Annotated in this window: 376 protein-coding genes, 1 tRNA gene, 25 pseudogenes and 2 riboswitches (2 of these 404 cut by a window edge); of the genes and pseudogenes, 201 read left to right on the top strand and 201 right to left on the bottom strand. The window is 58.7% G+C overall.

Features of this window, described 5'->3' with window-relative positions; translation table 11 throughout:
• The 3 genes in view from ACYZTU_RS17765 to ACYZTU_RS17755 are tightly spaced (at most 6 nt apart) and all read right to left on the bottom strand, a layout consistent with a single transcriptional unit that may run on beyond the window.
• On the bottom strand, window positions 1-13 hold the beginning of the coding sequence (locus ACYZTU_RS17765) for a TolC family outer membrane protein (protein ID WP_461964537.1). It extends 1,316 nt beyond the left edge of the window; only the first 13 of its 1,329 coding nucleotides appear in the window; its start codon is at window positions 11-13; the stop codon falls past the left edge of the window.
• A 1-nt stretch (window position 14) separates the two neighbouring features.
• Window positions 15-1,355 (bottom strand): HlyD family type I secretion periplasmic adaptor subunit, encoded by a 1,341-nt coding sequence (locus tag ACYZTU_RS17760; protein ID WP_461964536.1) that lies wholly within the window; start codon window positions 1,353-1,355, stop codon window positions 15-17.
• A gap of 6 nt (window positions 1,356-1,361) precedes the next feature.
• Window positions 1,362-3,098, bottom strand: a complete 1,737-nt coding sequence (locus ACYZTU_RS17755) for a type I secretion system permease/ATPase (protein ID WP_461964535.1) — start codon at window positions 3,096-3,098, stop codon at window positions 1,362-1,364.
• Between the two features lie 696 nt (window positions 3,099-3,794).
• Here ACYZTU_RS17755 and ACYZTU_RS17750 point away from each other — a divergent pair.
• Complete coding sequence (locus ACYZTU_RS17750; RefSeq protein ID WP_461964534.1) at window positions 3,795-14,672, top strand: peroxidase family protein; 10,878 nt, start codon at window positions 3,795-3,797, stop codon at window positions 14,670-14,672.
• A 451-nt stretch (window positions 14,673-15,123) separates the two neighbouring features.
• Here ACYZTU_RS17750 and ACYZTU_RS17745 read toward each other — a convergent pair whose 3' ends face one another.
• Window positions 15,124-15,423: a hypothetical protein gene (locus tag ACYZTU_RS17745; protein WP_461964533.1), complete on the bottom strand. Its 300-nt coding sequence runs from the start codon at window positions 15,421-15,423 to the stop codon at window positions 15,124-15,126.
• Window positions 15,424-15,590: 167 nt separating this feature from the next.
• On the opposite strand from ACYZTU_RS17745, the gene ACYZTU_RS17740 reads away from it, so the two are divergent.
• The 10 genes and pseudogenes from ACYZTU_RS17740 to ACYZTU_RS17695 all read left to right on the top strand — a co-directional run bounded on the left by ACYZTU_RS17740 (window position 15,591) and on the right by ACYZTU_RS17695 (window position 24,454).
• Window positions 15,591-16,478 carry a Dyp-type peroxidase gene (locus tag ACYZTU_RS17740; RefSeq protein ID WP_461964532.1) on the top strand — a complete coding sequence of 296 codons (888 nt, stop codon included), beginning with the start codon at window positions 15,591-15,593 and terminating at the stop codon, window positions 16,476-16,478.
• 16 nt (window positions 16,479-16,494) lie between these two features.
• Window positions 16,495-17,460, top strand: coding sequence for a Gfo/Idh/MocA family protein (locus ACYZTU_RS17735; protein ID WP_461964531.1), 966 nt, complete (start codon window positions 16,495-16,497; stop codon window positions 17,458-17,460).
• Window positions 17,461-17,555: 95 nt separating this feature from the next.
• Window positions 17,556-18,308, top strand: a complete 753-nt coding sequence (locus tag ACYZTU_RS17730; protein WP_461964530.1) for a GntR family transcriptional regulator — start codon at window positions 17,556-17,558, stop codon at window positions 18,306-18,308.
• 11 nt (window positions 18,309-18,319) lie between these two features.
• Complete coding sequence (locus ACYZTU_RS17725) at window positions 18,320-20,050, top strand: fumarate reductase/succinate dehydrogenase flavoprotein subunit (RefSeq protein WP_461971082.1); 1,731 nt, start codon at window positions 18,320-18,322, stop codon at window positions 20,048-20,050.
• 25 nt (window positions 20,051-20,075) lie between these two features.
• Window positions 20,076-20,321 (top strand): 4Fe-4S dicluster domain-containing protein, encoded by a 246-nt coding sequence (locus ACYZTU_RS17720; RefSeq protein ID WP_007946457.1) that lies wholly within the window; start codon window positions 20,076-20,078, stop codon window positions 20,319-20,321.
• Between the two features lie 69 nt (window positions 20,322-20,390).
• Window positions 20,391-21,419, top strand: a pseudogene (locus ACYZTU_RS17715) (ABC transporter substrate-binding protein); the annotation flags it as partial.
• 128 nt (window positions 21,420-21,547) lie between these two features.
• Entirely contained in the window at window positions 21,548-22,321 is a 774-nt protein-coding gene (locus tag ACYZTU_RS17710; RefSeq protein WP_461964529.1) for an ABC transporter permease, read from the top strand.
• Window positions 22,321-23,169 carry an ABC transporter ATP-binding protein gene (locus ACYZTU_RS17705; RefSeq protein ID WP_461964528.1) on the top strand — a complete coding sequence of 283 codons (849 nt, stop codon included), beginning with the start codon at window positions 22,321-22,323 and terminating at the stop codon, window positions 23,167-23,169. The genes ACYZTU_RS17710 and ACYZTU_RS17705 overlap by 1 nt, the downstream gene beginning before the upstream one ends.
• Window positions 23,166-24,128, top strand: coding sequence for a HEAT repeat domain-containing protein (locus ACYZTU_RS17700; RefSeq protein WP_461964527.1), 963 nt, complete (start codon window positions 23,166-23,168; stop codon window positions 24,126-24,128). Before ACYZTU_RS17705 ends, ACYZTU_RS17700 begins: the two co-directional genes overlap by 4 nt.
• Window positions 24,125-24,454, top strand: coding sequence for a DUF971 domain-containing protein (locus ACYZTU_RS17695; RefSeq protein ID WP_461964526.1), 330 nt, complete (start codon window positions 24,125-24,127; stop codon window positions 24,452-24,454). The genes ACYZTU_RS17700 and ACYZTU_RS17695 overlap by 4 nt, the downstream gene beginning before the upstream one ends.
• On the opposite strand, the gene ACYZTU_RS17690 is transcribed toward ACYZTU_RS17695, so the two are convergent.
• Both ACYZTU_RS17690 and ACYZTU_RS17685 read right to left on the bottom strand, forming a co-directional pair.
• Window positions 24,438-25,175 (bottom strand): TorF family putative porin, encoded by a 738-nt coding sequence (locus ACYZTU_RS17690; protein WP_461964525.1) that lies wholly within the window; start codon window positions 25,173-25,175, stop codon window positions 24,438-24,440. The two genes, ACYZTU_RS17695 and ACYZTU_RS17690, sit on opposite strands and share 17 nt — an antisense overlap.
• Before the next feature lie 105 nt (window positions 25,176-25,280).
• Window positions 25,281-27,023: an amidohydrolase gene (locus ACYZTU_RS17685; protein ID WP_461964524.1), complete on the bottom strand. Its 1,743-nt coding sequence runs from the start codon at window positions 27,021-27,023 to the stop codon at window positions 25,281-25,283.
• A gap of 103 nt (window positions 27,024-27,126) precedes the next feature.
• Here ACYZTU_RS17685 and ACYZTU_RS17680 point away from each other — a divergent pair, with 103 nt between their 5' ends.
• The 8 genes from ACYZTU_RS17680 (at window position 27,127) to ACYZTU_RS17645 (ending at window position 35,919) form a co-directional block, all read left to right on the top strand.
• A complete protein-coding gene (locus ACYZTU_RS17680) occupies window positions 27,127-28,068 on the top strand; it encodes a LysR family transcriptional regulator (protein WP_461964523.1) in 942 nt (313 codons plus the stop codon).
• Between the two features lie 146 nt (window positions 28,069-28,214).
• Window positions 28,215-28,832: a transcriptional repressor LexA gene (gene lexA / locus ACYZTU_RS17675; protein WP_282375996.1), complete on the top strand. Its 618-nt coding sequence runs from the start codon at window positions 28,215-28,217 to the stop codon at window positions 28,830-28,832.
• Window positions 28,832-29,449, top strand: a complete 618-nt coding sequence (imuA, locus tag ACYZTU_RS17670; RefSeq protein ID WP_461964522.1) for a translesion DNA synthesis-associated protein ImuA — start codon at window positions 28,832-28,834, stop codon at window positions 29,447-29,449. The genes lexA and imuA overlap by 1 nt, the downstream gene beginning before the upstream one ends.
• A gap of 7 nt (window positions 29,450-29,456) precedes the next feature.
• Window positions 29,457-30,872 (top strand): Y-family DNA polymerase, encoded by a 1,416-nt coding sequence (locus tag ACYZTU_RS17665; protein WP_461964521.1) that lies wholly within the window; start codon window positions 29,457-29,459, stop codon window positions 30,870-30,872.
• Entirely contained in the window at window positions 30,869-33,946 is a 3,078-nt protein-coding gene (locus tag ACYZTU_RS17660; protein ID WP_461964520.1) for an error-prone DNA polymerase, read from the top strand. Before ACYZTU_RS17665 ends, ACYZTU_RS17660 begins: the two co-directional genes overlap by 4 nt.
• Window positions 33,947-34,177: 231 nt before the next feature.
• Window positions 34,178-34,858, top strand: a complete 681-nt coding sequence (locus tag ACYZTU_RS17655) for a CsgG/HfaB family protein (protein ID WP_461964519.1) — start codon at window positions 34,178-34,180, stop codon at window positions 34,856-34,858.
• Between the two features lie 30 nt (window positions 34,859-34,888).
• Window positions 34,889-35,263, top strand: coding sequence for a DUF4810 domain-containing protein (locus ACYZTU_RS17650; protein WP_461964518.1), 375 nt, complete (start codon window positions 34,889-34,891; stop codon window positions 35,261-35,263).
• Complete coding sequence (locus ACYZTU_RS17645; RefSeq protein WP_347806245.1) at window positions 35,260-35,919, top strand: DUF799 domain-containing protein; 660 nt, start codon at window positions 35,260-35,262, stop codon at window positions 35,917-35,919. Before ACYZTU_RS17650 ends, ACYZTU_RS17645 begins: the two co-directional genes overlap by 4 nt.
• A gap of 40 nt (window positions 35,920-35,959) precedes the next feature.
• Here ACYZTU_RS17645 and ACYZTU_RS17640 read toward each other — a convergent pair whose 3' ends face one another.
• From ACYZTU_RS17640 to ACYZTU_RS17610, 7 genes are all read right to left on the bottom strand, one after another.
• The gene (locus ACYZTU_RS17640; RefSeq protein ID WP_461964517.1) at window positions 35,960-36,622 is read right to left on the bottom strand and encodes a flavin reductase family protein; all 663 of its coding nucleotides are present in this window, start codon (window positions 36,620-36,622) and stop codon (window positions 35,960-35,962) included.
• A 12-nt stretch (window positions 36,623-36,634) separates the two neighbouring features.
• Window positions 36,635-38,122, bottom strand: coding sequence for an amidohydrolase family protein (locus ACYZTU_RS17635; RefSeq protein WP_461964516.1), 1,488 nt, complete (start codon window positions 38,120-38,122; stop codon window positions 36,635-36,637).
• Window positions 38,119-39,315, bottom strand: coding sequence for an amidohydrolase family protein (locus tag ACYZTU_RS17630; RefSeq protein ID WP_461964515.1), 1,197 nt, complete (start codon window positions 39,313-39,315; stop codon window positions 38,119-38,121). Before ACYZTU_RS17630 ends, ACYZTU_RS17635 begins: the two co-directional genes overlap by 4 nt.
• A gap of 155 nt (window positions 39,316-39,470) precedes the next feature.
• Window positions 39,471-40,523, bottom strand: coding sequence for an extracellular solute-binding protein (locus tag ACYZTU_RS17625; RefSeq protein ID WP_461971080.1), 1,053 nt, complete (start codon window positions 40,521-40,523; stop codon window positions 39,471-39,473).
• 32 nt (window positions 40,524-40,555) lie between these two features.
• Window positions 40,556-41,344 carry an ABC transporter permease gene (locus ACYZTU_RS17620; protein ID WP_461964514.1) on the bottom strand — a complete coding sequence of 263 codons (789 nt, stop codon included), beginning with the start codon at window positions 41,342-41,344 and terminating at the stop codon, window positions 40,556-40,558.
• Window positions 41,341-42,258 carry an ABC transporter permease gene (locus ACYZTU_RS17615; protein WP_449643531.1) on the bottom strand — a complete coding sequence of 306 codons (918 nt, stop codon included), beginning with the start codon at window positions 42,256-42,258 and terminating at the stop codon, window positions 41,341-41,343. Before ACYZTU_RS17615 ends, ACYZTU_RS17620 begins: the two co-directional genes overlap by 4 nt.
• A gap of 1 nt (window position 42,259) precedes the next feature.
• Window positions 42,260-43,345: an ABC transporter ATP-binding protein gene (locus ACYZTU_RS17610; RefSeq protein ID WP_461964513.1), complete on the bottom strand. Its 1,086-nt coding sequence runs from the start codon at window positions 43,343-43,345 to the stop codon at window positions 42,260-42,262.
• A 141-nt stretch (window positions 43,346-43,486) separates the two neighbouring features.
• Here ACYZTU_RS17610 and ACYZTU_RS17605 point away from each other — a divergent pair, with 141 nt between their 5' ends.
• The 3 genes from ACYZTU_RS17605 (at window position 43,487) to ACYZTU_RS17595 (ending at window position 49,105) form a co-directional block, all read left to right on the top strand.
• Entirely contained in the window at window positions 43,487-44,176 is a 690-nt protein-coding gene (locus ACYZTU_RS17605; protein ID WP_461964511.1) for a GntR family transcriptional regulator, read from the top strand.
• Between the two features lie 140 nt (window positions 44,177-44,316).
• Entirely contained in the window at window positions 44,317-46,428 is a 2,112-nt protein-coding gene (locus ACYZTU_RS17600) for a hybrid sensor histidine kinase/response regulator (protein WP_461964510.1), read from the top strand.
• Between the two features lie 46 nt (window positions 46,429-46,474).
• The gene (locus tag ACYZTU_RS17595) at window positions 46,475-49,105 is read left to right on the top strand and encodes an excinuclease ABC subunit UvrA (RefSeq protein ID WP_461964508.1); all 2,631 of its coding nucleotides are present in this window, start codon (window positions 46,475-46,477) and stop codon (window positions 49,103-49,105) included.
• 8 nt (window positions 49,106-49,113) lie between these two features.
• On the opposite strand, the gene ACYZTU_RS17590 is transcribed toward ACYZTU_RS17595, so the two are convergent.
• Complete coding sequence (locus tag ACYZTU_RS17590) at window positions 49,114-51,057, bottom strand: response regulator (protein WP_461964506.1); 1,944 nt, start codon at window positions 51,055-51,057, stop codon at window positions 49,114-49,116.
• A 174-nt stretch (window positions 51,058-51,231) separates the two neighbouring features.
• Here ACYZTU_RS17590 and ACYZTU_RS17585 point away from each other — a divergent pair, with 174 nt between their 5' ends.
• The gene (locus ACYZTU_RS17585) at window positions 51,232-51,420 is read left to right on the top strand and encodes a hypothetical protein (protein ID WP_449643630.1); all 189 of its coding nucleotides are present in this window, start codon (window positions 51,232-51,234) and stop codon (window positions 51,418-51,420) included.
• A gap of 50 nt (window positions 51,421-51,470) precedes the next feature.
• Here the strand turns inward: ACYZTU_RS17585 and ACYZTU_RS17580 are convergent, their stop codons facing one another.
• Window positions 51,471-51,992 (bottom strand): DUF4142 domain-containing protein, encoded by a 522-nt coding sequence (locus ACYZTU_RS17580; protein ID WP_461964505.1) that lies wholly within the window; start codon window positions 51,990-51,992, stop codon window positions 51,471-51,473.
• Between the two features lie 215 nt (window positions 51,993-52,207).
• Between ACYZTU_RS17580 and ACYZTU_RS17575 the strand changes: the two genes are divergently transcribed.
• On the top strand, window positions 52,208-52,450 hold the full coding sequence (locus ACYZTU_RS17575; RefSeq protein ID WP_461964503.1) for a hypothetical protein: 243 nt from the start codon (window positions 52,208-52,210) through the stop codon (window positions 52,448-52,450).
• Window positions 52,451-52,677: 227 nt separating this feature from the next.
• On the opposite strand, the gene ACYZTU_RS17570 is transcribed toward ACYZTU_RS17575, so the two are convergent.
• The 5 genes from ACYZTU_RS17570 to ACYZTU_RS17550 form a co-directional block, all read right to left on the bottom strand.
• Complete coding sequence (locus ACYZTU_RS17570) at window positions 52,678-53,769, bottom strand: SMP-30/gluconolactonase/LRE family protein (protein ID WP_461964502.1); 1,092 nt, start codon at window positions 53,767-53,769, stop codon at window positions 52,678-52,680.
• Entirely contained in the window at window positions 53,766-54,911 is a 1,146-nt protein-coding gene (locus ACYZTU_RS17565) for an SRPBCC family protein (protein ID WP_461964500.1), read from the bottom strand. The genes ACYZTU_RS17570 and ACYZTU_RS17565 overlap by 4 nt, the downstream gene beginning before the upstream one ends.
• Before the next feature lie 216 nt (window positions 54,912-55,127).
• A complete protein-coding gene (locus ACYZTU_RS17560) occupies window positions 55,128-56,972 on the bottom strand; it encodes an amidohydrolase (RefSeq protein WP_461971078.1) in 1,845 nt (614 codons plus the stop codon).
• 307 nt (window positions 56,973-57,279) lie between these two features.
• Complete coding sequence (locus ACYZTU_RS17555) at window positions 57,280-57,594, bottom strand: SCP2 sterol-binding domain-containing protein (RefSeq protein ID WP_449643541.1); 315 nt, start codon at window positions 57,592-57,594, stop codon at window positions 57,280-57,282.
• A 64-nt stretch (window positions 57,595-57,658) separates the two neighbouring features.
• Entirely contained in the window at window positions 57,659-58,369 is a 711-nt protein-coding gene (locus ACYZTU_RS17550) for a histidine phosphatase family protein (RefSeq protein WP_461964498.1), read from the bottom strand.
• A gap of 204 nt (window positions 58,370-58,573) precedes the next feature.
• On the opposite strand from ACYZTU_RS17550, the gene sohB reads away from it, so the two are divergent.
• Entirely contained in the window at window positions 58,574-59,596 is a 1,023-nt protein-coding gene (gene sohB, locus ACYZTU_RS17545) for a protease SohB (protein ID WP_461964497.1), read from the top strand.
• Window positions 59,597-59,788: 192 nt separating this feature from the next.
• Entirely contained in the window at window positions 59,789-63,712 is a 3,924-nt protein-coding gene (locus tag ACYZTU_RS17540; protein WP_461964496.1) for a dermonecrotic toxin domain-containing protein, read from the top strand.
• Between the two features lie 51 nt (window positions 63,713-63,763).
• On the opposite strand, the gene ACYZTU_RS17535 is transcribed toward ACYZTU_RS17540, so the two are convergent.
• Entirely contained in the window at window positions 63,764-64,258 is a 495-nt protein-coding gene (locus ACYZTU_RS17535) for a DUF934 domain-containing protein (RefSeq protein ID WP_449643545.1), read from the bottom strand.
• Complete coding sequence (locus tag ACYZTU_RS17530) at window positions 64,242-65,900, bottom strand: nitrite/sulfite reductase (protein WP_461964494.1); 1,659 nt, start codon at window positions 65,898-65,900, stop codon at window positions 64,242-64,244. Before ACYZTU_RS17530 ends, ACYZTU_RS17535 begins: the two co-directional genes overlap by 17 nt.
• A 526-nt stretch (window positions 65,901-66,426) precedes the next feature.
• Between ACYZTU_RS17530 and ACYZTU_RS17525 the strand changes: the two genes are divergently transcribed.
• A complete protein-coding gene (locus ACYZTU_RS17525) occupies window positions 66,427-67,500 on the top strand; it encodes an ABC transporter substrate-binding protein (protein ID WP_461964492.1) in 1,074 nt (357 codons plus the stop codon).
• Here ACYZTU_RS17525 and ACYZTU_RS17520 read toward each other — a convergent pair.
• Both ACYZTU_RS17520 and metH read right to left on the bottom strand, forming a co-directional pair.
• A complete protein-coding gene (locus tag ACYZTU_RS17520; protein WP_461964490.1) occupies window positions 67,497-67,715 on the bottom strand; it encodes a DUF2970 domain-containing protein in 219 nt (72 codons plus the stop codon). The genes ACYZTU_RS17525 and ACYZTU_RS17520 overlap by 4 nt on opposite strands.
• A 93-nt stretch (window positions 67,716-67,808) precedes the next feature.
• Complete coding sequence (metH, locus tag ACYZTU_RS17515) at window positions 67,809-71,519, bottom strand: methionine synthase (RefSeq protein ID WP_461964489.1); 3,711 nt, start codon at window positions 71,517-71,519, stop codon at window positions 67,809-67,811.
• Window positions 71,520-71,675: 156 nt separating this feature from the next.
• Here metH and ACYZTU_RS17510 point away from each other — a divergent pair, with 156 nt between their 5' ends.
• Window positions 71,676-73,973: a fatty acid cis/trans isomerase gene (locus tag ACYZTU_RS17510; protein ID WP_461964488.1), complete on the top strand. Its 2,298-nt coding sequence runs from the start codon at window positions 71,676-71,678 to the stop codon at window positions 73,971-73,973.
• 150 nt (window positions 73,974-74,123) lie between these two features.
• On the opposite strand, the gene ACYZTU_RS17505 is transcribed toward ACYZTU_RS17510, so the two are convergent.
• Window positions 74,124-74,930 (bottom strand): IS3 family transposase, encoded by an 807-nt coding sequence (locus ACYZTU_RS17505; protein ID WP_461971076.1) that lies wholly within the window; start codon window positions 74,928-74,930, stop codon window positions 74,124-74,126.
• Window positions 74,931-74,956: 26 nt separating this feature from the next.
• Window positions 74,957-75,262, bottom strand: coding sequence for a transposase (locus ACYZTU_RS17500; RefSeq protein WP_461964487.1), 306 nt, complete (start codon window positions 75,260-75,262; stop codon window positions 74,957-74,959).
• Window positions 75,263-75,461: 199 nt separating this feature from the next.
• On the opposite strand from ACYZTU_RS17500, the gene nfuA reads away from it, so the two are divergent.
• Complete coding sequence (nfuA, locus tag ACYZTU_RS17495; protein ID WP_007898222.1) at window positions 75,462-76,046, top strand: Fe-S biogenesis protein NfuA; 585 nt, start codon at window positions 75,462-75,464, stop codon at window positions 76,044-76,046.
• Window positions 76,047-76,107: 61 nt separating this feature from the next.
• Here nfuA and cobM read toward each other — a convergent pair whose 3' ends face one another.
• From cobM to ACYZTU_RS17475, 4 genes are all read right to left on the bottom strand, one after another.
• A complete protein-coding gene (cobM, locus tag ACYZTU_RS17490) occupies window positions 76,108-76,854 on the bottom strand; it encodes a precorrin-4 C(11)-methyltransferase (protein WP_461964486.1) in 747 nt (248 codons plus the stop codon).
• A gap of 83 nt (window positions 76,855-76,937) precedes the next feature.
• Window positions 76,938-77,351, bottom strand: a complete 414-nt coding sequence (locus tag ACYZTU_RS17485; protein WP_461964485.1) for a cobalamin biosynthesis protein — start codon at window positions 77,349-77,351, stop codon at window positions 76,938-76,940.
• A complete protein-coding gene (locus ACYZTU_RS17480) occupies window positions 77,348-78,055 on the bottom strand; it encodes a CbtA family protein (protein ID WP_461964483.1) in 708 nt (235 codons plus the stop codon). Before ACYZTU_RS17480 ends, ACYZTU_RS17485 begins: the two co-directional genes overlap by 4 nt.
• 11 nt (window positions 78,056-78,066) lie before the next feature.
• Window positions 78,067-78,270, bottom strand: coding sequence for a CbtB domain-containing protein (locus tag ACYZTU_RS17475; protein WP_461964481.1), 204 nt, complete (start codon window positions 78,268-78,270; stop codon window positions 78,067-78,069).
• Window positions 78,271-78,390: 120 nt separating this feature from the next.
• Window positions 78,391-78,619, bottom strand: a riboswitch (cobalamin riboswitch).
• Between the two features lie 102 nt (window positions 78,620-78,721).
• Window positions 78,722-78,934, top strand: a riboswitch (cobalamin riboswitch).
• Window positions 78,935-79,036: 102 nt separating this feature from the next.
• On the opposite strand from ACYZTU_RS17475, the gene cobW reads away from it, so the two are divergent.
• From cobW to ACYZTU_RS17450, 5 genes are all read left to right on the top strand, one after another.
• Window positions 79,037-80,098 (top strand): cobalamin biosynthesis protein CobW, encoded by a 1,062-nt coding sequence (gene cobW, locus ACYZTU_RS17470; RefSeq protein WP_461964479.1) that lies wholly within the window; start codon window positions 79,037-79,039, stop codon window positions 80,096-80,098.
• 3 nt (window positions 80,099-80,101) lie between these two features.
• Window positions 80,102-83,875 carry a cobaltochelatase subunit CobN gene (gene cobN, locus ACYZTU_RS17465; protein ID WP_461964478.1) on the top strand — a complete coding sequence of 1,258 codons (3,774 nt, stop codon included), beginning with the start codon at window positions 80,102-80,104 and terminating at the stop codon, window positions 83,873-83,875.
• A gap of 156 nt (window positions 83,876-84,031) precedes the next feature.
• Window positions 84,032-85,030 (top strand): ATP-binding protein, encoded by a 999-nt coding sequence (locus ACYZTU_RS17460; RefSeq protein ID WP_461964477.1) that lies wholly within the window; start codon window positions 84,032-84,034, stop codon window positions 85,028-85,030.
• A 53-nt stretch (window positions 85,031-85,083) separates the two neighbouring features.
• On the top strand, window positions 85,084-85,689 hold the full coding sequence (locus tag ACYZTU_RS17455) for a vWA domain-containing protein (protein ID WP_461971074.1): 606 nt from the start codon (window positions 85,084-85,086) through the stop codon (window positions 85,687-85,689).
• Between the two features lie 25 nt (window positions 85,690-85,714).
• Window positions 85,715-87,361: a phospholipase D-like domain-containing protein gene (locus ACYZTU_RS17450; protein ID WP_461964476.1), complete on the top strand. Its 1,647-nt coding sequence runs from the start codon at window positions 85,715-85,717 to the stop codon at window positions 87,359-87,361.
• A gap of 48 nt (window positions 87,362-87,409) precedes the next feature.
• Here the strand turns inward: ACYZTU_RS17450 and ACYZTU_RS17445 are convergent.
• Window positions 87,410-87,580, bottom strand: a pseudogene (locus ACYZTU_RS17445) (MFS transporter); the annotation flags it as partial.
• A 170-nt stretch (window positions 87,581-87,750) separates the two neighbouring features.
• Here ACYZTU_RS17445 and ACYZTU_RS17440 point away from each other — a divergent pair.
• Both ACYZTU_RS17440 and ACYZTU_RS17435 read left to right on the top strand, forming a co-directional pair.
• Window positions 87,751-88,617, top strand: a complete 867-nt coding sequence (locus tag ACYZTU_RS17440) for a LysR family transcriptional regulator (RefSeq protein ID WP_461964475.1) — start codon at window positions 87,751-87,753, stop codon at window positions 88,615-88,617.
• Between the two features lie 267 nt (window positions 88,618-88,884).
• Window positions 88,885-90,441, top strand: a complete 1,557-nt coding sequence (locus ACYZTU_RS17435) for a TerC family protein (protein WP_461964474.1) — start codon at window positions 88,885-88,887, stop codon at window positions 90,439-90,441.
• A gap of 29 nt (window positions 90,442-90,470) precedes the next feature.
• Here ACYZTU_RS17435 and ACYZTU_RS17430 read toward each other — a convergent pair whose 3' ends face one another.
• A complete protein-coding gene (locus ACYZTU_RS17430; protein ID WP_461964472.1) occupies window positions 90,471-90,902 on the bottom strand; it encodes a thioredoxin family protein in 432 nt (143 codons plus the stop codon).
• A 390-nt stretch (window positions 90,903-91,292) separates the two neighbouring features.
• Here ACYZTU_RS17430 and ACYZTU_RS17425 point away from each other — a divergent pair, with 390 nt between their 5' ends.
• The 10 genes and pseudogenes from ACYZTU_RS17425 to ACYZTU_RS17380 all read left to right on the top strand — a co-directional run bounded on the left by ACYZTU_RS17425 (window position 91,293) and on the right by ACYZTU_RS17380 (window position 98,701).
• Window positions 91,293-91,541 carry a type II toxin-antitoxin system Phd/YefM family antitoxin gene (locus tag ACYZTU_RS17425; RefSeq protein WP_461971072.1) on the top strand — a complete coding sequence of 83 codons (249 nt, stop codon included), beginning with the start codon at window positions 91,293-91,295 and terminating at the stop codon, window positions 91,539-91,541.
• Window positions 91,531-91,809 (top strand): annotated as a pseudogene (locus tag ACYZTU_RS17420) (type II toxin-antitoxin system RelE family toxin); the annotation flags it as partial. The gene ACYZTU_RS17425 and the pseudogene ACYZTU_RS17420, both read left to right, overlap by 11 nt.
• 298 nt (window positions 91,810-92,107) lie before the next feature.
• On the top strand, window positions 92,108-92,956 hold the full coding sequence (locus ACYZTU_RS17415) for a transporter substrate-binding domain-containing protein (RefSeq protein ID WP_461964471.1): 849 nt from the start codon (window positions 92,108-92,110) through the stop codon (window positions 92,954-92,956).
• Between the two features lie 52 nt (window positions 92,957-93,008).
• Window positions 93,009-93,671: an amino acid ABC transporter permease gene (locus ACYZTU_RS17410; protein ID WP_017339153.1), complete on the top strand. Its 663-nt coding sequence runs from the start codon at window positions 93,009-93,011 to the stop codon at window positions 93,669-93,671.
• Window positions 93,672-93,679: 8 nt separating this feature from the next.
• Window positions 93,680-94,342, top strand: coding sequence for an amino acid ABC transporter permease (locus tag ACYZTU_RS17405; protein WP_461964470.1), 663 nt, complete (start codon window positions 93,680-93,682; stop codon window positions 94,340-94,342).
• Entirely contained in the window at window positions 94,339-95,130 is a 792-nt protein-coding gene (locus ACYZTU_RS17400; RefSeq protein WP_461964468.1) for an amino acid ABC transporter ATP-binding protein, read from the top strand. The genes ACYZTU_RS17405 and ACYZTU_RS17400 overlap by 4 nt, the downstream gene beginning before the upstream one ends.
• A gap of 30 nt (window positions 95,131-95,160) precedes the next feature.
• Complete coding sequence (locus ACYZTU_RS17395) at window positions 95,161-95,550, top strand: RidA family protein (RefSeq protein WP_461964467.1); 390 nt, start codon at window positions 95,161-95,163, stop codon at window positions 95,548-95,550.
• Window positions 95,551-95,682: 132 nt separating this feature from the next.
• Window positions 95,683-96,447 carry an IclR family transcriptional regulator gene (locus tag ACYZTU_RS17390; protein WP_461964465.1) on the top strand — a complete coding sequence of 255 codons (765 nt, stop codon included), beginning with the start codon at window positions 95,683-95,685 and terminating at the stop codon, window positions 96,445-96,447.
• A gap of 39 nt (window positions 96,448-96,486) precedes the next feature.
• On the top strand, window positions 96,487-97,704 hold the full coding sequence (locus tag ACYZTU_RS17385; RefSeq protein WP_461964464.1) for an amino acid deaminase: 1,218 nt from the start codon (window positions 96,487-96,489) through the stop codon (window positions 97,702-97,704).
• Between the two features lie 61 nt (window positions 97,705-97,765).
• On the top strand, window positions 97,766-98,701 hold the full coding sequence (locus tag ACYZTU_RS17380) for a sugar kinase (protein ID WP_461964463.1): 936 nt from the start codon (window positions 97,766-97,768) through the stop codon (window positions 98,699-98,701).
• Window positions 98,702-98,817: 116 nt separating this feature from the next.
• On the opposite strand, the gene ACYZTU_RS17375 is transcribed toward ACYZTU_RS17380, so the two are convergent.
• Both ACYZTU_RS17375 and ACYZTU_RS17370 read right to left on the bottom strand, forming a co-directional pair.
• A complete protein-coding gene (locus ACYZTU_RS17375; protein WP_007898282.1) occupies window positions 98,818-99,093 on the bottom strand; it encodes a peptidylprolyl isomerase in 276 nt (91 codons plus the stop codon).
• 55 nt (window positions 99,094-99,148) lie between these two features.
• Window positions 99,149-101,686 (bottom strand): hybrid sensor histidine kinase/response regulator, encoded by a 2,538-nt coding sequence (locus ACYZTU_RS17370; RefSeq protein WP_461964461.1) that lies wholly within the window; start codon window positions 101,684-101,686, stop codon window positions 99,149-99,151.
• A gap of 117 nt (window positions 101,687-101,803) precedes the next feature.
• On the opposite strand from ACYZTU_RS17370, the gene ACYZTU_RS17365 reads away from it, so the two are divergent.
• Complete coding sequence (locus ACYZTU_RS17365; protein ID WP_461964460.1) at window positions 101,804-102,913, top strand: PilT/PilU family type 4a pilus ATPase; 1,110 nt, start codon at window positions 101,804-101,806, stop codon at window positions 102,911-102,913.
• A gap of 7 nt (window positions 102,914-102,920) precedes the next feature.
• On the opposite strand, the gene ACYZTU_RS17360 is transcribed toward ACYZTU_RS17365, so the two are convergent.
• The 12 genes from ACYZTU_RS17360 to ACYZTU_RS17305 form a co-directional block, all read right to left on the bottom strand.
• Window positions 102,921-104,876, bottom strand: a complete 1,956-nt coding sequence (locus ACYZTU_RS17360; protein WP_461964459.1) for an acetoacetate--CoA ligase — start codon at window positions 104,874-104,876, stop codon at window positions 102,921-102,923.
• Window positions 104,877-104,900: 24 nt separating this feature from the next.
• Window positions 104,901-105,686, bottom strand: coding sequence for a 3-hydroxybutyrate dehydrogenase (locus ACYZTU_RS17355; protein ID WP_461964457.1), 786 nt, complete (start codon window positions 105,684-105,686; stop codon window positions 104,901-104,903).
• A 7-nt stretch (window positions 105,687-105,693) separates the two neighbouring features.
• Window positions 105,694-107,085, bottom strand: a complete 1,392-nt coding sequence (locus tag ACYZTU_RS17350) for a GntP family permease (RefSeq protein ID WP_461964456.1) — start codon at window positions 107,083-107,085, stop codon at window positions 105,694-105,696.
• Window positions 107,086-107,380: 295 nt separating this feature from the next.
• A complete protein-coding gene (locus ACYZTU_RS17345; protein WP_461964454.1) occupies window positions 107,381-108,796 on the bottom strand; it encodes a sigma-54 interaction domain-containing protein in 1,416 nt (471 codons plus the stop codon).
• Entirely contained in the window at window positions 108,793-110,376 is a 1,584-nt protein-coding gene (locus ACYZTU_RS17340) for an ABC transporter ATP-binding protein (RefSeq protein WP_461964452.1), read from the bottom strand. The genes ACYZTU_RS17345 and ACYZTU_RS17340 overlap by 4 nt, the downstream gene beginning before the upstream one ends.
• Before the next feature lie 27 nt (window positions 110,377-110,403).
• Entirely contained in the window at window positions 110,404-111,426 is a 1,023-nt protein-coding gene (locus ACYZTU_RS17335) for an ABC transporter permease (RefSeq protein WP_449643577.1), read from the bottom strand.
• A complete protein-coding gene (locus ACYZTU_RS17330; protein WP_461964450.1) occupies window positions 111,426-112,487 on the bottom strand; it encodes a microcin C ABC transporter permease YejB in 1,062 nt (353 codons plus the stop codon). The genes ACYZTU_RS17335 and ACYZTU_RS17330 overlap by 1 nt, the downstream gene beginning before the upstream one ends.
• Entirely contained in the window at window positions 112,487-114,355 is a 1,869-nt protein-coding gene (locus ACYZTU_RS17325) for an extracellular solute-binding protein (RefSeq protein ID WP_461964449.1), read from the bottom strand. Before ACYZTU_RS17325 ends, ACYZTU_RS17330 begins: the two co-directional genes overlap by 1 nt.
• A gap of 135 nt (window positions 114,356-114,490) precedes the next feature.
• Entirely contained in the window at window positions 114,491-114,772 is a 282-nt protein-coding gene (locus ACYZTU_RS17320; RefSeq protein ID WP_266018674.1) for a peptidylprolyl isomerase, read from the bottom strand.
• A 108-nt stretch (window positions 114,773-114,880) separates the two neighbouring features.
• Window positions 114,881-115,762, bottom strand: a complete 882-nt coding sequence (locus ACYZTU_RS17315) for a lipase family alpha/beta hydrolase (RefSeq protein ID WP_461964447.1) — start codon at window positions 115,760-115,762, stop codon at window positions 114,881-114,883.
• A 287-nt stretch (window positions 115,763-116,049) separates the two neighbouring features.
• Window positions 116,050-117,138 (bottom strand): 3-deoxy-7-phosphoheptulonate synthase, encoded by a 1,089-nt coding sequence (locus ACYZTU_RS17310; RefSeq protein ID WP_461964445.1) that lies wholly within the window; start codon window positions 117,136-117,138, stop codon window positions 116,050-116,052.
• 337 nt (window positions 117,139-117,475) lie between these two features.
• A complete protein-coding gene (locus tag ACYZTU_RS17305; protein WP_461964444.1) occupies window positions 117,476-117,604 on the bottom strand; it encodes a hypothetical protein in 129 nt (42 codons plus the stop codon).
• A 159-nt stretch (window positions 117,605-117,763) separates the two neighbouring features.
• Between ACYZTU_RS17305 and ACYZTU_RS17300 the strand changes: the two genes are divergently transcribed.
• From ACYZTU_RS17300 to ACYZTU_RS17275, 6 genes are all read left to right on the top strand, one after another.
• Window positions 117,764-118,522, top strand: a complete 759-nt coding sequence (locus tag ACYZTU_RS17300; protein WP_461964442.1) for a carbon-nitrogen hydrolase family protein — start codon at window positions 117,764-117,766, stop codon at window positions 118,520-118,522.
• A complete protein-coding gene (locus tag ACYZTU_RS17295) occupies window positions 118,522-118,965 on the top strand; it encodes a GNAT family N-acetyltransferase (RefSeq protein WP_461964441.1) in 444 nt (147 codons plus the stop codon). The genes ACYZTU_RS17300 and ACYZTU_RS17295 overlap by 1 nt, the downstream gene beginning before the upstream one ends.
• A 126-nt stretch (window positions 118,966-119,091) precedes the next feature.
• Window positions 119,092-119,733 (top strand): response regulator transcription factor GacA, encoded by a 642-nt coding sequence (gacA, locus tag ACYZTU_RS17290; RefSeq protein WP_008015884.1) that lies wholly within the window; start codon window positions 119,092-119,094, stop codon window positions 119,731-119,733.
• Between the two features lie 2 nt (window positions 119,734-119,735).
• Window positions 119,736-121,559, top strand: a complete 1,824-nt coding sequence (gene uvrC / locus ACYZTU_RS17285) for an excinuclease ABC subunit UvrC (protein WP_461964439.1) — start codon at window positions 119,736-119,738, stop codon at window positions 121,557-121,559.
• Between the two features lie 32 nt (window positions 121,560-121,591).
• Window positions 121,592-122,152 (top strand): CDP-diacylglycerol--glycerol-3-phosphate 3-phosphatidyltransferase, encoded by a 561-nt coding sequence (pgsA, locus tag ACYZTU_RS17280; protein WP_017339130.1) that lies wholly within the window; start codon window positions 121,592-121,594, stop codon window positions 122,150-122,152.
• A gap of 62 nt (window positions 122,153-122,214) precedes the next feature.
• A tRNA-Gly gene (locus tag ACYZTU_RS17275) sits at window positions 122,215-122,290 on the top strand.
• A 511-nt stretch (window positions 122,291-122,801) separates the two neighbouring features.
• On the opposite strand, the gene ACYZTU_RS17270 is transcribed toward ACYZTU_RS17275, so the two are convergent.
• Entirely contained in the window at window positions 122,802-123,149 is a 348-nt protein-coding gene (locus tag ACYZTU_RS17270; protein WP_461964438.1) for a hypothetical protein, read from the bottom strand.
• Between the two features lie 190 nt (window positions 123,150-123,339).
• Between ACYZTU_RS17270 and ACYZTU_RS17265 the strand changes: the two genes are divergently transcribed.
• From ACYZTU_RS17265 to ACYZTU_RS17255, 3 genes are read left to right on the top strand one after another with little or no spacing between them, the layout of a single operon-like run.
• Window positions 123,340-124,023, top strand: coding sequence for an STN domain-containing protein (locus ACYZTU_RS17265; protein WP_461964436.1), 684 nt, complete (start codon window positions 123,340-123,342; stop codon window positions 124,021-124,023).
• Window positions 124,020-124,565 (top strand): RNA polymerase sigma factor, encoded by a 546-nt coding sequence (locus ACYZTU_RS17260; protein WP_461964434.1) that lies wholly within the window; start codon window positions 124,020-124,022, stop codon window positions 124,563-124,565. Before ACYZTU_RS17265 ends, ACYZTU_RS17260 begins: the two co-directional genes overlap by 4 nt.
• 37 nt (window positions 124,566-124,602) lie before the next feature.
• Window positions 124,603-125,544, top strand: a complete 942-nt coding sequence (locus ACYZTU_RS17255; RefSeq protein WP_461964433.1) for a FecR family protein — start codon at window positions 124,603-124,605, stop codon at window positions 125,542-125,544.
• Between the two features lie 54 nt (window positions 125,545-125,598).
• On the opposite strand, the gene ACYZTU_RS17250 is transcribed toward ACYZTU_RS17255, so the two are convergent.
• Both ACYZTU_RS17250 and ACYZTU_RS17245 read right to left on the bottom strand, forming a co-directional pair.
• Window positions 125,599-126,207: a prepilin-type N-terminal cleavage/methylation domain-containing protein gene (locus ACYZTU_RS17250; RefSeq protein WP_461964431.1), complete on the bottom strand. Its 609-nt coding sequence runs from the start codon at window positions 126,205-126,207 to the stop codon at window positions 125,599-125,601.
• The gene (locus ACYZTU_RS17245) at window positions 126,204-126,671 is read right to left on the bottom strand and encodes a GspH/FimT family pseudopilin (protein WP_461964429.1); all 468 of its coding nucleotides are present in this window, start codon (window positions 126,669-126,671) and stop codon (window positions 126,204-126,206) included. The genes ACYZTU_RS17250 and ACYZTU_RS17245 overlap by 4 nt, the downstream gene beginning before the upstream one ends.
• A gap of 120 nt (window positions 126,672-126,791) precedes the next feature.
• Between ACYZTU_RS17245 and ACYZTU_RS17240 the strand changes: the two genes are divergently transcribed.
• Window positions 126,792-127,223, top strand: coding sequence for a type II secretion system protein N (locus ACYZTU_RS17240; RefSeq protein ID WP_461964427.1), 432 nt, complete (start codon window positions 126,792-126,794; stop codon window positions 127,221-127,223).
• 128 nt (window positions 127,224-127,351) lie between these two features.
• On the opposite strand, the gene gspI is transcribed toward ACYZTU_RS17240, so the two are convergent.
• Window positions 127,352-127,744 (bottom strand): type II secretion system minor pseudopilin GspI, encoded by a 393-nt coding sequence (gspI, locus tag ACYZTU_RS17235; protein WP_461971070.1) that lies wholly within the window; start codon window positions 127,742-127,744, stop codon window positions 127,352-127,354.
• 147 nt (window positions 127,745-127,891) lie between these two features.
• Between gspI and gspG the strand changes: the two genes are divergently transcribed.
• From gspG to ACYZTU_RS17140, 19 genes are all read left to right on the top strand, one after another.
• Complete coding sequence (gene gspG / locus ACYZTU_RS17230; RefSeq protein ID WP_461964425.1) at window positions 127,892-128,350, top strand: type II secretion system major pseudopilin GspG; 459 nt, start codon at window positions 127,892-127,894, stop codon at window positions 128,348-128,350.
• Between the two features lie 8 nt (window positions 128,351-128,358).
• Complete coding sequence (gene gspK / locus ACYZTU_RS17225; protein WP_461964424.1) at window positions 128,359-129,333, top strand: type II secretion system minor pseudopilin GspK; 975 nt, start codon at window positions 128,359-128,361, stop codon at window positions 129,331-129,333.
• Window positions 129,330-130,499 (top strand): type II secretion system protein GspL, encoded by a 1,170-nt coding sequence (gene gspL, locus ACYZTU_RS17220; RefSeq protein WP_461964422.1) that lies wholly within the window; start codon window positions 129,330-129,332, stop codon window positions 130,497-130,499. Before gspK ends, gspL begins: the two co-directional genes overlap by 4 nt.
• Window positions 130,492-131,049: a type II secretion system protein GspM gene (gspM, locus tag ACYZTU_RS17215; protein ID WP_461964421.1), complete on the top strand. Its 558-nt coding sequence runs from the start codon at window positions 130,492-130,494 to the stop codon at window positions 131,047-131,049. The genes gspL and gspM overlap by 8 nt, the downstream gene beginning before the upstream one ends.
• A complete protein-coding gene (gene gspD / locus ACYZTU_RS17210) occupies window positions 131,046-133,436 on the top strand; it encodes a type II secretion system secretin GspD (RefSeq protein WP_461964419.1) in 2,391 nt (796 codons plus the stop codon). Before gspM ends, gspD begins: the two co-directional genes overlap by 4 nt.
• Window positions 133,433-134,851 (top strand): type II secretion system ATPase GspE, encoded by a 1,419-nt coding sequence (gene gspE, locus ACYZTU_RS17205; RefSeq protein ID WP_461964417.1) that lies wholly within the window; start codon window positions 133,433-133,435, stop codon window positions 134,849-134,851. The genes gspD and gspE overlap by 4 nt, the downstream gene beginning before the upstream one ends.
• The gene (gene gspF / locus ACYZTU_RS17200) at window positions 134,851-136,062 is read left to right on the top strand and encodes a type II secretion system inner membrane protein GspF (protein WP_461964416.1); all 1,212 of its coding nucleotides are present in this window, start codon (window positions 134,851-134,853) and stop codon (window positions 136,060-136,062) included. The genes gspE and gspF overlap by 1 nt, the downstream gene beginning before the upstream one ends.
• Window positions 136,063-136,520: 458 nt before the next feature.
• Window positions 136,521-137,624, top strand: a complete 1,104-nt coding sequence (locus ACYZTU_RS17195; protein WP_461964414.1) for a substrate-binding domain-containing protein — start codon at window positions 136,521-136,523, stop codon at window positions 137,622-137,624.
• A 92-nt stretch (window positions 137,625-137,716) separates the two neighbouring features.
• On the top strand, window positions 137,717-137,845 hold the full coding sequence (locus ACYZTU_RS17190) for a hypothetical protein (protein WP_461964412.1): 129 nt from the start codon (window positions 137,717-137,719) through the stop codon (window positions 137,843-137,845).
• A 188-nt stretch (window positions 137,846-138,033) separates the two neighbouring features.
• The gene (locus ACYZTU_RS17185) at window positions 138,034-150,501 is read left to right on the top strand and encodes a filamentous haemagglutinin family protein (protein ID WP_461964410.1); all 12,468 of its coding nucleotides are present in this window, start codon (window positions 138,034-138,036) and stop codon (window positions 150,499-150,501) included.
• 348 nt (window positions 150,502-150,849) lie between these two features.
• Window positions 150,850-151,452, top strand: coding sequence for a transposase (locus ACYZTU_RS17180; RefSeq protein WP_461964409.1), 603 nt, complete (start codon window positions 150,850-150,852; stop codon window positions 151,450-151,452).
• Between the two features lie 53 nt (window positions 151,453-151,505).
• Window positions 151,506-153,104 carry a ShlB/FhaC/HecB family hemolysin secretion/activation protein gene (locus tag ACYZTU_RS17175; protein WP_461964407.1) on the top strand — a complete coding sequence of 533 codons (1,599 nt, stop codon included), beginning with the start codon at window positions 151,506-151,508 and terminating at the stop codon, window positions 153,102-153,104.
• A 19-nt stretch (window positions 153,105-153,123) separates the two neighbouring features.
• On the top strand, window positions 153,124-154,932 hold the full coding sequence (locus ACYZTU_RS17170; protein WP_461964405.1) for a DUF2341 domain-containing protein: 1,809 nt from the start codon (window positions 153,124-153,126) through the stop codon (window positions 154,930-154,932).
• 11 nt (window positions 154,933-154,943) lie between these two features.
• Complete coding sequence (locus ACYZTU_RS17165) at window positions 154,944-155,369, top strand: ExbD/TolR family protein (protein WP_461964403.1); 426 nt, start codon at window positions 154,944-154,946, stop codon at window positions 155,367-155,369.
• Between the two features lie 2 nt (window positions 155,370-155,371).
• Window positions 155,372-156,076 carry an energy transducer TonB family protein gene (locus tag ACYZTU_RS17160; RefSeq protein ID WP_461964401.1) on the top strand — a complete coding sequence of 235 codons (705 nt, stop codon included), beginning with the start codon at window positions 155,372-155,374 and terminating at the stop codon, window positions 156,074-156,076.
• Window positions 156,077-156,115: 39 nt separating this feature from the next.
• On the top strand, window positions 156,116-157,816 hold the full coding sequence (locus ACYZTU_RS17155) for a putative porin (protein ID WP_461964400.1): 1,701 nt from the start codon (window positions 156,116-156,118) through the stop codon (window positions 157,814-157,816).
• Window positions 157,817-157,833: 17 nt separating this feature from the next.
• Window positions 157,834-158,463 (top strand): DNA repair protein, encoded by a 630-nt coding sequence (locus ACYZTU_RS17150; protein WP_461964398.1) that lies wholly within the window; start codon window positions 157,834-157,836, stop codon window positions 158,461-158,463.
• Between the two features lie 20 nt (window positions 158,464-158,483).
• Complete coding sequence (locus tag ACYZTU_RS17145; protein ID WP_461964397.1) at window positions 158,484-158,954, top strand: YbjN domain-containing protein; 471 nt, start codon at window positions 158,484-158,486, stop codon at window positions 158,952-158,954.
• A complete protein-coding gene (locus tag ACYZTU_RS17140; protein ID WP_461964396.1) occupies window positions 158,951-159,901 on the top strand; it encodes a peptidylprolyl isomerase in 951 nt (316 codons plus the stop codon). The genes ACYZTU_RS17145 and ACYZTU_RS17140 overlap by 4 nt, the downstream gene beginning before the upstream one ends.
• Before the next feature lie 136 nt (window positions 159,902-160,037).
• Here the strand turns inward: ACYZTU_RS17140 and ACYZTU_RS17135 are convergent, their stop codons facing one another.
• The 4 genes from ACYZTU_RS17135 to ACYZTU_RS17120 form a co-directional block, all read right to left on the bottom strand.
• The gene (locus tag ACYZTU_RS17135; protein WP_461964395.1) at window positions 160,038-161,603 is read right to left on the bottom strand and encodes an amino acid permease; all 1,566 of its coding nucleotides are present in this window, start codon (window positions 161,601-161,603) and stop codon (window positions 160,038-160,040) included.
• A gap of 153 nt (window positions 161,604-161,756) precedes the next feature.
• On the bottom strand, window positions 161,757-162,917 hold the full coding sequence (locus ACYZTU_RS17130) for an iron-containing alcohol dehydrogenase (protein WP_461964394.1): 1,161 nt from the start codon (window positions 162,915-162,917) through the stop codon (window positions 161,757-161,759).
• 3 nt (window positions 162,918-162,920) lie between these two features.
• Window positions 162,921-164,312, bottom strand: a complete 1,392-nt coding sequence (locus ACYZTU_RS17125; protein ID WP_461964393.1) for an aldehyde dehydrogenase family protein — start codon at window positions 164,310-164,312, stop codon at window positions 162,921-162,923.
• A 7-nt stretch (window positions 164,313-164,319) separates the two neighbouring features.
• Window positions 164,320-165,693, bottom strand: coding sequence for a glutamine synthetase family protein (locus tag ACYZTU_RS17120; RefSeq protein ID WP_461964392.1), 1,374 nt, complete (start codon window positions 165,691-165,693; stop codon window positions 164,320-164,322).
• Between the two features lie 196 nt (window positions 165,694-165,889).
• Here ACYZTU_RS17120 and ACYZTU_RS17115 point away from each other — a divergent pair, with 196 nt between their 5' ends.
• Window positions 165,890-166,207, top strand: coding sequence for a carboxymuconolactone decarboxylase family protein (locus tag ACYZTU_RS17115; protein ID WP_461964390.1), 318 nt, complete (start codon window positions 165,890-165,892; stop codon window positions 166,205-166,207).
• A gap of 107 nt (window positions 166,208-166,314) precedes the next feature.
• Here the strand turns inward: ACYZTU_RS17115 and yghX are convergent, their stop codons facing one another.
• The gene (gene yghX, locus ACYZTU_RS17110) at window positions 166,315-167,202 is read right to left on the bottom strand and encodes a YghX family hydrolase (RefSeq protein ID WP_461964388.1); all 888 of its coding nucleotides are present in this window, start codon (window positions 167,200-167,202) and stop codon (window positions 166,315-166,317) included.
• A gap of 447 nt (window positions 167,203-167,649) precedes the next feature.
• Here yghX and ACYZTU_RS17105 point away from each other — a divergent pair, with 447 nt between their 5' ends.
• A complete protein-coding gene (locus tag ACYZTU_RS17105) occupies window positions 167,650-169,179 on the top strand; it encodes an MFS transporter (RefSeq protein WP_461964386.1) in 1,530 nt (509 codons plus the stop codon).
• 65 nt (window positions 169,180-169,244) lie between these two features.
• Here the strand turns inward: ACYZTU_RS17105 and ACYZTU_RS17100 are convergent, their stop codons facing one another.
• The 5 genes from ACYZTU_RS17100 to ACYZTU_RS17080 form a co-directional block, all read right to left on the bottom strand.
• Window positions 169,245-169,646 (bottom strand): heme-binding protein, encoded by a 402-nt coding sequence (locus tag ACYZTU_RS17100; RefSeq protein ID WP_461964385.1) that lies wholly within the window; start codon window positions 169,644-169,646, stop codon window positions 169,245-169,247.
• A 20-nt stretch (window positions 169,647-169,666) separates the two neighbouring features.
• Window positions 169,667-170,884, bottom strand: coding sequence for a glycolate oxidase subunit GlcF (gene glcF / locus ACYZTU_RS17095; RefSeq protein ID WP_461964384.1), 1,218 nt, complete (start codon window positions 170,882-170,884; stop codon window positions 169,667-169,669).
• 3 nt (window positions 170,885-170,887) lie between these two features.
• Window positions 170,888-171,952: a glycolate oxidase subunit GlcE gene (glcE, locus tag ACYZTU_RS17090; RefSeq protein WP_461964382.1), complete on the bottom strand. Its 1,065-nt coding sequence runs from the start codon at window positions 171,950-171,952 to the stop codon at window positions 170,888-170,890.
• Window positions 171,952-173,451, bottom strand: a complete 1,500-nt coding sequence (glcD, locus tag ACYZTU_RS17085) for a glycolate oxidase subunit GlcD (RefSeq protein ID WP_461964381.1) — start codon at window positions 173,449-173,451, stop codon at window positions 171,952-171,954. Before glcD ends, glcE begins: the two co-directional genes overlap by 1 nt.
• A 231-nt stretch (window positions 173,452-173,682) precedes the next feature.
• Window positions 173,683-175,446 carry an L-lactate permease gene (locus ACYZTU_RS17080; protein ID WP_461964379.1) on the bottom strand — a complete coding sequence of 588 codons (1,764 nt, stop codon included), beginning with the start codon at window positions 175,444-175,446 and terminating at the stop codon, window positions 173,683-173,685.
• Between the two features lie 169 nt (window positions 175,447-175,615).
• On the opposite strand from ACYZTU_RS17080, the gene ACYZTU_RS17075 reads away from it, so the two are divergent.
• The 3 genes and pseudogenes from ACYZTU_RS17075 to ACYZTU_RS17065 all read left to right on the top strand — a co-directional run bounded on the left by ACYZTU_RS17075 (window position 175,616) and on the right by ACYZTU_RS17065 (window position 177,037).
• Window positions 175,616-175,852, top strand: a complete 237-nt coding sequence (locus ACYZTU_RS17075) for a hypothetical protein (RefSeq protein WP_461964378.1) — start codon at window positions 175,616-175,618, stop codon at window positions 175,850-175,852.
• A 102-nt stretch (window positions 175,853-175,954) separates the two neighbouring features.
• Window positions 175,955-176,083, top strand: a pseudogene (locus ACYZTU_RS17070) (DUF1801 domain-containing protein); the annotation flags it as partial.
• A 513-nt stretch (window positions 176,084-176,596) separates the two neighbouring features.
• A complete protein-coding gene (locus tag ACYZTU_RS17065; protein WP_461964376.1) occupies window positions 176,597-177,037 on the top strand; it encodes a cupin domain-containing protein in 441 nt (146 codons plus the stop codon).
• Between the two features lie 13 nt (window positions 177,038-177,050).
• On the opposite strand, the gene ACYZTU_RS17060 is transcribed toward ACYZTU_RS17065, so the two are convergent.
• Window positions 177,051-178,481, bottom strand: coding sequence for an MFS transporter (locus tag ACYZTU_RS17060; protein ID WP_461964374.1), 1,431 nt, complete (start codon window positions 178,479-178,481; stop codon window positions 177,051-177,053).
• Between the two features lie 134 nt (window positions 178,482-178,615).
• Between ACYZTU_RS17060 and ACYZTU_RS17055 the strand changes: the two genes are divergently transcribed.
• The 8 genes from ACYZTU_RS17055 to ACYZTU_RS17020 all read left to right on the top strand — a co-directional run bounded on the left by ACYZTU_RS17055 (window position 178,616) and on the right by ACYZTU_RS17020 (window position 187,274).
• The gene (locus ACYZTU_RS17055; protein ID WP_461964372.1) at window positions 178,616-179,506 is read left to right on the top strand and encodes a LysR family transcriptional regulator; all 891 of its coding nucleotides are present in this window, start codon (window positions 178,616-178,618) and stop codon (window positions 179,504-179,506) included.
• Window positions 179,507-180,004: 498 nt separating this feature from the next.
• Window positions 180,005-181,342: a TackOD1 domain-containing metal-binding protein gene (locus tag ACYZTU_RS17050; RefSeq protein WP_461964371.1), complete on the top strand. Its 1,338-nt coding sequence runs from the start codon at window positions 180,005-180,007 to the stop codon at window positions 181,340-181,342.
• Between the two features lie 6 nt (window positions 181,343-181,348).
• Complete coding sequence (locus tag ACYZTU_RS17045) at window positions 181,349-182,677, top strand: glycosyltransferase family 2 protein (protein ID WP_461964370.1); 1,329 nt, start codon at window positions 181,349-181,351, stop codon at window positions 182,675-182,677.
• A 1-nt stretch (window position 182,678) separates the two neighbouring features.
• Window positions 182,679-183,527, top strand: coding sequence for a hypothetical protein (locus tag ACYZTU_RS17040; protein ID WP_449643604.1), 849 nt, complete (start codon window positions 182,679-182,681; stop codon window positions 183,525-183,527).
• A gap of 6 nt (window positions 183,528-183,533) precedes the next feature.
• On the top strand, window positions 183,534-184,649 hold the full coding sequence (locus ACYZTU_RS17035) for an HlyD family secretion protein (protein ID WP_461964369.1): 1,116 nt from the start codon (window positions 183,534-183,536) through the stop codon (window positions 184,647-184,649).
• 3 nt (window positions 184,650-184,652) lie between these two features.
• Window positions 184,653-185,600 carry an NAD-dependent epimerase/dehydratase family protein gene (locus tag ACYZTU_RS17030; RefSeq protein WP_461964367.1) on the top strand — a complete coding sequence of 316 codons (948 nt, stop codon included), beginning with the start codon at window positions 184,653-184,655 and terminating at the stop codon, window positions 185,598-185,600.
• A gap of 232 nt (window positions 185,601-185,832) precedes the next feature.
• Window positions 185,833-186,918, top strand: a complete 1,086-nt coding sequence (locus ACYZTU_RS17025; RefSeq protein ID WP_461964366.1) for a hypothetical protein — start codon at window positions 185,833-185,835, stop codon at window positions 186,916-186,918.
• Window positions 186,919-186,920: 2 nt separating this feature from the next.
• Window positions 186,921-187,274, top strand: coding sequence for a DUF1428 domain-containing protein (locus ACYZTU_RS17020; RefSeq protein WP_282375844.1), 354 nt, complete (start codon window positions 186,921-186,923; stop codon window positions 187,272-187,274).
• Between the two features lie 13 nt (window positions 187,275-187,287).
• Here the strand turns inward: ACYZTU_RS17020 and ACYZTU_RS17015 are convergent, their stop codons facing one another.
• Window positions 187,288-187,482, bottom strand: coding sequence for a hypothetical protein (locus tag ACYZTU_RS17015; protein ID WP_449643609.1), 195 nt, complete (start codon window positions 187,480-187,482; stop codon window positions 187,288-187,290).
• 60 nt (window positions 187,483-187,542) lie between these two features.
• On the opposite strand from ACYZTU_RS17015, the gene thpR reads away from it, so the two are divergent.
• Complete coding sequence (gene thpR, locus ACYZTU_RS17010; RefSeq protein WP_461964365.1) at window positions 187,543-188,079, top strand: RNA 2',3'-cyclic phosphodiesterase; 537 nt, start codon at window positions 187,543-187,545, stop codon at window positions 188,077-188,079.
• Between the two features lie 149 nt (window positions 188,080-188,228).
• Here the strand turns inward: thpR and ACYZTU_RS17005 are convergent, their stop codons facing one another.
• From ACYZTU_RS17005 to ACYZTU_RS16985, 5 genes are all read right to left on the bottom strand, one after another.
• Window positions 188,229-189,326: a polyamine ABC transporter substrate-binding protein gene (locus tag ACYZTU_RS17005; RefSeq protein ID WP_461964363.1), complete on the bottom strand. Its 1,098-nt coding sequence runs from the start codon at window positions 189,324-189,326 to the stop codon at window positions 188,229-188,231.
• A gap of 72 nt (window positions 189,327-189,398) precedes the next feature.
• Window positions 189,399-190,283, bottom strand: a complete 885-nt coding sequence (locus tag ACYZTU_RS17000; protein ID WP_461964361.1) for an ABC transporter permease subunit — start codon at window positions 190,281-190,283, stop codon at window positions 189,399-189,401.
• On the bottom strand, window positions 190,280-191,161 hold the full coding sequence (locus ACYZTU_RS16995) for an ABC transporter permease subunit (protein WP_461971068.1): 882 nt from the start codon (window positions 191,159-191,161) through the stop codon (window positions 190,280-190,282). The genes ACYZTU_RS17000 and ACYZTU_RS16995 overlap by 4 nt, the downstream gene beginning before the upstream one ends.
• Before the next feature lie 29 nt (window positions 191,162-191,190).
• Window positions 191,191-192,333, bottom strand: coding sequence for a polyamine ABC transporter ATP-binding protein (gene potA / locus ACYZTU_RS16990; RefSeq protein ID WP_461964360.1), 1,143 nt, complete (start codon window positions 192,331-192,333; stop codon window positions 191,191-191,193).
• A 209-nt stretch (window positions 192,334-192,542) separates the two neighbouring features.
• Entirely contained in the window at window positions 192,543-193,304 is a 762-nt protein-coding gene (locus ACYZTU_RS16985) for a gamma-glutamyl-gamma-aminobutyrate hydrolase family protein (protein ID WP_461964358.1), read from the bottom strand.
• 280 nt (window positions 193,305-193,584) lie between these two features.
• Between ACYZTU_RS16985 and ACYZTU_RS16980 the strand changes: the two genes are divergently transcribed.
• From ACYZTU_RS16980 to ACYZTU_RS16960, 5 genes are all read left to right on the top strand, one after another.
• A complete protein-coding gene (locus ACYZTU_RS16980) occupies window positions 193,585-194,961 on the top strand; it encodes a glutamine synthetase family protein (protein ID WP_461964356.1) in 1,377 nt (458 codons plus the stop codon).
• A 220-nt stretch (window positions 194,962-195,181) separates the two neighbouring features.
• The gene (locus ACYZTU_RS16975) at window positions 195,182-196,672 is read left to right on the top strand and encodes an aldehyde dehydrogenase (protein WP_461964355.1); all 1,491 of its coding nucleotides are present in this window, start codon (window positions 195,182-195,184) and stop codon (window positions 196,670-196,672) included.
• Between the two features lie 52 nt (window positions 196,673-196,724).
• On the top strand, window positions 196,725-198,023 hold the full coding sequence (locus ACYZTU_RS16970; protein ID WP_461964354.1) for an NAD(P)/FAD-dependent oxidoreductase: 1,299 nt from the start codon (window positions 196,725-196,727) through the stop codon (window positions 198,021-198,023).
• A gap of 202 nt (window positions 198,024-198,225) precedes the next feature.
• Window positions 198,226-198,774, top strand: a complete 549-nt coding sequence (locus ACYZTU_RS16965; RefSeq protein ID WP_007895886.1) for a cupin domain-containing protein — start codon at window positions 198,226-198,228, stop codon at window positions 198,772-198,774.
• A 301-nt stretch (window positions 198,775-199,075) separates the two neighbouring features.
• A complete protein-coding gene (locus ACYZTU_RS16960; RefSeq protein ID WP_461964353.1) occupies window positions 199,076-199,600 on the top strand; it encodes a hypothetical protein in 525 nt (174 codons plus the stop codon).
• 163 nt (window positions 199,601-199,763) lie between these two features.
• On the opposite strand, the gene ACYZTU_RS16955 is transcribed toward ACYZTU_RS16960, so the two are convergent.
• The 8 genes and pseudogenes from ACYZTU_RS16955 to ACYZTU_RS16920 form a co-directional block, all read right to left on the bottom strand.
• The gene (locus tag ACYZTU_RS16955; RefSeq protein WP_218192544.1) at window positions 199,764-200,201 is read right to left on the bottom strand and encodes a GNAT family N-acetyltransferase; all 438 of its coding nucleotides are present in this window, start codon (window positions 200,199-200,201) and stop codon (window positions 199,764-199,766) included.
• A 338-nt stretch (window positions 200,202-200,539) separates the two neighbouring features.
• On the bottom strand, window positions 200,540-200,833 hold the full coding sequence (locus ACYZTU_RS16950; RefSeq protein WP_461964351.1) for a fructose-bisphosphate aldolase: 294 nt from the start codon (window positions 200,831-200,833) through the stop codon (window positions 200,540-200,542).
• A gap of 565 nt (window positions 200,834-201,398) precedes the next feature.
• Window positions 201,399-201,617 (bottom strand): PLD nuclease N-terminal domain-containing protein, encoded by a 219-nt coding sequence (locus ACYZTU_RS16945; RefSeq protein ID WP_461964349.1) that lies wholly within the window; start codon window positions 201,615-201,617, stop codon window positions 201,399-201,401.
• A gap of 202 nt (window positions 201,618-201,819) precedes the next feature.
• Entirely contained in the window at window positions 201,820-202,971 is a 1,152-nt protein-coding gene (gene argE, locus ACYZTU_RS16940; RefSeq protein ID WP_461964347.1) for an acetylornithine deacetylase, read from the bottom strand.
• A complete protein-coding gene (locus ACYZTU_RS16935; protein WP_461964346.1) occupies window positions 202,968-203,645 on the bottom strand; it encodes a DUF1028 domain-containing protein in 678 nt (225 codons plus the stop codon). The genes argE and ACYZTU_RS16935 overlap by 4 nt, the downstream gene beginning before the upstream one ends.
• 51 nt (window positions 203,646-203,696) lie before the next feature.
• The gene (locus tag ACYZTU_RS16930) at window positions 203,697-204,113 is read right to left on the bottom strand and encodes a RidA family protein (RefSeq protein WP_201202981.1); all 417 of its coding nucleotides are present in this window, start codon (window positions 204,111-204,113) and stop codon (window positions 203,697-203,699) included.
• A gap of 19 nt (window positions 204,114-204,132) precedes the next feature.
• The gene (locus ACYZTU_RS16925) at window positions 204,133-205,443 is read right to left on the bottom strand and encodes a flavin-containing monooxygenase (protein WP_461964344.1); all 1,311 of its coding nucleotides are present in this window, start codon (window positions 205,441-205,443) and stop codon (window positions 204,133-204,135) included.
• A 296-nt stretch (window positions 205,444-205,739) separates the two neighbouring features.
• Window positions 205,740-205,889, bottom strand: a pseudogene (locus ACYZTU_RS16920) (DinB family protein); the annotation flags it as partial.
• A gap of 243 nt (window positions 205,890-206,132) precedes the next feature.
• Between ACYZTU_RS16920 and ACYZTU_RS16915 the strand changes: the two are divergent.
• Complete coding sequence (locus ACYZTU_RS16915; protein WP_461964343.1) at window positions 206,133-208,718, top strand: bifunctional diguanylate cyclase/phosphodiesterase; 2,586 nt, start codon at window positions 206,133-206,135, stop codon at window positions 208,716-208,718.
• Window positions 208,719-208,819: 101 nt separating this feature from the next.
• Window positions 208,820-208,942: pseudogene (locus tag ACYZTU_RS16910) on the top strand (GNAT family N-acetyltransferase); the annotation flags it as partial.
• 4 nt (window positions 208,943-208,946) lie between these two features.
• Here the strand turns inward: ACYZTU_RS16910 and ACYZTU_RS16905 are convergent.
• Window positions 208,947-209,372 (bottom strand): hypothetical protein, encoded by a 426-nt coding sequence (locus ACYZTU_RS16905; RefSeq protein ID WP_461964341.1) that lies wholly within the window; start codon window positions 209,370-209,372, stop codon window positions 208,947-208,949.
• Between the two features lie 199 nt (window positions 209,373-209,571).
• On the opposite strand from ACYZTU_RS16905, the gene ACYZTU_RS16900 reads away from it, so the two are divergent.
• Genes ACYZTU_RS16900 through ACYZTU_RS16890 form a run of 3 tightly spaced genes read left to right on the top strand, consistent with a single transcriptional unit; the run spans window position 209,572 to window position 211,109 of the window.
• Window positions 209,572-209,943, top strand: a complete 372-nt coding sequence (locus ACYZTU_RS16900) for a PH domain-containing protein (RefSeq protein ID WP_461964339.1) — start codon at window positions 209,572-209,574, stop codon at window positions 209,941-209,943.
• A gap of 37 nt (window positions 209,944-209,980) precedes the next feature.
• Complete coding sequence (locus tag ACYZTU_RS16895; protein ID WP_461964337.1) at window positions 209,981-210,661, top strand: DUF2268 domain-containing putative Zn-dependent protease; 681 nt, start codon at window positions 209,981-209,983, stop codon at window positions 210,659-210,661.
• A 25-nt stretch (window positions 210,662-210,686) separates the two neighbouring features.
• Complete coding sequence (locus tag ACYZTU_RS16890) at window positions 210,687-211,109, top strand: HD domain-containing protein (protein ID WP_461964336.1); 423 nt, start codon at window positions 210,687-210,689, stop codon at window positions 211,107-211,109.
• Window positions 211,110-211,211: 102 nt separating this feature from the next.
• Here ACYZTU_RS16890 and ACYZTU_RS16885 read toward each other — a convergent pair whose 3' ends face one another.
• The 3 genes from ACYZTU_RS16885 to ACYZTU_RS16875 form a co-directional block, all read right to left on the bottom strand.
• Window positions 211,212-212,888: an MFS transporter gene (locus tag ACYZTU_RS16885; protein WP_461964334.1), complete on the bottom strand. Its 1,677-nt coding sequence runs from the start codon at window positions 212,886-212,888 to the stop codon at window positions 211,212-211,214.
• Window positions 212,889-213,115: 227 nt separating this feature from the next.
• Window positions 213,116-215,299, bottom strand: a complete 2,184-nt coding sequence (speF, locus tag ACYZTU_RS16880) for an ornithine decarboxylase SpeF (protein ID WP_461964333.1) — start codon at window positions 215,297-215,299, stop codon at window positions 213,116-213,118.
• A 140-nt stretch (window positions 215,300-215,439) separates the two neighbouring features.
• The gene (locus ACYZTU_RS16875) at window positions 215,440-216,327 is read right to left on the bottom strand and encodes a serine hydrolase domain-containing protein (RefSeq protein ID WP_461964332.1); all 888 of its coding nucleotides are present in this window, start codon (window positions 216,325-216,327) and stop codon (window positions 215,440-215,442) included.
• A gap of 248 nt (window positions 216,328-216,575) precedes the next feature.
• Between ACYZTU_RS16875 and ACYZTU_RS16870 the strand changes: the two are divergent.
• Window positions 216,576-216,677: pseudogene (locus ACYZTU_RS16870) on the top strand (DeoR/GlpR family DNA-binding transcription regulator); the annotation flags it as partial.
• Window positions 216,678-216,752: 75 nt separating this feature from the next.
• Here ACYZTU_RS16870 and ACYZTU_RS16865 read toward each other — a convergent pair.
• The gene (locus ACYZTU_RS16865) at window positions 216,753-217,604 is read right to left on the bottom strand and encodes a CAP domain-containing protein (protein WP_461964331.1); all 852 of its coding nucleotides are present in this window, start codon (window positions 217,602-217,604) and stop codon (window positions 216,753-216,755) included.
• A gap of 176 nt (window positions 217,605-217,780) precedes the next feature.
• On the opposite strand from ACYZTU_RS16865, the gene ACYZTU_RS16860 reads away from it, so the two are divergent.
• Complete coding sequence (locus ACYZTU_RS16860) at window positions 217,781-218,401, top strand: cell wall hydrolase (protein WP_461964330.1); 621 nt, start codon at window positions 217,781-217,783, stop codon at window positions 218,399-218,401.
• 19 nt (window positions 218,402-218,420) lie between these two features.
• Here the strand turns inward: ACYZTU_RS16860 and ACYZTU_RS16855 are convergent, their stop codons facing one another.
• The 3 genes from ACYZTU_RS16855 to ACYZTU_RS16845 form a co-directional block, all read right to left on the bottom strand.
• The gene (locus ACYZTU_RS16855; protein WP_461964329.1) at window positions 218,421-218,906 is read right to left on the bottom strand and encodes an adenosine-specific kinase; all 486 of its coding nucleotides are present in this window, start codon (window positions 218,904-218,906) and stop codon (window positions 218,421-218,423) included.
• A gap of 345 nt (window positions 218,907-219,251) precedes the next feature.
• On the bottom strand, window positions 219,252-219,950 hold the full coding sequence (locus ACYZTU_RS16850) for a dienelactone hydrolase family protein (protein ID WP_461964328.1): 699 nt from the start codon (window positions 219,948-219,950) through the stop codon (window positions 219,252-219,254).
• A 133-nt stretch (window positions 219,951-220,083) separates the two neighbouring features.
• Window positions 220,084-220,599 carry an HvfX family Cu-binding RiPP maturation protein gene (locus tag ACYZTU_RS16845; RefSeq protein WP_461964327.1) on the bottom strand — a complete coding sequence of 172 codons (516 nt, stop codon included), beginning with the start codon at window positions 220,597-220,599 and terminating at the stop codon, window positions 220,084-220,086.
• A gap of 387 nt (window positions 220,600-220,986) precedes the next feature.
• On the opposite strand from ACYZTU_RS16845, the gene glsB reads away from it, so the two are divergent.
• From glsB to ACYZTU_RS16830, 3 genes are all read left to right on the top strand, one after another.
• Complete coding sequence (gene glsB / locus ACYZTU_RS16840; protein WP_461964326.1) at window positions 220,987-221,895, top strand: glutaminase B; 909 nt, start codon at window positions 220,987-220,989, stop codon at window positions 221,893-221,895.
• Between the two features lie 147 nt (window positions 221,896-222,042).
• Window positions 222,043-223,545, top strand: coding sequence for an aldehyde dehydrogenase family protein (locus ACYZTU_RS16835; protein WP_461964325.1), 1,503 nt, complete (start codon window positions 222,043-222,045; stop codon window positions 223,543-223,545).
• 171 nt (window positions 223,546-223,716) lie between these two features.
• Window positions 223,717-224,067 carry a BON domain-containing protein gene (locus ACYZTU_RS16830; protein WP_461964324.1) on the top strand — a complete coding sequence of 117 codons (351 nt, stop codon included), beginning with the start codon at window positions 223,717-223,719 and terminating at the stop codon, window positions 224,065-224,067.
• An 80-nt stretch (window positions 224,068-224,147) separates the two neighbouring features.
• Here the strand turns inward: ACYZTU_RS16830 and ACYZTU_RS16825 are convergent, their stop codons facing one another.
• Both ACYZTU_RS16825 and cynS read right to left on the bottom strand, forming a co-directional pair.
• Window positions 224,148-224,810, bottom strand: a complete 663-nt coding sequence (locus tag ACYZTU_RS16825) for a carbonic anhydrase (protein ID WP_461964323.1) — start codon at window positions 224,808-224,810, stop codon at window positions 224,148-224,150.
• 104 nt (window positions 224,811-224,914) lie between these two features.
• Entirely contained in the window at window positions 224,915-225,382 is a 468-nt protein-coding gene (cynS, locus tag ACYZTU_RS16820; protein WP_461964322.1) for a cyanase, read from the bottom strand.
• A 123-nt stretch (window positions 225,383-225,505) separates the two neighbouring features.
• Here cynS and cynR point away from each other — a divergent pair, with 123 nt between their 5' ends.
• Window positions 225,506-226,411, top strand: a complete 906-nt coding sequence (cynR, locus tag ACYZTU_RS16815; protein ID WP_461964321.1) for a transcriptional regulator CynR — start codon at window positions 225,506-225,508, stop codon at window positions 226,409-226,411.
• On the opposite strand, the gene ACYZTU_RS16810 is transcribed toward cynR, so the two are convergent.
• From ACYZTU_RS16810 to ACYZTU_RS16790, 5 genes are all read right to left on the bottom strand, one after another.
• Window positions 226,397-226,699 carry a hypothetical protein gene (locus tag ACYZTU_RS16810; RefSeq protein ID WP_461964320.1) on the bottom strand — a complete coding sequence of 101 codons (303 nt, stop codon included), beginning with the start codon at window positions 226,697-226,699 and terminating at the stop codon, window positions 226,397-226,399. The two genes, cynR and ACYZTU_RS16810, sit on opposite strands and share 15 nt — an antisense overlap.
• Before the next feature lie 139 nt (window positions 226,700-226,838).
• Entirely contained in the window at window positions 226,839-227,168 is a 330-nt protein-coding gene (locus ACYZTU_RS16805) for a hypothetical protein (protein WP_282381476.1), read from the bottom strand.
• 520 nt (window positions 227,169-227,688) lie between these two features.
• On the bottom strand, window positions 227,689-228,192 hold the full coding sequence (locus ACYZTU_RS16800; protein WP_461964319.1) for a GNAT family N-acetyltransferase: 504 nt from the start codon (window positions 228,190-228,192) through the stop codon (window positions 227,689-227,691).
• A 20-nt stretch (window positions 228,193-228,212) separates the two neighbouring features.
• Window positions 228,213-228,842 carry a glutathione S-transferase family protein gene (locus tag ACYZTU_RS16795; RefSeq protein ID WP_461964318.1) on the bottom strand — a complete coding sequence of 210 codons (630 nt, stop codon included), beginning with the start codon at window positions 228,840-228,842 and terminating at the stop codon, window positions 228,213-228,215.
• Between the two features lie 71 nt (window positions 228,843-228,913).
• Window positions 228,914-230,863: a DNA topoisomerase III gene (locus ACYZTU_RS16790; RefSeq protein WP_461964317.1), complete on the bottom strand. Its 1,950-nt coding sequence runs from the start codon at window positions 230,861-230,863 to the stop codon at window positions 228,914-228,916.
• Window positions 230,864-231,244: 381 nt separating this feature from the next.
• On the opposite strand from ACYZTU_RS16790, the gene ACYZTU_RS16785 reads away from it, so the two are divergent.
• On the top strand, window positions 231,245-231,613 hold the full coding sequence (locus ACYZTU_RS16785; RefSeq protein WP_461964316.1) for a DUF427 domain-containing protein: 369 nt from the start codon (window positions 231,245-231,247) through the stop codon (window positions 231,611-231,613).
• A 69-nt stretch (window positions 231,614-231,682) separates the two neighbouring features.
• On the opposite strand, the gene lldD is transcribed toward ACYZTU_RS16785, so the two are convergent.
• Complete coding sequence (lldD, locus tag ACYZTU_RS16780) at window positions 231,683-232,825, bottom strand: FMN-dependent L-lactate dehydrogenase LldD (RefSeq protein ID WP_461964314.1); 1,143 nt, start codon at window positions 232,823-232,825, stop codon at window positions 231,683-231,685.
• Window positions 232,826-233,380: 555 nt separating this feature from the next.
• Between lldD and ltrA the strand changes: the two genes are divergently transcribed.
• The 13 genes from ltrA to ACYZTU_RS16715 all read left to right on the top strand — a co-directional run bounded on the left by ltrA (window position 233,381) and on the right by ACYZTU_RS16715 (window position 251,444).
• Window positions 233,381-234,748, top strand: a complete 1,368-nt coding sequence (gene ltrA / locus ACYZTU_RS16775; protein WP_131063531.1) for a group II intron reverse transcriptase/maturase — start codon at window positions 233,381-233,383, stop codon at window positions 234,746-234,748.
• Between the two features lie 767 nt (window positions 234,749-235,515).
• Window positions 235,516-235,959: a CopD family copper resistance protein gene (locus tag ACYZTU_RS16770; protein WP_461964312.1), complete on the top strand. Its 444-nt coding sequence runs from the start codon at window positions 235,516-235,518 to the stop codon at window positions 235,957-235,959.
• 116 nt (window positions 235,960-236,075) lie between these two features.
• Entirely contained in the window at window positions 236,076-237,422 is a 1,347-nt protein-coding gene (locus ACYZTU_RS16765; protein ID WP_461964310.1) for an oxygen-independent coproporphyrinogen III oxidase, read from the top strand.
• Window positions 237,423-237,444: 22 nt separating this feature from the next.
• Window positions 237,445-238,833: an oxygen-independent coproporphyrinogen III oxidase gene (gene hemN / locus ACYZTU_RS16760; RefSeq protein ID WP_461964309.1), complete on the top strand. Its 1,389-nt coding sequence runs from the start codon at window positions 237,445-237,447 to the stop codon at window positions 238,831-238,833.
• A 161-nt stretch (window positions 238,834-238,994) separates the two neighbouring features.
• Window positions 238,995-241,118: a transcriptional regulator NosR gene (nosR, locus tag ACYZTU_RS16755; RefSeq protein ID WP_461971066.1), complete on the top strand. Its 2,124-nt coding sequence runs from the start codon at window positions 238,995-238,997 to the stop codon at window positions 241,116-241,118.
• Window positions 241,119-241,174: 56 nt separating this feature from the next.
• Complete coding sequence (gene nosZ, locus ACYZTU_RS16750; protein ID WP_461964307.1) at window positions 241,175-243,094, top strand: TAT-dependent nitrous-oxide reductase; 1,920 nt, start codon at window positions 241,175-241,177, stop codon at window positions 243,092-243,094.
• A 27-nt stretch (window positions 243,095-243,121) separates the two neighbouring features.
• Window positions 243,122-244,411, top strand: coding sequence for a nitrous oxide reductase family maturation protein NosD (locus ACYZTU_RS16745; protein WP_461964306.1), 1,290 nt, complete (start codon window positions 243,122-243,124; stop codon window positions 244,409-244,411).
• Window positions 244,408-245,331 carry an ABC transporter ATP-binding protein gene (locus ACYZTU_RS16740; RefSeq protein WP_461964305.1) on the top strand — a complete coding sequence of 308 codons (924 nt, stop codon included), beginning with the start codon at window positions 244,408-244,410 and terminating at the stop codon, window positions 245,329-245,331. Before ACYZTU_RS16745 ends, ACYZTU_RS16740 begins: the two co-directional genes overlap by 4 nt.
• Complete coding sequence (locus ACYZTU_RS16735; RefSeq protein WP_282383393.1) at window positions 245,328-246,158, top strand: ABC transporter permease; 831 nt, start codon at window positions 245,328-245,330, stop codon at window positions 246,156-246,158. The genes ACYZTU_RS16740 and ACYZTU_RS16735 overlap by 4 nt, the downstream gene beginning before the upstream one ends.
• A gap of 33 nt (window positions 246,159-246,191) precedes the next feature.
• Window positions 246,192-246,698 carry a nitrous oxide reductase accessory protein NosL gene (locus tag ACYZTU_RS16730; RefSeq protein ID WP_461964304.1) on the top strand — a complete coding sequence of 169 codons (507 nt, stop codon included), beginning with the start codon at window positions 246,192-246,194 and terminating at the stop codon, window positions 246,696-246,698.
• Window positions 246,699-246,808: 110 nt separating this feature from the next.
• A complete protein-coding gene (locus ACYZTU_RS16725) occupies window positions 246,809-247,552 on the top strand; it encodes an SDR family NAD(P)-dependent oxidoreductase (RefSeq protein ID WP_461964303.1) in 744 nt (247 codons plus the stop codon).
• 405 nt (window positions 247,553-247,957) lie between these two features.
• On the top strand, window positions 247,958-249,031 hold the full coding sequence (locus ACYZTU_RS16720; protein ID WP_461964302.1) for a WD40/YVTN/BNR-like repeat-containing protein: 1,074 nt from the start codon (window positions 247,958-247,960) through the stop codon (window positions 249,029-249,031).
• Between the two features lie 28 nt (window positions 249,032-249,059).
• Entirely contained in the window at window positions 249,060-251,444 is a 2,385-nt protein-coding gene (locus ACYZTU_RS16715; protein WP_449643335.1) for an efflux RND transporter permease subunit, read from the top strand.
• Window positions 251,445-251,576: 132 nt separating this feature from the next.
• Here the strand turns inward: ACYZTU_RS16715 and ACYZTU_RS16710 are convergent.
• A pseudogene (locus tag ACYZTU_RS16710) lies at window positions 251,577-251,876 on the bottom strand (FCD domain-containing protein); the annotation flags it as partial.
• Between ACYZTU_RS16710 and ACYZTU_RS16705 the strand changes: the two are divergent.
• The 4 genes and pseudogenes from ACYZTU_RS16705 to ACYZTU_RS16690 all read left to right on the top strand — a co-directional run.
• A pseudogene (locus ACYZTU_RS16705) lies at window positions 251,793-251,978 on the top strand (aldehyde dehydrogenase (NADP(+))); the annotation flags it as partial. The pseudogenes ACYZTU_RS16710 and ACYZTU_RS16705 overlap by 84 nt on opposite strands.
• Window positions 251,979-252,041: 63 nt before the next feature.
• A complete protein-coding gene (locus tag ACYZTU_RS16700) occupies window positions 252,042-252,338 on the top strand; it encodes a DUF5629 family protein (RefSeq protein WP_461964301.1) in 297 nt (98 codons plus the stop codon).
• Complete coding sequence (locus ACYZTU_RS16695) at window positions 252,331-253,500, top strand: lactonase family protein (RefSeq protein WP_461964300.1); 1,170 nt, start codon at window positions 252,331-252,333, stop codon at window positions 253,498-253,500. The genes ACYZTU_RS16700 and ACYZTU_RS16695 overlap by 8 nt, the downstream gene beginning before the upstream one ends.
• A gap of 155 nt (window positions 253,501-253,655) precedes the next feature.
• Window positions 253,656-253,835, top strand: coding sequence for a hypothetical protein (locus tag ACYZTU_RS16690; RefSeq protein ID WP_461964298.1), 180 nt, complete (start codon window positions 253,656-253,658; stop codon window positions 253,833-253,835).
• Window positions 253,836-253,998: 163 nt separating this feature from the next.
• On the opposite strand, the gene ACYZTU_RS16685 is transcribed toward ACYZTU_RS16690, so the two are convergent.
• The 6 genes from ACYZTU_RS16685 to ACYZTU_RS16660 all read right to left on the bottom strand — a co-directional run bounded on the left by ACYZTU_RS16685 (window position 253,999) and on the right by ACYZTU_RS16660 (window position 264,705).
• Complete coding sequence (locus ACYZTU_RS16685) at window positions 253,999-254,595, bottom strand: glutathione S-transferase (protein WP_461964296.1); 597 nt, start codon at window positions 254,593-254,595, stop codon at window positions 253,999-254,001.
• Window positions 254,592-258,233, bottom strand: a complete 3,642-nt coding sequence (locus ACYZTU_RS16680) for an AAA family ATPase (RefSeq protein ID WP_461964295.1) — start codon at window positions 258,231-258,233, stop codon at window positions 254,592-254,594. Before ACYZTU_RS16680 ends, ACYZTU_RS16685 begins: the two co-directional genes overlap by 4 nt.
• Window positions 258,230-259,474 carry an exonuclease SbcCD subunit D C-terminal domain-containing protein gene (locus ACYZTU_RS16675; protein WP_461964294.1) on the bottom strand — a complete coding sequence of 415 codons (1,245 nt, stop codon included), beginning with the start codon at window positions 259,472-259,474 and terminating at the stop codon, window positions 258,230-258,232. Before ACYZTU_RS16675 ends, ACYZTU_RS16680 begins: the two co-directional genes overlap by 4 nt.
• A 485-nt stretch (window positions 259,475-259,959) precedes the next feature.
• Complete coding sequence (locus ACYZTU_RS16670) at window positions 259,960-261,090, bottom strand: hypothetical protein (RefSeq protein WP_461964293.1); 1,131 nt, start codon at window positions 261,088-261,090, stop codon at window positions 259,960-259,962.
• Window positions 261,074-261,616 carry a hypothetical protein gene (locus ACYZTU_RS16665; RefSeq protein WP_461964292.1) on the bottom strand — a complete coding sequence of 181 codons (543 nt, stop codon included), beginning with the start codon at window positions 261,614-261,616 and terminating at the stop codon, window positions 261,074-261,076. Before ACYZTU_RS16665 ends, ACYZTU_RS16670 begins: the two co-directional genes overlap by 17 nt.
• 77 nt (window positions 261,617-261,693) lie before the next feature.
• Window positions 261,694-264,705: a toxin VasX gene (locus ACYZTU_RS16660; RefSeq protein WP_461964291.1), complete on the bottom strand. Its 3,012-nt coding sequence runs from the start codon at window positions 264,703-264,705 to the stop codon at window positions 261,694-261,696.
• Window positions 264,706-265,141: 436 nt separating this feature from the next.
• Here ACYZTU_RS16660 and ACYZTU_RS16655 point away from each other — a divergent pair, with 436 nt between their 5' ends.
• Window positions 265,142-266,725: an ABC-F family ATP-binding cassette domain-containing protein gene (locus tag ACYZTU_RS16655; RefSeq protein WP_461964290.1), complete on the top strand. Its 1,584-nt coding sequence runs from the start codon at window positions 265,142-265,144 to the stop codon at window positions 266,723-266,725.
• A gap of 6 nt (window positions 266,726-266,731) precedes the next feature.
• On the opposite strand, the gene ACYZTU_RS16650 is transcribed toward ACYZTU_RS16655, so the two are convergent.
• The 8 genes from ACYZTU_RS16650 to blaOXA form a co-directional block, all read right to left on the bottom strand.
• Window positions 266,732-268,393, bottom strand: a complete 1,662-nt coding sequence (locus ACYZTU_RS16650) for a BatD family protein (RefSeq protein ID WP_461964289.1) — start codon at window positions 268,391-268,393, stop codon at window positions 266,732-266,734.
• Window positions 268,390-270,129 carry a tetratricopeptide repeat protein gene (locus ACYZTU_RS16645; RefSeq protein WP_461964288.1) on the bottom strand — a complete coding sequence of 580 codons (1,740 nt, stop codon included), beginning with the start codon at window positions 270,127-270,129 and terminating at the stop codon, window positions 268,390-268,392. Before ACYZTU_RS16645 ends, ACYZTU_RS16650 begins: the two co-directional genes overlap by 4 nt.
• On the bottom strand, window positions 270,126-271,202 hold the full coding sequence (locus ACYZTU_RS16640) for a vWA domain-containing protein (protein ID WP_461964287.1): 1,077 nt from the start codon (window positions 271,200-271,202) through the stop codon (window positions 270,126-270,128). Before ACYZTU_RS16640 ends, ACYZTU_RS16645 begins: the two co-directional genes overlap by 4 nt.
• On the bottom strand, window positions 271,195-271,689 hold the full coding sequence (locus ACYZTU_RS16635) for a DUF4381 domain-containing protein (RefSeq protein ID WP_461964286.1): 495 nt from the start codon (window positions 271,687-271,689) through the stop codon (window positions 271,195-271,197). Before ACYZTU_RS16635 ends, ACYZTU_RS16640 begins: the two co-directional genes overlap by 8 nt.
• Window positions 271,686-272,630, bottom strand: coding sequence for a DUF58 domain-containing protein (locus ACYZTU_RS16630; protein ID WP_461964285.1), 945 nt, complete (start codon window positions 272,628-272,630; stop codon window positions 271,686-271,688). Before ACYZTU_RS16630 ends, ACYZTU_RS16635 begins: the two co-directional genes overlap by 4 nt.
• 5 nt (window positions 272,631-272,635) lie before the next feature.
• The gene (locus ACYZTU_RS16625; RefSeq protein ID WP_008150800.1) at window positions 272,636-273,595 is read right to left on the bottom strand and encodes an AAA family ATPase; all 960 of its coding nucleotides are present in this window, start codon (window positions 273,593-273,595) and stop codon (window positions 272,636-272,638) included.
• Window positions 273,596-273,788: 193 nt separating this feature from the next.
• On the bottom strand, window positions 273,789-274,145 hold the full coding sequence (locus ACYZTU_RS16620; RefSeq protein ID WP_461964284.1) for a hypothetical protein: 357 nt from the start codon (window positions 274,143-274,145) through the stop codon (window positions 273,789-273,791).
• A 359-nt stretch (window positions 274,146-274,504) separates the two neighbouring features.
• On the bottom strand, window positions 274,505-275,275 hold the full coding sequence (gene blaOXA / locus ACYZTU_RS16615) for a class D beta-lactamase (RefSeq protein WP_461971064.1): 771 nt from the start codon (window positions 275,273-275,275) through the stop codon (window positions 274,505-274,507).
• A 707-nt stretch (window positions 275,276-275,982) separates the two neighbouring features.
• Between blaOXA and ACYZTU_RS16610 the strand changes: the two genes are divergently transcribed.
• The 4 genes from ACYZTU_RS16610 to ACYZTU_RS16595 all read left to right on the top strand — a co-directional run bounded on the left by ACYZTU_RS16610 (window position 275,983) and on the right by ACYZTU_RS16595 (window position 283,356).
• A complete protein-coding gene (locus ACYZTU_RS16610) occupies window positions 275,983-276,336 on the top strand; it encodes a hypothetical protein (protein ID WP_461964283.1) in 354 nt (117 codons plus the stop codon).
• A gap of 24 nt (window positions 276,337-276,360) precedes the next feature.
• Entirely contained in the window at window positions 276,361-277,338 is a 978-nt protein-coding gene (locus ACYZTU_RS16605) for an IS5 family transposase (protein WP_461964282.1), read from the top strand.
• 332 nt (window positions 277,339-277,670) lie between these two features.
• Window positions 277,671-278,021 carry a hypothetical protein gene (locus ACYZTU_RS16600; RefSeq protein ID WP_461964281.1) on the top strand — a complete coding sequence of 117 codons (351 nt, stop codon included), beginning with the start codon at window positions 277,671-277,673 and terminating at the stop codon, window positions 278,019-278,021.
• 421 nt (window positions 278,022-278,442) lie between these two features.
• Complete coding sequence (locus ACYZTU_RS16595) at window positions 278,443-283,356, top strand: NAD-glutamate dehydrogenase (RefSeq protein WP_461964280.1); 4,914 nt, start codon at window positions 278,443-278,445, stop codon at window positions 283,354-283,356.
• Window positions 283,357-283,723: 367 nt separating this feature from the next.
• Here the strand turns inward: ACYZTU_RS16595 and ACYZTU_RS16590 are convergent, their stop codons facing one another.
• Together ACYZTU_RS16590 and pdxR are read right to left on the bottom strand one after the other, a co-directional pair.
• Window positions 283,724-284,017 (bottom strand): antibiotic biosynthesis monooxygenase family protein, encoded by a 294-nt coding sequence (locus tag ACYZTU_RS16590; RefSeq protein WP_461964279.1) that lies wholly within the window; start codon window positions 284,015-284,017, stop codon window positions 283,724-283,726.
• Window positions 284,018-284,139: 122 nt separating this feature from the next.
• Window positions 284,140-285,573 carry a MocR-like pyridoxine biosynthesis transcription factor PdxR gene (pdxR, locus tag ACYZTU_RS16585; protein ID WP_461964277.1) on the bottom strand — a complete coding sequence of 478 codons (1,434 nt, stop codon included), beginning with the start codon at window positions 285,571-285,573 and terminating at the stop codon, window positions 284,140-284,142.
• Between the two features lie 207 nt (window positions 285,574-285,780).
• Here pdxR and ACYZTU_RS16580 point away from each other — a divergent pair, with 207 nt between their 5' ends.
• The 3 genes from ACYZTU_RS16580 (at window position 285,781) to ACYZTU_RS16570 (ending at window position 287,860) form a co-directional block, all read left to right on the top strand.
• The gene (locus tag ACYZTU_RS16580) at window positions 285,781-286,221 is read left to right on the top strand and encodes a carboxymuconolactone decarboxylase family protein (protein WP_461964275.1); all 441 of its coding nucleotides are present in this window, start codon (window positions 285,781-285,783) and stop codon (window positions 286,219-286,221) included.
• A gap of 87 nt (window positions 286,222-286,308) precedes the next feature.
• Entirely contained in the window at window positions 286,309-287,286 is a 978-nt protein-coding gene (locus ACYZTU_RS16575) for a LysR substrate-binding domain-containing protein (RefSeq protein WP_461964274.1), read from the top strand.
• Between the two features lie 52 nt (window positions 287,287-287,338).
• A complete protein-coding gene (locus ACYZTU_RS16570) occupies window positions 287,339-287,860 on the top strand; it encodes a GNAT family N-acetyltransferase (RefSeq protein ID WP_461964273.1) in 522 nt (173 codons plus the stop codon).
• A 1-nt stretch (window position 287,861) separates the two neighbouring features.
• Here ACYZTU_RS16570 and ACYZTU_RS16565 read toward each other — a convergent pair whose 3' ends face one another.
• A complete protein-coding gene (locus ACYZTU_RS16565; protein WP_461964272.1) occupies window positions 287,862-288,554 on the bottom strand; it encodes an aspartate/glutamate racemase family protein in 693 nt (230 codons plus the stop codon).
• A gap of 149 nt (window positions 288,555-288,703) precedes the next feature.
• Here ACYZTU_RS16565 and ACYZTU_RS16560 point away from each other — a divergent pair, with 149 nt between their 5' ends.
• Both ACYZTU_RS16560 and ACYZTU_RS16555 read left to right on the top strand, forming a co-directional pair.
• Window positions 288,704-289,198 carry a hypothetical protein gene (locus tag ACYZTU_RS16560; protein ID WP_461964271.1) on the top strand — a complete coding sequence of 165 codons (495 nt, stop codon included), beginning with the start codon at window positions 288,704-288,706 and terminating at the stop codon, window positions 289,196-289,198.
• A gap of 30 nt (window positions 289,199-289,228) precedes the next feature.
• Window positions 289,229-289,478 (top strand): annotated as a pseudogene (locus ACYZTU_RS16555) (DUF934 domain-containing protein); the annotation flags it as partial.
• Between the two features lie 50 nt (window positions 289,479-289,528).
• On the opposite strand, the gene ACYZTU_RS16550 reads toward ACYZTU_RS16555, so the two are convergent.
• Complete coding sequence (locus ACYZTU_RS16550; RefSeq protein WP_461964270.1) at window positions 289,529-290,029, bottom strand: peptidase associated/transthyretin-like domain-containing protein; 501 nt, start codon at window positions 290,027-290,029, stop codon at window positions 289,529-289,531.
• Between ACYZTU_RS16550 and ACYZTU_RS16545 the strand changes: the two genes are divergently transcribed.
• Together ACYZTU_RS16545 and ACYZTU_RS16540 are read left to right on the top strand one after the other, a co-directional pair.
• The gene (locus tag ACYZTU_RS16545) at window positions 290,029-290,286 is read left to right on the top strand and encodes a hypothetical protein (protein ID WP_461964269.1); all 258 of its coding nucleotides are present in this window, start codon (window positions 290,029-290,031) and stop codon (window positions 290,284-290,286) included. The genes ACYZTU_RS16550 and ACYZTU_RS16545 overlap by 1 nt on opposite strands.
• Window positions 290,283-290,954: a DUF3313 domain-containing protein gene (locus ACYZTU_RS16540; RefSeq protein ID WP_461964268.1), complete on the top strand. Its 672-nt coding sequence runs from the start codon at window positions 290,283-290,285 to the stop codon at window positions 290,952-290,954. The genes ACYZTU_RS16545 and ACYZTU_RS16540 overlap by 4 nt, the downstream gene beginning before the upstream one ends.
• On the opposite strand, the gene ACYZTU_RS16535 is transcribed toward ACYZTU_RS16540, so the two are convergent.
• Window positions 290,924-291,163 (bottom strand): hypothetical protein, encoded by a 240-nt coding sequence (locus tag ACYZTU_RS16535; protein WP_461964267.1) that lies wholly within the window; start codon window positions 291,161-291,163, stop codon window positions 290,924-290,926. The genes ACYZTU_RS16540 and ACYZTU_RS16535 overlap by 31 nt on opposite strands.
• A 288-nt stretch (window positions 291,164-291,451) precedes the next feature.
• Here ACYZTU_RS16535 and ACYZTU_RS16530 point away from each other — a divergent pair, with 288 nt between their 5' ends.
• The 10 genes from ACYZTU_RS16530 to ACYZTU_RS16485 all read left to right on the top strand — a co-directional run bounded on the left by ACYZTU_RS16530 (window position 291,452) and on the right by ACYZTU_RS16485 (window position 309,311).
• Window positions 291,452-294,037 carry an S-type pyocin domain-containing protein gene (locus ACYZTU_RS16530; RefSeq protein ID WP_461964266.1) on the top strand — a complete coding sequence of 862 codons (2,586 nt, stop codon included), beginning with the start codon at window positions 291,452-291,454 and terminating at the stop codon, window positions 294,035-294,037.
• A complete protein-coding gene (locus tag ACYZTU_RS16525) occupies window positions 294,034-294,312 on the top strand; it encodes a bacteriocin immunity protein (protein ID WP_461964265.1) in 279 nt (92 codons plus the stop codon). Before ACYZTU_RS16530 ends, ACYZTU_RS16525 begins: the two co-directional genes overlap by 4 nt.
• Window positions 294,313-294,514: 202 nt before the next feature.
• Window positions 294,515-295,957: an S-type pyocin domain-containing protein gene (locus tag ACYZTU_RS16520; protein WP_461964264.1), complete on the top strand. Its 1,443-nt coding sequence runs from the start codon at window positions 294,515-294,517 to the stop codon at window positions 295,955-295,957.
• A gap of 283 nt (window positions 295,958-296,240) precedes the next feature.
• Window positions 296,241-296,741, top strand: coding sequence for a thiol peroxidase (gene tpx / locus ACYZTU_RS16515; RefSeq protein ID WP_461964263.1), 501 nt, complete (start codon window positions 296,241-296,243; stop codon window positions 296,739-296,741).
• A gap of 442 nt (window positions 296,742-297,183) precedes the next feature.
• The gene (locus tag ACYZTU_RS16510; RefSeq protein ID WP_461964262.1) at window positions 297,184-298,500 is read left to right on the top strand and encodes an MdtA/MuxA family multidrug efflux RND transporter periplasmic adaptor subunit; all 1,317 of its coding nucleotides are present in this window, start codon (window positions 297,184-297,186) and stop codon (window positions 298,498-298,500) included.
• A complete protein-coding gene (locus ACYZTU_RS16505) occupies window positions 298,497-301,601 on the top strand; it encodes an MdtB/MuxB family multidrug efflux RND transporter permease subunit (RefSeq protein ID WP_461964260.1) in 3,105 nt (1,034 codons plus the stop codon). Before ACYZTU_RS16510 ends, ACYZTU_RS16505 begins: the two co-directional genes overlap by 4 nt.
• Window positions 301,598-304,705, top strand: coding sequence for an efflux RND transporter permease subunit (locus tag ACYZTU_RS16500; RefSeq protein WP_461964258.1), 3,108 nt, complete (start codon window positions 301,598-301,600; stop codon window positions 304,703-304,705). The genes ACYZTU_RS16505 and ACYZTU_RS16500 overlap by 4 nt, the downstream gene beginning before the upstream one ends.
• Window positions 304,702-306,183 (top strand): efflux transporter outer membrane subunit, encoded by a 1,482-nt coding sequence (locus ACYZTU_RS16495; RefSeq protein WP_461964257.1) that lies wholly within the window; start codon window positions 304,702-304,704, stop codon window positions 306,181-306,183. The genes ACYZTU_RS16500 and ACYZTU_RS16495 overlap by 4 nt, the downstream gene beginning before the upstream one ends.
• Window positions 306,184-306,389: 206 nt before the next feature.
• A complete protein-coding gene (locus tag ACYZTU_RS16490; protein WP_461964256.1) occupies window positions 306,390-308,486 on the top strand; it encodes a putative bifunctional diguanylate cyclase/phosphodiesterase in 2,097 nt (698 codons plus the stop codon).
• 78 nt (window positions 308,487-308,564) lie between these two features.
• The gene (locus ACYZTU_RS16485) at window positions 308,565-309,311 is read left to right on the top strand and encodes an SDR family oxidoreductase (protein WP_461964255.1); all 747 of its coding nucleotides are present in this window, start codon (window positions 308,565-308,567) and stop codon (window positions 309,309-309,311) included.
• 39 nt (window positions 309,312-309,350) lie between these two features.
• Here the strand turns inward: ACYZTU_RS16485 and mapR are convergent, their stop codons facing one another.
• The 3 genes from mapR to ACYZTU_RS16470 all read right to left on the bottom strand — a co-directional run bounded on the left by mapR (window position 309,351) and on the right by ACYZTU_RS16470 (window position 312,685).
• Window positions 309,351-310,760 carry a GntR family transcriptional regulator MpaR gene (mapR, locus tag ACYZTU_RS16480; RefSeq protein ID WP_461964254.1) on the bottom strand — a complete coding sequence of 470 codons (1,410 nt, stop codon included), beginning with the start codon at window positions 310,758-310,760 and terminating at the stop codon, window positions 309,351-309,353.
• 147 nt (window positions 310,761-310,907) lie between these two features.
• Window positions 310,908-312,335, bottom strand: coding sequence for a cytochrome c oxidase accessory protein CcoG (ccoG, locus tag ACYZTU_RS16475; protein ID WP_461964253.1), 1,428 nt, complete (start codon window positions 312,333-312,335; stop codon window positions 310,908-310,910).
• Window positions 312,336-312,451: 116 nt separating this feature from the next.
• Window positions 312,452-312,685 carry a DUF3203 family protein gene (locus ACYZTU_RS16470; protein WP_282379490.1) on the bottom strand — a complete coding sequence of 78 codons (234 nt, stop codon included), beginning with the start codon at window positions 312,683-312,685 and terminating at the stop codon, window positions 312,452-312,454.
• A gap of 137 nt (window positions 312,686-312,822) precedes the next feature.
• Between ACYZTU_RS16470 and ACYZTU_RS16465 the strand changes: the two genes are divergently transcribed.
• Complete coding sequence (locus ACYZTU_RS16465) at window positions 312,823-313,326, top strand: MgtC/SapB family protein (RefSeq protein ID WP_461964252.1); 504 nt, start codon at window positions 312,823-312,825, stop codon at window positions 313,324-313,326.
• An 11-nt stretch (window positions 313,327-313,337) separates the two neighbouring features.
• Here the strand turns inward: ACYZTU_RS16465 and ACYZTU_RS16460 are convergent, their stop codons facing one another.
• Window positions 313,338-313,505, bottom strand: a complete 168-nt coding sequence (locus ACYZTU_RS16460) for a hypothetical protein (RefSeq protein WP_449643286.1) — start codon at window positions 313,503-313,505, stop codon at window positions 313,338-313,340.
• Window positions 313,506-313,734: 229 nt separating this feature from the next.
• Between ACYZTU_RS16460 and ACYZTU_RS16455 the strand changes: the two genes are divergently transcribed.
• Genes ACYZTU_RS16455 through glgB form a run of 3 tightly spaced genes read left to right on the top strand, consistent with a single transcriptional unit; the run spans window position 313,735 to window position 321,364 of the window.
• On the top strand, window positions 313,735-315,735 hold the full coding sequence (locus ACYZTU_RS16455; protein WP_461964251.1) for an alpha-1,4-glucan--maltose-1-phosphate maltosyltransferase: 2,001 nt from the start codon (window positions 313,735-313,737) through the stop codon (window positions 315,733-315,735).
• A 53-nt stretch (window positions 315,736-315,788) separates the two neighbouring features.
• The gene (gene treS / locus ACYZTU_RS16450) at window positions 315,789-319,130 is read left to right on the top strand and encodes a maltose alpha-D-glucosyltransferase (protein WP_461964250.1); all 3,342 of its coding nucleotides are present in this window, start codon (window positions 315,789-315,791) and stop codon (window positions 319,128-319,130) included.
• 2 nt (window positions 319,131-319,132) lie between these two features.
• Window positions 319,133-321,364, top strand: a complete 2,232-nt coding sequence (gene glgB, locus ACYZTU_RS16445) for a 1,4-alpha-glucan branching protein GlgB (RefSeq protein ID WP_461964249.1) — start codon at window positions 319,133-319,135, stop codon at window positions 321,362-321,364.
• A gap of 84 nt (window positions 321,365-321,448) precedes the next feature.
• On the opposite strand, the pseudogene ACYZTU_RS16440 reads toward glgB, so the two are convergent.
• From ACYZTU_RS16440 to ACYZTU_RS16420, 5 genes and pseudogenes are all read right to left on the bottom strand, one after another.
• Window positions 321,449-321,601 (bottom strand): annotated as a pseudogene (locus ACYZTU_RS16440) (NAD(P)-dependent oxidoreductase); the annotation flags it as partial.
• Window positions 321,602-321,658: 57 nt separating this feature from the next.
• The gene (locus ACYZTU_RS16435) at window positions 321,659-322,687 is read right to left on the bottom strand and encodes an alpha/beta fold hydrolase (RefSeq protein ID WP_461964248.1); all 1,029 of its coding nucleotides are present in this window, start codon (window positions 322,685-322,687) and stop codon (window positions 321,659-321,661) included.
• 85 nt (window positions 322,688-322,772) lie between these two features.
• Window positions 322,773-323,207, bottom strand: a complete 435-nt coding sequence (locus tag ACYZTU_RS16430; RefSeq protein WP_461971063.1) for a YqaA family protein — start codon at window positions 323,205-323,207, stop codon at window positions 322,773-322,775.
• A complete protein-coding gene (locus ACYZTU_RS16425) occupies window positions 323,207-323,653 on the bottom strand; it encodes a DUF411 domain-containing protein (protein WP_461964246.1) in 447 nt (148 codons plus the stop codon). The genes ACYZTU_RS16430 and ACYZTU_RS16425 overlap by 1 nt, the downstream gene beginning before the upstream one ends.
• A gap of 204 nt (window positions 323,654-323,857) precedes the next feature.
• The gene (locus ACYZTU_RS16420; protein ID WP_461964244.1) at window positions 323,858-325,849 is read right to left on the bottom strand and encodes a methyl-accepting chemotaxis protein; all 1,992 of its coding nucleotides are present in this window, start codon (window positions 325,847-325,849) and stop codon (window positions 323,858-323,860) included.
• Window positions 325,850-326,080: 231 nt separating this feature from the next.
• Here ACYZTU_RS16420 and ACYZTU_RS16415 point away from each other — a divergent pair, with 231 nt between their 5' ends.
• Window positions 326,081-326,257: a hypothetical protein gene (locus ACYZTU_RS16415; RefSeq protein WP_461971207.1), complete on the top strand. Its 177-nt coding sequence runs from the start codon at window positions 326,081-326,083 to the stop codon at window positions 326,255-326,257.
• Here ACYZTU_RS16415 and ACYZTU_RS16410 read toward each other — a convergent pair.
• From ACYZTU_RS16410 to ACYZTU_RS16385, 6 genes and pseudogenes are all read right to left on the bottom strand, one after another.
• Entirely contained in the window at window positions 326,246-327,199 is a 954-nt protein-coding gene (locus ACYZTU_RS16410) for a GNAT family N-acetyltransferase (protein ID WP_461964243.1), read from the bottom strand. The genes ACYZTU_RS16415 and ACYZTU_RS16410 overlap by 12 nt on opposite strands.
• Window positions 327,199-328,487 (bottom strand): annotated as a pseudogene (locus ACYZTU_RS16405) (phenylacetate--CoA ligase family protein). Before ACYZTU_RS16405 ends, ACYZTU_RS16410 begins: the two are co-directional and overlap by 1 nt.
• A 64-nt stretch (window positions 328,488-328,551) precedes the next feature.
• On the bottom strand, window positions 328,552-330,954 hold the full coding sequence (locus tag ACYZTU_RS16400) for an acyl-CoA reductase (protein ID WP_461964242.1): 2,403 nt from the start codon (window positions 330,952-330,954) through the stop codon (window positions 328,552-328,554).
• 1 nt (window position 330,955) lies between these two features.
• Entirely contained in the window at window positions 330,956-332,086 is a 1,131-nt protein-coding gene (locus ACYZTU_RS16395; RefSeq protein ID WP_461964241.1) for a LuxE/PaaK family acyltransferase, read from the bottom strand.
• 21 nt (window positions 332,087-332,107) lie between these two features.
• Entirely contained in the window at window positions 332,108-333,349 is a 1,242-nt protein-coding gene (locus tag ACYZTU_RS16390) for an MFS transporter (protein WP_461964240.1), read from the bottom strand.
• A 251-nt stretch (window positions 333,350-333,600) separates the two neighbouring features.
• On the bottom strand, window positions 333,601-333,738 hold the full coding sequence (locus tag ACYZTU_RS16385) for a hypothetical protein (RefSeq protein ID WP_461964239.1): 138 nt from the start codon (window positions 333,736-333,738) through the stop codon (window positions 333,601-333,603).
• Between the two features lie 149 nt (window positions 333,739-333,887).
• On the opposite strand from ACYZTU_RS16385, the gene ACYZTU_RS16380 reads away from it, so the two are divergent.
• Window positions 333,888-334,076, top strand: coding sequence for a hypothetical protein (locus ACYZTU_RS16380; protein WP_461960119.1), 189 nt, complete (start codon window positions 333,888-333,890; stop codon window positions 334,074-334,076).
• Window positions 334,077-334,095: 19 nt separating this feature from the next.
• Here the strand turns inward: ACYZTU_RS16380 and ACYZTU_RS16375 are convergent, their stop codons facing one another.
• Window positions 334,096-334,467, bottom strand: coding sequence for a fe2+ zn2+ uptake regulation protein (locus ACYZTU_RS16375; RefSeq protein ID WP_461964238.1), 372 nt, complete (start codon window positions 334,465-334,467; stop codon window positions 334,096-334,098).
• A 244-nt stretch (window positions 334,468-334,711) separates the two neighbouring features.
• Here ACYZTU_RS16375 and pvdQ point away from each other — a divergent pair, with 244 nt between their 5' ends.
• Window positions 334,712-337,057, top strand: coding sequence for a bifunctional acylase PvdQ (gene pvdQ, locus ACYZTU_RS16370; protein ID WP_461964237.1), 2,346 nt, complete (start codon window positions 334,712-334,714; stop codon window positions 337,055-337,057).
• Window positions 337,058-337,112: 55 nt separating this feature from the next.
• Here pvdQ and ACYZTU_RS16365 read toward each other — a convergent pair whose 3' ends face one another.
• On the bottom strand, window positions 337,113-338,114 hold the full coding sequence (locus tag ACYZTU_RS16365; RefSeq protein ID WP_461964236.1) for a FecR family protein: 1,002 nt from the start codon (window positions 338,112-338,114) through the stop codon (window positions 337,113-337,115).
• A gap of 98 nt (window positions 338,115-338,212) precedes the next feature.
• Window positions 338,213-343,060 (bottom strand): annotated as a pseudogene (locus ACYZTU_RS16360) (dermonecrotic toxin domain-containing protein).
• A gap of 230 nt (window positions 343,061-343,290) precedes the next feature.
• Between ACYZTU_RS16360 and ACYZTU_RS16355 the strand changes: the two are divergent.
• Window positions 343,291-344,331, top strand: coding sequence for an Ldh family oxidoreductase (locus ACYZTU_RS16355; RefSeq protein ID WP_461964235.1), 1,041 nt, complete (start codon window positions 343,291-343,293; stop codon window positions 344,329-344,331).
• 79 nt (window positions 344,332-344,410) lie between these two features.
• On the opposite strand, the gene ACYZTU_RS16350 is transcribed toward ACYZTU_RS16355, so the two are convergent.
• Window positions 344,411-344,728: an ElaB/YgaM/YqjD family protein gene (locus tag ACYZTU_RS16350; RefSeq protein ID WP_461964234.1), complete on the bottom strand. Its 318-nt coding sequence runs from the start codon at window positions 344,726-344,728 to the stop codon at window positions 344,411-344,413.
• 165 nt (window positions 344,729-344,893) lie between these two features.
• Between ACYZTU_RS16350 and ACYZTU_RS16345 the strand changes: the two genes are divergently transcribed.
• Window positions 344,894-345,145, top strand: coding sequence for a hypothetical protein (locus ACYZTU_RS16345; protein WP_282379433.1), 252 nt, complete (start codon window positions 344,894-344,896; stop codon window positions 345,143-345,145).
• Here the strand turns inward: ACYZTU_RS16345 and ACYZTU_RS16340 are convergent.
• Window positions 345,129-345,834, bottom strand: a pseudogene (locus ACYZTU_RS16340) (LysR family transcriptional regulator). The gene ACYZTU_RS16345 and the pseudogene ACYZTU_RS16340 overlap by 17 nt on opposite strands.
• Before the next feature lie 390 nt (window positions 345,835-346,224).
• Between ACYZTU_RS16340 and ACYZTU_RS16335 the strand changes: the two are divergent.
• The 3 genes from ACYZTU_RS16335 to ACYZTU_RS16325 all read left to right on the top strand — a co-directional run bounded on the left by ACYZTU_RS16335 (window position 346,225) and on the right by ACYZTU_RS16325 (window position 350,202).
• A complete protein-coding gene (locus tag ACYZTU_RS16335) occupies window positions 346,225-346,791 on the top strand; it encodes a fimbrial protein (RefSeq protein ID WP_461964233.1) in 567 nt (188 codons plus the stop codon).
• Window positions 346,792-346,926: 135 nt separating this feature from the next.
• The gene (locus tag ACYZTU_RS16330; RefSeq protein WP_461964232.1) at window positions 346,927-347,676 is read left to right on the top strand and encodes a fimbrial biogenesis chaperone; all 750 of its coding nucleotides are present in this window, start codon (window positions 346,927-346,929) and stop codon (window positions 347,674-347,676) included.
• Window positions 347,677-347,817: 141 nt separating this feature from the next.
• The gene (locus ACYZTU_RS16325) at window positions 347,818-350,202 is read left to right on the top strand and encodes a fimbria/pilus outer membrane usher protein (RefSeq protein ID WP_461964231.1); all 2,385 of its coding nucleotides are present in this window, start codon (window positions 347,818-347,820) and stop codon (window positions 350,200-350,202) included.
• Between the two features lie 166 nt (window positions 350,203-350,368).
• Here ACYZTU_RS16325 and ACYZTU_RS16320 read toward each other — a convergent pair whose 3' ends face one another.
• The gene (locus tag ACYZTU_RS16320) at window positions 350,369-350,899 is read right to left on the bottom strand and encodes a response regulator (protein ID WP_461964230.1); all 531 of its coding nucleotides are present in this window, start codon (window positions 350,897-350,899) and stop codon (window positions 350,369-350,371) included.
• A 312-nt stretch (window positions 350,900-351,211) separates the two neighbouring features.
• On the opposite strand from ACYZTU_RS16320, the gene ACYZTU_RS16315 reads away from it, so the two are divergent.
• Window positions 351,212-352,195 carry a fimbrial protein gene (locus ACYZTU_RS16315; protein ID WP_461964228.1) on the top strand — a complete coding sequence of 328 codons (984 nt, stop codon included), beginning with the start codon at window positions 351,212-351,214 and terminating at the stop codon, window positions 352,193-352,195.
• A 372-nt stretch (window positions 352,196-352,567) separates the two neighbouring features.
• On the opposite strand, the pseudogene ACYZTU_RS16310 reads toward ACYZTU_RS16315, so the two are convergent.
• Window positions 352,568-352,728 (bottom strand): annotated as a pseudogene (locus ACYZTU_RS16310) (LuxR C-terminal-related transcriptional regulator); the annotation flags it as partial.
• Between the two features lie 410 nt (window positions 352,729-353,138).
• Between ACYZTU_RS16310 and tnpA (ACYZTU_RS16305) the strand changes: the two are divergent.
• Window positions 353,139-353,261, top strand: coding sequence for an IS66 family insertion sequence element accessory protein TnpA (tnpA, locus tag ACYZTU_RS16305; protein ID WP_461964227.1), 123 nt, complete (start codon window positions 353,139-353,141; stop codon window positions 353,259-353,261).
• A gap of 322 nt (window positions 353,262-353,583) precedes the next feature.
• A pseudogene (locus ACYZTU_RS16300) lies at window positions 353,584-354,372 on the top strand (nitrilase-related carbon-nitrogen hydrolase); the annotation flags it as partial.
• 114 nt (window positions 354,373-354,486) lie between these two features.
• On the opposite strand, the gene ACYZTU_RS16295 reads toward ACYZTU_RS16300, so the two are convergent.
• Together ACYZTU_RS16295 and ACYZTU_RS16290 are read right to left on the bottom strand one after the other, a co-directional pair.
• Window positions 354,487-354,960, bottom strand: a complete 474-nt coding sequence (locus ACYZTU_RS16295; RefSeq protein ID WP_461964226.1) for an LEA/WHy family protein — start codon at window positions 354,958-354,960, stop codon at window positions 354,487-354,489.
• Window positions 354,961-355,085: 125 nt separating this feature from the next.
• Entirely contained in the window at window positions 355,086-355,988 is a 903-nt protein-coding gene (locus ACYZTU_RS16290; RefSeq protein WP_461964224.1) for a LysR family transcriptional regulator, read from the bottom strand.
• Window positions 355,989-356,091: 103 nt separating this feature from the next.
• Between ACYZTU_RS16290 and ACYZTU_RS16285 the strand changes: the two genes are divergently transcribed.
• From ACYZTU_RS16285 to ACYZTU_RS16260, 6 genes are all read left to right on the top strand, one after another.
• Window positions 356,092-357,183, top strand: a complete 1,092-nt coding sequence (locus tag ACYZTU_RS16285; protein ID WP_461964223.1) for a polyamine ABC transporter substrate-binding protein — start codon at window positions 356,092-356,094, stop codon at window positions 357,181-357,183.
• Window positions 357,184-357,196: 13 nt separating this feature from the next.
• The gene (speB, locus tag ACYZTU_RS16280; protein ID WP_461964222.1) at window positions 357,197-358,156 is read left to right on the top strand and encodes an agmatinase; all 960 of its coding nucleotides are present in this window, start codon (window positions 357,197-357,199) and stop codon (window positions 358,154-358,156) included.
• A 264-nt stretch (window positions 358,157-358,420) separates the two neighbouring features.
• Entirely contained in the window at window positions 358,421-359,137 is a 717-nt protein-coding gene (locus ACYZTU_RS16275; RefSeq protein ID WP_461964221.1) for a helix-turn-helix transcriptional regulator, read from the top strand.
• A 52-nt stretch (window positions 359,138-359,189) separates the two neighbouring features.
• Window positions 359,190-359,531 (top strand): nuclear transport factor 2 family protein, encoded by a 342-nt coding sequence (locus ACYZTU_RS16270; RefSeq protein ID WP_461964220.1) that lies wholly within the window; start codon window positions 359,190-359,192, stop codon window positions 359,529-359,531.
• A 26-nt stretch (window positions 359,532-359,557) separates the two neighbouring features.
• Entirely contained in the window at window positions 359,558-360,676 is a 1,119-nt protein-coding gene (gene zapE / locus ACYZTU_RS16265; RefSeq protein ID WP_461964219.1) for a cell division protein ZapE, read from the top strand.
• 172 nt (window positions 360,677-360,848) lie between these two features.
• Window positions 360,849-361,340, top strand: a complete 492-nt coding sequence (locus ACYZTU_RS16260) for a GNAT family N-acetyltransferase (protein ID WP_461964218.1) — start codon at window positions 360,849-360,851, stop codon at window positions 361,338-361,340.
• 47 nt (window positions 361,341-361,387) lie between these two features.
• Here ACYZTU_RS16260 and ACYZTU_RS16255 read toward each other — a convergent pair whose 3' ends face one another.
• From ACYZTU_RS16255 to ACYZTU_RS16240, 4 genes are all read right to left on the bottom strand, one after another.
• Window positions 361,388-361,603, bottom strand: a complete 216-nt coding sequence (locus tag ACYZTU_RS16255) for a hypothetical protein (protein WP_461964217.1) — start codon at window positions 361,601-361,603, stop codon at window positions 361,388-361,390.
• Window positions 361,604-361,700: 97 nt separating this feature from the next.
• Window positions 361,701-363,938, bottom strand: coding sequence for a TonB-dependent siderophore receptor (locus ACYZTU_RS16250; protein WP_461964216.1), 2,238 nt, complete (start codon window positions 363,936-363,938; stop codon window positions 361,701-361,703).
• Window positions 363,939-364,106: 168 nt separating this feature from the next.
• Window positions 364,107-365,852 carry a phosphoethanolamine transferase CptA gene (locus ACYZTU_RS16245; RefSeq protein WP_461964215.1) on the bottom strand — a complete coding sequence of 582 codons (1,746 nt, stop codon included), beginning with the start codon at window positions 365,850-365,852 and terminating at the stop codon, window positions 364,107-364,109.
• Between the two features lie 201 nt (window positions 365,853-366,053).
• Window positions 366,054-366,236, bottom strand: coding sequence for a DUF6026 family protein (locus tag ACYZTU_RS16240; protein ID WP_461964214.1), 183 nt, complete (start codon window positions 366,234-366,236; stop codon window positions 366,054-366,056).
• Window positions 366,237-366,506: 270 nt separating this feature from the next.
• On the opposite strand from ACYZTU_RS16240, the gene gnd reads away from it, so the two are divergent.
• Genes gnd through ACYZTU_RS16225 form a run of 3 tightly spaced genes read left to right on the top strand, consistent with a single transcriptional unit; the run spans window position 366,507 to window position 369,828 of the window.
• Window positions 366,507-367,487 (top strand): phosphogluconate dehydrogenase (NAD(+)-dependent, decarboxylating), encoded by a 981-nt coding sequence (gnd, locus tag ACYZTU_RS16235; RefSeq protein WP_461964213.1) that lies wholly within the window; start codon window positions 366,507-366,509, stop codon window positions 367,485-367,487.
• Window positions 367,484-369,007: a glucose-6-phosphate dehydrogenase gene (gene zwf / locus ACYZTU_RS16230; RefSeq protein ID WP_461964212.1), complete on the top strand. Its 1,524-nt coding sequence runs from the start codon at window positions 367,484-367,486 to the stop codon at window positions 369,005-369,007. The genes gnd and zwf overlap by 4 nt, the downstream gene beginning before the upstream one ends.
• Window positions 369,004-369,828, top strand: coding sequence for an HAD family hydrolase (locus tag ACYZTU_RS16225; protein ID WP_461964210.1), 825 nt, complete (start codon window positions 369,004-369,006; stop codon window positions 369,826-369,828). Before zwf ends, ACYZTU_RS16225 begins: the two co-directional genes overlap by 4 nt.
• A gap of 106 nt (window positions 369,829-369,934) precedes the next feature.
• On the opposite strand, the gene nhaB is transcribed toward ACYZTU_RS16225, so the two are convergent.
• The 3 genes from nhaB to ACYZTU_RS16210 form a co-directional block, all read right to left on the bottom strand.
• Window positions 369,935-371,437: a sodium/proton antiporter NhaB gene (gene nhaB, locus ACYZTU_RS16220; protein ID WP_461964209.1), complete on the bottom strand. Its 1,503-nt coding sequence runs from the start codon at window positions 371,435-371,437 to the stop codon at window positions 369,935-369,937.
• Between the two features lie 76 nt (window positions 371,438-371,513).
• Window positions 371,514-371,741, bottom strand: coding sequence for a hypothetical protein (locus ACYZTU_RS16215; protein ID WP_461971205.1), 228 nt, complete (start codon window positions 371,739-371,741; stop codon window positions 371,514-371,516).
• Between the two features lie 205 nt (window positions 371,742-371,946).
• Window positions 371,947-372,213 (bottom strand): hypothetical protein, encoded by a 267-nt coding sequence (locus ACYZTU_RS16210; protein ID WP_461964208.1) that lies wholly within the window; start codon window positions 372,211-372,213, stop codon window positions 371,947-371,949.
• Between the two features lie 341 nt (window positions 372,214-372,554).
• Between ACYZTU_RS16210 and ACYZTU_RS16205 the strand changes: the two genes are divergently transcribed.
• A complete protein-coding gene (locus ACYZTU_RS16205; protein ID WP_461964207.1) occupies window positions 372,555-373,880 on the top strand; it encodes a sigma-54 dependent transcriptional regulator in 1,326 nt (441 codons plus the stop codon).
• A gap of 168 nt (window positions 373,881-374,048) precedes the next feature.
• Here the strand turns inward: ACYZTU_RS16205 and ACYZTU_RS16200 are convergent, their stop codons facing one another.
• The 9 genes from ACYZTU_RS16200 to ACYZTU_RS16160 form a co-directional block, all read right to left on the bottom strand.
• The gene (locus ACYZTU_RS16200) at window positions 374,049-375,329 is read right to left on the bottom strand and encodes a hypothetical protein (protein WP_461964206.1); all 1,281 of its coding nucleotides are present in this window, start codon (window positions 375,327-375,329) and stop codon (window positions 374,049-374,051) included.
• A 46-nt stretch (window positions 375,330-375,375) separates the two neighbouring features.
• Complete coding sequence (locus tag ACYZTU_RS16195; protein ID WP_461964205.1) at window positions 375,376-376,116, bottom strand: hypothetical protein; 741 nt, start codon at window positions 376,114-376,116, stop codon at window positions 375,376-375,378.
• A gap of 33 nt (window positions 376,117-376,149) precedes the next feature.
• Window positions 376,150-376,830, bottom strand: coding sequence for a C39 family peptidase (locus tag ACYZTU_RS16190; RefSeq protein WP_461964204.1), 681 nt, complete (start codon window positions 376,828-376,830; stop codon window positions 376,150-376,152).
• Window positions 376,831-376,893: 63 nt separating this feature from the next.
• Entirely contained in the window at window positions 376,894-378,342 is a 1,449-nt protein-coding gene (locus ACYZTU_RS16185) for a heme utilization protein (RefSeq protein WP_461964203.1), read from the bottom strand.
• Window positions 378,343-378,393: 51 nt separating this feature from the next.
• Window positions 378,394-378,966, bottom strand: a complete 573-nt coding sequence (locus tag ACYZTU_RS16180) for an adhesin (RefSeq protein WP_461964202.1) — start codon at window positions 378,964-378,966, stop codon at window positions 378,394-378,396.
• A 1-nt stretch (window position 378,967) separates the two neighbouring features.
• Window positions 378,968-379,405 carry a hypothetical protein gene (locus ACYZTU_RS16175; RefSeq protein WP_461964201.1) on the bottom strand — a complete coding sequence of 146 codons (438 nt, stop codon included), beginning with the start codon at window positions 379,403-379,405 and terminating at the stop codon, window positions 378,968-378,970.
• Between the two features lie 330 nt (window positions 379,406-379,735).
• Window positions 379,736-380,260 (bottom strand): AAA family ATPase, encoded by a 525-nt coding sequence (locus tag ACYZTU_RS16170; protein WP_461964200.1) that lies wholly within the window; start codon window positions 380,258-380,260, stop codon window positions 379,736-379,738.
• A complete protein-coding gene (pnuC, locus tag ACYZTU_RS16165) occupies window positions 380,257-380,820 on the bottom strand; it encodes a nicotinamide riboside transporter PnuC (protein ID WP_461964199.1) in 564 nt (187 codons plus the stop codon). Before pnuC ends, ACYZTU_RS16170 begins: the two co-directional genes overlap by 4 nt.
• A 122-nt stretch (window positions 380,821-380,942) precedes the next feature.
• Window positions 380,943-382,577: a methyl-accepting chemotaxis protein gene (locus ACYZTU_RS16160; RefSeq protein WP_461964198.1), complete on the bottom strand. Its 1,635-nt coding sequence runs from the start codon at window positions 382,575-382,577 to the stop codon at window positions 380,943-380,945.
• Window positions 382,578-382,868: 291 nt separating this feature from the next.
• On the opposite strand from ACYZTU_RS16160, the gene ACYZTU_RS16155 reads away from it, so the two are divergent.
• Together ACYZTU_RS16155 and ACYZTU_RS16150 are read left to right on the top strand one after the other, a co-directional pair.
• On the top strand, window positions 382,869-383,699 hold the full coding sequence (locus ACYZTU_RS16155; protein WP_461964197.1) for an undecaprenyl-diphosphate phosphatase: 831 nt from the start codon (window positions 382,869-382,871) through the stop codon (window positions 383,697-383,699).
• Window positions 383,696-384,124, top strand: coding sequence for a DUF1294 domain-containing protein (locus ACYZTU_RS16150; protein ID WP_461964196.1), 429 nt, complete (start codon window positions 383,696-383,698; stop codon window positions 384,122-384,124). The genes ACYZTU_RS16155 and ACYZTU_RS16150 overlap by 4 nt, the downstream gene beginning before the upstream one ends.
• Here the strand turns inward: ACYZTU_RS16150 and ACYZTU_RS16145 are convergent.
• Both ACYZTU_RS16145 and ACYZTU_RS16140 read right to left on the bottom strand, forming a co-directional pair.
• Window positions 384,121-384,480, bottom strand: coding sequence for an MmcQ/YjbR family DNA-binding protein (locus ACYZTU_RS16145; protein WP_461964195.1), 360 nt, complete (start codon window positions 384,478-384,480; stop codon window positions 384,121-384,123). The two genes, ACYZTU_RS16150 and ACYZTU_RS16145, sit on opposite strands and share 4 nt — an antisense overlap.
• Entirely contained in the window at window positions 384,477-385,385 is a 909-nt protein-coding gene (locus ACYZTU_RS16140; protein ID WP_461964194.1) for a LysR substrate-binding domain-containing protein, read from the bottom strand. Before ACYZTU_RS16140 ends, ACYZTU_RS16145 begins: the two co-directional genes overlap by 4 nt.
• 128 nt (window positions 385,386-385,513) lie before the next feature.
• On the opposite strand from ACYZTU_RS16140, the gene ACYZTU_RS16135 reads away from it, so the two are divergent.
• Complete coding sequence (locus ACYZTU_RS16135) at window positions 385,514-386,125, top strand: FMN-dependent NADH-azoreductase (protein WP_461964193.1); 612 nt, start codon at window positions 385,514-385,516, stop codon at window positions 386,123-386,125.
• Between the two features lie 169 nt (window positions 386,126-386,294).
• Window positions 386,295-387,332, top strand: a complete 1,038-nt coding sequence (locus ACYZTU_RS16130; RefSeq protein ID WP_461964192.1) for an alpha/beta hydrolase family protein — start codon at window positions 386,295-386,297, stop codon at window positions 387,330-387,332.
• Between the two features lie 173 nt (window positions 387,333-387,505).
• On the opposite strand, the gene ACYZTU_RS16125 is transcribed toward ACYZTU_RS16130, so the two are convergent.
• From ACYZTU_RS16125 to ACYZTU_RS16095, 7 genes and pseudogenes are all read right to left on the bottom strand, one after another.
• Window positions 387,506-389,092: an ABC-F family ATPase gene (locus ACYZTU_RS16125; protein ID WP_461964191.1), complete on the bottom strand. Its 1,587-nt coding sequence runs from the start codon at window positions 389,090-389,092 to the stop codon at window positions 387,506-387,508.
• Window positions 389,093-389,112: 20 nt separating this feature from the next.
• Window positions 389,113-389,750: pseudogene (locus tag ACYZTU_RS16120) on the bottom strand (site-specific integrase); the annotation flags it as partial.
• Window positions 389,751-389,804: 54 nt separating this feature from the next.
• Window positions 389,805-390,082 (bottom strand): annotated as a pseudogene (locus tag ACYZTU_RS16115) (IS3 family transposase); the annotation flags it as partial.
• A 172-nt stretch (window positions 390,083-390,254) separates the two neighbouring features.
• On the bottom strand, window positions 390,255-391,178 hold the full coding sequence (locus tag ACYZTU_RS16110) for a DUF4340 domain-containing protein (RefSeq protein ID WP_461964190.1): 924 nt from the start codon (window positions 391,176-391,178) through the stop codon (window positions 390,255-390,257).
• Between the two features lie 3 nt (window positions 391,179-391,181).
• The gene (locus ACYZTU_RS16105) at window positions 391,182-392,978 is read right to left on the bottom strand and encodes a GldG family protein (protein WP_461964189.1); all 1,797 of its coding nucleotides are present in this window, start codon (window positions 392,976-392,978) and stop codon (window positions 391,182-391,184) included.
• Window positions 392,979-392,987: 9 nt separating this feature from the next.
• Window positions 392,988-393,722 carry an ABC transporter permease subunit gene (locus tag ACYZTU_RS16100; RefSeq protein WP_461964188.1) on the bottom strand — a complete coding sequence of 245 codons (735 nt, stop codon included), beginning with the start codon at window positions 393,720-393,722 and terminating at the stop codon, window positions 392,988-392,990.
• Window positions 393,719-394,645 carry an ABC transporter ATP-binding protein gene (locus tag ACYZTU_RS16095; protein WP_461964187.1) on the bottom strand — a complete coding sequence of 309 codons (927 nt, stop codon included), beginning with the start codon at window positions 394,643-394,645 and terminating at the stop codon, window positions 393,719-393,721. Before ACYZTU_RS16095 ends, ACYZTU_RS16100 begins: the two co-directional genes overlap by 4 nt.
• 287 nt (window positions 394,646-394,932) lie before the next feature.
• Between ACYZTU_RS16095 and ACYZTU_RS16090 the strand changes: the two genes are divergently transcribed.
• The 4 genes from ACYZTU_RS16090 to ACYZTU_RS16075 all read left to right on the top strand — a co-directional run bounded on the left by ACYZTU_RS16090 (window position 394,933) and on the right by ACYZTU_RS16075 (window position 397,577).
• A complete protein-coding gene (locus ACYZTU_RS16090) occupies window positions 394,933-395,190 on the top strand; it encodes a hypothetical protein (RefSeq protein ID WP_461964186.1) in 258 nt (85 codons plus the stop codon).
• 5 nt (window positions 395,191-395,195) lie between these two features.
• Entirely contained in the window at window positions 395,196-396,263 is a 1,068-nt protein-coding gene (locus ACYZTU_RS16085) for a hypothetical protein (protein ID WP_461964184.1), read from the top strand.
• A complete protein-coding gene (locus ACYZTU_RS16080; RefSeq protein WP_461964182.1) occupies window positions 396,247-396,771 on the top strand; it encodes a fimbrial protein in 525 nt (174 codons plus the stop codon). Before ACYZTU_RS16085 ends, ACYZTU_RS16080 begins: the two co-directional genes overlap by 17 nt.
• 299 nt (window positions 396,772-397,070) lie before the next feature.
• On the top strand, window positions 397,071-397,577 hold the full coding sequence (locus tag ACYZTU_RS16075; RefSeq protein WP_461964180.1) for a fimbrial protein: 507 nt from the start codon (window positions 397,071-397,073) through the stop codon (window positions 397,575-397,577).
• Between the two features lie 63 nt (window positions 397,578-397,640).
• Here ACYZTU_RS16075 and ACYZTU_RS16070 read toward each other — a convergent pair whose 3' ends face one another.
• The 6 genes from ACYZTU_RS16070 to ACYZTU_RS16045 form a co-directional block, all read right to left on the bottom strand.
• Window positions 397,641-398,216 carry an MrpH family fimbial adhesin gene (locus ACYZTU_RS16070; protein ID WP_461964178.1) on the bottom strand — a complete coding sequence of 192 codons (576 nt, stop codon included), beginning with the start codon at window positions 398,214-398,216 and terminating at the stop codon, window positions 397,641-397,643.
• Window positions 398,217-398,502: 286 nt separating this feature from the next.
• Window positions 398,503-399,042, bottom strand: coding sequence for a fimbrial protein (locus ACYZTU_RS16065; protein WP_461964176.1), 540 nt, complete (start codon window positions 399,040-399,042; stop codon window positions 398,503-398,505).
• Window positions 399,043-399,051: 9 nt separating this feature from the next.
• The gene (locus ACYZTU_RS16060) at window positions 399,052-399,549 is read right to left on the bottom strand and encodes a fimbrial protein (protein WP_461964174.1); all 498 of its coding nucleotides are present in this window, start codon (window positions 399,547-399,549) and stop codon (window positions 399,052-399,054) included.
• Window positions 399,550-399,557: 8 nt separating this feature from the next.
• The gene (locus ACYZTU_RS16055; protein WP_461964172.1) at window positions 399,558-400,313 is read right to left on the bottom strand and encodes a fimbria/pilus periplasmic chaperone; all 756 of its coding nucleotides are present in this window, start codon (window positions 400,311-400,313) and stop codon (window positions 399,558-399,560) included.
• 28 nt (window positions 400,314-400,341) lie between these two features.
• Window positions 400,342-402,816: an outer membrane usher protein gene (locus tag ACYZTU_RS16050; protein ID WP_461964170.1), complete on the bottom strand. Its 2,475-nt coding sequence runs from the start codon at window positions 402,814-402,816 to the stop codon at window positions 400,342-400,344.
• Window positions 402,817-403,086: 270 nt separating this feature from the next.
• Window positions 403,087-403,641, bottom strand: a complete 555-nt coding sequence (locus tag ACYZTU_RS16045) for a fimbrial protein (RefSeq protein WP_461964168.1) — start codon at window positions 403,639-403,641, stop codon at window positions 403,087-403,089.
• 484 nt (window positions 403,642-404,125) lie between these two features.
• Here ACYZTU_RS16045 and ACYZTU_RS16040 point away from each other — a divergent pair, with 484 nt between their 5' ends.
• Window positions 404,126-404,875: a fimbrial biogenesis chaperone gene (locus tag ACYZTU_RS16040; protein WP_461964167.1), complete on the top strand. Its 750-nt coding sequence runs from the start codon at window positions 404,126-404,128 to the stop codon at window positions 404,873-404,875.
• Window positions 404,876-404,990: 115 nt separating this feature from the next.
• Here the strand turns inward: ACYZTU_RS16040 and ACYZTU_RS16035 are convergent, their stop codons facing one another.
• Together ACYZTU_RS16035 and ACYZTU_RS16030 are read right to left on the bottom strand one after the other, a co-directional pair.
• Window positions 404,991-408,554, bottom strand: a complete 3,564-nt coding sequence (locus tag ACYZTU_RS16035; RefSeq protein WP_461964165.1) for a transporter substrate-binding domain-containing protein — start codon at window positions 408,552-408,554, stop codon at window positions 404,991-404,993.
• Window positions 408,555-408,564: 10 nt separating this feature from the next.
• Window positions 408,565-409,188 (bottom strand): response regulator, encoded by a 624-nt coding sequence (locus ACYZTU_RS16030; RefSeq protein ID WP_461964163.1) that lies wholly within the window; start codon window positions 409,186-409,188, stop codon window positions 408,565-408,567.
• A gap of 75 nt (window positions 409,189-409,263) precedes the next feature.
• Here ACYZTU_RS16030 and ACYZTU_RS16025 point away from each other — a divergent pair, with 75 nt between their 5' ends.
• The 4 genes from ACYZTU_RS16025 to lpxO all read left to right on the top strand — a co-directional run bounded on the left by ACYZTU_RS16025 (window position 409,264) and on the right by lpxO (window position 413,652).
• On the top strand, window positions 409,264-410,640 hold the full coding sequence (locus tag ACYZTU_RS16025; RefSeq protein ID WP_461964161.1) for an EAL domain-containing protein: 1,377 nt from the start codon (window positions 409,264-409,266) through the stop codon (window positions 410,638-410,640).
• A 32-nt stretch (window positions 410,641-410,672) separates the two neighbouring features.
• Window positions 410,673-411,281, top strand: coding sequence for a thiol:disulfide interchange protein DsbA/DsbL (locus ACYZTU_RS16020; protein WP_461964159.1), 609 nt, complete (start codon window positions 410,673-410,675; stop codon window positions 411,279-411,281).
• A 96-nt stretch (window positions 411,282-411,377) separates the two neighbouring features.
• On the top strand, window positions 411,378-411,866 hold the full coding sequence (locus ACYZTU_RS16015) for a chemotaxis protein CheY (RefSeq protein ID WP_461964157.1): 489 nt from the start codon (window positions 411,378-411,380) through the stop codon (window positions 411,864-411,866).
• Window positions 411,867-412,752: 886 nt separating this feature from the next.
• The gene (lpxO, locus tag ACYZTU_RS16010) at window positions 412,753-413,652 is read left to right on the top strand and encodes a lipid A hydroxylase LpxO (protein WP_461964155.1); all 900 of its coding nucleotides are present in this window, start codon (window positions 412,753-412,755) and stop codon (window positions 413,650-413,652) included.
• Between the two features lie 6 nt (window positions 413,653-413,658).
• Here lpxO and ku read toward each other — a convergent pair whose 3' ends face one another.
• Window positions 413,659-414,540: a non-homologous end joining protein Ku gene (ku, locus tag ACYZTU_RS16005; RefSeq protein WP_461964153.1), complete on the bottom strand. Its 882-nt coding sequence runs from the start codon at window positions 414,538-414,540 to the stop codon at window positions 413,659-413,661.
• A 203-nt stretch (window positions 414,541-414,743) separates the two neighbouring features.
• On the opposite strand from ku, the gene ACYZTU_RS16000 reads away from it, so the two are divergent.
• Window positions 414,744-415,100, top strand: a complete 357-nt coding sequence (locus ACYZTU_RS16000; RefSeq protein ID WP_461964151.1) for a hypothetical protein — start codon at window positions 414,744-414,746, stop codon at window positions 415,098-415,100.
• A 51-nt stretch (window positions 415,101-415,151) separates the two neighbouring features.
• Entirely contained in the window at window positions 415,152-416,303 is a 1,152-nt protein-coding gene (locus ACYZTU_RS15995; RefSeq protein ID WP_461964149.1) for a PQQ-dependent sugar dehydrogenase, read from the top strand.
• Window positions 416,304-416,325: 22 nt separating this feature from the next.
• On the opposite strand, the gene rimI is transcribed toward ACYZTU_RS15995, so the two are convergent.
• Window positions 416,326-417,423, bottom strand: a complete 1,098-nt coding sequence (rimI, locus tag ACYZTU_RS15990) for a ribosomal protein S18-alanine N-acetyltransferase (RefSeq protein WP_461964148.1) — start codon at window positions 417,421-417,423, stop codon at window positions 416,326-416,328.
• Window positions 417,424-417,515: 92 nt separating this feature from the next.
• Here rimI and ACYZTU_RS15985 point away from each other — a divergent pair, with 92 nt between their 5' ends.
• Both ACYZTU_RS15985 and ACYZTU_RS15980 read left to right on the top strand, forming a co-directional pair.
• Window positions 417,516-419,090: a RimK family protein gene (locus ACYZTU_RS15985; protein WP_461964147.1), complete on the top strand. Its 1,575-nt coding sequence runs from the start codon at window positions 417,516-417,518 to the stop codon at window positions 419,088-419,090.
• A gap of 7 nt (window positions 419,091-419,097) precedes the next feature.
• Window positions 419,098-420,021: a magnesium transporter CorA family protein gene (locus ACYZTU_RS15980; RefSeq protein ID WP_461964145.1), complete on the top strand. Its 924-nt coding sequence runs from the start codon at window positions 419,098-419,100 to the stop codon at window positions 420,019-420,021.
• Here ACYZTU_RS15980 and ACYZTU_RS15975 read toward each other — a convergent pair.
• Window positions 420,002-420,334: an ABA4-like family protein gene (locus ACYZTU_RS15975; protein WP_461964143.1), complete on the bottom strand. Its 333-nt coding sequence runs from the start codon at window positions 420,332-420,334 to the stop codon at window positions 420,002-420,004. The two genes, ACYZTU_RS15980 and ACYZTU_RS15975, sit on opposite strands and share 20 nt — an antisense overlap.
• 112 nt (window positions 420,335-420,446) lie before the next feature.
• Here ACYZTU_RS15975 and ACYZTU_RS15970 point away from each other — a divergent pair.
• Window positions 420,447-420,530 (top strand): annotated as a pseudogene (locus ACYZTU_RS15970) (hypothetical protein); the annotation flags it as partial.
• 24 nt (window positions 420,531-420,554) lie between these two features.
• Here the strand turns inward: ACYZTU_RS15970 and ACYZTU_RS15965 are convergent.
• Together ACYZTU_RS15965 and eco are read right to left on the bottom strand one after the other, a co-directional pair.
• On the bottom strand, window positions 420,555-420,860 hold the full coding sequence (locus ACYZTU_RS15965) for an NIPSNAP family protein (protein WP_461964141.1): 306 nt from the start codon (window positions 420,858-420,860) through the stop codon (window positions 420,555-420,557).
• Between the two features lie 20 nt (window positions 420,861-420,880).
• The gene (gene eco / locus ACYZTU_RS15960) at window positions 420,881-421,363 is read right to left on the bottom strand and encodes a serine protease inhibitor ecotin (protein WP_461964139.1); all 483 of its coding nucleotides are present in this window, start codon (window positions 421,361-421,363) and stop codon (window positions 420,881-420,883) included.
• A gap of 300 nt (window positions 421,364-421,663) precedes the next feature.
• Between eco and ACYZTU_RS15955 the strand changes: the two genes are divergently transcribed.
• Window positions 421,664-421,933, top strand: a complete 270-nt coding sequence (locus ACYZTU_RS15955; RefSeq protein WP_461964137.1) for a DUF1652 domain-containing protein — start codon at window positions 421,664-421,666, stop codon at window positions 421,931-421,933.
• On the opposite strand, the gene ACYZTU_RS15950 is transcribed toward ACYZTU_RS15955, so the two are convergent.
• Together ACYZTU_RS15950 and ACYZTU_RS15945 are read right to left on the bottom strand one after the other, a co-directional pair.
• Window positions 421,930-422,325, bottom strand: coding sequence for a hypothetical protein (locus ACYZTU_RS15950; protein ID WP_461964135.1), 396 nt, complete (start codon window positions 422,323-422,325; stop codon window positions 421,930-421,932). The two genes, ACYZTU_RS15955 and ACYZTU_RS15950, sit on opposite strands and share 4 nt — an antisense overlap.
• Window positions 422,326-422,416: 91 nt before the next feature.
• Window positions 422,417-422,683 carry a DUF2790 domain-containing protein gene (locus tag ACYZTU_RS15945; protein ID WP_461964133.1) on the bottom strand — a complete coding sequence of 89 codons (267 nt, stop codon included), beginning with the start codon at window positions 422,681-422,683 and terminating at the stop codon, window positions 422,417-422,419.
• A 511-nt stretch (window positions 422,684-423,194) separates the two neighbouring features.
• On the opposite strand from ACYZTU_RS15945, the gene ACYZTU_RS15940 reads away from it, so the two are divergent.
• On the top strand, window positions 423,195-423,491 hold the full coding sequence (locus ACYZTU_RS15940; protein ID WP_461964131.1) for a hypothetical protein: 297 nt from the start codon (window positions 423,195-423,197) through the stop codon (window positions 423,489-423,491).
• A gap of 46 nt (window positions 423,492-423,537) precedes the next feature.
• On the opposite strand, the pseudogene ACYZTU_RS15935 reads toward ACYZTU_RS15940, so the two are convergent.
• Window positions 423,538-424,017 (bottom strand): annotated as a pseudogene (locus tag ACYZTU_RS15935) (IS66 family transposase); the annotation flags it as partial.
• Between the two features lie 79 nt (window positions 424,018-424,096).
• On the opposite strand from ACYZTU_RS15935, the gene tnpB (ACYZTU_RS15930) reads away from it, so the two are divergent.
• Both tnpB (ACYZTU_RS15930) and tnpC (ACYZTU_RS15925) read left to right on the top strand, forming a co-directional pair.
• Window positions 424,097-424,456 carry an IS66 family insertion sequence element accessory protein TnpB gene (gene tnpB, locus ACYZTU_RS15930; protein ID WP_461964130.1) on the top strand — a complete coding sequence of 120 codons (360 nt, stop codon included), beginning with the start codon at window positions 424,097-424,099 and terminating at the stop codon, window positions 424,454-424,456.
• An 18-nt stretch (window positions 424,457-424,474) separates the two neighbouring features.
• A pseudogene (gene tnpC / locus ACYZTU_RS15925) lies at window positions 424,475-425,437 on the top strand (IS66 family transposase); the annotation flags it as partial.
• Between the two features lie 44 nt (window positions 425,438-425,481).
• Here the strand turns inward: tnpC (ACYZTU_RS15925) and tnpC (ACYZTU_RS15920) are convergent.
• The 12 genes and pseudogenes from tnpC (ACYZTU_RS15920) to ACYZTU_RS15865 all read right to left on the bottom strand — a co-directional run bounded on the left by tnpC (ACYZTU_RS15920) (window position 425,482) and on the right by ACYZTU_RS15865 (window position 439,410).
• Window positions 425,482-427,026: an IS66 family transposase gene (gene tnpC / locus ACYZTU_RS15920; protein WP_461964128.1), complete on the bottom strand. Its 1,545-nt coding sequence runs from the start codon at window positions 427,024-427,026 to the stop codon at window positions 425,482-425,484.
• Between the two features lie 16 nt (window positions 427,027-427,042).
• Window positions 427,043-427,402 (bottom strand): IS66 family insertion sequence element accessory protein TnpB, encoded by a 360-nt coding sequence (gene tnpB, locus ACYZTU_RS15915; protein ID WP_461964126.1) that lies wholly within the window; start codon window positions 427,400-427,402, stop codon window positions 427,043-427,045.
• 173 nt (window positions 427,403-427,575) lie between these two features.
• Window positions 427,576-429,705 carry a lipase family protein gene (locus ACYZTU_RS15910; protein ID WP_461964124.1) on the bottom strand — a complete coding sequence of 710 codons (2,130 nt, stop codon included), beginning with the start codon at window positions 429,703-429,705 and terminating at the stop codon, window positions 427,576-427,578.
• Between the two features lie 12 nt (window positions 429,706-429,717).
• The gene (locus tag ACYZTU_RS15905) at window positions 429,718-431,349 is read right to left on the bottom strand and encodes a hypothetical protein (protein WP_461964122.1); all 1,632 of its coding nucleotides are present in this window, start codon (window positions 431,347-431,349) and stop codon (window positions 429,718-429,720) included.
• Window positions 431,300-432,205 carry a hypothetical protein gene (locus tag ACYZTU_RS15900; RefSeq protein WP_461964120.1) on the bottom strand — a complete coding sequence of 302 codons (906 nt, stop codon included), beginning with the start codon at window positions 432,203-432,205 and terminating at the stop codon, window positions 431,300-431,302. Before ACYZTU_RS15900 ends, ACYZTU_RS15905 begins: the two co-directional genes overlap by 50 nt.
• 704 nt (window positions 432,206-432,909) lie before the next feature.
• Complete coding sequence (locus tag ACYZTU_RS15895; RefSeq protein ID WP_461964118.1) at window positions 432,910-433,761, bottom strand: DUF4123 domain-containing protein; 852 nt, start codon at window positions 433,759-433,761, stop codon at window positions 432,910-432,912.
• Window positions 433,758-434,957: pseudogene (gene tssI / locus ACYZTU_RS15890) on the bottom strand (type VI secretion system tip protein TssI/VgrG); the annotation flags it as partial. The gene ACYZTU_RS15895 and the pseudogene tssI, both read right to left, overlap by 4 nt.
• A 9-nt stretch (window positions 434,958-434,966) precedes the next feature.
• Window positions 434,967-436,091, bottom strand: a complete 1,125-nt coding sequence (locus ACYZTU_RS15885; protein ID WP_461964116.1) for a type VI immunity family protein — start codon at window positions 436,089-436,091, stop codon at window positions 434,967-434,969.
• 12 nt (window positions 436,092-436,103) lie between these two features.
• The gene (locus tag ACYZTU_RS15880; RefSeq protein WP_461964114.1) at window positions 436,104-437,393 is read right to left on the bottom strand and encodes a VRR-NUC domain-containing protein; all 1,290 of its coding nucleotides are present in this window, start codon (window positions 437,391-437,393) and stop codon (window positions 436,104-436,106) included.
• Between the two features lie 256 nt (window positions 437,394-437,649).
• Window positions 437,650-438,627, bottom strand: coding sequence for an IS5 family transposase (locus ACYZTU_RS15875; RefSeq protein ID WP_461964113.1), 978 nt, complete (start codon window positions 438,625-438,627; stop codon window positions 437,650-437,652).
• 59 nt (window positions 438,628-438,686) lie between these two features.
• Window positions 438,687-439,133, bottom strand: coding sequence for a hypothetical protein (locus tag ACYZTU_RS15870; protein ID WP_461964112.1), 447 nt, complete (start codon window positions 439,131-439,133; stop codon window positions 438,687-438,689).
• A gap of 7 nt (window positions 439,134-439,140) precedes the next feature.
• Window positions 439,141-439,410, bottom strand: a complete 270-nt coding sequence (locus ACYZTU_RS15865; RefSeq protein WP_461964110.1) for a hypothetical protein — start codon at window positions 439,408-439,410, stop codon at window positions 439,141-439,143.
• An 84-nt stretch (window positions 439,411-439,494) separates the two neighbouring features.
• Between ACYZTU_RS15865 and tnpA (ACYZTU_RS15860) the strand changes: the two genes are divergently transcribed.
• The 6 genes and pseudogenes from tnpA (ACYZTU_RS15860) to tnpC (ACYZTU_RS15835) form a co-directional block, all read left to right on the top strand.
• Window positions 439,495-439,812: an IS66-like element accessory protein TnpA gene (gene tnpA / locus ACYZTU_RS15860; RefSeq protein ID WP_461964108.1), complete on the top strand. Its 318-nt coding sequence runs from the start codon at window positions 439,495-439,497 to the stop codon at window positions 439,810-439,812.
• Window positions 439,809-440,144, top strand: a complete 336-nt coding sequence (gene tnpB, locus ACYZTU_RS15855) for an IS66 family insertion sequence element accessory protein TnpB (RefSeq protein WP_461964106.1) — start codon at window positions 439,809-439,811, stop codon at window positions 440,142-440,144. The genes tnpA (ACYZTU_RS15860) and tnpB (ACYZTU_RS15855) overlap by 4 nt, the downstream gene beginning before the upstream one ends.
• A 61-nt stretch (window positions 440,145-440,205) precedes the next feature.
• On the top strand, window positions 440,206-441,753 hold the full coding sequence (gene tnpC / locus ACYZTU_RS15850; RefSeq protein WP_461964104.1) for an IS66 family transposase: 1,548 nt from the start codon (window positions 440,206-440,208) through the stop codon (window positions 441,751-441,753).
• A 55-nt stretch (window positions 441,754-441,808) separates the two neighbouring features.
• Window positions 441,809-441,946, top strand: coding sequence for an IS66 family transposase (locus ACYZTU_RS15845; RefSeq protein WP_461964103.1), 138 nt, complete (start codon window positions 441,809-441,811; stop codon window positions 441,944-441,946).
• A gap of 80 nt (window positions 441,947-442,026) precedes the next feature.
• Complete coding sequence (tnpB, locus tag ACYZTU_RS15840) at window positions 442,027-442,386, top strand: IS66 family insertion sequence element accessory protein TnpB (RefSeq protein WP_240050551.1); 360 nt, start codon at window positions 442,027-442,029, stop codon at window positions 442,384-442,386.
• 17 nt (window positions 442,387-442,403) lie between these two features.
• A pseudogene (gene tnpC, locus ACYZTU_RS15835) lies at window positions 442,404-443,576 on the top strand (IS66 family transposase); the annotation flags it as partial.
• Window positions 443,577-443,649: 73 nt separating this feature from the next.
• Here tnpC (ACYZTU_RS15835) and istB read toward each other — a convergent pair.
• Together istB and istA are read right to left on the bottom strand one after the other, a co-directional pair.
• Entirely contained in the window at window positions 443,650-444,438 is a 789-nt protein-coding gene (istB, locus tag ACYZTU_RS15830) for an IS21-like element helper ATPase IstB (RefSeq protein ID WP_131061594.1), read from the bottom strand.
• A complete protein-coding gene (istA, locus tag ACYZTU_RS15825; protein WP_461964101.1) occupies window positions 444,435-445,457 on the bottom strand; it encodes an IS21 family transposase in 1,023 nt (340 codons plus the stop codon). Before istA ends, istB begins: the two co-directional genes overlap by 4 nt.
• Window positions 445,458-445,541: 84 nt before the next feature.
• On the opposite strand from istA, the pseudogene ACYZTU_RS15820 reads away from it, so the two are divergent.
• Together ACYZTU_RS15820 and ACYZTU_RS15815 are read left to right on the top strand one after the other, a co-directional pair.
• Window positions 445,542-445,928 (top strand): annotated as a pseudogene (locus tag ACYZTU_RS15820) (IS66 family transposase); the annotation flags it as partial.
• A gap of 45 nt (window positions 445,929-445,973) precedes the next feature.
• Window positions 445,974-446,186, top strand: a pseudogene (locus ACYZTU_RS15815) (transposase domain-containing protein); the annotation flags it as partial.
• On the opposite strand, the gene ACYZTU_RS15810 reads toward ACYZTU_RS15815, so the two are convergent.
• The 11 genes from ACYZTU_RS15810 to ACYZTU_RS15760 form a co-directional block, all read right to left on the bottom strand.
• Window positions 446,187-446,960 carry a tetratricopeptide repeat protein gene (locus tag ACYZTU_RS15810; protein WP_461964100.1) on the bottom strand — a complete coding sequence of 258 codons (774 nt, stop codon included), beginning with the start codon at window positions 446,958-446,960 and terminating at the stop codon, window positions 446,187-446,189. It lies immediately after the preceding pseudogene.
• Window positions 446,957-447,925 (bottom strand): SEL1-like repeat protein, encoded by a 969-nt coding sequence (locus ACYZTU_RS15805; protein WP_461964098.1) that lies wholly within the window; start codon window positions 447,923-447,925, stop codon window positions 446,957-446,959. The genes ACYZTU_RS15810 and ACYZTU_RS15805 overlap by 4 nt, the downstream gene beginning before the upstream one ends.
• 12 nt (window positions 447,926-447,937) lie before the next feature.
• Window positions 447,938-448,921 carry a tetratricopeptide repeat protein gene (locus tag ACYZTU_RS15800; protein WP_461964096.1) on the bottom strand — a complete coding sequence of 328 codons (984 nt, stop codon included), beginning with the start codon at window positions 448,919-448,921 and terminating at the stop codon, window positions 447,938-447,940.
• The gene (locus ACYZTU_RS15795) at window positions 448,918-452,475 is read right to left on the bottom strand and encodes a LysM peptidoglycan-binding domain-containing protein (protein WP_461964095.1); all 3,558 of its coding nucleotides are present in this window, start codon (window positions 452,473-452,475) and stop codon (window positions 448,918-448,920) included. Before ACYZTU_RS15795 ends, ACYZTU_RS15800 begins: the two co-directional genes overlap by 4 nt.
• A 29-nt stretch (window positions 452,476-452,504) precedes the next feature.
• On the bottom strand, window positions 452,505-453,371 hold the full coding sequence (locus ACYZTU_RS15790; RefSeq protein WP_461964092.1) for a DUF4123 domain-containing protein: 867 nt from the start codon (window positions 453,369-453,371) through the stop codon (window positions 452,505-452,507).
• A complete protein-coding gene (locus tag ACYZTU_RS15785; RefSeq protein WP_461964089.1) occupies window positions 453,362-455,410 on the bottom strand; it encodes a type VI secretion system Vgr family protein in 2,049 nt (682 codons plus the stop codon). Before ACYZTU_RS15785 ends, ACYZTU_RS15790 begins: the two co-directional genes overlap by 10 nt.
• 163 nt (window positions 455,411-455,573) lie before the next feature.
• Window positions 455,574-456,512: a carbohydrate kinase family protein gene (locus ACYZTU_RS15780; protein WP_461964086.1), complete on the bottom strand. Its 939-nt coding sequence runs from the start codon at window positions 456,510-456,512 to the stop codon at window positions 455,574-455,576.
• A gap of 15 nt (window positions 456,513-456,527) precedes the next feature.
• Window positions 456,528-458,024, bottom strand: a complete 1,497-nt coding sequence (gene xylB, locus ACYZTU_RS15775; protein ID WP_461964083.1) for a xylulokinase — start codon at window positions 458,022-458,024, stop codon at window positions 456,528-456,530.
• A gap of 123 nt (window positions 458,025-458,147) precedes the next feature.
• Entirely contained in the window at window positions 458,148-459,623 is a 1,476-nt protein-coding gene (locus ACYZTU_RS15770; RefSeq protein ID WP_461964081.1) for a mannitol dehydrogenase family protein, read from the bottom strand.
• Window positions 459,624-459,653: 30 nt separating this feature from the next.
• Window positions 459,654-460,757, bottom strand: a complete 1,104-nt coding sequence (locus ACYZTU_RS15765) for an ABC transporter ATP-binding protein (protein ID WP_461964079.1) — start codon at window positions 460,755-460,757, stop codon at window positions 459,654-459,656.
• A 145-nt stretch (window positions 460,758-460,902) separates the two neighbouring features.
• Window positions 460,903-461,373: the 3' portion of a carbohydrate ABC transporter permease gene (locus tag ACYZTU_RS15760; RefSeq protein ID WP_449645483.1), read on the bottom strand. It continues 360 nt past the right edge of the window; the window shows 471 of its 831 coding nt (coding positions 361-831); the start codon falls outside the window, past its right edge — the gene reads right to left on this strand; it ends in the stop codon at window positions 460,903-460,905.

The raw sequence follows: 461,373 nt of genomic DNA, 5'->3' as shown, positions 1-461,373 counted from the left end.
AATGACGGTCCATTTCATTGTTCCTTGAAGGCGCTGTCGACACGTTCGAGCATCGGTTTGAGAAGATAGCTCATCATGTTGCGCTCGCCCGTCTTGATGGTGACGCTGGCGGGCATGCCGGGACGAATGTGATTGCTGCCAAGAAGGCTCATGCCATCGGGCGTGACTTCTACCTGAGCCAGGTAGAACGGTTCCTTGCTTTCCTCGTCGAGCAGGCGGTCGGCGGAAACGGTTTTCACGCGGCCGGGTATGTTCGGCGTCTGGGCATGGTTGAAGGCCGGGAAGGCAATGTCTACGGCCAGGCCGGGGACCATCTTGTCGATCGCCTGCACGGGAATCATCGCGTCGACCTGCAGCGGTTCGTTGTCCGGAACGATTTCCATAATCTTGAAGCCGGGCTGAATGATCCCGCCAATGGTCGCAATGCTCAGGGACTGGACGATGCCATCGATCGGCGAGCGAATTACCGTGTGGGTCACTTCATAGTCAAGCGCACGCAAGCGGTCGGCCAGGGTGGTGTTTTCCTTGGCGGTGTCGGTGAGCTGCGATTCGACTTCCTTCTGGTAATCGTGCTGGCGCTGCAGGATGCGCAACTTGATTTCGGTGGTCTGGCTACGTATACGAGCGATGTTATTAAGGTTCTCGGCCTGGCCGGCGGAGAGGTCGGCATTGCTGCGTTCCAGTTCAAGCAGACGGTTGCGCGGCACATAGCCTTCGGCCGCCAGCACGCGGGTGCCTTTTAGTTCCTGGTTGAGGAAGTTGATCTGCGAGGCGCGGGAGCCATAGACCTGCTGCAGTCCCTTGAGCTGCACCGCCGACGCCGCGAGGTTTTCCTGCAGGATGCTGATTTCGCCAGCGAGGCCGGCGCGCCGGGTGTCCAGCAGACGTTGTTGCAGATTCATGGCGGCCACCAGGCGGTGGTCATTCCCGAAGCGCTTGAGCAATTCGGGATCGTAGTTCACCACATCGCGGCCGTCACGTTCCGCTTCCAGGCGGTTTTCCACCGTCTTGCTGACGATGTACTGGGCGCTGACCGCACCCTGTTCGGCAACGGCACGCAGCGAGTCGAGACGGACCACCTCCTGGCCTTTTTTCACTGCATCGCCTTCGCGAACAAGAATGGCCTCCACGGTGCCGCCGCTCAGATGCTGTACGGCTTTGCGATTGCTGGTGACTTTGACCGTGCCTGTCGCGACCACGCCGGCATCCAGCGGCGCCAGCCAGGACCACAGAAGGAAGCCGCCGAAGCCGGCGAGCACCAGCCACATGCCCCAGCGCATGGGTTTGCCGACGTCCAGATCCACCTCATTCCTGGGATCGGCGTGAATCATCTCGGTGGTTTGGCTCATTTGCATGATCGGTTACTCCCGTGCTTTGACGGAGGCCAGCGGAGTTGACGCGCCTGCAGGCATCACACTGGCCTTGCGCAGCGCTGCGAATACTTCGTCGCGAGTGCCGAGCATCTGCACGCCGCCGTCGCGCAGCATCAACACCTTGTCGACGGCGCAGAGCACATTGGGACGGTGGGAAATCAGAATGACGGTGGCGCCGCGGTTTTTGAGTTGGGCCAGCGCATCGACCAAGGCCTTTTCACCGACGTCGTCGAGGTTGGCGTTCGGCTCATCCAGCACAATCAGATTGGGTTCTCCATACAGCGCGCGGGCCAAGGCGATGCGTTGCTTCTGGCCACCGGAAAGCGGGCTGCCATCAGTGCCCAGACGGGTCTCATAACCCTGCGCTAAACGCAGGATCATTTCGTGCACTCCAGTAGTCCGGGCGGCGCGGATGACCGCGTCGCTGTCCACTTCGCCAAAGCGCGCAATGTTGTCGGCGATGGTGCCCTCGAACAGCTCCACGTCCTGTGGCAGGTAACCGAGCCAGGGGCCAAGTTCGCCCTTGTTCCAGGTGAATATGTCCGCGCCGTCCAGGCGCACCTTGCCGGCCTGTGCCGGCCAGACGCCGACCAACAGGCGGGCGAGGGTGGATTTGCCCGAGGCGGATGGACCGATAATGCCAAGGCTTTCGCCGGGGGAAAGATTGAAGCTCACCCCGCGCAGAATCGTGTTGCTGGTGCCAGGGGCACCGGCATACACATTCTCCACCGCCAGCATGCCCAGCGGCCGCTGCAGCGACATGCTCGGTGGCCGGCGCGGATACTCGTTCAGCATCTCGTTCAACCGGCCCCAAGCCGAACGGCAGCCAATCAGCTGCTTCCACGACGCGATGACTTGTTCCACCGGGGCCAGCGCGCGGCCGGTGAGGATCGAGCAAGCAATCATCATCCCGGGGGTGATCTTGCCTTCGATCGCCAGCAGCGCGCCGGCGCCGAGGATCAGCGACTGCAATGTAATACGCACGAAGCGCCCGGTGCTGCTGATCAGGGCGGCACGGTCGGAGGCCAGGGTCTGCATTTCCAGAATGCGCAAATGGCTTTGGTACCAGCGCTTGCCGATCGACGGCAGCATGCCCATGGCCTCGATGACCTCGGCGTTGCGCAGGTTGTTGTTGGCGTAGCTGGCGGAGGAGAGGGCGGCCTGATTGGCTTCGGCCAGCGGCTTTTGCGTCGCCTTCTCGGTGAGATAAGCCAGGCCCACCAGAATCAGCGAGCCGATCAGCGTGATCAGTCCGAGCAGCGGGTGGATCAGATAGGCGACCAGCAGGTAGATCGGCGTCCATGGCGCATCAAAGAAAGCGAACAGGCCATTGCCGGTGAGGAACTGACGCACCTGCGCGAGATCCTGCAGGGCCTGGGCCGGATTACCTCCGGCGCGGCTCAGGTTGCGCTCGAATGCTGCGGTGAAAATGCGTCGATTGAGGTCCATGTCGAGGCAGTTGCCGACCCGGATCAGCACGCGGGTGCGGAACATTTCCAGCGTGGCCATCAGCAAGAACAGTCCTATTACCAGAATGGTCAACATCGTCAACGTTGTGACGTTTCGACTGACCAAGGCCCGATCATAGACCTGCAGCATGTAAATGGCTGGCGTCAACATCATGACGTTGATGACGCCACTGAATCCTGCCAACGAGTAAAAACTGCGGCGAAGTCGAAAAAGCGCGTCAGCCAGTTCGGATCGAATGCTCGACTGTTTGTGCATTTGATTGACCCCTCTTCGAAAAAGCCGTTTGCCCTTGCGGCGCAACAGCTAATAAACAGCTAACAGATGTAGTTCCGCAGGCAGCTTGGTCGATACGCAGGGTGGTCGCTCTAGGGCGAATCTCCTGCAAATCTCTGCGTTGCTTCCATAGCCAGCAGCGTAGGTGGCGTCGACACAATCTGAAATAACGTTTCGCTCTAATGTTGCGACGAACTGCCTATAAGTTTTTTAAAAACAGCTAGTTGAGAGGTCAATTACCAATCGTCTGTTTTATCCGTCGTAAAATTGACAATTTTTTGCTATGCACCTTTAGTCTTACTCAATTGAGGGAACCGCCCGCCTGAAGCCCGTCAACTTTTTGGCAGCGCAAGGCGCGATGATGTTCCCGAAGGAGCACACCATGTCGATTATTTCGTTCTTCTGCAGAGTGAAGGGGCTGTTCCGGAAATTCGCCTTTTCTTCAAGTTTCCATGGCCCACCCAGGGCTCGGATTCGCTCTGCCTAATCGCTCAGCGAGCCATTCTTTCGCGAATTCCAGGCGCGCATCCCGGGGGGAGCCATGTATCGGCTCTGCCATCCCGAGCCAGCTCTCGCCAAAAAAATGAACCAACACACTGCGCAAGCCAGCACCTGACTGGGCGCGGGAGGATTTTTATCGTCCCGTGTCCTCACCCACAGAGATCGAGGGCAATCTAAATGGCCAATTTCAACAAGTCGGACCTGGAATTCATTCTCAAACAAATCTTCATCGCAGAAGCCCATGCCGACGGCGCCAGCCTCAGTGATTTGCTACCCAACAGTCAGGTGCCATTCGGCCTGCGTACCGTCGATGGCAGCTACAACAACCTGGTCGCCGGGCAAACCGAATTTGGCGCTGCGGACAATTCTTTCCTGCGCCTGCTGGATGCCTCTTATAGAGCGGCCTATGCCGGGACCGGGTCGGTGATCGACCCGCAGCCACGGATTATCAGTAACCTGATCAATGATCAGACCGCCAGCAACCCGGCCGCTGTTGCGGCGAACGGCGGTGCCGACCCGGTGATCAGCCCAGGTTTCGATGGTGTGTTTGGCACGGATGACGACAAGCAAGTGTTCTTCATCCCCAACGAATCGCCGGACGCCGGTCTGACCGCTGGCTTCAACTCGTGGATGACCTTCTTTGGCCAGTTCTTCGACCACGGCCTCGACCTGCTCAGCAAAAGCAGTACCGACATTGTGTTTATTCCGTTGCAGCCGGACGATCCGTTGTTCGTGCCGGGCAGCCCGACCAACTTCATGGTGCTGTCACGGGCAGTGCGTACAGCCGGCGCGGACGGAATTGTCGGCACTACCGATGATGGCCAGCCCAACACCACCTCGCCGTTCGTAGACCAGAGCCAGACTTACAGCTCGCACCCCTCGCATCAGGTGTTCCTGCGCGAGTACGTCCTCAACGCGGCAGGTGACCCTATTGCAACGGGGCGCTTGATTACCAACCGCGATCTGGGCGCCGATGGCAAGTTCGGCACTGCCGATGATGGCGACGGCGAAAATGGCGGCATGGCGAGCTGGGCAGTGGTCAAGGCCCAGGCCCGTGACATTCTCGGCATTAACCTGACCGACGCCGATGTGCACAACGTGCCGCTGCTGGCAACCGATGCGTATGGCAACTTCATGCGGGGCTCAAGCGGTATGCCGCAGGTGGTGATGCGCATCAGTAACGGCGCTGACGGTATCGCCGGGACGGCTGATGACGTCACGCAACTGGTCGAAGGCAACCGGGATGCTCCGATCAGTCTGGCCAGCGCCGTGAGCACCGGGCATGGCTTCCTCGACGACATCGCCCACAATGCCGCGCCGGTAGTCGTCGGCGGGGTTCTGCAGGCGGATGCTGACGCCGATATCGGCAATGCGCAGCCCGTTGGCGCGGGCGGTAAAAACCTGACCTACGACAACGAACTGCTCGACGCTCACTACATTGCCGGTGATGGCCGGGCGAACGAGAACATCGGTCTGACCGCCGTGCACCATGTGTTCCACTCCGAGCACAACCGCCTGGTCCAGCAATCCAAGGACACCATCCTGGCCGCTGGCGATCTGGCGTTTCTCAATGAGTGGCTGGTCGACGACGTTGCCGCGATACCGACCACACTCGCCGAAATCACAGCATTGGTGTGGGACGGCGAACGGCTGTTCCAGGCCGCCAAGTTCGGCACCGAGATGCAGTACCAGCACCTGGTGTTCGAGGAGTTCGCGCGGACCGTTCAGCCGCAGATCGACGAATTCCTTGCCCCCAACGGCTATGACACCTCGATCAATCCGGCCATCCTCGCCGAGTTCGCCCACGTGGTGTACCGCTTTGGTCACTCGATGTTGACCGAGACTGTCGATCGCTTCGACCCCGAATTCAATCCGCTCCTCACTGACCCGAACAACCCGGACTCGCAACTCGGTCTGATCGCGGCCTTCCTCAACCCGTTGGCGTTCGCCGGCAGCGGGGCTACCGCGGACGAAGCGGCAGGAGCGATCATTCGCGGTGTGACCCGCCAGCTCGGCAACGAGATCGACGAGTTCGTCACCGAAGCGTTGCGCAACAATCTGCTCGGTCTGCCCCTCGATTTGCCGGCCCTGAACCTGGCGCGTGGTCGCGACACTGGCATCCCCACGTTGAATGAGGCGCGGCGTGAGTTCTACGAATCAACCGGTGACAGCCAACTCAAGCCGTACATCAGTTGGGCTGACTGGGCGGACAACCTCAAACACCCCGAGTCGTTGGTCAACTTCATCGCGGCCTATGGCACGCATGACACCATTACGGCCGCGACTACGCTGGCAGGCAAACGCGATGCTGCCCTGGCGTTGGTATTTGGTGGTGCCGGTTCGCCGGCTGACCGCCTGGACTTCCTCAACGGCAGCGGTGCCTGGGCCAACGTAACGAAGGCCGGCAGGGATGGGGTACTGGGTACCGCAGACGACCTGACGGGTGTAACGATCACGGGCGTCGACGACATCGACTTCTGGGTCGGTGGCCTCGCCGAGCAGAAGATGCCGTTCGGCGGGATGCTCGGCTCGTCGTTCAACTTCGTGTTTGAGACCCAGATGGAGGCGTTGCAGAACGGCGACCGCTTCTACTATCTGTCGCGCGTCGCGGGGCTGAACTTCGGCACCGAGTTGGAAAACAACTCCTTTGCCAAGCTGATCATGCTCAACACCGATGTCACTCACTTGTCGAACACCGTGTTCCTGACGCCGACGTACACCCTGGAAGTGAATCAGACCAATCAGTTCACAAACCTTGGCGCGGGCGGCAAAGCCGATCCGACGGGCGGCTTGATGATCAACGGCGTGGAAATCGTGCCGCTGGTGATCCGCGACAACCCCAACACTGTTGGCGCGGACAGTAATTATCTGCAATACACCGGTGAAGACCATGTCGTCCTCGGTGGCACCGCCGGCAATGACATCATTGTCTCCGGTGATGGCGATGACACCCTTTACGGCGACGGCGGCAACGATCGCCTCGAAGGCGGCGCCGGGAACGATGCGGTACTGGGTGGCGCGGGCGATGACATCATCACCGACTCGTTCGGCGACAACCGTCTGGAAGGCAACGCCGGTAATGATGTGATCGTTGCCGGCAGCATGCTGGTTGGAGGCAACCTGATCCTGGGGGGCGATGGCCAGGACTTCATCATCACCACCGAAGACGTCAGCATCACCTTCGGCGGTCAGGGTGACGATTTCATCCTCGGTGCCAAGACCAACCTGCCAGCCACCGGCAACGAAGGCGATGACTGGATCGAGAAAGGCACCCAGGACGGCGCGCCTGGCGATAACGCCTCGCCGTTGCTCAATGACGATACGATTGGCAACGACATCTTTGTCGGTGGTGGTGGCTTCGACGAAATGATCGGCGAGGGTGGCGATGACATCTTTGCCGGCAGCGATGCCCAGGACAATATGGACGGCATGTCCGGTTTCGACTGGGTAACCCACAAAAATGACAGAGTCGGCGTGACCGTTGACCTGACCATGGCTACGCTGGCGCAGCCACACGGCAACGCGCCAAACCAGAACAACGGGCCGTTCAACCCGGTCGGCGCGTCGCCGGCCTCGATCCTCGACCGATTTGCCGAGGTCGAAGGCTTGTCTGGTTCGCAATTCGGCGATGTGCTCAAGGGCGATAATGTTAATGCGGTCACTATCGTCGACCACGGTGGCACCACGGGCAGTGCGCTGACCAATGTGGCGTTGATCCGCGGACTGGAGCAGTTTCTGGCCGACGCCGGTTTGCCGACCACCGGCTTTGCCACGGGCAACATCATCCTGGGTGGCAATGGCAGTGACCTGATCGAGGGCCGCGGTGGTGATGATCTGATCGATGGCGACAAATGGCTCAACGTCAGGATTGCGGTCTATGACGCCGGTGACGTCAATCATACCGGCCCCGAGATCGCCACCTTCGACAGCATGGTCGACATGATTCCGTTCATGATTGATGGCACGTATAACCCGGGTCAGCTCAAGGCCGTGCGGGAAATCCTGCCCGGCACCTCGACGGGCGGGGCGGCCTTCGACACCGCCATTTTCTCCGGGCTTCAGTCCGAGTATGTGGTGACGCGTGACACCCGCGGCACGGCCGATGTGGCGGACGATGTCTGGACGGTGACCGATACCGAAGTGGGTCGCGACGGCACCGATACCTTGCTGCATATCGAACGCCTGCAGTTCGCCGATACCCAGCAAGTGCTGGTGCCAGGGCTGAATGCACAACCGGTCGGCAGACCCACCGTCACGGATGCAAACGGCGGCGCAATCACAGTGGGCGACACGCTGACGGTGAGCGTGGCCGGGGTGCGCGATGCCAACAACATCGCGGTGGGTAATCTGCAGGGTTTTATCAACAACGCCTCGGTGTCCTACTTTTGGCAGTTCGAAGCCGATCCGGGCACCGGCATTTTCGAAGACATCATTCTGCTGCCTGCCGGTAACCTGGCATTCCAGAGCGCAGACGGCACCGCCTTCAAGGTCTCGCCTGATCTTGCCGGGCTGTCACTGAGGGTCAAGGCGATCTATCAGGATGGTCATGGCACGACTGAAGTGCTGTTCTCGCAGCCGACTGCCGTGGTAGAACCCGGCGCGCCGGTTGTGCCGACGGCGCAGACACCCGTCGTCAATGCCACCGAGGGCGGCGAGGGCCTTCACATGGTCCGCTCCGACCTCAACTTCATCCTTGATCAGATCAAGATTGCCGAGGCTGACGCGGCCGGTCAGGACATCCTTTCGCTGATCCCGAATATCCGCGCGCCGTTGGGCCTGCGTGCGGTCGATGGCTCGAACAACAACCTGATGAACCACAACGGCATCAACAACACCGAGTTTGGCGCCGCCGATAACGTCTTTCCGCGCGTGACCGATCCGGTCTTCAATCCCGCGGAAGGTGCGCCTGCCGGCTTCTTCGGCCCCGGCTCGCCGGCCATTCCGGGATCGTCGTATCAGCAGACCAGCGGCTACGTGTTTGACTCGCAACCGCGCACCATCAGTAATCTGATCGTCGACCAGACGTCGAACAACCCGGCGGCCTACGCCACGGCTTACGACCCGGGTGCGGACGGTGTGCTCAACTTCGGCGCGGAGGATAACGACGACGTGCTCAAGGATGGCACACGGATAGTCGCCAGCCCCGGCATGGACGGTCAGTTCGGTACTGCCGACGACCATGATGTGTACCTGTTCGAGAACACCGCGTCGGACGCAGGGTTGTCCGCGCCGTTCAACGCCTGGATGACCTTCTTCGGGCAGTTCTTCGATCATGGGCTGGACCTGCTGACCAAGGGCGGTTCGGGCACCATCTTCATCCCGCTGCAACCGGATGATCCACTGTATGTGCCAGGTGGCCACACCAACTTTATGGTGCTGACCCGCGCGACCAACCAGCCGGGGGCGGATGGCGTTCTCGGCACGGCCGACGACATCCATGAACACACCAACACCACGTCGCCATTCGTGGACCAAAACCAGACCTACAGCTCGCACCCGTCGCATCAGGTGTTCCTGCGCGGTTATGAGCTGACCGACAACGGCCCGATCGCGACCGGCAGACTGATCACTAACCGTGACCTGGGGGCGGACGGCAAGTTTGGGACTGCAGACGACAGCGAAATCGGTGGTATGGCGACCTGGAAGGTGGTCAAGGCGCAGGCCAACGACATTCTGGGTATCCACCTGACCGATGCCGACGTCGATAACTCGCCGCTGTTGGCGACCGACGCCTATGGCAATTTCATCAAGGGGCCGAACGGCTTCCCGATGGTCGTGATGAAGGGGGTTGACGGTCTGGGCGGCACGGCTGATGACGTTCTGGTCGAAGGCAATCCGCTTTCCCCCATTAGCCTGACCAATGCTGTGCGCACCGGTCACCAGTTCCTCGCCGACATTGCCCACAATGCAGCGCCGGTGTTCAGCAGTGGCGTGCTCGTGCCTGACGCTGATTCCGCTATTGGCAACGCAGTGCCGGCCAATCCGCACACCGGGGCCAACCTGGCCTACGACAACGAGTTGCTCGATGCGCATTACATCGCTGGCGACGGCCGGGTCAACGAGAACATTGGCCTGACCGCGGTGCATGCGATTTTCCACTCCGAGCACAATCGGCTGGTCGCGCAGACCAAGGACACCGTGCTCGATTCGGATGACCTGGCCTTTCTCAACGAGTGGCTGCTGACCCCGGTGAGCGGTTTGCCCGCCAACCAGACGGAGATCGATGCGCTGGTGTGGAATGGCGAGCGCCTGTTCCAAGCTGCCAAGTTCGGCACCGAGATGCAGTATCAGCACCTGGTGTTCGAGGAGTTTGCCCGGACCATCCAGCCTAACGTCGACCTGTTCTTCGCACCGACCCAGGTCTATGACGTTGACCTCGATGCCTCGATCGTCGCCGAGTTCGCCCACACCGTGTACCGGTTTGGCCACTCGATGCTGACCGAGACCGTCGATCGCTTCGATGTCGATTTCAACGTGGTCGGCGATCCGAACAGTGCTGATCCTGATCAGCAACTCGGCCTGATCGCGGCGTTCCTCAACCCGTTGGCGTACGCCGCCAGTGGCGTAACGCCCGAGGATGCGACCAGTGCGATCGTGCGTGGGATGACTCGGCAAGCCGGTAACGAAATCGACGAGTTCGTCACCGAGGCGCTGCGCAGTAACCTGCTCGGCCTGCCGCTTGACCTGCCGGCGATCAATATCGCCCGTGGCCGCGACGTGGGGATTCCTTCGCTCAATGCGGTCCGCCGCGACATCTACAGCCAAACCGGTGATACCCAACTCAAGCCTTACACCAGTTGGGTTGACCTGGTGCAGCACCTCAAACATCCAGAGTCGTTGATCAACTTCATCGCGGCCTATGGCACTCATGACACGATCACGGCGGCGACCACGCTGGAAGGCAAACGCGCTGCAGCCCTGGCGCTGGTGTTCGGTGGTACGGGTGCGCCGGCCGACCGTCTGGACTTCCTCAACGGCACTGGCACTTGGGCCAACGTGACGCGGGCCGGCAAGGATGGGCTGCTGGGGACTGCCGACGATCTGAAGGGTGTGACTGTCACGGGTGTCGATGCCATCGACCTCTGGATCGGCGGCCTGGCCGAAGAGAAAACTCCGTTCGGCGGCATGCTCGGCTCGACCTTCAACTTCGTGTTCGAGAACCAGTTGGAAAAACTGCAGGACGGTGACCGCTTCTACTATCTAGAGCGTACCGCTGGCCTGTCGATGAATGCCGAACTGGAAAGCAACTCGTTCGCCAAGCTGATCATGGCCAACACCTCGGCCACTCACTTGCCGGGGCTGGTGTTCTCGGACCCGGCGTTCTATCTGGAAAGGGACCAGAGCAAGCAGTACAACGATGGCCTGGGCAACGCCGATCCGCTTGGCGAGAACGGCGAGCAGGTGGTGTTCCGCGACAACCCGCTGACCGCGGGGCCGGACGCCAACTACATCAAATACACAGGTGAAGAGCACATCGTGCTGGGCGGCACCAACAATGCAGACATCCTCATCGCGAGTGAAGGTGATGACACGGTTTGGGGTGACGGCGGCAACGATCGCATCGAAGGCGGTGACGGCAACGACCAACTGCGCGGTGGCGCCGGCGACGACATCATCAGCGACCGCGGCGGCGACGATAACATTCAGGGTGGCGACGGCAACGACGTGCTGCACGGTGGCAACGGCGTCAACCTGATCATTGGCGGGTTCGGTAATGACTTCATCGTGACCGGTGAAGACGCTTCCGAGGCCATTGGTGGCCACGGCAACGACTTCATCCTGGGTAGCAAAGCCAACGAACAGGACATGGGTAACGAAGGCGACGACTGGATCGAGAAGGGCACCTCGGACGGTGCACCTGGCGACAACTTCGACCCGCTCGGCAACGACCCTGTCATCGGCCACGATGTGTTCATCGGCGGTAACGAGAACGATAAGTTCAACGGCGAAGGTGGCGACGACATCATGGTTGGCAGTCTCGGCTTCGGTGACCGCTATATCGGCGGCTCTGGCTATGACTGGGCAACCTTCAAGGGGCTCGCCCAAGGCGTGACCATCGATTTCACCGACCGCTTTTTCGATGTTCCGCCGCTGCCGGGTTCGGGTGCTTCGGCGCAGGTAAGTTTCGACATCATGGAAGGTCTGTCGGGTTCGTCCCACGGTGACTTCCTGCGCGGTGACAACGAAGATGCCACGTCTCTGCCCTCTGCGGGTGCAACCGGCAGTGTGTTGACCAACATCAACCTGATCAATGGCCTCGCTGATCTGCTGCCCGCCGGAGCGACGTTCTTCGACGGCGGCAACATCATCCTCGGCGGTGGCGGCAGCGACCTGATCGAAGGTCGCGGTGGTGACGACATCATCGACGGTGACAAGTGGCTGAACGTACGCATCAGCGTACGGGCGAACGCTGACGGCACTGGCGCGGAAATCGCCACGTTCAACAGCATGGAGCCACTGGTGCCGTTTATGCTGAACGGTACTTACAACCCGGGCCAGTTGGTCATCGTGCGGGAGATTCTGACCGGCACCGACAGCTTCGACACCGCTCTGTTCTCCGGTACTGCGGGGGAATACAGCGTCGAGATCGATGGCGACACGGTCATTGTGACCGACTCGGTGGCGGGGCGTGATGGCGTCGATCGCTTGACGGGCATCGAGAGACTGCAGTTCGCTGACGTTGCGCAGTTGTCCGGAGTGGGGACCGCGCAAAACAACGACCCATCGGGCCATCTGGCAATCCTCGATGCCGCTACCGGTGTGCGTGACGATACGCCTGTCGCCGGCCAGTTGTTGCGCGTCAGTGATCGGGCGGTACACGACGCGGACAACCAAAGCGTGACCAATCAGACCGGCGCGGTGACCGGTGGGGTGGCTTACTACTGGCAGGTCGAAACCATTGCCGGCTCGGGCATCTATGACGACATCACCTTCGTCGCCGCTGGCGAGGCATCGCGGGCGAGCGGCACCACCTACCGGGTGACGGACGATGTGGCGGGTCTGAACATCCGCGTCCGGGCGGTGTACCAGGATGCCAAGGGCACGCTGGAGATCGTCGACTCGTCTGGGAACAGTACACCGACCGAAGGGCCGACCATAACCGGGCTTACCGTGCAAAACCAGCTGTTGACCGCTGACCCGGCGAGCATCATTGACCTCGATGGCCTGAGCAATCCGCAGTTCACCTACCAATGGCAGGCGAACGACGGGCTTGGCTTCGTCAACATCGCCGGCGCTACCGCTAGCACGTTCGCGCTTGGCCAGGCTCAGGTCGGCCAGGAAATGCGCGTGGTGATCGGTTACGTGGATAACTTCGGTGTGGCCGAAAGCGTTTCCTCCAACATCCTGGGGCCGGTGGACAACGTCAACGATGCACCGACTGAAGGGCCGACCGTCACCGGGCTTGCAGTGCAGAACCAGCTGTTGACCGCTGACCCGGCGAGCATCATCGACGTTGATGGCCTGAGCAATCCGCAGTTCACCTTCCAGTGGCAGGCGAGCAACGGGCTTGGCTTCGTCAACATCGACGGCGCTACCGGTAGCACGTTCGCGCTTGGCCAGACTCAGGTCGGCCAGGAAGTGCGCGTGGTGGTCGGTTACGTGGATGACTTCGGTGCGGCCGAAAGCGTTTCCTCCAACATCCTGGGGCCAGTGGCCAACGTCAACGATGCACCGACAGGCGCGTTGCTGATCAGCGATACGACACCGGATCAAGGGCAGGTGCTGACCGCGCTGACGGCTGGGATTGCCGATCTGGATGGGCTGGGCACCTTCAGCTTCCAGTGGCAGCAAGGTGTCGGCGCGTCCTTCACCGACATCAACGGCGCCACCGCTGCGACCTTCACCCCTGGTGCGGCGCAGGTCAATCTGCAACTGCGAGTGATCGTGCGCTACACCGATGGCTTCGGTACGCTGGAGTCGGTGACCTCGGCGGCGACGGTGGCGGTTGCGGCACTGGGCGTGGTGCTGCAGGGCAACGAGTTGGCGAACACCCTCACCGGCACCCTAGGAAACGATGTGCTGCTTGGCCTGGGCGGGAACGATACGCTGAATGGCCTGGCCGGTATCGACCAGTTGTTTGGCGGCACTGGCAACGACATCCTCAACGGCGGAGACGACAACGACGTCCTCAATGGCGAGGACGGCAACGACACCCTCAACGGTGGGCTCGGCGCGGATGCCATGAACGGCGGTGCTGGCAACGACACGTTTGTGGTCGACAACGTCGGTGACCTTGTCACCGAGGCGCTGGGTGGTGGTACCGATCTGGTGCAAACCAGCCTGACGAGCTACCAGCTCGGTGCCAACGTCGAGAACCTGACCTATACGGGCGCCGGTGACTTCACCGGTACCGGTAACGCGCAGGCCAACACCATCACCGGCGGGGTGGGTAACGACCTCCTCAATGGCGGTGCAGGTGCTGACCGGATGCTGGGGGGCGCCGGCAACGATACCTACGTCGTCGATGCAGCCTTAGACGTGGTGGTCGAGGTGGCGGGTGGCGGTACGGACACCGTGCAGACTTCGCTGGCCAGCCACACGCTGGGCGGTAATGTCGAGAACCTGACCTACACCGGAGTCGGCAACTTCGTCGGTAACGGTAACGGGTTGAACAACGTCATCACCGGCGGGGTGGGTAATGACACCCTCAATGGTGGCGGCGGCAACGACCAACTGTTCGGTGGCATTGGCACGGATACCCTGAACGGTGGCACTGGCAATGACTTTATCGATGGCGGTACTGGCAACGATACGGTCACTGGCGGTGCCGGCAACGACATGATGGTTGCCAGCAGTGGCAACGATATTTTCATGTTCGCAGCGGGCTTCGGGACCGATCAGATCATCGGCTTCGATGCCGACGCGGTGGGAGGCCAGGACCGGCTCGATATTTCCGCGTTCGGCGTCACTGCTGCGACCTTTGCCGGCAGCGTCATCATCACCGATGTCGGTGCGGATACCTTGCTCAGCTACGCAGGACCTGACTCCATCCGCCTGGTCGGTGTGGCCGATGCAACAACCGTCACTGCCGCAGACTTCATTCTCGCCACTTGAGGTCCTGATCAGTACTGTTGCAGACGCGTGGAAAGCGGAAGGGAGGGCATGGATGCCCTCCCTTTTTTACACGGACTCTTAACTGCTGAACAAGCCGATAAGACTCCAGGCTGCCCCTATCGCAAAAATGAAAAGAATAAGTACCAGCGTGAGGATTAGCGGCTCGATGCGCATGAAAGTGACTCCTCGGAAGGGCTGGCAATGCGCGCCTGATCTTCGGCGCAGCTGTTTTTCCAGTGGCACCGCTTCAAACTCTCAATGAGTGCGCTAGTGAACGCACAGCATTCTCTATGCCAAAAAAATTGAACAGTCTATAAATCCCCGCCCGCGGGGCAGCCTGACTCTTTGGCCAGTTCTCCATCAAAAAAGTTGAAATAGGATGCGGGTAATACCGCCCATTTATGGGGGATTTCTCTCAACGTGGGTAGGGCAATGCTTCGCTGGCGCTCTATTAATTTTTGCACTCCGCCAACACCACTTTGCAGGTATTCGGCGTGCCGCCGGATCGGCCGGCATAGCGTATGCAATTATCCAGGGATTTTTTGCGCGCCATGCTCAAGGTGGAGCCCCAAGCCAGGCCGCCCTCGCCGGCAGTGGGCAGCGCTTTTGCATAGCAGCTTGAGCCTATGCTTGAGGCCGAGTAGCGAGACGTGGCAGCTTTGCCTGCACATCCCGCTGTCAGCGCCAGGTTGATGGCGAGCAGGGAGAGTAGGAGCCATGACGAGCATGGGCGCGCTGTTTTTCCGGTCATCCCATTTCCCCTGTATCAAGAGGCTAGAGGCGTGTTTGTGGTCGTACTCTACTCAGATTAGACGGGCTCGAGGTTTTTATACATTCCAGAAACGTGATCTTTTGACCTGAAAACACACAACGGCTGATGCTGCGGTTAAACTTCGCGCTCTTTCCAAAGGAGTTCATATGAGTTACTACCAGCCGGGCATTCTCGCCACCCCAGTACCGCCTCAAGCCCGTCATATGTTCTTCGCACTCGAATCTGCCGCTGCATTGCCGGCCGCGCTGGAAAATCTGCAGGGGCTGGTAGACGGGAAGTCGGCAGTGGTCGGTTTCGGTGAATCCCTGGTCAAGGCCCTTAAAGGGCAAATCGAAGGCCTGCGCGCCTTTCCCGCGTTGACCGGTGTCGGTGTCGACAACCCGTCGACCCAGCACGCCCTGTGGTGCTGGTTGCACGGTGTCGACCGAGGCGAATTGCTCAATCGCAGCAACGCCATCGAAGCCGCGCTGGCACCCGCCTTGCGCCTGGTGCAGATGAACGAAACCTTCCGCCACCTCATCGGCCATGACCTGACCGGTTACGAAGACGGCACCGAAAACCCTCACGACGAAGCGGCCGTCGCCGCCGCGCTGATAAGTGACGGCGCTGACGGAATGGTCGGCGGCAGCTTCGCCGCGATCCAGCAGTGGCAGCATGATCTGAAAGGCTTCCACGCGATGCCTTCCCATGAGAAGGACAACATCATGGGCCGTCGTTTGAGCGACAACGAAGAGATCGACGACGCGCCGATCTCTGCGCACGTCAAACGCACCGCCCAGGAAAGCTTCGCCCCCGAGGCATTCGTGGTGCGCCGTTCCATGCCCTGGATCGAAGGCGACCGCGCCGGCCTGATGTTCCTTGCCTTCGGTTTCTCCCTCGACGCCTTCGAAGCCCAACTGCGCCGCATGAGCGGTCTGGAAGACGGCATCACCGACGGTTTGTACCGCATCAGCCGGCCGATCACCGGCGGCTACTACTGGTGCCCGCCGCTCAAGGACGGTCATCTGGACCTGCGCGCACTGCGCGTCGGCTAACCATCAAGGAGTGAATATGAACGTGGTGCGCTGGGGCATGATCGGTTGTGGCAGCGTCGCTGAACGCAAGAGCGGGCCGGCTTTCTACAAGGTGCCTGGCTCGGCGCTGGTGGCGGTGATGGGCCGGCGTCTGGAAGCGGTGACGGATTACGCCGCGCGCCACGGCATCGCTCGGTTCTACACCGACGTCGAAGCGCTGATCAACGATCCCGAGGTGGACGCGGTGTACATCGCCACACCACCTGACAGTCATCACGCTTACGCCTTGCGGGTGGCCGCCGCCGGCAAACATTGCTGCGTCGAAAAACCCATGTCGCTGAATGCCGGGCAAAGCCGTGAAATGCAAAAGGTCTTTGCCGACGCTGGGCTGCACCTGTTTGTTTCTTACTACCGTCGCTCGCTGCCGCGCTTCCAGCAGGTGCGGCAATGGCTGGAAGAGGGGCGGATCGGCGAAGTCCGGCACTTGACCTGGACGCTCACGAAAGCGCCATCGGCGGCGGATCAGGATGGCACCGATAACTGGCGAACTGACCCGGCAATTGCTGGCGGTGGTTATTTCGCCGACCTGGCCAGCCATGGCTTCGATCTGTTCCAGTACCTGCTTGGTGACATCGTCGAAGTCGCCGGATTTACGGCTCGGCAAGCCGGTTTATATGCCGCTGAAGACGCCGTCAGCGCCAGTTGGCGTTTTGCTGGCGGGGCCTTGGGCATGGGCTGCTGGAATTTTGTTGCAGATCGCCGCGAAGATCGCGTCGAACTGATCGGTAGCAAAGGCCGGATTACCTTTTCCGTATTCGATGAACATCCGGTTCAGCTTGAAGCCGATGAAAACCTCAGCCTGCACATCGACAATCACCCGCACATCCAGTGGCATCACGTGCTGGGCATGAACGCGCACATTCGGGGTGAAGCGCAGCATCCGTCGGTAGCCGAACAGGCATTGAAAACCGATTGGGTAATGGACCAGATCCTCAAGCGCTGATTCCCGCATCTAACCTTATGCTCAAACAGTATTTCTCAAGCTTGCTATTAGAACTTTAAGATCACGTCATAACTCGTTATAACAAGTGATCTGCCATGACCGATAACGTTCTATCCTTGAGCAGTGTCCCGCTGCACACCCAACTGCGCGACGTGCTGCGTGCCCGCATCCTCGACGGTGAATACCCGCAAGACAGCCAGATGCCTTCCGAAAGCGAACTCGGCGCACTCTTCAAAGTCAGCCGCATCACCGTGCGCCAGGCCCTCGGTGATCTGCAGAAAGAAGGGCTGATCTTCAAGATCCACGGCAAGGGTACCTTCGTCGCCAAGCCTAAAACCTTCCAGAACGTCAGCACCTTGCAAGGCCTGGCCGAGTCCATGACCGGCCGCGGCTACGAGGTGATCAACCGCCTGCGCAGTTTCAAATTCATACCGGCCGACAAGCTCGTCGCCGAGCGTTTGCAGGTCGCCGAAGGCGAGACCGTGGCGCAGATCAAACGGGTGCGGCTGATCAACCGTGAGCCGATTTCCCTGGAGATCACCTACCTGCCCAAGGCCATCGGCGAGCGTTTGGAGAAGGCCGATCTGGTCACTCGCGACATTTTCCTGATCCTGGAAAACGACTGCGGCCTGACCCTCGGTCATGCAGACCTGGCCATCGACGCGGTGCTGGCCGACAGCGATTTGACCCAGGCGCTGAACGTCGAAGCCGGCTCGCCGATCATGCGCATCGAACGCCTGACCCACGACGCCAGCGGCCAACCCGTGGACTTCGAACACCTTTACTACCGCGGCGATGCCTTCCAGTACCGCCTGCGGATCGACCGGCAAAAAGGGGCGCAGGCATGACTAGCAGCTCAATGATTAGAAACACGCTCGAACAGGAATACGACATCGTCGTGATCGGCGGCGGCACCGCAGGACCGATGGCGGCGATCAAGGCCAAGGAACGCAACCGCGATCTGCGCGTGCTGCTGATCGACAAGGCCAACGTCAAGCGCAGCGGCGCGATCAGCATGGGCATGGACGGCCTGAACAACGCGATCATTCCGGGTCACTCTACGCCGGAGCAATACAACAAAGAAATCACCATCGCCAACGACGGCATCGTCAATCAGGCGGCGGTGTATGCCTACGCGACCCACAGCTTCGAAACCCTCGAGCAGCTAGACCGCTGGGGCGTGAAGTTCGAGAAGGACGAGACCGGCGACTACGCGGTGAAGAAAGTCCACCACATGGGTGCCTACGTGTTGCCGATGCCGGAAGGGCATGACATCAAAAAAGTCCTGTACCGCCAGTTGAAACGGGCCCGGGTGAGCATCACCAACCGGCTCGTTTGCACCCGCTTACTGACGGATGAAGAGGGCGCGGTCAACGGTGTAATGGGCTTTGATTGCCGCACCGCCGACTTCCACGTGATCAAGGCCAAAGCCGTGATCCTCTGCTGCGGCGCCGCCGGGCGTCTGGGTTTGCCGTCCTCGGGTTACCTGATGGGCACCTACGAAAACCCGACCAATGCTGGCGACGGTTACGCCATGGCCTATCACGCCGGGGCAGAACTGGCGAACCTGGAATGCTTCCAGATCAACCCGCTGATCAAGGATTACAACGGCCCGGCCTGCGCCTACGTCACCGGTCCGTTGGGCGGCTACACCGCGAACAACAAGGGCGAGCGCTTCATTGAATGTGATTACTGGAGCGGCCAGATGATGTGGGAGTTCCACCAGGAGCTCGAAAGCGGCAACGGCCCGGTATTCCTCAAACTCGATCATTTGGCCGAGGAAACCATCCAGAACATCGAAGAGATCTTGCACAGCAACGAACGCCCGAGTCGCGGCCAGTTTCACGCCAATCGCGGCACCGACTACCGCACGCAAATGGTCGAGATGCACATCTCCGAGATTGGTTTTTGCAGCGGTCACTCGGCGTCGGGGGTGTGGGTCAACGAGCGGGCGGAAACCTCGGTCAAAGGTTTGTACTCGGCGGGTGACATGGCCGCGGTGCCGCACAACTACATGCTCGGAGCGTTTACCTACGGCTGGTTTGCCGGTACCAACGCGGCGGACTTTGTTGCCGGACGCGAGTTTTCAACGGTCGATGCCCAGCAGATCGAAACAGAAAAAGCCCGGGTCTACGCACCGCTGGACCGCGAACACGGCCTGCCGCCAGCCCAGGTCGAGTACAAGCTGCGGCGCTTCGTCAACGACTACCTGCAACCGCCGAAAGTGACGAAGAAGATGCAGATCGGCCTGCAACGCTTCAGCGATATCCAGCGCGATCTCGATCAAATCAAGGCCCACAACGCCCACGAACTGATGCGCGCCATGGAAGTCAGCATGATCCGCGACTGCGCCGAAATGGCGGCCCGTGCTTCGCTGTTCCGTGCCGAAAGTCGCTGGGGGCTTTATCACTATCGGGTCGACCACCCGCAACGCAACGACAGCGACTGGTTCTGTCATTGCCACTTGAAGAAGGATGAAAACGGCCTGATGACCAGTTTCAAGAAAGCCGTCGAGCCCTACATCATCCCGCTGGACGCCGATGAAATGCAGGCTTACGACCGGCTGCGGGTCGGTGCCTTTGCGGCCTGAGCATCACAAAAAGAGAGACCGCGAAATGGCCTATCAACCCCAGGAAATCTTCTTCCGCTCCAACGCTCCGGTCACTGTCGATGAGGACCTTTGCATTGCCCACAAAGGCTGCACCGTGTGCGTCGATGTGTGCCCGATGGACCTGCTGGCGATCAACCCGGCCACGCAAAAGGCCTACATGGCCTTCGACGAATGCTGGTACTGCATGCCGTGTGAAAAGGACTGCCCGACCGGGGCGGTGAAGGTCGAGATTCCCTATCTGTTGCGTTGAAACACTGCTCTAACAGCTACCCGGCAACACCGGACGCCTGATTCAAACACCCCTCGTTTCCCACCGCGCGGCATCGTGGTGCCGAGCGCATCGAGCGTGCAGTCGCTGGCGGAGCTCAAGGGCAAAACCATTTCCGTGCCGTTTGCCTCGACGGCCCACGGCATGTTGTTGCGGGCCGTGGCTGCCCAAGGCTGGGATCCACTGAAGGACGTGAACATCATCGCTCAGCCGCCGGAAGTCGCCGGCTCTGCGTTGCAGGCCGGGAAGATCGATGCCCACGCCGACTTCGTGCCGTTCGCCGAACTGTTCCCCAGCCGTGGTTTCGCCCGCAAGATCTATGACGGCGCCCAGGCCAATGCGCCGACCTTCCACGGAGCGCTGGTGGATCAGGCCTATGCGAAGAAGTACCCGGAAATCGTCGTGGCTTACCTGCGGGCGAGCATCGAAGCCAATCAGTTGCTCGCAGCAGAACCGGAGAAATACAGCGAGTTGATTGCCAAGGTCACTGGCGTCGATGCCGAGGTTAATTACCTGTTCCACGGTCCGCTGGGTGTGCAAACCCGCGACCTGAGCTGGAAGCCGGAATACCGTCAGGCCGTCGGGACCGCCATCGACACCCTCAAGCTGTTGAAGAAAGCCGATCGTGGGTTGGACCTCAATACCTTCATCGACGACCAATACATCCGCGCCGCGTTCAAGGCCTCGAATCTGGATTACACGGCGCAACTGGCCAACTACGGGCAGACGCCGCTCAAGGCGGTGGATGCGCTGAGCGGCAAAGCCATTACCGACTTCAGTCATGTGGCGGAGATTTGGGTGCGAGGTGAACCGAAGGTTCGGCAGTACGCCTCGGCGGAGTCGGCGTTCACCGCGTTGGCCAGCCTGAAGCAGGAAGGCAAAAACATCCGCGCGGTGTATGCCCAGGCGAGTGACAGCGGGATCAAGTTGCTGGCGGATCAGGCGTGGTTTGCCAGTGATGCGAAGGGGCGGCTGAGTGCGTTTTTACTGAAAGGCCAGGCCCAACAGTTCGCCACCGCCCAGGGCGGAAAAGTCTTCGACTTCACCGACGCCACGACCCAGGCCGTTGCCACCCGCTGAAGTCAGATCGTTCCCACGCTCTGCGTGGGAATGCCGCCAGGGACGCTCCGCGTTCCGCTCTTGAATGTGACGCAGAGCGTCACGGGATGCATTCCCACGCAGAGCGTGGGAACGATCAGAGGTGACCTATGTTTTTACGCTGGATCCCTAGAGCAGCCTCACTGCTGCTCTGCCTCCTGTTCTGGCAACTCGCCGCCAGCCACCACTGGAACCTCGGCCTGGTCACCTTCGCCAACGTCCCGACGCCGCTGGCGGTCATCGAAGCAGCCCTCGGCCTCGGCGACTCCGGCAAGCTCGCGCAACACCTGAGCAGCAGCCTCAGCCGGGTTTTCGCCGGTTATTTCGCGGCGCTGATCTTCGGCATCGCTTTGGGCCTGGCCATCGGTCGCTCGAAATGGGCCGAAGATCTGCTGCTACCACCGCTGGAAGTCCTGCGCCCAATCCCCGCAGTCGCCTGGATTCCACTGGCGATCCTAATGTTCCCATCGTCAGAGCTGTCGATGGTCTTCATCACCTTCACCGGCGCACTGTTCCCGATTTTGCTCAACACCGTGCACGGCGTCGAAGGCGTCGACCCACGGCTGATCGCCTCGGCGAAAAGCCTTGGGGCAGGGCGCCCGGCGATTCTGCTGGAGGTGATCCTGCCGGGCGCTGCGCCGAGCATCATTACCGGCCTTGCAATCGGCATGGGCACCTCGTGGTTCTGCCTGGTGACCGCCGAAATGATCTCTGGCCAGTACGGCATCGGCTATTACACCTGGGAGTCCTACACCATCCAGAACTACGCCGACATCGTGGTCGGCATGTTGCTGATTGGCCTGCTGGGGATGGGCAGCAGTTGGCTGATCAAACGGCTGGGCGGGTTGTTCACGCCCTGGCATCGACCACGAGGAAAAGCCTGATGAGCATCATGCAAACCCCTGAAGGGCGGATCGATATCCGACAATTGTCCATCGTCCTCGGCGAAGATAAGCAAGCCTTCGAAGCCGTGCAAGGTCTGGATTGCCAGATCGAACCGGGGCAATTCGTGTGTATTCTCGGACCGTCCGGCTGCGGAAAATCAACCTTGCTCGGCGCGCTGGCCGGCCATCTGCAGCCGCGAACCGGCACGCTGAAAGTCGACGGTGCGCAGGTCTTGGGCCCATCGCCGCAACGCGGCATGGTGTTCCAGCACCACACGCTGTTCCCTTGGCGCACCGTGCGCGACAACGTTGCTTTCGGCCTGAAAATGCGCGGCATCGGCAAAGCCGAACGCCACAAAGCTGCCGACGAAATCCTTGCACTGGTGGGCCTCGAAGGGTTTGCCGAACGCTGGCCCGATCAGCTCTCTGGTGGCATGCAGCAACGGGTAGAAATCGCCCGGGTGCTGATCAACCGCCCGCGCCTGTTGCTGATGGACGAACCCTTCGGCGCCCTCGACGCGTTGACCCGGTTGAACATGCAGGAGCTGCTGCTGGACATCTGGACGCGAATTCGCACCACTGTGGTGTTCGTCACCCATGACATCGATGAAGCGCTGTTTCTCGCCGATCGGCTGCTGGTCATGAGTTCGCGCCCGGGGCGGATCATCGAAGACCTGCGCCTCGATTTCCCTCGGCCACGCACCACCGAGCTGGTCACCCGCCACGAGTTCTCCCGCTTGAAGCGTCATTGCCTCGAGTTGCTGCGTCACGAAGACGGTCGGCAGTTACCGCGCCTGAACCCTCTCGGACTTCCCCATGAAAACAAACTGCCGCGATTTGCCCTATGACCTCTCTATTCGATGTAACCGATAACGACGACATTCTCGCCCTGCAACCACGCCTGACGGATGAAGATCCCGGTGTGCGCCGGATCGCGCTGATCGAGCTGGCTGATCTTGAAGAGCCGGACGGTTTGCTGTGGCTGGTCAATCGACTGGCGCAAGACCCGACCGAAGAAGTCCGCGCGGAAGCTGCGCGATTGCTCGAAGCCTGGGAGGACACACCTGTGGTCGAAGCGCTGTGTCGGGCGCTGACCGATCCGTCCCAAGCCGTGCAAGCTGCCGCCGCGCAAAGCCTCAGCCTGCTCAAGACCGAGGCGGCGGGCAGGGTGATTCTGCCGTGGACCGGGCATGCCGACATTAACGTGCGCATCGCCGCTTTCCGGGCTTTGCGCGAGTTGCGCTTTCCCGATGCCGCCGCTGCCGCGTCAGGGGCATTGACCGACGAAGACGCCAGTGTCCGCCGCGAAGCCGTCGGCGTACTCGGCTGGCTCAAGCAGCTCGATGCCTTGCCGGCGCTTGCTCGATTGGCCAGTGACGACCCGGACACCGAAGTCCGCCGCGCCGCCACCGGAGCCCTTGGCCTGGCCTCCGACGGCCAAGTGCTGCCGGCGCTGCGCCACGCCTTGCAGGATGCAGCCTGGCAAGTCCGCGAAGAGGCCGCGACCACGCTGGGCAAGGTCGGCCACATTGACGCCGGCCCGGCATTGGTCGAAGCCTTGAGCGACGCGTACTGGCAAGTCCGCTTGCGCGCCACCCGCAGCCTCGGTCGTTTGCGTTACATCCCGGCCCTCGATGCGTTGATCGAAACCCTCGGCCACCGCATCAGCAACCTGCGCAAGGAAGCCGCCCTGGCGCTCGGAGAGTTGAATGATCGAGGCGCCATCGCACCCTTGCAGGCCGCGCAGGACGACGGTGATCCAGAAGTGCGCAAAGCCGTGCGCATTGCTTTGAGTCAGCTGCAATGAACCCGGTGGCGATTGGCAATTCCCAGAGCAAACAACAGCTGCGGTTGAACTGGCCGGACGGCCGCGAACAGTTGCTGGACCACGCTGAATTGCGCCGCCAATGCCCGTGCTCGCAATGCCGGGCGTTTCGTCTGCAGGGGCTGACGGTGCACGTAGATGAGCGTATCCGTGTCCTCGAACTCAACGCTCAAGGCTACGGCCTGCAACTGATCTTCAGTGATGGCCACGAGCGCGGAATCTACCCCTGGTCCTATCTCTCCGGACTACCTATATCGCGGGCAAGCCTCGCTCCTACAGGGTCAATGGCTGTCAGAAGGATTTGCTGATACTCGCCACCACCGTGGCGCTGCACACATCGTCGAAGCCCCAGTTGCTGGTGCACTGGCTTTTCGACAGATCGGTGTCGATGTAACTCAAGCCCAGCATCACACCGGCCAGTTCGTGGGACAGTTTGACTTCCCATTCGCGGTACGAGTCTTCAGCATGGCCCGACATCGAGTACAGGTGCGGATCCTTGAAATCCATGTTGCCGTATCGCAGTTTCAGGCCTGTGTCGTAAGGCAACTCGGTTTCATAGCCAACGTAGCTGTAGAGCGAACTCTGTTTGCTGTCGATGCCAGGCGCATCTGCGGAGTAATAGGCCGCCAGCTTCACGCCGTAAACGTTGAGGATTGCGTAGGTCTCGCCCTGGTTGAACTGACTTTCCTTTGGGTAGGTATATTTGAGGTAGCCGACGTCCAGGCTGACGGCGTCGGTGGCTTGCCAGAGCCAACCGGCGTAGTAGTCGATTTCCTGCCGGGTTTTCAGGCCGCCGCCGAAGTCGACGTTCGAACTCCATGCGCCCAGGTATAAGCCTGTGCTGTGGGCCAGGGTCACGCCGGCTTGTACGGCGGGGTCGTTCTGGGTTTGCGAAATGCCGCGGGTGCGGTAGTCGCTGGCCAGGGTCAGGTCGACCAGCACGGCGAAATCGTCATTCAAGGGGAGGGCCTGGCTGCTCAAGGGCAGCAAACTCAAGGAACCGAGGGCGAACAGGGTGAAAGCTTTCATGGGGTGCGTCCCGTTATTGTGATTGTTATGGGCAGTTTTTTGGGCAAGGCTTGCCGAACCCCGGCGATGAGCGCGGGGTCGGGCAGTGGTTTCAGGTGATTGTTCTTAGAGGGTCAGTGCGTAAACTTCGCGCCCGGCGAACCAGGTTTGCAGCACTTGGGTGTCGTGCAGGGCTTTGTTGTCGACGCTGAACACGTCACGGTCGAGCACGATGAAATCGGCTTGCTTGCCGGGGCTCAACGAACCGATTTGCTTATCTAACCCGATGGTGCGGGCGGCGTTCAGGGTGTAGGCGTAAAACATCGTTTCGCGGTCGATGCGTTCATCGGCGTTCAGCACGCCCAGCGGCCCGTCGCGGGTGATGGCCTGGGCCATGGCGTTCCACGGGTTGGGCGTGGACACCGGCCAGTCACTGGCGCCAGCAACCGTCGCGCCCTGTTTGAGCAGCGAATGTGCCGGGTACTGATAGCGGAAGGCGAGTGCGCTGACATACGGCTTGATCATGTCCAGGGTGTATTCGTCGGCGCTGGCCCACAACAGTTGCATCGAGGCGATGACGTTGAGCGGTTTGAACCGCGCAAACTCTTTAGGGTTGACCATTTGCAGGTGCGTGATCGAATGCGTCACGCCGCTCTGGCGATCCTTGCGCGCCTGTGCGATGCCGTTCAGCGATTCGCGCACCGCGCGGTCGCCGATGGCGTGGATGTGCACCAGCCAGCCGCGCTGATCGATGGCGCTGACCAGTTCACCGAAATGCTTCGGATCGATCAGCAGTTCGCCCTGTTTGTGCGAGTTGGTGTAGGGATCGATCATCGCCGCACTCTGCGCCGGGTATTCGATTACGCCGTCGGCGAAGATCTTGATGCCGGGCAGGGTCAGGTTGTGGATGCCCTGAAATTGCTGGCGGACTTTGTCCAGGGTGTCGAGGTCGGCCGGGACGCTTTTCGGATTGGCCACCAGCAGCGCGGCGACGTGGGCGGTCATGCCACCGGTTTCGGATAGCGCCTTGTACACCGGCAGCACGCCGACGGTTTTTTCCGTGGGTGTGAGGGCGAATACCGGCTCGCCGGGGGCGGCGTTGGCGGCGGGGTCCATCCACGCGGTGATGCCCTGGCTGTTGTTGTAGCGCACCGCGGTTTGCGCGGCCTTGAGCATGTCGGCGGCGCTCGGCACCGGCATTTTTGACGCGACGCGATCCCAACCGGCGTCGACCAGGAACCCGTTGGGGCTGCCATCGGCGCGCTTGCCGATGGTGTCTTTTTCGGCGTCCGGCAGGTTTTTCAGCAGCGCCGCATCAATGCCGGCGCGCTTGAGCATGACGTCGTTGGCCCACGCAGTGTGGTGGTCGCTGCCGGTGAACACCACGGGCACTTCGGCCCACTCCCCGGTGTTGAATGTCTTGCCGAAGGCCTCGGCCTGAGCCCAGTAAGCGGAACTCATGCCGGCCACGCTCAGCACGTCGCCCTGTTTCGCCTTGCCGTCGTCACGCCAGCCACGCAGGCGTTTTTCCAGCTCTAAGAGGTCGACCACCTCGTCTCCCATGTTGGCCGAGGCCATTTCCAGACCGCCGAAAATCGCGTGGGAATGGCTATCGATCAGGCCGGGCATCAGGGTCTTGCCGTCCAGATCAATGACTTTGGTTCCCGACTCGATCAAGGCCTTGATCTGCGCATCGCTGCCGACCTGCAACACTTTGCCGTCCTGCACCGCCAACGCCTGAACCTTGGGCTGGCTGCGGTCGGCGGTGAAAATCTTGCCGTTCAGCAACACCAGATCGGTCGCAGCCATGGCTTCCAACGAGGCAAAACTCACTGCCACCATCAATAGATTGGGGATGAATCTTTTCATTGAGTATTTCCTTGTTTTTGCGTCTGATGGCCAGATTAGTGGCTTGTCACGGCAAGCAGAACGCCTCACTCACGAAAAACGTTTTTGCCTGAATGGAAAAAGAATGGACAAGTTGGGTGCATTGAAAATGTTCGTGGTCACGGCGCAATTGGGCAGTTTCAGCCGCGCCGCCGAGCAACTGGGCAAGACGCCTTCGGCCCTGACCAAAGCGGTCAATCACCTGGAAGCCGAGCTTGGCGCACGGCTGTTCGAGCGCAGTACCCGACGGATTCTGCTCACGGAAGTGGGGCGGCTCTACCTGGAAACCGCGCGTCAGGTATTGCAACGGCTGGAGGAGGCCGGGGAGGAAATCGAGCAAATGCAGCATGGCCTGCGCGGCAGTCTGAAAATCACCGCACCGCTGGCCTATGGGCAGGCCTTTCTTGATCAGGTGTGTGGTGGATTTCTGGAGCAATACCCGCAGATCAATCTGCAAGTCGACCTGTGCGATGAGTTCGTCAATCTGCTGGAAAGTGGCTACGACCTGGCGTTGCGCGAAGGTCATGACGACTTGCCGGGGTTGATCGCCCGCGTCGTCGGCAGTAACCGTCTGGCGTTGTGCGGCAGCCCGGCTTATCTGGCGCGCAAGGGGCTGCCGGTGACTCCGCAAACCCTCGATGACCACGAATGGTTGCTGTATCGCCATCCGTTGCTCAGCCGCGAATTCTGGTGGGCCGAGCGCGACGGCCAGCGTTTGAGCCTGCCGCAACCGCAGACGCCGCGTTTGCGCAGCGACAATTACGACCTGCTGCTGGCCAACGCACTGGCCGGGCGCGGGTTGCTGCACACGCCGCTGTGGAGTGCCGCGGCGTATCTGGCCGACGGTCGACTGGTGCGGGTGATGGCCGACTACGACATCGATCCGGACAGCTTCGGCGCGCACATTCTGGCGGTGTACCCGAGCCATCGGCGGGCGACTGCCAAAGTGGTGGCTTTCATCGATTACATCGCAGGTTTTCTGGCGTCTCGTGACTTGAATGATGACGCCGGCCACTCTCGTCACTGACCTGGCTCCCCCTGTAGGAGCTGTCGAGTGAAACGAGGCTGCGATCTTTTGACTTTGATTTTTAAAGGCAAGATCAAAAGATCGCAGCCTCGTTTCACTCGACAGCTCCTACAAGTCCTTGTCAGGAAAAAGGCAAAAGAGTACAAATGTACTCCATGACGACTTTAACTCCCCGCCGTACCGCCATCCTGACTTTTATCCGCGATCGAATCGCCGAGCACGGTCAGTCCCCGAGCCTCGCTGAAATCAGCGAGGCGTTCGGTTTTGCCTCCCGCAGCGTGGCGCGCAAGCATGTGCTGGCGCTGACCGAAGCCGGTTTCATCGAGGTCAATGCGCATCAGGCCCGGGGCATTCGTTTGCTCGGGCAACCGGCGCGGCCCGAGTTGCTGGACATTCCGGTACTCGGTCGGGTGGCGGCGGGTGCGCCGATCGGTGCCGATGCCGAGGTTCACAGCCGCTTGCTGCTCGACCCGTCGATCTTCTCGCGGGTGCCGGATTACATGCTGCGGGTCCAGGGCGACTCGATGATCGAGGACGGCATTCTCGACGGCGATCTGGTCGGCGTGCACCGCAATCCCGAGGCGGTCAACGGCCAGATCGTCGTCGCGCGACTCGACGGCGAAGTCACCATCAAACGTTTCGAGCGAGTCGGCGACGTTGTCCGATTGCTGCCGCGCAACCCGGCCTATAAGCCGATCATCGTCGACGCCGATCAGGACCTGGCCATCGAAGGGGTGTTCTGCGGCCTGGTGAGGCAAGGGTGATGGGCGCCGTCGTTGCGCTGGATACGCTGTTCAATGGCGGCCAGGTCTGGAAGGGCCGGCCTGCGCCACCGGCCGTCAGCCCGCAACCCACCGGGCATGCCGCGCTGGATGCGGCGTTGCCTATTGGCGGTTGGCCGGAAGCGGCGCTGACCGAAATCCTTTTGGCCGGGCAGGGCGTCGGTGAATTGCAACTGGTGTGGCCGGCGCTGGCGCGGTTGTCGGCCGCTGGCGAGCGCATCGTGTTGGTGGCGCCGCCTTACGTGCCGTACCCCCAGGCCTGGCAGAACGCCGGGGTCGATCTGCGTCAGTTGTCGATCATCCAGGCCAGCGAGCGCGATGCGCTGTGGGCGGCCGAACAATGCCTGCGCTCGGGCAGTTGCGGTGCGGTGTTGTGCTGGCCGCACAAGGCTGATGACCGGGCGCTGCGCCGCTTGCAGGTGGCCGCGGAAACCGGCCAGACCCTGGCGTTCGCCTATCGCTCGATCAATGAAGCCATCAACCCTTCGCCAGCCGCTTTGCGCATCGCCATCGACGCCAGGCCTGCGCAATTGCGAGTGCTCAAGTGCCGGGGCGGGTTGGCGCGCTCGGCGCCGATTGCCTTTCCCGTGGGGCATTGAGGTTGCCATGCGCTGGGTCTGCATTCTTTTCCCGCAATTGGCGTTGGACGCGGTACTCCGTCAGCGCTCCGATCCCGATGCGCCGCTGGCGCTGCTGACCGGCCCGGCCCAGCGTCGGGTGTTGCAGGCGGTCAACGGTTCGGCGCGGGCGCTGGGCTTGCGTCCCGGCCAGTCGATGACCGCCGCGCAGGCGCTGAGCAAAGGGTTTGCCACGGCCGAATACGACGCCGCCGAGATCGAACACTGGCAGCAGTTTCTGGCGGCATGGGCCTACCGCTTCAGCGCTCAGGTCAGCGTGCATTACCCGCGTGCGGTGGTGTTTGAAATCGAGTCCAGCCTGGGATTGTTCGGCGCCTGGCCGCAATTCGAGGCGCGGTTACGGACCGAGCTCGGCGAACTGGGGTTTCGCCATCGGATTGTTGCCGCGCCCAACCCGGTGGCCGCGCGGGTGCTGGCCAACGCGTATGACGGTCTGGTGGTGCCCGACGATCAAGCCTTGCACCATCATCTTGGGCAGTTGCCCATCGACCGGATCGGGCTGGAGACCAGCGTCGCCACGGCGTTGTCGCGCATGGGGCTGCGCACTTTGAGTCAGGTTCAGGCGTTGCCTCGCCATAGTCTGGCCCGGCGTTTCGAGGCCCAAGTGCTCAAGCATCTGGACACCTTGCTCGGGTTACGGCGGCTGGCGCTGACGTTCTACCTGCCGCCGGACCGCTTCGATGTGCGCATCGAGCTCAACTTCGATGTGCAGTCCCATCAGGCGCTGCTGTTCCCGTTACGCCGGCTGACCGGCGATCTGTCGACGTTTCTTTGCGGGCGGGACAGCGGCGTGCAGCGTTTCGACCTGCACCTGGAGCATGCCGGGTTGCCGGACACCCTCATCAAGGTCGGCCTGCTCAGCGCCGAACGTGATCCAGCGATGCTCTTTGAACTGGCCCGAGGGCGGCTGGAACAGGTTCAGGTCGAGGCCCCGGTGCGTGGTTTTCGTCTGCGCGCCGAAGACTTGCCGGCCTTCGTTCCCCAGTATCAGGAGCTGTTCGACGACCGCCCGCCGCAGTCCTTGCCCTGGGAGCAACTGCGCGAACGCTTGCGGGCGCGGTTGGGAGATGACGCGGTGCAGGGTTTGCGGTTCCAGGCCGATCACCGGCCGGAATGCGCTTGGCAGGCCAGTGTCGACAGTCAGCGTTGTGGCGGGCTACCTGCGGTGAAACGACCGGGCTGGCTGCTGACTGAACCGCTGGCGGTGCACGAAGGTTCGACGCGCATCCTGATGGGGCCGGAACGCATCGAGTCCGGGTGGTGGGACGGTGACGATGTGCGCCGCGATTACTTCCTGATCGAAACCCGCTCCGGCCAACAGGGCTGGGCCTATCGTGCGGTCGGTGAGGACGGCCCGTTGTGGCTTCAAGGGTGGTTCGCATGAGCATCGACTATGCCGAACTGCACTGCCTGTCGAACTTCAGTTTTCAGCGCGGTGCTTCCAGTGCCCTCGAACTCTTTCAACGGGCGAAAAAACACGGCTATCAGGCCTTGGCAATCACCGATGAATGCACCCTGGCCGGTATCGTCCGCGCCTGGCAAGCGGCCAAATCCGTGGAGCTGCCGCTGATCTTCGGCAGCGAAGTGCGGATCGAGAACGGCCCGAAACTGGTGCTGCTGGTGGAAAACCTCGAGGGTTACCAAACCCTGTGCCGACTGATTACCCGAGCCCGCCGCCGAACGCAGAAAGGCCAGTATCAAGTGCTGCGGGAAGACTTCAGCGAACCCCTGCCGGGGCTGTTGGCGTTGTGGGTGCCGGACGCGCTCGATGATTTTGAAAATGGCCACTGGTTGAAGCAGACCTTCGCCGAACGCCTGTGGCTGGCCGTCCAGTTACATCGCGGCCAGGACGATACCCGACGGCTGGCTGCGCTGCTGACCCTGGCGGGCGAACTGCGAATCCCGGCAGTGGCCAGCGGCGATGTGCACATGCACGCTCGCGGCCGGCGCGCCTTGCAGGACACCATGACCGCGATCCGTCATCACGTGCCGGTGGCGGAGGCCGGGTTGCGTCTTCATCCCAATGGCGAGCGACATGTGCGCAGTCTCGATGCGCTGCAATCGATCTATCCGCAAACACTGCTCGACGAAACGCTGAACATCGCCCGGCGCTGCACCTTCGACCTCGGTCAGTTGCGTTATCAATATCCCCGAGAGTTGGTGCCGGAAGGCCAGACAGCCACGTCCTGGCTGCGTCATTTGACCGAAGAGGGCATCGCGTGGCGCTGGTCAAAAGGCCCGCAGGCCAAGGTGCTGACGCAGATCGACAAGGAGTTGGAGTTGATCGCCGAGCTGGGCTACGAAAGCTATTTCCTGACGGTCCACGACATTGTGCGATTCGCCCGTGAGCAAAAAATCCTGTGTCAGGGCCGTGGTTCAGCGGCCAACTCGGCGGTGTGCTTTGCCTTGGGGATCACGGAAATCGATCCGGATCGCACCACGCTGTTGTTCGAGCGTTTTCTTTCCAAGGAGCGCAACGAGCCGCCGGACATCGACGTGGATTTCGAGCATGAACGTCGCGAAGAAGTCTTGCAGTACGTGTTCCATCGTTATGGCCGGAACCGCGCGGCGCTGACGGCAGTGGTCAGCACGTATCACGCGGCCGGCGCGGTGCGTGATGTGGCCAAGGCCTTGGGGTTGCCGCCGGATCAGATCAACGCCCTGGCCGATTGCTGTGGCCACTGGAGTGATGCAACACCGCCCGTGGAACGCCTGCTTGAAGGTGGGTTTGATCCCGAGAGCCCGGTACTGCGCCGGGTGCTGAGCCTGACGGGGCAGCTGATCGGTTTCCCCCGACACCTGTCCCAGCACCCCGGCGGTTTCGTGATTTCCGAGCAGCCTCTGGACAGCCTGGTCCCGGTGGAAAACGCCGCCATGGCCGAGCGCACCATCATTCAGTGGGACAAGGATGACCTCGACGCGGTCGGGCTGCTCAAGGTGGATATTCTGGCGTTGGGCATGCTCAGTGCGATCCGCCGCTGTTTCGATCTGTTGCGCCGCCATCGCCATCGGGACCTGAGCCTGGCGACGATCCCGTCCGAAGACTCGCAGACCTACGACATGATCGGTCGTGCGGACACCATCGGCGTGTTCCAGATCGAGTCCCGGGCGCAGATGTCGATGCTGCCGAGGCTCAAACCCCGGACCTTCTATGACCTGGTGATCGAGGTGGCGATCGTCCGTCCGGGGCCGATTCAGGGCGGGATGGTGCATCCGTACCTGCGACGCCGAAACAAGGAAGAACCCGAGGTCTATCCGTCCCCAGCACTGGAAGTCGTGCTCAAGCGTACGCTGGGCGTGCCGCTGTTCCAGGAACAGGTGATGCAGATTGCGATTGTCGCCGCCGACTACAGCCCCGGCGAGGCCGATCAGTTGCGCCGCTCCATGGCTGCCTGGAAACGCCACGGAGGGCTCGAACCGCACAAGGATCGCCTGGCCGCCGGGATGAAAAAAAACGGCTACACCGCAGAATTTGCCGCGCAGATTTTCGAACAGATCAAAGGCTTTGGCAGCTACGGTTTTCCCGAGTCACACGCCGCCAGTTTCGCCTTGCTGACTTACGCCAGTTGCTGGTTGAAATGCCACGAACCGGCGGCCTTCGCCTGTGCGCTGATCAACAGCTGGCCCATGGGTTTTTACAGCCCGGACCAGATTCTGCAGGACGCGCGCCGGCATCACTTGCAGATTCGCCCGGTGGACGTGCGCGCCAGTGACTGGGATTGCAGCCTCGAACCAATCACCGGTGCCCAGCCGGCGATTCGCATGGGGTTGCGGATGATCAAGGGCTTTCGCGAGGACGATGCCCGGCGCATCGAAACGGCGAGGTCGAAGGGGGCGTTTATCGACATTGCCGACCTCGGCGAGCGGGCACGACTCGATGCCCGCGCCCAGGAGCAACTGGCCGATGCCGGTGCGCTGTGTGGTCTGGCCGGCGACCGTCATCGGGCGCGCTGGGACGTGGCGGGTGTACAGAAACAGCTCGGCTTGTTTGCCGGTCTGCCGAGTCAGGAGGAGGGCGCGGTGTCGTTGCCCAAACCCACCGTGGGCGAGGACCTGCTAGCCGATTACAACAGTGTCGGCACCACGCTTGGGCCGCATCCGCTGGCGTTGTTGCGCGCAGAGTTGAAGGCCCGCCGTTGCCGCAGTTCGAAGGAACTGCTGGATGTCGAGCATGGAAGACCGGTCAGCGTCGCCGGGCTGGTAACCGGTCGGCAGCGTCCGGGTACCGCCAGTGGCGTGACCTTTGTCACCCTTGAAGATGAGTTCGGCAACGTCAACGTGGTGGTCTGGCGCGACCTGGCCGACCGGCAGCGCCAGGTATTGGTCGGCTCGCAGTTGCTCAAGGTTGATGGGCGCTGGGAAAAGGAAGGCGAGGTGCGGCATTTGATTGCCGGACGGTTGAGCGATTTGAGCCCGTTGCTCGACGGCATCAGTGTGCGCAGCCGGGATTTCCGCTGACCTGTGGCGAGGGGCTTGCCCCCATAGAGTTAATTTGATGCGACAGCCAATGCGTTGACGTCAAAAGTAAATTAAACACTGTCTTCAGTGATGGCACTTTGGCATAATGCCGGCCGCCGACGTCCCGCACGTCGATTGTCGATTTGATTCCCCTCGCTTTTTCGCCGCTGCAACCCTCAGTGGCTGGCTATTGCCGTGCCGGGATAAACCGTTTTTCAAAAGGAATGCACAATGAGAATGATCTCTCGGATGTTGGTATCGGCGGCAGCGATTGCCGTCTTGGGCGCGATGGCTGGGTGTGCGACCGAAAGCTCCCGAGCATTGCCGGTTGAAAAAGTCGCAAGCGCCAGCCAAGCCTGGGCTGGTGTTCGTGTACCGATGGCCGTGGGTAAATTCGACAACCGTTCGAGCTACATGCGCGGGATCTTCTCCGACGGTGTGGATCGCCTCGGCGGTCAGGCCAAGACCATCCTCATCACTCATTTGCAGCAAACCAATCGCTTCAGCGTGCTGGACCGCGACAACATGGGTGAGATCCAGCAGGAAGCCGTGATCAAGGGCCAGTCCCAGCGCCTCAAGGGTGCTGACTTTGTGGTAACCGGTGATGTCACCGAGTTCGGCCGCAAAGAGACCGGCGATCACCAGTTGTTCGGCATTCTCGGCCGCGGCAAGACCCAGGTGGCCTACGCCAAGGTCAACTTGAACATCGTCAACATCAGCACCTCGGAAGTCGTTTATTCGACTCAGGGTGCGGGCGAATACGCCCTGTCCAACCGCGAAGTCATTGGCTTCGGCGGCACCGCGTCCTACGATTCGACCCTCAACGGTAAGGTGCTCGACCTGGCCATGCGCGAGGCGATCAATCGTCTGGTAGACGGCATGAATTCCGGTGCATGGAAACCGGGCAACTGATCAAGGTTGATGACAAGGAGCGGTACAAGCATGTTCAAGCGTTTTATGTCGTGGGCGTTGATAGCGTCGACATTGCTGGTCAGTGGCCTGTTGGCCGGCTGCAACACCGGCCCGAAAACCCTGTACCAGTGGGAAAGCTACCAGCCGGAAGTCTACGAGTATTTCAAGGGTGAAGAGCCCAAGGAAGCTCAGGCCGAAGCCCTGGAGCGTGACCTGCAGAAAATCAGGTCCACCGGCAGGACACCGCCGCCTGGTTACCACGCTCACTTGGGCCTGTTGTACCTGAGCATGGGCAAGGACGATCAGATGGTGCAGCAATTCAGAACCGAGAAGACGTTGTTTCCCGAGTCGACGCCGTACATGGATTTTCTGCTTAAAAACGCCAAGACCGGAGACACCCAATGATCGCGCGCTCATTGAAACTGATGGCCGGGCTACTGGCTCTGGCCGTGCTCGGTGGCTGCGTCAGCCCCAAGACCGTGGACTATTCGGCGTACAAGCAAAGTCGTCCAAAAACCATTTTGGTGCTGCCGCCGCTGAACAACTCGCCGGACGTCAAAGCGTCCTACAGCCTGTTGTCGCAGGTCACGTACCCGTTGGCTGAAGCCGGGTACTACGTGCTGCCGATCGCCCTGGTCGATGAGACGTTCCGCCAGAATGGCCTGACCACGCCGGCGGATATCCATCAGGCACCGGCCAATAAACTGCAAGAAATCTTCGGTGCCGATGCCGCGCTGTACATCACCGTGACGGACTACGGCACTCGCTACATGATCATCAGCAGCGAAACCGTCGTGACCGCCTCCGCGAAACTGGTAGACCTCAAGAGCGGCACCACCCTGTGGACCGGCTCGGCTCGCGCTTCGAGCGAGGAGGGCGGTAACAACGGTGGCGGTGGTTTGATTGGCATGCTGATCACCGCAGCGGTGAAGCAGATCATCAACAGTTCCACCGATGCCGGTCACCCGATTGCCGGTGTGACCAGCGCTCGGCTGCTGTCGGCCGGCCAACCGGCGGGGTTGCTGTACGGGCCGCGTTCGCCGAAATACGGCACGGACTGAACACTCTGTGCAGGATCGTTCCCACTCTGCGTGGGAACGATCATTTGACCTCAGGCCAAAACCGCTCCCCACCCCCCGGCGCATCCGTCCACGCCTGCAACGACCGTGTCGGCAAATCGAAATAATCGCGCGTGCGCGCATACCCATGCCCACCCATCCGGCCAATCGCATCAAGCCCGAGCTGATCGATGTACAACGTTTTCGGGTCGATCAGTTCATCCCGCACATGGGCCATCAGCACTTCGCCAAAGATAATCTCCCGTGACTGCCCGATGGACAGCGCCATCATCCGTCGGCATTCCAGAGCCACCGGTGCTTCGCCGATTCGTGGGCATTTGACCGTGGTGCCGGGAATCGCGGTAAGGCCGGCGGCGGTCAGTTCGTCGAAGCCGGGAGCGAACGGCACGGCGCAGACGTTCATGGCTTCCACCAAGGCATCGCTGACGATGTTTACGGTGAATTCCTGGTTGAGCTGGATATTGCGAGTGGTGTCCTTGGGGCTTTGGTCGCCGTAGTTTTCCACGCCTAGCGCGAGGATCGGCGGGTCGGCCGAGAGGGCGTTGAAGAAGCTGAAGGGCGCGGCGTTGATCCGACCTTCACCGTCGATGGTGGTGACCAGGGCAATCGGCCGTGGCACCACGCTGCCGATCAGAATCTTGTACTTGTCTCGCGGACTCAATTGGCTGAAGTCGAAGCTTTGCATGGGCAGAACTCTCTAAAGAAGTGGATCAATCGCGCTCAGCGGCGCATGTGCGCTGTAGTCGTCAGCGAACGGGATGGCCGGTTTGAACAGGCCTTTCCAGTCCGGTTGGCCGAAGGCCCGGTCGCTGTGGCTGCGCATCAGTTTTTCGAATTGTTGTTGGGCCTGGCGTTGCAGGGCGGGGTAGTCGACGCCTTGAACCTGACCGTTTTGCATGACGCAGCGGCCGTCGATGTAGCTGGCGATGCAATCGTCACCGCGCCCGGCCAGCACCAGGTTTTTCAGTGGTTCGAACAGTGGCCCCAGGTGCAGACCGCGAAGGTTGAACACCGTGATGTCAGCCTTGGCGCCCGGCGCCAAACGGCCGAGATCATCTCGACCCAAGGCTTTGGCGCCACCGAGCGTGGCGGCGTTGTAAAAGTCCAACGTACTGGTCAAAGAACCATCGCCCTCCATCAATCGCGCGATGTTCAGACCCTGGCGCATGTTCTCCAGCAGGTCCGCCGGCCAAGTGTCGGTGCCCAAGGCGAAGTTGATGCCCTTGGCCCGATAGCGACCGAAGGAGTTCAGCGCCTCGCCGTCACGGGCAAACACCACTGGGCAATGCACCAGACTCGCGCCGCCATCCACCACGCGCTGCAGATCGTCATCACCAGAGGTGTAGATGCCGTGGGGCAACAGACTGCGCGGGGTCAACAGGTCCAGTTGCTGCAACCAGGTCAGGGGCGATACGCCGCGCAGTTGCTCGACCATCGCCACTTCACCGAGCCCTTGGCAGCAATGCAAACGCATCGGCGCGTTCAGTTCCCGACTCAACGCAGCGGTGCGTTGCAGCAGGGCCGGGGTGCAGGTCTGGATGCGGTCCGGCAGTAGCGCGCCGCGAATCAAACCCTCGTGAGCACCGTCGAAATCATGGAAAAACTGAACAGCCGCGTCGAGCCCGGTCATTCCTCGCGCTTCATCCCAGTGATGCCCGAGGGTTCCATCGGCGCGCCAGTAACTCATGCCGCTCATGTAGCAGGGACCGAGGTAAGTTCGCAGCCCCAACTCGGCAGCGACACCGGCCACTGCAGAAAACTCGTCGTAAGTCTCGGCCCACTCGCGGTAGTACATCGAGGTGATCGGCATGGCAGTGGTGATGCCGTTGCGGATCAACTGTGTGAAGGCATAGCGGTATTTGAAGACTTCTTCATCCGCGGTGTAACTCTCCCGCGGACCGCTCGCCAGATAGTCCTCGGACCACATCCGACCCATGTCGCGTTCATCGCCGTTGTCCAGCGTCAGCACCGTCGAATCAAGATCCCCGAGCGCATCCAGATCGATAAAACCCGGACCGATCAACGCGTTGCCGTAATCAATCCACTGATCCACCGGGCCCGGATAATCACGCCCGACAAACACGATGTGCGAACCTTCGAACACCACTTCGCCGTCGCGCCACAGCACATGCTGTGTGCCGTCGAACCCGACCACGCAGCTGGCTTTCAAAGCAATCCGTTTCACAAGCGACTGTCCAGCAGTTGGCCGCCGGAAGCGATCAGCTCGCCGCCGCGATAAACCTGCCGCACCGGCCGCGACACCACGGCCTCGCCCAGCGTCTGCACCGGCATCAGCAAAAAGTCCGCCGGCTGGCCGATCTCCACCCCATACCCTTCACAACCCAACGCCCGAGCGCCATTTACCGTTGCCGCTTCGAACGCCGCCGCTAGTTCATCGTCCTTGTTCAAGTCGAAACGAAATGCCAGCAGCATCGCCCGTTCCAGCATGTCGCCGTTACCCATGGGCGACCAGGCATCGCGAATGCCGTCCGAACCCAGACAGACATTCACCCCGGCCTCGCGCAGGGCGAGGAACGGCGGCACCGCACAATCGGCCGGCGCCGAGCTCATCAACGAGATGTTCAGCGCCGCCAGACGCTCGGCCACCGGTTTAACCTGGCTCCACGGCAACATCCCAAGGCAGTAGGCGTGGCTGATCATCACCCGACCCTGACACCCGAAGCGCTCGGTGTAATCGGCGATCCGCGCGATCTGCCACAGGCCCAGTTCTCCCTTGTCGTGCAGGTGAATGTCGACGCCACGCTCGAATTCGCTGGCCAGTTTGAACACGAAGTCGAGCTGCGCGATCGGGTCGTTGTCGATGCCGCAAGGGTCGAGGCCACCGACGTTTTCAACGCCCAGGGCCATGGCTTCGCGCATCAGTTCGGCGGTGCCGGGGCGGCTGATCAGGCCGGTTTGCGGGAACACCACCAGTTGCATATCGATCAGGTCGCGGTACCTTTCGCGCAGTTGCTGCATGGCCTCGACATGGCGCAGGCCGAATTCCGGGTCGATATCGACGTGACAACGCATCGTCAGCGAGCCACGGGCGATGCAGTTTTCCAGCAGTGCGCCGGCGCGTTGAGCGATGGGTGCGTCGACTTCACGCAGCACGCGGCGCTCGTTGGCAATGTAATCCTTGAGCGTCGGCCCGGCGCTGTTGGCACGCCAGGGTTGGCCCCAGAGGGTTTTGTCCAGGTGGATGTGGCTTTCAACCAGGGCAGAGGTGAGGAGCTGGTTTTGGCCGTCGATGTCGGTGGCGGCCAGCGGAGTGCTGGAGGCCGGGCGACGATCCTTGAACAGGCCGTTTTCGATCAGCAGGTCTTCGGCGGTTGAACCGTAGGGCCGCACATTGCGCAGCCAGCGGGGTTGGGTCATATCAAACCTCAAATTGGGTGGTGTATTCGCTGGCCTCTTCGCGGGCAAGCCTCGCTCCTACAGTTCGTTGTCGATCACAACGTTGTGATTCAACCCGAATCCCGTAGGAGCGAGGCTTGCCCGCGAAGGCCGCGACTCGGTCTCAAGCCAGTCAATCAACCCTTGAGCTTCGACCAGATGCGGTCCTGTAGCTCCCGCGCCTTGTTGCTGCACTCTTTTTCCGGGCGCAGGCGCGAGGCGAACTCGTCGGGCATGTTGATGGCGTCCATGACCCGCCATTTGGCGTCGATCAGCTTGTCGCTCTGGATGCCGTTGTCGTAGGCGATGGCGTTGGACACGGCGGCGGCGTTTTCCGGTTTCATCATCCAGTCGATGAAGATCTTCGCGTTGCCAGGGTGCGGGGCGCTTTTCGGCACGGCGAAGTTGTCCTGGAACATGGCCAGGCCTTCGCGCGGGTACACGTACTTGATGGTGCTTTTTTGCAACGTGGCCCGGGCGGTAGAGCCGTTCCAGTTCTGCATCATGATCACCTCACCGGAAGCCATGCGGTCGACGGTGTTGTCCGAGCTGTACATCTTCAAGTGCGGTTTCTGTTTTTGCAGCAGCTCCAGAATGCGCTTGGCGTCCTGCGGGTTTTCGCTGCATTCGTCGACGTTCAGGTAATGACTGGCCGCGTTGATCACACTGCTGGAGGTGTCGAGAGCGGCAAGTTGGCCTTTGAGTTCCTTGCGCGGTTCAAAGAATTCTTTCCACGAATCGTCCAGCCTGCCGCCGGGCACCCGGGCACTGTCATAGGAAAACCCGGTGGTGCCCCACAGGTACGGTGCGGAGAATTTGCGGCCCGGGTCGAAACTTGGGTTGCGGAACGCCGGTTTGACGTACTGGAAGTTGGGCAGGGACGCCGCGTCGATTTCCAGCAGCAGGTCCTGGTTGATCAACGTGCGCATGATCGACTGCGACGGTACGATCACGTCGTACGCCGCGCCACCGGCCTGTAACTTGGCCAGCAAGGTTTCATTGCTGTCGTAGCCGTCCATGGTGACCTTGATCCCGGTCTCCTTTTCGAACTTGGCCAGCAGCTCCACCGGGTAGTAGTCGGTCCAGTTGTAGAAGAACAATTGCTTGGGCTCGGCGGCCTGTGCGGTGAAAACGGTGAAGCAACTGAGGGCCAGACCGGCGACGCCGTAACGCATGCTTTTCAGTTTCATAGGCTTTCTATTCATAACAGCAGGCTCCAGACTCATTGGTTTTTGCCGCGCTGTCCCAGCCAGAAGGCCAGCACCACCAGCACGATGGAAATCACCAGCATCAGGGTCGAGATCGCGTTGATCTCCGGCGTGACACCGGACTTGATCGCCGAGAAGATGTACACCGGTAACGTTGTCGAACCGGGGCCGGCGACGAAGAAGGTCATGATGAAGTCGTCGAGGCTGACCACGAACGCCAACACCGACCCGGACAATACCGCCGGCCACAGCAGCGGCAAGGTGACCCGGCGAAACACCTGCCACGGGTTGGCGTACAAATCGTTCGCCGCCTCCAGCAAGCTCTTGTCCAGGTCATTGAGCCGCGCGCGGATCGGCAGGTACGCGAAGGGAATGCAGAAGCCGATGTGCGCGACAATCACCGTCAGCAAACCGAGCTTGATCCCCAGCGCCATGAACAGCAGCAGGGTGGCCACGGCGGTGACGATCTCCGGCAGGATCAGTGGCAGGTTGATCCCGCCCTCGACCATCTTCTGTCCGTAAAACGGCCGATAGGTCGCCAGCGCTGCGAGCAACGCAATGGCCGTGGCGCAGACCGTGGCGATGCTGGCGACGATGATCGAATTCAACGCGGCGGTCTGGATCGACGGGTTCGCCAGAATCCGTCCGTACCAGGCGAAGGAGAACTCGGTCCACACCGTTGCCGAGCGGTTGGCGTTGAAGCTGTAGGCGATCAGCACAAAGATCGGCACGTACAGGTAGGCCAGGATCAACAGGCTGAATTCACGGGTCAGTGGCAGTTTTTTCAGGTGCAGGGCGATCATGCGGTGGCTCCCCGACGCAGGTTCTTGGCGGCCTTGCGGCTATAGAGGGCGTAAAGCACCAGGGACAGCAGCAGAATCCCCAGCAGCAGGAACGACAACGAACTGCCCAGCGGCCAGTTGCGCGCGGTGCCGAACTGTTGCTGGATCAGGTTGCCGATCATCAGCGTCTTGCCTCCGCCGAGAATCGCCGGGGTGATGAAGGCGCCGAGGCTCGGCACGAACACCAGCAGCGCACCGGCAATCACGCCGGGCATCGACAGCGGCAGAATGATCCGCCGCAACGCGTGCCAGCGATTGGCGCCAAGGTCGTAAGCGGCTTCCACCAGACGCCAGTCGAGTTTTTCCAGGGTCGAGTAGATCGGCAGAATCATGAACGGCAGGAAGCTGTAAACCAGCCCGACGCTGACGGCGAAGTCGTTGTAGAGCAGGGTGATGCCGCCCGCCTGCGGGAACAGCGCGTTGAGGCTCTGAGCAACCCAGCCGTGCTCGCGCAGGATGATCAGCCACGCGTAGTTGCGGATCAGCAGGTTGGTCCAGAACGGAATGGTGATCAGCAAGACCATGAGGTTGCGTCGACGCGGTGTCAGGCTCGACATCCACAACGCCACCGGGAAACCGAAAAGGAAGCACAACAGAGTCGTGCCACCGGCCTGGAACACCGAACGCAACAATGCCTGGGCGTAGACCCAGTTCAGCTCCAGTTCACCGTCGAAACCTTCCTGAAAAAACAGTTGCACGTAGCTTTGCAATTGCCAGTCGGCCTGCCAGTCGACGCCACCGTAAACGTTGCGGGGCAGCAGGCTGATGTAGCCCATGATGCCGAGCGGAATGGCAATCAGCGCCAGCAAAGTCAAAACCACCGGGCTGAGCAACAGCGCACGGTTAAGGGCGGGAGAAGTGCTGCTGACGCTCATCTCAGGCCTCCATCAACAGGCAGGCGTGGGGCGGCAGGTTGACCGCGACGCGATCACCGACCACCCGGCCGCGGTTCAGGCCTTCGTTGTTCTCGCGCAGCATGACTTTGATGTCGTTGTTCAAGCGGCATTGGTAAAGGGTCGCGGTGCCGACATACAACACCGCTTCAATCACGCCGCGCAGGTGATGCGGTTGCGTAGGGTCGACCAGTTGCGAACGCTCCGGGCGGAAGGCCAATTGCACGGCCGCGCCGTCGAAGCCTTGAGCCGGACAGGGGATTTCCACCGGCATGCCATTGGGCACGAAGAGCTTTTCGTTCTGCTGACCGCGCTTGAGATGGCCGGGGAGAAAGTTGATGTCGCCGATGAACTGGGCGACAAACTGATGCTGCGGGCGTTCGTAAATGTCGTTGGGCGTACCGATCTGCAGGATCTTGCCGGCGGACATCACGGCAATGCGATCGGAGAGCGTCAGGGCTTCTTCCTGATCGTGGGTCACGAAGATGAACGTGATCCCGGCTTCCTTCTGCACGCGCTTGAGTTCCACCTGCATTTCCTTGCGCAGCTTGAGGTCCAGCGCCGACAGCGGTTCATCCAGCAACAGCACTTTGGGTTTCGGCGCCAGCGCCCGAGCCAGCGCCACGCGCTGCTGCTGGCCACCGGACAACTCGGCCGGTGTGCGCTTGGCCAGGTGTTGCATTTGTACCAGCGCCAGCATCTCATTGACCCGTTGCGCGATGAGCTTGCGATCAAGACCCTGCATCTCGAGGCCGAAGGCGATATTCTGCGCGACACTCATGTGCGGAAACAGCGCGTAGCTCTGGAACACTGTGTTGACCCGGCGCTTGAACGGCGGCAAGTCATTGACCGGTTCGCCGGCCAGACGAATTTCGCCCTCGCTGACCTGTTCGAAACCGGCGATGGTGCGTAACAAGGTAGTTTTACCGCAGCCGGAAGGGCCGAGCAGGGTGAAGAATTCGTTGTCGGTAATGTCGACTGAAACGTTGTCGAGGGCTGGAGCCAGCCCCGGATCGTCGGAATACCGTTTAGATACATTACGCACTTCGATTGCGACTGGACGACCCATAATGGTGCATTCCTCTAATTATTGTATGCAATATCTGGATGCAATTTAGAAATACCCGGATTAATCTGTTCGTGCAACCCCCTTTTTTCAATGGCTGCTCATCGCCAGGGGTCGGTTGTTTCGCACTAAAGGAGTGTTCAGATGACCGAGAAAAAGCTCGAGACCACGGTCGACCGCGTCTACCAAGGGGTTTACGAGGCAATCAGCAAACGTTCATTGCGTCCCGGCATGAAGCTTGGCGAAGCGTCATTGGCCGAACTTTTTAATGTCAGCCGGACGTCGGTTCGTGCTGCACTCAAACAGTTGGAGGCCGACGGGCTGGTCACCACCGAACCCAACAAAGGCGCGTCGGTGTCGTTGCCGAGTGATGAAGAAATCCGTTCGTTGTTCGAAACCAGGCGTCTGATCGAGATCGGCATCGTCACCGAACTCTGCCGCCGGCGTGATTCCGCCGTGACCCAGGACTTGCGTGATCACTTGCTGCTGGAGGATGAAGCGCACCGCAGTGGCGACCATGAGCGGCTGATTCATCTGCTCGGCGAGTTCCACATCAAACTCGCGCAAAGCCTGAATAACCCCGTTCTGCTGGACTGGTTCCGCAAGCTGATATCCCGCGCCTCGCTGTACGCCGCCGCACTGGATGACGACAGTCACGAAGCTTGCCGGGACGATGAACATTTGCGGCTGATCGAGTTTATCGAAGCGGGCAATCAGAGCGCCGCGATCGAACTGACTTGCATGCATTTGAATGGCATTGAGAAAGCGATTCTCGACGTCGCCGCCACGTTGAAAACCGGCTACCACCCGCTCAAGCACCTGATCGAGGTGTGAGGACTTCGCAGATACAAAATCAGCTATACCTCTAATGAAACCATTGGCACCGGTGAAGCTCGAAACAAACGGGCACGCACCGTCCTCATGCCGTTGCGATCCCTCAAGCCAGCTCATCTACAGGGATATAGAATCAGTCGATGCAGTTTCTAGACGATAGCCACGGGTGTGCCGGCTGGAACGGAGAAATGGCCGGGCGTATACGCGCGTTCGACTGGCGCGTGACCGAGCTGGGGAGCATGGACACCTGGCCCGCAAGCCTGTGCAGCGCGGTGCAGTTGATGCTCGCGTCCCCACTGCCGATGGTGATGCTGTGGGGTCGTGCGGGTTACATGATCTATAACGATGCGTACTCGACGTTTGCCGGTGGCCGACATCCTTACCTGTTGGGCTCCCCGGTGGAACTGGGCTGGCCGGAAGTCGCCGAATTCAATCGACATGTGGTCGACACTTGCCTGGCCGGCGGCACATTGTCCTATCGCAATAAAGAGTTTGTGCTTTTAAGGGACGGCATACCCGAAGACGTCTGGCTGGACCTCTATTACAGCCCGGTGGCTGATGATGGCGGGAAACCGGCCGGGGTCATGGCGATGGTGGTCGAGACCACCGAGCATGTGATCTCCGAACGCCGTCGTCAGGCCGCCGAGGACGCCTATCACGCCGACAACGAACGGGTGCGCCTGGCGCTCAATGCCGGGGCTTTGCTCGGCTCGTTCGTCTGGGACATCAAGGGTAATGTGCTCTCCGGCGATGAGCGTTTCGCCCGCACCTTTTCTTACCCGCCCGAGCAAAACCTGACCGACCTGCCAACGGATATCGCCGAAGCACAGATCCATCCCGATGACCGCAGCTGGGTGCAGGAACAGATCAATCAATCAGTGGAAACCGGCGAACCCTTTAACGCCGAGTATCGGGTCCAGCGCCCTGGTGGCAGTTATCTGTGGGTGCAAGCGAGTGGTGGCTGCGAGTTCAATAAACAGGGCGAACCGTTCCGTTTTCCCGGGGTGTTGATCGACATCCACGAACGCAAGACCGCCGAAGAATCCTTGCTTAAGTTCACCCGCAACCTGGAGCAACGCGTTGCCGACGAAGTCGAAGCGCGGCTGGCCGCTGAAGAACAACTGCGTCAATCCCAGAAACTCGAAGCCATCGGCGGCCTCACCGGCGGCGTGGCCCATGACTTCAACAACCTCTTGCAGGTGATCGCCGGCAACCTGCACTTGCTGGCGCGGCATGAGCCGGACAACGCCAACGTGCAGCGCCGGGTCAGTGCGTCGATTGCCGCGGTCGAGCGCGGCGCCAAACTGTCTTCGCAATTGCTCGCGTTCGCCCGTCGTCAGCCCTTGTCACCAGAAGTCTGCGATCTGCGGCAGGTCTTTGACGGACTTGGGGAATTGTTGCAGCGGGCGCTGGGGGAAACTCTCCAGATCAATTTCTGCGCGGCTGAAGCCCTTTGGCACATCTACGTGGACTGCAATCAACTGGAAAACGCCATTCTCAATCTGGCGATCAATGCCCGAGACGCCATGAAAGGCGAGGGGACCATTGACCTGATCGCTGAGAACATCGCCCTTGATAGCAAGTTTTGTGCAGGCAAGGGCATCGTCGCCGGTGACTATGTCTGTGTAGCGGTGGCTGACACGGGTGTCGGCATGTCGCCGCAGGTACTCGCACAGGCTTTCGAACCGTTTTTTACCACCAAGTCCGACGGCCAGGGCACGGGGCTGGGACTGAGCATGGTGTTCGGTTTCGTCAAGCAGAGTGGCGGGCATATCGAGATTTGCAGCGTGGTCGGGCAGGGTACTCGGGTGCAGCTGTATTTCCCTCGCAGCCTACGTCCGATGCAGAGCGAAACGACACTTCAAGATCCGCAACAACGAGGCGGACACGAAACCATTCTGGTGGTCGAGGACAACGAGGCGGTGCGCAGCGCCGCGGTGGAATTACTGAGCGAAGAAGGTTATCAAGTCCTGACGGCTGCCAACGGTGACGCCGCCATGCAGATGTTGCTGGAGGGCGCGGCGGTGGACCTGATTTTCACCGACGTGGTCATGCCCGGCCTGATAAAAAGCTCGGACCTGGCCGCCTGGGCCAAGGTGCAGACGCCGCCGGTGGCCGTGCTGTTCACCTCGGGCCACACCCGTGACATTATTTCGCGCAATCACCAACTCAGCCCCGACACCTGGCTGCTGAGCAAACCCTATGGTCCCGAGTCGCTCACACAGATGGTCCGCACGGTGCTCAACGGCTGACCACATTGGGTCGGTGTTTTTCAGCTAGCTAATTTAAGGGCCCTTCATGACGTCAAAGCGCACCTCCAACCCTCCCTCAGGCATGGTCAGGGTGCGCGGCGCCCGGGAACACAATCTCAAGAACGTCGATGTCGACATTCCCCGGGATGCCCTGGTGGTGTTCACCGGCGTGTCCGGTTCGGGGAAATCGTCGCTGGCGTTCTCGACCCTCTACGCCGAAGCGCAACGCCGCTACTTCGAGTCCGTGGCGCCTTATGCGCGTCGTCTGATCGATCAGGTCGGGGTGCCGGACGTCGACTCCATCGAAGGCTTGCCGCCGGCGGTGGCCCTGCAACAACAGCGGGGCACGCCGAGCACGCGGTCGTCGGTGGGCAGCGTGACGACGTTGTCGAGCCTGATCCGCATGCTTTACTCCCGGGCCGGCAGTTATCCGCCGGGGCAGCCGATGCTGTATGCCGAAGACTTTTCGCCCAACACGCCCCAGGGCGCGTGTCTGGAATGTCATGGGTTGGGGCGGGTGTATGAAGTTACCGAAGCCCTGATGGTCCCGGACCCGAGCCTGACCATTCGCCAGCGCGCGGTCGCCTCCTGGCCCACCGCCTGGCAGGGACAAAACCTGCGCGACATCTTGGTGACCTTGGGTTACAACGTCGATAAACCCTGGCGCGATCTGCCGAAAAAGCAGCGCGACTGGATTCTCTTCACCGAAGAAACACCGACGGTTCCGGTGTACGCCGGGCTCACCCCCGAAGAAACCAACGTCGCGCTCAAACGCAAAATGGACCCGAGCTACCAGGGCACGTTCACCGGCGCCCGGCGCTACATTCTGCACACCTTCAGCCATTCCCAAAGCGCGCTGATGAAGAAGCGCGTCTCTCAATTCATGCTCGGCAGCCCTTGCCCGCTGTGCGACGGCAAACGGCTCAAGCGCGAGGCGTTGTCGGTGACCTTTGCCGGTTACGACATCGGCGAACTGTCGCAGATGCCGTTGCTGCAAGTGGCGCAGGTGCTGAAACCGGTGGCCGCTCACAGTTACCTCGAACAGGCCGACGAGGCGGGCGAGGTGTTGACGCACAGCCAGACCCGCGAGGCCCGTGAACAGCGAGTGGCCCACGGCGCCAGTGGTCATGCCAATGCGCCGGATGTGCGCCACACACCAAATCTGTCAGTGGAGAAACGCCTGGCCGCGCAGCGGATCGCTCAGGACTTGCTGGAGCGGGTCAGTACGTTGACTGATCTGGGGCTCGGTTACCTGGCGCTGGACCGCAGCACGCCGACGCTGTCGTCCGGTGAGTTGCAGCGTCTGCGCCTGGCGACGCAATTGGGTTCGCAGTTGTTTGGGGTGATTTACGTGCTGGATGAACCGTCGGCCGGTCTGCACCCGGCGGATGGCGAGGCACTGTTCGAAGCCCTGCAACGCTTGAAAGCCGCTGGCAACACCTTGTTCGTGGTCGAGCATGACCTGGAAACCATGCGCCGCGCCGACTGGTTGATCGATGTGGGGCCGGCGGCTGGCGAGCATGGCGGCCGGATCCTGTACAGCGGACCACCGCCAGGCTTGGCTGATGTGACGAACTCGCAGACACGTACTTATCTGTTCGCCGAGCAGGCCACTCAGCCTCGAGCCAGCCGCCAGGCGACCGATTGGCTGCGGCTGGAAGGCATCACCCGCAACAACCTGGACAACCTCAGCGTCGAGTTTCCGCTGGGCTGTTTTACCGCGGTAACCGGCGTCTCCGGTTCCGGTAAATCGAGCCTGGTCAGCCAGGCGTTGCTGGAGTTGGTGGGCGCGCATCTGGGGCGTGGCGCCAGTGCCAGCGAACCTGAAGCGTTGAGCCTTGAGGACGACGCACCGCAAGTCAGCGGCGGTCAGGTCACGGCGGGGCTGGAATCGATCAAGCGTCTGGTGCAAGTCGATCAGAAACCCATTGGCCGCACACCGCGCTCAAACCTGGCGACTTACACCGGGCTGTTCGACAACGTGCGCAAACTGTACGCGGCCACACCCGAGGCGCAGGCCGAGGGTTACGACGCCGGTCAGTTCTCCTTCAATGTTGCCAAGGGCCGTTGCTCGACGTGCGAAGGTGAGGGCTTTGTCAGCGTCGAGTTGCTGTTCATGCCCAGCGTCTATGCGCCATGCTCGACCTGTCACGGCGCGCGCTACAACCCCGAGACGCTGGCGATCGTCTGGCAAGGGTTGAACATCGCCCAGGTGTTGCAGTTGACGGTGGATGAAGCGGTCACGGTATTCGCCGAACAACCGGGTATTCGCCGCTCGCTGGAGGTGCTGCGCGATATCGGCCTGGGTTACCTGCGCCTCGGCCAGCCGGCGACCGAGCTGTCGGGCGGCGAAGCCCAGCGGATCAAACTGGCCACCGAGCTGCAACGCAACCAGCGTGGGGCAACGCTGTATGTGCTCGACGAGCCCACCACCGGATTGCACCCAAGGGATGTTGATCGCTTGCTCGAACAGTTGAATACGCTGGTGGCGGCGGGGCATACGGTGATCGTCGTCGAACATGAAATGCGCGTGGTTGCGCAGAGTGACTGGGTGATCGACATTGGCCCGGGGGCGGGGGATCAGGGCGGGAAGATTGTTATTGCAGGCGCGCCGCAGAAAGTCGCCAAAAGCAAGAAGAGCCGAACCGCACCGTTTTTGGCCAGAATCCTTGGTTGATGATCGGTTCACGTACCGTCCAGCGTGCGTCGCACCTTGTCCAGCAGTTCATTGATCTGGAACGGCTTGATCAGCATTTCCATGCCATCGCCGAGGAACACCTGACGGTTGATCGCGGTTTCGGCATAACCGGTCATGAACAGGATCGGCAGCTTTTCGCGCCAGCCCCGTGCCACATCCGCCAGCTCGCGGCCGCTCATGCGCGGTAGTCCGACGTCCGTCAGCAACAGGTCGATGGACTCGTCGTTTTGCAGGCGCTCGAGGGCTCCTTCGATGTCGTCCACCTGCGTGCAACGGTAACCGGCATCCATCAACACTTCGGCCACAAACATACGCACCGACGGCGTGTCCTCGACGATCAACACATGTTCGCCGGCACCCTGATGATCGACGGTGGCGGGCTCGGTGTCGCCGGCCGTGAGGTCGGAACTGGCCGGCAGCATGATGGTGACTTCGGTGCCGCGCCGGGCCACGCTGCGGATGTGTGCATCGCCACCCGATTGCCGGGCGAAACCGTAGAGGGTCGACAACCCCAGCCCGGTGCCCTTGCCCAGCGGCTTGGTGGTGAAAAACGGGTCGAACACCTTGTCGATCACGCTGTGTTCGATACCGGTACCGTCATCGCGCACAGAAAACGCGACATACGCACCATCGGCCAGATTAGGGTCGCCATGGGAATAGGCGGCATAGGTGCTGACCCAAATGTTGCCGCCCTGGGGCAAGGCATCGCGAGCGTTGATCACCAGATTGAGCATCGCGCTTTCGAGCTGAATGGGGTCGACCAGGGCGATGGCGGGTTTAGAGGTCAATTCGAGTTTCAGGGCAATGCGCTCGCCGATGGTGCGCACCAGCAGTTCCTCAAGGGAACGCACGTGCTCGTTGATGTCCACGGGCCGGGTATCGAGTGGCTGTTGGCGCGCGAAGGCGAGCAAGCGATGGGTCAGGGACGCGGCACTCATGGCCGAGTTCAAGGCGGCTTCGGCGTAAAACTGAACCTTGTCGGTGCGTGAGGCGGCGATCCGTTTCAGAATCAATTCCAGGCTGGTGATGATGCCGGTCAGCAAGTTATTGAAGTCATGAGCGATGCCCCCGGTCAGCTTGCCCAGTGCATCCATTTTCTGCACTTGCAGCAGCTGAGCTTCGGTTCGCGCGCGCTCGGCGACTTCTTTGGCCAACTGGGTGGTGGCGTCGTCAAGCCGGGCCAGGTGCGAACGTTCGCGGTGACGGTGTGCAGTAACATCCTCGACAAACACCAGGCTCAGTTCCGGTGTGCGGTACGGCGAAATCTGCCACTCGGTTTCGCGAGCCTCGCCGTGGACCCGCATGCTCAGTGTGCCTTTCCAGCGCTCGCCATAAGCCAGACGCAGGCGCAGTTCCTCGATGACGGCGTCCTGGTCTTCGGCAAAGCAATCGCGCAGGGCGTTCGGGTTGCAGTTGTCCTGAATCAGCTGCGCGAAGGCATGGTTGCATTCGTGCACCTTCAACTCGGCATCCAGCACCGCGATGGGCGCCGACACATTGACAAAGATTTCTCGAAACCGCGCCTCGCTTTCACGCAGGGCATTTTCGGTTTCGCGCACCCGCAGCAAGGTGCGCAAAGTGGCGAGCAGCACATCCGCATCCACCGGGTGGATCAGGTAGGCATCGGCCCCCGCGTCCAGGCCGGTGATGATGTCGCCGGTCTGGATCGAGGCCGCCGATACGTGAATCACCGGCAGCAGGGCGGTGGCGGGTTCGGCGCGCAGTTTGCGCACGATGTCGAAACCGCTCATGTCCGGCAGATTGACGTCGAGGATCAGCGCGTCGATCGCGACGCTTTCGATCAGCTCCAGGCCTTCGCTACCCGTGCCGGCTTCGAGCACTTCATAGCCGTGGCGCTCCAGGCGCCGGCGCAGGGCATGGCGCGTGGCGACGTTGTCGTCGACGATCAGCAAACGGATGTCACGCTTCATCGACGGGCTCCAGGGTGAGATGATCAGTCAGTGTCCGTCACTTGAGCATAGTCAAAGGGTTGCGGCTTTTGACCTTGAATTTCCTTTGCGATGGAACCCTGTCCCCGGGAAGGCTTCGAATCTACAAGGCGCGACTGTTTCAGCCGCGCAATTGCAGTGACGAATGAGGTACTTATGAACGATGAGAGTGGTCTTGAAGAAGACGCAAAAACCGCCGAACCGGAAAGCGCAGACAAAGCGGTTGACCAGAAGAATATCCACACGGATAACGATAATGAGTTCAGCCCGGGTTTCAAGCCGAGTCCCGATCGGCCAAAATCTGGGGATGACACCGATGCCGATATCGACACCGATGGCGGCTAGTCAGCCATTGAAAAAGGCCGCATCAAACGATGCGGCCTTTTTTTGGCGTGTTATTTGCTCGGATGGGCAGCCTGGAGCTTTTTAGCCATATCCAGATGCTTCTTCAGCGCCGGCAGCATTTTTTGCGCGAAACCTTTCAGCTCCGTGGCGCCTTTGGTTTTGTCGTCTGTCACCGTATTGGCTTCTTTCTTGAATAGCTCGATGGTGTCTTCGTGAGCCTTCACCTGATTGTTGGCGTACGCCGCATCGAAGGATTCATCGCGCATGTCGAGGATTCTCTCTTTCGCCTGCTTGACCAGCGTGGTGTTGTCCGGCACCTCGATGTCATTTTTTTTCGCCAGCGCCGTCAGTTCATCGTTGGCCTTGGAATGGTCGGTGATCATCATGTTGGCGAATTTCTTGATGTCCGCCGATGAACTTTTTTCCAGGGCCAATCGGCTTGTTTCGATTTCCGCGATATTGCTAGCGGCCGCGCTGTCGACGAAGTCATTGGAAGTGGCAGCGAAAGTCGTGCCCATGCTGGTACTCAAGGCAACGGCCAACGTGAGGTGGCGCAGGGTAAATCCGTCCATTGGTTATTCTCCACACAGGTTTTCATGGGCGATCGACTGATCGTTAATCTGTTGAGGCCGACGAGCGGGCAAAGGTTTTATTGCGTTTGCGGCAGGGCGACGAACGGGCCGCTGGTCTGATAGGCGGTCGACAGAACCCGCCAACCGAGGCCATTCTGATAGCTGGTGAACGCAATCGATCGCGTTTGCTACCGATCAACAAACGGAGGTGTTCCATGCCGGTGCCACACGACCTTTATCAGGACCTCAGACTTTCAAAGGAAGATATCCAGCAAAAACGCACCAAGGATCCGTTACTGGATTCACTGATCAACAAGTATTCACAGGCGGACGCCGAGGTCGTAAAGGCGGAAACCGCCCAATCGGATGCGCCCAGCGATGACGCACTGAAGAAACTCAAGGAGAAGCGCGTGCAGGTTAAGCAAAAAATCGTTGATCGGCTCCAGACGCCGTCCTGACGCGCCCTGTCTGGTCACCGACGATCGGTGACTGAAAAAGTGGAACGGTGATAAATACCGGCACCTCGAATGTTCAGAGTCCGAATTTACGGCTCCATGCGAGGTGCCTCATGACCGATCCACTCATTCCCGGCAAAGAAAAGTTCCCCAGTGAAGAGCAGGGTGGCTACGATCCCATCCCGATGGACGAGGATGACTCCACCGCCATGGATCCGGTTTGATTTGCGTTACTTCTGGAGCGCGGTACTCAACGGCAACCGCGCCATGTTTTTCGCCTTCAACGACCCGAAATACAACCAATCCCCATACTCGCGAACGGTTGTGATTGGCGAGTAATTGTCGCGGCTACCGTCCTGCAAGTTGGCGATTACTTTACCGTCCAGATCCAGGCCCAGCGCGAAGGCACGTTTCTCCACCGGTTCAGGCAGGACAGTCATTGCGCGCACGATCATCTTGCGCACGAATGGATGCGGCGCGGTGGCATCGAGCAGTGCGTTGCGTGGTGCATAAAGCGCTACCCAGAAGCGGTCGCGACCATTGAACGCGAGGTTGTCCGGCAACCCTGGCAGGTTGTCGATGAACAGATCGTGGGTGCCGGTTTTCGGCCCGCTCAACCAGTAACGACTGATGCGATAGGCGCCCGTTTCGTTAACCAGCACATAGGCATCGTCCGGTCCCAGAGTCACGCCGTTGGCGAACTCCAGCTTATCCAGCAAGACTGCCGTCTTGCCGGTCTGGAAGTCATAACGCAGCAAGCGGCCGTCACCGCCGTGCTCGATGATCGCTTCGCCGTCCCTGCCATAGCCAAAGCGGCTGGAGGCATCACTGAAATAGGCATAGTGCCCGGACTTGTCGATGACCACGTCGTCGGTGAAACCGAAAGGCACACCATTGGCCGCAGTGGTCAATGGAATCAATCGGCCCTGGGCGTCCAGTGACAGCAAGCCCTTGACCCCATCTGCAATCACCAGCAGACCGTTGGGGTGTCGGGCCAGGCCCAGGGGTCTGCCGCCCGTATCGGCCATGACCTTGGTGATCTTGCCGTCGAGGCTGGTGCGTAGCAGTCGGCCGTCATGCAAACCCGTGATGAGGACGTCTTCTTCCAGCAGCAACGCTTCCGGCCCGTCGATATCCGCGGCGCCGACGCGCTCCACACCTCTAAGGCGCTGATTGTCGGCGTAGATTCCGCTGGTGAGGGAGGGCGCCAGCGGCGGGGCCCAGGCCACCGGTTGAACCTTCGTCGGCATCAGCAGCAGAAAGGCACCGATGGCCACGATCACCAGCAACACCACATGGCGAAACTTGACGGTTCGACTCACGTGCTGACTCCTGCCGGGGCCCACTGTTTTTGCGCCATCTCGCGCAACGCCAGCATCGACGCTGCCGACTCACGATCGATGCGCCGCTTGAGCAGCAGTCGATTGGCAATGCGCATCGCCAGGCTGCTGAACTGATATTCCAGGGTGCGGACAAAACGTGTGCTGTCGCCCAAGGCTTCGCACTCGTAAGTCACCACTAAAGACAACCCGTGATCGCCACGGGCCCAGGCACTCCAGCGGTGTCCTGGCAGGTATTCGTTAACCTCCCAGATCAAGTGTCCCTCACGCCCGCCAGCCTTGATGTCTTCCTCAAACCGCGCCCCGGCATGCAGCGGACCGTTCTGGCCATCAACCTTGAGCGACGATGGATGCCACTCCGGCCAACGGGTCACGGTGCTGGCGTAGGCGAGCACGTCAATCGGGTTTCCAGCGATGTCGATCTGATGCTGCATGCGCGTCATGGGCGTTCTCGTCAGGTGCAGGTCGGTCGGCTCCGGTTCCCAATAGAGGGTGCCGAACAGGTAGTCCATCAACGGGAAAACGATGTTGAAATTGCGTTCCTGCATCAGCTCACGACGGTGATGCAGTTCATGCAGACGGCGCATCTGGCGGATCCACGGCAAACGTGTGACGGGGTTCTCGGGTGGCAGGTGCTCGCAGGCGTGGAACACTTCATAGGTCAGGTAACCGAGGACCAGGCAGCCGCCGAACATACCGGCGACGTTGGCATCGAACTGCTTGAGCAGCCACCAGATGGGCAGGGTGATGACAACCGTGTGCAATACGATCAGCCAGGCCGGAAACAGAATTACCCGCCAGTCCCGGGCGTTGTCGTAGGTCATGTGGCCGGGGGCGAAAAAACTGTGGTGGTCGCCCGCGTGGCGGGCGTAGAACATCCGCGCGAAACTTTTTTTGTGATGCCCAAGGTGCCGATGCACCCTGTACACGGCAAAGTTGAAGAACAGCAGGGTCAGCGGCATTGCCAGCCATTGCAGTGGCTGAACCTGATGCACGGTGCTCCAGAATCCGCCAATGGCCAGCACCCCGAACAGCAGTACAAATGCGCCGTGCAGCCATGGGTTGTAGAGCGGATGAATATCAGCGCGGTAGCGGGCGCGGAATCCTTCGGTCGTCTGCCTCACTGCGTTCACCTGTGGTTATTGTTATCTCCAGCAGATTAGACGATCCCGTCGTTTAAGACGGGCCGAACAGTACACCACTTTACAGATAACTCTGGACCACCCAGGTGCGGAAGTAGCCACTGCCACCGTTTTCCAGAATGTACTGTAAGTCCAGCGCCAGTCATCAGACGGGATGGTCGGCGCTAGTGGCGTTGTTGTTGCAAATCTGATCATCGTTCAAAACGCAAAACACGAACAGCCAAACGCTCCCCAGAATCCCTGAAAGTCACTGACCGGTGCTGACGACAACCGCGCCCGTTCATGGCTATGGGCATGCACCGCGCAAGCCCCGACACATTGATGAACCTGCGCCGTCAGCGGCGCCAGTTTCCAATGACCGGGTACTTTGGCCACTGGCGACCATTCAGGCACCACCGGGATTGGAGGCGGCCCGAGTTTTTCAAACTCGACGCTGCCGTAGACGATCTTACCGTCGACGATGGTCAGGACCGATTCGATCCATCTGACGGCTTCATCCTCGATGTGGAAGTAGTCCGCCGACAGCGCAATCAGGTCCGCCAGTTGTCCGACCTTGATCTGGCCTTTTTTTCCTTGCTCAGAGGAAAACCAAGCGCTGCCGTGGGTGAAGAGTTCCAGCGCGGTATCGCGGCTCAAGCCTTGCGGATACAACGCCAGACCACCGACGGTGCGACCGCTGACCAGCCAATACATCGACGTCCAGGGGTTGTAGCTGGACACACGCGTGGCATCGGTGCCGGCGCCGACCGGTATACCCTCGGCCAGCATTCGGGCGATGGGTGGCGTATGTTCAGCAGCCTTGGCGCCGTAACGGTCGACGAAGTATTCGCCCTGAAATGCCATGCGATCCTGTATCGCGATGCCGCCGCCGAGGGCTTTCACTCGTTCGATGTTCTGTGGGGTGATGGTTTCGGCGTGGTCGAAGAACCACGGCAAACCATCGAACGGAATGTCGCGGTTAACCTTCTCGAACACGTCGAGCATGCGGCTGATGGATTCGTTGTACGTGGCGTGCAAACGGAACGGCCAGCGCTGTTCCACCAAATGGCGGACCACCGGTTCCAGTTCCTGCTCCATGGTTTGCGGCAGGTCGGGGCGTGGCTCGAGGAAGTCCTCGAAGTCTGCCGCCGAGAACACCAGCATTTCCCCGGCACCGTTGTGCCGTAGAAAGTCATCGCCCTGACCGTAGTGGGAGGTGCTGGTCCAGTTCTTGAAGTCGGTCAGCTCTTCCTTGGGTTTCTGCGTGAACAGGTTGTAGGCAATGCGCACCGTGAGCTGTTGGTCTTTGGCCAGTTGCTGGATGACTTGATAGTCGTCCGGATAATTCTGATAACCGCCGCCGGCATCGATGGCGCTGGTGACGCCGAGGCGATTGAGTTCACGCATGAATTGGCGGGTCGAGTTGACCTGATATTCCAGCGGCAGTTTCGGCCCTTTGGCCAGGGTCGAGTAGAGAATCATCGCGTTAGGGCGGGCGATCAGCATGCCCGTCGGGTCGCCATTGGCATCGCGCTGGATTTCGCCACCCGGCGGGTTCGGCGTGTCGCGGGTATAACCGACCACTTTCAACGCCGCACGGTTGAGCAGCGCGCGGTCGTAGAGGTGCAGGACGAACACCGGGGTATCCGGCGCAGCCTTGTTCAGTTCGTCGAGGGTCGGCAGGCGCTTCTCGGCAAACTGGAATTCATTCCAGCCACCGACCACCCGCACCCATTGCGGCGTGGGTGTGCGGTCTGCCTGATCCTTGAGCATGCGCAGCGCGTCGACCAGTGAAGGGACGCCTTCCCAGCGCAGTTCGAGGTTGTAGTTGAGGCCACCACGGATCAGGTGCAGGTGCGAGTCGTTAAGGCCTGGAATCACCGTGCGACCGTGCAGGTCAATGATTTGCGTGCCGGGGCCCTGCAGGGCCATGGCCTGGGCATCGCTGCCGACCACCACGAAGCGTCCGTCCTTGATCGCGACGGCACTGGCCTGAGGTTTTTTGCGGTCGACGGTGTGCAGGCGTCCGTTGTACAGGATGAGGTCGGCGGGGGCGTCGGGCATGGTTTTACTCCCTGCGGTTAGCGGGCTGATCCAGGCACCGACGGCACCTGCCGAAAGGCCTTGCAATACACGTCGGCGATTAAATCCGTCGTGGTCGTCAGGTGGGCTCATGGGCAGTGCTCCGCGCAAAGGCTCTTCAAAAAGAAGCGAGGGCAAACAGCCGATGTCTGACGCATGCGGCCAGAAGGAATATAGACGGCAAATCCACAGGTAGCCGTTTTCCAATGGCGAAAAACGACGAATCCCGTCTCGAGAGGCGGGATTCGTTTGTAGCCAGACGTGCTCCCGAAGACCGGGAGCGGGGCGCTTAGGCCGGGAACAGTTCGGACAGTTTCATGGCCAGCATCATGTCGCCTTCAGCGCGCAGTTTGCCGCCCATGAACGCTTGCATGCCGTCGGTCGAACCGTCGACGATGCCTTCCAGGGTTTCGCCGTCCATCACCAGAGTGACCTGGGCGTCCGGGTTTTCGCCTTCTTTGAGCTCGCAGGTACTGTCTTTGACGATCAGCGAGAAGTTCTTGGTGTCGTCGATGCGGAAACCGAATACCAGGTCCAGACCGGCAGCAGCGGCTGGGTTGAACTTGGCTTTCATTGCTTGTACGGCATCAGCTACGGAGGTCATGGTTCGATCCTTTCTTGGGTAATTAGAACTGGGTGATTACAGCCAGGGTCACAATAGTCCGGACTCAGCGAAACGTGATGAGTTCCGGGGTCTTCAACAGCTGCAGGTGCGCATGACTGTTGAAAGAAGACAGAGCCACCTCGCGACCACGAAACTTCAGCAGGTTGAGCGAGGTGTTGACGATTTGCCAGTTCAGTTCAAACGCCTGCTTTGCTGGCATTTGTGTAATGAGGTGGAGCAAGGCAGTGATGGTGCCGCCGGAAGTGAACACGGCGATTTTCTGGGTGTTGTCGGCGCTTTCGAGGATCCGCTGCAGACCGGCTTGCACCCGTTCGACAAACCTCAACCAGCTTTCCAGGCCCGGTGTGTCATAAGTGCCGGCGAGCCAGCGCTCAATGATCAGGGCGAAGATGCGCTGGAACTCACCGCGGTTTTGCGCGGCATTGCGCAGGATGTGCAGCGCTTCGGGTTCGTCCGGTAACATGGCTGGCAGCAGCGCGCGGATCACCGCGTCGGCGTCGAACTCATTGAAAGCGGAATCGATTTCCAGGGCTGGAACCGGCAGGCCTGCGGCAGCGAACTGTTCCAGTGCGCTATTGGCCGTGTGCTGCTGGCGGCGCAGGTCGCCCGAAAGGCAGCGATCGAAGCTGATACCCAGCTCAGCGAGGTGCTGGCCGAGGACTTCTGCTTGGCGAACACCGGTCGGCGACAGGACGTCATAGTCGTCTGCACCAAAGGAGGCCTGGCCATGTCGAATCAAATAGATACTGCCCACGTCCGCGTCATCCCGGTACGTTGAAGGTTCGGCGAGGTTATGAGGATGACGGTGAGCTGTCAATGAAAAAACATACGCTTGTTTGAAATGCCCATTACAGGCCTGTTGCCAGAGGTTTCACGGCTGGCCGCCGAGCCGGAGCATGGGTATGCTGGAGGTAATCCCGCGCGCGTTTTTGCAGCGCATCGTATTAAAGGAGTCCCTGTGGAGTTTTTTGCCGAGTACGCAGTTTTTCTGGCCAAGACCGTGACACTGGTGATCGCCATTTTGGTGGTCCTGGCCAGTTTCGCGGCATTGCGCAGCAAAGGTCGACGCAAGTCGGTCGGCCAGTTGCAAGTCAGCAAACTCAATGATTTCTACAAAGAGCTGCGCGAACGCCTGGAGCAAACCTTGCTCGACAAGGACCAACTCAAGGCGCTGCGCAAGGTCGAGGCTAAATCCGAGAAAAAGCAAAAGAAAAAACCTGAAGCCAAACCTCGGGTGTTCGTGCTGGATTTCGACGGCGACATCAGGGCATCCGCTACTGAAAGCCTGCGTCATGAAATCACCGCGCTGCTAACCCTCGCCACGCCCAAGGATGAAGTGGTGCTGCGCCTGGAAAGCGGCGGCGGCATGGTTCACAGCTACGGCCTGGCGTCCTCGCAACTGGCGCGTATCCGTGACGCCGGTGTGCCGTTGACCGTGTGCATCGACAAGGTCGCGGCCAGCGGTGGCTACATGATGGCGTGCATCGGCGAGAAGATCATCAGTGCGCCGTTCGCAATTCTCGGCTCGATCGGCGTCGTGGCGCAGTTGCCTAACGTCAACCGCCTGCTGAAAAAGCACGACATCGACTTCGAAGTGCTGACCGCCGGCGAATACAAGCGCACCCTGACGGTGTTTGGCGAAAACACCGAGAAGGGCCGGGAGAAGTTTCAGGAAGACCTGGACATCACTCACCAGTTGTTCAAGAACTTCGTTTCCCGCTATCGCCCGCAACTGGCCATCGACGAAGTGGCCACTGGTGAAATCTGGCTCGGCGTCGCGGCGCTGGACAAGCAACTGGTGGACGAGCTCAAGACCAGCGATGAGTACCTCGCCGAACGGGCGAAAAAATCCGAGCTTTATCACCTGCATTACGCCGAACGCAAAAGCCTGCAGGAACGCATCGGCATGGCGGCCAGCAGTTCGGTGGACCGTGTGTTGCTGAACTGGTGGAGCCGGTTGACCCAACAACGCTTCTGGTAAAGCTTCACTGTAGGCATCCGTTAACAAATGAAACCGTGGCGTCCGCCGCGGTTTTTTTTGTCTGTCATCTTCGAATTACCCACTGCCCTCAACCATCAGCGAATTCTCCTAAGTGCGCTGACGATCCTTCCTGCTGTCGATTCTAAAATAGTGGCTTATGGTGCTGTTACTTATGTTTGCAATGGAATGCATATGAATGACCACTTGCGTGACAATGTTACTGCACCGAGTTCGCCTGTCCTGCCGATGCGTGAAGAACTGAAGTCGACAGTGAACACAGCGCTGCCGCAATCTCCCGAGCAATTTGGCGTCCAGTTGATCAAGGAAAAATGGGGCCAGGATCTCAACCCGCACGCAGCCCTGTTAGTGACGCTGGATTACAACTACCGGGGGCATCCGCAACAGAACGGCATCCAGCAAGGCCAAACGGCGAACTCGCAGACATTGTTACAGGCGCTGCTATACAACTATCAAACCGTCGGAGACGGGCGTTTCGGCGAAACCGCATTCGGCCTGTACACGCCGCCCGATGACGGTCCCTCGGTGCGTATCGTGGAGAATGTCGATGAATTCGCCGAACAGGGCTCAGGCAACCACTACACCTATGAAGGCATCTATTGGCAAACCGTGCCACAGGTTTACGGGCCGAGTACGCAAATTGCCCTTCGACCCGCCGACTTCAAGAAATGGGTCTGGGAACTGGATTTACAGACTCGCTATCAGGCTTATCTCGATCATGCCTGGCCCGCTGATGAGCGGATCTTGCAGGCCGAACCGTATGCGCTGAGAACCTCGGTCAAGGCAGCTTTTGTCATGAGTGCCTGCCTGCAATTTCAGGAAGGCAGTCTGAGCCAGGAAGGCCTGGCGCTGGCGATGCAGGCAGGCGGATTGCCGGCGGATCAAACCTGGAGCGCGTTGAGCACCTCCGATCTGCAAGCCCCGACCCGCGTCAGCGCGCAAGTCGAGGCCAATCGCCTGACGATCTATCGCTACACCACGACCGATATCTGGTGTTTTCGCCACCGTGCCGGCACCAGGGTTTTGCTGTACATCCCGGCGAACTCCTCGCCGTTGCATGAGTTTGTCGACGTCCACCACTTGCGCGAATGGGTCGTGGCGCAAGCAAAGGGGGCTGACACAAAACGAGCCTTGGCCGCGCACTTTGCCGAGGAGGACGGTGAGGATGGCACCTTTCATGCGGGTGTCTTGACTGCATTGGAGGGGATGGCGATCTACCCGAGGAAGCACAGGCTGACAAATACAGCCGGTTTCTTTAACGATGACGGCTATTGGGAACCGCAGGATTACATCGACTTTGAGCGTGCGTCCGCCGCAGTCGATCCGTTTGCGCAACTGGTGTTGACCATGAAGCGGGCGGCCATGGCCAGCGTCAAATCCATCCGTGACGATGCTCAGGTCAATCGAGACAATCTGAGTGCGGTAGTCGAACCGCTGGTGCGGTGGATCAACCAGTTTGGTCCGTTGGCACTGTTTGTTCCCGGTGGCGAAGGGTTGTTGGCGTTGGCCGGGCTCATCGATGCCGGCTATGGCATCAATCAGGCAGTCAACGGCCAAACCGCCGAAAAACGTTCTGAAGGCGTGACGCGCACCGTGTTCGGCTTGCTCAATGCGCTACCGTTGGCCGGGGCTGTCGCGGCTCTCAAGGGCGAAGGCGCAAGCGCGGGCAGAGTGGCTGAAACACTCCACGAATCCTCGGAGCCCGTCAGCGAACCGAGCAGCGAGCTTATGCCCGACGCGACGGCTCTCCTCAAACGCGGGCAAGCGCCAACGTTGGTGCTGACACGGTTGGAACTGATTCGTGGTGTGTGCGCCCCGTTTGCTTCGTTCAGCGATGAGGTGCTGGGCCAAATCGCCAGAATCAGTACCGTCGACGACGATATGTTGCGCCTGATGCAGGTCGGGCGTGCGCCGACTCCGCTGCTGGTCGACACCATCAGCCGATTCAAGCTCGATCAGGCGCTTGAAACGATTGCCGATCCGGCAGCGCGAGCGCAATTGTTCAATGCGCGTTATCAGGCACTCCAGCACTCGGAGCACGAATGGGTTCGGTTGTTTCATCGGGAGTATCCCGGTTTGCCGAAAGCCGTCGTGGAGCAGATCCTGGACCGCTCGGGCGTCGACATCGTCCGGCCGGTCGATGCTGTCGAGGTGCTTCAGGTGTTCAAGCGCCTGGACGGCAAGGTCCGACAGTATCAAGGCCACGTAAGGCTCAATCGCGCCTATGAGAGTCTTTACTTGCACTCGATCGATCTCCCTGAATCCGACATCCTGGCCCTGCATTCACTTGGGCGCTTACCCGGTTGGCCCAGGCGCTTGCGAATCGAAGTGCTTGAGGGTTCGATCAGTGGCCGGGTACTGGATCGCTGCGGCCCGCTCGATTCGCCGGACTGCCGTCGGTTGATCAAGACCGGTAACCGCTATCGAAGTTCTGCAGCGGCGGATACCGCCACCGCAAAGTCGGATTTGTTTGCCGCGCTACTCGGGGCGTTGTCTACCGAGGAGCGCGAGGCGTTGTCCTTGCGCTCGCTGGATCAGGCCGGCGAATTACGGCTTCGACTCGGTGAGCGGGCGATCACACGTTCCGAGCTGATGCTTGGGTTGAATCGAATGGATAGCGGATTGCCCTTCGAGTCCCAGGGTTTGCGCGGCGGCGGGTTTCCGCACACCCCGCAAGCTGCGGCGCTGACCCATGAAATGATGCGGTTGCAGGTCAAGGATCTTTATCCGGATTTCACCAACGCCCAAGCCGATGAACTGCTTCGAGCGGCGGGCGTCGGGGCTCAAGCGCTTCTGGACAGTCTGAAGTTAGAGTTGCAGCAATTGAGCATCGATCTGCGCTACTGGGTCGACCAGTCGTTGCTGGATGTCGATGATATGGATGTGGAATTCCTCGCCCTGGGCGATGAAGATGCGGCAGGCATGAACGCTCAACAGGTGGCGGCGCACAATGTTGAAATGTTGCAGCACGTGATCGACTACGAACGCCAAACCCGCAACGAACTGGCCGACGAATTGATCGCCATCTGGCAAAAGCGTTCGGCTGACACCGATCGCATCCTTTCTGGCGAAGGGGTTGCCGGCTTCAAACTCAATCTGGATTTTGAGGACTATCACCGTTTGCCGGCAATGAACGTTCGTTTCGACGAGGTCATCGAGCTGTCGATGCACGGATTGCACCTGATCGAGCGCGAGAGCCTGAATGCGTTCCTGAAAAGTTTCCCGAACCTGCATTCCCTGAATCTGAAAAATGTCGACCTGCGCGGTCTCAACGCCGCTGGCGTGCTGGAGGGTGAGCTGCCCTCGACGATTCGGCGGATGAACCGGCTCGAAACACTGAATCTCAACGCCACGTTTCTAGCGTTCAAAGAGGACACCGCCGGGCATTTGTGCGATCTGCTCAGTTTGCAAACGCTGGACCTGAGTGATAACCCGTTGGCCGTCCCGCCCGTGGTGCTGGGCTTGAACGAATTGCGCGTTCTGAACCTGAGAAACACCGGTATTACCCGATGCCCGGTGGGCATTGCCAATGACCCGTATTTGACTTCGCTGGATTTGCGCGACAACCGGATCACTCGGGTTCCCGACGCGATACTGAATCAGGCTGTCGCCAAGGATCGGGTACGGCTTTGGGGCAACCCGCTCACGGATGAGGAGACGCTAACACGGCTGGTCGAGCATCGTGAGCGCACCGGAATCAATCTCTGGCTGAGCGAGCCGGGCGTTGATTATGGCAGCGCGATACCGTGGCTGGAGGACGGCGATGAGCTATTGCGCACAACCCGACAGGAGATCTGGCAGCGGTTGGCGGCAAAACCCTCGGGTGGTGTGTTTCTGCGAGTCATGGACGGATTAAGCCTGACGGCGGATTTCCGCGTTGGTTACTGGTTGCTGCAAGCCCGGGTATGGCGATTGCTGCGTGAAGCGGATGCTTCAGAGGAATTGTGGGGCTGGCTGCGTCAAATTGTCGAAACGACGCTGGCCGACGCGGAGAATCCGTTCAGGTTGTTTACCGTGCTGGAAGATCGGGCGCGCTTTTACAGCAACTGGGTGGCCATGGGACGGCCAATTCCGCTAGGGGAGCATTCAGTGCCTTGACAGGAGGGGAGAACGCCTTGAACTTCCGGATGGAGGTTCAAGGCAGAACGATCAACGGCGACGGAACAGCGGCAGCGGTTCGTCGGTGGCGGCCTGATAGGTCACCGAGAAGTCCTTGAGACTTTCAAGGGCTTCGTAGGGGTCTTTATCGGCGCGAATCGCAAACGCATCGAACCCGCAGCGATGCAGGTAAAACAGCTGGTCGCGCAGCACATCACCAATCGCCCGCAGCTCGCCTTTGAAACCGTAACGGTCGCGCAGCAAACGGGCGTTGGAATAGTTGCGGCCGTCGGTGAAAGCAGGGAAATTCAAGGCGATCACCTTGAAGTCTGCTACGTCTTCACCGATTTCTTCGGCTTCTTCGTCAGCGTCCAGCCACACACCCAAACCGCCGTCGCGGGCCTTGAGCATACGGCTGTGTTCGCGCCACAGCTGCAGCGGGACGATCAGGTCGTCGCAGTTGCTGATCTCGTCGATGTTGAAGTCCTTGGGCAGCAAGTGCCAGGTTTCGTCGACGACCTCGTTGTTCTTAATGATTCGCTGCATAGACGCGCTCCTTGAAGAGGTCAATGCCAATACGCTGATAAGTGTCGATGAAACGCTCGTCTTCGGTACGTTGTTCGATGTACACGTCGATCAGCTTTTCGATCACATCAGGCATGACGTCCTGGGCGAAGGACGGACCGAGAATTTTACCCAGGCTGGCGTCGCGACTTCCGCTGCCACCGAGGGACACCTGGTAGAACTCTTCGCCTTTCTTGTCCACCCCGAGGATGCCGATGTGGCCGACGTGGTGGTGACCACAGGCGTTCATGCAGCCGGAGATGTTCAGGTCCAGTTCGCCGATATCGAACAGGTAATCCAGGTCTTCGAAGCGACGCTGGATTGATTCGGCGATCGGGATCGACTTGGCGTTGGCCAGGGAGCAGAAGTCGCCGCCCGGGCAGCAGATGATGTCGGTCAGCAAGCCGATGTTCGGCGTGGCGAAACCCTGTTCACGCAACTCGCCCCACATCGCGAACAACTGACTTTGTTCAACGTCGGCCAGAATGATGTTCTGCTCGTGAGAGGTGCGCAGCTGACCGAAGCTGTAACGATCGGCCAGGTCGGCAACGGCATCGAGCTGCTTGTCGGTGATGTCGCCCGGTGCAACACCGGTTGGCTTCAGGGACAGGGTCACGGCCACATAACCTGGCTTCTTGTGGGCCAGGGTATTGCGGGTGCGCCAGCGAGCGAAGCCCGGGTGCTGTTTGTCGAGCTCGGCCAGTTCAGCGGTCTGGTTGTCCAGTGCCTTGTAGTCAGGGTCGACGAAATGTTTGGTGACGCGATGCACTTCGGCTTCGGTCAGCGTGGTCTGGCCACCGCGAAGGTGTTCCATTTCCGCGTCGACTTTTTGCGCAAAGACTTCAGGGGTCAGGGCCTTGACCAGAATCTTGATCCGCGCCTTGTACTTGTTGTCACGACGGCCGTAGCGGTTGTAGACCCGCAGGATGGCGTCGAGGTAGCTCAACAGGTCTTTCCACGGCAGGAATTCATTGATGAATGCGCCCACCACCGGGGTACGGCCGAGACCGCCACCCACCAGGACACGGAAGCCTAGCTCGCCCGCAGCGTTGTGCACCGGCTCAAGGCCGATGTCATGGACTTCGATGGCCGCACGGTCGGACGTCGAACCGTTAATGGCGATCTTGAACTTGCGCGGCAAGTAAGCGAATTCCGGGTGGAATGTGGTCCACTGGCGGACGATCTCGCACCATGGGCGCGGATCGATCAACTCATCGGCAGCGACACCGGCGAACTGGTCGGTGGTGACGTTGCGCAAGCAGTTGCCGCTGGTCTGGATCGCGTGCATCTGCACGGTAGCCAGTTCGGCAAGGATGTCCGGAATGTCTTCCAGCGCCGGCCAGTTGAACTGTACGTTCTGCCGGGTACTGATGTGGGCATAGCCTTTGTCATAGTCACGGGCAATCCTGGCCATCATTCGCGTCTGGCGCGAAGTCAGTTGGCCGTAAGGCACCGCCACCCGCAACATCGGCGCGAAGCGTTGGATATAAAGGCCATTTTGCAGGCGCAGGGGGCGGAATTCTTCTTCGCTCAGCTCGCCTGCCAGATAGCGTCGGGTCTGATCACGGAACTGCTTGACGCGGTCCTCAATGATCCGCTGATCGTACTCGTCGTATACGTACATATAAGTCCTGTTCTCAGGCTTGGGCCGGTCGGATCCAGTGGCGTTTTTCGCTTGCTGAAGTCTCCGATGCTGCCTCGGCAATTCTGCGCGCACGGCCGCGCACTCCCAACGGAGCCGGGGCAATATACCCGTTTGCAGTTATGCGCAAAAGTGATGTTTGAGTATATGTAAAGAACCAAAACGACTAATGAGGAGCAACAAGGTAAAACCCACATTTGTGGTGCGGGCAATCATCGTCTTAACTGTGCTCGAGTCTTTATGCAATCACCGATAAAACCGACAAGAGGCGATGCAATGAGCAACCCTACCAAAACGTCAAAACCTGATAGCACAGTCGATGCTTGGGCAATTCTGTTCCTGATCATTCTGGTCGTGGGCACCGCGGTATTTTGGGTCAGCCATCAATAACCGACCTCGTCCGGGCCCGATTCCGACGATTGTCGGACAATACCCCGAATAAACGCCGTTTTCCGGGACTTCGCTGGCTATACTGCCCCGGCGAATTACCGAGGGGCTCGGACGATCAATGTTGAAGTTTTTCTACTCATTCCTGCTGATGTGTGGCGCGGTTTACGGACCCGGTGCGCGCGCGGAATCGGTGCTGTTTCTGAATCCCGGGAACACTGACGAAGCCTTCTGGGTCAGCTACTCGCAATTCATGCAGGCGGCAGCCACGGACCTGGGCATAGATCTGCGAATTCTCTATTCCCGGCGCATGCCCGAGCTCGCTCTGGCGCAAGCCCGCCTGGCGCTGCAGGGTGACAATCGTCCGGACTATCTGGTTTTCGTCAACGAACAGTACGTTGCACCGCAAATCCTGCGTCTGGCCGAGGGCAGCGGGGTAAAGCTGTTCATGGTCAACGCTGCGCTGACGCCCAATCAGCTAAGTCTGCTGGGGGATCGCTCTGGTCGGTTGGGCAGCCTGGTGCCCAACGATGAAGAGGGCGGCTACCTGATGCTCAAGGAACTGATTCGCCAGCATCCGCCCGCGGCACCCGGTCAGGTCATCGAGTTGCTGGCGTTTTCCGGCCTGAAGATCACACCTTCGGCGCAACTGCGCGAACAAGGCATGATGCGCGCCTTGGCCGAGCACCCTGAAGTGCGTTTGCGCCAACTGGTTTATAGCGGCTGGACCCGGGAACGGGCGTATGAACAGGCGACGCTGCTGTTCCGGCGGTACCCGAAGGTCTCGCTGGTGTGGTCAGCCAATGACGAAATGGCGTTTGGCGCCATGCAGGCGTATTCCGAGGCGGGCGGGGTACCCGGCAAAGACGCGTTGTTCAGTGCGGTCAACACCTCGCCAGCAGCGTTGCAGGCGACGGTCGACGGACGCATAAGCGTGTTGTTGGGGGGGCACTTCACGTTGGGCGGCTGGGCACTGGTGGAGTTGCATGATCTTGAGCAGGGCGTGGATCTGCGCCAGTACGGCGGTCGTGACCGGCAGATCCCGTTGTTGCAACTGATCGACAAGGCACAGGCCAAGCGATTGCTGGCCATGGGTGCATCACCGGATTACGGTGTGAACTTCCGTCGTCTTTCAGCCAAGGGCCAGCCGACGTCGTATCGCTATCCGTTCACTCTGCAAACCTTGATGCGCTAAACCCCGGCCAAGTGCACTACCAGTTGCACGATGCCGAACAGCGTCAATGCAAACACTGCGGTGAACAAAATCCCCAGAAGCACAAAATGACTCGGCTTGCCGTGCGTGAAGTCCCGAGCACGGTTTTTTCCGCTCTGAACCCCGAACGCCGCGGCCATGATGCTGTGCAGCATCTGCCAGAACGTCGGCGGTTTGTTGTCGACTGGATCGTCCATAAACCCCTCGTCACGTATGTGTGAGCCGTAAGCATAGACAATGTCGTATAGATCATTCCCACGCAGAGCGTGGGAATGATCAGAGGAGGGGGATTAGTTGTCGTAACCCAGGTTCGGCGCCAACCACCGCTCGGTCACGCTCAACTCCTGACCCTTGCGCGACGTGTAGCTCTGCACCTGGTCCTTGTCGATCTTGCCCACGGCGAAGTACTGCGCCTGCGGGTGAGCGAAGTACCAACCGCTGACCGCTGCCGCCGGGAACATGGCGTAGTGCTCGGTAAGGAACACGCCGCTGCGGCCGGCTTTCATTTCTGCGGCTTCAGGGTCCAGCAACTTGAACAGCGCGGATTTCTCGGTGTGATCCGGGCAGGCCGGGTAGCCCGGGGCAGGGCGAATGCCGGTGTATTGCTCTTTGATCAGTGCCTCGTTGTCGAGTGTCTCGTCCTTGGCGTAACCCCAGTAGTCTTTACGGACCTGCTGGTGCAGCCACTCGGCGCAGGCCTCGGCCAAGCGGTCGGCGAGTGCCTTGACCATGATCGAGTTGTAGTCGTCGCCAGCATCTTGATAGGCCTTGGCCACTTCTTCGGCGCCGATCCCGGCGGTGGTGATGAAACCACCCACGTAGTCGGTGAGTTCGCTGTCCTTCGGTGCCACGAAATCGGCCAGTGAGAAGTTCGGCTTGCCGTCGGTCTTGATGATCTGCTGGCGCAGGTGATGCAACTTGGCAATCGGCTTGCCGTCATCGCCATAGACTTCAATGTCATCTTCACGCACCTGGTTGGCCGGCCAGAAGCCGAACACCGCGCGGGCGCTGATGAGTTTCTCGTCGATCAGTTTGGCAAGCATTTCCTGGGCGTCGGCGTACAACGCCGTGGCGGCTTCACCGACCACTTCATCCGTGAGGATGCGCGGGAATTTGCCGGCCAGGTCCCAGGAGATAAAGAACGGCGTCCAGTCGATGTATTTGGCCAAGACCTTCAGGTCGATGTTCTCCAGCACCTTGGCACCGGTGAACGTCGGTTTCACTGGCTCGTAGGTGCTCCAGTCGAACTGCGGCTTCTTGGCGATGGACGCCGGATAGCTCAGGCGTTCGGTGCGGGCGCTGCGATTGGCAGTGCGCTCGCGGACTTCGATGTATTCCAGGCGGGTCTTCTCGATGAAGGCCGGCTTCAATTCCTTGGACAGCAACTGTGTCGCCACGCCCACGGCGCGAGAGGCGTCGGTGACGTAGATCACTGCGTCGTTGCTGTACTTGGGCTCGATCTTCACCGCGGTGTGCGCCTTGGAGGTGGTCGCGCCACCGATCATCAGCGGCAGATGGAAGTCCTGACGCTGCATCTCACGGGCGACGTGGACCATTTCATCCAGCGAAGGCGTGATCAGGCCGGACAGGCCGATGATGTCGCACTTCTGCTCCTTGGCCACTTGCAGGATTTTCTCGGCCGGCACCATCACGCCGAGGTCGACGATGTCGTAGCCGTTACAGCCCAGCACCACGCCGACGATGTTCTTGCCGATGTCGTGCACGTCGCCTTTCACCGTGGCCATGAGGATCTTGCCTTTGGCTTGCGGTTTGTCGCCTTTTTCCAGTTCGATGAACGGGATCAAGTGAGCCACGGCCTGCTTCATCACGCGGGCGGACTTCACCACCTGTGGCAGGAACATTTTGCCGGCGCTGAACAGGTCGCCGACGATGTTCATGCCGGACATCAGCGGGCCTTCGATGACTTCGATCGGCCGGGTGAACGACTGACGGGATTCTTCAGTGTCTTCAACAATATGCGTTGTGATGCCCTTGACCAGTGCATGCTCCAGACGCTTGTTAACGGGCCAGCCGCGCCACTCTTCAGTCTCGGCTTCCTTGACGCTGCCATCGCCCTTGTACTTATCGGCGATGGCGAGCAGGGCGTCGGTGCCTTCCGGCGTGCGGTTGAGCACCACGTCTTCCACGGCGTCACGCAGTTCGGCCGGAATCTGGTCGTAGATCTCCAGTTGGCCGGCGTTGACGATACCCATGGTCAGGCCGTTGCGGATCGCATACAGCAGGAACACCGAGTGAATCGCCTCGCGCACCGGGTTGTTGCCACGGAAAGAGAACGACACGTTGGACACGCCGCCGGAGGTCAGCGCATACGGCAGCTCGTCGCGGATGTAGGCACAGGCGTTGATGAAGTCCACCGCGTAGTTGTTGTGTTCTTCGATGCCGGTGGCGATGGCGAAGATGTTCGGGTCGAAGATGATGTCTTCCGGCGGGAAGCCAACTTCATTGACCAGAATGTCGTAGGAGCGCTTGCAGATCTCTTTTTTGCGCGCTTCGGTGTCGGCCTGTCCGGCTTCGTCGAAGGCCATCACCACCACGGCGGCGCCATAGCGCTTGCACAGTTTGGCGTGGTGAATGAACTGCTCGACGCCTTCCTTCATGCTGATCGAGTTGACGATGCCCTTGCCCTGAATGCATTTGAGGCCGGCTTCGATCACTTCCCATTTGGAGGAATCGATCATGATCGGCACGCGGGAGATGTCCGGCTCACCGGCAATCAGATTGAGGAAGGTCACCATGGCCTTCTTCGAATCGAGCATCCCTTCGTCCATGTTGATGTCGATCACCTGGGCGCCGGCTTCGACTTGTTGCAGGGCGACTTCCAGGGCTTCGGTGTAGTTGTCTTCCCGGATCAGCCGCGCAAACTTGGCCGAACCGGTGATGTTAGTGCGCTCGCCGACGTTGATGAACAACGAGTTGCGATCAATGGTGAACGGCTCCAGACCCGACAAGCGGCAGGCCTTCGGGATTTCCGGAATCTCCCGCGGCGCGTAACCGGCCACGGCTTTGGCGATGGCTTCGATGTGGCCCGGCGTGGTGCCGCAGCAGCCGCCGACGATGTTCAGGAAACCACTTTGGGCAAATTCTTCGATGACCTTGGCCGTTTCAGACGGCAGTTCGTCGTACTCGCCGAATTCGTTTGGCAAGCCTGCGTTCGGGTGCGCCGACACGTGGGTGCTGGCCTTGTTCGACAGCTCTTCCAGGTAAGGGCGCAGTTCGCTGGCACCGAGGGCACAGTTCAGACCGACCGAAATCGGTTTGGCGTGGGCCACGGAGTTCCAGAACGCTTCGGTGGTCTGGCCGGACAGGGTTCGGCCGGAGGCGTCGGTGATGGTGCCGGAAATCATGATCGGCAATTCGATGCCCAACTCTTCGAACACCCCTTGGACGGCGAAGATCGCGGCTTTGGCGTTCAGGGTGTCGAAAATGGTTTCGATCAGGATCAGGTCGGCGCCGCCTTCGATCAGGCCTTTGGTGGCCTCGGTGTAGTTTTCCACCAGTTCATCGAAGGTCACGTTGCGGTAGCCGGGGTTGTTCACGTCCGGCGACAGCGAGCAGGTGCGGCTGGTCGGTCCGATCACGCCAGCGACGAAACGCGGCTTGTCCGGGGTTTCCAGGGTCTTGGCATCGGCCACCTTGCGCGCCAGCCGAGCGCCTTCTACGTTTAACTCGTACGCCAGGCCTTGCATGCCGTAGTCAGCCAGGGAAACCTGAGTGGCGTTGAAGGTGTTGGTTTCCAGAATGTCGGCGCCGGCATCCAGGTAGGCTTTTTCGATGGCGCCAATCACGTCCGGACGCGTCAGGATCAACAGGTCGTTGTTGCCCTTGACGTCACTTGGCCAGTCGGCGAAGCGTTTGCCTCGGTAATCCTGCTCCTCGAGCTTGTAGCTCTGGATCATCGTGCCCATGCCGCCATCGAGAATCAGGATGCGCTCTTTGAGGGCGTGCTTGAGAGCTTGAAGGCGAACACTGCGATCGGACATTTGGACTACTCGGGAAAAGACCATGACGAAGGGCCAGGATAATAGCAAACCTGCGTGGTTTTAGAGCATGTCCCGGTTTTGCATGAATATCGCTCATGATGGTGTGGGGGACAGACCGGTAGAATCGCGACGCTTTTCATGATTGAGACCAGGGACATGTCGAATCGCGTCATCACCAGCCTGTTTATGCTGCTTTTAAGCTGGGACGCCGCCGCGCAAGGTCCGGTGATTTCCTCTGCGATTTCCTACAGCCGCGACATCCAACCGATCTTCACCGAAAAGTGTGTGGCCTGCCACGCCTGCTACGACTCCGCCTGTCAGCTCATTCTGGGCAGTGGCGAAGGGGCTGCTCGGGGCGCGACCAAGGTCCCGGTCTACGACGGCGAACGCAGCCAGGCTGCCGCGCCGACCCGGCTGTTTTATGACGCTTTCGGTAAACGTGCCTGGCAGCAAAAGGACTTCTATTCGGTGCTCGACGCTCAAGGCAGCCAAGCGTCGCTGATGGCGCGGATGCTGGAGCAGGGCCACAAAACCCCATTGCAACCCAACGCCAGGTTGCCGGAAGACATCGTCCTTGGTCTTAACCGGGAAAACAGGTGCGCCATGCCGGCCGAGTTCGACGGCTACGCCCGTTCACACCCCCAAGAGGGCATGCCGCTGGCGGTCACCGGCCTGACCGACCAGCAATACCAGACGCTGCAACGCTGGTTGGCGTCCGGCGCGCCGATTGACGAGCAAGGCCTTGTGCCGAGCGCCAAAGAAGCGTTGCAGGTGGTGCAGTGGGAAAACCTGCTCAACGCACCGGGCGCGCGACAGAGCCTGGTGGGGCGTTGGTTGTTCGAGCATTGGTTTCTCGCTCATCTCTATTTCAAGGACGGCGAGCCGGGGCATTTCTTTCAGTGGGTCCGTTCACGCACGCCGACCGGCCAGCCGATCGACCTGATCAACACACGCCGCCCGAATGACGATCCGGGTACTCAGGTGTATTACCGCTTGTGGCCGGTGCAAGGCGTGATTGTGCAAAAGACCCACATCACCTACCCGTTGAGCGCGGCGAAGATGGCGCGGACCAAAAGCCTCTTCTATAACGGCAACTGGCAGGTCAATGCGTTGCCAGGCTACGGGCCGGATCGTCGGGCCAATCCGTTCAGCACGTTCGAGGCGATCCCGGCCCAGGCGCGTTATCAGTTCATGCTTGATAACGCCGAATACTTCGTGCGCACCTTCATTCGCGGCCCGGTGTGCCGCGGTCAGATCGCCACCGACGTGATCCGCGATAACTTCTGGGCACTGTTCCAGGCGCCTGAGCACGACCTCTACATCATCGATCCGAACTACCGCGGTCAGGCCACGCCGTTGCTGGCGATGCCGGGGCAGAACGATGATGTCGGCAGTGTCCTGAGCCTTTGGCATGAGTACCGCAACAAGCGTAACGAGTACGAGGCGCTGCGCCGTGACAGTTACGCCGATACGCCAGCGCCGAGCTGGTCGACCTTGTGGGCCGGCAACGACAACGCGCTGCTGAGCATTTTCCGGCATTTCGACAGCGCCTCGGTGAACAAAGGCCTGATCGGTGACGTGCCGCAAACGATGTGGCTGTTCGACTTTCCGTTGCTGGAGCGCACCTATTATCAATTGGCGGTCAACTTCGACGTGTTCGGCAACGTCTCCCATCAGGCGCAAACGCGCCTGTACTTCGACCTGATTCGCAACGGCGCCGAGCAAAACTTCCTCCGTCTGATGCCCGCCGATTCGCGGGATGATTACCTCGACGATTGGTACCAGAGCGGCGGAAAATTCAAGATGTGGATGGACTACGAGTCCATCGATAACGACAAAGAGACGGCGCTGGTGCTGGACGAAAAGGACCCGAAACGCGATTTCGTCATGCAGCTGCTGGCCCGTTACGGCGACCTCAACGCCAAGCCTGATCCGATCAACCGGTGTGACGGCGCTTATTGCTCGCGGCCGAACATCGATCCGGCATTGCAGAGCGCCGAGCAGGCCTTGAGTCGCCTGACTTCGCGTCCGGCGGCCGGATTGAGGGTCATTGATCAGCTGCCGGAAGCGACCCTGTTGCGCATCGAAACCCAGAGCGGCAAACGCGAGGTTTACAGCCTGCTGCGCAACCGCGCGCACAGTAACGTGGCGTTCCTGCTGGGTGAATCGCTGCGGTATCAGCCAGGGCTCGACACCGTGACTATTTACCCGGGCGTGCTCAGCAGCTATCCGAACTTCATGTTCAACATCCCGGCGGAGCAAGTGCCTGAGTTTGTCGGCGAGATGGAAAACGCCAAGGACGCCCATCGCTTCGAAAAAATCGTCGAGCGCTGGGGCATTCGCCGCAGCCATCCGCAGTTCTGGTTCTACTTCCATGACCTGAGCCGGTACGTCCACGAGACCGATCCGGTGGAAGAGGGTGTGCTGGACATGAACCGGTACGAGAATCTTTGATCGAAAGCCTGAACACGCACCGCCGAACCCCTGTAGGAGCGAAGCTTGCTCGCGAAAGGGGGCTGACATTCAGCATAAATGTCAACTATCAGACCGCTTTCGCGAGCAAGCTTGAACTGGTCCAGTAATTTTGGACATTTTTTTCGGTTCTCACACCGCCAACTTTTCCGCTGCTACAGGTGAGTGGTAACCGTTGTAACTATGGCGCCTGACGTTGTTGTAGCGCGCCACATAGCGGTTTATATCAACTCGGGCTTCGTGTTCTGAGTTGTACCCATTTTCAGGTACCCATTCTGACTTCAAACTTCCAAAAAAACGCTCCATCGGGGCGTTATCCCAGCATTGGCCTTTTCGACTCATGCTCTGCCTAAGCTCGTGCGCCATCAGTTCGTCCCTGAATTTATGGCTGGTGTACTGACATCCCTGGTCAGAATGAAACAGTACACCTTTAGGTCGTCCTCTCAATTCGACGGCCATTCGCAGTGATTCGCGCGCCAGCGTCGCGTCTGCGACCAGTGAAAACGACCAGCCCACCACACGTCGCGCAAACAGATCCAGAACGACCGAGAAGTAGAGCCAGCGCTTGCCTAGCTGGATATAGGTGATATCCGCGCACCAAACCTTATTGATATCAGCTACGTAAAACTCACGCTCCAACTCATGCTCAGCCACCAGCGACTCAACGCCCGATGACTTGTATTTGTGAGGTCTACGCTGACGGCTAGCGATCCCAGCTTCCTTCATCAAACCGCGGGCCATGTAGCGGCCCACCTGATGGCCGTCGCCCCGCAGGTCTTCGGAGAGGGTTCGTGCACCTGCCGAGCCTCTTGATGCCTTGTGGTATTTAATCAAAACAACCTTGAGCGCTTCGCGCTCCGGGTTGGTTTTACCTTGACGCTGGCGCCAGGCGTAATAGCTGCTGCGGTTGACTTCAAACACGCGGCAGCAGTCTCTAATACCGTACTGCTCGCCCAGCTCACTGATCAGAGGGAATGATCTTTGGAGTCCAAAAGCAGGAGAGCACTGGCCTTTTTTAGGATTTCGATATCCCGGTCTTTCTGCCTGAGCAGGGCTTTAAGTTCCTGGATTTGCTTCTGGTCGACGGTGATCGCCTTGGTACCGGCAAGCGTCGATCCGGCGCGCTCTTTTCGCACCTGCTCGACCCAGCGGCGCAAGGCTGTTGGGCCGATATCCAAGCTGGCACAGGTCTCGGGAATCGGCTGATCCTCATCGAGCACCATGCTTGCAGCTTTGAGTTTGAACTCATTGGAATAGGATTTTCGCATCATCATGCACACCTCAGATTTGGGCGCCATCATAGCGCCCTATTGATGTGTCCAAATTCATTAGGCCAGATCAGCTTCGCTCCTACAGGGGTTGCGGTGATCAGATGTTCATCGACAGACGCATCTTTCCCGACAAAAATACTAGGACTTTGTGCGGCGCGATGATTGGCGTAAACTGCGCCCAAGCCTGCGAGGAGTTTCCATGACCGCTATTACCATCACCGACGCCGCCCACGATTATCTGGCTGATCTGCTTTCCAAGCAGAACACCCCAGGCATCGGCATCCGCGTCTTTATCACCCAGCCTGGCACTCAGTACGCCGAAACCTGCATTGCCTACTGCAAGCCGGGCGAAGAAAAACCTGAAGACACCGCGCTGGGGCTGAAAAGCTTCACCGCTTACATCGACTCGTTCAGCGAAGCTTTCCTGGACGATGCGGTAGTCGACTACGCCACCGACCGCATGGGCGGCCAATTGACCATCAAGGCGCCAAACGCCAAAGTCCCGATGGTCAACGCCGACAGCCCGGTCAACGAGCGCATTAACTACTACCTGCAAACCGAGATCAACCCGGGGCTGGCCAGCCACGGCGGTCAGGTCAGCCTGATCGATGTGGTCGAAGACGGCATCGCCGTACTGAAGTTCGGCGGCGGTTGCCAAGGCTGCGGCCAGGCAGACGTCACCCTGCGCGAAGGCATCGAGCGCACGTTGCTCGAACGCATTCCCGAGCTCAAGGGTGTTCGTGACGTCACCGACCACACGCAGAAAGAAAACGCCTACTACTAAGTAAGGTGTTCACTGCAAACATAAAAAACGGCGCCCCGTGAGCGCCGTTTTTTTATGGGTCCTAGGGTCTGTAGAGATGCGCATGCCCAGCGCGGTACAGCGATGACTCACTGAAGTGATCACTGCCCAAGACTCTGCCCACCAAAATCAACGCCGTGCGCCGAAACCCCTTGGCTTCAACTTTCGCTGCAATGTCTTCAAGCGTCCCCACCACCCAATCCTGATCCGGCCAGGTCGCTCGGTGAATCACCGCGATCGGGCAGTCCGCGCCGTAGTGCGGCAGCAATTCAACCAGGATTTTCTCCAGATGATTGACCCCCAGATGAATCGCCATGGTCGCCCCATGCTGTGCCAGGCTGCCTAGCTCTTCGCCGACGGGCATGGCGGTCTTGTCGGCGTAGCGGGTCAGGATTACGCTTTGCGACACATCGGGTAACGTCAGTTCGGCGCCCAACAGTGCCGCGCAGGCCGCCGTGGCCGTGACGCCGGGAATAATCTCAAAAGGGATGTCGAGTTCGCGCAGGTAGCGAATCTGCTCGCCAATGGCGCCGTACAGACTCGGATCACCGGAGTGCACCCGGGCCACGTCCTGGCCGTTGGCATGGGCAGTCTTGATCAGCTCGATGATCTGTTCCAAGTGCAGTTCAGCGCTGTTGACCACGTGTTCGGCGCGATGGCCTTCCAGCACGGCGGCGGGCACCAGGGAGCCGGCATAGATGACCACCGGGCAGCTTCGAATCAGCCGTTGGCCTTTGACGGTGATCAGTTCCGGGTCGCCGGGACCTGCGCCAATGAAGTAGACGGTCATCGTCGGTTCCTGTGAGAAAAAGGGGCTGGACAAAGCTTCAGATGAAGATTGCTCATGATCAAAGACAGGGATTATTGAGGATTTCAGGCGACGCAGGCCAATGCCAAGGTGGCCTGGGCATATTTTTGTCGTGGAATCAGCAATTTTGCCGGTGCCTGGGCCAACTGTTCGGCCAGGGCCAGGGCGGCACTTTCCGCGACGCCGTAGCAGCCGGTGCGTTCGAACGCGATGTCCGAGCGGTGGCTGAGTTGCGGTTGATAGCAGGCCAGTTGTTCGCTGCTGAAGTACATCAGTGGCAGCGCTAGCTGTTCGGCCAACTCGATCAAACCAGGTTCTTCGCGCTTCAGGTCAATGCTGGCCAACGCCTTGATCTGGTGGAGCTCGATTTTATGAGCCTGTAACGCCTGATCGAGCAACGCCCGCAGCGTGCTGACGGGGCAGCCGCGCTGGCAGCCCAGGCCGACCACCAGGGTCGGCGCTGCACTGAGGTCAGTCATGTGTGGTATTGACCATCGCTTTTGCGGCGGAACAACCAGGCACTGACTAAGCCCAGGGCCAGCCAGAACGCCACGTTGGTCAGCTGCGAAGCGATTTTGAATTGAGCTTCCAGGGTTTCTGGAGCCAGCATCGAATGGACTTCCGGTTGTGGTGCACCGATCACGTGAGGAACGGCCAGAATGGCCACGCCGAGCACTTTCATCAACCAGTGGCGGCTGAACACGATCAATGCGATACCGACCGCCGTGGAGGCGGCAGTGCCGATCCACCAGACCTGCCGTTGCGCCAAATCAGCAGCGGCGGTGCCCGGCAGCTCAGGCGGCAGGCCGAGGGTGGGTGCCAGCACGAACGTCGCATAACCGGCCAGGCCCCATAGCAGGCCTTGGGAAGTGCGAGTCGGTGCGCGCAAGGTGTAAAGACCGGCAAGCATCAGGGCGAAACCGACCGCTACCACCAGATTGCCGCCCGTGGTCGACAGCACGCGCTGCCAGCCGTCTTCCGGTTCCCAGGCATCGGCGTCGTGAGTGTGAGCGGCGACAGCACCCGCGGCGTGTTCGTGAACGGCAACAGCGGCGGGCTCGGACTTTTCGTAAGTCTCGGCCTGCAGAATCAGCGGAGCCACCCAGAAGCTTTGCAGCAGGGTCAGCAGCAGGGCGGCCAGCAGCCCGGTGAACCCTGCGGTTTGCGCAATACGCTTGATCATGTCAGCAGGTCTCAATGGCACGGGAATGCAGAGCTGTGGCGGGTATCGTGCGCGGCATTGTGCACCGCTTCGATGTGCGAGAAACCGGCGAAATACACCAGGCTAGCGCCAAGGATCGACGCAAACACGGCGGCGGTCAGGCGTTGAGTCAGGGTCGTGGTGGTGCTGGCGGTGCTCTTATCGGTGTTGCTGCCGGTGCTGCTGATGATCGACATGGCGCTTCCCTCTGGTCTGTCAGCGGGTGAATAGAGCGCATGGAAGACCCCTGCGAGTCGGGCGCGCAGAGGTTCAAACAGCGCCCGCCCACCGCGGGTTTGTTATTCAGTGATCGTAATGGTCACTTTGTGTTGCGGGCCGGTCTCCGGGCTCACGAGGGGCGCTGGCTTTCGCCTTGACCTGCAAACATCACCTTCCCATGCCGAACTGCTGGCACAGTGGATCTGACGCTTCGCTCGCTTACCGTTGCGGGGGCAGCACCGGACTGACATGGCTTTAGAGTAAAGCACATGATTCACCGGTTTCCCGTTTCACCCTGTGAAGGGCACCCGTAACAAGGCGTGTAGGAGAGCATGGGCGGGGGTTGGGCGTCAATTGGCAAGGGTTCTCAACTCGGTACCGAATGATGATTGGCTCTGTGTAGGACATTGACCCGCCCCGAGACGATGCGTAGCCTTGCGCTTTCGAGGTTCTTCGGCGTCTGCCGAAGCTAAGAAGGGAACGCGGTCGATGCCGCGGCTGCCCCCGCAACTGTGAACGGTTCTGTTGGCTGCCACGCCACTGCAAGCCCTGTCTATCGGGCCCGCGGGAAGGCGCAGCCAACGTCAGTCGAACGACTGGCAAGCCGTCAGCCAGGAGACCTGCCTCGACACAGATTCTCACTTTCAACCGGGCGGGGTGATCCGGTGGCGAACTCTTCAGGCACGCGCGTCCGCGTTGCCGGTCGTCGTCCCGTATGCCCGCCACCTTGCCAAAGGGCATCCGATGAAAACACTGGCCAAACTCCCTGTCACCATCGTTACCGGCTTCCTCGGCTCGGGCAAAACCACGTTGCTGCGGCACATGCTCGACAACGCTCAGGGCCGTCGTATTGCGGTGATCGTCAACGAGTTTGGCGAGCTGGGCATCGACGGCGAAATTCTCAAGCAGTGCTCCATCGGCTGCACAGAAGAAGAAGCCAACGGCCGCGTTTATGAATTGGCCAATGGCTGCCTGTGCTGCACCGTTCAAGAAGAATTCTTCCCGGTGATGCGCGAACTGGTCGCCCGTCGCGGCGACCTCGACCACATCCTCATCGAAACCTCGGGTCTGGCCCTGCCAAAACCGCTGGTGCAAGCTTTCCAGTGGCCGGAAATCCGCAGCGCCTGCACTGTTGACGCGGTCATCACCGTGGTCGATAGCCCAGCGGTCGCCGCCGGCACCTTCGCCGCTTTCCCGGACCAGGTCGATGCCCAGCGCAAACTCGACCCGAACCTGGACCACGAATCGCCGCTGCACGAGTTGTTCGCCGACCAACTGGCCAGCGCCGACCTGGTGATCCTCAACAAGGCCGACCTGATCAGCCCCGAAGACCTGGCCCGTGTGCGCCTGGAAGTCGCTGAAGAGTTGCCGCCCGCCGTGAAAGTCATCGAAGCCAGCAGTGGTCGTCTGCCACTGGACGTGCTGATCGGCCTCGGTGCCGGTTCCGAAGAACACATCGACAGCCGTCACAGCCATCACGATCACCACCATGAAGGTGAGGACGATCACGATCACGATGCTTTCGATTCGATCTCGATCGAACTGCCCCAGGCAGACGAAAGCCTGCTGCTGGACGCGTTGACTCAATTGGTGGTTCAGCACGGCATCTTGCGTGTCAAAGGTTTCGCCGCCATCCCGAACAAACCAATGCGCCTGTTAATCCAGGGCGTGGGCACACGTTTCGACAAGCATTTCGATCGTCAGTGGGGCGCCGACGAAGCGCGCACCACGCGCCTGGTATTGATCGGCCAGGAACTGGACGGAATTCTAATCGAAACGCAATTGCGCGCTGCGCTCAGCGTTTAAGCCATGCACCTGCTCAGGACCCAACCCGGCGGTTTCGTGTCGGATGACAACATTGCCGACCTTGGACAAACCCCCGCCGAGCTGGTGATCTTGTGCAGCGGCGACTCCAGCCTAGCGCTGCTCGCCGAAGCGGCGCAGCAGTTGCCCGACGATTACCCGAGCGTGCGCCTGGCCAACCCGATGCAGGTGCAGAATCACGCGTCGGTCGACCTGTATGTCGACGAAGTGCTGCGCCACGCCAAGGTGATTCTGATCTCGCTGCACGGCGGCATCGCCTATTGGCGCTATGGCGTGGAGCGCTTGGTGGAGTTGTCCCAGCGCGGCGTGCAGCTGATTCTGGTGCCCGGCGATGACCGCCCGGACCCGGAACTCAGCGACCTGAGCACCGTGGCTGCCTGCGACCGCGATCGGCTTTGGCAGTTTTTGCGTCAGGGCGGCATGAGCAATGCCCTGGATTTTTTTCGCTGCCTCGCCAATCGTTGGCTTGATCGCGACTACGCCTGGGCCGAGCCGCAAACCCTGCCGCGCACAGCGATCTACCATCCGCAAAAAAGCCCCGCAGACCTCCACGATTGGCAAGCCGACTGGCAGGCCGATCAACCGGTCGCGGCGGTGCTGTTTTACCGTTCGCATCTGCAAGCGGCGAACACCGGTTTCATCGATGTTTTCTGCCAGCGTTTGCAGGCGGCGGGGTTGAACCCGTTGCCGATTGCGCTGGCCAGTTTGAAAGAGCCCAGCTGCCTGACGGCGGTCGAGGACCTGTTGGACGAAGTTGAAGCGGGGGTGATTCTCAACACCACCGGTTTCGCTCAATCCAGCCCTGAAGCGCCGCACCTGCGACCGTTTCGTCGCAACATCCCGGTGATTCAGGCGATTTGCGCCCAGGACAACGAGCCCGGTTGGCGCGCCAGTGAACAGGGCCTCGGTCCACGCGATCTGGCGATGCACATCGCGCTGCCGGAACTGGATGGCCGAATCATCAGCCGGCCGATCAGCTTCAAGGACCTGGCCTGGCGCAGCGAACGCAGCCAGTCGGATGTTGTCTGCTACCGACCACAACCTGAACGTATGGATTTTGTCGCCGAACTGGCGCGGCGCTGGATCGATCTGGCGCGTGTACTGAACAGTGAAAAACGCATCGCCCTGATCCTCGCCAACTACCCGACGCGTGATGGTCGTATCGGTAATGGCGTGGGCCTCGACACCCCGGCCGCCGCGCTGAACATCCTCCGTGCGCTGCACACCGAAGGTTATCCGCTACCGGCGGAGTTGCCGGACACTGGCACCGCGTTGATCCAGCAATTGCTCGGTGGGGTCAGCAACGACCTCGACACCCTTGACCAGCGTCCATGTCAGCAAAGCCTGGCGATGGACGACTATCTGCTGATGTTCAACGCCTTGCCCGAATCCAACCGCCAGGCCGTACTGGAACGCTGGGGCACGCCCGAAAGCGATCCGATGTTCCGTGGCGGGCGAATGATGATCGCCGGGCTGCGCTTTGGTCTGACCTTCGTCGGCATTCAACCGGCACGCGGTTATCAGGTGGATCCGAGCGCGGTGTATCACGACCCGGACCTGGTGCCGCCTCACGGTTATCTGGCGTTCTACTTCTGGTTGCGTAACACCTACGGTGCCCACGGCGTGATCCACGTCGGCAAGCACGGCAACCTCGAATGGCTGCCGGGCAAAGGCGTCGGGCTGTCGGAGAGTTGCTGGCCGGACGCGCTGCTCGGGCCGCTGCCGAACATCTATCCGTTCATCGTCAACGACCCGGGTGAGGGCGCCCAGGCCAAGCGCCGCACGCAAGCGGTGATCATCGATCACCTGATGCCGCCGCTGACGCGCGCCGAAACCTACGGCCCGTTGCGCAACCTGGAATTACTCGCCGACGAGTATTACGAAGCGCAATTGCTCGATCCGCGCCGTGCCCGGGAATTGCAGCGCGACATCCTGCAACTGGTGCGCGAGACGCACATCGATCGCGAACTGCAACTGGACGAGAAGCTCGACAGTGATGCCGATGCGGCGATCTGGTTGCCGCGTCTGGACACGTATTTGTGCGACTTGAAAGAGTCGCAGATCCGCGACGGTCTGCATGTGTTCGGCGAGTCGCCGACCGGGCGTTTGCGCATCGACACCTTGCTGGCCTTGCTGCGTATCCCGCGTGGCGATGGGCGTGGCGCACAATCAAGTCTGCTGCGGGCGCTGGCCAAGGCGTTCGCGTTGGGCTTTGATCCGCTGGATTGTGCGCTCGCCGAACCTTGGGCTGGGCCGCGTCCGATTGAACTGCAAACCCTCACCGATGAGGTCTGGCGCACAGCCGGTGATACCCGCGAACGTCTGGAACTGTTCGCCACACAGCTGATCGAGCAGGCCTTGAACACTGAGATTGAGCAGCTGAACGCGTCAGGCTGGTCAGAGGTGAAAGCCATCATCGACAGCCTGCGTGAAGTCGTCGCTCCACGACTGGACGCCTGCGGCCCGGCGGAAATGCGCGGTCTGCTCGACGCTCTCAGTGGTCGCTTCGTGCCGGCGGGCCCCAGTGGTGCGCCGAGTCGCGGTCGACTCGACGTGCTGCCGACCGGTCGCAACTTCTACTCGGTAGACGTGCGCAACTTGCCGACCACCACCGCGTGGCGCATCGGCTTCCAGTCGGCCAACCTGATTCTTGAACGACACCTGCAAGACCACGGCGATCACCTGCGCCAGCTCGGCCTGTCGGTGTGGGGCACCGCGACCATGCGCACCGGCGGCGATGACATCGCCCAGGCCATGGCGCTGATGGGCGTGCGCCCGGTCTGGGCCACGGGCAGTCAGCGGGTCGACGACTTCGAAATTTTGCCGCTGAGCCTGCTGGACCGTCCGCGCGTGGACGTGACCTTGCGCGTCTCCGGATTCTTTCGCGATGCCTTTGCCAACTTGATCCGTCTGTTCGACGCCGCCGTGCAAGCGGTCGCCACCCTCGACGAGCCGGACGACCTCAACCCCCTGGCCGCCAAGGTGCGTGCCGAGCGCGAAGCGTTGAGGCAATCGGGGCTGGATGAAGACGCGGCCAGGCGTCAGGCCGGTTGGCGCATCTTTGGCGCCAAACCGGGTGCTTACGGCGCGGGCGTGCAGGGCGCCATCGAGGGTCGTCTGTGGCAAAGCCGCGATGACCTGGCCGAGGTTTACCTGAACTGGGGCGGCTACGCTTACGGCGGTTCTGACGAAGGCACCGCGGCGCGAGAGCAGTTCGCTCAGCGCCTGAGCCAAGTGCAAGCCGTGCTGCAAAACCAGGACAACCGTGAGCACGACTTGCTCGACTCCAATGACTATTACCAGTTCCAGGGCGGCATGCTCGCCGCCGTAGAAAGCCTCAGTGGTGAGGCAGCGGCCAGTTATCATGGCGATCACAGTCAGCCGGACTTGCCGAAGATCCGCACGTTGAAGGAAGAGCTGAACCGGGTGATTCGCTCCCGGGCAGCCAATCCGAAGTGGATCGACGGCGTGAAGCGCCACGGCTATAAAGGCGCGTTTGAACTGGCGGCGACGGTTGATAATGTTTTTGCGTTCGACGCGACCACGCAGCTGATCGACGATCACCAGTATGCGTTGCTGGCGGAGGCGTATTTGCTGGACCCGGCGACCCGGGATTTTGTTCGTGAGCACAATCCGCATGCGTTGCGTGACATGACTGAGCGGATGTTGGAGGCGCAGCAGCGGGGGATGTGGAAGGAACCGGGTGAGTATCGGGAGGCGCTAGAAAATTTGTTGTTGGACATAGAAGAAGACAGCTAACTCTGCGGCACCGCTAAACCCTGTGGGAGCGTGGCTTGCCCGCGAAGAGGCCCTCACATTCAACATTGATTTCGACTGACCGGACGCCTTCGCGGGCAAGCCACGCTCCCACAGGTACAAGGTGTGCCTGCTACCGACCATGACCGAGTATTAACCATGACCGACACCCCCCATTTCCCTCTCTCCGCCGTGGTCGGCGCCGACGATCTGAAACTCGCCCTCTACCTGACCGCCATCGACCCGAAAATCGGCGGCGTACTCATCGAAGGCCCTCGCGGCATGGCCAAGTCAACGTTGGCCCGAGGCCTGGCGGATCTGCTGGCCAGCGGCCAATTCGTGACATTGCCGTTGGGCGCCACCGAAGAACGGTTGGTGGGCACGCTCGACTTGGACGCCGCGCTGAGCGAGGGTCGCGCACAGTTTTCCCCCGGTGTACTGGCAAAGGCCGACGGCGGTGTGCTCTACGTTGATGAGGTTAATTTATTGCCCGATCACCTGGTGGACCTGCTGTTGGATGTGGCCGCCAGCGGCACCAATCTGATCGAACGTGACGGCATTTCCCATCGGCATTCAGCGAAGTTCGTGCTGATCGGCACCATGAACCCGGAAGAGGGTGAGCTGCGTCCGCAACTGCTCGACCGTTTTGGCCTGAACGTCGCCCTCAGTGGTCACACAGCACCGGCCGAGCGTGGTCAGATCATCCGCCGTCGGCTGGATTTCGACAGCGATCCGGACAGCTTCTGCGCTGAATGGGAAAGCCAACAGCAGTCTCTGCGTGAACGTTGCAAGAAGGCGCGGAGCGCGCTGGCAAGTGTCCCTCTCGACGATCATGCGCTGGCACAGATTACCGAGCGCTGCTTTGCCGCTGGCGTCGATGGCTTGCGGGCCGACCTGGTCTGGTTGCGCGCGGCGCGTGCCCATGCAGCGTGGCGTGGAGCGAGCGCAATCGCCGAGGAAGATATCGACGCCGTCGCCGAATTTGCCTTGCGCCATCGCCGTCGCGAGCAGTCGCCACCGGCGCCGCAACACAGTCAACCGCCCTCGACCCAAAATACCAACCCGAGCGAAGGCCAGGGCCAATGGGGGGAAATGCCCGCCCAGGCGTTACCGGTCGGCGCGCGACGTGAAGTGCCGAGCTGGCCAAAAAAGCCCTAGGCATTCGCCCTCGATCTGACGCGGGGGCGAATGCCAGACCCCGTGCCGGACGGCTGGACAATGGCAAACAGGGTAAACGTCACGCGGCACGTAACGGCTCAATCAATTGGCCCGGTACGTTGCTGAACGGCCGCCCGCGTCAGCGCGACGATGTCTTGTTTCACCTGCGCACCCGTTCGCCCTACGAACTGTGGCTGGTGATCGTCGACGCCTCGGCCTCGACCCGCCGCCATCAGGCGTTGAGCGATGCCAAGGGCTTGCTCGCGCAGCTGTTCGACGACGCCTATCGCCAGCGCGCGCGCTTGGCGTTGCTGACGGCCAGTGGCAATCTACCGAAATGGCAAGTGCAAGGGTTGAAAGCCTCCGCCGGTTTACGCAGCTGGCTTGATGGCCTGGGAGCGAGTGGTGGTACGCCGTTACTGGCGGCGCTGGGAGAGGCGGGGCAATGGCTGACAGCACGGCAAAAACGCTTTCCGGCGGAACAGCAGCGATTGTTGTTGGTCACCGATGGCCGATTGAAGGACTGGTCAAGGTTGTCGGCGCTTGATTGTCCTGGGCTGCTGATCGACATCGAACGCGGGCCGATTCGGCTTGGACGGGCTAAGGTGATGGCTGCCGAGTTGCAGGCCGAGTATCGACATATCGATGATATGGAGTGAGCCGAAAGAATCACAGGAGTGAAGCATGCGTGTTCTAGCTGTCAACCATCAGGATGATTTTCGCGTCAAGGCTTACGCTGGCACCAATGGCGTGCTGTTGGCCATGGACCTGGCCGAACCCCGCCGCAAAGGCCTGTTGGGTTTCGCCATCGAAAAACAGCAAGGCCCCAAGCCCTGGCTGTTCCTGTTCAACAGGCTGACCTTCCCCGGTAAGGTGCATACGTTTCCCCAGTTTCACGCCACCCCCAGCGATATCGCGCCGTTGCAGAAATTTCGCTGGGCCGATTACGCGGTCAATCCGGGGATGACGATCCATTACCGAATTCACCTGGCCTACGGCACCGTTGATGCGCCGCAACTGGGTGAATTTCTGGAAGTGACGGTCACTTCCGACAATGGCCTGCCGAGTAACCAAAGCGTGATCTTCAATCGCGCAGTGGCCGCCAGCCAGGCGTTCCAGCGTAAATTTCCCGAGCTCGACGCGTTGATCACCGCCAACAAGAACCTGCCCATCGAAGCCTGGCCGGATGCCCCGCGGCAATGGCTGGAAAACGGTTTGCTTGGGCGTTTGCTGGGGTTTATCGAGCGTGCGGTGGATGCCCAGTGGGCGCTGGACATTGCCATCTACGAGTATGAACTGCAGGCCATTGTCGATGCCGTCAATGCGGCGTTTGCACGTGGGGTAAACGTTCGCGTGCTGTATCACGCCCAGCCGGACGATGAAGACACCACCATGAACGAGGCCAGCCTGGAAAACATCCCGGCAGAGAACAAGCGCGGCCGAGTCACCCATAACATCTTCCACAACAAATTCATGGTGCTGAGCCGGCTCGACGCAGCGGGACAGCGGCAGCCCGAAGCGGTGTTTTGCGGCAGCACCAATTTCACCCCCAACGGTGTTTACCGCCAGGCCAACGTGGTGCATGTGCTGGACGACACGCGAGTCAGCGCCAGCTATCTGCGCACCTTCGAGCAGGTCTGGGCTAACCCGGCGGATGTCGGCGCTACCCGAAACTGGCTCACGCAAAACAACCCGATGGATCCGCTGCAACCGACGTTCGCTGGGTTCTCACCGCGCTCGGGCAAAGGGGATCTGGGTGAGTTTGTCGAGATCATCAACGCCGCGAAAAAGGATGTGCTGTTCGTCACCGCGTTCGCCTTGCCCGACGACATCCTGAACGCCTTGCTCGGCCAGCCCCACGACGACATTTTGCGTTACGGCCTGCAAAACACCGTCAGCCGGATCACCGGTTTCCACGCCGACCGCACCGCTGAATTCGCCGCCACCGCGTTGCTCAACACCGGGCTGGAAGGTTGGCTCAGAGAGAACATGAAAGGCCAGAGGGGCAACCTGCTGGTGCACACCAAAGCCGTGGTGACAGACTTCACCAGCGATGCGCCGACAATCATCAGCGGCAGCCATAACCTCAGTGCCGCGGCGAGCAATGGCAATGACGAGAACTACTTGATCATTCGCGGCAATACCGATCTGGCGGACCGTTATGGTCTGGAGTTGCTGCGGTTTTACGAGCATTACCGCTTTCGCTATTTCGCCAAGAAACTCGCGCTCAAACAGGTCCAGCCGTTGGCGGCGGATGACAGCTGGACCGATGACTATTACCTCGACGGGGATTTGCGTCAGCTATCCAGATTGCGTTTTTCCGGACGGTAAACACACTCGCGGGGCTGGTAGCGAATGCCGAGCGAGTATTGGCGTCGTTCAAGCCTTAACACCGACGGCAGCAGTCGAGGGGGCGGGGATCGGATTGCGCATCAGCGTGCCCACCTCCAGCGGCCCCAACAATGCCAGCAAACCCGCCACCCAAAGCAGCAGGCTGAAACCTCCGACGAAGGCTTGGCGAGCCAACGGCTCGACCATTGGGCGAGACGATCAGCGAGCAAACGCCTGAGGCTGTGAGTAACGTCAGTCGCGGGCTCACCTTGTGTTTGACGGACATGGCAGCGTTTCTCTACTGTAAAAGTCAGTGCAGCTTATCGCCGGTTGGTGCTTTCTTTGTTAAGCACGCCTTGTCACTTCATTACCTTTGAGCTAACGCACCGATGGATATTCGCCATTTCCGCTATTTTCTGGCCGTTGCCCGGCAAGGCAACTTCACCCGCGCCGCCGAACAACTCGGTATCGCACCGCCGACCTTGACTCGGCAGATCCAGGACATGGAGAACGAACTCGGCACGCGATTGTTCGTGCGCCAAACACGTGAAGTCAGCCTGACCGAGGCCGGCGCCGCGCTGGTGATCGAGGCCGAGGCGACGGTGCGGCAATTCGAATACGCTCAGTACAACGCCCAACGTGCCGGGCGCGGGGATATTGGCCATATCGAACTGGGTTACGTGGCTTCGGTGGTGTATTCGGGCTTGCTGCAGAAACAGGTGCAATCCTTCAGTCGCGGGTGTCCTGACGTCAGCCTGAACGTACGGGAAAGTCCCATGGCGTCATTGCCGGTGATGGTGGTCGAGGGGCGTTTCGACATTGGCTATGCCCGCTCACCCATGACCTTGCCAGAGGGCCTGGAAGCCATTCGCCTGGATGCAGAGGGTTTTGTGCTGGCGGTGCCTGCCGAGTCCTGGCTGTGCCGTCTGCCAGAGGTTGCTCCCGAAAACTTGCAGAACGAGACGTTCATCCTGCCGGAGCAAATCAGCGGCACTTTGCAAGTCGCCGCCGAGGGTGGATTTGCGCCGAAACTGGGGGCGCAACCGGGCGGGCTGGTAGCGGTCATAGCGCTGGTGTCGTTGGGGCAGGGCGTGGCGGTGGTGCCCGAATCGGTGGTCGGGCATATCAGTCTGCCCGGTGTCCTGTACCGGCCGATCAAAGGGTGTGAGGCGAGCTCCTGGTTGTCGTTGATCCATCGACGATTCGAGAAATCACCCGCGGTGGAGCGGTATATCGAGCGGGTCAAAAAGCACTGATTACAGATTTTGTAATGATTTTCGGCTGTAAGAAGTGTCGCTTTCGCCTGTACGCTCCAAGGCCTTTTTCCTTTCAGGACTTGCATGAACACCCTCTCGGAGCCTCCCTGGTATCCTTTCTCCTTGTGCTACCACGCGGTCTTGATGCACGCGAAGCATCCGGTCTTCCGACTTCCGAATCCCTTTGTCATTTCACCGCCACGGCCTCTGCGCCGCGCCTTGCCGTGCCTGGCTTTCTGAATTCACTGAAGAGATCGAGACGTTTTTATGGAATGGATAGCTGACCCCACCGCATGGCTGGGCCTGTTGACGTTGATTGTGCTGGAGCTGGTGCTGGGCATCGACAACCTGGTGTTTATCGCAATCCTTGCCGACAAGCTGCCGCCCGAGCAACGCGATCGTGCGCGGCTCATCGGTTTGTCCCTGGCGTTGCTGATGCGCCTGGGCCTGCTGGCGAGTATTTCGTGGCTGGTGACCCTGACTCAGCCGTTGTTCGAGGTGTTCGACAAGAGCTTCTCCGGCCGCGACTTGATCATGCTGTTCGGTGGTGTGTTCTTGTTGTTCAAGGCCACCATGGAATTGCACGAGCGACTCGAAGGCCATGTTGGCCAGCGCGCGTCTAATGCGGCTTATGCGATGTTCTGGCCGATCGTGGCGCAGATCGTGGTGCTCGATGCGGTGTTCTCCCTGGATGCGGTGATTACCGCTGTGGGCATGGTCGATGAACTGGCGGTGATGATGATCGCGGTGATTTTTTCCATCGGCCTGATGATCGTCGCCAGCAAGCCGCTGACCCGTTTCGTCAATGAACACCCGACGGTGATCATGCTCTGCCTGGGCTTTCTGATGATGATCGGCTTCGCGCTGACCGCTGAAGGCCTGGGGTTCCACATTCCGAAGGGCTACCTGTACGCGGCCATCGGTTTCTCGATCCTGATCGAGATTTTCAACCAGATTGCCCGGGCTCGCCGTAAAAAATCGATGCAGGGCCTGCGACCGATGCGTGAGCGCACAGCCCACGCCGTGATGGGTTTGCTCGGTGGCCGCAAGCTGGCGGTGGAGGAGGTTGGCGAGGAGATTGCCGACATGCTGGACAATGGCGAAGCGCCGAGCGTAGAGCTGTTCGACCGTCGCGAACGAGTGATGATCAGTGGTGTTCTGCAACTCGCCGAGCGACCGATCCGCACCTTGATGACCGTACGCGCTGATGTGGATCACATCGACCTGTCCGACGATGCCGAAGTTATTCGCACGCGCCTGATGAATTCGTCCTATTCACGCCTGCCGCTGATTCGCGATGGCGCGGTGGATGAGCCGCTGGGCTTCGTGCACAAGAAGGAATTGCTCAAGGAATACCTGGCCGGCAACCAGCCTGGTCTTGAGCATTTGGCGCGCAAGACCATCAACTTGCTGGACAGTTACTCGATCCTCAATGCCCTGGAACAGATGCGCCAAGCCTCGACTCACATTGCGTTCGTGGTCAATGAGTTCGGTGACTTCGTCGGTGTGCTGACCATGACTGACATTCTCGAATCGATCGCCGGCGAGTTGCCAGACGCGAGCGAAATCGAGGGCCCGGATGTGGTCGAGGAGAAGGGTGGGTTCATGGTCAGCGGCGCGTTGAACCTGGCGCGGGTGCGACAGCGGACCGGGTTTGCGGCAGAGCCCACCGACGACTATCAGACCCTGGCCGGGTTGGTGGTGAGCCTGCTGGATCGCCTGCCGATGATCGGTGACAGCCATGAATGGGAAGGCTGGCGGATGACAGTGGCAGCGGTTGAGGAACGGCGGGTGACGCGGGTATTGCTGGTGCGCGCTAATTAGATCGTTCCGCGCGTGGGAACGATCATTTCTCAAGCCCCGATCAACGTGCGCGCCCGAGGCACGGTGCACAGTCTGCGCAGGGTCTGTTGCAACCACGCCAGATTGCGAACCGGTTTATGTTTCACCGTTGCCGGTTTCACCTGGCCGATGTACCTGGCAAAGTGTTCCAGCAGGGTTTGCTCAGTGCCAATTCCCTTGAGCTTCTTCAGCAGCTTCCCATTCTTGTAAAAAAGCACGGTGGGTGTGCCGGTGACGTCCGGATGCCGAGGCGATTCGCTGGTGTTCAACATGTAGATTTGGGCCTGATGCCGATACGGTTCAGCGATCTGACGAAAAATCGGCCCGGCCATTTCGCAGGCGGGACAGTGTTGACTGCTGAAGTACAAAATCACCGGGCGCCAGGTGTTCAGGGCCTTGTGATAGACCGGGGCCAGCGCTTTGCTAGCGATTTTCGAGCTCATTGAAATCTCCTTTTTCACCGTGCATCGAGTGCCTGTTGACGGTAAAGGAGTCAGCCGCGATCAGTCTACTGTCAGAAATAACAGGTAGGTTTTCCTACGTAACCCAGGACACTCCTTACTGCGTTGCAGGACCAACCCGACAGGAAACACGGAAAGCCGGAAGCGTGTGGCGTGATACTTTTTGTTCATTCCTCAATGGAGACAGTCATGGACTGTGGGAAAGGAGTATCCGAACAGATGAGTGGGAACCTGGAGCGCAAGATCAATCCGCGAATCGAAGGGCAAGAAGCGGCAAGCACGGAGCACCTCCTTTATGACAAAAAGATAGCGGCAGATACGCTTTGGAGTGCTATTTTTAGTACTTCTAAAAGCACCCTAAGGAATAACTTGATGACACATATCGTGCTTTCGCAGGTGGTGGCTAGCATCTCTGAACTGAAAAAAAATCCGATGGGTACGGTCGCTGCCGGCGGTGGCCTGTCTGTTGCGATCCTTAACCGCAATGAGCCGGCTTTCTATTGTGTTCCCGCGAAAGAGTACGAAGCCATGATGAATCGCCTGGATGACTTGGAGTTACTTACCCTTTGCAAAGAGCGGGAAAACGATCCGACCATAAGGGTTTCGATTGATGACCTATGAGCTGGAGTTCTCAGAAAAAGCTTGGAAAGAATGGAAAAAACTCGGAGTAAACCTGAAGGACCAGTTCAAAAGGAAACTTCAGGAGCGTCTTGTAAACCCCCACGTTCCCGCTGACCGACTCAGCGGGCTTGGAAACGCTTACAAAATCAAGCTGCGTAGTGCCGGATATCGAATGGTGTATCGCGTGCTTGATGACGTGCTGGTAGTGACCGTGATAGCCGTAGGCAAAAGAGAGCGGAGCGATGTTTACAAGGATGCTGCCGATCGCCGATGGGCCTTGGTAACTTCATTTTCCGGCTGCCCTCTAATGCAGCGGCCGCACCGAATCAGCTCATCAAAACTCCAACTGTGAACCAGGTACCCGCACTTTGTAGCTAAAGGTAGCGGTCGCTCAGCTGTGCATTTCGTAACCTCCGTTTTGTTGTTTATCCATCCATTTGATTCAAAACACTTTTAAATCTCCCCAACATTCCCCTCACATCCTATGGCACACTTTCTGCTGTCTATTCCGTTGTTACATACTTAGTTCCGGTATAACGGAATAAACATCACTTGGAGTGCTTGCCATGCATCGCCGACTTTCCTTATTTAAAGCGTGTGTTTTTGTTCTCGCGGCTTCGGCTGCTGCCCTGGGCGTGGCCCAGGCGGCGGACAGCAAGCTCGATAGCGTGCTGGCCCGCGGGAAACTGATTGTGGGCACGGGCAGTACCAATGCGCCGTGGCACTTCCAGGGAGCGGACGGCAAGTTGCAGGGTTTCGATATCGATATCGCGCGGATGGTGGCCAAAGGGTTGTTCAACGACCCGAGCAAGGTCGAGTTCGTGGTGCAGTCGTCCGATGCGCGGATTCCCAACTTGCTGACCGACAAGGTCGACATGAGCTGTCAGTTCATTACCGTCACCGCTAGCCGTGCGCAGCAGGTGGCGTTCACGCTGCCGTACTACCGCGAAGGCGTCGGCCTGCTGTTGCCGGCCAACAGCAAGTACAAGGAAATCGAAGACTTGAAAGCCGCCGGTGACGGCGTGACCGTGGCGGTGCTGCAGAACGTGTACGCCGAAGAGTTGGTGCATCAGGCATTGCCTAAAGCCAAGGTCGATCAATACGACAGCGTGGACCTGATGTATCAGGCGGTGAACTCCGGCCGCGCCGATGCCGCTGCCACCGATCAATCGTCGGTGAAATACCTGATGGTGCAAAACCAGGGCCGCTATCGCAGCCCGGCCTACGCCTGGAGCCCGCAAACCTACGCGTGCGCCGTCAAACGCGGCGATCAGGACTGGTTGAACTTCGTCAACACCGCCCTGCATGAAGCCATGACCGGCGTTGAGTTCCCGACCTATGCGGCGTCGTTCAAGCAGTGGTTCGGGGTCGATCTGCCGACCTCCGCAATTGGTTTTCCCGTCGAATTCAAATGATCCCGTGAGAGCGGGGCGGTCGTAAATCGCCCCGTTCAAGGTACTGCTGACCATGAACTATCAGTTGAACTTTGCTGCCGTGTGGCGCGATTTCGACACCTTGCTGGCGGGGCTCGGTCTGGGCCTTGAACTGGCGCTGGTGTCAATCGCCATCGGCTGCGTGATCGGCCTGCTGATGGCGTTTGCTTTGCTGTCGAAGCACCGCGCGTTGCGAGTGCTGGCGTCGGTGTATGTGACGGTCATCCGTAACACGCCGATTCTGGTGTTGATTCTGTTGATCTACTTCGCTTTGCCGAGCCTGGGGATCCGTCTGGACAAGATCCCGTCGTTCATCATCACGCTGTCGCTGTATGCCGGGGCCTATCTGACCGAAGTGTTCCGCGGCGGGTTGTTGAGCATTCCCAAGGGGCAGCGTGAAGCCGGGTTGGCAATCGGTCTGGGTGAGTGGCAGGTCAAGGCGTACGTCACCGTACCGGTGATGCTGCGCAATGTACTGCCGGCGTTGTCGAACAATTTCATCTCGCTGTTCAAGGACACTTCGCTGGCGGCTGCGATTGCCGTGCCGGAGCTGACTTATTACGCGCGCAAGATCAATGTCGAGAGCTACCGGGTGATTGAAACCTGGATGGTGACCACAGCGCTCTATGTGGCGGCCTGTTACCTCATTGCCATGATGCTGCGTTACCTCGAGCAGCGTCTGGCGATTCGCCGATAGGAGACCACATGTACGAATCCCCTAGTTGGTTGCATGAGTTATGGGTGGCGCGGGAAGTCCTGTGGCAAGGCTTTCTGACCAGTGTGCAGGTTTCGGCCCTGGCCATTCTGTTGGGCACGATAGTCGGCATCGTCGCTGGTCTGGTGCTGACGTACGGCAAGTTCTGGATGCGCGCGCCGTTTCGTTTTTACGTCGACATCATTCGCGGCACGCCAGTGTTTGTATTGGTGCTCGCCTGCTTCTTTATGGCGCCTGCGCTGGGCTGGCAGATCAGTGCGTTTCAGGCCGGCGCGTTGGGGCTGACGCTGTTTTGCGGCTCCCATGTCGCCGAGATTGTTCGCGGCGCGTTGCAAGCGCTGCCCAGCGGTCAGATGGAAGCGAGCAAGGCCATCGGCCTGACGTTTTATCAATCGCTCGGCTACGTGCTGTTGCCTCAGGCGCTGCGGCAGATTTTGCCGACCTGGGTCAACTCGTCCACCGAGATCGTCAAGGCTTCGACGCTGTTGTCGGTGATTGGTGTGGCTGAGTTGCTGCTCAGCACCCAGCAGATCATCGCTCGGACCTTCATGACCCTCGAGTTTTACCTGTTCGCCGGATTGCTGTTTTTCGTCATCAACTACGCCATCGAATTACTCGGCCGGCACATTGAAAAGCGGGTGGCCTTGCCATGACTCAACCTCAAGTTTCGATACAGAATCAGGCGCTGCTGGACATCCGCGGCCTGCACAAGCAATACGGGCCGCTCGAAGTGCTCAAGGGCGTTGACCTGACGATGCAGCGCGGAAACGTCGTGACGCTGATCGGCTCCAGCGGTTCGGGCAAGACCACGCTGCTGCGTTGCGTGAACATGCTCGAAGAGTTTCAGGGCGGGCAGATCATGCTCGATGGCGAGTCCATCGGTTATGACGAGATCAACGGCAAGCGCGTGCGTCACCCGGAAAAAGTCATTGCCAGGCATCGGGCCATGACCGGCATGGCGTTCCAGCAGTTCAACCTGTTCCCGCATCTCACGGCGTTGCAGAACGTCACCCTCGGTCTGCTCAAGGTCAAAAAGCTGCACAAGGATGAAGCGGTGGCCCTGGCGGAAAAATGGCTGGAACGGGTCGGCTTGCTGGAACGGCGCGACCACTACCCCGGTCAGTTGTCCGGCGGTCAGCAACAGCGTGTGGCAATTGCCCGGGCAATTGCGATGAACCCGAGCCTGATGCTATTCGACGAAGTGACCTCGGCCCTCGATCCGGAACTGGTCGGCGAAGTGTTGAGCGTGATCAAGGGCCTGGCTGAGGACGGCATGACCATGCTGTTGGTCACCCACGAGATGCGTTTTGCGTTCGAGGTCTCGGACAAGATCGTGTTCATGAATCAGGGGCGGATCGAAGAGCAGGGGCCGCCCAAGGAACTGTTCGAACGTCCTCAATCACCGCGTCTGGCGGAATTTCTCAAGAACACGCGGTTCTGAACTATCACTTTTCAATCAGGAGAAACACTCATGAGCATTACTCGTTACGGCACCGGCAGCACTGCCGGTGGCGGCCAACCCCGTCCTTTCGCCCGCGCCGTTGAAGCCGATGGCTGGCTGCACGTGTCCGGCCAGGTGCCGGCGCTGGACGGCGAGATCATTGCGGGCGGCATCGTCGAGCAGACTCACCAGACCATGAAGAACCTGGTCGCGATTCTCGAAGAAGCCGGTTATGGCCTGGAAGACGTGGTGCGCGCCGGCGTGTGGTTGGAAGATCCGCGGGATTTCTGGAGTTTCAACAAGGTGTTTTCCGAGTACTTCAAAAGCGAACACGCACCGGCGCGAGCCTGCGTGCAGGCGAATATGATGGTCGATTGCAAGGTTGAGATTGACTGTGTTGCGTACAAGAAAAAGGCCTGAACCGCGATCGCTCTTGTAGGAGCTGCCGAAGGCTGCGATCTTTTGGCGCTTTTGGACAAGCCACAAGGGCAAGATCAAAAGATCGCAGCCTGCGGCAGCTCCTACAGGGCGACTTTGAATGGGAACACAGACATGACCGAAGACACCATCAAGCGCCGGGCTCGCGGTCTGGACCGGGCATTCGATATCCTCGATTTCCTCAAGGAGGTCGGCAAGCCCCTGCGCCCCAACGAAATCGCCAGCGGCATCGGCAGCCCGAAATCCACGGTCTACGAATTGGTCGCCTCCCTGCTGGACCGGCGGATTCTCGAGCCCGTGGGCAAGGACGGTCACGTGTATCTCGGCCGTCAGCTGTACTTCCTCGGGCAGGCGCACTTGCGCCATTTCGACCTGACTCGCGAGGCCGATCATGCCCTGCAGGAGATCGTCAGCCAGACCCGCGAAACCGCGCAGATGTGCCTGCTCAACGGGCGCAAATACACCGTGGCATTGATGAAAGAGGGCGAGCGGCATTTCCGTATTTCCTCGGACATCGGCGAGAACGCACCGATTCCCTGGACCGCTTCCGGGCGCCTCTTGCTGGCGCACCTGAGCGACCAGGAAATCGTCGACCTGATCGATCAAGACGACTTCATCCTGCCCAACGGCGAGCGGCTGCCGCTTGCGCAGTTTCTCCTGGAAATCCGCCAGGCCGGTATCGATGGATTCTTCTCTTTCGATAGCGTCGCCGACACGTTTACCCATTGCTTCGCCGCCCCGGTCAAAGACCCTAACGGCGTGGCCATTGCGACCCTGTGCATCGTTGCCCCACGGGCCGATGCCAAGAGCAACTACAACGACTATCGCCGGGTGTTGATTGACAGCGCCAACAGCCTGGCCCGTCGTATCAGCGAATAACAGCGGCTGCCTGCGGCCGCGAATGTGAGGAGTTCGACCATGTCTTCTGCCAAAAATACTGCCGCCGTGGAAAAGGGCTTCGCCCACACGGGCGCCAACCTGGTGCGCGACGTCAGCCTGCCGGCGCTGGTGCTGCACCGCGAAGCACTGGAACACAACATTCGCTGGATGCAGGCGTTCGTCAGCAACAGCGGTGCCGAACTCGCGCCCCACGGCAAAACCAGCATGACCCCGGCGCTGTTTCAGCGCCAACTGGACGCCGGTGCCTGGGGCATCACCCTGGCCAGCGCCACGCAAACCCGCGCGGCTTACGCCCATGGCGTGCATAGGGTACTGATGGCTAACCAATTGGTCGGTACGCCGAACATGGCGCTGATCGCCGATCTGCTGGCCGATCCGGCTTTCGACTTCCATTGCATGGTCGATCACCCGGACAACGTCACTGACCTGGGTGCGTATTTCGCCTCGCGCGGTGTGCGCTTGAACGTGATGATCGAGTACGGCGTGGTCGGTGGTCGTTGCGGTTGCCGCACGGAAGAGGAAGTGGTTGCGCTGGCCAAGGCCATCGCGGCGCAACCAGCGTTGGCGCTGACCGGGATTGAAGGTTACGAAGGGGTGATTCACGGTGATCATGCGGAGAGCGGCATCCGTGCGTTCGCTGATTCTTTGGTGCGCCTGGCCGTGCAGTTGCAGGACAGCGGGGCGTTCGCCATTGCCAAGCCGATCATCACCGCGTCGGGTTCGGCCTGGTACGACTTGATTGCTGAATCATTCGAAGCGCAGAACGCCGGTGGGCGGTTCCTCAGTGTGCTGCGTCCCGGCAGCTATGTGGCGCACGATCACGGCATCTACAAAGAGGCGCAATGCGGCGTGCTCGTCCGCCGCAGTGATCTGCACGAAGGCCTGCGCCCGGCGCTGGAAGTCTGGGCGCATGTGCAGTCGTTGCCGGAGCCGGGGTTTGCGGTGATCGCCCTGGGTAAACGCGACGTGGCCTACGACGCCGGTTTGCCGGTGCCGTTGTTGCGCTACAAGGCCGGTGTGGTGCCGGCGACGGGCGATGACGTCCGCGCCTGCAAGGTGACGGCGGTGATGGACCAGCATGCGTTCATGACCGTAGCGCCGGGTGTTGAGTTGCGGGTGGGGGACATCATTTCGTTCGGCACGTCCCATCCGTGCCTGACGTTCGACAAGTGGCGTACCGGGTGTCTGGTGGATGAGCAACTGAACGTCATCGAAACCATGGAAACCTGTTTCTAGCGGCTATGTGCTCGTTTCCACGCAGAGCGTGGGAACGATCGATCGAGTGAGATCCCACAACATGCACACCATCAGCACCCTAGGCCCCAACACCCCGCGCATCGCCCTGATCGGCGAGTGCATGATCGAGCTGCAGCAACGCGCCGACGGCAGCCTGCAACAGAGTTTTGGTGGCGATACCTTGAACACGGCGGTCTACCTGTCCCGGGAGTTGGGCGAGGGCGGCACGGTGGATTACGTCACCGCCCTGGGCGACGACAGTTTCAGCGATGCCATGTGCCAGAGCTGGGCCGACGAAAACATCGGGCTTGGCAGGGTCCAGCGCTTGCCCGGTCGCTTGCCCGGCTTGTATTGCATCCAGACTGACGCTGCCGGCGAGCGGCGTTTTCTCTACTGGCGCAATGAAGCGGCAGTCCGCGATTGCTTTACTAACCCAGCCGCCGCGCCAATCCTGGCGGCACTGCCAGATTACGATGTGTTGTATTTCAGTGGCATCACCCTGGCGGTACTCGGTGTGCAGGGGCGGGAGAAGTTACTGGAAACCCTGATCGAAGCCCGGCAGCGGGATGCGCGGATCGTGTTCGACAACAACTACCGGCCACGTTTGTGGGCCTCGGTTGAAGAGGCTCGGGCGGCGTATCGCAGCGTTCTGCCCTATGTCGACCTGGCGTTGCTGACCGTTGATGACGAGCAGGCGCTGTTTCATTTTTCCGATTGCGAGGCGGTGTTTGCTGCTTACGAGCAGATCGGCACGCCTGAGGTGGTACTCAAGCGTGGCGCCGAGGCGTGTCTGATTCGCTGTGACGGGGAGTCGTTCGAGGTGCCGGCCCAGGTCGTTGAGCGAGTGGTGGACACCACGGCGGCGGGGGATTCGTTCAGTGCGGCGTATCTGGCCAGTCGACTCAAGGGCGGCAGTCCGGTTGAGGCTGCTGAAGCGGGGCATCGTTTGGCGAGTCGGGTGATTCAGGTGCCTGGGGCACTGATCCCCCAAGACTGAACGCGATCCCCTGTAGGAGCTGCCGCAGGCTGCGATCTTTTGATTTTGATTTTGATTTTGATTTTCAAGAGCAAGATCAAAAGATCGCAGCCTGCGGCAGCTCCTACAGTGATGCATCAATCCCGGTAAAACACCTGCACCAGGTGATAACCAAACTTGCTCTTGATCGGCCCGTGTACCACGCGCAGCGGTTTTTTGAAGATCACGGCATCGATGACCCCGACCATCTGCCCGGGCCGTACTTCACCGAGGTCGCCGCCGCGCTTGCCGGACGGGCAGGTGGAATACTTCTTGGCCAGCACATCGAAGGCTTCGCCCTTGGCGATGCGTTGTTTGAGCTGTTCGGCTTCTTCCGAGGTTTTCACCAGAATATGGCGGGCTTGAGCTTTCATTGGGGCAGGTACCTTGCAACGGTGGTGGCAGCGCGGCGCGCGATTATGCCTTAACTCAGTCCGGTTGACCGATCATCGCGCGAATCTTGTTGGCCAACAGGTCAATTGAAAAGGGTTTGGCCACCATGTCCATGCCTTCCTCCAGGAAGCCCTGGCGCTCGGCGGCTTTTTCCGCATAACCGGTCATGAACAGCACTTTAAGACCGGGGCGGTGTTGGCGCGCGATTTCCGCCAATTGTCGACCGTTCATTCCCGGCAGCCCGACGTCGGTGACCAGCAAATCTACCCGCAGATCGGATTCCAACAGAGGCAGGGCAGTCTTCGCGTCTTCGGCTTCATAGGTGTGGTAACCCAGCTCGTGGAGCAGGTCGAGCACCAGCATGCGCACCGCCGGATCGTCCTCCACCAACACCACGGTTTCACCGGCGATGGCGGCCGGCGCCTCACTCGTGACCGGCATCAGGGTATTGACCGGCTCGCAAACGTGTAGCCGTGGCAGGTACAGACGCACGCTGGTGCCTTGGCCCGGCAAGCTGAAAAGGCTGACATGCCCGCCCGACTGCTGGGCAAAACCATAGATCATCGACAGCCCGAGACCGGTGCCCTGGCCGATGGGTTTGGTGGTGAAGAACGGGTCGAAGGCCTTGGCCAGCACCGACGGTGACATGCCGGTACCGTTGTCGCTGACGGCAATCATCAGATAATCCCCGGCCTTGACCGGTTCCAGGGTGTTGATGTCACTGCTGTCGAGGTAAACGTTGGCCGTTTCGATCCGCAACTCACCGCCATCGGGCATGGCGTCCCGGGCGTTGATCACCAGATTGAGCAGGGCGTTTTCCAGTTGGCTGACGTCCGTGCTGACCGGCCAGACGTCATCGGCCAGTTGCAGTGTGAGTTCGATGTGGTCGCCCTTGGTCCGGCTGAGCAGGTCTTCCAGGGAATGGATCAGATCATTGGCGTTGAGCGGCTTGCGGTCCAGTGACTGACGCCGGGAAAACGCCAGCAGGCGGTGGGTCAGGGCGGCGGCACGGTTGGCCGAGGACACTGCCGCCTCGGTGAAACGGCCAACCTCGGCGGCGCGCCCATCGGCAATGTAGCGCTGCATCAAATCGAGGCTGCCGATGATCCCCGTGAGCATATTGTTGAAGTCATGGGCGATGCCGCCGGTGAGCTGGCCGAGCGCTTCCATCTTCTGTGCATGCCGCAACGCCTCTTCGGCGCGCTCGCGTTCGAACATCTCGTTCTGCAGCCGCTGGTTGGCTTCGGCCAGTTGTTGGGTGCGGGCGACGACACGTTCCTCAAGGGTTTCGTTGAGATTGCGCAGGGCTTCTTCGGTCTGTTTGCGCTCGGTTTCGTCAATCACAAAGATGTAGAAACCATTGACCGCTCCATCCGCACCGTGGCGCGGCAAGTAGTTCATCAGGGCATGGCGGATGCTGCCGTCACGGTGCGGGGTGCTGATACTGAAACTACAAGACCTGCCGGACAGTGCCAGGGCGATGTGTTCGGCGCGCAACGCATAGGCTTCTTTACCCAGAACTTCACGGATGGTTTTGCCATAGAGCTCCTGAGGCGTCAGCCCGTACCAATCGAGGTAGGCCGCATTGTTCAGGCGAAAGCGCTCCTCGCTGTCCACGTAGCTGATCAGGATCGGCATGGCGTTAATGATCAGTTGCAGCTCGGTCTGACTTTGCCGCAAGGCTTGCTCGGTGTGTTTACGTTCAGTCAGGTCCAGGGCAGCACCGAGGAAGCGAATCGGCCGGCCATGGTGGTCCTTGTAGCAACGTCCCCGGGCAAACACCCAGCGCAGCTGGCCATCAGGTTGCAGCAGGCGATACTCCTCGGCGTACTCGGTGCCGTGGGTGATGGAGTGCTTGATGCTGCGGGTGACCATGGCGCGGTCTTCCGGGTGCACCCCCTGAAGGTAGGCGCTAATGGGCAACTGGCTGGCGAGCAGCGGGTCGACGCCGTGCAATTGGGCGAAGTGGGTGTCGGCAATGAAGCGATCTTCGCCGATGTCCCAGTCCCAGGTGCCGACGGCGTCAGTGGCGGCGAGGGCCAGTTGCAGACGCTCCTCGGTTTCGTGCTGGGCCTTGAGGCTGGCGGCCGAACGCTGTTCGAGTTCGAGGGCGATGCGTCGGCGTTCGTTGGTTTCGATGGCGGTGACCAGAATCCCGACGACCTGGGCGCTTTCATCGCGGATGGGGCTGTAGGTCAGGTCCAGCCAGAAGTCGGAATCATGGCCATCGCGCTGCAAGGTGAAGCGCTGTTCGCTGTAGGTCCGCACCTGTCCTTGTAGGACGGCGCTGTAAATGGGGTCGGTAAATTCCCTTAACTCTGGCCAGATCAGGTGCGTCGGCTGTCCGAAAGCGTGTGGATGCTTGCTGCCGGACAGCAGGGCAAAGCCGTCGTTGTAGATCTGCGTGAGCTGCGGACCCCACAACAACAGCATGGGCATCGGCGAATGAATCACGATGTCCACGGCGGTTCGCAAGCTCTGCGGCCAGGTACTGGCCGCGCCCAGCGGGCTGCGGCTCCAGTCCAGTCGGGCAATCAAGGCCTGGGCATCGCTGCCGGTCGGTGATGCGTTCATCTACCTGTCCTGCACTGAAGTCGGTGTGACGGCGTCAACTATCCTAAGGCAGTAGACGCTGGATGACCCATTTTGGGTCATTTCTGTTCATTGAATGCTTCGCGGGTGCTTTTTGCCATGGAAATCGAATCACTGTTGAGGCTCCTGGCCAATCAGGATGGCTCCGATCTATACCTGTCCACCGGTGCGCCACCCAGCGCACGGTTCGATGGCGTGCTTAAACCCTTGGCCGATCAGCCGTTCAAACCGGGAGAAATTGCGGCCATTGCCGCGTCAATCATGGACGCCGAACAGCGTCTGGAGTTCGATCGGGAGCTGGAGATGAACCTGGCGATCTCGTTGACAGGTGTCGGGCGCTTTCGGGTCAATATCTTCAAACAACGCAACGATGTGTCGATCGTGGCGCGCAACATCAAACTCGACATTCCGCGTTTCGAAGACCTCAACCTGCCGTCGGTACTGCTCGAGACGGTGATGCTCAAACAAGGGCTGATGCTGTTCGTCGGTGCCACCGACTCCGGTAAATCCACCTCGCTGGCGGCATTGATCGACTACCGCAATCGCCACAGCAGTGGCCACATCATCACCATCGAAGACCCGGTCGAGTACATCCATCGGCACAAAAAGTCGATCATCAACCAGCGCGAGGTCGGCGTCGATACCCGCAGTTTCCATGCTGCATTGAAAAATACCCTGCGCCAGGCACCGGACGTGGTGCTGATCGGCGAAATCCGTGACCGCGAGACGATGGAGCACGCGCTGGCATTTGCCGATACCGGTCATCTGGTCATTTCCACTCTGCATGCGCACAACGCCAATCAGGCGTTGGACCGAATCATCAACTTCTTCCCCGAAGAGCGCCGGCCGCAGCTGCTTAATGATTTGGGCAACAACCTCAAGGCTTTCGTTTCCCAGCGCTTGGTGCGCACCCGCGACGGCAAGCGACGGGCGGCGGTAGAAGTGATGCTCGGGACGCCGACCATCGGCGATCTGATCCGGCGCAATGAGTTTTCAGAACTGAAGGGGATCATGGAGAAGTCTGTGGAACTGGGGATGCAGACGTTTGACGGTGCGTTATACGCGTTGGTCATCGAGGGGGCGATTGAAGAAGAGGAAGCGCTCAAACATGCGGATTCGGTGAATAATTTGCGCCTGCGGCTAAAGCTGCACGCCGAAGCATCACCGGGCCCCCATACACCACCGGGTGAATGGGGGTTGATGGACTGAGGCTCGCTCAGCTTTGCAATTCCGGTCGGTTTCGGAACTGTTCAAGCGCCTCGGGATTGGCCAGCGCATCGGTATTTTTCACCTTCTGCCCGTGCACCACATTCCTCACCGCCAACTCGACAACCTTGCCACTGATCGTCCGTGGAATGTCCGTCACCGCGACAATCTTCGCCGGTACATGCCGTGGTGTGGTGTTGGCGCGGATGACCTGGCGGATCTGCTGTTCCAGCCCCTCGTCGAGTTCGACACCGTCACGCAAACGTACGAACAGCACGACCCGAACGTCATCCAGCCATTGCTGACCGATGGCCACGCTGTCCAGTACCTGCGGGACCTTCTCCACCTGACGGTAGATTTCCGCCGTGCCGATGCGCACGCCGCCGGGGTTGAGCACGGCGTCGGAGCGTCCGTGGATCATCATCGCGCCATGGGGCAATTGTTCAGCGTAATCGCCTTGGGCCCAGACCCCGGGGAACTGACTGAAATACGAGGCACGAAGCTTTTCCTGCTGAGGATCATTCCAGAACCCGATGGGTATTGCCGGAAAGTGCCGGGTGCACACCAGCTCACCTTTTTCGCCGATCACAGGCTGGCCGTCGTCGTTCCAGACTTCCACCGCCATGCCCAGGCTTTTGCCTTGTATCTCGCCACGGCGCACGGGTTGCAGCGGATTGCTGTTCACAAAACACGAAACGATGTCGGTGCCGCCGGACATCGAGGCCAGGCACAGGTCAGCCTTGAGGTCGCGGTAGACATAGTCGTAACTCTGTGGCGACAACGCGGAACCGGTGCAGAGCAGGGTTTTGAGGCTGCTCAGGTCATGGCTTTCGCGAGGTTTGACGCCGTTGCTTTCCAGGGTCGCGAGGTACTTGGGGCTGGTGCCGAACACGCTGACGCGTTCGTCGTCAATTAGATCGATCAGGAGCTCGGTGGCGGGATGAAACGGCGAGCCGTCATACAGCACCACCGCGCTGTCCACGGCCAGTGCCGAGACCAGCCAGTTCCACATCATCCAGCCGCACGTGGTGTAGTAGAACAAACGGTCGCCGGGGCCGAGATCGCAATGCAGGCCATGTTCCTTGACGTGTTGCAGCAACACGCCGCCGGTGCTGTGAATGATGCATTTGGGCACGCCTGTGGTGCCGCTGGAATAGAGGATGTACAGCGGATGCGCGAAGGGCACGGGCACAAAACCCGGTTCACCGCCAGCGTCGTAGAAATCATCCCAGAGCGTCACGTTGGCCCGGGTGTGGAAGTCCTCGATGTGCGCCTGTGGCCGGGCGTAAGGCACGACGATCAGGTGCTGCAAGGACGGCAGACGTTCGAGGATCTCGTTGACCTTGGCGGTCTGCTCGATCTCTTTGCCGGCATAGCGGTAACCGGCGCAGGTGATCAGCACGGTCGGTTCGATCTGGCCGAAGCGATCGATCACCCCTTGAGTGCCGAAGTCCGGTGAAGAGCAGGACCAGATCGCCCCCAGGCTGGTGGTGGCGAGCATGGCCACCAGGGTTTGCCAGGTGTTTGGCATGCACGCGGCCACTCGATCGCCAACGACGACGCCAGCGGCGATCAAGCTATTTTGAAAACCGGCGACATGCTCCGCCAGTTCGGCCCAGGTCAGCTGCTCGCGTTGGCCGTTTTCACCGATGGCCACCACTGCCACGGCATCGTCGCGACGGCGCAGCAGGTGCTCGGCGAAATTCAGGGTGGCGCCGGGAAACCATTGGGCGCTGGGCATTTGTGGGCCTTCCACCAGCACAGCGTCCGGTTGATCATGGAAACGGATGTCGAAGAAATCGACGATGGCCTGCCAGAACGCTTCGCGCTGATCGATGGACCATTGATGCAGGGCAGGGTAGTCGTCGACGTGGAGGTTGTGCCGCTGATTGATGAAGCGCCGGAAAGCCTCCATGCGGGTCTTGCCGATGCGCTTGACGCTGGGTTGCCAGAGGATGTCGGACATGGCTTGCCTCTCTCGTTCTGTGGGTTACTGCGCCAACCACCCACCATCAATATTCCACGCCGCGCCACGCACCTGGCTACCGGCTTCGCTGCACAAAAACAGCACCAGTTCGCCCAATTGCGGCGGCGTGACGAACGCCAGGGACGGCTGCTTCTCGGCCAGCAAATCATGCTGCGCCTGCTGCGGGTCGACCCCTTTGGCGATGCGGTCATCAATCTGCTTCTGCACCAGCGGCGTCAGCACCCAACCCGGGCAGATGGCGTTGCAGGTGACGTTGGTGGTGGCCGTTTCCAGGCCCACCACCTTGGTCAAACCGATGACCCCATGCTTGGCCGCGACGTAAGCCGCCTTGCCCACCGACCCGACCTGGCCATGCACCGAAGCGATGTTGATGATCCGTCCCCAGCCCTTGGCGCGCATGCCCGGCAGGCTCAAGCGGGTGCTGTGGAAGACCGACGACAGGTTGATCGCAATGATCGAATCCCAGCGCTCCACCGGGAAATCCTCCACCGACGCCACATGCTGGATGCCGGCATTGTTGACCAGAATGTCCACGCCGCCGAACTCACGCTCGGCGTAGGCAATCATGTCGGCGATCTGCTCAGGGTTGCTCACGTCGGCCGGGTGATGGCCAACCTTGCCACCGCTTTTGTTATTGAGCAGCTCGACCTCGGCAATCACTTTGGACGCATCACCGAAACCGTTGAGGATCAGATTGGCGCCAGCCTTGGCCAGGCTGAGGGCAATGCCCAGGCCGATGCCGCTGGTGGAACCGGTGACCAGTGCAGTCTTGCCCGAAAGAGTCGTCATGAATACCTCACACAATGCCAGTGGCGTAGAAAGTACCGATCACCACAAAAACCGCCAGGGTCTTGATCAGCGTAATACAGAAAATGTCTTTGTAGGCTTCGCGGTGGGTCAGGCCGGTGACCGCCAGCAAGGTAATCACCGCGCCGTTGTGCGGCAGGGTGTCCATGCCGCCACTGGCCATTGCGGCCACCCGGTGCAGCACTTCCAGCGGAATGTCGGCGGCGTGGGCCGCTGCGATGAAGTCATTGGCCATGGCCGCCAGCGCAATGCTCATACCACCAGACGCGGAACCGGTGATACCGGCCAGCAGGGTCACGGTAATCGCTTCGTTGACCAGCGGATTGGGAATGCTTTTGAGCCAGTCGGCCAATACCAGGAAGCCCGGCAAGGAGGCGATCACCGCACCAAAGCCGTATTCCGACGCGGTGTTCATCGCCGCCAGCAACGAACCACTGACCGCACTTCGACTGCCTTCGGCCAACTTGCCGCGAATCGCCTGGAAGCCGAACACCAACACCATAATGATGCCCACCAGCAAGGCCGCCTGAACCGCCCAGATCGCAGTGAGCTTGGCGATTTCGGTGGTCACCGGCGCGGCCATGCCCGGTAGCGCGAGGCTGTGGGTCTTGCCGTACCACTGCGGAATCCACTGGGTAAACAGCAGGTTCATGATGCCGACGGCCAGCAGCGGCGACACAGCGATCCACGGATTTGGCAGTTTGATGTCGGCAGCGGTTTGCGGCTCGTTGCGCAGATCGGTGCCATACCCTTCACCGGCGTGCTGCGCCTTGTTGCGCTGGCGCTGGAGAAACAGCATGCCGGCGCAGACCACGAAGATCGAGCCGATCAAGCCCAGCCAAGGCGCGGCCCAGGCGGTGGTGTTGAAGAAGGTACTGGGGATGATGTTCTGGATTTGCGGGGTGCCGGGCAGGGCGTCCATGGTGAACGAGAATGCACCAAGGGCGATGGTCGCCGGGATGAGTCGCTTGGGAATATTACTCTGGCGGAACATTTCAGCAGCAAACGGATAGACCGCGAACACCACCACAAACAGCGACACGCCGCCGTAAGTCAGCAGGGCGCAGACCAGTACGATCACCAGCATCGCCTGACTCGTGCCGAGGAGGCGAATCGCCGCTGCGACGATGGAGCGCGAGAAGCCCGACAGTTCGATCAGCTTGCCGAACACCGCGCCGAGCAGGAACACCGGGAAATACAGTTTGATGAAGCCGACCATTTTCTCCATGAACACCCCGGTGAAGGCAGGAGCGACGGCGGAAGGGTCGGTGAGCAGAACGGCGCCGAGGGCGGCAATCGGGGCAAAAAGGATAACGCTGTAGCCACGGTAAGCCGCGAGCATCAGCAGCGTGAGGGCTGCCAAGGCAATGATCACACTCATGGTGTGTCTCCTGGATTGTTATTTTTGTAGGGTGGATCTTCTGTGGGAGAGGGCTATAGCGAGTTTCGTGCCATCCGTGTAAGACATTGAAATATAAATAAATTATTTGTATTTAATGTGGGGGTGCGTATTTTTGTCTCTGTTTTGAGATTTTTAGCGGCCGTGCGGACGCCTTCGCGGGCAAGCCTCGCTCCTACAGGTTTGTGGCCAGCCGATAAATCGCGAACTCCCTGACCTGTAGGAGCGAGGCTTGCCCGCGAAGAGGCCCGATCTACCAATAGAGATAGATGTCTCTTTATAGAGACTCGGCAATGCCCAACGCCACCATCTTCTTGTACAACGTCGACCGCCCCAGCCCCAATCGCGCCGCCGCTTCAACAACCTTCCCGCCGCATTGCGCGAGGGTGGCCTCAATCAACTGTCGATCAAACCGCTCCCGTGCTTCACCAAAAGTCTCGTGCGCAACCGGAACAATCGTGACAGGCGCCGCACGCTCTACCGGTGTGAACGTACCAATCGCCGCGCGGATATCCGGGGCATTCAGCATCAAGTCATCACTGAGCAATGCCGCGCGCTCCAGCACGTTGCGCAGTTCGCGAATGTTCCCCGGCCAGGCGTGCTGACCCAACAGCTCCAGCGCTTCACGGTTCAGTTCGTGCTGACTGCGCAGTTCCTCAAGGATCGCTTCACTGAGGGCCGGCAGGTCATCGAGTCGATCACGCAGGGGCGGGACCTGGATCGGCAGCACGTTGAGGCGGTAATACAGGTCGGCGCGAAATTCGCCGCGTTTAATCGCGGCTTGCAAATCCGTGGAGGTCGCGGCGATCACTCGCACATCGCTCTGGATCACTTCGTTGGAGCCGACCGGTTCGAATTCCTTTTCCTGCAGTACCCGCAGCAATTTGCTTTGCAGTGGCAACGGCATGTCGCCGATTTCATCGAGAAACAGTGTGCCGCCCTGGGCGATCTGTAACTTGCCAGCGCGGCCCTTGCGATCGGCGCCGGTAAACGCGCCGGGCGCGGTGCCGAAGAATTCCGCTTCCAGCAACGATTCTGGAATCGCCGCGCTGTTGATGCTGACGAAGGCTTTGTGCGCGCGCGGCGAAGCGCCGTGGATTGCCTGGGCCAGCAGCTCTTTGCCAGTGCCGGTTTCACCGAGCAGCAACACCGGTGAATCAGCGCTGGCACTGCGTCGGGCGCGGCGTTTGACTTCCAGGCTGGCGGCGCTGGTACCGATAAAATGGGCGAAGTTGTACTTGGTCTGCCTAGCTCGTAACAACGATCGGGTGGAGGCCAGTTCTTCCTGCATGCTCATGTAGCGTTTGAGCATCGGCGAGAGGCTGCGCAATTCGTCGAACAGCGCAAACCCGATGGCGCCGATCACCACACCGGCGTCGTCATGAATCGGCAGGCGCATCACCACCAGCGGCTCTTTGGGGGTGTCTTGCATATCGAGCAAAATCGGCCGCCCCGTGCGCACCACCTCGCGCAACAGACTGCCAGGGATCACGCTTTCGCAGGACTTGCCGATGGCCACTTCCGCCGATTGCAGGCCGAAGCGTCGGGCATAACGCTCGTTCATCCAGACGATGTTCGCATCGCGGTCGACAATCACCGTGCCTTCACTCGACTGCTCGATGATCTCGAACAACGAACGGATCGCCAGCAGGCGAACGCGCTGGTAGTCCTTGAGGCTTTCGGTGGTGTTCATCGAACGGCTCCAGGATGCGCCGCCGCCAGCAGCTCTTTGGTGTACGGATGCTGCGGCGAATCGAACACGTCGTGGCTGGCGCCGCTTTCCACCACTTTGCCGTCCTTGATCACGATCATGTCGTGAGCCAGTGCGCGCACCACCGCCAGGTCGTGACTGATAAACAGATACGTCAGGCCATGTTTTTCCTGAAGTTGGCGGAGCAGGGCGACCACTTGTTTTTGCACCGTGCGATCCAGCGCCGAGGTCGGTTCGTCCAACAGGATCAGCGCCGGTTTCAGCACCAGCGCCCGGGCGATGGCGATGCGTTGGCGTTGGCCGCCGGAGAACTCGTGCGGGTAGCGATGGCGGCTTTGCGGGTCGAGGCCGACTTCTTCCAGCGCCCGAATCACTTCGGCTTTGCATTCGTCAGCGGTTAACTGGCTATGCACCTCAAGGCCTTCACTGATGATCTGCGCCACGGACATCCGCGGGCTGAGGCTGCCGAAGGGGTCCTGGAACACCACCTGCATCTTCTTGCGCCACGGTCGCAGCTGTTTTTGCGTCAGACCGTCCAGCGCCTCACCTTGAAAGCGAATGCTGCCTTCGGAATCGAGCAAGCGCAGGATCGCTTGGCCCAGCGTCGACTTGCCGGAACCGGATTCGCCCACAATACCCAGCGTCTTGCCGCGCTGAATATTCAGGCTGATACCGTCCACGGCCTTGAGATAAGTCTTGCGCTGAAACAGCCCGCCACCGAGGGCGAACTGCACCCGCAGATTGTCCACTTCCAGCACGTTCTCGCGCTCGTCCCGGGGCAGAGCTTCACCTTCCGGTTCGGCGTTCAGCAATACGCAGCTGTAAGGGTGTTTCGGTTCGGTAAACAGCGTTTCGCAAGGTGCCTGCTCGACGATTTCCCCAGCCTTCATCACGCACACTCGTTGGGCAATGCTGCGCACCAGATTGAGGTCGTGGCTGATCAGCAGCAGCGACATGCCGAGACGCTGTTGCAGGGATTTGAGCAGCAGCAGGATCTTGCGCTGCACCGTCACGTCCAGCGCTGTCGTCGGTTCGTCGGCGATCAGCAATTCCGGTTCGCAGGCCAGGGCCATGGCGATCATCACCCGTTGCCGCTGGCCACCGGACAATTGATGGGGATAGGCCTTGAGCCGCTCTTTGGGCTTCTGAATGCCGACCAGATGCAGCAACTCGAGAATTCGCGCTTGCGCCGCTTTGCCGGTCAGGCCCTTGTGCAGCAGCAGGGTTTCGCCGATCTGTTTTTCGATGCTGTGCAGCGGATTGAGCGAGGTCATCGGCTCCTGAAAGATCATCGCGATGCGGTTACCGCGCAATTCACGCAGCACCTTGGCCGAAGCGCCGACCAGCTCCTTGCCACGATAGCGGATGCTGCCAGTGGTTTCGGTGCCGGTCTCGGGCAGCAGTTGCAGGATCGAGTGAGCGGTCACCGATTTGCCGCAGCCCGACTCGCCCACCAGCGCCAGGCATTCACCGGGGTGAATGTCCAGGCACAGGTTGCGCACCACGGTCTGGCCGCTGAAGGCCACGCTGAGGTCACGGATTTCGATCAGGTTGTTACTCATATCAGCAGTCCGCTTCAAGATCGTGGATCAAGATCGGGGATCAAACGCATCACGTAACGCCTCCCCGATAAATACCAATAAAGAAAGAATCAGCGCCAGGGTGAAAAACGCCGTCAATCCCAGCCACGGCGCTTGCAGGTTCTGCTTGCCTTGGCCGATCAACTCGCCCAGCGATGCACTGCCGGCGGGCATGCCGAAACCGAGGAAGTCCAATGCAGTGAGGGTCGAGATCGCCCCGGTCAGAATGAACGGCAGGTAGCTCAGGGTCGCGTTCATTGCGTTGGGCAGGATGTGCCGGACGATGACTTTGCGGTCGGTCAGGCCCAGCGCCCGGGCGGCTTTGACGTATTCCAGGTTGCGTCCGCGCAGAAATTCGGCGCGCACCACGTCCACCAGGGCCAGCCAGGAAAACAGCGCCATGATCCCCAGCAGCCACCAGAAATTCGGCTCGACGAACCCCGACAGAATGATCAGCAGGTACAGCACCGGCAACCCCGACCAAACCTCCAGCAGCCGTTGACCGATCAGGTCGACCCAGCCGCCGTAGTAGCCTTGCAGGGCGCCGGCAGCGATGCCGATCAGTGCGCTGACAAAGGTCAGCATCAAGGCAAACAGGATCGACACCCGCGCACCGAAAATCACTCGGGCCAACACGTCCCGCGCTTGGTCGTCGGTGCCCAGCCAGTTAACCTTCGTCGGAGGGCTGGGTGTCGGTTGATTGAGGTCATAGTTCGGCGTGTCGTCGCTGAAGGGGATCGGCGGGAACAGCATCCAGCCACCGTCCTTGTGAATCAGATTCTGCACATAGTCGCTGCGGTAGTCCGCCTGGAATGGCAGTTGCCCGCCAAATTCTTGCTCGGTATGACGCTTCAGGGCCGGGAAGTAGAGTGAGCCCTGATAGCTGACGATCAGCGGCTTGTCGTTGGCGATCAGCTCGCCACCGAGGGTCAACAGAAACAGGCCGACAAACAACCACAGCGACCACCAGCCGCGACGGTTTTTCTTGAATCGCTCGAAACGACGACGACCTAACGGCGAGAGCTTGAACATCAGGCGTTCCTCGAGGCGAAGTCGATACGCGGGTCGACGAGGGTGTAGCAGAGGTCGCCGACGAGTTTTATCAAGAGGCCAAACAGCGTGAAGATGAACAGCGAGCCGAATACCACCGGATAGTCCCGGGAAACCGCGGCTTCGTAGCTCATGCGACCCAAACCGTCCAGGGAGAAGATCACTTCGATCAGCAGGGACCCGGCGAAAAATACGCTGATAAACGCCTGAGGAATTCCCGAGACCACCAGCAGCATGGCGTTGCGAAACACGTGGCCGTAAAGCACTCGGCGTTCGCTCAGGCCCTTGGCGCGAGCGGTGACCACGTACTGGCGCGTGATTTCATTGAGGAAGGAGTTCTTGGTCAGAATGGTCAACGTGGCGAACCCGCCGATCACCAGCGAGGTGACTGGCAATACCAGGTGCCAGAAATAATCGGCTATTTTGCCCACGGTCGACAGTGACTCGAAGTTGTCCGAGACCAGCCCGCGCACCGGGAACCAGTTCAGCGAGGTGCCACCGGCGAAGATTACGATCAGGAACATCGCGAACAGGAACGCCGGCATGGCATAGCCGATGATGATCGCGGTGCTGCTCCAGATATCGAAATGGCTGCCGTGGTGCACGGCTTTGCGGATGCCCAATGGAATCGACACCAGGTAGGTGATCAGCGTCGCCCATAGCCCCAGGGAAATGGTCACCGGCATTTTTTCCAGGATCAGGTCGGTGACGGTCGCGCCGCGAAAAAAACTCTTGCCGAAGTCCAGGCGCGCATAACTGGTGAGCATCAGCCACAGGCGTTCGTGCGCCGGCTTATCGAAACCGTATTGCTTTTCGATGTCCTTGATCAGTTGCGGGTCGAGGCCGCGACTGGATCGGGAGGTGCCGGACATGTTTTCGCCGGAACCGCCGCCGACGCTCGCCCCGCCGATGCCTTGCAACCGAGCGACGGCCTGTTCCACCGGGCCGCCCGGTGCGGCCTGGACGATGATGAAGTTGACCAGAAGAATGATCACCAACGTTGGAATGATCAACAGCAGACGCCGCAGTATATAAGCCCACATCAGCGCGGCCCTCCGGGTTTGCCACGGCTGATTTGCTCAGCCGTCATCTGTTGGTTGGTCAATGGGGTGGTGCTTATTTGCCACCAGCTCTCGATGGCTTCGTCATTGCTCGCTTGCTCGTTGGGCCTGCCGAAACGATTCCACCACACAGTGGAGGTGCCCGGCGGATAATAGTTGGGAATCCAGTAGTAGTTCCATTGCAGCACCCGGTCCAGCGCGTGGGCGTAGCGCAGCATCTCGGGTTGGGTGGTGGCGCGAACCAGCCCGGTGACCAGTGTGTCGATCGCCGGGTTCTTCAGGACCATGTAGTTATTGGCGCCAGGGTCGTTGGCCGAGGCCAAGCCGAAGTAATTGAACAGTTCACTCCCTGGCGAAGTCGTGACCGGGTAGCCGGTGACGATCATGTCGTAGTCGCGGCTCATCAGGCGATTCACGTATTGGGACGAGTCGATGCGGCGGATGTTCAGGTCGATGCCGATCTGTTTCAGGGTGCGCTTATAAGGCAGCAGCAGTCGGTCCATGCCGTTCTGGCTGAGCAGGAAAGTGAAACTCAGCGGCTTGCCTTCGGCGTTGACCAGTTGATCGCCATAGGGTTTCCAGCCGGCCTGTTCGAGCAAGTCGAGTGCCTGCAACTGTTTGTCGCGTATCAGGCCGCTGCCATCGGTTTTTGGTGCTTCGAAAACCTGGGTGAAAACTTCGTCGGGGATCTGCCCGCGCAACGGTTCGAGAATCGCCAACTCGCCGGCGTCCGGCAGTTGTCGGGCGGCGAGGTCGGTGTTGGAAAAGAAACTCTGCTGGCGGATGTACATGTCTCGCATCATCTGCCGGTTGCTCCACTCGAAATCCCAGAGCATGACCAGTGCCTGGCGTACTCGACGGTCTTGGAACAGTGGGTTTTGCAGGTTGAACACAAAGCCCTGCGCCGGTTGGGGCGCTTGTATTGCCAGATGCGCCTTTTGCAAGCGCCCGTCGCTCAGGGCCGGGCTTTCGTAGCCGATGGAGTAACCGGTGGCGGAAAATTCGCGGTTGTAGTCGTAGGCACCGCCGCGCAGGACCTGGCGGGCGACGTCGGTATCGCCGAAGTACTCGATGCTGAAACGATCGAAGTTGTAGAGGCCGCGGCTGACCGGCAAATCCTTGCCCCACCAATCGGCATTACGCTCAAAGGTGATGCTGCGACCGGAGTCAACCTTGCTCACCTTGTAGGGGCCGCTGCCCAACGGCGGCTCGTAACCGCCACCATTGGCGAAGTCGCGAGTCTTCCACCAATGCTCGGGAAACACCGGCAAGGTCGCGATATCGAGGGGCAGGGTACGGTTCTCATTACTTTTCAAGTCGAACCGAACCGTTAGAGGTGATTCCACTTCGACGCCTTTGACGTCGGCGAACTGGGTGCGATAACGCAGGCTGCCCTGGGTCATCAACAGGTCAAAGGTGTAGCGCACGTCTTCGGCCGTGATCGGTTTGCCGTCCGCGAAACGGGCCTTGGGGTTCAGGTAGAAGCGCAGGAACAAACCGTCGTCCGAGCGCTCCATCATCGTAGCCACCAGACCGTACACGGTGTAAGGCTCGTCCAGCGATCGCTGGGCCAGGGGCGAGTAAAGCAGGCCGTCGATCTGTGTGACGCCGATGCCTTTATCGATGTACGGCAAGATATGGTCGAAATGACCGATCTCGATCGCCGAGCGGCGCATCGTGCCACCCTTGGGGGCTTGCGGGTTGGTGTAGGCAAAATGACTAAAGCCGGCAGGATACTTCGCCGGTTCACCGTACACGGTCAACGCATGTTGCGGTGCTGCATTCACACCGGTGACGCCCAACAACAGGGTCACGGCAGTGAACAACAAAGTAGGGAAAGCCAGTCGCATTGTCAGCCTTAGAGCCGGGTGGTCAATAACCACAATTTGTACGCTAGCGGCGCGTCCCTCGCCACTCGTATCACGTATCCCAAACACAACGGCCCACCAAAAGGCGGGCCGTTGTGCAGAATACGTAACGGTTGATCAGTCCTGGCGGCTGGTCACTTCCAGCAGGTGGTAACCGAACTGGGTCTTGACCGGGCCTTGCACCACGTTGATCGGTGCGCTGAAGACCACGGTGTCGAATTCCTTGACCATCTGGCCTGGACCGAACGAACCCAGATCACCGCCCTGGCGGCTGGAAGGGCACGTGGAATTGGCTTTGGCGACTTCGGCAAAATCGGCGCCGCCCTCGATCTGGGTTTTGAGTTCGTTGCACTTGGCTTCCGAGGCAACCAGGATGTGACGGGCAGTGGCTTTAGGCATGGGAAAATACTCCTTTCAATGTTCAGTAAAATGCGGAGCCTACCGGATTCAGTGGTCTATTTCTTCTCAAAGTTCCGTCCAGACCGCGCAGGCCGGTATGGCATGCCTTTATAGGCCGGCATTTCTCAGGCGCTCGGCATGCTGCACATACAGGGCGATCGGGTCGATGCCCTTGCGCAAAGGGCCGGCGGTCTGACTGAGGCTGTCCAGATGATCCAGCGGATAGTCGGAACGAATGACTTTGCCCAAATGAGAGCTGTAGCGGCCAACCAGACCGTCGTTCTGCTCGGCTTCGGTGGTGAAGTAGTGGGAAAAGGCGCGGAGAAACCCGTGCAGTGGATTCAGGGCATCGAGCCCTTTGTCGAGGATGTCGCCCTGCAGGATGCCGCTCCAGGAATAATAACGTACCCCATTGACCAGCTCGCGACCCTTTCCACCCCAGGTTTTCGGCAATCCCTGGGGGTACTTGTCGTTGAACACGCCGACGCCTTCGGTGGTCAGGGCATTCAGCGCGGCTATGGCGTTTTGCGGCAGTTGGTGGTTGCCACTGAGCAACGACAGGAAGTCTGCGAACAACGTTGCAACCGCCGCGGCGACGTGTTCCGGCAGGCGCCCGGGCGTTAGCGCCTTGCGCAAGAAGTCGGCCAGCTCCGAGCCGTGATTCGGTCCACTGACGGAAGTCACCGAAGCGATTGCTTGCGGTGCGACCGCCGCCGCATAACGTGCGGCGAGCGCGCCTTGGCTATGGCCGATCAAGTTGACTTTGCTCGCACCGGTTCCTTCCAGTACACGTTCGATCTGCGCCAGGAGTTGGTCACCGCGGACTTCATTGCTATGGGTAGCCGACACGTGCGGGATAAACACTCTTGCGCCTGCACTCCTGAGGACCTGCTTGACGTCATGAAAGAGTTCGATCTTGCCGATGCGATCGAAGCCGAAGAGCCCGTGGATCAACAGGATCGGATACTGAGTAGTTGCATTCCGTAGCATGTTCTTTCCTTTTTCGCAGTCGTTCAGAGGTGTGTTGATGGGCTCACTCTAAAGCACACCAGCTGCTCGGCGTTGTATGAAAAAGCCGCTGTAACCTGATGAAAACGGAATAGAAAATGTACGAAAGCTCGAAAGTAGATGAGGCCTTGGTCGGAATATCTGGACATCTTTTTATCTGTAACAGCGCGTTTTTCTGCGATGGCCTACTTCGGGAACGCTATTTACCTGCTAATCGTGTCTCGATTCCGACGTCCAGACCTCTGTTGGGGACTGGACGAGGGTGTGGCTCACGCCGGTTGTTGTTCCCGGCTCTGTGCCATGAGCCGGTCGGCTGCCTGGCGCAACAGCTGTTCCGTCCCGCTCCAGCCAAGGCAGCCGTCCGTGACTGACACGCCGTAACGCATTGACGGGCCCAGCGGTTGGCAACCTTCGAACAGATGGCTCTCGATCATCATGCCGATCAGCGATCGGTCACCCTGCAGGCGTTGTTCAAGCACGTCGTTGAACACCGCCGGCTGACGCAACGGGTCTTTGCCACTATTGGCATGGCTGCAGTCGACCATGATCCGTGCCGGGATCTTGAGTTGGGTCAAATCGCCGTGCACCTGGGCGACACTCGCGCGGTCGTAGTTCGGCCCGCGATGGCCTCCGCGCAAGACCAGGTGCGTGTCGGGGTTGCCCGGGGTCTGAATGATTGCCGGGTGACCCTGGCTATCGACACCGAAATGGCGATGCGGATGGGCGGCGGCGCGCATGGCGTCGCTGGCAACACCGACCCCGCCATCGGTGCCGTTCTTGAAGCCGACCGGCATGCTCAGGCCGCTGGCCATTTCCCGGTGGATCTGCGACTCGGTGGTGCGAGCGCCAATAGCGACCCAGCTCAGCAGGTCGTCGAAGTAACCGGCGGCCATCGGTTGCAGCAGTTCGGTGGCAATCGGCAGTCCCAGGCGGAGCATTTCACGCATCAACTCGCGGGACAGCGTCAAACCGCCCGCCATGTCATCGCTGCCATCCAGGTGGGGATCGTAGGCCAGGCCTTTCCAGCCGACGGTGGTGCGGGGTTTTTCGACGTAAGCGCGCATCACCAGCAGCATTTCACCGCTGACGTCGGCGGCGAGGCGGGCGAGGTTGCCAGCGTATTCGAGGGCGGACTTCGGATCATGAATCGAGCAGGGGCCGACGATGACCAGCAGGCGGGAGTCTTCACCGTTGAGGATCGCGCGAACCGCTTGGCGGTGGGCGGCGACTTGCTGGCTCAGGGCGTTGCTGAGCGGTAATTGCTGTTTGAGTTGCAATGAGCTTGGCAGACGCAAGGTCAGCGCTTCATTGGCAGGGCTCAACGTGGACAGCGGCAGAGCAGAGGCGGACGAGTTCATATTCGGGCTTCCTGGGCTGGCGGCGGGTTCGTTCCCGCGCGCTCGGCCCTACTGGGGTGTTCGACAATTGGCCGGATTGGCTGCGTGTGTGTGCTTGCCACCTGTGGGTGACCGGTCGGAGGCGGCAGGCTGTCCCGAGCGGAGGCTGCTAAATCGCCAGGCGGTAAAACTGTCGTAACGGTAATAAGTGGCGTAGTTCATTTTTGAATCCTCTGGTTTGTCTGGTGTGTCGCTAAAAATGTGCGGGGCTGAAAAAACAAAACCCCCGGTCGGGAAGCCGACCGGGGGTTGAGAATTCTCTGGTGGCGACCCGTTTAAAGTGGGCGCCGTGTGGGTATCAGGCGCGCCAGTGGCTAAACCAATACCCAAAATAAAAGCTGACCGAAGCACAGATGTCGTTCACCCGAGCAGCCGCCACCGAGCGCAGGGCGCTGGCGGTACGAAGCTGTGAGAGGGTGTTGGACATGGTGTTCTCCGATGAATGCGCCGAGCTTACTCGAGGCCGGTACGCGGATTCAATCAGAAAATGCTATCGATCACCGACGGCGTTTTCTATCGCTTGAGTGCGTCGCCGGTTGTGACACACTTTGTGCTCCGCTTTTGTACAACGTCACAAGGACGAATCATGACGTCACTGATCATCGCCGCTGCTCAATCGATCTCCATCGCCGGTGACCTTGCCGCGAACATTGTGTGGCATCAGCGCTTCATGCACGTTGCCGCAGAGCAAGGCGTGCAATTGCTGGTGTTCCCTGAGTTATCGCTGACCGGGTACGAGCGTGGACTTGCGGCTGAATTGGCCATTGCGCCGCACGCCGAGGTTCTGCAGCCGCTGCGGAATTTCGCGCGGGAAGTCGGTGTGACGACAGTCGTCGGGATGCCGATTCGGCTGTCGGAACATTCGCCAGTATTGATTGGGGCGCTGGTGTTGGGCGTCGATGGTTCGCTCGGGATCTACAGTAAGCAGCATCTGCATCCGGGCGAGGAGGTGGCGTTTGCACCGGGAACCGGCGGTTCGACCCTGACCGTGGGTGCCGATACTGTTGCGTTGGCGGTGTGTGCGGATTTCTCTCACGCCAGTCATGCCGCCGCGGCGGCGCAGCAAGGCGCCGATCTCTATGCCGCGGGCGTGCTAATCACGGAAAACGGCTACGCCCCGGATACCGCGCTGTTGCAAGGCTACGCCAGCGCTCATTCGATGGCGGTCCTGATGGCCAACCATGGCGGTGCAACGGGTGGCTGGAAATCGGCAGGACGCAGCGCAATCTGGGCGTCGGACGGCTCGCTGATTGCGGCCGCACCGGGTACAGGCAACCTGATGGTCGTGGCTCGACGCGATGCTGACGGTTGGAAGGGGCAAATAGTGGCTGTTGCGGAGGCTTGATGGCATTTGAATTACGCCCGGCGACGCTCCGGGACCTCGACTTCGCTCGTGACCTGACTCGCAAAAACATGCTGCGCTATTACATTCAGCACGATCTGTTGTGGCAGGACGAAGGTTTCGATGTGGGCTGGGCAGGGCGAGAGAACTGGTTGATTGTGCGCGACGAGACCTTGCTGGGCTACGTCAGTCTAAGTCGTGATGCCAAAGCCCTGTACATCCGCGAGTTGCATGTCATCGAAGCGTTTCGAGGGCAGGGCGCGGGTTCCTGGGCAATCGATCAGGTATTCGCCATGGCGTGTAAGGAGCGGCGTCCGGCATTGCGTTTGACGGTTTTTGAAAACAATCCCGCGCAAGGGTTGTATGAGAGAAAGGGCCTGAAGGTAGTCGGCACGGACGAGTGTTTCCTGAGAATGCAGCGCGATATCGATGCCTTGCTTGGCTGAAACACGCATACGACAAGCCTTTCAAGATGTATTGAAACTTTTTATATGACGCTTGCCGCTAGGTCTGCCAGTCGCTTTTTGCTAAGGTGTCGGCAACCCAATAAGACCATATCGCGAGGTGTCTGCTTGATTAGGGTGCTAGTAGTCGATGACCATGATCTCGTTCGTACAGGCATTACACGAATGCTGGCTGACATCGATGGCCTGCAAGTAGTCGGCCAGGCTGAGTCAGGGGAAGAATCCTTGCTCAAGGCGCGTGAGTTGAAACCCGATGTGGTGCTGATGGACGTCAAGATGCCCGGTATCGGTGGTCTTGAAGCCACGCGCAAATTATTGCGCAGCCATCCGGATATCAAAGTCGTCGCGGTCACCGTGTGCGAAGAAGACCCGTTTCCTACAAGGTTGTTGCAGGCGGGTGCCGCGGGTTATCTGACCAAGGGTGCCGGGCTGCCGGAAATGGTCCAGGCCATCCGCCTGGTATTCGCCGGGCAACGCTACATCAGCCCACAGATTGCACAGCAGTTGGCGATCAAATCCTTCCAGCCGACCAATGATTCGCCTTTCGACGCCTTGTCGGAGCGGGAAATCCAGATCGCGTTGATGATCGTCGGCTGTCAGAAAGTCCAGATCATTTCCGACAAGCTCTGCCTGTCGCCAAAAACAGTGAATACCTACCGTTACCGCATTTTCGAAAAACTTTCGATCAGCAGCGATGTCGAGTTGACGCTGTTGGCGGTTCGTCACGGCATGGTTGATGCCAGCCTCTGAATATGACTGAAGCCTTTGATCCCAGCGCCTTTCTGTCGACAGTCAGTGGGCGTCCGGGTGTGTATCGCATGTTCGACAGCGAGGCACGCCTGCTCTACGTCGGTAAGGCCAAGAACCTCAAGAATCGTCTGTCGAGTTACTTCCGCAAATCCGGTCTTGCGCCCAAGACCGCTGCGCTGATGGCACGTATCGCTCAGGTCGAAACGACGATTACGGCCAATGAAACCGAAGCCTTGCTGCTTGAGCAGACGCTGATCAAGGAGTGGCGTCCGCCCTACAATATCCTGCTGCGCGACGACAAATCCTACCCCTATGTCTTTCTCTCGGATGGCCAGTTTCCACGCTTGAGCATCCATCGCGGCGCGAAAAAGGCCAAGGGCAAATATTTCGGTCCTTACCCCAGCGCCGGTGCGATTCGCGAAAGCCTGAGCCTGCTGCAGAAGACGTTTTTCGTTCGCCAGTGCGAAGACAGCTATTACAAGAACCGCACGCGTCCTTGCCTGCAATACCAGATCAAACGCTGCAAGGCGCCCTGTGTCGGGCTGGTGGAGCCTGAGGTGTATGCCGAAGATGTGCGGCACTCGGTGATGTTCCTTGAGGGGCGCAGCAATGCACTGACGGATGAGTTGTCCGCAGGAATGGAAGAGGCGGCGATCAACCTCGAGTTCGAGCGAGCGGCCGAGTTACGCGATCAGATTTCATTACTGCGCCGGGTTCAGGATCAGCAGAGCATGGAAGGCGGGACCGGCGATGTCGATGTGATCGCCGCGTTTGTCAATCCGGGTGGTGCCTGCGTTCATTTGATCAGTGTGCGCGGCGGGCGGGTGCTGGGGAGCAAGAACTTCTTCCCGCAGGTGGGTATTGAAGAAGACGTTTCCGAGGTCATGGCGGCGTTTCTCGGCCAGTATTTCATCACCAGTCCAGAACGCGACTTGCCGAGCGAACTGATCGTCAACGTGGTTCACGAAGACTTCCCGACCCTGATCGCGGCCATCGAAGAGTTGCGCGGTCGCGAATTGATCATCAGCCATCGGGTTCGTGGCACGCGAGCACGCTGGCAGCAGTTGGCGGTCACCAATGCCGAACAGGCGCTGGGTGCACGCCTGGCCAATCGTCAACACGTTGCCGCACGTTTCGATGCGCTGGCAGAAGTGCTGAACCTGGACGAGCCACCCCAGCGTCTGGAGTGTTACGACATCAGTCACTCCAGCGGCGAAGCGACCGTGGCATCCTGCGTGGTGTTCGGTCCCGAAGGCCCGATCAAGGCCGACTACCGTCGCTACAACATTGAAGGCGTCACCCCAGGCGATGACTACGCCGCGATGCACCAGGCCCTGACTCGACGCTTCAGCAAACTGAAGGACGGGGAGGGCAAGCTACCGGACATTCTGCTGGTGGACGGTGGCAAGGGACAGTTGTCCATGGCCCGCGACGTGCTCAATGAGCTGGCAGTGCCTGACCTGATTCTGCTGGGCGTGGCCAAGGGCGCCACGCGCAAGGCCGGTTTCGAAACCCTGTACCTGAACGATGCTGCCCACGAATTTACCTTGCGCGGCGATTCTCCCGCGCTGCATTTGATCCAGCAGATCCGCGACGAAGCTCACCGTTTTGCGATTACCGGGCACCGCGCACGTCGTGGGAAAACCCGCCGAACGTCTACACTTGAGGGCGTCGCCGGTGTCGGGCCGACCCGTCGTCGCGATTTGTTGAAACATTTTGGTGGATTGCAGGAGCTGTCTCGTGCCAGCATCGAAGAGATCGCCAAAGCCCCCGGGATCAGTAAAAAGCTCGCAGAGTTGATTTATGCAAATCTGCACAGCGAGTAGAATGCCCCCTCACCTCGTAGCCAGTTGTGCCGATGAATATCCCTAATCTGATTACCGTACTACGCGTCCTGCTCATTCCGATCTTCATTTTACTGTTCTACCTGCCTTATCAATGGAGCTACCTGGCGTCCGCCTCGGTCTTCGCATTTGCTGCCGCCACAGACTGGCTCGATGGGTATCTGGCCCGCCGACTGGAACAAAGCACGCCGTTCGGGGCTTTTCTCGATCCCGTTGCTGACAAACTGATGGTCGCTGTTGCGCTGGTGTTGCTGGTGCAAGAACATGGCAACCTGTGGCTCACGCTGCCGGCCGCCGTGATCATCGGTCGCGAGATAGTCGTTTCGGCACTTCGCGAATGGATGGCCGAACTCGGCGCCCGGGCTCACGTCGCCGTGTCGAACCTGGGTAAATGGAAAACCGCCGCGCAAATGCTGGCCTTGGTGATTCTGCTGGCGAATCCGTCGGACTTCACGTTCTGGGTGCTGGTGGGGTACGCCTTGTTGCTGATATCCGCGGGCCTGACGTTGTGGTCCATGGTCCAATATTTGCGGGCTGCCTGGCCGCATCTGAAGACCGACGTGGAAAAGAAATAAACTTTTTTGAATCAAGGTGTTGACGAGACTTCTGGATTCTATAGAATGCGCCACACCAAGACGCGGGAATAGCTCAGTTGGTAGAGCACGACCTTGCCAAGGTCGGGGTCGCGAGTTCGAGTCTCGTTTCCCGCTCCAAATATTGCGCTGCAGAGTTCCACTGAATTCTGTAAGCGATTGAAATCAGGACCTTCGGGTCCTTTTTTCGTTCCGGCGGGAACCACTGAAATCCAGCACTATCCGGTGCATTTAAGTCCAGGATTCTGATGCGTACTGAATCGGTTTGTTGCTGGAGCAGTTTGCGTAGCGAGATAAGCATCTGGCCCTGACTCTGTTCAGTACCTCGTCCGCTTCGCGCCCTCCCACCCACGAGACAATGAGAGCTCGCCGAACGCAATAAAAACAGTAGCAAGCCCCGTCAGCACTCGAAGATGTAACATTAGCTCGAGCGCAGAGCCCTGCAGACAATCCGCTCGGTGATTTCGAAATTATCCATAGTGTGCCCATCGATTGGCGAAGAGTAGGACCGTTTATTTGCCCCAATTTTTTGCCCCCTGCCGCAGGTGATGAATGGACATCGCGATCCGGGATTTCTTGCTGACTTCACGGATTTTTTCACCAGTGAAATCTCACTGCAGACCCCCCTCACTCACGGCGCCTTGATCAGCGGCAAGCCGCTGGCAGGAGGGGCGGGGCGTTGGGGTTTGACGCCGGTACCGAAGGTATTGCCCATGCGCGTGCTGGTCGCGGCCGGTGTTGCCAGGCCGACGTGGTTGGGTGGCCGTTTGTTCACCGGCGCGTTCATGGCTTCCTGATTCTTTTGCGCAGCGGCCGCGCCTTCGGGGTTATTGCCCATTTGCTGGCTCAGGCAGTTGTAGTCCGGTGCCTTGTAACCCCCGACCGTTACTTCGACGCAGCCTGGCGGTTGCTCGGCCTGAACCGCTGTCAGTCCGATCAACAGCAGCACGCCGGCTGCAACACACCACAGATTTTTCATTGAAGGCCTCCTGGCCGGCCACGAACGGGCCGCTCTGAAGCGTGAGTCTAGAGCAAAGTAATCGGGCGGCTCGTGATGTTTTTTTGCACCGGCCGTCACACCAGAGTCATAAACAGCCCTCAGGATGACGGTTTTCAGGGGTGCGTCAGCCGTGCAGCGAGGCAGAGTCAGAAACGGGTGCCAGGTTTCAATGACTCACGTCCGCCAGGCTTGCTTGGCGTTGCTGTTTTGGTTGATGTCGTCGGCAGTGATTGCCGGTCCGATTGATTCGCATACTTCACTGGAGCTGGATATTCCGGCCCAGGAATTGGCCAGCGCGCTTGAACGGTTCAGTCGTGCCACCGGCATGGCAGTGTTGGTCGATCGCCAGTTGACCCGTGGTCGTCGTTCGATCGCGCTGAAAGGGCGTCTGAGTGCTGCCGATGCCTTGAGCCTTATGCTCGGTGGCAGTGGACTGATGGCTCGGTATGTCCGGGCGGATGCCTTCACGTTGCAAGTGGCGCAGGTCACCGAGGTGCCCTCGACGCAAGGCTCGGTCGCAACCAGTGCGCCGCTGGCTGGCAGCAGTTACGCGACGGCGATTCAATCGGCGATCGAGCGCAGCCTGTGCCGCTCGCCTTCGATCCGTCCAGGCAGTTTTCGGGCATTGCTGCAACTGTGGATCGGCCGTGATGGTGTTGTGCAGTACAGCCGTCTGGTCAGTTCTACAGGTGATGTTCAGCGCGACTCGGCGCTGGTGGAAAGATTGCGCAACCTCAACATCGAACGTTCGGCGCCCAGTTCCCTGGGTCAGCCGGTCACGCTACTTCTGCTACCTGAGCCGTCGGGAAAACGCATGGAATGCACTCAATGGGAAGGAGTTTCCGGGGGATGAAAGACACCGGACAAAGTTCGATGGTCAGGCTATTCCTGACATCCTACGATGATTTCAAGGTGCGCTTGCGCCGGCGCCTTGGTTCGGAGGATCTGGCCAACGACGTCCTGCACGAAACTTACCTGCGGGTCGACCGCATGGAAACACCGCCGAACATTGCCCAGCCTAATGCGTACCTCTATCGCATGGCCCTGAACATCGCTGCGGACCGGCGCCAGTCGGATGCCCGGTTGCTGACAGGCAGCGAAGTGGAGGAGATGCTGCAAGTCTCGGATGAAGCGCTCGATCCGGCCCGCGTGGTGGGCGGGCAAAAGGAAATTCAATCGCTGCTCAACGCGCTGTATGAACTGCCGGCGCGTCGACGCAAAATCTTTATCGCCGCTCGCCTGGAAGAGGCTCCACACCTGGAAATTTCCCAGCGCTTCGGCATTTCAACACGGATGGTCGAGAAGGAAATCAAAGCCGCTCTAGGCCATTGTGCCGAGCGCCTGGAAAGAAAAGTCATTCAGCGGTTCGGTCCCGGCGCGGGAAAACCGTCTTGATAGAAGAGTCCAGATTAATCCGTGAGTATCCCCGCGCTTGAACATCTTCCGTATTTCAGCCCCTGAGGCGAAACCTCAGGACCGGCTACAGAGCGAAGCCCAGGACTGGTTGATCCTTTTGACCTCAGGCCGGGCGACCGTCGCCGATGCCCGGGCGTTACGCCAATGGTGCGCACAAAGCCCCGAACATGCCCGTGCCTTTGAACAAAGCAAGCGGCTATGGCATCAGTTGCAGCCCGCTGCCGAACGATTGCAGGCTCCACGGCATCTGGGCCGTCGGGCATTCCTCGGTGGAGCCATCGCGGCGTCGGCCGCCTTTTTTCTGATTCGCGGTACAGTGCCGGGCGGTTTTTCGGGGCTGGGCGCCGATTACATCACTGAAGTCGGCGAGCAGCGGCGGGTCGATCTGGCGGAGGGGCTGAGCCTGGAACTCAATACCCAGACGCGTATCAACCAGCGCGCCAGTGCCGATGGCACCCGCAGCTTCGAGCTGCTCAGCGGCGAAGTCGAAGTCCTGACCCGTGCTCAGGCGCCGCTGAAAGTGCAGGCCGGGGTAGGGTGGTTGAGCGCACGTCAGGCCAGGTTCAATCTGCGTCATATCGACCAGAACGTGTGCGTCACCTGCCTGGATGGCATGTTGCTGGTCGACATTCTCGGTCGCAGCATCCATCTGGAATCAGGCCAGCAACTGATTTATGACGCCAGGCAAGTCGGCACGCCGCAAGCGGTCGACACCTCGGCAGTGATTGCCTGGCGTCAACAGGTGCTGGTGTTCAACGACGCCACGCTGGCGACGGTGATCGACGAAATCAACCGCTACCGGCCCGGCATGTTGCTGCTGCTCAACAGCGAGTTGGGCAAGCGCAAGGTGCAGGCGCGGTTCAGCCTGGATCAACTGGCGGGCGTGGCGTTGCTGATTCGTGATGCGTATGGCGTCAAGTGCACTGAGTTGCCGGGTGGGGTGGTGGTGCTCAGCTAACGGCTGACTCGGGGCATGGGGTGTCTCGACTGGCGCTATCGCGGTCCACCTGATTCACTCCAAAGGCCCCATCACCTGCCGATACTTCTCGATCCCCTGAGGCGTTTGCCGCGTCAGGTTGATCTCGATCCCCAGCGGATTTTCCTTGCGGTTGCCGCTCAGCTTGCGCCAGCCCTTTTCTACCTCCCAAACACGAATCGCAACGTCTCTGACTTCATTGAGCACTGCGACCCCTGCGGTGGGTGTCGGCAGCGGATAGCGGCTGCTGGATTCGGCCTGAGCCCGGTAGAGCGTGTCGCCCTTCAGCCACCAGCGCACGCGCTGCAGTTCACCGTTCTGGCCGGTTGCGACGCGGATCACATCCAGACGGAAGCCTGTGCCGTTGGTGTTGCGCACGGTCACCGCCGGGGGCGCGCTGGACGGTTCATCGACAGCGCCGGGCTTCGCCGGCTCGGTCAGTTCAATGCTGGCGCGCATCGCGACGTCGCGCTCCAGCTGGTTCAACGCCCGCAGAAGGGCTTCGGTCTGTTCGGTGCTGGCCTGCAAATGCGCGTCGGCGCGGGTGACGCTGTCCAGGCCGCGCCAGGCAATCAAGCTGACCACCGCCATCAGCATGATCGCCACCATCACCTCGATCAGGGTAAAACCGCGCTGCGCCTTCATTGGACGCTCACTTGTCCGGTGGGGCTGCGCTGAACACTGATGCTGTTGATTCCGTCCGACAGTTTCAGCTGCACGGGTGGATTGATCCATTCGGCGTTCAACACGACGCTTTTCCTGGGTTCCACACGCACTTCCATCCCCGGTGTCTCCCAGAGACGAGGGCGTAGTTGCGGGTCGTTCTGAAAGCGATCAACGCCTTCGCCGTTGTCATTGCGGCGACTGAAGCGAAATCCTTTGGCGTCGGCTCGCCAAGTGATCGGCCGACCATCGGATTGGGCTTCTACTTGTGCGACCTTGAGCAATTGCGCGACACGGTCGGCGTCCTTTCGCAGCAGGTGCAGCGGGTCCGGTTTGATGCTGAGGCTGATCGCCGCGCTGGCAATGCCGATGATCACCAGCACGACCATCAACTCGATCAGGGTGAAGCCCTGTTGCTTAAAGCGCTGTTGTTTGAAGCCATTCATTGAGTGCGAGCTCCTTTGCATCGTTTTTTATCGTGACGGCTGAAGATGGCGAGCATATGAAATAAAAACGTGAGAATTGCGCTGTAGGCTCATGGCAGGGACTAAAAGGAGATTCAGCCCATGTCGTTTACCGAGCGGTCTTCCCCGGCGCAGTGTGTCCAGGCACTGGCCTTGCTGGCCGCTCTGGCGGGCGTCGTCACCTGGTCATCGCTGCTGCTGACAGCTGCCGAATCGCGAACGCCGGATGCCGCGCCGCCACTCACGGTTTCACGCTCCGACAGCCCTGTGTTGCAGTGGTTTTCCAACCAGCCGGCACCGGTGGATATCAAGGTCAGCGGGGTGTGGGCCGGCACCCGTGGCGCGGTGGCGATCCTGAGTCTCAACGATGGCCCGCCACGCAGTTTTTTGGTGGGAGAACGGGTGAGCCAAGGGGTGAAAATCCTCGCCATCGAAGGCGATGCCGTGGTGATCGAGCGTGGCGCGGAGCAGTCCCGCCTGCTGATTGCCAAACTTCCGGATTCGCCATTGCTACCCGTTTTGACTCAACCCTGAACCCACCATAATCCCGGTAGCAGCCTGCGACCGGCTTGGGCCGCGTTCGGACCAAGCAGTCGCCATGCGGTTTATCTGACGCACCGCGTTGTCTGGTTTACGACTGCTTCGCAGCCGGACGCAGGCTGCTACAGGGGTTGCGGGTGGGTGATCGGTCGACTCAGCAACGTGCCGAGCCGGGCCAGTGGCGGTGCCTCGCGGCTGCGGTCGAATACTTGCAGATCAACTCGTAACAACCGGCCATTCTCAGCGACGCCAATGGTTTGCTCGCAGCGCAACTGCAGCCGACCCTGATCGCATTCCAATGCTTTTGTCCCCGGTGTCGATCGGCCCTCCAGACGCAGCTCGGCCAGGCGACTCTGTGCCGCCAGCAGCGCGATCGATTTGTCCCGCAGCAAGCCATTGCTCTGGGTCATCAAGCCGGCGACCCGCACGGCGGCAGACATCGCGACAGCAATAATCGCCAGTGCCACCAGCACTTCGATCAATGTAAAACCGGTCTGTCGGGGAGGGTGGCGCATCGGGCACTCGAGCGGTCTGAACACCGCCTGAATGTAGTCCCCGGGCTTGACCGCTTGACGACCAAAGCTCCCGAGCATTTTCAACACCACTGACATATCTTCTTGCAACACTGCGCGTCGAATCGAATCAAGCCAGGGAATGTCGAGATGGATATCGCGCACTTCAAGTTGCTGGATCACAAGCCTCGTTCGCCTCGCGGACAGCAAGGTTTCACCCTGATCGAGATCATGGTGGTGGTGGTTATTCTCGGGATTCTGGCGGCCATGGTGGTGCCCAAGGTATTGGACCGTCCGGACCAGGCGCGGGCCACCGCGGCCAAACAGGACATTGGCGGGCTGATGCAGGCATTGAAGCTGTATCGCCTCGACCACGGCACTTATCCGAACATGAACCAGGGTTTGAAAGTGCTGGTCGAGCGTCCGGCGGATGCCAAGAACAGCAATTGGCGTTCGTACTTGGACCGCTTGCCCAACGACCCTTGGGGCCGTCCTTACAACTACCTGAATCCGGGTGCGAATGGCGAAATCGACATTTTCTCCCTCGGTGCCGACGGCCAGCCTGACGGCGACGGCGTAAATGCCGATATCGGCTCCTGGCAGCTGTAAGGGCCGCTATGAACGTTTATTCGCTGACAGCGGCGAAGCAGCGCGGCATGGCGATCATCAGCGCTTTGCTGATCGCCGCGGTCGTAGCGGTGATTGCCGGTGGCATGCTGACCCGGCAAACCGTATTCACCCGAAGCCTTGAGGCTGAGCAGTGGCGGATACAGGGCGCTTCAATGCTGCTGGGCGGCATCGAGATCAGCCGTCATTTGCTGTGGGACGCGCGCCAGCGCGACCCGCTGACGCGCCTCGATCAGCCGTGGGCACGCGCCGTGGTGACGGCGCGTGACTTGCCCTTCAAGGGCCGGCTGGAGGATGAGCAAGGCAAATTCAACCTGCGCAACTTGGTCAACAATGATCGAATCGATCAGGAACAACTGGAGAGTTTCCAGCGCCTGTGTCAGTTGATCGGGGTCAACACGACCTTGAGTAAGCGCATCAGTCAGCGAGTAATCGCCTCCTATCCGCGCCTGCTCAACCCGGAACGGGCGGACAAGACGCCGCAAGACAGCGGCTTCGACAGCGGTCGCGATACTTCACCGGCGGCCGCAAGCAAACCACAGCTGCCAACTCGCCCCATGCTGCGCCACCTAGACGATCTGCGCAGCGTCAAGGGAATGAATGACGAATGGCTGGCAAAAATGGCGCCTTACTTCACGGTACTGCCGGCCTTTACCTGGCTAAACGGCAATACCGCTACCGCACCGGTGCTGGCCGCGTATGTGCCGGGGCTGTCGATCGAGCGTGCACAGGCGCTGATAGCCGAGCGCGACGGCGGCCAGTGGTTCATCAACCGTGGGGACTTCGTCAACCGGTTGCGCATGCCGCAACTTGAAGCCACGACCGTCAAGGTCGGCATCACCAGTGACTGGTTCCTGTTGCGGGGCAAGGCGTCGACCGAGCAGCGTCGGGTCAGTCTGGATGCATTGCTGCACCGCCGTGAAAACGGATTGCCCGAGGTGATCTGGTCACGGGTGGGCGTATGAGTCAGCTTCGCATCGCCTTGCCACCGTTGTCCGAGCTGACCCTCGATAGCCCGTTGGCGTTCGCCCGGCTGGACCGCCAGGGGCAAGTCACCCAAGAGGGTCAAAGTAGCTTGCGGCAATTGGGCCAGAACGGAAAAACACCCGCGATCGGTTTTTTCCTGCACCCGCAGGACAGCCTCCTGGCGAGCATCGATCTACCAGTTTTGCCAGTATCAAAAACCGCCGCGGCCGTTCAGTGTGCGGCGCAGGCGCTGATCCTCGGGGCCTGTGAACAGATGTATATCGCCCACAGCCCACGTGATGAACAGGGGCGAGTGCACATCGCCTGGCTGCCACGCGAAGGGTTGGCCCGGTTTGGACAATTGTTGCGGAGCGCGCGATTGACCCCGCGCGGTGTGTTTACAGCCGCCTACTGTTTGCCTGTCGCGAGTGGTCCGGTGACCTGTGTTCAGGAGGGACATTTGTTAGTGCGCCACAGCCTTCATCAGGCGGTGGTGCATCCAGCGGTGGACGAGGCGCTGAGCGATTTATTGCTGGAGGCCGGTGACACCGCGCAGTGGGTTGGTGATGCGCCGCCGGACTCGGCGTTCACTCGCTTGTTATCCGCTGAACAATGCTGGACCGGACCTTTGCCCGGATGGGGTTTGCACGGCGGCATTCAGCAGCGCCATGCCGACCAAAAGGGTTGGCCACGAGCGCTCGCCTTGTGCGCGGTTGCCGTGGTGATCTGGACCCTGGGTTTGAATCTGTACGCCGCCCGTGAAGCGTCGCAGGGGCAACAACTCAAGAGTCAAATGAGCCTGCGGGTGAAACAGGCATTTCCGCAGTTGCCGGTGATTCTCAACCCGTTGCAACAGGCCCGTCAGCAATTGTCTGCGCCGAAAAGCGGCGCACTGACCCAGGGATTCGCCAACCTGATGATTCAAGCCGGCAACGGCATGCCATTTATCGCCGGCAGCGTACAACGCCTGGAGTTTGGCAACGGCGAGCTGAAGCTGACCCTGCTGGCGGATGCGCGCAAACAGGCCAACGACAAGTCGTGGCAAACCACGTTGGCGCAAGCCGGTATCGAGGTCAGATCCAGCGCCGAAGGCTGGACGTTGCGTCCGGCCCTTGAACCTGCGACTGCCACCGCTGACAGCGCCGCCGGAGCCGACGATGAATAAGCATTCCCTGGCGCTTTACCGCGCCCGCTGGCAGCACATCAAAGGTCGCGGCCTGTTGACGTGGCAAGGTCTGGCCCTGCGCGAAAAACGCATGGTGGCAGGCACCGCACTGGTGTTGTCAGGCTTGTTAACCTGGCTGGTGCTGGTTCAACCGGCGCTGAAAAAGATCGACTACTGGCAGGCCGAAACACCCAAATTACGTTCCCAGACCGAAGCGCTGGAGGTGCTGCTGCGCGACGTCGCACGCCCCGCGAGTGGACAAAGCCTTGAGCAATCTCTACGCCAGACCCTCGACGCCAACGGCCTGGCCGGGCACTACCAATTAGTCTCACCGGACACCACAACCCCCATGACCTGGCACCTGACACTCGACGAGGCGCCAGCGGACGCCGTGGTCGGTTGGTTGCTGGTCTATCCGCAGCAGTTGTCCCTTGAGGTGGTCGAGGTTCGTTTGCAACGCGCAGGCGAACCGTCGGCCAAAGACACGGCGGGAGTTCTGTCGGGAACCGTTCGCATGGATCAGGCGCCAGACGCTAAGGAAGCTTCATGAAGTGGTCAGGTTCTCTGTATGCACGCCATTGCCGCAAGGCCGCGCCTTTTCTATTGCTGGCGCTGGGCGCTTGCAGCAATAGCGCAACGACGCAGCAGCCACCGTTGCTGGTCGATAGCGAACTGGGTAAGCCGCTGGCGAACACCCAGCGCAACGACGACCCTCTTGCCGAGCGTCAGCGTTTGCAGGCGCAGCTCAAGCAACCGCCGGGCGCATTGCATAAAATCACCTCGCTGGGGCGCAGCAATCCGCCGACCGGCACCGCCCCGGCGAGTAAACCGTTGGGCAATCAACCGGTGACGCTGAATTTTGTCGATGTCGACATCGCGGCGGTGGTCCGTGCCTTGTCGCGCTCGACGGGGCGTCAGTTTCTGGTCGACCCGCGCGTCAAAGGCAACCTGACCCTGGTCTCCGAAGGCGAAGTGCCGGCGCATCAGGCCTACGACATGCTGCTGGCCACTTTGCGCATGCAGGGCTTCAGCGTGGTCGACGTCGGCGGGGTGTCTCAAGTGGTGCCGGAGGCCGACGCCAAGTTGCTCGGTGGGCCGATTTACGGCGCTGACAAACCGGCCGGCAATGGCATGATCACGCGCACCTTTCGCCTGCAATATGAAAACGCGGTGAACCTCATTCCGGTACTGCGCCCGATCGTGTCGCCGAACAACCCGATCAACGCCTATCCCGGCAACAACACCATCGTCGTCACCGATTACGCCGACAACCTGGCGCGGGTGGCGCAGATCATTCAGGGCGTCGACACCCCAAGTGCCATCGACACCGACGTGGTGCAGATCCAAAACGGCATCGCCGTGGACATTGCCGGCATGGTCTCGGACCTGCTGGAGGCGCCGGGCAATGACCCTACCCAAAAAATTTCGGTGATCGGCGACCCGCGTTCCAACTCGATCATCATCCGTGCCGGCAGCCCAGAACGCACGGAGCTGGCTCGCAACCTGATCTACAAACTCGACAACGCCCAGAGCAACCCCAGCAACTTGCACGTGGTGTATCTGCGCAATGCGCAGGCGGCCAAACTGGCCCAGGCCCTGCGGGGTTTGCTCACGGGGGAAAGCGACAGTGGCAGCAACGATGGCGCGCGTTCGGTGCTCAGTGCGATGGGCAGCCATACCGGCGGCGGCCAGAACGGGCAGGGCGGCAATTCGAACAGCACGGGCTCGGCCGCCCCATCCGCCGCGAACCCCACTAGTGGTAACGGTTACGGGCAAGGTAGCCAGACTTCGGGGAGTCAAGTCGGGGGTGCACAGCAAAGTGAGCAGAACGTCGCCTTCAGTGCCAACGGCGTGACCATCCAGGCCGACGCCACCACCAACACCTTGCTGATCTCGGCGCCGGACCCGGTCTATCGCAATCTTCGTGAAGTGATCGACATGCTCGACCAACGCCGCGCGCAAGTGGTCATCGAGAGCCTGATCGTCGAAGTCGGCGAGGACGACGCCAGCGAATTCGGCGTGCAATGGCAGACCGGTAATCTGGGCGGCAATGGTGTCATCGGCGGCGCCAACCTCGGCGGGACCGGCGTCAACCTCAACGGCAGAACCAGTATCGATGTCCTGCCCCAGGGGCTGAACCTGGGCCTGGTCAATGGCACGGTGGACATCCCCGGCATCGGCAAGATTCTCGATCTCAAGGTCCTGGCCCGTGCGTTGAAAAGCAAGGGTGGCACCAACGTGCTGTCAACGCCTAACCTGCTGACCCTCGATAACGAAGCCGCGAGTATTTTTGTCGGCCAGACCATTCCGTTTGTCAGTGGCAGCTACGTCACCGGCGGTGGCGGGACCAGCAACAATCCGTTTCAGACCGTGACCCGTGAGGAGGTAGGTCTGAAGCTCAATGTGCGGCCACAGATTTCCGAGGGCGGCACGGTCAAGCTCGACATCTATCAGGAAGTCAGCAGCATCGATGAGCGCGCCACCAACAGTGCGGCTGCGGCGGGCATCGTCACCAACAAGCGCGCGATCGACACCAGCATCCTGCTTGATGACGGACAGATCATGGTCCTCGGCGGCTTGCTCCAGGATGGCTACAGCCAGAGCAATGACGCGGTGCCCTGGCTGTCGACCATTCCGGGGATCGGTGCGTTGTTTCGCAACGAACGCCGGGCGATCACCAAGACCAACCTGATGGTGTTTTTGCGCCCGTACATCATCCGCGACAGCGCAGCGGGGCGCAGCATCACCCTCAACCGTTATGACTTCATGCGCCGCGCCCAAGGCATGCTGCAACCGGAGCGCAGCTGGGCGATGCCGGACATGCAGGCACCCCAATTGCCGCCAGCGGCGCAGGGGGTTCCTGGCGCGGTGCCGGTTTCAAGTTCACAGCCGAATTCGCAACCGCGGGCAACCATTCGTGCGGTGCCGGTTCAATGAGCACCTTGCCCTACGCCTGGGCCAAGGCCCAACGGATCCTTTTGCGAACCGGTGAGGACGGCGCGGTGCTGACGGTGTGCCCCTCCACGCCAGGCTGGTCGATCAGCGAGGCGCGCCGCCAGTTCGGCCCGGCGCGGCTGGAGCGGGTGCGCGACGAGGAGCTGGACGGCTTGCTCGCCAGTGCCTACGCCGATACCGGCAGCGCTGCGGCAGTAGTCGGCGCGGCGGAAAATGAGGTGGACCTTGATCGCCTGATGCAAGACATCCCGGAAATCACCGACCTGCTCGACACCCAGGACGGTGCACCAGTCATCCGCATGATCAACGCCTTGCTCACCCAAGCGGCGCGCGACGAGGCCAGCGACATTCACATTGAACCCTACGAAACCCATTCGGTGGTGCGCTACCGGGTCGATGGCACCCTGCGCGATGTGGTGTCGCCGCGCAAGGCCTTGCACGGTGCGCTGGTTTCGCGGATCAAGATCATGGCGCAGCTTGACATCGCCGAAAAACGCTTGCCGCAGGACGGTCGTATCGCCTTGCGCGTCGCCGGCCGGCCGATCGACATTCGCGTGTCAACGGTGCCCACCGGCCACGGCGAACGGGTGGTGATGCGCTTGCTCGACAAACAGGCCGGGCGCCTGCAACTGGAAACCCTTGGCATGGACGCCCAGGTACTGGCCAAACTCGACACCCTGATCCGTCAACCCCACGGCATCGTGCTGGTGACCGGCCCCACCGGCAGCGGCAAGACCACCAGTCTATACGCGGCCCTTGCGCGGCTGGACGCCAGCACCAGCAATATCCTGACTGTCGAAGACCCGGTGGAGTACGACTTGCCGGGCATCAGCCAGATTCAGGTCAACGCCAAGATCGACATGACCTTCGCCCTGGCGTTGCGCGCGATCCTGCGGCAAGACCCGGATATCATCATGATCGGCGAGATCCGCGACCTGGAAACCGCACAAATCGCCGTGCAGGCCTCGCTCACCGGCCACCTGGTGCTGGCGACGCTGCACACCAACGACGCCGTTTCAGCCGTCAACCGCTTGATCGACATGGGCGTCGAACCTTTCCTGCTGGCCTCATCGATGCTTGGCGTCCTCGCACAACGTTTGGTGCGACGCTTGTGTCAGCAGTGCAAACAGGAAGATCCGACGGCTCCCGGCACCTGGCGCCCGGTCGGCTGCGCGGCATGCAATCACACCGGATACAGCGGCCGCACCGGTATTCATGAGCTGTTCTGCATCGACGACGACATTCGCAGCCTGATCCATCAAAGTGCTGGCGAGCAGGCCTTACGCGCCGCCGCCCGCACCGCCGGCATGTTCAGTATGCGTGAAGACGGTGAGCGTTGGGTGCGCAGCGGTGCCACGGCGCCGGAAGAAATCCTTCGCGTGACACGGGACGCCTGATGAATCGCTACCGTTTTGAAGCTGCCGACGCCACGGGCAAGATCGAGTCCGGGCACCTTGAGGCTGACAGCCAAAGCGCTGCGTTCGGTGTGTTGCGCAGTCGTGGTCTGACCGCGTTGCTGGTGCAGATCGAGAACAACACCCCGGCGAAAGGGGGCGGTGGGATGTTCAGCGCCAAACTCTCGGACAACGACTTGGCCTGGGCCACCCGGCAACTGGCGAGCCTGCTCGGCGCCAGCCTACCGTTGGAGGCCGCGTTGAGCGCCACGGTGGAGCAAGCCGAAAAAAAACACATCGCCCAGACCCTGAGCGCGGTGCGCGCCGACGTTCGCAGCGGTATGCGCCTGGCCGAAGCGCTGGCGGCCAGGCCACGGGACTTTCCGGAGATCTACCGGGCGTTGATCGCAGCGGGCGAGGAGTCCGGTGACCTGGCGCAGGTCATGGAACGGCTGGCAGATTACATCGAAGAACGCAACAACCTGCGCGGCAAGATTCTCACCGCGTTCATCTATCCGGGCGTGGTCGGGTTGGTGTCGATTGGCATCGTGATTTTTCTGCTCAGTTACGTGGTGCCGCAGGTGGTCAGTGCGTTTTCCCAGGCGCGTCAGGATTTGCCGGGGCTGACCCTGGCCATGCTTAATGCCAGTGATTTCATTCGTGGTTGGGGCTGGTTGTGTTTCAGCCTGATGGCCGGTGGCTTCTGGGGCTGGCGCTTGTATTTGCGCAACCCGGCGGCACGCTTGAACTGGCACAGCCGCATCCTGCGCCTACCGTTGTTCGGACGATTTGTGCTGGGGTTGAACACCGCGCGTTTCGCCTCGACCCTGGCGATTCTCGGCGGAGCAGGGGTGCCGTTGTTGCGGGCACTGGAGGCCGCGCGGCAGACCTTGTCCAACGATCGGCTCAGCCTGAGCGTCACCGACGCCACCGCCAAAGTGCGCGAGGGCGTTAACCTGGCGGCGGCGTTGCGAGTCGAGAAAGTCTTCCCGCCGGTATTGATCCACTTGATCGCCAGCGGCGAGAAAACCGGTTCGCTGCCACCGATGCTGGAGCGCGCCGCGCAGACCCTGTCACGGGACATCGAGCGCCGGGCGATGGGCATGACCGCGTTGCTTGAACCACTGATGATTGTGGTGATGGGCGGGGTGGTGCTGGTGATCGTCATGGCGGTGCTGCTGCCGATCATCGAGATCAACCAGTTGGTGCAGTGACCGGTTGAAAATCATCGCGAGCAAGCCCGCTCCCACACTGGATCTGTGCCACACCAACGATCCGATGTGGGAGCGGGCTTGCTCGCGAAGACTGACCCACTAACACCAACTATTCTAAATATATCCCACCACCCCAATCCCACCCGAGCGATCCTCGGGATCTCCGTTCTGTCATGTCCAACGACAAATCAACCCCTCCAGCCCTGCGTTGCCCAGTCCCCTCGGCACTCTGCACAAAGACCCCGTCTTAGAGCCCCCCAACACCCGAGAATAACCCACGAAAACACGCTGCGGCTCCCGAGGTTTTTTCCTTTATCTGTCACCGGAAACTGCGACTTTCTACCTGCGACTTAACCCGGGCCAGGCTCGCAACGGTCAATGGTGGGTCCTTCCAGCGTCATGCAAGAAAACTTGAAAACTACGTTAACGACAAACCTAAGTTGAAAAGGAGACTCTTCATGTTCAAGCGCACTCTGATCGCAGCCTCACTGACTGTCGCCGCATTGGCTTCTGCCCAGGCCATGGCCGTAACCGGTGGTGGTGCTTCACTGCCTGCCGCTCTGTACAAAGGCTCTGCCAACAGCATCCTGCCGGCCAACTTCAGCTACGCCGTCACTGGTAGCGGCATTGGCAAAAGTGCTTTCCTGACCAACACTGCCTCGCAGTTCGGCACCACCGGTACTGTGCACTTCGCTGGTAGCGACTCGGTACTCTCTGGCAAAGAACTCAGCGACTACTCCGCCGCTTTCGGTGCTTCGTACGGCCCGCTGATTCAGCTGCCTTCCGTGGCCACTTCGGTCGCCATCCCATACAAAAAAGCCGGCAACACTACCCTCAACCTGACGACTGCGCAGCTGTGCGACGCATTGTCTGGCGCTAAAACTACTTGGGGTCAACTGCTTGGCACCACTGACGCCACACGGATCCGCGTTGTCTATCGCAGCACGTCCAGCGGCACCACCGAGATCCTCAGCCGTCACCTGAACTCGATCTGCCCGACGCAGTTCGCAGTCAACACCACCTTCACCAAGGCGCGTCTGCCAGCCGATTCGGCTTTGCCATCTGGCTGGGTAGGCGTAGCTACCACGGCTGAAGTCGCCACAGCGGTGAACGCGGTTGACGGCTCGATTGGTTATGTCGGTCCGGATGGCGTGAACGTCAACAGCAACGCTGTGGTCGCGCGCGTCAACGGTGTTCTGCCAACCAGCGGTAACGTCAACCTGGCACTCTCCTCGGCTCCACTGCCGACCGTACCTTCCAACCCGGTTCAATGGTCGCCAGTTGTGGCTAACCCAGCAAGCGGTTATGCGATGGCGGCTTACACCAACTTCATCTTCGGCCAGTGCTACAAGGATGCAGCCGTGGCCAGCGACGTCCGTGCTTTCCTGACCAAGCATTACAGCACTCCGGGTAACAATGTCGCGGTAGCTGCCCACAGCTTCATTCCGGTTCCAACCACCTGGAAAACCGCGGTGACCGACAACTTCATCACCAACGCTTCGGGCAACAACCTAAACATCAACAACACCACCGCATGCAACACCATCGGTCGTCCTTTGTAAGACAGTCGTCTAATCAGTAGTACGAATGGCGGCCCTCATGGGGTCGCCATTTTTTTAATGAGCTAACCATAATTCTTCAAGGGAATTTCAGCATGTGTTTCCTTCCAGTGTTTGTCAGCTGGAAAACCGCTGTAACCGCCAACTTCACCACCAACACCACCGGCAACCATCTGGATATCAATACCCCATCGGTATGCCCCGGCATCGGTCGTACGTTGTAACCCGGCTGATTCAAACCGCGATATCGATGGCGGCCCCTTACCGGATCGTCATTTTTTGTGGCTACACCCCAATCATGAAGTTTGTGTGACAACCGTTCGGTCGCGCCCTTCGCCAACCGCCTATGTCGTAACAGCAGGTTCTTGATGACCTGCGGCCTCTTGCGCCAATCGAAAAGGACCTAGTAGTGATGCTCGTTCGCCAAGCCCGACGCAATACCCATCCTCTGTTTGTACGCCGTGACGCCGCTCGTTCCGCGGCCCCGGCGCTGTGGTTGCTCAAGCCGCTGGCGCAGGCGATTGCATTGTGCTTGGTGGCGGGCAGTACGGAGGCGGCGACGGCGTTCAGTTCCAGTTGGTTTGCCGCCAAGGGCGCGGCGCAACAGGCTGCAGCTGCGCGACCGGGTGGCGGTCTTCCAGGTATGACTCCGCCGCTCGCGCAGCAGCAACGCGCCAGGCAACAGTTGGAGCGTTCGGTGCAGACGCTCAACAACACCGTGGCGGCGATTGCGGCGCAACAGGCTGCGCAGGCGGCCGGGCGGGCGGCGGCTTTTGCGACCCTGCAGTTCGTGCCGGACGGCATGGGCGAGGGCGGTTTGAAGGTCGACACGGGCCTGACCCAGGGTTGGCAGAACGCCAAAGGCCCGCAACAGAGCCAGGCCGATGGCAAGACCGCCGTGAAGATCGAGCAGACCGCCGACAAGGCGATTCTCAACTGGGAAACCTTCAACGTCGGGCGTAATACCAGCGTGGAGTTTGCCCAGCAATCCAACTGGGCGGTGCTCAACCGGGTCAATGACCCGAGTGCGCGGCCAAGTCAGATTCAGGGCCAGATCAAAGGTGACGGCACAGTGATGCTGATCAACCGCAACGGCATCGTGTTCAGCGGCACCAGCCAGGTCAACGTGCGCAACCTGGTGGCGGCAGCCGCGAACATCACCGACATCCAGTTCCGCGACCGTGGCCTGTACTTTGACAGCACCGGCACTCAGCCGACCTTCACCGACGCCGCCGGGAAAGTGCTGGTGGAGCGCGGTGCGCGGATTGAGACCCACAAACCGACGCTCTCGACGGATTCCGGTGGTTACACGTTACTGCTAGGCGGCGAAGTGGACAACGCCGGTTCGATCAGCACCGCCAAGGGCCAGACAGTGCTGGGCGCCGGTGATCGTTTTTACATTCGCAAAGGGTCGGGCACGGAGGGCAATGGCGTTTCCACCACCTTCGGCAGTGAGGTCATTCCAGGCTTCAAGACGGGCAGCACCGGCAAGGTCAGCAACAGCGGCCTGATTCAAGCGTCCACCGGCGACATCACCCTGACCGGCCATGAAGTGGTGCAAAACGGCGTGTTGCTGTCGAGCACTTCGGTGTCCACCCGCGGCACGATTCATTTGCTCAACCCCGCCACCGACACCACCGGTAGCGTGACCCTGAACCAGGGCAGCGTCAGCGCGATCATGCTTGATGGCAGCGACCTCACGGCGCTCGACAGTCAGCGCGACGCGGCATTCACCGCGGTCAATGCCAACAACCGTATTCGTAGCGATCAGTCGCGCATCGATATTGGCAGTGGCGGTACGGTCGAGTTCCAGAACGGCTCGATCACCATTGCCACGGGCGGTCAGGTTGCCGTCGCAGCCGGCAAACGCAGCCTGGTGCGTGACGGCGCACTGATTGATGTGTCCGGTGCCCTCGGCGTGAAAGTGGCGATGGAAGCCAACAACATCAAGATCAACGTGCAGGGCAACGAGCAGCGTGACTCGTCGCTCAACCGCGAGAGCGGCGCGCTCAACAGCAATGATGTGTGGGTCGATGTGCGCGAGCTGATTCACGTGCCCGCCGGCACCAACGGCTACGCGACCGACCGCTGGTACACCACCGGTGGTTTGCTCGAAGTCGGCGGTTACCTAGGCACCCAGGGCCACAGCATCGGCGAGTGGATGGCCCAGGGCGGCACGGTAAGTTTCTCCGGCAACGACGTCGTGACCGAGAAGGGCTCGCTGATCAACCTGTCCGGCGGCACCCTCGATGTGCAGAGCGGCAATATCCGCCAAAGCTGGTTGCGCGGCGCGGACGGGCGTTTGTACGAAGTCTCGCGCGCGCCGGGGGACATCCTCTACACCGGTCTTTACAAAGGTTATGAGGACCACAGCGAACGCTGGGGGCAAACCAGCTATTTCTATAACCCGCTGATCGGGCCGACCCGGCGGTTCGAGTCCGGCTACACCGTGGGCCGCGATGCCGGGCAACTGGTCATTTCTACCAGCAACGCCGTGCTTGACGGGCAGTTGCTGGATGAGGTGTTCCAGGGAGAGCGGCAGAACCAGGCGCCACGTGCAGGGCTCGACGGTTATGATCAGGCGCAGACCGCACTGGCGCGTCGGGCGCAGTTGATTGTTGGCAGTTACGACCCGGCCTGGTCGGCGACCACCGGTGGCTTGGTGTATGAGCACAACGCAGTGCTTGATCAGGTTCGGCTCGGAGGTGAGCGCCCCGTTCAAGGCAACGATCTGGATCTGATGAGCACGGTGTCCGATGCGCGTAAAGGCAAACTGTTTCTTGATACCGACGTGATCAATGGCTTTCGCCTTGGCGCATTGAAGGTCGCAGCCAAGGGCAAGATTGAAGTCAACGAAGCCGTCACCGTGGACAGAGGTGGCGACATCACCCTGTACGGGCAGGATGTGCAGGTTAATGCCGACCTGACCGCCCGCGCCGGCAGCCTGAATCTGGGTAACCCTCTGACACAAACGGCCAAGCCGTCGCAAATGATCGTCGGCGAAGGCGTACGACTGGATACCCGTGGTGTGTGGACCAACCTGCGTACCGATCAGGCCGACGCCAACAACCTGGCCTATCTCAACGGCGGTCTGGTGTCGATTCGCAGCACCGGCGATATCCGCCTGGGCAGCGGCAGCGTGGTAGACGTGTCGTCCGGTGGTGCGGTGCTGGCAAATGGCAAGACCCGTGGCGGCAAGGGTGGAGACGTCAAACTCGAATCCAGTGCTAACGCCGCTCCGGGCCAGTCGCAGATGGTTATGGGCGGCGAAGTGCGGGGTTATGGCGTCACGGGCGGTGGCACGCTGACAATCCAGGCCAACAAGGTATTGATCGGCCAGTCCGGCGGTCCTGTCGCGGATCACACCTTGCAACTGGCTCCCGGTTTGTTCAACACGGGGTTCTCTGCCTACAACATCGTCGGCCTGACGACCCTGCGGGTGGCTGACGACACCGTGCTCGATGTGACGATGCCGGTCTATCGTTTTGGCGATGCGGCATCGAACCAACCCAATGGCGTGGATCCGCAGACAGCGCTTGAGCTATGGACGCCGACACTGTTCCAGGAAAACCCGACCAAGGGCGTACTGACCCAGCGCGGTGGCGCCAGTCTTGCGTTGCAGGCCGGCACCAGTCAAATCGACTTGATGGACCCTGCCAACAGCACATTGACCCTTGGACAGGGTTCGCGCATTTCCGTCGATCCCGGACAGCGCATCACTTTGCGTAGCGCCGGGCAGATCACCCTCGACGGTGAGCTCAATGCCTGGGGCGGCACCCTCGATATCAGACAACAACAGTTTAGCTCGATCGATCCGGCCACCTCGGCGCAACTTGCAGATCCGAACGCGCACAACCGGTCAATCTGGATCGGTGAACGCGCAGTGCTGGACGTGGCCGGGCGCGCGAATACTGCGTTCGATGCCCTTGGGCGGGTCTACGGTCAGGTCGGGAAGGGCGGCAGCATCATCATTGGCGGGGAAATCGACGCGAAGAAGGCTAACGCTACATCGGCCGATGCTTACGTGATTGTGCGCAAGGGTGCGCGCCTGGAAGCTTCCGGTGCCGAAGGCGTGCTGGATATCGCCGGGCAAGGGCCGACCCACGTCGTCACGGATGGCGGCCGTATTACCTTGAGTTCCTACAACGGCCTGTTTATCGATGGGAACCTGCATGCCGCCGCGGGTGGCGCAGGTGCTGCGGGCGGACGTCTGGAAATCGCTCTCGATACGCCGCTGTACCACGAGACCCGGGGAGGCAGCGATGTACGGGTAGCCAGGGAAATGATCATTGGCCAAAGGCCGAATGACAGCCTGTTGCCAGCGGATTTGCAACCGGGGGAGACGGATCAACTCTTGCGGTATGGCCAGACCCGCTTGAGTGCCGACACCCTGATGGCAGGAGGCTTCGACAACCTCAGTTTGCTGAGCAACGGCTTGCTGTCGTTCGCGGGTGATGTCGACTTGCGCATGAACCAGAGTTTGAGTCTGTACGCGGGCTCACTGTCTTTGGACGAGACTTCGAAAAACACGGCGAGCATTAATCTGGCAGCACCTTATCTGCGTCTGTCAGGGATGGGGGATTACAATGCCCAAACGGGTATTCGCCCGACCGTATTGAATACTCCGACCACGAGGCTGTCAGCAGCGCAGTTCAATGTCAGCGCGAACCTGCTGGATCTGAACAACCGACTCTCGTTCGGTACCCAGGGTGCGGTCAAACAACTCAACGGTGCGAGTACGGCGATCAGTCGCCGCGGATTTAACCTGGTTACGCTCGACAGCAGCGGCCACATGCGTTTCTTGGCCAAGCCAGACACACAAGCCGCTTCCAGTGTGTGGACAGCGGGCGATATGCATCTTCGGGCCGCACAAATCTATCCCGGCACGGGTGTCTGGAGCGAGGTGCGTGTCGGTTATCAAAGTGATTCGAGAATAGTGCCCGAGAGTACGCTTCGCATCAGCGGCCATGGACCGGCTCCGGACGCGCAGCCCTATTCGTTGTTCGGCAGGCTGGCACTGATGGGCGGCCATATCGAGCAGGGCGGTGTCATTCGCGCGCCATTGGGCTTGATCGCTATGGGCAATGAAAGCTTTGGCGCCACCCGAGAGGTCCACCTGTTACCGGGCAGCGTGACCTCGGTCAGCGGCGCAGGGCTGGTCATGCCCTATGGCGGCACTACCGACGGTATCGATTATCGCTACAACGGCAAGTCGGTCGTCTTGAAGGGGATTGCCAACGCAGATACCGGCGTGTTCCTCAATGCGCAATACGTCGACGCACAAACAGGTTCGCTGATTGATCTGTCCGGGGGCGGTGATTTACGCGGCGCTGGTTTTGTCTCCGGGCGTGGCGGCTCCACCGATGCGCGTTTCAACCCACTGGTACGCAACGCCAGCGACGGCACGTTCAGCCTGCCGGGCCTGGGTAGCAATCCGGTGTACGCAATCGTTCCGGGGAATCAGAGCGTCTACGCGCCGGTACTCGCAGAGGTCGGGGCGAGTGACCCGCGTATTGGCCAGCAGATGACGATCGGCGCCGGCGTGCCGGGCCTCGCGGCCGGCACCTATACCCTGTTGCCATCGACCTTTGCTTTGTTGCCCGGTGCATTCCGGGTCGAAGTCAATGGCCAGGCCACGCCGGGCGCAACGAATGGCGCGCTGAAAATGCGCAATGGCTCGTGGACCAGCTCCGGGCAGATGTCGATTGCCAATACCGGGCTGCGTGGCAGCACAGCCAATCAGGTCATTCTGACTTCGGCCGACGTTTTGCGCCGCTATTCGCAATACAACGAAACCAGTTTCACTGAGTTCGTGTACAGCGATGCAGCGCGCCGCGATTTGCCACGGGCAATGGCGCCTATGGATGGAAAAACACTGAATCTGCTTTTCTCGCCTGGTGGTGATCGTGAAGTTGCGCTGAACTTCAACGGCCAGGCACTGTTCAACTCCGCCAAAGGTGGAGTGACCGGGACGGCGGTGGTGCGGGGAGCACCCAGTTTTGAGATTCTTCGGCCAGGACAATCCAAGACCCAGGATTTTGGTGGAGTTTCGCTCTATGCAGACAGCCTGAACAACCTGAATGCCGGACGCCTCAGCATTGGTGCAGCGCCAACGGTGTACTACGGTTCTCAGGGTAACGTCATTACGTTTACCGGTACTACCAACGACATCATCCTGCGAGAGGGGGCGTTGCTCTCGGCACCGGAAGTGCTGTTGCGAACCACCTACCGTGACGGCGGTATCACCATCGAATCGGGTGCCGGCATCAACACCCTCGGGCGTGGAGACGCGCCCTACGATTCCACCGACGGTTTCATCCATCAACCGGGTGCGGCCAGCTTGCTGGTGATTTCCAATGGCTGGACCAACGTACTGGCGCCGGAGATAGGTGTCGGCACCGCCGGGGCCGGCAGCATCCGCATCGGTACGTGCGCATCGCAAGTGTGCAGCAATCCAGGATTGCTCTATTCCAACGGCAGTATCACCGCCGCGACGGACAATCAGTTTGAAATGAGCGAGGCGGTACGCTTCGGCACCCGTCACCTGGCCCTGGCGGTAGGCGCAGTGAACGCTGGCAGCGCTGAAGCTCTCGCTGCAGCGGGTGGCCGTGTGCCGGTCGGCCTGGCGCTGAACCAGAACGTGCTGGATCGTCTGCTGCAGGGTGACACCCAATTCGGCGCTCCGGCGCTGGAAACGTTGAGCCTGACAACCCGCGAATCATTCAATTTCTTCGGCAGTGTTTCGCTCGATACGATAGACCCCCAGACTGGCAAGAGCCGACTGGACAACCTGGTGCTGGCCACTCCGGCTATTTACGGCCTGGGCGATACCAATGATGTGGCGACGATCCGTACCGCCAATCTGATCTGGAACGGCGCGACCCAGGACCCGGGAGCAGTGGTCACCGGCGGCGCCGGTAGCGGTCGCGGCACCCTGGACATCCAGGCGCAGCGCATTGAGTTCGGCTACGGTCCGAATCTGCAGCCCAACGGCCTGGAGCAGAACAACCGCTTGGCCCTGGGTTTTGCCAACGTCAACCTCAATGCCAGCGAACGCATCACCTCCAACCACAAGGGCAGCCTGGCGGTGTACGAGCAGCAGGGCGCCTACGACCCCATTGAGGGCTACGCCTACAGCGGCGGCAACCTGAACCTGCGCACCCCGTTGCTCACCGGTGAAGCCGCGTCGGTCAACCTGCTCACGGCTGGCAACGGCCTGACCCTCACCTCTGGCAACGGCGCCGCTGTGCCAGCGGTGGCCGATGCTCTGGGTGCGGAGCTAACCCTTGAGGCGCGCACTGTCTCGCTCGACAGCCGCATTGCCCTGGCCAGCGGCAAGCTGGTGATCAAGGCTGAAGATGACCTGACCCTGGCGCGCGGTGCTTATCTGGACATGACCGGGCGCACGCTGGCGTTCAACGATGTGAAGAAGTACAGCTGGGGCGGCGACGTGGCGTTGTACAGCAGCAACGGCAATATCCGTCAGGCTGCCGGCTCGCGCATCGACTTGTCGGCGATCAACAACCAGGCCGGCAATCTCAGCGCGGTGGCATTAGCCGCCGGCGCGGGGGTGGTCGACCTGCGGGGTGAGATCCTCGGCACCAGCAGCGGTTACTTCGACGCTGGCGGCACCTGGGTGCCGTACAAGGCGGGTGGCCTGGATCTACGCGCCCAACACCTGGGCGGTGCCGACCTGAGTCAGGATTTCGCGGCCCTCAACCAACGCCTGGATATGGGCCGGGTGTTCGGCAGTCGCAGCTTCCAGCTCAAGCAAGGTAACCTGGTGATCGGCGACGGCCTCAAGGCCGGTGAGGTCAATGTCTCGGTTGACAACGGCAGTCTCACTGTCGTTGGATTGATCGACGCCAGTGGCGAGCGCGTCGGCAACATTCGCTTGTCGGGCAAGAACGGCCTGACCGTGGCTGGCAGCGCGATGCTCGATGCTCACGGCAGCGTGCTGCGGGTCGACAGCTACGGCAAGATCATCGACGCACCGAACCGCGCCATGGTCGAGCTCAATTCGGGGGAGGGGTTGTTGACCCTCGCTTCGGGTGCGCGAATCGATTTGCGCCATGGCACTGGTGCGGTGCCGGGCTCCTCGGCCGGGCAGCATGACGGTCGCCTGCGCGGCACCCTGGAACTGAATGCACCACGCCTGGGTGCCGCGGATATCGCCATCGATGCCACGGGTGCGGTGAGCATTCAGGGCGCGCGCTCCATCGGACTCAATGCCATGCGCCGCTACACCGACGCGCGAGACGGCATCGATCCGGCCGTCAGCGGCCGCCCGTACCAAGTGATCGACCAGACCTACCTCAATGACATTCACGACGACAGCACCCCGTACATCAATGCTGCCCGGGCCAATGCCGATCTGCTGCAACGCAAATTGGCCGGCCTGAACAACGCCACTTATGCCGACGCGTTCCATCTACGGCCGGGTGTGGAAATCGTCAGCAAAACCTCGGACGGCGACCTGGTGGTGGAAGGCGACCTGGACCTGTCCGGCTACCGCTACGCCAGCCTCAACCCGCACACGCAAAAGACTTCGGTTTACGGTTCCGGCGAGTCCGGCAGCCTGGTGATTCGCGCCGGCGGCAACCTTGATATCTACGGCAGCATCAACGACGGTTTTGCACCGCCGCCGGAAACGGTGGACGACGCAGGCTGGAAACTGGTGTCAGGGGTACAGCCGTTCGGCGCTCCACTGGTGGTGCCGGGCACCGGGGTGACATTGGCCGAGGGCACGCTGTTCCCGGCGGGTGCCACGCTGAACTATGACCTGCCGATCCAAGCCACGACGCTGGTCAGTGGCACGCTGTTGCCAACTCAGGCGACGCTCGCCGCTCCTTACACGTTTAGCGCGGGCACCGTTCTGGGGGGCTCGGTATACGATTCGGGCGGTAATTTGCTGTATGCCGTCGGCACCTTGCTCAACGATAGCGTGACCGTGCCGGCCAACAGTCGCCTGGGCGCCGGTATCCGGTTGAACAAGGCCACGGCGCTGAGTGCCATGCTCTGGCCCAAAGGTGTGCCACTGCCGGCCGATAACGGCATAGGCGGCGTGCGCGGTGTGAAGCTCAGCGGTGCCTTGGCGTTGCTGCGCGGCTCGCTGATCCCGTCCATGACTGATGTGGTGCTGGCCGATGGCACCTCCATGATCGAGTTGCGTCCGCTGAGCGGCACCCAGCAGGGCAAAAACTGGGCCGTGGCCAGCATGTTGCCGTCGGGCAGCGCCTCCTGGTCGATGCGCGTGGTGGCGGGGGCGGATATGGCGGCGGCCGACACCGGGGCGGTCAAGCCTGTAACCGAGCAAGGCAACCTGCGCCTGGCGGATACGCACTATGGTTTGAAGGTGGTGAAAGAGGCAGCAAAACTCGTGTGGAGCGAGAGCAACTATTACGGTCATCCTCCGTACGAACTGGTAGCGGAGGAGGATTTGTCGCTCTGCGACAGCGATCCCACCCTCTGCGAACCTATGGCGCTTCTGACTTGGGCGTCTGATAACTGGCTGGGTATGCCCGCCAATTCTCCTATCTCTGAGGGAGACGCGTGGTGGTGCGACAACGACCCGGCACTTTGCATGGTAAACAACCCGGGCATCACTGCCACTGCTCACACACAAATGTTCAGCGTACTGCGCACCGGCACCGGTGATCTGGATCTGCTGGCCAGTGGCAACCTGAGTATGGACTCACCCTTCGGTGTGTACACCGCAGGTACCCAATCGAGCGGCATCGATCCGCGCTACAACCAACCACGCGGGCGTCTGTCGGACAACGATTCGGTATTGGGCAGCGCCGGTGGTGATTATGAAAAATGGGTTGATGGCGGCTCCGCGAGCCTCTTCCAGGCCTGGTACCCGGAGTTGGGCGGCAACCTGACGATCAGTGCCGGCGGGTCGGTTTCTGCGGATGTGGTGGGGCGCCGGGGTGTTGGCAACAGTGACCTTCGCGAGCAGGTGCCGAGTGTGGCGGTCGGCAACTGGTTATGGCGACAGGGCACGGGTGGTGAAGACGTGCCTACCGCCTGGTGGATCAATTTTGGCAGCTATGCGAAGCAGCCTTTATCGGCCGCGGGTTCGGATGCTATTCCGTACCTGGTCGGTTTCACCGGATTCGGCACCCTGGGTGGCGGCAACATCAGCTTGCGCGTCGGCGCCGATGGTGGCGCGCTCAGTCCCGTGGGCGACGGCCAGAAAAACCTGTCTCCCCGGGGCCAGGGCCTGATTGTCGCGGTCGGCAGCACGGGCCGGGTTGCCAGCGATGGCTCCCTGCAACTGACCGGTGGCGGGGACATGGATATCCGCATTGGCGCAACCCTCAACCCGCACCTGCAAGCGGCGGATCAACCCGGGAGGGAAATACCCCAGCACGATCTGCAAGGCGCGTTGATCAACCTGCGGGGTGCGGCCAGTCTGACAGGAGGGGCGCTGGGCAACATTGCGCTGCGTTATGGCGCGACGCCAGAGACGCAGGATCCTCGAGAGACTCGCGCCTTCGACCCGTTCAACTCGACCGCCGGCAGAGCCACCGGTGGCCTGGTGCTGATCCCCGGCGATTCGGGCATGCGCCTCAATAGCCGGGGTGACCTGGTGTTGGGCGGCGCAGCCGACCCAGGCAGGGTGCCTTTGCAGAACTCCACGCCGTTTACCACGGCTCAGGGAGTCATACGAACAGGGGGCGGCCTGACGGGCTTTTCGCTGTGGACCGAGCACACCGCCATCGATCTGTTTGCGGCGGGCGGTAATCTTACGCCGAGTACGCAAATGGCAGAGACATATCTTGCCTCCGAACCTTTGGGAGGGATGAATACCTCGCCGACCGATGGGCGATTCGTCTTCCCGTCCATCCTGCGCGCAGTGGCAGGCCAAGGCTCCATCTACGCCGGGCAATCGGCGGCGCAAGGTACAGGCGCTTATGGTGGCCAGGGGTATTCGCTGCTGCTGGCCCCGTCGAGATCCGGACAGCTTGAACTGCTGGCAGGCGACTCGATCTACGCCGGCGGCTATGGGATCACTCAATCCGGTGCCAGCCCAGCGGCCCTGGCCACGCCTTTTGCCCCGGCTTTCTACGGTTTTGACAGCGCGACCTCCAGCACTCCGCTGATAACCAATGCTGGCAGCGATGGCGTAGTGTCGGATAAGAACACTCGTTACCCGCTGTTTGCTTTTGGGCCCAACAGTTATTCAGGCTTGAGCGGTGTGCAGGCACCGGCCCGCTTCTATGCGTTGACCGGCGACTTGGTGGGCGTGCGCAGCGGCGAGACGCTGGCGTTCAATCGAAACGGCGTGCTGCAGCGTACTTGGTACGAAGGCGCGGGGCCGGTGTGGATGCTTGCGGGCCGCGATATCGTGGCGTCCGGCACATATCTGGGCCAGCCGACGGATGCGCCCAATAGCGGAATGGGCAGGAATGGAGAGACGATCACCTCCACCGGCAACCTGTTCATCCACAACAATCCAAACGATGTGTCCCGCGTTTCTGCCGGGCGCGACATCCTTTACAGCAGCTTCGACATCGGTGGCCCCGGCACCCTGGAGATCAACGCCGGGCGCAATATCCTGATGGAAGACCGCGCCAACATCACAAGCATCGGGCCGGTGATGACGGGGGATAAACGTTCAGGGGCGAACTTGGTGTTGCAGGCAGGCGTGAGCGCGCAAGGTCCGGATTACGGTCGCTTTATCGCCCGTTATCTGCACCCGGACAACCTGGCCGTTGGCGGGCCGTCGTTGAGTGCCCAACCGGGCAAAGTGGTCAAGATCTACGGCGAAGAGCTGCAAGCCTGGCTGACGCTGGGCTACGGTTTCCGCGGTAACGAAGAACAGGCGCGAGCCTTCTTCGCCGCGTTGCCGAGTACCGAGCAAGCGGTGTTTGCTCGCCAGGTGTACTTCGCCGAGTTGCGTGCCGGTGGCCTTGAGTACAGCGACGAAAGCGGTCCTCGCCAGGGCAGCTACTTGCGTGGCCGCAACGCGATTACCGCGCTGTTCCCGACCAACGATGTGGCGGGCAATCCGATCGGTTATGACGGCGACATCACCTTGTACGGCGGCGCAGGCATCAAGACACTGTTCGGCGGCGACATCCAGATGCTCACTCCCGGCGGCGGCCAGGTGTTCGGTGTTGAGGGCGCGGCACCACCGTCCACGGCGGGGATCGTCACTCAGGGCGCGGGCAACATTCAGCTGTACTCCAAGGGCAGCATCCTTCTGGGCCAGAGCCGGATCATGACCACCTTTGGTGGCGGGATTCTCGGCTGGTCGGCAGAAGGGGATATCAACGCCGGTCGGGGCTCAAAAACCACCGTGGTATTCACGCCGCCCAAGCGTGTCTACGACTCTTGGGGCAACGTGACCCTGTCGCCGACCGTGCCGAGCACGGGCGCCGGTATCGCCACGCTCAATCCGATTGCCGAGGTGCCGCCGGGAAATATCGACCTGATCGCGCCGCTGGGCACGATCGATGCGGGTGAGGCGGGGATTCGGTCATCGGGTGACGTCAACATAATTGCCTTGCAGGTGGTGAATGCGGCGAACATTCAGGTGCAGGGCAAGTCGTCGGGGATTCCGGTGACGGCCTCGGTGAACACCGGCGCGATCACTTCGGCCAGTTCCGCGGCGACGTCTGCCACGCAAGCGGCCGAGGATATGTCGCGTCAGCAGCAGGCGGCGTCACGCAAGAATCAGGCGTCGGTGTTTACCGTGCAGGTGTTGAGTTTTGGTTCTGAGCAATTGGCACCGTCGCGCGATGGCGCGAGTCGTGCGCCTTCGCCGGCGTACAACCCTGACAGCCCTGTGCAGGTGCTCGGCGCTGGCGCGCTGGATGAGTCAGCACGGCAGCGCTTGACTGAGGAGGAGCGGGGCAATCTGACTTTGTAAAACTCTCGTTGTAAGTTTGGGCGACCTTCTCGAACCGCGCTAAAACTTCTGCCCACATGGTCTCGCCGTCCTGACTGAAGTTTTGAGGATTTTATCAAAGACCTTGAAAGGGATGGCCGTAAGGGCGGAACCGTCAGCAGCCATCACAAAAGAAACGGATCTGCCCCCAATCCCAATGCTTCCAACCCAGCCATGCGCAATCCCAAGAGTGAAGCTTTTATGACAAAAGTTCGGTAGCACATCGCCATTCCGGTCATGCCTATGTAACGCGCTTGAGGAAAGGCCGCAAGGCCGCTTTTCCAGCCGAGGCGGGAAGCCGGGAGTGAGGCTATGGGGACTATGGGGACTATGGAACGCTACTCGAAAGTGGGTATGCAGGAACTCGATCAACGCCTGTCGAAGATCGTCGAGGCCGCGCGTAAAAAACCGGTTTCGGTCTATCGCTACGGCGCGCCATGGGTCTGGATCGTGTCCCAGGATGACTGGCAGGGCGCTTTGAAGGAAGTCTCGAGCTACATCCCTCCGGGTCATTCGCTGGTGCTGCTGCGACCGCAAATCGACGACCTGCTCGACGATCATCACGACGTCCTGCAGGGCCTTAGCGCCGCGCCCGGAATGCTCATCGCCCCACAAACCGTCATGCACATCCTGTTGCTGCAATTGCTCTATTCGGTCCCCAGCGAGCAGCAACTCTACGAACAACTCAACTACAACCTGCTGTTCCGCTGGTTCGTCGGCCTGGACCTGAACCAGAAGGTCTGGAGCTTCAACGTATTGAGCCGCGACATCGCCACGTTGTTGAGCAACCCCCGGGCGGTTCAACTGATCCAGAAAATCATTGGTGAAGTGTTCTGTGGAGCCTTGTTGCAGATGCCCGAGTTCTCGTTGAATTTCGCGCTGCTGCACACTTGGCTGGGCAAACACACCGCGTCATCGACAGCAAGCAATTGAGTGGGCCAAACGCTGGGCAAACAGCGACGGTCATTTCGAGTTCAGGGGGTGGTGTGGAGCATCTTTTCAAGTCACGGTTGGCGCTGTGGAACTGGCTGCTTCTGGTGGCGGCTGGCGCGCAACCGGCATTCGCCGAAGAAGCAGTACCGGCGGCACCGACAAAGTCGGTCGATGTGAACGAGTATTTCGTGCGCGGTAACACCGTACTGGATGCCCGTGCGATCGAAGAAGCGGTGTATCCGTTTCTCGGTCCGCAAAAAAAATTGAGTGATATCGAAGGTGCCCGGGATGCTTTGCAGAAGGTTTATCAGGCCCGCGGTTATCAGTCGGTATTCGTCGAACTGCCGGAGCAGAAAGTCGACGACGGCATCGTCTATCTGCAAGTCAGTGAAACCAAGGTCGGCCGCGTGCGCGTGGTGGGGGCCAAGCATTATTCACCGGTAGAAATCCGTGAGGACGTGCCGGCGTTGAAAGAAGGCGAAGTGCCGGACTTCGCCAAGGTCCAGACCGAGCTGGCGCAACTCAACAAGACCCCGGGCCGCCAGGTCATGCCGCTGGTGCGTGAGGGACAGCGTCCGGGCACGATGGACGTCGATCTGCAGGTCGAAGACCAGAAACCCTGGCAGGCGACGCTGGGCCTGAACAACGATTACAGCGCCGACACCGAGAAGCTGCGCAGCGTTGCCAGCCTCGGCTACAACAACCTTTGGCAGTTGGGGCACAGCGTTTCGCTGACGTTCTTTACCGCGCCCGAGGATACGTCCAACGCCAAAGTCTGGTCGGGTTCCTATACCGCGCCCCTCAGCGAACGCTGGAGTGTGCAGTTCTCCGGTTACCAATCCGACAGCAACGTCGCCACCATCGGCGGCAGCAACGTGCTGGGCAAGGGACACTCGTATGGCGTGTCGGCGATCTACACGTTGCCGTCCAGCGGTAACTGGTCCAACTCGCTGTCGGCCGGCATCGACTTCAAGGATTTCGACGAGCAACTGGAACTGGGTGGCGAGAGCGACAAAGTACCGCTCAAGTACGCGCCATTCACCTTCGCCTACAACGGCTTTCGCTACACCGAAAGCTCCCAGTTGGGTCTCGGTCTGAGCCTGGTGGCGGGGACGCGCAGTTTCCTGGGTTATGGCAGCTCCGACGAAGACTTCGACTACAAGCGCTACCGCGCCAGCCCGAGCTTCGCCGTGCTCAAGGGCGATACCAATTACACCTTCACCTTCGGAAACGACTGGCAGACCGCGACCAAAGCCACGTTCCAGCTGGCGTCCGGGCCGCTGGTTTCCAACGAGCAGTTCTCGGCCGGCGGTGCAACCTCGGTGCGCGGCTACCTGGCCGCCGAGCGTACCGGCGATGACGGCTACCTGCTGAGTCAGGAACTGCGCACGCCATCCCTGACCAAGTACCTGGGCAGTTACGTCCAGGAGTGGCGCTTCTATGCCTTCGCCGAAGGCGCCCAGTTGTACCTGCGTGACGAGCTTCCAGATCAGGACGCGGATTACGCCCTGGCCAGTGTTGGCCTGGGCACCCGCGCGAGCTTGAGCAAATGGCTTTCCGGCAGCCTGGATTGGGGCTACCCGTTGCTCGAAGGGCCGAACACCTCGAAACAGGAATCGCGCCTGCATTTCAACCTGCAAGCGACATTCTGAACCTACGGAGTAATTTTTCATGCAGCGCTTATTCATCGCTTTCCTGATCTGCCTGGGCTTCGTGCTCCCGGCCACCGCCCAGGCCTGGTGGCAGGATGACTGGCATTACCGTAAACAGATTTCGGTCGACACCACGCCCCAGGGCGCGGCGATCAATGATGCGTTGGGCCGCACGGCGTTGCTGGTGCGGCTGCACACCGGCAACTTCACTTTCGACGGCGTCAAGGAAGACGGTTCGGACCTGCGTTTTGTAGCCGCCGATGACAAGACCGTGCTCAATCACCAGATCGAAAGCTTCGACCCGCTTATGGGCATGGCGCTGATCTGGGTCGATGTACCGAAAGTCGAGGGCGGTCAGCGTCAGGACATCTGGATGTATTACGGTAACCAGAAAGGCCCGGCCACCGGTAACGGTCAGTTGACCTTCGACCCGAATTACACCGCGCTTTACCATTTCGACGGTGCTAACGCCACGCCGGCCAAGGACACCACGGCCTACGGCAATACTGCGCAAAACGCTACCGGTGCGAGCATTGATGGCGTGATCGGTCGGGCGCTGCAGTGGAACGGCCAGCCGTTGCTGCTGCCGGCCAGCCCTTCGCTGCAACACAACGCGGGCAGTGCGTTCACCTTCAGTGCCTGGTTGCGTGTAGATCAGGCCAATGGCGAGCAGGTGGTGCTGACGCGTCGCGAAGGTATCAATAACCTGCTGCTGGGCTTGAGCCAAGGCACGCCGTTTGTCGAGATCGATGGTCAGCGCGCGGTGTCGGCGCACCCCTTGAATCCCGGCCAATGGCAACACCTGGCCCTGACCGCGGAAGGCAGCAAAGTGACCCTGTATGTCAGCGGTCGCGAAACGGCGAACCTCGCAGTCGCCATGCCTGCCTTCAACTCGATCATGAGCATCGGTGCCGACCTGCCGAGCGAAACCGCCAGTGCGTATCAGCCTTTCAGCGGCGCCATGGACGAACTGCGCCTGTCGAAAATCGCCCGGCCCGCCGCGCAACTGCTGGCCGACGCAAACTCCCAGGGCGCCGAATCCAGACTGGTGGCCTACGGTGTTGACGAAGAACAGTCGGGTTACGGATTCGGCAGCCTCGGTTTCCTTCTCAATGCCGTGCCGATCGACGCCTGGGTCATCATCGCGGTGCTGGTGCTGATGATGTTCCAGTCGTGGGTCATCATGATTCGCAAGAACCGCATGGTCAGCCTCGTCAGCACCGCCAACGAAGCGTTCCGTGAGCAGTTCGCCAAAGTCGGTACGCGTCTGGAAATGTTTGCCGACGATCAGGAACTCGCCCAGCGTTTGCGGTACTCGTCACTGTGGCGCCTGTATCTGGTGGCGGTGAAGGAAATCCGCACCCGCCGCGAGCAGGGCGCCGACACCTCGTCGGTCTCGGCCGCCACCATCGAAGCCATTCGCTGCTCCATGGACGGCGTACGTACCCGCGAAAATCAGGCGCTCAGCGCAAAACTCTCGACCCTATCCAACGCCATCGCCGGCGGCCCGTACATTGGCCTGCTCGGTACGGTGCTGGGGATCATGGTGGTGTTCCTCGGCACAGCCATGGCCGGTGACGTCAACATCAACGCCATCGCCCCGGGTATGGCCGCCGCCTTGCTGGCCACGGCCATGGGGCTGTTCGTCGCGATCCCGGCGCTGTTTGGCTACAACCGGTTGATCACGCGCAACAAGGAAGTCAGTGCCGACATGCGGGTGTTCGTCGATGAGTTCATCACCCGTCTGGCGGAGATGCACGGCGAAGGCCAGTTCAGTGAAGCGGCCCATCGCCGTGGAAATCACACCCATCCGTCCGTACCGGCCTGAGGAACACCGACATGGCTTCCGTAAATGCCTCCCACGACGATGACGATGATGCCGCGGTGGACAGCATCAACATCACGCCCCTGGTGGACGTGCTAATGGTGGTGCTGGTGATGTTCATCCTCACCGCCACGGCTCAGGTCTCGGGTATCCAGATCAACCTGCCCAAGGCCAGTGCCTCGGTGTCGCTGTCTGAAGCCAAGACCAAGGCCATCTCGATCAACGATGGCGGTCAGGTGTTCCTTGACGCGTACCCGGTGACGCTGGCAGAGCTTGAAGATCGCCTGCGTATCGAAAAGGCCAGCAATCCAGATTTCCCGGTGATCGTGCGCGGCGACGCCACGGTGCAGTACCAGAAAGTCATCGAGGTCTTGGACTTGCTGCGGCGTCTGGAACTGTCTCAGGTCGGTCTCGTGACCGGCAAACCGACTCAGGGCTGATCATGACTGCTCAACTCCCCATCAGCCCGTCGCCCGTCAAACCTTCGTCCCTGCGCTTTGTGAAGTGGGGTGCCGGTTTGCTGATCGTCGGCGTGGCCGCGTGGTTTCTCTGGCAGTGGGCCAACGACATGAGCGGCGTGCGTCGGGAAGCGCCCAAGGTGCCGACGATCATTCCGTTGCCGCCACCACCGCCACCGCCACCGGAAAAACCGCCAGAACCGGAGACCCCGGTGGAAGAAAAAATGGTCGAGCCCGAACCCACGCCGGAGCCGGAAGAGGTCAAGCCCGAGGAAGAAGCGCCGCCGAGCCCGGCCGATGATCTGGCTAACCCGATGCAGATGGACGGTGATACCCAGTCGGGCAATGACGCCTTCAACATCGGCGCAGGCAAGGGCGGCGGCATGGCCGGGGCCGGCGGCGGGCGCGTGGGCAACGGCACGTACAGCCAGTTCCTGGCGTTCACCTTCCAGCGCTTGCTGCGGGAGAACCCGGACTTGCGCAACCTGGCGTTTTCGCTTCAGGCCGATGTCTGGCTGAGCAGTGTGGGCGAGATCACCCGGGTCGAGTTGGTCAAGTCCAGCGGCAACCCTGAAGTCGACACGCAAGTGCTCACCGCGTTGCGCAATGCCCCGCACCTGAGCGAACGGCCACCGGCCTCCCTGACTTTGCCTGTGCGCCTGTCCCTGCAAGGACGGCGTCCGGGTTAACCGAACATTTCAAGTTTTGCCAAAAGGAGTTGTGTGCAGATGATTTCCAACGTGAATCGATTGTCCCTGGCGGTCGGCATGGTCATTGCGACCCTGGTCGGGCACGCAGCGGCAGCCCCTGCGCCCTCGGAAAACGCCACGATCAATCTGATCCGTTTGCTGGTAGATCAAGGCGTATTGAAACAGGACAAGGCCGAAGCGCTTATTGCCCAGGCCCAGAACGAAGCCGTGCAGGCACAGAAGGCGGCCAGCGCCAGTACCGCTGTGGCGACCGGGCCTGCTGCCGGCCCCGGCGATGTGCGGGTGCAATACGTACCGGCGGCGGTACGCGATCAGATCCGCGACCAGGTCAAGGCTGAAGTCATGGCCACCGCCAAGCAGGAAAACTGGGCCCAGCCCAACACGTTCCCGGACTGGATTTCACGCATCAGTTTCGACGGCGACATTCGTTTGCGTGACGAGTCGCGCTACTACTCGGGGACCAACAGTAACGAGATCGTCGACTTCGCCAAGCTCAACAACAACGGCCCGTACGACGTGAACCCCAACAGCAGCACCAACCTGCCACCGTTGCTCAACACCCGTGAAGACCGCGAAAACCTGTTCCGCCTGCGAGCACGTCTGGGCATGAAAGCGGTGATCTCACCCGAATGGACCGCGGGCATCCGCATCGCGACCGGTTCGGACAACAACCCGGTCAGTACCACCCAATCCCTGGGGGGGGGCTTCGGCAAGAAAGACATCTGGCTCGATCAGGGTTACCTGACCTGGAAACCGTCCAGGGAGCTGACGCTTACTGGCGGGCGGATTGCCAACCCGTTCATGTCCACCGACATGCTCTATTCCAACGACCTGAACTTCGACGGCGTGGCGGCGATTTTCGACCGCAAGCTCAGCCGCGACTGGGGCCTGTTCGGTACCGTCGGCGCGTTCCCGGTGGAGTACACCAACGACACCAGTTCCAGCAACGGTTTCGACAAGGAAGAGAGCGACAACAAATGGCTGTACGGCGCGCAGGTTGGAGCCAACTGGGCGATCAACTCCAGCAACCGTCTGAAGGGCGCGTTGGCCTATTACCGTTTCGATGACATCGAAGGTCAGCGCTCCAGTCCTTGCGAGCCGTGGGCCGGCGCGCCGGGCTGCGACACCGATGGCAGTCGTTCGGCATTCATGCAGAAGGGCAACAGTGTGTTCCTGCTACGCGACATCACGCCGAACCCGCTCAACCCGGCCACCACGGCGCAACCGCAATTCGTCGGCCTGGCGTCGGAGTTCAACCTGCTGGACCTGAACGTCGTCTGGGACGCCGACTTGCCAGAGGACTTCAAGCTGCGCAGCCAGGGCAATTACGTCCACAACCTGGGGTACGACGAGGGCGAGATGCGCAAGCGCTCGGCCGGACAGATCGTCAACAACCTCGACAGCAACGGCGATATCGAAAGTGGCGCCAATGCCTGGATGGTTCAGTTCACCCTCGGCAGCGAACTGGAGCTGAAGAAGCAGGGCGACTGGAACATGTTCGCGGGCTACAAATACATCCAGCCGGACGCTTTGCCTGATGGTTTCAATGACTCGTCGTTTCACTTGGGCGGCACCAACGCCAAGGGCTACTTCCTCGGCGGTAATTACGGGCTGGCCAAGAACGTCGTCGCCACCGGCCGCTGGTTGAGTTCCGAAGCGGTGTATGGCGCGCCGTTCGACATCGATGTCTTGCAGCTTGAAATCAACACGCGCTTCTAAGGCGCCGGGAGAGCTTCATGAACAGAAAAATCCTGCTGTTAGCCTTGGGCTTGCTGGTGACACAAGGCGCGACTGCCGAAGGCATGGAGGAACGGCTGCGCACGCAACTGCGCTCCACCACTCAGCAGTTGCAAGCTCTGCAAAGCCAACAGGCGCAGGCCAGCGCGGCGCAGGTAGCGGCAGAAAGTCAGGTCAAGGCGGCTCAGACGCAGATCAAGCAGTTGACCGCCGAATTGGCCAGGACCAAAGGCGTCGCGGAACAGTTGGCCGGTCAGCACGACAGCCTGCAAAGCCAGGCTCAGGCGCAAGCGGCGGCCAGCAGTGAACAGATCGGCAAGTTCAAGAAGGCCTACGAAGAGCTGCTGGTGATGGCGCGCGGCAAAGAAGCCGAACGCACGAAACTGGCAGCGCAGTTAACCGAACGTGACACACAAATGCAGCAATGTTCGGTCAAGAATCAACAGATGTATGGCGTGGCCAAACAGATCCTCACGGCCTACGAAAAAATCGACGTCGCTGAGGTGATGAAGATTCGCCAACCGTTCGCCGGAACTGCCCGGGTCAAGTTCGAGGAACTGGCTCAGGGGTTCGGCGACGAACTCTACAAAACCCAATTTGACGCGCCACAGGCTGCGATCGCTCATTGAACACCAGGGAAGAACTGCGCATGACTCAATTACTTAGCCACGTATCGCCACAATCGCTGACCGACGTGCTGCAAGCCGCCGGCTACCGGGTCAACCAGACGGAACAGAACGGCATCGTGCAGTTGCTCAGCGCCAGCCAGGGTATCGGCTACGCCGTTCGTTTTGGCAACCCGGCCGTTGAGCAGGGCAGCTACGTCGACTTCACCTTCAGTTGCGCGTTACGCGTGCAGGGTGCCTTGCCGGCGGGGCTGGCGGAATTGTGGAACGCCTCGCGACGTTTTGCCCGGTTGTCGGTGCAGGGCGAGTTTCTGGTCATGGAAATGGACGTCGTGGTTGCCGCCGGTGTGAGCGACGATCACCTGCGAGGCAACCTGGAGCTCTGGGATCGCTTGCTTCAGGAATTCATCGTTTATCTGCGCGAATACAGCCAGAACGCCGAGCAATTGCAGGCTCAGGCTGAAACCACCAAAGAAGAGGTTCCAGCTCTGTGAAAAAACGTACGGTAGTGGCCAGCGCGGGTGCGTTGGCTGTGCTGGTGGTTGCCGTGGCGCTGGGAGTGCGCCCGGGTAATGACCCTGTCGCGGCTCAACAGCCGGCGTCATCGACAGCACTGTCGGCGAGTGAACCTGCGGTGGCGCGACTGGGCAATCAGCAGGTCGCACTCGAAGAACTCAAAGCCTTGCTGGCAACGTTACCGCCTGAGTCACGGGAGCAACTACAGGTCAATCGTGGGGCTCTGGAAGGGTGGATTCGCTCACGTCTGGCCGAGAAAGCGGTGCTCGAACAGGCCGATGCCCAAGGTTGGCGCCAGCGGCCGGAGGTCGAGCGACAAACCCGTGCCGCCACCGAGCAAATCATCTTTCGCGACTACCTGCAGTCGGTCAGTCAAGTGCCGGCCGACTACCCCAGTGCGGCCGAACTGCAGCAGGCCTATGAGGCGGGCAAGTCCGGGTGGATGACGCCGCCGATGTACCGGGTCAGCCAGATTTTCCTCGGGGTAGCTGATCCAAAGAATCTTGAAGCCATACGCAAGCAGGCGCTGGAACTGAGCAAGAAAGCGCAGGCGGCGCCAACGGAATTTACCGCGCTGGCGAGTCAGTATTCGCAGGACCGCGCCAGCGCTGAAAAGGGTGGCGACACCGGTATGCAACCCCTTCAGCAATTGTTGCCTGAAGTACGCGGCGCCGTGTCGCGCCTCAAGGTCGGTGGCGTGTCGGACCCGGTGCAGAGCAGCGCTGGTTTTCATGTGATCAAACTCGACGAGCTGCAACCGGCACGGGTCGCGACCCTGGACGAATTGCGCGAGCGCCTGACCCAGACCTTGCGTGCCCAGCGCCAGGAGCAGATCGCCAAGGCCTACTTGGAAGGCATGCTCAACACCGCTACGCTGAGTATCGACGGCGCAGTGTTGAATAAGGCGCTGGAGGATAAGCAATAGGGCTCCTCCGACTCGAAAATCCAGTCCCAATGGGTGCGTTTTCCGCGCAGTTTCTTGGCGAACAACTGTGGCGAGGGAGCAAGTTCCCTCGCCACAGGTTACTCATCGTTCGTTCTATCTATTAACTGACTGCGAATCAGCTTCCAGCGCGTTTATTCAATGCCTCTTCAGCCGCCGCAATTTCAGCTTGGCGCTTGACGATCACGTCGCCAATCGGCGGCCCCTGGAAGCGGCGGGCTTCAAAACCGAACCAGACGATGGCCGTTAGCACCAGGAAGCCGATGGTGATGTACAACGCCCAATCGTTCGGTGGCTGGATGCCGATGACGAAAATGATCACCATCGAGAGGATCGAGAGGAGGGCGAACACCGAGTACCAGAAGCGTCCCATGTTCCACGGCCCCATGGTTGGCCATTTCGAAGTCCCATAGGTAAACAGGCCCAGCACGATGGGGATGACGAAGGAGAAGAACAGGAAGATCACCGTGCAGGACACCACGATGGTATAGACCGGCGTTTCGCCGACCGATATCACCGACGATCCCCAGACGAACAACACCGCGAGCGTGGCACCGGTCCAAATCGCCGCCACCGGGCTGCGACGGGTCGGCGAGACCGAGGCCAGTGCTTTGGAGAAGGGCAGGCCGCCGTCACGGGAGAACGCGAAGATCATGCGTGAGACCGAGGTCACAGTCGCCAACCCGCAGAGAAACTGCGAGATGAAAATCGCCACATACAGCGCCGTTTTTACTGTCGGGTTCACCTGAGTGTCCATCGCCCAGAAAAACACGGTCCAACCATGCTTGGCCGCCTCGTCCATGCTCGGCAGCATCAGTACAAACGAGCTGAGCATGACCCAGCCGAACAGCAACGACCAAACCACCGACATGACCATGCCACGTGGCACTGACATGGCCGCATTGCGGGTCTCTTCCGAGGTGTGCGCGGAGGCGTCATAGCCGGTGATGGTGTAGATCGGCAAGAGCAGGCCGAGCATGAAAATCCAGCCGTTCGAGACCTGTGGCCAGACGCTGCCGCCTGCTTCGCCGGAATAGTTGCTGAAAGTCCATAACCGGGCGAACTCATAACTGGGTGCCGATATCAGGCAAACGATGGTCAGTGCGAGCGCCGTGGCGAAAATCAGATAGCCCGAGAAGTCGGTGAGCTTCGCCGTCAGGCCGATACCCAAGTGGTTACACAAGGCCTGGAGGCCGGTCAGGATCGCCAGAAAAATCACCCTGGTCGTAGTGGTGTCTTCCATCCCCAGGGCCGGTCCGAAGGCACCGAAAAAGAAGTAATAGGTACCGACGTTGATCGCACCGAGCACGGTGACCAGCCCCAGCAGGTTGAACCACGCGGTCAGCCAGCCGGTAAAGCGGTTACCGAGAATCGAGCCCCAGTGATAGAGGCCCCCGGCGGTGGGGTAGGCCGAGGAAATCTGCGCCATGGCCATGGCGAAAACCCCGGAGATCAGGCAACCGATCGGCCAGCCGATGCCGATTGACGCACCGCCCGCACCCGAGGTGCCCTGGGCGAGTGAATTGATACCACCCGAGAGAATGCAGATGATCGAAAAGGAAATGGCAAAGTTGGAGAAAACGCCCATCCGTCGCGACAGCTGCTGGGCATAGCCCATGCTGTGCAGCACCTTGACGTCATCGTCTTGCGGCGCGCTTGTGCCGGGCTGGCTTGCTGGCTTCATGTTGTGTGCCCCTTCGGTTTTGATACGCATCCATCCGGGTTGTACGTGGCCGGATGGGCTGGCTTTCAACCCCTTGTCGTACTGCTCCTTTTTTTACCGATAAACCCCATCCATGCTGCGAGTCCGCACCTTGGCCATGGACAGACAACTGCTCTATAGACGACCGTGGTACGCGGCCGCGAAAATTTCTGCCGCCCCATTTCGGGTCAATGGCAGCGGGTTGCCACCGGCGCAAGGGTCGACAATCGCCATGTCCGCGATCAGGTCGGCCTGCTGGTCATCCACCCCCAGCTCGAACAGCGTGTGCGGCACGCCGATGTCCTTGCGCAACTTGAGGACGAAGGCCAGAAAACTGTCGAAGCCGGGAGAGGGCAGACGTAAATAAGCCGCGAGGCGGGTGATGCGCTCCTCGATGGCCGGGCGATTGAATTTCAGCACATAGGGCATGAACGTGGCATTGGTCATGCCGTGATGGGTGTCGTACAGGGCACCCACCGGATGTGAGAGGGCGTGCATCCCGCCCAGACCTTTTTGAAAGGCGGTAGCGCCCATCGCGGCAGCCGCGAGCATGTGCGCGCGCGCCTCAAGGTCCGAGGGTGTGTGTACGGCTCGCACCAGGGCATTGGCGACCAGGCGCATGCCTTCCACCGCAATGCCTTCGGCCATGGGATGAAAACCCGGGGAACAATACGATTCCAGACAATGCGCGAACGCATCCATGCCGGTGCCCGCGGTGACCTTTGCCGGCATGCCGATGGTGAGGGCCGGGTCGCTGATGACCACGCGCGGCATCATTTTCGGGTGGAAGATGATGCGTTTGGTGTGCGTACGCTCATCGATGATCACCGCCGCACGGCCCACCTCGGAGCCGGTACCCGCCGTGGTCGGCACCGCAATGATTGGAGCGATGCTGCTTTCGTCGGCGCGTGTCCAGTAGTCGCCGATGTCTTCGAAGTCCCAGACCGGGCGGGTCTGGCCGCTCATGAAGGCGATGAGCTTGCCCATGTCCAGGCCGCTGCCACCGCCGAAGGCGACCACGCCATCGTGTTTGCCGGCGCGCCAGGCCTCGAGTCCGCCTGCCAGATTGGCTTCGACGGGGTTGGGTTTAAGATCGCAAAACAGCGCGACGCCAAGGCCGGCGGCGCGCAAGGCGTCCAGCGCTGAGGTGGTGATCGGTGCACGCGCCAGGCCACTGTCGGTGACCAGCAACGGTCGCTGGATCCCTTGGCTGCGGCAGATCTCGGCGAGCTCGGCAATGCGGCCAACACCGAAGCGGATGCTGGTGGGGTAGTTCCAGTTCGCGGTCAGGCTCATGGCTCAGATCTCGTGGCGCAAATGGAAGGATTTCGCTCGGGTCAGGTTGTCATAGCCCAGGCGCGACAGCGTGACGCCGCGCCCGCTGTTCTTCACCCCTGTCCAGGCCAGCGCCGGGTCGAGGTAATCGCAGCGGTTCATGAAAACGGTGCCGGTGTCGATCTCGTTGCCCAGGTGTTCGGCGGCGGCAAGGTCTTGCGTCCAGATGGAAGCGCTGAGCCCGAACTCACTGTCGTTCATCAGGGCGATGGCTTCGTCGTCGCTGGCCACCGACATGATGCCGACCACCGGGCCGAAGCTTTCCTCGCGCATCACCGACATTTGATGGGTGACATCCACTAACACCTGCGGCGCGAGATAGGCGCTGCCCGGCGCATCGGCAGGAAAATCCTTTGGATCGATCAGTGCCCGAGCGCCCTGTGTCAGTGCTTCGGCGATCTGACCACGAACGAAATCAGCGGCGGTCGGTGTGACCAGAGGACCCAGTGTGGTGGCTTCGTCCAGCGGATTACCCAGCACGTATTGGCGAGCCAGCGCGACGAAGCGTTCGACAAAGGCGGGGTAGATTTTTTCATCGACATAAATGCGCTCGACCGCGCAACAACTTTGCCCGGAGTTGAAGAAGCTGCCGTCCACCAGGTTTTCCACCGCGTGTTCGACGTTGGCGTCTGCGCGGACGTAGGCCGGGTCTTTGCCACCGAGCTCCAGGCCCACGCCGAGGAAACCTCCGACAGCAGCGTGTTCCATGGTCTTGCCGGCTTCGACCGAGCCGGTGAAGTTCACCTGCTGCACCCGTCCAGAGGCAATGATCATCGCGGTATGGAGATGACTCAGCAGCAGGTTTTGGAACATTCCTTCGGGCAGATTGGCACGGCGAAACGCCTCGGCGAACCGTTCACCCACCAGCAGGGTTTGCGACGCGTGTTTGAGGATGACGCTGTTGCCGGCCATCAATGCGGGGATGATCGTATTCACTGCCGTCAGGTAGGGGTAGTTCCAAGGCGCGACGACCAACACCGTACCCAGCGGCTCGCGTTTGATACAGCGTCGAAAACCGGCGACGGGCGTGGGTTCAAGCGCAGCCAAGGCGTCAGGTGCAATGGCGATCATATGGCGGGCACGCTCTTCGAACCCGCGCAGTTCGCCAGCGCCAAAGCGCACCGGGCGGCCCATTTGCCACGCCAGTTCCGGCACGATATCGGCCTTCATGGCCAGCATCGCATCCACCGCGGCGCTGCAAAAGGCGGCGCGTTCGCTCAGCGGCCGACGTTTCCATTGCGCCTGGGCAGCTTCGGCAGCCGCCAGCGCCTGGTCAATCTGCGCAGCATCGGCGCAGCGGCGTTCGGCGTAGACCCGGCCATCGACCGGTGAGATGAGTTGAATGGTCGAGGTCATGGTGGTCTCAATAGCGCTCAAAACCGCGCTGCAGTTCCCAGTCGGTGATCCGCCGGTCGTACTCTTTCTGCTCCCATTCGGCGGTGTGCACGTAGTGGTCGACCACTTCATCACCGAACGCCTCGCGCAACATGGTCGAGGCCTGGAGCGAGGCGCTGGCTTCGCGCAGCGTCTTGGAGACTTCAGGCAAATGCTCGTCGACGTAGGCATCGCCCTCGAAGGGCGGCGTGAGGGTGAGCTTCTCATCGATACCGGCCAGTCCCGCAGCGATCAAGGCGGCGAAGGCCAGATAAGGATTGAGGTCGGCGCCGCCGATGCGACATTCAATGCGGATGGCCTTGCTGCCTTCTGCGCACAAACGAAAGCCTGCGGTGCGATTGTCCCGACTCCACACCGCCCGGGTCGGTGCAAAGGTGCCGGCCTGAAAGCGCTTGTACGAATTGATGTAGGGCGCGAGAAAACAGGTGATGTCGTTGGCGTATTTGAGCTGCCCGGCCACCCAGGAGCGCATCAATTTCGACATGCCAAATTCCGCCTTGGGGTCGAAGAACAGCGGCTTTTTGGCGCTCTTGTCCCACAGCGAATTGTGGATGTGACTGCTGGAACCGGCGGCGTCATAGCGCCACTTGGCCATGAACGTTATCGCCTTGCCCTGCAGTTGCGCGATCTCTTTGCAGGCGTGCTTGATGATGACGTGATTGTCGGCCATGGTCAGGGCATCGGCATAACGGATGTTGATTTCTTCCTGGCCCGGGCCCCATTCACCCTTGGAATTTTCCACGGGAATGCCGCAAGCCTGCAGATGCTTGCGAATCGCCCGCAAGACCGGTTCCTCGCGGGTGGTCTGCAGGATGTTGTAATCCTCGATGTAGTGACCGGCCGTTTTCGGATTGTGGTAGTTGCGCTCGTGGATGGCCTCGTAGCTCTCGTCGAACAGGTAGAACTCCAGTTCCGAGGCGAACATGCCGGTGTAACCGCGCTCGCGCAGTCGCTCGATCTGCTTTTTCAGGATTGCCCGCGGGCTGTGTGGCAGGTCGCGCCGATGGTGATGATCGAGCACATCGCAGAGCACCAGCGCCGTGCATTCAAGCCAGGGCACCCGTCGCAACGTGGCCATGTCGGGCTTGAGCACAAAGTCGCCATAGCCTTTGCTCCAACTGGCCGCGGCGTAACCCGGCACTGGTTCCATGTCGATGTCGTCGGCCAGCAGGTAATTGCAGCAGTGAGTTTCTTCGTGGCCGCTGTCGATGAAAAACTCGACCTGGAATCGCTTGCCGACCAGTCGCCCCTGCATATCGACCATGCACACCAGCACGGTATCGATCTCGCCGGAGGCGGCGGCACGTTTGAGTTCGGCTAAGCTGAGGAAGGGCTCGGTCATCACGTCAGTCCTGCGTGAATTGTTTGGGCCTGTCTGAAATAGCTGCTGCAGACGCTCTCCAGAACAAACCAAAACCTGCAGACGCGAGCATCGTGAGCAATAAGCTGATGTAAGCGTAGCCTACTGCCGCAGAGTGCAAGTTTCGGAAATGGAAGGCTGATGATTCTGTTCGCACCTCCCACGCGAGGACACAAAGATGGAAAAGAAGAGAGAGCACAACATCTACCAACGTCTCGAACAGCAGTACCCGGATTACTTGGCTGCGGTGGAGGCGCTGGGTACGGCGGTGCGTCATACCGGGCCACTGGAGGAGATCGTTGTCCAGCTGATCCAGCTCGGTGCCGCGGCGGCCATTCGCTCTGAGGGTGCGGTGCACAGTCATACCCGACGGGCGCTGGAAGCGGGTGCTACGCCAGAGCAGATCCGTCACGCGCTGATCTCACTGACGAGCACAATCGGTTTCTCGACCGTCGTGGCGGCCATCAGTTGGGCGGACGATGTGATTGAGACCTGAACGAGGGCCTATTGAGTCGCGTTTGAGCACCTGGCTTGTCAGCTCTTCGAAGCCCTCCATTCATGCGGAATCTGGCAACAGTGTCAAAGCAGACTTCAACTTCACCATTAAGCCAGATACCGCCGAAACCACCCGAGCGTCCGGTCCCAGGCCAGCCTGGCCGCGGCGTCATCGTATCGAGGCGTGGAGTCGTTATGGAAACCATGGTTGGCGCCGGGGTAGATGTAGGCTTCATACGTCTTATCCGCGGCTTTCAATGCGTTCTCATAGGCGGGCCAGCCTTCGTTGATGCGCGTATCCAGTTCGCCGTAGTGAAGCATCACCGGCGCCTTGATTCTGGCCACATCTTTGGCGTCTGGCTGTCGGCCATAAAAGGACACGCCAGCCCCCAGTTCCGGATAGGCCACGGCTGCGGCATTGACGACGCCACCGCCGTAGCAGAACCCGGTGATGCCGACTTTTCCGCTGGTTGCGTCGTGCTTCATTAACCACTCGATGGCGGCGAAAAAGTCGTTCATGAGCTTTTCAGGGTCGACGGTCGCCTGCAACTCCCGGCCTTTGTCATCGTTGCCAGGATAGCCGCCCAACGACGTCAGGCCATCGGGGGCGAGGGCGATGAATCCTGCCTTGGCCACACGCCGCGCGACATCTTCGATGTAAGGGTTGAGCCCGCGGTTTTCATGCACGACCACCACGGCCGGCACCTTGCCGGTGGCTTTCGCCGGGCGCACCAGATAACCACGAACCTGCCCGTTGCCCTTGGGCGATGGATAGGTGATGTATTCGGCAACAATGTCCGGGTCGGTAAATTCAATCTGCTCGGCGAGAGCATAATTCGGACTCAGGGCGGCGAGGAGCGCGCTAGCCGTCAAACCACCTAAGGTGAACAACGCCGCCCGATCCAGAAACTCTCGCCGGTTGATCTTGCCGTGGGCGTAGTAGTCGTACAGTTCGAGCAGTTCCGGAGCAAAGTCTTTCGCAGTGAGACGGGTCATCTGTGCGCTTCCTCTTGGGCGGGTCGATTGCTCTGTCGGCTGGACAGCGTGGGCGATACCTATCGAGCGTAGTCGTTCACAAAAAGAAACCTCAGAAACTGTGTTTCAAAAAAACGGGATGAACGATTTTTTCGTGAATATTAATTTGTACTAATTCTGTAACTAGGCCTAAGTGTGTGAAAGTATTTCAGGGATACAATATGAAACAAATACTCAATTGAATTGTGATGTAACGAAGTTATAGAAGTGTCCTGCTATCTAGCGAGAAGTTACATGGCCAGTGACTTCTGGCCTGCCGGTCTTTTAATCCGGGAGTTGTCAATTGGTAGCACGTTTTTCATTACTTAGCTGACAAAAATCTTCGCCATGGAAGCGCGCTGGGTTCGTTCCACAGGTGCATTGCGAAATACCCCGTGAATACTTTTAGGGTGATAAGGAGCTTGGCTGATGCCATTAATAAGCGAGGCAGCACAACACCGAACAAAATCAAAACGATGGTCAGCCCTAAGCGTGCTGATGCTGCCAGTTTTACTGGTGACAGTAGACAATACGGTCCTTGGATTCGCGTTACCCAAGATTGCCGAGGCCCTGCGTCCGAGCGCTAGTCAGCAGTTATGGATGATCGATGCCTATTCGCTGGTATTGGCGGGACTGCTGGTGTCGATGGGCAGTTTGGGCGATCGAGTCGGTCATCGTAAGTTGTTACTGGCTGGGTCTTTGGGTTTTGTCATTGTGTCGGTGCTGACCGCCTATTCCGATACGGCTACACAACTGATTGCCGGGCGAGCTTGCATGGGGATTTTCGGTGCGATGTTGATGCCCTCAACGTTGGCATTGATACGTTCGGTATTTGTGGATCGAGAGGAACGGAGAATAGCTGTCGCGATCTGGGCAACAACGCTGACGGTAGGATCGGCACTCGGTCCTTTGGTCGTTGGGGTTTTGCTGGAATTTTTCAGCTGGGAGGCGATTTTCCTGTTGGCGATACCCGTATTGGTGCCGTTATTGGTATTGGGACCGGTGTTGTTGCCCGAGTCCGAGCAAGACTGTTCAGGACCATTGGATCCGCTCAGTATCCTGCAATCGATGGTTGCCCTCAGTGCTATCGTTTACGGCATTAAACACAGCGCTAGTAATGGTGTTGACGGGTTGGCACTGACAGCATTTGTAATCGGCGTGGTTGCTGGGTGGATGTTTGTGCGTCGGCAGTTACGTCTACCTGTGCCGCTGATGGATCTGAGTCTGTTCCGAAGTGGCACCTTCAGCGGCTCAGTGCTGATCAATCTGATGAGCCTCGCGTTCCTCGTCGGCTTTGTATTCTTCACCACTCAGTTCTTACAGATCGTCCTTCAGATGTCACCCTTGAGGGCTAGCTTGGCGTTAGTACCTGGTCAGATCATGGCAATCGTAGTGGGAATGGCAGTCGTGCCTGTTGCGCGTCGAGTACAGGTGCATGTGCTTGTCCCGATTCTGATGGCGTTTGTTGGGGCGGCGTTTTTGTTGGTCGCCAGCATGGGCAGCAGCCTGATCGTTCTGGTGGTGGCTTTTACCTTGCTGAACATTGGCGTGGGCGCGATCGCGACGGTATCCAACGACGTGATTTTATCCGCCGCGCCGCCGGAAAAGGCGGGTGCGGCGTCGGCCATTAGTGAAACAGCCTATGAGGTGGGTGTGGTTTTGGGGACGACAGTGCTCGGTGGTCTCGTCACTGCCTACTATCGCGGTGCATTGCAGCTTCCGGGTTTTTTGAGCGAGGTGCAGACGATGCTGGCGAGTGAGACGCTATCGGGTGCTAATCATGTAGCGGTGCAGTTGTCGGGAGATCAAGCACGTGCGCTGATGACGCAGGCGGGAAGTGCATTCGAGGGTGGAATTAATTTGGTTTCGTGGGTGACGTTCGGCTTGGCACTCATGGCGATTTTAATTGCCTGGCGCGCTCTGCGGACACCGAAGACGGAACTTGCTGAAGGGCAGTGATCGAGAACGAACGTCGGGCCGATTATCACACGGCCCGACTATTTCAGCGCTCAGCTCAGCTCGGATCAGTTCAGGCATTGCGCGCCGGCTCTGGCAACTTGTGCGTCCTGCTCGGCTTTTACACCGGATACCCCGACCGCGCCGACTACCTGGCCATCGACGATGATCGGCACGCCACCTTCAAGCGAGGTCAGCAATGGCGCCGACAAAAAGGCGTGGCGGCCGCCATTGACCATCTCTTCATAGCCTTTGGATTCGCGCCGACCGAGGGCGGAGGTGCGGGCCTTTTCGGTGGCGATGTAGGCGCCAATCGGAGCGCAACCGTCGAGGCGTTCGAGGGCCAGGGGGTGGCCGCCGTCATCGACAATCACGATGGTTACCGCCCATTGATTGTTCTGCGCTTCGGTGCGTGCAGCCGCGAGGATTTGGCTGACTTCGGTCTGGCTCAGTACGGCTTTGCTTTTCATGGCAATTCTCCAGTGCTCGGTTATGGCAAGGCGGCTTCGACCAGTTCGATCCAGTGCCTGACAGGGGTTCGGCCCGCACCGTCGAGGTGGGACTGACAGCCAATATTGGCCGTGACAATGACTTCGGGATGTCCGCTTTCCAGCGCATTGAGCTTGTTGTCGCGCAGTTGCCGGGACAGTTCGGGTTGGGTCAGCGAATAGGTGCCCGCCGAGCCGCAGCACAGGTGATCGTCGGGGACCGACGTGAGGTTGAAGCCCAGACTCGTCAGAATCGCTTCAACCGCGCCCCCCAGTTTCTGCGCGTGCTGCAATGTGCAGGGGCAATGAAACGCCAGGCGTCGGTCGCCATGGATGCCGAGCTGTTCCAGCGGTTCGTCGCGCAGCACTTCAATCAGATCCTTGGCCAGTGCACTGACCGTTCTAGCCTTTTCTGCATAGGCCGGATCGGTGCTGAGCAGGTGACCATAATCTTTGATGAAGGCACCGCAACCGCTGGCGGTTTGCACGATGGCCTCGGCTCCTTTTTCAATGCTCGGCCACCACGCATCGATATTGCGGCGGGCGCGATCCAGGCCGGCCGCCTGAGCGTCGAGGTGATAATCCACGGCACCACAGCATCCGGCTTCATGGGTCGCGGTGACGCTGATCCCCAGTCGATCCAGGACTCGGGCGGCGGCCGCATTGGTATTGGGCGACAGGCTCGGTTGCACACAGCCTTCGAGCATCAGCACCTGCCGGGCGTGGCGAGTGGCCGGGCGCGGCTTGGCCGGATAGACGCGGCGGGGTAACTTTATTTTCAAGGTGTTGGGCAACAACGCCCGGAACACCTGGCCGCTGCTGACCAGCCCTTTGAACAGCGCAGGATTGGGGACGACGCTGCGCAATCCCTCGCGCAACAACCGCTGGCCGAGTGGGCGCGGCACCGCCGCATCGACCACGGCCCGGCCGATGTCCAGCAAGTTGTGATAGTCGACCCCGGAAGGGCAGGTGGTTTCGCAATTGCGGCAAGACAGGCAGCGATCCAGATGCTGTTGGGTCTTCTGCGTGACTTCGTTGCCCTCCAGGACCTGCTTGATCAGGTAAATGCGGCCCCGCGGTCCATCCAGCTCATCGCCCAGCAATTGATAGGTCGGGCAGGTGGCATTGCAGAAACCGCAGTGCACGCACGTGCGCAGGATGCTTTCGGCTTCTTCGGCGCGGGGCAGTTGGCGTGCGTGTTCGCTCAAAGTGGTCTGCATGGGTCAAAGCTCCGCGTACAGGCGTCCGGGGTTGAAGATTCCCTGGGGGTCGAGTTGCTGCTTCAAGTTCCGGTGGTAGCGCATCAGTGCGGCAGGCAACGGTTGGAACGGGCTGTCGATCAGGCCATGGCTGTAGCAGGTCACATGCCCGCCGACTTCTTCCACGATCGAGCGAATGAACGTTGCCTCTGCGTCGGTTTTGAGCCAGCGCTGTGCACCGCCCCAATCGATCAGCTGACGGCCAGGCAGGGAAAGTCGAGGCGTGTTGTGAGGAACGGACAGGCGCCAAAGTGCCTGGTCCTCATCGAAAAAGCTCAATCGATGCTCGTTGAGATCAACCCAATACGAGGAGTCCAGCAACTCGCCGCCCAGTCGCTCATGAGCCGCAGCCACTGAGCCTTCGCCTCCCTCAAGCCGCAAGTGCAGGCGCTGTCCATCGTGGCACGCGGCGCTGATCGGCAGCGGTTGTTGCCCCCATTCGGCGAGGCGAAGCAAGGCGCGATCACTGTCCATTTCCAGGCTGATGCTTAAGGCTTGACGCGGCTTGGGCAGGACCTTGAGCGAGACTTCGGTCACCACGCCAAGCGAGCCGTAGCTGCCGGCCATCAGGCGCGACAGATCGTAGCCGGCAACGTTTTTCATGACTTCGCCACCGAAGCGTAAATGCTTGCCATGACCGGTGATGACGCGTGTCCCAAGGACGAAGTCCCTGACGGACCCCGACCAGGGACGCCGTGGTCCCGACAACCCGCTGGCGATCATGCCGCCGACCGTGGCACCGTCGCCGAAGGAGGGCGGTTCGCAAGGCAACATCTGCTGCGCTGCATCCAACACCTCAGCAAGCTCTGTCAACGGTGTGCCGCAGCGGGCGGTGATCACCAGCTCGGTCGGATCGTAGCTGACGATGCCTCGGTGGCTGCGCGTGTCGAGGACTTCACCCGCCACGATGCGCCCAAGAAACGCCTTGCTGTTGGAACCTTGAATGCGCAACGGCGTGGCGTTTTGCAGCGCCTGGTTGACCTGCTCGAGCAGCGCGCCGCTGTCGTCGAGATCGTGTTCACTGCGCATCAGAAACGCTCCAGATCAGGGAAAGGCATCTGACCCAAATGAACGTGCATGGCGCCAAACTCGGCGCAGCGGTGCAGCGTCGGAATGTTCTTGCCAGGGTTGAGCAAACCACTTGGATCGAAGGCGGCTTTGACGGCATGGAACACAGTCAGCTCATCGCTATTGAACTGCGCACACATCTGATTGATCTTCTCCCGGCCCACGCCGTGCTCACCGGTAATGCTGCCGCCGACCTTCACGCACAATTCGAGGATCTTGCCGCCCAGAGCTTCGGCGCGATCAAGTTCGCCCGGTTGGTTGGCATCGAACAGAATCAGTGGGTGCATGTTGCCGTCACCGGCGTGGAAAACGTTGGCCACCCGCAGGTCGTACTCGACCGACAACGCGGCAATCGCGTGCAGCACACCGGGCAGCTCGCGGCGCGGAATCGTCCCGTCCATGCAGTAATAATCCGGTGAGAGTCGGCCCACCGCAGGAAAGGCATTCTTGCGTCCGGCCCAGAAACGCACGCGTTCGGCTTCATCGCGAGCCTGGCGCACTTCGGTGGCGCCGGCCTGTTCCAGCACTTGGCGCACGCGATCGCAGTCATCATGAACGTCGGCTTCAACGCCATCGAGTTCGCACAGCAGGATGGCTTCAGCGTCGACCGGATAGCCGGCGTGGATGAAGTCTTCGGCGGCGCGAATGGCCAGGTTGTCCATCATTTCCAGGCCGCCGGGGATGATGCCGGCGGCAATAATGTCACCCACCGCACGACCCGCTTTCTCGACGGAATCGAACGCCGCCAGCAGCACTTTGGCGGTCTGAGGTTTGGGCAACAGTTTGACCGTGACCTCGGTGATGACACCGAGCATGCCTTCGGAACCCGTGAACAATGCCAGCAGATCGAAGCCCGGAGAGTCGAGTGCCTGGGAACCCAGGCTCAGGTGTTCGCCGTCGACGGTCAGAATGTCGACCTTGAGCAAGTTGTGCACGGTCAGCCCGTACTTCAGGCAATGCACGCCACCGGCGTTTTCCGCCACATTACCGCCGATTGAACAAGCGATCTGCGAGGAAGGGTCCGGCGCGTAGTACAAGCCAAACGGCGCTGCTGCCTGGGAAATCGCCAGGTTGCGCACGCCTGGCTGAACCCGAGCCGTGCGGGCGGCGGGGTCGATGTGCAGAATATTGTTGAAGCGCGCCATCACCAGCAGCACGCCTTTTTCCAGCGGCAATGCGCCCCCGGACAAACCGGTGCCGGCACCGCGGGCGACCACCGCGACATGCCGCTCATGGCAGAGCCGAAGCACGCCTTGTACCTCATCGATGTGGCGCGGCAGTACCACCAGCATGGGTGTGGTGCGGTAAGCAGAAAGTCCGTCGCATTCGTACGGTTTGAGCTCTTCCTGTTGATCCAGGACTTCCAGATCCGGCCACTGCGTATGCAGGGCCTCCAGCAAGGCAGCTCTGTTGACATCAGGCAGGACGCCGTCGACGCGTTCATCGTAGAGAATGTTCATCGTTGGTTGACGACCCTCAGTTGTTTTTATTGGAGGTCTGTGTCCGGTTACCACTGACTTGCATCATTGGCCTGAGGCGCTCTACTGTCTATGTGTTGTTGGCTGGTCGAACCAGTTTGCTGCGCGACAGCGTGGCGTCGAAGACGGGGCGGGGCCTCCCTCACCACAAAGTGAAACATTGCCGCCATGCCCCGGCGATGACCCCAGGCATGGCTGACAGGTTTGCGTCAATCAATGCCCGCCCACAACCATACTGCTGAACGGCGCCACATACGCCTGCAACGTCACCAGGCCACCGACCAGAATGGCCAGGATGATCGAGTGGAAGAATACGTAACGCAGGATTTCCCCTTCATGGCCGTACCAGCGCGTGGCGGTGGACGCCACCACAATTGACTGGGCGTCGACCATCTTGCCCATGACCCCGCCGGAGCTGTTGGCAGCGGCCATCAGCACCGGGCTGATCCCCAGCTGCTCGGCGGTCACCCGTTGCAAGCCGCCGAACAGCACGTTTGACGCCGTATCCGAGCCGGTCAAGGCTACGCCGAGCCAGCCGAGCAGGGTGCCGAACATGGGGTAGAAGATGCCCGTCGCGGCGAAGGCCAGGCCCATGGTGGCGTCCAAGCCTGAATAGCGGGTGAGGAAACCCAGGGCGAGCATCGCGACGATGGTGATCAACGAGTAACGCACGACCCAGATCGTTCGCAGGTACTGGTGGATCAGTTGCGGGATGGAATAGCCCATCAGCAACCCGCCGAGGATCGCCGCCAGCAAGATGCCGCTACCGGTGCTGGTGAGCCAGGTGAACTTGTAGACCGCTTCCTCGGTTTTAGGCGCGGGCACCACGGGCGGGACCTTCTCGATCTGCTGGTGAATAGTGGTGAACGTCAACACCGGGGCGAAGATCGGGTTGGCTTCGCGCATCGGTTTGCCTTGTGGGTCGAGCTTCGCTGAGTTCGTTGCCGGATCAATCGCCGGGCGGGTATCGAACATGTTTTTGAAGCCCTGGGTGCCCCAGGCGAAAACGAACACCGTGAGGATGATCCACGGCATCCACGCGCGCATCACCGCAGGTTTGGCATCGCTGGCAAAGGTCGCGCTGGCGACGGGTTTTTCGTCATGCTCTTCGGCTATTTTGGAGTTGTCGACGCGCCCGGACAGCGCGGCGGAGGTATGCACGGTGGCCGGTTTCCAAACCTTGAGGAAACCGGTCAGGCAGGCCATGGAAATCAGCGCGGCGATCACGTCCACCAGCATCGGCCCGTGGTAGTTGGACACCACGAACTGCGGCACGGCGAAACTGACCCCGGCTACCAAAATCGCCGGCCAGATTTCCAGCATTTTTCGCCATCCGGCGAAGGCCCAGATCAACCAGAACGGCACGATCACCGAGAAGAACGGCAGTTGCCGGCCGACCATCATCGACAGTTCCATTTCATCCAGCCCGGTCACCTTGGCCAGGGTGATGATCGGCGTGCCCAGCGCACCGAACGCCACGGGCGCGGTGTTGGCGATCAATGCCAGGCCAGACGCGGCCAGAGGCGAGAAGCCCAGCCCGATCAGAATCGCCCCGGTCACCGCCACCGGCGTGCCGAAACCAGCGGCGCCTTCGAAGAAAGCACCGAAGCAGAAGGCAATCAGCAGCAATTGCAGGCGTCGGTCGTCGGTGATGCGCGCCAGGGAATCCTGCAGCACCTTGAACGAGCCGTTCTCCGTCGTCAGCCGATGCAGGAAAATGATGTTGAGCACAATCCAGCCAATCGGCAGCAAGCCGTTGGCGGCGCCGTAAAGGGCGGCCGAGCCGGCCATGTTCGCCGGCATGTCGAAGGCGAAAATCGCGATCACCAGCGCCGATGCCAGGGCCATCAATGCCGCCAGATGCGCCTTGATATGGAAAAACGCCAGCGCTGCCAGCATCACCACGACTGGCACTGCTGCCATGAGGGTTGAAAGTATCGGGTTGCCGAACGGATCGTAGATTTGCTGCCAGACCATGTTCCACCTCTGCTTTTTATTTTGGGCGTGCAGACCCCGGTGGGGGCGGTGGCTTCTAGTATAGGTGGCATTACGCCGCTGTCCTGGCAGGCCTTATAGTGGGCCGCACTGAGCTAACATGGCCCATAGGTAAATGCGCTACTCGGACTTAAACGAGAGGAATGCAGCAATGACTGAACGCCATATCGTCCACAAGGAAACGCTGTCGAACGGATGCAAGATAGAGGTCAAAGCCGAGATATTGAAGGACGGCTCGCTGGGGATGTTCATCGGTGTGTACCGGCCGGACGGCACGGCCATTTTTGAAGATCACGATCCAAAACCACATCTGCTGGACATGGAGGCCGCATTGGATTGGGGTATCGAAACGGCGAAAGACGTCGGTAACAGCCAAAGAACGCTATAAGCCCTGCTCTGGACTCCCACATGAACAAGGCGACAATCACCATGAAGAAAGAGCAGGGTCGGTGCAAAAGAAGAAGAGGGAGGAGATTCGGCCTCTCAGCGGATAGACGCGAGAATCAAGGAACTGGAAGATTGGCGGGGGGTTCCAGAATGGTCGCATGCCGGAATCTGCACTGGTGAGACGTACAAGCAGGTCGTGACGCTGACGGTTGCCAAGGGCGCCTCGCTGGAAGCCTTCAGGCCCGTCACTGGCGTTAGCATCTTTCAATCCTGCCACGCTTCCCACAGGACAAAATCGTTCTAAAAAAGCCCGCCTTGCACTTTGGACTTTGTACTACTCTTGAAGTTGTAGGTGAAGACGCAGACTGATGCGCAAGCGGATGGCGAGGAAACGTGGGGCGCGTTCCGAAGGGTACACGGTTAGAAAGATCTCCGCGCTGAGATCCAGCCCTTATGCCGTGTGAAGCAGGACAGCACAAAACTGTTCTGTGGGAGTCCTGATAAACCTTGTAAGCCGGAGACCAGCACCGGCCACCTACTCGATTTCCAAGCCCGCCTTGTGCGGGCTTTTTCGTGTGCGCAGGATCCGTTTGTATCGGAACGTATCCAGCGCGGCTGCAGCTAACTTCGCATACAAATCCAAGGCATTCTCGACACTTGCGCGATACACGGCGGCCTCTGAATAGAGCCACCGCATCCGCGGCAACCTGCGCGCGACTTTCCGCGCACTCATTGGAGAAATGCCATGTCCCGATTCAATCACCGTATCTCCGCTGGCATGCTCGGCGTCGCCGTTGCCGCGGCACTCACCGCCTTTGCGGGCCTCGCTCAAGCTCAAGAGGCGCCACCGGTAAAAAGCTGGCAGGCGGGTCTTCACCGCACCGATCTGCTGCGCCAGGATCTCGACGTCGCCGGGCGTGAGGTGATTCAAGTTCGCGTTGATTTCGAGCCGGGTGTGGTATCCCCCAAGCATTCTCATCCGGGGGTGGAAGTGGCCTACGTCATTGAGGGCACGTTTGAATATCAGCTCGAGGGGCGGCCACCGATAACGCTCAAGGCTGGCGATTCCTTGTACATTCCCGCCGGTACTGCGCACGTCGCGAAGAACATCGGCGCGAACAAAGCGTCGGAGCTGGCGACGTACATTGTGAAGAAAGACACGCCACTGGTCATGCTGGAAAAATAAACGCCGTGTCGGGTTACCGGCGGTTATGACGCATTGCCAACGCGCGGCTTCCCAGCGCGATGGCCAGTGCGACAGCGACCAACACCAGCGCCACGGCGAAGGTGATTCGCATACCGCTGGCAACCGCTTCGGATCGCGCTGTTGCAATGTCGACAGCGGCCGATGCGAGCGCGAACACCGCGCCCAAGGCAGACGCACCCGTGATCAGTCCCAGATTGCGCGACAGGTTGAGCATGCCGGAGATGACGCCCCGTTGGTCTGGCTGAACATCCGCCATGACCGTCGTGTTGTTGGCTGTCTGGAACAGGGCATAGCCGAGAGTGATCACGACCATGGGCAAGAGGTAGCCACCGATGCCGAATGTCTCAGGCAGCACCGATAGCGTGAAGCATCCGGTCGCCATGGCCGCGAGCCCGACGAGGGTCATGCGTCGGGCGCCAAAGCGGTCGGCAATACGGCCTGCGGGCACACCCGTCAGTGCCGCGACAAACGGCCCGACCGACAAGACCAGCCCCACCAGAACGGCATCGAGGCCGAGTCCATGCGCGAGGTAGAAGGGGCCGACCACGAGCGTCGCCATCATTACTGTCGCAACGAGCAGGCTCATGGCTAGGCTGCCACTGAGCACGGGATCACGGAACATCGCCAATCGAATCAACGGTGAAGTGACGCGAGCCTCGGTGAACACAAAGAGGCCGACGCCGACGCCCGCCGCCAATAGCAAGGCGATGTTGAGCGGGCCGAAACTGCCTCGCCCAAAGGTCATGGCCAGCGCATAAGCGGCGAGTGTCAACGCCAGCAGCAGTGTGCCCAGCGGGTCGAAGCCGGCACGATCGGGCTTGGGTTTCTGGCGATCGGCGGGCAAGTAGCGATGCGCGAGCACCCATGTCAGCAAGCCCAGCGGTACGGTGATGAGGAAGATCGCCCGCCAGCCGAACCCGCCAATCAGCAGGCCTCCGAGCGACGGCCCCATCGCGGTGCCTATCGCCGACATTGTCCCGAGCAAGCCCATGGCGCTGCCGGTTTTTGCCTTCGCTACCGTCTCGCTGACAAAGGCCATAGTCAGCGCCATCATGATTGCCGCACCGAGTCCTTGCAGCGCCCGGGCGCCAATCAGCATCCAGAGCGTGGGCGCAAAGCCGCATAACGCCGACGCCAGCGTGAACACGCCGATGCCGGTCAAGAGCAGCCGCCGACGGCCCGTTAAGTCACCGAGCCGACCGACGCTGACGATCAGGGTGGTGATGGCGAGAAGGTAGGCGAGGACGATCCACTGCACTTCCTGAAAGGAGGCGTTGAACACCTGGGCCAAGGTCGGCAAACCGACATTGGCGATACTGGTGCCCAGCGAGGACAGCAGCATCGACAGCGAAAGACTGGTCAACACCCACCGAACGGACGGTGTCTGTTGCGCTTGCTCTGCGAATGCACTGACTGATTTCATGCTGTTCCTCATTTCTAGGCACTCCCGAAGCGGAGCTACCAGAAATCTACGCCCTGGCCTAACATGGCGGAAGGCGCACCCTTTGCACTTTATTCGTGCGTAAAACGCCATATCACTCTGCCGCGAGGCGATGCATGTCCACTCCCGATTTCAACTTGCTGATCACCCTTGATGTGCTGCTCGCCGAAGGCAGCGTAGCGCGCGCCGCCAAACGCTTGCGGCTGAGCCCGTCGGCGATGAGCCGGGCGCTGGCGCGATTGCGTGAAACCACCGGTGATCCGCTGTTGGTCAGGGCCGGACGAGGTCTGGTGCCCACCCCGCGAGCGCTGGAGCTGCGCGAGCGGGTCAGTCAGCTGGTGCAGGACGCACAAGCGGTCCTTCGGCCTGCCGAGCAACCCGATCTCAAACAGCTGAGCCGCACGTTCACGCTGCGCACCAGTGAAGGCTTTGTCGAGAATTTTGGCGCGGACCTGATTGCGCGCGTCGCCGAGCAAGCACCAGGCGTGCGGCTGCGCTTCATGCACAAACCCGACAAAGACAACACGTCACTGCGCGACGGGACGGTCGATCTGGAAACGGGTGTGGTGGGGAAGGCCGCTGGCCCGGAGCTGCGCACGCAGGGCTTGTTCCGGGACCGCTTTATTGGCGTTGTGCGAAGGGGGCATCCACTCAGCCAAGGCGAGATAACCCCCGCGCGTTATGCGGCGGGCAGCCACATCAGTGTCTCTCGGCGGGGGCTCGACAAGGGGCCCATCGATGAGGCCCTTGAGCCCCTGGAGCTGGAGCGGCAGATAGCAACAATCGTCGCAGGCTTCTCCACTGCGCTGGCACTCGCCCGGGCCACCGACCTGATCGCCTGCGTTCCCGAGCGGCACACCGCCAACCTGCGTACCGGCATGCACAGCTTTGCGCTGCCGCTGTCTCTGCCGACGTTCACCGTCGCCATGCTCTGGCATCCGCGGCTGGACGCCGACCCTGTGCATTGCTGGTTGCGCAGCTGCCTTCGGGATGTTTGTGCTGATTAAAAAGTTGCAAGGTTTGAGCAAATGTTCATTAATGAAACACTGCATGTTTCACTCGTGTAACTGTTCAGTTTTGTTGTTTGATATTGTTATATGGATTGGCGAATTTGATATAAAAACCCATTGAACCTATTAATTTGATGGCGGTCTTGGTTGCGTCCAGCGCTGTCACTGCTGGCAATTAAAAGTAGTGAGCGTATGGGTAATGTTTTAGTTGATAAGTGCGTGTAAGTGTTTGAAAAATTAACAATTATTATTTTTGATAATCATGGGTTTCGGTCTTATTGAAGCGCCGTGTCTAAAGACGGAATGCGAATAATTTAATGACAAAATAGTGGCATTCGGCCTATCAAAAAATAACTTCACAATAAAGTTGGCGCTTTTCTGACGCGGTGGTAGTGTTTGTAACTCCTTTTAACCGCGCTTGTCTGTCCGCAGAGGCCGTGCGACATGCCGACTCCAACTCCACGGATTGCGATAATCGGTAATAAAGTTCCAAGCTTGGATCTTCCGGAGCTTGAGCACTTCGCCGACTTGGGCAGCTTGTTGGCTGCACACGCATTTGATGTCTTGCTGCTGGACCTGCCAGCGGCTTATGCCGGGCAGGTGCTTCGAAAGTTGCGCTCGATTCCCCTTTATCGCTACGCCCTCATTTTTTGTTGCCGTGATCAGAACGACTGGTGTGAAGCCTTGGGTGACGGTGCGTGCCCTGTCGAATCCAGCGAAATAAGAAACCTCTGGGAGGTATGGCAAGAACGCTACCGGCTGTTCAATCAGGGCTCCGCCCCCGAGCGTTTTGAAAGTCGGGTGCTTTCCTGGTTGTGGTTGCGCGACAACGCCCACGTCTATGCCCTGCGAGACCCGGAAGTGCCTCAGCATTATCGCTATCCGCTGCTGGACGCCCTGGCTGATAACGAGCAGGTCAATTCGTTTGTCTGGCTCAGTTTGATGGTGCAGCAGGACTGGCTGGAGGAGGGGGTTCTGGTCGATCGCGTTCGCCTCTGTTCGGACTGTGGTTCGGGCCGGCTCAATTACATTGATGTGTGTACCGAATGTCAGGCCCTGGACATTTCACGCCAGCCTTCATTGCACTGCTTTACCTGTGGGCACGTGGGGCCACAGGAATCCTTTCTCAAAGATGGGGTGTTGTTGTGCCCCAACTGCTTGAACCGGCTGCGCCATATCGGCAGTGATTACGACCGCCCTATGGAGAATTATCGCTGTCGGTCATGCCAGGCGTTTTTTGTCGATGCCGAAGTGCAGGCGCGCTGCCTGGACTGCGGCCTGTCACACACGCCTGACAAGTTGCGAGTACGCGAGGTCAGAGATTTCCGTCTGGCCGAGGCCGGACGTTTCCGCTGCCGCCAGGAGTTCGGCGATCAATCGGTTCATCACTTTGGTCGACTCACTCTGTTAGGCGGCAAGGACTTTTATGATCTGCTGACCTGGCAGATGCAAGTCGTGCGCCGCTACCCGTTGCCTGCCTTCTCACTGATCGGTCTGCGCTTCATCAACCTGGCCAGTACGTTGTCTCGCTTGGGCGAACACCACGGCCATGCCTTCATCGACAGTGTGGCCGATCGTTTGAAAGAAACCGTCAGAGAAACCGACCGCTGCTCTCGAAGTACGGAAGAGTACTTGTGGATCATGCTTCCACATACCGATGGCAAGGGCCTGGAAAGCGTCAAACAACGCTTGAGCCGGGTCGCCGAGTTGTTTTCAGCCCCGGAGGTCAGTGACATTTCACTGCGTGTCGTCAGTATCACGGCGCCCCACGATCTTCTCGAGCAGGAAGATGGCGAATTACTACTGGCCCGTCTGGCCAGTGAGTTGGTGTGAGACGCCATGAGCCCTTTAATGGAGCAACTCTTCAACGCACTCAGCGCGTTCATGGGGCCGGATGGATTGAGCCGGTTGTTTATCATGCTTTTCCCCTTGTTTCTGATCTTTGAATTGCCCCTCATGATCATGGTGCTGCTGGGTGTATTGCGCTGGTTTACGCGTCGACGCACTCGTATACCGAAGATCAGCGTCTATCGCCCCAAGGTCTCTTGCATCATTACCTGCTACAGCGAAGGGATGGATGTTCAGACCACGCTGTTAAGCCTGTGCGAGCAGACGTACCCCGGCCACATTGAGATGATTCCGGTGGTGGACGGGGCCACGGTGAATCAGCCGACGCTGAGCGCCGTTCGCAGTTTTAAGGTGGACCCGCAGTTGTACCCCAGGCGTCATTTGCGCCCGATCGCCAAATGGCAGCGGGGCGGCCGGGTGTCGTCATTGAACGCAGGTCTGTCGCTTGCCAGCGGTGACATCGTGATGGCGCTTGATGGTGACACGTCCTTCGACAACAACATGGTCAGCTCCATCGTGCGCCATTTCGAGGACCCGTCGGTGCCTGCGGTCGCCGGTAGCCTGCGTGTGCGCAATGTCTGGGGTTCCTGGGTCACCGCGATGCAGGCGCTGGAATATCTGTTATCCATCCACATGTCGAAAATCGGTCTGGCCGAATGGAACCTGGTCAACAACGTCTCGGGGGCCTTCGGGGCATTCCGCCGCAGCTTTCTGGTGAAAATAGGTGGCTGGAACACACACACCGCGGAGGATCTGGACCTGACGTTGCGCATCAAAAGTTACTTCAAGCGACATGACTTGAGGATTCCCTTCGAGCCGGAAGCGATTGGTCACACCGATGCACCGTCGACGCTTAGTCAGTTTCTGATGCAGCGATTGCGCTGGGATGGCGACCTGTTTTTTCTGTACGTCAGAAAGCACAACCACAACATTAACCCGAACTTATTGGGCTGGCCGACCTTTCTGATGATCCTGCTCAGCGGCTTCTTTTTTCAGCTGGTGCTGCCGTTCATCATCTTCAGCTACACCTTGCTGGCGTTATTTATTCTGCCGGGCAAGACGCTGTTGTTTCTGTTTGTACTGATCTACGCGCTGTACCTGATGATCACCACGCTGTTGTTCGGCGCCATGTTGTTGATGGTGTCCGACCGACCTCGAAAGGACATGATCCTGGGGTTGTTGGTGCCTTTCTTTCCGCTGTTCATGCTATTTCTGCGGTGCTGGAGCGCAGTGGCCATGCTCAACGAGATATTTCGTCGGGGCCATGAAGAAACCTCGATGGCGCCGTGGTGGGTGCTTAAACGAGCCACGAGGTTTTGATATGCGATCGATACTTCTGCTCCTGACGCTGTCGTTGCCAACGACAATAATGGCCGCACAACCACTGCCGCTTCAGGCGGCGGGGTCGCAGTCGAGCCAATGGTCCCAGGCCAGCTATGTCTGGGACAGCGAAGCATTGCTCGATCCCGATCAGCGTAAAGCGGAGCTTGAGCAACTGCGTGAAGCCGGGATGGGCAAGATCTACCTTGGCCTCAAGGCCGCCCAGTTGAAAGACCTTGTCACGACGCGCCAACGGCTGAAGCAATTGCTGCAGGACGCGGCAGGCGAGGGGGTGCAAGTCAGCCTGTTGCTCGGCGATTCGGCCTGGATCGAGCCGCAGGGACGCCATCAGCTCACCGATTTATTGGCGAAGCTGAAGGGGCTTTCATTCGCCAGCCTGCACCTGGACCTGGAAGTCGAGCAGCTGGGCGTACCGGTCCCGGATCAGCGTTTGAAGGACTTGCTCGACACCTTGCGCGCGGCCTCCGCAGCGAGCCCCTGGCCGGTAGAGATTTCCAGCCATCATCGCTGGTTCGCCGAGGCAAAACCCGGAAAAACCTGTCTGCCGTGCGCGCTGCCCGACGCGGGCGTGCGTCAGGTCAGCCTGATGATCTACACCCGCAACCCGCAAAACAGCGCACGAATGGCAGAGCAGATCGCTCAACGCTGGCCCGATCTGCAGTTTCGCCTGGCGCAAAGCACCGAGCCGCAATTGGATGCCACGGAATCCTGGGCCGGTGCGTCGACTGAGCAGTTGCAGCACCAGACCCGTGCCTGGCGCGAACAGCTGCAACCACGAGGAATTGCCGGCATTGACTGGCAAGCCTGGCGAGACTTTCCAAAACGGTGAGCCGTCATGAAGATTCGATTCGATAGTCGTAAAGAACTGAACCCCACTCAGGAGCAGGGTTTGAGTGTGCTCTACGCTCCGGGCAAGCGCATGGCGTTTCGCGTGCGTTGGTATTTGATCTTGTTCCTGGTCGCGAGCCCCTTGATCTGGCTGGGAGGAAAACTGACCTACGGCATGCTGATGATCGACGCGCCGGCGCAATTGCGCCTGCCGATTCTCGAGGTGCGCGCGCGGGATGCCGGTCGGGTCGATCAACTGTTTGTCATGGCCGGGGAACAGGTCCAGGTCGATCAGCCGTTGGTCAGTCTCGACAATCCTGAATGGCGTGCGCGGCTAATGCAGCTCGCCGCGATGCCGAAGAACACGGTGCGCGCCGCCAGCACCAAATTGGACACTCGGGAGCGTCAGTTGCTCAGGACCCGAGTGAGCAGGACAGAGCAACGCGTGCAGGTGCTTGAAGACCTCATTGTTTCAGGCGCCGTCTCTCGTGGAGAAGTGCTGGCAGCCCAGTCCGAACTCGACGCTTTTAAAGCGGACCTGTTGGCGTTCGAGCGCCGCGAGCAACTGGCTCGTCAGTCGCCGCTAAGCGTTGAACGCGAGATTATTCAACAGAACGCCGAGCAACAGTGGTTGAAAACGCGCCTCGCCGCGTTGTCGGTCAAGGCTGCGCAGAGCGGTCGGGTTGCGGAGGTATTGGTCACCCCCGGCGAAAATGTCGGTGCCGGTACGTTGTTAATACGCCTTGAACGGCTGGAAGAGCCCCTGCTGTGGATCTATCTCGAACCGCTGAACATCAGCTACGCCGCGATTGGTCAGCCGTTGCGCGTTCGCATGCCCGATGGCGAGTGGTTGGCGGCCCATGTTGTCCAGGCCGTCGACAGCGCCGGTCGCACGCCGACGGTGTTGCGTGGGCCGTTCGCCGCCAGTGAAATGGGCTTGCAGGTCGCCGCCCGGTTTGATCGCCCCCTGTCGCCGCGCTGGAGAATCGATCAACTGCCGTTGAATGTTCGCTTTCCGACCGACTGGCAACAAATGCTCAGTGACAGCCGTGAACTCATCGAGCAATTAGGGGACTTCATTGCGATGGATCGAATACCCACCACCGCACCGGGGAGTAAATAAATCATGACTGCAGATCGAATTCTTGTGACGGGCGGTGCCGGTTTCATCGGTTCTCACCTTGTTGAAGCACTGCTTGAAAACGGTTATAGCGTCCGGGTTCTGGACGATCTTTCTACTGGCAAATTGTCGAATCTGCCGATTGATCGATGCCATTTGACCTTGGTAGTGGGGGATGTCGCGGATGCGCCGACGGTGGAGCGGGCGATGAAAGACTGCAGTGCGGTGGTTCATCTGGCTGCGGTGGCCTCGGTGCAGGCGTCGGTCGAAGACCCGGTCGCTACTCACCAAAGCAACTTCGTCGGTACGCTGAATATCTGTGAAGCCATGCGTCAGACTGGCGTAAGACGGGTGGTTTACGCGTCCAGCGCGGCGATCTATGGCAACAATGGCGAGGGCATGGCGATTACCGAAGACACGCCCAAGAATCCGCTGACTCCGTATGCCGCCGACAAACTGGCCAGCGAACATTTCCTCGATTTCTATCGACGCCAGCACAGTCTCGAACCGGTCATTCTGCGTTTTTTCAATATTTACGGACCGCGCCAGGACCCTTCATCGCCTTATTCCGGTGTCATTAGTATTTTCAGCGAAAGGGCCAAAAAAAATCTCCCCATCACGGTTTACGGTGACGGGGAGCAAACAAGGGATTTTGTCTACATAGAGGACCTCGTAAAGGTCCTGGTACAGGCGATCAAAGCGTCAAAACCGAGCATCGGACCGGTCAACATCGGGTTTAACCGATCCACCAGTCTTAACGATCTGGCGGCTGCGTTAAGTGAACTCCTCGGGCGACCCCTGACGTTGAACTACGACGCGCCGCGTTCCGGTGATATCAAGCATTCGCGCGCCGACAACAGCCGCCTGCTTCAGTGCTTCTCCCCGAGCACTCCGACCTGTTTTTCCGAGGGCCTGGGGCAACTGCTTAGAAGTATTGATTCCGGCGGGCGGTAGAAGAGGCGAGCTCAGTCGCCAGCATCATGACGTGCGCTCCTCGGACAGGACGTACCAGGAAAATACGCTCAGCGTGACGGCCGTCAGGCGACATAAGTGATGGACGGTTTTTTGGGTGTTCTTAAAGAACACCCTCAACCCCAAGCGAACAAACACCGACACCTATACTCAAATTAATAGGCCTTTGAGTACCGGACATTCCGTTCGGGCAAGTCTGTAGGAAACCGCGATCTTGAACCTGCGTTCGCTGATCGTCGCCGTGTTGGTGGTGTTGGCGGGATGCGTCACGCCTGCGCCTGCCCCGGTGGAAGTGGCGCCGGTGGTGATTTCCCAAAGCACCTGGCAGCGGGTGGATCGTGAGATTGTCGCGGCATCGCAATCGGCCACCGAGCAGACCAAAATCTACGCGCGCGGCGCCATGGATTACTGGCGCACGCGCGTCTATCAACTGACCGAAGAGAACTTCATTCCATGGTTCAGCAGCTACTGGACCCAGGAATGGCTATCGATGAAGGTCAGCTGGTACACCCTCAGCGCCAAGGGCGAGCAGGATGCCTCGGCCAAGCGCCTGGCAGCCTATCTGCTGGAGCAATATCGACAGCGCGTGCTGGCGCCGGTCGCGGTGGAGATCGATCCCGACGCGATTCTCGGCCTGGCAACGGCGTTCTATGTGGACATTCTTCAGGAAGAACTGCAGCGAATCTCCCAGCGCCACGGCGTGCCGATGGCTCAGCTCAACGGCCGTATCCAGAAAATTCCCGCGATTGCCCTGGGCCCGCCGCCCGCCCGGAATGCCTCGCTGTATCAGGTCGTGCACACCCAACCGCTGAACACGCTGCCGGCCTACGCGGCGCTGATCGACAAGATCCACAAGGCAGGTGGCGACCGAGGCGTGGATTCGACCGACACCGCCATGGCGCCGGTGGCCAAGCGTGCCAGCCAACGGATGGAAGCCGAAATGGTCCCGCGAGGCGCGGCCAGTGCAGTCGCCGCTGCAGCGGGGAAATTGGCCGGGGGCTTGATTTCCGTGGGTGTGGCGGGTATCCGCGCGATCATTCAGGCCAACGACCGGCCGGACAGCGAGGCACTGATTCGCAGCAGCCTGGGCAACACGTTCGACAAGGCCTGGATGAAACTGGTGCAAAATCCGACGACCGGGGTGATGGCCGGAACGTTGTACATGGCGGCGCAGATAGAGGGCAATTTGGCGGGGAGCGCCGAAGTACCGTCGGTCAGTTCGGGCAGCGGGTCTGTCGATTGGGGCCCGACGGAATCGACTAACCAGCAGATCGACCCTCGACCCCCAGCAGGAGAATGACCATGTCCTACGTTGATGGCTTTATCGCAGCCGTACCCACCGCCAACCGCGAAAAATTCAAAAAACACGCCGAGACAGCCGCTGCCATTTTCAAGGAAAGCGGTGCCCTCAGCCTCGCTGAATGCTGGGGCGACGACGTGCCAGACGGCAAAGTGACCTCGTTTCCGATGGCGGTAAAACTCAAGGACGACGAAACCGTGGTGTTTTCCTGGATCGTCTGGCCGGACAAAGCCACCCGCGATGCCGGCATGGAAAAACTCATGACCGATCCGCGCATGCAGCAGGACGTCAACCCGATGCCGTTCGATGGTCAGCGGTTGATCTTTGGCGGTTTCGAAATGATCGTCAAAGCCTGAGCTAGCGGCAGGATCACTCCGGTGTCGGGGTGGTTCTGCAACTCTTGCGATGACGAATCTCGCTGTCCGTCGGCCGCTCTTTGACGAACTCGAAGCGCGGCTCACCTTCGTTGTAATGAACCAGCCAGCCCCACTCGAGCTCGGACTCATCCTGACCGGGTTTTGGTGGCACGGCCCACCATGGCTCCTTGCTGATGATCTCTCGCATGGCCCACTCCCGTTGAATCGTTTGCATGAACTATAACTTGGATGTCAGGAGGTGCCAGGTATGAGCGACGAATCCCATGAGCCGTTAAAACGACTGTTTTTTGCCCTGAACTGCTCACCCGAGCAGCGTCGGGCCATTGCCCAGTGGCGCAGCGCACTTGGGCTCAGGAGCGGACGCCCGGTGCCGGCGGAAAACTTTCACCTGACGTTGATGTTTTTGGGCGCAGTTGGCGTGGCACAGATTGCCGATATCTGCACGGCCGCCGCGAATGTTCGAACGCCGGGTATACCTTTGAGGGTTGCGCTTGATCGGCTGGATGTCTGGCGCAGGGCAGGGGTGTTGGTGCTTGCGCCTGAGCAGGCATCACCGGAGTTGCTTCGTCTGGTGTATGCCTTGGAGCAGGCAATGCTGCCGTTTGGCTTTGAGGATTCACCCAAGGAATTCCGTCCGCATTTGACCTTGATGCGCGACTACCGAGTGCCGGTGCCTGAGTCCGCGACGCCGCCCGAGTTTTACCTGCGAGCTGATCACTTCACCTTGTTCGAGTCCCATAAGGGTCGTTATCGCGCATTGGCCGAATGGCCACTCGTACCGTAATTTCAGGCACAAAAAAAGGCGCCCGAGGGCGCCCGAATTCACCTGAACCGAGGAAGCCAGGTGAGGCCGTTCTGCAGATAGGAGTGCAGCGGTGGTAAGGCGCTGCGTGAACGGAAAAAGGGCCGCACCCACAACGGGTACGGAAATCATTATTTGCCCAACTTCACCCGCGTCCACCCGCGAGTCATCACCCGCTGAACGCCGATCGGCATGTCCGGAATGGCATACAACGTCGCCATCACCGCCTGCGACGGATACAAACCCGGATCATCCCGAATCGCTTCATCCACCAGTGGCGTCGCGGCCGCGTTGGCGTTGCTATAGCCGATGTTGTTGGTGATCTCGGCGATGATGTCCGGGCGCATCAGGAAGTTCATGAACAGGTAGGCGTTTTCCACGTTCGTCGCGTCCCGTGGGATGGCGACCATGTCATAAAAACTGCCGGCACCTTCTTTCGGAATGCTGTAGTCGATCTTTACCGTGTCACCGGCTTCCTTGGCCCGAGACTTGGCTTGCAGCACATCGCCGGAGTAACCGACCGCCACGCAGATGTTGCCGTTGGCCAGGTCCGAGATGTATTTCGACGAATGGAAGTACGCCACCGAAGGACGGATTTTCATGAACAGCGCTTCAGCTTCGGCGATCTGCGCTTTGTCCTGAGAGTTCACCGGATAGCCCAGATAGTGCAGGGCGGCCGGGAGCATCTCGGTCGGCGAATCAAGGAAGCTGATGCCGCAGGCTTTCAGTTTTTCAGCGTTTTCCGGTTTGAACAGCAAGTCCCAGGAGTTGGTCGGCGCGTTGGCGCCGAGTACTTCCTTGACCTTGTCCGGGTTAAAGCCGATGCCGATCGAGCCCCACATGTACGGGAAGGCATGACCGTTATCCGGGTCGCTGGCGGAGGCGTTTTTCAGCAGGACCGGGCTGAGGTTTTTCCAGTTCGGCAGCTTCGACTTGTCCAGTTCCTGATAGACGCCAGCCTTGATCTGCTTGGCCAGGAAACTGTTGGACGGTACGACGATGTCGTAACCGGATTTGCCGGCGAGCAGCCGTGCCTCAAGGGTTTCGTTACTGTCGAATACATCGTAGGTCACGCGGATGCCGGTCTCGTCTTCGAACTTCTTGACGGTGTCCGGGGCGATGTAATCCGACCAGTTGTAGACGCGCAGTACCTTGTCATTGGCCTGGGCGCCAGTGGCGATCGCGCCCAATAAGGACAGTGTCAGCAGAGTCCTGCCAAACATTTTCATCGGTACAACTCCAATTCTCTTTTATAGAACACAAAACCTGTGGCGAGGGAGCAAGCTCCCTCGCCACACGGCCTAGGCCGTCGCTTCTACCATTTTCTTTTTAGGTTGCTGCCAGGATTCGCTGGCGGTCTGGTCCATGGCTTCCTGGATCGCGCGTTTGCGGGTGGCTTCGGCACGGCGGCTGAAATACCAGACCATCAAGGTCACGATCGATACCGCCAACAGAATCAGGCTGGCCACGGCGTTGATCTCAGGCTTCACACCCAGACGTACCGCCGAGAACACTTCCATCGGCAGGGTCGTCGAACCCGGACCGGACACGAAGCTCGCCAACACCAAATCATCCAGCGACAAGGCAAACGACATCATGCCGCCGGCCGCCAGTGACGGCGCGATCATCGGAATGGTGATCAAGAAAAACACCTTGAACGGCTTCGCGCCCAAATCCATCGCCGCTTCTTCAATGGACAGGTCCAGCTCACGCAAACGCGCCGAAACCACCACCGCTACATAGGCGGCACAAAACGTGGTGTGGGCGATCCAGATGGTGAAGATGCCACGTTCCATCGGCCAGCCGATCAACTGCGCCATGGCCACGAACAGCAGCAACAGCGACAGACCGGTGATCACTTCCGGCATTACCAACGGCGCCGTCACCAAACCACCGAACAACGTACGGCCCTTGAAGCGCGTCACCCGAGTCAGCACAAATGCCGCCAACGTGCCCAGCGCTACAGCGGCAATCGCGGTGTAGCAGGCGATTTCCAGCGAGCGCACCACCGAGCCCATCAGTTGGGAGTTGTCGAGCAGGCCGACGTACCACTTCACCGACCAGCCGCCCCACACCGTCACCAGTTTCGAGGCGTTGAACGAGTAGATCACCAGAATCAACATCGGCAGGTAGATAAACGACAGGCCGAAAATCAGCATGAACTTTGAAAATCCGAAGCGTTTCATCCCCGACTCTCCATCTCTTTGGCCTGACTACGGTTGAACAGCAGAATCGGCACAATCAGGATCAACAGCATCACCACCGCCAAGGCAGATGCCACCGGCCAGTCGCGGTTGTTGAAGAACTCTTGCCACAGCACACGACCGATCATCAGCGTCTCCGGGCCACCCAGCAGTTCCGGGATCACGAACTCACCGACCACCGGAATGAACACCAGCATGCAGCCAGCGATGATCCCGTTCTTGGCCAGCGGCACGGTGATTTTCCAGAAGTTGTTGAAGTTGCTCGACCCCAGGTCCGACGCGGCTTCCAGCAGACTTTGATCGTGCTTGACCAGGTTGGCGTACAGCGGCAACACCATGAACGGCAGGTAGGCGTAAACCACCCCAATGTAGACGGCCGTGTTGGTGTTGAGGATCTCGATCGGGTGCGAGGTCAGCCCGGTCCACATCAGAAATCCGTTGAGCAAGCCGTTGTTGCTGAGAATGCCCATCCACGCGTAGACGCGGATCAGGATCGCGGTCCAGGTCGGCATCATGATGAGCAACAGCAGAACGTTTTGCGTTTCTTTGTTGGCCTTGGTGATCGCGTAGGCCATCGGGAAACCGAGCGCCAGGCACATCAGCGTGCTTAAAAACGCGACCTTCAACGAGCCGAAGTAGGCCGAGATGTACAGCTCATCTTGGGTCAGCAGCGAGTAGTTGCCGATGTTGAGCAATAGCTGAAATTTCTGCTCGGCGAAGGTGTAGATCTCTGAGTAAGGAGGAATGGCCAGCGCCGCTTCCGAGAAGCTGATCTTCATCACCAGGAAGAACGGCAACAGGAAAAACAGGCACAGCCACAGGAAAGGAATCCCGATGACGAGCTTTCGACCACTCGGCATCAGCCGCATAAACTGCTGATTGAGTGTTTTCATGAGCGCAGTACCACGCCGCTGTCGTCTTCCCACCACACGTAGACCTTGTCGTCCCAGGTCGGACGTGCGCCACGGCGTTCGGCGTTGGCCATGAACGACTGCACGACCTTGCCGCCAGGCAATTCCACGTAGAACACCGAGTGACCGCCGAGGTAGGCGATGTCATGCACTTTGCCTTCGGACCAGTTGTAGCGGGTATCGGGTTTAGTCGTGCTGACCAGCAGTTTTTCCGGGCGGATCGCGTAAGTAATCGACTTGTCCTGCACCGAGGTGCTGACGCCGTGACCGACGTAAATCTTCTGCTCCAGATCCGGGCTGTGAATGATCGCGTGCCCCTCGAGGTCTTCCACAACGGTGCCGTCGAAGGCGTTCACGTTGCCGATGAATTCGCAGACCAAGCGGCTGACCGGCGCCTCATAAATGTCCACCGGGCTGCCGATCTGCGCGATCCAGCCGAGGTGCATGATCGCGATGCGTTGGGCCATGGTCATGGCCTCTTCTTGGTCGTGGGTCACCATCACGCAGGTCACGCCAACGCGCTCGATGATCTCTACCAACTCCAGTTGCATCTGCGAGCGCAGCTTTTTATCCAGCGCGCCCATCGGTTCGTCGAGCAGCAACAGCTTCGGGCGTTTGGCCAGGGAGCGAGCCAATGCCACACGCTGACGCTGACCGCCAGACAGTTGATGCGGCTTGCGTTTGGCGTACTGGGTCATGTGCACCAGCCGCAGCATCTCTTCAACGCGGGCGTCGATTTCGCTGTTGGACAGCCGATCCTGCTTCAGGCCGAAGGCGATGTTCTGCGCCACCGTCATGTGCGGGAACAAGGCGTAGGACTGGAACATCATGTTGATCGGCCGTTCGTACGGCGGCATGTCGGTGATGTCGACACCGTCGAGCATAATCCGCCCTTCGGTCGGGCGCTCGAAACCTGCGAGCATGCGCAGCAGGGTCGATTTGCCGGAGCCGGAACCGCCAAGCAGGGCGAAGATTTCGCCTTGATAGATCTCAAGCGAGACATCGTCCACCGCAGTGGTTTCGTCGAATTTCTTGGTGACGCGGTCGACTTTCACCAGCACCTTTTTCGGTGATTGGTGACCTTCAAGAGCCTTCCTGTAGATGCTGGAGGCGTTTGCCATGTGAAACTCCCAACAGGTTTCAGTCGTCGGGCCAACGCGGCCTGACTTAATAGTGGATTGCAAGCCCGGTCGGGCTTATTCGGCGCCGCCGTCCTGGCTGCCTGTTCGTACTTGTTGTTATCGCGTTTGTTGTTGTAGTGAGGGACTGGCGCGCAAAGGCGCGCCCGACTGACTCACGGGGGCAGTAAATTGATTTATCGAGTGTTAAGTCAGCGCGTATTACGCAGCGCCGCCCGTTGCCGGCACGCCTCGCCAAACGCGTGGAAAATACTCAAATAAGGAGGGTTCGAAAGCACCTGCCATTCCGGGTGCCATTGCACGCCGACGGCGAAAGCCTTGCTGTGCTCGACCGAAATCGCCTCGATCAAGCCATCCGGCGCGACAGCTTCGGCGCGTAGGCCGGGAGCCAGCCGGTCGATGCCTTGGCTGTGAATCGAATTGACCTGGAACACCTGCGGCAAATCCAGCGCCTCGAACACACCGCCCGGTTGCACGTTGACCGCGTGAGCCGGTGCGTACTGCACGGCCAGGTCCGGATGATTCGCTTCCCGGTGATCCAGCATGCCGGGCAGTTCGTGGACCTTTTGATGCAGGCTGCCACCAAACGCCACGTTCATTTCCTGAAAGCCCCGGCAGATGCCGAGCACCGGCACGCCGGCCGCAATGGCTGCACGCAATAAAGGAAGGGTCGTGGCGTCCCGTTGCGGATCGTGATCCGTGCCGGGGGCGCTGTCGGGGCCTTGATAGTGGAAGGGTTCCACATTCGAGGGTGAGCCGGTCAGCAGCAGACCGTCGAGATGCGCGAGCACATCTTCAATCTCAGTCAGTTCGCCTAAGGAAGGAATGATGACCGGAAGCCCCAACGCCGCGACGCTGACAGCACGCAAGTACTTGTCGCCGCTGACATGGTAGGGGTGCAGGCCAATCTGTTTGACGCACGCTGTAACGCCGATTAATGGCTTGAGTGCCATTTTTATCACCTCGAAGTTTCACACTTGAACGAGCTTTTCCGGAGCTTAGCCTTGTTGATTTTAATTAACAACTCTCATGTAAAAAATTCTAAACGCCACACGTCCGATGTTGAGGATTTACGCGGCTCTCAAGACTGATCTGGCACTCTCGTGCCCATAAAAGGCCAGAAAATAAAGGTTGAAAGGCCAAGTGTTCGCTATTGACTTCACTTTGTCTTTCGGATTGACTGGGCTCGTGAAAGGGTAGTGAACATAATAATTAACAGCTAATAGGTGCATCATGTCGGTCCCTCTGCGTGCCGTTCAACTCAACGAAGCAAACGCATTCCTTAAGAAATATCCTGAGGTTTTGTACGTCGACCTTCTGATTGCGGATATGAACGGTGTGGTGCGCGGTAAGCGCATCGAGCGCACCAGTCTTCATAAGGTTTACGAAAAAGGCATTAACCTCCCGGCGTCACTGTTTGCTCTGGACATCAATGGTTCTACGGTGGAAAGCACCGGCCTGGGTCTGGACATCGGTGACTCAGACCGAATCTGCTTTCCCATCCCTAATACTCTCAGCATCGAGCCTTGGCAGAAGCGCCCTACTGCGCAGCTGTTAATGACCATGCACGAACTCGAAGGCCAGCCGTTCTTCGCTGACCCTCGCGAAGTGCTGCGTCAGGTCGTGAGCAAGTTCGATGCAATGGGCCTGACCATTTGCGCCGCGTTCGAACTCGAGTTCTATCTGATCGACCAGGACAACGTGAACGGTCGTCCGCAATCGCCACGCTCGCCGGTCTCCGGCAAACGTCCGATGTCGACCCAGGTCTACCTGATCGACGACCTGGACGAATACGTCGATTGCCTGCAAGACATCCTCGAAGGCGCGAAAGAGCAGGGCATTCCTGCCGACGCCATTGTCAAGGAAAGCGCCCCGGCGCAGTTCGAAGTGAACCTGCATCACGTCAACGACCCTATAAAGGCCTGCGACTACGCGGTGTTGCTCAAGCGTCTGGTAAAGAACATCGCCTACGACCACGAGATGGACACCACCTTCATGGCCAAGCCGTATCCGGGCCAGGCGGGCAATGGTTTGCACGTACACATTTCGATTCTCGACAAAGAAGGCAACAACATCTTTACCAGCGAGGATCCCGAGCAGAACGCCGCGCTGCGACACGCGATCGGCGGTGTGCTCGAGACCCTGCCGGCGCAGATGGCATTCCTCTGCCCGAACGTCAACTCGTACCGTCGTTTCGGCGCGCAGTTCTATGTACCGAACTCGCCAAGTTGGGGCATCGACAACCGTACCGTTGCAGTGCGAGTGCCGACCGGTTCGCCGGACTCGGTGCGCATCGAACACCGCGTGGCGGGCGCCGATGCCAACCCGTACTTGTTGATGGCGTCGGTCCTGGCCGGTATTCACCACGGCCTGACCAACGAAATCGAGCCGGGCGCACCGGTCGAAGGCAACAGCTACGAGCAGAACGAGCAAAGCCTGCCGAACAACCTGCGCGATGCACTGCGCGAGCTGGACGACAGCGAAGTCATGTCGCGCTATATCGACCCGCTGTACATCGACGTGTTCGTGGCGTGCAAGGAAAGCGAGCTGGCCGAGTTCGAGAACTCCATCTCGGACCTTGAGTACAACTGGTACTTGCACACCGTTTGATGGTTGAGCGGTGGGCCAATTGCTTTCGATGTTGAATGTGATGGCCTCTTCGCGGGCAAGCCTCGCTCCTACAGGGGGACGTGTCGGGCGCAGAAATTGTGCACGCCGCAAACCCTGTAGGAGCGAGGCTTGCCCGCGAAGACGGCCGCACAATCAACAACGTATCGCCTGACACACCACCTTCCAACAATCACTTACTCCTCTGCGTCGAGTCACAACAATGACAAACACTCGCAGCGACTGGGAACAACGCTTCCAGTCCTTAACAATCGAAGGCCGCGCATTCATCGACGGCCAATACCGCGCGGCACTCAGCGGCGACACCTTTGAATGCATGAGCCCGGTAGATGGTCGCTTCCTGGCCAACGTCGCCAGCACCGACGAAGCCGACGCCAATGCGGCAGTCGCCGTCGCGCGCCGCACCTTCGAATCCGGCGTTTGGGCCCGGTTGGCACCCGCAGAACGCAAACGCATTTTGATCCGCTTCGCCGATCTCATCCTGGCCAACCAGGAAGAACTCGCCCTGCTCGAAACCCTCGACATGGGCAAACCAATCAACGACTCCATGAACATCGACATCCCGGCGACCGCCAACGCGATCCGCTGGAGCGCCGAAGCCATCGACAAGATCTACGACGAAGTCGCCGCCACACCGCACGATCAACTCGGCCTCATCACCCGCGAACCTGCAGGCGTGGTCGCCGCCATCGTGCCGTGGAACTTCCCGCTGATCATGGCCAGCTGGAAGTTCGCACCAGCCCTCGCGGCCGGCAACTCGTTCATCCTCAAGCCTTCGGAAAAGTCGCCCCTGACGGCGATCCGCATCGCTCAGCTTGCGCTGGACGCGGGCATCCCGAACGGCGTGTTCAACGTTCTGCCAGGCTACGGTCACACCGTCGGCAAGGTGCTGGCGTTGCACATGGACGTCGACGTGCTGGCCTTCACCGGCTCGACCGCGATTGCCAAGCAACTGCTGATCTACGCCGGGCAAAGCAACATGAAACGCGTCTGGCTCGAAGCGGGGGGAAAGAGCCCGAACGTGGTGTTCGCCGACGCGCCGGATTTGCGCGCGGCAGCACAAGCGGCGGCCGGTGCGATTGCTTTCAACCAGGGCGAAGTCTGCACCGCCGGTTCGCGGTTGCTGGTGGAGCGCTCAATTCGCGAGCAGTTCATTCCACTGCTGGTGGAAGCCCTGCAAGCCTGGAAACCGGGGCACGCCCTCGATCCAGAAACCACCGTCGGCGCAGTCGTCGATCAGCGCCAACTGGACAACGTGCTGCGCTACATCCAGATCGGCAAAGACCAGGGCGCGCAACTGATCGCCGGCGGCAACCGCACCCTCGAAGACACCGGTGGCCTGTACGTGGAACCCGCGATCTTTGACGGCGTAACCAACGCCATGACCATCGCCCGGGAAGAAATCTTCGGCCCGGTGCTGTCGCTGATCACCTTCGACACCTTCGATGAAGCGCTGGCGATTGCCAACGACAGCATCTTCGGCCTGGCCGCCGGCGTGTGGACCAGCAACCTGAGCAAGGCCCACACCTTTGCGCGCGGCTTGCGCGCCGGCAGCGTCTGGGTCAACCAGTACGACGGCGGCGACATGACCGCGCCGTTCGGCGGGTACAAGCAGTCGGGTAACGGTCGGGACAAATCGCTGCACGCGTTCGACAAATACACCGAACTCAAAGCGACCTGGATCAAGCTCTAACACCTCTACAACGGCGGTCACCGGCAGGTGCCGGCGGCCATCGGAGAAACCTATGAAACAAAGCTCTGTTAAACAAAATCATGTAAACAGCTACTACGCCGCCACCCGCAACTTCACCGGCGACTTCCCGGTGCTGGAACAAGCGGTGGACTGCGACGTCTGCGTGATCGGCGCCGGCTACACCGGTTTGTCCTCGGCCCTGTTCCTCTGCGAAGCGGGCTACAGCGTGACCGTGCTCGAAGCCGCCAAAGTCGGTTTCGGCGCCAGCGGTCGCAACGGTGGCCAACTGGTCAACTCCTACAGCCGCGACGTTGATGTGATCGAAGAACGCTACGGCGACAAGACCGCCGAAGTCCTCGGCAGCATGATCTTCGAAGGCGCCGACATCATCCGTCAGCGCATACAACACTACGACATCCAGTGCGACTACAAGCCGGGCGGCATCTTCGCCGCGCTGAACAAAAAGCAACTCAAAGGTCTGGCCGAGCAGAAAAGCAACTGGGAACGCTACGGCAACAAGAACCTGAAAATGCTCGACGCGGCGGACATCAAGCGCGAAGTCGGTTGCGACAACTACGTCGGAGGCCTGCTCGACATGCAGGGCGGCCACATCCACCCGCTGAACCTGGCCCTTGGCGAAGCCTCGGCCATCATCGGCCTCGGCGGCAAAATCTACGAGCAATCGGCCGCAGTGGAAATCACCTACGGCGAACCGATCACCGTACGCACCGCCAAAGGCCTGGTGCGCGCCAAATACCTGCTGATCGCTGGCAACGCCTACCTGCCGCAAGACCTCGACAATCGCGTCACGCGCAAAAGCATGCCGTGCGGTTCGCAAATCGTCGTCACCGAACCGTTGTCCGAGAAAGTCGCGCGCAGCCTGATCAAAAACAACTACTGCGTCGAAGACTGCAACTACCTGCTCGACTACTACCGCCTCACTGCCGACAACCGCCTGCTGTACGGCGGCGGCGTGGTCTACGGTGCCCGCGAACCCGACGACATCGAACAACTGATCAAACCGAAAATCCTCAAAACCTTCCCGCAACTGAAGGACGTGAAAATCGACTACCGCTGGACCGGCAACTTCCTGCTGACCATGTCGCGCATGCCGCAATTCGGCCGCATCGAAAAAAACGCCTACTACATGCAAGGCTACAGCGGCCACGGCGTCACCTGCTCGCACCTGGCCGGCAAACTGATCTCGGAAATGATCCGCGGCGACGCCGAACGCTTCGACGCGTTCGCTTCGCTCCCGCACATGCCAATGATCGGCGGCCGCACCTTCCAGGCCCCCCTCACCGCCATGGGCGCCGCGTACTATGCGCTGCGTGATCGGTTCGGCATCTAAGCGTTAACCTTACCGGCGGCCTTCAAACGTGGGGCCGCCGGCTTTTTTGCCGGCCATTTGTCGAACCTGCTGAGCAACACGAACAAACGTGATTTAATAGCCGCCTTTCAAATTTCCGGGACAGGGAAGCGGTACTTTCGCGGCCAAAAGTCGCCCGCCATCCACCCCCATAACCCTTAAGTATTCTCCGCATAAGGCTGTCATGGACACGGGCTCACGACTCAAATTAGTACGCGAAAGCTACAAACTGTCCCAGCGCGAGCTGGCCCGGCGTAGCGGCGTCACCAATGCCACCATCTCCCTGATCGAACAGAACCGCGTCAGTCCCTCCGTCAGCTCCCTAAAAAAACTGCTCGAAGGCATCCCCATGTCCTTGGCAGACTTCTTCACCTTCGACCAACCACCCCGCGAGCACCAATACGTGTTCCGCGCCAATGAACAGCCGGATCTGGGGCGTCATGGGCTGCGGTTGTTGCTGATTGGCGCTTCGGTGCCGAGCCGGCAGATGCGGCTTTTGCGGGAGCAATACGCGCCGGGGGCGAGTTCGGGGGAAGAACCGATTGTGCACTCTGAAGGGGAGGAGTGTGGGCTCGTTACCCGTGGCACTGTTGAGCTGACTGTTGATGGGCAGATTAGTGTGCTGAATGCCGGGGATGGGTATTACTTTCCGACGACGTTGCCGCATCGGTTTCGGAATATTGGGGCGGATGAGGCGGAAATCATCAGCGCCAACACCCCGGCTAACTTCTGATCTCAACAACGGACGCCAACCTGTAGCAGATGCCGAAGGCTGCGTCCGCGGCCAACACCAATTCCCAATGGAAACCGCGGCACAGGTTTTTTTCAAAGTAAATAGACTTCACTTCATGACTGGACCATGCATCCGGCCCCTCGAATGGCTGCCAAGGGTCGATTACTGCCTGTCATGACGGGCAGTAATCGACCCAAAGCTGCCGGTCAGCAACTGCAGAATTCGGCCATAAGGAGACGTCCAACGATCAGCCCGGCTAGAATCTGCGACTTCTTCTCACTAGCTAAAGAGATACTGCTCAGTGTTTAACCGCTATATAGCCTCCCGCGAGAGGATGACCCAGGACTTAGGTAATGCGCGTTTGCTGCTGGGTCAGCGACTTTCCGTGTTATTGCATGACCAGTACTACTTCAACGATGAGAAATGTCCGGAAGACATAGGATCGTTAGTATGGCGGGTTGGCGAACATCAGACCGTTTCGATGTACTTGCTAGCTGATGGGGAAAGTGTCGGGGCTGACCTATCAGATCTGGAACCCCCCGCGCCCTTCGAGCTTGACGCAGCTAGCGCCTGTTCGTGGCGTAGAGAAAATCTGCTTTCCGTCTTATCCGCCCTCTCTCTTGAAGGAAAGATCATCACTGAGGTTCAAGGAGTTGTCGACAAAGGATGGGACCAAGAGACTCGGCTTGTAGCCTTCAAAATCACCTTCGAGACCGGCGACTACCTGATCTATCTGAACCAGGGTGACAATGCAGTCGTGCTGATCAACGAACCGCCCGAGAGTGTGGCGGGTATCGAAACCAGCTTGGTGACTTCGCTGGGATGACAGCTTTGGGTCGTCAAATGCACTTCATGAAAAGCAGCAATCGGCCAAAAGCAGCCAACTGCGAACGGCGGTTACCGACCCAATGCGGACGCTGACCAGCATTTGGTTAAGGGTCGGGCTTTAGCCCGTCCCAGTGAGCGAAGCGAACGGTTTGAACCAGTTGTTATGCATGTTTTACTAGCCGTTTCTTTAAGTGATACAGGTTAGTCCCGATTGGTCGATCCTCGAGAACACCATAAATCTCATACCCATGCTGCTCATAGAACTGTTTAGCATCAACGGTTTTTAAGAATGCAACTACTGCCCCATTGTTGGCGCCAATCGTTTCTGCTTTTTCCAATAACATAGAACCGACTTTTCTACCGCGATGAGATTCCTTAACCCAAAAGGTATCAATTTCTAAGCCATCCCAGTAACAATTACAGCTTATTGCACCGATGTAGTCGCCTACTTCATCGTGTGCAACCACCATAAATATTTTATCTTCCGATTCTGGCGGTAGATTTGGATATTGAATTCGAAGATATTCTGAAAACCTATTATTCAGAACTCCTTGATCCTTTTCTGTTGGAGAATCCAATATATCAATCTTGATTTCCACTTTATTGCTCCGATCATTCAACTTTTAGGTGCCGTACGGCTTTTGGCATAACAATTAATTTTGCAATATGCGATGTCGCATAACATTCCATGTTCATGCGTAATCCCTTGAACAATCAAAAAATCGAGTCTGTAAACGCGACATCAAGAAGGGGGAAAGCGGCATATTTTTTTGCACATTACTGACGTATTAGCTGCGTGTCCATGGTCTGCTTTTGGCCGATTGCTGCCTGTCACAATCATCTGAATCTAGCCCCCCAGATCAAAAGCTGGAACTACAGCACATGATCAAGTAATAAAAACCCGCATCAATGCGGGTTTTTTTGGGTTGAAATTCGATCACTGGCCTTTGGAGGTATCAAACCCACGCTGCTCAATCACCCGAAACACATCGCTTACATCCTGGACCATAATCCGAGCGATGTTGGTGACGGTGTTGATATCGTTCTCGGCGTAGTCCGGCAGGCTGGTGCAGGCCATCAGATGCAAGTATTTGAGGACAGCATTGAGGCGTTCGCTGACGCAGTTGTGAAGTTCGCGTAGCGGGGCGTCGCTGTCGATGAGCAGGACGGGGTAGTCGGTGGCGAATTGGGACATGGGGGTGAAGCGGCGGGGCGGGTGTTGAGTCGACATGGTGTAAATCCTCACAAAAGAAGAATTGCCACCTTTCTGCTGCGAAACAAATGGGTGGCAGCTGTGCGCGGGTTCGCAGACCGGAGACCCACACCAAAAACCCGGCAGACCCGAGGGTCTCCCACGCACAACCGCCATAAAACTAATGCAACCAGAAGCGGCTGCATCATGCCTGACGGTACTTTGGTGTCAATCTAGAGGGCTGCGAAACCCTGTCACTAACTGCGGTTAGCGACGGGTCGAATATAGGCGTCCATTTTGGTGCTCACAACCGGGCTGTAGGACGCTTTTGCGGTCGTTGTGGCAAGGCTGATTGCCACTGTTTGCGGGCGTTTCGCGGCATTCCGGGAGGTGCGGAGTGCCGTGAGAAATGGAGGGCAGGTTTTGGGGCCGCTTCGCTGCCCAACGGGGGCAAGCCCTCTCGCCACTAAAGGTAAATTCCTACACGATTTTCGGACGTCAGTTTATAAAATCGGATGCTCAGAAAGAATAAAGCCCCGAATCATCGGGGCATTATTCTTTGCGATTGCGCAGTTCCAAAATCGTTACCGCACAGCCTCCGCCGTCATTGCCTGGCCTGCGGTGAATGCGGGTTGTGGTCGGTGTGTTTCGGTCCCGCCAATGCCCACGCTATCAGCCCGAACAGCGGTACAAAGACGATTACCACCATCCATACGAGTTTGTTGCTGGATTTGCCTTCGGCTTTTCGCACTTTGTTGATTGCCCATAACTCGACCAGCACAAGAATTGCGGCGAGCACGATCCAGATGGTTTCGATTTGCATTAGTCACCTCCTGATAGTTATTCAGTTAGGTGGGCAGGTGTGGACGGGGTTCATTAAATTTGGGAGCTTTGTGGGGATGGCGGGCAAAGCGAAAACGGGCTTGCTCGCGAAAGGTGTGACAGTCGACATGGATGTTGAATGTCATGGCCTCATCGCGAGCAAGCCCGCTCCCACAGGCATTTAGGGGTATTCAAAATCTTCGTTATTCGCTGATTGATAGCAGCATTCGCCGCAGCATTTCATCGCAGCCGTTCAGTTGATCGAGGCTGACGAATTCGTCGGGTTTATGACCCTGATCCATGCTGCCGGGGCCGCAGACTACTGTGGGAATTCCTGCGGAGTCGAATAGGCCGCCCTCTGTACCAAACGCTACTGTGCCGAACTCTCGTGAACCGGAAAATGCAGCAATCAACTCAGCGGCTTCGCTGTGAGCATCGGTCGCCAAACCGGGATACGCCGACAGCTCACTGAAGCGGATCTCGCTCTGCTCACTCACGGCGCGCATTCGGGGCAATACCTGTTGCTCGGCGTAGGTCTTCAGTTCCTGCGCAACAAGGCCAGGATCATACGAGGGCAGGGCGCGGATTTCGAAGTCGAAGCGGCAATCGGCGGGGACGATGTTCAACGCCTTGCCCCCGGAAATCACGCCGGTTTGCACGGTGCTGAACGGCGGATCGAAACGCGCGTCGTGATGTTCCGGCGCTTTGAGTCGGTGGCCAATCCGTCCCAGTTCACCGATCAGTTCGGCGGCGCATTCAATCGCATTGACCCCGAGCGGGGCGTAGGCGGAATGGCACGCTTCACCGTGAATATCGCAACGCATCGCCAGTTTGCCCTTATGGCCGAGCACTGGTTTGAGTTCAGTTGGCTCGCCAATGATGCACAGCATCGGTTTAACCGGGCGCTGTTCCAACTCCGACAGCAACGAGCGCACGCCGAGGCAGCCGACTTCTTCATCGTAGGACAGCGCGATATGCACCGGCAGCCGCAGCGCGGCCTTCACCAGCGACGGGACCAGGGCGAGTACGCAGGCGATGTAGCCTTTCATGTCCGCCGTGCCGCGACCGTACAACTTTCCGTCGCGCTCGGTGAGATCGAACGGCGCAACAGTCCACGACTGGCCGTCGACGGGCACCACGTCGGTGTGCCCCGACAGCACAATACCGGGCCGATCCGCCGGGCCAATGGTCGCGAACAGATTGGCCTTGCTGCGCTGCTCGTTGTAAACCAGCTCGCAAGGCACATCGAAGCGTTCGAGGTAGTCGCGGACGAACTCGATGAGGTGCAGGTTTGATTCGCGGCTCGTGGTGTCGAACGCCACCAACGTTTTCAGCAAATCGAGGCTGTTGCTCATCGGTCGTCTCCGGCGACACCGTAGCCAGGGGATTTGTCGGGGGCCAGGGCACGATCGATGTAGTCCTGAACCTGTGGGCGATAGGCGTCCCAAAGTTTCTCAAGTTGGCCGACTGGATCGTGATCCGCCCAATCCACCCGCAGGTTGATGATCGGCCAAGTCAGCTCGCCGACCACCACCACCGCCGCCGAATGCACTGGCCCGGCTTCGCCGCCCGCCGCGATGGCCGCTTTCATTGCTGCCAGCAAGCGGTCGGCCAGTTGACCTTCGCCGTGCTCGAACGCCTCAACCATGGCCTCGATCACCGACCGATCCGACAGCATGTTGCCGGCGGCCACGCATTGCTCGCCCGACACGGCGTTGTGGTTGCCCAAGGTTTGCGAGCCGCTGAAGTGCGCGGTGCGGCCGAGGTGGTCAATCGCCGTGATCTGCCGATATTGGCTGTAGCCGTTTCGGGTCAGGACTTTGTCCAGTGCTTCAGCAGGCGCGAGGCCTTGCTCCATGAGGGCAAGGACTTCCGGGCCGAGTGACGGCAAGGTGATGTTTTGTGTGGAGACGGCGCCGACACCTGGTAGCAGCCAGGGGCAGCGTGCGCCGACGGCGATGCTTGAGGAACTGATCGCAATGCCGAACTGACCGGTTTCGGGGCAACGTGCTGCGATGGAGAAGGTCATGGTTTTGCTCCTTGTTTTGCCTTGGTGAAGGGGGCGACTCGGTCTACTTCCTTACTCAGGAATCACCGCAATCACATCAATTTCCATCAACCACTGCGGCTGCCCCAACGCCGACACCACCAACCCGGTCGAAATCGGAAACACCCCTTTAAGCCACTTGCCCACTTCCTGATACACCGGCTCGCGGTAGCGCGGATCGATCAGGTAAGTGGTGGTTTTCACGATGTGGCTAAGGTCGCTGCCGGCCTCTTCCAGCAACTGTTTGACGTTGCGCATGGCTTGCTCGGTTTGCGCGCGCGGGTCACCGAGGCCTACCAGTTTGCCTTCGAAATCAGTGCCGACCTGACCGCGAACATAAACGGTGTTGCCGGCCCGGACGGCCTGGCACAGGTCGTTGTCCAAGCTCTGGTTGGGGTAGGTTTCTTTGGTGTTGAACATGCGAATACGGGTATGGGTTGGCGTGGACATTTGAAGCTCCTGAAAAGGCTTAAGCACTGACCGTGGTTTTATGGGCGACCGGGGCGGAGTCAGCCTCGCGTTGCGCCGCATCGTGGTAGTCGAGGTAGGAACGCTGGATGGCGATGTGATCAGCCACATATTTGGCATCGTGCCAAACGCCCCAGATGAACGAAGAACCACGACGCGACTGCCACGGCAGGCCGAGGAAATACACGCCAGGTTCGCTCGATACGCCGCGCTGATGCTGCGGCTTGTCGTTGTCGTCGAAGGCAGCAACCTTAAGCCAGCTGTAATCCGTAGCAAAACCGGTGGCCCAGATGATCGAAGTCACGCCGGCCTTGGTCAGGTCGAGTTCCAGAATTGGCTGGGTCACACACTCCGGATCGGCGAAGGTGTGGCGGGCTTCAGGCTCTTCCGGCAGGTCCAGGCCGTTGCGTTCGATGTAGGCATCGGCGGCATTGAGCAACGCCAGATAATTCTCATCGCCGCGCGCCAGGTTGTCGGCAAGGTTTGGTTGGAAGGTCGCCACGGCGCCGTTGAACGATTGGGTCAGACCCACGAGCGTCATGCCGCGATGGGCGAGACCACGGAAGTCCACCGTCCGACCGCCATGCGCACCGCTGACAGCGATGGTGACGTGTTCCCGGCCGGGCTTCATGGCGGCCTGATCCCACTCGCCGAGCACACCCAACCACCAGCAGAAATCACGGTTGCGATAAGCGCGGGGAGGGCGATCATGTGCACCGACCGAGAGGTAAACCTTCTTGCCGGCACGCTGCAGTTCATCAGCGATTTGCACCCCCGACGAACCGGCGCCGACGACCAGGACAGCGCCTTCAGGCAGTTGCGCTGGATTGCGATAGTCGGCCGAGTGGATCTGCAGGAATGGCTGATCTTTCGGCGCGATGGGCGGGATAACCGGCCGCTGGAAAGGTCCGGTAGCGGCCACCACCCGGCTGGCCTCGATCACGCCTTCAGAGGTTTCGATGGTGAAGCCCGGCCGACCGACATTGCGCTCAACCTTCAGCACGTCCACGCCGGTGCGGACGGGGGCGTTGAATTTCTTGGCGTAGGCTTCGAAATAGTCGGCGACGCGTTCTTTCGGGGCAAAGCCGTCGGGGCTGAGGTCGTCGAATTCAAGACCGGGAAAACGGTCGTGCCAGGCCGGACCATTGGCCACCAGCGAATCCCAGCGACCAGTACGCCAGCGTTCGGCGATGCGATTGCGCTCCAGCACCAGGTGCGGCACCCCGAGTTTGCTCAAGTGTTCACTCATGGCCACGCCAGCCTGACCGGCGCCAACAATCAGCGTATCTGTTTTGATTTTTTCAGTGGTCATCTCTATACCCTTCGAAGTTGGTTTTAGGTCGGTAACGGCCTGCCATTTCTTGGGGTCAAGACTAGGGATCACCCTGGTATCGGTAAAATATTATTAAGCTGGCATTTGAGTATAAATAACTGATGCAGAGGCTCAGGGAAGGTCGAGTCTGCCCGCAAGGCTGGAGAGATTGTCTTCTGCCGCGTCTTTTCAGCCATCGGTGATGCTCCAGGACTTGCCTAAACATCGAAGGTTGATGGTCGTTCCGGGTTATGCATCTGCAGGCCACAGCTCCGGTGCGTAGTGACGAGTTTTTTTTATACGCAGGATCGGGATGGAATGAGAAAGACTAAATCTGTATCACCTACGTCAATACCCGCCTGTGAAAGCAGCGTAGTAACCTGGCCACGGTGATGGGTTTGATGGTTGAAAAAATGCATGATCAGGCTGTAAAAATCCTTATCGGACAGCGACGAGACATGTGGTGAATGTTTAAAGGCGATCAAGCCGCACTCGCCTAACTTTTGCAAGTTGGGGCTGGACGCTCAGGCGGGTCGGATGCTGGCGATGCTGAAGCTTAGCGCAGGACTTGAGAACTGTAACCGGCAGCGGGGAGATGAGCCCGGGTGACGCATGGTCACTCACCCTTCAGCAACTGCAGCCGATAGCTTGAGATGCAGCCGACTTGCCTCAACGACCAGCGGGAATCTATGTCGAACAATCTCCCTTCTATCCCCCGCACACCGATTGATCGTTCAAGCGTATCGCTGGCACGCGCTTCTCTGTTCAAGTTTGCAAGTCTCTTGGCAGGCGTTTTTTTCCTTGCCAGCTATTCACTTGTTTATCTTGCGCATGATTTAGACCGAACGGAGGAGGTCGAAAGTGCTTTCTACACGAAGATGGCCATGCAATCGCTGGAAAAATCGCTGCGGTCGACCGTCAAGGATTACGCATTTTGGGGCGATGCTTACAAGCACCTGCATGTTGAAATGGACGCTGACTGGGCGTACGTACGACAAAACGTCGGGACAACGCTTTACACGGATTTTGGATTTGCGGGCGTGTTTGTCATCAACGACGTCAATCGCACTGTTCACTCTGTGCTCAAGGGTGAGTTGAAAACGGTTGAAGTCGAGGAGTGGCTCGAGCAGTCCATTGACGCGATTCTCGTAAAGGCTCGTGAAGGCGCGGAAACGGAAACGCCGACAACCGCCTTCATTGTCGTTGGAGGCGTTCCAGCCTTGGTCGCGGCAGCGGCGATTACGCCGGGAACTGACCCGACAGTGGTGCCTGATGACAGGTCGCCGTCGGTGTTGATGTTCGTCGACATTCTGGACAGCGCCAAACTCGAGATGATAGGCAGGGATTACGGGGTGAATGGCCTGCGCGTCGCCACTTCTGACGAAATCGGCAAAACGTCTGTCTTTCCATTGGGCGAGAACGGTACTGCCGGTAGTGTGCACTGGAGTCCGTCCAGGCCAGGTCTTCGGTTATTGGGACTAGGCTTGCCATTGATCGGCATCGCCGCGCTCTTGATGTGCCTGATGACCTGGGCCATTTTGCGTCGCACGACCGCAGGTGCGCAGGCACTTGACGCCAGCTACACATCACTGCAAAGCAGTCAGGGTGCCCTCGCCACCAGCGAAGCGCGCTTTCGCGATGTCGTTGAAGCCAGCTCAGACTGGGTATGGGAAATAGACGCTGATTGGCATTTCACCTATCTATCCGAGCGATTTGAGGATGTGACAGGGCTCTCCAGGGAGGCTTGGATTGGTGCGGCGATGGATGATCTGCTGAGCACCGAATCAGGCACGTTATCTCAGTGGCTCAGCATCCCGAACCGTCGCCCGGATATCAGTGTTCAGTGCCGCTACGTCGATACTAAAGGCCAAGAGAGAATCACGCGTCTTTCGTCGCGAGAAATGGCCGGTGGAGGATTTCGGGGTACTGCAACTGATGTCACCGAGGAAGTCGAAGCCCGTCGCAGAATCGAATTTCTCTCACAGCATGACGCGCTTACCGGGTTGCCAAACAGGACACGGCTTCAGGAGTTTCTTGACGGTAAACTCAAGGCTTTGCCAACGGTAAAACAACCTCTGGTCATGCTCAGTCTGGACCTGGATCGATTCAAACCGGTGAATGACCTGTTGGGGCATGCGGCAGGTGATCGGGTACTTAGCGAAGTATCGAGCCGCCTGGCCGACTGCGTGCGCCACGGCGACCTTGTCGCCCGGGTCGGAGGTGATGAGTTTGTCCTGATCCTGACCGATGTGAGCTCCCAGGAAGAAGTCGAGGCGCTAAGTCGCCGCCTGATCGAGTCCATCGAGCGACCTATCGAGATCGATGAGCAGGAAGTGTTCGTCAGCGCCAGTATTGGCATTGCAATGGCGCCAAATGACGCTCGCGAGGCTACGGAGCTGCTTCGCTATGCGGATATTGCGTTGTACGAAGCCAAGGCCGGCGGTCGTAATACATGGCGCTTTTACGCAGGCGATATGAACGCGAAGATCATTGAGCGCCGCCGTTTGGAAAGCGACCTGCGTTTTGCGATCAAATACGGAGAGCTGCGGTTGCATTTCCAACCGCGCTATCGCATTGCTGACGGTCAGATGGTCGGTGCCGAGGCGTTGGTACGGTGGCAACATCCTGAGCGTGGTTTGATATCACCCGACACGTTCATCCCGATTGCGGAAGAAAGCGGGCTGATTCTTTCCATGAGCAACTGGGTCATCGATACCGCCTGCAGATACGCCGCGCGGTGGCCGGAAAGTCTGTTCGTATCGATTAACCTTTCGCCCATCGAATTCAAGCGAGGCAATTTGGTAGAACGCCTCCAGAAAATACTCTTCGACTCTGGAATCGATCCTGCCCGAGTAGAGCTGGAAATTACCGAAAGCGTCATGCTCGAAGATGCTGAAGGTGCGCTTGAGATAATGCGTACGCTCAAACGCCTCGGCGTGCGCATATCCATGGACGACTTCGGAACGGGATATTCTTCGCTGAGCTACCTGCGCGCCTTCCCATTCGATGGCCTGAAAATAGACCGCAGCTTTTTAAACAGGCTGGGTGAAAGCGAGGGTGACAAGTCGATCATCCAGGCCATCGTGGGCTTGGGCCGCGCGTTGTCGCTCACCGTTACCGCAGAGGGCATTGAAACAGCCGAGCATCTGAAGTTACTGAAAGCGGTGTCGTGTGACGAAGGTCAAGGCTATTTCTTGAGCCGGCCGCTCGATTATTGCGCGTTCAACGCTTTGGTGGGAGTCAGAGAAAGTACAGGTATTAAAAGCAACGTGTAAGGCGCAGTACAGACGACAGGCATAGAGTGCCAAATGACCTGGACTCATCTCATGGAATCGCATTAATGAAGAGTATTCCATAGTGTGGTGCTATCAATCCGTTAAACGCTGCTCAGTTCTACCGGCGATGCGGTTTCGTCGGTGAACAGACGGCTATTTACCAGTCGCCCTCCGGCCTGCAACTCGCTTGCATTCCGATGGTGAAGAGGCTGTTACGGACTTGAACAGCTACTTCGCTTTCCAGTGACCACCGCCCGACTCGCAATCAATCTTCGCCTGACTCAAATGCTCGGCGTTGTAGTAATACGTAGTCACTTGAGCATTGTCGGGAATATTCAGCGATTTGCTGTTCTTGTCCTTGCTGGTTGAGTGAGGGTTGGCCAGCGATTCTTGCGTCAACGTCGCGATACACGTGGCCTGAGAATGATCGGCGCACTGTTCGACTTTTTTCTTGGTGCTGGCCAGCATGTCTTTGCTCTCGTTGCTGCATGACCAATCGATGGCGTTCACCGGCATGCCTTCGTACTCATAGCAGCTATGAGATTCCACCACCGGAACGGAAGGGCTTTGAGAGCGGGTCAGCACGTCACAGCCTTCAGCCATGACCAGGGTGGGACTCAGGCTGGCAAGCAGAAACAGAAGTCTACTGTTCATCGGGATTTCCTCTCCAGTGGCGCTTTACTTGATCAAGGATCGTGCTTACTAGGGTTTCGAAAACGCGATGAGGCGCGGGGTTCAATTCGTTTTATAAGCCCGCTGCGGGAGGGGGCGCAAAAAACGAAGACCCGATGGTATGCTCGCTGCGCCACGTGCTGGCAATCCAGGGAACACTCTTCAAGGAAAGGAATGGCGGATGATCGATTTCAACAACAAAGGCTTCTTCAAGCTCAAGCAAAACAACGAGTACGCGGAGCGAGTCACCGCGCTGCTGCTGGACGGCGAGCAAGTCATTGATGCCTATAAATCCATGCGCGACGGCGTGGTGTTTACCAATAAACGAATCATCGCGGTCAACGTACAAGGCATCACCGGCAGCAAAAAAGACTTCACTTCTTTACCTTACAAAAACATCGTCGCTTACTCCGTGGAAACCTCGGGCACCTTTGACTTGGACTCTGAACTGGAAATCTACTTTTCCGCGCTGGGCAAAGTGAAGTTTGAATTCACCGGGAAGACGTCGATGGTCGAGATTTCGAAACTCATCTCAATGCATCTGTTGGGCTGAGTTTTTTAGACTTCGTGGCAACTTTTCAGAGGCAACAATGGAAGCATGGACACTGCATTGGCTGGAAGCCTCGGGGAGCCTTGCCGAACTTCGCTCCGATTTGATCGGCGAATTTGACGCCGCTTACAAGACGATCTCTCGTCTGATTACCCCTCCGAGACTAGATGTGTTGATTCAGAGGCTCCCTGGCGAGACGATTCCTGAAATGGGCCTCGTGGGACGAGCTTATCGAAGCTCAATGTTTACGATGACCATCGATCCAGACAACCCGAATTTATTGCCAAGTCTGCGCACTGGCGCGCTGCATCGACAGATTGTCCATGAAGTCCATCATTGCTTGCGCATGGCGGGCCCTGGCTACGGTTGGACGTTAGGAGAAGCCTTGGTCAGCGAGGGACTTGCCGGACAGTTTGTCCGGCATTTGCTCGGTAACGACCCAGAGCCTTGGGAGTGTGCCGTCACCTGCGCCGATCTGCTGCGCTCACCTGTAGACCTGAAGACCCTTGAGTCCACGAACTACAATCACGCAGAGTGGTTCTTCGGTTTTGGTGCTCACCCAAAATGGCTTGGCTATACGCTCGGTTATCAGATGGTTGGGCGCTGGCTTGCGTCAATGGGCGAAATCGATGCTTCAACCTGGACCAACGTACCCGCACAAAATATTGTCGCCTCAGCGCTTGAGGAAGGCCTTGTGTTGCTCAAGCCCAACGACCGTTAAAGCATTCAAACCTGGGAGCTGCGAGATGACTCAAACACTGGAGCGCGCCATTGCCATCGCCGCCACCGCGCACGCGGGGCAGGTCGACAAGGGCGCAAACCCTTACATTCTGCATCCGCTGAAAGTCATGTTGCGGGTTACGACGCTGGAAGAGCGCATCGTCGCGGTGCTGCATGACGTGGTCGAAGACTGCCGCATCAGCCTTGATGACCTGCGCAAGGAAGGGTTCAGCGAAGTCGTTCTGACAGCCATCGAATCGGTCACTAAAGTGCCGGGTGAGTCCTATGAGGCCTTCGTCGAACGCGCGGCGCAGAACCCGATTGGGCGGGTGGTGAAACTGGCGGACCTGGAAGAGAACAGCGATCTGTCACGGATTGCGCAGCCGTCGTGGGAAGACCTGGAGCGCATTGAAAAATATCGGCGGGCGATTGGCGTGTTGCGCTCGTAACGAGCCGAACAAATAGATCCGTCCCCATTTCCTCCATTTCCCTACAACACACTACATACGGAAGGATTGCCCTCTCCCTTGCGAGAGAGGGCAGATGCCCGCCTAGGTGTGATGAATTTCCCGATCCTTGGTTTCCGGCAGGAAGAAGATGCCAAGAATCGCCGTCATCACCGCGATGACGATGGGGTACCACAGCCCGTAGTAGATATCACCCGTGGCCGCGACCATGGCGAATGCCACCGTGGGCAGAAAGCCGCCGAACCATCCATTGCCGATGTGGTACGGCAGCGACATCGAGGTGTAGCGGATGCGCGCTGGGAAGAGCTCCACCAGCCAGGCGGCGATCGGGCCGTAGACCATGGTCACGTAGATCACCAGGATGGTCAGGAGCAGCAGCACCATCGGATAGTTGGTCTTGGCCGGGTCGGCCTTCTCGGGGTAGCCGGCGTCCTTGAGGGCAGTGCCGAGGGTGGCGGTGAAGGCGTCGTTGCGAGTCTTGAAGTCGGCGGCCGGCATGCCGGTGCCCTCGAAGCTCGGGATCACTTTGTTGCCGATGCGGACCTGCGCGACGGCGCCAGGCTCAGCCTTCTCGTTCTTGTAGGGGATGGCCCTCTTCGCCAGCACCGTCTTGGCGAGGTCGCAGGAGCTGGTGAATTTGGCCTTGCCCACCGGGTCGAACTGGAACGAGCACTGGTCAGGATCGGCGATCACCGTGACCGGGTTCTTCTCCTGCGCGATGAACACGTCGGGGTTTCCGTATTGGGTCAACGCATGGAAGATCGGAAAGTAAGTCAGCGCTGCGATAATGCAGCCGGCCATGATGATCCCTTTGCGGCCGATGCGGTCGGACAGGCTGCCGAATATGACGAAGAACGGCGTGCCGATCAGCAGGGAGCCGGCAATCAGCAAGTTGGCGGTCTGCGGGTCGATCTTCAGCGTCTGCAGCAGGAAGAACAGCGCATAGAACTGCCCGGTGTACCAGACGACGGCCTGGCCGGCAGTGCCGCCGAGCAGGGCCATGATCACGATCTTAAGGTTATCCCAGCGGGCGAAGGATTCGGTCAGCGGTGCCTTGGAGGACTTGCCTTCGGCTTTCATCTTCAAAAACACCGGCGACTCGCTGAGTTGCAGGCGGATGTACACCGAGACGATCAGCAGCAGGATCGACAGCAGGAAGGGGATCCGCCAGCCCCAGGCCTCGAAGGCTTCGGTGCCGAGGAGGGTGCGGCAGGCGAGGATCACCAGCAGCGAAAGGAACAGGCCGAGGGTCGCGGTGGTCTGGATCCACGAGGTGAAGTAGCCGCGCTTGCCTTTCGGCGCGTGCTCGGCCACGTAAGTCGCCGCGCCGCCATACTCACCACCCAGGGCCAGGCCTTGCAGCAGGCGCAGGGTGATCAGGATGATCGGCGCCGCCACACCGATGGTCGCATAGCCGGGCAAAAAGCCCACGATGGCCGTGGAGATACCCATGATCACAATGGTGATGAGAAAGGTATGCTTGCGCCCGATCATGTCGCCCAGTCGGCCGAACACGATGGCGCCGAAGGGGCGTACGGCGAACCCCGCGGCGAATGCGAGCAGCGCGAAGATGAAGGACGTTGTCTCATTGACGCCGGCGAAGAAGTGCTTCGCAATAATCGCGGCGAGAGAGCCGTAAAGGTAGAAGTCGTACCACTCGAACACGGTGCCCAGAGACGAAGCGAAAATGACCTTGCGCTCCTCCTTGGTCATCCCGTGGCGGGGCGCGCTGCCCGTGGGAGTGTTGTCGATTGCGGCCATGAGTCTTCTCCGTCTTGCTCTTGTTGTAGGCCGGAGTACCTCACTACCTTTTTGCCGCACCCAGGCCCTGGGGCTGATGTCGTCGATGACGAATTGCGCGAAGCATGCACACAGGCTGACGGCCTCGCATCGCTGCAAGGTTTCTTGAAGCATAATTGGCTTCGCGCAGATATCCACTCGCAATCACGCTTAACCCCAGGGTGAAACGCCGCTGGAGGCGTGAAGACTCAAGTCTTGATCACGTACCCATAGGCGCGAATGCGGCCACCTTCCTGTTTCAAGTACACGCCCTGTAGTTCCGGCGTGAAGCCAGGCAGTGAGTTGATACCTTCCTCCAGCGCCAGGAAGTACTTGAGCACTGCACCCCCCCATATTTCCCCGGGCACTACGCAAAGCACGCCGGGCGGATAGGGAAGGGCGCCTTCGGCAGCGATGCGACCCTCGGCGTCTGCCAGCGCCACCAATTCGACGTTGCCACGGATGAATTCGAACTGTGCTGCCTGAGGGTTCATGGCCTTTTTCGGGAAGTGTTCTTTGCGGAACATCGCCTTCTGCAATTGCTGGACGTTGTGGGCACGGTAGAGGTCGTGCATCTCCTGGCAGAGTTGACGAATGGTGTAGTTGCGATAGCGCTCCTGGTGCTGCGCATAGATGGCCGGCAACACCCGGCTCATCGGCGCGTCATCGCTGATGAAGCGTTCGAAACGCGCGATCTGAGAGGCAAGGTGGGTCATCTTCGCCCAGTCTTCGGCCGGGGTGAGCAGGAACAGAATCGAGTTCAGGTCGCATTTTTCCGGAACGATGCCATTTTCCCGCAGGAAGTTGGCGAGGATGCCGGCATGGATACCGAAGTCGGTGTAGCTGCCATCGACCGGGTCGATACCTGGCGTGGTGAACAGCAACTTGCAGGGGTCGATGAAGTATTGCTTGTCGGCGTAACCGCCGAACGCGTGCCAGCGATCCTTCGGATGGAACTCGAAAAACCGGATGTCGTTGGCAATGTCCTCAGTCGGATGGTCCTGCCAGGGGCGACCGTCAATGGTGTCCGGCACGAATGGACGGACCATAATGCACGCTTCCAGAATCAACTTGCGCGCATCAATACCGAACTTCACGCAGTCTTCCCACAGCCGCTGGCCACTGCGCCCGGAATGGATGCGCGCGTTGACATCCAGTGAGGCGAACAGCGGGTAAAAAGGGCTGGTAGACGCTTGGGACATGAAGGCGTTGTTCAGTCGTGCATGGCTGCAATAACGGGCCTGGCCCTTGATATGGTGATCTTTCTTGTGGATTTGCGAAGCCTGGGAAAATCCCGCCTGCTGTTTGTGCACCGATTGAGTGACAAATATGCCAGGGTCGTTTTCATGCAGGTCAAGCAGCAGCGGCGAGCAATCCTTCATCATCGGAATGAACTGTTCGTAGCCCACCCACGCCGAGTCAAACAGGATGTAGTCGCACAGTTTGCCGATGCGATCGACGACTTGTCTGGCGTTGTAGATGGTGCCGTCATAGGTGCCCAGCTGAATGATCGCCAGGCGAAACGGCCGTGGCAGTTGGGCCTTGTCCGGTGCGACTTCGCTGATGAGTTCGCGCAGGTAATCTTCTTCGAAACAATGGGCGTCAATCCCGCCGATGAAACCATAGGGGTTGCGCGCGGTTTCCAGGTAAACCGGGGTAGCCCCGGCCTGGATCAATGCACCTTGATGAATGGATTTGTGGTTGTTGCGGTCGAACAGCACCAGGTCGCCAGGGGTGAGCAACGCGTTGGTGACCACCTTGTTGGAGGCGGACGTGCCATTGAGTACGAAGTAGGTCTTGTCGGCGTTGAACACCTGTGCCGCGTGTTTTTGCGCCAGGAGTGCCGGGCCTTCATGGATCAGCAAGTCGCCGAGCTTGACGTCGGCGTTGCACATGTCGGCGCGAAACAGGGTCTCGCCGAAGAAGTCGAAGAACTGCCGGCCAGCCGGGTGTTTGCGGAAAAACTGACCGCCCTGGTGGCCAGGGCAGGCGAACGTAGCGTTGGCCGATTCGGTGTAGTGCTTGAGCGCGTCGAAGAAGGGCGGCAGGAGACTTTCTTCATAGGCTTTTGCAGCTGTCTCCAGTTGGTTGCCATGGTATTGGGCGTTGTTGCGCGAGGGGTCAAAAATGCCATTTACCTGAAGCAATACCTCCTGCAGGTGCTTGTAGACATCCCGAGCGCGGTTGTCGGAACCGGGAGAGGCGACGAGGAAAATGGGAATATCGAAACCGGTACGCTGCAGGGCATCCAGGGCGCCAGCCATCACATCCTCGACAGAGAACACCGCAACCGCGACGTCGGTATAGTCGGTTTGATTGAGCGAAATCACTTCTCGGGAGGTGTGGAAACAATCGAACGCGGAATCACTGGCGGCTATTTTCAAGGTTTTCATGCGGGGGGAATCTCCTAGCGGACACTCACTTGTCCGTTGTTTTTAAAGAGATCAATTTACCGAGGGAGCCTTCAAGGTCCCCTGATCCAAATCATGTCGACACTGGTTATAGACCATGTTTGGCAGGGGTTATGGTTTTTCTACCGGCTTTCCCCAAGGACCGCCGACAGGCGCTCGACAACGTCTGCTTCGGCAACACCTTCGTTGGCGCCTTCATGAAAGACAGCGCAACTTGCCGTGTCGTCGCCATTAACGCAGCGATAGACCGCCACTTCGCTGCCCGGACCGCCGCCGGTGTGTCCGCTCAAGATCAGGCCGCCTGCCACCGCGCCCTGCATCAGTCCGAGGCCGTAACCCGCAGACATCCAAGGGCGTCCGGGAATCGGGCCGCCGAGTACGCGTGCCGTTTGCATCGCTTGCAGCAGCGCGTTTGGCAGAAGGTTGCCGGCCAACAGACCGTCCAGACAAAGCGCGGCTTCCTCAAGTGGGCCGACGAGCAAGCCATGATAGACCCAGCCGGGGTCGTAGGTTGGCGCGCTGCCCCTGTTCACGCTCTCCAGATCGGCTGGCGCTTTGGCGAGGCGTACGCGAGATAAACCGAGGGGGGCGAACACACGCTCCGCCAGCGCTTCTTCAAGCGTGCGCCCCGTCACGCGTTCAATCAGTCGCACGACGAACAGGTAGCCGACGTTCGAATAGCGCCAACCGTTCCCCGGTGCGTAGCGCAGCTGGCTGGCATCCAGGCGTTGCAGCATTTCATCGGGCGACCAGGGCGTCTCATGGTGGGCAACGGCGTTGTGGTAGTCGGCGAGCTCGCCATAATCCGCCAGCCCGGCCTCGTGCCGCAGCAATTGGCGCAGCGTGAAGGGGCCTTCAGCAACGGTGTCGTCGAGGTCGATCAAGCCGTCACGTACCAGCGACAGCGCGGTGGCGGCGAGCACAGTTTTGGTAAAGCTCCACCAGGGCACAGCTGTATCAGGCTGTTCAGGCGTGAGAAGCAAGCCGTTCGATACAAGGGAAAAAAGCATCAGTCGACTCTGGAGGGAGGAAGGTGCGTATCGCCTAGGTTCCCGCTGATCAAGCGTGCCCCAACGCAATCGCAAACGAGACGACGATCATGCACGCAAAGGCAAAATTTAGATTCATGAAGTTTTCATCCAAAGCATGTGTGATGGCGCCATCTTGAGCAGGTCACAAAAAAATAAAAAATTCGGCTTCATGATATGAATCATCGAAAGAATTGATATCCGGTTGGTTTGTGTTTATCCCGCGCTTTGCCGACAAACTGGGAGCGGTGATCACCGAGCGCCCTGTGGCGTCGGGTAATGTCGAGGACTATCAAAAGCTCGGGATCGAGGTGGTGCAGGCGGATACGTGAAGCGCCCCATCAGTACTTCGCGACTTGGCAGGTCGTCCAATCGCTATGGATGACCCTGCAAAAAAAACCGTGCGTTTATGGCGTCCCGAACATTGCCGTCCAGTAAATCCCCGAATCACTCTTCGGATCTACCGCATACGCAGCCCCCAACTCCCGGTACTGCGGGTTCATCAGGTTCGCGCAGTGACCGGCGCTGGACACCCAGCCATCGACCACCTTGCGCACAGAGTCTTGCCCGGCAGTGATGTTCTCGCCGATCTGCCCGCCGCTGTAACCCGCCAGTTCAGCCCGGTCACCCGGCGTACGACCATCGCGGTCCTTGTGATCGAAGTAATTGTTGTTGGCCATTGACCGGGAGTGCTCCTCGGCCGCCGTCGCGAGCGTGACGTTCCAGGTCAGTGGCGTGGTGGCGGCAAAGGATTGCGTGCCGCACTGGCGAGCCTGGGTGCGCGCGGCGTTTAGCTCGGCCAGCAGCTTCTGGCCTTCCGCCTGCCAGTCGCCCAGGCGAGCGCTCAACAGCGGTCGTGCCAGCACGATGCGCCACTCGCGGTCTTGGTGGCTCACGCCGACATCGACGAACTGTGGGTCCAACACGATCTGGCAAAAACTTTCCTGAATGGCTTTCATCGCCGACGGCGCATCGCGCGGCCCGGACAGGCTGATCGCCTGTACGTTCTTCATCGGATAACCCGCGGTCGCCATCGCCTGCTGCAGATTGCCGATGCTGGTGGCGGACAGCGCCAACCGTGGATCGCCTGCCAGCGGTGGCAGTTCCTGTGAGACCTGACCCGCGCACCGCTGCACCTGGCTGCGGTAGAGGTTGATCGAATCAATCAGTTGTGTCTCGTCGACTGCCAACGCATTCACGGCGAACAACAGACTCAGTGACAACGTGGCAAAACGCGTAACGGACGATTTGAAACGCATGGTAATCCCCTTGAGCTGACTGCGCCCATGATGCGCGATTTCACCCCCGCAAGTGCAATGCCTTTTCGCACCCAAATGCAGTTTTTTTGCTTGTCTGTAGGAATGACTTTTCGCAACTACAATCAAGCAAAGTCGCCCAGCGTGGCGTGCTCCCGGTTCAGTCGGAAGGGTTGATCATGCGAGTTATCGGGATAGCCGCCTGCTTCGCAATAACCCTTGTCTTCGGCCACGCCACTGCATCTGAGCAGGAGCAAAAAAAGGAAGTGGCTGAAGACAAGGCCGAGGCCCTTGAACAAAAAGCTGCGGAGAAGGGCTCCGATGTACCGGTGCCCAAGTCCGAAACCATCACCACATCCGAAGTTCAGGCGGTAGATCCAGCCGGTCAGTCGCCCATGGACGATGCAATTACCTGTCTGGCCCGTTCCATTTACTGGGAAGCCAAAGGCAAATCGCCCGCCGACATGGAAGCCGTCGCCAGCGTCGTCATGAACCGATTGGGCCATGAGGGATTTCCGGAAACAGTATGCGCCGTGGTCAAGCAGGGGTCAGAAAGCAAGAATTGTCAGTTTTCGTGGTGGTGTGATGGACGCTCGGATCAGGTCCAGGAAGAAACCCAATACGCGACTGCCAAGGAAATCGCGCGCAAAGCGCTCAACAAACAACTGAACGACCGAACCCATGGCGCGATCTATTTTCACGACAGGAATGTGAAACCCAATTGGGCCAGGAGATACCTCAAGACCACCGAGACCGCGATGTTCCTCTTTTATAAGCCGCGTGGTGGGTCGGCGCGTTAGAACTACTTAACGAGCGTGCTCAAAGTTTGTAGCCGATCTGCCGCAACAGGTTCTTGCGCCACAGGATGTCTTCCTCGTCTTCAAAGCCACTGGCACAGAAACCATCCACGACGCCCAGAATCGCTCGCCCTTGTTCCGTCTCGGCGAGAACGACTTCAGTCGGGTTGGCCGTTGCGCAAAAAATACGGCACACCTCTGGCACCATTTTGACGGTGTTCAACACGTTCAGCGGATAGAAACCTTCGCCGAGGAAAATGATGAAGCTATGCCCTGCGGCGATGGCTGCCGCATTCTTCTGGGCCAGTTCAATCATGGCGGTGTCGGTGCCGGACCCCCTTACCAGGCATTTTCCGGAAGCTTCGCAAAAGGCCACGCCAAAGCGGATGCCTGGCACGGTATTGACCAATGCTTCGTGGATGTCCTCGACGGACTTGATGAAGTGCGTCTGACCCAAGATGAAGTTCGTCGCTTCCGGTTTATCGATTTCCAACGTGATGAGTTGCATCTCAAACGCCTCCTTCACGATGTTGCTACCAGGGGCTTGCCACACATCAAGCATAGCTACCCATAGGTTTTGTGATCGCCGCCGCGTTGGATACTTGGACATACAAACGGCCCCGGTGCTGACACAGTGCAGATACATCAGTGCGTTTTCATGGGCAAGTCCGGCGCGGTCACTACCGTCCGGAACTGCTAAGCCTATTGATCGACCGTACTCCGGCGGCTCATGTGCATGAGCGCAGTGCGCAGTGCGCATCCGACGCTGGGTGACCGGTACGGTGGAAGAAATCAGTCGTTAACGGCAGATACAAAAAAGGGGACTCGGAAGTCCCCTTTTGCTTGTCTGGGCTTACAGTTCCATCCCCAAAAAGATCAGCGTGTTGCCATGGGCCTCAACCGCTGCGCGCTGGTTGTAGCTGTCGCGGTGCGAGCAGTTGAAGCCATGTTCGGCTTCCGGATACACGACAATTTCCACGTTATCGTTGGTATCGAAACGCTCGGCGATTTGCTCCACGGCTTCCAGTGAAATGTGGCTGTCCTGCTCACCGAAGTGCATCAGCAGCGGCACCTCGATTTCATCGGCCCGGTCCAGATGATTCTGGATCCCGCCGCCGTAGTAGGCGATGGCCACGTCCACCAGCCCATTGGCGGCGGTGTGGTACGAGAGCAGGCCGCCAAAGCAGTAACCGATGGAAGCAATGCCGCCGTCCAGGCCGGGCTGGGCTTTCAAGGCATCAATGGCTAGTCCGACGTCGTCTTGCGCCTTGCCGATGTCGGTGGCGTTCATCAACTCGACCGCTTTTTTCCAGCCGGCTTCGTCGTAGCCCAGTTCGATGCGCGGGCCACTGCGCCAGAACAGGTCCGGTGCAATCACCAGATAGCCGTCGGCCGCGTATTGCTCGACGACCGAGCGGATGTGTTCATTCACGCCGAAGATTTCCTGGATCAACACGATCCCCGGGCCTTTGCGGGTGTGCGGAATTGCCAGGTAAGCGCCGAATTTACCGTCGGGGCTGTCGATCTCGATCCATTGGGTGGTCACGCTCATGGTGGCTCCTGTCTTCGCATGTGAGTGGGGTGAGGCTTATTGGGGTTGTGTGGCCTGGAAGCTTAGGAGTGCCTGCATACGTTAAGATTGCTCCGTTCTTGTGGAGTGCGAGGCATTATCGACGTGCTGGTGTTTAGCGATTATTACGACGCCAGAAAAATCGAGCCAGCAGCGCATCGAGGCTGAGCTTGCCGGCACCCGAGAGCAACAGCGGCATAAAGGCCGCGAGGTAGATCAGCGGCAGTTTGAAGTTGCCGTGACCCTTGTTGCTGATGGCGTAACCCTGAGCAAGGTCACTCAGTGTAGACCAATCGGCGGGCCAGTGAACGGCAGCGGTCGCGACGACCGTGACCACGATCAAAATGATTGCCGAGATCCGCGTTCCCAGGCCGACCAGTATGGCAAGGGCGCAGATCAGTTCGGCCCACATCGACAGTTCCCAGTTCAGCGTGGCCGGAACGTGGTTGAAGGGAAACGGGAAGCTGTCCTGAATATCGGCGAACCAGTTTTCGCCATTGAATTTTTCCAGGCCGGACTCGAAGAACTCCCAAGCGAGAAACACCCGCAGAGTCAGCGGCGCGATCCAGCTGCCGGCACGGTCGAGGTTCAGGTGCAGGCCTTTCACGGCCGATGAGAGTGAGGTGGTCATGGGCTTGATCTCCGTTCAGTCAGGGGAGTGGGGCGGCGGCGTGCCCCACGCAAGGGGTTACTTGCCGGCGATGATCAGGCCGAGGGTCAAAGAAGAAGTCGAGAGCTTGAACATGGTGATACTCCGTAGCATTGAGTGAGTTGAGCGCTTTGACCGGCGTGGCCAATCGACAGGCACAGTTCATCAAACAGGTGTATCTGCGATGTGTCTTTGGCGCGGGGTTTTAGGGGCTGGGTGTGTCGGGGGCGCGGCTGTATACACTCTGATACGTAAATCACTGATCCCTTGTGGGAGCGGTGTTTTTGAGAGCGTGTGATCCAGCACCGACCAGCGGCGTCTAGCGTCAGTGTCCCCGCAATCCCATGGGGCGAGACTTCGGAACCTGGCATGCAAGCGCTGTTGAACGAGATCCTTGACGCGGTACGCCCCTTGATCGGCCAGGGCAAGGTGGCTGACTACATTCCCGCCCTTGGCACGGTGCCGGCCGATCAGCTGGGCATTGCGGTGTATGGCAATGACGGCGAACTGTATTGCGCCGGCGATGCCCACACGCCGTTCTCGGTGCAGAGTATGTCCAAGGTGTTCAGTCTGGTGCAGGCCATTGAACATTCCGGCGAAGCCATTTGGGAACGCCTGGGTCACGAGCCTTCCGGGCAACCGTTCAATTCGCTGGTGCAACTGGAGTTTGAGCGCGGGCGCCCGCGTAATCCCTTCATTAACGCCGGTGCGCTGGTGATCTGCGACATCAACCAGTCGCGCTTTGCCGCGCCGGCGTTGTCCATGCGCGACTTTGTCCGCCGGCTGTCCGGCAACCCGCAAGTCATGGTGGATGGCAAGGTCGCCGAGTCCGAATACCTGCATCGCGCGCGCAACGCTGCGATGGCTTATCTGATGCAATCGTTCGGCAATTTCCATAACGACGTCGAAGCGGTGCTGCGCAGTTACTTCAGCCATTGCGCGCTACGCATGACCTGCGTGGATCTGGCCCGGGCGTTCTGTTTTCTGGCCAACGACGGTTTCTGCAAACACAGCGGCGAACAGATCCTCAGCGCCCGCCAGACCCAGCAGGTCAACTCGATCATGGCCACCAGCGGCCTCTACGATGAAGCCGGCAACTTTGCCTATCGCGTCGGTTTGCCCGGCAAAAGTGGTGTGGGCGGGGGGATTGTCGCGGTGGTGCCGGGGCAATTCACGGTGTGCGTCTGGTCACCGGAGTTGAACACCGCCGGCAACTCCCTCGCGGGCATGGCCGCGCTGGAGTTGCTGAGTCAGCGCATTGGCTGGTCGGTGTTCTAGACACGGTGGTGCCGGGTCACAGTGGTCTTTTAGCTTAGGGGGTGACGGGCTGCCGGGTTTTCGATTCCGGTCAGGCGTGCGGGTAATGACGCTCCAGGGATTTTCCTATACATTTTCCGGCCGCTCATTGCATGGTGAAACCGCTTCATGTCTCTTGCGCTCGAACGTCTAGTCGCTGGCACGCCTATCCCTTTCGCCGGCAATCGTGTCTCTGTGGTCAGCCCCGAACTGGCCGCGCGCTTTCAGCCCGGGGACCATTTGCTGGTGGAGCAGGTCAGCGGCGAGTTGTTGCTGATCCCGGTGGCTGACCAGCAAGCGGCGGCCATTGCAATCGAGCGTGCCGAAGCGGCTTTCAGCGCAATGTCCGCGGTCTCGGATCAAGCCATCAGCGAGTTCTTTGATCGCTTTGCCCAACGCCTGGAAGATCCTGACTGCTGGGCCTTGATCGAAGCCGCCAACCTGGCTGACATCGAGCGGGCCAAGACCCGCGGACGTTCCACCACGCGGCTTCTGGCGGATGAACGCATGCGCCGCGACATGATCGCCGGCCTCAGGGCCTGGCGCGATGCGTCTGCCACGCGCGGCAAAGTGCTCAGTTGCGTCGAGCATGACGGCTGGAAAGTCGAGCAAGTGGTCTCGCCCTTGGGCATCGTCGCTTTCGTCTTCGAAGGCCGACCGAACGTCTTTGCCGATGCTGCCGGTGTGTTGCGCACGGGTAACACGGCGGTGCTGCGCATCGGCAGCGATGCGTTGGGCACGGCGCAAGCCATCGTCACCCACGCGTTGAATCCGGCACTGAGCGACGCCGGGTTGCCCACTGGCGCGGTGTCGCTGGTGGAAAGCGTCAATCACGCCGCCGGCTGGGCGATGTTCGCCGACCGGCGCCTGTCGCTGGCGGTGGCCCGGGGTTCGGGTCGTGCCGTCAGCCAACTGGGTAGCATCGCCCAACAGGCCGGCACCGCCGTCAGCCTGCACGGCACCGGTGGCGCTTGGCTGATCGCCGACAAGGTCGCCGACGCCAAGCGCTTTGCCGCGGTGGTGCGCAACTCGCTGGATCGCAAAGTCTGCAACACCCTGAACGTCTGCCTGATCCACCGTGACCGTGTCACCGAATTGCTGCCGTTGTTCCTGGACGCGCTGCAACAGGCCGGCACCGCACGGGGACAGGGCTGCAAATTGCACATCGTCGAGGGCAGCGAGCAGCACTTGCCGAGCGATTGGCAGACCGCAAGCGTTGAGGTGTACCGCGCCGAAGGCTATCAAACCGAAGCGTTGGCCGAACCGCTGCCCGAAGATCAGTTGGGCCGCGAGTGGGAATGGGAAGAAACCCCGGAAGTCAGCCTGAAGATCGTCGATGACCTGGACAGCGCCATCGCGTTGTTCAATCGCTATAGCCCGCAGTTCACTGTGTCATTGATCAGTGAGGATGCCGAGGCTCAGGAACGCTTCTACAACGCGGTCAACGCACCTTTTGTCGGCAACGGGATTACCCGCTGGGTCGACGGGCAATACGCGCTGAACAAGCCGGAACTGGGTCTTTCGAACTGGGAAAGCGGTCGACTGTTTGCTCGCAGCGCGATTCTCTCGGGCGACGGGGTGTTCACGATCCGTAGCCGTATGACCCAGACGGATCTGTCGGTCAAACGCTGAGGCGGCACTCCGACCCCAGGCGACGGCCGCACTATACTTAATGTGCGTCTGTATTGGCGTGGCGAGCACTCCAAAACGAATCAGATGTCCCATAACGCTCGCCTGAGAGGCAGAGGGCTGCATAGCAAATGGGACGGACAGCGCATCTGATTACGTGAGGAGGGTTGCACCATGAAACTTCATTCGTTTCAACATTACTCTCAGGATCTGGAAAGGGGCGTTCACGACACGTGGATTACCGCCAGGGTGAAGTCAGCCCTGGCAATGGCCGAACCAAGCTTCGGCCTGCAAATCCATGTCAAAACCCATGGGAGCACGGTGGCGTTGAGCGGTCGCGTCAACACCCATAAACAGTGTGAGCAGGCTGTTGCTCTGGCCCGTTCGGTTCAAGGAGTCGTCGAAGTCGATGCCAGAGACTTGCTGACTCACGTGTTCACGCCAGGCACTTTTCCAGAACCACCCAACGCCGAAGAGAGCGCTGAGAGTAGGCCACAATCGTCAACCAAGACGGACGATAAATGACCCTGTCGATCGCGTCAGCGCAGCGCTCCCGTGAGCCGGGAGCGCTGCATCGATCATCTCGCGGCGAGTAAATTCAAGCTTCAGGCTGCTGCTTCTACGGATCGAGCTTGAAGGGCGCAGGTGTCCGGATACTCTGCCAGCGCCACGAAACTGCGGCTGTTGGCATCCAGGGCGTCGACCGAACCGGTCTCGATGTCGTAGACCCAACCGTGCAAATTCAACAGGCCTTTCTCCTGAGCCAGGCGCACGCTTGGGTGCGTCTGGATATTGGCCAGTTGCGCGATGACATTCTCCCGAACCATTGAACTCACCTTCGCCGCATCACTCGCGTGAGGACGGGATTCGTTGATGACTTTCGCCGACTCGGCATGTTGCAACCAGCCGCTGACGGCGGGCAGGTGGTCCATGCATTTACACTTCGCGACGGCGGTCATGGCGCCGCAATCCGAGTGGCCGCAGATCACAATGTCAGTAACGCCCAGCACGGCGACCGCATATTCGACCGTGGCCGACACACCGCCGGGGTGCGGGCTGTAAGAGGGCACGATATTGCCGGCGTTGCGGATCACAAACAGTTCACCGGGTTCTTGTTGGGTCAGCAGTTCTGGCACGACCCGGCTGTCGGAACAGGTGATGAACAGCGTACCCGGATGCTGGGTGGTGGCCAGGTGTTTGAACAAGTCGGTGCGTTGCGGAAAGGCTTCCTTCTGAAACTTCAAAAAACCTTCTATGAGCGCTTTCATGGCGATGTCCTCATGCGTGAGTCGAATGAATATTTTGTAGCAGCTGCCGAGCCCGCGAGGCTGCGTCCGAGGCGGGCCGCGTTCGGACGAAGTCCTCGCAGAACTTAGAAAGGACGCAGTGGCAGGAACTTGCCGTCGAGGGTTATCACTGCGCGGGAGCCGCCTTCCGGGTCGTCGACTTTCTTCATGTCGAGCTTGAAGTTGATCGCACTGATGATGCCGTCGCCGAATTGTTCATGAACCAGGGCTTTCAAGGTGGTGCCGTAAATCTGGATCATTTCGTAAAAACGGTAAATGGTCGGGTCGGTCGGGACACCCGAGAGGCTGCCGCGCAACGGGATGATCTGCAGGCGGGCCACGGTGTCGGCGTCCAGGTCCAGTTTTGCGCCAATGACTTTGGCGGCGCTTTCCGGCAGCGAGTGCTGACCGAGCAGGGCGGCGGTGACGTAGGCCAGGCCCAGGCCGGTGCCATCGGTCAGGTCCTGCCAGGACAGGTTTTTACGCGCTTTTGCATCGAGGATCGAGGTCGTCAGGGCCAGACTTGGGTCGTTGTAAGCGTGAGACTGTTGCATGGGGTTTCTCCTGCCGGGGTGGTATTGCTTGGGTGTGGAGCAATCTTCTGCCGATCGATCCATAGCGTCCAAGACCCATATACAATGCAGCGCATAAGCACAGCCTATAGAGGGTGATACACCATGCTGCTACGACATTTGCGCTATTTGCTGGCGGTTGCCGACCACGGCGGCTTCACCCGTGCCGCCGAGGCGCTTCACGTCTCGCAACCGACCCTGTCCCAACAGATTCGGCAACTGGAAGAAACCCTGGGCGTGAGCCTGTTTGACCGGACCTCGCGCAGGGTGAAACCCACCGATGCGGGACAGGCCTACATCGAATGCGCTCGTCGGGTGCTGGTGGAACTGGAGGCAGGTAAACGTGCGCTGCATGACGTGAAGGACTTATCTCGCGGGACCTTGCGGCTGGCCATGACGCCAACGTTCATGGCGTACCTGGTGGGACCGTTGGTGCGCGATTACGTGGCGCGCTTTCCGAACATCCATCTGCAGATTTTCGAGCTGTCGATGGATGACATCGAAGCCGGTCTGGTGGATGACTCACTGGACATCGCCATCGCGTTTACCCAGGTCAGAAATGCCGACATCGAGTCCATCCCGGCGTTTACCGAAACGTTGGGCGTCATGGTGGGGCGCGATCACCCGTTATACGAAAGCCAGGTTGCGTTGTCCGCTGAAGAAGTGGCGCAACTGCAATTTGCGCTGCTGGCTGCGGACTTCGTTACCCGCACCCGCATTGACGAGTACTTTGCCCGGGAGCAGATCACGCCGAAGGTGGTGATCGAGGTCAACTCGGTGAGCACCTTGCTGGAAGTCATTCGGCACACGGCCATCGCCACCATCCTTCCGGAGCCCATTGCCACCGAGGACCGCGCGTTGCGCAAAATCCCGTTGTTGGGAGAGTCGCCCAAACGAGGGGCCGCGCTGCTTCGACGCAAAAACAACTATCACAGTGCGGCGTCGGTGGCGTTTATGGAGCTGGTGTTGGGTGCGGCTACAGTTGAGTCGACGACGTCAGTCATCCATTGATTGGCACACGCCACTGGGTGCCTTGCCAGTGGAGGACACCGTGACCGAGTCATCATCGGTGAGGATGATCGAGATGGTGTAGCCCGAACCCTTGGCTTCGAAGCGGCGATCGTTGATGGCTTTGGTGGCGGCTTCCTTGCTGTTGATTAATACCGGCCCGTCCTGATCCGCCTGGACGACGATGTTTCCGGGACAGTCCATATTGAATGAGGGAACTCCGGGGACGCTGTTTGCAAGGGCAGCACTGGCCATCACCAGCAGCAGCAAGCCCGTCAGATGTTTTTTCATCGCAAACCTCCAATGATCCAGTGCACACGGTTAACGATAGCGTTGTTTGGTGCGCACGAGACAAACAAAAAGGCCCCGCTCGATGTAACGAGCGGGGCCTTTTTAGGGATGGGGTCTGGAATAAAACCCCTGGGAGGTATCAGGAGAACCGATCAATCACCCGAACTTCGTTCTGGTACTGCATCGATGCCCACGCCTGTTTCAGCGTTTGCAGAACATGACCGATGAAGTCCTTGTCGGCCGCGGCTTTCTTGCCGACATAGCCTTGGCCGCGACGGTACATCTTCAGTCGGGCGAGCAGGTTCTGGTTGTTCTTGTCGAACTCCGCTTCATGGGCGTGAGGCGACAGGCAGTCGATATGCACCTGGCCCGACTTGCTGATCCACAGAATATGGCTGTCATGGCTGTCTTTTTGCGCAGCGAACAGATGAGCCAGTTCATCGATAGTGGGTTGATTGTTCAGATTCATAGTAAGCCCCTTGACCATTTGGTGATCTTTCAAAGTTGATTCGCTAATACAGGTAGCCCATCGGTTAGTTGATCCCTGGCACCGAAACCAGGACGTCAGCGGTCGGCCGCCAAATTGACGGGGTCACGCATCTGTTGCATGTAGTCGTGTTGAATAACTGCTACGCAATAGCGTCACAACGAGGAGAAGCAGCGAAAACCTTCAGGCCACTGCCGACATTTTCAGGGTCGGCCACAAGCTTCATGAGGATTGATCGCCAGCGTTTCTCGTCCTTGTACTGGACGTTCAAGCCAGGTCAGCTTCTTCAATCTGCCTTGTGGGCAGCGTGTATCCGGGAAAAACAGCTCGGCGGTCAGACGAGCTTGTTCAAACGTGTTGCCTGTACTCCCGATCGGGGAGATGTCTGCATCATGCAAGGGCAAATCGGACGCGTCAACGGTTTTGTAGTGATTATTTTTGGTCACTACATATTGTCGGACAAAGTCGTTTGGAATTAAAAAGCGCGATCGGAGGGCGCCAGTCAGGACGATGGCGGCGATATCTGGAATCGGTAAAAGGTGCAGGGATAACCGTCTACCGATAGCTGATGCAGGGTGAACTCGCCATGGGTGAGATTAGCTATGACCCGGGCCCAGAACGCCCGCGCAGGCTGGTTCGCGTCGAGGTGGAAAATTTGCCATTGACCGGGGAACCGGCTCAAGAGGGTGGAAACGACAAACTTCGCGACGCCTTGGCCACGAAAGCGCCGACTGACAAAAAAGTAGCCAATGTTGTGCTCGGCGCCGTGAGTATGGGTTTCGTCGTCCACGGTCACGAAACCGGCCAATTCTCCGTCGACCTTGATCAGAAACGGCCGGGTTTTGGGTTTGCGCCAGTAACCCGGTTTAGGCTGGGCGTTGAAGAAGCCATGCTCCCCGAGCTTTAGCGGCAGCCACTCGCTGAAGTCATACAGATAGAACTGCATCAGGTTTTCGATCGTTTCCAGTTCGTCGCGCTGGGCAGCGTGCAGTTCTATCAAGGGCATGCGGGGTGCTCCTGAGGCACTCAGTGCGGGGCGAAATCGTATTTCCCACCTTTTTTCAGTGCGGCTTGATAGGCCGGGCGAGCCTGGAAGCGTGCAATCCAGGACGCTATATGAGGATAGTCGCCGAGCTTGCCCTGGGCTCTGGCGATCTCGCCGATAAAACTCATCTGGATGTCGGCGGCGCTGCATTCATCGCCTAGCAGGTAATCGGACTGGCTCAGCGCCGTGTCGAGGTAGCCCAGGTAGTTGGCCACCTCCGAGTCGATCCGCGGATGCAACGGCGCGCCGGCTTCACCAAGACGCCCGACATACAGGTTCAACATCAGTGGCAACATGGCCGAACCTTCGGCGAAATGCAGCCACTGCACGTATTCATCATAGGCGGGGGTGGACGGATCGGGTTGCAGGCGCCCGTCGCCATGGCGGCGAATCATGTAGTCGATGATCGCGGAGGACTCGATCAGCTTCTGCGCCCCATCTTCGATGACCGGTGATTTACCCAGGGAATTGATCGCTTTCAATTCCGGCGGTGCCAGGTTGGTCTTCGGGTCGCGCTGATAACGTTTCAGCTCGTAAGGGATCGCCAGTTCTTCCAGCAACCAGAGAATGCGTTGGGAACGGGAGTTGTTCAGGTGATGCACGATAATCATGGTCGATGCCTTATCAGAAAGTGGGCTGGGCTTGAAGAACACTAGACCTTTATAGCTCGCTCGAAGTGCCGTCAAGCCTTGCTCGCCGGTTTTGCCGCGCGTCTAGTAGCCGTCGAGGGTTTGCGTTTGGCGGGCTTGCCTTTGTTTTTCCACTGCGTGGCACCGCGCCCGGCGGGGCTTGCCGGTCCGCTGATGGTCAGGCTCAGGCCGGCGCAACGGGCGACCTGTTTGCTCATCCACGCGGCCTGCTTGGTGACGAACTCTTCCAGGCTCATCTCGCCGCTCTGCACCATGTCCAGCGCCTGCTCCCATATCGCCGTGGTCCCCGGATCGGCGATGGCACGCGGCACGGCATCGATCAGGCTGAAAGCGGCCGGGGTAGCGGCCAGGGCCTTGCCGTTCTTGATCAGATAACCACGGTCGAGCAGGCCCTGGATGATCGAGGCACGGGTCGCTTCAGTGCCGATGCCGGTGGTGTCCTTGAGTTTCTGCTTCAGTAGCGGATCTTCTACCAGTTTGGCGACGTTCTTCATCGCCTTGATCAGATCGCCTTCGGTGAACGGTTTGGGCGGTTGCGTCCAGAGGTCCTTGAGCTTTACGTCGGCCACCGCGCAGTCACGCCCTTGGGCCAATGCCGGCAGTGTTTGCGGCGCCGGTACTTCGCGGCCCTTGGCCGGGGCGAGGGCCTCGGGCAGGGCGCGCTTCCAGCCGGGCTCGACGATTTGCTTGCCGACGGCACGCAAGGCTTCACCGGCGCAGTCAAAGTCGGCCTGGGTCCGGTCGTATTCATGGTTGGGCAGAAACTGCGCCAGATAACGCGCGCGGATCAGGGTGTAGACCGCCCGCTGCTTGCCCGCCAGTCGCTCGAGGTTTTTCGCCGCAGCGGTGGGGATGATGCCGTGGTGAGCGCTGACCTTGGCATCGTTCCAGGCCCGTGAGCGGCGCTGAGGCTCCAGGAAATCGTTCAAGGCGTTCAGTGCCGGATCAGCCTGCCTCAGCGCGGCAAGAATGCCCGGTGCTTCGCTGTGCTGACTTACGGGCAAATAACCGCAGTCGCTGCGCGGATAGGTGATGACTTTGTGGGTTTCGTACAGGGCCTGTGCGATGTCGAGGGTTTCCTGGGCACCGAGCCCGAGTTTCTTCGAGCAGACTTCCTGCAAGGTGCCCAGATCGAAGGGCAGGGGTGCCACTTCGCGCATCCGCTCGGTGCGCAGTTTGATGACCCGAGCACTCGCAGCGCTGTCAATCGCCGCCGCTGCTTGCTGCGCCAACGCTTGATTCAGGCAGCGATCCTGATCGTCGCAAACCTCGGAGGCCGCGCGCCACTGGGCGGTGAACGCGGTACCGTCGTGCAGCAGTTGCACATCGATGGCCCAATAGGCGACCGGTACGAAATCGGCGATGCTGCGATCGCGATCCACCACCAGGCGCAGGGTAGGCGTTTGTACCCGACCGACCGGTAATACGCCTTGATAACCGGACTGACGCCCCAGCAACGTGAACAGCCGGCTCATGTTCATCCCTATCAGCCAGTCGGCGCGGGAACGTCCCAGTGCCGAATGATAAAGACTAAAGGTCTCGGCCCCCGGCTTCAGGGCTGCCAATGCCTTGCGGATCGACGCATCGTCCAGCGCCGACAGCCATAGCCGCTGGATCGGCCCGCGATAACGGCAATGCTCCACCAGTTCCCGGGCAATCATCTCACCCTCACGGTCGGCGTCGGTCGCAATCACCAGTTCATCGGCCTCGCCGAGCAAGCGTTTGACCGTCTTGTATTGGCTGGCAGTACGCGGTTTAACCATCATCTTCCACTTCTCTGGAATGATCGGCAGATCCGCCAGTACCCAACGCTTGTAACGCGCGTCATAGGCGTCCGGCGGCGCGGTTTCCAGCAGGTGGCCGATGCACCAGGTCACCGTGACGTCCGTTCCCAACCAGCAGCCGTCGCCGCGACGTTTGGCGCCGAGGACGGCCGCAATGTCTTTGGCCTGGGAAGGTTTTTCACAGAGGTACAGCCGCATAACCACCATCGTTCAGTCGGTTTGAAGAGGTGAACAGAATGCGCAGGGAATGCGATTGGAGCAACCTTTATCTGTATGGATATACAGATAACCAGTTCAATTTGCTCTGGCCCTCTGGACGGCAGGTGCCGCCTAAGCTGCGGGTGTTTATTGAGTTGGTGGCGGCGCACATACCGCTGACGCGTTCCCCCGGGGCCTTGTGGCGAGGGGGCTTGTCGGAACGCCGCACCGCCCCGTTCGGCTGTGAAGCAGTCGCGGTACGGAAACATGAGGTATACCTATTAATCGCGGTCGCAGTTTTTGGGGCCGCTGCGCAGCCCATCGGGGGCAAGCTCCCTCGCCACAGGAGCGAGGGCGCTCCCGATAACCCAGGAGAATCTGATGAAAACCTCCGGTCCTAGTCCTGTCATCACCATCGCAGAGCAGCCGGGCTGCCTGCTTGTAAATTTTCACGGTATTCAGGTGGCCGCGTCCGCACGGGCGCTGGTGTTGCTCGAGGCCAACTATCCTCCGGTGTATTACGTACCGCGCGAGGACATCGATGAAAAGTACTATGCCCGCACCGATCACACGAGCTATTGCCCCTACAAGGGCGATGCCAGCTATTTCAGCCTGCAAATCCCGGGGCATGAAGGCGCTAACGCGGTGTGGAGTTATGAAAATCCCAAGGTGTCGGTGGAGCAGATTAAAAATTACGTGGCGTTCTATCCCGATCAAGTAAAGTTCGAGATTATTGAAAACTTCGAGTAATGGTCGCTTTCCAGGCATCAACGAAAACGCAGCGCATTGGCGCGGCGTTTTCAAGGTCAGGTGTTCAGCTCATCGGACGGCATCCACCAGCGTGGATTCATCAATCTGGCTAATAGAGGTCACCCCGGTCAAGGTCATGGCGACGCGCATTTCCTTGGCGAAGATATCCAGCATATTCTCCACCCCGCGTTGACCATCGGCGGCCAGTGCATAGGCCATGGAACGCCCCAGCAATACGCCTTTTGCTCCCAGCGCCAACATCCGTACGACATCAAGCCCCGAGCGGATGCCCGAGTCGACCAGCACCGTCAGATCATTACCGATAGCTTGCATGATGGGCGGTAATGCCCTGGTGGTGGAGAGTGCGCCGTCCAGCTGCCTCCCACCGTGGTTCGACACGACAATGCCATCCGCGCCAAAGCTGACCGCGTCCCTGGCGTCCTGAGGATCGAGAATGCCTTTGATGATCATCGGGCCTTTCCAGAAATCACGAATCCACTCCAGATCACTCCAACTGATCGAAGGGTCGAAGTTATTGGCCAACCAACCCATGTAGTCTTCGAGTGTCACGGCTTTACCAAGGTACTTCGAGATATTGCCCAAGTCGTGTGGACGCCCCATGACACCGACGTTGAATGCCCAGTCGGGTTTGGTCATGGCCTGAAGCATTCGCCGCGATGCCGCAAAAGGGCCTGACATGCCCGAGTGTGCGTCCCTGTACCGGGCGCCGGGTGTGGGCATGTCCACGGTAAACACCAGGTTCTTCACCCCGGCCGCCTTCGCACGCTCCAGTGCATTTTTCATGAAGCCCCGATCCTTCAACACATACAGCTGAAACCAGATGGATTGCTGGCTGTGTGCCGAGACTTCTTCGATCGAGCACACTGATACGGTTGATAGGCAGAGAGGGATGCCTTTGTTTTCCGCCGCTTTTACCGCCTGCACTTCACCACGGCGGGCGAACATGCCCGTCAGGCCCACCGGGGCCAATATGATCGGCATGGAAAGAGGTTGATCGAAGAGGGTGGTTTCAAGGCTCAGGGTTTCGACGTTTTTCAGAATGCGCTGACGAAGGCTGATGCCCGTCAGATCAGCGCTATTGGCCCTCAGCGTATGCTCTGCATAAGCCCCGCCATCAATGTAATCAAACAAAAAACGTGGAAGTTTTCGGCGTGCTGCCTCGCGATAGTCAGATGCGGATGAAATGATCATGAGGCCTCGGTCTGGTGAGTGGCGGGGCGGTGGTTGCGTCGAGCGTCGGATCAGATTAACGAAAACGCCCCCATTGCGGTAATGCTGTTCACTTAAGAAAAGTTTGGGATGAGATGGGGCACATATCCATTTCTGCGGTGGCGGCTGCTGACGGTTTCGCTTTTACAGCGACTCACTTGTGCGCCCAGCATGGGCGCCATCCTAGAGGTGAAAGTCCTCTCTTGAGCTGGCCACAGCGAATGAAGCGAAGCGCAACTGCATGAGGGCGACCGAGTGTGGGAAGGAAGCGTGGAACGTAAACCGCGAGCCGAGGTACACGAACCGCATCTGAGGCGTCACCGGTCAGGGCGAGCAGCCAAGTGACTGCGAAGCTCTTGTGGCCAAAGTGCCGGGGACGTAAATGCGGCGGTTGTGCGGTGAAGGATGGCGTTCTTACCTGGGGAGATCTCGCCTCATGCCTGAAAGGGCGACGGCGCAAGTCGGAGCGAGAAGTCAGCAGAGGCCGTAGTAGCTGCGTCGCAGCGAAGGGCCGAACGAGAAGGAGTGAGGTTCACCATGGCGATACAACAGGCCTTGCATCAGATGCCCGGGAAATCGGGGCGGGACGGAGCTGCGACGGGTGAAACCCGGCGCGAAGCGTCCAGCGATGAAGCCGGCTGTCCGCGCCATGACCCGAGCCACACGGGGTCAGGGCTTCTGCAAGAAGCCCTGACCAGAGAAAACCTGCAGCTGGCGCTCAAGCGAGTCCGGTCAAATAAAGGTGCTGCGGGCGTTGACGGTCTTGGGATCGATGAGACGGTCGAGCATCTGAAAACGGCTTGGCCCGTCATACGGGCGCAGTTGTTGGCGGGAACGTACCGGCCAAGCCCGGTGCGTAGAGTTCTGATTCCCAAACCAGAGGGAGGCGAGCGCAAGCTGGGCATTCCGACGGTGACGGACAGACTGATCCAGCAGGCGTTGTTGCAGGTTTTGCAGCCTCTGTTGGACCCGGGATTCAGTGATCATAGCTATGGTTTTCGTCCCGGTCGCAGCGCTCACCAAGCGGTACTGGCGGCGCAGCGATACATTCACTTGGGACGGGACATTGTGGTGGACGTCGATCTGGAGCAGTTCTTCGATCGCGTTGACCATGACCTTTTGATCGCTCGACTGAGCAGGAAGGTAACCGACCGAGGGGTTCTGCGTCTGGTCCGGGCCTATCTGAACAGCGGGACGCTGATCGATGGCGTAGTGGTAGCCAGTGAACGAGGGACGCCGCAAGGCGGCCCTCTTTCACCATTGCTGGCCAATGTATTGCTGGACGAGGTGGACAAGGAGTTGGAGCGACGAGGCCACTGCTTCGTCAGGTACGCGGACGATGCGAACGTTTACGTACACAGCCTCAAGGCCGGTCAGCGGGTAATGGCAGTGCTCCGTCGCCTTTATGACCGACTTAGGCTGCAAGTGAACGAGAGCAAGAGCGCGATTGCCAGTGCGTTTGGCCGCAAGTTTCTGGGCTACGGCTTTTGGCTGTCAGCTCAAGGCGAGGTCAAACGCTGGGTGGCAAGCAAAGCGCTGCAGACGTTCAAAAGCCGCATCCGACAGCTGACGTCTCGTAATGGAGGCCGAAGCATGTCGCAAGTGGTGGAAGGTCTGAGACTGTACCTACTGGGTTGGAAAGCGTACTTCGGTTTATCGCAAACCCCTCGCCTCTGGCACCGGTTCGATGAATGGATACGTCGACGACTCAGGGCCATCCAGCTCAAACAATGGAAAACCGGAAGGAGAACGTACCGTGAACTGCGCAAACTTGGAGCAAACCCTGATTTGGCAGCGGCAATAGCCGGCAACAGCCACAGGTTCTGGCACAACAGTGTCGGTCTGATCCATGGAGTGCTTACGGTGGCGTGGTTCGACCGGCTGGGTCTGCCTCGACTCTGCTGACCTCAACTTCTCGAACCGCCCGGTGCGGACCCGCATGCCGGGTGGTGTGGCAGGGGCGCGGCCAGATGGCCGCCTCCTATGCCGATTTCCAAACGCCGGAGTGCCGGCCCAGCGAAAAGTAAGCAAAAGGCTTTGCCCCTCCATTCGGTGCCTCGCCTAGGCTCGGCATGCCCTCACTCCGGCATTGCTCCGGGGGCCCGCCGCCATCGACCATCCATGGCCGGGGGCGGCTACCGCGGCATCCTTGCCGCGGTGCCCCCTGCGCAAGGCCTGCGTTCGGCCTCTGGGAAAGGGGCAGTAGATCAAAATCAAAAGCCACAGCCACAGCAAGATCAAAAGATCGCAGCCTCGTTTCACTCGACAGCTCCTACCGGGGGGAGGGGGTGTACGCACGCTCCTCACCACTCAACAGGCCGAGCGTTAGCTCGCCTGCAGCTTTTGATCTTGATGCACCGCCCCCTCGAGAGGCCCACGGAGCAGGACCGGAGCGAGGGCATGCCGAGCCTAGGCGAGGCACCGAACGAAAGGGGCAGAAGCGCTTTGGTTACTTTGGCGCTCTTCCAAAGTGACGCGCCGTAAGGGCGGAACCCTAAGCCGCCGTAACCGCAGAAACGGATATACACACGAGCTTGGGAGGTCTGCCGGTTTCTTGATCGGTGTCAACCACATGGCCAGGCGGGCTCTGTAGTCTCCAGAGACCGACAGCCAGTGCGCTCACGCCCCTGTTCGCCGTAGCGCGGGTTGCCTTGACTCAAGGCGAAAACTCCATGATCTATCCGCTGATTCTGACCTTGCATCTGTTTGCCGCCCTGATCTTCATCGGCACGGTGTTCTTCGAAGTCCTGTTCCTGGAAAGCATCCGCAAACAGTTACCCAGCAAAGTGATGCTACTGGTCGAACAGGGCATCGGCCGCCGAGCCCGCTCGCTGATGCCGTGGGTGCTGCTGGTGTTGTTCGGTGCGGGATTGGGCATGGTCTGGTTGCGTTACTTGCCAGCCCTTGCCTCACCCTTGGCCTCATCGTTTGGCACATTGCTGGCGTTGAAAATCGCGCTGGCCGTGAGCGTGCTGCTGCATTTCCTGGGCGCTATGTTTTTGTTCAAAAGCGGCCGAATGAGCCCGCGATACCTGCACTTCATCCATGGCAGCCTGTTTTTCCACATGGTCGTTATCGTACTGCTGGCCAAGGGTATGTTTTACCTGACGTGGTAATCGAGGCGCACCGGTGGTCCGTTGTGCAGACACTTCGCTTGCGCTTGACGCAAATCAAGGAGCATTGATGGTTAGATCCGCAGACTGAAGATCCGCAGCCAGTCTCGGAGTCCGTCATGCTCGATTTATTTCACAACCCAGGCGAATTGATCGCTCGGTGCGATCAAGGCGTGCTTGACCCCAACTGTCATGCCGACACGCAAAAATTTCATGACGGTATTGGCTCTCTGGATCTGCTTCGTGCACTGCGCGTCAGCCGCCAAAAGTGCCGGCCGCTGTCCCTGAACGTGCAGCTGCCTTCCAACCTCAAGCCGTCATCCTGTGCCCCGCGCGATAGCGCCGGCGAGCACTGCGGCATCGAGCAGTACCTTCAGCACCTGGAGCGTGAAATCGACCTCGTCGGTTGTCACCTGGGGGCGGAGCAACGAGTCGAGCAGTTCCATCTGGGGGGCGGAACACCAACGGCTGCCCATTTAGAGCGGCTGATGAGTCATCTGCGTGGCCGGTTCAACTTTCTTGAGCATGAGTGCGGCGACTACAGCGTTGAGGTGGACCTTCACCATACCGACTGGTCGACCATGGGCTTGCTGCGCGACCAGGGTTTCAATCATGTGAGCATTGGCGTTCCGGATATCGACGCCGACTGTGACAGGTCGGTGGCCTGCTACCAGAACCCGGCGCCGATCCACTCGCTCATGGATGCCGCTCGCACCTTTGGCTTTCGATCAATCAACGTCGATCTGGGTTTCGGCCATGCCTGGCAGACGCCAGACAGTTTTGCTCTGAAGCTGGCGACCATTATCGAGCTGGAACCGGACAGGCTGATGGTGTTCGACTATGCCCGGCCACCACGCCGCTATCGGCCGGTACACGGTGACAACGTCAGAGAGCTGTGCAGCCAGGGCGATAAAGGCGCGATGCGCCAGATCTGCTTTGAGCAACTGACGTGCGCGGGTTATCACTACATCGGTCTGGGGCAGTTTGTCCGACCCGATGATGATCTGGCGATCGCCCAGGAGCGAGGCCGGTTACGCCGTACCTGTGAGGGGTTCTCCCGTCACGGCTATTGCGATCATGTCGGATTCGGTTTGGGTGCCATCAGCCAGATCGACGATTTGTACACGCAAAACACCGATGAGATTGAACGTTATCAGCAGCAGTTGGACATGCGGCAATTGCCGACGTGTCGAGGCTGGCGCTTCGGGGCGGGGGATCAGATCAGGCAAATGGTCATGGAGCGTTTGGCCTATGATCAGGAGCTGGATATCCGCGCCATCGAGAGGCGTTATGGGCTGGTTTTTTCAAAGTACTTCTGCGCTGTCTGGCCGTTGCTGGAGCAATTGAGCCGTGATGGATTGATTGAGTTGTCAGACCGTTTCATCAGCATTCTTCCCGCCGGTCGGCCGGAAGTGGATGCCATCTGCAGCCTGTTTGAAAAGGATTTGGGCGATGCAAGGCATTAACGCACCTGAGAGTTGTTTGATCATGAAACCTTCATTCGATTTCAATCGAACCCTGGTCGAAAAGTATGACCGCCCCGGGCCGCGCTATACCTCTTACCCCACGGCACCGCAGTTTCATCAGGCGTTTGCCGTTGACGACTATCAGCGTGCCGCCCGCGACAGCAATCAGGTGGCTGCGCCGAAACCGCTGTCGGTGTACATCCACATTCCGTTCTGCAAAAGCCTTTGTTACTACTGCGCCTGCAACAAAATCATTACCCAGAAAACCCATCGCGCCGTTGAGTACCTGAAATACCTCAAGCGTGAAATCGCGATGCAGGCAGCCTTGTTCGACAGCACGCGCAAACTCACTCAGTTGCACTTGGGTGGCGGCACGCCGACTTATTTGACCAGCGAGCAGCTGGCGGACCTGATGGACTGCCTGCACCAGGCGTTCAACATGGATGACAGCGATGACCATGAGTTTTCCATCGAGGTCGACCCGCGCACCATCAGCACCGAGCAGATCCAGTCGTTGCGGCAACTGGGCTTCAATCGCCTGAGCTTCGGCGTGCAGGATTTCGACCCCAACGTGCAGGCAGCGGTCAATCGCCAGCAAAGTGAAGAGCAGATTTATGCGCTGGTGGCGGCGGCGCGCGAGGCGCAATTCAAGTCGATCAGCGTCGACCTAATCTACGGTCTGCCCCTGCAAACCGTGCAGAGTTTCGACGTCACCCTCAGCAAGATTATCGCGCTGCGTCCGGACCGGATTGCAGCCTACAGCTACGCGCATTTGCCGGAGATGGTCCGCGCGCAACGACTGATTCGCTCCGCCGACATGCCGCCACCGGAGCGCAAACTGGAACTGCTCGAACTGACCATCCGCCGTCTGACCGAGGCCGGTTATGTCTATATCGGGATGGATCATTTCGCCTTGCCGGATGACGAGCTGGCGCTGGCCCGGGCCAATGGCACCCTGCAGCGTAACTTTCAGGGCTATTCCACCCATGCCGACTGCGATTTGATCGGCCTTGGCGTGTCGTCAATCGGCAAGGTCGGCGACAGCTACAGCCAGAGCGTCAAGGAGCTTTCTCAGTACTACAGCCGTATCGATCAAGGGATGTTGCCGGTGCATCGGGGTTACCGCTTGAACGCCGACGACCTGCTGCGCCGCGAGGTGATCAGCGACCTGATGTGCCATGGCCGTATCTCGTTCGACAAGTATGAAGCGGGTCATGGCATTCGCTTTACCGAGTATTTTGCCGAGGCGCTGGCACAGTTGGGCGAGCATGTGCGCGATGGATTGCTGCAGATTCATCGCGACGAATTGGTGCTGTTGCCACAAGGGCATTTGATGATGCGCAGTGCCGCGATGGCGTTTGACGCCTATCTGGGTGGTGAGCAAAAAGGCCAGTTTTCACGCACCGTCTGAGACATTGGAGCGTGTCCTATAATGACTTATGTTGATTTCAATCAAGGGCAGGGGGCGCAACGCTCCCTAACATGACCGCAAGCCCTTTTGAAATCAGCGAGCCCATGACAATCCATCAGCCTTCGATACACGGCAACCTGCGCGCCTGGGGCGTCGGGCTGATGGTCCTGCTGATGCTGATGCTCGCCACCTTCGACGGGGTTCAGGCCAAGCAATACGGTGACATCGAGCAGCAGCGCATCGAGAAAGCCTTCCCTCAGACTGACTCGGTTTCCGCCCCCGAAGGCCCGTTCAAGGTGCGCACGCTGTCCGCCGCCGGCAAGGTGCTCGGCTATGTGTTCCAGAGCCTTGACGTGGTGGATATTCCGGCCTACTCGGGAAAACCGATTAACACCCAGGTGATCCTCGACACCGCCGGCATGATTCAGGATGCCTATGTGCTGGAGCACCACGAGCCGATTTTGCTGATTGGCATCCCTGAGGCAAAACTTCACGGCTTCAGCGCCAAATACAAAGGGATCAAGGTCAGTCAGCGGGTTGTCGTCGGCCATTCCAGCGATCCGAATGCGGTCACCGTCGATGCCATCGCCGGCGCAACGGTCACCGCCATGGTGGTCAACGAGGTCATCATGCGCGCCGCCCACGAAGTGGCCGTATCGCTCAAGCTGGTCGAGGACACGGGCGCTGTGGCGCGCAAGCCTGCCACCGTGCGCCAGGACTTTTTCCAGCCCGCCACCTGGGAACAACTGACCGGCAACGGCGCCATCCGCCGCTTGAACCTGACCCGTGGCCAGGTCGACGCCGCCTTCAAGGGTACCGAAGCCGAAGGCGTCGACAACGCCAGCGCCGATCAGGTTGATGAGACCTTTATTGAGCTGTACACCGCCGACTTGAATCCACCGACCATCGGCCGCGCGCTGCTGGGCGACAATCAATATCGCTTCCTCATGCAAGACCTCAAGCCCGGTGAGCAAGCCATCGCGGTGCTGGGTCGTGGGCTGTTTTCCTATAAAGGCTCGGGGTATGTGCGCGGCGGGATTTTCGATCGGGTGCAGTTGCGTCAGTTTGGCAACGTCATCAGCTTTCGCGACATGGACCATCAGCGGCTCTCCGACGTGTTTGCCAAGGGCATGCCGGAATTCACTGAAATGTCGATTTTCATTGTTCGCGAACCGGTCCGGTTCGATCCGGGATCGCCCTGGTCCCTGGAATTACTGGTGCGTCGGCAGACCGGTCCGGTCAGTGGCACGTTCAGCAGCTTCGAACTGCCTTATCAGCTGCCCGAGCCGTACCTTGAACGGCCACTGCCCAGCGCCGAAGAACGGGCCGCCCTCGAGGAAGCCAGTCGGCCGATGTGGTTGACCATCTGGTACCAGAAACACTTCCAGATCTCCGTACTTGGGACCGCGTTGCTGCTGCTGACGGCGATCCTGTTTTTGCAGGACAAATTTACCCGCCGGCCGCATTTTCTGCACTGGCTGCGCCGGGGTTACCTGGTCTTTACCGTGGTGTTTCTCGGCTGGTATGCGCTGGGGCAGTTGTCGGTAGTCAATGTCCTGACCTTTGCCCATGCGCTGTTCGATCATTTTCGCTGGGAGCTGTTTCTCACCGATCCGCTGATCTTCATGCTCTGGGTCTTCACCGCAGCGAGCATTCTGTTGTGGGGCCGCGGCGTGTTCTGCGGTTGGCTGTGCCCGTTTGGTGCCTTGCAAGAGTTGATCAACGAGGCCGCACGCAAGCTGAAAATCCCTCAGTACGAACTACCGTTCGCCGTGCATGAGCGGCTGTGGGCGATCAAATACATCATTTTGCTGCTGCTGTTCGGCCTCTCCCTGGAGTCGATGTCCACCGCCGAGCTGTTTGCCGAGGTGGAACCGTTCAAGACCGCCATTACCCTCAGGTTCGACCGCCAGTGGTGGTTCGTGCTCTACGCGGTGGCGCTACTGGTCATCAATCTCTTCACGCGCAAAGTCTATTGCCGCTACATCTGCCCGTTGGGCGCAGCGCTGGCGATTCCGAGCAAATTGCGCCTGTTCGACTGGCTCAAACGCCGCAAGGACTGCGGCAGTCCCTGCCAACTGTGCGCCAAGGAATGTGAGATCCAGGCGATTCATCCCGATGGCCGGATCAATGCCAACGAGTGCCACTACTGCCTCGATTGCCAGATGACTTACCACAACGACAACAAATGCCCGCCGCTGATTAACAAGCGTAAGAAGCGCGGCAAGCCGGCACCCGCCGCTGTGCAGCTGATACCTGTCGTGGAAGTCACCGCTCTGGAATGAACCCCGCGAGCGCCTGTGCGCAGCGACCGTTTTTATCCCTTCAAGGAACACACCTCATGAACGACACAGAATCCAAAAAAACCACTGAAGTGCCTGAACCGACCGGCCTCAGTCGTCGCGGCTTCCTGGGCACCAGCGCGGTGACCGGCGCGGTACTGGCCGGTGCCACGGCCATCGGTGGCGCGGTCTTCACTCGCGAGACCTGGGCGGCAGCGGCCAAGGACGCGCAACTGAAAACCCACGTCGGGCCGGGCGAACTGGATCAGTACTACGGTTTCTGGAGTGGCGGCCATCAGGGTGAAGTGCGGATCATGGGCATTCCGTCAATGCGCGAGTTGTTGCGTGTTCCGGTGTTCAACGTCGATTCCGCCACCGGCTGGGGCCTGACCAACGAAAGCAAACGGATCATGGGCGACAGCGCCCATTTCCAGAACGGCGACTGCCACCACCCGCATTTGTCGATGACCGACGGCAAGTACGACGGCAAGTACCTGTTCATCAACGACAAGGCCAACAGCCGGGTTGCGCGTATCCGGCTGGACATCATGAAGTGCGACAAGATGCTCACCGTGCCCAATGTGCAGGCCGTTCACGGGCTGCGCCTGCAAAAAGTGCCGCACACCCAGTACGTGTTCGCCAATGCCGAGTTCGTCATTCCACACCCCAATGACGGCAGCACCTTCGACCTGCAGGACAAGAACAGCTACACCATGTTCAATGCCATTGATGCCGAGAAGATGGAGATGGCCTTCCAGGTCATCGTCGACGGCAACCTGGATAATACTGACGCCGACTACACCGGCAAGTACGCGGCTTCGACCTGCTACAACTCGGAGAAGGCCTACGACCTGGGCGGCATGATGCGCAATGAGCGCGACTGGGTAGTGGTATTCAACATCCAGCGCATCGAAGCGGCGATCAAGGCTGGTAAGTTCATCACCTTGGACGGCTCCAAAGTCCCGGTGGTCGATGGACGCAAAAACGAGGGCAAGGACAGCGCGTTCACGCGTTACATCCCGGTGCCGAAGAACCCCCACGGGATCAATATGACGCCCGATGGCAAGTACTTCATTGCCGCCGGCAAACTCTCGCCCACCTGCACGATCATCGCCACCGCGAAGCTGGATGATCTGTTCGACGACAAATTCAAGGACCCGCGTGACGTGGTGGTCGGCGAGCCGGAACTGGGTCTGGGCCCGCTTCACACCACCTACGACGGGCGCGGTAATGCCTACACCACTCTGTTTATCGACAGTCAGGTGGTTAAGTGGAACGTAGAGGAGGCCGTTCGCGCCTACACCGGCGAGAAGATCAACTACATCAAGCAGAAACTCGACGTGCAGTATCAGCCAGGCCACAACCATGCGTCGCTGACCGAAACCAGGGAGGCTGACGGTCAGTGGCTGATGGTGCTCAGCAAATTTTCCAAAGACCGCTTCCTGCCGACCGGCCCGCTGCACCCGGAAAACGATCAACTGATCGATATTTCCGGCGAGGAAATGAAACTGGTGCACGACGGCCCGGCCTTCGCCGAACCCCACGATTGCATCATGGCCCGTCGTGATCAAATCAAGACCAAAAAAATCTGGGACCGCAACGACCCGTTTTTCGCCGAAACCGTGGTGATCGCCACCAAAGACGGGATCAAGCTGGAGACCGACAACAAGGTCATCCGCGACGGTAACAAAGTCCGCGTCTACATGACCTCGATGGCTCCGGCTTACGGCCTGCCGGAATTCACCGTCAAACAGGGCAACGAGGTCACCGTAATCATCACCAACATCGACCAGATTGAAGACGTGACCCACGGTTTTGTCATGACCAACCATGGCGTGAGCATGGAGATCAGCCCGCAGCAGACCTCATCGATCACCTTTATCGCCGACAAGGCCGGCCTGCACTGGTACTACTGCAGCTGGTTCTGCCATGCGCTGCACATGGAAATGGTCGGCCGCATGAAGGTCGAGAAGGCCTGACCGTTGCCCATCGACAGGAGCGAAGTAATGACTGATAGCAAGGGAAACCCGGTGAAGGTCATTGCGCTTGCGCTCCTGCTGATGTCCGACAGCGCGCTGGCGGTGCAACCCGTCACCACGTTGCCGTTGAAGGTGGACGCCGATCAACGCTGGCACCTGCCGGCGGGGGAATACCGCGGCTCGTTCAGCGTCGATCAACCGATGCAGATTGTCTGCGAGCCGGGCGCGGTATTCCAGGGAGAGGGGCAGGGCAACGGCTTGATCATCAGTGCGCCGGATGTCGGCATCGAGGGCTGCACCTTTCTGGACTGGGGTCACGACCTTACCGCCATGAACGCAGCGCTGTTCATCCAGCCGAAAGCCCATGGTGCAGTGATTAAAGGCAATCGCCTTCAAGGCCAGGGCTTCGGTATCTGGGTCGACGGCACTCAGGATGTGAGCCTGATCGACAACCGCATTCAGGGTGATCCGACAATGCGCTCGCAGGATCGCGGCAACGGCATTCATCTGTATGCCGTGCATGGCGCCAAGGTCATTGGCAATCAGGTCCGCGACACCCGCGACGGCATCTACATCGACACCTCGAACGGCAACCTGCTGCAGGGCAATACCCTGGAAGACCTGCGCTACGGCGTGCATTACATGTTCGCCAACGATAACCAACTGATCGGCAACACCACCCGCCGCACCCGTACCGGCTACGCCCTGATGCAAAGCCGCAAGCTCACGGTGATCGGCAATCGCTCCGAGCAGGATCAGAACTACGGGATCCTGATGAACTACATCACCTATTCAACCTTGCGCGACAACTTCGTCACTGACGTGCGCGACGGCTCGACCGGCGACAGCATGATCAGCGGTGCCGAGGGCAAGGCGTTGTTCATCTACAACTCGCTGTTCAACAGCATTGAACATAATCACTTCGAGCACAGCGCCGTGGGCATCCATCTCACCGCCGGCTCGGAAGATAACCGCATCGCCGACAACGCATTTGTCGGCAATCAACGGCAGGTCAAATACGTCGCCACCCGCTTGCAGGAATGGTCGGCGGATGGCCGGGGCAATTACTGGAGCGATTACCTGGGCTGGGACCGCAACAACGATGGCCTCGGCGATATCGCCTACGAACCCAATGACAACGTCGACCGTCTGCTGTGGCTGTACCCGCAGGTACGGCTGTTGATGAACAGCCCCGGCATCGAGTTGCTGCGCTGGGTGCAACGGGCCTTTCCGGTGATGAAATCGCCGGGTGTGCTGGACAGTCATCCGCTGATGAAGTCATCCACTCAAACCCTGACCCAGGAGCCCGCAGCATGAACGTCATCGATATAGAAGGCGTCAGCCAGCGTTATGGGCACGCCACCGTATTGCATCAGTTGAACCTCAGCCTGGCGGAAGGTGAAGTGCTGGGTTTGTTCGGGCACAACGGCGCGGGCAAGACCACCAGCATGAAACTGGTGCTTGGCCTGCTCCAGCCCAGCGAAGGGCAGGTCAGGGTGTTCGGCCGTTTGCCCAGTGATCCCCACGTGCGGCGCCTGCTCGGTTATCTGCCGGAGAACGTGACCTTTTACCCGCAGCTGAGCGGTCTTGAGACCTTGCGCCATTTCGCGCGACTCAAAGGCGCAGCGCTCGCGCAGGTGGACGTGCTGATCGAGGAAGTCGGCCTGGCGGGGGCGGCGCATCGGCGGGTCAAGACTTACTCCAAAGGCATGCGTCAACGCCTGGGGCTGGCGCAAGCGCTGCTCGGCGAGCCACGTTTGTTGCTGCTCGACGAGCCGACCGTCGGCCTCGATCCCATCGCTACCCAGGATCTTTATCGCTTGCTCGATCGCCTGCGCAGCCAAGGCACCAGCATCATTCTTTGTTCCCACGTACTGCCCGGCGTCGAGGCGCACATCAACCGCGCAGCGATTCTGACCCAGGGCCGCCTGCTGGCCCTCGGCAGTCTGCGCAATTTGCGTGAGGAAGCCGGGTTGCCGACGCTGATTCGCGCCAACGGGCTCAAGCACGCCGGGCCCTTGCAGCAACGTTGGAACAACGCCGGGCACGTCACCGAGCGCTGGGGCGTCGAAGGCCTTGAAGTGGCCGCGCTCAATGGCAGCAAGCTCGGGCTGTTGCGCCAACTGCTCAATGAAGACGAACCGGCCGACGTGGAAATCCATCAGCCGTCTCTGGAAGATATCTACCGCTACTACATGAGCCGGGCCGGTGCAGCGCCGATCGGGGAGGCCGTATGAACGCTGTCTGGAACATGGCCCGCAAGGAATTCAGCGACGGTTTGCGCAATCGCTGGTTGTTGGCGATCAGTGTGTTGTTCGCGGTGCTGGCTATCGGCATCGCTTGGCTGGGCGCGGCGGCTTCCGGGCAATTGGGTTTCACCTCGGTGCCGGCCACCATTGCCAGCCTCGCCAGTCTGGCAACGTTCCTGATGCCGTTGATTGCGTTGCTGTTGGCCTATGACGCCATCGTCGGCGAGGACGAGAGCGGCACGTTGCTGCTGTTGCTGACCTATCCGTTGGGCCGCGGCCAAATTCTGCTCGGCAAGTTTGTCGGCCACGGGTTGATCCTGGCACTGGCGACACTGATCGGTTTCGGTTGCGCGATGCTGGCAATCGCGGTGTTGGTGGACGATGTCGAACTGAGCCTGCTGCTCTGGGCCTTTGGCCGTTTCATGGCATCGTCGACGTTACTGGGCTGGGGTTTTCTGGGGCTGGCCTATGTGCTGAGCAGTGTGTCCGCCGAGAAATCCACGGCGGCCGGGCTGGCGCTGGGAGTCTGGTTCTTCTTCGTGCTGGTGTTCGACCTGGCACTGCTGGCGCTGCTGGTGCTCAGCGAAGGGCAGTTCAACCCGAAAGTGCTGCCCTGGTTGCTGCTACTCAATCCCGCCGACATCTATCGCCTGATCAACCTTTCCGGTTTTGAACCCGGCGCCCATGCCGCTGGAGTACTGACCTTGGGCAGCGATTTGCCGATGCCGGGCTCGATGCTCTGGCTGTGCCTGTCGCTGTGGGTGGCGGCGCCATTGGGCTCGGCCTGGCTGTTGTTTCGTCGCCGGGCGACATGAATTTCCCCTTTGATAATTTTGGAGTCACTGACGATGAGTACGTTTTATCTGACGACGCTGCGCGCGGTGGCGGGCCTGATGATGTGTCTGTTGCTGACGGCCTGTGACAATCCGGCGCAAGCCACCTACAGCGACGCCGCGGCAGCCTTTCATCCCAGTGATGAATGCCACGTCTGCGGGATGATCATCAACGGATTCCCCGGGCCCAAGGGCGAAGTGGTCGAGCCGGCCGGGATCAAGAAGTTCTGTTCCACGGCGGAAATGATCGGTTGGTGGTTGCAGCCGGAAAATCATCATGGCGATGCCAAACTGTATGTCCACGACATGGGCCGCAGTCCGTGGAACGCGCCGGATGACGCCCACCTGATCGATGCCAAAGACGCGTTCTACGTGGTCGGCACGCAACTCAAAGGCGCCATGGGCGTGGTGCTGGCGTCATTCTCCAGTCGGGAGGCTGCTGAAAAGCTTGCCGCTGAACAGGGTGGTGGCCGCTTGCTGCGCTTCAGTGAGATCACTCCCGCGCTGCTGCAACAACAATAGCGTCGTCGAGAAAATCTGATCGCCGTCAAGTCGGTATTTCTTCACCTGCTCAAAGATAGGGGCTGGCTATGTCCCCCAGTGCTGGCATCCGCGATGCCCAGGAGTAAATGATGAAAACCGAGTTTCAGGATCGTTTGGCGGTGGTCACGGGTGCCAGCGCCGGGATTGGTCTGGCACTGTGCGCCGCGTTGTTGCCGCGCGGCGTCAAGGTGCTGGCGATGTCACGGACCCTGGGTGAACTGCCGGCCTTGCAGCAGATCTACGGCGAGCGATTGCAGTGGTTCGCCGGGGACGTCACGAATCAGCAAGACCTGCGCGAGCTGGCCGAGCGCGCTGCGGCGCTGGGCCCCGTGGACTATCTGGTGCCCAACGCGGGGATCGCCGAAATGGCCGACAGCCTGGATATGCAGGCTTTCCAGCGCCAGTGGGCGGTCAACGGCGCCGGGGCGTTGAACACCCTGGCGGCGTTGCGGGGTGAATTGGCGAGTCCGGCGTCGGTGGTGTTTGTAGGGAGTTTCCTGACCGGTTCGAGCTTCCCCGGGTTGGCCGCCTGCATTGCCAGCAAGGCCGCGCTCGCGGCTCAGGCGCGGACGCTGGCGGTGGAGTTCGCGAGCTTTGATGTGCGCATCAATCTGGTCTCCCCGGGACCGACCGCCACCTCGATGTGGGACAACCTGGGGTTGAGCGAAGATCAGCTTGAAGACGTCGCTAACCACCTCACCAAACGCCTGCTGCCCGGTCATTTTCTCGACGCGGCGGCGGTGGCCAATGTGATTGTCTTTCAGCTGTCGCAGGGTGCTCGCGGTGTTTACGGTCAGGACTGGAAGGTCGACAGCGGTTACACCTTGGGCTGAAGGGCAAATACACACTTGGGCGTAATGCTGTTCACTTAAGTAAATGAATCAGAATGTGGGAGCGAGCTTGCTCGCTGGTAAACATTTACGCTCGGAGTACTGACAAGGTCAGCCGCACAGAACCCGCGTTGCTGCGGGCCTTGGTCACCGGTAGCCAAAACCCGAAACCCAATCACCCTTCCTGATACCCAAACATTCAGCCAGCCCGCATATCCCCAGGTTAACAAAAGATAACGTGGCGTCGATTGTCAGACCTTTCCAAACCCCGATAGGATAAGCCAGCTTCCGAAGGGGCTCTAGATTGCATATTTCAGGTCTATGCTCCAGAAAAGGCAATCCAAAAGAGCAGCCCTTACGGCGCCCTGAAAGGTTGAACGACCTAACAATAATAATGGGGGAAGGTCTATGAGTGAGCCTGTCATGGGTGTGGGTATTTGCCGCCCGCCGGCATTACGCAAATTCGCGTTGCTGGCTACAGCGCTCTCGCTGTTGGGCTGTGCCGTGCTGTCGGCACCTGTACTGGCCGCTGCTGCGCCAGCATCCGACATTGTTTATTCCGTTGAGTCTGCCAAAGCCAGCAAGAGCCTGATGCTCGACGTCGTGCACGCCGGCAAGCGCTTGGTGGCGGTCGGGGATCGCGGGCACATTCTGTATTCCGATGACCAGGGCGCGACCTGGACCCAGGCCAAGGTGCCGACGCGGCAACTCCTGACCTCAGTATTTTTTGTCGACGACAAACACGGTTGGGCCGTCGGCCATGACGCTCAGATCCTCGCCAGCGAGGACGGTGGCGTCACCTGGACCAAGCAATTTGAAGATCTGAAACGCGAATCGCCGCTGCTCGACGTCTGGTTCAAGGACGTCAACAGCGGCTTTGCCGTGGGCGCTTATGGTGCGCTGCTGGAAACCACCGACGGCGGCAAGCACTGGGAAGACGCCAGCGATCGCCTCGACAACGAAGACCAGTACCACCTCAACGCCATTGCCGCGGTCAAGGATACCGGTCTGTTCATCGTCGGTGAGCAGGGCAGCATGTTCCGCTCCGCCGATTGGGGCCAGACCTGGGAGAAGCTTGAAGGCCCATACGAAGGTTCGCTGTTCGGTGTGATCGGCACTGCTCAGGCCAATACGTTGCTGGCCTACGGGTTGCGGGGCAATCTGTTTCGTTCCACCGATTTCGGCACCACCTGGGAGCCGATCGAGTTGAAGGCGGCCCGTGGTGCGCTGGAATTCGGTCTGTCCGGCGCGACGCTGCTCGACGACGGTTCCATCGTGATCGTCGGTAACGGCGGCTCGGTGATCCGCAGCAACGACAACGGCGAAAGCTTCAGCGTGTTCAACCGTCCGGATCGTATTTCCGTTTCGGCGGTGACTGCGGCTGGCAACGGCAATCTGATTCTGGCAGGACAGGGTGGCGTTCGCGTCACCTCGCCAAACGGCGCCGGCGCAGAGAATGGAAAAAATGGGTCGTCCAAATGAGCCGGGCAAATAATAAAAAGGCGGGTCTATGACATCCTTGAGCAGTCATCACCAAGACAAGGCGACGTTTCTTGAACGCCTGATTTTCAACAACCGTCCGGCAGTGATCGTGATCTGCCTGCTGGTGAGTATTTTTCTGTTCTGGCAGGCGACGCTGATCCGGCCGTCCACCAGTTTCGAAAAAATGATCCCGCTCGACCATCCGTTCATTCAAAAGATGATGGAGCACCGCAACGATCTGGCAAACCTGGGTAACACGGTGCGGATCTCGGTTGAGGCCACCGACGGCGACATCTTCTCCAAGGAATACATGGAGACCCTGCGCCAGATCAACGACGAGGTGTTCTACATCTCCGGTGTTGACCGTTCCGGCCTCAAGTCGCTGTGGAGCCCGAGCGTACGCTGGACCGAAGTAACAGAGGAGGGCTTCGCCGGTGGTGAAGTGATTCCACAGAGCTATAACGGCTCCCAGCAAAGCCTCGATCTGTTGCGCAACAACGTGCTCAAGTCCGGTCAGGTCGGGCGTCTGGTGGCCAACGACTTCAAGTCGAGCATTGTCGATATCCCGCTGCTGGAGTCCTACCCGGACCCACAAGACCAAGGCAAGTTGCTGGCGCTGGACTATCGGAAGTTCTCGCACGAACTCGAAGACAAGATCCGTAACAAGTTCGAAGCCCAAAACCCTAACGTGCAGATCCACATCGTCGGTTTCGCCAAGAAAGTCGGTGACCTGATCGATGGGCTGGTCATGGTGGTGATGTTCTTCGGCGTCGCCTTCGTCATCACGTTGATCCTGCTGTATTGGTTCACCAACTGCATGCGCAGCACCGTGGCGGTGTTGAGTACGACGCTGGTAGCGGTGGTCTGGCAGCTCGGTTTGATGCATTTCTTCGGCTTCGGGCTTGATCCGTATTCAATGCTGGTGCCTTTCCTGATCTTCGCCATCGGTATTTCCCACGGTGTGCAGAAAATCAACGGTATTGCCTTGCAGTCCAGCGAGGCGGACAACGCTTTGACCGCGGCGCGGCGTACGTTCCGTCAGTTGTTTCTGCCGGGGATGATTGCGATCCTAGCGGATGCGGTGGGTTTCATCACGCTGCTGATCATCGACATCGGGGTGATTCGCGAACTGGCCATCGGCGCGTCCATCGGCGTGGCAGTGATCGTGTTCACCAACCTGATCCTGCTGCCAGTGGCGATTTCCTACGTCGGCATCAGCAAACGCGCCGTGGATCGCAGCAAAAAGGATGCAACCCGCGAACACCCGTTCTGGCGTCTGCTGTCGAACTTTGCCAGCCCGAAAGTCGCACCGGTGTCGATTGTTTTGGCCTTGCTGGCCTTTAGTGGTGGCCTTTGGTACAGCCAGAACTTGAAAATCGGTGACCTCGACCAGGGCGCTCCCGAACTGCGTCCAGACTCGCGCTACAACAAAGACAACAACTTCATCATCAGCAACTACTCCACCAGTTCCGACGTGTTGGTGGTGATGGTCAAGACCAAGTCTGAAGGTTGCTCGCGCTTCGAAGCCATGGCGCCGATCGACGAGCTGATGTGGAAGATGCAGAACACCGAGGGCGTGCAGTCGGCGATCTCGCTGGTGACGGTGTCCAAGCAGATGATCAAGGGCATGAACGAAGGCAACCTGAAATGGGAAACCCTGTCGCGTAACCCGGACGTGCTGAACAACTCCATCGCTCGGGCAGATGGTCTGTACAACAACAGTTGCTCATTGGCACCGGTGTTGGTGTTCCTCAACGATCACAAAGCCGAAACCCTGGATCGCGCGGTGCATGCAGTGCAGGACTTCGCCAAGGAGAACAACAAGGAAGGCCTGGAATTCATCCTCGCTGCCGGTAACGCTGGCATCGAGGCGGCCACCAACGAGGTGATCAAGGAATCCGAGCTGACCATCCTGATTCTCGTCTACATCTGCGTCGCGGCCATGTGCATGATCACCTTCCGTTCCTGGGCGGCGACTTTGTGCATCGTGCTGCCGCTGGTACTCACCTCGGTACTCGGCAACGCCCTGATGGCCTTCATGGGCATCGGCGTGAAGGTCGCAACCTTGCCTGTGGTGGCGCTGGGCGTGGGGATTGGCGTGGACTACGGGATCTACATCTACAGCCGACTTGAAAGCTTCCTGCGTGCCGGCCTGCCGTTACAAGAGGCGTACTACCAGACGCTGAAGTCCACCGGTAAAGCCGTGTTGTTCACCGGTCTGTGCCTGGCGATCGGCGTGTGCACCTGGATCTTCTCGGCCATCAAGTTCCAGGCCGACATGGGCCTGATGCTGACCTTCATGTTGCTCTGGAACATGTTCGGCGCACTCTGGCTGCTGCCAGCGCTGGCACGGTTCCTGATCAAACCGGAGAAACTGGCGGGGCAGAAGGGCAATTCGTTGTTTGCTCACTGATGCCTGGCTGAAACAGAAAAGCCGCAACCAGGGTTGCGGCTTTTTTACATCTTAAATTCCACACCAAACCCCTTGTGGGAGCGGGCTTGCTCCGGGCGGCGTTCCGACGAAGGCGGCGTGTCAGTCAGCACAGGTCGGTGCGGCTTCCATGCGTTGGTAGGCTTCACCGATGGAGGCGATGTCATCGTCCGTGGCGAACTGCGCGGAGAGGGCAGCCGCAGCGGGTTCGATGATGCTGCGCACGCTGGTCAGCAAATCGAAAAACTCATTCTGCGGGCTGCTTTGCATCAGCCAATGCAAAACGTCCGGGTCGAGCATGTGCCATTCCTTGCGCTGCTTGACGACCGTGGGCCGTATCCGGCAACTTCCGATGCGCGCGGCACGTCGGTGGGCACCTTGGCCATCGACCGTTTCCTGCGCCCGGTGTGCTTCCAGAACTACCCCGACAGTCTGCTGCTGGATGCGTTGAAGAATGGCAATCCGTTGCGCATTCGCCGTCTGGTGGACGGGCAGCTGTCCCACGAATCGCTGTAACGGCCAGGGGACTGGGACGCAATGAGCTATCATTGCGTCTTTCCCATTCAAAGATTGACTGCCATGACTACCGCATCCGATACCTTGCTCTACACCCTCGAACACTGTGACATGGTGGAGATCGACGGGCTGCACGCCTTCGAATTCTCCCTTGATGAGTTCGACAACCTGCACATCGAATGCATGGACGGCCGGGCAGCCAAGCACTGGGAGTTTACCCCGGCGCAGATTCAGGCAGCGACCTTCGATCCAACCCTGCAAAGCTGGGTCATCACCGGTGATTCCGGCGAACACCGGCTGGTGTGCATGACCGCTATCGGTGGTCATGACGACGAGGAAGAAGGGAATGTGGATGCATAAGCTTTGGCCACTGTTGATGGCCGGCAGCATCGGCGCGATGGGCTTCGAGGCTGCGTCGGCCGAGGACTATCAGTTGCTGGTCGGCTCCTACACGGCCGGTCAGAGCCAAGGGATTTATCGCCTGAACTTCGACGCCGCCACCGGGCAGATCAATGCCAAGCCGCTGCAAGTGGTCGAGAGTGAAAACCCGTCCTGGCTGACCCTGTCCAAGGATCAGCGTCACCTTTTCGTGGTCAACGAAAACGGCCCGGGACAGACCGATCCGGTAGGGCGCGTCAGCAGCTATGCGATCGATCCCACAACCCATGCGCTGAGCCTGATCAATCAGGTGCAGAGCCTGGGCAACGAGCCGACTCATTCGAGCCTCAGCCTTGAAGCCAGTCACCTGTTTGTCAGCAACTATTCGGTGGCTGAAGATCCGGGCGGCACTTTGGCGGTGTTGCCGGTGGGCGCCGACGGCCAGCTCAATTCGGTGGTGCAGATGAGCAGCCATCCGTCCAGCCGGGTTAATCCCGAGCGGCAGATGTCGGCGCACGTGCATTCGACGGTTTCGTCGCCGGACGGCAAGTATGTATTCTCCAATGACTTGGGCGCCGACAAGGTCTTTGTCTACCGCTTCGACCCCAAGGCCAACCCGGAACTGCCATTGACCGCCGCTACACCGGCGTCCGTCCAGTTGCCACCCGGCAGCGGGCCGCGTCATTTGCTGTTCAGCGCCGATGGCAAACACGCGTGGTTGATCATGGAAATGAGCGCGCAGGTCGCGGTGTTCGACTTCAAGGACGGCAAATTCGAGCAAACGCAAATGGTCGAATTGGCGGCGGGTCAGCCCGTTTCGGACAAGGCAGCCGCTGCGCTTCACGCGTCGCGCGATGGCAAGTTCCTTTACGTCAGCAACCGTGGCACCGCCAATCAGCTGCTGGTATTCGCCATCGATCCTGCGACCGGCCACCTCAAGGAGCTGCAACGCCGTTCGGTGGAAGGTGATCACCCGCGCGAGTTCAGCCTCGATCCGAGTGGCAAGTTCGTGTTGATCGCCAACCAGAAAAGTAACCAGATTGTTGTCGTCGAGCGCGATGCCAAGAGCGGTTTGCTGGGTAAAACTGTGCAAAAACTGCCGATGGATGCCCCGAGCGACCTCAAGTTCCTGGTGCGTCAATAGGCCGCAGGCCCCGGTGGATGGGGCCTGCATCCTTCTATTAATGACGCTGATATTTGCTAATGCTACAAAAGATTTCAAGACGCCAACCTCGACGGTTAAGTTTGCTTCACGGCCCCACCGGGCAAGCAAACCAACTGAATCCGAGGAATACCGCCATGAACTTCAATCTCTTCTCTGTAATCGCTGCATCCGCTATCTCTGCCACTGTTGCTCTGCCAGCCAGCGCCAACATTGAAATCAACGACAAAAAATCCCACGCGCAAAGCTACACCCAGAAGTACCTGCAACAGAGCGCCAACTTTTACGCGGCTCTGGATCACAAAACCCAAGCCTGAAATTTGAACCCTGCATCTTTTATGCAGGAGCGAAGTCACTTGCGCCGATTGAGCTGAAAAGCTTCGAAAGACCCTGAGTGATGTCGTTCCTGCATAACGCGTTGCCCGTTCCAGACAAGCCCGATGCGGCCCGCGAGATGAGTTGTGTTGGCGTGAGTCAGTGTTATTTCTGCATCACGCCAGTGAATAACTTCGACGCCAGAAACCGCTGCAACCAGGCCTGCAATCGCCGATAGGGCGTTTGCCCGAACCACTCGCGATCCACATGAGCAAACTGCCGCACGAATGGCATCAGCGCCACATCTGCCAGACTCGGATGCTCGGCAAGCAAGTAGTCGCGTCCCTCAAGCAATTCCTCGAGCCTGCGCAAAAACACCTCGCCCTCGGCGCGATAAAACGTCATCGGCTGCTCGGGATATCGTTCGGCGTACTTGTAGTGATTCAGGTGCACCTTGAACACCTGATCGTTTTCTTCGATCAGCCCGGCGATGTGTCGCTGCCCGAAAGGGTCATCCTTGAGCAACCAATCCTGCGGATCGTTCTGCGCCAAAGCCCAGTGCATGATCGCCAGGCTTTCATCGATCACCTGACCGTCTACGCTCAGCACCGGCACCGTGCCTTTGCTCGACAGCGTGAGCATTTCGGCAGGCTTGGCCTTCAGGCTGACCTCGACAATGTTCACCGCAACCCCTGAATAACGCAGGGCCATGCGTGCCCGCATCGCGTAGGGGCAGCGGCGGAAGGAATACAGCGTATTCATTTCACCTCCAGGGTACTCAGCCCATTGCCCTGACGGCGGACCTGAATCTGCACCGGAATCCGTTCATGCATTTCCTGCACATGGGAAATCACCGCGACCTTGCGGCCCTGAGCCTGCAAGCCATCCAGGGCGTCCATGGCCAGTTGCAGAGATTCCGGATCAAGGCTGCCAAAGCCTTCGTCGATGAACAGCGATTCAATTTTCAGCGTGCTCGACGCCATTGATGCCAGGCCCAAGGCCAGGGCCAGCGACACCAGGAAGGTCTCGCCGCCGGACAGCGAATGCACCGAACGCAGTTCATCACCCATCTCGGTGTCCATCACCAACAAGCCGAGCATGCTGCCCCCACGTTTCAGGCGATAGCGTCGCACCAGTTGCCGCAACTGCACGTTGGCGTGATGCACCAGCAAGTCGAGGTTGTAGGCTTGAGCGATCTTGCGGAAAGTGTCGCCCGTGGCCGAACCAATCAATGCATTCAAACGTGCCCAGCGCTGGTACTCGGTGTAGGCGTCGGCGATCTGCTGCGCGAGGGCCTGATTGGCGTTTTGCCGGCGCTGATCCTCGGCCTGTTCGGCGCGCAGTTCGGCGCAACGGTGTTCGCTGGCGGCGGACAGGTTTTGCAACTCGGCAAGTCCCGTCGCCAGTTGTTCCGCTTCGAAATTGCCGTTGTGCTGGGCCTGATGGTTGAGCAAGCGTTGATCCCGCTCCTGCAATAGCACCTTGAACTGTTCAATGGCTTTTTCGCTTTGCTGCAACTGCTGGCGCAACTCGCTGACCTGTTGATCATCGACGCTCAGCAGATCTTCCAGGCCGCCGTCATCCAGTTCCGGATGCAATGCGCGCCAGTCGGCAATCTTGCCGCTCAGCTCGCGATCTTCGGTTTCCAGTGCCTGCGAGCGCTCTTGCTGAGCCTTGAGCTCGGCGTCCAGTTGCACTAGCCGCGTACGCCCGGTTTGCAGTTCCTGATTGACCGTCGCTTCGCCATTGCGCGCCTGTTCGACGGCTTGATCCAGTTGTTGCTGCCACTGCTCGGCGCTGGTGTGTTCGCCGAGCAATTGCGTCAGTTTTTGCTGGCAGGCCAGTTGCTGGTCGGCGAGGGCGGTGAACTGCTGTCGGGCCGTTTCCAACTGCTGGACACGCGTGAGTTGGCGGTCCTGTTCTTTCTCCAGTGTCTGCTGGCGTTGTTGCTGTTCGCCGAGCTCATCGCGCTGCTGGTCGAGCTGCTCCAGACGCTGGGCGATCTGCCGATCCAGTTGCATGAAGGTCGCGGCCGGTTCGTTGCGCAAGGCTTGCAGCGTATCGACCGGGAGCAGGGTGCTGAACGCTGTCAGCTCCTCGTCCAGGCGCAGGCGATCACTGCTCAACTCACGTTGCTGGTTGGCCAGGTGCTGGGACGCTTGCTGGCTCGCCGCTTCAGCGCTACGCAGTTGCAGTTGAAGGCGTGCGGCGTCTTGTTGCAAAGCGAGCAGGGCGGTTTGCCGTTGTTCGTCCTGTGTGATGCTTTGGTTCAACTGGTTGTTTTGCTGCGCCAGCCAGGCATCGCGTTTGACTGCATCCTGGGTTAGCAGCTGCGCAGATAACGGATGTGCTTCAAGGCTCGGTGCCAGGCTCTGCTGCTGGGTCGCGAGGTGTTCTTGCTGTTGCAGCAACTCCTTTTGCTGAGCAATCACGCCGCCCACTTCAGCGCGCAGCTCAGTGAGTTTTTCTTTCAGCAGGTCGACGGCTTTCTGGGCGTTGGCCTGTTCGCTTTCATCATGCCGACCAAGGCTTTGCAGCAGGGCTTCGGGCTGATGATAGGGATGGTCGGGGCTGCCACAGACCGGGCACGGCTGATCGTCCTGTAACTGCTCGCGCAGTTCTTCGACGCTGGCGCTCCGGGCCAGACGCTGGCGTTCCAGCAGTTCGCGGGTGACGGTCAGGGTCTGTTCGGCCACGACCAATTCGTTCTTGGCTTTCACACCGTCCTGGGTCAGACGCTCACGTTCTTGCTGAGCGGTCAGCTGGCGTTGCTGGAGTTCGGACGCGCGTTTGTCCAGTTCCTGTTGACTGGCCCACAGTCGCGTCAGCTCTTCAAAGGCCCGCTGTTGCTTGCGGTTGTCTTGCAACAGACTCCCGAGAATCTGGATCTGCTCCGCCACCGCTTCCGGTTCTGCGCCGGCCTCTTTGTACAGCACTTCAAGGCTCTGGCGCTGGGTGGACAGATCCTCGGCAGCGCGAGCGGCGCTGTGTTCCAGGGCGGCCAGTTCGGCCTGACCCTTGTTCAGACGATTACCCACCAGCATCAGCTGTTGCAGACGATCGCGGTAGGCGTTCCAGGCATTGCTCAACGGCGCCAGAGGGGTGCTTTGCTCAAGCGCCGTGGCGATTTGTTCCAGGCGTGACACGACCTGCTTTTGCTGGTCGAGCACGCCTTGAATCGTGCTTTGGCCCTGAGTACAGGCTAGTTCCGCCTGCTGCTTGAGGTCGGCACTGAGGCCGACGTCTTTGACCAGGCGGGCGACGGTGCTTTGCTCTTCGAAGGCCTGACGAAGCAGCGGAGCGCTTGAGGTGTGTTGGCTTTGGGCCTCGACCAGCGCGGTCTGCGCAGCGCCCAAACTTAGTTCGAGCTGAGCCTGGCGCTGGCTCAGTCCGGTTTGCTGTTGGGTGTGTTGCGAAATCTGTGCGGTCAGTGGTTTGAGCTGGGCGGTGAGCTCGGTCTTGCGGGCGAACTGGTGCCGTTGCGGGGCCAGTTGCTCCAGCCGGGTCAGCTTCAGGCGTTCACCCGCCAGACCCTCCCAATGCTGTTGGGCCGATTGCAACTGCTCGGTGGCGCTCTGTTGCTCGTCCTGTAATTGACGCAGGTCCTTGAGCCAGGTGTGCTGCAGCTCTAATTGCTTGAGTTGCGCTTGCTGGGTCTTGAGTTGTTGCTGAGCCTCGTTGAAGCGTTCATCGAGTTCCGACCGGGCTTCTGGCGACAACGGCGTCACGCCGGTGGCCTGATCCTGCAACAGCTTGTGGGCTTCGCGAGCCTCTTTGGTTTTGTCGAAAGCCCGGCGACCGAGGCGCGTATACAGCGCAGTGTCGGTGAGTTTTTCCAGCAGTTCGCTGCGTTCGTTGTCGTTAGCCTTGAGGAAGGCACTGAACTCGCTTTGGGCCAGCAGCACGGCTCGGGTGAACTGTTCGAAGTTCAGGCCCAGTACGGCTTCGAGCTGGGTTTTGAATTCGACTTTCTGACTGGCTAGCAGTTGATCCAGATCGATGTCGCGCAAACTCTGACGGCTGGCTTGCAGCTTGCCGCCGGCCTTCTCCCGGGCGCGATTAGCCTCCCAGCGCGCGCGGTAGCGACGGCCATCGATGCCAACGAAATCGACTTCGGCATAACCTTCACCTGTGCCGCGACGCAGTAAAGTGCGGGGGTCGCCCGTGCCGATTTCACCATCGGCGTCCGGCGCTTTGGCAGACACCTGAGCAGTGCTCAGCCGAGGTACAGCGCCGAACAGCGCCAGGCACAAGGCGTCGAGCAAGGTGCTTTTGCCGGCGCCGGTTGGCCCGGTGATCGCGAACAGCCCTGCGCTCGCCAGCGGTTCAGCGGTGAAGTCGATTTCAAAAGGCCCGGCCAATGAGGCGAGGTTTTTCAGGCGGATCGCGAGGATCTTCATGGCTGTTCGCTCTCCATCTGCACATCCTGCAACAGCTCGGCGAAGTCCTTGAGCGTTTGTTCATCGACCTCGCTGCCGTAGTTGTCATGCCAGGCGCGGCTGAACAGCTCCTGGGGCGTGAGCTGGTCGAGTTCGATCAAGGTCGTGCCGTCATCGAGTCCGTCGCGGCTGCCGTTGCCGGCGTATTCGGCGGCGATCCGCACCAGGCGCACAGCTTTGCCTTGCAGGGCGGTTTCGACTTGATGACGCAAGTCGGGTTGCGGCTCATCGAGCCGCACCCGAACTTCCAGCCACGGCTGGCGCTGGATGTCGGCCAGCAGGTCGATGTTCGGCAGGTCGGCCAGTTGCAGCAGGACTTCCGCCAATGGCGCGGGACCGATGCGTTGCAGATTCACTGCCCGGGGGATCAGTTTGGCTTCGACGCTGACGAGGGTTTCGCCCTCGAGTTTGATGTCGAGAATCTGGTGCTGATAGCCGATCTCGGAGAACGACAACGGAATCGGTGAGCCGCTGTAGCGGATGCGCTCTTCACCGTTGACCTTCTGCGGTTTGTGCAAATGACCGAGGGCGACGTAACTGATGCTCGGCCCGAACAGGCTGGCGGGCAGCGCTTCGGCGTTGCCGATGATCAGGCTGCGTTCGGAATCTTCCGACACCGAACCTCCGGCCATGTGCGCGTGGCTGATGGCGATCAGCGCCTGGCCTGGCTGGCGTTTGGCATTGGCCGCTTCGATCAGCCACTCGTGAACCTGACCGATGCCGCGCAGGTAGTTGTCGCCCAAATGCGCGCCGGTCACTTCGGCCGGTCGCAGGAATGGCAGCGCCAGGCACCAGCCGGCAATGTCCCCGGAGGCATCGGGCAGAGGCAGCAACAGGCGTTCGGCGTCCAGTTGACCGTCATCAAGCCACAGCACACGGCCCAAAGCATGGGTGCGCAAACGCCGCATCAACGGCGCGGGCAGTTCAATGCGCGAGCCGGAGTCGTGGTTGCCGGCGATCATCACGATGGTCAGCTTCGGCTGTTGCTCATGGGCACTGACGATGAAATCGTAGAGGCGTTCCTGGGCTTTGACGGGCGGGTTGACCGTGTCGAAGATGTCGCCGGCGATCAGCAGCACATCAGGCTGGTCGAGCTTCAGCTGACGCAGCAGCCATTCGAGGAAACAGCCGTGTTCGAAATCGCGTTCCTGGCCGTGCAGGTTCTGCCCGAGGTGCCAGTCGGAGGTGTGAAACAGACGCAAGGCGAACTCCGTAGGAAATTAGGTAATGGCCGCGTGGGAAATGATGGCGGCTAAAGGGGAGGGAGTTTACTGGCAAACCCTTACCTTGCCTCCGAAAAACGCCGTCCTGATCAAATTTGCTTCATCAGTGGACGGGCCGATGAATGAACCTTTCAACTAATGGCCGCATAAAAAATCGGATTAAACCCACATCAAAATTCAAATTTACCTATATTTATTACCGGACTGGCCCCCGGTGTCAGGATAGTTGTCGTTTTTAAGAGCGAAGGTCGGCATGAACAAATCCAGAGCACCGCGGCCATTTGCCGGTCGTACCGATTGCCGACTTCGATCGGCGTTTGGATAAGCCGACTAACGAGCCGCGTTGCTTACTTAATATAAAGAAACGACCCTCACTGCAGGGGTTTAGGCGAATGACGTGAGTTCGGGAAACCCACGCACCGTTGGTGTTCAAGGTCTGCGCGTATACACCCAGCCAAAACACTTCATGCGCGACGTTTGTCCGTCGGGTTCAATCGCCGCACCTCGGCAAAAATCTCGGTGATCGGGCGTTGTGGCTGACGTTTGTGCAGGGCGCGAACCTGTGCGCTCAGGCGCAGCAGTTCTTCGCTCGGCCTAGCCCATTGTTCCTTCGGTAACGGTTCCGACCATTGGCGCATCACTTCGGGCAAGGCGTGTGGGGCCATTTTCTGAAGTCGGCGGATTTCCCATTCGGTCAGGTGGTTGGGAATCGTCCACAGCGTCATCACGTGGTACAGGTACCAGAAGAAGCCGGACACCCGACCGCGCTGACCGTCGCGGATTTGTTGGTGCAGGCGCGCGCGAGCGTTGCGGAAGGTGTGCAGGCCTTCGTGGGGCGGGTCGTTCGGGCCTTGCAGGTCTTGCGGGTCTTGGATGGATTTGAGGTCGTTGACTTCGAATTCCATGTAGCCGCGGATCGCTTCCCAGTGGCTGATGGCCAGGGACAGACCGAAGCAGGGAAATTCGACGCTGGTCAGGGTCTCGCCGTGCTGGAAGCCGATGCCCATGCCGTACTGGCGGTGGATGCCGTATTGGGTGGCGCCTTGGGCTTCGATGACCCAGGCCGAGAGGGATTCCCAAGGGACGAAGACGGGGTCGGTGGCGTCTTCGGGCATGAAGCAGACTTCGCGGCGTTGGCGGTTGAAGCGGGTGGGGATGATGTGGAGGCGTTTTTTGTGGTTGTGGTGCCAGACGGCAAGGCCGATGAGTAGAGAGCAAAAGCCACTTATTAGCGCGTAGCCATAGCTTTCATCAAACACGCCGAGTACCGAGTCCCAGATTTCTACTTGGCTGTAACCGAACACAACCCGGAGGAACGCAGCAAGCATTGGAGGTAGAAAAGCGAGCATTAAAGTGCCGCTGAATGGTCCACCTAATGTTACTTGCCACATAAACACCTGCGGCGATCCCAATCCGAAGTCCATGTACACCTCATTTAATTCCCCGATATGAGGGCCAAGCGGCGGCAGCGGTGTCGGCAATGGCAACGGCGCGAGATAAGTGATCCTACCACTGGGAAACGGTTCGACATCGCCGGCTTTGCGGGATTGCTCAAGGTGCGGGGAAGGCAGAGGCATATCAATCTTGGTGGGCATGGTCGGCCAGCTCCAGCAGATGGGTTTCAACCAGCAACAACGGTGGATGCTCGGTAACGGATTGACGGGGCAACGAAGAAAAATGGTCCTTGCCGCGCGGGTTGAGGTGAATAACGTCAGTCAGCGATTCCCACACCCCCTTGGCGCTCAAGGTCTGGATGCAGACGGCCAGCTCCAGTGTTTCGGACGCCGGGGTAAATTCGGCGTCAGGGTCCAGCGGGTACTGCAGACACAGCACCAACCGATCTGGCCCTGTTTGTACGATGCGTAGACTGTTCGCCACTTCCTCACTGATGATGTCCTTGCGTTCTCGGGGCGCGCCGCGACTGTGGAGAGGAATGGCAATGCGGTGGGCGCCGATCCCAAGGCGATGAGCCGGTTGTCCACTCAATGGTGGCTGGAAATCACTGAGCTTGAGCCTTGGCAGCACCAGGTGAATGTCGCTGGGCCTGGCTTTTAGCAGAAAGTTTTTCAGCCACGAGTCATGCTCATTCGGGCCCAGTTGCGCGTACGGGGCGTTCAGCAAATAGGCCAGATAACGCTGATATTCATCCAGGGTATGGTCGCCACGATGATCAGTGTCCAGGCTCCAAGGTGTGGTTTTCAGCCATTTATCATGAGCACTGATGTTGTAGCGGTTGTACAGCCAGTTCCGCCCAATTCCAAAATGGTGAACAGGGCACCGGCCAGATTGAAGCGGAAGAATACGGTGGACAGCCTTGTCCCCGCAGCAGCCCAAGCAGCCGTTCTTGCTGCAGCGTTTCTGGCAATCGCTACGGTATAGCCCGCGTGTAAGGTGTGACCCAAACCATAGGCATTAGCCGCCGTCATGCCCCCCGCACCCAGTGTGGCAAGCGCCGCACTAGTTTGTGCCGAGCGATCTCCGGTACGCGTCGCCTGCTGCCATTTCTGCTGTTGGGAATTGAAGCTGGACAGAGATGACACAAAACCAAAAAGGTAGGTAAAGAAACCCAGTCCAACATGCATCTTGCCCATCTGCACCTGCACATTCTGCAAAGCATGGTGTTGAAGTCCGGCAACGAGTTCCGTGCTACGCGCCTTCAGAGCGGTATCCGCCAGACTTTGCGCCGCCGTAAATCCCGCGGCACCCGTAGCGGCAAACGCGGCAAAGAACTCGGCCCGTTTCTTGGGATTTTTGGTCTGATTCATCATCTCCCGATACACCGAAACCAAATTCACCCCCTGCACCAAAAACACCAACAACCCCATCCCCTCACTTCGAATCAAACTCGCATTCGGCACCGAGCCAACCCCCAACCGAATGTCCTTCAACAAACTCCGCACCTCCAACTGCTGCGCCGGCGGAAACACCACCGTCACCCCGGCCCGAGCCGGCGTTGCGCCGTACAGGCGCGCCGACTGATCCGGCAACTCCGCAATCGGGCTCAGCGCCCCGGCCAATCGGCCTTCAAGTTGCGTCAACTGCCCGCGCACCCGCACGATCTCACCCTGCAACTCCACCGCCCGTGGCGTCTTGTGCCCCTGGCGGTTTTTGTTGTGGGTGAGCTGGTTGCGTTCGCGGGTCTGGGTTTTCAGGTAATCGCGTTCCCTGAGCAGTTCCTTGAGGTTGGTTTGCAACGCCGCGTGTTCCGCCGGGCTGGCGACAGTAAAGGTCACCCCGGTGGTTTTCGCCGCATCGAGGATCCGCCCCGACAAGGCTTTGGGCAGGCGCCGGAACAGTTCGTCGAGGTCGGGGATTTTCTCTGCTGACAGGTCGAACCCTTCCAGCGCCCGACTCAGACCTAGGTTCAGCGCCGGGCTGAGGCTGTGCTGGGCGGCGTCGGCGACGGCGCGGGTGTGTTCGGGCAAATCGTCGAGGGCCGGCAGGTACGCTTGTTCGATTTTCTGCAGTTCGCCCAGCCAGTGCGGCAGGTTGTTGAACACCCCCATGCCGGCGTTGAACAACGTGGCGTATTGCGCGGCCCGTTCTGGCTGAAGACGCAGGGGCAAGGTGTAGAACAGTGGCCGGGTCAGTTCAGGGTGTTTCTCCAGATAACCGAGGAGGATTTCGCTGGCGTGGTCACTGCGGCAGATGTCCTTCAGGCAGGCGTATTCGGCGGTGAAGGCCTGGTGGAGTTGCTGTTGATCCTGCGCGTCGTAATACCAGACCGAACGATGGAAGCGACCGGCACCCACCAGCATGGTGCGGTCAGCGGTAATGCGCTCGAGCAAGCGGTTCCAGCGGCCAAGGTCGTCGCGATGCTGAAACAGCGCAGCGTCCATGGCCGGGCGGTCGATGAAATCATTGACCCCGCGTTTGCCACTGAAGCTGGAGCCTTCGAGCACATCGATGATGCGTTTGTTTTGCTCTTGGCCGAGTTTTATCAAGGTATCGAGGTGACGTTCGACGAAATCGTCGGGGGCGACCTTGAAATGTTGGCGCGTGTAGTAACGGCGGTCGGCCTCGTCACTGGCGCGGCTATGGGCGGTGAAGTCAGGTGTGGCGCCCTGGTACTTGGCGAATTTGAACGCTTCGGCATGCGCTTCTTTACGCGCCTGCTCCAGTGCCGGGGGCGCGGGAGCGTCCAGCGACTCGACCTTGCCGCCCTTGTTCAGGTAATCCAGCAAGGCTTTGCGGGTGTGCTCCCGATCCGGTGCGGGCAACTGTTCCAGATCGTCAAAAAGCGCCTGGACCGGCGGATCGTTACTGGCGTCGGCCAGCTTGCCGATATCCGCAGGACTGAGCAGGCTCAGGGACTCGATGTAACAAGCCAGCAAGTAATCGCGTTCATTGTTATCGGCATTGCTCCAGTCGTCGACCCAACCGACCACGGTGTCCTGATACTCGGCCAGATCGCGCAGCACGCCGAGGTCGTCCTGCGCCACGAGGAACAGCGTGTCGTCCTGATAAGCCGGGCGGACCCGCCCGAGAAACTCGCCGATGTGCGCCTCGCGAAAGCGCCGCGGCTGCTCCCATAAATAGGGTTCACGTTCGTGCGCGGGGGCATCGCTGACGTGCACCGTCGGCAATGGAACGGCATCCGGCGGCGACTCGGCTTCCAACGCGGTGCGCTCTTGGGCGGCTTGTGCCTGCTGGGTCGGAACGGTCGCAATCTCCGCCAGCCACTGTTTGCCCTGTTCGACCGTCAGCAGATGCTCGCCACCGGTTTGGCAATGCACCGGGCCGAGATCGACGGCCTGCATGAAGTGGTCACGCTCGTCGGAGTTGTCGAGCACTTGCGTGCATTTGGCCGCGGTCCACTGCACTTCAGCGAAGGTCACATGCAGGGTGCTGCGTCTTGAAAACACCAGTGCCGGACGCTCTTCGATGGGCGTGCGCTGATCACTGTCGACCTTGGCGCCCTTGTGCAACAGGGCGCTGACCAGTCCGTTGAGTACCTGATACTCGTGCAGGTGCCCGGTCACGCTGTCGATCATGTACAACCAGCCATCGCGCAGCATGCGAATGCCCAGCGGGCGGGTCGTCAGGGCATAGGGCAGCTTCAGTTCGGCACTCGGATCGAGTGGTTTCTCCACCAGTCCATAACGCAAAGGCAGCAGCTGCACGTGGGTTTGCCGCAACGGGCAGGCACCCAGAGAGCCGATGGGGGATTTGGATGCCGCTGCTGCGGCGAGGTTGGCGGGTGAAGTCATGGGTGGCCTCGTTGGCTAGTCCATTCGCTGACCTGTTTCACACTGAGCGAGTAACTTCGGTTGAGAGCGTATTGGGCTCGGTACTCGCATATTTGGTGGTCGTGAAAAAATATATCAGGGTTGCGCTTGACAACATCTTGATTGGTAGTGCTGAGCATCCACATATCCCTGCGTCTAATAAAGGCACGGAACATTGCGTGGACTTACTGAGCGGCGCTGTCAGGCGAATCTATATTTGATGTAGGACCTCTCCGTTAAGTCAGATCGCTGTGGAGGACTGACCGTATGAAGTGAAATCCGAAGGAATAAAGTAATGGTCTCCAGAAAAATGAATGCTGCGAATGGCGAAAGAGTCTATTGCCCATCCGCCGGGTGCTGTTGCGCACCATCAGGGAGTGGTTCAGTGCCTATCGGGCCGATTGTTTAAGGAGACGTCATGACTCAACGGTTACTTCAACTTGATCAAGTGTCGTTCAACCTGCCCGACGGGCGCGTTCTGTTCGATCACTTGAACCACACCTTCAGCGCCAGGGCCACTGGCATCGTGGGCGCCAATGGCTGTGGCAAGTCCTTGCTTGGCCGGCTCCTGACGGGGGAGCAACTGCCCACCAGCGGCATCGTCCGTCGCGAAGGGCGGGTTTACGCCGTGGCGCAGTTGCTGGAACCCGAGCGCTATCCCAGTGTTTCCGCGCTGGCCGGTGTCGCCCCTATTCTGGCGGCGCTGGATCGCATTGCCCAAGGCAGCGTCGACGATGACGACCATTCGCTGGTGGTCGACCAATGGGATTGCGCCACACGCCTTGAGGCGGAACTGCAGCAGATCGGCCTGGGTCATTTGAACGCCGACGCGCGCACCGACGCCCTCAGTGGTGGCGAACGGCAACGGGTGGCGCTGCTGGGGGCGTGGTTGTCCAGGGCCGACTGGCTCATTCTGGATGAGCCCAGCAACCACCTGGATATTGATCAGCAACACAAGCTTGCGCAGCAGATCGATCGCTGGCCCAACGGCCTGGTGTTGATCAGCCACGACCGGGGCCTTCTGGAGCACGTGAACGAAATTGTCGAGCTTTCACCCTTGGGGCTGGCGGTTTATGGCGGCAACTACAGTCAGTATGCAGCGGCACGCGAGCAAGAACAGCAGTCGTTTCAGTCGGCATTGCAAGGTGAGCGGGCGCAGGCCAAGCGCGAGCAACGTGAGATGGCCGTGCAGATGGAGCGTCAGCAACGGCGTAATGCCCGCGGCGACCGTCAGGCCCGTGACGGTAATCAGACCAAGCTGATCACCAACGCCCAGAAAGAGCGCAGTGAAAACAGCCAGGGAAAATTGCGCCTCAATCAACAGGTGGCCCGGGAGCAGCAGCAACAACGGATCGCCGAGGCCCGTGCGCGGTGCGCGCCGGACATTCAACGCATGATGTTGTCACCGGAAAGCGCAGTGCCCAATGGCAAGCTGATTGTGCAGCTCAACGACGTCATTCTCCCGTTCGGTTACGCGGCGCCGGTCAATCTGATGCTGACGGGGCCTATGCGCATGGCAATCCTGGGCGCCAACGGCAGCGGCAAGTCGACCCTGTTGCGAGTGATCGCCGGCCAACTGCCGGTGCGCGAAGGCGAACTCATACGCAGTTGTCATGTCGGCTGGCTGGATCAACACGCCGGGTTGCAGTATTCCGAACGCACGGCGGTGCAATGGCTCTATGAGAGTAATCCGGAGTTGCCCGAAGCCGAAGCGCGAACCCGGTTGGCGCAGATGGGCATTGATGCGGATCGTGCGACGCTCAAGACCTGTCAGTTGAGCGGCGGCGAACGCCTGAAAATAGCACTGGCTGCGCAGTTGTATGCCCAGCGACCACCGCAATTGCTGTTGCTGGACGAACCGGACAACCATTTGGACTTGCCCAGTAAAATTGCGCTGGAGCAGATGCTCAATCAGTACCAAGGGGCTTTGATCGTCGTCTCTCACGACAGCGCTTTTTTACAGGCCATTCATCTGGACGCCGAGTTCCATCTCAACAGCTAGGGACCGTTACTTCGGATAAAGCGGCGGCAACCCGCTGTCGCCCACTGGATCCTGAACTCGCTCGGCAATCGGAATCGCCTTGATCGCCCGCCACAGATCTTCACCTTGCCAATGCTGGCCGGTTTCGCTGTAGAGCGCTCCGTTCAAACCGTCGAGGGCGTCGGACAGCGGTACAAAACGCGCCGCCATATCGGCCAGGGTTTCCGGTTGTTGCCGGGCCCAGGCGTCGAGGGCCTGGCGGGTGGCGTGGGAGTCATTGGCCTGGCAGGCGCGCTTGAGGTCGTCGAGCACGGTGCGCGGGCTCGGGCCGGTCTGCGCCGCGCGCAGGATCGCCGGTTGCCAGCGGGCGCGCCACCAGAGACCGAAGCCCAGCAGGGTGGTGCAGGCCAGGATCAGCGTGCTGAGTTTCCACCACCGGAGGGCTTCGTTGTCGGCGACGGAAAGGACTTGAGGCGTGCTGGCCGGGGTGTCGACCATCAGGCTGGGATTGTTCGCCACTGGCAGGGTTCGGGCCGGCAGGCTGCTGTATTCCAGGTGGTCCTCGAAGGTGTTCCACCAGACCACTTCAACCGCTGGCAACTCGATTGCGCCGCTACGCGTCGGCACCAGGGCTTCACGGTCTTCGCGACTGCCGACCAGGCCTCGCTCGCTGTTCTGGTTACCCAGCACCGGTTGATCCGGGTAGCGCCGCAAGCCGTTGACGTCGGTGGCGGGCAGCGGTGGCAATTGCGTGCTGGCCAGGCCTTCAGCCTTCACCGTCAGGCTGCGGGTCAAAGAATCGCCCACCTGCGCATGATCCGGTTCCGGGTTCCAGCTCTCGCTCAGGCTGAGGCTACGGGCCGGCAGCCATGGCCTGTCGGCCGGGTAGGTGATGGGTTTGGCCTTGACCGTCAGCAGAATCTCTGCGGAGCTGACCCGCATCAGTTTGCCGGATTTCGGTACCTGCGCGGCGGCGCCCTGGGTGCCCTGGGCGGGCTGTGCGTCCACGAGTGCAGCATTGAATATCTGCGCCGGAATGACCAACTCACCGCTGTGTTGCGGGTAGATCGCGTAGCGCATCTCGATCACGCCGTGGCGCAGCCCATTGATGTCTTTCTCGTAGGTGCGCGCCTCGCCCAGTTGTTCGATGCGCACATCGGGGACCTGCAAGGGGGGCAGACTGCTGTCGTCGTACAGCGACACCGAATGGTAGATGCGCAAGGTCAGGACCGCCTGGGCTTGCACATACACGCTGCTTTGATCGAGGCTGGCGTCGATGAACACCGGGGCCCGTTTGTTCGGGCTGTCCTGGGTTTCGGTCTCGACCACTTGCACGGTGATTGGCTGGCTCTGTACGTCACCCAGTTGCAGTGACGGAATCACCACGCTGCCGTTTTGCCTGGGCAGCAGGGTGACGATCCAGCGGGTGGTCGCACGATTGTCGCCGTTCAGGGTGGTCAGCTGGTTGACCTGGCGGGTGCCGCGCACTTCGAACAGCGGCTCCAGCGGTGTCAGATCAGGCTTGCCGAACTGCGTCACGTCGGTGGATTCCAGCGTCAGTTCAATCGTCTCGCCGGTGTTCAGGCGACTGCGATCCACACTGGCGACGAGTCCGGCTGCCTGTACCTGAATGGAGCAGAGCAACAGGGCGGGCAGCAGTGCGAGCAAGAAGGCGGTGAAGCGGGTCATCGAGTTTTTCCCTGATCCTGATGTTGTTGCTGTTCGTACCAGAATTTGCGCCTGAGCAATTCACCCGGGTCGTCCGGGATCTTGCGCAGCCATTGCTCCAGCGCCTGGCGCTGTTCACCATCGATGCTGTCGCTGGCGGGGCGCAACGGTGGCCTGGTGCTTTGTTCGTCTCCCAACTCGCTACCCGGAACTTCATTGGTGCCGGGTCTCGGCGGTGTTTTGTTCGGTTGCTCGGAGTCCGGCGTGGTCTGCTGGGCGTCGGTTTTTGGTTCGCTATTATCTGACGGTTGCGTGGCCGCGCCCGGCGGCGGTTCTTGCATGGGGGGCTCGGTCTCGTTGTCGGCGTTTTTGTCCGGTTCAACCGGCCGTGGTGTGTTTTTCTGCTTGATCAGATTTTCCACCAGCGCCTTGTTGGTCTGCGCCGGACGCAAATCCGGTTGACGCTCCAGCGCCTGTTCGTAGGCGTCCAGCGCGGCCTCCAGCTCACCGCTTTTGGCCAGGGCGTTGCCACGATTGTAGTGGGCGTGAGCGTCGTTGCCCTCGGCGAACCGCTGTGCGGCGCCGCTGTAGTCGCCGGCTTCGTAAAGCGCCACACCTTGCCATTGTCGATCTGCGAAATGCTGCGCAGCCTCGGCTGGGCGTTTCTGCTTGAGCAATAGCAAACCCTGTTGGTCGGGCCGCAGCCACAAATCTTCGAAGTCCAAGGCATAACTCGGTTGTGGCAGCAGCAGTAGCAGTGGCAGGCAGAACAACCACCCGCGACGGCCGGCGCAAGCGGCCAGCAACAACAGCGGCAGCAACAGCCAGTAACCCTGATCGGCCCACGTGTCGAGACGCAGGGTATGGCCGTCGTTGCGCAGCGTGCGTGGCCCCTCTAACAAGCCGAGGGCGCGCAGGTCGGCATCGTCCAGGCGTGCGTGGCGATAGCGTCCGTCCAGGTCATTGGCAAAGGCTTTCAGGCTGGGTTCGTCCAGATGAGGCACCAGAATCGCGCCCTGGTCGTCCTTGAGAAAACTGCCGTCCTCCTGGGTGATCGGCGCTCCTTCGGCCGTGCCAACACCGAGCATCAAAAATTGCGTCGATTTGCCGTCCAGCACCTGCCGGATCCCTTGGCGTTCCTGTTCGGTCAAGGTTGAACCGATCAGCAGGATTCGGCCGTCGCCGAGGGCGCCCTGATCCAGCAGAGCAAGGGCCTTGGCCACCGCCAGATCGGCGCGATGACCCGCCTCGGGCATCAGCGAAGGTTTGAGGGCATCCAATAAATTGCGGCTGGTCGACAGGTCATCCGACAGCGGCACCAGCGTGTGAGCGCTGCCGGCGTAGACGACGATCGCGGTCTGGGCGTCGCTGCGGTTCTGCAGCAGGTCGAATAGCTTGCGCCGGGCCTGTTCAAGCCGGTTGGGTGGCACGTCAGTGGCGAGCATTTCCGGGGTCAGCTCAAGTACCACGACCAGCGGGTCGGCGGGTTTCTGACTGGATTGCTCGACACGCTCCCAGCTCGGCCCGAGCAGCGCCAGAACGGTCAACACCCAGGCACAGCCAAGGATGACCCACGGCAATTTGCTGTCGCGACCGCTGCCACCACTGAGCAACGCCGCATGGAAGGCCGGTGGCAAAATCATCTGCCAGCGCCCGGCGCGCTTCTGTCGATGCCAGACTTGCCAGAGCAACCAGCCGAGCAACGGCAACAACAGCAACCACCAGGGGCGGAACCAGTACGGCCAGAGCGCACTCATCGGCGCCTCCGCAGACGCAGGCGTTTAAGCCGCTGGCGCCAGTCGGGCAATTGCGTTTGCAGAAGATCCTTGGTGAACAGTCGCCGCAACGGGTTGTCCGGCCAGCGCTCGCGAACCACCAGCAGCATGCTCAATAGCAACGCCATCGCCAAAGGCCAGTGGTACAACGCTTGTGCCGGGCGAGCCTGAGTCGGTTGTTGGGTCACGGGTTCAAGTTTGTCGAGGGTGCCTTTGACCGCTTGCAGTTCCTTGTCATCGTGGGCGCGAAAATACTGGCCGCCCGTGGCTTCGGCGATCGCCTTCAAGGAGGCTTCATCGAGGTCGAGGCTCGGATTGACCCCCAAAAAACCCAACGTGCCGCTTTGCTCCGGATCGGCGCCGATACCGATCGGGTAGATTTTCACGCCTTCATTAGCTGCCAGCCGCGCCGCCGTGAGCGGGTCGATTTCACCACCGTTGTTGGCGCCGTCAGTGACCAGAATCAGTACACGGCTTTGTGCCGGGCGTTGACGCAGGCGTTTGAGGGCCAGGCCGATAGCATCGCCGATGGCGGTGTTCTTGCCAGCGATGCCGATCCGCGCTTCGTCGAGCCACACGCGCACCGTGTGCCGATCGAACGTCAGCGGTGCTTGCAGATACGCCCGACTGCCGAACAGGATCAGCCCGACCCGATCGCCCTCACGGCTTTCGAGGAAGTCACCGAGCAAGTGTTGAACCAGTGTGAGTCGACTGACGTCTTCGCCCTGCCATTGCATGTCAGGAAAATCCATGGAGCCGGACACGTCGACCGCCACCAGCAGATCGCGACCGCTGGCGGCAATCGGCAGCGGTTCGCCAAGCCATTGCGGGCGCCCAGCGGCGATCAGTAACAACAGCCACAGCAGAATGAACGGCGCTTGTTGACGCCAGGCCGGCAGGTTGGCCCGGGCGCGGCGGCGGGCGAGGCCTTCGAGGTCACTGAGGAAGCTGACTTTGAGCGCCGGCTCGCCACTGTCGGCGACAGGCAGCACGACGCGCATCAGCCAGGGCAGCGGCAGCAGGGCAAAGATCCACGGCCAGGCGAACTCAAACATGTTTACGAATCCAGGTGTCGACGGCTTGGGTCAGGCCGGCGATGGCTTTGTCGTCGAGTTTGCATTCGGGTTTGTAGGCGCCTTCGACCAGCACCATCCAGCGGGTCAGACCAGCGGCCGGGCAGCGATTGTCGAGGAATGCCAGCCATTTGCGCCCATTGAGGGTATGGCTCTGGCTGTAGGGATAGTGGTTGCGGCACAGGCGTTTGAGCAAACCGTTGAGTTGCTGCAACCAGGCACCGGCCGGAGCGCCGTCGTAGGGTTTGGGCATTCGCGCCAGTTCGGCCAGCGCGGCGAGGCGCACCGGGTCCAGCGGTTGTTCGGCGCGCACGATAGGGCGTTTGTTTGCAAAGTAGCGCCTTGCCTTCCACAGACCGAAACCGATCAGTGGCAGTAGCAACAGCAATAGCCACCAGCCCGGTGCCGGTGGCCAGAACTCGATCGGTGGCGGGGAGATCAGTGGTTGCAGTTGATCGAGGCTGCTCATCGAGCTTTCCCCGGTTTCTGTGGGTTCAGGTATTCGCGCAGTTGTTCGACCATCTCACTCTGCGTGCTCAAGGGCATCAGCAAAACCCGCAGCTTTTGCGCCAGCAGTTCCCAGCGAGCGATGCGCGCTTCGGCCTGGGCGCGATAGGTCTGGCGCAGCTCGAAATTCAAGGTGTCGAGTTCCAGTTGCGCCCCGCGTTCGGCGAAGCGTAAAAGCCCGGCGGCGGGCAGGGCGTGATCCAGTGGGTCGGACACCGGCAGCAGCAACAGATCGCAATGCCGCGACAACAGGCTCAACTGTTGTTCGGCACCCTCGGTCAGGGTGCGTTCATCGCAGATCACGATCACCAGACTGCCGGGACGCAGTACTTCCCGGGCTCGGCGCAGGGCAATGTTGAAGGCGTCCCGGTCCGGCTCGCTTTCCGTGTGCAGAGACTGATTGACCCGCACCATACGGTTGAGAAACTGCAGCAAGCTCTGCTTGCTGCGTCGTGGCTTGATTTCATAGTGCTCATTGTTGCCGAACACCAGTCCGCCGACCCGATCGTTATGACCCAGTGCGGCCCAGCCGATCAGGCTCGCGGCTTGGGCGGCGAGCACTGATTTGAACATCAGCCCCGAGCCGAAAAACAGCCGCCGACTTTGCTCGACCATGATAAAAATCGGCCGCTCGCGCTCTTCATGGAACAGCTTGGTATGGGGTTCCTGGGTGCGGGCGGTGACGCGCCAGTCGATGCTTCGCACATCATCGCCGGCCTGATAGACCCGCACCTGATCGAAATCCACCCCGCGCCCGCGCAGTTTGGAGTGGTGCAAGCCGATCAGCGGGCTGCGCTGGCTCGGCGTGGAGAACAACTGCACTTCACGCACGCGATGGCGCATCTCGATCAGCTCGGCGAGGCTGACACGGATGCCCGGTTCGGGTGGCAGGATGGCGTTCATCGGGGTCAAGCGACGGCTACGACGTCAAGAATCCGCTGGACCACTCGGTCCTGGTCGATGCCCGCGGCTTCGGCTTCAAAGGAAAGAATGATGCGGTGACGCAGCACATCGAACAGCACCGCTTGAATGTCTTCCGGGCTGACGAAGTCGCGACCGGCCAGCCAGGCATGGGCCCGGGCGCAACGGTCGAGGGCAATCGAGCCGCGCGGGCTGGCGCCGTAGGCGATCCACTCGGCCATCTCTGGGTCGAATTTGGCCGGGGTGCGCGTGGCCATGACCAGTTGCACCAGGTATTCCTCCACGGCATCGGCCATGTACAAACCGAGGATTTCCTTGCGCGCGGCAAAGATCGCCTGCTGACTGACCCGACGCTCGGGTTTGGTTTCGCCGTTCAACGCTTCGCCACGGGCCTGTTGCAGGATCCGACGTTCGACGGCGGCGTCAGGGAAGCCAATTTTTACGTGCATCAGAAAGCGGTCGAGCTGCGCTTCGGGCAGTGGATAGGTGCCTTCCTGCTCGATCGGGTTTTGCGTGGCCATCACCAGAAACAGCGGCGACAGCTCGTAAGTACTGCGCCCGACGCTGACTTGGCGCTCGCCCATGGCTTCGAGCAGGGCGGACTGAACCTTGGCCGGGGCGCGGTTGATTTCGTCCGCCAGCACCAGATTGTGGAAGATCGGGCCTTGCTGGAACACGAAACTGCCGGTTTCCGGGCGATAGATTTCCGTACCGGTGATGTCGGCGGGCAGCAGGTCGGGGGTGAACTGGATGCGATGGAACTGTGCTTCGATGCCTTCGGCAAGTTCTTTGATGGCCTTGGTCTTGGCCAGGCCCGGAGCGCCCTCGACCAGCATGTGGCCGTCGGCGAGCAAGGCGATGAGCAAGCGCTCGATGAGTTTTTCCTGGCCGAGAATCTGCGTTGAAAGAAAGGTTCGCAGCGCTAGCAGCGCTTCACGATGTTCCATCGATGACTGTTCCTGGAAAGGGTGACCGAAGACGTTCGAATAACGCCAGGGCTGGGGGCTTTACTTTAATCCATCGCAGGGTGTGGCGACTAACGGCATTTTGTGCAAAGTGCGGATTAACGTTTGTTCCCGCACGCCAAGGCTGATCGTTCCCACGCGAGCGTGGGAACGATCAGTGTCCGGATCGGAGGAATCAGCTCAACTCGCTGATATAGGTGCCAGTGCCCTTAAGAATGTTCTGCAACGTTTCCTCCACTTCCGCCAAATCACTCGCATCAGTGCTGTGAATGATTTCCAGCGAATCATCACCATTGAGCGCATCAGCGTCAGCGGCGGCGATTTCGATCAGCAGGCGGGTAGGGCTGAGGGTGACTTTCACCCCGTCCAGCGTCGAAGGCTCGCCGTCGAGGGTGATGTCCAGCGCGTCCTCGTCCGGGTAGCGGGTCATCAGGAACATGTCGCCCTGTTCGCTGTGGCAGCAGAGCATGGCCATGTTGTCTTCTTCGTCATCGCACGGGTTGACGATCAAAAGGGCGGTGGTCATTTGCATGGGAAATTCCTGGTTCGAAGCGTTCGGTAAAGGCAATCAAAGAGGGATTTTGCCAGTCCCAAGGATTTTCTGCTGCTTTGTATGTGTGATTGGCGCAAAAGCTACGGTGTTAGCGTTATTGCGACATTGTAGGAAGTTGCCGAAGGACCGCGGGTTTATGTCGAAAGAAGTTTCATCGGACGATGTAGGTAATAGTTCTTCTCTAAAGGAACATCACATGAAAAGCTCAGCGGATTCTATCGTCGAAAACGCAGAAGGAATGAGTGAAAGTCAATGCTTATTTTGTGTGCGATCCTTTATGATCAGTTCTGTGTGATTTTAAACAAAATAACATCCCTGTCATTACTTACGAAAATCAGCTATTGAGTTGCAATCGCTTGAGTAGGAGGCAGTGCGCCCACCTCTTTCAATAGCATCCTGCCAATTTCCTCTCTTTTGGGAGCATCGGCCATTCTATGAGGGGTGTCGATATTCAAAGCAAAGAAAACCGGACCTGTTGGCCATTCTACCCAGCCGACCCACCAACCAACCTGGCTCCCAAGCCCGGTTTTAGCGCGAATAATCCATTCACGCCCAGCCTCAGTCACCATGATGTCTTTTGTCAGAAGTTGGTGCTCAACCTTGAAAGGTAGTTCATTCCTGTAAAGCGTCTCAAGAAAGTCGATCTGCTCTTGAGCCGAAACTTCAAGACCACCGTTAATCCAGTAGTCACGTTTTGTTACGCTTGCATCTTGATTTCCGTAATTGATACTTTTCAAATAACTTGTTGCTTTTTCCTTGCCGATTTCCTTTGCAAACCCGCGATACACCCACACGGTGGAGTACCTCATTGCGGATCTTAAATTTTGGTCTGCATTATGAGAAGGAATTTCGTGCTTCTCTCCGTCCCATGTGAATACCTGAAACTCGTCACGAACAACACCAGCATCGAGAGCAAATAGTGTATGAGGTATTTTAAAAGTTGAAGCTGGAGTAAAACGCTCCATTGAGCGTTCCTTATTGTAGATGAACGTTTTGCTTTGATTACTCCGCTCATCCTTAATGATAATAGTGCCGTTAGTATTGAATTTATCGAAGGCGCTCTTCCAGTCCTTTTCCTCGACAACACTATTTTGGGCACTTGCCAACATGCCGCTTGAAAAAGTCGCAAGACAAGCAGCCAACAAAACAAACCACAATGATTTTTTTTGACACATTGCATTTTTACTCCATAGTTCCTTTAAATACAAACATTTATTATTGCACTAACGCAACGGCAAGACTGTATCAAAATGCGTCTCGCTCGCGGGTCGAGTTAGGAAAACATCGTCATTTAGTCAGGCTCCTCACGAAATCCCGAGGAACACAGAAACAAGAGCGTCGATTTGGACCTCTATGACCTCAATCTGACAAGCCATGGCCTCGGGTGCTTGGCTGTCATCGAGTTTATCCAAACTTGAAGAAGTGGCGGGTTGCCGCTATTAATTAGGGCTCACTCAACACAAGGGCGCGAAGATGATCCAGAGATTCGTTGTTGTTCCTGCGATCCCACCAAAACAGGGCCAGCTCGCAACGGAACGCTCTTTCACTCCACTCCAGTTCCGACCGGTTTTGATATTTATGACAATCAAGATAAGCAGCGATTGCAGTTCACCTACCCGACACGGATAGAAGCAGATGCTGAATGCGAAAGACTGAACATAGAGAGCGCTCAAACCACCATGACAACAACTACCGGCATCAGCTCGCCATGATCTAACACTGCGCCTGACCTGATCTGCGTTATCTGTGTGGCGAAAAAAACGCTGATTTACTGCTCGAATACAAGATTGAGGTCGAACCTCGGGCGCTGCTCAAAGTGCTGCCGCCTATTATCAGCAAGGACCTGCGCTGCCCTTATTGCGACGTGCCGATGTGGGCAAAAAGGCGCGCGAAAACCACCCGCGAATCAGATGCTCCTCCCTTCAAATGCCTGCAATGCGAGCACACATTTTTTGCCGTCGGGCACTTTGGGCGGCGGATGGGCTGTCCCTGCGGCGAATGCTTCAAGGTCAAACAGCAAGCCTTGGCCGCACAGGCTCAATTGCCGTGGAAGAGTGAGCTTTATACGGCGTTGTTTGACCTGGCGAGAAAAGAGGCGATTCAGTTCATTCATGTTCTGTCTAAGGAAACTCTGAAGAAGACTTCCAAATCTGGTGAAATACCCGCCTGACACGAACACGACGGTTGAGTCCCGATGAAACAGATGTCCTTCGCCGATGCCGAGTACGCCGGCAAACGTAAGCAGACCCGCCGCGAGCGCTTCCTGAACGAGATGGATCAGGTCGTGCCCTGGAAGGGCTTGGTTACTTTGATCGAGCCGCATTATCCAAAGGGCGAAGGGGGCCGTCCGGCGTATCCGTTGATGGCCATGTTGCGCGTTCATTTGATGCAGAACTGGTTCGGCTACAGCGATCCGGCGATGGAAGAATCACTGTATGAAACGACGATTCTGCGCCAGTTCGCGGGCTTGAATCTGGATCGGATTCCCGATGAAACCACGATCCTCAACTTCCGCCGCTTGTTGGAAAAACATGAGTTGGCAGGCGCGATTTTGCAGGTCATCAATGGCTATCTGGGCGACCGTGGCCTGCTGTTGCGTCACGGCACGGTGGTCGATGCGACGATCATTCACGCGCCGAGTTCGACCAAGAACAAGGACAGTAAACGCGATCCAGAAATGCACCAAACCAAGAAAGGGAATCAGTACTTTTTTGGTATGAAAGCGCACATCGGCGTCGATGCCGAATCCGGCTTGGTGCATAGCCTGGTGGGCACGGCGGCCAATGTGGCGGACGTGACGCAGGTCGATCAGTTGCTGCACGGTGAGGAAACTTACGTGTGTGGCGACGCCGGTTACACCGGCGTGGACAAACGTCCCGAGCATCAGGATCGCAAGATGATCTGGTCGATTGCCGCCCGGCCAAGCAGCTATAAAAAGCACGCAAAAAAGAGTCTGATCGGGCGCATGCGACGCAAGATCGAATACGCGAAAGCGCAGGTGCGGGCCAAGGTTGAGCATCCGTTTCGCGTGATCAAGCGCCAGTTTGGTTATACGAAAGTGCGCTTTCGTGGTTTGTCGAAAAACATCGCGCAGCAGACAACGTTGTTCGCTTTGTCGAACTTGTGGATGGTGCGAAAACGGTTGATGGGTATGGGCGAGGTGCGTCTGTAATGCGGGCCAATTGCCCTGAAACAGTGCAATCAGAGGAAAGAACCGTGGATTAAGGACAAGAAAGGTCTGATTTTCGCCGACTTATGATTTTTTGAGCCTCAAGTAGTGAGGGCATGAAAAATCGGTGGGTACTTCAGACCTTCCCTAATGAAGTCGACTTTGTGTTTACGGCTGAAAGCCGCGCCGAGTCGGTGGTCAATCAACTGCTACAGGATTTTTCTGTCAGTGAGATTCATTAATTCGCACGGCTTGCGGTTAAGAATGCCGCGCACTTTTATCAAACCGGTAAAACCAAGGGCAGGTCCCATGCCTCCAACACCATTCCTGGCGACATGCTGAATACCGCGCAGGATGCCTTGGCCAAGCATTGGCGCAAGCGTGCTTATCGCGATTCCCGGGTGCCTCAATCGGCGTTGCATCGGCTTTTGTATGACGTCGTGCTTAAGGACAGCGGGGCAGGGTTCTCGAAATCTCCCGGCATTTACTGGCGCGACGAACTGGTGCCGCAGTTCTTTTCAGGCGGAACATTTGGTGCGGATTTGATCGGTGGCCTGCAATTGTTTTGCCGTGAATGCGATTCGAGCAACATCGACGTGAAAATGGACAAGGTGATGCTGGAAATGCGGTGTTACGACTGTGCAACCGTCAGCAAGTACCAGGCTTTTGAGGATCTGATTGATTGATCTGCCGGCGACATGTTGAGAACGTCCTGGCGTCTGTTGGTCACATCCGGTACGCGCAACGCGTATTCGCTGCTTAAACCAGCCATTTTTCCGTACGGCTGCTAGTGTTGTCCCAGGCACAGGCCGCGAGTTACGTGCCGATGACCGAATATGTCGCAGCGCTGCAAGCACGGGCCTTGCCGCACTCGTTAAGCTGCGCAACGGATGAGCACCTGTAAAGGCATTGCGCGGCACGTCGCCAGTCGTTTTTGCAGATGCCCATTCATGGAAGGTGAATGTGACCTGAGTGTCTCGTCCAGCTTCACCCACCTGTCACCCTGTTTCCTCTGCCCGAGAATCAGGAACAGGGTGACGGATAGCCCCGAAAGGGGTTTTGCACGCGACGCTTCCATCAATAACAAGCCCAAGCGGAGTACCACAGATGGCGTTCTTCACCGCAGCCAGCAAAGCCGACTTCCAGCACCAACTGCAAGCGGCACTGGCGCAGCACATCAGTGAACAGGCACTGCCACAAGTGGCGCTGTTCGCGGAACAATTTTTCGGCATCATTTCCCTCGACGAGTTGACTCAACGTCGGTTGTCCGACCTCGCCGGCTGCACCCTTTCTGCGTGGCGCCTGCTTGAGCGCTTCGATCACGCGCAACCGCAAGTGCGCGTCTATAACCCTGATTACGAACGCCACGGCTGGCAGTCGACCCACACCGCGGTCGAAGTGCTGCACCACGACCTGCCATTTTTGGTGGACTCGGTGCGTACCGAGCTGAACCGTCGCGGCTATAGCATCCATACCCTGCAAACCACTGTGCTGAGCGTGCGTCGCGGCAGCAAGGGCGAGCTGCTGGAAATCCTGCCGAAAGGCACCCAGGGCGACGACGTTCTGCAAGAGTCGTTGATGTACCTGGAAATCGACCGGTGCGCCAACTCGGCCGAACTGAATGTCCTGAGCAAGGAATTGGAACAGGTTCTCGGTGAAGTCCGCGTCGCGGTCGCCGATTTCGAGCCGATGAAAGCCAAGGTCCAGGAAATCCTCGCCGGCCTGGACACTAGTCAGTTCACCGTCGATTCAGAAGAAAAAGCCGAAATCAAAAGCTTCCTGGAATGGCTGGTGGGCAACCACTTTACCTTCCTGGGCTATGAAGAGTTCGTGGTTCGCGACGAAGCCGATGGTGGCCATATTGTCTACGATCAGGACTCCTTCCTCGGTCTGACCAAACTGCTGCGCACCGGCCTGACCTACGATGACCTGCGCATCGAAGACTACGCCGTGAACTACCTGCGCGAACCGACCCTGCTGTCGTTCGCCAAGGCTGCACACCCAAGCCGTGTACACCGTCCGGCTTACCCGGATTACGTGTCGATCCGTGAAATCGACGCCGACGGCAAGGTCATCAAGGAATACCGCTTCATGGGCCTGTACACCTCTTCGGTGTATGGCGAGAGCGTGCGGGTCATCCCTTACATCCGTCGCAAGGTCGAAGAAATCGAGCGCCGTTCCGGCTTCCAGGCCAAGGCTCACTTAGGCAAGGAACTGGCGCAGGTGGTTGAAGTGCTGCCGCGCGACGATCTGTTCCAGACCCCGGTGGATGAGTTGTTCAGCACCGTGATGTCGATTGTGCAGATCCAGGAACGCAACAAAATTCGCGTGTTCCTGCGTAAAGACCCGTACGGCCGCTTCTGCTACTGCCTGGCCTACGTGCCGCGTGACATCTACTCCACCGAAGTGCGCCAGAAGATCCAGCAAGTTTTGATGGATCGCCTGAAAGCCTCGGACTGCGAGTTCTGGACCTTCTTCTCCGAATCCGTGCTGGCCCGTGTGCAGCTGATTCTGCGCGTCGATCCGAAGAACCGTCTGGACATCGACCCGGTTCTGCTGGAAAAAGAAGTGGTGCAAGCCTGCCGCAGCTGGCAGGACGACTACGCCAGCCTGACGGTTGAAAGTTTCGGTGAGGCCAGTGGCACCAACGTGCTGGCCGACTTCCCGAAAGGCTTCCCGGCCGGTTACCGTGAGCGTTTCGCCGCTCACTCGGCGGTGGTCGATATGCAGCACTTGCTGAGCCTGAGCGAAAAAAATCCACTGGTGATGAGCTTCTATCAGCCACTGGGTCAGGTGTCCGGTCAACGCGAGCTGCACTGCAAGCTGTACCACGCCGATACGCCGCTGGCGCTGTCCGACGTGTTGCCGATCCTGGAAAACCTCGGCCTTCGCGTGCTGGGTGAATTCCCGTATCGCCTGCGTCACAACAGCGGCCGCGAGTTCTGGATTCACGACTTCGCGTTCACCGCCGCCGAAGGTCTGGAACTCGACATCCAGCAACTTAACGACACCTTGCAGGACGCGTTCGTCCACATCGTTCGCGGGGATGCCGAAAACGATGCGTTCAACCGGCTGGTGCTGACCGCCGGCCTGCCATGGCGCGACGTGGCGCTGCTGCGTGCCTACGCCCGTTACATGAAGCAGATTCGTCTGGGCTTCGACCTCGGCTACATCGCCAGCACCCTGAACAACCACACCGACATCGCTCGCGAGTTGACCCGGTTGTTCAAGACCCGCTTCTACCTGGCGCGCAAGCTCACCAGCGACGACCTGGAAGATAAGCAGCAACGCCTGGAACACGCGATTCTGGCCGCTCTGGACGACGTCCAGGTGCTGAACGAAGACCGCATCCTGCGTCGCTACCTGGACCTGATCAAGGCCACCCTGCGGACCAACTTCTACCAGACGGATGCCCGTGGTCAGAACAAGTCCTACTTCAGCTTCAAGTTCAACCCGCACCAGATTCCAGAGCTGCCGAAGCCAGTACCGAAGTTCGAAATCTTCGTCTACTCGCCACGCGTCGAAGGCGTGCACCTGCGCTTCGGCAACGTGGCTCGCGGCGGTCTGCGCTGGTCCGACCGTGAAGAAGACTTCCGTACCGAAGTCCTGGGCCTGGTAAAAGCACAGCAAGTGAAGAACTCGGTCATCGTGCCAGTGGGTGCGAAGGGCGGCTTCCTGCCGCGTCGCTTGCCGCTGGGTGGCAGCCGTGACGAGATCGCGGCTGAAGGCATCGCCTGCTACCGCATCTTCATCTCGGGCCTGCTGGACATCACCGACAACCTGAAAGACGGCACGCTGGTTCCGCCCGCCAACGTCGTGCGTCATGACGACGATGACCCGTACCTGGTAGTCGCTGCTGACAAGGGCACTGCAACCTTCTCCGACATCGCCAACGGCATTGCCATCGACTACGGCTTCTGGCTCGGCGACGCGTTTGCGTCCGGTGGTTCGGCCGGTTACGACCACAAGAAAATGGGCATCACCGCCAAGGGCGCGTGGGTAGGCGTACAACGTCACTTCCGCGAACGCGGCATCAATGTTCAGAAAGACAGCATCACTGTGGTCGGTGTCGGCGACATGGCCGGTGACGTGTTCGGTAACGGCTTGTTGATGTCGGAGACGCTGCAACTGGTCGCCGCATTCAACCACCTGCACATCTTCATCGATCCAAACCCTGAGCCGGCGAACAGCTTCGCCGAGCGTCAGCGCCTGTTCGACCTGCCGCGTTCGGCCTGGTCGGATTACGACACCAGCATCATGTCCGAAGGCGGCGGGATCTTCTCCCGTAGTGCGAAAAGCATCGCGATTTCCCCGCAGATGAAAGAGCGCTTCGACATCCAGGCGGACAAGCTGACCCCGACCGAACTGCTGAATGCCTTGCTCAAGGCCCCGGTGGATCTGTTGTGGAACGGCGGTATCGGCACTTACGTCAAAGCCAGCAGCGAAAGCCACGCCGATGTCGGCGACAAGGCCAACGATGCCCTGCGCGTGAACGGCAACGAACTGCGCTGCAAAGTCGTGGGCGAGGGCGGTAACCTCGGTATGACCCAGCTGGGTCGTGTCGAATTCGGCCTCAATGGCGGCGGTTCCAACACCGACTTCATCGACAACGCCGGTGGCGTTGACTGCTCCGACCACGAAGTAAACATCAAGATCCTGCTGAACGAAGTGGTTCATGCCGGCGACATGACCGAGAAGCAACGTAACCAATTGCTCGGCAGCATGACCGACGAAGTCGGCAACCTGGTGCTCGGCAATAACTACAAGCAGACTCAGGCCCTGTCCCTGGCGGCCCGTCGTGCCTTGCCGCGGATTGCCGAATACAAGCGTCTGATGAACGATCTGGAAGGCCGCGGCAAGCTGGATCGCGCCATCGAGTTCCTGCCGGCTGAAGAAGCGCTCAACGAGCGCGTCGCGGCAGGCTATGGGCTGACCCGTGCCGAGCTGTCGGTGCTGATCTCCTACAGCAAGATCGACCTCAAGGAAGCGCTGCTCAATTCCCAGGTGCCGGACGACGACTACCTGACACGCGACATGGAAACCGCTTTCCCGCCGACCCTGGTGAGCAAGTTCTCCGAGGCCATGCGCCGTCACCGTCTGAAGCGCGAAATCGTCAGCACCCAGATCGCCAACGATCTGGTGAACCACATGGGCATCACCTTCGTTCAACGACTCAAAGAGTCGACCGGCATGAGCCCGGCGAATGTTGCGGGTGCCTACGTAATTGTTCGGGATATCTTCCACCTCCCGCACTGGTTCCGTCAGATCGAAGCCCTGGATTACCAGGTTTCAGCCGACGTACAACTGGAGTTGATGGACGAGCTGATGCGTCTGGGCCGTCGCGCTACGCGCTGGTTCCTGCGCAGCCGTCGTAATGAGCAGAACGCTGCCCGTGACGTCGCGCACTTCGGTCCACACCTGGCAGCGCTGGGCCTCAAGCTCGACGAACTGCTGGAAGGCCCGACCCGCGAAGGCTGGCAGACCCGTTATCAGGCGTACGTTGCGGCTGGCGTTCCTGAGTTGCTGGCGCGCATGGTTGCAGGCACCACTCACCTGTACACCTTGCTGCCGATCATCGAAGCGTCTGACGTGACCGGCCAGAACGCAGCAGACGTCGCGAAGGCTTACTTCGCCGTCGGCAGCGCGCTGGACATCACCTGGTACCTGCAACAGATCAGCGCTCTGCCGGTTGAAAACAACTGGCAGGCCCTGGCCCGTGAAGCGTTCCGCGATGACGTCGACTGGCAACAACGTGCGATCACCATCTCGGTCCTGCAACAGGGCGATGGTACCCAGGACGTGGAAACCCGTCTCGAGCTGTGGATGGAAGAGCACGAAGGCATGATCGAACGTTGGCGCGCCATGCTGGTAGAAATCCGTGCCGCCAGCGGCACTGATTACGCCATGTATGCGGTGGCCAACCGTGAGTTGCTGGATCTGGCGTTGAGCGGTCAAGCGGTGGTGCCTGCCACTGCCACTGCCACTGCCGCTGCCAGCGTCGAGCTGGAGCCGGCTGCCTGATCAGGCGCTGAATGAAGAAGCCCCGCATTGAGAGATGCGGGGCTTTTTTTTTCTGAAGGTTTTGTGGTGTCTGTTCGGGCCTCTTCGCGGGCAAGCCTCGCTCCTACAAAGAACTATGCATTCCCTGTTGATACTCTGTTCAAGGTCAAGCTTTCGCGAGATGTTTTTCGCTAAAAAGCTTGGCCGTATTAAATTCTTCTCCAGAACGCATGCATGCCCATAACCCGGTCAGGTAGCAAACAGCCGATTTTCGGGAAGGCGAGGGGACCAATCATGCGCGTTTAAACAACAAGGTCGCCGCCTCCAGCCACTCCTGCAGGGGTACCCATGGCCCTGTAGGAGTGGCCGAAGACGGCGACCTAATTTTCTAAACGATAGGGAAACTGTTGAAATCGACGGCGTTGGCCAGACGGCTGTCGATCAGGCCGATAAAACCTTGTACTTCAGGGCAGTTGAAATGCATGTGCATGGCCGCTTCCGATTGCCAGCGAGCGCTGACAGTCCAGCGGTTGTCGTCCTCGGGGCAGCGGTCGACCATATAGGAATCACAGCCCGGTAGTTCGCGCAGGGTATCGACAATCTTTTGCAGTTGCTTACCCAGTTCATCCGAGCGGCCGGCGACGGCCTGCACCTTTACGGTATTGAACACTTCGTAGGGCATTGCTCACACTCCTGAATCAGGCCGGACGAATCCTGCTCATTGAGGGATACGCTTATGCAGGATAGGCCCGCACTCCCGGACCACCAATAGCCAATTGCCGGATAAAAACGCAGACCAATCTGTCAGGCGACCTGCTGCAAAATGTCCCGCAAGCGGTCCAGGGCAATGTCGATGTCCAGGGTTTCGATGGCGCCAAAACCCAGGAAAAGCCCGGCCTGCGGCGCTTGCTGGTAGAAAAAACTATCGATGGGGTAGAGCCCGACTTCGACCTTTTTGGCTAGCTCGATCACCAATGGAATATCGATAGGCACTTTGCACATAACCACCATGTGGAACCCGGCTGTGGTCGGGACCGCCTCGAGCCACGGGAAAAGGTCGCCGGCCATGCGCGCGAGGATTCGCTCGCGGCGTCCGGCATAGATCGTATGGCAGCGCCGAATGTGCTTGAGCAGGCAGCCTTCGGCGATGAACTTGGCCAGCGCCCATTGGGGCAGGGTGGAGGTGTGCAGATCGGTGAGCTGCTTGGCCCGAATGACTGCTTCGAGAATCGCCGGCGGCAGGATCGCATAACCCAGCCGCAGCTCTGGCAGCAGAGTTTTCGAAAAGGTCCCGACGTAGGCGACGATCCCGCGTTCGTCCATGCTTTGCAGTGAGTCGGTGGGCCGGCCTTCGTAGCGGAATTCGCTGTCGTAATCGTCCTCGATGATGATCGCGCCCAACTCATGGGCCCGTTCCAGCAGCGCAACCCGGCGCGCCTGGCTCATCGGCATGCCGAGCGGGAACTGGTGAGACGGGGTGACGTAAATCAGCCGGGTGCCGAGGGGGATCTTGTCCACCTGAATGCCTTGCTCATCCACCGGCACGCCGATCACCGTGGCACCGTGGGTACCGAACAATAGGCGTGCGGGCGGGTATCCGGGGTCTTCCATGGCGACAATGCTGCCGGGGCGCGTGAGCACCCGGGAGATCAGGTCCAGCGCCTGTTGCGCGCCGTTGCACACCACCACGTCTTCGTCTTGGCAATTGACCCCGCGAGAAAACGCGATGTGCCGGGCGATCGCGTTGCGCAGCGCCGGCAGCCCCTCGGGCAGGCTGTAGAAACCCTTGGAAGCGGCGATCTGGCGCAAGGCGTGAGAGGTGCAGCGCCGCCAGTCATCTTGGGGAAACTGGCCCTTGCTGGTAGCGCCGCCGATGAAGTCGTAACGCAACGAGCCTTCCAGCGCCGGATGGCGCAAAAACACCGGCAGGTTGCGCCAGGACTCGATGACCTCGGCACTGGCCATTTCCGAATGGCTCTGCTTACGGGTGATTTTCGCCGTCCGGGCATTGACGTAGGTGCCTTTGCCGATGACCCCGGTGAGGAAGTTTTCGTAAGTCAGTTGTGAGTAGGTGTCGGAAATCGTCTTGCGGGAAATGCCCAGTTGTTCAGCCAGTAAACGACTGGGCGGGAGCTGCGTCCCGGCTGCCAGACGGCCGGATTCGATGGCGCTGCGCAGTTGGTTGTACAACTGGCCTGCCAGGTCCTTGCGGCCGTTGATGACAACGTGAAGTTCCATACCGGCGAGGCTCCTGGGGCGATTGAAGCGCATGTGCGTCGCGCCAGATTACCCGCATGAGCGCCTGTGCAGAAGTTGCGTGGGCGAAAAACCTCCGATTGGTCTGGTGCCTCAGTGGTCAACGGGTATTTCGCAGAATTGGATCTGTAACGCCAGCGCATCAACGCCTACCTTGAGGGGCACACATCCGAACCACGAGGTTGCTCCATGAACGCCCGCCTGGATTACTACAGCGCATCGCCCAAAGCGATGAAAGCGATGATTGCCATGGAGGTCTTGACCAGCAACCTCAGCATCGAGCCAGCCTTGCTGCATTTGATCAAGATTCGCGCCTCGCAGCTCAATGGATGCGCCTTCTGCACCGACATGCACTCGGTGGATGCGCGGCGACTCGGCGAGACCGACCGCCGTTTGTATTCGATCGCGGTCTGGCGCGACAGCGGCTTCTTCAATGCGCGAGAACGTGCGGCGCTGGCCTGGACCGAAGCTGTCACCTTGCTCTCTGAAAGCCACGTGCCAGACGACGTCTACGCAGTGGCCCGGGAGCAGTTCAGCGAAGGCGAGATCGTCGATCTGACCATCGCCGTCACCACCATCAACAGCTGGAATCGGCTCGCGGTGAGTTTTCGCCAAACCCCTGGAGGCTGAATCGATTTTCCACCCCGAGCGTCACATCAGGTTCATAAACGCTGCGCAGGATGAGGCTTTCAAGGATAGATCGACAGGGAGTCAGCGATGCCATTCATGGATGCCACAGGTCGTCAGCGCGTTGCCCAGTCCCGCTCGCCCGTAGAAAAAACCTTATCCTGGGGCACACTGGCGGCAGGGATCGATCCGGTTTTGGCGCAGTCCTTTCGGGTCAGTGCGCGCTGCGGCTGTTTCATGCAGGCGGCTCGCAGTCTCAACATCAAGGCAACCCAGCTGCGTAAACAATTGGCGCAGCTTGAAGCGCAACTGCAGTGTTCCCTGTTCAGCCATTTAGAAAATGGCGTTGCACTCAGTCGTGACGGGTTGCAGTTGCAATCGCAGTTGATTGCCCTGGCCCACGAGCGTGACTTGCCGGTTTTCGAACAGCCGTTGATTCGCCTGGCCGTCGCTGAATCGATCCTGCATGACATCCTCGGTCGCGACCTGGTTGCTCTGTTGCGGCGCAACGCCAGCGTGCGTCTGGATATCATTACCCTCGACAGCGAACTGTCCCTGCAAGCGGTCAGTGCCGATGTGGTGCTGTGGCTGGCCGGCACCGATTCACCACTGCCAGGCCCGAGTTTCGCGGTTAGCGAGCCCCAACGTCTGGCACGGCTCGACTACCTGCCACACATCGCCAAACGTTATTCACGGGTCGCGTCCCGTCCTGACAGCCTCGATGACCTCGCCGATTTCCTGCTGGTGCAATGGCAGCATGACCGTCAGGTCGACAGTTTTCGGCCGTGGAATAGCCTCGTGGACCAGCGCCTGGCCGGGGTGGTGCAGTTGCATTCCTATGAGTTGATGCTGGAGATGATCCGTTGCAGCGCCTGCATTGGCTTGTTGCCCGGATACATCAGCCGCTTCGATCGCGGCCTTGTTGAATTGCCGGGGCTGTTCAGTCAACCGATGCAGCGCCAGGCGTGGATGGCGGTCAATGCTGAGTCCGAGGATTCAGCGCAGGTGCAGATGATCGTTGAGCTGATCCAGAACACCTTCAGTGAACGGCGGGAGTGGTTCGAATAACCTTCGGCGGTATAGAGTAAGCGGCCATGTCTGTATCAAGGATGAATCACCCATGCCCGCCACTGACGCTGTTATCTCTCTCGAACGTTTCAACGAATCCCACCTCGACGGCATTACCGCGCTCTACAACGACCCGGCCATTACCCGGCAGGTGCTGCAAATGCCGTTTCAGTCCACCGAGGTCTGGCGCAAACGCCTGGCGCCCGACAACGAGCGTGTGGTGCAACTGGTGGCGCTGCATCAAGGGATGGTCATCGGTAACATTGGCCTTGAGCAGTTTTCGCGAATCCGTCGCAGCCACGCCGGCAATCTTGGAATGGGGGTCGCGACGGCGTGGCAAGGCAAGGGCGTGGGCTCGAATCTGCTGACGGCGGCGCTGGACATCGCCGACAACTGGATGAACCTGCAACGGGTCGAGCTTTCGGTCTACGCCGACAACGAAGCCGCCATCGGGCTTTACCGTAAATTCGGCTTTGAAACCGAAGGGCTGTTTCGCGACTACGCCGTGCGTGACGGCGTGCTGGTGGATGCCTTGAGCATGGCGCGCCTGCGTCGCACGCCCAAGGCCGGTTGAGTCACTCGCCCAACGCAAACGCCACCGCCGCCTGCGCATGCAGTACGGTGGTGTCGAGCAAGGGCAGCGCGCTGTGCTCGGGCTTGATCAGCAGGCCGATTTCCGTGCAGCCGAGGATGATCACCTGGGCACCACGCCGGGTCAGTGATTGGATAACCTGCTGATACACCCTGCGTGACGCCTCGCTGATCACCCCGACGCACAACTCGTCATAGATGATTCGGTGGACGGCCTGACGTTCATCGGCCTCCGGCACCAGCACGGTCAGCCCCATCGACGTGAGGCGCTCCTTCATAAAGTCCTGTTCCATGGTGAACGCTGTGCCGAGCAATCCAACCTTCAGCGCACCCGTATCGACGGCAGCCTGACCGACCGGATCGGCGATGTGCAGGAATGGAATGTCGATCGCTGCCTGAATCTGCCCGGCCACCTTGTGCATGGTGTTGGTGCACAGCACCACGCACTCCGCACCACCGGCCTGCAACCGCTGCGCCGCGTCCATTAGAATCGCCGCTGCATCGTCCCAGCGCCCGGCATGCTGGGCCTGTTCGACAGGCCCGAAGTCGACGCTGTACATGAGCAGTTTCGCCGACCGCAACGGTCCGAGCCGGTCGCGCACCTGCTGGTTGATGAGACGGTAATACTCGGCGCTGGACTCCCAGCTCATGCCGCCGATAAGGCCGATGGTACGCATGTCGTGCTCCTGTTGATGGCAACCCTTTGCTCAAGCATGCCCTTGCCATGACCCCCAGCCAATACCGTTCACGCTTTTAGTCGTACGCCGGCAGCGCGCATCTGCCATGCTCAAAGTCCGCAACACCGCTTCAACAAAGGAACACCGCAATGGACGACGTACAGCAACTGGGTGAGATGCTTCGCCATTACGCAGAAAGCGAAGCGCACAAGAAGCAACTGTTCGAGTCGCAATCGGCCGTGTGGGCGACGCGTATTGGTGAGCTGTTCGATCAGATCCAGCAATGGCTGGAACCGGTCCAGGCGCCGAATCTGCTTGAGGTGAGCCGCGAAGTGTATGTCGCCTCGGGACCGAGCATGCCGGCCGAAACGTCGACTTTCAAGACCGAGAAGCTGACGATTGTGATTGCCGGTAAACCGGTGGAGTTTGTACCGGATGTGATGGGTGTCGGTGGTCAGATTTCGCTGGCCGTGATGGGCCTGACGGCCGCGCGCTACGGCAGCATTTCGCTGGTGTGCCTGCCGCCGTCCAGTAGCTGGCAATGGCGCAAGACCAATGGGTTGAAAGATCCGGATACGTTTGCGTTCGATGCGAACTTTTTGGCGCAGCAGTTGCAGAGTTTGATTCCACGCGAGCGCGGTTGAGGTCACTGATCGTTCCCACGTGCAGCAACGAGTTTCCGTGAGGGCCGCGGTTACAGCCAGGCGTACTTGCTGCGCACTCGATTGGGCTGGACGGGCGAGTTGCGTGCGGTCGGCGATGTTGCGCGATCAACTCAGCCACATGCGTCAATGTGGGTTCGACAGTTTTGCTGTGCGTGAGGACAAATCGGCTGAAGATGCGCTAAAAGGGCTGGCGGGGATGAGCGTGTTGTATGGGCGTTCGGTGATTGAGCCGCGGCCGTTGTTTCGCCGACGGGAGTAGACCGTCGACGAAGAGGGCGCATCTTTTACGGCAGGATGCGCCGGGCGCTGTCAGTTGATGCGTACCAGGGCTGCTTTCGTGTCAGGTGACAGCTGATCGATTTCGAGCAGTGTCAGGTTTTTTGGCGCTTCAGCGGCCAATGGGTTTCCAAGATTGCCCGCGGCGCCCTCGGGCAGTTTGTACATCGCGCCAGTCAGCGGGTCGACGACCAGCATGCCAATCAGGCCACCGAACACGATGTTGCCCCAGTACCAGCCGCTCATGCTGGTTTCCAGGGTGGCGCTGGCATCGGCATAACCTTCTTTCTTGAAGGTAATGGTGTAGGCCTCGCCCTTGAAGTAGCCACGACCTGAAGGCAGGGTCACGGTATTGGGCGTGGAACCGTTATGCACGATGACACCGGCCTTGTTCGTGATGGTGTAGTTGGCACCGCTTGGGGTGCTCGATACGTTCACCGGGTACTTGCTGTCTCCGACGATGCTTGCGCAGCCCGAAGTCAGGAGAGTGGCGGCCAGGGCTGTAACGGTGAACAGTGTGCGGAGAGCTTTCATTGTTGATCCTTGAGACCGGTTTGCCGTCATTGGCCGAGGCACGCTTCATGTCGCCTCGTGGTGATTATTGGGACAGATTGCAGGGCGCGGACTTTAGCACTAATGGCAGTGCGCCACTATTTGAATTTCGAGTTAATTCGATTGAGTCGAATGTGGTGTGGATTGCGATTTTTGCAAGCAAACTGCATGGCATTGGCTATACCTGTAACACCCTTATTCGTACTGATGTCGAGCTACTTACAGGAGTTACAGCATGAAGCTAGCGTTAATGATGAGCACTCTGTGCATCGCCTCGATCGCAATGGTGGGCTGCTCCAGTAAAGTTGTTGATCCGGATCAGTATTCTGGGTTTCTCAAGGATTACAGCCAACTCAAGGAAGCCAAGTCGCCATCGGGTGCCACGGTGATGCGCTGGGTGGATCCCAAACTCGACATCAACCAGTTCACCAGTGTCTACATCGAACCGACCCAGCTCTATCCCAAACCTCAACCGACCGTGAAAATCCCTCAGGCCACCCTGAACGGAATCACCCGTTACTACGATCAGGCACTCAAGCGTGAAGTAGGTAAATCCCTGCCGTTGGCTGCAGGCCCTGGCCCGGGTGTGATGGTGGTGCGCGCCGCCATCACCGCCGTGAGCAGCAAGACCCAAGGCCTGAAGCCTTATGAAGTGATCCCGATCGCCCTGGTGGCAGCGGCGGTGAGCACGGCCAGTGGTATTCGAGATCAGGAAACCGACCTGGCCACTGAGGCGGTGTTTGTCGATGGCGGCAACAATCATGTTTTGGCGCAGGTCGTGCGCAAAGGCACTGGCAAACCCTTGGAAAACGAGTCTCAGGTGATGAAGGCCGATGATGTGAAAGGTGTGATCGATGGCTGGGCCTCCGACCTGCATCAGTCGTATTTGAAGCTCAAGTCCAAGTAGGTTTCGCATGATCGTTCCCACGCAGTGGGAACGATCGTCGAGGGCTGCATCACTCCCCGATAAAACTGCCTGGCGATCGATTCATGGGCCGGCCGTTCGCGTTCCATTGCGATCTTGCCGATCCGCGTATCAAGCTCCTGAGCACCAACGCCGCAACTGACGAACATGGTCATCAGGCTGAAACCGGCTGCGTGAATTGCAACGTGCATATGAAATCCTCATTCGCCGAAGGTGACGTTGATCCCGCTGTCCGGATAGGGGCGAGTGCTGATTCCCTCGTTACTGCGCAATCTCTTTCCTTTCGAGCCTGTAGGACACGTCTATTGAAGCTAGCAGCTAACGCCCGGTTCGCCAGTCGAAGGGGGGAATCCTTCAAACCCGTCGGATGCGATTTGTCAGCGTGCCGACCCTCGATATAAATCCACCCCTATAACTATGTACCGCACCTGAGTACCACCCCATCGACATGCTGTGCCCTACAGACAAGGAGTGACTGTATGGCACAACACACATTTAACGATGGATCTTCAGGGAGCGTTGTCATCAGGTCCGGACCGCCCTCTTCGGGTGGTGGTTCTGGTGGAGGTTTCGGTGGCGGCGGTGGGGTTTCAGGTGGCTTTGGTAAAACCAGCAAAGGAAAGCGAAAAGCCCGAAAGCGCGCCATAGAAGCTGATCGTAAGGCAAGGGAACAAGCGAGCGCGCAAGCAGCGGCTCAGGCGCAAGCCGAGGCGGCACAAGCACAGGCCGCCGCTGCACAAGTGCAAGAACAGGCCCGCGTGCAGGCCCGGCTTCAATTACTCACGGGGTTTGCGCAGCGTCATGCCGTTGTGAGAGCCGAGGTAGACCAACGTTTTGCGGCCCGGTCCGCGCAACTTGCGCCCACCCTGGAGCAGGAAGTCCTGGCAGCGCGACGACGGTTCGATTACCAATCGAGCGAGCGGTTGCAGCTTTACACCATCACCAAAGACAAAAGCGAAATCGATGGGCTGATCGCCCGCAAAACCGAAGAACTGAACGTAAAGAACGCGGTTGCCCGATCATTCGATGGGCACGATGCACTCACCCGCACGGTGAACGATTACCGGGCTCGGCTGGAGCAATTCGGCGAGGCGCTCGTTCACGGCCACCAGACCTGGGAAAACGCCTACAACGCAGCCCATGAAGCTCGACTGCTATCGGCGCAGATAAGCTCACTCAGCGATAAATCCAATGCACTGGCCAGGCACCACGCCGAGCAGACCATTGTCTGGCGTGAACGGGAGGCTATTTGGGAGCGTAACCGGCAGTACGTCGAGCAGCGTGAAGCGCGAGTTCGGTTCAAGCAGCAAGTCGATGAAGACGCGCGGGTTGAACGGGTCAGGCAGGCCAACACGCTGACGGTACCCACTACTTCGGTGGCCGCTGGCGGGATGATGTTGACCCGGGAGGGGGTACTCGTTGCGCAAGAAATCGCAGCGGTGCTTGAGAAGGTTGTCGAGTCGGCCGCCGAACTCCTCAAGGATTTCGCACGAATAGCGGCTAGAACCGGGCCAGTGTTCGTCACTGCAATGGTGTACTCACCCGCCCTTGGCAATGGCGAGCTGACCCCCGAGCAACGTCAGCGATTGCTCCAGTCGGTCGGCGTTCCGGCGCAGGCGTTGGGGCTTTCTGACCGTCAGGCGCTGCAATCAATTGCCAACGCGGGCGGTTCGGTGGAAGTGGCGTACCGGCTCAAACCCGAAGCCGTGCCGGAAGGTACCGCGATTATCGTCACCAGCACCGGTGGTGAGGTAGACAATCGTGTACCGGTCATCAATTCCGTACTTGACCCGCTGACTGGCGTCTACAGCGCCGAGGTCCCGGGTTCACCGCCACGACTTCTGCAGTTCACACCCGAGTCCACACCTCAGGTGACGAGTTCCGGTCAGGCCGGCCTGGCAGTGATGACACCGCAGATCCAGGACATCCCGGCAGGCGTCGACCTGCGCATTCAGGACTGCATCGTTTGCGTGCCGGGCCTGCCGCCGATGTACCTGTCCTTCAATCTGCCGCCCATCGGTTCAGGCATCGTCACCGGGACCGGTCAACCTGCTGCGAATGACTGGTGGAAAACCGCAAGCCAGGCCCAGGGCGCGGCCATTCCCGTGCAGATCGGCGACCAATTTCGTGGCCGGGAAATCCCGTCGTTCAGCGCCTTCGATGAAGCGCTGTGGCGTACGGTCGGCGAACGCCCGGCGCTTGTCGCCGAGTTCGATGAGGTGAACAAAAAACGCCTCGAACAAGGCTTTGCCCCCTACGCCCCGAAAAGCACCTGGGTCGGAGAAAGGCGTGAATTCGAACTGCGCTATCAGGAGCGGGCAGAACTCGGCGCGAACCCCTTCAATCTCGACAAAATAAGCATCACCACACCGCAAAGCACCCAAGGTCGGCTGGGGATCACCCCGGCAGTTCTACCCTGGCCGATTCGTCCCGTGGGTGGCGGTACCTGGACCCCATTGGTTCCACCTGGCATCGAACAGCTCGGGCCAATGACCTCGCCGATCACACCGCCGATGCCAGCGGTTTATCCCGGCGCACCGGCCATCCCGGTCCTACCGCAAAACGAGACGTTTCCGGCTGTTGACGAAGGGCAGATCGGTGCCAGTATTCCTGGGTATCCGGGGGATATGGAATTGCCTTCGCCGGATGTTCTGTTTCTTGACAGGCGAGATGATCCAGGCGTGGCAATCGGGTTTGGACAGTCGGTATCGGGAATATGGCTGGGTGAATCTGCGAGATCAGAGGGCGCACACGTTCCTGCCCAGATTGCAGAACTGTTAAGAGGAAGGGAGTTTGCCAATTTTCATCGGTTCAGGGAGGCGTTTTGGAAGGCCGTAGCGGCGGATAAGGATCTGAGCAGGCAGTTCAATAATGCGAACCTAATAAAGATGATTAAAGGGGCAGCTCCATATCCGGGCCGTCTGGATCAGGTTGGTGGTAGGAGAAAGTTCGAGATCCATCATAAACATGAAGTTGCAAAAGGTGGTGCGGTTTACGACATGGAAAATCTTTTGATTATGACTGCGAAGCGCCATATCGAATTCCACAAAGGAGCGAAGCAATGACTACCTTCAAGAATAGACTCGAAGATTACACTGAGGCTGAATTTTTATTGTTTATTCGTGAGTTCTTTGAACATTCCAACGAGTTGGAGGGCGAAGCTTTAAATGAATATACAGATAGATTGCTAGATCATTTTGAGGAAGTCACCGAACACCCAGGCCGCTCAGATGTCATTTTCTATCCCAAGGAAGGCCAGGAAGACAGCCCCGAAGGCGTCCTGAAGGAAGTCAAAGAATGGCGCGCACTCAATAACAAACCCGGCTTTAAGTCGGAATAATGCAAACCACCAAGAGCGTAGAAACCATCTGCTCATGATGGAATGAGCAGATGCCTTCGTCCGGCAGCTGTTAAGTGTCACAGACACAAGGAAAACCAAGGATGGAACTCAAAGCAACTCTCAAGGATTACACCGAGCCGGCATTCCAGGCGTTGGTAAACAGAATCTGGGCTGTCGATCTTCCGAAACAGGACCATGCCGATTGATCAATCATTTCGACCAGATCGTCGGGCACCCCAAAGGCGCAGACTTGTTGTTCTATCCCGCAGAGGATGATTACAACGGCACGAGCACGGGCTCGGTTATGTACTACGTTAAAGACTGGCATCACAAACAAGGAATGCCTGCCTTCAAGGGCGAGGGCATTCCCGTTCGGGCACCCGTTGCCGCATGGCCGTCCACGGCGCTGACTTTTGCGCAGGTGACGCAACGGCGAATAGCTCATAGTCTGGCCGAGGTACAAAAAGTCGCGGTAGACGTCGCGGCTTCGGAGCAGGTTGTCGAACCGGCGTTCAGCCTTTTCGAGCGACGTATCAGGCATCTGCGCAGTCAACAGAGCGTTGATGTAGACATCCGTGGGCGTGAGGCGAACATCCGTAGTCTCGAAACTGCTGAATTTGAATCGCGTCTGGCGATCAGGCGTTACGAGTTCTGGGAAATGGGGCTCAGGTTCAAAAGAGAAGCTGCCCAGCGCGATCTGACTTACGGCCGCGCCGAGCAAGCGCAGTGGCAAAACATCGTCCAGCAGATCACCGCCACTGAAGCGCGTTATTTGACGACGTTGAGTGCCATCAAGCAGCGTTTGCAAGGCCTGCAAATCGAGGCCGAAGCGTTACTGATCACCGCGCATACGCAACTGGTCCGCCAACGCCATCTGGAGGGTGTCGGGCCAACCCAGGCACCGGGCTTTCTTACAGCGCCACTGGGTTTTGTTAATTCGCGTCCCAGTGTTTTGCTCAATGGTGCTTTGTCGCAGCCATTGGAAACTCATCGGATCGCCCTGCAAAAAGCCATACGCTCGGCCGTTGCGGAGTTTACGTGGCAGATTACTTCCGCAACCGCCGCCCATTTTGAGCGGTACGCAGCGGTCCTGCAATTTGACTTTGCCAGTCGTGCGGAAACCGAGGTTTATGGGCTCAGCATTCCCCTTGTCGAATTGCTGCCGATTGAGGGGCAGGACTGGCAAAGATTGGCCATGACTCGGGCCGAAGTCGATATTCCTTTCAGAGCAAGCAGCGGTTCTTGTTCCGTACCGTCGGGCACTCTGAAGCGAGGTCTGAGAGAAATAACGATGTTGCTACAGGTCGCTCTCACACCCACTAATGGCAACGTGTTGCCATCGAATGTCCGGGTACGAGCTGCCGTTTGGGATGAGCATTTGCACGCGTTTCGTTTCACCGCCGACGGAGTGGCACCGGTTACGATCAACTGGATTGCGCCAGACACCCTGGAAAACATTCCTGACTTGGCGCCAGCGCCCGAATACAGGTTGGGATTCCTGCGATCTTTGCCCACACCACTGTTTGAGCCGTTCAGCGATATCGAAGCGACTCGGTTCGATGACTATGTTGTCGTCTTCCCGACAGACTCTGGCCTGGACCCGCTTTACGTCATATTCAGGGATCGGCGTGAGTACCCGGTTTAGCGGGTGAGCGCCAAGCGTCCGATCACGTCCGTCGATGACAAGAAAATGACCAGGACGTGATCGCGCGCCTACGCTGCTATTCAGCGCTTCTTATGGAAAATCGCCGAAAAAGCAGATTTGTTTCTCGACACTAAACTCGCTATGCAGTGATGGGGGCGGATTGTATTCAATGTGTGCGACGAGACTTCACAATTTGTATCTGGGCATAGGTCGTCGGACCAATTCGTGGTTAACTTCGGCCTCTTCAAAATTCTCTACAACAACGTTCAGAAGGACTCCGTTCATGGCTCAAGTCACTCTTAAAGGCTCCCCGGTTCAAGTCAACGGTCAACTGCCACAAGCCGGTTCCAAGGCGCCAGCCTTTTCCCTGGTTGCCGGCAATCTGTCCGACGTGACCCTGGCGAGCTTCGCCGGCAAGCGCAAAGTGCTAAACATCTTCCCAAGTGTTGACACCCCGACCTGCGCGACTTCGGTTCGCAAGTTCAACGCCCAGGCCAGTGATGTCGCCAACACGATTGTGCTGTGCATCTCCGCTGACCTGCCGTTCGCTCAAGCGCGCTTCTGCGGCGCCGAAGGTCTGGAAAACGTACAGAACCTGTCGACCCTGCGCGGTGCCGAGTTCATCGAGAACTACGGCGTTGCTATCGCTGACGGCCCGCTCAAAGGCCTGACCGCCCGTGCCGTCGTGGTGCTGGACGAAAACGACAACGTTCTGCACAGCGAATTGGTCGGCGAAATCGCTGAAGAGCCGAACTACGAAGCAGCACTTGCCGTTCTGAAGTAAGTAAAGCATTACAATTGTTAACGGCCTAGGGGGCGTTCTCACTGAATTTCCCCGCCGCGTTGTCGCCTTAAAGCGGGCCAGGCAAGGCGCAGGCCGCTGGTAATGGTTGTTCCCTTTCCAAGGCCTGCAACGCAGGCTGGCCCGCTTTAAGGCACAACCCGAAGGGCCGGGCCTGCTGTTGTGCAGGGCTGCGTTGCTCGAAGCTTATTTGGAATGACCAAACCACGCTTCTCGCGCCTTGCCCTGCACAACAGCAGACCCGGCGCGGCGGGGAAATTCAGTGAGAACGCCCCCTCTGTCCAGGCCGTTTTCATTTGTGCTTCAGTATCTTAGATAAACCTCCTGTTACGTAAGCCGAAGGTAAATTGCCGGTAAAGGCGCTTTGCTAAATACCCACCAGTGCTTATCGTTCAGCCTCCTGTAGAAGAAGCTCACGCGCCCAATGGTTGATCATTCCATGCAATCCTCCGTTTCCCGTAGTCCCCGTCGCTGGCTGTTTGGCCTGCTTGTCCTGTTGGTCATCGCTGGCCTGTGCTGGAAATTCTGGCCCGCCGGCACTGCCCAAAAAGAGGGCGCAGGGCAAAAAGCCGTTGCCGGACACACCGGCAAGTCGGGAGGGGTGCGTCCGGGTTTCGGAGGGGCGACCGGGCCCGTTCCAGTGCGTGTCGCGCCAGCGGTCAAGGGCGACTTCCCGCTGTACTACAAGGCGCTGGGCACCGTGACGGCGCTGAACACCATTAATGTGCGCAGCCGCGTCGGTGGTGAGTTGATGAAGATCTCCTTCGAGGAAGGGCAGATGGTCAAGGCTGGCGATCTGCTGGCTGAAATCGACCCGCGTCCTTACCAGAACGCCTTGCTTCAGGCCGAAGGCACGTTGTTGCAGAACCAGGCACAACTGAAAAACGCCCAGGTCGATGTGGAGCGCTATCGCGGCTTGTACCGCGAAGACAGTATTGCCAAACAGACCCTGGACACCGCCGAGGCGCTGGTGGGCCAGTATCAGGGCACCGTCAAAACCAATCAGGCGGCGGTCAACGACGCCAAGCTCAATCTGGAATTCACCAAGATTCGCGCCCCGATTGCCGGGCGTGTGGGCTTGCGTCAGCTGGATGTCGGCAACCTGGTGGCAGCCAACGACACCACGGCGCTGGTGATCATCACCCAGACCCAACCGATCAGCGTTGCCTTCACCTTGCCGGAAAACAACCTGGAAACCGTGCTGGCCCGTTATCGCACTGGCGCCAAACTGCCCGCCGAAGCCTGGGACCGTGGCGACACCAAGTTGCAGGCCACAGGCGTCTTGCAGAGCCTGGACAACCAGATCGATGTCACCACCGGCACCCTGAAATTCAAGGCTCGATATGAGAACCGTGATCAGGCGCTGTTCCCGAATCAGTTCGTCAACGTCCATCTGCTGGCCGACACCCTCAAAGGCGTGGTGCTCGCACCTTCGGCCGCGATTCAGTTCGGCACCAACGGCACGTTTGTCTACGCCCTGGACGGCGACAAGAAAGTCACGATTCGTCAGTTGAAAGTCGGCGCCAGTGACGGTGAAAACACCGTGATTACCGAAGGCCTGGCCCCTGGAGATCGCGTTGTCCTTGAAGGCACCGACCGCTTGAAGGAAGGCAGCGAAGTGGAAGTGGTCAACGACACCAAGGACGTGCCGACGACCCCGACCGGCCATCTGCAAGGCAAATCGGCGGCCAATGCGACTGAGCCAGCGACCACCGACAAGGCGAAAAAGGGCGGCGCATGAACATCTCGCGGCTGTTCATCCTTCGCCCGGTAGCCACCACCCTGAGCATGCTGGCCATTATCCTGGCCGGCGTGATCGCCTATCGGCTGCTACCGGTGTCGGCATTGCCTCAGGTCGATTACCCGACCATCCGCGTCATGACGCTGTATCCCGGCGCCAGCCCGGATGTCATGACCAGCGCCGTGACCGCGCCCCTTGAGCGTCAATTCGGGCAGATGCCCGGCCTGACGCAGATGGCGTCGACCAGTTCCGGCGGTGCTTCGGTGCTGACCCTGCGTTTCAGCCTCGACATCAACATGGACGTCGCCGAGCAGCAGGTGCAGGCAGCGATCAATGCCGCGACCAATTTGCTGCCCAAGGACCTGCCGGCGCCGCCGGTGTACAACAAGGTCAACCCGGCGGACACCCCGGTGCTGACCCTGGCCATCACCTCCAAGACCATGCTGCTGCCCAAGCTCAATGACTTGGTCGACACGCGGATGGCGCAGAAAATCGCCCAGATCAGCGGTGTCGGCATGGTTAGCATTGCCGGTGGCCAGCGTCAGGCGGTGCGGATCAAGGTTAACCCTGAAGCCCTCGCGGCTAATGGCCTGAACCTCTCCGACGTGCGAACCCTGATCGGCGCATCCAACGTCAACCAGCCAAAGGGCAACTTCGACGGCCCGACCCGGGTGTCGATGCTCGACGCCAATGACCAACTGACTTCGCCCAAGGACTACGCCAACCTGATTCTCGCCTACGCCAACGGCGCTCCGTTGCGGCTCAAGGATGTGGCGGAGATTGTCGATGGCGCGGAAAACGAACGTCTGGCGGCGTGGGCCAATGAAAACCAGGCGGTGCTGTTGAACATCCAGCGCCAGCCCGGTGCCAACGTCATCGAAGTGGTCGACCGGATCAAAGCCCTGCTGCCGAGCATCACCGACAACCTGCCGGCGGGTCTCGAAGTCACCGTGCTGACCGACCGCACCCAGACCATCCGCGCCTCGGTCACCGACGTGCAACACGAATTGTTGATCGCCATTGCGCTGGTCGTGATGGTGACTTTCCTGTTCCTGCGTCGGGCCAGCGCCACGATTATTCCGTCGGTCGCGGTCCCGCTGTCGCTGATCGGCACCTTCGGCGTGATGTACCTCGCGGGTTTTTCGGTCAATAACCTGACCCTGATGGCACTGACCATCGCCACCGGTTTCGTGGTGGACGATGCGATCGTCATGCTGGAGAACATTTCCCGATTTATCGAAGAGGGCGATAGCCCCATGACTGCGGCGCTCAAGGGCGCCAAGCAGATCGGCTTCACCCTTATTTCCCTGACCCTGTCGCTAATCGCAGTGTTGATTCCACTGCTGTTCATGGCCGACGTGGTGGGGCGCTTGTTCCGCGAATTTGCCATCACCCTGGCGGTGGCGATCCTTATTTCCCTCGTCGTCTCCCTGACCCTGACGCCAATGATGTGCGCGCGGCTGCTCAAGCGTGAACCCAAGGAAGAAGAACAGGGCCGTTTCTACCGGGCCAGCGGCGCCACAATTGATTGGATGATCGCGGCTTACGGGCGCAAGTTAAAGTGGGTTCTCAAGCATCAACCGCTGACCCTGATGGTGGCCATCGGCACGCTGGCGTTGACCGTGTTCCTTTACATGGTGGTGCCCAAGGGCTTCTTTCCGGTGCAGGACACCGGGGTGATCCAGGGCATTTCCGAGGCGCCGCAGTCGATTTCCTTCGCCGCCATGAGCGAGCGTCAGCAGGCATTGGCCAAAGTGATCCTGACGGATCCGGCGGTGGAAAGCCTGTCGTCCTATATCGGTGTGGACGGTGACAACTCGACGCTCAATAGCGGTCGTCTGCTGATCAACCTCAAATCGCACAGCAATCGCGACTTGAGCGCAACCGAGGTGATCGCACGTCTGCAACCAGAACTAGACAAGCTCACCGGCATTCGCCTGTTCATGCAACCGGTGCAGGACCTGACCATCGAAGACCGCGTCAGCCGTACTCAATACCAGTTCAGCATGTCGTCGCCGGACTCGCAGTTGCTGAGTCTATGGAGCGGCCGTCTGGTGGACGCACTGACCCAACGGCCGGAGCTGACCGACGTTGCCAGCGATTTGCAGGACAAAGGCTTACAGGTCTATCTGGTGATTGACCGCGATGCGGCGTCGCGGGTCGGGGTGTCGGTGTCGAACATCACCGATGCGCTGTACGACGCCTTCGGTCAGCGGCAGATTTCCACCATCTACACCCAGGCCAGCCAATATCGCGTGGTGCTGCAGTCGCAGTCCGGCGAGAGGATCGGTCCGGAGGCGCTGAATCAGATTCACGTGAAAACCACCGAGGGCGGGCAAGTGCGCCTGTCCAGTCTGGCGCACATCGAGGAGCGTCAGGCCCAACTGGCGATCACTCACATCGGTCAGTTCCCGGCGGTGATGATGTCTTTCAACCTCGCGCCCGGCGTGGCGTTGGGGCATGCGGTGGAAATCATCGACCAGGTGCAGAAAGACATCGGCATGCCGATTGGCGTGCAGACCCAGTTTCAGGGCGCGGCCGAGGCTTTCCAGGCGTCGCTGTCGAGCACCTTGCTGCTGATTCTAGCGGCAGTGGTGACCATGTACATCGTGCTCGGCGTGCTCTACGAGAGTTACATCCACCCGATCACCATTCTTTCGACCTTGCCCTCGGCGGCGGTCGGCGCCTTGCTGGCGCTGCTGTTGAGCGGCAATGACCTGGGAATGATCGCGATCATCGGCATTATCCTGCTGATCGGTATTGTGAAAAAGAACGCGATCATGATGATCGACTTCGCCCTCGACGCTGAACGCAATCAGGGCATGGACCCGGAGACGGCGATCTATCAAGCGGCGTTGCTGCGTTTTCGGCCGATTCTGATGACCACACTGGCCGCGTTGTTTGGCGCTGTACCGCTGATGCTGGCGACCGGTTCCGGTGCAGAACTGCGTCAACCGTTGGGTCTGGTGATGGTGGGTGGCTTGTTGGTGAGTCAGGTGCTGACGCTGTTTACCACTCCGGTCATCTATCTGTACTTCGACCGCCTCGGCCGGCGCTGGGGGCGCAGGACTGAATCCGTGGAAGCGGTAGAACAGCCATGAACCTGTCCGGACCTTTCATCAAACGCCCGGTCGCGACCATGTTGCTGAGCCTGGCGATCATGCTGCTGGGCGGCGTTAGCTTTGGCCTGTTGCCGGTGGCGCCTTTGCCGCAGATGGATTTTCCGGTGATCGTGGTTCAGGCCAGTCTGCCCGGCGCCAGCCCGGAGGTCATGGCCTCGACCGTGGCCACGCCGCTGGAGCGCTCCTTCGGCGCCATCGCCGGCGTCAACACCATGAGCAGCCGCTCCAGCCAGGGCTCGACCCGGGTGATTTTGCAGTTTGACCTGGACCGCGACATCAACGGCGCGGCCCGGGAAGTGCAAGCGGCGATCAACGCCTCGCGCAACCTGCTACCCAGCGGGATGCGCAGCATGCCGACCTACAAGAAGGTCAACCCGTCCCAGGCGCCGGTCATGGTGCTGTCGCTGACCTCCGACGTACTGGAAAAAGGCCAGCTCTACGATTTGGCCTCGACGATTCTGTCCCAGAGCGTGTCTCAGGTGCAGGGTGTCGGCGAAGTGCAAATCGGCGGCAGTTCCTTGCCGGCGGTGCGCATCGAACTCGAACCGCAGGCGCTCAATCAATACGGCGTGGCGCTGGACGATGTGCGCAACACCATCGCCAACGCCAACGTGCGCCGGCCCAAGGGCTCCGTCGAAGACGGCCAGCGGCTGTGGCAGGTTCAGGCCAACGATCAACTGGAAAAAGCCAAGGATTACGAGTCGCTGATCATTCACTACGCGGACGGCGCGGCCCTGCGCCTGAAGGACGTGGCCAAGGTCAGCGACGGCGTCGAAGACCGCTACAACAGCGGTTTCTTCAACAACGACGCAGCGGTACTGCTGGTGATCAACCGCCAGGCCGGCGCCAACATCATCGAGACGGTCAACGAAATCAAGGCTCAACTGCCGGCGTTGCAGGCCGTGTTGCCGGCCAGCGTGAAGCTGAACGTGGCGATGGACCGGTCGCCGGTGATCAAGGCGACCTTGCACGAAGCGGAAATGACCCTGCTGATTGCCGTGGCGCTGGTGATTCTGGTGGTGTTCCTGTTCCTCGGTAACTTCCGCGCGTCCTTGATTCCGACCCTCGCGGTGCCCGTGTCGCTGGTCGGCACCTTTGCGGTGATGTACCTCTACGGATTCTCCCTGAACAATTTGTCGCTGATGGCGCTGATTCTGGCCACCGGCCTGGTGGTGGACGACGCCATCGTAGTGCTGGAGAACATTTCCCGGCACATCGACAAAGGCGTGCCGCCGATGAAGGCCGCGTACCTCGGGGCGCAGGAAGTCGGCTTCACCTTGCTGTCGATGAACGTCTCGCTGGTGGCGGTGTTCCTGTCGATCTTGTTCATGGGCGGGATTGTCCAAAGCCTGTTTCGCGAGTTTTCCATCACATTGGCGGCGTCTATCGTGGTGTCACTGGTGGTCTCGTTGACGCTGACGCCGATGCTCTGCGCCCGTTGGCTCAAGCCGCATACACCGGGTGAGGAAAACCGATTGCAGCGCTGGAGTCAGCAGGCTAACGAGTGGATGGTCGGCAAATACGCAACAAGTCTTGACTGGGTGCTGCGTCACCGCCGGTTAACTTTGCTTAGCCTGATCGTGACAGTTGGCGTGAACATTGCGCTGTATATCGTTGTTCCTAAAATCTTTATGCCCCAGCAGGACACCGGCCAACTGATTGGTTTCGTGCGTGGCGATGACGGGTTGTCGTTCAGCGTGATGCAGCCAAAAATGGAAACCTTCCGCCGTGCCGTGCTTAAGGATGACGCAGTGCAAAGCGTTGCCGGCTTCATCGGCGGCAGCAACGGCACCAACAACGCCTTCATGCTGGTGCGGCTGAAACCGATCAAGGAACGCAACATTTCTGCGCAAAAAGTCATCGAACGCCTGCGCAAGGAAATGCCCAAGGTCGCCGGTGCGCAGTTGATGCTGATGGCCGATCAGGACCTGCAGTTTGGTGGCGGTCGTGAACAAACCACATCGCAGTATTCCTACATCCTGCAAAGCGCCGATCTTGGCGAGTTGCGCGAGTGGTACCCGAAAGTCGTTATCGCTCTCAAAGCTTTGCCGGAATTGACCGCGATTGACGCCCGTGAAGGGCGCGGCGCCCAACAGGTGACGCTGATTGTCGATCGGGATCAGGCCAAGCGCCTGGGTGTCGACATGGACATGGTCACTGCGGTGCTGAACAACGCTTACAGCCAGCGGCAGATTTCGACGATTTACGACAGCCTTAACCAGTATCAAGTGGTCATGGAGGTCAATCCGAAATATGCCCAGGACCCGATCACCCTCAAACAGGTGCAGGTGATCACCGCTGACGGCGCGCGGATTCCGCTGTCGACCTTTGCTCATTACGAAAACAGCCTGGAAGACGACCGCGTCAGCCACGAAGGCCAGTTCGCCTCCGAGAGCATTTCCTTCGACATGGCCGAAGGCGTGACGGTGGAGCAGGGCACGGCGGCCATCGAGCGGGCCATTGCCCGACTCGGCATGCCGGAAGACGTGATCGTGAAAATGGCCGGCACCGCCGACGCTTTCGCCGCGACCCAGAAGAGCCAGCCGTGGATGATTCTCGGGGCGCTGGTGGCGGTGTATCTGGTACTCGGTGTGCTGTATGAAAGCTACATCCATCCGCTGACCATTCTCTCGACCTTGCCGTCGGCAGGGGTCGGCGCGTTGCTGTCGATTTATGCGCTGGGCGGTGAGTTCAGCCTGATTTCGTTGCTTGGGCTGTTCCTGCTGATCGGTGTGGTGAAGAAAAACGCCATTCTGATGATCGACCTGGCGCTGCAACTGGAACGGCATCAAGGCCTGGCACCGCTGGAGTCGATTCGCAGTGCCTGCTTGCAACGTCTGCGGCCGATTCTGATGACGACCCTGGCGGCGATCCTCGGCGCGTTACCGTTGCTGCTGAGCCGCGCCGAAGGTGCGGAAATGCGTCAGCCGCTGGGCTTGACCATCATCGGCGGGCTGATCTTCAGCCAGGTGCTGACCCTTTACACCACCCCGGTGGTTTACCTCTATCTCGACAAACTGCGCCATCGCTTCAACCACTGGCGTGGGGTGCGTACCGATGCTGCTCTGGAAACTCCGCTATGACTGACCGTTCGCTTATCAATCTGGCTGCACCGCTGGTTACGGCCCGAGGCTCGCGTTTGTTGAGCCTGGCGCTGTGCGTGGCGATGCTCAGCGCCTGCGCCATCGGCCCGGACTATCAGCGCCCGCAAGCCGCCTCGCCGGTGCAATACAAGGAAGCTGCCGGCTGGCGTCAGGCCAACCCAAGTGATTCCCTGGCACGTGGCGCCTGGTGGGAGTTGTATGGCGATCGACAGCTCAATGGCCTGATCGAAAAACTCAACAGCGCCAACCAGACCGTCGCCCAGTCCGAAGCCCAGTACCGTCAGGCCCAGGCTTTGGTGCGCAGTGCCCGAGGTGCGTTTTTCCCGACCGTGGACCTGACCGTCGGGAAAAACCGCTCCAGTCAGGGCTCCGGCAGCAGCAGTTCGAGCCTGACCAGCTCTTCCAGCGGTATTCGCGACACCTACACCGCTCAGGCCGGGGTCAGTTGGGAAGCGGATATCTGGGGCAAATTGCGCCGTGGACTTGAGGCCGACACCGCCAACGCTCAGGCCAGTTTTGCCGATCTGGCGGCGATGCGCTTGAGTCAGCAGTCGGAACTGGTGCAGAACTATCTGCAATTGCGGGTGATCGACGAGCAGAAACGCCTGCTGGAAGCCACGGTCGAGGCCTATCAGCGCTCGTTGAAAATGACCGAAAACCAGTACCGCGCGGGTGTCTCCGGCAAGGATGCGGTGGCGCAGGCACAGACTCAGCTCAGAAGCACCCAGGCGGACATGGTCGATCTGATCTGGCAGCGCGCTCAGTTTGAGAACGCCATAGCCGTGCTGATCGGTTTGCCGCCGGCCGAATTCAGCCTGGCTGAAACTCCAGACATCCCGGTGCTGCCTCGGATTCCGCTGAGCCTGCCTTCGCAGTTGCTTGAACGCCGCCCGGACATCGCCTCTGCCGAACGCTCGGTGATGGCTGCCAATGCCAACATCGGCGTGGCCAAGGCTGCCTACTACCCGGACCTGACGCTGAGTTTGAACGGTGGGTATAGCAGCAGCACCTCCTCCAATTGGATCAGCGTGCCGAACCGTTTTTGGTCGGTCGGGCCGCAGTTGGCCATGACCTTGTTCGACGGCGGTCAGCGCTCGGCGGAAGTCGACCGCAGCGAAGCGGCTTATGACGAAACCGTGGCCAAATACCGTCAGACCGTGCTCGATGGCTTCCGCGAAGTGGAAAATTACCTGGTTCAGCTAAAGGTTCTGGAAAACGAATCCGAAGTGCGCCAGCAGGCACTGGATTCGGCGCGTGAGTCGTTGCGGTTGACCGAGAACCAGTACAAGGCCGGGGTGATTGCTTATCTGGATGTGGTGGTGGTTCAGGCCACGGCATTGAGCAATGAACGCAGCGTGCTGAGCTTGTTGCAGAGTCGCTTGATCGCCAGTGTGCAGTTGATTGCGGCGTTGGGCGGTGGCTGGGATGGTCAGCTACAGGTGAGCGAAAAAGAATAGGCGCCCGCGCAACTGATCGTTCCCACGCAGAGCCAGAGAACGGTCATCCGGGGGGGGCAGTTAATGTGAAACCTTAAAACAAATGTTTCATCGGGTTGATGGCCCTTTGCTAATTTTGTCAGTGCGTTCGTTTGCGGAATCAGTACAATCGCCAAATTTGCCCCCCGAGAATGGAAGCAGTACGGAGGGTAGTCGCGAGTAGTCTCATGCTTATCGGAAGTTATTCCCCCACGCTGGTTATCATCTCGCTTTTTGTGGCGATTCTCGCCTCTTATACCGCGCTCGACCTGACCGAACGCATCTCCACGGCCAAGGGCCGAGCCGTGCATCTATGGACGGCGGGCGGCGCCTTCGCCATGGGGGTTGGCGTGTGGTCGATGCATTTCATCGGCATGCTCGCGTTCGAATTACCCATCGACCTGGGTTACGACATCAGCATCACGTTGCTGTCACTGCTGATTGGCATCCTGTCCTGCGGCTTTGCCCTGTGGCTGGTCAGCCAACCACAATTACCGGCCTGGCAATTGGCATTCGGCGCGCTGGTCATGGGCGCCGGGATCAGCGCCATGCACTACACCGGCATGGCCGCCATGCGCATGCAACCGGGTATCGATTACGATCCGGCGCTATTCGGTACCTCGCTGCTGATCGCCGTAGTCGCTTCGGGTGCCGCGTTATGGATCGCTTTTCGCCTGCGCCAGCACACGCCTTATGTCGGCCTGATCCGTGGCGGTGCGGCGGTGATCATGGGCCTCGCGATTGTCGGCATGCACTACACCGGCATGGCGGCGGCGCGTTTCCCGGACGGCAGCTTCTGTGGGGCTGCCGTCAGCGGCTTGAACGGCAAGGGCCTGGACAATCTGGTCCTGATCACCACCCTGGCGGTGTTGAGTCTTGCCTTACTGACTTCGATCCTCGATGCGCGCCTTGAGGCCCGCACCGCAGAACTCGCCCACTCATTGACCCAGGCCAACCGCGAGCTGACCCAACTGGCCCTGCATGACACCCTGACCGGCCTGCCGAATCGCGTGTTGCTGGCTGACCGCATCGATCAGGCGATGTCGATGGTTCGCGAGCAGGGCGGCTGTTTCGCGCTGATGTTCATCGATCTGGACGGTTTCAAACCGGTCAACGATGCCTTCGGTCACCATATGGGCGATCTGTTGTTGCGTGAAGTCGGCCTGCGCCTGCGCGAGGATTTGCGCAGCCAGGACACCCTGGCGCGGATCGGCGGTGATGAGTTCGTATTGCTGGTGCAACTCGGCGAGCAGAACGATGCATTGAACCTGGCGGCCCGTCAGGTCGGGCTGATCGCGCGCGCGTTCCGGGTCGCCGAACATGACTTGCAGATTTCCGCCAGCGTTGGCATCGCGATTTTTCCGGGTAACGGTGAAACCGCCGAAGAGTTGCTGATGAATGCCGACGCGGCGATGTATCACGCCAAGGGCGCCGGAAAAAACGGCTATAGCTTCTTCGATGCCTCGATGAACAGCAACGCGCGCAAACAGCTGCAATTGTTGCAGGACTTGCGTATCGCCCTTGATCAGCAGCAATTCAGTCTCTATTACCAACCCAAGTTCGATGCCGGCAATGGCCGGCCGGTCGGCGCCGAGGCGTTGCTGCGCTGGGTGCACCCGACCGAGGGCATGCTGCTGCCGGACAAGTTCATTGAACTGGCGGAAAAGACCGGGCTGATCATTCCGATTGGCGAGTGGGTGCTCAACGAAGCCTGCCGTCAGATGCGCGAATGGTATGTGCTCGGGTACACCGACTGGCGCATCGCCGTGAATCTTTCCGCCTTGCAGTTCTGCCACGTGGGCCTGGTCCAGAGTGTCGCCAAAGCCTTGGCCTCTCACCATTTGCCGGCCAACAGCCTGACCCTTGAGATCACTGAAACCACCGCCATGAGCGATGCCGATGCGAGCATGACCGTGCTTCAGGAGCTTTCGACAATGGGTGTCGACCTGTCGATCGATGACTTTGGCACCGGCTATTCGAGTTTGATGTACCTCAAGCGCTTGCCAGCCAATGAACTGAAAATCGACCGGGGGTTTGTCCGCGATCTGGAACGCGACAGTGATGACGCCGCCATCGTTTCCGCCATCGTCGCCCTCGGGCAGGCGCTGGGGTTGCGGATCGTCGCCGAAGGTGTGGAGACCAACTCGCAGCAAGACTTCCTGACGCAACTCGGTTGCGACTCGTTGCAGGGATACCTGCTGGGGCACCCGCTGCCGGCCGAACGCTTTATGGTGGATATTCACCGCGCAGAGCAATTGGCGGTGTGTTCAGAACAAGCTGATTGATGTGAGCCCATGCAAAAGCCTGCGATGACGGTTATTCTTGCCCCCGACGGCTAACGCTTGGAAAGGGGGAAAGCTCGCATGGACAAAGTCATCGTCATCACCGGCGGCAGCCGCGGTATCGGCGCCGCCACAGCCCTGTTGGCTGCCGAACAAGGCTATCGGATCTGTATCAACTACCTGTCCGACGAATCGGCTGCGCAAAAGGTGTTGAATCAAGTCCGCGCCCTCGGCGCCCAAGCCATCGCGGTGCGCGCTGACGTCAGCATCGAAGACGAAGTGATCGCGCTGTTCCACCGCGTGGACACGGAACTGGGCCGGGTCAGGGCACTGGTGAACAACGCCGGCACCGTCGGGCACAAGTCCCGGGTCGATGAAATGTCCGAATTCCGTATCCTCAAAATCCTCAGAACCAACGTCCTGGCACCGATCCTCTGCGCCAAGCACGCGATCCTGCGCATGTCGCCCAAACATGGCGGGCAGGGCGGCAGCATCGTTAACGTGTCCTCGGTGGCCTCACGCTTGGGCGCCCCCAGCGAGTACGTCGACTACGCCGCCTCCAAAGGTGCGCTGGATACGTTCACCATCGGCCTGTCCAAAGAAGTGGCCGGCGAAGGTATTCGCGTCAACGCGGTGCGTCCTGGTTACATCTATACCGACTTTCATGCGTTGAGCGGTGATCCCGATCGGGTCAGCAAGCTGGAGTCGGCGATTCCAATGGCCCGGGGCGGGCGGCCGGATGAAGTGGCTGAGGCGATTGTGTGGTTGCTGTCGGACAAGGCGTCTTATGCGACCGGGACGTTTGTTGACCTTGGTGGTGGTCGTTAACCGCTGATCGTTCCACGTGGGGGGAACGATCATTCGTGGTCAAAACGACCGCACAATCCGTCCCAACGTTTCCATCGCTTTCTCGGCAGTCTCATCCCAAGGGCTGCCGTAATTCAGCCGAATACAATTCCTGAACCGCTGGGTCGGTGAAAAAATCGGCCCCGGTGCGATGCTGATCCCTTGCGCCAACGCCATCTGAAACAACTTCAGCGAATCCATCTGCGGTGGCAATTCCAGCCACAGGAAGTAACCACCGGCGGGTTGACTGACGCGCGTCTGCGCCGGGAAGTAGCGCGCGATGGCGGCGAGCATGGCGCGTTGCTGTTCTTCCAGGGCGTAACGCAGTTTTCGCAGGTGCCGGTCGTAGCCGCCGTGTTGCAAGTAATCGGCGATGGCTGCCTGGGCCGGCATCGACGCGCACAGAGATGTCATGAGTTTCAGGCGTTCGATCTTCTGCGCATAGCGTCCTGCAGCGACCCAGCCGATGCGATAGCCGGGGGCCAGGCTTTTGGCGAACGAACCGCAGTGCATCACCAGCCCTTCGGTATCGAAGGCTTTCGCCGGTTTCGGCGCCTGTTGACCGTAATAGAGTTCGGCGTAGACGTCGTCTTCGATCAGCGGCACTTGATGGCTGCGCAAGAGCTCAACCAGTTCCTGTTTCTTCGCCTCGGGCATCGTCGAACCCATCGGGTTCTGGAAGCTGGTCATGCACCAGCAGGCCTTGATCGGGTGGCGTTCCAGAGTTTGCGCGAGCACGCCAAGGTCGATGCCATCGCGCGGATGCACTGGAATTTCGACGGCTTTAAGCTTCAGCCGTTCGAGTATTTGCAGGCAGGCGTAGAACGCCGGGGCTTCGATGGCCACCAGGTCGCCGGGCTCGGTAACCGCTTGCAGGCACAGGTTCAGCGCTTCCAGCGCGCCGTTGGTGATCAGCAGTTCTTCCATGGGCAGCATCAGCCCGCCGACCATGTAACGCAGGGCGATTTGTCGACGCAACTGCGGGTTGCCCGGCGACATGTCGGTGACGACCATGCGCGGGTCCATCTCGCGGGCGGCGCTGGCCAGGGAGCGGGACAGACGCTGCAACGGAAAAAGGGTCGGGCTGGGGAAGGCCGAGCCGAAGGGCACGGTGTTCGGGTCTTTGATCGAGTCGAGGACCGAGAACACCAGTTCGCTGACGTCGACTTCGGTGGACTCGCTGACCTGGCTGCTGATCACCGGCTCCGAGAACGGGCTCGGCGCGTGCGCGTTGACGAAGTAGCCGGAACGCGGGCGAGCGCGGATCAGGCCACGGCGTTCGAGCAGGTAATAGGCCTGGAACACTGTGGACGGGCTGACCCCATAGGTCTGGCTCGCGTAGCGCACCGACGGCACGCGCTGGCCGGGGCCGAGGACGCCGGAGCGGATCAGTTCAGCGATGTCGTCGGCGAATTTTTCGTAGCGTTTCATCGAGTGCCTGGATGGGTGTCATTCATTGAAAAAATGGGTGGCAGTCAGGTCGCCAAGATCGCAGCCTTCGGCAGCTCCTACAATGGATCGGCGTACACCTGTAGGAGCTGCCGAAGGCTGCGATCTTTGGCTTTGCATCTTAAAGGCTCAACGATTCATCGGCGCAACAAACCGGCTCTTCGCCACGCTATAAATGTCCGGCTCATCACTGTCGACAATCTTGAAGCTGATGCTCTGCGAACGGCTGCTCGGCCGTTCCGTGGTCATCGCCACCGACACTGGCACATCCACAATCTCACCGGGCGCGAGGCTCAGTTCGGTCTTGCCTTGCAATTGGAAGCCGTCGCCATCGACCAGGGTCAGACGATAGTCCTGAGGTTGCTGGGTCTTGTTGATGACTTTCAGGCTGTAGATGTTTTCGATCTGCCCCTGACTGTTCTCGCGGAACAAGCCACGGTCCTTGCTCACGTCCAGCGAGACCATCGGCCGCTCAACCAACGCCAGGGCAAGCGCACCGATCATCACTAGCAGCACCGCGGTATAACCGATCAATCGCGGCCGCAGCAGGTGAGTCTTGCCACCTTGCAACTCATGCTCCGAGGTATAGCTGATCAGCCCTCGGGCGTAGCCCATTTTGTCCATGATCGAATCACAGGCGTCGATACACGCCGCGCAGCCGATGCATTCCATCTGCAAACCGTCGCGGATGTCGATGCCGGTCGGGCAGACCTGCACGCACAACTGACAGTCGATGCAATCACCGAGGCCGACGTCAACCGGCGCCACGTTACGTTTGCGCGGGCCACGGTTTTCGCCACGGGCGACGTCATAGGAGATGGTCAGGGTGTCCTTGTCGAACATCACGCTCTGGAACCGCGCATACGGGCACATGTGCATGCACACCGCTTCACGCAGCCACCCTGCGTTGATGTAGGTCGCACCGGTGAAGAACAGCACCCAGAACAGACTGACGCCACCCATCTGCAAGGTCAGCAGTTCTTCGGCCAGCGGCCGGATCGGGGTGAAGTAGCCGACAAAGGTCAGGCCGGTCAACAGGCTGATGGCCAGCCACAAGGTGTGCTTTCCCGAGCGGCGGATCAGTTTGTTCAAGCCCCAGGGCGCGGCTTGCAGCTTGATCCGTTGGTTGCGTTCACCTTCGGTGAGCTTCTCGCACCACATGAAAATCCAGGTCCAGGAACTCTGTGGGCAGGTGTAACCGCACCAGACCCGCCCGGCGAACACGGTGATCGCAAACAGACCGAAGGCCGCGATGATCAGCAGCGCCGACAGCAGGATGAAATCCTGCGGCCAGAAGGTCGCACCGAAAATGTGGAATTTGCTTTCGGACAGGTCCCACAGCACCGCTTGGCGGCCGCCCCAGTTCAACCACACCGTGCCGAAGAACAGCAAAAACAGAAACCCCGCGCCGCTCACGCGCAGGGTGCGGAATAAACCGGTGAAGCTGCGGGTGTGAATCAGGTTGTCGCTGGACTTGGCCTTCATCTTCGGACGCGAAGGCTCGTAGCTTTGCACTAGCGGACTTTCAACAATTCGGACGGGGATTCTATCGCTCATGGTCTTTCGCTCATCAGCCTCCATCAGGCCTGAGCACTATGAGCGGCGATCTGTTTGCATAACAGACTCACCTATTGCAATAAAAAACGGATCAGATGGGCGTTGATCCGGGTCGGTCAAATCACCGAATCACTGTCGGTAGCCTTCAAATGCCTACGACCGTCGACTGCGCCTGCTACGGTCAATGCGTCGGCTTCTGCTTCGGTGATGTAGACGCGCTGGCCGTTGAGCTCCACCGCCGACATGGCTTTTTCCGAGTCGGTAATGATGGTGACGTCGGGGCACAGACGAATTTCTTCGCCGTTTTCGGTTATGAAGAAGCAGGTCTGGTTTTCGATGCGCACAGTCATGGAAGTGTCCTTTTTTCTGCGGGGTCTAACGTGTTAGGGCACAGCCGAGCTTTATCGTTCTGAGCAACCGATTAATGGTCGACGTGGTCCATCCTGAATCGAGCGACTTTTTATCCAATCATCACAAGGACAACACCATGAGCGCTTGGTGGCATGAGGTTTGGGTAACCCTGCAAGCGGAGTTCGCCGACATTGGCGACGCTACACAACTGACGCGCATTACTGTGCGCTTGGTGATGGCGGCGTTGTTGGGCGGGATTCTTGGCTTCGAACGCGAGCACAAAGGCAAGGCCGCCGGGGTCCGCACCCACATGCTGGTGGCACTCGGTGCCGCGCTGTTTGTGCTGGTACCGCAAATGTCCGGCTCACAGGCCGATGCCATGAGCAGGGTGGTGCAGGGTGTGATCGCCGGGATCGGCTTTCTTTGCGCGGGGACTATTCTTAAAAACACCGAGGGCGACGAAGGGCACGTCAAAGGCCTGACCACCGCCGCCGGGTTGTGGATGACCGCCGCCATTGGCGTCTCGGCCGGGTTGGGGCGAGAGGCAACGGCGGTGCTCAGTACGTTGTTGGCGTTGACGATTCTCAGTGTGATGCCCGCCGTTGTGCGAATGATCGACAAGGACAAGGAAAATCCGTGAACTGATGATCGTTACTCGGGTGTGACAACCACCGGCGGCATGGTGCTCGGTGGCTCTTCCCGAGGTGGAGGGGTGGTGCCGGGCGGATCTTGCTCAGGTACAGGTTCAGGCTCGGTCGGCGGAATGGTCGGGCTGTCGATGTTTGGATCAGGCGTCTCGGCAGGGATTGGAATGCTCATAAATTTAGCCTCCGGTGGCACATGGCGTAAGCCGTGCTTAAGTGTGTGGACCACTGTGCAAAGGAATTGATTCCCCCGGAGGCTCAGGCAAATGCGCGTGAACTTTACCGGTGCCTGTCGCTCGGAACCTAAGTGAGTTCATTCCGGGGCGGACGGTCCTGCGGGATAGCTATCCAGTGACAAACCACAGACACAAGAGCGTCCATGGGGCGTAAAGGAGAGATGCTCGATGACTGCTGAAAAACCGACAGAGCTGAACTACAACCCTCATATGCCGCTGTCGCAGGCTTTACTGCTACCGCGCATCGCAATCGAAAACACCATGCCGACACTCGATGGCGGGCAGTTCGCCGTCAAAGCCGTGGTCGGTCAGGACGTGGTGGTGACCAGCAAAGTGTTTGCCGACGGTCACGACACGTTGGCCGTGCGAGTGCGCTCGCGTGCCGAGGGTGAGGAAACCTGGCAATGCGAGGTCATGACTGACTTGGGCAATAACGGGTGGCAGGGCCAATTTCGGGTCACGCGACAGGGCCGTTATATGTTTTGCATCGAAGCCTGGATCGATCAGTTCGCCAGCTTCTGTTATGAGCTGGAGAAAAAACACGCGGCCAGGGTGCCGGTCAGTCTGGAATTGCAGGAAGGGCGAACGCTGGTCCAGCAAGCCGCCGAACGCATGGAAGGGCTGCTGAGTGAACAACTGGCGGCGCTGCACCACGAGTTGTCGGGTCTGCTCGAAATCGAGCAGGTCGAGCTGTTTCTGCACCAGCGCAGCGCCGAGCTGATGTCCCAGGCCGATCATCGGGCCTATTTGAGCATCAGCCCTGAGTACCCGCTCGACGTCGAGCGGGACCTGGCGCAGTTTGCCAGTTGGTATGAACTGTTTCCGCGTTCGATCACTGACGATCCGGCCCGTCATGGCACCTTCAACGATGTGCATTCGCGGCTGCCGATGATCCAGGACATGGGCTTCGATGTGCTGTACTTCCCACCGATCCACCCGATCGGCCGCCGTTACCGCAAAGGCCCGAACAACTCCCTCACCGCCGGGCCGGACGATCTGGGCAGCCCGTATGCCATCGGCAGCGAGGAGGGTGGGCATGAAGCGATTCATTCCGAACTGGGCACTCGCGAAGACTTCCGGCGTCTTGTCGCGGCAGCCGCTGACCATGGGCTGGAAATCGCCCTCGACTTCGCGATTCAGTGTTCCCAGGATCACCCGTGGCTGGAACAGCATCCGGGCTGGTTCAACTGGCGGCCGGACGGCACGATCAAATACGCCGAAAACCCGCCGAAGAAATACCAGGACATCGTCAATGTCGATTTCTATGCCGCCGATGCGATCCCGAGTCTGTGGGTTGAGTTGCGCGACATCGTGGTCGGTTGGGTCGAGGAGGGCGTGAAGCTGTTTCGCGTCGACAACCCTCACACCAAACCGCTGCCGTTCTGGCAGTGGCTGATCGCCGATGTGCGGGCGCTGTACCCCGAGGTGATTTTCCTGGCCGAAGCTTTTACCACCCCGTCGATGATGGCGCGGTTGGGCAAGGTCGGTTACTCCCAGAGCTACACCTACTTCACCTGGCGCAACAACAAGTCCGAACTGGCGACCTACTTCACCGAACTCAACGAGTCGCCGTGGCGTGAATGCTTCCGGCCGAACTTCTTCGTTAATACCCCGGACATCAACCCGGCGTTTTTGCATGAGTCGGGGCGCGCGGGGTTTCTCATCCGTGCGGCGCTGGCAACCATGGGCTCTGGTCTGTGGGGCATGTATTCGGGCTTCGAACTGTGCGAAGCGGCACCGGTGCCGGGCAAGGAGGAGTACCTCAATTCCGAGAAGTACGAAATCCGCCCACGGGACTTCAATGCGCCGGGCAACATCATTGCCGAGATTGCCCAGCTCAACCGTATCCGCCGGCAGAACCCGGCGCTGCAGACGCATCTGGGCTTGAAGGTCTACAACGCGTGGAACGACAACATTCTGTATTTCGGCAAACGCAGCGCGGATGGCAGCAATTTCATTCTGGTGGCCGTCAGCCTTGATCCGCAAAACGTTCAGGAAGCGAATTTCGAGTTGCCGCTGTGGGAAATGGGCTTGACCGACGACGCCAGCACCCAGGGCGAAGACTTGATGAGCGGTCATCGCTGGACCTGGCACGGCAAGTATCAATTCATGCGGATCGACCCGGCGAATCAACCGTTCGGGATCTGGCGAATCACCATTTCGCACTGATCGTTCCCCCGCTCTGGGCCGAGGCACTTTTCAGTTTTCAACAGGAGCTTCAAATGGCGAAGAAACCCAAGGCTGCCACCTTTATCAAAGACCCGCTCTGGTACAAGGATGCGGTGATCTACCAGGTTCACGTTAAGTCTTTTTTCGACTCCAACAATGACGGTATCGGCGACTTTCCCGGCCTTATCGCCAAACTCGATTACATTGCCGATCTGGGCGTCAACACCATCTGGCTGTTGCCGTTCTATCCCTCGCCACGGCGCGACGACGGCTACGACATTGCCGAATACCGTGGTGTGCATTCCGACTACGGCACCATGGCCGACGCCAAGCGTTTCATCTCTGAAGCCCACAAGCGCGGCCTGCGGGTGATTACCGAATTGGTCATCAACCACACCTCGGACCAGCACGCCTGGTTCCAGCGTGCGCGCAAAGCCAAACCGGGCTCGGCGGCACGGGACTTCTATGTCTGGTCCGATGACGATCAAAAATACGACGGCACTCGCATCATCTTTCTCGACACCGAAAAGTCCAACTGGACCTGGGATCCGGTAGCTGGCCAGTACTTCTGGCACCGCTTCTATTCCCACCAGCCCGACCTGAACTTCGATAACCCGCAAGTCATGAAAGCCGTGCTGTCGGTGATGCGCTACTGGCTCGACATGGGCATCGACGGCCTGCGGCTGGACGCGATTCCGTACCTGATCGAACGTGACGGCACCAACAACGAAAACCTGCCCGAGACCCATGACGTCCTCAAGCAGATCCGCGCCGAAATCGATGCCAATTACCCCGACCGCATGCTGCTGGCCGAGGCCAACCAATGGCCGGAAGACACGCAGCTGTACTTCGGCGACACCGACGCCAAAGGCCTGAACGGCGACGAATGCCATATGGCGTTCCACTTTCCGCTGATGCCGCGCATGTACATGGCGTTGGCCCAGGAGGATCGTTTCCCGATCACCGACATCCTGCGTCAGACCCCGGAGATCCCGGCCAACTGTCAGTGGGCGATTTTCCTGCGCAACCACGATGAGCTGACCCTGGAAATGGTCACCGACAAGGAGCGCGATTACCTGTGGAATTACTACGCGGCGGACCGTCGGGCGCGGATCAACCTGGGGATTCGCCGACGTCTGGCGCCGTTGATGGAGCGCGATCGTCGCCGCGTGGAATTGCTCAACAGCTTGCTGCTGTCGATGCCCGGCACGCCGACCCTGTATTACGGCGACGAAATCGGCATGGGCGACAACATCTACCTCGGCGACCGTGACGGCGTACGTACGCCGATGCAATGGTCGATTGACCGGAATGGCGGCTTCTCCCGCGCCGACCCGGCCAGCCTGGTGCTGCCACCGATCATGGACCCCCAATACGGCTACCTGTCGGTCAACGTTGAAACCCAGGCCGGCGACCCGCATTCGCTGTTGAACTGGACCCGGCGCATGCTTGCCGTGCGCAAGCAGTCCAAGGCCTTCGGTCGCGGCACGCTGAAAATGCTGTCGCCGAGCAACCGGCGGATTCTGGCCTACACCCGGGAATTCACCGGGGCCGACGGCAAGCACGAGATCATCTTGTGCGTGGCCAACGTGTCCCGCAGCGCACAAGCGGCGGAGCTGGACTTGTCGGCTTACGTCGGCATGGTGCCGGTGGAGATGCTCGGCGGTAACGCCTTCCCGCCGATCGGCCAGTTGAATTTCCTGCTGACCCTGGCGCCTTACGGTTTCTATTGGTTCGTGCTCGCGGCGGAAAACCAGATGCCGAGCTGGCACGTGGAACCGGCGCAAAGCCTGCCGGACTTCACCACGCTGGTGCTGAAGAAACGCATGGAAGAACTGCTCGAGGCGCCGTCCCGCGGCACGCTGGAGCAGGGCATCTTGCCGAGCTGGCTGCAGAATCGCCGCTGGTTCGCCGGCAAGGACGCGGCTATCGAGCAGGTCAACATTGCTTACGGTGTGCGTTTCGGCGATCCGCAACACCCGATACTGTTGAGTGAAATCGACGTCACCAGCGGCGGCCAGACCAGTCGCTATCAGTTGCCGTTCGGCTTTATCTCCGAAGATCAGGTCGGTGCCGCATTGCCTCAGCAACTGGCCTTGTCTCGGGTTCGGCGCGTGCGTCAGGTCGGTTTGATCACCGACGCCTTCAGCCTCGACACCTTTGTGCATACGGTCTTGCACAGCATACAAAGTAATTCCGTATTGCCATCCAGCGCGGGCGAGATCCACTTCGAGCCGACGGCGGAACTGGCGAAACTCGGTCTGACCGGGGAATCGGAAGTGCGTTACCTGTCCGCCGAACAGTCCAACAGTTCGGTGGTGATCGGCAACAGCCTGGTGCTGAAACTGATCCGCAAGGTCGCGTCTGGCGTGCACCCGGAACTGGAAATGAGCGCGTACCTGACCAACGCCGGTTTCCGCAATATTTCGCCACTGCTGGGTTCGGTGGTGCGCCGTGATCCGGCGGGCGAGGACAATCTGCTGATGATTGCCCAAGGCTACTTGAGCAATCAGGGCGACGCTTGGGAATGGACCCAGAACAACCTCGAACGGGCACTGCGCGACGAACTGGCCGACGCCATGTCCGAGCAGGAGCAACACTACAACGCCTTGGGTGAATTGAAAGACTTCGCCGGCATGCTCGGTCAGCGTCTGGGCGAAATGCACCAGCTGCTGGCGGCGCCCAGCGACAACCCGGACTTCGCCCCGCAGGTCACCTCCCAGAAAGATGCCCTGGCCTCGGCCAAGGACGTGGCGACGCAACTGGAGTACGCGCTGAAGTTGCTCAAGCAGCATCAAAGCGAATTGAATCCGGCAGACGAAGCCTTGGTCAGTCGTTTACTGGACAACAAAAAAACCATCCTCAGCCATGTTCAGGAGCTGGGTAAAAAAGCCGTCGGTGGTCTGCGGATTCGCGTCCACGGCGATTTGCACTTGGGCCAGGTGCTGGTCATCAAGGGCGACGCTTTCCTGATCGACTTCGAAGGCGAGCCGGCGCGGCCGCTGCACGAACGTCGGGGCAAACACAGCCCGTACAAAGACGTCAGTGGCGTACTGCGTTCCTTTGACTACGCTGCGGCAATGGCGATCAACGTGCACAACGTCGACAACACGGCCGATGCCCAAGCCGCTCGTCAACGTGTCGCCGATCGCTATTTAAATGAAGCAAGACAAGCATTTATCGACGCATATCGGCTGGCGGCAGCTAGTCTTGCTCATGCATGGCAAGATCCGGAAGGCGAGAACGCCGCATTGGCGTTGTTCGGCCTGGAGAAGGCAGCGTATGAAGTGGCCTATGAGGCAGAAAATCGCCCCACCTGGTTGCCTGTGCCGTTGCACGGTTTGTATGGGTTATTGAGTGGGCTTAAACCCTTTTCCGATCTTGGTGGAGAGTAGTCATGAGTTTCTCGAACAAGGAACAGGGTCACGCTAAAGAAGCGTTGCTGCCCAGATCGCGGGACATCGACGCATTGGTACGCGCCGAACATCAGGACCCCTTTGCAATTCTCGGCCCCCACGGCGATGGTGCCGGTGGGCAATTCATCCGGGCCTATTTACCGGACGCCTTGAGCGTGCAGGTACTGGCCAAGGACTCCGGGGAAGAACTCGGCAACCTTGAGGCGACCCAGACGCCGGGCTTGTTCGTCGGGCATTTCGATCGGGAGCAGCCCTATCTGCTGCGAACCCGCTGGGCCGGCGGCGAACAAGTTGCCGAGGATCCTTACAGCTTCGGCCCGTTACTCGGCGAGATGGACTTGTACCTGTTCGCAGAAGGCAATCACCGCGATCTCAGCGCTTGCCTCGGTGCGCAGCTGAAGACGGTCGATGGTGTCGATGGCGTGCGGTTTGCCGTATGGGCACCGAATGCCAAAAGGGTCTCGGTGGTGGGTGACTTCAACAACTGGGACGGTCGTCGGCACCCGATGCGCCTGCGCCATCCCACCGGGGTCTGGGAGGTGTTTATCCCGCGCCTGCAGGCGGGGGAAACGTACAAATACGAAATCCTGGGTGCCCAAGGCATTTTGCCGCTCAAGGCTGACCCGATGGCGCTGGCCACCTCGCTGCCGCCCGACACTGCCTCGAAAGTCGCTTCCCCCCTGAATATTGACTGGCAGGATCAGGCGTGGATGGCGTCGCGTACCGAGCGTCATTTACCGAAGGCGCCGCTGTCGATCTACGAATTGCATGCGGGTTCGTGGCAGTGTGAGCTGGATGATCTGGGCGAGGTCGCCCGCCAGTACACCTGGCACGAGTTGGCCGAGCGGTTGATCCCTTACGTGAAGGACCTGGGTTTTACCCACATCGAACTGATGCCCATCATGGAACACCCGTTCGGTGGTTCATGGGGTTATCAGTTGCTGTCGCAGTTCGCCCCGAGCGCCCGCTACGGTTCGCCGCAAGACTTCGCCGCGTTCGTCAATGCCTGCCACCAAGCTGAGATTGGCGTGATCCTCGATTGGGTGCCGGCGCATTTTCCTACCGATACGCACGGCTTGGCGCAATTCGACGGCACTGCGCTGTACGAATACGGCAATCCGCAGGAAGGTTTCCATCAAGACTGGGACACGCTGATCTACAACCTGGGTCGCACCGAAGTGCACGGCTATATGCTGGCCTCGGCGCTGCACTGGCTCAAACATTTCCACGTCGACGGCCTGCGGGTCGATGCCGTGGCATCGATGCTGTATCGCGATTACTCGCGTAAGGCAGGCGAATGGGTGCCGAACCGTCACGGCGGCCGGGAAAACCTCGAAGCCATCGACTTCCTGCGCCATCTCAATGACGTGGTCGACCTCGAAGCCCCCGGCGCGCTGGTGATTGCCGAAGAATCCACCGCGTGGCCGGGTGTCAGCCAGGGCACGCAACAGGGCGGACTGGGTTTCGACTACAAGTGGAACATGGGCTGGATGCACGATTCACTGCACTACATCCAGCAGGACCCGGTGTACCGCGCCCATCACCACAACGAACTGAGCTTCGGCCTGGTGTATGCCTGGTCCGAGCGCTTTATCCTGCCGATTTCTCACGACGAAGTGGTACACGGCAAGCACTCGCTGATCGATAAGATGCCGGGCGATCGCTGGCAGAAATTCGCCAACCTGCGCGCCTACCTGAGTTTCATGTGGGCGCATCCGGGCAAGAAGCTGCTGTTCATGGGCTGCGAGTTTGGTCAGTGGCGTGAGTGGAACCACGATCAGCAACTGGACTGGTACTTGCTCCAGTACTCGGAACACAAAGGGGTGCAGAAACTCGTCGGCGATCTCAATCGGCTGTATCGCGAAGAACCGGCGCTGCATGATCAGGACGACGCGCCGCAAGGCTTCCAGTGGTTGATTGGTGATGATGCGATCAACAGCGTTTACGCCTTTATGCGCTGGAGCAAAGAGGGCCGACCGGTGCTGGTGGTGGCCAACTTCACCCCGGTGCCGCGTAAGGCCTATCGCATCGGCGTGCCGTTTGCCGGGCGTTGGACCGAGCTGATCAATAGCGATGCCGACACCTATGCCGGTTCGAATTACGGCAACAGCGGCGGGGCGTTTACCGAGGAAGAGCCGAGCCATGGGCAGGAATTGTCGTTGGTGTTGAACTTGCCGCCTCTGGCGGTATTGATGCTGCGTCCGGAGGGTTGATCTAAAACCGCGTCGCCGCCATCACGCGATCAGTCTCTTGCTCGCGATGTGCAATGACGCGGAGTCAGCTTAACAGGCGAATCGGACCCGCATACCGAACACCTGACCAAACTGGGCAACGCGAGAGCCAATGCTGCCCAAACCCAGAATCGCCAGAGTCTTGCCCTGCAGGTCGCCGCCCAGCCCTTGCTGCCATTTGCCTGCGCGCAGGGCATTGGCTTTGGCCACCACACCACGGGCCACATCCTGCCAGTCATCAATCACCGCAATCTGCACAGCCATCAGAGCCTTACCTCATCGATCAACGGGATTTGTTTTGTTCAGCCAGGCGAGCAGGGACTGGTGGAATTGCGCCGGTTCTTCCATTTGCGGCGCATGGCCCATGCCGGGGAATTCAACCAACGTCGACTGGGGAATCAGTTTTGCCACGTTTTTGCCAAGGACGTCGTAATGACCGATTTTCGCCTTGACCTCGGGCGGTGCGATGTCCTTGTTGATGGCCGTGGTGTCAGAGGTGCCGATCAGCAGCAGCGTCGGCACTTTCAGGTCTTTGAATTCGTAGTACACCGGTTGGGTGAAGATCATGTCGTAGATCAGCGCCGAGTTCCACGCCACTTGGGTTTTGCCCGGGCCTTTGGCCATTCCCGCGTACATGTCCACCCAGCGGTCAAACTCGGGTTTCCAGCGACCGTCGTAATAAGTGCTGCGCTGGTAGTCGTGGATGCGTTGCGCGGTCACCTTCAGCTCGCGTTCATACCATTGATCCACCGTGAGATACGGCACGCCGAGGGCTTTCCAGTCCTCAAGGCCGATAGGGTTGACCAGGGCCAGTTGTTCGACCTGCTCGGGATATTGCAACGCATAGCGGGTGGCGAGCATGCCGCCAGTGGAATGCCCAAGCAGGCTGGCCTTCTGGATGCCGAGGGCTTTGAGCAGTTGTTGAGTGTTGGCGGCCAGTTGCTGGAAGCTGTACTGATAGTTGTCCGGTTTGCTGGAGGTGCAGAAACCGATCTGGTCCGGGGCGATGACCCGGTAACCGGCTTCGCTCAGGGCCTTGATCGAGGTTTCCCAGGTTGCACCGCAGAAGTTCTTGCCGTGCATCAGTACGATACTGCGCCCGTTGGCCTTGCCAGACGCGGCAACGTCCATGTAACCCATTTGCAATGATTTGCCCTGGGACTCAAAGGCGAAATGCTTGACCGTGTAGGGATACTCGAAACCCTGCAGTTCCTGACCATATTCCGGGCCTTCGGCGTGAGCAATGACGGGCAGTGCAGCGGTCAGTAGCAGGCCGGGCAGCCATCGGGAGAGGGCGAGGGACATGGGTGAACTCCGTTGGAAATCGGCCGATGCTGGATCGGCACGATTAGGGCGACATTAAACACAGGCAATCACGGTGCATGATCGTTCAACCCATCCAGCCCACTGTGGCCAAAGCCAGCACGCCATAACGGGCGGCCTTGGCGAGGGTCACGATGAATAAAAAACGCCCCAGCGGCTCACGCATCACGCCTGCCACCAAGGTCAGTGGATCACCGATCACGGGCACCCAACTCAGCAGCAACGACCAATGACCATAGCGCTGATAATGGACTCGGGCTTTTTCCAGATGACGCGGGCTGACCGGAAACCAGCGCCGCTCGCGAAACCGCTCGATACTGCGGCCCAGCCACCAGTTCACCAGCGCCCCCAGAACATTGCCCAGCGTCGCCACGGCGAGCAGCGACCAGAGCCAATACTTGCCGCTGAGCAACAGGCCCACCAACACCGCTTCGGACTGCAAGGGCAGCAGGGTTGCCGCACCGAATGCCGCGAAAAACAGCCCGAAATACGCACCGAAGATCAATGGGCGGGGTAGTCCGCCACCACCACATCCGTACCGTCCTTTTTCAGGCCGATCACCTGGTATGCGTCGCTCATGCCGTCCATTTCCATGCCGGGTGAACCCATGGGCATGCCGGGGGCGGCAACGCCCAATAGATCGTCGCGCTTGCTCAAGGCCAACACCTGATCGGCCGGAACATGGCCTTCAACGAATTTGCCGTTGATCAAGCCGGTATGGCACGACGCCAGACGCGGAGGCACGCCGTGCTGTTGCTTGAATTCGATCATGTTGGTTTCGACGTGATCAGCGACTTTGAAGCCGTTGGCCTCCAGATGGCTGATCCATTTTTTGCAGCAACCGCAATTGGCATCACGGTGAACCTCGATCGGGATCAGGTCAGTGGCCTGGGCCAGGGAGGAAATCAACAGGGCGCTCAGGGCGATCAGACGCAGGTGGGTTCGCATGGGGAATCTCGTCTCGAATTGCGGCCAAAAAAATGCATTCTGACCATTTTTTTTGGCCAGGCATTCAAGGAGTGTTTCGAAGTAATACAAAACTGGGCAGCTTTGATCATCGTAGATCAAAGCTGTCAGTCAGATGAGGCGCAGATTACAAGATTGTCAGGTTGGCCGCTGAGTGCCGGGGACGGCACTCAGGGAAGAGCAGAATTAACGAACCTTGAACCGCCCCATGATCGCGCTCACGCGACTGTTGGCTTCCAGCAGTTGTTGGGTATTGAGCTCGCTGGCCTGGCCGCTTTTCACCAGTTCATCGACCATGTGGCGGATCTGCACCATGCTGCGGTTGATCTCTTCGGTCACTGCACTTTGCTGCTCGGCGGCGGTGGCGATCTGGGTGCTGAGGCTGTTGATATGGCTAACGGAACCGGCCATTTCATCCAGACCGGTGTTGACCCGTGCCGTGGCATCGGCGGCCGATTGGCAACTGGCCTGGGTGTTTTCCATGGCGCTTACCGACGAACTCACGCCCTGAGTCAGGCGGGTCAGCATTTCGTTGATTTCCGAGGTGCTGGCCTGAGTGCGGGCGGCAAGGGCACGCACTTCATCCGCCACCACCGCAAAACCGCGGCCTTGTTCGCCGGCACGGGCTGCTTCGATGGCAGCGTTGAGTGCCAACAAGTTGGTTTGCCCGGCAATGGCGCCGATCACTCCGAGAATCTCAGTGATGCGTTGCGCGTCCTGCTGCATGCTTTCGACCTTATGAGTGGCGCTGGCCACTTCGTCGATCAGCGCAATCACGCTGCTGGACGCTTCGCCCACCACGACCCGCGAACGGTCGGCGTTTTCGTTGGCGCGCTGGGTGAACGCAGCGGTTTCGGCGGCGTTCTGCGCGACGCTCTCGGCGGTGGAACTCATCTCGGTGATGGCGGTGACGGTCTGATCGGTTTCCGAAGCGTGACGCACCAGAATCTGGCTGGTGTGGGCGGACGTGCGTTGCAGGTTATCCAGGCTGGATGCCATGGCGCCAGTGGCCTGGGTGACTTCGCCGATCATGTTCTGCAAGTAGGCGATGAAGGCGTTGACCGAGTGGCCGATGGCGCCCAGTTCGTCTTCGGCGCGAATGGTGATGCGTTTGGTCAGGTCGGCGCCACCGGCAGACAGTGCGTCGATGTTGGCCTTTAGGGCTTTCATCCGCTGGATCAGTTGGCGAATCGCGTAGATCTGCAACAACACCAGCAGGATCACCATCGGGATTTGCAGCAGGCTCAGCGTGCTGAGCACGTCGTCGCGCTGGGCGGTGATCAGCTTGGTCGGCAAAGCCGTGGCAAGGAACCAGGGTGTGCCTTCAATCGGACGCATGAAGAAAGTATTGGGTTCGCCGTTGTCGTCGAATTCGACACGCTGCGACTGGTCACGGTTTTGCAGGCCGGCCTTCACCTGAGTGGCGAACGGCGAGTTGCCGGCCAGTTCACTGATGTTCTTCAGTACAATCGGCCCGCTGATGCGCGAGCTGTTGCTGATGATCTTGCCGTCGGCCTCGACGATCAGCATTTCGGCGCCGAGGTCTTTTTCCTTGCGCGCGATCAGGTCATTGAAGAAGCCCAGGGTCACATCGATGGTCGAGACACCGTAGGCCGCGCCATTCTTCTGGATTGCCATGGCGCAGTTGGTGCGCGGCTCGGCGCTGGCGTCATCTTTATAAGCAGCTGCCCAGGCGCATTGGCCGCGAGGGGTCTGCATGCCACCCTTGTACCAGGTCTGGTCGTAATAGTTGGGCGCGGCGTCGCTGTTCCAGAACGTGTTAACGGCCAATTTCCCCGAGGCATCGCGGTGCCAGAAGGTGCTGAACTTGTTGCGTCCGGCTTCACGCTGACCGGGCAGTGGCCAGATGCCGCCGCCGAAGACTTTCAATTCACCGTATTGGTCCACTAACCCCGGCAGAACGCTGTCGATGGCCGCACTGTCGAGCAGGGGAATGGTCTGGGTGATGCTGCGCTGTTGCGCCTGAACCTTGTTTAATTCGCCCTGGATTTGCTCGGCGACTTCGGCGATGCGGTTGAGGGCCACTAGTTCTTCGGTGTGGCGCAGCTTGGGTGCGACCAACTGGCTGATGCCGACCACTGTCAGCACGGACAACAGCAGAATGAACAGGACCAGAAATAGCGTGTAACGAGCCTGGATGGTACGGAATGCGGGCATGGGACCGGTCCTTGTGCAGCGTTCTTGTTGTGATTATTGGTATGGAAATTAGGCGCTTTCAAGGGCTATCGGCTGGGGAAAGCCGAGCATTAGGTACGATAGTGCAAGAAAGGCGTGAGGTGACGGGTGGCGCGCGTGAAAGGTGTCGTAGTGGATACTAACTAACGCAGCCAGCGTGTACTTAGTACTTGTTCAGTTACCTATGCCCATTTCTAATTAATGTCTAGACCAATGAAACAGGGCACTTTCCAGATGTTGGCATTGGTGGGAAGCAATCCCACCGTGCTGAACACGAAGATAATGGATGAGCAGAAACTGCACAGGAACATCAAAGGCTTCGATCCGGAAAATGTCACCCCCAAGCAAGAACCGGGTAATGACTTTCTTCGAAAAAACTCAAGCGGCTGAGCAAGCGCTGTCCTTTGCAGCCTTGCTGCTGAGGGTGTTGCCGTTTTGCTGTAAGTCGTCATGCAACCGTTGCATGTGCGGGCAATGCAGTTCGAGTTGCCGAGGCTCGGCCCCTCGATGAAACAGCGCGAACCACCCTTGACTGTATAGCGTGGGCATCAGCCCGGTGAAGGTGAAACCGAGGGCCGACAAACTGCTTAAATCCTCGGCAAAGTGCCAGGACAGTTCGAGTTTGGCCGAGATCAGCCAGTGCCTGGGCAGGTGCCGGATTTGATCCAGAAGATGTTTGTTCAAGCGCTGAATGAGCATTTCGAACCGTTCATGGTGTTGTTCGATTTGCACGGGCAGAGGGAGGCAAGGCGCCATGCCCTGGTAAGTACCAAACACTGAACAAAGATGCTGCATGAACGCTCGGCAACTCTCGGGCCATGGGATATCGGGAAGTGGGCGTGAGTGTCCTTCATTGATGTGACAACCCAGCACCATGGTTTCCCGCAACGGTTCAGTGAGTGGCGACGCGATGTAGTCGGGAAGCAAACCAGTGCTATGAAAGCCGATTTTTTCTGCGATGCGTTGCGTGTACGGATGGTGAGTCACTTGCTTGGTCGAGAGGCTTTTAAGTTTCAAGGATTCTGAAAGCTCGATGAGTTGCGAGCCAAGAAGCGTCGCGACGTTTTGCCCCTGAGCGGCGGGATGCACCGCCATGAGCGCCAGTTCAGCGGTTAATGAAAGCGCATCGAGGCACAACGCGGCGTGTCCCAGGACGTACTTGTCGTCCACCGCAACGACGGATTGCCAGCGGCCCTCGGCATTGTGCTGACTGATCAGGGCTGGCAAGTAAATATCTGGCTTGGCGTAATGATCGCCGTAGATCTCGCGAAATAACTGGCTCACGGCCTGTGCGTCGGATGGCTGGTAGCGTCGAAAAATCAGCTGGCTCATTAATCGGGCTCCGGCGAGGGGGCGTCATACACGCGTAAGTCCAGGATCCGCGGTTGTTTGCCGGAGCGGGGATGCAGGCTCAGGTCTGTGACTGCGCAGGGCAGGACTCGCAACTCGAGCAGCCCATCGCGACTCAGGTCGTCGATGTCGGGGTATTGGGTGACCAGCGCTTCCTGTAATGCCCGCAGCGTTGGCTCGACACTCTGTTGCTGGGGCCCGGGTACCCATTTCAAACTCAGAATGTCCTTGTAACCGGTATTTTCGATGAGCAACTGCCATTGGTTACTGTTGGCAATCCGCTCGACGATCTCGCTTATTTCGGCGGGAAACAGCGACATCACTCCGACTCGTATCCGCTGGCTGTACGCACTTCCCCCTTTAGCGCAAATTTACGCCTCGAGGTCGCGCCGGGTTCACGCCAGCAGGCAAGGTCACCCACCGGGTAACGCAGCAAGGGCATGAGCCGACGAGCCAGATTGGTCACAACTAACAGCCCGGTGCGATCGCATTCTTCGATGACCTCACCGGTGAGTTCATCGACGATTTCCAATAGGGTATGGCGTTCGAACACCCGATGTTCGCCCAATGCACAGTCGCGGTCGGAAGCCCCGATGAGACCGGCGTCCACGCTGGCATAGCCAATCGAAGCGATGCGGGCGTTGGGGAACACTTCGGCGAAGATTGCCAGTTGCGCAGCAAACAGGCTTTCTCCTGCATAAAGCAGCGTTTCGACCTCGCACAGCACTTGTCGATGCTGTGCAAGGTACGCAGCGAATCGCAGTAACTGTGCCGGGATCCCGGCCAGAACATTAATTCGATGTCGGGCAATGGCCTCAGCCAATCCATCCAATTCGACTTGGCCGGTGAACGGAAATTCACAGATGGATTTCCCGACATGCGCCAATGAGTGATGCGTGAACAGAAAACTGGCGTAAAGGTCTCCGGAAAAAAACAGATTCGCCACCCGGTCGCCGTGGTTCAGTTGAGTCGCGAGGCTTTGTCCAAACGTACTGACCATGGCGTGCCATTCGTCTCGGGAGTAAACCGAGAGTTTGCCCTGGCCGGTCGAGCCTCCAGTTTTAAACACCAGAGCATCATCAACAGTGCCGGTCAGGACCGGCCAGTGATGCAGGTCATTGCTGTCGGCCCAATAGTCGGTCAAGTCGATCAGTGGCAAATCTTTTAAATCAATACTGTTCAGCGGTAAGTGTTTCAGATGTGTGCGATAGAAGTTGGAGTGTTGCCGTACATAAGGCACAAGTTGCTCAAGCGAGTAGGGTGATTTCACTGGGTTCTCGTTTGCTATCAGGCGTCTGGTTAAACAACAAGGTCACGTAATAAACAGTCTTTTTTTATTTTCTTTGATCGATGACCAGGGGTGTCTTGCCACTGTGTTTGTTTCGGCTGAACTCATGTTCGGCACACACTTCAATGTCCACTATTAACAACGCGGCGCTCACGGCGTTCGCCACGGCTGTGTGTGTCATTAGTTGGTCGTGAACTCGGTCGGCATCAGCATCCACTCGGATCCGCATGCGTTCGACGCCGCTGGCGGTGTGGTCCAGAAAAACTTGAATGGGTAAACCCACAGTTTGTTGCAGAGCGGAAGGCGAAATGAATTCCGTGCCAATTCGCACCAGCTTGCCGTGCCGCTGCAGCAGCTCGAACCGTGGTGAGTCCAGTCCACAGGGGCAAGCGCCGGGTACCCAGCGACCGGTATCTCCTACCTCATATCGACGTACGGTTTGATCTTGCCGGGCGAGGGAGGTAAAGAGCAGACGACCCCTCTCGTTGCTCTGAACCGGTACGTCCTGTTCGAGCTGCACGATTTCCAAGTGCTGGATGTCGCTCATCAAGTGAAACACGCCATCCGCTGTTGCCGCGCAGGCATGCCCCAGGGGACCTGCGTCAACGGAGCCATAGAGTGCAGAGCGAATTGTCGAGACTCCACAGCTTTCCATCAGCCGCCGGCTGGCCTCTCCCGGATGCTCTCCGCCGAGGAACACTTTGCCAATGCCAGCGTACGCGCGAAGTCGAGCCTGCTCGGTGAAAAACAGACGGTGCAAGGTACTCGGCATGCCGATCAGCACGGTGATGCCCCGGTCTACGATCAATTGGGCGATTTCGCTGAAGTCATCCTCCTGGGGCGCTCCCATGGGGAAATGCGTAACGCTCATCTGTTCAAGGATTGTGGAACAACTGAAGAACCCGCCATACAGGTTGCCGCCGTAGAACAGGTTCATGACCCGGTCTTTTGACGGATCTAGCCCCGCAGCGAACATGCCATCAGCCGCGGCGCGCATCTCTCGTTGATAAACGCGATAGCTTAAACCGGCCAGGGCCGGGATCCCGCTGCTGCCTCCGGAGCGGAAATACAACTGTGCCCCGCAGCCAATCGGCTGGGCCGTGAAAGTGTCTTTGTCCATGATCGGATCATTGGCGGTGTCGGGGGCGGGTGGAACCGGGTCGAGCGTTGCTCGGCCCGTCGAGACTTCAGGGGAAAGGCTTACCGAGAGACGGCGACTCAGGCGCGACAGTGCATAGACACCATCGTGGGGCTCACCGGCGTAGCCGTCATGAATCGACGCGCAAGGCGCAATGCGGGTGACGCCGGCGTTGACCAGTGTTCGAACGACCTCGGGTGTTTCTACCGGGGTGCACATCAGCGCGCAGCTTTGCAACACCGTGCGCCAGGGCAACAGCGTCTCGGCGATCAGGTGCCGGGGTACTGGCTGCAGCACAATCGTACGAAACAGTGGCGACGGTGCGAGCGTTTGATGGTGCTCCCAGATCACACGCCAACCGAGGCCGTTCCAGACATGGCCGGTCTGGTTCGTAAAGCAGTGTTCCAGCCGCGCCATGGTCGTGCGGGTTGTGATCTCGCAAGCCTCCGGGTCTGTGGGCACCAGCGCTGGCCAATGGGCAGCGCGACGTTTGAAGGCTTCGGCCAGACGCTCCCCCAGATCCTTCAGAACTGCCGGGTCGTTGCTGTCCACCAACACCCATTGCGGGCTGGAACACGCCTGCTGATCGAAACGACAGACTTCATCCACCAACGCATCCATCGTCGAAAGACTCGCCGCGTCTGGCGATAGATAGGCAAAGCTGATCCTGTGCCCCCAGTCGATCCAGCGGCATCCGGCCGGGATTTGCTGTCGAATCGATTTGAGCGCCTTTTCCCCACCCCAGGCTGACACGCCATCCGCCTGAGCGCAGAGTTGGGGTATTTGAGAGGTGCTCACCGGTAAGACCGCGACGAATTCGGCAAGCCTGCCGCTGATGTCGCAGCGCACAAGGGCGGCTAGCAACTTAGCGGTGAAACCCTCATCACTTGAGCTAGGGCGTAGCCAATTGATGTTACCGGCCAGCAGGCCTTCGATGACTGCGCAGAATGCCAGCATTGGCGCATTGCCCGGTGTGACATGCACCACAAGCCCCAAAGGGTGCCAACTTTCGAAGCGCGGCTGTTGGTAGTCGATTCGCCTTAGCGAACGAGGGTGCACGCCCAGTTCCCGCTCCAGCTTTGTGCTCAGATTGCCGGGCTGGCAGATATCGATAAGTCCCTGACGTTGATCGTCTTCGAGGCACAGATCCAGACTGCGAGTCTGTAATTGCGTGGCGAAACGAGCCGCCGAGTTGATCACGGTATCGCTGTCGATCGGCGCAGAAAGCAACTGAGGCAATTGTTTCTGAAGGAGGTCGAGGGCGCTTTCCAGGGTAATGTCGTCACGCAATTGGCCATTGATCAAGTACATATCAAACTCCTTCGAGCAGTTCTGAGGCAGCCATTGCACAGCTGCGACTGGCGGTGGTGCCGGCACGTCCATGCAGCTCGAACCAATCGGTCGCCAGGCCGCATCCACAACTTGCTCCGGGGTGCAATGTCGCCAGATCGCCCATCACCACGGCATGCGCCGGGCTTGATGAAATGTACGGGGAGACGAATTCCAGCAAGCCGCGCTGGCCGTATGGCTGGACAGTAAAATCAGATGGGTTGCGCACGAAAACCTTCGAGTAAACCGGTACATGGAAATGATGGTGGGCACACTGGAGGTAAGGCACGGCATGCTCTACTGCGCCGTAGCCGTCCCGGCAGCGGGACAGGTCGACACCCAATTGGCGATTGATTCGGGCATACAACTCAAACAACGGTATTTCCTGCGCTGCCTGGGTTTTCCAGCCGCCGCCCAGAAGCACCAGTGATTGGGCTGGTAACTTGAGATTCGGCGCAGTGGTGTCTTCCATGTGCTGTAGCGCATGCGAAAGGAACGCTGGAAATCCGAGAATTCGAACGGGTAAGCCTTCGTCGGCAAACTCCTGCAAGGCGCGAATAACACCAAACAGGTCGAACTCGTGACCTTTACGGGTCAGGCGCAATCCGTAGACAACCCGGTTGGCGGGCGCATAGCTGCAGAGAAACTGGTCGGTATAAGCGGTGCCCAAGGTATTGGCGGCCTCGGGTTCGTAGCTCAGAAGCAAGTAGTTGCAGGGGCTGTCCGGGGTATCCCAGCCGTAGTGGCGGAAAATGTGGCTCACCATGCCTTGGGCCGCAACCATGCTGCGAAGGTCATAGCGCATGCGACTCTTCTGGCCGCTGGTACCCGATGATGTCAGCTCCAGCGCGCCTTCACCGGTGGGGCTGAACAACAGGTGACGTTTGAAATAGTTGGCGAAGATCGGCGGCAGTCTTGACCAGTCATCCAGTGTTTCAAGGTCCCGGGCATCGAGCCCGTTGGCGTTTAGCCAGCGTTCGTAACCCGGCGTGTGGTGACAATGAAACAGGCTGATTTCCCCCATCGCCTGGTCGAACAGGCCGTCGGGCACGGAATTCAGGCAATAGGGTTGCGTTAACGCGCAGAGCGCATCGATGTGGGGTAAATGGATCATCAAAAGACCTACGTTGTGGTGTCAGACGGCAAGCGCGATGTGGGAACGCCGCAGAAACAGGCGTAGGGGTGCCAGGCACAGAAGCCCCGCAATACCCGCCATCAGGGCAAAGGATTCGTGGCTATTACCGGCCCCGGCCGCAGCGATAATCGAGCCGCCACCGCCCATGACGGCGATCGACATCATGCCGATCATCGCCGAGACCAAGCCTTTGCTGTCGTCGCTTGCAAACAGCGCAAGCCGGTACAGCGCGGCATTGCTCATGCCTAGCCCCACGGCGTAAAGCGCCAGGCAGATGATCAGCACTGCTGTCGAAGCGCCGTAGAAGCTGACGGCGACCAGCGCGATGAGACCGCCGCAAAACGGCCAAAGCGCGTATCGAATCAATTGTGGTAATTCAGTGTGGGCAATCAGGCGGTTGAGAATCAGGTTGCCGAGAATGACCGCCGCAAACACCGGGATTTGCCACAGGCCGTACTGCAAAGGTGAAAGTCCCTGGTTCTGGATCAGCAGGAGCGGCGCCAGCCCGATCCACGCAATCAACGGCAGGCTCATCACGCCTAGCGCGACAGTTGCACTCAGGAATCGCGGGTTATCCAGTAACGCCAGATAACGGCGCACGGTGCTGCGCCATTCAAAGCGCACGGCTTCCAGTCGCTGACCGTCGTGGCGCACGGTGCCCACGGTTTCCGGCATGAACAGGTACAGCCCAAGCCAGACCATCACGCCGCCCAAACCCAGCAGTAAAAACAGCTCCCGCCAGGACAGCCATTCCAGCAGCAGGCTTCCGAGCAACGGCCCCAGAAGCGGGGAGAGCAACGCAACGTTCCCCAGCAACGCCATGATTTTGACCGCGTCGGCTTCGCAGAAAACTTCTTGCAGGGCTGGATAGCTGACCGCAATGACAAACCCCAATCCCATGCCCTGAATCAGTCGCAAGCCGTTGAACGCATAAATGCTTTGCACGTTGAACGCGGCTGCACAGGCCATGGCGAATACCGCACAACCGATAAGCAACATGCGGCGGCGACCGAAATGGTCAGACAACGGACCAATAAGCCATTGCAGAAGAATGCCACCGGCCAGATAAAGATTGAAAGCGTAGGGGACATGGTCGGGGCTGGCATCCAGTTGTCGGGTAACGGTCAACATGGCCGGCATGATCATGTCGCTGGCCATATAGGTCAGAAGTTCGAAAAAAGTGATTGCAAGACAAAAGCCCAATAAATGGTGGGGGCTGATATTGATTAAAGGCTTGTGCATGGCATTCCTGGATTTGCGCGAGATTTAATAAAAGGCTTTATTGCGAGGTGCCGAGATTAATCATTGAATATGAATAGCTCCAATGAACTATTGAGACTCAACGTTTCAATTTTTTTCGCTATGTTTCGATACTCGATAGTTAGGAATAACTGAATGTGCATGTGCGAAAAATGCCCGCAACAGGGAGGGCATTTATTCAGAAGTTATTGGATGGTTAATTAGCTTACGAATTGAAGGTTCAATTATTCACGTTATCGGTGCTGGTAATAACCCGGCCCGCCACGGTCGTAATGATGACCGCCGTGCCAGCCGCCGTGGGGGGAAATGATGCAGCCGCTCAGGGAAAATATGGCAAGCAGCGGAATCAGCAGTGTGATTCGACGGAACATTTCAAAATCCTCATGGGGCAATAAAGCCAAAACGCTTCATCGGCTGTAACATGAGACCCCGTTTGTAGCGTCACATCCCCGGAGAACGGTAGGGGCTTGGCATGCACTTGGATACAAACCGGATACATTTTCAGGTTCAGGAACTCGCAATGACTCAGTCGCAACGTTTGAAATACTCGATTCTGATCTCCCTCGTGGTGTTGGGGATCATGTTCGGCCTTTCGTATCTGCAAAACGCAGGCGTCATCAGCGAGAAGCTGTTTCAGTACATCGCCATCGGTGTGGCGGTGATCGTGGTGGTGATCAATGGCGTGATGCGTCGCAAAGTCAAAGCCTGAGCGACGCACCTTGGGCTGATCACTCGCGTTGGAGCATGGCTGCAGCGTGCGGATGCAGGCTGTAGCTTTTGTCCGGGTTGAGCGTGATCACGCCTTCGCTGCACAAGCGTTTCAACACTTCCCGCACACTGAGAAAGGACAGGGGGATATCCAGGTCCAGCAAGTGACTGTGCACGCCGCGCACGCCAAGGCTACGGTCGCTTTCGGCGGCGGTCAGCAAGGCGTCGATGACTTTGAGGCGGATCAGACTGGTGCGCAGACCAAAGCTTTTGAGCAGCGACCTGATCCGCTCGTTGACATTGCGCTCACCCCGTTGACTGAATACGCCGGAGCTCATGGCAGAGCCCTTTGGCGCATTGCTACCGTCCGTTGGCAGTTGCGAGTTGTACATGCAAAAACTCCTTTTCCGAGCCGGCCAGGAAATGTGATGGGTGCTCTCATTCAATAAGACGGATGAGCAGGACAAATAATGAAGCCGCGAATGTAGAAATTTTGTCACCATCACGTCAGCAGCCTGTGAGATGCCCGTGAAAAGCGCCTTTCAGGGCCTAAATTTTTGTCATTTGTTTCGTTCCTAGGGGAAGGCGCAGTGCGTGTATGACGCAGGGTGTTTGTCTTTTCGATCAGGAGCGAGCGTGATTATTTCCAGGCAGTTAACCAGGTTGAGCCTTGCGGGTATGTTTCTGGGCTTGAGTCTTGCGGCAAACGCACGCAGTCAGTCAGAGCAGGCGACAGCCGACATTCGCCGAACCAGTTTCGGTGTGCCGCATATCCGTGCCGACAACGAGCGCGGGCTCGGTTATGGCATTGGTTACGCCTACGCTCAGGACAACCTGTGCCTGCTGGCCAATGAGATCACCACCGTGAATGGCGAACGTTCACGGTATTTCGGCCCGGACCAGTTCACGGTCGAAGAGCGCGAAAACCTGGTCAGCGATCTGTTCTTCAATTGGCTGAACACCCCACCGGCCGTCTCCGCTTTCTGGCAGGCGCAAACCCCGCCAGTACGCGATCTCATCGAAGGTTATGTGGCGGGCTATAACCGTTCACTGACAGAGCGTCGGGCGCAGGGTTTGCCGCAGCAGTGTCAGGGCGACTGGGTGCGTGAGATTACCACCCAGGACCTGGTCAAGTTGACGCGGCGTCTGCTGGTCGAAGGCGGAGTAGGGCAGTTTGCCGAAGCCTTGGCCGGCGCGACGCCACCCAAGGCCGTTGCTCAGGTGGCAGGTGACCCCGTGGCGTTCCAGGTAGCCGCCTCACGCATGCAGCGTTTTGCCCTGGATCGCGGCAGCAATGCTGTGGCAGTCGGCAGTGAACGTTCTTTCAACGGCCGCGGAATGTTGTTGGCCAATCCGCATTTCCCTTGGGTAGGCGGGATGCGTTTCTATCAAATGCACCTGACCATTCCCGGAAAACTGGACGTCATGGGCGCGGCACTGCCAGGACTGCCGATGATCAATATCGGTTTCAACCAGCACCTTGCATGGACCCACACCGTGGACTCGTCCAAGCATTTCACCTTATATCGCCTGCAACTCGATCCCAAGGATTCGACCCGTTACCTGCTCGACGGCAAGTCATTGCCCATGAAGAAACAGACCCTGACCGTGAACGTGAAACAACCGGATGGCCAGACCCATCCGGTCTCTCATGTGATCTACAGCTCGCAGTTCGGCCCGATCGTGCAGTGGCCCGGAAAACTCGACTGGGACAACCAGTTCGCCTACAGCCTGCGCGACGCCAACCTGGAAAACGACCGGGTCTTGCAGCAGTGGTATGCAATGAACCGTGCGGTGAGTCTCAAGGATTTGCAGGCGTCGGTGCACAAGATTCAGGGGGTCCCGTGGGTCAACACTCTGGCAGCGGATGATCAGGGGCAGGCGCTGTACATGAGCCTCTCGGTCGTGCCGAACGTCAGTGCCGACAAACTGGCCAAGTGCAGTGATCCTCGGGCCGGCTTGCAGATGATCGTCCTCGACGGCTCCAATAGCGCATGTGCCTGGGACATCGATCCGCAGGCTGCGCAAAAAGGAATCTATGCGGCAGACAAGTTGCCGCAGTTGTTGCGCAAGGATTTTGTCCAGCACTCCAACGATTCGGCCTGGATGGCTAACCCGGCGCAACCGCTCAGCGGTTTTTCGCCACTGATCAGTCAGGACGGTCAGCCGTTGGGTCTGCGCTCACGCTTTGCACTGGATCGCCTGAATACGTTGAACAAGGTCGGCCCAATAGCAGCGGTGGATTTGCAACGCATGGTGATGGACGACCAGGTGTATCAGGCGGCCCAAGTGCTGCCCGACCTGCTGCAGTTCTGTGCTGCGGCCTTGGGTTCTGATGCGCCAGCGCTCGCGCCGCTGTGTGCCAGTCTCAAGGCCTGGGACCGCAGTGCGAATCTGGACAGTGGTCTGGGTTTTGTGCATTTCCAGAATGTCATGAAGTCGCTAGAGGAAACGCCTGATCTCTGGCGTGTGGCGTTCGATCCGAAAGACCCGCAACACACCCCGCGTGGCCTGGCGGTCGATCACCCGGAAGTCGCCAAGGCGGTTCGCGACGCGATGCTGGCGTCGGTAGCGCAGATCTATAAGAGGGGGCTCAAGGCTGATAGCCGCTGGGGTGATATACAGGTGGTCAGCAGTGGTGGCCAGCAGACGCCGATTCACGGTGGACCTGGCACTCTGGGGGTTTATAACGCCATTCAGAGCGTGCCGAGAACCGACGGTAAACTCGAAGTTGTCAGCGGTACCAGCTATTTGCAGGTGGTGACCTTTGATGACGAGGGACCGCAGGCCCAGGGGCTGCTGGCTTTCTCGCTATCCAGTGACCCGTCCTCGAAGTACTCCAGAGACCAGACCCTGGCATTTTCCAGGAAGCAGTTGAGTGTGTTCCCGTTCACCGAGCAGCAGATCACGTCCGATCCGCAGTACCAGGTCCAGACAATCCGCGAGCAGGATGAAAAAGCCGGGAAGGTGGCTGTACAGTAACGCTGATGGCGCTTGAACCAGGAATGAAGGCCGTACCCCACAAGGGTCGCGGCCTTCAGCTTTTTGGGGCTTGTTGCGGAATGGAATTGAGGACCGGATTGCCATCTTTGTTGCGGGTCAGGTAAACCGGCAATACCTTGGGCAAGGACGCCACCAGGTTGTTGAGTTCTTTGATGTTGTAGATGCCGCCGATACGAATCGAGCCGGTACTGGTGTCGGCCACCATCACCGGTTTGTTCAAGTAGCGATTGATCAATGGCAGTGCGTCGGCCAGCGCCAGATCATCGAGCACCAGTTTTCCGCTGCGCCACGCCAGTGAGTTGTCGTCGTCGTAGGTCTGACTGATCCGGGGAGTGAAGTCGCCGCGTCTATAACTCGCCTGCATCGCTGGCTCGAGGCGCAAGCCGTCACCTGCAAGGGCATCATTGCTGCTCACCAACACCGAACCTTCAATCAGGTTCACGCGTACCTGATCTTCATACATCCAGACGTTGAATTTGGTTCCGGTTACCCGAACCCTGCCTTCGGCCGCTTTAACAATGAAGGGGTGCCGAGTGTCGTGGCTGACGCTGAAGAACGCTTCGCCTTTTTCCAAAGTGATCCGGCGCTGGTCCTTGTAGTTGCTGAACGTCAGCTCACTGCCCAGGTTCAGTTCTACCTGACTGCCATCGCTCAGGGTGACCTGACGGACAGTATCGCTCGCCTCGAAATGTTGGTACGAGTTGGGTAGCCAGCCCAGGTTCCAGCCGCTATAGGCCGCCAATGGCAACGCCATGGCGCAAACCGCGGCTGCGATACCGAAGGTGCGCCAAGGCGTTGCAGGTTTGGCGAAAGCCGCCGGTATCACGGTTTCGGGACGTGGCAGGTCCCCCGCGACATCCCAGATCTCCAGCATGGCCTCGTACTCGAACGCGTGAAGCGGATGAGCGTCATGCCATTGCTCGAACGCCAGCCGCTCTTCAGCCGTGCAATCGATGGCGTGCAGACGCATGCACCAATGCGCAGCGGCATCGGTGATTGCGTCATATTGGGCTTGCGAGAGAGGGTTGTCGGTCATTGACTCATCCTGATTTCCTGCATTCTAACCTTGTGAGGAAGTCTGCGAGAACAACCGCCATGGCAATTGCCCATCAAAGTGGTGTTTATTTTTCTGATTCATGGGGTGCTGGTGTGCAATTGGCGCCCCAGATGGGTGATCAGCCAGGTAACACTGTCAGCGTTAGCGAGTTGCACCGCCAGTCTGGTCAATGGATCTTTTTTGAAGGTTGTGCGGGCACCGCTCAGGTTTTCCTAGCCGGTCAAGGTCAAGATATGTCTCTTTATCCGATCGGTATTTTCATCAGTAGTACTGCCCAAGTCCTCCCATTCACCGTCATCAGGGTTCTGGATTTTGAACAGCTGGGTATAAGGCGTCTTGATTGACAGTGCGCTGTCCTGAAGTTCGCTCAAGGCTGTTTTCAGATCGGTGGCGAAAGTACTGGCCGTTCCAATCAGGTCGACGAATGGTCTGCCGGAATCGAGATAAGATATGTCCTCTGTGTTGCCGGCAATGTGCGAAACCTCATGGATCAGGGTTGCCGCCCGGGCATGAGTGTTGATGGGGAAGGCGGCGTCGGACAGATGTTCGCGATAGTGGTCGAAATGGGGGAAGAAGAATTTATCTGTCAGGTAAATTTTCCCTTTTACGTCATTTGGAAAGGTGAAGCCGAACGAATTTTCCGCGTGATTAAGGAGCCTGCCGACTACAAATCGCCTGGAGCTCGGCTTTCTGAGTGTGGGGTCCAACAGGGCCGCAAAAATGTCGCCCACGACTTTTTCGAGCTTCTCCACATGCGCGTCCGACACGGTAGGCACATCGATAAAATCCATGATGAGCTGGTGCACGGGCGTGACCGTGCCGTCAGAATTCTTGAGCAGTTGCAAGTTGCGGAAGCTGTTCCAGGCATAGGTGGTTGCCAGATCCAGCGCCTCGTCAATCTGACGAGCCTTTCGCGGAAAAATTTGACGGATTTGGGGCATTCCATGTGCTTCGACATTCATGCTTTCCAAAACCATTATCGCGTTTTGTAACCTGCTGATGAGGCTGAAGCGGGGCGCCGGCTTTTCCCTGTCCAGAACCCATTGTTTCGATTCGTTTTGACGCAGATAAGGGATGCGAGCGGGGGTGTCGGCGATGCGCCAACGGGTGCCGGGTTTTGCGACCGGATACACTTTTCCTTCAACCGGCCCGTAAAGTTGTTTTGTCGTTGGATGAGAGTAGAGCCCAAGCTTGGCGTTGTGTGTCAGCGAACCCAGATCGACGCCGATGCTCTCATGACGCTTCAACTGCATGCGCTCGGGTGCAGTGATGTCGATGTCCTGCCATTTGAATCGGGCGTCGGGCGTTTCTGGCGCGGGCGCGCTGGTCGTCGAAGTCTCCTCCACTGGATCCTCCATCGATTGTCGTAACGAGGCCAGTTGTGCAATGCCGCTGATGAACTCTTTTATTGCGGCTCCCCATTTATGTGTTTGAAGGTCTTCGGCGGATTGCTTGATATCGCGGTAACTGCGCCATACCGTGATGGGGTACGCGAGTTTGCCCATACAAAACGAAAATGCCGCGTGCAAATCTTCGCCCAACACCTGTTTGATGGTCGCCCATTCGCTCTGTTTGCTGTCATCGGACCGACAACCGAGCAATCGGGTCAGCAATGCGACGTTGTCATTGAGTAAATGGTTGAACAGGTTCCCCTTGATCGGATTGGATGCCAGTGTGGTCTCGGTGAAGCGATGACCGGTACTCGTCGGCGTGGCTCTGGTAACGCGGTGATCAGTGGTCGCCATCCGGGTTTCCAGGAGTACCCGATCAGGTTGCGGCAGATTCAGGAGTAGCCAGTCGAGCAGCGGTCCGCGGGTCTTCAGTTCTGTTAGCAGTTGTGCTTCATTTTCATATTCTTTCACCCCATGCCGAGGGCTGTGAGGCGCAATAAGCACCTGTGGTGCAGAGCGATCAGCCGTTGAGCCGATCAAGTAAACACCGGGCACTTTGATCGTCTGTGCACTCTTGATACCCAGGAACTCAAGTGGGCGGATGATCGCGTGGGCACCGGCGACTGCCGCGCGGGCAATGGCGTCTGGCATGTCCATGACTTGCCGGATCAGATCAAACCCCGTCTCGCTCAGACGTTCCTGCAGTTTTTCCGCGTGAGCGTGATGCATCAACTGCCAGGGCAGTTGTGTGTAAAACCGCTTCCTGCGGCCCGCATTCGCCCGGGTGTCTGCCAAGGCGTCGCTCATTATTTTCTGCTGATGTTCGCCCGGTTTCAGATCTCGTATCAGTTCTTTGATGTAGCGTTCGTCCATCCCCTCGGGAATCACGGTGGTATCAAGCGATACCAGTTTGAAATGGACCTGACCCAGATCCTTCAGGTGAGTCAAAGCAAAGTCGCTCAGCGTTTGAGTGTTGGCTGCAGATGTCGGGCGGGCACTGATCTGGACCTGAACGTTGTCCGGGTTGATGTTGTAGCCGTCTGCCTTCAGTTGCTTTTCAAGTTCAAGGTGTGCCGTGCGCTGCAGTGATCGTATGCCGCTCAGGTAATCCTGGTCGTCTTGAACGTTATTGAGGTATTGCTGAAGCAGCTCGGCATGCAGCATCAGATCGTTAACGGACGCTTTGGCCAGCCATGCCGGCAGTTTTTGTTGAGTCGTCAGTGACCGCGCAATGTCCATCGCACGGTCGAGCCCCGACATCGGCTTACGCAGTGCCACGAGATTCAGGAGATGGGTCAGCGGCGTGGTGGAGAGCTTCGTCGCCAGCGCGCTGGTCAGGCACGACGGGTCCAGATGCACAGAGGGTTTTTGTAGATGATCAAGAAAATGCCCATCTACCCGCTGCAGGGGCGCCAACGTGTAAGTCTTGCCAGGCAATCGCTCACTGCGACCTAGGTTCTCCAGAAGCGCTGATCGATGGTTGACGTCTGCGAGGCGTCGACCAAGTTCGGTCAGCAATGGTGTCAATGCCTTGAAGGATTCAAACCCCATCGCGGGCGTCCACAAAATAGCCTTGCCCGAATGCACCGGGTCCAGGCCTCCTCGTTCAGTCAGCACAAAACAACTGGCCAGTTTCAACGGATCCGTAGTGTCGCCTGCCTTCAACGCCAGGGAAAATACGTCCGGCAGAAAACCGTTCAACGCGCCCCGTTGTAAGCGTACCGGCGTATCGAGCACCGTTTTTATGATCGCCTGTTCCGCCACACCCAGCGTGCGGGCAACTGTCTGCAGTTTGAGCTCGCTGCGCAATGCCGTTGACAGGGTGTGGGTGAAACTCGATTGCAAGCCTTCCAGCGACGAACCGACGAAACGTTGGGCCTCGGTGACCGTGCGGGTGGCGACAGGAATGGCGGGGTGGTTTTCAAGGCGTTGTTCAAGCGATTGTTCTGCGGAGGAGAGCAGTGCCCATTGTTCTTTGGCCGACTCGGCGCGAACGGTGACCGGTTGTGCACTCAAACGTGGGTCCACGTTTGTACTCCAGCGCCCTGTGGCATCGACGGCCAACAGCCGGTCATCGATCAGTCCCCGGACATCCAGCGCCTTGTCGAGCAATGCATGCGGGTCCAGCGAGCCTTCACTTTCGCGGCAGCGGCTCAAGGCGTAAGTCAGGTTCTGTAGTTGCTTGTCGAGGATGTCTGCCATCAATTGTTCAAACACCGGGCCAACGATCGGTTCTCCGATAATCATGCGTTCATCCGGTTTCATTGAAAGCAGCGTACGGCGCTCGTCCAGAGACATGTAATTGAGCAGCGTGTCCTCATGCCCTTCGCTTTTGATCATCGCCAGCACGATGTGTCTGATAGCGGGTAGATTGCTCGTGGCTTCGATGCCTCTGGACCGGGTATACAGAAAGCCGAGGGTGTCGCTGCTGCCGATCATCAAGGTGCAAGCCAGTTCCGCGTAGTGCTTGAAGGGCGCGGTGATACGTACTTTTTCGATGCGCAGGGAATCGTTGGAGGCAGGCGCGAGGCTCACATTCATCAAGCGCAGGTATTGCTGCGTGGTTAAAACACCTTGCTGGCGCTTTAATAAAAGACTGACGTGAAAGGTGTCGCGCATGCTCTCGAAAAGAAACTCCGAGGGTGAATGGCCAGCGCGTGTGAGGGAGTTCCAGAACGTTTCCAGCAGGCTTTGCAAGTGAGACGTAAAGCTTTGCGCGATCTCTATGATTGAGCTTTCCCATGCCTGGTTATCGGCGTCGCTGCTCACGCCGTGTGCGGGATTGGAAAAGACCCTGGAATCACCCGTTGGCCACTGATGGGTCAGGTAGTACTGCAAGAGGACGTCGCTCAGTGGCTGCGAGGACATCGTGTACCGGTACTCGATGGTGTCAAAGGTGGAAACCGTGCTGATGAAGCTTTCCAGCCTTGTCTGGCGCTGGTCCAGCCTGGGGAATCGCGTGGCCAACGCAATCTTGAGACTTTCGTCCAGCATCGACTGCAGTGTCGGCATCTTGACCAGTTCGGCCATCATCGACTGGATGTTGTGTGTCTGATTGAGTTCGAGTATGAGCTCCTGGTCCTGGAATACCGCAGCTTCGATGGTTGTTGTAGAAATCTCAGGCACCGCGGCTGCCTGTACAGCATTGCGTTGTTCAATGGAAAGATAACGCAGTAATTCCCGTTTTCCGGTCTCCTGCGCCAACCACTCCTTGAGGTTGCTTTTGAGGCTCTCCATGCCCGAGAATTTGACCAGGCCTTTCCACGGTGTGTAGAGCATGACTTCTCCATTATTGGGCCGGCTCATGGCGAAAGCACCGGCCAATGGAATGTCCGTCGGACTCAGAAGCAATCGCTCGACATGTAGGGGCTGGGTAGTGGCCATACGGGCTACATGGGTCGGTAGATAAACACCCTGCAACCCGTTCAGGTCATCAAGCGTGAAGGTCCGCGCTTTCTCGCGATCACCGGGCTGTTTGGCATTGGATGCGCGTGATGCCTCGTCGAAAAAATACGGCAGTGGGGGAGCAATCATGGTTTTTCCTCGATGTGCTGCGATTGGTGGTAATCGCAGGCCGTTGGATTGAGGAAAAACAGTACGGCCTGGGGCAGGCTCGATTGCGGTACATATTGCTTGATCCGAACAGGCTGTCGAGACTTGACAGGACGCCGGTAAAATAGCGCTTAATCGACAACTGTTTTTGGTTGCTGTGCAACCTCGTTTCACCCTGTTGCCCGTACTCAATAATAAAACTGGAGCTTCAGATGACCGCAACGCCCGAAATGGCCGTCAGTTCGAGCACTCAAACGCTCGATTTCGACGCGCTCGTTCTTTTGCTTGAGCAGATTTTCCAGCGTCATGGCACCAGCGCCGATGTCGCCAAAACACTGGCCCTCAACTGCGCCGGTGCCGAGCGCGATGGCGCCCATAGTCACGGCGTGTTTCGTATTCCAGGTTATGTCTCGACGCTCAAGAGCGGCTGGGTCAATGGCCAGGCCGTGCCGGTGGTCGAGGACGTCGCTTCGGGTTTTGTCCGGGTCGACGCCGGCAATGGTTTCGCCCAGCCGGCCCTGGCGGCAGCACGCGCACTGCTGGTTGAAAAGGCCCGCAGTGCCGGCATTGCGGTGCTGGCGATTCGTAATTCCCACCACTTCGCAGCCTTGTGGCCGGATGTCGAGCCTTTCGCTTACGAAGGTCTGGTGGCGCTGAGCGTGGTCAACAGCATGACCTGCGTGGTGCCGCATGGTGCCGATCGCCCGTTGTTCGGGACCAACCCGATTGCGTTCGCCGCCCCTCGGGCTGATGGCGAACCGATTGTCTTTGATTTGGCGACCAGCGCCATTGCCCATGGCGATGTGCAGATCGCCGCACGCAAGGGCGAGCGTTTGCCGCCAGGCATGGGTGTCGATGGTCTCGGCCAGCCGACCCAGGACCCGAAAGCGATTCTTGAAGGCGGCGCGTTGCTGCCGTTTGGCGGGCATAAAGGCTCGGCGCTGTCGATGATGGTCGAGCTGTTGGCGGCGGCGTTGACCGGCGGGAATTTTTCCTTCGAGTTCGATTGGTCGAACCATCCGGGGGCCAAGACGCCGTGGACCGGCCAACTGCTGATCGTGATCGACCCGAGCAAGGCAGCGGGGCAAAGTTTTGCCGAGCGCAGCCAGGAGCTGGTCCGGCAGATGCACGGTGTGGGGCTCAAGCGTTTGCCGGGTGATCGACGTCACCAGCAGCGGGCCAAGGCCAGCGCCGAAGGCATTAAACTCGACACTCAGACATTGGCGAATTTGCGGGAATTGGCCGGGCTCTGAGGTCTGCCTAAAACCCGGGCATGAAAAAGGCGAGCGAAAGGCTCGCCTTTTTGCTCAGTACCCATTAAAGCGGTACCGCTTAACGCCGACCCAGCAACAACCCGACCACCAGGCCAAAACCGGCGGAGATCGCCACGGTTTGCCACGGATGGCCACCAATGTAGGTTTCAGTGGCGGCGACCGCAGGTTTGGTCCGGTCACGAACGCTGGTGACGGAGTCCCGAGCCTGCTGAAGTTTCTGGGCGATTTGCCCACGAAGTGTTTCCGCTTCTTCACCGACGAGTGAGGCACTGCTTTTGAGCAGTTTCTCCGACTCTTCGATCAGCGCCTGAAGTTCGCTGAAGGCCTGATCCTTGATTTGATCTTCGGCGACTTGTGCGGCGGTTTTCCGGGCCATTGGGGTACTCCTTGCAGGTAAATGGGCAGTGAACAATGGAGTCTGTCGTCAGCGAAAAAGTTGCAGTGAGTTTTCGCGTTGACCCCACCCTGAAGAAAAATCCTGAGTCGGACGTTTCCTCCTACAGTGTAAGATGTCGCCTAATTTACGCAGCAGGTAACTCCCATGAGCTTCAATCTGGCCGACAAACCCCTTGCCGAGCGCGCTGCGCTTGAAGATGAGAAATCCCGTCTGTTCGATCTCTGGCAAAGCAACCTGGGCAAGTCCAAGGGCGAGGCCGCACGGTTGTTCGGTGAGCGCGCCAAGCGCAAAGGCAAATGGTCCGAGTGGGTCCGTGCCGAACTTGACGGCATGTCGCCCCCGGAATTCGCGAACATGGTGCGCAGCGAGATCAATCGCCTCATGGCTGCCAAGTAAAACACGCGAAACTCGCGACAATGGCCTCACGTACTTTCAACACCAGCGGATCGAGCTGCGTACTGGTGCACCAGCCCAGTTCGATCGGGTAACGCGGCAACGCCAGGGGGCAGGGCAGCAGCGCCAGGCCGCTGAGTGCCGCAATGCTCTGCGCCGCATGGGCCGGAATGGTCGCCACGGCCTGGCTGCCCTTGAGCAAGTGCGGCAATGCCGCAAAGTGTGTGGTGGACGCGCATACCCGCCAGATCGATGCTGCGTTCCATCAGCCCCTGGGCAACGATCTGGCTGTGGGTCTGACGGAAGATCAGCCGCAGCTTCGGCGCGGCGCGGGCGATTTCCTCGATCAGCCGGCGACCATAAGCAATTTCGAAATCATCTGACATACCCACGGTGACCGAGCGCCCGTCGTAATGCTGGGCGGCCGGATCGACCATCGCCAGGCTCTGCCGGCATTTGTTCAGGGCATCGCTGACCACCGGTTTCAACTGATTGGCCTTGAGTGTGGGCGCGAGTCCTCGGCCGGTGCGCACGAACAACTGATCGCCATACACCTCGCGAAGCCTTCGCAGTGCCGCGCTGACCGCCGATTGCGTCACGCCCAGACGCAACGCGGCCCGGCTCGCGCTGGACTCCTCGTGTAGCGCTTCGAAGACTTTCAGCAGGTTGAGATCAACAGTGGCGATCGAAATAAACGACTCGCATACTGCGACCCTTGATCAGAGTGAAACAGCAGTCTCGACCTTCAACGTCAGGTATCTGCCTGAGTCATGCAAGGTGACTTCGGTGGACGCTTACAATGTATCTACGAAACTAGGGGTTATCTAAGCTCTGAAAAAATTTTTTCGGAAAAAAATATCTAGAAATATACCGAGAATCTGAATGTGGCTTAAGCTGAATTAAGGGTCTACTGTGAGTTTGGGTGGGAATTATAAGTGCGCTTGGTTAAGTCTTAGACTTAATCAAGAAATATCTTGGCCTACAATAAGAACGGGCTGGTAATTTTTTAAGGTGATACGTCATACAATCTTGGGTGCCTTAAGGATTAGGGCAACTACTTTCTTCTATTGAGTGTTAAAAAAATGAAATTCGTTGAATCTTCTGTGGCCCTGGCAATGGGTATATGTTGTTTTGCGACTCAAGCACTGGCAGCAGACGGTGAAATTAACTTCGTGGGTACAGTAACAGCCAATACTTGTACTGCCGCCATTGCAGACGTTAACGGTAGTGCTGCAGGTTCTGTGAGCATGGGCAACATCTCTGCACTTTCCCTGGCTAAGGCGGGCGACACTGCAGGCGCTGCAGTGTTTAATTTGTCGCTTGCAGCCCCGACTGTTGAGGGCGGTGAGACCAACAACTGTGACTTGGCAAAGGGTACGGCAACTGTGCGTTTCATGAGCGTAAGCGCCCCAGCCGGTGCCAGCGGTGAATGGGTAGGCCTGACAGGCGCGGGCGGTGAGGGTGTTGCGACGAACGTTGCAATCCAGATCCGTGACGCCACAGGGAACGTTGTAGCAATGGGGCAAAATTCTACCACCTACAAGAATCTTAGCGAACCAATGCGCTTTACCGCGAACTACATTGCCACAGGCGTTGCGTCGGCTGGTAAAGCCGACGCCAAAGCAGCGTTCAGCATTGATTATAAATAAATCGTAGAGGCTGGCGTACTTCGCGCCTGATATACGTTAAAGGCAATCAAGCGATCGAACATGGCACAACAGCGGACTTCATGGTCCGCTTTTGTGTCAGTGCCATTTTAAAACCTTTGGATAATGTGAAATCAGATGACTACATGTCGCACTGTTTTTGTGGGCTTTTTTTGTCGAGCCTGGTTGTTGATGGTGCTAGCGGTCGGTATTTTTTATGTGCCCGCTGGTAATGCCGGGGTCATGCTTAATGGTACGCGTATTATTTTAAATGCCGATGATCGCAACGCATCGACGATTGTTACTAACCTGACCAGATCCGATTATGCGGTGCAAGTTTGGGTCAATGATGAAAAAGACGACAACACCTCGAGCAGTCCTTTTATTGCAATGCCCGCTCTGTTCAAAATTCGTTCGGGCGAAGAACAGGTGGTTCGAATTATTAAAATTCCTGGGCAACTTCCGAGTGATAGGGAGTCGGTGTTTTACTTTAATGCCCAGGAAATTCCGGTACTCAGTGATGGCGAGAATAACACGCTTAAAGTTGCGATTCGGACCCGAGTGAAGGTTTTTTACCGCCCACAAAAGTTGCCCGGCCAAGCCATTGACGCACCGAGGCAGTTGACGTGGACGCTCGTCGATACAGCCTCAGGTAGTGTTCTGAAAGTCAATAACCCAACGCCTTACCACGTGACGTTTATCGGGATCCGTGTGCTTGAGGGCACGACCCCGAGTGAGCTCGAAGACGTCGACATGGTCGCGCCAAATGCCAGCCTGGATTTGCCCTTGGGGCATTTTATCAAGGCCGCGAAGGTGGCTGTCGAGTTTTCTTTCATCAATGATTATGGCGGTTACAGCGATATCGTGAAGTCCAGCGCTGTGCGTTAAAGCCGGCCTACTTATGGATCGAGTGAGACATACCTTCTTTCAAGGGTCGAGGTTAATGTGTTGTTTTTCATAGGGAGATCCGTCTCTGTCTTTGCAGGGTTGTTATTGTTATCGGTATTCAAACAGGCAGAGGCCGCAACGTTGGAGTTTGACGCTGGTTTTATTGCCGACTTCGGGGCGAACAGCGGCGCACTCAAAAGTGAGTTGGAGGCGATGCTTAAAGACCACGATATTGGCCCCGGCCGTTATGTGATAGGGATCAGTGTCAACCAGGACTTCTTCGGTCAGCGTGAGATCCGTTTCATCCGCCAAGGCAAGGATCTGGTGCCTTGTTTTTCTGCCGCCCTGCTCACCGAGATGGGTATCAAGTTTGTTCTGCCCGCAGGGCAATTGGAGACAGCAGATTGCCTGGATCTCACGTCATTGGTCACTGACGCGAAAGTCCATTTCAACAGCCAGAAGCTAACGCTGGACATCAGCGTGCCGCAGATTTCCATGGCCCGTGATGCCCGCGGTTATGTGCCGTCCAAAGACTGGGACGAGGGCATCAATGCAGGCTTCTTGAACTATCAGTTTACGGGGTCGCAAAACAACAACCAATACCAGCATGACACCGGCTACAACCTGTATCTGAACGGCGGAATCAACCTGGGCAGCTGGCGGCTGCGTTCAAGTTCGTCTTATCAGAAGGACGGTACGTGGGAGCGTTCCAGCACTTATGCGCAACGTGACTTGCCGGGCACCATCGGCACCCTGACCGTGGGCGAAAGCATTACGCCTGGGGACATGTTCCAGAGCATCCCATTCCGGGGTGTACAGTTGGCGACCGATGTCGAAATGTTGCCCGACTCCCTGCAAGGTTATGCCCCCATCATTCATGGCATCGCCCAGACTCAAGCTCGGGTTGAAATTCGTCAGCACGGCTATTCGATTTACAGCACCTTTGTTCCTCCGGGGCCTTTCGAAATTCGTGACCTGAATGCTGCTTCCGGCAGCGGTGACCTTGAGGTGGTGATCATTGAAGCGGACGGCACAGAGCGGCGCTTTATCCAGCCCTATGCCACCCTGGGCAACCTGTTGCGTGCCGGTACTTGGCGCTACAGCGTCACGGCCGGCCAGTTTCATCAGCAGAATGCTGACGTTGAACAGCCGACATTTACTCAAGCATCTTTTGCTTATGGTTTTGCCAATGACTACACACTCTCGGCGGCCGGCTTGCTTAGTGCCTCATACCGGGCCTATCAAATAGGCTTGGGCAAGGGCCTCGGTAGTTTAGGTGCTGTGTCACTGGACGTTACTCAAGCCGCTACCGAGATGCGTCAGGGTTCCATCAGTGGGCAGAGTTACGGGGTGCGCTACGGCAAGGCCTTCACAACGGGTACCAACATTCGCTTTGCGGGCTATCGCTATTCCACGCCGGGTTACCGTGACTTCAGTGAGACGGTTGGCCAGAATCAGAACATGTTTGGCGAGGAGCAGGACAACTTGCGTAACGTCAGCCGCCGTAGCCGCCTTGAAGCCAACATTTCCCAGACGTTCGCCAGCAGTACTTCGCTGTACTTGAACCTGAACCAGCAAGACTACTGGAACAGCTCACGCCAACAGCGTCAGTTGCAGTTTGGGGTCAGCACTCAGGTGGCCACTGCTAACGTCTCGCTCTACGCCAGCAAGAGCCTCAGTGAAACTTACAACGATAGGCTTCAGGTAGGGCTCACCGTCAGTTTCCCTCTGGGCCGGCAAACTGCGAGCGTGAGTATGGACCGCAACTCGGACGGTTCCAACGATCAGCGCCTAGGCTTGAGTGGAGTTACTGGCCGCTACAGCGACGTCAACTACAACCTGGATATGCGCCGCAATGAATTCTCAGCCAATACGGCATCGGGTTCTGTGGGCTATCGAGCGCCATGGGCGAACGTCAACGCGGGCCTCAGTAGCAGCAGTGATTACAAAACTGCCAACGTGGGCATTTCCGGTTCGGTACTGGCCCATGCCGGCGGTATTCAATTGGGGCAAAGCATGGGCGAGACCATGGCACTGGTTGAAGTCAAGGACACGCCGAACGTAGGCGTCAACAATGCCCCCGGTACGTTCACCAATAGTAAAGGCTACAGCTTGGTGCCGTATGTGCAGCCGTATCGCAAAAACCGCATTAGCCTGGACACCAGCAGGCTCGACAACAATACCGACATTGATCGCGGCGTGGCCACGGTTGTCCCACGTCGCGGTGCGGTGGTGGTGGCACGCTTTAAAGCATCCCACACCGAGAAGGTATTGGCCTCGGTCAAACTGGCCAGCGGTGAGTTCGTACCCTTTGGCGCGGCAGTGATTGATAGCCAGGGCGAGCGGGTCAACGCCATTGGGCAACGGGGACAGGTGTTGCTGTCAGTGAGTGACGAAACCATCTATCACCTGGCATGGGGCGTTGCGAAAAATCAACAGTGTTCCTTTGAAATCGATCTGGCCACGGCCCATGACGACGAAGGGTTCAAGGTTGCACAAGCGGTATGTCGGCCAGCAGGTAGCTGACAGCGCGGGGCCAGTGACAGGAGCTGGCACGCTGGCTCCTGCCTTGGAACTACCGGGTTGCTTCAATTGCCACGCGCAACTCAATCACCAGGCGCTGCAGCGCTGCCGGTTCCGGCTGGCCTGACAGCGCTTGTTCCAGCGCTTGGCAATGATTCCACACCTCATCCTATTGCATCAGACGTGCAGAACCCTTGAGTTTGTGCGCAATGCTGGCCACGCCCTCCAGATCAAAGGCTGTGAGGCAGGCTTGCAACGTCTGTAGATCCTCGCAGTTGCTGATTACCAGCTCGGCCATAATCACCTGCCGTGTACTGTCAGGGATATCGCCCATGTAGCTTACTGACGGCCCGGCCGTGGCCAGCGCTGGAGTGTGCTGGGCCAAGAGAGGGGTAGGTTGACGGGTTTGAGCAGGCAGGCGTTCATCCCGGCCTTGAGGTAGGCGCGCACGTCTTCGGCGCTGGCGCTGTAACCCATTCAGTTGTTCTGCATTGATGCGTTGCAGCACAGAGAGCCCGTCCAGGCCGTCGATACCGATATCCAGCAATAGATATTCCGGCGTTAGGGTGCGGATTTTACTCAGTGCATCAATGCCGTCTGCCGACTCGGCCAGCACGTCATAGCCATTTCGTTCCAGCATCGCTTTGATTGCACTGCAAACAATGGGGTGGTCGTCGACGATGATGATGGTTTTGTTCATAAATGCACTCGAGTAAATCCGGCTGAAAAACGTGGGTGAGTCCGGTTGCTAAGCGCGTGATGTCGTGCAAGACGTGGATCGAAGGCCAGAATATGAACCACTGAGTGAATTCAAGACCAATCTTGTGAGATTGCAAGAAAGAGCTCGATGTCCAGGCGCAGATTATTCCTTAAGGTATAGGTCAGAAATATTTATACAATTTGGATGTTTATGAGGTTCTTTAGTGTGGGAAAGCGATATATAACAAACCTCGCGGTGGCGTGTGTTTGCGTGTTACTTAGTGGAATTGCACGTGCCGATTGTGATGCTGACATGAACGACGATTATCCGGTTTTTAATATGGGCAGCCACTATGTTCCTCGTGATGCTCCAATAGGCTCGGTGATAGGGGTAGCAAGTCGAACCTATCAAAATAACTATGCGGGTAATATTTGGTGTAAACCCGGAGATAATTTAACCGCGTGGGCAAACTGGTCTGCCGTAACGGGTGTTACATTGCCCGCCCCTTGGGTGCAGGCGACAGTCTTCCAAACTAACATTCCGGGTGTAGGGATGATCGTGGAGGTCTCTTGGTTTGCATTGGACGGTTGGGTGTTGGTGTCCGGCAACTTCGAATTTTTACCCTATACTGTTAGACGGACGGCGGCCTCAGCTTTTGTAAAAGGACCTGCTGTTGTCAGATTTACCTTGGTTAAAACAAGCCATGCGGTTCCCGTCGGCATTACACAACTGGTAAATAGCACGAGCGCCATCAAGTTTACTTCTGGTAGTAAAAATATGTTTAGTGTTTTTGTTACTGGTTCGGTTACACGTTCCGAGTGCTCCCTACCCAATAGTGCTCCCGGCGGGCAGACCTATATCAACGTCCCCATGGGTAGTGTTCAGCGACGTGAGTTTGCTGGCAGGGATAGCTATCTTGTCAGCAAGGACTTCACCATTCCGTTGACCAGCTGTATCGCAGGCTCTTACCCAACCAACCAATCGTGGAACTTTTATCAGAACTCCAATGTGAATATCAAGCTAGAGGGCGCTGGCGGCTCACCGATCATCGATGCCTCGAGAGGTATTATGGGCCTGACCTCAGATTCAACGGCCAAAGGCGTGGCGGTGCAGATCATGCGTAAAGACGGAGTCACACCCTTGCAGCTCAATGAGGATGTGTCCCTTGCGAAAGTCGCAGGCACCAGCATGAATATTGATTTGAAAGCGCGCTATATCCAGACCAGTGAAGGCGCGCAGGGACCGGAGCCGGGTGTAGCGAATGCAAAGGCGGCTTTTACTGTGACCTATAAATAATCGCTAGTTGCGATTTTTGAGCCGAGAGTCAAAATCGCTCGGCGAGCCTTTCAAGACTTGTCTTATATTGCACCGCTGAGCAAGACGGTAAGCTGTTTCTTACAGGTGATCACTGTGCAGACTTTTGGTGTCGTTTTGTTCTGTTCGCAGGCACTCAACATTACTCCGATGGCTTCACTACTTAAAACGGGTGGGGTAGTGGATCTGCATGTTGTGTGTGGCGATGATCACCGGTGTTCCGGCATTGATCGTCGACCGCAAGTATCGATTTGATCAAAGTGGCGATGGCCCAGAAGGGATGTTGAGATTGGCTGAACGCTTGATCTCGCATGAGCGGGTGGCTCGGCAGATGCCGTAGGCCGTAGGTGCTTTTTACTCTCGGACCTGTAAAAAGAGCGAGAACAGCTCCAACTTTGACTTGATCCCGAGTTTGCTGTCCATATGCTTGCAGTGCACCTCTACGGTCTCGGCAGATATTGCCAGTTTGCGCAGCCGCTGAGCAGCAAGGCTACTTCCAATTCCCGTGCGGTCAGCATCGTGGTCAATTGCTCTGCTCCAGGCTGCGCAAACCTAATCTGCAGGCCACCGTTTACCGTTTGCCAATGCACTAAGCAGTTGATTTTCCTATCCTAAATAAAAGTATTTATCCTTTATTTACAATGGCTTGTGATCTTTCAAGATCGAACATGGAGTGCTAGGGTTCGAATCACTCCGTCCCGACCATATTTTTCAATAACTTAGCCCAATCAGAAAAGATTGGGCTTTTTGATATTCGTGATTGGTGATTTTTGGTAGTTAAAAGGTAGTGGACTGAAAATCGCTGGCGCGTTGTGAAGGCTGTTCTTCAGTTTAGTGCAAGTCGTTGTTGCGTAAGCCTCCAGCCCCACCACCTATCCCCTGATCCGCTCTTCTGACATGTTGTGATTTTTCAAGAGGCACTCTAATGAAATCACTTCAGTCACGCCGTGTTTTCTGGACAAAACACGTTGAGCAGTTGCAGGCCAGCGGCCTCACTCAAGTCGCTTATTGCCAACTACACGATCTCAAACCCAAGGCATTTGGTTAGCGCGTCAGAAGCGGCGAACGTCCCAGCGACGCCCTGACGTCAATCCCCATCAAGATCTACAAACCAATTTGCGCCCCTGAAGTCCTGCTGCGTCATGCCAACGGTTGGCAGCTAGTCTTGTCGCCTTCGGTCGAGCCCGTTTGGCTCGCGCGATTGTTGCGGGAGATGGTGTGATGGTGTTGCCTGATCAGGTCTGGCTGGTGCTCGGTAAGCGTCCGACGAAGTCACCTACCTGTCAACACCGGTTGAAAACTGCTCACCACTCACCACTCACCACTCACGACTAAAACTCCACGTTTACTGTTTTAGTGGGATTCTGGACGTGCTCGGCGGTTACCCCAAAGGCGAGAGCTTCGGCACTCAACTGGGTTATCGGCTGCCGGAAGGTCGTGAAGCCTTTGCCCGGTATTTAGCCAATGCGATCGACGTGCCCGGTGCGGAAACCGAAGCGTTGGCCGGGTTGTCAGCGCGCACCGGCGGCAACCTCGTGATCGGTGTCATCGAGCGCGCCGGTAGCACCTTGTACTGCACCGCGTTGTATTTCGATCCGCAGGCCGGTCTGGTCGCCAAGCACCGAAAACTGATGCCCACCGGCACCGAACGGTTGATTTGGGGCAAAGGCGATGGCTCGACGTTGCCGGTGATCGACAGTCAGGTCGGGCGGATCGGCGCGGTGATTTGCTGGGAAAACATGATGCCGTTGTTGCGCACCGCGATGTACGCCAAAGGCGTGGAGGTCTGGTGCGCGCCAACGGTGGACGAGCGGGAAATGTGACAGGTCAGCATGCGCCATATCGCCCATGAAGGACGTTGCTTTGTGGTCAGCGCCTGTAAGGTCCAGGACTCGCCGAACGCCTTGGGCGTTGAGATCGCCAACTGGCCGGCGGACCGGCCATTGATTGCCGGTGGCAGCGTGATCGTCGGGCCGATGGGCGACATCCTGGCAGGGCCGCTGCGCGACGGCGCCGGTTTGCTCACCGCAGAAATCGACACCGATGACCTGATCCGCGCCCGTTACGACTACGACGTGGTGGGGCACTACGCGCGCCCGGAAGTGTTTGAGTTGACCGTAGATGAGCGGCCTAAACCCGGCGTGCGCTTCAACACATAACCCCTGTGGGAGCGAGCTTGCTCGCGATAGCGGTGGTTCAGGCAACTAATGCGTTGAATGTGCCACCGCTATCGCGAGCAGGCCCGCTTGTGTCTTGCGCTGCTGGAGTCACAATTACCAAGTGCCGGTCGTCGAGGCTGGCAAACTGAGTTTGCCACTGTCCTCGAAACGCAGGGTGCCGAACAAGCCACCGGCCAGTTTGCCTCGCAGCACGTAGGGCAGGTTGTTCAGGGTTTGTCTCTGGCTCAGGCCCAGGGTCTGACGCAGCACCGAGAACGCCGAAACGCTCACCGGCACCGTCAGCACGGTTTCGGAAAAGCGTGCAATCGAGCCCACTTGATCGCTGACGCCGGAGGCGAGTGGCTGGCCATTGACCTCCAGGTCCAGGGCCACGCCGTTGTAGTTGATGGTGGTCTCGTTGGGATTTTGCACGCGTATTTTCACGGCAAAACGCACTTCCATGTCCTGGCTTTGCAGCGGTTCGATGCCGACCACGTTGATGTTCAGCGGATCGCGATTGGGGAACAGGGCACAGGCGCTCAGGGAGAGCAAAAGCAGGGACAGGATAACGGCGTGGACACTGCGCATGGACATGCTCTCTTAAAGAAAAGGCCGAACCACCCGTGGCTCGGCCTCGAGCATTTTCTAGCGGTTCAAGGGTGCGACAGCTGCAGGCGAGACGGGTTCAGTTCAGAGCGTGGGAACGATCATTATCAAGCGGGTGCCGCAAATGCCGCCAGCAAATCCTCTTCAAATGCCTTTTGCGCATCCCCCGGCACCTGGGCGCGATGCCGGGCCAGATGAAACGCCACGTCGAAACTCATGCCCTCTCGGCGTACGGCCCGCAGCAATCCTTTGTCTTCCCAGCTGCGGGCAAAGTGATTGGGCAAATAGCCAACGTGTTTACCGGAAAGAATGAAGGCGAGGGTGCCTTCGACTTGCTCCGAACGCGCCGAACACATCTTCCCCTGGAAGGGTTCGTCGCTGCGCAGGAAACGGTAAGGGTGATCGACTCGATCACACGCCTGTAGCGCGTGATCGTCAGGCGCATCGTCGGTGAACAGCGGATGTCCGGCGGCGCAATACAGGTGCTGGGTTTCGGTAAACAGTTCGCGATAGTCAAAAGCGCTTTGCACTTGTGAGAAATAGCCGATTGCAAGGTCCAGCCGCTGTTGCAGCAGCAACCGTTCCATTTCACCGGGCATGGCACTGATCAACTCGATGCGCACCGATTCGTCCCGTTCACGAAAGCGCCGGATCGCATCGGCCACCCGTTGCAACACGGATTGATCGAGCGCTTCGGACAGCCCCAGACGCACCTCGCCGATCAAGCGCCCGGCCACACCATTGGATTGATGGCGGAAAGCTTCGATGGACTCGAACAGGCTGCGAGTCGCGTTGAGCAGTTGTTCGCCCTTGGGCGTGATTTTGAAACCACCCTTGCCGCGACTGCACAGCCGATAGCCAAGCCGGGTTTCCAGTTTGGCCATTTGCTGGCTGATGCTCGACTGGCTCAAGCCCAGTTCACCCTGAGCCGCGCTGAAGCCGCCGCACTCCACCACGTTGACGAACAGGCGCAGCAGTTGCAGATCAAGATCATGGAGTTGGCCGAGCATCAAAACATTACTCCTGGATAAAGTCAGGATAACTAACTTGGTATTTTTACAATGTATCCGACGACGCATTCTGCATCCACTTCATCTGGTCAGGTGTTTCGTCATGGCTCCCACGTTCAAGCTGTGTTTACCCGCGCTGTTTCTCGCCATGGCCGTATCGGCCCAGGCCGAGGAAAAAGTCGTCAACCTCTACAGTTGGGCGGATTACGTCGCTCCCGAAACCTTGCAGCGTTTCGAACAGGAAACCGGCATCCATGTGCGGTACGACACCTTCGATTCTTCGGAGGTACTCGAAACCAAGTTGCTCACCGGGGGCAGCGGTTATGACGTGGTCGTGCCGTCTTCCAGCGTGCTGGCCCGCGGACTGGCAGCCGGTGCGTTGAAAGAGATTCCTCACGAAGGCCTCAAGGGTTATGCCAACCTCGATCCGGATTTGCTGGAAAAACTCGCCGCCGTCGATCCCGGCAACCGCTATGGCGTGCCTTACACCTGGGGCACCTTGGGTTTGGGGATGAATGTCGAAGCGGTGAAACAGCGCTTGCCGAATGTGCCACTCAACAGCCTCGATTTGCTGTTTAAACCTGAGTACGCCAGCAAACTGAAAGATTGCGGCATCGCGATTCTCGATTCGCCCCAGGAAGTGATCGGCCTGGCGCTGCATTACCTGGGTAAAAATCCTTACAGCACCGACAAGGCGGATCTGTCAGCCGCCGAAGCGCTGCTGCATCAGCTGCAACCCAATGTGCTGTACGTCGCGACCGGTCGGCAGATCAGCGATCTGGCCAATGGCAGCGTATGCCTGGCGTTGACCTATAACGGTGACGCCAGCATGGCCGCTGATCAGGCGCGCAAGGCCAACAAGCCGTTCGAAGTGGCGTACCGGATTCCGAAAGAGGGCACGCTGGTCTGGCAGGACAACCTGGCGATCCCCAAGGACGCGCCTCACCCCGAAGCTGCCCGCGCCTTCATCGAGTTCATGCTGCGCCCGGAATCCGTCGCGGCACTGACCAACACACTTTTCTTCGCTACGGCCAACCAGGCCGCAACACCGCTGGTGGATGAGGCCGTGCGCACCGATCCGGACATTTACCCACTGGCTGACGTGCGTGACCGGTTGTACGCCGACCGCAGCATGAGCCTCAAGGACCTGCGTCAGCGCACTCGCTTGTGGACCACTTTCCGTAGCCGCCAATAAAAAGGAATACCTGATGGACGTCCCGATGCAAAACGATCAGGCCATGACCCGCGACAGCCTCTATGGCACTGCCGCAGAAAGTACCTACGCCGGTATCACCAGTTTCATGCGTCGTCGCTACAGTCGCGACTTGCGCGGCGTTGACGTAGCGGTCAGCGGTGTGCCGTTCGACACCGCCACCAGCAACCGCCCCGGAGCGCGTTTCGGGCCACGGGGCATTCGTGCCGCGTCCACCGGGATTGCCTGGGAACGCCACTGGCCGTGGACCTTCGACCCGTTCGACCATCTGGCGGTCATCGACTACGGTGATTGCGACTTCGATTACGGCACACCGCAGTCGGTGCCGGAAAGCATCGAAGCCCACGCCGAACACATTCTCAATGCCGGTAGCGCGATGCTGACGTTCGGCGGGGACCACTTCATCACGTATCCGCTGCTCAAGGCTCATGCGCGTAAACATGGTCCGCTGTCGTTGATCCACTTCGACGCCCACAGCGACACCTGGCCGGACGAAGACGGCAAGCGCGTCGATCACGGCACAATGTTCTGGCATGCGGCCAAGGAAGGGCTGGTGGATCCGTCGCGTTCGGTGCAGATCGGGTTGCGCACCACCAATGATGATCATCAGGGCTTTCAAGTGCTGGATGCGCGGCAAGTGCATCGACGTGGTGTTGATGCGATTGTCGAAGCGATTCGGGCGCGGGTCGGTGATCACCCTGTGTACCTGACGTTCGACATTGATTGCCTCGATCCGGCATACGCTCCGGGCACCGGAACGCCGGTGTGCGGCGGTCTGAGCACGGTGCAGGCGCTGGAAATCCTGGGGGGCTTGCGCGGGATTAATCTGGTAGGGATGGACGTCGTGGAAGTGGCGCCAGCCTACGACAGCGCGGACATTACCTCACTGGCGGCGGCGACGTTGGCGATGGAAATGCTGTGTTTGTATGCGGCTAAACATAAGGTCGACCGGTAACACCGACCTGCGGTGACTCCTCCGACGCCATCGCGGGCAAGTCGGATCGCCGCACCGCCGATGCTTTTTCAGGCGACCGGGATGATTGGCAGATCCAGGGTTTCAGCCCTGCTTCCGACTGGCCAGCCTGATAACCGTTGGCGGTGTCGATGAAATTGCCGCCAGCTTCAGAGAAGGGCCGACCCCCGGCCCATCGCTCCTGCCACTTTCTGACAGGGTGCTCTGCTAAGCTCCGACAACTTTTCCGGACAGAGCCTGCCGATCGTGTCGCGTACCACTCGTTTACTGACTTTGTTGCAAGTGCTGCGCGGCAAAAGTCGTCCGGTGACCGCGGCGACGCTTGCCGGCGAATTGGAAATTTCCGAGCGTACGCTGTACCGCGACATCGCTGAACTCACCGCGCTGGGTGCGCCGATCTACGGCGAAGCGGGTATTGGTTACGTGCTGCGCAGCGGTTTGTTTCTGCCGCCGTTGATGCTCAACGCCGATGAAACCGAAGCCATCGTGCTGGGGTTGCGCTATGTGGATCAGCGCGGGGATGAGGTATTGAGCAAGGCCGCGGCGGATGCGCTGGCCAAGATTGCCGCGGTATTGGCGCCTGAAGCGCTCGACGCGTTACGCAACCCGACAGTCCTGCCGGGCCCGCGCGGTTATGGCTTTGCGCCAAACGCGGTGCCACTGACTGTGTTTCGCCAAGCCATCCGCGATCAGGCCAAGTTGCACATCGACTACGCGGACGCTCATCAGGTGCCGAGTCAGCGCCTGATCTGGCCGCTGGCCCTGGGGTTTCTGAACGAGGTGCGAATCATCGTCGCCTGGTGTGAGTTGCGCAGTGCCTATCGCACCTTTCGCACCGACCGGATCTCGGCCGCCAGTGCGCAGGGCGAGCGGTATCCGGGGCGGCGCACCGACCTGTTGCGGACCTGGCGCAATCAGATGCAACTGGATGAAGCTGGACGTTTTACTCCTGACAAGAACTGACACAGGTGTGTTTTAGCATGGCTCCAGAATCAACAAACAAGGAGCCGTAAACATGCCCAATCCAGACACTTCACTGGCACCCGCCATCGCCGACTATATTGCTGCGGCCAATGCCCGCGACACCTCGCGGGTCGCCAGTTTTTTCGCTGAGGATGCCAACGTGTTCGATGAAGGCCAACACCAGGTCGGCACCCAGGCCATCGCACAATGGATGCAAGACACCGCCCAGCGTTACCAGCCACGCGTTGAAGTGCTCGACGTGCAACTGCGTACCGGCAAAGTGTTGGTGCACAACCTGATCTCCGGGACGTTTCCTGGCAGTCCTCTGGAATTACGCTACATGTTTCGCCTGAACGAACAAGGCAAGATCGCCCGGCTAGACATCTCTCTCTGACCAGCGCGCGTGGCATACTGCCGCGCATGAATGTCGACTCTCCCTTACGCGCCTGGCAACACGCCATCGAACAGAAGGGCTTCGTCCAGGACGAAGCCCAGGAACACGCCGTCTGGGCGCTGCAAAAATGCTACGAAGCGCTGCATGAAGGGCGCACACCGGTCACTGGCGTGTACCTCTGGGGGCCAGTCGGGCGCGGCAAAACCTGGTTGATGGACCAGTTTTACCAAAGCCTGAAGGTCCCGGCCCGTCGCCAACACTTTCACCACTTTATGGGCTGGGTGCATCAGCGTTCGTTTCAGCTGACCGGCACCGCCGACCCGTTGAAGGCACTGGCTCGCGAACTGAGCGAGGAAGTGCGGGTGCTGTGCTTTGACGAACTGTTCGTCAACGACATTGGCGACGCCATCATTCTTGGCCGTTTGTTTCAGGTGATGTTCGAGCAGGGCGTGGTCGTGGTTTGCACCTCAAACCAGCCCCCGGATCAACTGTACGCCGATGGCTTCAACCGCGACCGGTTCGTGCCCGCCATCGAGGCCATCAAGAAACATATGCAGGTGATTGCGGTGGACGGTGGTGAAGATCATCGTCTGCACCCCGGCATAGGTTTGCAACGCTACTGGGTGGGCGCACCGGGACAGCCCAGTGCGCTGGGTGAAGTGTTCAAGGCATTGACCGTCGGCCAGTCGGTGTCCAGTGACTCGATCAAGGTTGGCTACCGCTCACTTAATGTCGTGCAGGCCAGTGAAACTGTGCTCTGGAGTCGTTATGCCGATCTCTGTGAACAGCCTTTTGCCGCCATGGATTTCATCGCCCTGTGCGACACCTTCAGCGCTATTCTGTTGAGTGACGTGCCCAACCTCAGCGCGCAAAAGCGCGAAGGGCGCATCGCCCGGGGCACTGAAGATGGCGTCGAGCGCGTGGTGGCGGGTGATCGTGAATTGCCGCAATTGTCGGTGAATGACGACGGTGTACGGCGTTTCATTGCCTTGGTGGACGAGTGCTACGACCGCAAGGTACCGCTGTGCCTCGAAGCGCAGGTGCCCATGGAATCGTTGTACACCGAAGGCTATCTGGAATTCCCGTTCCGCCGCACCCTCAGCCGTTTACAGGAAATGCAGCTGCAACGTTTCGCCGAAGCTTGAACCCAAGGAGCCGCGAACATGAATCAGCAATCACATCCTGACCTGCGACTGGTTTTGCGTGGATGCGCTTGAGCGTAAAGATTGCAGCGTGAGCAGCACTCGCGATATTGTCGTTCGGCTTTCCAGTACGAGCTGCGTGCTGGGGCTACTTGATGTGTAAACGAGGGTGGAAATGGAATCCGCAGAAATTCTTGTGCTTCAGGCCAGTTACACCAATGCGGTGCATGCCGAGGCTATTGGCCGGGTGCTGAATGCTTATGCCGAAGACCCGATGGGCGGCGGCCACTCGTTGCCCGCCGACTTGTTGAAGCAACTGCCGGCGGAACTGGCCAAACGTCCCCACGCGTTCAGCGTTCTGGCCTTTGTCGGCGGCGAGCCGGCAGGGCTTGTCAATTGCTTTGAAGGTTTCTCGACCTTCGCCTGTCGGCCATTGGTCAATGTGCACGATGTGATGGTGGTGAAGAAGTTTCGCGGCTTGGGGTTGAGCCAGAAGATGCTGCAAAAGGTCGAGGACATCGCCCGCCAGCGTGGCTGCTGCAAAATCACATTGGAGGTACTGGAAGGTAATGCTGTTGCCCAAGCGTCCTATGGCAAGTTCGGTTTTGCCGCGGGCATGTTCGACCCGGCTCACGGTCGGATGCTGTTCTGGACCAAGGCGCTGTAATTTCACTGGCGAAAAAAAGGGCGTCCATCAGGACGCCCCTCTTTTGGTCATTTCGGTCTGTAGGACTCGGTCACCTGCGCGGTTTGATCATCCGGAACCCGGAGTTCAGAACTGTTGCCTTCGGTGGTGTTACCCAGTGCCTGCTGCTGGTTGTACCGCAGGGTGTCGAAGTAATACCGCATGCGTTCGGCCCCACCTTCGGCCAATGCACTTGCCGAGACGAACGTCATCAGACCGGCGATGATCAGGGGTGTACGTTTCATGGTTTGCCTCCCACTACGATGTCGGGTGCCTTTCGTCCATGAGCCAGTGTCGAAAGCACAGTTTTCGACGATTCGATTAAGCGGGAGTTAACAAAGTCTAGAGCTTCCAGTCCAAGCTCAAGGTCACCGTGCGCGGGTCGCCCCAAAAGACGCCGTTGTAAAACCCGACGTTGTCGTAATACTTCTTGTCGAACAGGTTATCGACGTTCAGCGAGGCCGACAGGTGCTTGTCGAACTCATAACGCGACATCAATTTGACCACGGTGTAAGCCTCCTGGCGGATGTTCGCGCTGGCGGTGATCACCTCGCCACCGGCGCCACGTCCGACCGGGCGCCTGGCGGCGCGGTAGACGTCGCTTTGCCAATTCACCGCACCACCCACGGTCAGTGCCTGCCAGTCGCCGGGCAGGCGATAGGCCGTGGAGAAGCGCAACATATTCAATGGCTGGTTGGTGTTGTTGCGCTGCTTCTCGCCATTGGCTGAATGGGTGTAGGTGTAACCGGCTGTCATGTTCCAGCCCGCAATGACCTCGCCGGATACCTCGGCTTCGAAACCCTGAACCTTGTTGCCTTTGCCGCCCGATTTGAAGAATTCCTCCCCGGTGACCGGGTCCGGTGGCACCGAATCGTCGAGTTCGGCGACGTTATCCTGCTTGCTCCAGAACAATGCGGTGGCGAGGTTGAGGCGCTCTTCCAGGAGGCTGCCCTTGAGCCCCAGCTCATAGTTGCTGCCGACCACCGGTTCCAGATATTTGTGATGGCTGTCACGGTCTTCTTGCGGTTTGAAAATGTCGGTGTAGCTGACGTAAGCCGTGTACTCAGGCGTGATGTCGTAGAGCAGCCCGGCGTAAGGGGTCCACATGTCGTTGTGCTGTTGGCGAGTGATTTCGACATCGGTCAGTTGCAGGTTGTTGTCGTATTTGTTGGTCTTCATCGACATTTCCCAGCTGCCATAACGACTGCCGAGTACCGCGTGCAGGTCATCGGTCAGGGTCAAGCGAGTGGCCAGGTAACCGGCTTTTTGCCGGGTACTTTCATTGGAGCCTTGCAGGCTGGTGACGGTGTCGGGGAATTTGGGAATGCCACCCATGTACTTCCAGTCGGGGACGTTTTCGTAATCCGACGGCCGTGCGCCGTCCACCGTGTAAGGGTTTTCTTCGCTGCGTTCGGCCTCGCCATAGCCGATCATCATTTCGTGTTCCCGTCCGAACAGCGAGTAAGGGCCAGCCACATTGAAGTCATAGGCCTTCATTTTTTGCGTGCCGATCATGTGGCTGACGTTGGCGATCATGCCGCTGCGGTCTGCCTCGGGGAAGCCGCCACCGCCGTAGTAGATCTTGCCGTCGGTGTCGCTTTCGCGGTGGGTGTAGGCGGCCTTGAGCTGCCAGCCGGCACCCAGTTGCTGCTCCAGCGTGGCAAACGCGGTCTTGTCTTTCAGCGGCCAGGAACTCCAAGGCGTGGCCATGTTGGTGGAGCGTCCGAGGTTGGCTTTGCTGCCATCCGCGTTCCAGTAAGGCACGGTGCCCCACGAGGTACCTTGCACCTGCTTGTCCTGATAGTCGTAACCCACGGCCAATACGGTGTCATCGGTCAGGTCGGCTTCGAGAATGCCGTAACCGACTTCCCGTTGCTGCTGGTACTTGTCGCGGAACGAATGGCTGTCGCGATAGGCCAGCACGCCGCGTCCGCGCAGGCGTCCGTCGAAAGCCAGTGGGCCGCCGACGTCCAGATAGCTGTAGTAGTCGTCATAACTGCCGCCGCTGACGCCGGTTTGGGCTTGCCACTGTGCCGTCGGCCGTTTGCGCACCATGTTGATGGTGGCCGAAGGGTCGCCCGCGCCCGTGGTCAGGCCGGTCGCACCGCGAACCACTTCGATGCGGTCGTAGATGATGGTGTCGGAATCGGACTTCATGTAGCTGAAGGTATTCAGCATGCCATCGATCTGGAAATTGTTGATCGAGTAGCCCCGGGACGAATAGCTGACTCGGTCCGAATCGTTGTGCTGGACCACCACGCCGGTGGTTTGGCTCATGGCTTCGGACAGCGTACCGAGTTTGAAATCGTCCATTTGCTGGCGCGTGATCAAGGAAACCGATTGCGGCGTTTCCTTGATTGACAGGTTCAGGCGCGTCGCAGTGCTCATGACGCCGGTGGTGTACGACTCGGTGTTTTCGGTGGTGCTGCCCAAACCTTCGGCGGTCACATTCGTAGCGCCCAGTTCGAGGGTGTGGCCGGACGGCTTGTCAGGATCGGTTTCAGCCAGCAGATCGGGGCTTATGGCGGCACTGCACAGCCCCAGGGTAAAGGTCATGGAACGGGTAATAGGCGCGAACATCGCAGCCGACTCCTTGTCGTCGATGGAAAAAATTCCGTTTGTTCAAAGACGAAGGGGGGAGGCGGGATTTAGCACTAAACGAGAATAATTATTATCTTTGCGAATTTTCGGGCAGAGTTGTCGCGCAATGGCGTAGGAAAAAGGGGCCGGAACCGGCCCCTGAAAAGATTACTTCTGAACGACTGCCGGGTTGGCAGGCGTGGCCTTGGGTTTCATCAGGCTGAAATCGATCAGTGCCTTTTGCTCGCGCTCATAAGGATTGCCGATCAGCAATGGCCGGGGCTTGAAACTGTCGCTGACCAGGCTCTTGCTGCGATCCAGTTCATCAAAACTCAAGCCTGCCAGATCCGCCCAGGTATGGATCAGATGCGAGCTGCTGTAAGGCCGCCCAAGATCACCGGCAAAACTCCAGTCATGGTTTTCGCGCCATTTCGGCGAGGCCCAGGCCATGAACGGAATGGTGTACATCGGCGCCGTCGGTTTGCTTTCGTTACGCCCCAGAGTGCTATGGCCAGGCGAATCGAACACGTCTTCACCATGGTCGGAGAGGTACAGCAGGAACCCGTTCGGATCAGACTTGGCGTAGTCCTTGATCAGGCTCGAGACCACGAAGTCGTTGTACAGCACTGCGTTGTCATAGCTGTTGTATGTCGGCACCTGATCGTCGCGCACACCGTCTGGAACGCCTTTGCGGTCCTTGAACTTATCGAAGGACGATGGATAACGGTATTGATAGCTCATGTGCGTGCCGAGCAAATGCACGACGATCAGCTTGCGTGGCGCAGCGTCGGTCAAGGCCTTGTTGAACGGCTCGATCACGTCGCCATCGTACTGGGCGGCATTCTGGTTGCGGTTGTTGTTCAGGTACACCTGCTCGTCGGCCTGTTGGGAGAAGGTCGTCAGCATGGTGTTGCGCTTGGTCATGGTCTGCTGGTTGGTGATCCAGAAAGTCTTGTACCCCGCCTGCTTCATCATGCTCACCAGCGATGGGGTCGACAGGTACAGATCCGGGTTTTCTTCGTCGGCGAAGGTCAGAACCTGCTGCAGCGCCTCGATGGTGTAAGGGCGCGGGGTGATGACGTTATCAAAGACCGCCAATTGATCCTTGAGCTTGTCCAGTTCCGGGGTGGTTTCCCGAGGGTAGCCGTACAGGCTCATACGCTGACGGTTGGTGGACTCGCCGATCACCAGCACCAGGGTCGCCGGCTGATTGGCCGTCGAATCTTTCAGATTGTGCAGGGGTGGAATCTTGCTGGCGCTATGGAGCATGTCTTGCATGCCGGCCAGGGTATCGAGGTAGCGGTGATAGGCCACGGCCATCTGCCAAGGCACGGCGGGCTCGATGCGCGTTTCGAATTTCTCGAAACCGCCGGCGAGGCTGCCAGTACGCGCGGTTTGCTTGATCAGCGGATAACCGACGACAGCGACCACAATGGCCGTTGCAGCCACCAGTGCCCGACCGCGAGGCATGTACACCGGGCGCAAGCGAGTCCAGAGGAAGTAAGCGAAAGCGGTGTGAGCGAGGAACGCCGCCACCATCCACCAGGCAAAGTACTGAGTCATGTACTCGCCCGCTTCAGAGATGTTCGATTCGAACATAATGAAGATGACGCTTTGGGAAAATTCCTGCTGATAGATGAAGAAATAACCCAGACTGGCCATCGAGCAGGCCCATAGCACCACGCCGATCAGCGCGGCCATGACACGTGTTTGTTTGGGGAACAGCAGCATCGGCGCGAGCCAGATGGCGCTCATCACAAAGGCCTGGCGAAACCCGGTAAAACCAGAGGTGCCTGTCAGTTGGATCAGCAGTTGGGTAATGCCCGAAAAATACCAGAAGAACAGGAACAGCCAGAGAAATCCTGTCCAGTCGAAACCTTTCGCAGACGTATTGCTGCGTTTAAACAAAGCCATTGGCGCTCCAGCCTAGTAATCACTTAGACCGCCGAGGCCTTCCATGTCGCCGACGAACGGATGCCGCACGGATACCGAGCGGCCATAATGAGCCGGAGTATCAACAGGCCGATGTGAAAACTTTGTGAGTTGCCAGGATTGGCGAGGCGTCGAAGCGGTATCGGAAACAGCAGAGAGCTATTTCCGATTCAAGCGAGGGGATCAGGCGTGAGGGGCATGGTGGGCGACGGGCAAGGGCTGGGCCTGAGTGCCTTGTGTCAACAAGCGCAATTGCGCGAGCTCCTGTCTCAACTGGTCGCGCTCGTCTTTCAACTGGCGCAATTCATCACGACGGATCGTGACGTAAAGGGTTTGTGCTGGCCGTGCTGCGTGTACTGTGCCCATTGCTCACCTCGCAAATGGTTGCCTCAACTGTAAAACCGCCCCGAGATCGGTGCTGAATTACTATCGGCGCCAATTTTGATTTCTTTTGCCCCAGATGGGAACTTTTTTATTTTTCACGGTCGTTGTGTCTTCGGCGCGATTACCGACGTTATCAGTCTGGATCGGGCACAATGCCCGGAAACTATGTGCCAACGCTCTGGACTAACCCACATTAGTCGCGTTGGGCTATAACCTTTGACACACATTATTTGTAGTAGGGAGCATCAGTACATGCAACTCGGGATTATTGGACTGGGCCGCATGGGCGGCAATATTGCGCGGCGCCTGATGCTCAACGGGCATACCACCGTTGTTTACGACCGCAATACCGCCTTTGTCGACACCCTGGCCGCAGAAGGCGCCTCTGGCGTCATCAACCTGCCGGCGCTGGTCGCTGGCCTGGCCAAACCACGCGCGGTGTGGGTCATGCTGCCGGCCGGCGCACCGACCGAAGACACTATAGACACCCTGAGCACCTTGCTTGAAGCCGGCGATACCATTATTGACGGCGGCAACACCTTCTATAAGGACGACATCCGCCGGGCGAAAACCCTGTCGGAGAAAGGCCTGCACTACATCGACGTCGGCACTTCTGGCGGCGTCTGGGGCCTGGAGCGTGGTTACTGCATGATGATCGGCGGCGAAGCCGAGGTGGTTAATCGCCTTGATCCGCTGTTCGAGAGCCTTGCACCGGGCCTGGGCGACATCCCGCGGACCAAGGACCGCAAGTCCGAAGACGATCGTGCCGAGCGCGGTTATATCCACGCAGGCCCGGCCGGTTCTGGCCATTTCGTGAAAATGATCCACAACGGCATCGAATACGGAATGATGCAGGCCTTCGCCGAAGGCTTCGACATCCTCAAGACCAAAGCCAGCACCAACTTGCCGGAAGACCAGCGGTTCGACCTGAACGTTGGCGACATCGCCGAAGTCTGGCGTCGTGGCAGCGTCGTATCTTCGTGGCTGCTCGACCTGACTGCCGACGCCCTGGCCAGTGATCCGAAACTCGACGGTTACTCCGGATCGGTGGCTGACAGCGGTGAAGGTCGCTGGACCATTGAAGCCGCCATGGAGCAATCGGTGCCCGTACCGGTGCTGTCGAATTCGCTGTTCTCGCGCTACCGTTCGCGCGGGCAAGGCACCTTTGGCGACAAGATCCTCTCGGCCCAGCGCTTCGGCTTCGGCGGCCACGTGGAGACTTCGAAAAAATGACTCGCTTGATCCGCAATAAATCCAAGGCAGAACCCGCACCACCGACCACGCTGTTCCTGTTCGGTGCCCATGGTGACCTGGTCAAGCGTCTGCTGATGCCGGCGCTGTACAACCTGAGTCGTGACGGTCTGCTTGGGGATGGACTGCGGATCATCGGCGTTGACCACAACGCCATCACCGACGAGGCCTTTGCGAAAAAACTCGAAGACTTTATTCGAGCCGAAGTGGCCGCGAAGGTCGGCAAGGGCGATCAAGCCCTTGACCCGGACTTGTGGGCCAAACTGGCCAAAGGCATCAGCTACGTCCAGGGTGACTTCCTGGACGACAGCACCTATCAAGCGCTGGCGGCGAAAATCGCCGCCAGCGGCACCGGCAACGCCGTCTTCTATCTGGCCACCGCACCACGCTTTTTCAGCGAAGTGGTGCGCCGTCTCGGTGCCGCCGGGTTGCTTGCGGAAACGCCAGAGGCGTTCAGAAGGGTGGTGATCGAAAAACCTTTCGGTTCCGATCTGCACACTGCCGAAGCCTTGAACGCTTGCTTGCTCAAGGTGATGACGGAAAACCAGATCTACCGAATCGATCACTATCTGGGCAAGGAAACCGTGCAGAACATTCTGATCAGCCGGTTCTCCAATAGCCTGTTCGAAGCGTTCTGGAACAATCACTACATCGACCACGTACAAATCACCGCCGCCGAAACCGTCGGCGTGGAAACCCGTGGCAGTTTTTATGAACACACCGGTGCCTTGCGGGACATGGTGCCCAATCACCTGTTTCAATTGCTGGCGATGGTCGCGATGGAGCCGCCGGCCGCCTTCGGCGCTGATGCGGTACGCGGCGAGAAAGCCAAGGTGGTCGGTGCGATTCGGCCTTGGTCGGTCGAGGAAGCGTTGGCCAACTCGGTGCGTGGCCAATACGCAGCCGGCGAGGTCGACGGCAAGGTGTTGCCGGGTTATCGCCAGGAAAACAACGTGGCGCCGGACAGCAACACCGAAACCTACGTCGCGCTGAAAGTCATGATCGACAACTGGCGCTGGGTCGGCGTGCCGTTCTACCTGCGCACCGGCAAGCGCATGAGCGTGCGCGATACCGAGATTGTCATCTGCTTCAAACCGGCGCCGTATGCGCAGTTTCGCGATACCGAGGTCGATGAGCTGCAACCGACCTACCTGCGGATCCAGATTCAGCCCAACGAAGGCATGTGGTTCGATCTGCTGGCCAAACGACCCGGCCCGGCCTTGAAGATGGCCAACATCGAACTGGGCTTTGCCTACAAGGATTTCTTTGAAATGCAGCCGTCCACTGGCTACGAAACGCTGATCTACGATTGCCTGACCGGCGATCAGACGCTGTTCCAGCGCGCCGACAACATCGAGAATGGCTGGCGCGCCGTGCAGCCTTTCCTTGATGCCTGGCAGCACGACGCGAGCGTGCAGAGGTATGCCGCTGGTGAAGACGGGCCGAAGGCTGGAGAAGAATTGCTGACTCGCGACGGTCGCGTCTGGCACGGCCTCGGATGAGTGATGCAACGCAACATCCCATCCGTTTTCTGCTCAGCGACATGGACGGCACCTTGCTGCTGCCCGATCACAGCCTCAGCCAGCGCACTATTGAAGCGGTTCGTTCCTTGCGCGAGGCCGGCGTGCTGTTTAGCCTGGCCACCGGCCGTCCGCCGAAAGCCATGTTGCAGCAGATCGAAGCCTTGGGCGTCGACTTGCCAACGGCAGCCTTCAATGGCGGAACCATCGTCAATCCGGACGGCAGTTTACTGGTCGCGCATTACTTGCCGGCGACGGCTGCGCTGACGGCATTGGCGCTGTTTGCCGATCAACCGGACGTTGAGGTCTGGGTGTTCAGCGGAGGTGACTGGCTGTTGAAGGATCCGAACGGGCCGATGGTTCCTCGTGAACAGCATGGGCTGGGTTATCCGCCGGTGGTGGTCGAGAGTTTCGCGCCTTTTCTCCAGCGTATCGACAAGATCGTCGCCACCAGCAATAACACTCAGTTGCTGATCGAGCTGGAAGCGCAGCTGCTACCCAAGGTCGAGGGCCAGGCGCAGGTCTCGCGTTCACAGCCGGTGTATCTGGACGTGACCGCAATGCAGGCGAATAAGGGTGCAGCGCTGGCGACACTGGCCGAATTTCTCGGTGTGCCGCTGGAGCAGACCGCGGCGCTGGGCGACGGTGGCAACGACCCCGCGATGTTTCATTGTGCAGGCTTGTCGATCGCCATGGGGCAGGCGGAAGAGGGGGTGAAGCGCCAGGCCGATGTGGTGACTGGCGCCAATACCGAGGACGGCGCGGCGCAGGCAATCGAGCGCTATATCCTCAACGCAGGTTAACCGCGTTATCGTTCTTCGCGGGCAAGTCGGATCGCCGCACCGCTCGCTCCTACAGATTTACCCCTGTAGGAGCGAGGCTTGCCGCGAAGGCGTCAAACCTGCTGACTCAAAGCCAGAAACTCACGGCATACCACCCCAACACACCCATCACCACGGTGTACGGCAACGCCATCCACACCATCCGCCCGTACGACAGGCGAATCAGCGGTGCAATCGCCGAAGTCAGCAGGAACAAAAACGCAGCTTGACCATTGGGCGTTGCCACGCTCGGCAGGTTGGTGCCGGTGTTGATCGCAATCGCCAGTGTTTCGAAATGTTCACGGCTCATGTGGCCGGAAATGAAGGCCTGTTTCACTTCGGTGATGTAAATGGTCGCGACGAACACGTTGTCGCTGATGGCCGACAGCAAACCGTTGGCAATAAACAGCATGCCCGGCTGTTGATCCGCCGGCAGGGCCAGCACCCATTGGATCAAAGGCGTAAACAGTTGTTGATCGTGAATCACCGCCACCACCGCGAAAAACACCACCAGCAGCGCCGTGAAGGGCATGGCGTCCTTGAACGCGTTGCCGATGCGATGCTCGTCGGTGATGCCGGTGAAGGCGGTGATCAGCACGATCACCATCAAGCCGATCAGGCCGACCTCGGCAATGTGGAACGCCAGCCCTGCAATCAGAATCAGCGCTGCCAACCCTTGCACAATGAGCGCTGCACGTTGGCGTGAGGTGCGTTCGGCATTGTCTTCGGCGGCGTAATTGGCCAGTACCGCACGCACATTGTCCGGTAACAGCGTGCCGTAACCGAACCAGCGCAGTTTCTCCAACAGGACGCAGGTCACCAGACCTGCCACCAGGACCGGCAATGAAACCGGAGCGACTTTCAGAAAGAACTCAGCGAAGTGCCAGCCCATCTCGTGGCCGATCAACAGGTTCTGCGGCTCACCGACCAATGTGCAAACACCGCCCAGCGCGGTACCCACGGCGCCGTGCATCAGCAGACTGCGCAGAAAGGCGCGGAATTGTTCGAGGTCGGCGTGATGGAGTTTGGGCAGGTGCTGGTCATCGCCAAACTCGCTGTCCTGACGCGGATCATTGCCCGAGGCAACGCGGTGATACACCGAGTAAAACCCGACGGACGCACTGATGATCACAGCGGTTACCGTCAAGGCATCAAGAAACGCCGACAGAAACGCCGACAAGAAGCAGAACAGCAACGCCAGCAGCGCCTTGGAGCGAACCCCGAGCAGCAGCCGTGAGAACAGAAACAACAGCAGGTCTTTCATAAAGTAGATCCCGGCCACCATGAACATCAGCAGCAGGATCACCGGAAAGTTGTGCACCAGTTCGTCGTAGAGTGCCTGGGGCGTGGTCATCTTCAGCAGCAGCGCTTCGACCAGCAGCAAGCCGCCGGGCATCAACGGATAACACTTGAGCGCCATGGCCAGGGTGAAGATGAATTCCAGCACCAGCAGCCAACCGGCCGCCACTGGGCCTACGGTCCACAACACCAATGCGTTGAGAATCAGGAAGCTGACGATGCTTGCCTTGTACCAGCGGGGTGAATACCCGAGAAAATTGTGCGCGAAAGCCTGAGCCATTGAGCCGGGCATCGGGTACTCCTTGTATTAAGAAGTGCGCAACTTGCCGTAAGTGCAAGGGAAGATCAAGTGTAGGCAAACTCCAGGCCTACCCCAGATAGCGCGCGACGACCGCAAGATAATTGCCATCCAGTGAATAGCCTCCTACAACAATGTTTCTAAACCTGCCACGTGAATCAATCGCCACACCGTTGGCCATGCTTGAGAGGCTGCCAGCGAAATACACTTGGGTTTTGCCGGTGCCGGCAAAGGTTGTATCGAGCGTTCCGGCGTCGTTCAGTGCTGCAGGTGAGACAAACGCTGTCTGGATTGACATGCACGCAGCTCCTTGCGAGTCGTCCTGATCCAGAAGTTGGGCGGCGACTGTATAAGGCAAGTCAGACCTAATAAGCGGAGGGTCGCCGTGTACCAGAACAGTGTCTTTTCGAACCACTGACAAGCCTGCGAAGTAGTGGGCTGCAGGCAACTTCGATTAATAATCGGGGAGGGCGCGGGTTACCGGTAAGTAACCCGCAAAATGCTTAGTGTGGCATCGACCACGATTGCAGTTTGTAACCTTCCTGGCTCAACTCTTCGCGTGCTTCGTTGAGCAGGCATTCAAGTTGCGCAGGATCGGTATAGGCACTGCTTGGGATCTGCGTGCGGCTGATGCAAGTGTTGGTGCGATCGATAACGGTCAGGCTGAGTTCGCCGTTGCCGTCTTGTGGGGCCCAGGCCACGCATTGGAAAGGCTGAAATGCACGGTCGGCAATCAAAAGAGCTTCGTTGATACGGAGCGGGGCGTTCATGGGATCTTCTCTCTGTATGCCCAATCAAGTGATGTGCCGTCGGTTGGGCTTACCGTTCGGCTGGTTACTTGTACTGATGCGCTCAACCATGGGGTGGGTCACATACAATTAAAAGAAATTTCAACTTTCTTCATAGGCTCAAGGTTCAAACAGGTTTTGAAAGCTGAATGAAAGGTTTAACTCGATAGGTAACTAACAAGTTTGCTTCTTATAACTAATAACGCAACAGACCTATAGTCAAACGGTACAAGGTCATGTCAAATTCTTGCTAATGTTACAGCCAGGTCCGCCAAACGACTGTTTTTAATAATATTTCCTAAATTTGGCGCCAAGGAACAGTCATGATCGAAGCGCCTGCCTTACGACGATTGTTAGTAGTGGACCCTTGCGACGACTGTCATCGTCTGCTGCCGGGTTTGCGCTCTGTGGGTTGGGACGTTGACAGCTGTACCCTGGAAAATGCTGCCGACAAAACCTGCGATGTCGGCTTGTTGCGTTTGCAGCCTTTTCACCTCGAACACCCGGAAGCCGTTAAAGAGCTGATCAGCCGTAGCGGTACCGAGTGGATCGCCGTACTCAACCAGGAAGTCCTGCGATTGCAGAATGTCGGGGACTTTGTCTGCGAATGGTTTTTTGATTTCCATACCTTGCCGTTCGATGTGTCCCGGGTTCAGGTGACGCTGGGCCGAGCATTCGGGATGGCACGCCTGCGTGGGCAGGGCACGGTTCACATTGATCAGCCTGAACACGAGCTGCTTGGCGACAGCAAACCCATTCGCGAACTGCGCAAGTTGCTGAGCAAACTGGCGCCCACCGAGTCTCCGGTGTTGATCCGTGGTGAAAGCGGCACCGGTAAAGAACTGGTCGCCCGCACGCTGCATCGACAATCCCTGCGTCACAGCAAACCTTTTGTCGCGATCAATTGCGGCGCAATTCCAGAACACTTGATCCAATCCGAACTGTTTGGTCACGAGAAAGGTGCCTTTACCGGCGCCCATCAACGCAAGGTCGGACGGATCGAAGCGGCCAATGGCGGCACGCTGTTTCTCGACGAAATCGGTGATCTGCCCCTGGAGCTGCAGGCGAACCTGTTGCGTTTCCTCCAGGAAAAGCACATCGAGCGGGTGGGCGGCAGCCAGCCGATTCCCGTGGATGTGCGGGTGTTGGCGGCGACCCATGTCGATCTTGAGGCCGCGATCGAGAAGAAACGCTTTCGCGAAGATCTGTATTATCGCCTGAACGTGTTGCAGGTCGCGACCGCGCCCCTGCGTGAGCGCAATGGCGATCTGTCGATGCTGGCCAACCACTTTTCCCATTTCTACAGCCATGAGACCGGCCGCCGGCCGCGCAGCTTCAGTGAAGACGCCTTGATTGCCATGGGCAAGCATGATTGGCCGGGTAATGTTCGCGAGCTGGCCAACCGGGTACGTCGCGGGTTGGTACTCGCTGAAGGCCGACAGATCGAAGCGCGAGACCTGGGGCTGATCAGCCAGCAGGCCGTTGCCGCGCCGATGGGCACGCTGGAAAACTACAAGCACCGGGCAGAGCGCCAGGCCTTGTGCGATGTACTTAACCGCCACAGCGATAATTTGAGCATCGCGGCCAAGGTGCTGGGGATATCCAGGCCTACCTTCTACCGTTTGTTGCACAAGCATCAGATACGTTGAGCGATTGCAGACCCGTAGGAGCGAGCGGTGCGGCGATCCGACTTGCCCACGAAGAACGCTACGCGGTTTAACTGAATCACCGCGCTATCGTTCTTCGCGGGCAAGCCTCGCTCCTACAGGATCAACAAAAAAACCCGCCGAAAAAGCGGGTTTTTTGTGGGTGCCGGATCAGAAGTAGTACGGGAATTTCAGGCTGAAGGAAAAGTCTGGCGAGTCGTCGGTCAGGCCGATGGACAGGTTGGGAACGATCGTCAGGTTATCGGTTGCTGCCAGGGTCATGCCGATGTTGAAGTTGGCCGAGTTGTAATCGCTGTTGGAAATCGATTGCCAATCGCCACCGTCCGGTTTGATCTTGCTCTTGCGGGCGAACTGATCGGTGAACGAGAACGACATACTCATCTTCTCGTTCAAGGCGAATGCAATGCCGGCGCCGACCTGCCAGGAATCGCCCAGCTTCACGTCCCCGGGCACCTTGGAGTTGACCTGAGGACTGATGTCGCTGAAAGAGTCTTCCATGTTGTAGGTGTAGGACAGGCTGCCGAACAGCACAGCCGGGTCGAAGGTCTTGACCAGCGAGATACCCGGGGTGATCGACCAGACACCATTGCCGGTCGGCAAGTCCTCGGGTACCGAGAGGTTATCGTTGTTCGGGTCATTGACCAGCTTGATGCCGTAAGGGTCATCACCGGTCGGCGCCTTGACGCGCAATGTCACCACCGCGTCGGGCAGATTGGCCGACTCATCCAGAAACTTGTAGGCGACGCCAACGTTCACATCGCCGATGGCCGGGTCGCGGATAACGGTTGCGTCTGACGTCACCGGGCCGGCGCCACCGGCGCCACCGGAGGAATATGTTGATTGGCGATAAACCACGGGGACGTTAATGTCGAACTGCCAGCGTTGTCCCGTGTTGTAGCGGGCGGTCAGGTCGAGTGTCCAGTTGTCGGCCTTGATGCGGTCGAGGTTAATGTTGCCGAGAAAAATTGAGTCCAGTGCCAGAAAGCCATTGAGCGTCAGCGCACGGGTATCGTAGTGCGTGTAGGTCAGGCCGGTTTCGAGGCTGAATTTGCCGCCACCGAAGAAGCCGCTGGCTTCGTCATACAGGTTGGAAACGCTTTGCGCAGGCTCCGAATCATCCTTGAGCGATTGGCCGTATGAACTGCCTGTGGTTCCCGGCGCACCGGCGGCCACCGTCTGGCCACTCCGGGGCGTTTCGGCGGGGGATTTGGTCAGGCGTTTGGGCGCAGGTGTCGCAGGTGTTTCTTCGACTTGGCGAACGCGTTGCTCGAGTACCATCAGCGCGTTCTGTTGTGCTTCGTAACGCTGTTTCAACTCCATGAGTTCTTGTTTTAGTACTTCGACCTGGGGGTCCGTTGCTGCGTATAGCAGTGTGGCCGGGGCCAGGCTACTCAAACAAACGATAGCTTTGAACGTTAACGATCGGTGCATGGGTTAGCCGTCCCTTCTGACTTCATCTGATGAGACTGAGCGTAGATCAGAATCCGAGAGTGCGAAGACCTTTGAGCTGGTCCAGGTTGCCGTTCAGCGACCCTGCTGTCGACACGTTGTCACGCAGCACGACATTGAAGGACGTGAGGTTGCTGACCTGGTTGCCACCGCCGAGCAACGTCGTGTTCTGCATCAGCCCACCCTGGGCCAGGCGTTGTACGGAATTGCCCTGGTTGTTGTTGGCCACGATGTTGAGTTGCACACCCGTACCGGTCGAGGAAATGCTCAGCGAGCCCGCGCCATTGGCGCCGACCATCGTCGAGCCTGCGGCCAATGCCTGGCCCTGCTGTTGCGTTGCTGGCGCTTGGTTAGCCTTTGTGACGTTGATATCAACGTTGTTGTAGGCAGCGTTATGGTCGCCGGCAACACGCACGACTTGAGTGACGCCTTCGGTGCTGTTGAGGCCGCTGCCGCCAGTGACGGTACCGGTGCCTTGCGAACGCGCTGAGCCATTACCTTTTTCGTCGAAGATCGACACATAGAACTGTGGCTTGATGGTCGATTGTTGAATTTGCATCGAGGAAGTTGCCCCGATCACTTCACCGTTGGAATTTTGCCAAGTGCTGGTCATGACAATGCCGAAGCTGATGACCCGTCCCGGCATGACATAGCGGCCACGCAGGGTCGCCATTTCCTGATCATTCAGTTCAATGGGTTTAAACGTCTGTGCATGGGTCGGGAGGCTGGCGGCCAGGCAAACCACGGCCAGCCAGATTGGAGTCTTCATTGGATACTCCCGGAGCGTCGTGCTCCCTTGTTATTAGAAGAAGTCGCTTCGGATGAATCCGAAATCCAGCAACTCCGCGTCCGGCACCGGGTTGATGGCGTTGATCTTGTTCCGGGCGGTCAGTGGCATGGGTGGGTCGAGCAACGCATTGGTTTTGTCGTAGCCCTGGCCGATGATGGCAAAAATGATGCCGTTCCAGCCTTTGACAAAGTCGTCGACTTTGTAACGTTTATGACCGAGTACCGGATCTCCGATATAGACCCAGCCCTTATCGACTCTTTGCATGACCACAAAATGTTTGTAGCCACGGATATCCAAGAGGACCACAACCGGAATTCTGATTTCGCTCAACGTGTCCGGCGCTACCCGGTAGCCACGGGCCCGCATGCCAATACTTTCCACGTAACGCTTCATGTCGAGCATGGAGAAGCCCTGGACGCGGACAAGATCCTGGTCGGAGTGTGACAGCATGCCCTCGATGATTTGTTCTTCGTTTACGTCCAGCCAATAGGCCTGGCGCAATATGGTCGCCAGCGCAGCGGCGCCGCAACTGAAGTCGGTTTTCTGTTGTACCAGGTCGGAAAATTTGCGCTCGCGTACGCTCTGGATCGGCTTGTACACCAACGCGCCGCTCGGCAGGACGGAAAGCGGTATTTGTGCAGCCTCGCTCACACTGGTCACACAAAGCAAAAATGCCAAGGCGATAATGCGCATAGTGGGATGCCTTCTGGTTGTGTTGAAAAAAGGCCCCCATAAGGGGGCCTCCAGAGACAGCAATTAGAACGATTGGTTGGCAATGGCCAGCGAGTTGCTTTGTTGGTTACCCACACCGGCAGCCACGTTGACGCCCAGGTTGCCACTGCCACCATTCACCGAACCGCTCAGGGTTGCAGTGTTGGTCACAGGGTTAGCCCAGCCAGTTGGAGTCAGCACTTGATAGGAGTAGGTGTTGCTCAAATCAAATGAACTGCTCTCACTGAAGCTTCCCGCTTTTGCGAACTCGGATTCGGACGATTGACTGGCCGATTTTTCGAACGAGGAGGCGTTCGATTTCTCGAACGACTTATCGAACGATTTTTCGAACGAGGAATTGCGCGATTTGTCGTACGAGGATTCATGCGATTTGTCGTACGAGGAGTCGCGAGAAATGTCGAACGAGGATTCGCGCGTTTTTTCGAACGATTTGTCTACCGCTACGTCAAGCGTTGCGTCAAGCGATGCGCTAAGCGATGACTCGGAACTCCTGCTGCGGGTGCGATCGCCAAAGCCATTGTTGACGGTAGTGGAACTGGAAGCCGCCTTATCAATGTCCAAAGTAGCGCCCAAGGAAGCGCTCAAGGATGCACTCGAAGAACCGCTCGCAGAACTGCTGTTGGAACCGCTCGCAGAACTGCTGTTGGAACCGCTCGCAGCGCTGCTGTTGGAACCACTCGCATTGCTGGCGGAAGAACCGCTTACATCAATGCTTAGGGAACCGCTGCTATTAGAGCTGTTGGAACCGGCCGCGGCCCAGCTCGAAGAAGCGCTTTCACTGCCGCTAACCTCGAATGACTTATCTTTAGAGAAACTACCGCTGGCCGTGTTGGTAACCGTAATCGTATCCACACGGTACGTCCGATCGGCGTTGTTATTCACTGTCAGGCCAGGACCGTCTTGATTGGCAGAGGCGGTGGCTCTTGCGCTACCCAGCGGGGAGTTGGAGTTGGCAATTGCCATGGTGTTTTTCTGTTGGTTAAGGTCGCCGCCAGCAATGTTGATCCCCATATTGCCGTTGCTGCCATCGGCCGATCCGCTCATAACGGCAGAGTTTGTGGTGCCGTGGTTGTAGACCTTGTTGTTGTTGCTGTGTTGCTGGACTCTAGCGCTGGCGTTGGCATGGCCGAACACGAAGCTGTTATCGAGACTGGAGTCGGAGCCAGCGTTTGCGATGGCGGCCGCGTTGTCTTGTTGGTTGCCCGCGCCTGCTGCCACGTTGATGCCGACGTTGCCGCTCGAACCTGAGCCAGAGCTGCTCATCTCGGCTGAGTTCTGAGTCCCTTCGTTGTAGATGCGGTTGCCGGTACTGTTCTGCCTATCGCTCGCATTGGCGGTCGCGTCGGTATGGATCCATATTGGACGAGGGGTGTGGTTGCCACCACGTCGATCGTTCTGACCAGCTTGTGCAGCAACAGCCAAGACCGCAGCAATTGCAAAAACCAGAGGCTTTATTGCCATCGAAGGTTTCATGGTGATTCTCCGTACTTATTTTAGGTTAAGTGTTGTTCTTACCTGTTTGGGTCAATCCATGACCCGTACGCTCAGGGTATTGGCCGTTCGGTTTCCCACCCCGGCGCTCTGATTCAACTGGATCACCCCACGGCTGCCGGTGAAGGCCTGATCGCTGGTAGCGACCTGGCGATAGCCTGGTGCAGAGTCAGTTGGGTCGGAGTTGGTGATCAGCGTCACGTTCTGTTGCCTGAGGACGCTGTCGTCAATACTTTGCGGCTGAGCACTGACGCTGATACGCAGTGCATTGGCTTGCTGGTTGCTGGCGCCCGCGCTCTGGTTGACGCCCAGTACGCCGTTGCCGTGGCTGAAGGAGTCGCCTTGAATGCTGGAATGGGCATCGATTCTGGGGTCGACTTGCGTACGCAGCCGTTGGCGAATCTGTGTGGTCGCGCTGGCTCCATGGCCAACGGCGATGGCCCGGGCGTTGGCCTGTTGCTGCTGATCGCCCGCAGCCTGGTTGACCGCGAGGTTGCCCTGGTACTGCATGCCCGAACCGTCGATGTCGGCGTTATTGATGACGGGAGGTTGGGCAAAGGTCGATGCACTGCAAAACATGGCGATAATCAGCAGCGTACGATTCATCTTAACGGTCTCCCGTTACGACTTTCAGAGCACCCAGGCCTTGCTGGATGTTTGAATTGACCATGCTGGCAATACCGTTACCCGAATTTCCCGAACGTCCAGCGGGGAGATTGGAAAGCTGGGTCTGGTTGGTGATATTGCCGCCCAGGTTGTTGGAACCTTGAGCGACCAGGCGGGAGATGCCTGCACCACTGGCGACGTTGGCAAAGTCACCGTCGCTCAACTCGTTCGTTTGGCTGAGGATGTGTTTGGACGGGTTGGCATTGGCGGTCGTGGGGTTAGGGTCGGGAGCCACCGGCGGTTGCACTGCGTTGCGCGTTTGGACATCACGTTTGATAACAATGATGCCGTTATCAGCCTGTACAGGCAGGCAAACACTTGAGCCCAGTGCGCATCCGATCAGCAGGAGGCTATAGATTTTTTTATCAAATTTCCCCACAGCGGCAATTCCTTCTGTAAATGGAACGCTGGCCCTTATCAGCGTTGCAAGGAAGAGAGCAGAAGGTGTGCCGGTTTTTGTTTTTCTTTTAAAAACAGTTGATTGGCTTTAAATGTTGAGGTGATTAAAAAAAATTTGTAACGCCACTGAGACAGAACCAAACAAAATCGCCGTCCATGCTGGCGTCATTGCTCGCTAAGGGCGCTGAAGGCGGGTTGTATCAGTGGCTTAACATTTTCTTGACGCCGTGCTCGAGCCGCTTTAACTCGAGGGTTTGCGCAGGGACGGGTGTTTCAGGAACGGACATTTTCGGCAGGGAGGGGTACCCTGTCAGGCCTTGAGCAAGCGCGTCACAGCCTCGAATGCCGCGTCCTTGCGCTGTTCCCAATCACCTTGCAGTACCTGGAAAGGCTGGCGGTGCAGGTCAAGCCATTGACGGCTGGCCTGGAAAAACGCCTGGCGTTCTGCCAGTTGCGGTTGGCAACGCTGCCCGTCGTCATGCCAGGCCACGGTTTCAGGGCTCAGCAGCAAATGCAGGTCATAGTGCCGTGCCAGCAATGCTTGCTCGATCCACGTCGGGCTAGCGCCAAACAAAGTGCGACTCCAAAGGATATTGCTTAAGAGGTGCGTATCGAGAATCAACAGTGACGGTTGTTGGGCGCGTGCTTCATCTTCCCAAGCCAGCTGGCCATGTGCTATGGGTGAAATGTCTTCGTAGCAGGTTACGCGGGCTTCATTTTCGATGAAATGCCGAACGTACTCACCGACCAATATGCCGCCAAAATTGGCGTGAATCTCACTCGAAAGCCAGCTTTTGCCGCTGGATTCTGGCCCTGTCAGCACCAACACTTTCATGTGCGCAGTGCCGGATCGGCCCGCCATTCCCGCCAGCCTTGCACGGCAATCAGGGTGAACAATGCGTAGAGCCCGGCGGTCAGATACATCTCTTTGTAGATAAACAGCCCGACGAAGATCACATCCAGGGCGATCCACAGCGGCCAGCACTGCACGCGTTTTTGCGCCATCCACACTTGCGCCACCAGGCTGAAGCCCGTCAGCGCAGCATCGAGCCAAGGCTGCGCGGCGTCGGTCCAGTTCGCCATAGCAGCACCCAACAACAAACTGCCGACCGCTCCAATGACCAGGCCGAAAGCGACCGATTTACCGTCGAGCAGGCTGACTTGCCGACCCTGGTGCGCATCCCCCGCACGCGTCCACTGCCACCAGCCATAGAGCTGCAACGCGGCGTAAATCACCTGCAGCAGCATGTCCGAGTACAGCTTCACCTCAAAAAAGATCCAGCTATAAAGCAGCACCATGACCAGGCCGATCGGCCAGCACCAGGGGTTCTGTTTGACGGTCAACCAAACGGCAATGACACCGAGGGTGGCGGCAAACAGTTCAAGCCCGGACATGGCGGTTCCTTGGGGGAAGTTTAAGAGGAGGGGCGGATTGTAACGGCAGACGCTACCGAGTAGAACCGGCGTGCGCTGTCCTTTGTAGCAGCTGCCGAGCTAGGCAACTGCTACAAAGGCGGTTACACCCGGAACTGCTTGAGCAGACCGTTCAACTGCTCACTCAATTCCTTCAGGTGAACGCTGGCCACGCTCGACTGTTCGGCCGCCAGCGCCGTGCTGTGGGATAACCCGGCTGCCTGGGTGACGTTCTGGTTGATGTCCTCGACCACATGCGCCTGTTGCAAGGTCGCGCTGGCGATGGAGGCGTTCAACCCGTTGAGGTTGCGCAGCGCCTGGCCAATGGCATTCAGGCTTGCACCGGCCAGACCGGCCTGCTCGATGGTCAACTGCGATGCACGGCTGCTGTCGCCGATCACTTTGACCGCCGCTTCGGAATGACTTTGCAGGCGCTCGATCATCGACTGGATCTCGGCCGTGGACTTCTGGGTACGCTGGGCCAGCAGTCGCACTTCATCGGCCACCACCGCAAAACCGCGGCCTTGCTCGCCGGCCCGGGCGGCTTCGATGGCCGCGTTGAGGGCCAGCAGGTTGGTTTGCTCGGCGATGGAACGGATCACTTCGAGGACGCTGCCAATCTGCGTGCTTTCGGCGGCCAGGGTGCGAATCACTTCCACCGCCTGATCGATGGTGGACGACAATTTGTCAATTTGTTGCAGGCTGCCATCGATATTGATCTGGCCCTGCTGCGCCTGAGACTCGGCATCGCGCATTTCGCTGGCGGCGTGCTCGGCGTTTTTCGCAACATCGTGAACGCCATACGTCACTTCATTGATGGCAGTGGCCACCAGTTCCATTTGTTGCGACTGCTGCTGGCTACGTTGCTGGGCCTGGGCGGCGTCGTTGCCCAGTTCACTGGACGACTGGCCCAGGGCACTGGCGGACACTTGCAGTTCTTTGATCACCAGTCGCAGCTTGGCGGTGAAGGCGTTGAAGTGTCGTGCCAGTTGCGTGACTTCATCCTGGCCATGGGTGTCGAGGCTGCGGGTCAGGTCGCTCTCGCCGCTGGCGATGTTGGCCATGGCGTTCACGGTTTCCTGCAGTGGACGCACGATGCTGCGGGCAATCAGGATCACCAACAGCGCCATGATCAGGGCAATCACCAGCCCCACGAACGAGGCCTTCCAAACCTGGCTATAGAACTCGGCCTGCATGTCATCGATGTACACGCCCGAACCGATCACCCAGCCCCAGGGTTCGAACAGTTTGACGTAGGACGTTTTTTCTACCGGCGCACTGGCCCCCGGTTTAGGCCAGCGATAGTCGATGGTGCCGGCACCCTTGCTCTTGGCGACGGCGACCATTTCGTTAAACAGGGCAAAGCCATCCGGGTCGCGGATTGCCGCGAGGTTCTGGCCATCGAGTTTCGGATTGGCCGGGTGCATGATCATCACCGGCGTCAGGTCATTGATCCAGAAGTAGTCATTCTGGTCATAGCGCAGACCGCGAACAGCTGTCAGTGCCTGCTTCTGCGCAGCATCGCGGGTGAGGGTGCCGGCGGTTTCGAGGTCGTGGTAATAGGTCAGAATACCGCTGGCGGTTTGCACCACATGCTGGGTTTTCTGAGCTTTGGCGTGGTACAGGTCATCGTGAATCTGCTTGAGCATCAAAACGCCCAACGTCATTAGCATCATCACGGCCACGATCAAGATGAGCCACAAACGTCGGCTGATCGACAAACTGCGCAAGCTGTTCATAACGCTGCCACTCCGGTTTTTTTTCTTGTAATGAATGATCGCCAGCATCCAACCACACTTTGCCTATCGGTCATATCCGACCCAAGTCCAATAACGCGGCAGCGCTAATCGGACTTGTCTGATAGGATTTCGGCCCCGCACGGAAAAACCTGAATTCAAGTTGATTTTTCACGGAATTTTTATGGTTTCGTCTGAATCCTGTGCGCGCGGGACGTCAGCTACGCTGATCGCAGTTAACGCTCTGACACATATTAACGGGGCATGCTTTTACGCATCGCCTTTGGGGGATTGATGGATCTTTGGACGGCCTTGCAGGCATTGATTTTAGGCGTTGTAGAAGGGCTGACGGAGTTTTTGCCCATTTCCAGTACCGGTCACCAAATTATTGTGGCGGACTTGCTCAACTTCGGTGGCGAGCGGGCCATGGCCTTCAACATCATTATTCAGTTGGGGGCGATTCTGGCGGTGGTGTGGGAGTTTCGCCGCAAGATATTCGATGTGGTTATCGGTTTGCCGACGCAGCCGAGCGCTCGACGCTTTACCGCGAACCTGCTGATCGCCTTCCTGCCAGCCGTGGTATTGGGGGTGATTTTCGCTGATCTGATCCACGAGTATCTGTTCAACCCGATCACCGTGGCCACGGCGTTGGTCGTGGGCGGTATCGTCATGCTGTGGGCTGAGAAGCGTCAGCATGAAGTGCATGCCCACACCGTCGACGAAATCACCTGGAAAGACGCGCTGAAAGTTGGTTTTGCCCAGTGCCTGGCAATGATTCCTGGGACCTCGCGCTCCGGCTCGACGATCATTGGCGGTTTGCTGTTCGGCTTGTCGCGCAAGACCGCCACCGAGTTTTCTTTCTTCCTGGCGATGCCGACGATGGTCGGCGCGGCGGTGTACTCAGGCTACAAGTATCGCGACCTGTTCGTTCCGGCTGATTTTCCGGTGTTCGCGATCGGTTTCGTGACGGCGTTCATCTTCGCGATGATTGCCGTCAGAGCCTTGCTCGTGTTCATCGGCAGCCACAGCTATGCGGCGTTTGCCTGGTATCGCATCGCGTTCGGCCTGGTCATCCTGGCCACCTGGCAGTTCGGCTGGATCGACTGGACCGCGGTCAAGCCATGAATGATGGCAGCTCGCGCAACAAGCCCGGACGCAAGCCTGGAGGAGAGATCCAGCAACCACGGCTGAAACTGCTGGTGTTCGCGGTGCTGTGCGCGCTGCCGCTGTTCGGCGCGATGTCGTTGTGGCTGCGCGGGGTTTCGGTAATTCCCCTGGCGGCGTACGGGATTGTCAGCATGCTGGCGTTCTTTCTGTACTGGAGCGACAAGCGCAAGGCCCGGGCCGACCATTGGCGCACGCCGGAGAACGTGCTGCATGCGGTGGAACTCGCCGGCGGCTGGCCGGGCGCCTTGCTGGCACAGCAGCTGTTTCGGCACAAGACGCGCAAAGTGTCGTTTCAGCTGATCTTCTGGGTGATCGTGCTGCTGCATCAAGTGTTCTGGATCGATCAATTGTTCCTGGGGGCCAATCTGCTGGCGCTGTTTTAAAGCAGCAGTCCGACCTGGGTACGCTTGGGCAACTTGCTCACCACCAATTGATGGGAACGCTGCAACAAGCCTTGCAGCTCTTCGGTGCCCACAGGGTAGGGCGTTTCCATGATGATCCACTGAGCCCGCGCCAGATACGGCGCCGGGCGGATTCCCGGGCGGTCGCAATGACCGAGAAACAAGTCCTTGTCGACCTTGAAGGCCAGGGATTCGCCCCGCAGATTCTGCAAAGCAAACATCTTGTTCCCCGCAATCGAAAACACCCGTACGCCACCCCACTTGTAGTCTTCCCGCGCTCCCGGCAGCGCGAGACAGAATTGCGCGACGTCCTCTTCGCTCATACGTCCAGCCTTCATATCAGTCGGTCCCCGCAGGCATTGAATGATTCGATCAAATGGTCGAGCCAGGCGCGTACGGCCGGCATCACCCCGCGTCGATGAGGGTAGACCGCTTGCAGCCAGCCGCCAGGCAGCGACCAATCGGGCAGCAACTGCACCAGCGAGCCGTTTTCCAGTTCCTGCTCGCAATACATCATCGGCAGCATGGTAAAACCCTGGCCAGCGAGGGTGCAGGCCTTGCGCACGATAAAGTCATCGATGCCCAATCGCGCTTCGAGGCTCAACTCAAAGCTTTTGCCCTGTTGGTTGAGCATGCGTATATGCACCAGGCGGTCGGCTTCCAGGGCGCCGAGCACGGGCAGGTTTTTCAGGTCTTCGGGGTGGTTGATTTCACGTCCGTGCAAGAACGCGGGGCTGGCGACCAGCGCCATCTGTGCCTGGCGCAAACGTCGAGTGACCAGCAGCGGATCCTCGTCGCCCAACTCACGCACCCGCAGCGCGACATCGACGCCCTCGGTCACCAGATCGACACGGCGGTTGAGCAGCATGACTTCCAGTTGAACCTGAGGAAACTTTTCAAGGAAATCGCTAATCACTGTCGGCAGAATTTGGTTGGCCAGCCCGACGGGGCAGGACACCCGCAAACGCCCGCGAGGTTCGCTGGACATGCTGGCGACGGCTTCATCCGCCATCTCGGCTTCCAGCAGCATCGCCTGACAGTGCCGCAGATAACGTTCACCCACGGCAGTCAGCTTCAGTTGTCGGGTGGTGCGGTGCAGCAGGCGCGCGCCCAGACGTTCTTCCAGCTCAGCGATGCGCCGTGATAAGCGCGACTTGGGAATCCCGAGCAAACGCCCGGCCGCTGCGAAGCCACCGGCTTCAACCACCTTGGCGAAATAGTAAAGATCATTGAGGTCTTGCATGGTTGAGCTCTATTGTTCTATCAGTGGGACGAACTATCGCATTGTTGCGGCCTAATCATCTATTGGTTTCGCCTGTAGGATTCTCTCCATCAGATCGCCGCGTAGCGATCCTCACCTGGAGATCCCACATGAAATTGCTGCATATCGATTCGAGCATTCTTGGTGACAACTCGGCTTCCCGTCAGCTGAGCAGCGAAGTCGTTAAAGCCTGGCAAACGGCCGAGCCGGCTGCCGTGGTGACCTACCGCGACTTGGCCGCCGATGCCATCAGTCACTTTTCCGCCACCACCCTGGTCGCCGCCGGCACCACCGCTGAATTGCGCAACGCCGCCCAGCAGCACGAAGCCGAGCTGAGCGCCTCGACGCTGGCCGAATTCCTCGCCGCCGATGCCGTGGTGATTGCAGCCCCGATGTACAACTTCACTATCCCGACACAACTCAAGGCATGGATCGACCGCATCGCCGTTGCCGGTCAGACCTTCCGTTACACCGAAGCCGGCCCTGAAGGCCTGTGCGGGGGCAAGAAAGTCGTCATCGTATCGACTGCCGGTGGTCTGCATGCCGGTCAAGCGACGGGTGTTGCTCACGAAGATTACTTGAAAGTGCTGTTCGGCTTCATCGGTATCACGGACATCGAGTTCGTCCGTGCCCATGGCCTTGCCTACGGCGACGAAGTCCGCACCAAAGCCATGAGCGACGCTCACACGCAAATCAGCGAGCAGTTGTTCGCCGCCGCGTAAGGCTTATGTAAAGAAAATCAAACAGCTCGGGCAACACCCAAAAAACTCTGTATTCTGATCACGCAAGTGCCAGATGCGGAGTTTTTTGTATCTGGTTGTTTCATCTCCTGGCCCGAGTTATGCAGTTGAGGGTCACCGTCTCCGGTCAAGTAACAAGGTGGGGCATCCCATGGTGCGTCTTTGTGCAACGTTACTGATTTGCCTGCTCAGCAGCCTGAATTCAGTGCACGCCGCGCTTGCGCCGCATCCTCACTGGAGCGCCGGCTTCCATGAGATGAGCTTTCTTGACCCTCTGGACTTGCAGCCGATGCGCGCCATCGCCTTCTATCCCTCCAGCGACGAGGAGCACTCCAGCAAAATCGACGGCTACACAGTCGAAGCGGGCGAAGACACCCGAGTCACTGTCGGCCGTTTCCCGTTGCTGATGCTGTCCCACGGCAACACCGGAACCCCGCTGGCCTTGCACGACCTTGCCACGTCGTTGGCACGCAAAGGTTTTGTGGTGGTGGCGGTTATCCATCCCGGTGACAACTCCAAAGATCACAGCCGCCTCGGTACGTTGAGTAACCTTTACGGTCGGCCCATCCAGATTTCCGAAGCCATTACCGCGACGCTCGGCGACCGTATGCTCGCGCCCTTCGTCAATGCCGATCAGGTCGGCGTGATCGGCTATTCGGCAGGTGGGGAGACGGCGCTGATTCTGTCCGGCGCGACGCCAGACCTGGACCGCTTGCGCCGCTATTGCCAGGAGCGCCCGGACGACCGCGATGCCTGCAACACTCAAGGTGAATTGATTGTCGATCGTGATGACTTGCAGCCGGTGGCTGACCCTCGGGTTCGCGCCTTGCTGCTAATGGCGCCGCTGAGCCTGAAATTTGGCCGCCATACCCTGGCCGACGTGCATGTGCCGGTACTGCTATACAGCGGCGACGGCGACAAACTGGTGGCGTTCGACAAGAATGCCGCTGCCCTGGCGCGCAAACTGCCGATCGCACCGGACTTCAAGTTGCTGGCCGGGGCAGGGCACTTTGTGTTCATGGCGCCTTGCAACGAAGAGCAGATAATTGCCATGCCGGCGTTGTGCACCGATGCCGATGGCGTCGACCGCAAAGACATTCACCGCACCTTGGTGTCCGAAGCCGGGCGCTTCTTCTCTCATGCTCTGGGCAAACCGGACAGGGCCGGGGTGCAGACCGCGGATCAGTAATCAGGCGCTTTTGCTGCGCAGACATGAGGGCTCGTTCGCGGGCGGCGGTGGGAGAACTGCATCATGGCTTGCATGGGAAATAAGAGGAAGCAGGCTAACTTTCTCCTCAGTCCGTACCCTGAAATGAAAAAAGCCCCGTCACCAGGACAGGGCTTTTCAGTTGCAGCCGGCGCTTAGAAAACTACGCCTTGGCTACGCAGGTAGTCATCATAAGTACCGCTGAAGTCGATCACGCCGCTGGCGCTCAACTCGATGATGCGGGTGGCCAGGGACGATACGAACTCACGGTCGTGGCTGACGAAGATCAGCGTGCCCGGGTAGTTCTCCAACGCCAGGTTCAACGCTTCGATGGATTCCATGTCCAAGTGGTTGGTCGGTTCGTCCATGATCAGCACGTTCGGCTTTTGCAGGATCAGCTTGCCGAACAGCATGCGACCTTGCTCACCACCGGAGATGACCTTGACCGACTTGAGAATCTCGTCGTTGGAGAACAGCATCCGGCCCAAAGTACCGCGAATCACTTGTTCGCCCTGAGTCCACTGGCCCATCCAGTCGAACAGGTTCATGTCGTCTTCGAAGTCCGAAGCGTGGTCCTGGGCGTAGTAGCCCAGTTCCGCGGCGTCGGTCCACTTGATGCTACCGGCATCCGGGGTCAGTTCGTTGACCAGGGTGCGTAGCAGGGTGGTCTTGCCGATACCGTTCGGGCCGATGATTGCCACGCGCTCGCCCGCTTCAACCTGGAAGCTGAAGTCTTTGAACAGCGGCTTGCCGTCGAAGCCTTTGGCCATGCGATCGACGATGACCGCCTGGCGGTGCAGCTTCTTGGTTTGTTCGAAACGGATGAACGGGCTCACGCGGCTCGAAGGCTTGACCTCGGCCAGCTGGATCTTGTCGATCGCCTTGGCACGGGAAGTGGCCTGTTTGGCTTTCGAGGCGTTGGCCGAGAAGCGGCTGACGAAGGATTGCAGTTCGGAGATCTGCGCCTTCTTCTTGGCGTTGTCCGACAGCAGTTGCTCGCGGGACTGGGTCGCCACGGTCATGTACTCGTCGTAGTTGCCCGGGAACAGGCGCAGCTCGCCGTAGTCCAGGTCAGCCATGTGGGTGCACACGCTGTTCAGGAAGTGACGGTCGTGAGAGATGATGATCATCAGGCTGGAGCGCTGGGTCAGGATATTTTCCAGCCAGCGGATGGTGTTGATGTCCAAGTGGTTGGTCGGTTCGTCGAGCAACAGCACTTCAGGATCGGAAAACAGCGCCTGGGCCAGCAGTACGCGCAGTTTCCAGCCTGGGGACACTTCGCTCATCGGGCCGAAGTGTTGTTCCAACGAAATACCCAGGCCCAGCAACAGTTCACCGGCGCGGGATTCGGCGGTGTAGCCGTCCATCTCGGCGAACTCGGTTTCCAGCTCTGCCACGGCCATGCCGTCTTCTTCGGTCATTTCCGGCAGCGAGTAGATGCGGTCGCGCTCGGCCTTGACCTTCCACAGCTCTTCGTGACCCATGATCACGGTGTCGAGCACGGTGAATTCTTCGTAGGCGAATTGGTCCTGGCGCAGTTTACCCAAGCGTACATTCGGCTCCAGCATGACCTGGCCGCCGGACGGATCAAGGTCGCCGCCGAGGATTTTCATGAAGGTCGACTTGCCGCAACCGTTGGCGCCGATCAGACCGTAACGGTTGCCCGCGCCGAATTTGACCGAAACGTTTTCGAATAGCGGCTTGGCGCCGAACTGCATCGTGATGTTAGCTGTGGAGATCAATTACCTTACCTATCAATGGGTTAGAGCTGGTCGTTGTTTCCTGATACCGAATTGATACCAATCTGGAGCTTTTCCAGCTCCCCCCAGTCTGAGCTTGAGTTGAGTCGACGCGCATACGTCGTCAGCAACATCTGGACGCTGTGGCCAAGCTGCTGAGCGATGAATGCGGGGTTCATGTTGGACATTAAGCATATTGTCGCATAAGTATGACGGCAGTTGTATGGCGGCCGATAAGTCATTGCTAGTGGCGCGGCGCTCCGCGTACAGGCGCGCGAAATCCAATGCGTGCAGAGCACGTTCGTTCAGCAATACAAAACGGTCCTTGCATGTCTTTGTTCGTTCCTCGACCTGCCGAGCGCCACCGTTCGGCAGACATGCACCTGACGTTTCACCAGGTCGACTGCAACCCAACGTAGCGCCGCGACTTCCGATCACCTGAGCCCGGTGAAGAATGCGAACTCAAAGAACGCAGGCGTGACCGCTTCGGGAGGTCGATTATCTTTGCCGGATTCTTCTTAATCAGCTCTTCTGCCACGGCTGCTTCCATGATCCTCGAGCGTTGATTACTGCATTGCGGCGAACTCCCTGAGAGGGTCCACTCAGTGGCCGCAATGATGCGGCGTAGGAGTGTGGTCGTGATCTGGTCGAGACGGAACAGGGTCGGCGAACTGGAAACCATAGCGGCGTTTTGCGCTAAGAACATCTCTATTCAATCGAACACATCGCTACGAGCAGCTTGCTGCGTGGTGTGAGTTTTTCGCTTAATCCGTTCCCTTTTTAGAAGCTGAAAAAAGCTCTCGGCGAACGCGTTGGCATGGAAGTTGCATAGGCAGCTCATGCTGGCAACCAAATTGTTCTCTTCCAAACAGCGATCAATAATGCATCAATGGCCAAGTCATGGATTATCTGTAACTTCATTGATTAGCCAACGAGCTGATGAGAAAACAGATCCAGTACCATAGCCAAATACAGCCAGCCTTCATGCGTGCGCCTCTGCATTTTCCAGGTGTCCACGAAGCCCGGGGCGACTCAGTCACAAATCAAGTTGTTTCTGTATTGGGGATAAAAGCAATCTCCTAAATTTTATTAAACGGACGGCAAAGGTGAGTCTCGCTTCTATCTTAATTCGTCGTGCCACGCGCGAGTCTTTTGACGCATACGGCTAGAAGCGGCGCACCAGCGGCCCTTCGACGCGCAGCACCCGATTAACGTGGGGGTTGACCCGCTCCGGGGCAAACCCCTGGATGGTTTTGAGCTTGACCCAGAACTGGCCGTCACGCTGGCGCATCTGGCCGCTGAGTTTGCCACCGGAAAAGGTCAGCAGCTCGAAGCTCAGGTCCGGTCGCTTCATCAGGTCAAGGTCGGTATCGGCCGCCACGTCGCTGATCGTCAGTTGGCCAAAAAGCCGCGCCAGGTCGTTGGCCCCGGCCTCATCCATGACGCGGGGGCGAGTCGGGTACTGGCTGACCTTAAGCAGCGGCTGCCGGGCTGAGTCGCGATAGATCTTCAGTCGGGCGCCATTGGGGTAGGACAGTGATAGCTGGCGGATTTGCTCGAAAGGAATCCGCGTCAGGTGACGGTCGATCCAGGCCACAGGGCTCTGCGGCAGAGGCAGGTGGCTATCGAGCAACCAGGGAGTGTCGTCGTCGCCCCGGCGCACCAGTTGCCCGCCTTGCTGCACCTGCTTGCCGAGCCACAGCTCAAGCGGTGCCTGGCCCTGGCGCTCAAGGGTCAGGCGGCTGGCCTGTTCGCTCAGGCCCAGGGTCTCGAGGTGTTGCGGCAGGCTGCTCTGGGCTTCGACTTGGCGGGCGCTGTCCAGTGCTCGCAGCAAGGTGACGATTCCGCTCGGTGCGGCCGGGAAGTCTTGCCAGGACGTCAGTACCCAGCGCCCGTCACGCCGTTCAGCGCGAATATCGGCTTGTCCGGGCCTGGCGATCACTAGGGCGCTCACTGTGCCGACTTTGAGTTCCGGCAGCCACGGTGCGTTCGGCGGCGGCTCGGCGGCCGGCGCTGGAAGGAGATGGACCAGCGCGCCGATAAACAGGGCGCAGGCGACGCTGAGCCCGACCAGACTTATGCCACGCATTGTTCAGTGTCCTCGTGCATGGCGCTGGCGCCGTACGGCCAGTACCAGCAGCAGGGACAAGCCCAGCAGCATGGGGATCAGCGCGATATTGAGTAGTTTAAGGGTACGCCCCAAGGCATCGACCTCGTGATTGAGCTGGTACTGCAACGTGCGTAGGTCCTGGCGCAATTGCCGTTGTTGGCTCATGTGCTGCTCCAGCGCCTGGCGCTGCTCTTGCGGTAGATCGGCCTCATGGGGGTCGGGATTGTGTTGCAGGCTGGCCAAGGTGCGTTCGGTGTCGACCAGGCTTTGCTGCAGTTGTTTGTAGGTGGCCTGGAAGCGCACCTGGGCCTGTCGTTGCAACTCGTCCACGACGCTGAACGGACGACTGAAGCGGCCCCGCGAACGCAGGCTGATCAGGGCGTCGGAGCCGGCCAGGTAATCCAGGGTGTTGATCACGAAAGCATCGTTGTCCGCCCATGAGCGCAGCAACCCCTTGCCTGGGCGTTGTTGTTCTTCGAGCCATAGGCGGTCACTGAGCAGGTCGGTATCGGCCACCACGATCACATTGATATTCGTGGCGTGCCTAAGGCCGTTTTCGTGGCCCAGAAAACCTTCGGCGAAGGCCGAGTCGGCCGGCCCCTGCAGCCGCGCAGCCAGTGTCTGGCGCTCGCCTTCGGGCTTGAGATTACGCAGCAGATCGCCGAGATCATCCAGCAGGCCGAAGCTCTCGGCATCGAACAGCACGGCGGCCTCTGAGCTTTGTATCAGGGGCACAAAGACCGTGCCGGCGCCCTCAATGGGCGTCAGGACGCCAGCGGTGGCCAGGGTCATGCGTTGCAGGTCAACGGTGCTGATTTCGTCGTCGTTCAGCGCCTCCGGTGGCAGGTTGAGCCAGGTCATCTGCCGCTCCGGACGCTGTCCGCGGCCCGGTGCGATCAACGCGTAGCGCCCATCGGCGAGCACCTTGCCAGGCAGCATCCGAAGGCCCCAGGCGGCGAACAGTCGCGGCAGGCCGGAGGCCTTTTGCGAGGCGGGGTCGGCCTGGCTCAGCGGGTCGACAAACACCAGCAGTTTGCCGCCGCCGAGCACGAACTGGTCGATCGCGTAGAGCGTCGCATCGGGCAACTGCTTGGGATGCACCAGCATCAGCACCGCCAGGTCGGCGGGGATCTGCGTCGGCTCTGGCGGCAGGTGCCGCACCGCGAACTGCCGGGCGGTTTCCTCGAACAGCGCCCAGGGTGGGTTATCGTCGTCTCCCGCCACCGGGAGGCTCGAAAGCACGCCGATGACCGGACGTTTCGGTTGGTCCAGGGCGTGGATCAGGCGGCTGATATCGTATTCGAGTAGCCGCTCCTCGCTGGGCGAGAACAGCGCGATGATTTGGGTTTCGCCCAGGGTGTTGGTCGCTGCCAGCCCGAGGTAGAGCGGCGTCCCACCCTGTTGCAGGGGCACGCCTTGCAGGCCGAAGCGCGCGGCTTTTTCCTCATCCGCAGAAAACGGGGCGGGGTCGATGACCTGCACCTTGAGGCGTTCCGGCGCTTCACGCGCGTAGCTGTGGAGCAGGGCCTCGATGCGTTTGGCGTAGTTGCGCAGCGGTGGCAGTTCCCGGGCCTGGCTGTCGGAGAAGTACAGGCGCAGGGTGATCGGCGTTTGCACACTGGCCAGGACCTGCCGCGTACCGGGGCTTAGGGTATTCAGCCGCTGCTCGGTCAGGTCCAGTTGCACGTCGCGCAGCAGCAGCCCGGCCAGCAGGTTGAAGGCCAGGCAGGCCACGGCGATAAGCACGAGGCCGAGCCCCGAAAACAACAGGCGTTTCATGGCAGGGCCTCACTTGGCTTTATTCAGGTCAATGACGACCGCCGTCGCGCTCAGCCAGGCGACGATCAGACTGATGAAATAGAGCAGGTCGTCGGCACCTATCAGGCCCCGGCTGATAGCCGTGAAATGCTGGGCAAACCCCAGCCCCGCCACCCCATCCACCAGCCACATCGGGGCCCAGGGCAGCAGCGTGTCGCGCACCGGCGCCAGTTCGCTGCCCATGAACAGCAGGCACACGGCAATCGTCAGCACTAACGCGACGATCTGTTGCCGGGCCACGGCCGACATGCACGAGCCAATGGCCAGGTAGGCGCCGGCCAGCAACCAACTGCCCAGGTAGCCAGCCAGGATCGCGCCGTTGTCCGGCGTACCCAGGTAGTTGACGGTCAACACCATGGGGAAGGTCAGCAGCAGTGCCATGCCGGCGATAAGCCAGGCGGCGAGAAACTTGCCGGTGACGCGGGCGAAGTCGCCCACGGGCAGGGTCATTAGCAGTTCGATGGAGCCGTTCTGGCGTTCTTCTGCCCACAGGCGCATGGACAGCGCCGACAGCAGAAACAGATAGAGCCACGGATGGACGTTGAAGAACGGGCCGAGATCGGCCTGATTGCGTGCGTAGAAATCCCCCGGATAGAAAGTCAGGATTCCGGCCAGCGCAACAAAGGCCGCGAGAAACAGGTAAGTCAGCGGGGCTTTCAGGTAACTCGCCAGCTCGCGCCGCACGATCACCATTAACAGTTTCATTGGGTTTGCTCCTGCATCAACTGGCGGTACACCGAGGCGAAACAGTCGCGCTCGGCCTCAAGGCGTTCGAGTGGCCACTGGTGTTCGGCGACCCATTGGCGGATGGTCGGGAAGATCACCGCTCCCGGTTTCGCCAGGACGGTGATTGCGCCCGGCACGCCGGGCGTCTGCTCGACCCGGGCGACCCCCGGCAACAGCACCAGCGCCAGCAGATCGAGGGATTGGGCAGGCGCCAGATGCACCGCGTTATGCAAGCGCGAGCGGCTGGCCAGCGCCTGCGGCGTGGCGCTTTCAACCTGACGCCCACGGTCGATCAGCAGCACGTGGCTGCACAGGGTCGGCACGTCGTCGAGTTGGTGGGTGGACATGATCACCCGTTTGTCCCGGGCAAGATCGCCAATCAGGCTACGCACCACCTGTTGCTGCTGGGGGTCGAGACCCTCGGTGGGCTCATCGAGAATCAGCACGCTTGGCTCGTGGAGAATGGCCTGTGCCAACCCGACCCGGCGCTTGAAGCCCTTGGACAAGCCTTCAATCGGCAGACGGCAGACGCTGCCCAACTCAAGCTGCTCGATGACCCGGGCGATGCGCCGGCGTTTTTCCGCGCCGCGGTAGTCGCGCACGGCGGCGATAAATCCGAGAAAAGCCTGCACCGTCATATCGTCATAGAACGGCGATCCCTCGGGCAAATAGCCAATCAGGCGCTGGGCCTGGCGCGGCTGGCGAGTGATATCGAAGCCCAGGATGTTCGCGCTGCCCCTCGTGGGCGCCACAAACCCGCTAAGCATCTTCAGGGTCGTGGTTTTGCCGGCGCCATTGGGGCCGAGCAGGCCCAGCACTTCGCCTTGCCTGACCTCAAAGGACAGGGCATCGACCAGGAGCCGCCCGCCCAGGTACCGGGTCAGGTGTTTAGCCTCAATCATGGTGTCCCTTGTGAGTGAAAGGCACGCAGCCGCGTCCGCAAAGATCGCAGGACAGATTGGGGGCGCTGCAAGTAAGTAGGCACTGTTCAAAATGTCGGGTAGATGAAATTTCAGTAAATACTACCAGCTTAAACTTGACCAATAAGCCTGTGCGGAAAAGACGGGTCTCAGGCAAGACCGTTCTTGGTGGAGAGCAAGTAAGTTCCTGGATTATTGCAGGGGTTGGTTAATGTAAAATAAGGCGCTTGGCAAGACATTTGCCCCGAGTTTTTAAGGAATGCGCAGATATGTCCCTGCGAAGTATTACTCTCGCCAGTCGTAGCGGCGAAACAATTAATGCCGTGCTGTTATTTGGGTTTTCCGTTCCGCTGATCGGCAAAAACTTTATGGTGTATACCCTTAATGAAGAACTTGAGGTCGGGTATGTCCGGTTGTATATGGCGAGCCTGCTCAAAACAGAGGGGCAATACAGCCTGGGCGCGCTGGAAAGCCGACAGGACCGGGCGCTCGCACTGCAGGCACTTAAACAAATAGTGAAGAGTTGATCACCATGAATCCCAATAAAGCCGAAAGTCATACGTATCACCTGATCAATCTTGAGGGGCAGGAGTTCTTTCCCGGCGCTGTTGATGTACATCAGGCGCTGCGCATGAACAAATCCTTGCTGCTGAACGCGATTTCCAGTCAGTCGACACAGCAGTTCGGTCCGGCCTATGAAACGCCAGCGGCCGAGCCGCTGCGTGTCTCTTACTCGGTAGAAGAGCTGCAGGAATTGCCGACAACCCTGGAAATCGAAAGCGTCGCAAACGACATCGTACCCTCCGAGTTCGCCTCCAGCTCAGGCTTGCAGCCTGTCGATGAAGTGGTGGAGGTGGTCCCTGTGACTACCCAAGCGCTTCCTGTTGTTACGGACGCGGCTCCTGTTACTGCCGAGGCAGTCCCCTTTACTGCCGAAGCATCCGAGCATTCGCCTGAGGAACCCGTCGTGGCCGGTTTGCCCAAGGCTGATTCAACGGAACGTCCGCTCCAGGAATCCTTCAATGTAGCGCTGGTAGCAATGCTGAAGTCCGCACTGCCGGCTGCTCAGGGCGAGGATGAATTCGAGCGTTTGATTAGCGGCACTGTCGGCCATGAAACCGAGTACCTGTTGCAGGATGTGCAAGACACCCTTGGCTCCCTGACTGGCATGGCCAGCCGCCTGGCCGAGCAAAAGAAAGACACCCTTAAACAGCAGAAAACCACGACCCCGGAGGCCGAGACCAACGCACGGGCAGTCGCCGAGCGCAGCAGCGTCCTGGCGCAACTGGCCGAAAGCCTGGAAGCCCGCGAGCGTGCCAGTACCCGCCGGGCCGAATTGCTGCAACAGGAGAACACCCGTACCGAAGAACTTTCGGCGCTGCTGAGTGCGGGCCTGGCGCAACTGCGCAAGCGCAAGGGCGAATTGCAGCGCAAGGGGCTGGAACTGAGTGAAAACCTCAAGCAACTCAAAAGCACCAAGGAGCGTTTCAGCGCCATCGTCAAGAGTTTTAACGAGAGCGTGCAACTGGGCGTTGAGCCGCAAGTGATCAGGCTCAGGGCGGACGAAGATGGAGGGAGCAGGCATGTGGAGCCAGTCTAAGTGCCCGCGCTTTAACCGTCGATGTCTGCGTGTGCTGTGGCTGTTCAGTCTCTCATCGCTTGCCTGGCTTTGGGATGTCGGGCCGGTTCATTCAGCCACGATTGTCAGTATCAGCGGCACGATCCAAGCTAATCCAAGTTGCGTTCTGAACAATAACCAGAACATTGTCATCAGTTTTGGCAATGCGGTCAGAACCGAAGAAATCAACGGCATTAATTACATGCAGCCCGTCTTATTCTCCATAGCCTGCAAGAATTTAAAGACTAATACGGTCAGGTTGCAGATCAAAGGCGTGGCCGACGACCATAACTCCTCTACATTGCAGACCAGTATTCCTGGGCTGGGGTTGGCATTTTATTCCGCACGCCGGTTCGTGGGGGTTAATACCTGGTTTGACGTCGATCATCGTGATGTGCGTTTGGAGGTTGCGCCGTTTAAACTTGTTACGGGAGCAATTTCGGACGGTTATTTTGATGCGCGGGCAACACTGCTGGTGGATTTTCCATGAATAACAAAAGTGGACTTTTTAATTCGGTACTGCTGACATTACTGCTGACGGCAGGGCCTGTTGCATGCACAGCCAGCAGAAGCAGTTGACATATCGTTTGCCGGTAGGATTGACCATTGTTGGTGCGCCGGAAAGTTTCAGTGATAATTACATTGCGACCGACGTTGAAGGCCCACGGGGGCGTTTAATGCTGCCGCGACATTGATGATGAATGTTGAGTGAGCGAGTGCTTAAAAAAGAACGGCTTCGTTTACTAAACGGGCTGTTAATTACATTAATATTTCTATTGGTGAACGCTTGTGAATAAGCATGACTCATTGTCTCAGGCATATGGATTGGTAGCTTTGGTCGTTGCAGGATTGATTGCATCCCCGTGCGTAAACGCGACGGGGATGTCATTTTCCGGAACCTTGATTTCGGCGCCGGTATGCACGATGACTGAAAAGCCAATGGATATAAAGTTCGGTCTGGTGGATGTAATGAAAGTCGATAGTGGGCGCTACGAGCAGCCGGTGGAATATACGCCTAAATGCGTAAATACCGAGCACGCGAGCCAATTCTATGTGTCATTGGCGTTTAAAGGAGATGTGTCAAACTTTGAGAGTTCTTATCTGGCCACGGACAATGTAAACTTGGCCATCAAAGTATGGGATGGTACCAATGTCCTGGCGGTCAATCGGTCTATGCTGGTGTATGACATCACGAAATTTCCCGCGTTGAAAGCCGTGCTGATGAAAAGACCGAATGCCAATTTGAGCGGAGGAAAGTTTAGCGCAACGGCCACATTGAGGATTGATGTGATGTGATGTTATGTTGAGCAAGCGGCGGGATTTGAAAGGTTCGTACTTATAGAGCATGCAGTTTTTATGTCAGTTATAACTCATGACAATAACACCATTGCCCTTGAATTCTCCGCTTTCCGCCTCTTGCGAGTCTGAAGTTAAGGTAGAGGTCACTTGGACCGTGGTCGAGTTTTTCCCTACCTTAAAAGAACACCCATCTGCCAGGTCTTTCCCTTGAATATCCAGCGTCGCGCGCAAGGCGCCGGATCGGCCAAGATCAATCTCCCTAGGGCCATTCAATTTGAGGGTGATGGAGGCTGAACCGCTGCAGGTAATGCTCAGGTTGGCGCTGCTCTTGGCGTTATTGACATGGGCGGATTCGAGCGTGTTGTAATTGATATTTAGTTGTTCAGTCGCGGTACAGATAAGGTTTTTAGGAGGCACTGCCACGCAGCTCATTCCGGGCAGCCATTTTCCAAACTTATTTCCTACTGACACTAAAGACATGCAGTTTGGATTCGTAACCAGAGGGTCAGCTTTTAATTCGCCACTGAGAACTCCGTGTTTTCTAACCCATATTTCTCGGGCTTGTTGCATCGTGGCGCCGGCAGGGATTTGAGTTTTGTCAAAAGGGATGCACAGTGCAGGATTTGATTCGTTCAAGCCGCTTTTTGAACAGCCAACTATCTGGCAAGGTCCGCTGGGGTCGCATATCTCTTACTGGCTAGTCTCGAGTGGCCACAGGACCCTTATATATATTTGAAGTAAGCCAGCTTGACGCATCTCGCACCGAATATATAACAGGTGCGGCCATGCAGATGTTCAGTTGAAGTAAGCAATATATAGCTATGGCGGGTGCGAGTGTTTTATGTTTGATGCCTTGCATGTCATTGGCTCATAATGTTTGAGTGTTTATAAAGTGCAAATGCATCTAAGCAGGGGGGGCGGTTTATTCATATTCCAGCGTGAACATCATGGTTGCGGTGAACTCGCCTCGGGCTATACTTTGCGCGGCCAGTGCTTCGGGTTCTATTTGTAAAAAGGCTTTTAGTGAAATAACCGTTTCGCCTTCTTTCAAGTTCCAGAGCTGGCTCGGTTTATTAAGAGCAATGGCTTGCCCTCCAGGCCGTTCCAAGCCAATGGCGAAGCCACGGGTGTCGCCGCTAAGTGCCAAAAAACCCGGCAACTCAGCACTCTCCACACCACTGAACTGCACCTTGACTGTGCTGTCCTGGCTGATGTCGCAGGATTGCAGGTGCAGTTCAAATAGCTGGCCCAGAGTGCGTTGGTTTTTATAGAGGTACTTGTCGGCGACGACGCCGAACTGCAATTCAACGGCTTCGTCGCCTGGCCTCAAGGTGCAGGGTTCATTAACCAGGGCGCCGTGCAGGTACAGATTGGGAGTCTTGGCGGGTTCGGCCAGCGTTGCGTGGGTAATCATCGCCGTCAGCAAAACCATCCATTTCCCATAGTGCATATAAGTACCCATACAAGCCTCTTATTGATACTCGGCCGTCAGGGTGGCCGTGACCTCGAAGGCGGTGGCCGCCAGCTCAACCGCTGGGTCTTTTACCGGCACCGCCTGAAGCGCGGGCGGATGGTTTGGGTCAATCGCCAGGGCTTTATTGAGGGCCAACGGTTTTCCGTCCTGGAGCATCTCGATACCCAGCCCCGCAACACTGGTCTGCAGGGCTGCCGGGTTAAACGTGGTGGCGTCACCGGAGATTTTCAGGCTCAGGCTCCACTCCAACTGACTGACGTCGCAATGGATCTTGTAGTTAATTGTTTGCCGGTAGTTCACGCCATCGAGCTTGCGGATCGCGATGTTCTGGCCAAAGGCAACATCGATGACCTGGCCCTCGTTGATGGTGCAACTGGGTGGCTCAACCAGTTCGCCAGATAAAAACAGGTTCTGGGCATGGGCAGATGTCATCACGCCCGGCGCCAACAGGCACAGGTATCTGCACAGCTGCGCGCCACTGATCGAAGTTTTCATAATCAGGGTTATTCAGCCTGGGCCAGTGGGTTGGCGGTGCAGGTGTCGCCGCTGCATTGGAACTGCAAGTGCGGGCGGCCACCGTAGTCGTTGACGTAGGTAAGCACTGGCGACTGGCCCAGCGCCTGGGCGTCAATGCTCAGGTTGCCCTTGGTCTTGGGCGCGAGCATCAAAGGTTCAAAACCTTTGACAGACTCACCTTTTGCCGTGCTTTTGGCGTCGACCAGGGTCACGTAGTAAGGCGTCGGGTTGTTCACCACATAGCGATTGCCCTGGCGGGTGAGGGTGATCTGCTCCTGCCAGGGCCTGTTGATTTCTCCGCGATTGGGCACCAGAGCGTCGGGACGATAGAACAGTTTGATCCGAGTCTGCAGGGCGATCTGCAAGGTGTTGGTTTTTTCACTGCGGGGCGGGATTTCCCGCAGGTTGAAATAGAACAGGCTTTCCTGGTCCTGAGGCAGGGACATGGCCGCGGGCAAACCCTGGATTTTCACCTGGCTGCTGGCGCCCGGCTCTAGGCGCTGAATGGGTGGCAGCACCAGCAGCGGAGAGCTGATCTTCTGGCCCTCGGCGTCTTCGATCCAGCCCTGGGCCAGGTACGGCAGTTGCTGGTTCTGGTTGGTAATACTCAGGCTCACGGACTTTTCGGCGGAGGTGTAGATCACCCGGGTCCGGTCCAGGGCAATGGCGGCGACGGCCTGTGTGGCTCCGAGGGTGCAGCCCAGCAGGGTGGCGCCAAGGGTGATAAGTGCGGATCTCTTCATGGGGTTGTTCTCTCAGTCATTAAGGGGGTTAAGCCGCGTCGTTCAGGGTCAGGTCTTCGCGGCACAGCAGGTCAAGCTCGGCGCTGTCCGCTGGTAGGTTTTTCGGCAGGGTCACGACGCAGTGGTCCTTGCCGTCCCAGCGCACCGACATCATCTCGTCGGCCTTGATACCGCTCAGGTAGACGCTACCGCTGTCACTGACGATGCCCGTTTCCTGGCCACGGCGGTTATGCACCGTGGCGCCAAAGGGTGGGGTGGGGCCATGGGGCAGTGTGATAAACGCCATGGCCTTGGTCCCGGAAATCACGTCGAATTTTCGGTAGCCGATGGCGCCCTCGGTCAGGGTGGCCTGGGTTACCGAGCGCGTGGCTTCGACGTTGTCGCCTAGGTTATTCAGGTCGATGCTGGCCTGGTCGCGGTAGTAGGGATTGATGTCGGCAATCACCGCTTTGCCGAAGTAGTTGGTGCTCGTCGCTGGGCCACTGCCGCGTATCGGTACACCACCGACCCCGTCGGTATCGACCAACAGTCGTGTGCCGCCGGGAATGTTCGAGCGGTGCAGGGCGCCGCCGTGGGCAGTCAGGGTCGCGCCACCTTGCACCGAACCACCGATGGCGCTGGATTCGCCAGGCTGGTAGCTGGCGTTGGCGTTGAATCGCGCGTAGTCACCTTCGTGGCTCATGTTGCCGTTGACCGACTGCCCAGTGCGCGAGGAGCCGCCGCTGACCTGGTAGTAGGTCTTGTCGCTGAGGCGGTCGTAGTAGCCGACACTGTGGGTGGTGTTGGCGCTGTTGACCGAGGTGTTGTAGCTGTACGAGCCGCTGCCCCAGGGCAGAGTCAGCGACAGGTAGCCGCCTTGGTCGGAATTACGGTCGGTTTTGTTACTGTAAGCGGTCAACGACAGGCTCAGGTTTTTGAAACGCCCGGCATCGAAATAGCGCGAAAGCGACATGCTGTAGCGGTCGCTGGCGGGGCGATTCCAGTAGGTCTGGCGACTGTAGTTCAGGTAAATACTCACACCCTGCTCGCGAAATTGTTTATTGACGGTGGCGGTGTACATTTCCTTGGCCTTGTTTTGGCGTTGCTGCTGCTCACGGCTCTGGAGGAACTCGGACATGTTCATGTAGTTCTCCTCGGAGAAGCGGTATCCGGCGAACGTGACCTGGCTGTCGTAATCATCGAAGCGCTTGGAATAACTGACGCGATAGGACTTCCCGGTCATGCTACCTTGGGGCAGTGTGGCGCGCGATTGGGTCACGTCCACGGACAGTGCGCCAAGAATCGTCAAGTCGCGCCCGGCACCCAGTGCCACGGCGTTGTAGCCCTGGGTGCCGAGGCCGCCGCCGTACAGCGACCAACCGTTGCTTACCCCCCAGGAGAACTCACCGCCGGCAAACAGCGGGCCGTCGATGTTGTGTTCGCCATCCGATGGGCGTCCTGCGGTCAGCTTGTAGCGCACGCTGCCGGGGCGGGTCAGGTAGGGAATGTTGGCCGTGTCCATCTGGTACTCCTGGACGCTGCCGTCGAGTTCTTCCACCCGCACATCCAGCTTGCCGTTGACGGCATTGTTGATGTCCTGGATGCGAAACGGCCCTGCGGCCACTTGGGTCTCATACAGCAAGCGCCCCTGCTGGCTGACCGTGACCCGCGCGTTACTGGTGGCCACCCCGGTGATTTCCGGGGCATAGCCACGCAGGTTGGGCGGTAGCATGTTGTCGTCCGAGGCCAGGTTGGCCCCGGCGTAAAGAAAGCTGTCGAACAGGTTCGAACTCAGGTAGTCCTCGCCGACGGTCAGGCGTGAACGCAAGGGTGCGATGGCGCGGTAGGCGTAGTAGCGGTTCCAGGTAAAGGAGTGCTGGATCGCTTGCCCGCGACTGCGTTCGGTCTGTCCCTGCATGTCGGCCCGCAGCCGCCAGGCGCCGAGGTTGGCGCCCACAGTGCCGATGACGCTTAAGGAGTCGCTGCGTTTACCTTGCGAAGAGTTGCTCTGGCCGCTGAGGTCGTAATCGAGCAACAGGCCGTTAACCCCTTCATCCCAGCGCGCGGGCGGGTCCCAGTCCGGCGAACTAAACTCGAGCCAGGCTTGGGGAATGTTCAGATAGAGCGCCGAGGCGCCGAGGTCGATACGCATCTCGGTGCCTTCAAGGCTGCTGATATCCAGGCACTGATTGTCATGCCACCAGCGCAGTTGGCTTTTGGCACTGCTCTTGAGATCAAACTTATCGACCAGGGCCGGGGAGATACAGGCCATGCTGTCTTGTGGTGAGTTATCCGGCGCCGTGAACAGTATCGGTTGTTCCATCAGTTCATGTTTATTGATATATACAACAAGGTTGTAAGTGCCAGGCATGACAAAACCGACCTTGGAGAAAACGCTCAGGTCGATACGTTGACTGTCTTCAAGGTCCAAGACATCCGAGTTGAATTGAATGTCTTCAGCAGCATAAGTTGAGAAAACCTGTAAGAGCAGGATAGCGCCGGCCAATACTCTGTATAGGTTCACTTTCGAATACTCTTGAGCTGAATGAGTGCGGACTGAGTAACGCTCTGTTTAATCATCAGGCGTGGGGCATGGCCCGGCACAGACGTTCTGTTGTCCAGTCGGTTGCGAGAGGGTCTGCTGGCTTAGGAAGAGCCTCGATCAATGGTTGAGGAAGCCTTGTGTAAGTGCCGAGTGGCAGGGCAATACAATTATGAGCTGGAATTACAGTAAGCCCCCCAAGACATGCGACGTTCATCGCATGCCTTGGATGGGGGTGATGCGGGTTAAGCCTTACTGGTAAGCGAGGGTAAAGTCGGCCACCGAAGTGAATTCACCCGGGACAACTTTCGGTGCTACTCCACCTTCGGTTTTTGGAGCAGGGTCGCCCTGCAGGTAAGCGGAAAACTGCATGGTGTTATCGCCGCCCTGAATGCCGCGAGCCGTGGAGGGTTCGCCTAGCTTGATCAGCTGGCCGTTACCGTCGGTGATGGCGACGCTGGCACCGCTGGCCGAACCGGTGATGCCCAGCAGGTCAGGGTTGCCGGCCGATTGACTGCCAGAGAATGTTGCGGTGACGGTCTTCAACGTGCCCAGGTCGCAGCTTTCCAGTTTAAGCTGGAAGTTCTGCGGTTTGGATTTTCCGCCATCGGCCAGTGCTTTGTTGGACACCATGCCCAAATCCACGGTTTGGTCGACGGTGTCTGGCGAGATCGAGCAAGGCGCTTCGTTTATCGAGCCTTTGAACGTAACTTTGCCGTGCCCTTGGTCTTTTACCGCGGCGTGAGCCAGCGACATGGTACCAACAGTAAGAACGACGGCAGCGAGCATGGTTTTACGGAAGTCCATTACGGAACCCTTCAAATAGAGATGGATCGCGGCACGCAGATGTGCTTTTTAATAGCCCCCGCTTGAGGCGAGTTTGATCTGCGTAATAAAGATCCGACATGACTGTCGGGGCTTGACTGGACTATGTTAATGACGGCGTTGGGTTTTGCCTACAAGAGACATCTGGAGAGGGCGCAAGAATATTCTTGGTTGTCGGGTGGGGTGATTTAACGCTCATTAAGTTGGCACTGCGGCTTCGTGCTACTTGTGAGGTGTTACTTGCGAAGTAGATGCGCGCTATTGCAAGAATAGTCTTGGGTGATTCGAGCAGTGTCTTGTTGTTTTTGCCAATGGGTGCTTTTCATACTCCGCCTGCGCAACTTATTTGACGGGGTGTTGTTTGCTGCGGCAAATAGTTGCTATTTATTACGTCGTTACTATCAGTTTGGTTTGACGCAACAGTGAGGTGTCGCATGGCGCCTTGCTAAGGACGAGAGGAGGCAATATGTTTTTTAAAGAGAGGGCGCGCAGCGCTTCTCACTTATTGATATGTGGTCTGGGACTTATCGGTGCGGGCCACGCATCGTTCGCCGCGGATGGTGTGGCCGCGAATACATCACGGATCATTTTGAATGCCCAGGAGCGCAATGTGGCCACCCTGATCGGTAACAGCTCCGGCCATGCCGCGTTGGTGCGGGCCTCGATCAGTGGCTCTGGCGCCAATGCCGATTTCTTGCCGCCCTTTATCGCCATGCCGTCGCTGTTTCGTCTGTGGGCCGGTGAGGAGCGGGTGATACGGATCATCAGAACCCCGGGCGCCTTGCCGGCTGATCGTGAGTCGTTGTTTTACTTGCACACCCTGGAGACACCGATTGTCGAAGAAGGGGTCCCAGGGGTGGCCGACCAGTTGGAGAAAGTCGAGCGCATAGCGTTTTTATACCGCCCGCAGCATCTGGTTTCATTACTGGTCGAAGCCCCTCGGCAGTTGCTTTGGCGCCTGGTGAATCGCGGCGATACTCGTTATCTGCGGGTGACCAACCCCAGCCCTTATCACATCGCTTTCGCCGGGCTGCGGGTGGTGGATGGGCAGGTCCTGCAGGAGCTGGGGCCTCAGCACGACTTGCTCGCGCCTTCGGCCAGTCGCGAGTTGCCATTGGCGGCCCATATTCGCGGGCGGCAGGTGGGGGTTGAGTTCGCCGTCAATGACGATAAAGGGCTAAGCACCGCCTTTTTCAGGGCCGAGGCCAGGCTCTGAGCCTCAGCTCCCATCTATTGGCTGGTTTTTCGTGAGCACTGCCCCGGTAATGGATGTCCCCGGTTGCAGTGCTCTGCCTACACACGGCTCAAGGCTCTCGTTGAACGAGGGCCTTTTACGTCAGGTCGGTTTTTATCGCGTCCAGTACGCGCCCCAGCTGCAGGGTAAAGGGTTGCAGGTCATTGAGTCCGATGGGCTGTTCCAGGGCATGTTCGATGGCTTCGCAGGCGCCCAGCAGTTCGGCGCTGGCGATGATCCGCGCCGAGCTCTTGAGACGGTGCGCGGTGCGCTTCATGCTTGGCCAGTCGGACTGGAGCAGGGCCTCTTCCAATACGCGATAGTCCAGGGCATTGCTGTCCAACAGATCCTGCACCAGCTCCTTGCGCTTGTCGGCGGGCAGGTTGGCGAGCAAGCCATCCACCCCATTGTCTGGCGTCGAGCCCACCACTTTGGGCAGTAGTCGAGCGAGCTCAGTGAGGCCCACAGGTTTGACAAGACACTGGTCCATACCCGCTTCGAGGCCTTGCATGTGGTCGCTTTTTTGCGCACTGGCGGTCACGCCGATAATGGTGCAGGGGCGTCGACGCGACCTGCGTTCCAGTTGGCGGATTTCACTGGTCAGTTCGTACCCGTCGAGCTCGGGCATATTGCAGTCGGTGATCAGCAGGTCGAAATCGGTATCCTCCCAGAGGAACAGCGCTTGCAGGCCATTGTTCGCCAGCACTGGCCGGTGACCGAGAAACTCGATCTGTTCCTTAAGCAGCTTAAGGCTGGGTTCATGATCTTCGGCGATCAGCACCGTCAGCGGGCGGGGGCTGGTGCTGGCCGCTATAGGCGCGGGTGGCGGCGCGTCGATGACGGGGCTGGCCACTGTCGCCGGCACGCGCAAGGTGACCGATGTGCCTTGGCCTGGCGTGCTGCTGACCAGCAGGTCGCCGCCCATGATCCGGCTCAGGGATTGGCAGATGGAAAGGCCAAGTCCTGCACCGCTGTTTTTGGTCATGGTGACGCGGGAGAACGGGATAAACAGCGTGGACATTTCCGCTTCGCTGATCCCTAGGCCGGTGTCGCGGACGGTGAATTCCAGATCCAGCGCCCCGGGCGCCGTGATGCGACCCGAGATATCGAGCCAGATATTTCCGCGTTCGGTGAACTTGATCGCGTTGCTCAGCAGGTTCGACAACACCTGCTTGATCTTCAGTGTGTCGACCAGCAGTGCCAGGTCGGCCTGCTGATCGAACCGGGTGTCGATGGTCAGCGCCTTGTGTCTGGCGGTCTCGGTGAATATTGCCGCAATCGGCTCGACGATCTGGCGCAGGGTGGTGCTTTCCAGGTGCAGGCGGGTCTGCCCGGATTCGATGCTGGAGATATCCAGGATGCTGCCCAGTAACCTGAGCAGGCTTTGCGCGGCCTGGTGGGCAATATGAATCGCCTCGTGGTTGGGGCCGGTGACGGGTTCGCGGGTGAGGATGAGCTCCAGCATGCCGATCACGGCGTTCATGGGGGTCCTGATCTCGTGGCTTATGGTCGCCAGGAAGATGGATTTGCTGTGATTGGCCTGGTCCGCGCTTTCCTTGGCCAGTCGTAATTGATCGAGGATGCGCAAGCGTTCGCTGATATCCAGCCAGCCGCAGACTACGCCGATGGTGCGTTGATCCTGATCACGCAGGGGCTCTATCCAATGGTAGATCTCCTGCCTGTGCCCTGTTTGTTGCAGGGTCTGGTCGCCCGCTTGGGCAATGCCGCTCTTTTCCACCTCGGCGTAGGCCAGGCGCCAGGCAGCGAGTGTGTTCGGATCGATCAGGGCATCCAGCTGGCGGGCCTGGGCCGAGGAGTCGGCTGCCGGCTCGAAGGTCCGGGCGTAGGAGGTGTTGAATAGCACCAGGTCGCCGGCCCGGTCCCTGACATAGACCGGGTGCGGGATGCTGTTGACCATGTTTTGCATCAGACCCAGTTGCAGCTGCAACTGCTCGCCCTCGATGGTGCGCTTGAACATGAGCTTGCGCAGGAACACGATCCACACAGCGGTAATCAGCAGCAGCGCGAGCAGTGCGCTGAGCATCTGGTACACCCGCAGGCTAAGACCCTCCCAGTAGAGGGTGTCGGTCGCGGTGTTGGAGCGCCAGCGCCCGGTGATGTCGGCTATCTCGCTGGGAGAGATCTTCAGTAGGGCCTTTTTTAGGATGGACACCAGGTGTGGGTTGTCCAGGTTGGTGGAGATGGCAACATTGGCTTCAACTCCTTTGAAGAGGTTCGAGACCTTCAGGCCGCTGTCATATTTGTAGGCCAGGTAGTAGCGGGCCTGGTTGGTCGAGAGAATGGTGAAGTCGGCTTCGCCATCTCTGACCCGGTTGAGCGCGTCGGCGATGTTCTCTGTGCTTTGCAGCTTGAGCGCCGGGTAGTGACTGGTGATGTAGGGTTCCAGCGCATCCCATTTGGGCAGGGCCAGGGCCAGCGTGTCCGTGGGCTTGGGGCGGAAAGAATCCGGCTGGTCGTTACGCACGATGATGCTATACGGCGTGTTGAAAATCGGCTGGGTAAACAGGTAGTGAGGGTTGCGCTCCGGAGTGTCGGCAAATAGGCTCAGGTCGACGCGCCGTTCATCAAGCGCCTTGATGGCGGACTGCACGTTGGGGGTTCTGACGACTTCGAATTTCAGCCCCGATTCAAGGCGGATCAATTCGAGGATGTCCGAGATCGAGCCGCTGAATTGCCCTACGCCATCGAAGAAGGCATAGGGCGCGAGGTCTTCGCTGATGGCAATCTTGAACGTCCGGTTGCTGTCGAGCAGCGCCTTTTCAGGTGGCTCAAGTTGCTGCAGAAAGTCACCATCATTGCATTTGAGCGTCGATACCCACCAGTTGATGGCGTCGATTTTCTGGCAGCGGCTACGGCTGTCCAGCAATTGATTGAGGATTGCCTTGAGTTGGGTGTCGCCCGGCCGGAGCGCAAAGCCGACTTTTTCGTCACTGCTTTCCACGGCGGTATTGGTCACCAACTGGTTGCTGAAGGTCTGGTTGACCAGGTAGCTGGTGCTGACGGTGTCGCCCAGGTAGGCCAACGAGTTGCCATGCAGGACGGAGGCAATCGCATCGAGGGGCGAGCTGAACGGCGCGATGGTGGCGCTGCGAAAGTACTGCAGTACCTGATCACTGATCAGCCCGTCTTCGCTCAGGGCGATTTTGGAACTGGGATCGCTCAGGTCGATATTGAGCAGTGAGCCGGTCTTGGAATAAAGGGCGATGCGGGTGTAGGCATAAGCGTGGGTCAAGGCGGCGCCGTATTTCTGCGCTTCGGCCTGGTTGCTGGTTTCGATCAGGTCGATGTCACCGCGCGCCAGCGCCTGGAAGGCTTGCTGACGGTTGCTGAAGTGGCGGATTTGCAGTTCGACCCGCAAGGCCTGCTGCAGGCTCTTGAGGTATTCGGCAGTAATACCCTGCAGTTCGCCATTGGAGTCAGTGATGGTAAAGGGCGGGTAGTCGGGCAAGGTAACTCCGACCGTGAGCTTTTTTTTCGTTCGTAGCCAGCCCGTCGTATCTTCCGGCAGGGCGGTGGGAAACACGAATGAGCGAGTCAGCGCGGAGATCCTGCCGTTGTTTTCCATGGCGCGCGCGCAGGGGCTGAGCGCGACTGTCAGGAGGGCGAGCAGCAACCACCGGTATTGGACATTCAGTGTCATTGTTGCGTACTCAAATCAGGCTGAGTTCTTTGGCGATGCTGGCCAGCTCAATGGTGGTGCGGACCCCCATCTTCCTGAGGATATTGACCTTGTGCCCGCTAATGGTCTTGTTGCTCAGGTTCAGCTTGCTGGCGATTTCAAGATTGCTGAAACCCTTGGCCAGCAACTGGAGAATGATGATCTCCTTGTTGGTCAGGCCGCGCATCGGGTCGTTGGCGTCTTTCTCCGAGTCGCGATAGAGCGAAATCACCTCCTTGGGAAAGTACAGGTAGCCGTCCGAAAGCGCGTTGAGCCCTTTGATAAGCTCGTTCAGGTCAGCGCTTTTACTGATAAAGCCCAGAGCTCCGGCCTGCATGCAGCGCACCGCGTAGGTGCTGGCCAGGTGCGAGGTGAAGATCAGTGTCTTGACTTCAATCTGCTCGGAGGCGATCCGTTGCAGCACGGACAGCCCGTCAAGGCTGTCGATTCCGATATCCAACAGCATGTACTCGGGTTCCAGGGTGCGCAGTTTGGTCAGCGCGTCGAAACCATCGGAAGACTCGGCGACTACCTGGTAGCCCTGCTCTTGGAGGACAGCCTTGATAGCGGCACAGATGATCGGATGGTCGTCGACGATAAGTACACGTTTGTTCATGCTTGCCTCGAGTGACTGTCTAGAGGGGACCGTGAGTGAGGACCGGGCCAGTATAGTTGGATCGCGCCTGACGCCATGTTGCGCAGCGTGCACATGCTAACGCATGGGCGAATATGCACACGATATTCGAGAATTCTCTCCCTTCATCCAAGAAATTTCTTGGCACCTTGTTTGTTAAGGTTTGTGCACTTTCTCCTATTGCCCAGGCCTGCCTGTATGCCTCTTCCTGATGTGATTCTGTTTTCCTCGAACGGGCTTCGATCCCAGCACATTGTCGAGCGGATCGCGTGCAGTTCGGCGGGCACGGTTCATGTGGTGGCAGGGGGCGAGTTCGTGTCGGGCGCCGAGCTCCTGTCGCTGAATGTCGGCCTAGTGATTTGTGATTCATTCCACTCGGGCCGTGAAGTGTCGCTGTTCCGTCAATTGTGCGAGCAGGGCGAGGGTTTCTCGACTTTGGAAAACTCCGATCTGGAGGCCAGCGCAGCCTGGGGTGTCGGGCGTTTTGTCAGCCTGGGGCGCAAGCACTGTTGCGGCCGCTATAGAGGTCTGCCCAGCCAGATGCAAATCACCGCGGCGGTAATGAGAGCGACTCTGCAACAGCGATGTATGCGCGATCCGTCGAAAAGCCCACCGCGGGCACGCCAGCCGACCCGTGTACCGGGAAACGAATGGCAGCCCCTGCATGTCGGCAAGGCCCTTGAGACACGCCAGATCGAACCTTTCTATCAGCCCAAACTGTGCCTGATAACCCAGCGAATTCTCGGTGTTGAGGTGCTGGCACGCTGGCGTCATCCGGAGCAAGGCGTGCTCCCACCCAGCAGCTTCCTGCCGGCCATAGGCCAGCTAGACCTGCATCGGCCTCTGTTCGAGTGCTTGTTGGAGCAGGCCCTGAAGGTGCATCGCAGGGTGTTGCGCCTGGGCCAGGCCTTGGCTTTTTCATACAACATCGAAACCAGCCAACTGCTGGAAGAGGGCTTCGCCAGCCGCTTGCTCGTTCAACTAAAAGCAGCCGGGATCGCGCCTGGCCTGATCACGCTGGAAATCACCGAAAAAGGAGCCATGGCTTTTGACATGGCGGTGATTGAGAACATCACGCTGATAGTTCAAGGCGGTATCCACCTGTCGCTGGATGATTTCGGCAGTGGGTTTTCGTCCATCGAGCGCCTGGCGCAGATCCCTTTCACGCAGATCAAGCTCGACGCAGATTTTATTGCCTGCGCCCTGGATATCCGGCATAGCCGAATCATCAAATGCGTCTGCGCGCTCGCCAAGTCACTGGGCATGGAAGTCGTGGCCGAAGGCGTGGAAACCGAAAAGCAGCGCCAGCACCTGAAGGAACTCGGTGTCGATGCTGCCCAGGGGTATCTGTTTCACAAACCCATGGATGGCCTCTCCCTGGTCAGCATTTTGTCGGACGCCAGCGCGGGTTTCTCGCGGTTGGTGCACGGCTGACTGCACCCCATTTTCAGCTCCATGGAGTTCTTATGCGTCATTGTTTTCTGAGCACCGTTCTGCTCTCTACCGCCTTGCTCAGCCGGGCCCCACATGCGGCTGATCAGTATGTCGAATTGCCCGGCAGTTTCGCCGTCAAGCAGCAGGACAAGATCCAGGTCCTGGAGTTGTTCGCCTACGGTTGCGGGCATTGTTTTGATCTGGAAGAGGCGATCAACCCATGGATCGAGAAACTGCCGGTGGATGTCGATTTCAACCGGGTTCCGGCCATGTTCGGCGGGATCTGGGACGCCCACGGCCAGTTGTTCCTGACCTTGCAGGCCATGGGCGTCGACTACCGGGTGCACCGCGCAGTGTTCCAGGCGATTCGCAATCGCCAGCGACTGGCGACGCCTGAGCAAATGGCTGAGTTCCTGGAGGGGCAGGGCATCGATAAAGACAAGTTTCTCGGCACCTTTCATTCGTTTGCGGTGCAGGCCAAGGTCACTGATGCCAAACAGAAAATCGCAGCTTATGAGGTCACGGGCGTGCCGGCGATGGTGGTGGACGGCAAATACCGTTTCGACCTGAGTGCCGGCGGAGCGCAGGGCATGTTGCAGTTGGCGGACCGGTTGATTGCCCGTGAGCGCGCCGCTCGTTGAATCGTTTAACACCCAGCTTCACTGGTCCGGTCCCTGGTGTCAGCCAAGAGGCCGGTGTGATGTTCTCAGGTACTCGCTAGGATTGCAGGTCATCTCATGATTAATAAAGCGCTGCGTATTTTGATCGCCGATAAGCACCATCCGCAGTCATTGAGCATTGAGAAGATGCTCAATCGGCTTGGCTATTACTGCGTCGCTTCTGTCTGTTCGTTCGAAGAGGTCGAGTGCTTGAGTGGGTACGGCGCAATAGCCTTCGATTTGTTGGTGATCAATGCCGACCTTCTTCAGCAGCAAGCAGGGGTGACGCGCCTGGCCTGCCTGGACCTGTCCAATATCAACAATATAGTGCTTTATGGTGCCAATGGTTGTGTTGTCGACATGGCGGGCAACGCTGCCCTCAGTCTGGACCTTCCCTTATGTGTAATGGTGGGCGCTCCCGAGTACCGGACCTTGGAAGCGCGGTTGGCCTTGATCGACAGGCAATATCGGCACATTAACGCCTCGGTGGTAATACCTTCGCATGCAAGCGGTCGTTATGATCGTCTCGGGCGAGCACAGGCAGGCTCTTCAGCGCGGGTTGTATGAGTTACATCCGAGCTGACGGGTGACTCTCAAAGCCTCGATCAATGACGCAGACGATGTATGCAATACAATTTCAATATTAAGGAGGTGAAGTATTAACATGTATTTTAGCTTTCTAATTAGGGCTGGCGGCGCTATGTGGTTCGGTATTTTTAGTGAATACTGATGGGCGTTTTCCATTGATAGATAATAGGAGGTAGTTTGTTTTTGTTAAAAGTCCTGCTTGCAGCGTATCTGACTCCTGTGATCTCGAAATGAAGGTCAGGTGCCGTACTCGGGAGTGCCAAGGCCTTTAAATGATGGAATATAAGTAATTTAGATCGGGCAGCGTAATAGTTGATACCGGTTTTGATACCAAATGCCGCTCTTTGAGGCGTTTTTGTGCGGCACCCTGCGCGCCAAGCTACTGATTTATATACGCTTTAAGCATCATTACGTGCTAATAAGATCGCATCGTGATGTTAGCTGTAGAGATCAAAGGTTTTCCAGCGAAGCATTCAGAGTAGCTAGGGTTGCGGCAGTACCGATTCAGTACCCGTTTCCGGTATTCGAACCACAGGAATTGCATCCCGGTCAGAAGCGGAAGGTCCATCTGGCAATAAGTGGACAACAGCAATGGAGCGCTTGGCCCGAGTCGAAGTGCGCTGAGACGGGGTTCATTCCCATCATCAACCAAGGGGGGCGCGTAATGTTTGGCGGCGATTGTACTGGTCTGGCTCTTTAAACGATAGGATGTTAAAACCGCACGGCCGCTTTGGCAGCATCAGCGGACAGATTTTCACCGTTGAAGGTTAACTATTAGTTACAAACTGTGGCTAAAATGCCAAGCCCCTTGGCCGATTGGCCGGCAAGGACGCCGCTTGTTCACTTCAGACGTGTGACGATTTCTGTGAAACTGATCATTGCCGCTATTTACGTTGTATCCATTGCGTACGTCCACTTGCGCGGACGCGTGCGCCACAAGCTGGGCCGCCAACTGAGCGACCACTCGACGTTTCTGGCGCCGATCAACTGCTTCCTTTATCTGTTCTCGAAAATCCCCAGCAAGCCTTATCTCAACCCGGTCGATTTCCCTGATCTGAGTCCGTTGCAGGACCATTGGGAAGAAATTCGCGCCGAGGGCCAGGACCTGCTCAAGGCTGGAGAGATCAAGCGCTCGAATCAATACGACGACGTCGGCTTCAACTCGTTCTTCAAGACTGGCTGGAAACGTTTCTACCTGAAGTGGTACGGCGACAGTCATCCTTCGGCCATGAAACTCTGCCCCCGTACCACCGAACTGGTGCAAAGCATCGGCTCCATCAAGGCCGCGATGTTTGCTGAGTTGCCACCGGGTTCGAAACTGGTCCGTCACCGCGATCCTTATGCCGGCTCCTATCGTTATCACCTGGGCCTGGAAACACCGAACGATGCCGGTTGCTACATCAACGTCGATGGTGAGAACTACCACTGGCGCGACGGTGAAGCGGTCATGTTCGACGAGACTTTCATTCATTACGCCGAAAACACCACCCAGCAGAACCGCATCATTCTGTTCTGTGACGTCGAGCGTCCGATGAAGTATCGCTGGGCGACGGCGTTCAATGGCTGGTTCAGCCGTAACGTGATGTCGGCGGCAGGCGCGCCGAACGATGTCGGTGACAAGACCGGTGGTATCAACCGATTGTTCACCAAAATATATAAAATTCGCCTGCGGGGCAAAGCGCTCAAGAAGAGTAACCGCAAGCTCTATTACCTGGAGAAGTGGGCGGTCTTTGGCGGATTACTGGCGATTTTTGTACTGATTTGACCCACCTCAGCCGCTAGACTGCTTCGTGGCTTTTTTCTCCGCGGGCTTGGAGGCGGATTTGGCTTTGGACGCCGGCTTCTCAGCGGCTTTACCGGCACTTTTGCCCCCGAGGCTGCGTTTAAGCAGTTCGGTCAAATCAATAACATCCGCGGTTTTACGCTCCTCTTCACCCGTCGCCGTTTCCACATCCTCGATCTTGCCTTCATTAGCCTTCTTCTCAACCAGCGCCATGATCTTGTCTTCAAAGCTGTCGCGATAATCCTCGGGCTTCCAGTCGGCGCTCATGTCTTCAACCAGTCGTTTGGCCATGTCCAGTTCACCCTTGGCCAGTTCGGGCTTGGTGACTTCACTGCCCAGTTCGAGCGTATCCAGACTTCGCACTTCGGCAGGCCAGCGCAGCATCACCAGCACCATCGCCGATTCCAGCGGCATCAGCGCCGCCAGATGCTGACGGGTATGCAATACAACGTGTGCGAGGGCGACCTTGTTGGTTTTGCTTAACGTTTCGCGCAACAGCGCATACACCTTGCCGCCGCGTTTATCCGGTGCGAGGTAGTAGGGCGTATCGATGTTTTGCAGTGGGATCTGTTCGCTGTCGACAAATGAAAAGATGTCGATGGTCTGAGTGGACAGTGGGTGCGCCGACTTGATTTCCTCTTCGCTGAGAACCACATACCGACCCTTTTCGTGCTGCACACCTTTAACGATGTGTTCCTTGGTGACTTCCTTGCCGGTGACCTTGTTGACGCGCTTGTAGCCCACCGGGTCCATGCTGCGGCTGTCGAGCCAGTCGAAATCCACCCCTTGAGAAGACGTCGCCGAGACCAGCGCGACAGGGATATGCACCAGACCGAAACTGATTGCGCCTTTCCAGATTGCACGTGCCATTGTCGTCTTCTCGCGAGTGATGTTCAGGTGACTGGTGACGCTGTGCAAAAGTTTCAGCGGGTTGCGGCCCGGTCAGGCGGGCGGATCGGCGGTGGGGTCAACTCGTGTTACATCTTGTGAAAGAGGTTTTAGTTAACAAATCCGAACCTCGGGCGTAGCGTGCAATCGAAGACCCTATCCACGCCGATGTCGAGAGGCTCCCCATGAACAGATTTGTGCTCGGCTGCACCGCGTTGGCGCTGAGTGGCGTGCTGAGCAATCTGGCCCACGCCGACAGCGCAGCGTCAGCTTCTTCATTGCTGTTGGCCCAGAGCCCGACGGGCAACACCAGCAATCCTTACAACAGCCCGATTCGCCGGGCCAATCCAAACAGCATGCAAGGCACGCAACCCAGCGCGCCGGCCATCCGTGGGCCGAACACAGTGCCCGTGCCGCGCCCACCGACGCTTGACAACGGTGGTGTTGGCAACCGCTACCCCCAAGAACGGCCGCCTCCCGCCAACTCACCGAAATTCATCCCCAATCCACCTCATCGAGACGCGGACACCAGCAACCGTTGAACGGCAGGACAGCGTTCTTTCAGGCCATTCGAACGACAAAAGGAATCGTGCATGTTGCGTAAGACTCTTCTGGCCACACTGTGTGCCGGCGCACTGATCACCGCCACAGCACCCGTTTTCGCGGCGCCGACCCAGAATTTGAAAAGCGAACAGGGCACCCTTGAGGTGACGCAGATTACCAAAGGGCTCGAACATCCCTGGGCCTTGGCGTTTCTGCCCGATCGGCAAGGGATGCTGGTGACCGAACGGCCCGGCAACCTGCGGGTGGTCAACACCGACGGTAAACTTTCCGCTCCGCTCAGTGGCGTACCAAAGGTGTGGGCCAAGGGGCAGGGCGGTTTACTGGATGTGGTGTTGTCGCCTGACTTCAAGCAAGACCGCACGGTCTATCTGTCTTACGCCGAAGGTGGCGGTGAGGGCGACAAGGCCGGGACGGCGGTCGGTCGCGGACGTCTGTCTGACGACCTGACCGCCATCAAGGATTTCAAAGTGATTTTCCGCCAGGAGCCAAAGCTTTCGGTTGGTAACCACTTTGGTTCGCGCCTGGTGTTCGACCGTGACGGCTATTTGTTCATCACCCTTGGCGAGAACAACGACCGGCCGACGGCTCAGGACCTCGACAAGCTGCAAGGCAAGATCGTGCGGATCTATCCGGACGGCAAGGTGCCGGATGATAACCCCTTTGTCGGTCAGGCCGGCGTACGCCCGGAAATCTGGTCCTATGGCCAGCGCAATCCGCAAGGCGCGGCGCTCAATCCGTGGACCGGCACCCTCTGGGAAAACGAGCACGGTCCCCAGGGTGGCGACGAAATCAACATCATCGTGCGAGGCAAGAACTATGGCTGGCCGATGGCAACTCACGGCATCAACTATTCTGGCCAGCCGATACCGGAAGCCAACGGTAAATCCGCCGAAGGCACCGTCGCACCGCATCATGTCTGGGAAAACTCGCCCGGCCTCAGCGGCATGGCGTTCTACGATGCTGATCGCTTCAAGGCCTGGCAGCACAACGTGTTTATCGGCGCGCTGGTGAGTCAGGAGTTGATCCGCTTGCAGTTTGACGGCGACAAAGTGGTGCACGAAGAGCGTTTGCTCGGTGAACTCAACAAGCGCATTCGCGATGTGCGGCAGGGGCCGGACGGGTATGTGTATGTGTTGACCGATGAAGACGACGGGGCGCTGTACAAAGTCGGATTGAAGTAACCAGTCCGACGCTTGCCCGACGTCACGTTCGGGCATACAGAATCACCGCAGCCCGAAGCTTTCCCCGGCCGAAGCTGCACATCTTGTCGAACTCCCCATGACTGACCGGCAAATGCTGGCAGTCCATGGGCTGACGATGCTGGCTGTGGTCGACATCCGGGTCGTGCAGGTACACGAACTCTTCATCGCAATCGGTGACGATCACCCAATGCGGTGACTTCGAGCGGGTGAGTCTATAACAGCTGATCAGCACCAACGGCTGGCCGCCAGCGTCCAGCAACCGGCGCAGATCCAGTGGCCCTCCAATCACCCGTTCGACGTCAGTGGCTTGCAACTGCTGCGTAAACTCCTCGTGCACCAGACGCATTACGTCTTTTTTATGCTCATCGCGCACGCCATCGAGAAACAACGGCCCGGCCATGCTCAGTTGCAGGCCCACCCGAAACCCCCGTCGTGATGCCGCCAATGCGAGGCCTTGAGGGCTGCAGCCACCGTGGCCGGCGGTCATGAACACGGTAGTCGCCTCGCGCCAGATCTGCAGTTCTTCGCGGCGCTCCAGCACTCGATCCTGTTGCAGTGCACCCATGGCCATCAGCAGGCAGGCCGGGCCACAGGTGAAATCGGTGGTCTGCGGGTAATAAGGCACCTTGATATTGCGTGAGTCGCGGTGCTGAAGGATGCGCTTTTCCAGCCGCAGCGCATCGGCATGGTCCTGGTAATAGTCGTGAATCAGTGCAAAGCGTCGGTAACCGTTTCGCTCATACAAGGCAATCGCCGCCGGGTTGTCGCTGCGTACTTCCAGGCGCAGGTAGGCGCAGTCGTGCTCGAGGGCGCTCACCTCGATGCGCTCGAGCAATTGCTTGCCCAGCCCGCTGCCGCGCGCTTCGGTGGCGATCGCAATCGAGTAAAGGCGTGCCAGCGAAGTCCCCCGATGAAACAGCACCACGGCGTAACCGACCACGTGCTCGCCACGCTGGGCCACTAGTAGTTGCCCGTGAGCCCGGGTGATCATCCATTGAAAACTGCGACTGTTAAGCCGATCCGTAGTGAAACATTGTTGTTCAAGTTCCAGCAATGCGGGCAAGTCTTCAACGACCGCCAGGCGAAAAACCAGATTCATATAACCACCGTAAAAGTTGCGTAACGAAACGGGACTTTCGAAAAACTTCGTGCTTAATAGGAAAGGTCTTGTTCTCCAACGGATCAATCACTATGTCAGCGGTACAAGGTCATTGGCGCGAAGTATCCGAGCAAACTTTGCCGGCAGCAACGTATTTAAATGATGGAGTTAGAACTTCCAGCCAGTTGATTATCATCGTCGAACGCAAGGAAGACTGGACCTCCTACTTCCCCAGTGAAGACATCGTCAGCGCCCAGGAGTACCTCGAACAAACCCGCACCAATGAGCAGGGCAAGCGGGTCCAGGTGATCAACCTGTGCCGCAGCTACAAGTACCTGGGGCACGGATATTACTGCTCGCTGCTGGCCGAAGCCCGTGGGCACAAGGTGATTCCGTCGGTGCGGACCATCAGCGAACTGACTCGAAAATCCTTGTACGGTCTGGCCCTGGATGATCTGGATAAAACCCTGGAAAAAGCCCTCAGTCATCATCTTTACAGTGATACCGAAGGCTTTACCCTGACACTGTACTTTGGCAAAACTAATATCGAGCCGTTGCAGGATCTGGCGCGACAGTTGTTCGAAGTCTTTCCGTGTCCGATATTGTTAGTTGAGTTTCGTCGATCCAATGGTTGGCACATCGAAGGCATAAAGTCCGGTGCCTTACATAAGTTGCGCGAAGATCAGGAAGACCAGTTCGCTAACTCACTCGACAGTTTCAGCCGCAAGATCTGGCGCGTGCCGCGTTCCCGGCGTTTGGCCCGTTATGACTTGGCAATCCTCCACGATCCCCAGGAAGCGTTGCCGCCGTCGAATGCCAAGGCGCTGGACAACTTCGTCAGGGTTGGCAAGACGTTGGGCATCGATGTCGAGCTGATTGAGCGCAAGGACTACGCGCGTATCGCCGAATACGACGGGCTGCTGATCCGCGAGACGACAAGCGTCGACAACCATACCTACCGCTTTGCCAAGAAAGCCGAGAGCGAAGGGCTGGTGGTGATGGACGACCCGGCGTCGATTCTGCGTTGCACCAACAAGGTGTATCTGACCGATCTGCTCAAGAGCCATCAACTGGGCATGCCCGCCACCGAGATTCTCTACAAAGAGCGACCGGAAGACTTTGAGCGGGTGGGCGAGCGCCTCGGTTTCCCGTTGGTATTGAAGATTCCCGACGGCTGTTTTTCTCGGGGTGTGATCAAGGTCGAAAGCCAGCAAGCCTTGCTCGAAGCCACGGCCGAACTGTTTGAACATTCCGTGCTGTTGCTGGCCCAGGAGTTCTTCTACACCGAATACGACTGGCGCATCGGCGTACTTAACCGAAAACCGATCTTTGCCTGCCAGTACTTCATGTCCAAGGGCCATTGGCAGATCTACAACCACAAGGCCAAGGGCCAGGACATCAACGGCGAATGCCGCACCCTGGCGGTTCACGAAGCCCCGCGGGCGGTGGTGGAACTGGCGGTGAAGACTGCGAACCTGATCGGCGATGGCCTCTACGGTGTCGACCTCAAGCAGTCCGGCGACAAAGTGGTGGTGATCGAGGTCAACGACAACCCGAACATGGACGCCGGCATCGAAGACGCTTACTTGCAGGACGATCTGTATTCACTGGTGCTGGAAGAGTTCGTTCGTCGCCTGGAACTCAAGCGCCGCGGCCAGGCTTGGTGAGCGGCGGATGATCAAGAGCTTTCAACTGATTCACGGCGCCCTGAAAGCGGTCGAACGGCTGGACGCCGAAGTGATGCTGTTCAACAACCCCGATGCGGCCGAGCGGGACTTGCTGCACAGCCATTTCAAAGTCGATGAACATGCCCTTGCCTCGGCCCTGGACCCCGACGAGGTGTCACGCATCGAGTTTCACCCCGACAACCTGTTTTTGATCTGGAAACGCCCGGAAAATTATTCCGGCGCCGGCAGCCTGGCCTTCGAAGTGTCGTCCTGCGGTTTGCTGTTTTCCGAGCATCGTTTGCTGGTGATCGCTACCGACGACTCGCCGCTCAGTGGCCTCGGCATGCGCCAGCCTCTGAACACGCCGCTGGATGTGTTGCTCGACCTGCTGTTCAACAACATCCATCACTATTTGGGCCACCTGAAGGTGATCAAGCTGGTTGCCCGGGAATTGCAGCAGAAGTTCAACGCGTCGATGCAGAACCAGCACCTGATCCAGATGTTCAACCTCAGCGAAAGCCTGATCTATTACATCAACGCGATTCACAGCAACGGCGCAGTCCTGACCCGGTTGCGCAATCACGCCGCAAAGGAACATTTCAGCGCCGAAGCCATTGGGCTGATCGACGACCTGATCATCGAAAACAACCAGTGCTACAAACAGGCGGAAATTTACTCCACGGTGTTCTCTGGCCTCATCGACGCCCGGGGCAACCTGATGAACAACAGCATGAACAACCTGCTGCGCAAACTGACGTTGATCAATGTGGTGTTTCTGCCGCTGAACCTGATTGCAAGTGTTGGCGGCATGTCCGAGTTCAGCATGATGACGGCGGGCGTGCCGTGGTGGGTTTCATATCCGCTGTTTCTGACCGCGATGATGATTGGAGCAGGAGCGATGGTGCTCGGGCTCAGGCGACTGGCAAAGTGACGGCCTTTCTCCGATCCTGCAAGCCACGGACGACGAGGTACAACAACGGCCCAACGGACACAAAAATCGCCGTGATCAGCAAGTAGGGCATCACCGACAACGCCGACTGTCCACGCTTGCGCGCATCCTTGTACATCCAGGTCCCGGCCAGTGTCGCCAGCAGGTAAAGATCAATCACCACCTGCGCAGTATCAGGTCGCGACATCAGGCTGATGCCGAAATCGATCAACGACTGTTCGGCCTGGAGCATCACCGAAACGGTGTAGCCCGCAAAGGCAATAAGGGCAATGAGGGGCAGGGCGACACTCTTCATGGTTTCCTTCCTTGGGACGATGAGCAAAGAATCGTCAGCCTACAGCGGCCGAGGAAAATTGGCCATTGACTTGCCATCAGCGCCCGGCTAGTACGTGGCGCAAACCGGTAGCCGAGGTCAGACCCTGGTCGCCATCGACTCGGGGGCCAACATCAATTTCGATAGTTTGCGGCATGTGGCCAAACGCGCCGCATTGAGCGGCGCCCCGGTGTAAGGGATGTCAGGCCAGTAGCGGGCGCAGAAAAGTCCGCTCATAACTGACGATAAACTTCTTCTCGACCAGCGAAGCCACGAGCGCGACGCTTTCGGCGTCAGTCATCGCGATATGCCGGTAGCTTTCGTAGTCCGCCAGCGAAGGAAAACTGAACAGGCAGTAGGCGATATTGCTCGCGCCCTCGGACGGCAGGAAGTATCCGTGGTGCGTACCGCCCAAACGCTCGACGATGCCCAGCCAGGCCTTGGCGTAGGCTTCGAATTCGCTGAGTTGATACGGATCGATCACATATTTGACGTGGCAGGTAATCAAAATGGCGCTCCTGTGGCGGGTTATTCCTTGATAGCTTTCTCAACCTTGCTCGACGCCGACCAGATCCGGTAACGGACTTCGACGTCTTTGGGCACGTAGAGCACGAGCGGCAGTTTGCTGTTGTAGCGCAGCATGAACCCGTCACCGACCACCGGCACGAAGTCCTTTTTGCTCTTGCCATCCGGGCAGGCCATTTGCGTACTCATCGGGCCGATGACTTTTTCCAGTCGGTAGAACGGATAACCCCAGCCTTCGAGGTTTTTCTCCTCGAGAATACCGCCCAGTCGTTGGCGATTGCAGTCGACGGTCAGCGTTTTGCCGGCAAGGATCTCGACCTGGAAGCTGTCTTCCTGAGTCTGTGGGGCAAGGTGAATGACTTGGCGGGTGAAACCGCTCTCAGCTTTGGGGAACGGCGCAACCTCTTCGAGTTTCGCGGCGTGAGCGATGGTCGACAGCCCGGCAAGAATCAGCCCGACGGTAGTGATATAGGTCAAAGAACCCATGATGCCTCCTTGCGTGTGTGTGGGGTCGGCGGATACTAAATGTCTGGCCGCATTCTTACTGCCGTCAGCTGCAAATGCAAACATCAGGGAAGTGTGCATTTTGCAGGGCTACAACCGGCCTTTCTTGCAGATTGCATGAGGCCATTTAGCGGTGGTTTCGCTAAATCTTTGATTTACCGATGAGCTGCAGGGCGAAATCCTGGGCATGTTTTATGCTGTAGTTGGTCTTGAGCTGACGAGGATTTCATTGAGTCAGTATCGATAGCTGATTGGCAGTCTCACATTAAGGAGAGGGTCGACATGTTTCTTTCTGCCTTGGAACTTCGCAATATCATTGAAAGCAGTTTTCTGCCGAAACGTTGTCAGTGCACGCTGTCGCCGGACCTGTCTATGACCGTCAAGGTGTATTCCGATCGTGAAACCGATCACCTCGATCTAATAAAGACCGGAATAAATGCTAAACAGCTAAATGGTTGTCGAGAAATAAACGACCTGATTGCTGGACTGCGTTCTGACATGGAGCACCAGGCGGGTGCCCAGACACTCCATCCAGACAGGAAAGCGTTTTAACCCACGGTTTCGAGTCCCACCGACACGCGCTTGGTCTGGAGAAAAGCCAGACCCAGCGCCAGCTCGACCACCACTGCAAGCAATATGCCCGGACCGGCATGGCCATTGAGCCATTCGCCGAATCCCAGTACTGCCAACCCCCAACAGCCGACCATGAAGCCATTGCTCAACGCATGGCGGGTAATCGAGGGCGGCTCGTTTCGAACCAGATAAAACATCACGCCCAACGCCGCGAACAGCACCGCGCTGCGCCGCGCGACTACGCCCACCGCCAACGAGTATTCGATGCTCCAGATTGACAGCAACCCTTCTGGCATCAAACCCCAGACCAGGGCCAGCAAAAAACACAGAAAGGACGTGAAGGTCGACAAGGTACGAAACGATAACTGCATGGCGAATCCTTGCGGCAGTGGGGGTAGGCGCAGAGCATAGCGCCAGAACCCCTCAAAGGAATACCGCAACGTGTTGAATCAGACCTTTCAGTCAGTTTTGATAACTGCAAGCGTCGGAAAACTTCAGGTAGGTGATTTCTGCAGGTTTGCCCGAGGTGTCGATGTACTTCATCTCCGCCGTTATCACTTTGCACTCCAGCGTATTCGGTTCAGTCATGGCAATGACCTTACCCACGTGAAGCGGCATGCCGTAGTGATAGGGCACGGCCTGGGAAGTTGAAGTGTCATTGGCCTGAGCCAGTCCGGCGAACGCGGTGCAGGCGAGGGCGGTGGTCATCAGCAAAGTGTGCATGTTCATGAAGGGTCTCCGGTGCAGGCGTAAAGTCAGCTCGGCGTGTGAGGCGCCGAACCTGCCGCACTGGGCGTCAGAGGAGTCTGAAGGCGTGCGGTCCAGTAAAGTTTTGGACCGCGGGGTTAAGCGATGGTTAACCCGACAGAGTGCCGCCCGTCGTGAGGAGGTTTCTGACAGAGGTTTCATGTGGGTAAAAAAACTGAGGGAGGTTCGGCGTGTTCCTACACGCTCGGACTCTTTGTCGTCTTTCGCCGGCAAGCTATCAGCGTTTACTGTTTGACCTCGCTGCAAAATCAGCGAGCAGGTTTGGTCACCTGATATCCCGCACACATATGTGCCATCATTCGCCCTGCGGACATCTTTGTCTTCGTTGTGCGTTGTTATGGCGGCTGTGTGCTGGACGCCTTCGGGCGAGCCGAGTTGTGCGGGTTATCGGTTGACCAAGCCTGTACACAGTCCGCCTCCATCGTTTGGTCACGGTGCTGACGGTTACTTAACTAACGTATGAGTAATTCTTATGCCAACGTTCAACCCGTTTCCCGATCGTTATCGTTCAATCAAAAGCAGCGTTACCGACTCAAACCCAATGGTCATCGATACAGAGGCCGATCCCCAAGACATTCTCGAAGCCGCTTTACAGCGTATTCGAGCCTCCAGCCAGTTACTTGAAACGCTTCATTGCCTGTGTTTCAGGAACGGTGATGTTCAAGACATTCCGCACATTACGCATGCGCTTTATCTGCTGACGCAGGATGGGTGCGATTTGCTGAAGGTTGCTCAGCAGCGGATGATGGGATGGAAGGCGCCGGTCTGACGTATCCGATCCATGAACCACACCTACCGTAAGACAACCGCCTCGTTTACCGTGGCATCTCTGGCGAGCAGTTCCATGGCAGTAGCGCTTCGTAATCGGCCACCGACTCCGCATGCGGCAGCCGCTCCAGTACGTGGCGCAGCCACGTATAGGGCTCCTGGCCGTTGACCTTGGCGGTTTCGACCAGGCTGTAGATCTGGGCGCTGGCAGTCGCGCCTTTGGGCGTATCGCTGAACAGCCATGCCTTGCGCCCGATCACAAACGGTTTTATTGCACGCTCCGCCGGATTGTTGTCGATCGGTAAAAATCCGGCCTCCACGTAACGCTCCAGACGGCTCCAGTTGCTGGCCAGATAATTAACGGCCTTGCCAAGCGCACTTTGCGGCGTCACCTGCGACTGCGTTTTATCCAGCCAGCTTTTCAACTGAGCCAGGATCGGCAGGCTCTTTTCCTGACGGCCAATAAAACGCTGCTCATCACTGGCATCCTTGAGTTCACGCTCGATGCCGTACAGCTTGTTGGTAAGCGCTCCATAAACCCCACATTCAAAGCGCTTAGCTGATCCCGGATGCTGTGCTCCCGATTCCCTCAGGAGCCAGCTCGCCATGATGCGACCCGATGCCAAAGTCGAAAAAGTGTATCTGTACCCCAAGCCGGTCGACTTCCGAAAATCCATCGACGGCTTGGCTGCGCTGGTCGAGCTGGATATTAAGGTCGCAGTATTTGACCCCGTGCTTTTCGTTTTCCTCAACAAGCCCCGCAACCGAGTGAAGATTTTATATTGGGAGCGCAACGGCTTCTGCCTTTGGCTCAAGCGCCTTGAGTCCGAGCGATTCAAAACATCACCGGACGCCACTGACGAAGTGATTGTTCTGACCGTCCAGGAACTCAACTGGATGCTCGATGGCTTTGACCTCTGGCGCAACCGCCCTCATCAAGTTTTGACGCCGCGATTCGTAACCTGATTCGGTATAATCCAGGGCATGAATTCCTTGCCCGAAAATCTTCCAGATGATCCCGTTCTGCTCAAGCAAATGCTTGGGCAGATTCTCGACGAGCGTCAGTTGGATAAGGGAAAGATTGTTCGGCTAGAAGAACAGAATGCCCTCCTGCTTCAGCGTCTGTTCGGACGTAAGTCCGAGCAAACAGCTGATGCGGCAACGCCGCAACTGGCCCTCTTCAATGAAGTAGAAAGCGTCGTCCAGCCTGTGGACGAAGCCTCAGATGAAGAGGTCGTTGCCCCGACCAAGCGCCGCGGCAAACGCAAGCCATTGCCCGCCGATCTGCCGCGCATCGAGATCATCCACGAACTTCCCGCACATGAACTGACGTGCGTCTGCGGCTGCCGCAAACACACTATTGGCGAAGAAGTCAGCGAGCAGCTCGAAATCGTGCCGATGCAGATCCGTGTGATCAGGCACGTTCGGAAAGTTTACGGTTGCCGCGACTGCGAGATGGCGCCAGTCACTGTTGACAAGCCGGCTCAACTGATTGAAAAAAGCATGGCCAGCCCAAGTGTTCTGGCGATGCTGCTGACCACCAAGTACGTCGATGGACTACCGCTTCACCGTTTCGAAAAAGTCTTGGGCCGCCATGGCATCGATATCCCGCGCCAGACGTTGGCACGCTGGGTTATCCAGTGCGGTGAACACTTCCAGCCGCTGCTGAATTTAATGCGCGATAGCCTGTTGGGCAGCCGTGTTATCCACTGCGATGAAACACGGGTACAGGTGCTGAAAGAGCCTGACCGAGACCCAAGCAGCCAGTCCTGGATGTGGGTGCAAACCGGCGGCCCGCCAGATAAACCAGTGATCCTTTTTGACTACTCCACCAGCCGCGCGCAGGAGGTGCCGACACGCCTGCTCGATGGCTATCGTGGCTACGTGATGACCGATGACTACGCCGGTTATAACGCGTTAGGCGCACAGGCCGGAGTCGAACGTTTGTATCCGATCCATGAACCACACCTACCGTCAGATGCGCTGCCCGTTTACCGTGGCATTTCCGGTGAGCAGTTCCATGGCAGTAGCGCTTCGTAATCGGCCACCGACTCCGCATGCGGCAGCCGCTCCAGTACGTGGCGCAGCCACGTATAGGGCTCTTGGCCGTTGACCTTCGCGGTTTCGACCAGGCTGTAGATCTGGGCGCTGGCAGTCGCGCCTTTGGGCGTATCGCTGAACAGCCATGCCTTGCGCCCGATCACAAACGGTTTTATTGCACGCTCCGCCGGATTGTTGTCGATCGGTAAAAATCCGGCCTCCACGTAACGCTCCAGACGGCTCCAGTTGCTGGCCAGATAATTAACGGCCTTGCCAAGCGCACTTTGCGGCGTCACCTGCGACTGCGTTTTATCCAGCCAGCTTTTCAACTGAGCCAGGATCGGCAGGCTCTTTTCCTGACGGCCAATAAAACGCTGCTCATCACTGGCATCCTTGAGTTCACGCTCGATGCCGTACAGCTTGTTGATCATCGTCAGCGCGATATCGGCACGTCCCGTCTTGCCCTTGGGCTGCACTTTTTGCGCATCGACGAACTTGCGCCGTGCATGGGCCATGCACGCCAGCCGCTCCACACCCGGTTGCAACGCCAATGCGTTATAACCCGCGTAATCATCAGTCATCACGTAGCCGCGATAACTTTCCAGCAGGCGCAACGGCACGTCCTGCGCACGGCTGGACGTGTAGTCGAACAGCACGACTTTTCGGTCTGGCGGCCCGCTGGCCTGCACCCACATCCAGGATTGGCAGGTAGGGTCTCGATCCGGTTCCTTAAGTACCTGGACGCGGGTTTCATCACAGTGGATGACCGGGCTTTCCAGCAATCGGTCGCGCATTAAATTCAGCAACGGTTGTAAGTGCTCTCCGCACTGGATAACCCAGCGAGCGAGAGTCTGACGCGGGATATCGATACCGTGTCGGCTCAGCACCGTTTCGAAACGATGCAGCGGTAAGCCATCGACATACTTGGTGGTCAGCAGCATCGCCAGTACGCTCGGACTGGCCATGCTCTTTTCGATCAACTGAGCAGGTTTATCAGCAGTGACCGGAGCCGTTTCACAACCACGGCAGCCGTAGACTTTGCGGATGTGTTTGATCACTCGGATCTGCATCGGCACGATGTCCAGCTGTTCGCTGGTTTCTTCACTGATCACATGCTTGCGGCAACCGCAGGCACAGGTCAGTTCATGTTCTGGCAGTTCGTGGATGACTTCGATGCGCGGCAGATCAGCCGACAGTGGCTTGCGTTTGCCACGACGTGGCGTCGGAGCAACCACTTCTTCGTCAGCGTCGCCGACTGAAGGCATCGGCTCGCTTTCGGGCTCGTTGAATAACGCGAGTTGAGGCGTGTTGGGTTCAACGGTCTGCTCGGATTTACGTCCGAATAAACGGTCGCGCAGCAACTTGATCTGTTCTTTTAGATCGACGATATGAGTCTGGTATGCCTCAGCCGTTGCCTGCTGACGGCTGAGTGCCTCAAGCAACATTTGCTTGAGCAGAATAGGGTCATCAGGGAGGTCTTCGGGCATCAAATTCATGCCCGGATTATACCCGTCAAGCGACGAATCTTGGCGTTAAAACCTTGTGAGGACGGTTGCGCCAGAGATCAAATCCATCCAGTAGCCAGTTCAGTTCCTGAACGGTCAGCACGATAGCCTCGTCCACCACATCAGGTGAAATTTTAAAACGCTCGGACTCCAGGCGCTTGAGCCAAAGGCAGAAGCCGTTGCGCTCCCAGTACAACACTTTGACGCGGTTACGGTGGCGATTCAGGAAAACAAAGAGCACGGGGTCAAACACCGCGACCTTGATATCCAGTTCGACCAGCGCAGCCAGGCCATCGATGGACTTTCGAAAGTCTACCGGCTTTGGATAGAGGTACACTTTTTCAACGCTGGCATTGGGACGCATCATGGTGATGGGCTCCTCATGGAAATCGGGAGCACAGCATCAGCCGTCAGCTATCCGCTTGGAATGTGGGGTTCATGGATCCCTTACGGTCTGACGCCACTGCCTTACAAAACAAGCCAGTCTCCTGTGGACACTGGCTTGTTTGCGCGGCTCACAGCGTAAATGTTTCCTGAAAACTACGCTGTCCTCAGGTCACTGCTGCTTGCATTAGGAATCATCGCGAGCTGGACCTCGACACTGTTTTCTTTTTTCGCCATCCAGCGATCTACGTTGATTTTATGTTCCGGTGCCTGAGTGGCGGAGCCGTAAACGTCCTCGGGCGCCAGTTTAAGGAAGCTCATGGTATGAATCCGCTGTCTGGATGTATCCAGCCGTCCTATTTCCGCTCTCAACAAATTTGCTTCTTGCTGGTACTGCCGACGGTCAGATTGGAAAGCGAACCTCAGTTCGGATTCCTTCGACTTAAGACGGTCCTGCATCTCTTGCAGTTGGTAGTAAACCTGGTCGTACTCTGTTTTGGTCACCACCGTGGTTCCGCTTTCCTGGGTTTGCTGCCAGCGGCGCAATGTTGCCCAAGCGTACGGAATGTAGGAGGGCACCATGTAGTGATCGCTCATCTGGAACAGTTGCATCACAAAAGCATCACGGTCGGGCATGTCACCGAACTTTTTCAATGCTTTGGTGCAAGCCGCCTCTTCGATGGAGTCGCAACCCGGATCCCAAAGAACAGCGGATTGCTCACGCCCTTTAAAATGGACGGGCATGAAATGGTGCAAATTACCTTGGTGTTCGTATGGCGCACCGCCGGTTCGCGACAGGCCTATAGCGAAAATAAGTGCGCCTAACGGGGCGGTGATAAAACTGATGATTACGCCGGGCACCCAGATACTTTTACGAGTGTTCATCCATGGCGCGGGAACACTTGGGATTGGGTCATTGCTGTTGACCATGCGGTGATGGGCCAGTTCTGCAGCGCCGTTGACGAAGTCTGCGTCGCCGGCTCGTGGGGAGCCGTAGGTATAGAGCAGGATGTCGTACGCATTTGGACCGCGTCGTAATGCCTCTGCGAGCAATGTTGCGATTGCCCCGCCCAGGCTATGTCCGCAAATAATGATTTTTTGCCCCGTGTGGAATTGATCGAGGTAAACCTGAACAAATTTACTCATTGCCTTGTAGGCTTTGTAGAAGCCTTGGTGCGTTTTACCTACACCTTCTTCAAATGGAACTTGCTCTGCATCGGTGTCTCGCACAAAGTCCACGAGTTCTTTCGTTCCACGAACGGAGATCAGAACGACTTCGTCATGGTGAGTAATGAAAGCCTGAGTATCACTACCACCTTTTACTTGACCGTCATCAAAGAAATGCCATTTGGCGGGGTATTCCTGCTCTTCGTTTAATTCAGGTTTATTTTTTTCATAGAGCGTTGGATCGAACGGCAGGATTTCGAAACGCTTCGAGTACGGCACATCCTCATAAAGCGGGTAGTAAGGGGTCGTCTGGGCTGCATTTATTTTCCAAGCCTCTTTGAAAGTAGCTAGTCCATTCCCAAACAAATATCCGACGCTCGGATCGAGTGGAAACTTGACAGTGTCGGTTGGCTGTTCGGCCGGTTCTTGACCAAAATCACAGTAGCTCAAACTGGCAAACAAAGAAAGCTGATACAAATTCAATGCGCTGAATTTATTATCTTTTGAAAGCATAGGGCGAAAAGCGCGCAGTGGCCGAACTTCAAGGGCAGTGTGCTTGTTTGGAAGCAGGGCAACGCCCCATAAATCTTTTTTTTCTGGGCCGAAGCCAAGGTCGCCCATTATGCTTAGAAGATTATGGTTTGGTGGGTGCTTGCTTTTTGATTCAGGAGGGAGGTGGGCATATTGTTGACCTAGATGCCGAGCTTCGACTTGAAAGAATTGGTCAGCTTTCGCTTTTGCAGGATTGTTTTCAACGCTGAGTCCATCCTTGCGAATGAAGCGGGTTGCTTCGGCTCGTACCTGTAATTCGGTGATTTTTAGCGGGTAACTCGGTCGTGTCATCAGCGATTTATAGTATTTGTCGCCTCCTTTATAGGCGCTGTCAACTGTGAGGACTACGGGCCCTTCGTAATGGTCACAAATTTTGGCAAAACCTTCAGCGTCTAAAATGCCTTCATGAGATTGCTCAGCACTATCAACAAGTTTGTAGGCTAAACCGGCATAGGGTTTACCATCCCCTGACTCATTCACCAGTTGAAAACTAACCCAAGTACCCCTGAGTGGGCAGGCTTGTTTAGTATCAGTCAGCAGCGGTTGTACTGGTTTCTTTACCGGCATGTTTGAATTTCCTTATTCGGTGCAAGCCGGATAGACGGTGCAGTCACGCCCATCTGGCATTTTGAAGGGTTTAAAATCGGTTTTGTTGTCTCCGCAGAACGCGTAGGGGTCCTCAAGGCTATCCCCCATGCAACGCTTCCAGCCAGATGGGAACTTCACCCAGTTATCACCTACGGCTGGCCGTTCTTCGCTTGAAATAGCGAAAACTACTTTAACTGTCTTCCCTACCAACTGAGCACGTTGCAGCGGACCTTCTGCAACTGAACCACTTGCCTGTTCAGGCGTTGCTACAGATTTACATTTCAGAATTTTAGCTATGTAACGATTAGGACCTACTGTGCGGAACAACCATTCGCACTGTTTCTTAAGTGTCGTGGGTGATGGAGGACTTAGGCTGCCTGCTGTTCCATCCTGAAACGAAATTCCCGTGTAATCCCTCCCTAGATTTAGCCGGGCAGCTCCGTACTTCGCGTCTACCTCATATCCGAAACTTTTAAGTACTAAAGGGCAACCTCCTTCATTGCTTATCAGTGGGACTTCGAAGTGTGCCGTTTGCGCACCGTTATTAAGTTCTTGCTCAAAGAATTTTTTGCCTGGGTGATTTTTCCCTTTGCGAGGTGGGACAGTGCAATTCTCCCCCATGCGAGGCACATAGGATGCTTCGCCTTTAATGCTGAATCCGGGCGGCAGTTCAGTGATCAGCGTGAAGCTGTCTTGCTGCGCGACGGAGCAACCTGTAGCCCCCAGTGTTCCTAATCCGATGGCCGCTGCTCGAACAAGTCCAGTGAAAAAGTCGCGATGAAACATTTTATAGTCCTTGTTCGGTACAGTTAGGATAAACAGTGCAGTCACGTCCATCCGGCATCTTAAATGTTTGAAATTAGTCGTATTTCCGTTACAGAATCCGTATGGATCCTCGATGCTTTTTCCCAGGCATCGTTTCCAGCCTTCGGGAAATTTGATCCATGTGTCCCCCATATAAGGAAGCTCTTCTTGTGCCAGTGAAAATACGACAGTTAAAGACTTTCCCGAAAGCTCATCACGTTGTAAAGATTCGGGTGTAGTAGGGTTGGCGACTGCCTTGCAACTAAGTATCTTGCTGATATTGTTTTTTGGTCCGGCTGTTCGAAACAGCCATTGGCAATCTTTTTGAAGTGTGTCTGGGTGCGTTATTGGTGAGGTGCTACTTACTCTATCTTCAAAAGAAATCCCAGTGTAGTCTCTCCCGATGTTTAGTCGGGCTGTGCCATACTTTGCGTCTACTTCATAACCAAAACGTTTAAGCACTAAAGGGCAGCCGCCTTCGTCGCTTATAAGTGGGACTTCAAAGTGTGCTGTTTGCGCTTCGTTGTTAAGATCTTGTTTGAAAAATTTTTTGCCTGGGTGGTTTTTTCCTTCGCGAGGCGGGACCGCACAAGTCTCTCCCGTACGAGGCACATAGGATGCCTCGCCTTTAATGCTGAATCCGGGTGGCAGTTCAGTGATCAGCGTGAAGCTATCCTGTTGTGCGACGGAGCAACCTGTAGCCCCAAGCGTCCCTAAACCGATGGCCGCTGCTCGAACAAGCCCAGTGAGAAAATCTCGAGAAAGCATTTTATTTTCCTTGTTCGGTGCAATTGGGGTAGACGGTGCAATCACGTCCATCCGGCATTTTGAAGGGCTTGAAATCGGTAGTATTACCGAGACAAAATGCATAAGGGTCCTCGAGGCTCTTTCCCATACACCGCTTCCAGCCTTCGGGAAATTTAACCCATGTATCTCCCATATATGGGGTCTCTTCCTTCGCAATTGAAAACACGACTTTTATCGTCTTTCCCGCGAACTGAGCACGTTGCATGTTGCCTTTTACAACCGGGTCACTCGCCTGATCGGGTGTTGCCACGGATTTGCATTTTAGAATTTTAGCGATGTAACGATCAGGTCCAGCAGTGCGAAACAACCACTGGCACTGTTTCTGCAAGACTAGGACTGGAGGAGGGCTTGGACTTTCTGCACTTCCATCCCGAAACGAAACCCCTGTATGGGCCCTACCTACATTTCGAAAGTCAGCACCATATTTGGCGTCAACCTCATATGCGAAGGTATCAATTACCAGCGGGCAGCCACCGTCATTGCTGGTCAGTGGCACCTCGAAATACGCTGTCTGAGCGTCGTTATTTAGCTTTTGCTCAAAGAATTTTAAACCTGGATAGCTTCTGCCTGTTCGAGGAGGGACTGTACAACTTTCTCCCGTACGAGGCAGATAGGATGCTTCGCCTTTAATGCTAAATCCGGGCGGCAGTTCAGTTATCAGCGTGAAGCTATCCTGTTGTACGACGGAGCAGCCTGTAGCCCCAAGCGTCCCTGATCCGATGGCCACTGCTCGAACAAGTCCAGTGAAAAAATCTCGGGAAAGCATTTTATTCTCCTTGTTCGGTGCAATTGGGGTAGACGGTGCAATCACGTCCATCCGGTATTTTGAAAGGTTTGAAATCGGTGGTGTTCCCATTACAAAACGCATAAGGATCTTCGAGGCTTTCCCCCATGCATCGTTTCCACCCAGCCGGGAACTTTACCCAGTTATCACCTACAGCGGGGCTCTCCTCGCTTGAAATAGCGAAAACTACTTTTATTGTTTTTCCTGCGAACTGAGCACGTTGCATGGGACCTTTAACATCTGAGTCCCTTGCCTGATCCGGTGTTTCCACAGATCTACATTTCAGAAGTTTTACGATGTAGCGTTTTGGTCCTGCTGTGCGAAAGAACCATTCGCACTGTTTCTGCAAGACTAGGACTGGAGGAGGGCTCGGACTTTCTCCGCTTCCATCCCGAAACGAAACCCCTGTATGGGCCCTACCTACATTTCGAAAGTCAGCACCATATTTGGCGTCAACCTCATATGCGAAGGTATCAATTACCAGCGGGCAGCCACCTTCATTGCTGGTCAGTGGCACTTCGAAGTACGCTGTCTGAGCGTCGTTATTTAGCTTTTGCTCAAAGAACTTTAATCCAGGATAGCTTCTGCTTTTTCGAGGAGGGACCGTGCAAGTCTCCCCCGTACGCGGCACATAGGACGCTTCACCCTTAATGCTGAACCCCGGCGGCAGTTCCGTCAGCAACGTAAAACTGTCAGCAGACTTGATGACCGAACAACCAGAAGCCGCCATCACACCCGCCACAGCAAAAAACCAAAGCACACGTCTAGCCGCGCCAGTCGCCTCAACCTCACTCACGCTCTGACTTACCCAAACTCGCATCAAACACTCGCTGACTCCGCGCAAAATGCTGCTCAGGCGTCTCTCCCGGCAATGGCTGCCAAGCCACGTCGTCCGCACATTTGGGATCAAGTCTGAGGCTGAGTATGAATTCACGTTGATCAGGCGTGTTCCATTGCCAGGCTTCGAGCAGGTCCATCTGTTCTTCCAGCCACTCACGAACATTGCGTGTTTCGGACAGTTTGGCGGCGGCTTCGATGTGGTGCACCAGCAGCCAGCGTTTCAGATTTTCGCGCAAGATGCTGCGGGTGCGGTCCGGCGAGTTTGGAATTCGCAACCACGGCGCCGGATTTGGCACCGGGTACATGCCGGGGCGGACGTTATCGGCGCTTTTCCATTGTTCCTCGTCCCAATACAGCACGCTGCTGATCGGACCTAACAGCAATGGCCGTTCGGTCTCGCTCAGGTTGGCGAGGCAGCGAGCAATCACGCGGTTGTCCTGGAAGCGGAACAGCGAGCGCTCGCCGTCTTCGTCGATGATCATCCGCGCTCGCCAGTGTTGGGTCAGACCGTCGAGGTCGGCCTTGTCCATGCTGCCGATCCAGCCCCAGTTACGCTGCGGGTCGTCCAGCAGTTTGCGCAAAGCATCGGCGTTGGGTTCGTGCAGTTCGGTCAGCCACGGGCTGATGGCGGTGAATTCGGCGTATTGGGTGCCTCGATAGAGTTGTACCGAGCGGTGCATCAGGCCGGCGCTGTACAGCGAGGTGACTGGGTTAGGCTCGGCGAGGCTGTCGAGGGCCAGGATCAGGACGCGATTGAGCCGGGCTTGTTCAGCGAACCAGTTGTTGAGTGCGTCGCTCATGCTGCTGTCCCCAAGTCGCACTTGCCTTCACGGCAGGCTTCGCAGATCGGGCAGCGTATGTCACCAGCCGCACGGGCTGCTTTGGCCATGGCCATTTGCACGGCGGCCGGGACGAGCAGGGCGCCGGCCTTGTCCTTGGCGGCGGCCCATGGGATGACCGGGTCAAGAATCTGGATTCCCGTACCCGCGCCGGGAGCGCCACCCGAGTTAACCTTCACATTGGCGCCACTAATCGTCACGCCCCCGGCATCTATCTTCACAAAGCTCCCGCCAGCCTTGGCCGTCAGCTCCATGCCACCCTCAACCACCACCTTTTCCCCTGCGTGGTAATGAATCTCCTGTCCAGCCTCGACAAACTGCGCCGTCCCCACCTTCACATGCTGAGTCACGGCAACTGTCAGGTGATCATCAGCCCGGGTCTCAGTCTTGCGATCCAGATGGGTAATCCGATGCTCTTCAACCTTGAACTCGCTGAAAACATTGGCCTCAACGGTGTCGTGCCGCTCATTGCCGATGCGAATCTTCTGGTCATGCTCGATGTTTTCATCCCAATCGCGCTGGGCATGCAGGTAGATCTGTTCCGCACCTTTCTTGTCTTCGATCCGAAACTCGTTGTAACCGTTGCCGCCCGGTGAGCTGAGGGTCTTGAAGGTGCTGCGGGTTTTGTTTGCCGGCAGGTCGTAGGGGACGACGTTTTCCTTGTGGTACAGGCAGCCGGTGATCAGTGGTTGGTCGGGGTCGCCTTCGAGGAAGGTGACGAGCACTTCCATGCCGACGCGCGGGATGGCGATGCCGCCGTAGGCGTTGCCGGCCCAGCCGGTGGCGACGCGCAGCCAGCAGCTGGTGTTGTCGTCGGCCTGGCCTTCGCGGTCCCAGTGGAACTGGACTTTGACGCGACCGTATTCGTCGCAGTGGATTTCTTCGCCCGGTGGGCCGGTGACAGTGGCGGTCTGGCTGCCCAGGATTTTGGGTTTTGGGTGTTCGAGGGCAGGGCGGAAGTGCGCGTCCCACGGGGTGGCGAGGAAGCGGTTGCGGTAGCCCTGGTGGAAGTCGTCTTTGTTCTGGGTGACGTCGCTGGTGACGTTTGCGCCAAGCACTTGCGGCTGTTTGCCTTCGTGCACCACTTCCAGCAGCAGCCAGAGGTCGTTCCACTCGGCGCGCGGGTGTTCGCTCAGGGTCATGAAGTGGCCGCTGAGCTGGAGTCCCTACTTTTCACTAGACCAATACCACAACGTGTCGCCCCAGTTCGAACCACTGAAACTTGGCAAAAGCTCTCCTTGATTGAAGTAGCGTCGGGAACCAGCATGAGCAGGACTGAACCAATAGCCTGCTACGCTGCATAGTTGGCCAGCTTCTAATCGTGCTGGAGCTTTGGTCTTGCCATCATCTTGGTCAAAGCGCGCGTACCAACGGGCAGTACTTTCCTCTTCAAATCCATCACCGTAGGGTGAATAAGGATGCAGTTGGTCAGGGTTTGGAATGCGAACCGGTTTGACTATTCTATTAACGGCTACGTATGAACTGGGAAGTCCATCCTCCAGCTTCCCGAGTTTTGGGTATGCACCTGCGCAAATGATAAGCCCTTTGCTGTACGGGAGAATTGTAATGTCGCCCCGGCCACTGAAGGCGTGACGAAGAGACGATTCGCCGCCGAGAGCACCAATAAAGTCTTCGCCCAAAACGGTAAACCAATTCACGCCTTTGACCGAGTCCAGCAGTTCGATAGACGAGGCATGGGGCATGGAGTCAACTTCCAATCCTGAATACTGCTGAGCCAGTTGATACTCGGTTGGGATATAGCCATGGTAGTCATACGGCAAAATACTCGATAAGCCGCCGTATCCATGCTCTGCTTTGACTTGGTCGCACAAGTAGACTGCCCATTCCCGGAACCGTGAAAGGCCGTCAGTCTCTTTGAGAATGTTCCAAGGCATCACAAGTTTGATGTAGGAACGCAGTTTGTCACCATGGATCTCAAACGAGTTCATCGCGGACAAGGAGTATTCGTCCGCTTCTGTCTCATCAGGGGCACTGCCTAAAAACATACTGAATTCGTCATTGCCTCCGCTCTTTGAAATGGCCTGTTGAGCTTTTTCAAAATTGGTGGAGGTCAGTTTTTGATGGCGACCATAAACCAGGCATTTGAGCTGTGCCTGATATTCCTCATAAAAACGACGGAAGCACGCCAAGACATTTTCTTTGGTGTCGCTTGTGTACCCGCGTTTGAAATAAAGCGTGAGGATCAGCCCGAGTCTGACTACAGGCTTTCCATCCGGCAATTCGAAGGCAAGGTCAGGTGCTTGTTGTTCCAGTTTTTCCAATGTGTTCATGCGCTTTCTCGTTTAGCCGGCGGTTGCCGTGGCGGTAATTGCCGCTCCGCCCAAAATGGTGGCTAGCAAGGCCCAGGAAAGCTGCGCCAAGCGAACAATAACCAGCAGACCAGCAACGATGGCTGCCGGTATTCCCGCGGCGACGACAGCTGCGCCAATAGCAAAAGCAACGACAACGGTTGCCGCGACGATGCCCACATCAATCAACACCTGCACCCAGTCGACTTGGCGAAGGGCATCAAGCGTAATGTCCGTATATCGCTGCACTTCTTTCCAGATCGCTCTTAATTGTTCATCGGTCCAGCGCATCACCTGTGCACCGGTCTCACTTACCCACTCCCACGCTTTTTGCGATTCGCGACGGACCCAATCACCCTTGACTCCTAGCCAGGTTGCTGCGTCTTCCAGATGCTGCTGGACTTCCTCAGACAGTTGTCTGATACCTTGAGCGCCCTGTTCTAAAAGACTATCCACTGCGGACTGAACCTGTTGGGTCCAGCTTTCTACATGTGCGGGTCTTGGCGTGGCGGTGGGGCCATAAGCCGGAACCGGAACCGGTGCCGGTCTGGGTGGTGCATCTGGATTGCGCGGAGGTAAAAGCGTCGGCCATTGTAATGGATTGAATTCCCCCGTCGGCTTGTGCTCTCGGTTGTACTGGCGGTCTCGTTCGCGATCGCCATCATCACGACAATCGTTAATCTCCAAAACCGAGAATTTTCGCCGTCCGCCGGCGATCAATAAATATGCACGCTCTTGATCGGGGTACAACTTGTCTCCCGGAAACTTCACTTCAACCAAACGCTCCAGATTATCGGGATGCTCAAAGCCTTGATGATCTGCCCCTGCCTGTCCCGGCCAGCGGATACTGCGGCTTTTCACGATGATGACATCCGGGCGTCGCAGCAATCCTTTGACTGAGCCTTTGGGAAACGGGAACAAGGTATGACGCCGTGCCGGGTCGGGTTTTACATCGTCACCCATCCACGAGAAGCTAAGAAAGGGCTTGGGTGGGAGGAAGGCCATATCGAAACAAACTTCGGCTTTGTAGTCCCAGCGAAAATCCCACCGGTACTCATCCGCCCGGATCAGTCCACTCATGACCAGTTGCTTTAGTTCTAGTCCGGTAACACCGCCGTCCTTAGATTTTTTGATCGATAACTTTGGAAACCGGGCCGCGTAATTGGCTTTTTCCATCAAGTAAGGCTTGTTGTCGGGATTGGGCAAGGGTGCCTGTTTTACCGTGCCTTCAATGCTGGTGTTGGTACAGCCTTGCGGTGTTTGAGGTGGTTGCATAACAGCCATGTATCAGCCCTCCGAGTTGGCGTCTTTGAAGTCCATGGTCATTTCTTTTGGCGCACTTTCACCCGCCCTGATCAATGGCTCCTCAGGCTCTGGTTTGCGAATTGGCGTTAGGGAAGGTCTGAAGTACCCACCGATTTTTGATGCCCTCACTACTTGAGGTTCAAAAAATCATAAGTCGGTCGAAAATCAGACCCTTCCCGCCCTTAACTCACGGTTCTTTCCTCTGATCGCGCTGTTTCAGGGCGATTGGCCCGCATTACAGACGCACCTCGCCCATACCCATCAACCGTTTTCGCACCATCCACAGGTTCGACAAAGCGAACAACGTCGTCTGCTGCGCGATGTTTTTCGACAAGCCACGAAAGCGCACTTTCGTATAACCAAACTGGCGCTTGATCACGCGAAATGGATGCTCAACCTTGGCCCGTACCTGCGCTTTCGCGTATTCGATCTTGCGTCGCATGCGCCCGATCAAACTCTTTTTTCCGTGCTTTTTATAGCGGCTTGGACGCGCGGCAATCGACCAGATCATCTTGCGATCCTGATGCTCGGGACGCTTGTCCACGCCGGTGTAACCTGCGTCGCCACACACGTAAGTTTCCTCGCCGTGCAGCAACTGATCGACCTGCGTCACGTCCGCCACATTGGCCGCCGTGCCCACCAGGCTATGTACCAAACCCGACTCGGCATCAACACCGATGTGCGCTTTCATTCCAAAGAAATATTGATTTCCTTTCTTGGTCTGGTGCATTTCGGGATCGCGTTTGCCGTCCTTGTTCTTGGTCGAACTGGGCGCATGAATGATCGTGGCATCGACCACCGTGCCTTGGCGCAGCATCAATCCACGGTCACCCAAATAACCGTTGATAACCTGCAAAATCCCACCCGCCAGCTCATTTTTCTCCAGCAAACGGCGAAAATTGAGGATCGTGGTTTCGTCAGGAATTCGATCCAGATGCAGCCCTGCAAACTGGCGCAGGATCGTCGTTTCATACAGCGATTCTTCCATCGCCGGGTCGCTGTAGCCGAACCAGTTTTGCATCAGATGAACCCGTAACATCGCCAGCAACGGATACGCCGGACGACCGCCTTCACCATTCGGATAATACGGCTCGATCAAAGCAATCAAACCCTTCCAGGGCACGACCTGATCCATCTCGATCAGGAAGCGCTCACGTCGGGTTTGCTTACGTTTGCCGGCGTACTCGGCATCGGCGAAGGACATTTGTTTCATCGGGGCTCAACCGTTCTGTTCGTGTGAAGTGCGTATTTCACCAAATCTGGAAGTCTTTTTCAGAGTTTCCCTAGTGCGCCTTTCAACCATTGCGCCGGTGTTTTTGTACTTTCAGGGCAGTTGCCCATGTTGACGCAGAGATTATCACCACTTCGTCCGAGCTGTATCATCGCATAAACGTTATTTTGGTTTGCTGATTCCTCGTACCACTTTTGAGCTTCGGCGGTCATAAACTGCTTTTCTTTGCGTAGTCTTTCGGCTAAATAAAACTGTGCTTCTGCATCCCCAGCTTCTGCAGCGATCAACAGAAACGGTGTAGCAGAAGCCGCCTTGTACTGGTTGTAAAGCAAAATACCTTGATTCTTACAAGACTGTTGTTCTGCCGTTAAATGTGCGAAAGCTTGCGAGGAAAGTCCTAACAAAAGGGCTGCGATAAAGGAAAGTGTTCTCACGTGTGCAGCCACTGAGAATGTCCAGATAATAGCGATTGCTAATTTTTGTTTCATGGAATGTTTAGCGGCTTAGCTTGAAAGGAAAAAACGAAAGAGCTGGATGGGTTTTTTTCCAGTTGGATGCAAACCTATCTGCCTCATCTAATTGCGCTTGATTCAATTTTTCTTCGATTTTGGATATCACGTATTCTGCATCTTCCTTAGCTCCGCCGCCGCCATCAAGTTCAAGAAATAGCGAAAGCAGTGCATACGATTTCACAAAGTCCACTGGAAATCCGAAGTCGGAGTTTTTCCCAGATAAATAGTAGCCGTAGTGTAAGCGTCCGGCCAAGTCACCTTCCGAACTCCAGCATTAAGGGCGATGGTGTCCGCGTATTTTTAAGCGGACGCGATCACCCTTAACGTCAGGATTTCCATGCGCCAACGAAGCTCTTATCCAAAACCCTTCAAGGCCCAGGTTGTTCAGGAATGCCTGCAACCGGGCGCGACTCTATCCAGCGTTGCCATCAGTCACGGCATCAACGCCAACGTGATCCGCAAGTGGCTGCCGCTTTACCGGGATCAATTGCCAGCGGCGTTGCCGGCTTTCGTTCCATTGAGACCCACGCCCAAACGGCAGACAGAAGCGATGGCCATTATTGAGCTGTCGCTTGGCGAGCAAACGCTCACAGTGAAATGGCCGACTTCCGATCCTGAAAGTTGCGCCCGCTTTGTCCGTGGGCTCACGCCATGATCCGCATCGATGCTATCTGGCTCGCCACCGAGCCTATGGACATGCGCGCCGGCACTGAAACTGCGCTGGCCAGGGTGATCGCGGTGTTCGGTGCGGCGAAGCCGCACTGCGCTTATCTGTTTGCCAATCGCCGTGCCAATCGCATGAAAGTGCTGGTACACGATGGGATTGGCGTTTGGCTGGCTGCACGTCGCCTGAACCAAGGCAAGTTCCACTGGCCAGGCATTCGACAAGGCAGCGAAATGCAGCTGGATACCGAGCAACTTCAGGCCTTGGTGCTCGGTCTACCTTGGCAACGCGTTGGAGCTGGCGGGGCAATCACACTGCTTTAAAAACTCTAATTTGCGTCTTGGCTTGCTGTCGCAAGCGGTCTGCTTTGGTAAAATCCAGGGCATGACTTCCTCGCCCAATCTCGATCAAATGAATCCCGACCAACTGCGTGCATTCGCTGCGCAGTTGCTGTCGCAAGTCGAGACCATGGGCAAGACCGTCGAAACAATGGGTAAGAAGATCAACCGCGATCAAACGGTGATCGAGAAGCTGACCCACGAGATCGCCCAACTCAAGCGTTTGAAGTTTGCCAAGCGCAGCGAGCAGATGAATCCGCAGCAGGCCAGCCTGCTTGATGACCTGATCGATACCGATATCGCGGCGATTGAGGCTGAGCTTCAAGCCTTGCAAATAGCGCCAGCGGCGACCGAAACAAAGCAAAAGCCCAAGCGCACCGCATTGCCGGCAGAATTCCCACGCATGTTGATCCATCACGAACCGGACAACACCCACTGCCTATGCGGCTGCGCACTCAAGCGCATCGGTGAAGATGTCAGCGAAAAGCTGGACTACACGCCCGGCGTGTTTACCGTCGAACGCCACGTTCGTGGCAAGTGGGTTTGCGATGACTGCGAAACGCTGATCCAGGCCCCCGTACCGGCGCAGGTCATCGACAAGGGCATCCCGACTGCTGGGTTACTTGCCCACGTCATGATCGCGAAGTTCGCTGATCATCTTCCGCTTTACCGTCAGGAATCGATTTTTGGTCGTGCCGGCTTGGCGATTCCACGCTCGACTTTGGCTCAATGGGTGGGGGTTACTGGCGTGCAGTTGCAGCCCCTGGTCGATGCACTGCGCAACGTAGTGCTCGGGCAGCAGGTCGTCCACGCCGATGAAACACCGGTGCAGATGCTCGCTCCGGGTTCGAAGAAAACCCACCGCTCTTATGTTTGGGCTTACGCCACCAGCCAATTTTGCGAAACAGCCGCTGTCGTCTACGACTTCAGTCCCAGCCGCGCCGGTGAACATGCTCGCAACTTCCTGCAAGGCTGGAAAGGTAAGCTGGTCTGCGACGATTTTGGCGGTTACAAGGCCAGCTTCGAACTCGGCGTGACCGAGATCGGCTGCATGGCCCATGCCCGGCGCAAGTTCTTCGAATTGCACGCTACTAACAAGAGCCAGCTCGCCGAGCAGGCCCTGCGTTACATCCAGTTGCTGTACGAAATCGAGAGCGAAGTGCGCGATCTGGAGCCGGATTTACGGTGCCGAATACGGCAAGAAAAAGCCGTACCGGTGATGGGTATGCTGCATGCCTGGATGATCGCCCAGCGTGATCTTGTGCCCGAAGGTTCGGCTATCAGCAGAGCGCTCGATTACAGCCTGAAACGCTGGGCAGCGCTGTCGCGCTACCTCGATGACGGGGCCGTACCCATTGATAATAATTGGGCGGAGAACCAGATCCGACCATGGGCTCTTGGGCGCAAGAACTGGCTCTTCGCCGGGTCGCTACGCAGCGGAAAACGGGCGGCGGCAATCATGAGCTTGATCCAGTCTGCGCGGCTGAATGGTCATGACCCGTACGCCTATCTAAAGGATGTTCTCATGCGCCTGCCGACGCAGCGGGCGAGTGAAATCGAGCAGTTGCTTCCGCATAAGTGGCAGCCGGTTTAATCACGCAAGGCGTGATGCCCGGACGCATACGGTTGTCTTACGGTAGGTGTGGTTCATGGATCGGATACAAGGTTCGGCTATCAGCAGAGCGCTCGATTACAGCCTGAAACGCTGGGCAGCGCTGTCGCGCTACCTCGATGACGGGGCCGTACCCATTGATAATAATTGGGCGGAGAACCAGATCCGACCGTAACCGCTCCATAAACCCCACATTCAAAGCCAGCAGTTGATCCCCGAAGCTGTACTCCGATTTCTCTCTGGAGCCAGCACGTCATGATGCGACCCGACGCTAAAGTCGAAAAAGTGTACCTCTATCCCAAGGCCGTGGACTTCCGAAAATCCATCGACGGCCTGGCCGCTCTGGTCGAGCTGGATATCAAAGTCGCGGTGTTCGACCCGGTGCTTTTCGTCTTTCTGAATCGCCACCGTAATCGAGTGAAAATCCTTTACTGGGAGCGCAACGGCTTCTGCCTTTGGCTCAAGCGCCTGGAATCCGAACGTTTCAAAACATCCCCCGACGCTACCGATGAAGCCATCGTATTAACTGTTCAGGAATTGAACTGGTTGCTCGACGGTTTTGACCTGTGGCGCAATCGCCCTCATCAGGTTTTGACTCCAAGATTCGTCGCCTGACGGGTATAATCCGGGGCATGATTTCGATGCCCGAACACCTTCCTGATGACCCAGAACTTCTCAAGCAAATGCTGCTTGATGCGTTCGACGCGCTCGCTCGCCAGCAGGAAGTGGGTCAGGCTTACGAAACGCATATTGTTGACCTGAAAGAACAGATCAAGTTGTTACGCGACCGTTTGTTCGGTCGTAAATCCGAGCAAACAGTCGAGCCCAACACGCCGCAACTGGCCTTATTCAACGAACCCGAAAGCGAACCAATGCCCGTCGTCGGCGATGCCGATGAGGAAGTCGTTGCTCCAGTTCCGCGCCGTGGCAAGCGCAAGCCACTATCGGCTGATCTGCCGCGTATAGAAGTCATCCACGAACTGCCCGAACACGAACTGACCTGTGCCTGCGGTTGCCGCAAGCATGTGATCAGTGAAGAAACCAGCGAGCAGCTGGACATCGCGCCAATGCAGATCCGGGTGATCAAACACATCCGCAAAGTCTACGGTTGCCGCGGTTGTGAAACGGCTCCGGTCACCGCTGACAAGCCCGCTCAATTGATCGAAAAGAGCATGGCCAGTCCGAGCGTGTTGGCGATGCTGTTGACCACCAAGTATGTCGATGGCTTGCCGCTGCATCGTTTCGAGACGGTGTTGAGTCGACACGGTGTAGAGATCCCGCGTCAGACCCTCGCCCGCTGGATTATCCAGTGCGGCGAGCACCTCCAGCCGCTGCTGAATTTGATGCGCGACCGGTTGCTGGAAAGCCCGGTCATCCACTGCGATGAAACCCGCGTCCAGGTACTGAAGGAACCGGATCGAGACCCGACCAGCCAATCCTGGATGTGGGTGCAGGCCAGCGGGCCACCCGATCGAAAAGTCGTGCTGTTCGACTACACCTCCAGCCGTGCGCAGGACGTACCGTTGCGCCTGCTGGAAAGTTATCGCGGCTATGTCATGACCGACGATTACGCGGGATATAACGCGTTGGCGTTGCAACCGGGTGTGGAACGTCTGGCGTGCATGGCCCATGCACGGCGCAAGTTCGTCGATGCGCAAAAAGTGCAGCCCAAGGGCAAGACGGGACGTGCCGATATCGCGCTGACGATGATCAACAAGCTGTACGGCATCGAGCGTGAACTCAAGGATGTCAGCGATGAACAGCGTTTTATTAATCGTCAGGAAAAGAGCCTGCCGATCCTAGCTGTCAACACCGGTTGAAAACTGACCCACCCTACCGAAGTAAAACTGACCCACCCCGGCGGTGTTTGAGGTCTGTTTATTTCTGTGGCGAGGCCGTTTCTCTCGGCACCACCTGACCTGATTTCAGCTTGTCCTTGAGTCGATAACTCTGTCCGCTGACCTGGACGATATGCGCATGGTGCAGAAGCCGATCCAGCAGCGCAGCGGTCAGTGTCGAGTCGTCCGCGAAGGTCGTTGCCCACTGGCTGAACGGCAAGTTGCTGGTCAGCACCAAGCTGCCATGTTCGTACCGTTTGGCGATCACGTTGAAGAACAAGTTGGCTTCGTCACGGCCGAACGGCAAATAGCCGATCTCATCAATCACCAGCAGTTTCGAGCGTTGAACAACGCGACTGAAATACTGAGCCAGGCGCCCTTGATGGTGCGCGGCGACGAGTTGCAAAGTCAGGTCGGCGGCGGAGATGAATCGGGTCGAAATGCCTGCCATGATCGCCCGATAAGCCAGAGCGCTGGCCAAGTGTGTTTTGCCAACGCCCGAAGGCCCCAGCAGCACGACGTTTTCCTTACGCTCGATGAAGGCCAGCCCGGCCAGTTCCAGGATCTGGCTTTGCGGCGCGCCGCTGGCGAATTTGAAGTCGTATTGTTCAACCGTTTTTACCGCCGGCAGCCCGGACTGTTGCAGCAGCGCTTGCCGCCGCCGCTCGTTTCGAGCGCGATCCTCGCTCAGCAGAAGCTGTTCCAGGAAGTCGGCATAGCTCGTTTCTTTTTCGGCCGCTTGCTGGGCCAGTGCCGGCCAGTCCGTCGCAAAAGTGTCCAGCTTGAACTGTTGGCAAAGAGACTCGATGCGCAGATGTTGAAGGTTCATGGACGTACCTCAAGCAGTGCCTGATAGACCGAGAGCGGATGCTGCAAGCTTTCCACCGGCATGGGTTGGGCGACCGAAATCATGCTGCTCGCAACCCCTTGGATCTGGGGCAGGGGCAACAAGTGGTGCACTTCGGTATCCAGTCGGTGTTGCGGTATTTCGCCCGTCGTCGCATGTGTTCGGGCGTTGGCGACCTCCATCAACCAAGGGCCGATCTTGCTGTTCGCGACTTCAACGTCCAACAGCAAGTTGACCTGGTTTAGTGACGCGGCCAGTGGCACTGCGAAGCTGTTTTTCAGGTAGTGGTTGAAGCGCTCGACCTTACCCTTGGTCTGCGCCCGATACGGCCGGCAGACTTTCGGTGTGAAGCCGTAGCGCTCTGCCAAATTCAATAGCGCGGGATTCCAGCGGTGCTGACCGGGGCCATAAACATCGCGTTCCTGGATTATGGTTTTGGCGTTGTCGAAGAGTAGCTTTCGCGGCGTACCGCCGAAGAAACGCAGCGCCTTTTCGATACCGGAACACCAAGCTGCGGAGTCTTCGCGACGGGAGAAAACGACGTAGGTCGCACGGCTCCAGCCCAACGTTGCAACGAATGCCAACAACGGATCGCGGCCACGCCGAATGACGGTGAAGTCCACCTGCATCTGTTCGCCGGGCTCTGTTTCAAAGCGCACGACGGCTTCGTTTGCCTTGGATTTCAAGGTCAGCAGAAAGCTGGTGAGGATTGAGTATCCGCCTTCGTAACCCTGTTCGCGGATTTCCCTCAACAGCACGATGGCGGGAATCCAATGTGGTCGAGCGGCTTCTACGCGCTGGCGCAGATAGGCCTCGAAAGGCACAAGCTTGCCCACGCGCTGCGCGCGCGGGCCATAGACGACGGGCTGGCGCTGGGCCTGTAATTTGAGGTGGCGTCGAATGGTATTGCGAGAGCAGCCCATCTGCCGGGCGATGGCCCGAATAGACAAACCCTGACGAATAAGAACACTGATTTCCACGTGTTGCTCCTGGGACAGCATGGGCAGCTCGCAAAAGCTGCATTTTGCCCAAGTGGGTCAGTTTTCAACCGGTAGGGTGGGTCAGTTTTGCATCGGTACTGACACCTAGCCCAGTTGAAAAGCTGGCTGGATAAAACGCAGTCGCAGGTGACGCCGCAAAGTGCGCTTGGCAAGGCCGTTAATTATCTGGCCAGCAACTGGAGCCGGCTGGAGCGCTACGTGGAGGCTGGCTTTTTACCGATTGACAACAACCCGGCAGAGCGCGCAATAAAGCCGTTTGTGATCGGTCGCAAGGCTTGGCTGTTCAGCGATACGCCCAAAGGCGCGACTGCCAGCGCCCAGATCTACAGCCTGGTCGAAACCGCGAAGGTCAACGGCCAAGAGCCCTATACATGGCTGCGCCACGTACTGGAGCGACTGCCGCATGCGCAGTCAGTAACCGACTATGAAGCATTGCTGCCGTGGAACTGCTCACCGGAAATGCCACGGTAAACGGGAAGCGCATCTGACGGTAGGTGTGCTTCATGGATCGCATACATCCGACCATGGGCTCTTGGGCGCAAGAACTGGCTCTTCGCCGGGTCGCTACGCAGCGGAAAACGGGCGGCGGCGATCATGAGCTTGATCCAGTCTGCGCGGCTGAATGGTCATGACCCGTACGCCTATCTAAAGGATGTTCTCATGCGCCTGCCGACGCAGCGGGCGAGTGAAATCGAGCAGTTGCTTCCGCATAAGTGGCAGCCGGTTTAATCACGCAAGGCGTGATGCCCGGACGCATACGCCGTAGTTAAAGATCGCCTCAACATATCCTGTAGCAGCAGCCCGTTCGGTCCAGTTTCTGGCGCCATCAGGATCTTTTTTTTCTAGCAAGACCGCTGCCAGTCCACTCATTCCCCTAGGATAACCACCTTCCGCGGAGGCCTTCATCCAGCGTTCAACTGCATCTGCTCGGCTTGAAGGCAATAGAAAAAAACCTGCTCCTTCACGATAATCAGTTGCCAATAAATATTGTGATAGTGCGAAGCCGTTTTCGGCTGAGTGCTCAAGCCATTTTTTATCGCCAGTAATCTCGTACATCAAATACATTGATTCGGCGTTGTCTTGTGCAGCTTCCTTAGCTGCCAATGATTTTGCGCTTGCCAGCCATTCCTTAGGGTGTTTTTGGCTTTTTAGGCAGTTATTCATACTTGCACAGAGATCACCTTCCATCTGGCCAAGTCTAATCATTGAATAAATATTGCCTTGGTTAGCGGAAGCCTCGTAGGCTTCTTTCGCTGCGGTATCGATATATCGTTTATTTTTTCGTATTGCTTCGCCTAGATAGTACTGAGCTTCGCTGTCACCGGCAGCGGCAGCGATTTGTAAGTAGGGGAGTGCAGAGATAGCCTTGAACTGGTTGTAAAGCTCAGTACCTCGACTCTTGGCAGACTGCTGCTCGCTCGTAAGCTGCGCGCAAACTGGTGAGGATATTCCTGCTAAGAGAAAGATTATAAGGGCCGCCGCTCTTACGGATCGTTGTTTCATAGTTTATCTGGGAAATAGGATAGTGGCGGGCGTGTTGCTTTCCATTCTTCCGACATCTGCTTTGCTTGTTCGATTTGTTCAGGGGTTAGTTTTGCTGCGATTTCAGGGAGTATGTCGTTGGCGTAATCTTGCATGCCGCCACCGCCATCAAGTTCAAGCAGCGTGAAAATCAATGCATATGACTTTACCGGGTCATAAGGGAATCCAAATTCCGATGGATTCTTAGATAAAAACGAACCAAATCCAAATACAGCACTCGCGTATCCGGCTTTGGCAGCTTTTTCATTCCAGAGTCTGAGCGTTTCAAAATCTTTTTTGTACGCAAGAACCTCTACATACCCCATCATACCTAAAGGGTATCCACCTTCAGCAGACGCTTTCATTAGCCGCTCAACGACATCAGCTCTGCTTGATGGAAGCAGGAAAAATCCTTTTCCATCGCGGTATCCGGTTGCCAGGTAATACTGTGCGTAGGCATATCCTTTCTCTGCAGATAACTCAAGCCACTTGTCGTCTCCAGTTAGACGAAACAACAGGTACATAGCCTCTGCATCTCCTTTAACTGCTTCTTTTTTTGCAGCAGCTAATGCCATTTTTCGCCACTCAGTTGGTTCTTTTCGACCTTCTGGACAGTTCTTCATAACAACGCAAAGATCGTTCTTGTTCCCGGAAAGTCTAATCATTAAATATATATCACCTTGAAGTGCAGATGCTTCATAAGCGCTCTGTGCCTCAGGTGTAATGTACCGTTTTACTTTTCGTAGAGCTTCGCCCAGATAATACTGGGCTTCATGATCTCCTGCTTGAGCGGCTAATTCAAGGAATGGCGCTGCTGAGCTTGTTTTGAACTGATTGTAAAGTGTGATGCCTTGCGCTTTCGTGGAATTCAGGTCCAACGTAGGCTGTGCGTTAACCTTGATAGATATTTCGATCGCGAAGAGGGCTATGAAAAAATACGCTCTCATAGTGTTAATGCTTCATAGCTTGTCAGGGAAAAACGACAGCGGAGGGTGGCTGGATTTCCAGTTCTCCGAAAAAACTTTAGCTTCTTTTATTTGCTCAGGTGACATTTTTTTCGCGATGTCGGGTAGCACGTCCTCAACATCTCGTCGAACATGTCCTCCTCCGTCAAGTTCATAAAGGAGAGAAAGCAGAGCGTATGATTTAACAAGGTCTAATTTGAATCCATAATTAGACGGATCCTCTCCCAAATAGGAGCCATATCCGAACACTCCCTCGACATATCCTGAGGCAGCAGCTTTTTCGTTCCAGAGTCTGAAACTTTCAAGATCATTTTTTTCAACTGAAACTGCTGCTAGCCCCATCATCCCTGGTGGATAGCCACCTTCCGCTGAAGCTTTCATCCAGCGCTCCACAGCGTCTAATCGACTTGCTGGAAGTAGAAAAAATCCGCCGCCTTCTTGATATTTTGTGGCTAGGCGAAACTGCGCGAGAGAAAAACCATGTTGTGCCGACTTTTCAAGCCATTTGTCATCGCCGGATATCTCATACATTAGGTACATTGACTCCGCATTTCCACGTCCGGCTTCTAGACTTGCAGATTTTTTAGCTAAGTCCATCCATTCCTTGGGCGCTTTATTTCCTTGAGGACAATTATTCATTGCAATGCATAAGTCATCAGTCGCTTGACCAAGCCTTATCATTGAATAGACATTTCCTAGAGCCGCAGAGTCTTCGTAAGCTTTTTGCGCCTCAGTATTCATATAGCGATTATTTTTTCTTATGGCTTCGCCTAAATAATACATGGCCTCATCATCTCCACCTTCGGCTGCAAGCTTTAGGTATGAAGTTGCGGAAATGGCTTTGTATTGATTGTAAAGTTCTATTCCTTTATTTTTGGCTTCTTTCTGCTCTGGAGAAGATGCGGCGTTGGCCGCTGTACATAATAAGAAAAGCAGAAGGAAAAATGGGGAAAATTCTTTTTTTTTTAATGATTTCAATTATTTATCCCCTCGGGGCTAATGTACTTTATTGCGGATGAAGGTATGTAACTATTTTCACGAATCACAATTTTACAAGAACCATCGATTCGCTCGCCTAATAAAGATACGTTTCTTTTGTAACGCGCGCGTGCGGTAACTCCCCTTGGTTCGGCATAACTCAAAACCGGCTCGCTCATAAATGTATCAAGTTTGCTTCGGTTTTCGCAGTATTTTTGCCCCACGTCAACGGGTTCTACACCAAATTTATTCATGCAAGAACAGGCAGTTTCAAATTGTTTTTGCGCTTCGCTTAGTGTGCCTTTTTCTTTGGCGTTGGTGGTGATGTAATCAATTATTATCTCGATTGCCCGCTGCTGTATTAAAAACGATTTTTGTTTGGTGTAATTCTGTTTTCCCGCTGTATCGGGCTTAGTCGAAACGACAGAGAAGTCGTCAGGCTCAGATATTAATGTCATCAATATGGGGCCTAGGGCAGCGGGTGTAGCTTCCACAACCCATTTTCTTAGTTCATCTGGATTTTGATATTCTACAATCGTATGGGCTATTGCTCCCCCTTTATTAGCACTGGTCATCGCTTCATATAGATTCATGATGGCGTTTACCCCCATCATGTAGACCATTGTGACATCTAACCCGATTGCACCCAGCGCATTCAGATTGGATGCTTGTTCTGCAGCCTCCGGAGTCATCCAACTAATAGAAGCACCTTTAGCCTTATACAACTCACGCCGATAAATATTGATGAGTTCTACAACAGCCTCATAACCCACCTCAAACTTGAAACTACCACTCGCGCCCGGCCCAAGAACAACCGTTGCTTTAAGATTGAGGATGAATTTTCCCTTATCTAGGGAAATTCCAGCATTGCCTTGCAAGCCCGCGCCATAGGCAGCGCCTAAAGATCCGCTGAGGTTGGCAAGCGTTAGCCATTGGCTAGCGCTTGTAGCCTCCTTGCTGTTGTTGATTCCCGTGGAGGGTCCTGCACGCAACGCAGCCAACGCTTTAGGCGGAGCCCAATTTAAAGCCCCTGTCAGTTCGATGCCTGCTTGCACACCGGCGAACAGATTGAAGTTGGCCTTCATGCCGTTTTCAATCTGTACGTTGGCGGCCCTGCCGGACAGGACTTGGCCACTTGATTGGGTGTCGACAGCAGTCAGGGCCTTGGATTTGTGTTCAAGGTCTGGGGTAGGGCTGGTATCACCCTTGTCGACTTTGGTTTTGATCGTTTCCTCGTGGGTCTTGCGTTCGGCCTTGGCCTCGGCATCTTCGCGCTGTGCCGGTTTGACAGGGCTGAGTGTCGCGCCATATTTGGCGTTGCCGTTTATAGGGGACAGTTCAATGCTACCGGCGAGCATGAGCGACGCACCGGCGTATCCCCACGCACGGGCACCGAAATGGAAGGACATACGGCCGAGGTTCAAGGTTTGAAGCTGAGGATTACCTTCAAGGTAGTAATCGACAGTCACATCCTTGGCCTTCTCACGCGTCGGCATGTCGACTTTCAGCAGTTCCACTTCACCTCGTGCCAAGTCAAAGCTCAATGACGCGCTGGCCGACGTCTTGAAACCTTCTGCGGCAGAGAAGGACGGGCCTTCCAACTTCACTTCGCCATGCAGTTTCTTTTGCGGCGGCGCTAGGCAGCGGACAAATTGCGCCTGCTGGCTCTTGTCGAAAAGCCTCACTTCACCACGAACACTCTTTTTGAATACGACCTGCTTAAGTTGCTCGCCCCATTCTTTGCGCGTACCGGCATCCTCAAGCTGAGTTACTTTATAGCCGCTGGATTGCAGAAAGCTGTAAAACTTGTCGATATTGAACCAACCATTGGTATCAAACCAATCGCCGGCTTGATCTTCAATTTTTAGCGCGCCTTGGCTTGCCAGCCACTGGCCAAATACCTTCTGCGCGCTGTTTTTATTTGCACCACCGTCACCATTCTTTGGGATGCCTTCAAGAATATTTTTTGCGTTCTTGCCGGCCTTTTTCAGGTCTTCCTCAAGAAGTTTTGGCGCACCCTTGAGGTTGAGCAAACTGAACCATTTCAACGGCGTGCCGCTTGCAGCCAGTGTGCTGACTTCTCTTAGCGGGAAGCCATCTTTGACAAGCCGATCAACAGGCTTAGGTTCAAACTGCTCTGGCTCCCATAGCAAGTGACGTCGAATAGGGTCAGCGGCGACTTTTTGTTGAGCCTTTTCGTGTAAACCCTGTTTTACAACTTGCAATCGATCCCATTCAGCACGTTCTACCTCGACCAGCCCGGCAGGCGCCTGGGCATTTTGACCGGTCGCCTCGATCCAGTTTTTGTACTTTTTACGAAGACGGTCATTGATTTCCGATTGCTGTTTTTCCGTATCGAGATACAACTTGAACTGCTCGATACCCGTAGTGATGTCATCGCCACTGATCAGCGCGTACTCAGGCAAGGCGATCCCGTATTCCGATACTTTGATAATCGCGTCGGTGTATTCGTGATAGGCAAACGATTTGGCTTCGCCGTGCTTCCAGATCAGATAGGCGTATGTATCACCTTCGCAGGTGTATAGACATTTCTGCAGCTCATCGCGTTTTTTCTTGTCTTTTTCGAGGAGCTTGGCGATATCTTCCTGCGCCTGTGGCTTGATGCCTCCCTCACTGATCAGCGCCTTGCGTTTCTCCAGATAATTTTGGACGCGGGCGCGGGCTTCGATTGCCCCAGCAGAGAACAACGTGCCGTTTTCATAGGTATGGCCCTTCTTTTCAGCAGCGGCAATAGCTATTTTTTTTAGCGCTAACCACTCGCTGCGTAATTTATGTAGCTCGCTGTAATCATCCCGGATACGGTTCTGAGTATCGATATCCGTTTGAAGCTGATCTATACGTGAGCGCTGAGTATCGGTTTTTGGCGTCTCGGCTTTTGGTGCGTCCTTTTCTTTCGCGCGTTTTACTTCTTGCCGGCTGCGAAGGACCATTCCTGGGTCCATTTCGATATTCGGTTCCTTAGCTTCAATTGCCTCCATTCGTTGGCGCTGTTCGCCTTCAAGGAAATTGCTCAGTTTCGGCTCAAGGAAGTAATTTAGTAATCCGCTGTCGTCTAATCCCTTGAGGCGCGCATCGCGGGATTTGCTCGGTGCGATCTGATTCTCCAGAGCATGCATCGCCTCCTTCATTGAGGAGGCGGCGCGCTCGGGCAGCAACCAAAACTCTTCTTCATCGGTTGCGTAAATTGCGGTTCCGAACGTATTAGAGCAAGGCTTGGGCTGATCCTTGAAGCTGGGGGTGCACGTCTCTGTAAAATCTTTTTTCGGCCCCAGGTCAATGGGCTTAGGGCCAGGCGCAGCTTCGCTTTCGGCCTTAGGGGCTTGTTCGGAAGGCGCTATTGGAGCGGCCGCGGGCGTTGTAACCGCTTCAGCCTGAGCACTCTTGGGAACACTAAGGTTCCAACCCGGCTTAATCGCATTCGGGTTGGTAATAAAGGGATTCATCTGGCGCAATTGCGCAACATCGGTGTTGTAGCGAGTAGCAATCTGGCTGAGCGTTTCACCAGGATTGACTGAATGATTGGTAATTTCCATGGTGCTTCCGTTCTGTTGTTGCGTCGGGTTCATTGAGGATTGGCCGATGCTGTTTGCATCAGCTGTTCAACCTTGATGAACGACTCTTCCCTGGATTGCAGGATGGCCAATGCTTCTGGCCGTGTTTCAAGCAGCGGTCCGTCGACGACGGAGGCGAGCTTGAGCAAATGGTCACCTTCGTAGATGTTGTTTTTGAGCAAAAGGTCCAGGTTCTCGGTAATTCCATTGATCCGGTCGTCCCCCGGCTCACCGAACGCTGCATATTGCTCATCGACCCAGTACAACCACCCCAGTCGCGCTTGAATCTTTGCTGCGTTGTCGGGAAGGTTGAACGCCGGGCCGTCGCCACGCCACTTCGGTTCCGATCTCGCCGTCCACGACAGCCACGCGCCGCGCTCTTTGCCGAAGTGGCTCGGGGCAGGGCTGTACACCGCTTGCCAAGGACCGAACAATTGAATGGACGCGTCACCCGAGGTGTAGGCCAATGCAGCCCAGAGACTCGGTTTGTGATAGCTCAACAGGCTTTGGCCGCCGGAACCGTCGTTGGCTCGCAGTAACCAGCGCGCGTGTGCGAGGGCCTGAGTGGCGTCTTCTGCGACCAGGGCAATTCCCGAGTAGTTTTCTTCGCACAGTCGCGTGGCTTCGACTGCCAACCGGCTGCCCCACGGCGCCGTGAGCCAGAGCGGACCTTCGTTGGCGATTTCCGCAAAGTCAGTGCTGCTGAACAAGGCTTGAGCATTCATCGGTTCGCCGATGCGATACAGACGAGACATCGCCTCGGGTTGGCGTCCGCGATCGATGATGAAACACAAGACCTGACTGGACTGTTCCCTGGGCAGCGACTCGAATCCGTAACGAGGTGCTGCCAGCAGGGTGTTCATGGCGGTTACATGCATGTGCAATCCTTACGGCTGCAGGCGCCGTTGCTTTGTTTGCCGCACAACGGCGTGATACCCGACTCGTTGAGACGGCTGGGGAGAGGGGCTTTGCCCGCTACATCCGCATCCGCCACCTTCATCGGCCCCGGCAACAACGGCGCAGCAGGCGTCCCTGACCCCGGCCCACCCCCCGAGTTAACCTTGACCTGCGCACCACTGATGGTCACGCCCCCGGCATCTATCTTCACAAAGCTCCCACCAGCCTTGGCCGTCAGCTCCATGCCACCCTCAACCACCACCTTTTCCCCTGCGTGGTAATGAATCTCCTGTCCAGCCTCGACAAACTGCGCCGCCCCCACCTTCACATGCTGAGTCACGGCAACTGTCAGGTGATCATCAGCCCGGGTCTCAGTCTTGCGATCCAGATGGGTAATCCGATGCTCTTCAACCTTGAACTCACTGAAAACATTGGCCTCAACGGTGTCGTGCCGCTCATTGCCGATGCGAATCTTCTGGTCATGCTCGATGTTTTCATCCCAATCGCGCTGGGCATGCAGGTAGATCTGTTCCGCACCTTTCTTGTCTTCGATCCGAAACTCGTTGTAACCATTGCCGCCCGGTGAGCTGAGGGTCTTGAAGGTGCTGCGGGTTTTATTCGCTGGCAGGTCGTAGGGGACGACGTTTTCCTTGTGGTACAGGCAGCCGGTGATCAGTGGCTGGTCGGGGTCGCCTTCGAGGAAGGTGACGAGCACTTCCATGCCGACGCGCGGGATGGCGATGCCGCCGTAGGCGTTGCCGGCCCAGCCGGTGGCGACGCGCAGCCAGCAGCTGGTGTTGTCGTCGGCCTGGCCTTCGCGGTCCCAGTGGAACTGGACTTTGACGCGACCGTATTCGTCGCAGTGGATTTCTTCGCCCGGTGGGCCGGTGACAGTGGCGGTCTGGCTGCCCAGGATTTTGGGTTTTGGGTGTTCGAGGGCAGGGCGGAAGTGCGCGTCCCACGGGGTGGCGAGGAAGCGGTTGCGGTAGCCCTGGTGGAAGTCGTCTTTGTTCTGGGTGACGTCACTGGTGACGTTTGCACCGAGCACTTGCGGCTGTTTGCCTTCGTGTACCACTTCCAGCAGCAGCCAGAGGTCGTTCCACTCGGCGCGCGGGTGTTCGCTCAGGGTCATGAAGTGGCCGGTGACGAGCGTGGGTTCGTCGCCTTTGCCTTCGGCAAGCTTGTAGTCGCTGCGATGGCGTTCCAGCGCACGGGTTGCCAGTTGCTTGCCGCGTTCGCGAGTGAGGAAGCGGCCGGGATAGTCGTAGTCTTCCAGGTCCGGGGCGAATTCGCTTTTGGCGGCGCCTTCGGGAAGGATGCGTGGTTTTTCGAAGTCGTAATCGCGAAGGCTGACGCGGGTGGTGCGGGTTTCCAGGCGCAGGTTGAAGCGCTTGATCACCGGTTTCTCGGCGGCCATGCCGGAGTCTTGCTGATAGGCCACGGGCGCGAGTTTGCGGAACACCGTCTGGTCATCGCCGAACACCAGTTTGTGGCCGCTGGCAGAGTGCTGGAAGTGGAAGTGAATGCCTTCCTCTTCGCACAGGCGCTGGATGAAATGCAGGTCGGATTCGTCGTACTGCACGCAGTAATCGCGTTCCGGGTAGATCGCGCCGAGCTGGAAACTGTAGGCGTCGGCCAGGATGCCGCGCGCTTCGAGGACCTGAGCGATGAGCTTCGGCACACTCAAATGCTGGAAAATCTGCTGGTCATGGTTATGGCGCAGGTAGGCGAGTTGCGGCACCAGGCTGATGCTGTAACGGGTCAGGCTTTTGCCAGAGTCGCCTTGCTCGATGCGGTACACCAGACCGTGGATGATGCCTTTGCCGGTGGCGCCGAAGGTCAGGCAGCCGGGCTTGTGCAGCAACTCTTCGAGTTTCAGGTCGGGGCGGGCGCTGACCAGTTCGATGTCGAAACAGAACGGCTGATTGAGGGTTTCGCGACCGACGAAGCTGAGTACCTGAAGGTCAACGGAAACGCCCTCCAGCGTGAGGGAAATATGGGTTGCGTTCGCGTCCAGCATGCCTTTGATTCCATCCTTTGAATAAGCTGGGGCGGATGGTGCAGGATTAAAGCGCCCCGTTCAAGGCAACGGGCAGTCATTTACAGACTAAAGTCGTCTGTAGCCGTAACAGCCCTTTGCCATCATTGGCAGTTGATCGTTCCCACGCGCGTGGGAACGATCGTCAGGTGAGTTGCTGGCGATACGGCAAATCCGGCCCGGTCTTGCTGCAGGTCAGCGCCGCCGCCTGCACCGCAAACTTCAGCATCCCGTCGATCTGCTCGCGGCCGAGTGATTGCACGCCCTCAACCGAGTCCAGCTGCTGCTCGGTCAGCCAAGTAATCAGCGCTGCCTGAAACGTATCGCCAGCCCCCACGGTATCGGCAATCTTTACCGAACACGCCGGCACCGACCACGAACCATGGCCCTTGCTGAACACCGTCGCCCCCTCGCCACCACGGGTCAGAAACACCAACTGACAGCGATGCTGCAGCCAGCCTTCAATCACCCGCTGCGGATCCTGTTCGGGATACAACAGGCGCAAATCTTCATCGCTGACTTTGATCAGGTCGGCCAGCTCAACCAAGATGGCAACCCGCGAACGCCACAGGTCGATATTCGGCTCAGGGTTGAGCCGTACGTTCGGATCAAGACTGATCAAGCGTTTGCCGCTTTCCTGGCGTACCAATGCCAACAGCGTGTCAGCAATCGGCTGAACAACCAGCGAAAACGAGCCGATGTGCAGGCCGCGCACTTCAGGTCCCAGTTCCGGCAGGTGCTCGGTTTTTAGCTGACGATCCGCGCAGCCTTCGCCCCGGAAGCTGTAATGAGGTGATCCGTTGGCACCGACGGCAACCATCGCCAAGGTCGTAGGCGCAGCGAAATCCACCAGGTAATCCGGGCGCACGCCTTCATCCTGCAACACCTGCTGCAAGCGCCGGCCGAGGTAGTCAGTGGACAGGCCGGCAAACAGCGCAGCCTCCACCCCCAAACGGCGCAAACCCACTGCCACGTTGAACGGCGAACCGCCGGCAATCGCCTTGAAATTCACTTTTGAAGCCAGGCCGCTGGCGTCGTCTTCACTGAAGAAATCGAACAGCGCTTCGCCACACACCAGGTACATAGTTATTCACTCTTTTTAAAGGGTTGCGACATGCTGTTGATAGCGTTCGTAGGCCTGCTGACAGGCCGCCACATTGTCGGCGATGGGCAAGGTTTCGCTGGTCGGATCGAGCTTCACGCAACGCTCGCAAAGATCCGCCAGGCTGTGTTCATGCCCGTTTGCCCAGGACGTGCACCACGCCGCCTGTATCGCCGCGCCGAGGGCTGCGGCTTCGCTTTGTTCGGTGCAGATCACCGGAGTGTTCATGATGTCAGCGACGATCTGCCGCCACACCGGGCTTTTCGAGCCGCCGCCAATCAGGCAGATGCGCAGGCTTTGTAAGCCATTCTGGCGCAGCAGGTCCAGTCCAGAACGCAGCCCGAAGGTCGTGCCTTCCACCACCGCGCGGCACAGGTTGGCCTGAGTCAGGTTGGTCATCGTCAAACCCAGCAGGCTGCCGGTGGCATGGGGCAGGGCGGGGACACGCTCGCCGTTGAGGAACGGCAGGATGCACACGCCTTCGGCCCCGATTGGCGCTTGCTCAACGAGGGCGTTGAACGGCTCGATATCCAGCTCGAACAACTCACGAATTACACCGGTGGCATTGGTCAGGTTCATGGTGCAGATCAGCGGCAGCCAGCCACCGCTGGAGGAGCAGAACGTTGCGACGCAAGCGTCCGGACTGACTTTCGGCTGATCAGCGTAGGCGTACACCGTCCCCGAAGAACCGAGACTCATGGTGATAGCGCCGGGTTTTATGTTGCCGGTGCCGATCGCGCCCATCATGTTGTCGCCACCGCCGCTGGAGACCAGCGCCTGCGGGTTGATGCCCAGGTGTTCAGCGATGCTGGGCAAGATCGTACCGACCGCTTGATGGGCATCGATCAGCTCCGGCAGCGCGGCTTGCAGACGCCCGGTGGAATCAATGTCGCGCAGCAGTTGCAAGTCCCACTGGCGGGTGCGCACGTTGAAATACCCGGTGCCCGAGGCGTCGCCATACTCACTGCAACTGCGGCCGGTGAGCCAATAGTTGAGGTAGTCATGGGGCAGCAGGATGCGGGCGATGCGAGAGAAAATCTGCGGATGTTGTTCTTTGGTCCAAAGCAGTTTGGAAACGGTGTAGCCCGGCGCGATGACGATGCCGAGGCGTTCCAGGGAGCCTTTTTCGCCACCCAGATGGACAAGCAGACGGTCGTTTTCCGGGGTGGATTCGGTGTCACACCAAAGCTTGGCCGGACGCAGCACCTGGCCTTGGTCGTCGAGCAGCACCAGCCCATGTTGCTGGCCGGAGACGCCAATGCCGAGGATGTCCTGGCCGTCGACCTTCGCCGCGAGCAATGCACGGCGGGTGGCAAGAGCGAAAGCTTCCAGCCATTGGGAAGTGTCTTGCTCGCGGCGGCCGTTGGCGCCGCTGATCAAGGTGTGGGCGGCGGCACCCTGGCCCAACACCCGACCGCTGATGGCGTCGAGGACGATGGCTTTGGTGCCTTGGGTGCCGCAGTCGATGCCGAGGAATAGTTGTTGGTTTGTCATGTGTGCCCCGCACAGATCGTTCCCACGCTCTGCGTGGGAATGCCGCAATGGACGCTCTGCGTCCGTTTCTGAATGGGACGCGGAGCGTCCCGGGCTGCATTCCCACGCAGAGCGTGGGAATGATCAAGCGGCGAGGATTTTTTCCAGCGTCCGCGTCACCCCAACATCCCGCAAGCTGTTGCAGCACCACTCAAACGCCGCCACAAACTCCGGCGAATGCGGAATCGCCGTACCAAAAATCTCCTCAACCGCCAGCAACCGCTGCGTAATCAACGCATCGTCGACCACCAGCGCCTGACAAAACGCCGCGCGCGGATCAGGAATGCTGTAGGTATCGCCATTCTCGTCCACGCCCTTCAAATACAGGGCCCACGCCGCTACCACCAAGGCCGCACGTTTGGTCTCCTGCCCATCAGCAATCAATCGATTGATCGTCGGCACAGTGAACTTCGGAAACTTCGACGAACCGTCCGAACACACGCGCTCCAGCTGATCGGCAATCGCCTGATTGGAGAAGCGTGCCACCAGGGTGTTCTTGTACTCGGTCAGGTCAATCCCCGGCACGGGTGACAGTTGTGGGGTCACGTCTTGGTCCATGTAGGCACGCATGTAGCGCACGAACAGCGGGTCGTTCATGGTTTCGTGAACGAAACGGTAACCCTTCAAAAAACCCAGATAAGTGAGTGCCAAGTGACTGCCGTTGAGCAGTTTGATCTTCATCTCTTCATAAGGCGTGACGTCGTCGGTGAACTGCACGCCGACCTTTTCCCACGCCGGCCGGCCATTGACGAACTTGTCTTCCAGCACCCATTGTACGAAGGGTTCGCAGACCACCGGCCAGGCATCGTCGAGCGCATGTTTGTCGGCCAGTTGCAGGCGATGTTCAGTGCTGGTCATCGGCGTGATGCGGTCGACCATCGCGTTCGGAAAACTGACATTGCTGGCGATCCAGTCCCGCAGATCGGCATCGCGCAGGGCGGCAAACGCAAGCAACGCTTTACGGGTGACTGCGCCGTTGTGCGGCAGGTTATCGCAGGACATCAAGGTGAACGCAGGCGTGCCGTCTGCACGGCGTTTGGCCAACGCGGCGCAGAGAAAACCGAACACGGTTTTCGGTGCGTCCGGGTGTGCCAGGTCGTGCTGGATCTGCGGTAGCTGGGCCATGAACTCGCCGTTGCTGTCGTCGATGCAGTAGCCGCCCTCGGTGATGGTCAACGAAACGATACGGATCTCGGGGCAGGCGAGTTTGTCGATCAGCGCTGCCGCGCCGTCTTCGGCCAGCAGCATGTCGCGAATCGAGCCGATGACCCGGACTTCGGTGTCGTCGGTATCGCCCAGTTCGAACAGGGTGAACAGGTAATCCTGCTCTTTGAGATCGTTTTGGGCGCGGCGGTCTTCGGCGCGCAGGCCGACGCCGCAAATCGCCCAGTCCAGGCCTTCGCCGGTATTCATCAGCGCATCGGTGTAATACGCCTGATGCGCCCGGTGGAACCCGCCGACGCCGATGTGCGCGATGCCTTGGCGGGTGTCGCTCAGGGCGTAGGCGGGCAGGGCTACCTCAGGGGCGAGGCGGTTGAGGTTCTGTTTATTGAGTTTCATCACATGCTCTCTGAAATCAGGCCGCGACAATCAGGCGGCAACGCGCAACGGGCGGGTCAGCGCCACGCCGTCGGCATCGAATAAATGGCAGTGTTCGGCGTCCAGGTGCAGGCTCAGCGTCTCGCCATAACGGCTGGCCAGATCGCCGCGAACACGCATGGTCAAGGCTTCGCCGGACGAGGTCACCACGTGGCAGAAGGTGTCGCTGCCCAGCCGTTCGCTGACGTCCGCCGTGACCTGCAAGGTGCAGTCGCCGGTTTGCGCGAGGTTCAGGTGTTCCGGGCGAATGCCCAGGGTGACCGCGCCACCGACGCTTAGGTTGGCGCCGCTCAGCGGCAACGTGATGCGGGTGCCGGCGTCCAGCAGCACTTCGCAGCTCTGACTGTCGACGCGGGTGACGTTGCCCTTGAGGAAGCCCATTTTCGGCGTACCAAGGAACCCGGCGACAAACAGGTTGGCGGGCTGGTGATACAGATCCAGCGGCGAGCCGACTTGTTCGACTTTGCCGCCATTGAGTACGACAACCTTGTCGGCCATGGTCATGGCTTCGACCTGATCGTGGGTCACGTAGATCATCGTCGCTTGCAGTTCCTTGTGCAGGCGCAACAGTTCCAGACGCATCTGTACCCGCAGGGCGGCGTCGAGGTTGGACAGTGGTTCATCGAACAGAAAGATTTTCGGATTGCGTACGATGGCGCGGCCGATGGCGACGCGCTGACGTTGACCGCCCGAGAGTTGCTTCGGCTTGCGCTCCAGCATCGGCCCGAGTTCGAGGATGCGCGCCGCTTCGCCGACTTTCTTCTCAACCTCGGCTTTCGGTACGCCGGCCAGGTCGAGGGCAAACGACATGTTTTTGCGCACGCTCATGTGCGGGTACAGGGCGTAAGTCTGGAACACCATCGCCAGGTCGCGCTTGGCCGGACTGACTTCGGTGATGTCGCGACCATCCAGTTCGATGGTGCCACCGCTGACTTCTTCCAGGCCGGCGATCAGGCGCAGCAACGTGGATTTGCCGCAGCCCGACGGGCCGACAAACACCACGAACTCGCGGTCGTTCACTTCCAGGTCGATGCCTTTGATGATGGAAAAGCCTTCGAAGCCTTTTTGCAGATTCTTGATTGTCAGGTTGGCCATGGTGATGGGCCTCCGCTTGTTTTTATTCATTTGAGCCGGACGGGCTTTTTGTAGGAGCCAGCGGTGCGGCGATCCGACTTGCCGGCGAAGGCGTCCGGGAGATCGCCTTCGCCGGCAAGCCTGGCTCCTACAGGGGTTGGGGCGTTTATTTCACGGCGCCAAACGACAGGCCGCGGACCAATTGTTTCTGGCTGATCCAGCCGAAGATCAGGATCGGCGCACAGGCCAGCGTCGACACCGCCGACAACTTGGCCCAGAACAGGCCTTCGGGACTGGAGTACGAAGCAATCAACGCGGTCAGTGGCGCGGCTTTGGATGAGGTCAGGTTCAGCGACCAGAACGCCTCGTTCCAGCACAGGATCAGCGACAGCAATACGGTTGAAGCCAGGCCGCCCTTGGCGATCGGCAGCAGCACCCGGACCATTTCCTGCCACAGCGTGGCGCCGTCGAGGCGCGCGGCTTCGAGGATGTCCTTGGGGATGTCTTTGAAGTAGGTGTAAATCATCCAGACCACGATCGGCAGATTGATCAGCGTGTAGATCACGATCAGGGCGATGCGCGTGTCGAGCAGGCCCAAACTCTTGGCCAGCAGGTAGATCGGCATCAGCACGCCCAC

It is taken from the genome of Pseudomonas sp. HLT2-19-2, from assembly GCF_054898005.1.
Note: the sequence above shows the minus strand (reverse complement) of the source record. Positions and strands in the feature narration are given on the sequence as shown.

Excerpts from the sequence above, each read along its gene's own strand:
- ACYZTU_RS16595 (WP_461964280.1), top strand. The coding sequence starts at position 278,443 with ATGGCGTTCTTCACCGCAGCCAGCAAAGCCGACTTCCAGCACCAACTG.
- ACYZTU_RS17135 (WP_461964395.1), bottom strand. The coding sequence starts at position 161,603 with ATGAAGCCAGCAAGCCAGCCCGGCACAAGCGCGCCGCAAGACGATGAC.
- ACYZTU_RS16945 (WP_461964349.1), bottom strand. The coding sequence starts at position 201,617 with ATGCAAATCGAAACCATCTGGATCGTGCTCGCCGCAATTCTTGTGCTG.
- ACYZTU_RS16045 (WP_461964168.1), bottom strand. The coding sequence starts at position 403,641 with ATGGACTTCCGTAAAACCATGCTCGCTGCCGTCGTTCTTACTGTTGGT.
- tnpB (WP_461964130.1), top strand. The coding sequence starts at position 424,097 with ATGATGCGACCCGATGCCAAAGTCGAAAAAGTGTATCTGTACCCCAAG.
- ACYZTU_RS16105 (WP_461964189.1), bottom strand. The coding sequence starts at position 392,978 with ATGAAACGCCTGTTGTTTTCGGGGCTCGGCCTCGTGCTTATCGCCGTG.
- ACYZTU_RS17430 (WP_461964472.1), bottom strand. The coding sequence starts at position 90,902 with ATGAGCTCGAAAATCGCTAGCAAAGCGCTGGCCCCGGTCTATCACAAG.
- ACYZTU_RS16350 (WP_461964234.1), bottom strand. The coding sequence starts at position 344,728 with ATGGCCCGGAAAACCGCCGCACAAGTCGCCGAAGATCAAATCAAGGAT.
- ACYZTU_RS17410 (WP_017339153.1), top strand. The coding sequence starts at position 93,009 with ATGAACTATCAGTTGAACTTTGCTGCCGTGTGGCGCGATTTCGACACC.
- gspF (WP_461964416.1), top strand. The coding sequence starts at position 134,851 with ATGAATCGCTACCGTTTTGAAGCTGCCGACGCCACGGGCAAGATCGAG.
- glsB (WP_461964326.1), top strand. The coding sequence starts at position 220,987 with ATGCAAGCGCTGTTGAACGAGATCCTTGACGCGGTACGCCCCTTGATC.
- ACYZTU_RS16900 (WP_461964339.1), top strand. The coding sequence starts at position 209,572 with ATGATCGATTTCAACAACAAAGGCTTCTTCAAGCTCAAGCAAAACAAC.
- ACYZTU_RS16565 (WP_461964272.1), bottom strand. The coding sequence starts at position 288,554 with ATGCGTACCATCGGCCTTATCGGCGGCATGAGCTGGGAGTCCAGCGCC.
- ACYZTU_RS17060 (WP_461964374.1), bottom strand. The coding sequence starts at position 178,481 with ATGAAATCAGTCAGTGCATTCGCAGAGCAAGCGCAACAGACACCGTCC.
- argE (WP_461964347.1), bottom strand. The coding sequence starts at position 202,971 with ATGAGCAACAGCCTCGATTTGCTGAAAACGTTGGTGGCGTTCGACACC.
- ACYZTU_RS17405 (WP_461964470.1), top strand. The coding sequence starts at position 93,680 with ATGTACGAATCCCCTAGTTGGTTGCATGAGTTATGGGTGGCGCGGGAA.
- ACYZTU_RS17645 (WP_347806245.1), top strand. The coding sequence starts at position 35,260 with ATGATCGCGCGCTCATTGAAACTGATGGCCGGGCTACTGGCTCTGGCC.
- ACYZTU_RS16790 (WP_461964317.1), bottom strand. The coding sequence starts at position 230,863 with ATGCGGCTGTACCTCTGTGAAAAACCTTCCCAGGCCAAAGACATTGCG.
- ACYZTU_RS16185 (WP_461964203.1), bottom strand. The coding sequence starts at position 378,342 with ATGAAACCTTCGATGGCAATAAAGCCTCTGGTTTTTGCAATTGCTGCG.
- ACYZTU_RS17475 (WP_461964481.1), bottom strand. The coding sequence starts at position 78,270 with ATGTCGATCATCAGCAGCACCGGCAGCAACACCGATAAGAGCACCGCC.
- ACYZTU_RS16530 (WP_461964266.1), top strand. The coding sequence starts at position 291,452 with ATGGCACAACACACATTTAACGATGGATCTTCAGGGAGCGTTGTCATC.
- ACYZTU_RS16090 (WP_461964186.1), top strand. The coding sequence starts at position 394,933 with ATGTCCCTGCGAAGTATTACTCTCGCCAGTCGTAGCGGCGAAACAATT.
- ACYZTU_RS16080 (WP_461964182.1), top strand. The coding sequence starts at position 396,247 with ATGTGGAGCCAGTCTAAGTGCCCGCGCTTTAACCGTCGATGTCTGCGT.
- ACYZTU_RS16860 (WP_461964330.1), top strand. The coding sequence starts at position 217,781 with ATGCGAGTTATCGGGATAGCCGCCTGCTTCGCAATAACCCTTGTCTTC.
- ACYZTU_RS15765 (WP_461964079.1), bottom strand. The coding sequence starts at position 460,757 with ATGGCCAACCTGACAATCAAGAATCTGCAAAAAGGCTTCGAAGGCTTT.
- ACYZTU_RS17745 (WP_461964533.1), bottom strand. The coding sequence starts at position 15,423 with ATGACCGGAAAAACAGCGCGCCCATGCTCGTCATGGCTCCTACTCTCC.
- ACYZTU_RS17685 (WP_461964524.1), bottom strand. The coding sequence starts at position 27,023 with ATGAAAAGATTCATCCCCAATCTATTGATGGTGGCAGTGAGTTTTGCC.
- ACYZTU_RS16810 (WP_461964320.1), bottom strand. The coding sequence starts at position 226,699 with ATGAAAAAACATCTGACGGGCTTGCTGCTGCTGGTGATGGCCAGTGCT.
- ACYZTU_RS16035 (WP_461964165.1), bottom strand. The coding sequence starts at position 408,554 with ATGACACTGAATGTCCAATACCGGTGGTTGCTGCTCGCCCTCCTGACA.
- ACYZTU_RS16180 (WP_461964202.1), bottom strand. The coding sequence starts at position 378,966 with ATGAATCGTACGCTGCTGATTATCGCCATGTTTTGCAGTGCATCGACC.
- ACYZTU_RS17575 (WP_461964503.1), top strand. The coding sequence starts at position 52,208 with ATGCCGGTGCCACACGACCTTTATCAGGACCTCAGACTTTCAAAGGAA.
- ACYZTU_RS16885 (WP_461964334.1), bottom strand. The coding sequence starts at position 212,888 with ATGGCCGCAATCGACAACACTCCCACGGGCAGCGCGCCCCGCCACGGG.
- ACYZTU_RS16195 (WP_461964205.1), bottom strand. The coding sequence starts at position 376,116 with ATGAAGACTCCAATCTGGCTGGCCGTGGTTTGCCTGGCCGCCAGCCTC.
- ACYZTU_RS15945 (WP_461964133.1), bottom strand. The coding sequence starts at position 422,683 with ATGAACATGCACACTTTGCTGATGACCACCGCCCTCGCCTGCACCGCG.
- ACYZTU_RS16950 (WP_461964351.1), bottom strand. The coding sequence starts at position 200,833 with ATGTCGACTCAACACCCGCCCCGCCGCTTCACCCCCATGTCCCAATTC.
- ACYZTU_RS17500 (WP_461964487.1), bottom strand. The coding sequence starts at position 75,262 with ATGATGCGAAAATCCTATTCCAATGAGTTCAAACTCAAAGCTGCAAGC.
- ACYZTU_RS16835 (WP_461964325.1), top strand. The coding sequence starts at position 222,043 with ATGTCTCTTGCGCTCGAACGTCTAGTCGCTGGCACGCCTATCCCTTTC.
- ACYZTU_RS17630 (WP_461964515.1), bottom strand. The coding sequence starts at position 39,315 with ATGACCCAACCCCGCTGGCTGCGCAATGTGCGGCCCTACGGTTCAACC.
- ACYZTU_RS16830 (WP_461964324.1), top strand. The coding sequence starts at position 223,717 with ATGAAACTTCATTCGTTTCAACATTACTCTCAGGATCTGGAAAGGGGC.
- ACYZTU_RS17105 (WP_461964386.1), top strand. The coding sequence starts at position 167,650 with ATGCCATTAATAAGCGAGGCAGCACAACACCGAACAAAATCAAAACGA.
- gspD (WP_461964419.1), top strand. The coding sequence starts at position 131,046 with ATGAAGTGGTCAGGTTCTCTGTATGCACGCCATTGCCGCAAGGCCGCG.
- ACYZTU_RS15845 (WP_461964103.1), top strand. The coding sequence starts at position 441,809 with ATGGATCGGATACAAGGTTCGGCTATCAGCAGAGCGCTCGATTACAGC.
- ACYZTU_RS15885 (WP_461964116.1), bottom strand. The coding sequence starts at position 436,091 with ATGAACACATTGGAAAAACTGGAACAACAAGCACCTGACCTTGCCTTC.
- thpR (WP_461964365.1), top strand. The coding sequence starts at position 187,543 with ATGAGCGACGAATCCCATGAGCCGTTAAAACGACTGTTTTTTGCCCTG.
- glcF (WP_461964384.1), bottom strand. The coding sequence starts at position 170,884 with ATGCAGACCACTTTGAGCGAACACGCACGCCAACTGCCCCGCGCCGAA.
- ACYZTU_RS16395 (WP_461964241.1), bottom strand. The coding sequence starts at position 332,086 with ATGATCCATTTACCCCACATCGATGCGCTCTGCGCGTTAACGCAACCC.
- ACYZTU_RS16740 (WP_461964305.1), top strand. The coding sequence starts at position 244,408 with ATGAACGTCATCGATATAGAAGGCGTCAGCCAGCGTTATGGGCACGCC.
- ACYZTU_RS16190 (WP_461964204.1), bottom strand. The coding sequence starts at position 376,830 with ATGCGCATTATCGCCTTGGCATTTTTGCTTTGTGTGACCAGTGTGAGC.
- ACYZTU_RS15790 (WP_461964092.1), bottom strand. The coding sequence starts at position 453,371 with ATGCATGTAACCGCCATGAACACCCTGCTGGCAGCACCTCGTTACGGA.
- ACYZTU_RS17155 (WP_461964400.1), top strand. The coding sequence starts at position 156,116 with ATGATTTCCAACGTGAATCGATTGTCCCTGGCGGTCGGCATGGTCATT.
- ACYZTU_RS16335 (WP_461964233.1), top strand. The coding sequence starts at position 346,225 with ATGAAATTCGTTGAATCTTCTGTGGCCCTGGCAATGGGTATATGTTGT.
- ACYZTU_RS17305 (WP_461964444.1), bottom strand. The coding sequence starts at position 117,604 with ATGTCCAACACCCTCTCACAGCTTCGTACCGCCAGCGCCCTGCGCTCG.
- ACYZTU_RS17650 (WP_461964518.1), top strand. The coding sequence starts at position 34,889 with ATGTTCAAGCGTTTTATGTCGTGGGCGTTGATAGCGTCGACATTGCTG.
- ACYZTU_RS16505 (WP_461964260.1), top strand. The coding sequence starts at position 298,497 with ATGAACATCTCGCGGCTGTTCATCCTTCGCCCGGTAGCCACCACCCTG.
- istA (WP_461964101.1), bottom strand. The coding sequence starts at position 445,457 with ATGCTGTCCCAGGAGCAACACGTGGAAATCAGTGTTCTTATTCGTCAG.
- ACYZTU_RS16525 (WP_461964265.1), top strand. The coding sequence starts at position 294,034 with ATGACTACCTTCAAGAATAGACTCGAAGATTACACTGAGGCTGAATTT.
- ACYZTU_RS17755 (WP_461964535.1), bottom strand. The coding sequence starts at position 3,098 with ATGCACAAACAGTCGAGCATTCGATCCGAACTGGCTGACGCGCTTTTT.
- ACYZTU_RS15955 (WP_461964137.1), top strand. The coding sequence starts at position 421,664 with ATGTTTCTTTCTGCCTTGGAACTTCGCAATATCATTGAAAGCAGTTTT.
- ACYZTU_RS16915 (WP_461964343.1), top strand. The coding sequence starts at position 206,133 with ATGTCGAACAATCTCCCTTCTATCCCCCGCACACCGATTGATCGTTCA.
- ACYZTU_RS16580 (WP_461964275.1), top strand. The coding sequence starts at position 285,781 with ATGAACGCCCGCCTGGATTACTACAGCGCATCGCCCAAAGCGATGAAA.
- tnpB (WP_461964106.1), top strand. The coding sequence starts at position 439,809 with ATGATCCGCATCGATGCTATCTGGCTCGCCACCGAGCCTATGGACATG.
- ACYZTU_RS17145 (WP_461964397.1), top strand. The coding sequence starts at position 158,484 with ATGACTCAATTACTTAGCCACGTATCGCCACAATCGCTGACCGACGTG.
- ACYZTU_RS17030 (WP_461964367.1), top strand. The coding sequence starts at position 184,653 with ATGACTGCAGATCGAATTCTTGTGACGGGCGGTGCCGGTTTCATCGGT.
- ACYZTU_RS15785 (WP_461964089.1), bottom strand. The coding sequence starts at position 455,410 with ATGCTGGACGCGAACGCAACCCATATTTCCCTCACGCTGGAGGGCGTT.
- ACYZTU_RS16420 (WP_461964244.1), bottom strand. The coding sequence starts at position 325,849 with ATGCCCGCATTCCGTACCATCCAGGCTCGTTACACGCTATTTCTGGTC.
- ACYZTU_RS16735 (WP_282383393.1), top strand. The coding sequence starts at position 245,328 with ATGAACGCTGTCTGGAACATGGCCCGCAAGGAATTCAGCGACGGTTTG.
- ACYZTU_RS16930 (WP_201202981.1), bottom strand. The coding sequence starts at position 204,113 with ATGTCCACGCCAACCCATACCCGTATTCGCATGTTCAACACCAAAGAA.
- ACYZTU_RS16000 (WP_461964151.1), top strand. The coding sequence starts at position 414,744 with ATGAACAGATTTGTGCTCGGCTGCACCGCGTTGGCGCTGAGTGGCGTG.
- pdxR (WP_461964277.1), bottom strand. The coding sequence starts at position 285,573 with ATGGAACTTCACGTTGTCATCAACGGCCGCAAGGACCTGGCAGGCCAG.
- ACYZTU_RS17270 (WP_461964438.1), bottom strand. The coding sequence starts at position 123,149 with ATGAAAAATCTGTGGTGTGTTGCAGCCGGCGTGCTGCTGTTGATCGGA.
- ACYZTU_RS17390 (WP_461964465.1), top strand. The coding sequence starts at position 95,683 with ATGACCGAAGACACCATCAAGCGCCGGGCTCGCGGTCTGGACCGGGCA.
- ACYZTU_RS17180 (WP_461964409.1), top strand. The coding sequence starts at position 150,850 with ATGGAACGCTACTCGAAAGTGGGTATGCAGGAACTCGATCAACGCCTG.
- ACYZTU_RS17660 (WP_461964520.1), top strand. The coding sequence starts at position 30,869 with ATGAGCATCGACTATGCCGAACTGCACTGCCTGTCGAACTTCAGTTTT.
- ACYZTU_RS17700 (WP_461964527.1), top strand. The coding sequence starts at position 23,166 with ATGACCTCTCTATTCGATGTAACCGATAACGACGACATTCTCGCCCTG.
- ACYZTU_RS17265 (WP_461964436.1), top strand. The coding sequence starts at position 123,340 with ATGACTCACGTCCGCCAGGCTTGCTTGGCGTTGCTGTTTTGGTTGATG.
- tpx (WP_461964263.1), top strand. The coding sequence starts at position 296,241 with ATGGCTCAAGTCACTCTTAAAGGCTCCCCGGTTCAAGTCAACGGTCAA.
- ACYZTU_RS16465 (WP_461964252.1), top strand. The coding sequence starts at position 312,823 with ATGAGCGCTTGGTGGCATGAGGTTTGGGTAACCCTGCAAGCGGAGTTC.
- ACYZTU_RS16765 (WP_461964310.1), top strand. The coding sequence starts at position 236,076 with ATGCTCGATTTATTTCACAACCCAGGCGAATTGATCGCTCGGTGCGAT.
- ACYZTU_RS16435 (WP_461964248.1), bottom strand. The coding sequence starts at position 322,687 with ATGTCCCTCGCCCTCTCCCGATGGCTGCCCGGCCTGCTACTGACCGCT.
- ACYZTU_RS16625 (WP_008150800.1), bottom strand. The coding sequence starts at position 273,595 with ATGGAACATCGTGAAGCGCTGCTAGCGCTGCGAACCTTTCTTTCAACG.
- ACYZTU_RS16030 (WP_461964163.1), bottom strand. The coding sequence starts at position 409,188 with ATGAACAAACGTGTACTTATCGTCGACGACCATCCGATCATCTGTGCC.
- ACYZTU_RS15985 (WP_461964147.1), top strand. The coding sequence starts at position 417,516 with ATGTCAGCGGTACAAGGTCATTGGCGCGAAGTATCCGAGCAAACTTTG.
- cynR (WP_461964321.1), top strand. The coding sequence starts at position 225,506 with ATGCTGCTACGACATTTGCGCTATTTGCTGGCGGTTGCCGACCACGGC.
- ACYZTU_RS17760 (WP_461964536.1), bottom strand. The coding sequence starts at position 1,355 with ATGCAAATGAGCCAAACCACCGAGATGATTCACGCCGATCCCAGGAAT.
- ACYZTU_RS17160 (WP_461964401.1), top strand. The coding sequence starts at position 155,372 with ATGACTGCTCAACTCCCCATCAGCCCGTCGCCCGTCAAACCTTCGTCC.
- ACYZTU_RS16895 (WP_461964337.1), top strand. The coding sequence starts at position 209,981 with ATGGAAGCATGGACACTGCATTGGCTGGAAGCCTCGGGGAGCCTTGCC.
- ACYZTU_RS17460 (WP_461964477.1), top strand. The coding sequence starts at position 84,032 with ATGACCGACACCCCCCATTTCCCTCTCTCCGCCGTGGTCGGCGCCGAC.
- nfuA (WP_007898222.1), top strand. The coding sequence starts at position 75,462 with ATGACCGCTATTACCATCACCGACGCCGCCCACGATTATCTGGCTGAT.
- ACYZTU_RS16770 (WP_461964312.1), top strand. The coding sequence starts at position 235,516 with ATGATCTATCCGCTGATTCTGACCTTGCATCTGTTTGCCGCCCTGATC.
- ACYZTU_RS15905 (WP_461964122.1), bottom strand. The coding sequence starts at position 431,349 with ATGGACGTGATTGCACCGTCTACCCCAATTGCACCGAACAAGGAAAAT.
- ACYZTU_RS16795 (WP_461964318.1), bottom strand. The coding sequence starts at position 228,842 with ATGATTATCGTGCATCACCTGAACAACTCCCGTTCCCAACGCATTCTC.
- ACYZTU_RS16875 (WP_461964332.1), bottom strand. The coding sequence starts at position 216,327 with ATGCTTTTTTCCCTTGTATCGAACGGCTTGCTTCTCACGCCTGAACAG.
- ACYZTU_RS16400 (WP_461964242.1), bottom strand. The coding sequence starts at position 330,954 with ATGTACTTGATCAATGGCCAATTGCGTGACGACATTACCCTGGAAAGC.
- ACYZTU_RS16620 (WP_461964284.1), bottom strand. The coding sequence starts at position 274,145 with ATGCAAATGACCACCGCCCTTTTGATCGTCAACCCGTGCGATGACGAA.
- ACYZTU_RS16040 (WP_461964167.1), top strand. The coding sequence starts at position 404,126 with ATGTTTTTTAAAGAGAGGGCGCGCAGCGCTTCTCACTTATTGATATGT.
- eco (WP_461964139.1), bottom strand. The coding sequence starts at position 421,363 with ATGGGTTCTTTGACCTATATCACTACCGTCGGGCTGATTCTTGCCGGG.
- ACYZTU_RS16330 (WP_461964232.1), top strand. The coding sequence starts at position 346,927 with ATGACTACATGTCGCACTGTTTTTGTGGGCTTTTTTTGTCGAGCCTGG.
- ACYZTU_RS17725 (WP_461971082.1), top strand. The coding sequence starts at position 18,320 with ATGATTAGAAACACGCTCGAACAGGAATACGACATCGTCGTGATCGGC.
- ACYZTU_RS17320 (WP_266018674.1), bottom strand. The coding sequence starts at position 114,772 with ATGCCTAAAGCCACTGCCCGTCACATCCTGGTTGCCTCGGAAGCCAAG.
- ACYZTU_RS16215 (WP_461971205.1), bottom strand. The coding sequence starts at position 371,741 with ATGTCAATCCAGACAGCGTTTGTCTCACCTGCAGCACTGAACGACGCC.
- ACYZTU_RS16495 (WP_461964257.1), top strand. The coding sequence starts at position 304,702 with ATGACTGACCGTTCGCTTATCAATCTGGCTGCACCGCTGGTTACGGCC.
- xylB (WP_461964083.1), bottom strand. The coding sequence starts at position 458,024 with ATGACAAACCAACAACTATTCCTCGGCATCGACTGCGGCACCCAAGGC.
- ACYZTU_RS17185 (WP_461964410.1), top strand. The coding sequence starts at position 138,034 with ATGCTCGTTCGCCAAGCCCGACGCAATACCCATCCTCTGTTTGTACGC.
- ACYZTU_RS17310 (WP_461964445.1), bottom strand. The coding sequence starts at position 117,138 with ATGAACTCGTCCGCCTCTGCTCTGCCGCTGTCCACGTTGAGCCCTGCC.
- ACYZTU_RS16640 (WP_461964287.1), bottom strand. The coding sequence starts at position 271,202 with ATGTTTGAGTTCGCCTGGCCGTGGATCTTTGCCCTGCTGCCGCTGCCC.
- ACYZTU_RS15910 (WP_461964124.1), bottom strand. The coding sequence starts at position 429,705 with ATGCCGGTAAAGAAACCAGTACAACCGCTGCTGACTGATACTAAACAA.
- ACYZTU_RS17440 (WP_461964475.1), top strand. The coding sequence starts at position 87,751 with ATGGATATTCGCCATTTCCGCTATTTTCTGGCCGTTGCCCGGCAAGGC.
- ACYZTU_RS17380 (WP_461964463.1), top strand. The coding sequence starts at position 97,766 with ATGCACACCATCAGCACCCTAGGCCCCAACACCCCGCGCATCGCCCTG.
- ACYZTU_RS16635 (WP_461964286.1), bottom strand. The coding sequence starts at position 271,689 with ATGAGCAGCCTCGATCAACTGCAACCACTGATCTCCCCGCCACCGATC.
- ACYZTU_RS16205 (WP_461964207.1), top strand. The coding sequence starts at position 372,555 with ATGATCGAAGCGCCTGCCTTACGACGATTGTTAGTAGTGGACCCTTGC.
- ACYZTU_RS16670 (WP_461964293.1), bottom strand. The coding sequence starts at position 261,090 with ATGCCCACCAAGATTGATATGCCTCTGCCTTCCCCGCACCTTGAGCAA.
- ACYZTU_RS16985 (WP_461964358.1), bottom strand. The coding sequence starts at position 193,304 with ATGGCACTCAAGCCATTAATCGGCGTTACAGCGTGCGTCAAACAGATT.
- ACYZTU_RS16660 (WP_461964291.1), bottom strand. The coding sequence starts at position 264,705 with ATGACTTCACCCGCCAACCTCGCCGCAGCAGCGGCATCCAAATCCCCC.
- ACYZTU_RS17705 (WP_461964528.1), top strand. The coding sequence starts at position 22,321 with ATGAGCATCATGCAAACCCCTGAAGGGCGGATCGATATCCGACAATTG.
- ACYZTU_RS15770 (WP_461964081.1), bottom strand. The coding sequence starts at position 459,623 with ATGAAACTCAATAAACAGAACCTCAACCGCCTCGCCCCTGAGGTAGCC.
- ACYZTU_RS16730 (WP_461964304.1), top strand. The coding sequence starts at position 246,192 with ATGAGTACGTTTTATCTGACGACGCTGCGCGCGGTGGCGGGCCTGATG.
- ACYZTU_RS17080 (WP_461964379.1), bottom strand. The coding sequence starts at position 175,446 with ATGGTCTGGCAGCAAATCTACGATCCGTTCGGCAACCCGATACTTTCA.
- glcD (WP_461964381.1), bottom strand. The coding sequence starts at position 173,451 with ATGAACATTCTCTACGATGAACGCGTCGACGGCGTCCTGCCTGATGTC.
- ACYZTU_RS16685 (WP_461964296.1), bottom strand. The coding sequence starts at position 254,595 with ATGAATACGCTGTATTCCTTCCGCCGCTGCCCCTACGCGATGCGGGCA.
- yghX (WP_461964388.1), bottom strand. The coding sequence starts at position 167,202 with ATGACCCGTCTCACTGCGAAAGACTTTGCTCCGGAACTGCTCGAACTG.
- ACYZTU_RS16935 (WP_461964346.1), bottom strand. The coding sequence starts at position 203,645 with ATGACCTTCTCCATCGCAGCACGTTGCCCCGAAACCGGTCAGTTCGGC.
- pnuC (WP_461964199.1), bottom strand. The coding sequence starts at position 380,820 with ATGTCCGGGCTTGAACTGTTTGCCGCCACCCTCGGTGTCATTGCCGTT.
- ACYZTU_RS17340 (WP_461964452.1), bottom strand. The coding sequence starts at position 110,376 with ATGAGTAACAACCTGATCGAAATCCGTGACCTCAGCGTGGCCTTCAGC.
- ACYZTU_RS16550 (WP_461964270.1), bottom strand. The coding sequence starts at position 290,029 with ATGAAAGCTCTCCGCACACTGTTCACCGTTACAGCCCTGGCCGCCACT.
- hemN (WP_461964309.1), top strand. The coding sequence starts at position 237,445 with ATGAAACCTTCATTCGATTTCAATCGAACCCTGGTCGAAAAGTATGAC.
- ACYZTU_RS17415 (WP_461964471.1), top strand. The coding sequence starts at position 92,108 with ATGCATCGCCGACTTTCCTTATTTAAAGCGTGTGTTTTTGTTCTCGCG.
- ACYZTU_RS17535 (WP_449643545.1), bottom strand. The coding sequence starts at position 64,258 with ATGCAGCGAATCATTAAGAACAACGAGGTCGTCGACGAAACCTGGCAC.
- ACYZTU_RS17510 (WP_461964488.1), top strand. The coding sequence starts at position 71,676 with ATGTCGAATCGCGTCATCACCAGCCTGTTTATGCTGCTTTTAAGCTGG.
- ACYZTU_RS17625 (WP_461971080.1), bottom strand. The coding sequence starts at position 40,523 with ATGAAACTGAAAAGCATGCGTTACGGCGTCGCCGGTCTGGCCCTCAGT.
- ACYZTU_RS17620 (WP_461964514.1), bottom strand. The coding sequence starts at position 41,344 with ATGATCGCCCTGCACCTGAAAAAACTGCCACTGACCCGTGAATTCAGC.
- ACYZTU_RS17165 (WP_461964403.1), top strand. The coding sequence starts at position 154,944 with ATGGCTTCCGTAAATGCCTCCCACGACGATGACGATGATGCCGCGGTG.
- ACYZTU_RS17695 (WP_461964526.1), top strand. The coding sequence starts at position 24,125 with ATGAACCCGGTGGCGATTGGCAATTCCCAGAGCAAACAACAGCTGCGG.
- pgsA (WP_017339130.1), top strand. The coding sequence starts at position 121,592 with ATGAATATCCCTAATCTGATTACCGTACTACGCGTCCTGCTCATTCCG.
- ACYZTU_RS16200 (WP_461964206.1), bottom strand. The coding sequence starts at position 375,329 with ATGCACCGATCGTTAACGTTCAAAGCTATCGTTTGTTTGAGTAGCCTG.
- ACYZTU_RS16690 (WP_461964298.1), top strand. The coding sequence starts at position 253,656 with ATGAACTTCAATCTCTTCTCTGTAATCGCTGCATCCGCTATCTCTGCC.
- ACYZTU_RS16980 (WP_461964356.1), top strand. The coding sequence starts at position 193,585 with ATGTCGGTCCCTCTGCGTGCCGTTCAACTCAACGAAGCAAACGCATTC.
- ACYZTU_RS16285 (WP_461964223.1), top strand. The coding sequence starts at position 356,092 with ATGGCTCCCACGTTCAAGCTGTGTTTACCCGCGCTGTTTCTCGCCATG.
- istB (WP_131061594.1), bottom strand. The coding sequence starts at position 444,438 with ATGAACCTTCAACATCTGCGCATCGAGTCTCTTTGCCAACAGTTCAAG.
- gspI (WP_461971070.1), bottom strand. The coding sequence starts at position 127,744 with ATGCGCCACCCTCCCCGACAGACCGGTTTTACATTGATCGAAGTGCTG.
- ACYZTU_RS16650 (WP_461964289.1), bottom strand. The coding sequence starts at position 268,393 with ATGACCCGCTTCACCGCCTTCTTGCTCGCACTGCTGCCCGCCCTGTTG.
- ACYZTU_RS17730 (WP_461964530.1), top strand. The coding sequence starts at position 17,556 with ATGACCGATAACGTTCTATCCTTGAGCAGTGTCCCGCTGCACACCCAA.
- ACYZTU_RS16270 (WP_461964220.1), top strand. The coding sequence starts at position 359,190 with ATGCCCAATCCAGACACTTCACTGGCACCCGCCATCGCCGACTATATT.
- nhaB (WP_461964209.1), bottom strand. The coding sequence starts at position 371,437 with ATGCCCGGCTCAATGGCTCAGGCTTTCGCGCACAATTTTCTCGGGTAT.
- ACYZTU_RS17120 (WP_461964392.1), bottom strand. The coding sequence starts at position 165,693 with ATGACCGAGCCCTTCCTCAGCTTAGCCGAACTCAAACGTGCCGCCGCC.
- ACYZTU_RS17435 (WP_461964474.1), top strand. The coding sequence starts at position 88,885 with ATGGAATGGATAGCTGACCCCACCGCATGGCTGGGCCTGTTGACGTTG.
- ACYZTU_RS16540 (WP_461964268.1), top strand. The coding sequence starts at position 290,283 with ATGAAGCTAGCGTTAATGATGAGCACTCTGTGCATCGCCTCGATCGCA.
- ACYZTU_RS16055 (WP_461964172.1), bottom strand. The coding sequence starts at position 400,313 with ATGAAGAGATCCGCACTTATCACCCTTGGCGCCACCCTGCTGGGCTGC.
- ACYZTU_RS17720 (WP_007946457.1), top strand. The coding sequence starts at position 20,076 with ATGGCCTATCAACCCCAGGAAATCTTCTTCCGCTCCAACGCTCCGGTC.
- ACYZTU_RS17330 (WP_461964450.1), bottom strand. The coding sequence starts at position 112,487 with ATGTGGGCTTATATACTGCGGCGTCTGCTGTTGATCATTCCAACGTTG.
- ACYZTU_RS16245 (WP_461964215.1), bottom strand. The coding sequence starts at position 365,852 with ATGGCTTTGTTTAAACGCAGCAATACGTCTGCGAAAGGTTTCGACTGG.
- ACYZTU_RS16130 (WP_461964192.1), top strand. The coding sequence starts at position 386,295 with ATGGTGCGTCTTTGTGCAACGTTACTGATTTGCCTGCTCAGCAGCCTG.
- gspG (WP_461964425.1), top strand. The coding sequence starts at position 127,892 with ATGGATATCGCGCACTTCAAGTTGCTGGATCACAAGCCTCGTTCGCCT.
- ACYZTU_RS16390 (WP_461964240.1), bottom strand. The coding sequence starts at position 333,349 with ATGCACAAGCCTTTAATCAATATCAGCCCCCACCATTTATTGGGCTTT.
- ACYZTU_RS16695 (WP_461964300.1), top strand. The coding sequence starts at position 252,331 with ATGCATAAGCTTTGGCCACTGTTGATGGCCGGCAGCATCGGCGCGATG.
- ACYZTU_RS17260 (WP_461964434.1), top strand. The coding sequence starts at position 124,020 with ATGAAAGACACCGGACAAAGTTCGATGGTCAGGCTATTCCTGACATCC.
- ACYZTU_RS17530 (WP_461964494.1), bottom strand. The coding sequence starts at position 65,900 with ATGTACGTATACGACGAGTACGATCAGCGGATCATTGAGGACCGCGTC.
- ltrA (WP_131063531.1), top strand. The coding sequence starts at position 233,381 with ATGGCGATACAACAGGCCTTGCATCAGATGCCCGGGAAATCGGGGCGG.
- ACYZTU_RS16490 (WP_461964256.1), top strand. The coding sequence starts at position 306,390 with ATGCTTATCGGAAGTTATTCCCCCACGCTGGTTATCATCTCGCTTTTT.
- glgB (WP_461964249.1), top strand. The coding sequence starts at position 319,133 with ATGAGTTTCTCGAACAAGGAACAGGGTCACGCTAAAGAAGCGTTGCTG.
- ACYZTU_RS17425 (WP_461971072.1), top strand. The coding sequence starts at position 91,293 with ATGACACATATCGTGCTTTCGCAGGTGGTGGCTAGCATCTCTGAACTG.
- ACYZTU_RS16605 (WP_461964282.1), top strand. The coding sequence starts at position 276,361 with ATGAAACAGATGTCCTTCGCCGATGCCGAGTACGCCGGCAAACGTAAG.
- uvrC (WP_461964439.1), top strand. The coding sequence starts at position 119,736 with ATGACTGAAGCCTTTGATCCCAGCGCCTTTCTGTCGACAGTCAGTGGG.
- ACYZTU_RS17740 (WP_461964532.1), top strand. The coding sequence starts at position 15,591 with ATGAGTTACTACCAGCCGGGCATTCTCGCCACCCCAGTACCGCCTCAA.
- zapE (WP_461964219.1), top strand. The coding sequence starts at position 359,558 with ATGAATGTCGACTCTCCCTTACGCGCCTGGCAACACGCCATCGAACAG.
- ACYZTU_RS16145 (WP_461964195.1), bottom strand. The coding sequence starts at position 384,480 with ATGAAGGCTGGACGTATGAGCGAAGAGGACGTCGCGCAATTCTGTCTC.
- potA (WP_461964360.1), bottom strand. The coding sequence starts at position 192,333 with ATGGCAAACGCCTCCAGCATCTACAGGAAGGCTCTTGAAGGTCACCAA.
- ACYZTU_RS15880 (WP_461964114.1), bottom strand. The coding sequence starts at position 437,393 with ATGGCTGTTATGCAACCACCTCAAACACCGCAAGGCTGTACCAACACC.
- ACYZTU_RS16025 (WP_461964161.1), top strand. The coding sequence starts at position 409,264 with ATGTTGCGCAGCGTGCACATGCTAACGCATGGGCGAATATGCACACGA.
- ACYZTU_RS17520 (WP_461964490.1), bottom strand. The coding sequence starts at position 67,715 with ATGGACGATCCAGTCGACAACAAACCGCCGACGTTCTGGCAGATGCTG.
- ACYZTU_RS15900 (WP_461964120.1), bottom strand. The coding sequence starts at position 432,205 with ATGCGTTTTGTAATGGGAACACCACCGATTTCAAACCTTTCAAAATAC.
- ACYZTU_RS16925 (WP_461964344.1), bottom strand. The coding sequence starts at position 205,443 with ATGACCACTGAAAAAATCAAAACAGATACGCTGATTGTTGGCGCCGGT.
- ACYZTU_RS16225 (WP_461964210.1), top strand. The coding sequence starts at position 369,004 with ATGAGTGATGCAACGCAACATCCCATCCGTTTTCTGCTCAGCGACATG.
- ACYZTU_RS17615 (WP_449643531.1), bottom strand. The coding sequence starts at position 42,258 with ATGAGCGTCAGCAGCACTTCTCCCGCCCTTAACCGTGCGCTGTTGCTC.
- ACYZTU_RS16575 (WP_461964274.1), top strand. The coding sequence starts at position 286,309 with ATGCCATTCATGGATGCCACAGGTCGTCAGCGCGTTGCCCAGTCCCGC.
- ACYZTU_RS16630 (WP_461964285.1), bottom strand. The coding sequence starts at position 272,630 with ATGAACGCCATCCTGCCACCCGAACCGGGCATCCGTGTCAGCCTCGCC.
- tnpC (WP_461964104.1), top strand. The coding sequence starts at position 440,206 with ATGACTTCCTCGCCCAATCTCGATCAAATGAATCCCGACCAACTGCGT.
- ACYZTU_RS15780 (WP_461964086.1), bottom strand. The coding sequence starts at position 456,512 with ATGTACCTGGTGTGTGGCGAAGCGCTGTTCGATTTCTTCAGTGAAGAC.
- ACYZTU_RS17665 (WP_461964521.1), top strand. The coding sequence starts at position 29,457 with ATGCGCTGGGTCTGCATTCTTTTCCCGCAATTGGCGTTGGACGCGGTA.
- ACYZTU_RS17680 (WP_461964523.1), top strand. The coding sequence starts at position 27,127 with ATGGACAAGTTGGGTGCATTGAAAATGTTCGTGGTCACGGCGCAATTG.
- ccoG (WP_461964253.1), bottom strand. The coding sequence starts at position 312,335 with ATGAGCGATAGAATCCCCGTCCGAATTGTTGAAAGTCCGCTAGTGCAA.
- ACYZTU_RS16065 (WP_461964176.1), bottom strand. The coding sequence starts at position 399,042 with ATGGGTACTTATATGCACTATGGGAAATGGATGGTTTTGCTGACGGCG.
- ACYZTU_RS16510 (WP_461964262.1), top strand. The coding sequence starts at position 297,184 with ATGGTTGATCATTCCATGCAATCCTCCGTTTCCCGTAGTCCCCGTCGC.
- ACYZTU_RS16970 (WP_461964354.1), top strand. The coding sequence starts at position 196,725 with ATGAAACAAAGCTCTGTTAAACAAAATCATGTAAACAGCTACTACGCC.
- ACYZTU_RS15875 (WP_461964113.1), bottom strand. The coding sequence starts at position 438,627 with ATGAAACAAATGTCCTTCGCCGATGCCGAGTACGCCGGCAAACGTAAG.
- lldD (WP_461964314.1), bottom strand. The coding sequence starts at position 232,825 with ATGATCATTTCATCCGCATCTGACTATCGCGAGGCAGCACGCCGAAAA.
- ACYZTU_RS16500 (WP_461964258.1), top strand. The coding sequence starts at position 301,598 with ATGAACCTGTCCGGACCTTTCATCAAACGCCCGGTCGCGACCATGTTG.
- ACYZTU_RS17345 (WP_461964454.1), bottom strand. The coding sequence starts at position 108,796 with ATGAACACCACCGAAAGCCTCAAGGACTACCAGCGCGTTCGCCTGCTG.
- ACYZTU_RS17540 (WP_461964496.1), top strand. The coding sequence starts at position 59,789 with ATGAATGACCACTTGCGTGACAATGTTACTGCACCGAGTTCGCCTGTC.
- gspM (WP_461964421.1), top strand. The coding sequence starts at position 130,492 with ATGAATAAGCATTCCCTGGCGCTTTACCGCGCCCGCTGGCAGCACATC.
- ACYZTU_RS16160 (WP_461964198.1), bottom strand. The coding sequence starts at position 382,577 with ATGAACAGCTTGCGCAGTTTGTCGATCAGCCGACGTTTGTGGCTCATC.
- ACYZTU_RS17610 (WP_461964513.1), bottom strand. The coding sequence starts at position 43,345 with ATGGGTCGTCCAGTCGCAATCGAAGTGCGTAATGTATCTAAACGGTAT.
- ACYZTU_RS17125 (WP_461964393.1), bottom strand. The coding sequence starts at position 164,312 with ATGACCTCGACCATTCAACTCATCTCACCGGTCGATGGCCGGGTCTAC.
- ACYZTU_RS17130 (WP_461964394.1), bottom strand. The coding sequence starts at position 162,917 with ATGAGCCTGACCGCGAACTGGAACTACCCCACCAGCATCCGCTTCGGT.
- ACYZTU_RS17485 (WP_461964485.1), bottom strand. The coding sequence starts at position 77,351 with ATGACTGACCTCAGTGCAGCGCCGACCCTGGTGGTCGGCCTGGGCTGC.
- ACYZTU_RS17115 (WP_461964390.1), top strand. The coding sequence starts at position 165,890 with ATGGAAAAGAAGAGAGAGCACAACATCTACCAACGTCTCGAACAGCAG.
- nosZ (WP_461964307.1), top strand. The coding sequence starts at position 241,175 with ATGAACGACACAGAATCCAAAAAAACCACTGAAGTGCCTGAACCGACC.
- gnd (WP_461964213.1), top strand. The coding sequence starts at position 366,507 with ATGCAACTCGGGATTATTGGACTGGGCCGCATGGGCGGCAATATTGCG.
- ACYZTU_RS16155 (WP_461964197.1), top strand. The coding sequence starts at position 382,869 with ATGGATCTTTGGACGGCCTTGCAGGCATTGATTTTAGGCGTTGTAGAA.
- ACYZTU_RS16355 (WP_461964235.1), top strand. The coding sequence starts at position 343,291 with ATGACCGCAACGCCCGAAATGGCCGTCAGTTCGAGCACTCAAACGCTC.
- ACYZTU_RS17690 (WP_461964525.1), bottom strand. The coding sequence starts at position 25,175 with ATGAAAGCTTTCACCCTGTTCGCCCTCGGTTCCTTGAGTTTGCTGCCC.
- ACYZTU_RS16365 (WP_461964236.1), bottom strand. The coding sequence starts at position 338,114 with ATGACCGACAACCCTCTCTCGCAAGCCCAATATGACGCAATCACCGAT.
- ACYZTU_RS16060 (WP_461964174.1), bottom strand. The coding sequence starts at position 399,549 with ATGAAAACTTCGATCAGTGGCGCGCAGCTGTGCAGATACCTGTGCCTG.
- zwf (WP_461964212.1), top strand. The coding sequence starts at position 367,484 with ATGACTCGCTTGATCCGCAATAAATCCAAGGCAGAACCCGCACCACCG.
- ACYZTU_RS17555 (WP_449643541.1), bottom strand. The coding sequence starts at position 57,594 with ATGACCTCCGTAGCTGATGCCGTACAAGCAATGAAAGCCAAGTTCAAC.
- metH (WP_461964489.1), bottom strand. The coding sequence starts at position 71,519 with ATGTCCGATCGCAGTGTTCGCCTTCAAGCTCTCAAGCACGCCCTCAAA.
- ACYZTU_RS16315 (WP_461964228.1), top strand. The coding sequence starts at position 351,212 with ATGAACGACGATTATCCGGTTTTTAATATGGGCAGCCACTATGTTCCT.
- ACYZTU_RS16745 (WP_461964306.1), top strand. The coding sequence starts at position 243,122 with ATGACTGATAGCAAGGGAAACCCGGTGAAGGTCATTGCGCTTGCGCTC.
- ACYZTU_RS16385 (WP_461964239.1), bottom strand. The coding sequence starts at position 333,738 with ATGTTCCGTCGAATCACACTGCTGATTCCGCTGCTTGCCATATTTTCC.
- ACYZTU_RS16110 (WP_461964190.1), bottom strand. The coding sequence starts at position 391,178 with ATGCGTGGCATAAGTCTGGTCGGGCTCAGCGTCGCCTGCGCCCTGTTT.
- ACYZTU_RS16600 (WP_461964281.1), top strand. The coding sequence starts at position 277,671 with ATGCTGAATACCGCGCAGGATGCCTTGGCCAAGCATTGGCGCAAGCGT.
- ACYZTU_RS17600 (WP_461964510.1), top strand. The coding sequence starts at position 44,317 with ATGCAGTTTCTAGACGATAGCCACGGGTGTGCCGGCTGGAACGGAGAA.
- ACYZTU_RS16825 (WP_461964323.1), bottom strand. The coding sequence starts at position 224,810 with ATGAAAGCGCTCATAGAAGGTTTTTTGAAGTTTCAGAAGGAAGCCTTT.
- ACYZTU_RS17170 (WP_461964405.1), top strand. The coding sequence starts at position 153,124 with ATGCAGCGCTTATTCATCGCTTTCCTGATCTGCCTGGGCTTCGTGCTC.
- ACYZTU_RS17480 (WP_461964483.1), bottom strand. The coding sequence starts at position 78,055 with ATGATCAAGCGTATTGCGCAAACCGCAGGGTTCACCGGGCTGCTGGCC.
- ACYZTU_RS16680 (WP_461964295.1), bottom strand. The coding sequence starts at position 258,233 with ATGAAGATCCTCGCGATCCGCCTGAAAAACCTCGCCTCATTGGCCGGG.
- ACYZTU_RS16785 (WP_461964316.1), top strand. The coding sequence starts at position 231,245 with ATGAAAACCTCCGGTCCTAGTCCTGTCATCACCATCGCAGAGCAGCCG.
- ACYZTU_RS16890 (WP_461964336.1), top strand. The coding sequence starts at position 210,687 with ATGACTCAAACACTGGAGCGCGCCATTGCCATCGCCGCCACCGCGCAC.
- gspE (WP_461964417.1), top strand. The coding sequence starts at position 133,433 with ATGAGCACCTTGCCCTACGCCTGGGCCAAGGCCCAACGGATCCTTTTG.
- ACYZTU_RS17655 (WP_461964519.1), top strand. The coding sequence starts at position 34,178 with ATGAGAATGATCTCTCGGATGTTGGTATCGGCGGCAGCGATTGCCGTC.
- ACYZTU_RS15980 (WP_461964145.1), top strand. The coding sequence starts at position 419,098 with ATGATCAAGAGCTTTCAACTGATTCACGGCGCCCTGAAAGCGGTCGAA.
- ACYZTU_RS16865 (WP_461964331.1), bottom strand. The coding sequence starts at position 217,604 with ATGCGTTTCAAATCGTCCGTTACGCGTTTTGCCACGTTGTCACTGAGT.
- ACYZTU_RS16535 (WP_461964267.1), bottom strand. The coding sequence starts at position 291,163 with ATGCACGTTGCAATTCACGCAGCCGGTTTCAGCCTGATGACCATGTTC.
- ACYZTU_RS16170 (WP_461964200.1), bottom strand. The coding sequence starts at position 380,260 with ATGAAAGTGTTGGTGCTGACAGGGCCAGAATCCAGCGGCAAAAGCTGG.
- ACYZTU_RS17300 (WP_461964442.1), top strand. The coding sequence starts at position 117,764 with ATGACGTCACTGATCATCGCCGCTGCTCAATCGATCTCCATCGCCGGT.
- ACYZTU_RS16020 (WP_461964159.1), top strand. The coding sequence starts at position 410,673 with ATGCGTCATTGTTTTCTGAGCACCGTTCTGCTCTCTACCGCCTTGCTC.
- glcE (WP_461964382.1), bottom strand. The coding sequence starts at position 171,952 with ATGCGCAGTGAACACGATCTCGACGACAGCGGCGCGCTGCTCGAGCAG.
- treS (WP_461964250.1), top strand. The coding sequence starts at position 315,789 with ATGGCGAAGAAACCCAAGGCTGCCACCTTTATCAAAGACCCGCTCTGG.
- ACYZTU_RS16800 (WP_461964319.1), bottom strand. The coding sequence starts at position 228,192 with ATGCCCTTGATAGAACTGCACGCTGCCCAGCGCGACGAACTGGAAACG.
- cynS (WP_461964322.1), bottom strand. The coding sequence starts at position 225,382 with ATGCAACAGTCTCACGCTTACAACGACCCAAGTCTGGCCCTGACGACC.
- ACYZTU_RS16135 (WP_461964193.1), top strand. The coding sequence starts at position 385,514 with ATGAAATTGCTGCATATCGATTCGAGCATTCTTGGTGACAACTCGGCT.
- ACYZTU_RS17020 (WP_282375844.1), top strand. The coding sequence starts at position 186,921 with ATGTCCTACGTTGATGGCTTTATCGCAGCCGTACCCACCGCCAACCGC.
- nosR (WP_461971066.1), top strand. The coding sequence starts at position 238,995 with ATGGTCCTGCTGATGCTGATGCTCGCCACCTTCGACGGGGTTCAGGCC.
- tnpA (WP_461964227.1), top strand. The coding sequence starts at position 353,139 with ATGAAATCACTTCAGTCACGCCGTGTTTTCTGGACAAAACACGTTGAG.
- ACYZTU_RS16410 (WP_461964243.1), bottom strand. The coding sequence starts at position 327,199 with ATGAGCCAGCTGATTTTTCGACGCTACCAGCCATCCGACGCACAGGCC.
- gspK (WP_461964424.1), top strand. The coding sequence starts at position 128,359 with ATGAACGTTTATTCGCTGACAGCGGCGAAGCAGCGCGGCATGGCGATC.
- cobN (WP_461964478.1), top strand. The coding sequence starts at position 80,102 with ATGCACCTGCTCAGGACCCAACCCGGCGGTTTCGTGTCGGATGACAAC.
- ACYZTU_RS15810 (WP_461964100.1), bottom strand. The coding sequence starts at position 446,960 with ATGAAACAACGATCCGTAAGAGCGGCGGCCCTTATAATCTTTCTCTTA.
- ACYZTU_RS16290 (WP_461964224.1), bottom strand. The coding sequence starts at position 355,988 with ATGCTCGGCCAACTCCATGATCTTGATCTGCAACTGCTGCGCCTGTTC.
- tnpB (WP_240050551.1), top strand. The coding sequence starts at position 442,027 with ATGATGCGACCCGACGCTAAAGTCGAAAAAGTGTACCTCTATCCCAAG.
- ACYZTU_RS16470 (WP_282379490.1), bottom strand. The coding sequence starts at position 312,685 with ATGACTGTGCGCATCGAAAACCAGACCTGCTTCTTCATAACCGAAAAC.
- ACYZTU_RS17580 (WP_461964505.1), bottom strand. The coding sequence starts at position 51,992 with ATGGACGGATTTACCCTGCGCCACCTCACGTTGGCCGTTGCCTTGAGT.
- ACYZTU_RS16380 (WP_461960119.1), top strand. The coding sequence starts at position 333,888 with ATGACTCAGTCGCAACGTTTGAAATACTCGATTCTGATCTCCCTCGTG.
- ACYZTU_RS16375 (WP_461964238.1), bottom strand. The coding sequence starts at position 334,467 with ATGTACAACTCGCAACTGCCAACGGACGGTAGCAATGCGCCAAAGGGC.
- ACYZTU_RS15895 (WP_461964118.1), bottom strand. The coding sequence starts at position 433,761 with ATGAGCGACGCACTCAACAACTGGTTCGCTGAACAAGCCCGGCTCAAT.
- ACYZTU_RS17395 (WP_461964467.1), top strand. The coding sequence starts at position 95,161 with ATGAGCATTACTCGTTACGGCACCGGCAGCACTGCCGGTGGCGGCCAA.
- blaOXA (WP_461971064.1), bottom strand. The coding sequence starts at position 275,275 with ATGTTGGCAAGTGCCCAAAATAGTGTTGTCGAGGAAAAGGACTGGAAG.
- ACYZTU_RS16015 (WP_461964157.1), top strand. The coding sequence starts at position 411,378 with ATGATTAATAAAGCGCTGCGTATTTTGATCGCCGATAAGCACCATCCG.
- lexA (WP_282375996.1), top strand. The coding sequence starts at position 28,215 with ATGTACTCCATGACGACTTTAACTCCCCGCCGTACCGCCATCCTGACT.
- ACYZTU_RS16805 (WP_282381476.1), bottom strand. The coding sequence starts at position 227,168 with ATGAATCTGAACAATCAACCCACTATCGATGAACTGGCTCATCTGTTC.
- ACYZTU_RS17365 (WP_461964460.1), top strand. The coding sequence starts at position 101,804 with ATGGAAATCGAATCACTGTTGAGGCTCCTGGCCAATCAGGATGGCTCC.
- ACYZTU_RS16975 (WP_461964355.1), top strand. The coding sequence starts at position 195,182 with ATGACAAACACTCGCAGCGACTGGGAACAACGCTTCCAGTCCTTAACA.
- ACYZTU_RS16995 (WP_461971068.1), bottom strand. The coding sequence starts at position 191,161 with ATGCCGAGTGGTCGAAAGCTCGTCATCGGGATTCCTTTCCTGTGGCTG.
- ACYZTU_RS16150 (WP_461964196.1), top strand. The coding sequence starts at position 383,696 with ATGAATGATGGCAGCTCGCGCAACAAGCCCGGACGCAAGCCTGGAGGA.
- ACYZTU_RS17640 (WP_461964517.1), bottom strand. The coding sequence starts at position 36,622 with ATGCAAAGCTTCGACTTCAGCCAATTGAGTCCGCGAGACAAGTACAAG.
- ACYZTU_RS16140 (WP_461964194.1), bottom strand. The coding sequence starts at position 385,385 with ATGCAAGACCTCAATGATCTTTACTATTTCGCCAAGGTGGTTGAAGCC.
- ACYZTU_RS15795 (WP_461964095.1), bottom strand. The coding sequence starts at position 452,475 with ATGGAAATTACCAATCATTCAGTCAATCCTGGTGAAACGCTCAGCCAG.
- speB (WP_461964222.1), top strand. The coding sequence starts at position 357,197 with ATGGACGTCCCGATGCAAAACGATCAGGCCATGACCCGCGACAGCCTC.
- speF (WP_461964333.1), bottom strand. The coding sequence starts at position 215,299 with ATGAAAACCTTGAAAATAGCCGCCAGTGATTCCGCGTTCGATTGTTTC.
- ACYZTU_RS16320 (WP_461964230.1), bottom strand. The coding sequence starts at position 350,899 with ATGAACAAAACCATCATCATCGTCGACGACCACCCCATTGTTTGCAGT.
- ACYZTU_RS17385 (WP_461964464.1), top strand. The coding sequence starts at position 96,487 with ATGTCTTCTGCCAAAAATACTGCCGCCGTGGAAAAGGGCTTCGCCCAC.
- ACYZTU_RS16260 (WP_461964218.1), top strand. The coding sequence starts at position 360,849 with ATGGAATCCGCAGAAATTCTTGTGCTTCAGGCCAGTTACACCAATGCG.
- ACYZTU_RS17190 (WP_461964412.1), top strand. The coding sequence starts at position 137,717 with ATGTGTTTCCTTCCAGTGTTTGTCAGCTGGAAAACCGCTGTAACCGCC.
- ACYZTU_RS17585 (WP_449643630.1), top strand. The coding sequence starts at position 51,232 with ATGAACGATGAGAGTGGTCTTGAAGAAGACGCAAAAACCGCCGAACCG.
- ACYZTU_RS16560 (WP_461964271.1), top strand. The coding sequence starts at position 288,704 with ATGGACGACGTACAGCAACTGGGTGAGATGCTTCGCCATTACGCAGAA.
- ACYZTU_RS16100 (WP_461964188.1), bottom strand. The coding sequence starts at position 393,722 with ATGAAACTGTTAATGGTGATCGTGCGGCGCGAGCTGGCGAGTTACCTG.
- ACYZTU_RS15975 (WP_461964143.1), bottom strand. The coding sequence starts at position 420,334 with ATGAAGAGTGTCGCCCTGCCCCTCATTGCCCTTATTGCCTTTGCGGGC.
- gspL (WP_461964422.1), top strand. The coding sequence starts at position 129,330 with ATGAGTCAGCTTCGCATCGCCTTGCCACCGTTGTCCGAGCTGACCCTC.
- ACYZTU_RS15870 (WP_461964112.1), bottom strand. The coding sequence starts at position 439,133 with ATGAAACAAAAATTAGCAATCGCTATTATCTGGACATTCTCAGTGGCT.
- ACYZTU_RS16415 (WP_461971207.1), top strand. The coding sequence starts at position 326,081 with ATGAAACAGGGCACTTTCCAGATGTTGGCATTGGTGGGAAGCAATCCC.
- ACYZTU_RS16425 (WP_461964246.1), bottom strand. The coding sequence starts at position 323,653 with ATGCGAACCCACCTGCGTCTGATCGCCCTGAGCGCCCTGTTGATTTCC.
- ACYZTU_RS17045 (WP_461964370.1), top strand. The coding sequence starts at position 181,349 with ATGAGCCCTTTAATGGAGCAACTCTTCAACGCACTCAGCGCGTTCATG.
- ACYZTU_RS17000 (WP_461964361.1), bottom strand. The coding sequence starts at position 190,283 with ATGAAACGCTTCGGATTTTCAAAGTTCATGCTGATTTTCGGCCTGTCG.
- tnpA (WP_461964108.1), top strand. The coding sequence starts at position 439,495 with ATGCGCCAACGAAGCTCTTATCCAAAACCCTTCAAGGCCCAGGTTGTT.
- ACYZTU_RS15995 (WP_461964149.1), top strand. The coding sequence starts at position 415,152 with ATGTTGCGTAAGACTCTTCTGGCCACACTGTGTGCCGGCGCACTGATC.
- ACYZTU_RS17335 (WP_449643577.1), bottom strand. The coding sequence starts at position 111,426 with ATGTTCAAGCTCTCGCCGTTAGGTCGTCGTCGTTTCGAGCGATTCAAG.
- ACYZTU_RS16590 (WP_461964279.1), bottom strand. The coding sequence starts at position 284,017 with ATGCCCTACGAAGTGTTCAATACCGTAAAGGTGCAGGCCGTCGCCGGC.
- ACYZTU_RS17595 (WP_461964508.1), top strand. The coding sequence starts at position 46,475 with ATGACGTCAAAGCGCACCTCCAACCCTCCCTCAGGCATGGTCAGGGTG.
- ACYZTU_RS16295 (WP_461964226.1), bottom strand. The coding sequence starts at position 354,960 with ATGCGCAGTGTCCACGCCGTTATCCTGTCCCTGCTTTTGCTCTCCCTG.
- ACYZTU_RS17195 (WP_461964414.1), top strand. The coding sequence starts at position 136,521 with ATGTTCAAGCGCACTCTGATCGCAGCCTCACTGACTGTCGCCGCATTG.
- mapR (WP_461964254.1), bottom strand. The coding sequence starts at position 310,760 with ATGAAACGCTACGAAAAATTCGCCGACGACATCGCTGAACTGATCCGC.
- ACYZTU_RS17735 (WP_461964531.1), top strand. The coding sequence starts at position 16,495 with ATGAACGTGGTGCGCTGGGGCATGATCGGTTGTGGCAGCGTCGCTGAA.
- imuA (WP_461964522.1), top strand. The coding sequence starts at position 28,832 with ATGGGCGCCGTCGTTGCGCTGGATACGCTGTTCAATGGCGGCCAGGTC.
- ACYZTU_RS16460 (WP_449643286.1), bottom strand. The coding sequence starts at position 313,505 with ATGAGCATTCCAATCCCTGCCGAGACGCCTGATCCAAACATCGACAGC.
- ACYZTU_RS17560 (WP_461971078.1), bottom strand. The coding sequence starts at position 56,972 with ATGCCCGACGCCCCCGCCGACCTCATCCTGTACAACGGACGCCTGCAC.
- ACYZTU_RS17240 (WP_461964427.1), top strand. The coding sequence starts at position 126,792 with ATGTCGTTTACCGAGCGGTCTTCCCCGGCGCAGTGTGTCCAGGCACTG.
- ACYZTU_RS16250 (WP_461964216.1), bottom strand. The coding sequence starts at position 363,938 with ATGTTCGCGCCTATTACCCGTTCCATGACCTTTACCCTGGGGCTGTGC.
- ACYZTU_RS17360 (WP_461964459.1), bottom strand. The coding sequence starts at position 104,876 with ATGTCCGACATCCTCTGGCAACCCAGCGTCAAGCGCATCGGCAAGACC.
- ACYZTU_RS16655 (WP_461964290.1), top strand. The coding sequence starts at position 265,142 with ATGACTCAACGGTTACTTCAACTTGATCAAGTGTCGTTCAACCTGCCC.
- ACYZTU_RS16345 (WP_282379433.1), top strand. The coding sequence starts at position 344,894 with ATGAGCTTCAATCTGGCCGACAAACCCCTTGCCGAGCGCGCTGCGCTT.
- cobW (WP_461964479.1), top strand. The coding sequence starts at position 79,037 with ATGAAAACACTGGCCAAACTCCCTGTCACCATCGTTACCGGCTTCCTC.
- ACYZTU_RS17350 (WP_461964456.1), bottom strand. The coding sequence starts at position 107,085 with ATGAGTGTGATCATTGCCTTGGCAGCCCTCACGCTGCTGATGCTCGCG.
- ACYZTU_RS15805 (WP_461964098.1), bottom strand. The coding sequence starts at position 447,925 with ATGAGAGCGTATTTTTTCATAGCCCTCTTCGCGATCGAAATATCTATC.
- ACYZTU_RS17450 (WP_461964476.1), top strand. The coding sequence starts at position 85,715 with ATGCGTGTTCTAGCTGTCAACCATCAGGATGATTTTCGCGTCAAGGCT.
- ACYZTU_RS17400 (WP_461964468.1), top strand. The coding sequence starts at position 94,339 with ATGACTCAACCTCAAGTTTCGATACAGAATCAGGCGCTGCTGGACATC.
- ACYZTU_RS17590 (WP_461964506.1), bottom strand. The coding sequence starts at position 51,057 with ATGAAGCGTGACATCCGTTTGCTGATCGTCGACGACAACGTCGCCACG.
- ACYZTU_RS17055 (WP_461964372.1), top strand. The coding sequence starts at position 178,616 with ATGTCCACTCCCGATTTCAACTTGCTGATCACCCTTGATGTGCTGCTC.
- ACYZTU_RS15950 (WP_461964135.1), bottom strand. The coding sequence starts at position 422,325 with ATGCAGTTATCGTTTCGTACCTTGTCGACCTTCACGTCCTTTCTGTGT.
- cobM (WP_461964486.1), bottom strand. The coding sequence starts at position 76,854 with ATGACCGTCTACTTCATTGGCGCAGGTCCCGGCGACCCGGAACTGATC.
- ACYZTU_RS17035 (WP_461964369.1), top strand. The coding sequence starts at position 183,534 with ATGAAGATTCGATTCGATAGTCGTAAAGAACTGAACCCCACTCAGGAG.
- ACYZTU_RS17370 (WP_461964461.1), bottom strand. The coding sequence starts at position 101,686 with ATGAACGCATCACCGACCGGCAGCGATGCCCAGGCCTTGATTGCCCGA.
- ACYZTU_RS16855 (WP_461964329.1), bottom strand. The coding sequence starts at position 218,906 with ATGCAACTCATCACGTTGGAAATCGATAAACCGGAAGCGACGAACTTC.
- ACYZTU_RS16715 (WP_449643335.1), top strand. The coding sequence starts at position 249,060 with ATGACATCCTTGAGCAGTCATCACCAAGACAAGGCGACGTTTCTTGAA.
- ACYZTU_RS17015 (WP_449643609.1), bottom strand. The coding sequence starts at position 187,482 with ATGCGAGAGATCATCAGCAAGGAGCCATGGTGGGCCGTGCCACCAAAA.
- ACYZTU_RS16905 (WP_461964341.1), bottom strand. The coding sequence starts at position 209,372 with ATGAACAGTAGACTTCTGTTTCTGCTTGCCAGCCTGAGTCCCACCCTG.
- ACYZTU_RS17250 (WP_461964431.1), bottom strand. The coding sequence starts at position 126,207 with ATGAAGGCGCAGCGCGGTTTTACCCTGATCGAGGTGATGGTGGCGATC.
- tnpC (WP_461964128.1), bottom strand. The coding sequence starts at position 427,026 with ATGAATTTGATGCCCGAAGACCTCCCTGATGACCCTATTCTGCTCAAG.
- tnpB (WP_461964126.1), bottom strand. The coding sequence starts at position 427,402 with ATGATGCGTCCCAATGCCAGCGTTGAAAAAGTGTACCTCTATCCAAAG.
- ACYZTU_RS16455 (WP_461964251.1), top strand. The coding sequence starts at position 313,735 with ATGACTGCTGAAAAACCGACAGAGCTGAACTACAACCCTCATATGCCG.
- ACYZTU_RS17150 (WP_461964398.1), top strand. The coding sequence starts at position 157,834 with ATGAACAGAAAAATCCTGCTGTTAGCCTTGGGCTTGCTGGTGACACAA.
- rimI (WP_461964148.1), bottom strand. The coding sequence starts at position 417,423 with ATGAATCTGGTTTTTCGCCTGGCGGTCGTTGAAGACTTGCCCGCATTG.
- ACYZTU_RS15940 (WP_461964131.1), top strand. The coding sequence starts at position 423,195 with ATGCCAACGTTCAACCCGTTTCCCGATCGTTATCGTTCAATCAAAAGC.
- ACYZTU_RS16240 (WP_461964214.1), bottom strand. The coding sequence starts at position 366,236 with ATGGGCACAGTACACGCAGCACGGCCAGCACAAACCCTTTACGTCACG.
- ACYZTU_RS17750 (WP_461964534.1), top strand. The coding sequence starts at position 3,795 with ATGGCCAATTTCAACAAGTCGGACCTGGAATTCATTCTCAAACAAATC.
- ACYZTU_RS17315 (WP_461964447.1), bottom strand. The coding sequence starts at position 115,762 with ATGCTACGGAATGCAACTACTCAGTATCCGATCCTGTTGATCCACGGG.
- ACYZTU_RS16485 (WP_461964255.1), top strand. The coding sequence starts at position 308,565 with ATGGACAAAGTCATCGTCATCACCGGCGGCAGCCGCGGTATCGGCGCC.
- ACYZTU_RS16850 (WP_461964328.1), bottom strand. The coding sequence starts at position 219,950 with ATGAGCGTGACCACCCAATGGATCGAGATCGACAGCCCCGACGGTAAA.
- ACYZTU_RS16210 (WP_461964208.1), bottom strand. The coding sequence starts at position 372,213 with ATGAACGCCCCGCTCCGTATCAACGAAGCTCTTTTGATTGCCGACCGT.
- ACYZTU_RS17375 (WP_007898282.1), bottom strand. The coding sequence starts at position 99,093 with ATGAAAGCTCAAGCCCGCCATATTCTGGTGAAAACCTCGGAAGAAGCC.
- ACYZTU_RS16725 (WP_461964303.1), top strand. The coding sequence starts at position 246,809 with ATGAAAACCGAGTTTCAGGATCGTTTGGCGGTGGTCACGGGTGCCAGC.
- ACYZTU_RS16845 (WP_461964327.1), bottom strand. The coding sequence starts at position 220,599 with ATGACCACCTCACTCTCATCGGCCGTGAAAGGCCTGCACCTGAACCTC.
- ACYZTU_RS17005 (WP_461964363.1), bottom strand. The coding sequence starts at position 189,326 with ATGAAAATGTTTGGCAGGACTCTGCTGACACTGTCCTTATTGGGCGCG.
- ACYZTU_RS16720 (WP_461964302.1), top strand. The coding sequence starts at position 247,958 with ATGAGTGAGCCTGTCATGGGTGTGGGTATTTGCCGCCCGCCGGCATTA.
- ACYZTU_RS17075 (WP_461964378.1), top strand. The coding sequence starts at position 175,616 with ATGACTGAACGCCATATCGTCCACAAGGAAACGCTGTCGAACGGATGC.
- ACYZTU_RS17605 (WP_461964511.1), top strand. The coding sequence starts at position 43,487 with ATGACCGAGAAAAAGCTCGAGACCACGGTCGACCGCGTCTACCAAGGG.
- ku (WP_461964153.1), bottom strand. The coding sequence starts at position 414,540 with ATGGCACGTGCAATCTGGAAAGGCGCAATCAGTTTCGGTCTGGTGCAT.
- ACYZTU_RS16085 (WP_461964184.1), top strand. The coding sequence starts at position 395,196 with ATGAATCCCAATAAAGCCGAAAGTCATACGTATCACCTGATCAATCTT.
- ACYZTU_RS16570 (WP_461964273.1), top strand. The coding sequence starts at position 287,339 with ATGCCCGCCACTGACGCTGTTATCTCTCTCGAACGTTTCAACGAATCC.
- ACYZTU_RS17355 (WP_461964457.1), bottom strand. The coding sequence starts at position 105,686 with ATGACGACTCTTTCGGGCAAGACTGCACTGGTCACCGGTTCCACCAGC.
- ACYZTU_RS16645 (WP_461964288.1), bottom strand. The coding sequence starts at position 270,129 with ATGAGTGCGCTCTGGCCGTACTGGTTCCGCCCCTGGTGGTTGCTGTTG.
- ACYZTU_RS17100 (WP_461964385.1), bottom strand. The coding sequence starts at position 169,646 with ATGAAAAGCAAAGCCGTACTGAGCCAGACCGAAGTCAGCCAAATCCTC.
- ACYZTU_RS17525 (WP_461964492.1), top strand. The coding sequence starts at position 66,427 with ATGTTGAAGTTTTTCTACTCATTCCTGCTGATGTGTGGCGCGGTTTAC.
- ACYZTU_RS16965 (WP_007895886.1), top strand. The coding sequence starts at position 198,226 with ATGGACACGGGCTCACGACTCAAATTAGTACGCGAAAGCTACAAACTG.
- ACYZTU_RS17065 (WP_461964376.1), top strand. The coding sequence starts at position 176,597 with ATGTCCCGATTCAATCACCGTATCTCCGCTGGCATGCTCGGCGTCGCC.
- ACYZTU_RS17325 (WP_461964449.1), bottom strand. The coding sequence starts at position 114,355 with ATGCGACTGGCTTTCCCTACTTTGTTGTTCACTGCCGTGACCCTGTTG.
- ACYZTU_RS17040 (WP_449643604.1), top strand. The coding sequence starts at position 182,679 with ATGCGATCGATACTTCTGCTCCTGACGCTGTCGTTGCCAACGACAATA.
- ACYZTU_RS17710 (WP_461964529.1), top strand. The coding sequence starts at position 21,548 with ATGTTTTTACGCTGGATCCCTAGAGCAGCCTCACTGCTGCTCTGCCTC.
- ACYZTU_RS16255 (WP_461964217.1), bottom strand. The coding sequence starts at position 361,603 with ATGAAACGTACACCCCTGATCATCGCCGGTCTGATGACGTTCGTCTCG.
- ACYZTU_RS16095 (WP_461964187.1), bottom strand. The coding sequence starts at position 394,645 with ATGATTGAGGCTAAACACCTGACCCGGTACCTGGGCGGGCGGCTCCTG.
- ACYZTU_RS16700 (WP_461964301.1), top strand. The coding sequence starts at position 252,042 with ATGACTACCGCATCCGATACCTTGCTCTACACCCTCGAACACTGTGAC.
- ACYZTU_RS17245 (WP_461964429.1), bottom strand. The coding sequence starts at position 126,671 with ATGAATGGCTTCAAACAACAGCGCTTTAAGCAACAGGGCTTCACCCTG.
- ACYZTU_RS17295 (WP_461964441.1), top strand. The coding sequence starts at position 118,522 with ATGGCATTTGAATTACGCCCGGCGACGCTCCGGGACCTCGACTTCGCT.